This is a genomic window from Alteraurantiacibacter aquimixticola (genome assembly GCF_004965515.1).
GTDB classification, from domain to species: domain Bacteria; phylum Pseudomonadota; class Alphaproteobacteria; order Sphingomonadales; family Sphingomonadaceae; genus Alteraurantiacibacter; species Alteraurantiacibacter aquimixticola.
The window spans coordinates 170,671-618,063 of the sequence record NZ_SSHH01000002.1 but is presented as its reverse complement, the minus strand read 5'-3'; the positions used below and the strand labels follow the sequence as shown (position 1 = coordinate 618,063).

436 protein-coding genes, 9 tRNA genes, 1 other RNA gene, 1 CRISPR repeat array and 1 riboswitch (2 of these 448 cut by a window edge) are annotated in these 447,393 nt (G+C 63.6%); of the genes, 236 read left to right on the top strand and 210 right to left on the bottom strand.

The annotated features are described in order from the left end of the window. On the bottom strand, positions 1 to 251 hold the start of the coding sequence (locus E5222_RS09495) for an SOS response-associated peptidase (RefSeq protein WP_136693513.1). The gene continues 349 nt to the left of window position 1, outside the view; only the first 251 of its 600 coding nucleotides appear in the window; its start codon is at positions 249 to 251; its stop codon lies beyond the left edge, outside the window. 40 nt (positions 252 to 291) lie between these two features. Between E5222_RS09495 and E5222_RS09490 the strand changes: the two genes are divergently transcribed. Continuing rightward, positions 292 to 546, top strand: coding sequence for a hypothetical protein (locus tag E5222_RS09490; RefSeq protein WP_136693512.1), 255 nt, complete (start codon positions 292 to 294; stop codon positions 544 to 546). A gap of 42 nt (positions 547 to 588) precedes the next feature. Here E5222_RS09490 and E5222_RS16920 read toward each other — a convergent pair whose 3' ends face one another. Further along, entirely contained in the window at positions 589 to 1,197 is a 609-nt protein-coding gene (locus E5222_RS16920; protein ID WP_425456253.1) for a thermonuclease family protein, read from the bottom strand. Between the two features lie 197 nt (positions 1,198 to 1,394). Next, complete coding sequence (locus tag E5222_RS09480; protein ID WP_136693510.1) at positions 1,395 to 1,580, bottom strand: hypothetical protein; 186 nt, start codon at positions 1,578 to 1,580, stop codon at positions 1,395 to 1,397. Positions 1,581 to 1,889: 309 nt separating this feature from the next. Here E5222_RS09480 and E5222_RS09475 point away from each other — a divergent pair, with 309 nt between their 5' ends. Continuing rightward, positions 1,890 to 4,484: a zinc dependent phospholipase C family protein gene (locus E5222_RS09475; RefSeq protein ID WP_169053540.1), complete on the top strand. Its 2,595-nt coding sequence runs from the start codon at positions 1,890 to 1,892 to the stop codon at positions 4,482 to 4,484. A 335-nt stretch (positions 4,485 to 4,819) separates the two neighbouring features. Here the strand turns inward: E5222_RS09475 and E5222_RS09470 are convergent, their stop codons facing one another. The 9 genes from E5222_RS09470 to E5222_RS09430 all read right to left on the bottom strand — a co-directional run bounded on the left by E5222_RS09470 (position 4,820) and on the right by E5222_RS09430 (position 14,796). Beyond that, positions 4,820 to 5,863 carry a DUF2971 domain-containing protein gene (locus tag E5222_RS09470; protein WP_246021653.1) on the bottom strand — a complete coding sequence of 348 codons (1,044 nt, stop codon included), beginning with the start codon at positions 5,861 to 5,863 and terminating at the stop codon, positions 4,820 to 4,822. Beyond that, on the bottom strand, positions 5,860 to 6,495 hold the full coding sequence (locus E5222_RS09465; RefSeq protein WP_136693508.1) for a hypothetical protein: 636 nt from the start codon (positions 6,493 to 6,495) through the stop codon (positions 5,860 to 5,862). Before E5222_RS09465 ends, E5222_RS09470 begins: the two co-directional genes overlap by 4 nt. Next, positions 6,492 to 7,121 (bottom strand): competence protein CoiA family protein, encoded by a 630-nt coding sequence (locus E5222_RS09460; protein WP_246021651.1) that lies wholly within the window; start codon positions 7,119 to 7,121, stop codon positions 6,492 to 6,494. The genes E5222_RS09465 and E5222_RS09460 overlap by 4 nt, the downstream gene beginning before the upstream one ends. 241 nt (positions 7,122 to 7,362) lie before the next feature. Beyond that, positions 7,363 to 8,046, bottom strand: a complete 684-nt coding sequence (locus E5222_RS09455; RefSeq protein WP_136693506.1) for a hypothetical protein — start codon at positions 8,044 to 8,046, stop codon at positions 7,363 to 7,365. Between the two features lie 58 nt (positions 8,047 to 8,104). Beyond that, positions 8,105 to 9,502 carry a hypothetical protein gene (locus E5222_RS09450; protein WP_136693505.1) on the bottom strand — a complete coding sequence of 466 codons (1,398 nt, stop codon included), beginning with the start codon at positions 9,500 to 9,502 and terminating at the stop codon, positions 8,105 to 8,107. 265 nt (positions 9,503 to 9,767) lie between these two features. Beyond that, positions 9,768 to 10,397: a CRISPR direct-repeat array (repeat unit 36 nt; unit sequence GTTGCAGCTGGACCGCGATTTCTGAACTGCTATCCT). Between the two features lie 75 nt (positions 10,398 to 10,472). Further along, positions 10,473 to 10,820, bottom strand: a complete 348-nt coding sequence (gene cas2 / locus E5222_RS09445) for a CRISPR-associated endonuclease Cas2 (protein ID WP_246021649.1) — start codon at positions 10,818 to 10,820, stop codon at positions 10,473 to 10,475. Beyond that, on the bottom strand, positions 10,817 to 11,002 hold the full coding sequence (locus E5222_RS09440) for a hypothetical protein (protein ID WP_136693504.1): 186 nt from the start codon (positions 11,000 to 11,002) through the stop codon (positions 10,817 to 10,819). Before E5222_RS09440 ends, cas2 begins: the two co-directional genes overlap by 4 nt. 44 nt (positions 11,003 to 11,046) lie before the next feature. Then, on the bottom strand, positions 11,047 to 14,286 hold the full coding sequence (gene cas9 / locus E5222_RS09435; protein WP_246021647.1) for a type II CRISPR RNA-guided endonuclease Cas9: 3,240 nt from the start codon (positions 14,284 to 14,286) through the stop codon (positions 11,047 to 11,049). A 435-nt stretch (positions 14,287 to 14,721) separates the two neighbouring features. Continuing rightward, positions 14,722 to 14,796 (bottom strand) — tRNA-Gln (locus E5222_RS09430). 144 nt (positions 14,797 to 14,940) lie between these two features. Here E5222_RS09430 and E5222_RS09425 point away from each other — a divergent pair. Next, entirely contained in the window at positions 14,941 to 17,172 is a 2,232-nt protein-coding gene (locus E5222_RS09425; protein WP_136693503.1) for a TonB-dependent receptor, read from the top strand. A 100-nt stretch (positions 17,173 to 17,272) separates the two neighbouring features. Here the strand turns inward: E5222_RS09425 and yghU are convergent, their stop codons facing one another. The 3 genes from yghU to E5222_RS09410 form a co-directional block, all read right to left on the bottom strand. Then, positions 17,273 to 18,139 carry a glutathione-dependent disulfide-bond oxidoreductase gene (yghU, locus tag E5222_RS09420; RefSeq protein ID WP_136693502.1) on the bottom strand — a complete coding sequence of 289 codons (867 nt, stop codon included), beginning with the start codon at positions 18,137 to 18,139 and terminating at the stop codon, positions 17,273 to 17,275. A 120-nt stretch (positions 18,140 to 18,259) separates the two neighbouring features. Then, positions 18,260 to 18,808, bottom strand: coding sequence for a hypothetical protein (locus E5222_RS09415; protein WP_136693501.1), 549 nt, complete (start codon positions 18,806 to 18,808; stop codon positions 18,260 to 18,262). 44 nt (positions 18,809 to 18,852) lie between these two features. Beyond that, on the bottom strand, positions 18,853 to 19,302 hold the full coding sequence (locus E5222_RS09410; protein ID WP_136693500.1) for an MEKHLA domain-containing protein: 450 nt from the start codon (positions 19,300 to 19,302) through the stop codon (positions 18,853 to 18,855). Positions 19,303 to 19,379: 77 nt separating this feature from the next. On the opposite strand from E5222_RS09410, the gene E5222_RS09405 reads away from it, so the two are divergent. The 3 genes from E5222_RS09405 (at position 19,380) to E5222_RS09395 (ending at position 23,275) form a co-directional block, all read left to right on the top strand. Beyond that, positions 19,380 to 20,981, top strand: a complete 1,602-nt coding sequence (locus tag E5222_RS09405; RefSeq protein ID WP_246021645.1) for a GMC family oxidoreductase — start codon at positions 19,380 to 19,382, stop codon at positions 20,979 to 20,981. Between the two features lie 120 nt (positions 20,982 to 21,101). Beyond that, a complete protein-coding gene (locus E5222_RS09400; protein ID WP_136693499.1) occupies positions 21,102 to 21,530 on the top strand; it encodes a carboxypeptidase-like regulatory domain-containing protein in 429 nt (142 codons plus the stop codon). Positions 21,531 to 21,628: 98 nt separating this feature from the next. Next, positions 21,629 to 23,275: a dipeptidyl-peptidase 3 family protein gene (locus E5222_RS09395; RefSeq protein ID WP_136693498.1), complete on the top strand. Its 1,647-nt coding sequence runs from the start codon at positions 21,629 to 21,631 to the stop codon at positions 23,273 to 23,275. 13 nt (positions 23,276 to 23,288) lie between these two features. Here the strand turns inward: E5222_RS09395 and E5222_RS09390 are convergent, their stop codons facing one another. The 5 genes from E5222_RS09390 to E5222_RS09370 all read right to left on the bottom strand — a co-directional run bounded on the left by E5222_RS09390 (position 23,289) and on the right by E5222_RS09370 (position 26,568). Further along, positions 23,289 to 23,594 (bottom strand): DUF3817 domain-containing protein, encoded by a 306-nt coding sequence (locus E5222_RS09390; RefSeq protein ID WP_136693807.1) that lies wholly within the window; start codon positions 23,592 to 23,594, stop codon positions 23,289 to 23,291. Then, a complete protein-coding gene (locus E5222_RS09385; protein ID WP_136693497.1) occupies positions 23,594 to 24,697 on the bottom strand; it encodes a branched-chain amino acid aminotransferase in 1,104 nt (367 codons plus the stop codon). The genes E5222_RS09390 and E5222_RS09385 overlap by 1 nt, the downstream gene beginning before the upstream one ends. A gap of 138 nt (positions 24,698 to 24,835) precedes the next feature. Then, positions 24,836 to 25,090, bottom strand: a complete 255-nt coding sequence (locus tag E5222_RS09380) for a hypothetical protein (RefSeq protein WP_136693496.1) — start codon at positions 25,088 to 25,090, stop codon at positions 24,836 to 24,838. A gap of 346 nt (positions 25,091 to 25,436) precedes the next feature. Beyond that, positions 25,437 to 26,003 (bottom strand): hypothetical protein, encoded by a 567-nt coding sequence (locus E5222_RS09375; RefSeq protein WP_136693495.1) that lies wholly within the window; start codon positions 26,001 to 26,003, stop codon positions 25,437 to 25,439. A gap of 37 nt (positions 26,004 to 26,040) precedes the next feature. Continuing rightward, positions 26,041 to 26,568, bottom strand: a complete 528-nt coding sequence (locus E5222_RS09370; RefSeq protein ID WP_136693494.1) for a hypothetical protein — start codon at positions 26,566 to 26,568, stop codon at positions 26,041 to 26,043. A gap of 127 nt (positions 26,569 to 26,695) precedes the next feature. Here E5222_RS09370 and E5222_RS09365 point away from each other — a divergent pair, with 127 nt between their 5' ends. The 3 genes from E5222_RS09365 to E5222_RS09355 all read left to right on the top strand — a co-directional run bounded on the left by E5222_RS09365 (position 26,696) and on the right by E5222_RS09355 (position 28,402). After that, entirely contained in the window at positions 26,696 to 27,451 is a 756-nt protein-coding gene (locus tag E5222_RS09365; protein WP_136693493.1) for a TlyA family RNA methyltransferase, read from the top strand. 109 nt (positions 27,452 to 27,560) lie between these two features. Continuing rightward, on the top strand, positions 27,561 to 28,115 hold the full coding sequence (locus E5222_RS09360) for a TspO/MBR family protein (RefSeq protein ID WP_136693492.1): 555 nt from the start codon (positions 27,561 to 27,563) through the stop codon (positions 28,113 to 28,115). A 38-nt stretch (positions 28,116 to 28,153) separates the two neighbouring features. Then, positions 28,154 to 28,402 carry an accessory factor UbiK family protein gene (locus E5222_RS09355; protein WP_136693491.1) on the top strand — a complete coding sequence of 83 codons (249 nt, stop codon included), beginning with the start codon at positions 28,154 to 28,156 and terminating at the stop codon, positions 28,400 to 28,402. An 8-nt stretch (positions 28,403 to 28,410) separates the two neighbouring features. Here E5222_RS09355 and E5222_RS09350 read toward each other — a convergent pair whose 3' ends face one another. After that, complete coding sequence (locus E5222_RS09350; protein ID WP_136693490.1) at positions 28,411 to 28,818, bottom strand: hypothetical protein; 408 nt, start codon at positions 28,816 to 28,818, stop codon at positions 28,411 to 28,413. A 110-nt stretch (positions 28,819 to 28,928) separates the two neighbouring features. Between E5222_RS09350 and recO the strand changes: the two genes are divergently transcribed. The 6 genes from recO (at position 28,929) to E5222_RS09320 (ending at position 33,289) form a co-directional block, all read left to right on the top strand. Beyond that, positions 28,929 to 29,528, top strand: a complete 600-nt coding sequence (gene recO / locus E5222_RS09345) for a DNA repair protein RecO (RefSeq protein ID WP_136693489.1) — start codon at positions 28,929 to 28,931, stop codon at positions 29,526 to 29,528. Further along, positions 29,525 to 30,580 (top strand): 3-isopropylmalate dehydrogenase, encoded by a 1,056-nt coding sequence (leuB, locus tag E5222_RS09340; protein WP_136693488.1) that lies wholly within the window; start codon positions 29,525 to 29,527, stop codon positions 30,578 to 30,580. Before recO ends, leuB begins: the two co-directional genes overlap by 4 nt. 194 nt (positions 30,581 to 30,774) lie before the next feature. Next, the gene (locus E5222_RS09335; protein WP_136693487.1) at positions 30,775 to 31,941 is read left to right on the top strand and encodes a glycosyltransferase family 2 protein; all 1,167 of its coding nucleotides are present in this window, start codon (positions 30,775 to 30,777) and stop codon (positions 31,939 to 31,941) included. Positions 31,942 to 32,039: 98 nt separating this feature from the next. Beyond that, positions 32,040 to 32,711, top strand: coding sequence for a hypothetical protein (locus E5222_RS09330; RefSeq protein ID WP_211196124.1), 672 nt, complete (start codon positions 32,040 to 32,042; stop codon positions 32,709 to 32,711). 60 nt (positions 32,712 to 32,771) lie between these two features. Next, positions 32,772 to 32,996: a hypothetical protein gene (locus E5222_RS09325; protein ID WP_136693485.1), complete on the top strand. Its 225-nt coding sequence runs from the start codon at positions 32,772 to 32,774 to the stop codon at positions 32,994 to 32,996. A gap of 110 nt (positions 32,997 to 33,106) precedes the next feature. After that, positions 33,107 to 33,289, top strand: a complete 183-nt coding sequence (locus E5222_RS09320; RefSeq protein WP_136693484.1) for a PLDc N-terminal domain-containing protein — start codon at positions 33,107 to 33,109, stop codon at positions 33,287 to 33,289. Positions 33,290 to 33,350: 61 nt separating this feature from the next. Here the strand turns inward: E5222_RS09320 and E5222_RS09315 are convergent, their stop codons facing one another. Beyond that, complete coding sequence (locus E5222_RS09315) at positions 33,351 to 34,625, bottom strand: glycosyltransferase family 39 protein (RefSeq protein ID WP_136693483.1); 1,275 nt, start codon at positions 34,623 to 34,625, stop codon at positions 33,351 to 33,353. Between the two features lie 79 nt (positions 34,626 to 34,704). Between E5222_RS09315 and E5222_RS09310 the strand changes: the two genes are divergently transcribed. From E5222_RS09310 to apaG, 4 genes are all read left to right on the top strand, one after another. Next, complete coding sequence (locus tag E5222_RS09310; protein WP_136693482.1) at positions 34,705 to 34,968, top strand: hypothetical protein; 264 nt, start codon at positions 34,705 to 34,707, stop codon at positions 34,966 to 34,968. Between the two features lie 47 nt (positions 34,969 to 35,015). Beyond that, positions 35,016 to 36,224, top strand: coding sequence for a trans-sulfuration enzyme family protein (locus tag E5222_RS09305; RefSeq protein ID WP_136693481.1), 1,209 nt, complete (start codon positions 35,016 to 35,018; stop codon positions 36,222 to 36,224). A gap of 94 nt (positions 36,225 to 36,318) precedes the next feature. Next, on the top strand, positions 36,319 to 37,659 hold the full coding sequence (locus E5222_RS09300; RefSeq protein ID WP_136693480.1) for a sensor histidine kinase: 1,341 nt from the start codon (positions 36,319 to 36,321) through the stop codon (positions 37,657 to 37,659). Between the two features lie 83 nt (positions 37,660 to 37,742). Further along, entirely contained in the window at positions 37,743 to 38,135 is a 393-nt protein-coding gene (gene apaG, locus E5222_RS09295) for a Co2+/Mg2+ efflux protein ApaG (protein ID WP_136693806.1), read from the top strand. A gap of 149 nt (positions 38,136 to 38,284) precedes the next feature. On the opposite strand, the gene E5222_RS09290 is transcribed toward apaG, so the two are convergent. Then, a complete protein-coding gene (locus E5222_RS09290; protein WP_136693479.1) occupies positions 38,285 to 40,900 on the bottom strand; it encodes a M14 metallopeptidase family protein in 2,616 nt (871 codons plus the stop codon). A 119-nt stretch (positions 40,901 to 41,019) separates the two neighbouring features. On the opposite strand from E5222_RS09290, the gene E5222_RS09285 reads away from it, so the two are divergent. The 3 genes from E5222_RS09285 (at position 41,020) to E5222_RS09275 (ending at position 43,652) form a co-directional block, all read left to right on the top strand. Next, positions 41,020 to 41,811: a LysR family transcriptional regulator gene (locus E5222_RS09285; protein ID WP_136693478.1), complete on the top strand. Its 792-nt coding sequence runs from the start codon at positions 41,020 to 41,022 to the stop codon at positions 41,809 to 41,811. Further along, positions 41,808 to 42,332: a GNAT family N-acetyltransferase gene (locus tag E5222_RS09280; protein ID WP_136693477.1), complete on the top strand. Its 525-nt coding sequence runs from the start codon at positions 41,808 to 41,810 to the stop codon at positions 42,330 to 42,332. Before E5222_RS09285 ends, E5222_RS09280 begins: the two co-directional genes overlap by 4 nt. A gap of 81 nt (positions 42,333 to 42,413) precedes the next feature. Beyond that, the gene (locus E5222_RS09275; RefSeq protein ID WP_136693476.1) at positions 42,414 to 43,652 is read left to right on the top strand and encodes a hypothetical protein; all 1,239 of its coding nucleotides are present in this window, start codon (positions 42,414 to 42,416) and stop codon (positions 43,650 to 43,652) included. Positions 43,653 to 43,725: 73 nt separating this feature from the next. On the opposite strand, the gene E5222_RS09270 is transcribed toward E5222_RS09275, so the two are convergent. From E5222_RS09270 to E5222_RS09260, 3 genes are all read right to left on the bottom strand, one after another. Further along, positions 43,726 to 44,985 (bottom strand): hypothetical protein, encoded by a 1,260-nt coding sequence (locus E5222_RS09270; protein WP_136693475.1) that lies wholly within the window; start codon positions 44,983 to 44,985, stop codon positions 43,726 to 43,728. A gap of 178 nt (positions 44,986 to 45,163) precedes the next feature. Beyond that, on the bottom strand, positions 45,164 to 47,785 hold the full coding sequence (locus E5222_RS09265; RefSeq protein WP_169053539.1) for a G8 domain-containing protein: 2,622 nt from the start codon (positions 47,783 to 47,785) through the stop codon (positions 45,164 to 45,166). Positions 47,786 to 47,872: 87 nt separating this feature from the next. Then, positions 47,873 to 48,526, bottom strand: a complete 654-nt coding sequence (locus E5222_RS09260; protein ID WP_136693473.1) for a hypothetical protein — start codon at positions 48,524 to 48,526, stop codon at positions 47,873 to 47,875. 312 nt (positions 48,527 to 48,838) lie between these two features. Here E5222_RS09260 and E5222_RS09255 point away from each other — a divergent pair, with 312 nt between their 5' ends. The 40 genes from E5222_RS09255 (at position 48,839) to E5222_RS09060 (ending at position 76,321) form a co-directional block, all read left to right on the top strand. Beyond that, positions 48,839 to 49,357, top strand: a complete 519-nt coding sequence (locus tag E5222_RS09255; protein WP_136693472.1) for a response regulator transcription factor — start codon at positions 48,839 to 48,841, stop codon at positions 49,355 to 49,357. Between the two features lie 62 nt (positions 49,358 to 49,419). Next, the gene (locus tag E5222_RS09250) at positions 49,420 to 49,737 is read left to right on the top strand and encodes a hypothetical protein (RefSeq protein WP_136693471.1); all 318 of its coding nucleotides are present in this window, start codon (positions 49,420 to 49,422) and stop codon (positions 49,735 to 49,737) included. Positions 49,738 to 49,745: 8 nt separating this feature from the next. Beyond that, positions 49,746 to 50,201: a hypothetical protein gene (locus E5222_RS09245; RefSeq protein WP_136693470.1), complete on the top strand. Its 456-nt coding sequence runs from the start codon at positions 49,746 to 49,748 to the stop codon at positions 50,199 to 50,201. 17 nt (positions 50,202 to 50,218) lie between these two features. Continuing rightward, on the top strand, positions 50,219 to 50,737 hold the full coding sequence (locus E5222_RS09240; RefSeq protein WP_169053538.1) for a helix-turn-helix domain-containing protein: 519 nt from the start codon (positions 50,219 to 50,221) through the stop codon (positions 50,735 to 50,737). Positions 50,738 to 51,090: 353 nt separating this feature from the next. Further along, positions 51,091 to 51,462, top strand: coding sequence for a 30S ribosomal protein S12 (rpsL, locus tag E5222_RS09235; protein WP_136693468.1), 372 nt, complete (start codon positions 51,091 to 51,093; stop codon positions 51,460 to 51,462). A 25-nt stretch (positions 51,463 to 51,487) separates the two neighbouring features. Further along, the gene (rpsG, locus tag E5222_RS09230; RefSeq protein ID WP_136693467.1) at positions 51,488 to 51,958 is read left to right on the top strand and encodes a 30S ribosomal protein S7; all 471 of its coding nucleotides are present in this window, start codon (positions 51,488 to 51,490) and stop codon (positions 51,956 to 51,958) included. Positions 51,959 to 52,086: 128 nt separating this feature from the next. Then, positions 52,087 to 54,180 (top strand): elongation factor G, encoded by a 2,094-nt coding sequence (fusA, locus tag E5222_RS09225; RefSeq protein WP_136693466.1) that lies wholly within the window; start codon positions 52,087 to 52,089, stop codon positions 54,178 to 54,180. A 93-nt stretch (positions 54,181 to 54,273) separates the two neighbouring features. Next, positions 54,274 to 55,449, top strand: coding sequence for an elongation factor Tu (gene tuf, locus E5222_RS09220; protein ID WP_136693465.1), 1,176 nt, complete (start codon positions 54,274 to 54,276; stop codon positions 55,447 to 55,449). Positions 55,450 to 55,777: 328 nt separating this feature from the next. Further along, positions 55,778 to 56,089, top strand: a complete 312-nt coding sequence (gene rpsJ, locus E5222_RS09215; RefSeq protein ID WP_034905023.1) for a 30S ribosomal protein S10 — start codon at positions 55,778 to 55,780, stop codon at positions 56,087 to 56,089. A gap of 254 nt (positions 56,090 to 56,343) precedes the next feature. Next, positions 56,344 to 57,159, top strand: a complete 816-nt coding sequence (gene rplC / locus E5222_RS09210) for a 50S ribosomal protein L3 (RefSeq protein WP_136693464.1) — start codon at positions 56,344 to 56,346, stop codon at positions 57,157 to 57,159. A gap of 3 nt (positions 57,160 to 57,162) precedes the next feature. Further along, complete coding sequence (gene rplD / locus E5222_RS09205) at positions 57,163 to 57,786, top strand: 50S ribosomal protein L4 (protein ID WP_136693463.1); 624 nt, start codon at positions 57,163 to 57,165, stop codon at positions 57,784 to 57,786. Continuing rightward, entirely contained in the window at positions 57,779 to 58,090 is a 312-nt protein-coding gene (locus tag E5222_RS09200; RefSeq protein WP_136693462.1) for a 50S ribosomal protein L23, read from the top strand. The genes rplD and E5222_RS09200 overlap by 8 nt, the downstream gene beginning before the upstream one ends. A gap of 4 nt (positions 58,091 to 58,094) precedes the next feature. Then, positions 58,095 to 58,931, top strand: coding sequence for a 50S ribosomal protein L2 (rplB, locus tag E5222_RS09195; protein WP_136693461.1), 837 nt, complete (start codon positions 58,095 to 58,097; stop codon positions 58,929 to 58,931). Positions 58,932 to 58,937: 6 nt separating this feature from the next. Further along, on the top strand, positions 58,938 to 59,213 hold the full coding sequence (rpsS, locus tag E5222_RS09190; protein WP_136693460.1) for a 30S ribosomal protein S19: 276 nt from the start codon (positions 58,938 to 58,940) through the stop codon (positions 59,211 to 59,213). Continuing rightward, positions 59,213 to 59,590, top strand: coding sequence for a 50S ribosomal protein L22 (gene rplV / locus E5222_RS09185; RefSeq protein ID WP_136693459.1), 378 nt, complete (start codon positions 59,213 to 59,215; stop codon positions 59,588 to 59,590). Before rpsS ends, rplV begins: the two co-directional genes overlap by 1 nt. Before the next feature lie 3 nt (positions 59,591 to 59,593). Beyond that, entirely contained in the window at positions 59,594 to 60,289 is a 696-nt protein-coding gene (gene rpsC, locus E5222_RS09180) for a 30S ribosomal protein S3 (protein WP_136693458.1), read from the top strand. 15 nt (positions 60,290 to 60,304) lie between these two features. Then, entirely contained in the window at positions 60,305 to 60,739 is a 435-nt protein-coding gene (rplP, locus tag E5222_RS09175; RefSeq protein WP_136693457.1) for a 50S ribosomal protein L16, read from the top strand. After that, entirely contained in the window at positions 60,739 to 60,957 is a 219-nt protein-coding gene (gene rpmC, locus E5222_RS09170) for a 50S ribosomal protein L29 (RefSeq protein WP_136693456.1), read from the top strand. The genes rplP and rpmC overlap by 1 nt, the downstream gene beginning before the upstream one ends. A gap of 10 nt (positions 60,958 to 60,967) precedes the next feature. Then, the gene (rpsQ, locus tag E5222_RS09165; RefSeq protein ID WP_136693455.1) at positions 60,968 to 61,267 is read left to right on the top strand and encodes a 30S ribosomal protein S17; all 300 of its coding nucleotides are present in this window, start codon (positions 60,968 to 60,970) and stop codon (positions 61,265 to 61,267) included. Between the two features lie 62 nt (positions 61,268 to 61,329). Continuing rightward, complete coding sequence (gene rplN, locus E5222_RS09160) at positions 61,330 to 61,698, top strand: 50S ribosomal protein L14 (RefSeq protein ID WP_136693454.1); 369 nt, start codon at positions 61,330 to 61,332, stop codon at positions 61,696 to 61,698. Next, the gene (gene rplX, locus E5222_RS09155) at positions 61,698 to 62,018 is read left to right on the top strand and encodes a 50S ribosomal protein L24 (protein WP_136693453.1); all 321 of its coding nucleotides are present in this window, start codon (positions 61,698 to 61,700) and stop codon (positions 62,016 to 62,018) included. The genes rplN and rplX overlap by 1 nt, the downstream gene beginning before the upstream one ends. Next, positions 62,011 to 62,592 carry a 50S ribosomal protein L5 gene (rplE, locus tag E5222_RS09150; RefSeq protein WP_136693452.1) on the top strand — a complete coding sequence of 194 codons (582 nt, stop codon included), beginning with the start codon at positions 62,011 to 62,013 and terminating at the stop codon, positions 62,590 to 62,592. The genes rplX and rplE overlap by 8 nt, the downstream gene beginning before the upstream one ends. A gap of 24 nt (positions 62,593 to 62,616) precedes the next feature. Next, positions 62,617 to 62,922 (top strand): 30S ribosomal protein S14, encoded by a 306-nt coding sequence (gene rpsN, locus E5222_RS09145; RefSeq protein ID WP_136693451.1) that lies wholly within the window; start codon positions 62,617 to 62,619, stop codon positions 62,920 to 62,922. An 11-nt stretch (positions 62,923 to 62,933) separates the two neighbouring features. Next, complete coding sequence (gene rpsH, locus E5222_RS09140; protein WP_136693450.1) at positions 62,934 to 63,329, top strand: 30S ribosomal protein S8; 396 nt, start codon at positions 62,934 to 62,936, stop codon at positions 63,327 to 63,329. After that, the gene (gene rplF, locus E5222_RS09135) at positions 63,329 to 63,862 is read left to right on the top strand and encodes a 50S ribosomal protein L6 (protein WP_136693449.1); all 534 of its coding nucleotides are present in this window, start codon (positions 63,329 to 63,331) and stop codon (positions 63,860 to 63,862) included. Before rpsH ends, rplF begins: the two co-directional genes overlap by 1 nt. Before the next feature lies 1 nt (position 63,863). Then, positions 63,864 to 64,208, top strand: a complete 345-nt coding sequence (rplR, locus tag E5222_RS09130) for a 50S ribosomal protein L18 (RefSeq protein ID WP_136693448.1) — start codon at positions 63,864 to 63,866, stop codon at positions 64,206 to 64,208. Next, positions 64,208 to 65,017 carry a 30S ribosomal protein S5 gene (gene rpsE, locus E5222_RS09125; RefSeq protein ID WP_136693447.1) on the top strand — a complete coding sequence of 270 codons (810 nt, stop codon included), beginning with the start codon at positions 64,208 to 64,210 and terminating at the stop codon, positions 65,015 to 65,017. The genes rplR and rpsE overlap by 1 nt, the downstream gene beginning before the upstream one ends. 6 nt (positions 65,018 to 65,023) lie before the next feature. Beyond that, positions 65,024 to 65,200, top strand: coding sequence for a 50S ribosomal protein L30 (gene rpmD, locus E5222_RS09120; protein WP_136693446.1), 177 nt, complete (start codon positions 65,024 to 65,026; stop codon positions 65,198 to 65,200). Positions 65,201 to 65,378: 178 nt separating this feature from the next. Next, positions 65,379 to 66,149, top strand: a complete 771-nt coding sequence (locus E5222_RS09115; RefSeq protein ID WP_136693445.1) for a Stf0 family sulfotransferase — start codon at positions 65,379 to 65,381, stop codon at positions 66,147 to 66,149. A 128-nt stretch (positions 66,150 to 66,277) separates the two neighbouring features. Beyond that, entirely contained in the window at positions 66,278 to 66,799 is a 522-nt protein-coding gene (gene rplO, locus E5222_RS09110) for a 50S ribosomal protein L15 (protein WP_136693444.1), read from the top strand. Between the two features lie 105 nt (positions 66,800 to 66,904). Then, the gene (gene secY / locus E5222_RS09105; protein ID WP_136693443.1) at positions 66,905 to 68,269 is read left to right on the top strand and encodes a preprotein translocase subunit SecY; all 1,365 of its coding nucleotides are present in this window, start codon (positions 66,905 to 66,907) and stop codon (positions 68,267 to 68,269) included. A gap of 44 nt (positions 68,270 to 68,313) precedes the next feature. Further along, the gene (locus E5222_RS09100) at positions 68,314 to 68,961 is read left to right on the top strand and encodes an adenylate kinase (RefSeq protein WP_136693442.1); all 648 of its coding nucleotides are present in this window, start codon (positions 68,314 to 68,316) and stop codon (positions 68,959 to 68,961) included. Between the two features lie 81 nt (positions 68,962 to 69,042). Continuing rightward, positions 69,043 to 69,582 (top strand): SRPBCC family protein, encoded by a 540-nt coding sequence (locus E5222_RS09095; protein WP_136693441.1) that lies wholly within the window; start codon positions 69,043 to 69,045, stop codon positions 69,580 to 69,582. Between the two features lie 323 nt (positions 69,583 to 69,905). Next, positions 69,906 to 70,274, top strand: coding sequence for a 30S ribosomal protein S13 (rpsM, locus tag E5222_RS09090; protein WP_136693440.1), 369 nt, complete (start codon positions 69,906 to 69,908; stop codon positions 70,272 to 70,274). Positions 70,275 to 70,331: 57 nt separating this feature from the next. Further along, complete coding sequence (gene rpsK / locus E5222_RS09085; RefSeq protein ID WP_047003266.1) at positions 70,332 to 70,721, top strand: 30S ribosomal protein S11; 390 nt, start codon at positions 70,332 to 70,334, stop codon at positions 70,719 to 70,721. A 120-nt stretch (positions 70,722 to 70,841) separates the two neighbouring features. Beyond that, a complete protein-coding gene (locus tag E5222_RS09080) occupies positions 70,842 to 71,897 on the top strand; it encodes a DNA-directed RNA polymerase subunit alpha (protein ID WP_136693439.1) in 1,056 nt (351 codons plus the stop codon). 91 nt (positions 71,898 to 71,988) lie between these two features. Next, on the top strand, positions 71,989 to 72,408 hold the full coding sequence (rplQ, locus tag E5222_RS09075; RefSeq protein ID WP_136693438.1) for a 50S ribosomal protein L17: 420 nt from the start codon (positions 71,989 to 71,991) through the stop codon (positions 72,406 to 72,408). Between the two features lie 131 nt (positions 72,409 to 72,539). After that, positions 72,540 to 74,687, top strand: a complete 2,148-nt coding sequence (locus tag E5222_RS09070) for a prolyl oligopeptidase family serine peptidase (RefSeq protein ID WP_136693437.1) — start codon at positions 72,540 to 72,542, stop codon at positions 74,685 to 74,687. A gap of 132 nt (positions 74,688 to 74,819) precedes the next feature. Beyond that, complete coding sequence (locus E5222_RS09065; RefSeq protein WP_136693436.1) at positions 74,820 to 75,386, top strand: hypothetical protein; 567 nt, start codon at positions 74,820 to 74,822, stop codon at positions 75,384 to 75,386. A gap of 125 nt (positions 75,387 to 75,511) precedes the next feature. Continuing rightward, on the top strand, positions 75,512 to 76,321 hold the full coding sequence (locus E5222_RS09060; protein ID WP_136693435.1) for a hypothetical protein: 810 nt from the start codon (positions 75,512 to 75,514) through the stop codon (positions 76,319 to 76,321). On the opposite strand, the gene E5222_RS09055 is transcribed toward E5222_RS09060, so the two are convergent. The 14 genes from E5222_RS09055 to E5222_RS08990 all read right to left on the bottom strand — a co-directional run bounded on the left by E5222_RS09055 (position 76,322) and on the right by E5222_RS08990 (position 90,698). Continuing rightward, the gene (locus E5222_RS09055) at positions 76,322 to 76,945 is read right to left on the bottom strand and encodes a trimeric intracellular cation channel family protein (RefSeq protein WP_246021643.1); all 624 of its coding nucleotides are present in this window, start codon (positions 76,943 to 76,945) and stop codon (positions 76,322 to 76,324) included. Beyond that, entirely contained in the window at positions 76,942 to 77,634 is a 693-nt protein-coding gene (locus E5222_RS09050; RefSeq protein WP_136693434.1) for a PepSY domain-containing protein, read from the bottom strand. The genes E5222_RS09055 and E5222_RS09050 overlap by 4 nt, the downstream gene beginning before the upstream one ends. Before the next feature lie 32 nt (positions 77,635 to 77,666). Further along, positions 77,667 to 78,092: a VOC family protein gene (locus E5222_RS09045; protein WP_136693433.1), complete on the bottom strand. Its 426-nt coding sequence runs from the start codon at positions 78,090 to 78,092 to the stop codon at positions 77,667 to 77,669. 114 nt (positions 78,093 to 78,206) lie between these two features. Further along, positions 78,207 to 79,604, bottom strand: a complete 1,398-nt coding sequence (lpdA, locus tag E5222_RS09040; RefSeq protein WP_136693432.1) for a dihydrolipoyl dehydrogenase — start codon at positions 79,602 to 79,604, stop codon at positions 78,207 to 78,209. A 48-nt stretch (positions 79,605 to 79,652) separates the two neighbouring features. After that, a complete protein-coding gene (locus E5222_RS09035) occupies positions 79,653 to 80,042 on the bottom strand; it encodes a hypothetical protein (RefSeq protein WP_169053537.1) in 390 nt (129 codons plus the stop codon). Positions 80,043 to 80,121: 79 nt separating this feature from the next. Continuing rightward, a complete protein-coding gene (gene odhB / locus E5222_RS09030; protein ID WP_136693430.1) occupies positions 80,122 to 81,363 on the bottom strand; it encodes a 2-oxoglutarate dehydrogenase complex dihydrolipoyllysine-residue succinyltransferase in 1,242 nt (413 codons plus the stop codon). Between the two features lie 21 nt (positions 81,364 to 81,384). Beyond that, complete coding sequence (locus E5222_RS09025; protein WP_136693429.1) at positions 81,385 to 84,219, bottom strand: 2-oxoglutarate dehydrogenase E1 component; 2,835 nt, start codon at positions 84,217 to 84,219, stop codon at positions 81,385 to 81,387. 36 nt (positions 84,220 to 84,255) lie between these two features. Further along, positions 84,256 to 85,146, bottom strand: a complete 891-nt coding sequence (gene sucD, locus E5222_RS09020; RefSeq protein ID WP_136693428.1) for a succinate--CoA ligase subunit alpha — start codon at positions 85,144 to 85,146, stop codon at positions 84,256 to 84,258. Between the two features lie 14 nt (positions 85,147 to 85,160). After that, on the bottom strand, positions 85,161 to 85,694 hold the full coding sequence (locus E5222_RS09015) for a hypothetical protein (protein ID WP_136693427.1): 534 nt from the start codon (positions 85,692 to 85,694) through the stop codon (positions 85,161 to 85,163). A gap of 70 nt (positions 85,695 to 85,764) precedes the next feature. Then, positions 85,765 to 85,977, bottom strand: a complete 213-nt coding sequence (locus E5222_RS09010) for a hypothetical protein (RefSeq protein ID WP_136693426.1) — start codon at positions 85,975 to 85,977, stop codon at positions 85,765 to 85,767. Further along, on the bottom strand, positions 85,978 to 86,940 hold the full coding sequence (mdh, locus tag E5222_RS09005; RefSeq protein WP_136693425.1) for a malate dehydrogenase: 963 nt from the start codon (positions 86,938 to 86,940) through the stop codon (positions 85,978 to 85,980). Between the two features lie 282 nt (positions 86,941 to 87,222). After that, positions 87,223 to 89,058, bottom strand: a complete 1,836-nt coding sequence (locus E5222_RS09000; RefSeq protein ID WP_246021641.1) for a putative bifunctional diguanylate cyclase/phosphodiesterase — start codon at positions 89,056 to 89,058, stop codon at positions 87,223 to 87,225. 222 nt (positions 89,059 to 89,280) lie between these two features. Next, the gene (locus tag E5222_RS08995) at positions 89,281 to 89,586 is read right to left on the bottom strand and encodes a hypothetical protein (protein ID WP_136693423.1); all 306 of its coding nucleotides are present in this window, start codon (positions 89,584 to 89,586) and stop codon (positions 89,281 to 89,283) included. Between the two features lie 179 nt (positions 89,587 to 89,765). Beyond that, the gene (locus tag E5222_RS08990; protein WP_246021639.1) at positions 89,766 to 90,698 is read right to left on the bottom strand and encodes a cell wall hydrolase; all 933 of its coding nucleotides are present in this window, start codon (positions 90,696 to 90,698) and stop codon (positions 89,766 to 89,768) included. Positions 90,699 to 90,901: 203 nt separating this feature from the next. Next, positions 90,902 to 91,043: riboswitch (cobalamin riboswitch) on the top strand. A 133-nt stretch (positions 91,044 to 91,176) separates the two neighbouring features. On the opposite strand from E5222_RS08990, the gene E5222_RS08985 reads away from it, so the two are divergent. The 4 genes from E5222_RS08985 to E5222_RS08970 all read left to right on the top strand — a co-directional run bounded on the left by E5222_RS08985 (position 91,177) and on the right by E5222_RS08970 (position 95,670). Continuing rightward, on the top strand, positions 91,177 to 93,132 hold the full coding sequence (locus tag E5222_RS08985; protein WP_169053536.1) for a TonB-dependent receptor plug domain-containing protein: 1,956 nt from the start codon (positions 91,177 to 91,179) through the stop codon (positions 93,130 to 93,132). Between the two features lie 86 nt (positions 93,133 to 93,218). Beyond that, on the top strand, positions 93,219 to 93,998 hold the full coding sequence (locus E5222_RS08980) for an ABC transporter substrate-binding protein (RefSeq protein ID WP_136693421.1): 780 nt from the start codon (positions 93,219 to 93,221) through the stop codon (positions 93,996 to 93,998). Then, positions 93,995 to 94,945, top strand: a complete 951-nt coding sequence (locus E5222_RS08975) for a FecCD family ABC transporter permease (RefSeq protein WP_136693420.1) — start codon at positions 93,995 to 93,997, stop codon at positions 94,943 to 94,945. The genes E5222_RS08980 and E5222_RS08975 overlap by 4 nt, the downstream gene beginning before the upstream one ends. Then, positions 94,945 to 95,670: an ABC transporter ATP-binding protein gene (locus E5222_RS08970; protein ID WP_211196139.1), complete on the top strand. Its 726-nt coding sequence runs from the start codon at positions 94,945 to 94,947 to the stop codon at positions 95,668 to 95,670. The genes E5222_RS08975 and E5222_RS08970 overlap by 1 nt, the downstream gene beginning before the upstream one ends. Here the strand turns inward: E5222_RS08970 and E5222_RS08965 are convergent, their stop codons facing one another. Beyond that, complete coding sequence (locus E5222_RS08965; RefSeq protein WP_136693418.1) at positions 95,671 to 97,839, bottom strand: M3 family metallopeptidase; 2,169 nt, start codon at positions 97,837 to 97,839, stop codon at positions 95,671 to 95,673. It lies immediately after the preceding gene. 96 nt (positions 97,840 to 97,935) lie between these two features. Beyond that, positions 97,936 to 98,466: an RNA 2',3'-cyclic phosphodiesterase gene (gene thpR / locus E5222_RS08960; protein ID WP_136693417.1), complete on the bottom strand. Its 531-nt coding sequence runs from the start codon at positions 98,464 to 98,466 to the stop codon at positions 97,936 to 97,938. A gap of 122 nt (positions 98,467 to 98,588) precedes the next feature. Between thpR and E5222_RS08955 the strand changes: the two genes are divergently transcribed. From E5222_RS08955 to uvrA, 5 genes are all read left to right on the top strand, one after another. Beyond that, positions 98,589 to 99,926 carry a surface lipoprotein assembly modifier gene (locus E5222_RS08955; protein WP_136693415.1) on the top strand — a complete coding sequence of 446 codons (1,338 nt, stop codon included), beginning with the start codon at positions 98,589 to 98,591 and terminating at the stop codon, positions 99,924 to 99,926. A gap of 17 nt (positions 99,927 to 99,943) precedes the next feature. Then, a complete protein-coding gene (locus E5222_RS08950) occupies positions 99,944 to 100,744 on the top strand; it encodes a hypothetical protein (protein ID WP_136693413.1) in 801 nt (266 codons plus the stop codon). Between the two features lie 26 nt (positions 100,745 to 100,770). Next, positions 100,771 to 101,862, top strand: coding sequence for a HupA family protein (locus E5222_RS08945; RefSeq protein ID WP_136693412.1), 1,092 nt, complete (start codon positions 100,771 to 100,773; stop codon positions 101,860 to 101,862). Positions 101,863 to 101,910: 48 nt separating this feature from the next. After that, complete coding sequence (locus E5222_RS08940; RefSeq protein ID WP_136693411.1) at positions 101,911 to 103,680, top strand: transferrin-binding protein-like solute binding protein; 1,770 nt, start codon at positions 101,911 to 101,913, stop codon at positions 103,678 to 103,680. Positions 103,681 to 103,796: 116 nt separating this feature from the next. Continuing rightward, positions 103,797 to 106,775, top strand: a complete 2,979-nt coding sequence (uvrA, locus tag E5222_RS08935) for an excinuclease ABC subunit UvrA (RefSeq protein WP_136693410.1) — start codon at positions 103,797 to 103,799, stop codon at positions 106,773 to 106,775. Positions 106,776 to 106,782: 7 nt separating this feature from the next. Here the strand turns inward: uvrA and E5222_RS08930 are convergent, their stop codons facing one another. Next, entirely contained in the window at positions 106,783 to 107,628 is an 846-nt protein-coding gene (locus E5222_RS08930; RefSeq protein ID WP_136693409.1) for a DUF3592 domain-containing protein, read from the bottom strand. Positions 107,629 to 107,651: 23 nt separating this feature from the next. Then, positions 107,652 to 108,218 carry a hypothetical protein gene (locus E5222_RS08925; protein WP_136693408.1) on the bottom strand — a complete coding sequence of 189 codons (567 nt, stop codon included), beginning with the start codon at positions 108,216 to 108,218 and terminating at the stop codon, positions 107,652 to 107,654. A gap of 103 nt (positions 108,219 to 108,321) precedes the next feature. Here E5222_RS08925 and E5222_RS08920 point away from each other — a divergent pair, with 103 nt between their 5' ends. Beyond that, entirely contained in the window at positions 108,322 to 108,738 is a 417-nt protein-coding gene (locus E5222_RS08920) for a hypothetical protein (protein WP_136693407.1), read from the top strand. 297 nt (positions 108,739 to 109,035) lie between these two features. Here the strand turns inward: E5222_RS08920 and E5222_RS08915 are convergent, their stop codons facing one another. Further along, positions 109,036 to 109,641, bottom strand: a complete 606-nt coding sequence (locus tag E5222_RS08915; RefSeq protein ID WP_169053535.1) for a HEPN domain-containing protein — start codon at positions 109,639 to 109,641, stop codon at positions 109,036 to 109,038. Positions 109,642 to 109,645: 4 nt separating this feature from the next. Further along, on the bottom strand, positions 109,646 to 110,836 hold the full coding sequence (locus E5222_RS08910) for a DUF262 domain-containing protein (protein WP_169053534.1): 1,191 nt from the start codon (positions 110,834 to 110,836) through the stop codon (positions 109,646 to 109,648). A gap of 371 nt (positions 110,837 to 111,207) precedes the next feature. Between E5222_RS08910 and E5222_RS08905 the strand changes: the two genes are divergently transcribed. After that, complete coding sequence (locus E5222_RS08905; RefSeq protein WP_136693403.1) at positions 111,208 to 112,146, top strand: hypothetical protein; 939 nt, start codon at positions 111,208 to 111,210, stop codon at positions 112,144 to 112,146. Here E5222_RS08905 and E5222_RS08900 read toward each other — a convergent pair. The 7 genes from E5222_RS08900 to E5222_RS08870 form a co-directional block, all read right to left on the bottom strand. Further along, on the bottom strand, positions 112,100 to 112,672 hold the full coding sequence (locus E5222_RS08900; RefSeq protein WP_136693402.1) for a septal ring lytic transglycosylase RlpA family protein: 573 nt from the start codon (positions 112,670 to 112,672) through the stop codon (positions 112,100 to 112,102). The two genes, E5222_RS08905 and E5222_RS08900, sit on opposite strands and share 47 nt — an antisense overlap. Positions 112,673 to 113,527: 855 nt before the next feature. Further along, positions 113,528 to 114,745 (bottom strand): argininosuccinate synthase, encoded by a 1,218-nt coding sequence (locus E5222_RS08895; RefSeq protein WP_136693401.1) that lies wholly within the window; start codon positions 114,743 to 114,745, stop codon positions 113,528 to 113,530. 78 nt (positions 114,746 to 114,823) lie between these two features. Continuing rightward, the gene (locus E5222_RS08890; protein ID WP_246021637.1) at positions 114,824 to 115,372 is read right to left on the bottom strand and encodes a hypothetical protein; all 549 of its coding nucleotides are present in this window, start codon (positions 115,370 to 115,372) and stop codon (positions 114,824 to 114,826) included. Positions 115,373 to 115,376: 4 nt separating this feature from the next. Next, the gene (locus E5222_RS08885; RefSeq protein WP_246021635.1) at positions 115,377 to 116,753 is read right to left on the bottom strand and encodes an MATE family efflux transporter; all 1,377 of its coding nucleotides are present in this window, start codon (positions 116,751 to 116,753) and stop codon (positions 115,377 to 115,379) included. A 129-nt stretch (positions 116,754 to 116,882) separates the two neighbouring features. Then, the gene (locus tag E5222_RS08880; RefSeq protein ID WP_136693400.1) at positions 116,883 to 118,136 is read right to left on the bottom strand and encodes an SAM-dependent methyltransferase; all 1,254 of its coding nucleotides are present in this window, start codon (positions 118,134 to 118,136) and stop codon (positions 116,883 to 116,885) included. A 19-nt stretch (positions 118,137 to 118,155) separates the two neighbouring features. Further along, positions 118,156 to 119,373 carry a PQQ-dependent sugar dehydrogenase gene (locus E5222_RS08875; protein ID WP_169053533.1) on the bottom strand — a complete coding sequence of 406 codons (1,218 nt, stop codon included), beginning with the start codon at positions 119,371 to 119,373 and terminating at the stop codon, positions 118,156 to 118,158. A gap of 29 nt (positions 119,374 to 119,402) precedes the next feature. Continuing rightward, entirely contained in the window at positions 119,403 to 120,710 is a 1,308-nt protein-coding gene (locus tag E5222_RS08870; protein WP_136693398.1) for an SAM-dependent methyltransferase, read from the bottom strand. A 90-nt stretch (positions 120,711 to 120,800) separates the two neighbouring features. Between E5222_RS08870 and E5222_RS08865 the strand changes: the two genes are divergently transcribed. After that, on the top strand, positions 120,801 to 121,241 hold the full coding sequence (locus E5222_RS08865) for a DUF1801 domain-containing protein (protein ID WP_136693397.1): 441 nt from the start codon (positions 120,801 to 120,803) through the stop codon (positions 121,239 to 121,241). Here E5222_RS08865 and E5222_RS08860 read toward each other — a convergent pair whose 3' ends face one another. From E5222_RS08860 to E5222_RS08850, 3 genes are read right to left on the bottom strand one after another with little or no spacing between them, the layout of a single operon-like run. Further along, positions 121,242 to 121,985 (bottom strand): molybdopterin-dependent oxidoreductase, encoded by a 744-nt coding sequence (locus E5222_RS08860; RefSeq protein WP_136693396.1) that lies wholly within the window; start codon positions 121,983 to 121,985, stop codon positions 121,242 to 121,244. After that, positions 121,972 to 122,673, bottom strand: coding sequence for a cytochrome b/b6 domain-containing protein (locus E5222_RS08855; protein ID WP_211196123.1), 702 nt, complete (start codon positions 122,671 to 122,673; stop codon positions 121,972 to 121,974). Before E5222_RS08855 ends, E5222_RS08860 begins: the two co-directional genes overlap by 14 nt. After that, positions 122,673 to 123,458, bottom strand: coding sequence for an SDR family oxidoreductase (locus E5222_RS08850; protein ID WP_246021632.1), 786 nt, complete (start codon positions 123,456 to 123,458; stop codon positions 122,673 to 122,675). The genes E5222_RS08855 and E5222_RS08850 overlap by 1 nt, the downstream gene beginning before the upstream one ends. A gap of 135 nt (positions 123,459 to 123,593) precedes the next feature. Between E5222_RS08850 and E5222_RS08845 the strand changes: the two genes are divergently transcribed. Both E5222_RS08845 and E5222_RS08840 read left to right on the top strand, forming a co-directional pair. Further along, the gene (locus E5222_RS08845; protein ID WP_169053532.1) at positions 123,594 to 124,829 is read left to right on the top strand and encodes a PQQ-dependent sugar dehydrogenase; all 1,236 of its coding nucleotides are present in this window, start codon (positions 123,594 to 123,596) and stop codon (positions 124,827 to 124,829) included. Further along, complete coding sequence (locus tag E5222_RS08840) at positions 124,826 to 125,644, top strand: class I SAM-dependent methyltransferase (RefSeq protein WP_136693392.1); 819 nt, start codon at positions 124,826 to 124,828, stop codon at positions 125,642 to 125,644. Before E5222_RS08845 ends, E5222_RS08840 begins: the two co-directional genes overlap by 4 nt. 4 nt (positions 125,645 to 125,648) lie before the next feature. Here the strand turns inward: E5222_RS08840 and E5222_RS08835 are convergent, their stop codons facing one another. Then, positions 125,649 to 127,706 (bottom strand): NAD(+) synthase, encoded by a 2,058-nt coding sequence (locus tag E5222_RS08835; RefSeq protein WP_246021715.1) that lies wholly within the window; start codon positions 127,704 to 127,706, stop codon positions 125,649 to 125,651. Between the two features lie 339 nt (positions 127,707 to 128,045). Between E5222_RS08835 and E5222_RS08830 the strand changes: the two genes are divergently transcribed. Then, a complete protein-coding gene (locus tag E5222_RS08830; protein WP_136693390.1) occupies positions 128,046 to 129,293 on the top strand; it encodes an MFS transporter in 1,248 nt (415 codons plus the stop codon). Here E5222_RS08830 and E5222_RS08825 read toward each other — a convergent pair. The 5 genes from E5222_RS08825 to rlmN all read right to left on the bottom strand — a co-directional run bounded on the left by E5222_RS08825 (position 129,290) and on the right by rlmN (position 133,776). Next, on the bottom strand, positions 129,290 to 130,492 hold the full coding sequence (locus tag E5222_RS08825) for an amidohydrolase family protein (protein ID WP_246021629.1): 1,203 nt from the start codon (positions 130,490 to 130,492) through the stop codon (positions 129,290 to 129,292). The genes E5222_RS08830 and E5222_RS08825 overlap by 4 nt on opposite strands. Before the next feature lie 156 nt (positions 130,493 to 130,648). Then, positions 130,649 to 131,125: a glycine zipper 2TM domain-containing protein gene (locus E5222_RS08820; protein ID WP_136693389.1), complete on the bottom strand. Its 477-nt coding sequence runs from the start codon at positions 131,123 to 131,125 to the stop codon at positions 130,649 to 130,651. Between the two features lie 145 nt (positions 131,126 to 131,270). Next, complete coding sequence (locus E5222_RS08815; protein WP_136693388.1) at positions 131,271 to 131,918, bottom strand: MOSC domain-containing protein; 648 nt, start codon at positions 131,916 to 131,918, stop codon at positions 131,271 to 131,273. Further along, positions 131,915 to 132,538 (bottom strand): class I SAM-dependent DNA methyltransferase, encoded by a 624-nt coding sequence (locus tag E5222_RS08810; protein ID WP_136693387.1) that lies wholly within the window; start codon positions 132,536 to 132,538, stop codon positions 131,915 to 131,917. The genes E5222_RS08815 and E5222_RS08810 overlap by 4 nt, the downstream gene beginning before the upstream one ends. Continuing rightward, entirely contained in the window at positions 132,535 to 133,776 is a 1,242-nt protein-coding gene (gene rlmN, locus E5222_RS08805; protein WP_136693386.1) for a dual-specificity RNA methyltransferase RlmN, read from the bottom strand. The genes E5222_RS08810 and rlmN overlap by 4 nt, the downstream gene beginning before the upstream one ends. A gap of 323 nt (positions 133,777 to 134,099) precedes the next feature. On the opposite strand from rlmN, the gene E5222_RS08800 reads away from it, so the two are divergent. Further along, complete coding sequence (locus E5222_RS08800) at positions 134,100 to 134,762, top strand: outer membrane protein (RefSeq protein WP_136693385.1); 663 nt, start codon at positions 134,100 to 134,102, stop codon at positions 134,760 to 134,762. A 66-nt stretch (positions 134,763 to 134,828) separates the two neighbouring features. Here the strand turns inward: E5222_RS08800 and E5222_RS08795 are convergent, their stop codons facing one another. Beyond that, positions 134,829 to 135,305 (bottom strand): hypothetical protein, encoded by a 477-nt coding sequence (locus E5222_RS08795; protein WP_136693384.1) that lies wholly within the window; start codon positions 135,303 to 135,305, stop codon positions 134,829 to 134,831. Positions 135,306 to 135,476: 171 nt separating this feature from the next. On the opposite strand from E5222_RS08795, the gene E5222_RS08790 reads away from it, so the two are divergent. From E5222_RS08790 to E5222_RS08780, 3 genes are all read left to right on the top strand, one after another. Beyond that, positions 135,477 to 136,115 (top strand): YqiJ family protein, encoded by a 639-nt coding sequence (locus tag E5222_RS08790; RefSeq protein ID WP_136693383.1) that lies wholly within the window; start codon positions 135,477 to 135,479, stop codon positions 136,113 to 136,115. Positions 136,116 to 136,248: 133 nt separating this feature from the next. Continuing rightward, entirely contained in the window at positions 136,249 to 137,958 is a 1,710-nt protein-coding gene (locus E5222_RS08785; RefSeq protein ID WP_425456252.1) for a flotillin family protein, read from the top strand. A gap of 118 nt (positions 137,959 to 138,076) precedes the next feature. Continuing rightward, the gene (locus E5222_RS08780) at positions 138,077 to 139,243 is read left to right on the top strand and encodes a patatin-like phospholipase family protein (protein WP_136693381.1); all 1,167 of its coding nucleotides are present in this window, start codon (positions 138,077 to 138,079) and stop codon (positions 139,241 to 139,243) included. Between the two features lie 26 nt (positions 139,244 to 139,269). On the opposite strand, the gene E5222_RS08775 is transcribed toward E5222_RS08780, so the two are convergent. The 7 genes from E5222_RS08775 to E5222_RS08745 all read right to left on the bottom strand — a co-directional run bounded on the left by E5222_RS08775 (position 139,270) and on the right by E5222_RS08745 (position 144,371). Further along, complete coding sequence (locus E5222_RS08775) at positions 139,270 to 139,881, bottom strand: hypothetical protein (protein WP_136693380.1); 612 nt, start codon at positions 139,879 to 139,881, stop codon at positions 139,270 to 139,272. Next, positions 139,878 to 140,405, bottom strand: a complete 528-nt coding sequence (locus E5222_RS08770; protein WP_246021628.1) for an RNA polymerase sigma factor — start codon at positions 140,403 to 140,405, stop codon at positions 139,878 to 139,880. The genes E5222_RS08775 and E5222_RS08770 overlap by 4 nt, the downstream gene beginning before the upstream one ends. Before the next feature lie 75 nt (positions 140,406 to 140,480). Next, on the bottom strand, positions 140,481 to 140,684 hold the full coding sequence (locus E5222_RS08765) for a hypothetical protein (RefSeq protein WP_136693379.1): 204 nt from the start codon (positions 140,682 to 140,684) through the stop codon (positions 140,481 to 140,483). After that, positions 140,684 to 140,863: a DUF4169 family protein gene (locus tag E5222_RS08760; RefSeq protein WP_136693378.1), complete on the bottom strand. Its 180-nt coding sequence runs from the start codon at positions 140,861 to 140,863 to the stop codon at positions 140,684 to 140,686. The genes E5222_RS08765 and E5222_RS08760 overlap by 1 nt, the downstream gene beginning before the upstream one ends. Continuing rightward, positions 140,863 to 141,879, bottom strand: a complete 1,017-nt coding sequence (locus tag E5222_RS08755) for a hypothetical protein (RefSeq protein ID WP_136693377.1) — start codon at positions 141,877 to 141,879, stop codon at positions 140,863 to 140,865. The genes E5222_RS08760 and E5222_RS08755 overlap by 1 nt, the downstream gene beginning before the upstream one ends. Positions 141,880 to 141,936: 57 nt before the next feature. Further along, on the bottom strand, positions 141,937 to 142,419 hold the full coding sequence (gene greB / locus E5222_RS08750; RefSeq protein WP_136693376.1) for a transcription elongation factor GreB: 483 nt from the start codon (positions 142,417 to 142,419) through the stop codon (positions 141,937 to 141,939). 11 nt (positions 142,420 to 142,430) lie between these two features. Next, positions 142,431 to 144,371: a lytic transglycosylase domain-containing protein gene (locus E5222_RS08745; protein ID WP_136693375.1), complete on the bottom strand. Its 1,941-nt coding sequence runs from the start codon at positions 144,369 to 144,371 to the stop codon at positions 142,431 to 142,433. Positions 144,372 to 144,472: 101 nt separating this feature from the next. Between E5222_RS08745 and dapA the strand changes: the two genes are divergently transcribed. The 12 genes from dapA to alaS all read left to right on the top strand — a co-directional run bounded on the left by dapA (position 144,473) and on the right by alaS (position 159,932). After that, positions 144,473 to 145,354, top strand: a complete 882-nt coding sequence (dapA, locus tag E5222_RS08740; protein ID WP_136693798.1) for a 4-hydroxy-tetrahydrodipicolinate synthase — start codon at positions 144,473 to 144,475, stop codon at positions 145,352 to 145,354. 130 nt (positions 145,355 to 145,484) lie between these two features. Continuing rightward, complete coding sequence (locus E5222_RS08735) at positions 145,485 to 146,777, top strand: hypothetical protein (RefSeq protein WP_136693374.1); 1,293 nt, start codon at positions 145,485 to 145,487, stop codon at positions 146,775 to 146,777. After that, entirely contained in the window at positions 146,774 to 147,154 is a 381-nt protein-coding gene (locus tag E5222_RS08730) for a hypothetical protein (protein WP_136693373.1), read from the top strand. The genes E5222_RS08735 and E5222_RS08730 overlap by 4 nt, the downstream gene beginning before the upstream one ends. An 82-nt stretch (positions 147,155 to 147,236) precedes the next feature. Continuing rightward, positions 147,237 to 147,719, top strand: coding sequence for an SsrA-binding protein SmpB (gene smpB, locus E5222_RS08725; protein ID WP_136693372.1), 483 nt, complete (start codon positions 147,237 to 147,239; stop codon positions 147,717 to 147,719). A gap of 111 nt (positions 147,720 to 147,830) precedes the next feature. Further along, the gene (locus E5222_RS08720; protein WP_136693371.1) at positions 147,831 to 148,388 is read left to right on the top strand and encodes a DUF2062 domain-containing protein; all 558 of its coding nucleotides are present in this window, start codon (positions 147,831 to 147,833) and stop codon (positions 148,386 to 148,388) included. Positions 148,389 to 148,432: 44 nt separating this feature from the next. Continuing rightward, on the top strand, positions 148,433 to 150,874 hold the full coding sequence (locus E5222_RS08715; RefSeq protein WP_136693370.1) for a hybrid sensor histidine kinase/response regulator: 2,442 nt from the start codon (positions 148,433 to 148,435) through the stop codon (positions 150,872 to 150,874). 93 nt (positions 150,875 to 150,967) lie between these two features. After that, positions 150,968 to 152,458, top strand: a complete 1,491-nt coding sequence (locus E5222_RS08710; protein ID WP_136693369.1) for a DUF4139 domain-containing protein — start codon at positions 150,968 to 150,970, stop codon at positions 152,456 to 152,458. A gap of 11 nt (positions 152,459 to 152,469) precedes the next feature. Next, on the top strand, positions 152,470 to 154,182 hold the full coding sequence (locus E5222_RS08705) for a DUF4139 domain-containing protein (RefSeq protein ID WP_136693368.1): 1,713 nt from the start codon (positions 152,470 to 152,472) through the stop codon (positions 154,180 to 154,182). Positions 154,183 to 154,319: 137 nt separating this feature from the next. After that, positions 154,320 to 155,384 carry a recombinase RecA gene (recA, locus tag E5222_RS08700; protein ID WP_136693367.1) on the top strand — a complete coding sequence of 355 codons (1,065 nt, stop codon included), beginning with the start codon at positions 154,320 to 154,322 and terminating at the stop codon, positions 155,382 to 155,384. 314 nt (positions 155,385 to 155,698) lie between these two features. Continuing rightward, a complete protein-coding gene (locus E5222_RS08695) occupies positions 155,699 to 156,217 on the top strand; it encodes a PEGA domain-containing protein (protein ID WP_169053530.1) in 519 nt (172 codons plus the stop codon). Between the two features lie 141 nt (positions 156,218 to 156,358). Continuing rightward, positions 156,359 to 157,180: a class I SAM-dependent methyltransferase gene (locus E5222_RS08690; protein WP_169053529.1), complete on the top strand. Its 822-nt coding sequence runs from the start codon at positions 156,359 to 156,361 to the stop codon at positions 157,178 to 157,180. A gap of 100 nt (positions 157,181 to 157,280) precedes the next feature. Then, entirely contained in the window at positions 157,281 to 159,932 is a 2,652-nt protein-coding gene (alaS, locus tag E5222_RS08685; protein ID WP_136693364.1) for an alanine--tRNA ligase, read from the top strand. Between the two features lie 15 nt (positions 159,933 to 159,947). Here alaS and E5222_RS08680 read toward each other — a convergent pair whose 3' ends face one another. From E5222_RS08680 to cpdR, 5 genes are all read right to left on the bottom strand, one after another. Then, a complete protein-coding gene (locus tag E5222_RS08680; RefSeq protein ID WP_246021627.1) occupies positions 159,948 to 161,684 on the bottom strand; it encodes a cation:proton antiporter domain-containing protein in 1,737 nt (578 codons plus the stop codon). Between the two features lie 106 nt (positions 161,685 to 161,790). Beyond that, positions 161,791 to 163,392 carry a bifunctional GNAT family N-acetyltransferase/carbon-nitrogen hydrolase family protein gene (locus tag E5222_RS08675; RefSeq protein WP_136693362.1) on the bottom strand — a complete coding sequence of 534 codons (1,602 nt, stop codon included), beginning with the start codon at positions 163,390 to 163,392 and terminating at the stop codon, positions 161,791 to 161,793. 131 nt (positions 163,393 to 163,523) lie between these two features. After that, complete coding sequence (locus tag E5222_RS08670; RefSeq protein WP_136693361.1) at positions 163,524 to 164,753, bottom strand: NADP-dependent isocitrate dehydrogenase; 1,230 nt, start codon at positions 164,751 to 164,753, stop codon at positions 163,524 to 163,526. A gap of 171 nt (positions 164,754 to 164,924) precedes the next feature. Continuing rightward, positions 164,925 to 164,999: transfer RNA gene (locus tag E5222_RS08665), tRNA-Val, on the bottom strand. Positions 165,000 to 165,091: 92 nt separating this feature from the next. Next, the gene (cpdR, locus tag E5222_RS08660) at positions 165,092 to 165,466 is read right to left on the bottom strand and encodes a cell cycle two-component system response regulator CpdR (protein WP_136693360.1); all 375 of its coding nucleotides are present in this window, start codon (positions 165,464 to 165,466) and stop codon (positions 165,092 to 165,094) included. Positions 165,467 to 165,601: 135 nt separating this feature from the next. Between cpdR and E5222_RS08655 the strand changes: the two genes are divergently transcribed. Beyond that, complete coding sequence (locus tag E5222_RS08655) at positions 165,602 to 166,570, top strand: N-formylglutamate amidohydrolase (RefSeq protein WP_246021626.1); 969 nt, start codon at positions 165,602 to 165,604, stop codon at positions 166,568 to 166,570. Between the two features lie 216 nt (positions 166,571 to 166,786). Here E5222_RS08655 and E5222_RS08650 read toward each other — a convergent pair whose 3' ends face one another. Beyond that, entirely contained in the window at positions 166,787 to 167,584 is a 798-nt protein-coding gene (locus E5222_RS08650; RefSeq protein WP_136693359.1) for a SapC family protein, read from the bottom strand. A gap of 90 nt (positions 167,585 to 167,674) precedes the next feature. After that, positions 167,675 to 169,123, bottom strand: a complete 1,449-nt coding sequence (locus tag E5222_RS08645; protein ID WP_136693358.1) for an FAD-binding oxidoreductase — start codon at positions 169,121 to 169,123, stop codon at positions 167,675 to 167,677. A 133-nt stretch (positions 169,124 to 169,256) separates the two neighbouring features. On the opposite strand from E5222_RS08645, the gene E5222_RS08640 reads away from it, so the two are divergent. Together E5222_RS08640 and E5222_RS08635 are read left to right on the top strand one after the other, a co-directional pair. Continuing rightward, complete coding sequence (locus E5222_RS08640) at positions 169,257 to 169,841, top strand: hypothetical protein (protein WP_136693357.1); 585 nt, start codon at positions 169,257 to 169,259, stop codon at positions 169,839 to 169,841. Positions 169,842 to 169,990: 149 nt separating this feature from the next. Continuing rightward, positions 169,991 to 171,385 carry a DEAD/DEAH box helicase gene (locus tag E5222_RS08635; protein WP_136693356.1) on the top strand — a complete coding sequence of 465 codons (1,395 nt, stop codon included), beginning with the start codon at positions 169,991 to 169,993 and terminating at the stop codon, positions 171,383 to 171,385. Positions 171,386 to 171,518: 133 nt separating this feature from the next. Here the strand turns inward: E5222_RS08635 and E5222_RS08630 are convergent, their stop codons facing one another. The 5 genes from E5222_RS08630 to E5222_RS08610 are packed head-to-tail and all read right to left on the bottom strand — an operon-like array spanning position 171,519 to position 176,644. Continuing rightward, positions 171,519 to 172,739 carry a hypothetical protein gene (locus E5222_RS08630; RefSeq protein WP_136693355.1) on the bottom strand — a complete coding sequence of 407 codons (1,221 nt, stop codon included), beginning with the start codon at positions 172,737 to 172,739 and terminating at the stop codon, positions 171,519 to 171,521. 5 nt (positions 172,740 to 172,744) lie between these two features. Next, positions 172,745 to 175,042, bottom strand: a complete 2,298-nt coding sequence (locus E5222_RS08625) for an ATP-dependent helicase (protein WP_246021625.1) — start codon at positions 175,040 to 175,042, stop codon at positions 172,745 to 172,747. Between the two features lie 46 nt (positions 175,043 to 175,088). Then, the gene (gene rsmD, locus E5222_RS08620; RefSeq protein ID WP_136693353.1) at positions 175,089 to 175,637 is read right to left on the bottom strand and encodes a 16S rRNA (guanine(966)-N(2))-methyltransferase RsmD; all 549 of its coding nucleotides are present in this window, start codon (positions 175,635 to 175,637) and stop codon (positions 175,089 to 175,091) included. Beyond that, positions 175,634 to 176,410, bottom strand: a complete 777-nt coding sequence (locus E5222_RS08615; protein ID WP_136693352.1) for a pseudouridine synthase — start codon at positions 176,408 to 176,410, stop codon at positions 175,634 to 175,636. The genes rsmD and E5222_RS08615 overlap by 4 nt, the downstream gene beginning before the upstream one ends. A gap of 39 nt (positions 176,411 to 176,449) precedes the next feature. After that, entirely contained in the window at positions 176,450 to 176,644 is a 195-nt protein-coding gene (locus E5222_RS08610) for a hypothetical protein (protein ID WP_136693351.1), read from the bottom strand. A 243-nt stretch (positions 176,645 to 176,887) separates the two neighbouring features. On the opposite strand from E5222_RS08610, the gene E5222_RS08605 reads away from it, so the two are divergent. After that, a complete protein-coding gene (locus E5222_RS08605; RefSeq protein WP_136693350.1) occupies positions 176,888 to 178,621 on the top strand; it encodes an AmpG family muropeptide MFS transporter in 1,734 nt (577 codons plus the stop codon). A gap of 3 nt (positions 178,622 to 178,624) precedes the next feature. On the opposite strand, the gene E5222_RS08600 is transcribed toward E5222_RS08605, so the two are convergent. From E5222_RS08600 to trpB, 5 genes are all read right to left on the bottom strand, one after another. Beyond that, on the bottom strand, positions 178,625 to 179,971 hold the full coding sequence (locus E5222_RS08600; protein ID WP_136693349.1) for a bifunctional folylpolyglutamate synthase/dihydrofolate synthase: 1,347 nt from the start codon (positions 179,969 to 179,971) through the stop codon (positions 178,625 to 178,627). A 105-nt stretch (positions 179,972 to 180,076) separates the two neighbouring features. After that, positions 180,077 to 180,925, bottom strand: coding sequence for an acetyl-CoA carboxylase, carboxyltransferase subunit beta (gene accD, locus E5222_RS08595; protein ID WP_136693348.1), 849 nt, complete (start codon positions 180,923 to 180,925; stop codon positions 180,077 to 180,079). A gap of 126 nt (positions 180,926 to 181,051) precedes the next feature. Beyond that, a complete protein-coding gene (gene trpA, locus E5222_RS08590) occupies positions 181,052 to 181,834 on the bottom strand; it encodes a tryptophan synthase subunit alpha (RefSeq protein ID WP_136693347.1) in 783 nt (260 codons plus the stop codon). After that, positions 181,831 to 182,109 carry a hypothetical protein gene (locus E5222_RS08585; protein ID WP_136693346.1) on the bottom strand — a complete coding sequence of 93 codons (279 nt, stop codon included), beginning with the start codon at positions 182,107 to 182,109 and terminating at the stop codon, positions 181,831 to 181,833. Before E5222_RS08585 ends, trpA begins: the two co-directional genes overlap by 4 nt. After that, entirely contained in the window at positions 182,106 to 183,341 is a 1,236-nt protein-coding gene (gene trpB / locus E5222_RS08580) for a tryptophan synthase subunit beta (RefSeq protein ID WP_136693345.1), read from the bottom strand. The genes E5222_RS08585 and trpB overlap by 4 nt, the downstream gene beginning before the upstream one ends. 222 nt (positions 183,342 to 183,563) lie before the next feature. Between trpB and E5222_RS08575 the strand changes: the two genes are divergently transcribed. After that, positions 183,564 to 183,992, top strand: a complete 429-nt coding sequence (locus E5222_RS08575) for a porin family protein (protein ID WP_246021624.1) — start codon at positions 183,564 to 183,566, stop codon at positions 183,990 to 183,992. A 73-nt stretch (positions 183,993 to 184,065) separates the two neighbouring features. On the opposite strand, the gene E5222_RS08570 is transcribed toward E5222_RS08575, so the two are convergent. From E5222_RS08570 to purB, 6 genes are all read right to left on the bottom strand, one after another. Then, entirely contained in the window at positions 184,066 to 184,701 is a 636-nt protein-coding gene (locus E5222_RS08570; RefSeq protein WP_136693343.1) for a phosphoribosylanthranilate isomerase, read from the bottom strand. A gap of 31 nt (positions 184,702 to 184,732) precedes the next feature. Further along, positions 184,733 to 185,104 carry a bleomycin resistance protein gene (locus E5222_RS08565; RefSeq protein WP_136693342.1) on the bottom strand — a complete coding sequence of 124 codons (372 nt, stop codon included), beginning with the start codon at positions 185,102 to 185,104 and terminating at the stop codon, positions 184,733 to 184,735. Positions 185,105 to 185,141: 37 nt separating this feature from the next. Beyond that, the gene (locus E5222_RS08560; RefSeq protein ID WP_136693341.1) at positions 185,142 to 185,486 is read right to left on the bottom strand and encodes a VOC family protein; all 345 of its coding nucleotides are present in this window, start codon (positions 185,484 to 185,486) and stop codon (positions 185,142 to 185,144) included. 2 nt (positions 185,487 to 185,488) lie between these two features. Continuing rightward, positions 185,489 to 186,166 (bottom strand): orotidine-5'-phosphate decarboxylase, encoded by a 678-nt coding sequence (pyrF, locus tag E5222_RS08555; protein ID WP_136693340.1) that lies wholly within the window; start codon positions 186,164 to 186,166, stop codon positions 185,489 to 185,491. After that, a complete protein-coding gene (locus E5222_RS08550; RefSeq protein ID WP_136693339.1) occupies positions 186,163 to 186,531 on the bottom strand; it encodes a hypothetical protein in 369 nt (122 codons plus the stop codon). The genes pyrF and E5222_RS08550 overlap by 4 nt, the downstream gene beginning before the upstream one ends. 74 nt (positions 186,532 to 186,605) lie before the next feature. Then, positions 186,606 to 187,919: an adenylosuccinate lyase gene (gene purB, locus E5222_RS08545; RefSeq protein WP_136693338.1), complete on the bottom strand. Its 1,314-nt coding sequence runs from the start codon at positions 187,917 to 187,919 to the stop codon at positions 186,606 to 186,608. A 178-nt stretch (positions 187,920 to 188,097) separates the two neighbouring features. On the opposite strand from purB, the gene E5222_RS08540 reads away from it, so the two are divergent. Continuing rightward, positions 188,098 to 190,890: a DUF3857 domain-containing protein gene (locus tag E5222_RS08540; protein ID WP_136693337.1), complete on the top strand. Its 2,793-nt coding sequence runs from the start codon at positions 188,098 to 188,100 to the stop codon at positions 190,888 to 190,890. 13 nt (positions 190,891 to 190,903) lie between these two features. On the opposite strand, the gene radC is transcribed toward E5222_RS08540, so the two are convergent. Further along, a complete protein-coding gene (radC, locus tag E5222_RS08535; protein WP_136693336.1) occupies positions 190,904 to 191,605 on the bottom strand; it encodes a RadC family protein in 702 nt (233 codons plus the stop codon). Here radC and E5222_RS08530 point away from each other — a divergent pair. From E5222_RS08530 to E5222_RS08485, 10 genes are all read left to right on the top strand, one after another. Next, positions 191,555 to 194,899, top strand: a complete 3,345-nt coding sequence (locus tag E5222_RS08530; RefSeq protein WP_136693335.1) for an intermembrane phospholipid transport protein YdbH family protein — start codon at positions 191,555 to 191,557, stop codon at positions 194,897 to 194,899. The genes radC and E5222_RS08530 overlap by 51 nt on opposite strands. Beyond that, complete coding sequence (locus tag E5222_RS08525; RefSeq protein WP_342773174.1) at positions 194,896 to 195,156, top strand: YnbE family lipoprotein; 261 nt, start codon at positions 194,896 to 194,898, stop codon at positions 195,154 to 195,156. Before E5222_RS08530 ends, E5222_RS08525 begins: the two co-directional genes overlap by 4 nt. Before the next feature lie 28 nt (positions 195,157 to 195,184). Further along, complete coding sequence (locus tag E5222_RS08520) at positions 195,185 to 195,577, top strand: YdbL family probable chaperone protein (protein WP_136693795.1); 393 nt, start codon at positions 195,185 to 195,187, stop codon at positions 195,575 to 195,577. A 542-nt stretch (positions 195,578 to 196,119) separates the two neighbouring features. Continuing rightward, the gene (locus E5222_RS08515) at positions 196,120 to 196,437 is read left to right on the top strand and encodes an AtpZ/AtpI family protein (protein WP_136693334.1); all 318 of its coding nucleotides are present in this window, start codon (positions 196,120 to 196,122) and stop codon (positions 196,435 to 196,437) included. A 38-nt stretch (positions 196,438 to 196,475) separates the two neighbouring features. Next, positions 196,476 to 197,270 (top strand): F0F1 ATP synthase subunit A, encoded by a 795-nt coding sequence (locus E5222_RS08510; RefSeq protein WP_281276756.1) that lies wholly within the window; start codon positions 196,476 to 196,478, stop codon positions 197,268 to 197,270. Between the two features lie 58 nt (positions 197,271 to 197,328). Further along, the gene (locus E5222_RS08505) at positions 197,329 to 197,556 is read left to right on the top strand and encodes a F0F1 ATP synthase subunit C (protein WP_011414432.1); all 228 of its coding nucleotides are present in this window, start codon (positions 197,329 to 197,331) and stop codon (positions 197,554 to 197,556) included. Between the two features lie 82 nt (positions 197,557 to 197,638). Then, the gene (locus tag E5222_RS08500) at positions 197,639 to 198,133 is read left to right on the top strand and encodes a F0F1 ATP synthase subunit B family protein (protein WP_136693333.1); all 495 of its coding nucleotides are present in this window, start codon (positions 197,639 to 197,641) and stop codon (positions 198,131 to 198,133) included. Further along, positions 198,126 to 198,716, top strand: a complete 591-nt coding sequence (locus tag E5222_RS08495; RefSeq protein ID WP_169053527.1) for a F0F1 ATP synthase subunit B family protein — start codon at positions 198,126 to 198,128, stop codon at positions 198,714 to 198,716. Before E5222_RS08500 ends, E5222_RS08495 begins: the two co-directional genes overlap by 8 nt. A 202-nt stretch (positions 198,717 to 198,918) precedes the next feature. Beyond that, a complete protein-coding gene (locus E5222_RS08490; protein WP_211196122.1) occupies positions 198,919 to 199,734 on the top strand; it encodes an alpha/beta hydrolase in 816 nt (271 codons plus the stop codon). 16 nt (positions 199,735 to 199,750) lie between these two features. Continuing rightward, positions 199,751 to 199,954, top strand: coding sequence for a dodecin family protein (locus E5222_RS08485; protein WP_136693332.1), 204 nt, complete (start codon positions 199,751 to 199,753; stop codon positions 199,952 to 199,954). Between the two features lie 45 nt (positions 199,955 to 199,999). Here E5222_RS08485 and E5222_RS08480 read toward each other — a convergent pair whose 3' ends face one another. The 4 genes from E5222_RS08480 to rpsA all read right to left on the bottom strand — a co-directional run bounded on the left by E5222_RS08480 (position 200,000) and on the right by rpsA (position 204,114). Beyond that, a complete protein-coding gene (locus E5222_RS08480) occupies positions 200,000 to 201,100 on the bottom strand; it encodes an ATP-grasp domain-containing protein (RefSeq protein WP_169053526.1) in 1,101 nt (366 codons plus the stop codon). Positions 201,101 to 201,154: 54 nt separating this feature from the next. Continuing rightward, positions 201,155 to 201,919 (bottom strand): hydroxyacylglutathione hydrolase, encoded by a 765-nt coding sequence (gene gloB, locus E5222_RS08475; protein WP_136693330.1) that lies wholly within the window; start codon positions 201,917 to 201,919, stop codon positions 201,155 to 201,157. Continuing rightward, positions 201,916 to 202,320 (bottom strand): GFA family protein, encoded by a 405-nt coding sequence (locus tag E5222_RS08470; protein ID WP_136693329.1) that lies wholly within the window; start codon positions 202,318 to 202,320, stop codon positions 201,916 to 201,918. The genes gloB and E5222_RS08470 overlap by 4 nt, the downstream gene beginning before the upstream one ends. Before the next feature lie 96 nt (positions 202,321 to 202,416). Next, complete coding sequence (gene rpsA / locus E5222_RS08465) at positions 202,417 to 204,114, bottom strand: 30S ribosomal protein S1 (RefSeq protein ID WP_136693328.1); 1,698 nt, start codon at positions 204,112 to 204,114, stop codon at positions 202,417 to 202,419. A gap of 438 nt (positions 204,115 to 204,552) precedes the next feature. On the opposite strand from rpsA, the gene E5222_RS08460 reads away from it, so the two are divergent. After that, positions 204,553 to 205,911: an adenylate/guanylate cyclase domain-containing protein gene (locus E5222_RS08460; protein ID WP_169053525.1), complete on the top strand. Its 1,359-nt coding sequence runs from the start codon at positions 204,553 to 204,555 to the stop codon at positions 205,909 to 205,911. A 31-nt stretch (positions 205,912 to 205,942) separates the two neighbouring features. Beyond that, on the top strand, positions 205,943 to 206,425 hold the full coding sequence (locus tag E5222_RS08455; protein ID WP_136693326.1) for an Mpo1 family 2-hydroxy fatty acid dioxygenase: 483 nt from the start codon (positions 205,943 to 205,945) through the stop codon (positions 206,423 to 206,425). 1 nt (position 206,426) lies between these two features. On the opposite strand, the gene E5222_RS08450 is transcribed toward E5222_RS08455, so the two are convergent. Genes E5222_RS08450 through aroA form a run of 5 tightly spaced genes read right to left on the bottom strand, consistent with a single transcriptional unit; the run spans position 206,427 to position 209,662 of the window. Then, positions 206,427 to 207,065, bottom strand: a complete 639-nt coding sequence (locus E5222_RS08450) for a (d)CMP kinase (RefSeq protein WP_136693325.1) — start codon at positions 207,063 to 207,065, stop codon at positions 206,427 to 206,429. Continuing rightward, a complete protein-coding gene (locus E5222_RS08445) occupies positions 207,062 to 207,475 on the bottom strand; it encodes a hypothetical protein (RefSeq protein ID WP_136693324.1) in 414 nt (137 codons plus the stop codon). The genes E5222_RS08450 and E5222_RS08445 overlap by 4 nt, the downstream gene beginning before the upstream one ends. Then, the gene (locus tag E5222_RS08440; protein ID WP_136693323.1) at positions 207,472 to 207,738 is read right to left on the bottom strand and encodes a CBU_0592 family membrane protein; all 267 of its coding nucleotides are present in this window, start codon (positions 207,736 to 207,738) and stop codon (positions 207,472 to 207,474) included. Before E5222_RS08440 ends, E5222_RS08445 begins: the two co-directional genes overlap by 4 nt. After that, positions 207,735 to 208,322 carry a hypothetical protein gene (locus tag E5222_RS08435; RefSeq protein ID WP_136693322.1) on the bottom strand — a complete coding sequence of 196 codons (588 nt, stop codon included), beginning with the start codon at positions 208,320 to 208,322 and terminating at the stop codon, positions 207,735 to 207,737. The genes E5222_RS08440 and E5222_RS08435 overlap by 4 nt, the downstream gene beginning before the upstream one ends. Beyond that, positions 208,319 to 209,662, bottom strand: a complete 1,344-nt coding sequence (aroA, locus tag E5222_RS08430) for a 3-phosphoshikimate 1-carboxyvinyltransferase (RefSeq protein WP_136693321.1) — start codon at positions 209,660 to 209,662, stop codon at positions 208,319 to 208,321. The genes E5222_RS08435 and aroA overlap by 4 nt, the downstream gene beginning before the upstream one ends. A gap of 198 nt (positions 209,663 to 209,860) precedes the next feature. On the opposite strand from aroA, the gene E5222_RS08425 reads away from it, so the two are divergent. The 16 genes from E5222_RS08425 to E5222_RS08350 all read left to right on the top strand — a co-directional run bounded on the left by E5222_RS08425 (position 209,861) and on the right by E5222_RS08350 (position 220,716). Continuing rightward, the gene (locus E5222_RS08425) at positions 209,861 to 210,190 is read left to right on the top strand and encodes a TIGR02300 family protein (RefSeq protein ID WP_136693320.1); all 330 of its coding nucleotides are present in this window, start codon (positions 209,861 to 209,863) and stop codon (positions 210,188 to 210,190) included. A 272-nt stretch (positions 210,191 to 210,462) separates the two neighbouring features. Beyond that, positions 210,463 to 210,538 (top strand) — tRNA-Ala (locus E5222_RS08420). Between the two features lie 117 nt (positions 210,539 to 210,655). After that, the gene (gene ffh / locus E5222_RS08415; protein WP_136693319.1) at positions 210,656 to 212,128 is read left to right on the top strand and encodes a signal recognition particle protein; all 1,473 of its coding nucleotides are present in this window, start codon (positions 210,656 to 210,658) and stop codon (positions 212,126 to 212,128) included. Between the two features lie 33 nt (positions 212,129 to 212,161). After that, positions 212,162 to 212,662 carry a 30S ribosomal protein S16 gene (rpsP, locus tag E5222_RS08410; protein ID WP_136693318.1) on the top strand — a complete coding sequence of 167 codons (501 nt, stop codon included), beginning with the start codon at positions 212,162 to 212,164 and terminating at the stop codon, positions 212,660 to 212,662. A 5-nt stretch (positions 212,663 to 212,667) separates the two neighbouring features. Continuing rightward, complete coding sequence (rimM, locus tag E5222_RS08405) at positions 212,668 to 213,159, top strand: ribosome maturation factor RimM (protein WP_136693317.1); 492 nt, start codon at positions 212,668 to 212,670, stop codon at positions 213,157 to 213,159. A gap of 46 nt (positions 213,160 to 213,205) precedes the next feature. Continuing rightward, entirely contained in the window at positions 213,206 to 213,544 is a 339-nt protein-coding gene (locus E5222_RS08400) for an ArsR/SmtB family transcription factor (RefSeq protein ID WP_136693316.1), read from the top strand. Beyond that, entirely contained in the window at positions 213,541 to 214,044 is a 504-nt protein-coding gene (locus tag E5222_RS08395; RefSeq protein WP_136693315.1) for an SRPBCC family protein, read from the top strand. The genes E5222_RS08400 and E5222_RS08395 overlap by 4 nt, the downstream gene beginning before the upstream one ends. Before the next feature lie 55 nt (positions 214,045 to 214,099). After that, on the top strand, positions 214,100 to 214,486 hold the full coding sequence (locus E5222_RS08390; protein ID WP_136693314.1) for a hypothetical protein: 387 nt from the start codon (positions 214,100 to 214,102) through the stop codon (positions 214,484 to 214,486). A gap of 62 nt (positions 214,487 to 214,548) precedes the next feature. Continuing rightward, a complete protein-coding gene (locus E5222_RS08385) occupies positions 214,549 to 214,872 on the top strand; it encodes a hypothetical protein (protein WP_136693313.1) in 324 nt (107 codons plus the stop codon). After that, positions 214,869 to 215,606, top strand: a complete 738-nt coding sequence (gene trmD, locus E5222_RS08380) for a tRNA (guanosine(37)-N1)-methyltransferase TrmD (RefSeq protein WP_136693312.1) — start codon at positions 214,869 to 214,871, stop codon at positions 215,604 to 215,606. The genes E5222_RS08385 and trmD overlap by 4 nt, the downstream gene beginning before the upstream one ends. A 4-nt stretch (positions 215,607 to 215,610) precedes the next feature. Beyond that, positions 215,611 to 215,982: a 50S ribosomal protein L19 gene (gene rplS, locus E5222_RS08375; protein ID WP_136693311.1), complete on the top strand. Its 372-nt coding sequence runs from the start codon at positions 215,611 to 215,613 to the stop codon at positions 215,980 to 215,982. 261 nt (positions 215,983 to 216,243) lie between these two features. After that, positions 216,244 to 217,269 carry an aspartate-semialdehyde dehydrogenase gene (locus tag E5222_RS08370; protein ID WP_136693310.1) on the top strand — a complete coding sequence of 342 codons (1,026 nt, stop codon included), beginning with the start codon at positions 216,244 to 216,246 and terminating at the stop codon, positions 217,267 to 217,269. A gap of 5 nt (positions 217,270 to 217,274) precedes the next feature. Next, the gene (locus E5222_RS08365; protein ID WP_136693309.1) at positions 217,275 to 217,862 is read left to right on the top strand and encodes a hypothetical protein; all 588 of its coding nucleotides are present in this window, start codon (positions 217,275 to 217,277) and stop codon (positions 217,860 to 217,862) included. Between the two features lie 101 nt (positions 217,863 to 217,963). After that, on the top strand, positions 217,964 to 218,881 hold the full coding sequence (locus E5222_RS08360; RefSeq protein WP_246021623.1) for a hypothetical protein: 918 nt from the start codon (positions 217,964 to 217,966) through the stop codon (positions 218,879 to 218,881). Beyond that, a complete protein-coding gene (locus tag E5222_RS08355; protein ID WP_136693307.1) occupies positions 218,878 to 219,624 on the top strand; it encodes an alpha/beta fold hydrolase in 747 nt (248 codons plus the stop codon). The genes E5222_RS08360 and E5222_RS08355 overlap by 4 nt, the downstream gene beginning before the upstream one ends. Before the next feature lie 93 nt (positions 219,625 to 219,717). Next, positions 219,718 to 220,716 carry a YncE family protein gene (locus tag E5222_RS08350; protein WP_136693306.1) on the top strand — a complete coding sequence of 333 codons (999 nt, stop codon included), beginning with the start codon at positions 219,718 to 219,720 and terminating at the stop codon, positions 220,714 to 220,716. A 74-nt stretch (positions 220,717 to 220,790) separates the two neighbouring features. Here E5222_RS08350 and rplI read toward each other — a convergent pair whose 3' ends face one another. Genes rplI through rpsF form a run of 3 tightly spaced genes read right to left on the bottom strand, consistent with a single transcriptional unit; the run spans position 220,791 to position 222,034 of the window. Continuing rightward, entirely contained in the window at positions 220,791 to 221,429 is a 639-nt protein-coding gene (gene rplI / locus E5222_RS08345; RefSeq protein WP_136693305.1) for a 50S ribosomal protein L9, read from the bottom strand. 15 nt (positions 221,430 to 221,444) lie between these two features. Beyond that, positions 221,445 to 221,669, bottom strand: coding sequence for a 30S ribosomal protein S18 (gene rpsR, locus E5222_RS08340; RefSeq protein ID WP_136693304.1), 225 nt, complete (start codon positions 221,667 to 221,669; stop codon positions 221,445 to 221,447). Further along, positions 221,669 to 222,034 (bottom strand): 30S ribosomal protein S6, encoded by a 366-nt coding sequence (rpsF, locus tag E5222_RS08335; RefSeq protein ID WP_136693303.1) that lies wholly within the window; start codon positions 222,032 to 222,034, stop codon positions 221,669 to 221,671. Before rpsF ends, rpsR begins: the two co-directional genes overlap by 1 nt. A 193-nt stretch (positions 222,035 to 222,227) precedes the next feature. Between rpsF and E5222_RS08330 the strand changes: the two genes are divergently transcribed. Both E5222_RS08330 and E5222_RS08325 read left to right on the top strand, forming a co-directional pair. Further along, positions 222,228 to 222,752 (top strand): DUF3237 domain-containing protein, encoded by a 525-nt coding sequence (locus E5222_RS08330; protein WP_136693302.1) that lies wholly within the window; start codon positions 222,228 to 222,230, stop codon positions 222,750 to 222,752. A gap of 76 nt (positions 222,753 to 222,828) precedes the next feature. Then, positions 222,829 to 223,809: a DUF808 domain-containing protein gene (locus tag E5222_RS08325; protein WP_136693301.1), complete on the top strand. Its 981-nt coding sequence runs from the start codon at positions 222,829 to 222,831 to the stop codon at positions 223,807 to 223,809. Between the two features lie 238 nt (positions 223,810 to 224,047). Here E5222_RS08325 and E5222_RS08320 read toward each other — a convergent pair whose 3' ends face one another. Together E5222_RS08320 and E5222_RS08315 are read right to left on the bottom strand one after the other, a co-directional pair. Beyond that, positions 224,048 to 224,344: a hypothetical protein gene (locus tag E5222_RS08320; protein ID WP_136693300.1), complete on the bottom strand. Its 297-nt coding sequence runs from the start codon at positions 224,342 to 224,344 to the stop codon at positions 224,048 to 224,050. A gap of 396 nt (positions 224,345 to 224,740) precedes the next feature. Then, positions 224,741 to 226,162: a glutamate ligase domain-containing protein gene (locus E5222_RS08315; protein ID WP_136693299.1), complete on the bottom strand. Its 1,422-nt coding sequence runs from the start codon at positions 226,160 to 226,162 to the stop codon at positions 224,741 to 224,743. A 77-nt stretch (positions 226,163 to 226,239) separates the two neighbouring features. Here E5222_RS08315 and E5222_RS08310 point away from each other — a divergent pair, with 77 nt between their 5' ends. The 5 genes from E5222_RS08310 to E5222_RS08290 all read left to right on the top strand — a co-directional run bounded on the left by E5222_RS08310 (position 226,240) and on the right by E5222_RS08290 (position 230,854). After that, complete coding sequence (locus E5222_RS08310) at positions 226,240 to 227,025, top strand: LD-carboxypeptidase (RefSeq protein ID WP_136693298.1); 786 nt, start codon at positions 226,240 to 226,242, stop codon at positions 227,023 to 227,025. A 46-nt stretch (positions 227,026 to 227,071) separates the two neighbouring features. Then, complete coding sequence (locus E5222_RS08305; protein ID WP_136693297.1) at positions 227,072 to 228,028, top strand: ACP S-malonyltransferase; 957 nt, start codon at positions 227,072 to 227,074, stop codon at positions 228,026 to 228,028. A 43-nt stretch (positions 228,029 to 228,071) separates the two neighbouring features. After that, the gene (gene fabG / locus E5222_RS08300) at positions 228,072 to 228,833 is read left to right on the top strand and encodes a 3-oxoacyl-[acyl-carrier-protein] reductase (protein ID WP_136693296.1); all 762 of its coding nucleotides are present in this window, start codon (positions 228,072 to 228,074) and stop codon (positions 228,831 to 228,833) included. Between the two features lie 492 nt (positions 228,834 to 229,325). Further along, positions 229,326 to 230,453 carry a DNA polymerase III subunit beta gene (gene dnaN / locus E5222_RS08295; RefSeq protein ID WP_136693295.1) on the top strand — a complete coding sequence of 376 codons (1,128 nt, stop codon included), beginning with the start codon at positions 229,326 to 229,328 and terminating at the stop codon, positions 230,451 to 230,453. Positions 230,454 to 230,455: 2 nt separating this feature from the next. Beyond that, positions 230,456 to 230,854 (top strand): hypothetical protein, encoded by a 399-nt coding sequence (locus E5222_RS08290; RefSeq protein ID WP_136693294.1) that lies wholly within the window; start codon positions 230,456 to 230,458, stop codon positions 230,852 to 230,854. Between the two features lie 15 nt (positions 230,855 to 230,869). On the opposite strand, the gene E5222_RS08285 is transcribed toward E5222_RS08290, so the two are convergent. After that, on the bottom strand, positions 230,870 to 232,186 hold the full coding sequence (locus E5222_RS08285) for an FAD-dependent oxidoreductase (RefSeq protein WP_136693791.1): 1,317 nt from the start codon (positions 232,184 to 232,186) through the stop codon (positions 230,870 to 230,872). A 235-nt stretch (positions 232,187 to 232,421) separates the two neighbouring features. Here E5222_RS08285 and E5222_RS08280 point away from each other — a divergent pair, with 235 nt between their 5' ends. From E5222_RS08280 to E5222_RS08240, 9 genes are all read left to right on the top strand, one after another. Further along, the gene (locus E5222_RS08280; protein WP_136693293.1) at positions 232,422 to 235,115 is read left to right on the top strand and encodes an EAL domain-containing protein; all 2,694 of its coding nucleotides are present in this window, start codon (positions 232,422 to 232,424) and stop codon (positions 235,113 to 235,115) included. A gap of 112 nt (positions 235,116 to 235,227) precedes the next feature. Continuing rightward, complete coding sequence (locus E5222_RS08275) at positions 235,228 to 237,471, top strand: EAL domain-containing protein (RefSeq protein ID WP_136693292.1); 2,244 nt, start codon at positions 235,228 to 235,230, stop codon at positions 237,469 to 237,471. An 84-nt stretch (positions 237,472 to 237,555) separates the two neighbouring features. Next, a complete protein-coding gene (gene lepA, locus E5222_RS08270) occupies positions 237,556 to 239,376 on the top strand; it encodes a translation elongation factor 4 (RefSeq protein ID WP_136693291.1) in 1,821 nt (606 codons plus the stop codon). Positions 239,377 to 239,485: 109 nt separating this feature from the next. Beyond that, the gene (locus E5222_RS08265; protein WP_136693290.1) at positions 239,486 to 240,139 is read left to right on the top strand and encodes a hypothetical protein; all 654 of its coding nucleotides are present in this window, start codon (positions 239,486 to 239,488) and stop codon (positions 240,137 to 240,139) included. A 95-nt stretch (positions 240,140 to 240,234) separates the two neighbouring features. Then, positions 240,235 to 241,917, top strand: a complete 1,683-nt coding sequence (locus E5222_RS08260) for a copper resistance system multicopper oxidase (protein WP_136693289.1) — start codon at positions 240,235 to 240,237, stop codon at positions 241,915 to 241,917. Further along, entirely contained in the window at positions 241,914 to 242,861 is a 948-nt protein-coding gene (locus E5222_RS08255) for a copper resistance protein B (RefSeq protein ID WP_136693288.1), read from the top strand. The genes E5222_RS08260 and E5222_RS08255 overlap by 4 nt, the downstream gene beginning before the upstream one ends. 75 nt (positions 242,862 to 242,936) lie before the next feature. Next, the gene (locus tag E5222_RS08250; RefSeq protein WP_136693287.1) at positions 242,937 to 243,116 is read left to right on the top strand and encodes a hypothetical protein; all 180 of its coding nucleotides are present in this window, start codon (positions 242,937 to 242,939) and stop codon (positions 243,114 to 243,116) included. A gap of 400 nt (positions 243,117 to 243,516) precedes the next feature. Continuing rightward, on the top strand, positions 243,517 to 244,182 hold the full coding sequence (locus tag E5222_RS08245) for a hypothetical protein (protein ID WP_136693286.1): 666 nt from the start codon (positions 243,517 to 243,519) through the stop codon (positions 244,180 to 244,182). A gap of 32 nt (positions 244,183 to 244,214) precedes the next feature. Further along, positions 244,215 to 245,555 (top strand): anti-phage deoxyguanosine triphosphatase, encoded by a 1,341-nt coding sequence (locus E5222_RS08240; RefSeq protein WP_136693285.1) that lies wholly within the window; start codon positions 244,215 to 244,217, stop codon positions 245,553 to 245,555. Positions 245,556 to 245,722: 167 nt separating this feature from the next. Here the strand turns inward: E5222_RS08240 and E5222_RS08235 are convergent, their stop codons facing one another. From E5222_RS08235 to E5222_RS08215, 5 genes are all read right to left on the bottom strand, one after another. Continuing rightward, the gene (locus E5222_RS08235; protein WP_136693284.1) at positions 245,723 to 246,448 is read right to left on the bottom strand and encodes a hypothetical protein; all 726 of its coding nucleotides are present in this window, start codon (positions 246,446 to 246,448) and stop codon (positions 245,723 to 245,725) included. Positions 246,449 to 246,519: 71 nt separating this feature from the next. Beyond that, the gene (locus E5222_RS08230; protein WP_136693283.1) at positions 246,520 to 246,696 is read right to left on the bottom strand and encodes a Flp family type IVb pilin; all 177 of its coding nucleotides are present in this window, start codon (positions 246,694 to 246,696) and stop codon (positions 246,520 to 246,522) included. Positions 246,697 to 246,861: 165 nt separating this feature from the next. Beyond that, positions 246,862 to 247,038 carry a Flp family type IVb pilin gene (locus tag E5222_RS08225; RefSeq protein WP_136693282.1) on the bottom strand — a complete coding sequence of 59 codons (177 nt, stop codon included), beginning with the start codon at positions 247,036 to 247,038 and terminating at the stop codon, positions 246,862 to 246,864. A 72-nt stretch (positions 247,039 to 247,110) separates the two neighbouring features. After that, the gene (locus E5222_RS08220) at positions 247,111 to 247,305 is read right to left on the bottom strand and encodes a hypothetical protein (protein ID WP_136693281.1); all 195 of its coding nucleotides are present in this window, start codon (positions 247,303 to 247,305) and stop codon (positions 247,111 to 247,113) included. Between the two features lie 117 nt (positions 247,306 to 247,422). Next, entirely contained in the window at positions 247,423 to 248,445 is a 1,023-nt protein-coding gene (locus E5222_RS08215; protein WP_246021711.1) for a methyltransferase, read from the bottom strand. Positions 248,446 to 248,557: 112 nt separating this feature from the next. Here E5222_RS08215 and E5222_RS08210 point away from each other — a divergent pair, with 112 nt between their 5' ends. The 3 genes from E5222_RS08210 to E5222_RS08200 all read left to right on the top strand — a co-directional run bounded on the left by E5222_RS08210 (position 248,558) and on the right by E5222_RS08200 (position 253,846). Further along, positions 248,558 to 249,466, top strand: a complete 909-nt coding sequence (locus E5222_RS08210; protein WP_136693279.1) for a CmcJ/NvfI family oxidoreductase — start codon at positions 248,558 to 248,560, stop codon at positions 249,464 to 249,466. Positions 249,467 to 249,800: 334 nt separating this feature from the next. Further along, on the top strand, positions 249,801 to 252,893 hold the full coding sequence (locus tag E5222_RS08205; protein WP_136693278.1) for a TonB-dependent receptor domain-containing protein: 3,093 nt from the start codon (positions 249,801 to 249,803) through the stop codon (positions 252,891 to 252,893). A 152-nt stretch (positions 252,894 to 253,045) separates the two neighbouring features. Then, on the top strand, positions 253,046 to 253,846 hold the full coding sequence (locus E5222_RS08200; RefSeq protein WP_136693277.1) for an outer membrane protein assembly factor BamD: 801 nt from the start codon (positions 253,046 to 253,048) through the stop codon (positions 253,844 to 253,846). Between the two features lie 33 nt (positions 253,847 to 253,879). On the opposite strand, the gene E5222_RS08195 is transcribed toward E5222_RS08200, so the two are convergent. Next, positions 253,880 to 254,215: a PilZ domain-containing protein gene (locus tag E5222_RS08195; RefSeq protein ID WP_281276753.1), complete on the bottom strand. Its 336-nt coding sequence runs from the start codon at positions 254,213 to 254,215 to the stop codon at positions 253,880 to 253,882. Between the two features lie 145 nt (positions 254,216 to 254,360). Here E5222_RS08195 and recN point away from each other — a divergent pair, with 145 nt between their 5' ends. The 5 genes from recN (at position 254,361) to E5222_RS08170 (ending at position 261,432) form a co-directional block, all read left to right on the top strand. Continuing rightward, positions 254,361 to 256,025 carry a DNA repair protein RecN gene (recN, locus tag E5222_RS08190; protein ID WP_136693275.1) on the top strand — a complete coding sequence of 555 codons (1,665 nt, stop codon included), beginning with the start codon at positions 254,361 to 254,363 and terminating at the stop codon, positions 256,023 to 256,025. Further along, positions 256,022 to 256,534 carry a hypothetical protein gene (locus E5222_RS08185; protein ID WP_136693274.1) on the top strand — a complete coding sequence of 171 codons (513 nt, stop codon included), beginning with the start codon at positions 256,022 to 256,024 and terminating at the stop codon, positions 256,532 to 256,534. The genes recN and E5222_RS08185 overlap by 4 nt, the downstream gene beginning before the upstream one ends. Further along, positions 256,534 to 258,831: an NAD-dependent DNA ligase LigA gene (ligA, locus tag E5222_RS08180; RefSeq protein WP_136693273.1), complete on the top strand. Its 2,298-nt coding sequence runs from the start codon at positions 256,534 to 256,536 to the stop codon at positions 258,829 to 258,831. The genes E5222_RS08185 and ligA overlap by 1 nt, the downstream gene beginning before the upstream one ends. A gap of 50 nt (positions 258,832 to 258,881) precedes the next feature. After that, the gene (locus E5222_RS08175) at positions 258,882 to 259,256 is read left to right on the top strand and encodes a DUF2946 family protein (RefSeq protein ID WP_136693272.1); all 375 of its coding nucleotides are present in this window, start codon (positions 258,882 to 258,884) and stop codon (positions 259,254 to 259,256) included. A gap of 70 nt (positions 259,257 to 259,326) precedes the next feature. Continuing rightward, positions 259,327 to 261,432, top strand: coding sequence for a TonB-dependent receptor domain-containing protein (locus E5222_RS08170; RefSeq protein ID WP_136693271.1), 2,106 nt, complete (start codon positions 259,327 to 259,329; stop codon positions 261,430 to 261,432). Positions 261,433 to 261,469: 37 nt separating this feature from the next. Here E5222_RS08170 and E5222_RS08165 read toward each other — a convergent pair whose 3' ends face one another. Genes E5222_RS08165 through E5222_RS08145 form a run of 5 tightly spaced genes read right to left on the bottom strand, consistent with a single transcriptional unit; the run spans position 261,470 to position 265,943 of the window. Next, positions 261,470 to 262,777, bottom strand: coding sequence for a glucuronyl esterase domain-containing protein (locus E5222_RS08165; protein ID WP_136693270.1), 1,308 nt, complete (start codon positions 262,775 to 262,777; stop codon positions 261,470 to 261,472). Further along, positions 262,750 to 263,424, bottom strand: coding sequence for a DUF2459 domain-containing protein (locus E5222_RS08160; RefSeq protein WP_246021621.1), 675 nt, complete (start codon positions 263,422 to 263,424; stop codon positions 262,750 to 262,752). Before E5222_RS08160 ends, E5222_RS08165 begins: the two co-directional genes overlap by 28 nt. A gap of 14 nt (positions 263,425 to 263,438) precedes the next feature. Further along, positions 263,439 to 264,344 (bottom strand): 50S ribosomal protein L11 methyltransferase, encoded by a 906-nt coding sequence (locus E5222_RS08155; protein WP_136693269.1) that lies wholly within the window; start codon positions 264,342 to 264,344, stop codon positions 263,439 to 263,441. Continuing rightward, positions 264,341 to 265,243 (bottom strand): MBL fold metallo-hydrolase, encoded by a 903-nt coding sequence (locus E5222_RS08150; protein WP_136693268.1) that lies wholly within the window; start codon positions 265,241 to 265,243, stop codon positions 264,341 to 264,343. The genes E5222_RS08155 and E5222_RS08150 overlap by 4 nt, the downstream gene beginning before the upstream one ends. Further along, on the bottom strand, positions 265,233 to 265,943 hold the full coding sequence (locus E5222_RS08145) for an SDR family NAD(P)-dependent oxidoreductase (RefSeq protein WP_136693267.1): 711 nt from the start codon (positions 265,941 to 265,943) through the stop codon (positions 265,233 to 265,235). The genes E5222_RS08150 and E5222_RS08145 overlap by 11 nt, the downstream gene beginning before the upstream one ends. Before the next feature lie 146 nt (positions 265,944 to 266,089). Between E5222_RS08145 and sdhC the strand changes: the two genes are divergently transcribed. The 5 genes from sdhC to E5222_RS08120 all read left to right on the top strand — a co-directional run bounded on the left by sdhC (position 266,090) and on the right by E5222_RS08120 (position 269,733). Then, positions 266,090 to 266,470, top strand: coding sequence for a succinate dehydrogenase, cytochrome b556 subunit (gene sdhC / locus E5222_RS08140; RefSeq protein WP_136693266.1), 381 nt, complete (start codon positions 266,090 to 266,092; stop codon positions 266,468 to 266,470). Between the two features lie 14 nt (positions 266,471 to 266,484). Next, positions 266,485 to 266,871, top strand: a complete 387-nt coding sequence (gene sdhD, locus E5222_RS08135; protein WP_136693265.1) for a succinate dehydrogenase, hydrophobic membrane anchor protein — start codon at positions 266,485 to 266,487, stop codon at positions 266,869 to 266,871. Further along, on the top strand, positions 266,871 to 268,706 hold the full coding sequence (sdhA, locus tag E5222_RS08130; RefSeq protein WP_136693264.1) for a succinate dehydrogenase flavoprotein subunit: 1,836 nt from the start codon (positions 266,871 to 266,873) through the stop codon (positions 268,704 to 268,706). The genes sdhD and sdhA overlap by 1 nt, the downstream gene beginning before the upstream one ends. A 10-nt stretch (positions 268,707 to 268,716) precedes the next feature. Further along, a complete protein-coding gene (locus E5222_RS08125; protein WP_136693263.1) occupies positions 268,717 to 269,088 on the top strand; it encodes a DUF962 domain-containing protein in 372 nt (123 codons plus the stop codon). Between the two features lie 198 nt (positions 269,089 to 269,286). Beyond that, a complete protein-coding gene (locus tag E5222_RS08120; RefSeq protein ID WP_136693262.1) occupies positions 269,287 to 269,733 on the top strand; it encodes an Hsp20/alpha crystallin family protein in 447 nt (148 codons plus the stop codon). Between the two features lie 58 nt (positions 269,734 to 269,791). Here E5222_RS08120 and E5222_RS08115 read toward each other — a convergent pair whose 3' ends face one another. Further along, the gene (locus E5222_RS08115; protein ID WP_342773173.1) at positions 269,792 to 270,373 is read right to left on the bottom strand and encodes a peptidylprolyl isomerase; all 582 of its coding nucleotides are present in this window, start codon (positions 270,371 to 270,373) and stop codon (positions 269,792 to 269,794) included. Between the two features lie 128 nt (positions 270,374 to 270,501). Between E5222_RS08115 and creD the strand changes: the two genes are divergently transcribed. After that, positions 270,502 to 271,833, top strand: a complete 1,332-nt coding sequence (gene creD / locus E5222_RS08110; RefSeq protein ID WP_136693261.1) for a cell envelope integrity protein CreD — start codon at positions 270,502 to 270,504, stop codon at positions 271,831 to 271,833. A 22-nt stretch (positions 271,834 to 271,855) separates the two neighbouring features. Here the strand turns inward: creD and E5222_RS08105 are convergent, their stop codons facing one another. The 4 genes from E5222_RS08105 to E5222_RS08090 are packed head-to-tail and all read right to left on the bottom strand — an operon-like array spanning position 271,856 to position 275,329. After that, positions 271,856 to 272,965 (bottom strand): hypothetical protein, encoded by a 1,110-nt coding sequence (locus E5222_RS08105; protein ID WP_136693260.1) that lies wholly within the window; start codon positions 272,963 to 272,965, stop codon positions 271,856 to 271,858. Next, positions 272,965 to 274,152 carry an alpha-hydroxy acid oxidase gene (locus E5222_RS08100; protein WP_136693259.1) on the bottom strand — a complete coding sequence of 396 codons (1,188 nt, stop codon included), beginning with the start codon at positions 274,150 to 274,152 and terminating at the stop codon, positions 272,965 to 272,967. Before E5222_RS08100 ends, E5222_RS08105 begins: the two co-directional genes overlap by 1 nt. A gap of 31 nt (positions 274,153 to 274,183) precedes the next feature. Then, positions 274,184 to 274,810, bottom strand: coding sequence for an NrsF family protein (locus tag E5222_RS08095; protein WP_136693258.1), 627 nt, complete (start codon positions 274,808 to 274,810; stop codon positions 274,184 to 274,186). A gap of 6 nt (positions 274,811 to 274,816) precedes the next feature. Continuing rightward, positions 274,817 to 275,329, bottom strand: coding sequence for a sigma-70 family RNA polymerase sigma factor (locus E5222_RS08090; protein ID WP_246021620.1), 513 nt, complete (start codon positions 275,327 to 275,329; stop codon positions 274,817 to 274,819). A 129-nt stretch (positions 275,330 to 275,458) separates the two neighbouring features. On the opposite strand from E5222_RS08090, the gene E5222_RS08085 reads away from it, so the two are divergent. Both E5222_RS08085 and E5222_RS08080 read left to right on the top strand, forming a co-directional pair. Continuing rightward, positions 275,459 to 275,875, top strand: coding sequence for a BlaI/MecI/CopY family transcriptional regulator (locus E5222_RS08085; RefSeq protein WP_136693256.1), 417 nt, complete (start codon positions 275,459 to 275,461; stop codon positions 275,873 to 275,875). Further along, positions 275,872 to 277,695 (top strand): M56 family metallopeptidase, encoded by a 1,824-nt coding sequence (locus E5222_RS08080; protein ID WP_136693255.1) that lies wholly within the window; start codon positions 275,872 to 275,874, stop codon positions 277,693 to 277,695. The genes E5222_RS08085 and E5222_RS08080 overlap by 4 nt, the downstream gene beginning before the upstream one ends. 90 nt (positions 277,696 to 277,785) lie before the next feature. Here the strand turns inward: E5222_RS08080 and E5222_RS08075 are convergent, their stop codons facing one another. Further along, the gene (locus E5222_RS08075; RefSeq protein ID WP_136693254.1) at positions 277,786 to 278,364 is read right to left on the bottom strand and encodes a hypothetical protein; all 579 of its coding nucleotides are present in this window, start codon (positions 278,362 to 278,364) and stop codon (positions 277,786 to 277,788) included. 19 nt (positions 278,365 to 278,383) lie between these two features. Beyond that, positions 278,384 to 279,259 carry a KPN_02809 family neutral zinc metallopeptidase gene (ypfJ, locus tag E5222_RS08070; RefSeq protein WP_136693253.1) on the bottom strand — a complete coding sequence of 292 codons (876 nt, stop codon included), beginning with the start codon at positions 279,257 to 279,259 and terminating at the stop codon, positions 278,384 to 278,386. 100 nt (positions 279,260 to 279,359) lie between these two features. Between ypfJ and E5222_RS08065 the strand changes: the two genes are divergently transcribed. The 6 genes from E5222_RS08065 to E5222_RS08040 all read left to right on the top strand — a co-directional run bounded on the left by E5222_RS08065 (position 279,360) and on the right by E5222_RS08040 (position 285,074). After that, positions 279,360 to 280,115 (top strand): 3-hydroxybutyrate dehydrogenase, encoded by a 756-nt coding sequence (locus E5222_RS08065; RefSeq protein ID WP_136693252.1) that lies wholly within the window; start codon positions 279,360 to 279,362, stop codon positions 280,113 to 280,115. Positions 280,116 to 280,127: 12 nt separating this feature from the next. Beyond that, positions 280,128 to 281,051 (top strand): class I SAM-dependent methyltransferase, encoded by a 924-nt coding sequence (locus E5222_RS08060; protein ID WP_136693251.1) that lies wholly within the window; start codon positions 280,128 to 280,130, stop codon positions 281,049 to 281,051. A gap of 204 nt (positions 281,052 to 281,255) precedes the next feature. Then, positions 281,256 to 281,738, top strand: a complete 483-nt coding sequence (locus tag E5222_RS08055) for a helix-turn-helix domain-containing protein (protein ID WP_136693250.1) — start codon at positions 281,256 to 281,258, stop codon at positions 281,736 to 281,738. Between the two features lie 137 nt (positions 281,739 to 281,875). Beyond that, complete coding sequence (gene guaB, locus E5222_RS08050; protein ID WP_136693249.1) at positions 281,876 to 283,324, top strand: IMP dehydrogenase; 1,449 nt, start codon at positions 281,876 to 281,878, stop codon at positions 283,322 to 283,324. A gap of 3 nt (positions 283,325 to 283,327) precedes the next feature. Then, entirely contained in the window at positions 283,328 to 284,506 is a 1,179-nt protein-coding gene (locus E5222_RS08045) for an RsmB/NOP family class I SAM-dependent RNA methyltransferase (RefSeq protein ID WP_136693248.1), read from the top strand. A 16-nt stretch (positions 284,507 to 284,522) separates the two neighbouring features. Continuing rightward, on the top strand, positions 284,523 to 285,074 hold the full coding sequence (locus tag E5222_RS08040; protein WP_246021618.1) for a tetratricopeptide repeat protein: 552 nt from the start codon (positions 284,523 to 284,525) through the stop codon (positions 285,072 to 285,074). Here E5222_RS08040 and E5222_RS08035 read toward each other — a convergent pair whose 3' ends face one another. After that, complete coding sequence (locus E5222_RS08035) at positions 285,075 to 285,557, bottom strand: RNA pyrophosphohydrolase (protein ID WP_136693247.1); 483 nt, start codon at positions 285,555 to 285,557, stop codon at positions 285,075 to 285,077. Positions 285,558 to 285,708: 151 nt separating this feature from the next. Here E5222_RS08035 and E5222_RS08030 point away from each other — a divergent pair, with 151 nt between their 5' ends. The 6 genes from E5222_RS08030 to E5222_RS08005 all read left to right on the top strand — a co-directional run bounded on the left by E5222_RS08030 (position 285,709) and on the right by E5222_RS08005 (position 294,035). Next, positions 285,709 to 287,577, top strand: coding sequence for a 2-oxoacid:acceptor oxidoreductase subunit alpha (locus E5222_RS08030; protein ID WP_136693246.1), 1,869 nt, complete (start codon positions 285,709 to 285,711; stop codon positions 287,575 to 287,577). Between the two features lie 127 nt (positions 287,578 to 287,704). Next, a complete protein-coding gene (locus E5222_RS08025; protein ID WP_136693245.1) occupies positions 287,705 to 288,730 on the top strand; it encodes a 2-oxoacid:ferredoxin oxidoreductase subunit beta in 1,026 nt (341 codons plus the stop codon). 415 nt (positions 288,731 to 289,145) lie between these two features. Continuing rightward, on the top strand, positions 289,146 to 290,072 hold the full coding sequence (locus tag E5222_RS08020; RefSeq protein ID WP_136693244.1) for a metal-dependent hydrolase: 927 nt from the start codon (positions 289,146 to 289,148) through the stop codon (positions 290,070 to 290,072). Positions 290,073 to 290,108: 36 nt separating this feature from the next. Next, positions 290,109 to 291,494, top strand: a complete 1,386-nt coding sequence (locus tag E5222_RS08015; protein ID WP_136693243.1) for a cryptochrome/photolyase family protein — start codon at positions 290,109 to 290,111, stop codon at positions 291,492 to 291,494. A gap of 38 nt (positions 291,495 to 291,532) precedes the next feature. After that, a complete protein-coding gene (locus tag E5222_RS08010) occupies positions 291,533 to 292,774 on the top strand; it encodes an SAM-dependent methyltransferase (protein WP_136693242.1) in 1,242 nt (413 codons plus the stop codon). Between the two features lie 4 nt (positions 292,775 to 292,778). Beyond that, entirely contained in the window at positions 292,779 to 294,035 is a 1,257-nt protein-coding gene (locus E5222_RS08005) for a serine hydrolase domain-containing protein (protein WP_246021616.1), read from the top strand. Here the strand turns inward: E5222_RS08005 and E5222_RS08000 are convergent, their stop codons facing one another. The 4 genes from E5222_RS08000 to E5222_RS07985 all read right to left on the bottom strand — a co-directional run bounded on the left by E5222_RS08000 (position 294,036) and on the right by E5222_RS07985 (position 296,944). Further along, positions 294,036 to 294,386, bottom strand: coding sequence for a PilZ domain-containing protein (locus E5222_RS08000; protein ID WP_136693241.1), 351 nt, complete (start codon positions 294,384 to 294,386; stop codon positions 294,036 to 294,038). Positions 294,387 to 294,485: 99 nt separating this feature from the next. Further along, positions 294,486 to 295,205 carry an SDR family NAD(P)-dependent oxidoreductase gene (locus tag E5222_RS07995; protein ID WP_136693240.1) on the bottom strand — a complete coding sequence of 240 codons (720 nt, stop codon included), beginning with the start codon at positions 295,203 to 295,205 and terminating at the stop codon, positions 294,486 to 294,488. 1 nt (position 295,206) lies between these two features. Next, positions 295,207 to 296,682: an amidophosphoribosyltransferase gene (gene purF, locus E5222_RS07990; protein WP_136693239.1), complete on the bottom strand. Its 1,476-nt coding sequence runs from the start codon at positions 296,680 to 296,682 to the stop codon at positions 295,207 to 295,209. Between the two features lie 185 nt (positions 296,683 to 296,867). Continuing rightward, positions 296,868 to 296,944, bottom strand: a tRNA-Pro gene (locus E5222_RS07985). Between the two features lie 205 nt (positions 296,945 to 297,149). Here E5222_RS07985 and thyA point away from each other — a divergent pair. The 3 genes from thyA (at position 297,150) to E5222_RS07970 (ending at position 299,076) form a co-directional block, all read left to right on the top strand. Next, positions 297,150 to 298,106, top strand: coding sequence for a thymidylate synthase (thyA, locus tag E5222_RS07980; RefSeq protein WP_136693238.1), 957 nt, complete (start codon positions 297,150 to 297,152; stop codon positions 298,104 to 298,106). 131 nt (positions 298,107 to 298,237) lie between these two features. Further along, a tRNA-Asp gene (locus E5222_RS07975) sits at positions 298,238 to 298,314 on the top strand. 36 nt (positions 298,315 to 298,350) lie between these two features. Further along, positions 298,351 to 299,076, top strand: coding sequence for a class I SAM-dependent methyltransferase (locus E5222_RS07970; protein ID WP_136693237.1), 726 nt, complete (start codon positions 298,351 to 298,353; stop codon positions 299,074 to 299,076). 10 nt (positions 299,077 to 299,086) lie between these two features. Here the strand turns inward: E5222_RS07970 and E5222_RS07965 are convergent, their stop codons facing one another. The 5 genes from E5222_RS07965 to E5222_RS07950 all read right to left on the bottom strand — a co-directional run bounded on the left by E5222_RS07965 (position 299,087) and on the right by E5222_RS07950 (position 300,600). Continuing rightward, positions 299,087 to 299,302 carry a DUF2842 domain-containing protein gene (locus tag E5222_RS07965; protein WP_136693236.1) on the bottom strand — a complete coding sequence of 72 codons (216 nt, stop codon included), beginning with the start codon at positions 299,300 to 299,302 and terminating at the stop codon, positions 299,087 to 299,089. Continuing rightward, complete coding sequence (locus E5222_RS07960) at positions 299,302 to 299,889, bottom strand: 5-formyltetrahydrofolate cyclo-ligase (protein ID WP_246021614.1); 588 nt, start codon at positions 299,887 to 299,889, stop codon at positions 299,302 to 299,304. The genes E5222_RS07965 and E5222_RS07960 overlap by 1 nt, the downstream gene beginning before the upstream one ends. A 24-nt stretch (positions 299,890 to 299,913) precedes the next feature. After that, positions 299,914 to 300,083, bottom strand: a non-coding RNA gene (gene ssrS / locus E5222_RS16915) — 6S RNA. A gap of 11 nt (positions 300,084 to 300,094) precedes the next feature. After that, on the bottom strand, positions 300,095 to 300,412 hold the full coding sequence (locus tag E5222_RS07955) for a cell division protein ZapA (protein ID WP_136693235.1): 318 nt from the start codon (positions 300,410 to 300,412) through the stop codon (positions 300,095 to 300,097). Next, the gene (locus E5222_RS07950) at positions 300,409 to 300,600 is read right to left on the bottom strand and encodes a hypothetical protein (protein ID WP_136693234.1); all 192 of its coding nucleotides are present in this window, start codon (positions 300,598 to 300,600) and stop codon (positions 300,409 to 300,411) included. Before E5222_RS07950 ends, E5222_RS07955 begins: the two co-directional genes overlap by 4 nt. Positions 300,601 to 300,791: 191 nt before the next feature. Between E5222_RS07950 and tkt the strand changes: the two genes are divergently transcribed. The 3 genes from tkt to E5222_RS07935 are packed head-to-tail and all read left to right on the top strand — an operon-like array spanning position 300,792 to position 305,025. Further along, positions 300,792 to 302,789, top strand: a complete 1,998-nt coding sequence (tkt, locus tag E5222_RS07945) for a transketolase (RefSeq protein ID WP_136693233.1) — start codon at positions 300,792 to 300,794, stop codon at positions 302,787 to 302,789. Positions 302,790 to 302,804: 15 nt separating this feature from the next. Continuing rightward, the gene (gap, locus tag E5222_RS07940) at positions 302,805 to 303,812 is read left to right on the top strand and encodes a type I glyceraldehyde-3-phosphate dehydrogenase (RefSeq protein ID WP_136693232.1); all 1,008 of its coding nucleotides are present in this window, start codon (positions 302,805 to 302,807) and stop codon (positions 303,810 to 303,812) included. Positions 303,813 to 303,825: 13 nt separating this feature from the next. Continuing rightward, a complete protein-coding gene (locus tag E5222_RS07935; RefSeq protein WP_136693231.1) occupies positions 303,826 to 305,025 on the top strand; it encodes a phosphoglycerate kinase in 1,200 nt (399 codons plus the stop codon). Here the strand turns inward: E5222_RS07935 and E5222_RS07930 are convergent, their stop codons facing one another. Beyond that, entirely contained in the window at positions 305,026 to 305,454 is a 429-nt protein-coding gene (locus E5222_RS07930) for a hypothetical protein (RefSeq protein ID WP_136693230.1), read from the bottom strand. Between the two features lie 80 nt (positions 305,455 to 305,534). On the opposite strand from E5222_RS07930, the gene thiE reads away from it, so the two are divergent. Then, the gene (gene thiE / locus E5222_RS07925) at positions 305,535 to 306,149 is read left to right on the top strand and encodes a thiamine phosphate synthase (RefSeq protein ID WP_136693229.1); all 615 of its coding nucleotides are present in this window, start codon (positions 305,535 to 305,537) and stop codon (positions 306,147 to 306,149) included. Here thiE and E5222_RS07920 read toward each other — a convergent pair whose 3' ends face one another. Continuing rightward, positions 306,150 to 306,494 (bottom strand): elongation factor P, encoded by a 345-nt coding sequence (locus tag E5222_RS07920; protein ID WP_136693228.1) that lies wholly within the window; start codon positions 306,492 to 306,494, stop codon positions 306,150 to 306,152. It lies immediately after the preceding gene. Between the two features lie 139 nt (positions 306,495 to 306,633). Between E5222_RS07920 and efp the strand changes: the two genes are divergently transcribed. From efp to E5222_RS07900, 4 genes are all read left to right on the top strand, one after another. Beyond that, positions 306,634 to 307,197 carry an elongation factor P gene (gene efp / locus E5222_RS07915; RefSeq protein WP_136693227.1) on the top strand — a complete coding sequence of 188 codons (564 nt, stop codon included), beginning with the start codon at positions 306,634 to 306,636 and terminating at the stop codon, positions 307,195 to 307,197. 6 nt (positions 307,198 to 307,203) lie between these two features. Then, positions 307,204 to 308,025: an inositol monophosphatase family protein gene (locus E5222_RS07910; RefSeq protein ID WP_136693226.1), complete on the top strand. Its 822-nt coding sequence runs from the start codon at positions 307,204 to 307,206 to the stop codon at positions 308,023 to 308,025. A 62-nt stretch (positions 308,026 to 308,087) separates the two neighbouring features. After that, positions 308,088 to 308,172 (top strand) — tRNA-Leu (locus E5222_RS07905). A gap of 40 nt (positions 308,173 to 308,212) precedes the next feature. Next, positions 308,213 to 310,003 carry an SLC13 family permease gene (locus E5222_RS07900; protein ID WP_246021707.1) on the top strand — a complete coding sequence of 597 codons (1,791 nt, stop codon included), beginning with the start codon at positions 308,213 to 308,215 and terminating at the stop codon, positions 310,001 to 310,003. Between the two features lie 15 nt (positions 310,004 to 310,018). Here the strand turns inward: E5222_RS07900 and E5222_RS07895 are convergent, their stop codons facing one another. Continuing rightward, positions 310,019 to 310,540 carry a hypothetical protein gene (locus tag E5222_RS07895; protein WP_136693225.1) on the bottom strand — a complete coding sequence of 174 codons (522 nt, stop codon included), beginning with the start codon at positions 310,538 to 310,540 and terminating at the stop codon, positions 310,019 to 310,021. 193 nt (positions 310,541 to 310,733) lie between these two features. Here E5222_RS07895 and E5222_RS07890 point away from each other — a divergent pair, with 193 nt between their 5' ends. From E5222_RS07890 to E5222_RS07870, 5 genes are read left to right on the top strand one after another with little or no spacing between them, the layout of a single operon-like run. Continuing rightward, complete coding sequence (locus E5222_RS07890) at positions 310,734 to 312,119, top strand: TIGR03013 family XrtA/PEP-CTERM system glycosyltransferase (RefSeq protein ID WP_136693224.1); 1,386 nt, start codon at positions 310,734 to 310,736, stop codon at positions 312,117 to 312,119. Next, positions 312,116 to 314,236 carry an XrtA/PEP-CTERM system histidine kinase PrsK gene (prsK, locus tag E5222_RS07885; protein ID WP_136693223.1) on the top strand — a complete coding sequence of 707 codons (2,121 nt, stop codon included), beginning with the start codon at positions 312,116 to 312,118 and terminating at the stop codon, positions 314,234 to 314,236. Before E5222_RS07890 ends, prsK begins: the two co-directional genes overlap by 4 nt. Further along, positions 314,236 to 315,600, top strand: coding sequence for a PEP-CTERM-box response regulator transcription factor (gene prsR / locus E5222_RS07880; RefSeq protein ID WP_136693222.1), 1,365 nt, complete (start codon positions 314,236 to 314,238; stop codon positions 315,598 to 315,600). Before prsK ends, prsR begins: the two co-directional genes overlap by 1 nt. Further along, a complete protein-coding gene (locus tag E5222_RS07875; RefSeq protein WP_169053523.1) occupies positions 315,584 to 317,359 on the top strand; it encodes a tetratricopeptide repeat protein in 1,776 nt (591 codons plus the stop codon). The genes prsR and E5222_RS07875 overlap by 17 nt, the downstream gene beginning before the upstream one ends. A gap of 46 nt (positions 317,360 to 317,405) precedes the next feature. Continuing rightward, positions 317,406 to 318,374, top strand: a complete 969-nt coding sequence (locus E5222_RS07870) for a bile acid:sodium symporter (protein ID WP_136693220.1) — start codon at positions 317,406 to 317,408, stop codon at positions 318,372 to 318,374. Here E5222_RS07870 and E5222_RS07865 read toward each other — a convergent pair. Both E5222_RS07865 and panB read right to left on the bottom strand, forming a co-directional pair. Further along, entirely contained in the window at positions 318,355 to 319,419 is a 1,065-nt protein-coding gene (locus E5222_RS07865; RefSeq protein WP_136693219.1) for a DUF475 domain-containing protein, read from the bottom strand. The two genes, E5222_RS07870 and E5222_RS07865, sit on opposite strands and share 20 nt — an antisense overlap. A gap of 94 nt (positions 319,420 to 319,513) precedes the next feature. Beyond that, positions 319,514 to 320,383: a 3-methyl-2-oxobutanoate hydroxymethyltransferase gene (gene panB / locus E5222_RS07860; RefSeq protein WP_136693218.1), complete on the bottom strand. Its 870-nt coding sequence runs from the start codon at positions 320,381 to 320,383 to the stop codon at positions 319,514 to 319,516. An 86-nt stretch (positions 320,384 to 320,469) separates the two neighbouring features. On the opposite strand from panB, the gene E5222_RS07855 reads away from it, so the two are divergent. Beyond that, positions 320,470 to 321,909: a sodium-dependent transporter gene (locus E5222_RS07855; protein WP_136693217.1), complete on the top strand. Its 1,440-nt coding sequence runs from the start codon at positions 320,470 to 320,472 to the stop codon at positions 321,907 to 321,909. 62 nt (positions 321,910 to 321,971) lie between these two features. Here E5222_RS07855 and E5222_RS07850 read toward each other — a convergent pair whose 3' ends face one another. Continuing rightward, positions 321,972 to 322,442, bottom strand: coding sequence for a pyridoxamine 5'-phosphate oxidase family protein (locus tag E5222_RS07850; protein ID WP_136693216.1), 471 nt, complete (start codon positions 322,440 to 322,442; stop codon positions 321,972 to 321,974). A gap of 136 nt (positions 322,443 to 322,578) precedes the next feature. Between E5222_RS07850 and E5222_RS07845 the strand changes: the two genes are divergently transcribed. The 4 genes from E5222_RS07845 to E5222_RS07830 are packed head-to-tail and all read left to right on the top strand — an operon-like array spanning position 322,579 to position 329,063. Continuing rightward, positions 322,579 to 323,340, top strand: coding sequence for a hypothetical protein (locus E5222_RS07845; RefSeq protein WP_136693215.1), 762 nt, complete (start codon positions 322,579 to 322,581; stop codon positions 323,338 to 323,340). Further along, on the top strand, positions 323,291 to 324,841 hold the full coding sequence (locus E5222_RS07840) for a DUF6504 family protein (RefSeq protein ID WP_211196120.1): 1,551 nt from the start codon (positions 323,291 to 323,293) through the stop codon (positions 324,839 to 324,841). The genes E5222_RS07845 and E5222_RS07840 overlap by 50 nt, the downstream gene beginning before the upstream one ends. Next, entirely contained in the window at positions 324,841 to 328,338 is a 3,498-nt protein-coding gene (locus tag E5222_RS07835) for an error-prone DNA polymerase (protein ID WP_136693213.1), read from the top strand. The genes E5222_RS07840 and E5222_RS07835 overlap by 1 nt, the downstream gene beginning before the upstream one ends. 2 nt (positions 328,339 to 328,340) lie before the next feature. Then, on the top strand, positions 328,341 to 329,063 hold the full coding sequence (locus E5222_RS07830; protein WP_136693212.1) for an extensin-like domain-containing protein: 723 nt from the start codon (positions 328,341 to 328,343) through the stop codon (positions 329,061 to 329,063). Positions 329,064 to 329,070: 7 nt separating this feature from the next. Here the strand turns inward: E5222_RS07830 and phoB are convergent, their stop codons facing one another. The 11 genes from phoB to recJ form a co-directional block, all read right to left on the bottom strand. Further along, positions 329,071 to 329,760, bottom strand: a complete 690-nt coding sequence (gene phoB, locus E5222_RS07825; protein ID WP_136693211.1) for a phosphate regulon transcriptional regulator PhoB — start codon at positions 329,758 to 329,760, stop codon at positions 329,071 to 329,073. 83 nt (positions 329,761 to 329,843) lie between these two features. Then, on the bottom strand, positions 329,844 to 330,512 hold the full coding sequence (gene phoU, locus E5222_RS07820; protein WP_136693210.1) for a phosphate signaling complex protein PhoU: 669 nt from the start codon (positions 330,510 to 330,512) through the stop codon (positions 329,844 to 329,846). After that, positions 330,512 to 331,318 (bottom strand): phosphate ABC transporter ATP-binding protein PstB, encoded by an 807-nt coding sequence (gene pstB / locus E5222_RS07815; protein ID WP_136693209.1) that lies wholly within the window; start codon positions 331,316 to 331,318, stop codon positions 330,512 to 330,514. The genes phoU and pstB overlap by 1 nt, the downstream gene beginning before the upstream one ends. Then, a complete protein-coding gene (gene pstA, locus E5222_RS07810; protein WP_136693208.1) occupies positions 331,318 to 332,565 on the bottom strand; it encodes a phosphate ABC transporter permease PstA in 1,248 nt (415 codons plus the stop codon). Before pstA ends, pstB begins: the two co-directional genes overlap by 1 nt. Further along, a complete protein-coding gene (gene pstC, locus E5222_RS07805; RefSeq protein ID WP_136693207.1) occupies positions 332,558 to 333,943 on the bottom strand; it encodes a phosphate ABC transporter permease subunit PstC in 1,386 nt (461 codons plus the stop codon). Before pstC ends, pstA begins: the two co-directional genes overlap by 8 nt. A 17-nt stretch (positions 333,944 to 333,960) precedes the next feature. Then, complete coding sequence (locus E5222_RS07800) at positions 333,961 to 334,995, bottom strand: substrate-binding domain-containing protein (protein ID WP_136693206.1); 1,035 nt, start codon at positions 334,993 to 334,995, stop codon at positions 333,961 to 333,963. Positions 334,996 to 335,118: 123 nt separating this feature from the next. After that, the gene (locus E5222_RS07795; protein ID WP_246021612.1) at positions 335,119 to 336,468 is read right to left on the bottom strand and encodes an OprO/OprP family phosphate-selective porin; all 1,350 of its coding nucleotides are present in this window, start codon (positions 336,466 to 336,468) and stop codon (positions 335,119 to 335,121) included. Positions 336,469 to 336,622: 154 nt separating this feature from the next. Further along, a complete protein-coding gene (locus E5222_RS07790) occupies positions 336,623 to 337,804 on the bottom strand; it encodes a sensor histidine kinase (protein WP_136693205.1) in 1,182 nt (393 codons plus the stop codon). Positions 337,805 to 337,900: 96 nt separating this feature from the next. Continuing rightward, positions 337,901 to 337,975, bottom strand: a tRNA-Glu gene (locus E5222_RS07785). Between the two features lie 40 nt (positions 337,976 to 338,015). Beyond that, positions 338,016 to 338,090 (bottom strand) — tRNA-Glu (locus tag E5222_RS07780). Positions 338,091 to 338,171: 81 nt separating this feature from the next. Then, complete coding sequence (recJ, locus tag E5222_RS07775) at positions 338,172 to 339,953, bottom strand: single-stranded-DNA-specific exonuclease RecJ (RefSeq protein WP_136693204.1); 1,782 nt, start codon at positions 339,951 to 339,953, stop codon at positions 338,172 to 338,174. Between the two features lie 64 nt (positions 339,954 to 340,017). Between recJ and E5222_RS07770 the strand changes: the two genes are divergently transcribed. After that, on the top strand, positions 340,018 to 340,905 hold the full coding sequence (locus tag E5222_RS07770) for a hypothetical protein (protein ID WP_136693203.1): 888 nt from the start codon (positions 340,018 to 340,020) through the stop codon (positions 340,903 to 340,905). Beyond that, positions 340,902 to 341,447 carry an AHH domain-containing protein gene (locus E5222_RS07765; RefSeq protein ID WP_342773178.1) on the top strand — a complete coding sequence of 182 codons (546 nt, stop codon included), beginning with the start codon at positions 340,902 to 340,904 and terminating at the stop codon, positions 341,445 to 341,447. Before E5222_RS07770 ends, E5222_RS07765 begins: the two co-directional genes overlap by 4 nt. A gap of 24 nt (positions 341,448 to 341,471) precedes the next feature. On the opposite strand, the gene E5222_RS07760 is transcribed toward E5222_RS07765, so the two are convergent. From E5222_RS07760 to miaA, 7 genes are all read right to left on the bottom strand, one after another. Then, positions 341,472 to 343,454 carry a PAS domain-containing hybrid sensor histidine kinase/response regulator gene (locus E5222_RS07760; protein ID WP_136693201.1) on the bottom strand — a complete coding sequence of 661 codons (1,983 nt, stop codon included), beginning with the start codon at positions 343,452 to 343,454 and terminating at the stop codon, positions 341,472 to 341,474. Between the two features lie 84 nt (positions 343,455 to 343,538). Beyond that, positions 343,539 to 345,227 carry a 2-isopropylmalate synthase gene (gene leuA / locus E5222_RS07755; RefSeq protein ID WP_136693200.1) on the bottom strand — a complete coding sequence of 563 codons (1,689 nt, stop codon included), beginning with the start codon at positions 345,225 to 345,227 and terminating at the stop codon, positions 343,539 to 343,541. A gap of 286 nt (positions 345,228 to 345,513) precedes the next feature. Further along, complete coding sequence (locus E5222_RS07750) at positions 345,514 to 346,167, bottom strand: YceI family protein (protein WP_211196119.1); 654 nt, start codon at positions 346,165 to 346,167, stop codon at positions 345,514 to 345,516. Positions 346,168 to 346,256: 89 nt separating this feature from the next. After that, positions 346,257 to 347,276, bottom strand: coding sequence for a ketol-acid reductoisomerase (gene ilvC / locus E5222_RS07745; protein WP_136693199.1), 1,020 nt, complete (start codon positions 347,274 to 347,276; stop codon positions 346,257 to 346,259). 146 nt (positions 347,277 to 347,422) lie between these two features. Next, on the bottom strand, positions 347,423 to 347,938 hold the full coding sequence (gene ilvN, locus E5222_RS07740; protein WP_136693198.1) for an acetolactate synthase small subunit: 516 nt from the start codon (positions 347,936 to 347,938) through the stop codon (positions 347,423 to 347,425). Beyond that, positions 347,938 to 349,680 (bottom strand): biosynthetic-type acetolactate synthase large subunit, encoded by a 1,743-nt coding sequence (ilvB, locus tag E5222_RS07735; RefSeq protein WP_136693197.1) that lies wholly within the window; start codon positions 349,678 to 349,680, stop codon positions 347,938 to 347,940. Before ilvB ends, ilvN begins: the two co-directional genes overlap by 1 nt. A gap of 145 nt (positions 349,681 to 349,825) precedes the next feature. Further along, entirely contained in the window at positions 349,826 to 350,770 is a 945-nt protein-coding gene (miaA, locus tag E5222_RS07730; protein WP_136693196.1) for a tRNA (adenosine(37)-N6)-dimethylallyltransferase MiaA, read from the bottom strand. On the opposite strand from miaA, the gene serB reads away from it, so the two are divergent. Next, on the top strand, positions 350,763 to 351,647 hold the full coding sequence (serB, locus tag E5222_RS07725) for a phosphoserine phosphatase SerB (RefSeq protein ID WP_136693195.1): 885 nt from the start codon (positions 350,763 to 350,765) through the stop codon (positions 351,645 to 351,647). The two genes, miaA and serB, sit on opposite strands and share 8 nt — an antisense overlap. Positions 351,648 to 351,668: 21 nt before the next feature. Here the strand turns inward: serB and purL are convergent, their stop codons facing one another. Beyond that, on the bottom strand, positions 351,669 to 353,903 hold the full coding sequence (purL, locus tag E5222_RS07720; protein WP_136693194.1) for a phosphoribosylformylglycinamidine synthase subunit PurL: 2,235 nt from the start codon (positions 353,901 to 353,903) through the stop codon (positions 351,669 to 351,671). Between the two features lie 85 nt (positions 353,904 to 353,988). On the opposite strand from purL, the gene E5222_RS07715 reads away from it, so the two are divergent. From E5222_RS07715 to queA, 5 genes are all read left to right on the top strand, one after another. Then, positions 353,989 to 354,237, top strand: a complete 249-nt coding sequence (locus E5222_RS07715; protein WP_136693193.1) for an exodeoxyribonuclease VII small subunit — start codon at positions 353,989 to 353,991, stop codon at positions 354,235 to 354,237. Between the two features lie 7 nt (positions 354,238 to 354,244). Further along, positions 354,245 to 355,150, top strand: coding sequence for a polyprenyl synthetase family protein (locus tag E5222_RS07710; RefSeq protein ID WP_136693192.1), 906 nt, complete (start codon positions 354,245 to 354,247; stop codon positions 355,148 to 355,150). Further along, on the top strand, positions 355,150 to 355,662 hold the full coding sequence (gene coaD, locus E5222_RS07705) for a pantetheine-phosphate adenylyltransferase (protein ID WP_136693191.1): 513 nt from the start codon (positions 355,150 to 355,152) through the stop codon (positions 355,660 to 355,662). Before E5222_RS07710 ends, coaD begins: the two co-directional genes overlap by 1 nt. Positions 355,663 to 355,758: 96 nt before the next feature. Next, entirely contained in the window at positions 355,759 to 356,442 is a 684-nt protein-coding gene (locus E5222_RS07700) for a peptidylprolyl isomerase (protein WP_136693190.1), read from the top strand. 48 nt (positions 356,443 to 356,490) lie between these two features. Then, a complete protein-coding gene (gene queA, locus E5222_RS07695) occupies positions 356,491 to 357,522 on the top strand; it encodes a tRNA preQ1(34) S-adenosylmethionine ribosyltransferase-isomerase QueA (RefSeq protein WP_136693189.1) in 1,032 nt (343 codons plus the stop codon). 126 nt (positions 357,523 to 357,648) lie between these two features. Here queA and E5222_RS07690 read toward each other — a convergent pair whose 3' ends face one another. Continuing rightward, complete coding sequence (locus E5222_RS07690) at positions 357,649 to 358,044, bottom strand: cupin domain-containing protein (protein ID WP_136693188.1); 396 nt, start codon at positions 358,042 to 358,044, stop codon at positions 357,649 to 357,651. Positions 358,045 to 358,172: 128 nt separating this feature from the next. Between E5222_RS07690 and E5222_RS07685 the strand changes: the two genes are divergently transcribed. The 4 genes from E5222_RS07685 to tgt are packed head-to-tail and all read left to right on the top strand — an operon-like array spanning position 358,173 to position 362,001. Then, positions 358,173 to 359,135, top strand: coding sequence for an ABC transporter ATP-binding protein (locus E5222_RS07685; protein WP_136693187.1), 963 nt, complete (start codon positions 358,173 to 358,175; stop codon positions 359,133 to 359,135). Then, positions 359,132 to 359,899, top strand: coding sequence for an ABC transporter permease (locus E5222_RS07680; RefSeq protein WP_136693186.1), 768 nt, complete (start codon positions 359,132 to 359,134; stop codon positions 359,897 to 359,899). The genes E5222_RS07685 and E5222_RS07680 overlap by 4 nt, the downstream gene beginning before the upstream one ends. Positions 359,900 to 359,917: 18 nt before the next feature. After that, positions 359,918 to 360,862 carry a DUF481 domain-containing protein gene (locus E5222_RS07675; protein WP_136693185.1) on the top strand — a complete coding sequence of 315 codons (945 nt, stop codon included), beginning with the start codon at positions 359,918 to 359,920 and terminating at the stop codon, positions 360,860 to 360,862. 5 nt (positions 360,863 to 360,867) lie between these two features. Then, positions 360,868 to 362,001, top strand: a complete 1,134-nt coding sequence (tgt, locus tag E5222_RS07670) for a tRNA guanosine(34) transglycosylase Tgt (protein ID WP_136693184.1) — start codon at positions 360,868 to 360,870, stop codon at positions 361,999 to 362,001. 71 nt (positions 362,002 to 362,072) lie between these two features. Here tgt and rpsD read toward each other — a convergent pair whose 3' ends face one another. The 11 genes from rpsD to dnaG all read right to left on the bottom strand — a co-directional run bounded on the left by rpsD (position 362,073) and on the right by dnaG (position 373,019). Next, on the bottom strand, positions 362,073 to 362,687 hold the full coding sequence (rpsD, locus tag E5222_RS07665) for a 30S ribosomal protein S4 (RefSeq protein WP_136693183.1): 615 nt from the start codon (positions 362,685 to 362,687) through the stop codon (positions 362,073 to 362,075). Between the two features lie 195 nt (positions 362,688 to 362,882). Beyond that, entirely contained in the window at positions 362,883 to 363,215 is a 333-nt protein-coding gene (locus E5222_RS07660) for a hypothetical protein (RefSeq protein ID WP_136693182.1), read from the bottom strand. A gap of 84 nt (positions 363,216 to 363,299) precedes the next feature. After that, positions 363,300 to 363,638, bottom strand: a complete 339-nt coding sequence (locus tag E5222_RS07655) for a hypothetical protein (RefSeq protein WP_136693181.1) — start codon at positions 363,636 to 363,638, stop codon at positions 363,300 to 363,302. 96 nt (positions 363,639 to 363,734) lie between these two features. Next, entirely contained in the window at positions 363,735 to 364,466 is a 732-nt protein-coding gene (locus E5222_RS07650) for an RNA methyltransferase (protein WP_136693180.1), read from the bottom strand. After that, entirely contained in the window at positions 364,450 to 364,911 is a 462-nt protein-coding gene (gene nrdR / locus E5222_RS07645; protein ID WP_136693179.1) for a transcriptional regulator NrdR, read from the bottom strand. The genes E5222_RS07650 and nrdR overlap by 17 nt, the downstream gene beginning before the upstream one ends. A 6-nt stretch (positions 364,912 to 364,917) precedes the next feature. After that, complete coding sequence (locus E5222_RS07640) at positions 364,918 to 365,139, bottom strand: hypothetical protein (protein WP_136693178.1); 222 nt, start codon at positions 365,137 to 365,139, stop codon at positions 364,918 to 364,920. Positions 365,140 to 365,144: 5 nt separating this feature from the next. Then, positions 365,145 to 366,458, bottom strand: coding sequence for a serine hydroxymethyltransferase (gene glyA, locus E5222_RS07635; RefSeq protein ID WP_136693177.1), 1,314 nt, complete (start codon positions 366,456 to 366,458; stop codon positions 365,145 to 365,147). Continuing rightward, entirely contained in the window at positions 366,458 to 366,919 is a 462-nt protein-coding gene (rpiB, locus tag E5222_RS07630) for a ribose 5-phosphate isomerase B (protein WP_136693176.1), read from the bottom strand. Before rpiB ends, glyA begins: the two co-directional genes overlap by 1 nt. Positions 366,920 to 367,017: 98 nt before the next feature. Then, positions 367,018 to 368,919 (bottom strand): hypothetical protein, encoded by a 1,902-nt coding sequence (locus tag E5222_RS07625; protein WP_136693175.1) that lies wholly within the window; start codon positions 368,917 to 368,919, stop codon positions 367,018 to 367,020. Between the two features lie 172 nt (positions 368,920 to 369,091). Further along, positions 369,092 to 371,125: an RNA polymerase sigma factor RpoD gene (rpoD, locus tag E5222_RS07620; protein ID WP_136693174.1), complete on the bottom strand. Its 2,034-nt coding sequence runs from the start codon at positions 371,123 to 371,125 to the stop codon at positions 369,092 to 369,094. Between the two features lie 7 nt (positions 371,126 to 371,132). After that, positions 371,133 to 373,019, bottom strand: coding sequence for a DNA primase (gene dnaG, locus E5222_RS07615; RefSeq protein WP_136693173.1), 1,887 nt, complete (start codon positions 373,017 to 373,019; stop codon positions 371,133 to 371,135). A 59-nt stretch (positions 373,020 to 373,078) separates the two neighbouring features. On the opposite strand from dnaG, the gene E5222_RS07610 reads away from it, so the two are divergent. Both E5222_RS07610 and E5222_RS07605 read left to right on the top strand, forming a co-directional pair. Then, entirely contained in the window at positions 373,079 to 375,553 is a 2,475-nt protein-coding gene (locus E5222_RS07610; RefSeq protein ID WP_169053521.1) for a PAS domain S-box protein, read from the top strand. Beyond that, entirely contained in the window at positions 375,538 to 375,936 is a 399-nt protein-coding gene (locus tag E5222_RS07605; protein WP_136693171.1) for a response regulator, read from the top strand. Before E5222_RS07610 ends, E5222_RS07605 begins: the two co-directional genes overlap by 16 nt. On the opposite strand, the gene E5222_RS07600 is transcribed toward E5222_RS07605, so the two are convergent. Next, positions 375,933 to 376,385 (bottom strand): GatB/YqeY domain-containing protein, encoded by a 453-nt coding sequence (locus E5222_RS07600; RefSeq protein WP_136693170.1) that lies wholly within the window; start codon positions 376,383 to 376,385, stop codon positions 375,933 to 375,935. The genes E5222_RS07605 and E5222_RS07600 overlap by 4 nt on opposite strands. Before the next feature lie 156 nt (positions 376,386 to 376,541). Between E5222_RS07600 and carA the strand changes: the two genes are divergently transcribed. The 4 genes from carA to greA all read left to right on the top strand — a co-directional run bounded on the left by carA (position 376,542) and on the right by greA (position 382,302). Beyond that, on the top strand, positions 376,542 to 377,723 hold the full coding sequence (gene carA / locus E5222_RS07595) for a glutamine-hydrolyzing carbamoyl-phosphate synthase small subunit (protein WP_136693169.1): 1,182 nt from the start codon (positions 376,542 to 376,544) through the stop codon (positions 377,721 to 377,723). Positions 377,724 to 377,793: 70 nt separating this feature from the next. After that, entirely contained in the window at positions 377,794 to 378,411 is a 618-nt protein-coding gene (locus E5222_RS07590; protein ID WP_136693168.1) for a hypothetical protein, read from the top strand. Beyond that, positions 378,411 to 381,734, top strand: coding sequence for a carbamoyl-phosphate synthase large subunit (gene carB / locus E5222_RS07585; RefSeq protein WP_136693167.1), 3,324 nt, complete (start codon positions 378,411 to 378,413; stop codon positions 381,732 to 381,734). The genes E5222_RS07590 and carB overlap by 1 nt, the downstream gene beginning before the upstream one ends. A 100-nt stretch (positions 381,735 to 381,834) precedes the next feature. Continuing rightward, positions 381,835 to 382,302 (top strand): transcription elongation factor GreA, encoded by a 468-nt coding sequence (greA, locus tag E5222_RS07580; RefSeq protein ID WP_136693166.1) that lies wholly within the window; start codon positions 381,835 to 381,837, stop codon positions 382,300 to 382,302. An 88-nt stretch (positions 382,303 to 382,390) separates the two neighbouring features. On the opposite strand, the gene E5222_RS07575 is transcribed toward greA, so the two are convergent. The 7 genes from E5222_RS07575 to E5222_RS07545 all read right to left on the bottom strand — a co-directional run bounded on the left by E5222_RS07575 (position 382,391) and on the right by E5222_RS07545 (position 389,465). Beyond that, positions 382,391 to 382,762 (bottom strand): DUF3597 domain-containing protein, encoded by a 372-nt coding sequence (locus E5222_RS07575; protein ID WP_136693165.1) that lies wholly within the window; start codon positions 382,760 to 382,762, stop codon positions 382,391 to 382,393. A 76-nt stretch (positions 382,763 to 382,838) separates the two neighbouring features. Further along, positions 382,839 to 383,627, bottom strand: coding sequence for an indole-3-glycerol phosphate synthase TrpC (gene trpC / locus E5222_RS07570; RefSeq protein ID WP_136693164.1), 789 nt, complete (start codon positions 383,625 to 383,627; stop codon positions 382,839 to 382,841). Beyond that, the gene (trpD, locus tag E5222_RS07565; RefSeq protein WP_136693163.1) at positions 383,624 to 384,589 is read right to left on the bottom strand and encodes an anthranilate phosphoribosyltransferase; all 966 of its coding nucleotides are present in this window, start codon (positions 384,587 to 384,589) and stop codon (positions 383,624 to 383,626) included. Before trpD ends, trpC begins: the two co-directional genes overlap by 4 nt. Continuing rightward, positions 384,586 to 385,185, bottom strand: coding sequence for an anthranilate synthase component II (locus E5222_RS07560; protein ID WP_136693162.1), 600 nt, complete (start codon positions 385,183 to 385,185; stop codon positions 384,586 to 384,588). Before E5222_RS07560 ends, trpD begins: the two co-directional genes overlap by 4 nt. A 10-nt stretch (positions 385,186 to 385,195) precedes the next feature. Next, a complete protein-coding gene (locus tag E5222_RS07555; protein ID WP_246021610.1) occupies positions 385,196 to 385,960 on the bottom strand; it encodes a phosphodiester glycosidase family protein in 765 nt (254 codons plus the stop codon). 32 nt (positions 385,961 to 385,992) lie between these two features. Next, complete coding sequence (trpE, locus tag E5222_RS07550; protein ID WP_136693782.1) at positions 385,993 to 387,522, bottom strand: anthranilate synthase component I; 1,530 nt, start codon at positions 387,520 to 387,522, stop codon at positions 385,993 to 385,995. A gap of 11 nt (positions 387,523 to 387,533) precedes the next feature. Beyond that, complete coding sequence (locus tag E5222_RS07545) at positions 387,534 to 389,465, bottom strand: peptidylprolyl isomerase (RefSeq protein WP_169053520.1); 1,932 nt, start codon at positions 389,463 to 389,465, stop codon at positions 387,534 to 387,536. A 235-nt stretch (positions 389,466 to 389,700) separates the two neighbouring features. On the opposite strand from E5222_RS07545, the gene tpiA reads away from it, so the two are divergent. From tpiA to E5222_RS07530, 3 genes are all read left to right on the top strand, one after another. Continuing rightward, entirely contained in the window at positions 389,701 to 390,462 is a 762-nt protein-coding gene (tpiA, locus tag E5222_RS07540) for a triose-phosphate isomerase (RefSeq protein WP_136693160.1), read from the top strand. A 68-nt stretch (positions 390,463 to 390,530) separates the two neighbouring features. After that, on the top strand, positions 390,531 to 390,914 hold the full coding sequence (secG, locus tag E5222_RS07535) for a preprotein translocase subunit SecG (protein WP_136693159.1): 384 nt from the start codon (positions 390,531 to 390,533) through the stop codon (positions 390,912 to 390,914). Between the two features lie 153 nt (positions 390,915 to 391,067). Beyond that, positions 391,068 to 392,708 carry a CTP synthase gene (locus tag E5222_RS07530; RefSeq protein ID WP_136693158.1) on the top strand — a complete coding sequence of 547 codons (1,641 nt, stop codon included), beginning with the start codon at positions 391,068 to 391,070 and terminating at the stop codon, positions 392,706 to 392,708. 357 nt (positions 392,709 to 393,065) lie between these two features. Here E5222_RS07530 and E5222_RS07525 read toward each other — a convergent pair whose 3' ends face one another. Continuing rightward, entirely contained in the window at positions 393,066 to 393,548 is a 483-nt protein-coding gene (locus E5222_RS07525) for an Hsp20 family protein (RefSeq protein WP_211196117.1), read from the bottom strand. Between the two features lie 170 nt (positions 393,549 to 393,718). Between E5222_RS07525 and grxC the strand changes: the two genes are divergently transcribed. The 4 genes from grxC (at position 393,719) to E5222_RS07505 (ending at position 395,472) form a co-directional block, all read left to right on the top strand. Next, positions 393,719 to 393,982, top strand: coding sequence for a glutaredoxin 3 (grxC, locus tag E5222_RS07520; protein ID WP_281276751.1), 264 nt, complete (start codon positions 393,719 to 393,721; stop codon positions 393,980 to 393,982). A 3-nt stretch (positions 393,983 to 393,985) separates the two neighbouring features. Beyond that, the gene (locus E5222_RS07515) at positions 393,986 to 394,819 is read left to right on the top strand and encodes a carbon-nitrogen hydrolase family protein (protein ID WP_136693156.1); all 834 of its coding nucleotides are present in this window, start codon (positions 393,986 to 393,988) and stop codon (positions 394,817 to 394,819) included. Further along, positions 394,816 to 395,334 (top strand): DUF1178 family protein, encoded by a 519-nt coding sequence (locus E5222_RS07510; protein WP_136693155.1) that lies wholly within the window; start codon positions 394,816 to 394,818, stop codon positions 395,332 to 395,334. Before E5222_RS07515 ends, E5222_RS07510 begins: the two co-directional genes overlap by 4 nt. A 61-nt stretch (positions 395,335 to 395,395) precedes the next feature. Further along, positions 395,396 to 395,472, top strand: a tRNA-Arg gene (locus E5222_RS07505). A 146-nt stretch (positions 395,473 to 395,618) separates the two neighbouring features. Here the strand turns inward: E5222_RS07505 and E5222_RS07500 are convergent. Together E5222_RS07500 and E5222_RS07495 are read right to left on the bottom strand one after the other, a co-directional pair. Then, positions 395,619 to 396,608, bottom strand: coding sequence for a zinc-dependent alcohol dehydrogenase family protein (locus E5222_RS07500; protein WP_136693154.1), 990 nt, complete (start codon positions 396,606 to 396,608; stop codon positions 395,619 to 395,621). A gap of 149 nt (positions 396,609 to 396,757) precedes the next feature. Beyond that, entirely contained in the window at positions 396,758 to 399,955 is a 3,198-nt protein-coding gene (locus tag E5222_RS07495; RefSeq protein WP_136693153.1) for a TonB-dependent receptor domain-containing protein, read from the bottom strand. Between the two features lie 644 nt (positions 399,956 to 400,599). On the opposite strand from E5222_RS07495, the gene E5222_RS07490 reads away from it, so the two are divergent. Further along, complete coding sequence (locus E5222_RS07490; protein WP_136693152.1) at positions 400,600 to 401,931, top strand: MarR family winged helix-turn-helix transcriptional regulator; 1,332 nt, start codon at positions 400,600 to 400,602, stop codon at positions 401,929 to 401,931. A gap of 33 nt (positions 401,932 to 401,964) precedes the next feature. Here E5222_RS07490 and E5222_RS07485 read toward each other — a convergent pair whose 3' ends face one another. Both E5222_RS07485 and hppD read right to left on the bottom strand, forming a co-directional pair. After that, entirely contained in the window at positions 401,965 to 402,510 is a 546-nt protein-coding gene (locus E5222_RS07485; protein ID WP_136693151.1) for a hypothetical protein, read from the bottom strand. Positions 402,511 to 402,622: 112 nt separating this feature from the next. Further along, a complete protein-coding gene (gene hppD / locus E5222_RS07480) occupies positions 402,623 to 403,708 on the bottom strand; it encodes a 4-hydroxyphenylpyruvate dioxygenase (protein WP_136693150.1) in 1,086 nt (361 codons plus the stop codon). Between the two features lie 138 nt (positions 403,709 to 403,846). On the opposite strand from hppD, the gene E5222_RS07475 reads away from it, so the two are divergent. From E5222_RS07475 to E5222_RS07465, 3 genes are all read left to right on the top strand, one after another. Further along, on the top strand, positions 403,847 to 404,155 hold the full coding sequence (locus E5222_RS07475) for a septum formation initiator (protein WP_136693149.1): 309 nt from the start codon (positions 403,847 to 403,849) through the stop codon (positions 404,153 to 404,155). Between the two features lie 134 nt (positions 404,156 to 404,289). Continuing rightward, entirely contained in the window at positions 404,290 to 405,432 is a 1,143-nt protein-coding gene (gene pdhA / locus E5222_RS07470; protein ID WP_246021606.1) for a pyruvate dehydrogenase (acetyl-transferring) E1 component subunit alpha, read from the top strand. Position 405,433: 1 nt separating this feature from the next. Beyond that, positions 405,434 to 406,807: a pyruvate dehydrogenase complex E1 component subunit beta gene (locus tag E5222_RS07465; protein WP_136693147.1), complete on the top strand. Its 1,374-nt coding sequence runs from the start codon at positions 405,434 to 405,436 to the stop codon at positions 406,805 to 406,807. A 20-nt stretch (positions 406,808 to 406,827) separates the two neighbouring features. Here E5222_RS07465 and E5222_RS07460 read toward each other — a convergent pair whose 3' ends face one another. The 3 genes from E5222_RS07460 to E5222_RS07450 are packed head-to-tail and all read right to left on the bottom strand — an operon-like array spanning position 406,828 to position 409,984. Continuing rightward, entirely contained in the window at positions 406,828 to 407,496 is a 669-nt protein-coding gene (locus E5222_RS07460; protein ID WP_136693146.1) for a TadE/TadG family type IV pilus assembly protein, read from the bottom strand. Between the two features lie 32 nt (positions 407,497 to 407,528). Next, entirely contained in the window at positions 407,529 to 408,137 is a 609-nt protein-coding gene (locus tag E5222_RS07455; RefSeq protein ID WP_246021604.1) for a TadE/TadG family type IV pilus assembly protein, read from the bottom strand. Then, positions 408,134 to 409,984: a pilus assembly protein gene (locus tag E5222_RS07450; protein ID WP_169053519.1), complete on the bottom strand. Its 1,851-nt coding sequence runs from the start codon at positions 409,982 to 409,984 to the stop codon at positions 408,134 to 408,136. The genes E5222_RS07455 and E5222_RS07450 overlap by 4 nt, the downstream gene beginning before the upstream one ends. Positions 409,985 to 410,181: 197 nt before the next feature. Here E5222_RS07450 and E5222_RS07445 point away from each other — a divergent pair, with 197 nt between their 5' ends. Both E5222_RS07445 and E5222_RS07440 read left to right on the top strand, forming a co-directional pair. Continuing rightward, positions 410,182 to 410,829 (top strand): hypothetical protein, encoded by a 648-nt coding sequence (locus E5222_RS07445; RefSeq protein WP_136693144.1) that lies wholly within the window; start codon positions 410,182 to 410,184, stop codon positions 410,827 to 410,829. A 25-nt stretch (positions 410,830 to 410,854) separates the two neighbouring features. Next, positions 410,855 to 411,298, top strand: a complete 444-nt coding sequence (locus E5222_RS07440; protein WP_136693143.1) for an EF-hand domain-containing protein — start codon at positions 410,855 to 410,857, stop codon at positions 411,296 to 411,298. On the opposite strand, the gene trmFO is transcribed toward E5222_RS07440, so the two are convergent. Continuing rightward, positions 411,295 to 412,644: a methylenetetrahydrofolate--tRNA-(uracil(54)-C(5))-methyltransferase (FADH(2)-oxidizing) TrmFO gene (gene trmFO, locus E5222_RS07435; RefSeq protein WP_136693142.1), complete on the bottom strand. Its 1,350-nt coding sequence runs from the start codon at positions 412,642 to 412,644 to the stop codon at positions 411,295 to 411,297. The genes E5222_RS07440 and trmFO overlap by 4 nt on opposite strands. Positions 412,645 to 412,686: 42 nt before the next feature. Continuing rightward, entirely contained in the window at positions 412,687 to 413,514 is an 828-nt protein-coding gene (locus E5222_RS07430; RefSeq protein ID WP_136693141.1) for a fatty acid desaturase family protein, read from the bottom strand. Between the two features lie 173 nt (positions 413,515 to 413,687). Between E5222_RS07430 and E5222_RS07425 the strand changes: the two genes are divergently transcribed. After that, positions 413,688 to 414,326, top strand: a complete 639-nt coding sequence (locus E5222_RS07425; protein ID WP_246021602.1) for a lysoplasmalogenase family protein — start codon at positions 413,688 to 413,690, stop codon at positions 414,324 to 414,326. A 16-nt stretch (positions 414,327 to 414,342) separates the two neighbouring features. Here E5222_RS07425 and gyrA read toward each other — a convergent pair whose 3' ends face one another. Continuing rightward, a complete protein-coding gene (gene gyrA, locus E5222_RS07420) occupies positions 414,343 to 417,054 on the bottom strand; it encodes a DNA gyrase subunit A (protein WP_246021702.1) in 2,712 nt (903 codons plus the stop codon). Positions 417,055 to 417,439: 385 nt separating this feature from the next. Here gyrA and E5222_RS07415 point away from each other — a divergent pair, with 385 nt between their 5' ends. After that, entirely contained in the window at positions 417,440 to 418,696 is a 1,257-nt protein-coding gene (locus E5222_RS07415) for a hypothetical protein (RefSeq protein WP_136693138.1), read from the top strand. A gap of 86 nt (positions 418,697 to 418,782) precedes the next feature. Here E5222_RS07415 and ychF read toward each other — a convergent pair whose 3' ends face one another. The 9 genes from ychF to E5222_RS07370 form a co-directional block, all read right to left on the bottom strand. After that, positions 418,783 to 419,883: a redox-regulated ATPase YchF gene (gene ychF, locus E5222_RS07410; protein WP_136693137.1), complete on the bottom strand. Its 1,101-nt coding sequence runs from the start codon at positions 419,881 to 419,883 to the stop codon at positions 418,783 to 418,785. A 156-nt stretch (positions 419,884 to 420,039) separates the two neighbouring features. Beyond that, positions 420,040 to 420,351 (bottom strand): PEP-CTERM sorting domain-containing protein, encoded by a 312-nt coding sequence (locus E5222_RS07405; protein ID WP_136693136.1) that lies wholly within the window; start codon positions 420,349 to 420,351, stop codon positions 420,040 to 420,042. A 161-nt stretch (positions 420,352 to 420,512) separates the two neighbouring features. Further along, positions 420,513 to 421,082 carry an aminoacyl-tRNA hydrolase gene (gene pth, locus E5222_RS07400; protein ID WP_136693135.1) on the bottom strand — a complete coding sequence of 190 codons (570 nt, stop codon included), beginning with the start codon at positions 421,080 to 421,082 and terminating at the stop codon, positions 420,513 to 420,515. Between the two features lie 131 nt (positions 421,083 to 421,213). Further along, the gene (locus tag E5222_RS07395; protein ID WP_136693134.1) at positions 421,214 to 421,891 is read right to left on the bottom strand and encodes a 50S ribosomal protein L25/general stress protein Ctc; all 678 of its coding nucleotides are present in this window, start codon (positions 421,889 to 421,891) and stop codon (positions 421,214 to 421,216) included. 106 nt (positions 421,892 to 421,997) lie between these two features. Beyond that, positions 421,998 to 422,873 (bottom strand): TraB/GumN family protein, encoded by an 876-nt coding sequence (locus E5222_RS07390; RefSeq protein WP_136693133.1) that lies wholly within the window; start codon positions 422,871 to 422,873, stop codon positions 421,998 to 422,000. Continuing rightward, positions 422,870 to 423,769, bottom strand: coding sequence for a TraB/GumN family protein (locus E5222_RS07385; RefSeq protein WP_136693132.1), 900 nt, complete (start codon positions 423,767 to 423,769; stop codon positions 422,870 to 422,872). The genes E5222_RS07390 and E5222_RS07385 overlap by 4 nt, the downstream gene beginning before the upstream one ends. Positions 423,770 to 423,810: 41 nt before the next feature. Continuing rightward, the gene (locus E5222_RS07380; RefSeq protein WP_136693131.1) at positions 423,811 to 424,476 is read right to left on the bottom strand and encodes a hypothetical protein; all 666 of its coding nucleotides are present in this window, start codon (positions 424,474 to 424,476) and stop codon (positions 423,811 to 423,813) included. Further along, the gene (locus tag E5222_RS07375; RefSeq protein WP_136693130.1) at positions 424,460 to 424,657 is read right to left on the bottom strand and encodes a helix-turn-helix transcriptional regulator; all 198 of its coding nucleotides are present in this window, start codon (positions 424,655 to 424,657) and stop codon (positions 424,460 to 424,462) included. Before E5222_RS07375 ends, E5222_RS07380 begins: the two co-directional genes overlap by 17 nt. Beyond that, complete coding sequence (locus tag E5222_RS07370) at positions 424,654 to 425,106, bottom strand: MFSD14 family MFS transporter (protein WP_136693129.1); 453 nt, start codon at positions 425,104 to 425,106, stop codon at positions 424,654 to 424,656. Before E5222_RS07370 ends, E5222_RS07375 begins: the two co-directional genes overlap by 4 nt. Positions 425,107 to 425,338: 232 nt before the next feature. Between E5222_RS07370 and E5222_RS07365 the strand changes: the two genes are divergently transcribed. From E5222_RS07365 to ppdK, 4 genes are all read left to right on the top strand, one after another. Then, entirely contained in the window at positions 425,339 to 426,274 is a 936-nt protein-coding gene (locus E5222_RS07365; RefSeq protein ID WP_136693128.1) for a glycine--tRNA ligase subunit alpha, read from the top strand. Beyond that, a complete protein-coding gene (locus E5222_RS16825; RefSeq protein ID WP_281276747.1) occupies positions 426,271 to 426,393 on the top strand; it encodes a hypothetical protein in 123 nt (40 codons plus the stop codon). The genes E5222_RS07365 and E5222_RS16825 overlap by 4 nt, the downstream gene beginning before the upstream one ends. Continuing rightward, complete coding sequence (gene glyS / locus E5222_RS07360; RefSeq protein ID WP_136693127.1) at positions 426,386 to 428,767, top strand: glycine--tRNA ligase subunit beta; 2,382 nt, start codon at positions 426,386 to 426,388, stop codon at positions 428,765 to 428,767. The genes E5222_RS16825 and glyS overlap by 8 nt, the downstream gene beginning before the upstream one ends. A gap of 141 nt (positions 428,768 to 428,908) precedes the next feature. Next, on the top strand, positions 428,909 to 431,593 hold the full coding sequence (gene ppdK, locus E5222_RS07355) for a pyruvate, phosphate dikinase (protein WP_136693126.1): 2,685 nt from the start codon (positions 428,909 to 428,911) through the stop codon (positions 431,591 to 431,593). Here the strand turns inward: ppdK and E5222_RS07350 are convergent. Continuing rightward, a complete protein-coding gene (locus E5222_RS07350) occupies positions 431,590 to 432,369 on the bottom strand; it encodes a methyltransferase domain-containing protein (RefSeq protein ID WP_136693125.1) in 780 nt (259 codons plus the stop codon). The genes ppdK and E5222_RS07350 overlap by 4 nt on opposite strands. Positions 432,370 to 432,449: 80 nt before the next feature. Here E5222_RS07350 and E5222_RS07345 point away from each other — a divergent pair, with 80 nt between their 5' ends. The 3 genes from E5222_RS07345 (at position 432,450) to E5222_RS07335 (ending at position 435,697) form a co-directional block, all read left to right on the top strand. Then, positions 432,450 to 433,181: a ComF family protein gene (locus tag E5222_RS07345; protein ID WP_136693124.1), complete on the top strand. Its 732-nt coding sequence runs from the start codon at positions 432,450 to 432,452 to the stop codon at positions 433,179 to 433,181. Positions 433,182 to 433,531: 350 nt separating this feature from the next. Next, entirely contained in the window at positions 433,532 to 433,909 is a 378-nt protein-coding gene (gene hisI, locus E5222_RS07340) for a phosphoribosyl-AMP cyclohydrolase (protein ID WP_136693123.1), read from the top strand. 3 nt (positions 433,910 to 433,912) lie between these two features. Next, positions 433,913 to 435,697 (top strand): acyl-CoA dehydrogenase C-terminal domain-containing protein, encoded by a 1,785-nt coding sequence (locus E5222_RS07335; RefSeq protein WP_136693122.1) that lies wholly within the window; start codon positions 433,913 to 433,915, stop codon positions 435,695 to 435,697. On the opposite strand, the gene E5222_RS07330 is transcribed toward E5222_RS07335, so the two are convergent. The 5 genes from E5222_RS07330 to tyrS all read right to left on the bottom strand — a co-directional run bounded on the left by E5222_RS07330 (position 435,694) and on the right by tyrS (position 440,336). Further along, complete coding sequence (locus tag E5222_RS07330; protein ID WP_136693121.1) at positions 435,694 to 436,401, bottom strand: dienelactone hydrolase family protein; 708 nt, start codon at positions 436,399 to 436,401, stop codon at positions 435,694 to 435,696. The genes E5222_RS07335 and E5222_RS07330 overlap by 4 nt on opposite strands. 5 nt (positions 436,402 to 436,406) lie before the next feature. Beyond that, positions 436,407 to 437,327: a cysteine synthase A gene (gene cysK / locus E5222_RS07325; protein ID WP_136693120.1), complete on the bottom strand. Its 921-nt coding sequence runs from the start codon at positions 437,325 to 437,327 to the stop codon at positions 436,407 to 436,409. A 1-nt stretch (position 437,328) separates the two neighbouring features. Next, a complete protein-coding gene (locus E5222_RS07320; protein ID WP_136693119.1) occupies positions 437,329 to 438,615 on the bottom strand; it encodes an MFS transporter in 1,287 nt (428 codons plus the stop codon). A 76-nt stretch (positions 438,616 to 438,691) separates the two neighbouring features. Further along, positions 438,692 to 439,030, bottom strand: coding sequence for a PilZ domain-containing protein (locus E5222_RS07315; protein ID WP_136693118.1), 339 nt, complete (start codon positions 439,028 to 439,030; stop codon positions 438,692 to 438,694). A 73-nt stretch (positions 439,031 to 439,103) separates the two neighbouring features. Then, complete coding sequence (gene tyrS, locus E5222_RS07310; RefSeq protein WP_136693117.1) at positions 439,104 to 440,336, bottom strand: tyrosine--tRNA ligase; 1,233 nt, start codon at positions 440,334 to 440,336, stop codon at positions 439,104 to 439,106. A gap of 256 nt (positions 440,337 to 440,592) precedes the next feature. Between tyrS and E5222_RS16875 the strand changes: the two genes are divergently transcribed. The 4 genes from E5222_RS16875 to E5222_RS07290 all read left to right on the top strand — a co-directional run bounded on the left by E5222_RS16875 (position 440,593) and on the right by E5222_RS07290 (position 444,386). Next, positions 440,593 to 440,928, top strand: a complete 336-nt coding sequence (locus tag E5222_RS16875) for a DOMON domain-containing protein (RefSeq protein ID WP_342773171.1) — start codon at positions 440,593 to 440,595, stop codon at positions 440,926 to 440,928. After that, positions 440,925 to 442,145 (top strand): exo-beta-N-acetylmuramidase NamZ family protein, encoded by a 1,221-nt coding sequence (locus tag E5222_RS07300; protein WP_136693115.1) that lies wholly within the window; start codon positions 440,925 to 440,927, stop codon positions 442,143 to 442,145. Before E5222_RS16875 ends, E5222_RS07300 begins: the two co-directional genes overlap by 4 nt. Before the next feature lie 28 nt (positions 442,146 to 442,173). Beyond that, positions 442,174 to 442,899: a glutathione S-transferase family protein gene (locus tag E5222_RS07295; protein WP_136693114.1), complete on the top strand. Its 726-nt coding sequence runs from the start codon at positions 442,174 to 442,176 to the stop codon at positions 442,897 to 442,899. Between the two features lie 89 nt (positions 442,900 to 442,988). Then, positions 442,989 to 444,386, top strand: a complete 1,398-nt coding sequence (locus E5222_RS07290) for a methyl-accepting chemotaxis protein (protein WP_136693113.1) — start codon at positions 442,989 to 442,991, stop codon at positions 444,384 to 444,386. 7 nt (positions 444,387 to 444,393) lie between these two features. Here the strand turns inward: E5222_RS07290 and E5222_RS07285 are convergent, their stop codons facing one another. Beyond that, on the bottom strand, positions 444,394 to 445,662 hold the full coding sequence (locus E5222_RS07285; RefSeq protein ID WP_169053518.1) for a serine hydrolase: 1,269 nt from the start codon (positions 445,660 to 445,662) through the stop codon (positions 444,394 to 444,396). A gap of 118 nt (positions 445,663 to 445,780) precedes the next feature. Further along, positions 445,781 to 447,393: the 3' portion of a DNA topoisomerase IV subunit B gene (parE, locus tag E5222_RS07280; RefSeq protein WP_136693111.1), read on the bottom strand. 388 nt of this gene lie beyond the right edge of the window; the window shows 1,613 of its 2,001 coding nt (coding positions 389-2,001); its start codon lies off the right edge, out of view; its stop codon occupies positions 445,781 to 445,783.

Below are 447,393 nucleotides of genomic sequence, written 5' to 3'. Positions count from 1 at the left end.
CGCCAGAAGCCGCTGTCGAGCTTGTCGGTGCGCGCATTGTTAACGGGCTTGGGTTTGAGTTGCTGACCTGACTTGCCGCGAAGGACCAGCGGAAAGCCCCAAACCATGGATCGCACGCTCTCGCCATCGAACACGAGGCCAGGTTGCCCCGGATATACCTCGCCGGACACGTTGCCCACCATTGCAGGGACATCCGCAAACAGTGCGGCCAACTCGTCTGCGCTCTTCGACATCCGATAGAGATTGCACATTCCGCTTGCCTCGATGTTCTAACTTTGTTCTCTATGGGCAATGATGATTCGACCCGAAGACGACGAGATCGTTGCCGCAATCCAGATCGCCGTGAAACTCGCCCCTAATTACGCGATCCGTGGAGTGTTTAAGGGGCAGAAGCTTGAGCGCAAGGTCGCCATCGACACGATAACCCAGCGTGTGTTTGCGGCGCTAGGTCGGTACGAGATCACGCGCGAGGCGCGCGGTCACGAGGTGTGCTCGAAGACACTGCCGCTATTTCCGGAGCGGGAGGAGAGTGCCGGAACCCGCTAACGAGTTAGAACGAACCGTGGCGGAGCCCATTCAACGAGGGAGCTAGGCTCTCGACCTTCGATAGCCGGCTCGTTGTGCCTCGGATTCTGTACAGAACAGCTCTTCAGGCCGTGTCTCTTCGTAATAGGGCCTGCCGGGAAGGTGGTAGATCCATTCCCCGCGACGGCTGCGATTACCTTTGATCGCACAGCCGAACTCGTTGCGATATTCTCGCTCCTGCGTCGGTTGATTAGTGTCCCTTTCGGAGCGCGGCTCTCGATTGTTGGCTATCTCGCTTTGAGGCCTCGCCCTAGGGTGAGCTGCGCGCCAGTCTGCCGGGACCTGGAATTCCGACGCCCATATTCCGTACCGAAGTGCGCGCAGCCGGGCCTGAGCATCCGCCAACTCTTGGGGCGAGCCCTCCAGAGCGATGGCCAGCCCTGCCTGCACCATCGTCATGCCGAGATTTGTCGAGCCCGCATGGCATACCGCCACATAACGACCGTATACATCGATCGCCCGCGTCCGGCATATCACCGTTCTGTCGGCGACGAGCTCAGCAAGCACTTCGCCGGCCTCTGCACCGCATGCCCAATCCTCGCCGTCGCGGTTACAGGTTTGAGCGGTCTCAGGAGCGTCAATGTCGGCCAGGCGAACCCGGAGATCACCCATGGCAAGCGTGTCGCCGTCAATGGCTGTGGCAGGGCCTCGCAGGATCTGCTCGTTCGCGGCGGCTGGCGAAGCGAGCCAGAAGCATAGCAAAGTGAGAATGCAGCGTAACACCATGGCGGAACTCCCATCGCCCGGATGTTAGCAGGTGAGCCTAACTGAACCGTGAAACCCGATCATCACGGCAATCAGTCATTCGTTCAGAAGAATTCTTCTTGGCAAATGACCTGCGACTCAATGATCTCTAAGGACGCGAAAAAACCATTGCGCCTGTTCAGCTCTTCCGGCGAGACCCTTCCCGAACGCAGGCCCTCCTCATCAGACTCGCGCTGACGCTCCTTCTCAGCTCGGCGCAAGGCCGGGTCGTAGTAGTTTATCTGAGCCATGATGATTTTCGCCGGGAAAATACGCCGTGCACAGTTGGCAGTCAACCAACGACAAATCGGCTACTCTTGGGCCGTTTACGGACTGTCTGGTTCTCGACGGCAGACAATCGAAAGCCGACGTTCTGCTCCCGACCCAGAATTTGTCACTTTCTATTAGAGTCGCATTGACGAATATAAATGACCCCGTACAATAACTTGAACTTGCCAAGAAGATCTCAGTCTTCCGGGCGGTCGTACTTTACACTGTTGGGGGACAGGGTAATGAGGCAATCAGTAGTCGTATCCATTTGTGTCGCCGTCTGTTGCTTGATGGCCGTGCCTGCATCGGCATTTGGCTTGAAGACCCATCTCTGGATCGGCCAGTCTCTCCTTGTGGACATTAGCGACGACTGTGAAGTGAGATTGGCAGGAGTTGATACAAGGATTGATGAGCCGCTTTGCAACGCAATCAAGAACAATCCGGGGGCGTTTCTCGCGGGCAACTTAGGCCCCGACGCCTACCCTGACCTCATAACTGGCCAAGTTACCACCCATCCGGGGATCGAAGGCGGCTGGCAGACTCACGATTGGTTGCAGTATCTGCTCGCGAACGCGAACTCTGAGGAAGAGTTAGCGTTTGCAGCTGGGTATTTGATGCACGCAGCCAGCGATGCGTTTGCCCATACTTACGTGAATGCGTATGCGGGCGACACCTTTGAGCTAGCAGATGAGCGCGCGGTCGAAAGACGCCACTTCGCTCTTGAAAAATACATTGATTCCATCCTTCCGAGCGGAGTTCCAGACCCAGAGCTCATGACCGTTCCGACCTCGTTCTTGCGCGATAAATTGGTGCATTCGAGAGATGCCGGGCGTGAAGCCCGCCGATCGGGCATCGCTTTGCACATTTCTGCAATGTCGGAAGTTTGGTTTGGAGTGGTCGAACTTGAACGCCAACTTGAGAAAGTTGAAGGCTTAGCTGCAAGAGGCATCGCTGATCTCGCCGTTGAGCTTATCGACGTCCAGGCAAAGATTGCAACTGGTGAGACCTCTTTGAGTGCTGCCGAGGCTGCATTGGATATTCGAGAGGCGCGCCTAAGAGTCGAAAAGCAAGCCTATGATTCCGCGAAAAAGGCTCTCGACGATGCAATTGACGCAGTCGAAGAGAACGACCTTCTTGTTGTTACTAGTAACGCAAGAATTGAGGCCGCCGATCGTGCCATTGACGCAGCGCAGAGCGCCTTGAACAGCTTCACACGGGAGCAGGCAAACCTTGAGTCTCGATTGAATGACCTGAAACGGCGTATTCGGGATGTTCCCAGGCGAGTAACCAACGAAATCTGTCACGGTGCATGTCGCCTGAGCTGCAACGGCATTCCATTTAGTCGAGAACGTCGGAGGTGTAGGAACAGCTGCTACCGCGGATGCGAAGGCGTTAATGGTGCTTGGCGTCGATTAAACAATGAGATCTCGCGAGTGGAGAACAGCCTGACGAACCTCAAACGGAGAATTCAAACCGAGACTACAAACATTGCGGCTGAACAAGCAAAACGAGCCAATGCTTTGGAAGGGAAAATTCTGGGTGAAGCACAGGCTGCTGGTCTGTCTGCAACGCGAAGCGCTGCCCAGCTGGCATTTGAACCCGTTCGTTTAAGATATGAGGCGGAGCTCGCGCTAACCGAAGATGCGCGAGAGCTTGTCGAGAACATCCAAACGGAGCTAGCCAGCCTTCGAGAGGATTTTCTTGATAAAGACCGCCTAAGGGAAAAGATCCAAGAGCTGGTCGATGGCTCGAATATCATTTCCGGTTTTGCCAACAATTGGCGGAACACGCTCGAAGATTCCGGCGACGCCTACATTGAAGTTGCGCTACAATCCAGCATTGGGATTGTCAGTGGCGAAGGGGGCACTCTTGGTCGATATCGTGATTGGCTGAAGTGCCACGGCAGCGCTTACACGCCGCAGCCCTTACAGGTGTCGGCCAAAATCTGCGAAGCTGAAACTTTCTACAACGAAGTTCGGTCAGAGATCGATCAGATCGTAATTGACGCACTTCCTGAGCCGTTTCGTTCGATTTACGACGAGTATCTCGGACTTCGAATCCTTATTCGCGAGGAACTGGAATCAGTCGTCGATGATGCAACGGTTGAACTAATCAAGTTGGGTTCACCTGATGGAACGACGGAAGACTTCCTTGAACTTCTTTTCGTTGAACAGAACGTAGACCGATCAACTCTGAATCGAATTTTTGCAGAAGTTGGTGACTCAGGTGGGAAAGACCTTCTTACCTTTTCCGACATGGCTGCGAATGTGCAGGCAGACGCATTTGTAGAAGCTGGTGTGCTTGATCCCTCCCGCTTCCCCGCAATTCGGCATGGCAGGACGTTAAGTGCGTTGGCACTTCTATCCCCTTCGGAGTTGCGCCGTTTGGCTTGGCGGCTCGGTGCCAATCCGAATGAGTTGGAGTTGCCCAGCGAAACACAGGAAAGATATACGATCTTATCGGACATGCTCCGGTCAATCGACGGCAACCATCAGTGGCAGCGCTTTGGACTGCCTTACGCTCGCTCAAATGGGCAGGCCGTGCCAGACGATGCATCCCGCCGCGAATTTGGGCGTGCTAATGGAGGCGCAGGCTTTCCGTTCTTTGCAAATCCAAACATGCGCAGGTTCGTGTTCTCTCGTCTATTTCCAGACGGGATCAGCGGTACACTGAAGGACCGCCCAGAGCTTCAACACCCGCGTTATGCATTCCAAGAATGTGACTCCAATAGATTTCCACGCAGTACAGGTGACGATAGCGCCCCAGCTGAGAGCGATCTAGCCTGTGTAGATGCTACTACTCGCGAGAGAGGTGCAAGCGGCATTACCATCTTTTGGCGGCGCATTCTGGACGGCCTGGGCATCAAACCGCGATCCACTCGCTGAATAGCCAATGTCTGCTTCCACCCCCAATTTTGGTCCTTGAGCATAGGAAGAAGCTGGGCCGTGACCGGTCTGGCGGCTTGCAGTGCCACCAAGCAGGGAAGCAGACGTTGGCGGTTGGCATTGTCCACTCCCCCACGCCACTTGTCGACCGCAGGTTTCAATGACCAAACTCATGCACTAAGGGCAAGCGCAAACGCGGCTCAAAGCAGGGCAGGCGTTCATCCAAGGCCAGCCTCCGCGATAGACGGGGTCGGCTGGAGTCTCTCGTCAGTCTTGGGCATAACGAACTGTGCCGTGGCTCTTGTGGTGGCGCAAGAATGGCGACGCCTCGAAGCTCAATGCGCTGCACGATCTCCCGCTTGTGCACTAGGCGGCTTAATATCGGTCAGATCGTCGAACATATGGTCAAACGATCGATTGCGACGGGGCAGACTTGCGTGCAGCTCATCTGTATCGACGGTACGCTTGACCAGCAGGAAACGACCCCACTGCTCGCGGATCTCGAAGAAACGGACCGGTAGATCGCGCTTGGCCAACGCCTGGACCACCCCATAGATGACGGCCGACGGGCAACGCATGCCAAACACCACCTCCTCGAGTTCGAGGGGCGAATTCTGCTCGCCGCGCGGACCGATCAGGCGCCATTCCCGCTCATACGCCCAGGGTTTGGCCTTCTTAAGCAGAACCGCCTCATCGACACGGTGCCGGGCCTCCACATCGCCTGTCAGCATAGCCGCTACGTCACTGGCCTGGACGAGCCGGCCGCCGCCATATCGAATTTTCTGAATATCGCCGGTCGCCGCATCGGGAACGGAATAGCCTAGGCACAGCCCACGATGTTGGTCGCCATAATGGCTCCACATCAATGGGCAGTTGGCGCGCTCCGCCAAGGAAAACACGCCCTTGTCGTACCGCCGAAGCAGTTCCTCCTGGACATACTGCCCGAAGAGGAAGCGCTCAGGATCGTCCATCTTGTAATCGGGATTGGTCGCGTTGTAGCGAATGTCCGCCAGAAGGCGCTCTGCTGCCCTGCGGCTCTGACGGGCGATGTGATCGAGCGTCTTGGGGCCTCGATAACGGATCGTCTTCGCCGCAGCGGACATCTCTGCCTGGGTTCGTGCCTCGATCATCTGCGAAAGGATCGCTTCGAGCGCTTCGGCACTGATGTCGGTATCCAGCGCTGGCTTGGTGTCGAGCGGATCATTGAACGTCGACGGATCGGCAAAATAGACGGTGTCCTCGACGAGCATCCCAAGCGTCAGATTGCTGAAACTTCGATATTTGTAGAGGCGCTTCGGCAGCGTCCGCTCGGCCATCTTTTGTTTCCCCCGCGACTTCACTTTCACAATCACGAACCGGCTGCCCGCTGACGCGATCATTCATTCCAATATGGCGGATCGGTTACCGCCATGGGAAGAGGGTCGGCGAGGCCCCAGAAACGGGTCGTAGCTCTGATGTAGCGGATGACGTCTCTCTTTCGAATACGCAGATGCTCACTAGCAACGGGCGTGCCCGGCAGGAGGTCAAAATAATTCGTCGAGGCATCGTCCCAGAGTTGGGGCGCCAACGCTCGAAGTCGGTCGCACGATTGCCCCTCGCCGTGCCGCACGACATTGGCGACGACAAACATTTGTGTCAGCTCGTCTCCGAGACCATCGCAGGCGAGGTCGATACCGGCAACCTTCGCGCAGCTGCCGAGCAACGGCTCATATCCCCGGAGCTTAGTCATGTGGGCCATGCCCGCGTCCTGGATGGACCGCGCCCAGATGCTCAGCTGGCGCTCGAACACGCCCGCCAGCGTCAGCACGAACGCCTTGGCTACCTCATTGCCGGTATAGTTGTCGACCTGGGCTTTCGCGCGGTCGAGAAACTGGTCGAGGCTCGCAGCCTCGCCGGTCTCCAAGTCACCATGGTACGGCATGCTATCCATGACCGGGAGGATCACCCGGTCGTACAGGCGCGCCAGGTTCGCCTGGAAGACGCGGGGTAGCTGATCCTTGTACGAGCTCATCGAAACGCCTCGGTATCTCCGCCAATTGGGTAGAAGCGCGTGGCGATCGCGCGCGCATCGGTCTCAACCATCACGTCGTGCACAAATTTGCGCTTGGCGACCAGCCGAATGCAGCGCAGGCCGGACTCATCGTATGTGTCGAGCCGCACCAAGCGATCGTCGCCGAAATCGATATAGACTGGGCAGGCTGCGTCCAGCCAGGTTCGCCGAGGCCGCACCCAGTCATATTGATGATGACCTCGGTAGGATTGACGGACCTCGGCCTCGATCTCATGGATGAAATGATAGAAGCCGCCGCGTAGCGTCGCCTTGGTAACGACCTCCTCAGGAAATTCCGCTCGGCACTCCGAGAGCCGGAAAAAGATTCCGCGCGCTGTGCCTTGCATCGGCCGGCTTGCTTTTACCCACACCAAGTCTTGCGCAACGTCTGCCTGCGGGTCTGGAAGCAGATGATAGATGTCGAAATTGTCCCGAAAGCCGCGCCCGTCGATCACCCAAACGAGATTGCCGTAAAAGGCTTCGCGGGCCTGCCGTTCGGCGTCGGTCATCGCGGAATGCTGGACTTCGATGACGATGCCGGTCGGTGTCTTGATATCGGCTCGGTGGATCTCACCGTCGGCGGCCAAATGCGAAATCTCCCGACACTCGGCTGGGAAGAGGTTCTTCCACCCCCGATGCCACTCGGTCTCATTCTCCCACCATGGGTCGCAATTGCGCCGTCCGGCATGCGCCCAATGGTGAAGGCGCCGCGGACCGCATTTGGCGATCATCGCTGCGCCACACGTCGGGCAAAGTCCGCGATCGCCTGGAACGGCCTCACAGCGCAGGCCGTCGACTAGCGCATATTGCATCGAAGGATCCCCATGCTCATGGCCCTGTACCAGGGATAAGATGCTCGGCGAGATCCGACAGCCAAGACGACACGTCCTCGATCCGAACCGCGTCGGCATGGTCTGCATAATGAGCATCGACCGTGCGATAGCTGTCGCCAAATCGCTCCGTGAAGGTGCGCTGCAGCTTGTCGTTGTGGCTGAGTATGCTGCTGAGCACGCGGCCGCCCTGCAGGAATTTAACCGCGTGATCCGTACCGAGCAGATAGAGATATTTGCGCTTTATGGGCGGGCTCAGCGCCAGCAGCAGATAATCCTTGAATACGCCATTCTGCCGGATCGCCTCCGAGCCCCCGCGCCAATTGATGAACTTGAACTCGGCGACGCGCAGATTGGCCTCGAGATCGAAAGCGCGGCCGGTGTTGCCGGCGCCCAGCGACACATATTCGACGCGCTCGCCAGGCTCGAGTAGATGCGGAAGGCACCACAGGATGCCGAGCGCATGGATCGTCACATTGATCTGGGCGGCCTGTCGTTTCAGTTCGCCGGCAGCGCTCAAAGCCTCCCGACCGGCCTGCGCCCCATCAAGGAACATCTGGCAGTCGGTCGCCGTCACGCCTTGCACCGCCGCCTCGAGACGCGAAAGCGTGGCGGTCAGGTTCGGTCCGGTAAACCGACCCAGCGCACTGACAGTATCGCTCGATGTGATTCTCCCAGCCATGCGTCGAGCTAACATGGGCCGCGCCTGGACCAAATAGTCGCAGGCTCTGCGATCCTCCTTACGGCTGCATATGCTCCCGAAAACCCTTGTCGGTCGCGAGGGGCAGCTTGAAATGCTCCGACGCCATCGCCGTCACATGCGTCGTGACGGGCGACGACGTCAGGAAATCGAAGGCATAGTCCGCCGCCTCGCGCCGGGTTGTGAAACCTTCGCGCACGAAAATCTGGATGCAGGCACCAAGCAGCCCCAGCATGAACTGGCACTGTTCTTCGCCCTTGAGCCCTAGCCCCGCGAAGGTCGCGCCCTCATGGACGATGCGATTGCGCACGCCATAGCGCCGGTCGAAATCTCCCAGCAGCGTCGCAAAGCGGCCGGGATCGCCGCTGGCTCCGAACGCGCTGATCCACAATCGGTGTCGATCGCCGCGTAGCTTGTCCGGCTCGCACAAGGCGTCGATCGCATAAACCAGATGCAGAAACGATGCCTCCAGCTCGACCAGATAGAAGGCCCGGTTGAACGCGCGAAGCGCCGCCTTGAGCGCCAACGCAACTTCGTCGCCGCTCTTGTCGTCGACGACCATGCTGGCGAGTGGCTCGGCCCAGGAAAAGCCGCTCGGGTCCACTTCCAGTCCCAGCCAATTGTTCGAAACACGCAGCACATAAGGTTTACCCTGCAGCAGCCGGGGCTTCACCACGCGACCCTCGGGCATGACATAGGCAATCGCCGTCTCACCGATCCAGCCGGGCTTCGCCGGAAGATATTCGAGCCGCCGATAGTGACAAAGATCGTAGCGGATCGGATCGAGCGCATGATCGGCGTCCTCCATCACCAACCGCAACAGCGGGGATTGGCGGTCGAACGACGCCTGGGCTTCGTAGAACACCGATAGCGGCACTTCGACGCTGCGCTCGATTAGCGGATAGCCGAGCAACTCGGTCGTCCCTGACGCCCGTGCGCTCGGTACCCAGCTTGGGTCCACGTCGGCGCCCGGCACGTCGCACAGCGACTGCCAGGCATGATTGGCGAGCCGAACTTCCTCCCCGTCGACGGGCGCGTGGAAGCGTGTATCGCCGAGCAAGAACGGGCGCTCGAGCCGCAGCGCCTCGACCGGCACGAGGTAGGTACACATGATCGTGCGCCCCGCAGCGAGGCGAGCGAGAGCGCTGGCTCTGCCTTCGGCCGCATCGAGTTCCTCAATCTCCAAAAAAGCGAAAGCCGCCTCGAAGTCGGCGAGGCAAGCCGCAGCATCATGGCTGCTCTCGCCATATCGCTTGAAGGTGACGCCATCACCTTCAGGAAAGGGGCTGGCCCAATAGCCTTGCGCCCTTACCGCAGCGATTGACGCCGCCAACGCTGCCGCTTGATCAGCAGGGAGTACCCCCGGCCAGAGCAAGTTACCCATATGGTCGCCGCGCGGGTGAATCAGCACGGCACCGATGCGCGATAGATCGGTCATCGGCAGCTCGGCGTTAGCTTAGGAAGCGCGTGAAGGGCGCGAACGCTCATAGTCAGGTCTTCACCTTCTCGATTTGGCCAGGCTGTATGGTTTTAGCATTCCTGGATAAGCAAATGGCAGCTTTTGGGTCCGTCGGCGAATCAGGTGACCAGTGGAAATTGAGAAGGCACATTGCTGACTGGCGCTCATGCCCAATTAGTCGGACAGCTCGTGGGCCGGAAGGAGAAAGGCAGCTTTGCTTGAGCCGACAGTACACATCGGACATTCCGAAACTGGACCGCGATTTCTGAACTGCTATCCTGCGCCCCTCTTACTTCCTCTAGTTCATTGGGTTGCAGCTGGACCGCGATTTCTGAACTGCTATCCTGATGATGTTGATCCTGACCTTGTGTTGGCAAGTTGCAGCTGGACCGCGATTTCTGAACTGCTATCCTCGCGCCTCCACTAGATCATTGTCTGCTGTAGTTGCAGCTGGACCGCGATTTCTGAACTGCTATCCTCCCTTACCGCATCACCTGCACCTGTGGATGGTTGCAGCTGGACCGCGATTTCTGAACTGCTATCCTTTTTCTGTTAAGTGTCAGATGACGGTGTAGTTGCAGCCGGACCGCGATTTCTGAACTGCTATCCTCAAGGCTCATTCTTCTATCTCCATCTGACAGTTGCAGCTGGACCGCGATTTCTGAAGTGCTATCCTCTTATTCCTCCTCTTGAATGGATGCCTTGAGTTGCAGCTGGACCGCGATTTCTGAACTGCTATCCTGCGCGACATGCTGGTGTCCTTCCTGATCGCGTTGCAGCTGGACCGCGATTTCTGAACTGCTATCCTTGCGGACGGTGTTCTGTATTATGTGCGGAAGTTGCAGCTGGACCGCGATTTCTGACCTGCTATCCTCGATGTTCTCTCAAGGCATTGAATACGAATGTATTTGTGAGGCATCGAGGACAGTAAAACGGGTTTCCGAAACCTTCAGAACAAGGCAAGCTGACCGGGATTTTTGCGCTGACGGCGGCGTGACTGGCCGTTGAATCGTATGATGTTTTCATATTGCCGATCCGTGAAACCCAGAATGTGGACGTCGCCCTTGTCTGGCAGGTTGCGTTCGATCCGCCTCACATAAGCTTCGTATTGTTCCTTGCCGGAACAGAACCGGGCATAGATCGAAAACTGGCTCATTTCGAAGCCTTCGCCGAGAAGATACTCGCGAAACTTTGTCGCAGCCCGGCATTCCTCCTTCGTCCCGACAGGTAAGTCGAACATCACCAGAATCCACATCAGCCGATACCCGCTAAGATGAGCGTCGCCACGGAGCTTCACTGCATTTCGGCAGCGGGGATGTGCTGGGCAATGGCATTCCAAGCGAGCGGATCTGGAGGCTGGAACAGGGCCAGCTCGACACGCCCCTGTTCGAAACTGGTCGCCAGCGACTGGGCCAAGCGCTGGATGGCAGTGCTGGTCGGTGTCGTTGAGCCTTGCAGATCCAGGTCGGCGGAAAGCAATGAGGTAAGGCGGGCCTTGGCCAGGCCGTTAACCGGGATGTCTGTCAGTCACGCGGGCCGGGATCGTGAATACGGCCAAGCTCGTCTATCCGCACTTGCCGGGCCTTCGATGCTTTCAAACCAGAGGGAGACGAGGTGAAGTAACGAAATGGATCATCGCCTGCTTCATGACGTGACTTCAAAGCTCCCGTTTCATTGTGCTTCGCAAATGTAATTTCACCTCTGGCGGCAAACTTCACCACCCGCATGATCTCCCGCTCCCCGCCATCGTGCTCCACCGCAATCAAATCATTCTGCCGCAGGCTGAGCACCTTTTTCGCCGCCGGATGCGGCCGGGCTTCAACGAAATCACACTGGTGGGCGTCAAACATCGAGATGATGCTGGAATGTTCCTGGCCCTCGAGATCCTTCCACTTGGTCACCCACTTGCCATCGGGCAGGCGCCAAACGTCGAACCGGGCATTGGCATCGCCCTTCACCGCCTTGTAGGCGCGGCCTTCTTTGTCACGGATCAGGATGACGTTGAGTGGTTCGGTCAGACGAACGCGGCGGATGCCGTTGTAAGGTCCGTCGCGGGTGGCAAAGTCGCGCAACGACTTCTCGAACTCCTTGCCGCTTGTTCCGCGTGTTGCGGTATACAGCGCCTCCTGTAGATCGCGATCGGGCATCCTGTCCGGATCGGTCAGATCACCGGGCTTCAGGCTCAGCAGTGGCTTGCGGGTGACGACGATCGGCACGCCTTTGGCATTGGTCCGTCCGGTCAGGCCATAGGCGGTATCGTTGTGCAAGCGGCCCGAGGTGATATCGCGGTCCTTCTTTGGCCTGCCCTTGCGGCCGTGATCAGGCTTGAAACTGACGGTGGTAGTATAGAGCTTGTCACGTAGGTCCTCGCGAAAGCCCTCCCACGGGTGTGGCAAGTCGAGGAACTGACGATCCAGATCCTGGTCTTCGGCACGCCCCGCGGCAGTAGCGATCTTCTGGATCATCGCGGCATCGGTCGCCCCTACAACCGCCGCGTCGATCGCATGATGGCGATGATCGAGACGGTTCTTGGGCGCGTTGGAATGCTCGTTCTCCACCCAGTTGTGATCGAGCAGGATATCGTTCAGCCCCCACAGGCGGCGGAGCATGGCGGTCATCCGCCCGGTCACGGCATAGACCCGGCGTCCCTCGTCCGGCGTGTAGAGGCTGGAGAGATATTTGCCTGCGATGCGCGACAGATATTGCGTGTCGGTCAGCTGCCGGGCGACGAAGCCCCCACCGCGCTCAACCCGCTCCATCGCATCGGGGCCGAAACGCCACTGCTTGGACTTGTGCAGCCGTGCAACCTGATCCTGGATAACGGGCCAGCGGTCGGTTTCACCCCATCGTTCCCACGGAGTCTTGTTACCCTTCTGTCGGTTGCAATGGGTGTGGCTGACGACCTTGTTGCCCACGCTGTCATCAAGGCAGCGCGAATAGGGGATGATATGATCGATATCGGCCGATCCGTTCATAAGCATCTCGATGGAAATCATCTCGCCGCAATAAGGGCAGCGGCGGTCGAGCGGATTGGCGGGATTGAGCTGCTCCCAGATGCGCAGCAGCATGCGGTTGCCGCCTGAATCGCGCTCGCCGATTTCCGCAAGCTTCTTGCTGCGGGCCGCTGCCTCATCGGTGGTCTGCCTGATACGCCGGTTATGCTCGGCTTTCTGCTTTTCGTTGAGCTTCAGCTCACGCGCCAGTTCAACATAAATATAATCCGGCCGCCCGTATTGGCGGAGGATTGCATTCACCAGCCTGCGCAGTTGGTTGAGGCCGATATGGACGGTGGGATTTGTGATCTTGCCCCACTGGCGTTCGAGCTCGTCGGAATAGTCGTCCTTGCCCGGAGCGATCTCGCGGGCGAGAATCTCGCCATAATAGGGCAGCGCTGCGTGGCATTCTCCGGTGCGATGGTCACTGTGGTGATAGCCCGCGCGCTCCGCCGCTTGAGCATAGGTAACGACATGGGCCTTGAGTTGTTCGAGCAAAGCCGTGGTGGCAGTCAGGCCAAAGCGGCCATGCCCGTCAGGCAGATGGGCATTGGCGATAGCTTCTGCCGTTTCGCGGTACAGCCCATGCTCCGATTGCAGCCAAGCGAGCAGCTTCTCGGTATCTTCCTCCTCCAGCAGCCGCTCGATGATCGCCCACTGCTTCCCAGTGGAGAACGTCGTCCAGTCCGGGCCGAAACGGTCCGCGTGCATCATCTCGGCGCGCACTTCGTCACCGATCAGGTCCTTGCGGTTTTCGCTCTCCTTGTTGAAGCGTTCGCCTTCCTTCAGCTTGATCAGGCGACCCAGCGTCTTGAATGTAACCTTCTTCTTGTCCTGCAGTTTCAGGATCAGTTTGTGGCGTTCATCCAGGGTCAGCTTGCGCGCTGGCGCCCCCGCGGAGACGACCTCAAGCTGGTTCACTTCTTCAAAGAGGCGGCGCTGCTGGAAAAGTGGATGCGCCTTTGGCAGACGCTTTTCATCACCGGGAATGCCATACCATCCGGCGAAGCTGCATTTGCCAACAACTTGCGCCTTCAACGGACGTTGAAAGAAGATCACGCGGTGGATCGCGGCCTTGGCTTCAATTGTCAGGAAATCAGGGTGATACTCCGCCTGCTTGGCCCAGATCGCCTCGAATTCGTTCTCATAATGTCGGCGGTCGGGGTAGAAATCATAGCCATTGGCATCGGGCCGCATCCGCACGCGTTTGGCCTCGCCCTTGTCCGGGTCGCGCAAAAGCAGAAACTCGCCCAATGTGCGGGCACCGGCATCCGCCATCGCCTGATCGAGCGCCTTTGTCCCGCTGGCGATCTTGCCATCGTCATTGACTTTCGCGACACGATCGGCCTTGCGGTTGGACTTGAAGCCGCGCCGCTGGTTGAGGTGGAACAGCGCACGTCCGATCTGTTGGGGAGTGAGCTTTTCGTCGAGCGCACGCGCGCGCAACGCATAGGGATCTTCGCCATGGAGAGCCTGTGCCTCCTGCTTGTCTTGGGGCAGCAGGCCGTGTTCTACCAGCACCTCGACCAGCGCTGAACGCCGCCCGAGATAGCGATCTCGCCGCCGCCGCATCGCCCGCGCATCGCGCCTGTCGACCGCCAGACTGGCCCCGGACTTGGGATCGCGACCATCGGGGAAAATACGCACACCTATGTTTCGAATAGTGTCGCCATCGTACAGGCACCACCCGATCGAGTTGGTGCCGATGTCGAGACCCAGGCGTGTCCTCATCCAACTCCCCCCTCCAAACCTGATCGCGGGGAAAGACAATTGCACCTCCTCACTTTTGCGTCTACTCTTATGCCTTCAGAAATCGCAGGTCCGGTTGTGAACAAGCAGCTTGACTGCACCAAATAAGGCGGGGGCTGCGGCCCCCGCTTCCTGTTTTGGGTTGGGAATCAGTTCGCCTGGGCGACGTCCGGTTTTGGGATTCCGCTCGCACGGCGTGAATGACCGAAATTAGGGCGCGTTGCTGCCATTGCCGCAGGCATAGGTCGCTGAGGACTACCGTCGTACTCTCCCAAGTCTACTTGCTGCTACGTTTAGACTGTGGATCGCCCAATCCTATCGTATTGCGAACGTCTCAGATCAGCTGCATCTCTATGCAGCTCAGGGGCCAAGAGCTAATACCAGCACAGATAGCCACTGATTTTGAATCGCAGGGATTTTGATTTATTTTCAATTAGTTAAGTGGTCGGGAGATGTTGGCTGGGGCGGCAGGATTCGAACCTGCGAATGGCGGCACCAAAAGCCGCTGCCTTACCACTTGGCGACGCCCCAGCATCACCCGGCGCTTGCGCGGGAGAGGCGCCCATATAACGCGCCCGGCGCAGATGGGAAGGGGTGACCAAAAGCCGCATGGCGCTTCTGCCCGTTTTCAGGCATTATGTGCCTCCCAGAACATAAAAAATTGGGGAGGAACTGATGAGCACTTTGAGGAGGGTCTCGCGCCCGGTCGTATCCGCATTGGCGCTGGCGACATCGCTGGCAATGGCGGCCCCGGCACTCGCACAGGACGAGGCTGGCACCGACAACTCTGAAGAAGAAACGAACGGCAACACCATCGTCGTCACCGGCCTGCGCCGCGCCAACGAATTGCAGGACACGCCCGTCGCCATCACCGCATTCGGTGCGCAGGCGATCGAGCATGCGCGGATCATCCGCCCGGCCGATTTCGTCAACCTCACGCCGAACGTGAACCTGGTCGAGACGCAGAACGCGGGCAATGCCTTCGTCATCATTCGCGGCATCACCCAGGCGCGCAATTCCGAACCGTCCGTCGCCGTCGTGGTGGACGGCGTGCTGCAGGTGAACCCGGCGCAGTTCAACCAGCAGCTGTTCGATATCGAGCAGATCGAGGTGATGAAGGGCCCGCAGGGCGCGCTCTATGGCCGTAACGCCATTGGCGGCGCGATCATCGTCACCACGCGCGAGCCGTCCGACCAGCTGGAAGGCAGCGTGACCGCTGGGATCGACAATGGCTTCGGCTATTACATGCGCGGCGGCGTCTCCGGCCCGCTCAGCGACAATGCCGCCTTCCGCCTGTCGGGATCGTGGCAGGATACTGATGGCTATATCGACAACGAATTCCTCGGCGAGGAGGCCGACCCGGTCGAGAACCTCTCGCTGCGCGGACGTCTGCTGTTCGACCTTGCCGACAATGTCGAGCTGGACCTGCGCGCATCGATGGACCAGCTGCGCACGCAGGCGCTCTATTTCAACATCGTCGAGGATGTGAACGATACCAGCTTGCCGGTGCGGGTGAACAATGCCGGTCAGAACGATCGCGACATCTATAATGTCTCGGCCAAGCTGACTGTCGAAACCGACGCTTTCACCGTCACCTCGGTCACCAGCTATGACACGCTGGAGGAGATCCTCACCGGCGATGCTTTCGACTTCCTGCCGATCGAGGAAAGCTTCTTCTTTCGCCCGCCGGATTCGCCCTTCGGCTTCGGCCTGGGCCTCGGGATCGACCTCAACCAGAGCCAGTATCTGGACGTCGAGGCCTTCAGCCAGGAAGTGCGTTTCGAAAGCCCGGCCGATCAAGACCTGTTCTGGATGTTCGGCGGCTATTTGATCGCGACGGACCGCTACATCTCCACCGGTAATATGGTCGATCTGGGCGAGGGCGTGTTCCCCGTCTACCGCGAACCGAGCACCAATCCGCTCAATCCGCAGAGCACGTTCCTGGCGGATTCGCAGGACAATTTCGCCTGGGCGCTGTTCGGCAATGTGGGATACCAGTTCTCCGACGCTTTCCGCGTGGATGCTTCGCTGCGTTACGATCATGACAAGCGCGAACAGACCACGCTGACGCCGACCGCATTTCTTCCCAACATCCCCGGCTTCCCGCAAGGCGCGACGGGTGAAGTTCGGGAGATCAGCTTCGACGACTGGCAGCCCAAGGTCACGCTGACCTTCACGCCCACCAGCAATGTGACGCTCTATGGCGGCTACTCGCGCGGCTTCCGCTCGGGCGGCTTCAACCAGACCGGCGTTGGCGCGGTGGCCTTCGACAACGGCATTGTCGGCGTGGAGGATATCTACGAGGCGGAGACGGCCGATACGTTCGAGATCGGCACCAAGCTGCAGCTGCTCGACCGCATGCTCAGCCTCAATGCGGCGGCCTATCACACGACGTCGAAGAACAGCTATTTCTTCGTCTTCCTCGCCGCCAACTCCACGCAGAACCTCGGCAATGTGGGCGAGGTGGAGATCCAGGGCGTCGAGCTGGAAGCGCTGCTGCGCCCGTCGAGCGACTTCCAGATCAACGCCGCATGGGGCCTGACCTTCAGCGATATCAAGGAGTTCCCCGATCCTTCGGTGATTGGCAATGAAGCCCCGCTGATCAGCCGCTCGACGCTGAATGTCGGTGCGCAATATAATCCGGCGCTGACCGAGGATCTCGATGCACTGCTGCGTGTCGATTATCGCCGCACGGGCCGGACATGGTGGGACGTGCCCAATTCGACCGTGCGCGACCCGATCCACCTGGTGAATGCGCGCATCGGCGTGGAAGGCGAGAACTGGGGGCTCTACGGCTTTGCGACCAACCTCTTCGACGAGGAATACAATGCCGAATTCTCACCCGGCGGTTTCGTCTTCAAGGCGCGGCCGCGGATCTATGGCGTGGAAGCAAGCTATCGGTTCTAGGCAACCTCGCCGTCATTGCGAGGAGCGAAGCGACGCGGCAATCCAGGGCCGCACAGTGCCGCCCTGGATTGCCGCGCTTCGCTCGCAATGACGAAGAGCGTTACACATCCGCCTTCTTGCGCAACGGATCGAACAGGCTGCGATCCTCGACCTTGTCGAAATCCGCCGCCGAGTGGCGCTCGTCCATCGCCTGCGTGTTGACCAACCGTCCGCGGATAGCGCCGGGGCGCGCGTCGATCGCCTTCACCCAGCGCCCGACATTCTCGTACTCGTCCAGCGAGAGGAAGATGTCGCAGCGGTTATAGGCGCCGTGGTAGAGATTGCCGAGCCAGGTATAGGCGGCGATATCGGCGATCGTGTAGTCGCTGCCCGCAAGATATTCGGTCTTCGCCAACTGCTGGTCCGCCACGTCGAACAGGCGCTTGGTTTCCATCGCGTAGCGGTCGATGGGGTACTTGTAGCGTTCGGGCGCATAGACGTAGAAATGGCCGAAACCGCCGCCGATGAAGGGCGCGCTGCCCATCTGCCACATCAGCCAGCTGAGCGTTTCGGCTCGTGCCGGGTTTTCCTTCGGCAGCAGGTAGTCGAACTTTTCTGCCAGGTGCATCAGGATCGCCCCGCTTTCGAAGACGCGGAAGGGCGTGTCGCCGCTCTTGTCCAGCAGCGCCGGGATCTTCGAATTGGGGTTGAGATCGACGAAGCCGGACCAGAACTGGTCGCCTTCAAAGATCTTGATCTTCCACGCGTCATATTCCGCTTCGGAGAAGCCGGCTTCCAGCAGCTCCTCGAACATGATCGTCACCTTCACCCCGTTGGGCGTGCCCAGCGAATAGAGCTGGAAGGGATGCTCGCCCTGCGGCAGCTCCTTCTGCTCACGCGCGCCGGCAGTGGGGCGATTGACGCCCGAAAACTGGCCGCCGCTTTCGGTGGGAGCCCAGACCTTGGGCGGGGTGTAGACGTCGGACATCTCGGTTTTCTCCTGAACCTGTGGGTCGATGACGAAAAAGATGGGAGGCTGCGCCGATGGCGGCAAGCAAGGGAAAGTTTGGCGGGGGCCGGGTTTTTCTTTGCTACGGGAATGTAACCGTCATTCCGGCTCTTTCTCATTGCCGATGATGCCGATTTCGAAACCGGACAGATGGGCACCGAGCATCACGCAACTCACTGCGCGCCTTTGCTCCGGAGAATTCGGGTCCAGCGCTGCGTGCCATTCCGGCGAGATCATTCTCGGTCCAAACTCCGAACCAAATGCCCCTTTCGCGTGCGACCCACAGAAGTCTTCGAGGGTTCTTGCGAAGTCCGTGTCCTCCATCGTGTCCGGGTCGTAGTGTGGAGGTTCGGGAAAGCCCAATCGTTCCCATTCGGCAATCCACGTAGCCCGCGATCTAGGGGCAGCGAGTTCTGTGGCCTTTGCAGCAAAGGCGGCCTGATATGCCTCAGGAAGTTGGACTGTATAGTGTGTGGCATCGAATGCCTGCGCGAGGCAGAATAGCTGCTCGTCCGAAATTTCCTCATCGGCGATGATAACAAGGTTTTCCTGAAGCAGATCGTCGAATGCGAGCGACACGTCCGACAGTGTACAGGCGCGTGCGCGCCGTTCCGCCTCGGCCTCATCGAAGTAGGTAAAACCTGACATGGAGCTGGCTCCTTGCATTGCGCTGGCGATTAGAGTGGCAAGGATCATCCAACCATCTCCCACTTCCCAAACGTCGCAGCTTGGCCGTGGCGTTTACCAGTTGCGTCGACGAGGTTCCAGATCACCGCGTCCTCGATGCGAAAGCGCGTGCCGTCTGCGGCGATGCGGATGCCGTGATAGCCGGTAACCACGTCTTCCGCATCGAGCTTTGCCAGCATCGCGGCGCGCTCCGCGCGCAGGCCGGGTTCGGCACTTTTGTAGCTGGGCAGGCCGATGAATTGCTCTGCGCTCATGCGGAAGAGGGTGAGGGCGGTGCGGTTGCCGTAGAAGAACAGCGGCGGGTCTTGCGTGCCATGTGCCACCACTGCGCCGGGCGCGTTCCACAACCCGTCGCCGCCCGCGACCAGCGGCCTGCCGGCAAGGTGCGCGAAGCTCTCCTCCAGCAGCGCCAGCCGCGCTCCCGCGCTTCGCTCCATGGCCTCCCGATCGTCCATGAGATGGGGAATAGCGCTTCGACCCCTTGCGGGGAACGGCGCTTTTGCCGCATCAGGCGAGGTGAGAGGAGCGAGACTTGGGCCACAATCCGGATATCATCGTTGTCGGCGGCGGATCGGCGGGCATTCCCATGGCGGTGCGGCTGGCCGAGGCGGGCAAGCGTGTGCTGCTGGTGGAAGCGGGCAAGGGCCATAAGGACGTGCGCTCCCGCGTGCCTGCGCTGATGAGCGGCATCGTCCACACGCCCGATTTCGACTGGATGTACTCTGCCGAACCCGACCCCAGCGTGGGCGGCAGGCCCGACGTCTGGCCGGCGGGCAAGCGGCTCGGCGGCGGCAGCGCGATCAACGGCATGATGTTCATTCGCGGCCACTCTTACGATTACGACCGCTGGGCCGAGCTGGGCGCCAAGGGCTGGGATTATCACAGCGTGCTGCCATTCTTCCGCCGGATGGAGGATAATGAGCGCGGCTCCGATGATTATCGCGGCACGGGCGGGCCGATCGCGGTTTCCGAGGTGCGCAGCCGCTATGCGGTGACGGGCGACTGGATCGCGGCGGTGCAGCAGGCAGGCTATCCCCGCTCGCCCGACCTCAATGGCGAACATAATGAGGGCGTGGACCTGATCCAGCTCTCGCAAAGGAACGGCCTCCGCTCATCCACCGCTGCCGGTTACCTTCAGAAGAAGCCCAAGACGCTCGAGATCATGCTCGAGGTCAAGGTATTGCGGATCGAGATGCAGGATGGCCGCGCCTGCGGCGTCACCGTGCAGCGGGGCGAGAGTTCCGAGACGATCACCGCCAATGATGGCGTGGTGCTGAGCGCGGGCGCGCTCAATTCGCCGCGCCTGCTGATGCTTTCCGGCATTGGTCCGGCGGCGCATTTGCGTGACCATGGCGTCGATGTGGTCCTTGACGCGCCGGGCGTGGGGCAGAACCTGCAGGAACATCCCGGCGTGCACCTGGTGAACGAGGTGTCCGCCCATACGCTCAACGATGACAGCCGGGGATTGGCCGGGGTGAAGAGCCTTGCGCGCTTCCTGTTCGGTCGTTCGGGCGCGCTCACCACCGGGATCGGCCATGCGCAGGCTTTCGTGAAAAGCCGCGCGGATTTGCCCGCGCCGAATTTGCAGCTGGCCTTCAGCGCCTTCGCCTTCGATGTGACACCCACGGGCAATCTGGAGCTGCGCGCGGAAAGCTCTGTCAGTACCTTCATCGCGCTGACGCGGCCGGAGAGCAGGGGCGAGGTGCTGCTCGGCTCCAGCGATCCCGACGCGCCGCCGGTGATCCGCCACCAGCTGATCGGCGAGGAGGACGATGCGCTGCAACTGGTAGAGGGGCTGGAGATCGCCCGCCGCATCATGGCGCAGCCCGCTTTGGTGGGGCAGGTGACCGCCGAGGTGCGCCCCGGCATGGATGCGAGCGGGGTGGACAGGCTCATGCCTTATGTCCGCGCGGCGACGATCCCGATGTACCACCCGGTCGGCACGGTGCGCATGGGCGCTGCCGACGATGCGGATGCGGTGCTGACGCCAGATTGCCGGGTGAAGGGCGTGGAAGGCCTGTGGGTCGCCGATGCCAGCATCATGCCGACCATTCCGCAGGGCAATACCAATGCCACTGCGATCATGATCGGCGAGCGGGCGAGCGACCTTGTGCTGAAGGCGCTGAAGGGCTGATCGCGCACGTCCCGTCGCGAAAATGTCATCCACTGTAATGCAGCCGTCACATTGCTCGGCTGTGGAGTCCGAACGGGGTGCGGAAATCGGTCCGCGCCGCAATGATTCGGATGTCCCGCCTTGCGCAAAGCCGCTCTTGTCGCCGCCGCCCTTTCGCTGGGCCTTTCCCTCTCCGCCACGGCGGGTGAGGTGACGGGCACGGTCTATGACGCGCGCGGCGTTCCGGCGGCGGGTGTGGAGCTGGCGCTGGGCGATGCCCGCGCGATGAGCGATGCCGACGGCGCCTATCGCTTTGCCGATATTGCTGCGGGCGATCACATGGTCGAGGCGAGCGGACAGCGCGCGATGGTCGCCGTTCCTGCCGAGGGCATCGCGACCCGCAACATCGTCCTGATGTCCAGCCGCGCCCGTGCTGCGGTGACCGGCGTCGCTGCTCCCGCCATGGCCGAGGATGCCTTTGCCGAGGCGATGCAGCTGGCGCACCAGATGGTCACCACCGGCAGCGCCCAGGGCGAGGTCGCCTGGACCTTCAACGACCGCGAAGGCTGATCGCCGGCTCCCCGGCGGGCCTTTCCAATTGATCCCGGCACCCCGGCTCGCTAGTCAGGCGGGATAGTTACAGCTGTTCCCTGATTGGATGCCCGCATATGCGCTTTCTCGCCAAGGCCCTCTTGCCCGTCGCCCTTCTCGCCACCGCCTGCACATCGGGCGATAACGCGGTCGAGAGCGGCTATGACATGATCGCCAGCCGCGACCAGATCGCCGATGTCGCGATGACCCCGGATACTTCCTATCTCACCGAGGATGAGCGGCAGGTTGTCGGCAAGCTGATCGCGGCAAGCCGGCTGATGAGCGTGATCTACATGCACCAGCGCCTGCCCAACTATGACGAGCTGCGCTCCGAGATCGAGGCGACCGGCAATGCCGACATGCTCGACATGTATGACCGCAATTTCGGCCCGTGGGACGAGGGCAGCGACCTTCATCCCTTCTATGGCGACACGCCCATGCCGGAAGGCGCGGGCTTCTATCCCGCCGACCTGACGCGCGAGGAATTCGACGCCTATCTGGAAGCGCATCCCGACCAGCGCGAGGCCCTGCTCAGCCCCTACACCGTGGTGCGCCGCGATGGCGAGAACCTCGTCGCGATCCCCTATTCGGTGGAATATGCCGATTGGCTGGAACCCGCCGCGCAATTGCTGCGCGAAGCGGCGGAAATCACCACCAATCCCAGCCTCAAGCGCTTCCTCACCCTGCGCGCCGAAAGCTTCCTGACCGACGATTATTTCGAAAGCGAAATGGCGTGGATGGACCTTGAAGGCACGCCCATCGAAGTCGCGATCGGACCCTATGAGGTTTATACCGACCGCCTCTATGGCACGAAGACCGCCTTCGAAAGCTTCGTGACCCTGCGCAATCCGGAGGAGAGCGAGGCGCTGCGCCGCTATGTCTCCTATTTGCGCGACATGGAGGGCAATCTGCCGATCCCGGCGGAGCATCACAATTTCAACCGCGGCTTCGAAAGCCCGATCGCCGTGGCCGACCAGGTGCAGGGCGGCGGCGACAATGTGCCCGGCGTGCAGACCATCGCCTTCAACCTGCCCAATGACGAGCGCGTGCGCGAAGCCAAGGGCGCGAAGAAAGTGATCCTCGCCAATGTGCTGGGTGCGAAATACGACATGATCCTGCAGCCCATGGGCGCGGTCGTGCTGCATGAGAGCCAGGCTGGGCTGGTGCAGAAGAAGTATATGGAGCTGTTCACCCTGTTCCACGAACTCTCGCACTCGCTGGGACCGGGCAGCATCACCGTCGATGGCCGCGCAACCACGGTGAACGAGGAACTGCGCGAGCTCTATTCGGCACTGGAGGAGAGCAAGGCGGACGTCATGGGCGTCTACAACATCCTCTACATGATGGAACGCGGCGAGATCCCGGCGGCCGAAAAGGACCAGCTCTGGGCGACCTATTTCACCGGCCTGTTCCGCTCCATGCGCTTCGGGATCGAGGAAGCGCACGCCAAGGGCGCGGCGGCACAATATGGCTTCCTGCTGGAAAAGGGCGCCTTCCGCTTCGACGAGGAGGCCGAGCATTTCGTGATCGACCCGGAACGCATGGAAAGCGCGCTGACCGAGCTGCTGACCACCGAGCTGATGCTGCAGGCGACCGGCGATTATGACGGCACGGCCGCATTCTTCGAAACCTACGCCAAGCTCGACGCGCATGGTGAGGACGCGATTTCACGCATGACTCACCTGCCGGTCGATATCCGACCGGCCTATCCGTCCAGCATCTAGGAAGCGGGTGCGCTCAGGCGGCGTCGCGTAGCGCCAGCGCCGCCTGCTTGCGGCGGATCAGCCCGTCATTGAGGAAGGTGCCGAAGGGGAACAGCGCGGCGATGAAGGTGCGCGCCACTTCCCACATGGTGAACCCCTTGCCTGGCAGGCACACCACCATCGCCAGCACATAAGCGACCCAGGCGAGGCCGTGGGTCAGCCCCACCGGCGGCACCAGCACCGGATTTCCCGCGCCGTATTTCAGCGGCATGGCGATGCAGAACAGGGCGATGGTCGTCACGCCCTCGATCAGGGCAATGGCGCGGAAAAGCTTGAGCATCACGACAGCTTCGTCACCCAGCCATGCGGGTCGGGCGCGCTGCCGCGCTGGATGGCGACGAGCTTGTCGCGCAGCATGGAGGTCACCTGTCCCGGTCCGCCGGTGCCGATGGTGAAGTCATGCTTGCGGCCTTCCACATGGCCCACAGGCGTCACCACGGCGGCGGTGCCGCAAGCGAAGGTTTCGACGAGGCGGCCGGACTTCGCATCCTCCTGCCACTGGTCGATTGCGTATTTCTCCTCGCGGATGTTCAGCCCCTCGGCCCTGGCCAGCGTCAGCAGGCTGTCGCGGGTGATGCCGGGCAGGATCGTACCGGTTAGCGGCGGCGTGATGATGCTGCCATCGTCGAACACGAAGAACAGGTTCATGCCGCCCAGCTCCTCGATCCAGCCATTGCCGGCGGCATCGAGGAAAACGACCTGGTCATGGCCCTTGGCGAAGGCTTCTCCGGTCGGGACGAGGCTGGCGGCGTAATTGCCGCCGCACTTGGCCGCGCCGGTACCGCCGGGGGCCGCGCGGGTATATTCGGAAACCCAGACGGAGACCGCCGGTGCGCCCGACTTGAAGTAATTGCCAGCGGGGCTGAGGATCACCACGAACTTGTATTGCTTGGCCGGGCGCACGCCCAGGAAGGGCTCGGTGGCGAACATGAAGGGGCGGATATAGAGCGATCCGCCCGCAACCGGCGGGAACCATTCGGCGTCGGCCTCCACCAGCTGGCGCACCGCGGCGGTGAACAGCTCTTCCGGAACCTCTGGCATGGCGAGGCGACGGGCCGAGGCATTGAAGCGCTGCGCATTCTGATCCGCACGGAACAGGCCCATCGAGCCATCGGCCATGCGATAGGCTTTCATGCCCTCGAAAATTTCCTGCGCGTAGTGCAGCACCGATGCCGCCGGATCGAGCGGGATCGGCCCGCGCGGGCCGAGCGTCGCATTGTGCCAGCCGGTGCCCTCGTCATAATCCACCACGATCATGTGATCGGTAAAGACCTTGCCGAAGCCTGGATCGGCGATCAGCGCCTCACGCGCCTCCACGGCGGTGGGGGCGGGATGGGGCAAGCGGGCAATCTCAATCGTGGCAGAATCGGCGAGAGTCGCCATGAAGCATTTCCTTAGGTCTACAGAATAGGCTGCGTCATATAATTTCAAACTCAAAAGTAAATTTGAAATTATCGGAAAAGAGGTATTTCTCGAAACCAGACTGCTAGCGATGTCCGCGCCGGAGGGAAAGGGGGGCAGTCACCAGACCTTTACGCCGCATTTAGGACACCGACGCTTGACCCATGGATATTGGAAAATGCCGTCCATTGTCACCAAGCCGTGGCCGCATGGTCGCCGTTGGACAGAAATCATGATCGTCAGGAGGAATAATCCTGCCGCCATCACGCCAAAGAGGAAATTTGCCGGTGCGGGCGCAAGGATGGCCGGGACCATCATGATGAGCCACAGGATTCCAAGTGCCGGAAGCCACGGATAGAAGCGCTGAAGTTTCATGATAATATCATAGCACAAATGAGAAAGGCGGCCCCCGCCTAACGAGGAACCGCCTTTCGCATGGTCAGCGGCCAGAAGTGCCGCCCACGAAGTCTCTATCGATAGCTAGCTTACCGATAGTACCTCGCGCGGAAACTTACCGACCTCCCTGCTGAACCATGAGACATCGGATCACCTCCTTTCGCGCTTTTGAAGCCAACACCCTGTGGTGCAACCCGTCGGGCGAAGACCGCGTTCACCGCTGGCCTTGCGTGCTGTTGTGAATCGGTGTGCGGCGCAACACAAGACTTGAATTTATCTTTTTCACAGTCAGAATGAGAGCTTCGGGTTTGGAAACCTGAGACCTCTACCGACAATCCTCCACCACGCGCGTGATTTCCGGCCAGGCCGGCACGTAGAGCCGCGCATTGCCTCCGAAATGCACGCCCAGCCGCCCGCGCGAAAAGGCCATCGCTTCGAGCAGCGGGTCGCGAGCCGAGAGCTCCGCCACCAGCAAGTCGTTCCGGTTCGGCAAGGGGCTGGCGGTGAGGTCGCGTGTCATGGTTTCGGTTTCGATCCGCAGCGGTACCTCGCCCGGGACATTGTCGAAGCGGGCGATACCGACGCGGCGGGTTCGCAGGTCGCAGCGCAGCAGCATCAGCGCCTCTCCGCTCGACGGGCCGAAGACCGCCAGCGTCTCCGCCGGTTCCGCCACATAGAACCAGTCGCCCGGCGTCACCGGGGCCTGGTGCCAGTCGGCATGGGCGGCCGGCGGGATCGCGATACTGGCAGAGGGTGTTGGTGTTGGACTGGGCGCGGGAGCCGCGACCGGAGCGCGCGTGGCCGATGCATCGGGAGTGGGCGACGGGGCAGGCGCCACACAGGCGGCCAGCACCATCGATCCCGCCATGGCGGCCATCCATTCCCTGCGCATTCTCCGGTCTCTCCTCATCATTCCACGAGTTTCAAATTCAGGCGCATGCCTCGAACACGCGGCGGATGCCGGGCGCGGTGGGCAGGCGGATCACTTCGCCGGCGGGGCCGGTCATTTCGATCGTTCCACCCGGCTGCACGAAGCCGCCGAAGACCGGCGCGTCGAGGGCGATAGCCGCCACCTGGTAGGGCACGACCTCGCCATTCGACATCGTGTCCAGCCGCGCGGCCGTGCCGCCCGCCTCGATCACCCAGGCCTGGCTGCCCAGCTTCGGCGTGTTGATCGAAAGCGTGAGGCCATTGCTTTCGCGATTGCAGGTAATGTTGACCAGCGGATCGGTATCGGCCTGGCCGAAAGTCGCGCTGGCGCCACTGGCGCTTTCATTGATCGACCAGCTGCCGGGCGCAAGCGGCGAACCATCGGGCGCGGCGATAGGCGTGGGCGAGTTGGTGAGCACGGGGGCCGGGGTCTCGGGCGCAGCTTCCTCGGCCGGCTCGTCGGCGGAACTGCAGGCCGAAAGCAGTGCGGCGGCACAGGCGAGGGGGGCAACAAAACGCATATTCATGGCTCTTCTAATCCTCGAGAAGCGATTCGGGTCCGCCCCAGTCGCACCCAAATGTGACAATAAATGTGACACCGCGCGGGAGAGCAGGGCTGGCGCGCTCGCTTCGCGCCATCTATCGCCCGGGGCCATGACTGAAGGCAAGACGGCCAAGGTGAGGATCGACCAGCTCCTTGTGGAAAGGGGTGAGGCGGAAAGCCGCGCGCGGGCGCAGGCGCTGGTGATGGCGGGCCTCGTCTTCGTGAAGGGTCAGCGGGTGGACAAGGCGGGGCAGAAGGTCGCCGCCGATGCCGAGATAGAGCTGAAAGGCCGCGACCATCCCTGGGTCGGGCGCGGCGGGGTGAAGCTGGACGGGGCGATCAGGCATTTTGGCCTCGATCCCACGGGCGCGGTGGCAATGGATATCGGCAGCTCCACCGGCGGCTTCACGCAGGTGCTGCTGTATCACGGGGCGGAGCATGTCTTCGCGGTCGATGTCGGCACCAACCAGCTCGACTGGAAGCTCAGGAACGATTCGCGCATCACCGTGCTCGAACAGACCAATGCGCGCGAGCTGACGTCCACGCAGATCGACCGCCCGTGCAACTGGGTGGTGTGCGATGCCTCCTTCATTTCGCTGCGCAAGGTGTTGGAAAGGCCGCTGGAACTCGCCGCGCCCACCTGCCAGCTGGTGGCGCTGATCAAGCCGCAATTCGAAGTCGGGCGCGACGAGGTAGGCAAGGGCGGCATCGTGCGCGACGAGGCTCTGCATCAGCGTGTATGCGGCGAAGTGCGCGATTGGCTGGAGGGCGAAGGCTGGACAATCCAGGGAATCACCGAAAGCCCGATCAAGGGCACTGAGGGCAATGTCGAATTCCTGATCTCCGCAAAGCGGGGCGGGGATTGAGCGTGCCTGCAGGGGACACCGGTTTTCAACGTCTTGCGCGCGATGGCGTGCCGGTTATCGTGGGAAGCGATTCTGCGGGCGCCGTTGCCCCGTTGATGCAGGAGCCTGAATGAACCGCCTTGCTTCTCCCGCGCAATTGCGCGCCAGCCTGCTGCGCTGGTCCCTGTTTATTGTCCCGGTCGTGGTGCTGGCCGGCTTCGTCTCCGGACAGATGGCCGGCAGCGGCGCGGACAATCCGTGGTTCGCCGCGCTGTACAAGCCCGCGATCTACCCGCCGCCCATCACCTTCGGCATCGTCTGGGGAGTCCTCTATGTGCTGATGGGTGTGGCGCTGGCGATGGTCTGCGCCGCCTGGGGTGCACGCTGGCGGACATTGGCGATCCTCGCCTTCCTCGTGCAGTTCGCGCTCAATCTGGCCTGGTCGTCGGTCTTCTTCGCCATGCATGATATCGAGCTGGCGCTGATCGTCATTGCGGCGCTGGACGTGATGCTGGTGCTGACGATCTGGCTGTTCTGGAAAGTGCGCAGGCTAGCGGGGCTGCTGCTGTTGCCCTATCTCGCCTGGTGCCTGTTCGCGACCGCGCTCACCTGGCAGTTTCTCCAGCTGAATCCCGATGCCAGCGATGTGAATGCGAACAATGCCGTGCAGCGGGTTGTGTTGTAGGGATTGATTTCGCCTGCAGCGGAGACCACATAGCCACCATGCAAAGCGAAAACCCCGTCATCGCCGACTTCGTCAAGCTCGCCAACTCCGCCGCCGGTACGCTGGCTGGCATGACGCGAGAGGCGCGCGACAATGCGCGTGAGCGGATGAAGGAGGCCATGGGCGGCCTCGATTTCGTCAGCCGCGAGGAATTCGACGCGGTGAAGGACATGGCTGCAAACGCGCGCGAGAAGGTCGACGTGCTGGAAGCCAGGCTGGCCGAGATCGAGGCGAAGATCGGCAAGTAAGCGGGCGCCTACCTCCGCCTGAAATATTCCCCGGCAACCGAATGTTCGCTCATGCGCAGGCAGCGTGAGAGGGCCTGTGCGTAATGATCGTTGACGGCATCCGCGCGCCTGTTGCCGCGCGGGATGGCATTCACTTGGGCGGTCCTCGCCTGCATGTCATCCAGCTTGCTGTCGCGCAGGGCCAATACGCGGTCGAGGTCTGCCTCAGGCCCCTGCGCCAGTTCCGCGGTCATCCAGCTGAACAGATCATCTTCGCGGATGCTGATGCCCGAAACCTCGCGGCAGGCCGTGCTCATCGCCAGCATTTCCGCATAGAGTTCCACGCGGCTATCCGAAAGGACGCTGTCCTGCCCCTGCGCGGGAAGTGCGATCGCTGCTGCAAGAATGGCAGTCGAACCGATCAAAACAGTCTTCATGGCTGCTCTCCCAAGCCCCTGTGATCGCGCATTGGTACACTATTCGCCGGTGGGAGACAAAACCCGCCGCGCTTGCGCCCGCCACAGCCAGCAGGCACAGCAGCGCCCCTATGCACATTCGCGCGCCCGCCATCCTTGTCGCTGCCCGCCAGCATGGCGAAACGGCGGTCGTCGCGCGTCTCCTGACCGAGGAATACGGCCTCGTCGCCGCCTATGTCGCCGGCGGGCGCGGGCGGCAGCTGCGCCCGGTGATGATCCCCGGCAACGTGGTGGATGTGCAGGTCTCCGCCCGCTCCGAAAGCCAGCTGCCCTTTGCCAAGGTCGAGCTGTTGGAAAGCCGCGGGCAATATCTCACCGAACCGCTGCTGGCTGCCGCGATCGGCTGGGTCGCGGCACTGACCGCAACCGCGCTGCCCGAACGCCAGCCCTATCCCTCGCTCCACGCGGCGCTCGGCGGATTGCTCGATGCGATCTGCCATGCGCCTTCCGCACGCGGCTGGGTCGGCGCGCTGCTCGCCTATGAGACGCTGCTGCTGCGCGAGCTTGGCTATGGCGGGGCGGGCGCGCGGCCCGAGGGCGATCTATCCGCGCTGATGAAAGAAATGGACGTGCTGGCGGGTCCGCTCGACCACTACCTGCTTGCCGACCGGCGCGGAGACGTTATGGCGGCGCGCGCACGCTTACGCGAATTATTGGGGCGGATAGAATGAAGATCGCATGTCTGGCCGGTGACGGAATTGGCCCGGAAATCATGGTCGAGGCGAAGAAGGTGCTGGACGCGCTTTCGCTCGATATCGAAGTGGCGGATGCCGATGTCGGCGGCACGGCCTACAAGAAGCACGGCCACCCGCTGCCGCCCGAAACGCTGGAACTGTGCAAGGCGTCGGACGCCGTGCTGTTCGGCGCGGTGGGCGATCCCGATTGCGACAATCTGGAACGCCATTTGCGCCCCGAACAGGCGATTCTGGGCCTGCGCCAGGCGCTGACCCTGTTCGCAAATTTGCGCCCGGCGACCATGTTCCCCGGCCTCGAGGATATGAGCGCGCTGCGCCCCGAAGTGGCCAGCCAGATCGACCTGCTGATCGTGCGCGAGTTGAATGGCGACGTCTATTTCGGCGAGAAGGCGATCCGCACGCTCGACGATGGCCGCCGCCAGGGTTACGACTTCATGTCCTATGCCGAGGACGAGGTGCGCCGCATCGCCCATGTCGCCTTCCGCGCAGCCCAAGGCCGCAAGAAACTGCTATGCAGCGTGGACAAGGCCAATGTGCTCGAAACCAGCCAGTTGTGGCGGGACGTGGTGATCGAGGTTTCGGGCGAATATCCCGACGTGACGCTCAGCCACATGTATGTCGACAATGCCGCGATGCAGCTGGTGCGCAATCCCGGCCAGTTCGACGTGGTGGTGACCGGCAATTTGTTCGGAGACATCCTGTCCGACCAGGCGAGCATGTGCGTCGGCTCGATCGGCCTGCTCGCCAGCGCTTCGCTGGGTGAGCGGCAGACCGATCACGGCACTTTCGGCCTCTACGAGCCGATCCACGGTTCCGCCCCCGATATTGCCGGGCAGGGCAAGGCCAATCCGATGGCGATGATCCTCTCGCTCGCGATGCTGCTGCGCCATTCGCTGGGCCTCGAGGCCGAAGCGGCGAAGGTCGAGGCGGCTGTCGCGAAGGCGCTGGAAGATGGTGTTCGCGGCGGCGACCTTGGCGGCAGCGCGGGGACGTCCGAAGTGGGCGATGCCGTGGTGGCGCGTCTCTAGGTCGCGGAACCTCCCGCGTCTGTCTGCACCAGGACGGCCGCGCCAGCGGCCGCAAGGGCGAACGCCCGCTCGCAGGTGCCCCGCAGCGAAGCGGAGGGATCAGCACCGAGGACGCGCGCCCGGATGGGCGTGCGGACAACAGAATTCACACATGTAAACCTTATGGTTAAGATTACGCCTTACGCCGCTGGGGCATGGACATGACGCATCCCGATCTCTTCGAAGCGGTCGCCAACGCTGCCCCCGCCGGCGCTGCACAAGGCCGCGCGAAGCTGGAACTCGCAGTGGTGCTCCCGACGCTGAACGAGAAGGGCAATATCGCCCCGATGGTGAAGCGGCTGGAAGAGGCGCTGGGCCCCACGGGTTGGGAAGCGGTTTTCGTCGACGACAATTCGCATGACGGGACGGCCGAAGAAGCGCGCCGCATCGGCCAGTCCGATCCGCGCATCCGTGTGATCCAGCGCATCGGCCGCCGCGGCCTTGCCAGCGCCGCGATCGAAGGCATGTGCGCCACCGCCGCGCCTTTCGTCGCCGTGATGGATGCCGACCACCAGCACGATCCTGCGCTGCTGAAGGACATGCTCGCCGCCGTGAAATCGGGCGAGGCGGACCTCGCCTATGCCAGCCGCTTTGCCGAAGGCGCCAGCGCTGCCGGGCTTTCCAGCGAGGGGCGCGAGAAGGGCAGCCGGATCGCCAATGCGCTGGCCCGCAAGCTGACCGGCACCGAGCTTTCCGATGCGATGAGCGGCTATTTCCTCCTGCGCACCGATCAGCTGCGCAAGCAGGCGGGCGACCTCTCGGGCATCGGTTTCAAGATCATGCTCGACATCCTCGCCACCGCGAAACCGCAACTTACCGTGAAGGAATTCCCCTTGAAGTTCGCAGAGCGCCTCGAAGGCGAAAGCAAGCTGGACCACGGTGTCGTGCTCGATTTCCTCGCCGGTCTCTACGAGCGTTATCTCGGCAAGATCATTCCCACCCGCTTCGCCCTGTTCGGCACGGTGGGTGCGCTGGGCGTGCTGGTGCATATGGCGGCGCTCGCCACGCTCTATGCGCCGGGTATCGTCGGTTTCACCTGGGCGCAGTCCTTCGCGACCATCGTGGCGATGACCTTCAACTTCTGGCTCAACAATTTGCTCACCTATCGCGACAAGAAGCTGTCGGGCGCGCAGGGCATGTTCTGGGGCTGGCTGAAATTCTGCGCGGCCTGCGCGGTGGGCGGCTTCGCCAATGTGGCGGTGGCCTCCATGATGGAAGGCAGCGGCTTCCACTGGGTGCCCTCGGCGCTCGCCGGCATCGTGCTGGCATCGGTGTGGAACTACGCCCTGTCGAGCAAGTTCGTCTGGGGCCGTTTCCGGTAACATCACAAGGGCTTGTGCCCTTGTCCCGGCACCAACTCTGGCCTAACTTTTTCTTGCGAGAGGGGAAGTTAGTGGGACGAATGCAATTGCGAGGCGTGTTGGCGACGGGCCTTGCCCTTTTTGCCTCCTTCCTGCCTGCCACATCTTTTGCATGCATTACCAGTGCACCCTTCGTGGTGGAGGACATGCGCGAGGCGGATGCGGTCTTCAGCGGGCGTGTGACCAGCTATGAGATCGTCGTCAGTGAGAGCGAGTTCGGCCGTCCTATAGACCACGGCATCATTACCGTGGCGGTGGATGATGTCTTCCGGGGAGAGCTGCCTGCGAGCGTTCCGCTTTACTGGGGAAATTCCACCTTTGCGCTGCCGGACGAGCTGATGGTCACCGAACCTTCGCTCTTCGCGGCCGTCAACGCGGACAGTCCAGGCTTGCCGTTACGCGCGCCGAGCGCAACAATCTTCCCCAATGCACGCCCCGACTTGCTCCAACTAATGCAGGCACCCTGCTCGGGGAGCTTTGTCCTACCATACGCCTCAGCTTATCGTTCCGAGGTAGAGGCATTGCTGCGCGGGGAACCAAGTTCCTATCTCGATGACCAAGGGACGTATGCCGAGGGTGTAGATCTTGAATGGACGCAAATCGCAGCCATTCGCCGCAGCGAGAGCCCACGTGCCGTCTGGAATGGCGTATTGTGGCTACTCGTTCTGCTTGCCGTTCTCGCGATCATGCTCGCGTGGCGCGGCTGGCGGCGGCGAGGGAAGCCTGCCTGATTGCCAACTCCTTGTCCGGGGTGCTGGCTTCGGACATACTTACCCGAAGGGAGACGCATCATGGAAGAACCGCACGTCAACAAGGACGAGACATCGCGGACTGCGGACGCGCCACCCTCGCGCACAGTGACGAAGCGCATCGCTATGATCGGCGGCGTAATTGGCCTTGCGACGCTGGTTTACGAACTCGCGACTTTCGAAAGCTGGCTTGAGCTGACCCCGCCGCTGGCGATCATCCTGCTGAGCTACGGCATGTATGAAGGCTATTTCCAGCGCCGCACCTGAGCGGCTCTCCGCAAAAAATCCGGAACCCGATCCGCTTTCCACCCGTTCCTAGGGCCAAGAAGGGCGTCCTCCCCCCTGAAACAGGGCGTCCCAACCGCTAGGAGCAAGTCATGGAAATTCTTGGACTTCTTGTCCTCATCCTGGACATTTACGCCCTCTACAACATCGCCGTGAGCGGCGCTACGCTGCCCGCCAAGCTACTGTGGGGCCTGGGCATTATCGTGCTGCCGGTGATCGGCTTCATCGTGTGGCTGCTGGCCGGCCCGCGTGGCTCGGCAAAGGCCATCGCGTAAAACGCGATAGACCACATTACCCGCGACGGCCGGTTCCTTCGGGGGCCGGCCGTTGTCGTTTCTACCGCCAACCCTCCAGCCAGGCCCAGACGAGGAAGGAATATTCGCCACTGAGCCGCGCGGCGGTGAGGATGGGGTAGAAATAGGAAAACAGCGCCAGCGATCCGCCCAGCAGTGCCCATGGCACCAGCCGCTCGCCACGCTGGCGCAGCCGCTCGGTCGCGAGGGCCAGCGCTGCCATGGCGAAGCAATGCGGCAGCAAGTAGTGGTAGAAGAACTGTACCGGCTTGGGCGCGATCAGCCACATGCCGAGGCTGACCGCATAGAGCACCACTACCGCCGCGCAATCGCGCCTTTTGTCCTTCCACGCTGCCCAGATGCACCAGACAAGTGCGGGCAGGGCAGCGAGCGAGGAGAGCGGATTGCCCAGCAGCAGCACGCCGCGCTGCGCGCCGTCAGCCTGCTCGTACAAATACCAGATCGCCCGTGTATTACTTACCCACTGCCACCAGCGGCTCTGGTACGGATGCGGATCGAGCGTCTGCTGCTGCAAGTCGAGCATCTGCATGTGCAGCGCGATGAGGCCGCTCGGATTGCCGGGCACTTGATCGAAGAAAAGGAACGGCCAATAGGTGACGGCATAGGTCGCCAGCGGCACCACGCCCAGCCAGACGCTTGCCTCCATCAGGCTCATGCCCCGGATCGGCCAGCCACGTTCCGAGCGGAACGGACGGCGGCGGCCTGCCCATAGCCGGGCGACAAGGAAGGTCAGCCCCGGCACCATGGCGAGCGGGATCGCGTTCCATTTGCTCGCCATCGCGCAGCCCAGCGCCACGCCTGCTATCGCCAGCCGCCAGCGCGCCGTCTCATTCTCGCGCACCGCGCCCGCGCACATCCACAGCGCCAGCAGCATGAAGCCCGCCATGACAATGTCGAGCATGGCGATGCGCGCCTGCACCAGCAGCATGAAGCCCGATGCGATATACATGCCGGTGAGCACGCTCGCCGCGCGGTTCTCGGTCGCAAACCACATGGCGCGCATGGAGGAGAACAGCGCCAGCACGCCGAAGAGCAGCGGCATGATCCGCCAGCCGAGCGGGTTGTCGCCGAAGATCGCGACGCCCAGCGCGATCACCTGCTTGGCGAATGGCGGGTGTTCGAGATTGGTCGCATGGCTGAGATCCAGCAGGTAGCGCACCGCGGGCAGGTAATGCACCTCGTCGAAGAAGGGCTGCGAGGGGATCGTCAGCCTGTTCGCGCACAGCGCCGCAAAGATGGCGGCAAGGGCAAGGTGCCAGCGCCAGGGGTCCGTCTCGTGAATGGGGGGATCCTGCATGCCATGACGGGATAGCAGCCGCGCGGCGCTGTGCAAGCGCTCGCGGGAACCGCTCCCCGGACTATCCGATTGGTAGGGCATGACCGATCTTTACCTGCTCTGGTTCGACCCGGAGGCCGACGAGCCCGAAAGCCTCGATTTCCACGGCGATGCGCATGTGCTGGCGGACGGCTTCTGGATGGTGCGTTCCGATCTCACCCGCTCCAAGCTCTACCACCGCATCAAGTGGCAATTGCCCGACGACGCCGCACTGCTGCTCGCTCCGCTGGACGACAGCCGCGATGGCTGGCCCAAGTTCAAGGGGCTGGCCGAAGGCGCGCTCAAATGGCTGCGCGAAGGCTGACGAGCACGCTTGCCCATGCGGCGGGGCATGCTTAAACGCTTGGCCCCATGAAGAAGACCACCGGCCTCGACCGTTCCAAGACCGCCAAATGGCGCCCCGCCACCCGCGCGGTGCGTTCCGGCACATGGCGCAGCGACCATGGCGAGACGAGCGAAGCGCTCTATCTCACCAGCGGCTTCACTTATGACAGCGCGCAGGAAGTAGCCGACCGCTTTGCGGGCGAAGCCAGCGGCATGCAGTATTCGCGCTTCCAGAACCCCACCGTGGCGATGCTGGAAGAACGGATCGCGGCGATGGAAGGGGCGGAGGCCTGCAAGGCGCAGGCGAGCGGCATGGCGGCGATGACATCGGCGCTGTTGTGCATGCTGTCGCAGGGCGACCACGTGGTCGCCGCGCGCGCCGCTTTCGGTTCGTGCCGCTGGATCCTCGCCAATGTGCTCAATCGCTTCGGCATCACCCACACGGTGGTGGACGGCCGCGACAATGCCGCATGGGAGGCCGCCGTGCAGGAGAATACCAAGGTGTTCTTCTTCGAAACGCCGGCCAATCCCACGCTCGATATCGTCGATCTCGAATTCGTCTGCGGGCTGGCGAAGTCCAAGGGCATCACCACCGTGGTCGACAATGCCTTTGCCACCGCCGCCTTGCAGCGACCGCTGGAATATGGCGCGGACGTTATCGCCTATTCCGCCACCAAGCTGATGGACGGACAGGGCCGCGTGCTGTGCGGCGCCGTGTGCGGCAGCGAGCAATGGGTGAACGAGTATCTCTCGCCCTTCCAGCGCAATACCGGCCCCGTCTGCTCGCCCTTCAATGCCTGGGTGGTGATGAAGGGGCTGGAGACGCTGGACCTGCGCGCCCACCGGCAGAGCGAGAATGCGCTCGCCGTGGGCAAGTTCGTGGAGGAGCGGGTGGAGCGCGTGCTGCATCCGGGCCTGCCCAGCTTCGCCCAGCACAACCTCGCGATGAAGCAGATGGACGCCTGCGGGCCGATCTTCAGCTTCATCGTCCCCGGCGGCAGGGCCAAGGCCTTCGCCGTGCTGGATGCGCTGGAACTGGTCGATATCTCCAACAATATCGGCGATGCCAAGACGCTGGCCTGTCACCCGGCCTCCACCACGCACAACAATATGGGCGAGGAAGGCCGCGCCGAAATGGGGGTGGAAGAAGGCATGATCCGGATCAATGTCGGGCTGGAGGATCCGCAGGACCTGATCGAGGATCTCGACCAGGCCTTTGTGAAGGCGGGGATTTGATTTCCAAAGACATCATTTGATTCGCCAGCGGTGCGGCAATCGGGTATTGCTGTGCGGTGGGTCAAAAAATCATTTCTTTTCAAGGTTGTTGCGCATGATCGGCGTATACGACTTCTATGCGGCGCTGGTTGAGTCTTCCGACGACGCTATCGTCGCGAAGGATACAAACAGTATAGTAATCGCTTGGAACCCGGCGGCTGAACGGCTGTTCGGCTGGACGGCGGAGGAGATGATCGGCCAGTCCATCCGGCGCCTCCTGCCCGATGATCGGCAGCATGAGGAAGACGAAATCCTCGAGCGCATCAGCCGCGGGGAAAAGGTCGGCCAGTTCCTGACGCGGCGGTTGCACAAGTCAGGTGTGGAGCTTGATATCTCGGTCACCGTCTCGCCGGTGCGGGACGAGATGGGCACCGTGGTCGGCGCCAGCAAGATCGCCCGCGATGCACGGCCTTTCCTTGAGCGGGAGGAGCGGCTGCGCGAGAGCCAGGAACTGTTCCAGACGCTGGCGGACAATATCGCCCCCTTCGCCTGGATGGCGCGGCCCGACGGGCACATCTTCTGGTACAACAAGCGCTGGTACGATTACACCGGCACCACGCTGGAGGAGATGGAGGGCTGGGGCTGGAAGAAGGTCCACCATCCCGAGCATGTCGACCGCGTGGTCGAGCGCATCCAGCACAGCTGGGATACGGGCGAGGAGTGGGAGGACATCTTCCCGCTCAGATCGAAGGGCGGCGAATATCGCTGGTTCCTCAGCCGCGCCTTGCCGATCCGCGACGAAAATGGCGATATCCTGCGCTGGTTCGGCACCAATTCCGACATCACCGAACAGCGCGAGCAGGCCGAGCAGATCCGCCTGCTGCTGATGGAAGTGAACCACCGTTCGAAGAACATGCTTTCGACCATCCAGGCGCTGCTGCGCCGCAGTGTCGATGGCAATGACGAGCTGATCGAGCGCTTCCAGCAGCGTGTGCGCAGCCTGGCCGTGAACCAGGACATCCTCGTCCGCCGCGAATGGCGCGAAGTCCCGCTGGATGAGCTGGTCCGTCTGCAGCTTGCCTTTGTCGAGGACGCGCCGGGGACCATCGTCACCGACGGGCCCGATATTCCGCTGACGCCACGCGCGGCGGAAACCATCGGCATGGCGCTGCACGAACTGGCGACCAATTCGCTCAAATACGGTGCGCTCTCGGTCGATGCCGGCAAAGTCGAAATCAGCTGGGCTGTGGATGCCGCGACGGGTTTTTCGATGAGCTGGCAGGAAAGCGGAGGGCCCGAAGTTTCCCCTCCGCAGCGAAAGGGCTTTGGCAGCACGCTGATCTCGGAGATTCCCAAGCGCACTTTCGGAAGCGATGCCGATATCCTCTATGCTCCGGAAGGCATTCGCTGGTCGCTGCGTGCCCCGATCGACATGGTAGAGGCCGGTAAAAGCTAGGAGCCGGGGGCAAGTTCGCCATCTCCCCTTGCCGCCGCCTGCAAACCCGCTAGGCTCGCGACTCGATGATGATCCGGGATGCCATGAACTCGCTGTTCCAGCACGTCGCCATTACGGCGGGCGTGACTGTGCGCGTGTCTGTCAACTTCATGCCTGAACAGTCGCGCGTCGAGGCGGGGCGCTGGTTCTGGGTCTATCACGTGCGGCTGGAAAACGGCCGGGATGACACGATCCAGCTGCGTACGCGGCACTGGCGAATCAGCGACTCGCGCGGAATGGTGAACATCGTCGATGGCGAAGGCGTGGTCGGGGAAACCCCGGTGCTCGCGCCCGGCCAGACGCATGATTACGTCTCCGGCTGTGAGCTGACCGTGCCGCATGGCGCGATGGAAGGGCACTACACCTTCAGCGCGGTGGACGGATCGCTGTTCGACGTGGCGATCCCGCACTTCCCGCTCACCGCCCCGGCGGAATAATAGATCAGGCAGCTGGCTGCTCACCTCCGGCCGCAACGCGACCGCAAGCGCGAATGCGCGCCCGCAGCCGGCTCGTAGCCGAGCAGAGCGAATAGCGGTGAGGAAAGCCAGGGGGCGGATGCCCCGCCGGCGCCTGAGGCAACAAACGATTACCTCACCCGCGCCGGAGCAATCAGCACCGCATTGGCGATCAGCATGTCCAGCCCATCGAGATAGCCGCGCTGCGACGGATCATGCGTGAAGCCGATGGCCATGCCGCTGCCGGCAGGCTGCGCGACCATGAAGGGCTTGAACGCCATCTGCCGCCGGTTCTCGTCCCACATATAGCCGCTGGCCAGCAGGTTGCCGGCATCGGCGAAACGCACGACATTGTGGCCGGCATCGCGGCCCAGCGGGGCGAAGATCAAATCGCCGGCGGCAAAGACCACCGGGGCCGCATCGTCATAGCCTGCGGAGAGGAAGACGTTGCGATCGATCGCGGTATTGAGCAGCGCGCCGGGAAGGATATCCGGACGGCGTGAGGGATCGGCGATGGCCTCGCGGTAATCGCCCTCATCCCCGATCTCGCTCCCGGCGACGAGGCGCTCGCTCCCTTCCTCATCCGTGGGATCGGTGCCCAATGCCGTCTCGCGGGCGAGGGCGAAGAGCGCGTTGTCGCCATCGCTGAAGCCCGCCATCGCATCTCCCAGCACCACTACCACGCCGCCATTGCGGGCATAGGAAGCAATGGCGGAGCGGCCATCATTGCCCAGCGCGCGGCCATAATTGCCATCGGGCACCAGCAGCACCTGGAAGGCGGATAGCACGGATGGATCGACGCTGCCCGTGCGGATCGGCGCCACCGCGATGCCCAGCCGCTGTTCGAGCACATAGCGCATCGCGCCCGCCGAAAGCGGGTTCACCCCGTCGTCCCACAGCATGGCGACGCGCGGCATGGTCAGCCGCACGAACTTGTCGCTGCCGAGATTGGGCCCGCTATCGACCCAGCCGCTGTCGAGCGCGATGACTTCCGCGCCGATGCGCGATGCCAGCATGGTCAGCTCGTCGATCTTCTCCGCATTGTCGCCGCGGGAGAAGACGACGCTGCCGCGCGGGAAGCTTTCCGCGCCTGCGGTAAAGGCCGTGTCGGACGTGCGGCCCACCAGCCCGGCGCGCAGCGCTTCGGCAACGAGGCGCACCTGACCGCTATCGGTCCAGCGCACGGCAAGGCCGAAGGCACCCGGCGCATCGGCGCGGGCGGTCACCGGATCCTCGGCCGAAATCGCGCTGCCGGTGGCTGCAGAGCCGCATAGTGCGACGTCGAGCCCGCTCATCATGCCGACCGACCATGCGGTGGTGTCGTAGAGCTCGTGCGGCAGGTCCGCATCGCGCCGGGCTTCCTGTCCGGCGATATAGTCCGCCGGAAGATCCGTCGTCGCATCGAGCAGGCTGCGGATCAGCCGCGCAGCGCCCTGGCTGCGGCTGACCGCGAGATAGCCCGCCGGATAGCGCCTGCCGCAAGCCGTGGCGGGGCCGGCCACGCGCGACACCGCAATCCCCTGGAAGGCGAGGCGGCGCGCCAGCTGTTCGGCATTCCAGCGCTTCTGCGACAGGTCGATCACATAGGTGCCGGTGCCCGCGCCACCGCTTATCGCGCTGCGGCGATAGGCGGCATAGTCGTTGAGGAACAGGTTCGGGTTCTCGGCCACGGTCTGCGCGGTCGCCAGCGTGGAGAGGAAGTGGTTACGCACGCCATCGGCATAGGTCAGCATGGTGCCGTCCTTGCGCTCCCACACAAGGCCGCGCGCGCTCGCCTGCTCGAAAGTCATCGCGATCGATCCGTTCAGCGTGGGCCAGGTGTCGCCATAGCCGGGATAGAAGGCGTCGAAGACCTCACGGGTGAAATAGGGCTGGCCGAAACGGTCCATCCACGTGGCGATATTGCGGCCGAGCAGCATCTGCTTGTCGCGCTGGTCCTGCGGGATATGTGGGTTGAAGGGATCGGCGGAAGGCGGGAAGAAATAACTCTCATCCCCGCCCATCTCATGCGCATCGACCAGCACCACCGGATGCCAGTCCCGCACCGCGGCCACCTTGCCGCGCGTTTCGGGCTGGGTAAGGGCGAACCAGTCGCGGTTCAGGTCGAAAAGGTAGTGGTTGGTGCGCCCGCCGGGCCAGGGCTCGTCATGCCCCGCCGTGCCGCGATCGCCAAAGGCCTGGATGCCCAGCTGCTGGCGGTATTCATGCACGAAGCGCGCGCGGCCATCGGGGTTCTGGCTGGGATCGATCACCACGATGGTGTTGGCCATGATGGCATCGACGATGGCGTCTCCCTCGCTCGCCAGCAGATGATAGGCGAGCGACAGCGCCGCGTCGGTGGAGGAAATCTCGTTCCCGTGCACGCCATAGGTGAGCCAGGTGACGGGGAGGATATTGGCGAGCTGCGCGGGCGGGGTGCCGTTGCCCAGCCGCGTCAGGTCGGCCTGCACCGCCTCGAGCCGCGCCATGTTGTCCGCGCTCGTTACCACGGCATAGACTAGCGGGCGGCCTTCCCAGCTGGTGGCATATTCAAAGATCCGGAAACGGTCTGGTGCGGCCTCGGCCAGCGCCTCGAAATAGGCGACGGCCTGTTCCGGCGGAGTGATCCGCGCGCCGCTACGATGGCCGGCCACCTGCTCCAGAGTGGGAATGTCCTCGGCGAAGGTGCCGTCCAGCATGCTTTGCGCATGGGCGGGGCTGGCGAGGGCGAGCAGGGAGAAGGCGGCAGCGGCGAGGAAGCGGATCATTCAGTGCTCCGGCTGTGAGAGTGGAACTGTGGTCCTGTCGTTTCGCCTGCAACGGGTCAAGCCTTTCGCGCGCGTGGTGCTTGCCCCGGCAACGGCTGGCGACTACATCGCGCCTTCCGATGAAGCGTACACACCTTCCCCTCAACGCCCTGCGCGTGTTCGATGCCGCCGCGCGGCACCTCAGCTTTACCCGTGCTGCGGACGAGCTGGCGGTGACGCCTGCTGCCGTCGGTCAGCAGATCCGCGCGCTGGAAGATGTGCTGGGCGTGGTGCTGTTCCGCCGCACTTCCAAGGGCCTGGAACTGACCGACGAGGCTGTGGCCGGGCTTGATCCCTTGCGCGAAGGCTTCCTGCGTTTCGAGGAAAGCGTGCAGGCGATGCAGGCGGGGCAGTCCTCCTCCAACTACACCATTGCCGTGCCGCGCGAATTCTATGCCCAGTGGCTGGCGCCGCGCCTTGCCGCCTTCCGCGCCGAGAACCCGGAGGTCCGCTACCAGCTGATCGCCGATGAGGACGCCGATTTCACCGAGGCCAATCTCGATGTCGCCATTCGCCTCGTCGAAGGGCCGGGCGAGCATGAGGGTGTACAGCTGGCGCCCGGCTGCCGCGTGACCGTCGCCACGCCCGATGCCGCCGATGGCTGGATCAGCTGGCCCGCTTTCCCCGCGCCGGAGGGTGAGGACGTGTTGTTGCAGGTCGGTAATGCCGGACAGGCGCTGTCCTCCGCGCTTGCAGGCCTGGGCCGTGCGACCATGCCCTATCCGCTGGTGGCAGAGGCGCTGGAGAACGGCCGCTTGGTCAAGCTGGACGAAGAAGAGGATTGCCGCCGCGCCTACTGGCTCATCGCCCCGCGTCCGCAGTGGCGGCAGAAGAAGGTGAAGGCGCTCGTTAGCCATTTGGTCGGCGAGTGACCGAAGTCCCCACGCTCACCACCGAACGCTTCACCATGCGGCCTGCGCAAGCCGGCGACGAGCATGCGCTGTTTCCCGCCTACAGCGATCCTGGCCACATGCGCTATTGGAGCCGCGCGCCCTTTGCGGATGTCGAGAGCTTTCGCGAATACCTGTTCGATCCGAATAGCGGCGGGCGCACATGGATTCCCGTTCCGCATGGTGGCGGCGATCCGGTGATGACCGTCTATGCCGGCGCCCGGCTCGAAGGCGTGTTCGAGATCGGCTACATGATCCTTCCCAACATGCAGCGGCAGGGCATTGCCCGCGAATGTGTTTCCGCGCTGGTCACCCATCTCTTCCGCAGCGAGGGCGCGCATCGCCTGTTTGCCGATATCGATCCGCGCAACACGGCCAGCAACCGCCTCGTCCGCAGCCTCGGCTTTACGCGCGAGGCGCATCTGCGCGATGCGATGAAGACGCATATCGGCTGGTGCGACACCTGGCTGTGGGGCCTCCTCGAAGATGAATGGCCGCACTAGGCGGCATTAAGCTTTGACCTGCTAAGGCAAACATGCTGCCTGTGGGGCTGGCCTTTGGGCATGAATTTTAAGGGGACTGTCATGACAATTGCATGGAGCAAGGCCGCGCTGCTGCTGGCTTCGGCCGCGCTGCTCACACCGCTTGCTGCCACTGCACAGGTGCGCGATCTCGATGGAGAGGTAAGCGATGTGCTGACATTCGAAGGCGCGGTGGAAGGCGCGCCGGTTGTCTATCGCTACACGATGGCGCCGGGCACTTCGCTGCAGGTGGATGTCATGCCCACCGGTGACAGCGCGCTCGATCCGACGCTGACAATCACCGATGCCGCCACGGGCGAAGTGCTGGTGGAGGATGATGACGGCGGCGTGGGCCTTGGCTCGCGCGGCAGCGTCTATTCGGCAAATGGCCAGCAGGTCGAGATTGCCGTCAGCGCCTATGACCTCTTTTCCGAGAATGAGACCGGCGGCGCTTTCCAGCTGGTCCTGCGGCCCGGCACGGTCGCACCCCGGGCGATCCAGCCCATTGCCTTCGGTGGCAAGGAAGGCGGCGAACTGACGGCGGGCGGGCGCCACCTCTACACCATCACCGGTGAGGCAGGTCAGTTGGTTGAGGCGGCTCTCATCGCCGACGATGACACGCTCGATCCGCTGCTTTCGATCTACAAAGGCAGCGGCGACCAGGGCGAAGAACTGGACAGCAATGACGATGGCGGCGGCGGGCTCAATTCGCTGCTGCGCTTGGTGCTGCCCGAAAGCGGAACCTATACAATCGCCACGCAGGCCTATGGTGACAGCTTTGGCCATTACACTTTGCGCCTCGCTGAACCGCGCACCCACACCATCCAGTCACCGCAGCAGGTGCTGGGCCTGGGCGAGCGTGTCGGCGGCTATCTCGGCACCGGTTATGAGACCGGGTCGCTCGATCCGTCCGAAATCACCTACCAGCTGACGCCCGAGGTCATCACGGCCATCCGCCGCGGCAAGGGCGAGGTGACGGTGAACCTCACCACGCCGCTGTTCGAGGACGAGGATTTCCCGAGCGGGGTCGATCCCTTCCTGGAACTCGGCTTCGAAAGCCCGCTCGGCTTTGCCAGCATGATGAGCGACGACGATGGAGGCGAGGAGCTGAATTCGCGCATCGCCATCGACCTCTCCCCGCTGGCAGAGGACGGCGACTGGCTGGAGCGGCTGCGCATCCGCGCCAGCTCGATCGGACAGGGCGGTGCGTTCGAGATCGAACTGGTCGAAGGCATGCAGGAGGTCTCTTCCCATGAGTGGGAAGGGGACGAGTATCCCATCCCCGAAGAAGCGACCGAATAACCGCAACGGCAATGAAAAAGGGCCGCTCCCGGTGACGGGGGCGGCCCTTTTCATGTGGTCCTGCCGGGCTGGATCAGCCGGCTTCTTCCTCATCATCCGAAGGCGGCGGGGGCGGGCCAAAGCCGGGGCGCGGGCCGACGCCGGGATCCCAGTCGAAAGGCTGGGCGAAGCGGCTGCGGTCGTCATTCTCGGCCGTCACCGGCTCTTCCTCGCCGCGCGCAATGCGCTCCTGCTGGGCACGGCTCGCGCTGATATAGTCGCGCGGCATGTAATTACCCTCGTGGCAGGCATATTCGAAGAACTGGTAGTCATTGTCCCGCGCCCATTCGATGCGCGTCGTCCACGGCTCGGTATAGACCTCGGGATCCGAATAGGTGAGCTCGTGCACGATGGTGTCGGCATCGGTCATGGTCAGCCGCTCCACCGTCATCGCCTGCGTGCTCATCGGCACGGTGTTGAAGGCGGGCACGTCCAGCGTGCCGGTGAATTGCGTCGCCATGTTGAGCGGGGAGGCGGAGCGCTTCGACACGTCCTCGGTCGCGGCATCGCCGGAGACGATATTGGTCGTCTCGATCACCAGCGTCTTGCCTTCCCACCAGCCGCGCGAATTGCCCATCCAGGCTTCCACGTTCTCGTCCCACTTGGCGGCGTGGGCCGCTTCCTCGCTGTCATAGATCTTGACCACGCGTGTGCCGAGCATTTCGAGCACGATGGTCATGTATCCAGGGCTCTGGAACACGCGGATGCCGTTATTGTAGCGGAACGGGTACATGGAGGCAGGATAGCCGCGCGACACGCAGCGGTCCCAGCTGTCGAAATCGTCCACCCAGTCATAGCCCTGGCCGGGGACCCAGCCGGAACGGCCGGCGCGGAACAGTTCCATCGCATGCGGCGTCAGGTCGGGCAGCTGGCCGTCGGCGGGCGAAACCAGCATGGAAGTGCGCTTGCCGAAGTTCTGCTTGAGGAACCATGCCTCAAGCCCCTCGGTACCACCGGCGCCGATGCCGCTTTCGTTCGCCTGGGTGAAGTTGCCGTCATTGCCGCGCGCGGACTGCAGGCGGCGTTCGAACTCCTCGTCCGTCACCCAGAAGCGCATCCCGTACTGCTCGGGGCGCTGGAACAGGATGCGGCCGTTATTGATCGGCTCGATCGGCCATGTGCCGGTGAAGTCGTAATCGCCCCAAGGCAGGCGGTCCGGCGTATAGTCGGTCGGTACCGGCGGCAGGACAGTCAGGTCGTCCGGCCTCTCCTGCGCCTGTGCAGGTGCGGCAAGGACGATTGCGGCGCTGGCCGCGGCGATGGCAACTGAAGATAGAAGACCTTTGCGGGTCATAGATTGGGCTCCCTTCCCAAGGTGATTTTGACCGGTAGGTTAAGGGAGTTTGCGCCCGCTTGCCAGAGGGCAGGTTGATATTGTCTGTATCATTTTGTCGTCGCGCACCGCAGAGGCGACGCCCGCAACGGCCCCGGCGCCGGGGCGGTTGCGCTCCCGGCCTTCCATCGGACGCGACTTACCTCGCGACTTCGAGCCGGGCTCCTGCGTCGAAGGCGCCGCCGGGGCCGGTGCCGACCGTGCTCACGCCGAAGCCGGGCCTGCCGATCTGGACGCTGTTGCCAGCGCCATTGTCGACCACCAGCTTGGCCCAGAGCGTGCCGTCACCTTTGAACCAGGAGGTCTCGCCAGCATCGCGCAGCGCATCGAGGCTCGATGCTTCAACGCCGCCGACGGGCGTGGTGAAGCCCGGCATCTCGAAGATGACCCACGAACCGTCTTCCATTTCACGCAAGGTGAGCGTGAGCTCCTCCCGGCTGGTTTCGATCCGGACATCGGCTCCGCTGCGGATCGTGGTCTGGCCGGTATATTCCCACCGCCTGCCATTGCGGCTGAGCATGATCGGGTCGGTGATCGGCGCATTGCCGAAGCCCATGCTGCCACCAACGCCGAAATGGCCGAAATCACCGCGGCACACGGCCGCACCCCATTCGGGCTTGATCTCGCAAGCCTCCTCGTCCGAGGCGATGCCATTATCGAGCACGATATAGGAATCGGGCACCCCGCCGACAGAACCGTCCCTGTCGTGGATCGTCGCGCCCCGCCAGGCATTCGCCCGTCCGAGGTCGGAGGCCCAGCGGCGCACATAGGGCGGGAAGCTGACCGGCTTGGAATTGACGAAGCTCGCGCCTTCGATGGCGTTCTCCGTGCTCATGCCGAAGCTGGTGTACATGAGGTAGGAGATCGCCCCCGCATCGCGCGTGTCGTTCGGCGCGAAGTTCAGGAAGGCGGTGTTCTCCACATCGTGGCGCATGTCGTAATATTCATAGCCGCGGATGGGGAAATCGGGGAGGTCGTTGGGCAGGCTGCGGCCATAAGCGATCTCCGCCGGCGTGGCGGGATTGCCGATATTGTCGCTCTCGCCCACGAAGATCGAATCGACCACCTTGGAGGTGTAGGCCGCGCGGCCGACCGCGGATGCGGCATGCGTGTAGCCGATGGCATTGTCCGCCACGCGCAGATTGGTGAACAGGTGCAACTCACCACGGCCCCAGACCGCGCCATTGCGGTTCTTGTAGGCGGTGAAGTCCTCGAAATGCGACACCAGCGGCTCGCTGTCCGGATCGGCCGGGTCGGCGGTGGGGAAGTGGTAGTTGCTGCCGCCGACGCTGAACGTGTTGTCGGGATTGGGGCCCCGGTCGAACATGAAGCCATCGTAATTGGAGTGCGAGACATTGCCCTTGAACTCGCGCACCCTTGTGCGGCGCGGCCAGGTGCTCGCGCTGATTTCGGTGCCTTCGAACTGGCCCGTCGGGTGGACCGGCAGGGCGAACCAGAAGCCCACCGCGTCCGAACCTGCGGCGACATTGTCGCGATAGACATTGTCCGGATTGGTGATCCAGAAGGTGGAGGCCGTGTTGTCGGAAGCGATCAGGATGTGCTCGGAGCTCTGGCCGTTCGAGCCGAATTCCGACGCCAGCGCCGATCCTGCGGGGCCGAGATTGGTCGGGTCGCAAGGAAGGGTCGGGTGGCACTTGGTCATGATGCCGAGGTTGCGGATGAACTGGTTGCCCGTCTCCACCGCATCCTCGAGGAAGAAGCAGTGGCCCACGGTGTCGAAGGTCACGTTGTTCTCCACCCGCACATTGTTGGTGCCATGCACCGTCACGCAGCGGCTGTAGGTGTTATGGATGGCGGAGTTTTGGATATACTGCCCCTGGCCTTCACCGACGAGGTGCCAGTGCATCGGGTAGCGGGCGAGCGTCAGGTGCTGGCCCATCCGGGTCAGCTCGACGCCGGAGACGTGGACATCGGGATTGAGCATGGCCATGATGTGGCCGCCGAAATAGCTCTCGTCCGCATCCTCGGAGGCCTGGATGCGGATATTGCGCGTCAGCAGGCCGACTTCGCCGCGCTGGTCGACGCCGAAGGTGATCTCGCCGAAATGCATGTAGTCGAGCGGGGCATCGAGCGTGATCGCATTGCCGTCGATCGCGGCGATGCTGCGCTTTTCGGCCTGGCGCGGATTGAAGTCGGTGGAGGCGAGGACGATCTCGTCGCCCACCCGCCAGTCGCTCGCATCCAGCACCTCGATCCGGGCGCTGCCGGCCTCGGCGGTGCTGGCGAGCTTGGTCCAGGTATGCTCGCGGTCGCCGTGGAGGCTCAGCGTGCCGCCCATCAGCATGATGCCGCGGTCGCCCATCGTGTTGATGTCCTCGCCCGGCACCGTGTCGGTGAGGGTGATGGTGGCCTTGTGCGTGTAGGGAGCCTCCTCGCTGCCGATATGCAGCTCGCCCCGGCGCAGGTAGATCCAGTCGGTCTCCAGCGAGAGGTCGCGGTCGTCGGCAAAGCGCAGCGCGCCGTCGATGGTGAGGCTACGCAGGGCAGGCGGGCTGACGTCGAGCACCATTTCCGTGCCCCGCTCGATCATCACCGCATCGCCTGCGCCCGGCACCTTGCCATCGGGCCAGGAGGCGGGGTCGGACCACAGCAGGCGCCGCATCTCCCCCGCAGGCGCATCCCCGCCCATATCCGCATGGTTGTGAGCGTCCTGGGCCTGGGCAGCAGACCCGGCGCCGAGCAACAGCGACACGGGCAGCAGCAGTGAACACAGGAACAGGCGCGCTTGCTTGGCCATCATCATCATCCCCTCAACCGGGACTTTTCGTCCCGCGCTTCTCTCCGAGAGGCAGTGTGCAACGGATGGCGCGCTTTGCCAAGTTCCCCGTCAGTCGCCGCGCAAATCGGGCAGGGCGATCACATTCTCCCCCGCATTCTCCCCGGCCTTGGCGATCATCGCGTCGAGCTTGGCGTTGAGGCTCCGCAGCACCGCGTCCTCGTCCTCCTGCGTTTCCGCACGGACCTCCTCCAGCACATCGCGGCGGATCCTTTCGTAGAGCGGATGGCCGGGGCCGATATCGGCGCCATAGCGATGCGCCCTCCGGTGGCGCAGCAGGAACATGACGAGGCTTTCATTGTGCCGCCGCTCGGTCCCGATCAGCTTGCCGGAGGAGACCACCAGCCGCTCCTCCCCCTCGATCGCACGGGCGAGCGCGCAGTCCTCCAGCCGGGCGACGCCGCGATCCACCGCCGCATCCCAGGCGGCATCGAACTCCTCCGCACCCGGCCGCTTGCGCAGCTTGTAGAGCGCCTCCATCGAAGCCCCGATATGCCGCGCCGCCTGGTTGACGATGCCGGTGGCGGCGAGATGCGCGATAAAGGCCCGCTGCCGCTCCGGCCCGATGGAATTGCGCCGCGGCCGCTTGTGCGGAACGGGCGTGAAGGAAAGCAAGGGATCGTCCGCCGAGGGCAGCTCCCCATTGCGCGTGGTCATGTAGGACGTCCCCTGACGGGGTGTTTTGCGGGTGTTGGGCGTGCTCATGCCCGACAAGTGCTCCAGCGGCAAAGCTGTAGGAAAGAGGTAAAGTGCCGACCACAAGCAACCCTTTATAAGCAACTCCCCGATGCATGCTCCCAGTGCAGGAAAAATCCTATATGCGCTGATTTCGGCGTCAAGTGTAAGAGAAGTTTGTTGGTCGATATAGGAAAAATACATCAAAATTCTGTACCGAGTCGGTCTTGCACGCTTGTGTAACGGGTAACAGGCGTTATCGTCTCTCAACGTCGCAACGCACCATGACCGGCGCTGCTTTGGGGGGCGCCGGTTAAATGGAGCAAAGGAAACAGGGGCAACATGACGTCAGCCGATGCGGACGAATCGAAAGCCTTGCTTGGCAGCCTTACCGCCAGGCAAAGGCAGGTGCTGGATCTCCTGCTGCAACACAAGACTTCCAAGGAAATGGCTCGCGAACTCGGTATATCGCCGCATACCGTCGATCAGAGGGTCCGTTTCGCCAAGGAGAAACTTGGAGTTGAGCGGAGAAGTGACTTGGCGACCGCCTACCGCGATATTCTACGTATATGCGAAGAAACCATATATGAAGAATCGCGTATCGGGTCGCGTGCTATCCCACTGCAAGACGGAGCCGGGCCGAGCGATCGTCCTGACTTGATAGTTGGTTCGCCGCCAATATCCGGGGCGCGGGGATCGACTGACGAGTCAGCCGATGGTCGTTTGGTTCCGGCGATTCTCGAGGGGCCATCAGGGGTCTTGTTGAGAGTGGGGGCCGTCTTCTTCATTGCTGCTGCCGTGATCATTATCGGGATCGGCGGACTGGCCGTGCTCGAACAGCTTTCACGTCTCCTCAAGTGAAGGGTTCTTCGGCTTCGCTGGGTCAAACATCTGACCGGATACTCGAGTGCGGAGGCATACGAATGACAATGACAAAAAAGGTCGCAACCATGCGCATTACCGACGAATTGCGTGAGGCCGAGGTCGCTATCGACGAAGCGCTGTTGCGGCAATCCGCGCTACTGACCGAACTGGTCCGGGCGCGCATGGCTACCGAAGAACGCAACTGGGTGGGGCAGGCTGAGATCATGCGCCTGATCAAGGCGCAGCAGGCGGTTACCTCATCGGCGAACGACCTTGCTCGCGTCCACGGCGGCCTGTTGAAGATTGGCCAGGAAAAGGGCCTGATCGAGGATTGCCCGGAAAAGGGACCGATCAAGGGCTTGTCCGAAGCGGCATAGGATTCAACTTGGCAATGGTCGTTGTACAGATCCTGAAGCTCGGTCTTGTCGGCGTCTGCCTGTGGAGTCTGTGGAAGGGAGGGCTGCCCGAAAAGTTCGGTGCTGCCCTCCTACTGTCGGTGTTCGTCGCCAAGCGGTTTTTTGCCGCAATCGGCTACGGTATCGATTTCATCGAGGTTGACGGAGTTCACCTCTCTTTAGCGGGTCTCTTGTTCGCCTGTTCTCTGGCGCTCGCAATTCAATCCAATCGCATATGGCCGCTTTTTTTTGCGGCTTTCTCGTTGATTGAGCTCGCCGGACACGTTGCGGTGGTCATAACGGAACAAGGGATCAACTGGGCATATTGGGGTATGACACAGGGGCCGATTATCGTGCAGGGGGTCACGCTGGGTTTGGGGACCTTGGCCTACCTTGCGAGGGTACGCAAAGGAGTGGTGGCGCGCGAATGGCGCCAGCCGTCTTAGTTATAAGAAGACAAGATATGGATGAAGTTATCGACGAGAAGGGCGACGCATTGCTCGATCGTCTGGCTGAAAACTGGACCCCGCGCGAGATGCGCGACCTGGCTTCCACACTACTCCGCCTGGCGGATTCCCTCGATCAGGATTGGGAGCCGCCGCAGTCGAAATCCATCTTCCGTTGGCCCAATGCGCTGACGCGGATCGAGAAGAACGCGCTCAATCTCGCGATGAAGGCACGCCTGATTTACGACAGTCGTCGCAAACGGCGCGAGCTCATTCCGGCGGAATATCTGGGCGAGCCGGCATGGGATATGCTGCTGGAACTGTTCATGCAGTATTCCGGCGGGGCCAAGGTTTCGACCAGCAGCCTGTGCATCGCCTCCGACTGCCCGCAAAGCACGGCGCTGCGCTACATCGCGGAGCTGGAGAAGGGCGGGATGGTCAAGCGATCAAGTTCACATCACGACAAACGCGTCAACTTCGTCGAGCTTACCGACAAGGGGATTATCGCGGTAGGAACCTATCTGGATCAGCATTAGCTGTCGCCCACTTGACCAACTCCCCATTCCCCACTAAAGGCGCGCCATCCGAAACGGGGGTCTCCTCCGCAACGGCCATATAGAGCTGAACATTGCCGGTTCTGTCCTGTGGGATATCCGGGGCCTTCGCGGGGCAACTCGCCAGGCTCCTTTTTCATTGGGGCGGCCGTCAAAGTAACCCGGTGCCATCGCGCACCAGGTGGAGCGTTTCAGGCTCGTGGGGATGACGCCTTGCGGCGGCTCCCATGTCTCGCTGGATCCCCGCCTTCGCGGGGATGACGAAAGCGGGTCACACGATCCCGATACATTCCACCTGATGCCGGCGGCACCTTCAACCAAGGTGAAGTCATTTAATGCCTACTATCAACCAGCTTGTCCGCAAGCCGCGCCAGCCGATCGTGAAGAAGAGCAAGTCCGCGGCGATGGAGCAGAGCCCGCAGAAGCGTGGCGTTTGCACCCGCGTCTATACGACCACGCCGAAGAAGCCGAACTCGGCCCTTCGCAAGGTTGCCAAGATCCGCCTGACCAACCAGCGCGAAGTCATCGCCTATATCCCGGGCGAGGGTCACAATCTGCAGGAACACTCCGTGGTGCTGATCCGCGGCGGCCGTGTGCGCGACCTTCCCGGTGTGCGTTACCACGTGCTGCGCGGCGTGCTCGACACGCAGGGTGTCAAGGACCGTCGTCAGAGCCGTTCGAAGTACGGCGCGAAGCGTCCTAAGTAAGCTTTTCGGGATAAGGAATTAAAATATGTCACGTCGTCGTCGTCCCGAGAAGCGGGAAATCCTGCCTGATCCCAAGTTTGGTGATGAGGTCCTGTCCAAGTTCATGAACAACCTCATGCTGGACGGTAAGAAGGCCGTTGCCGAAAAGATCGTCTATGGCGCTCTCGACACGGTCGAAGCCAAGGCGAAGGGCAACCCCGTGGAAGTGTTCCACGAGGCCCTGAACAACATCAAGCCGCAGGTCGAAGTCCGCAGCCGCCGTGTTGGTGGTGCGACCTACCAGGTGCCGGTCGAGGTTCGTCCCGAGCGTGCGCAGGCTCTCGCCATCCGCTGGCTGATCGGCGCTGCCCGCGGCCGTGCGGAAACCACCATGGCCGCCCGTCTTTCGGGTGAGCTGATGGATGCCGCCAACAACCGCGGCAATGCCGTGAAGAAGCGCGAAGACACGCACCGCATGGCGGACGCCAACCGCGCCTTCTCGCACTATCGCTGGTAACCGGCGCGAGGCTGCATGAAGGCTCGTCGACCCGCTCGCCCTGAGCCTGTCGAAGGGTCTTCAAGCGGTCACATTGCATACTATATGGGGCGCGAGACAATCGTCCCCGCAAATTCGAGGAATTGAACATGGCCCGCGACTATCCGCTGGAGCGCTATCGCAATATCGGCATCATGGCGCACATCGATGCCGGCAAAACCACGACTACCGAGCGTATCCTCTACTACACCGGCAAGTCCTACAAGATCGGCGAAGTGCACGATGGTGCCGCGACGATGGACTGGATGGAGCAGGAGCAGGAGCGCGGGATCACCATCACGTCGGCTGCGACCACGACCTTCTGGAAGGCCGAGGACGGGCAGGGCGAAGAGCACCGCATCAACATCATCGACACGCCCGGACACGTCGACTTCACCATTGAAGTCGAACGCTCGCTGCGCGTGCTCGACGGCGCGGTCGCCGTGTTTGACGGCGTTGCCGGCGTGGAGCCGCAGTCCGAGACTGTGTGGCGCCAGGCCGACAAGTATAAAGTTCCGCGCATGTGCTTCGTGAACAAGTTGGACCGTACCGGTGCCGACTTCTATTACTGCGTTGACAGTATTGTCGAACGCCTCGGTGCCAACCCTCTCGTCCTTTACCTGCCGATCGGTGCGGAAAGCGACCTGAAGGGCGTTGTAGACCTCGTCAACAACCGCGGTATTGTCTGGGAAGACGAGAGCCTGGGTGCCACCTTCAACTATGTCGATATCCCCGAGGATCTCGCCGACAAGGCTGCCGAATATCGCGAAAAGCTGATCGAGACTGCTGTTGAGCAGGACGACGAAGTGATGGAAGCCTATCTGGAAGGCAATGAGCCCGATGCTGCGACGCTGAAGCGCCTGATCCGCAAGGGCACGCTGAACCAGAGCTTCGTGCCCGTGCTGTGTGGCTCGGCCTTCAAGAACAAGGGCGTCCAGCCGCTGCTCGACGCCGTTGTCGACTACATGCCTGCGCCGACCGACGTTCCGGCGATCAAGGGCGTGCTGCCCGACAGCGACAAGGAAGAGACGCGCCCGTCTTCGGACAGCGAGCCCTTTGCTGCGCTGGCCTTCAAGATCATGAACGATCCCTTCGTGGGCTCGCTGACCTTCACGCGCATCTATTCGGGCAAACTGGCCAAGGGTTCCTACCTGAACTCGGTCAAGGACAAGCGCGAGAAGATCGGTCGCATGCTGCTGATGCACTCCAACAACCGCGAGGACATCGAAGAGGCATATGCCGGCGATATCGTGGCGCTGGCCGGCCTGAAGGAAACGACGACCGGTGACACGCTGTGCGATCCGGCCAAGCCGATCATCCTGGAGCGCATGGAGTTCCCCGAGCCGGTTATCGAGCTGTCGGTGGAGCCGAAGACCAAGGCTGACCAGGAAAAGATGGGCGTCGCCCTCAACCGCCTCGCAGCCGAGGATCCGTCCTTCCGCGTTTCGACCGATCACGAATCGGGCCAGACGATCATCAAGGGCATGGGCGAGCTGCACCTCGACATCTTGGTCGACCGCATGAAGCGTGAATTCAAGGTGGAAGCCAATGTCGGCGCGCCTCAGGTGGCCTATCGCGAATATCTCGGCCGCGAGATCGAGGTCGACTATACCCACAAGAAGCAGTCGGGCGGTTCCGGCCAGTTCGGCCGCGTCAAGGTTGTGGTCACCCCCGGTGAACGCGGTCAGGGCTTCCTGTTCGAGGACGAGATCAAGGGCGGCAACATTCCGCGCGAATACATCCCGGCCATCGAAAAGGGTTTCCGCGAGCAGGCTGAAAGCGGCTATCTCGTCGGCTTCCCGATCATCGACTTCACGGTTCGCTTGGTCGACGGTGCCTACCATGACGTCGACTCGAGTGCCGTGGCGTTCGAAATCGCCGGCCGTGGCGCGATGCGCGAAGTGGCGGAACGGGCCGGCATCAAGCTGCTCGAACCGATCATGAAGGTGGAGGTCATCACGCCCGAGGATTACCTCGGCGACGTGATCGGCGACCTCAACTCCCGCCGTGGCCAGATCCAGGGTACCGACACGCGCGGCAATGCGCAGGCCGTCGAGGCATTCGTGCCGCTGGCCAACATGTTCGGCTATGTGAACGAACTGCGTTCGTTCACCCAGGGCCGCGCCCAGTACAGCATGCAGTTCTCCCATTATGACGAGGTGCCGGCGAATGTCGCTGCCGAGGTCAAGGAGAAGCTTGCGTAAGCTTGGCTCAACGTCTAGGGGCGGGCGCCTGATTCAGCGGGTGCCCGCCTGATCTTTCAGAAATCAGATTCGAACAAAGAAGGTTATTGAAAAATGGCGAAGGAAAAATTCGAGCGGAACAAGCCGCACTGCAACATCGGCACCATCGGTCACGTCGACCACGGCAAGACCACGCTGACTGCTGCAATCACCAAGGTCCAGGGCGCTGCCGTGGACTTCGCGAACATCGACAAGGCTCCCGAAGAGCGCGAGCGTGGCATCACCATCTCGACCGCTCACGTCGAGTATGAAACCGATGCGCGTCACTATGCGCACGTCGACTGCCCGGGCCACGCCGACTACGTGAAGAACATGATCACCGGCGCTGCCCAGATGGACGGCGCGATCCTGGTTGTGAACGCTGCTGACGGCCCCATGCCGCAGACCCGCGAGCACATCCTGCTGGCCCGTCAGGTCGGTGTGCCGGCTCTGGTCGTGTATATGAACAAGGTCGACCAGGTCGACGACGAGGAAATCCTCGAGCTGGTCGAGCTGGAAATCCGCGAGCTGCTGAGCTCCTATGACTTCGATGGCGACAACATTCCGATCATCAAGGGTTCTGCCCTGGCTGCTCTGGAAGGTCGTGACGAAGCCATCGGTGAAAACTCGATCAAGGAACTGATGAAGGCTGTTGACGAGTATATCCCGCAGCCGGAACGCCCGGTCGATAAGCCCTTCCTGATGCCGATCGAGGACGTGTTCTCGATCTCCGGTCGCGGCACCGTGGTGACCGGTCGTGTGGAATCGGGCGTGGTGAACGTTGGCGACGAAGTCGAAATCGTCGGCATCAAGGACACCCAGAAGACCACCGTCACTGGCGTGGAAATGTTCCGCAAGCTGCTTGATCGCGGCGAAGCTGGCGACAACATCGGCGCCCTGATCCGCGGCATTGGCCGTGAAGAAGTCGAGCGTGGCCAGGTTCTGGCCAAGCCGGGTTCGGTCACGCCGCACACCGAGTTCAGCGCCGAAGTCTACGTGCTGTCGAAGGACGAAGGTGGCCGTCACACGCCGTTCTTCGCCAACTACCGCCCGCAGTTCTACTTCCGCACCACGGACGTGACCGGGGAAGTGATCCTTCCCGAAGGCACCGAAATGGTGATGCCGGGCGACAACGTGACCATCTCGGTCAAGCTGATCGCTCCGATCGCCATGGACGAAGGCCTGCGCTTCGCTATCCGCGAAGGCGGCCGCACCGTCGGCTCGGGCGTTGTGTCGAAGATCACCAAGTAATCTTCGCGCGACAGCGCACAGGAATTCAGGGCCCGCTCCTCGCAAGAGGGGCGGGCCCTTTCCTTTAAGTGAGGGCGGTCGCGAAAACGCTTCGTCCCGCCCAGTTGGAGAACCGGCAAGTTTTGGCGGTTTTCGGGGTTGTCTTTCGGGTCACTCACCCGTATACGCGCGCCCACAGCAGGAGATTCGTCGGCTTTGGCGAATTTCCAGCGCAACGAATTTCAGTTAAGGCCGCCCGTTCCGGGAAACCGGGCAATAGCGGGGCCGGCCTTTGTTTTTTGGAAGCGCCGCAAGGCTCTTCTTGGCTCTTTCGCATCGGTAGTAGGACATGGAAGCTCAGAATATCCGCATTCGCCTGAAGGCGTTTGACCATCGCGTACTCGACCAGGCCACTGGCGAGATCGCCGATACCGCCCGTCGCACGGGCGCGCTGATCCGGGGTCCCATTCCTCTTCCGACGCGCATTGAGAAGTTCACCGTGAACCGCGGCCCGCATATCGACAAGAAGTCGCGCGAGCAGTTCGAGGTGCGCACCTACAAGCGGCTGCTGGACATCGTGCAGCCCAACGCCCAGACGGTCGACGCGCTGATGAAGCTCGACCTGGCCGCTGGCGTGAATGTCGAGATCAAGCTGGCCTAAGCCAACTGTCTCACGGTCCGCGGCCCGGACCCTAAACCGGCCGAGAATTTCAGGGGCGCTCGATGGCCCCGCGCCGATCGCAAGAATGGCGCAAGACATTGGGATACCGCCGGACAGGATCCGGGCTGCGTCCCCCGTCTCGCTCTCTTCCGCAAGGGGAGGGCACTTCAGCCCGGACGGGGCGATGCATCACATTTTGGGCTGAGCAAGCACCCTGGGATGGGCCCTGGGTGCCTCTGTAAGGAGTTTGCATCATGCGTACTGGCGTGATCGCGAAGAAAGTCGGGATGACCCGCCTGTTCCAGGAAGATGGCCGGCACGTGCCTGTCACCGTCCTGGCACTGGAAGGCTGCCAGGTCACCGCTCACCGTACGGCAGATCGTGACGGCTATTATTCCGTGCAGGTCGGTGCCGGCGAAGCGAAGCACAAGAACGTCAACAAGCCGCAGCGCGAAGCTTTCGCCAAGGCTGAAGTCGGTCTGAAGCAGAAGGTCGCCGAATTCCGCGTCGAGAATGAAGATGGCCTGCTTCCGGTTGGCTCCACCATTTCTGCCGAGCACTTCATTGCCGGCCAGAAGGTGGACATCACCGGTCACACGCAGGGCAAGGGCTTTGCCGGCGCCATGAAGCGCTGGGGCTTCGGTGGCCTGCGCGCTACCCACGGCGTTTCGATCAGCCACCGTTCGCACGGTTCGACGGGTAACCGCCAGGATCCGGGCAAGGTGTTCAAAGGCAAGAAGATGGCCGGCCACATGGGCGACCGTCAGCGCACCCAGCAGAACCTCGAAGTGGTTCGCACCGATGCCGACCGCGGCCTGATCTTCGTGAAGGGCTCTGTCCCCGGCTCGAAGAATGGCTGGCTGCTGGTTCGCGATTCCGTGAAGGTTGCCATGCCCGAGGGACTGCCGTTCCCGGGTGCTGTGCTGGACCTGAACGCTCCGAAGGAAGAAGCTGCTCCGGTTGAGGCCGAGGTGGAGACCACCGCAGCCGTCGAAGCGACCGAAGCTCCGGCTCAAGAAACCAACGCGCCCGAAGCCGATGCCGGCTCGGACGAGAACAAGGAGGGCTGATCCGTGAAGGTGAAGGTCCAGAAAATCGACGGCAAGGCGTCTGGCGACATCGAACTGAACGATGCCGTCTTTGGCGTGGAGCCGCGCGCGGACATCCTGCACCGCGTTGTCACCTGGCAGCTGGAAAACCGCCGTGGCACTGCCCGCCCGACGCGTGAGCGTTCGGACGTGGCCCGCACCGGTGCGAAGTGGGGCCGCCAGAAAGGTGGCGGCCGCGCTCGTCACGGTGACCGTGCCGCGCCGATCTTTATCGGTGGTGGTAAGGCTCACGGTGCCCGCAAGCGTGACTTCCAGCAGTCGCTGAACAAGAAGCTGCGCGCGCTCGGCCTGAAGATGGCGCTCTCCAGCAAGGCGAAGGACGGCCTCGTCGTCGTCGACAGCCTGGAGCTGAAGGACGCCAAGACCAAGGCACTGGTCAATGCATTCGGCAAGAATGGCTGGAACGGCAAGGTCCTCTTCATCGACGGCGAAGCCGTGGATGACGGTTTCCGCCGCGCTTCGGCCAACCTGCCGGGCGTCAACGTGCTGCCGGCCGCTGGTGCCAATGTCTATGACATCCTCAATCACGACACGCTGGTCCTGACCAAGGCTGCTGTCGAAAAGCTGGAGGCGCGTTTCAATGGCTAAGAAGAGCGCAATCGACGCCCGTCACTATGACGTGATCGTCGCCCCGCACATCACCGAAAAGGCGACCCTTCTCTCCGAGAACAACGCGGTTGTCTTCAAGGTGGCGAATGACGCGACCAAGCCGCAGATCAAGGAAGCGGTCGAGGCCTTGTACGACGTCAAGGTCAAGGGCGTGAACACGATCGTCCAGAAGGGCAAGAGCAAGCGCTGGAAGGGCAAGCCCTACAAGCGCTCCGACATGAAGAAGGCGATTGTCACGCTGGTCGAAGGCCAGATGATCGACATCACCGAAGGCGTGAGCTGATCCCATGGCACTGAAGAACTACAACCCGACCAGCCCGGCCCGTCGTGGCCTGGTCCTCGTCGACAAGTCCGGGCTCTACAAGGGCAAGCCGGTCAAGTCGCTGACGCAGGGCAAGACCAAGACCGGTGGCCGCAACAACAAGGGTCACGTGACCTCGCGCGGCAAGGGTGGCGGTCACAAGCAGAAGTACCGCTTCATCGACTTCAAGCGTCGCAAGTGGGACGTCGAGGGCACCGTGGAACGGATCGAATACGATCCCAACCGCACCGCCTTCATCGCGCTGATCAAGTATGACGATGGCGAGCTTGCCTACATCATCGCGCCCAACCGCCTCGCTCCCGGTGACAAGATCGTCGCCGGCGAGAAGACGGACACCAAGCCGGGCAATGCGATGCTGCTGGGCCAGATGCCGGTCGGCACCATCTGCCACAATGTGGAGATGAAGCCGGGCAAGGGCGGCCAGATCGCTCGCTCCGCCGGTGCCTATGTGCAGTTGGTCGGTCGCGACCGCGGCATGGTCATCGTGCGCCTGAACAGCGGTGAGCAGCGTTACCTGCGCGCCGATTGCATGGGTACGGTTGGCGCGGTGTCGAACCCCGACAACCAGAACCAGAACCTGGGCAAGGCCGGCCGCAAGCGCTGGATGGGCGTGAAGCCGCTTACTCGCGGTGTCGCCAAGAACCCGGTCGATCACCCGCATGGTGGTGGTGAAGGCCGCACCAGCGGTGGCCGTCACCCGGTTACCCCGTGGGGCAAGCCGACCAAGGGCGCCCGCACCCGCAAGAACAAGCAGACGGACAAGATGATCATCCGTTCGCGCCACGCGAAGAAGAAGAGGTAAGGACACATGGCACGTTCCGTCTGGAAGGGTCCGTTCGTCGATCTTCACCTGCTGAAGAAGGCGCAGGAAGCCCAGGAAGCCAACAACACGAAGCCGATCAAGACCTGGTCGCGTCGTTCCACCGTGCTTCCCGATTTCGTTGGCCTGACGTTCAACGTCTACAATGGCCAGAAGTTCATTCCCGTCTCTGTCAACGAGGAGATGGTCGGTCACAAGCTTGGTGAATTTGCGCCCACGCGCAGCTTCCCGGGCCACGCCGCCGACAAGAAGGGTAAGCGCTGATGAGCAAGCAGAAAGCCCCCCGCCGCGTCGCCGATAACGAGGCGCTGGCCGTTGGCACCACCATTCGCGGTTCGGCCCAGAAGCTGAACCTGGTGGCCGCTCTGATCCGTGGCAAGAAGGCCGAGGATGCGATGAACATCCTCACCTTCTCCAAGCGCGCCATGGCACGCGATGCCAAGAAGGTGCTGGAATCGGCGATCGCCAATGCGGAGAATAACCACGACCTGGATGTCGACGCGCTCGTCGTCGCCGAAGCCAGCGTCGGCAAGTCCGTCACCATGAAGCGTTTCGCGACGCGCGGCCGTGGCAAGTCCACCCGCATCCTCAAGCCGTTCAGCCGGCTGCGGATCGTCGTTCGCGAGCAAGAGGAGGCCTGATCCATGGGTCATAAGAGCAATCCGATCGGCCTTCGCCTGCAGATCAACCGTACCTGGGACAGCCGTTGGTACGCCGAGGGCGCTGACTACCGTCAGCTGCTCAAGGAAGACATCGAGATCCGCAAGTACATCATCGAGAACCTGCCGCAGGCGGCGATCTCGAAGGTGGTGATCGAACGTCCGGCCAAGCTGTGCCGCGTGTCGATCTATGCTGCGCGTCCCGGTGTCATCATCGGCAAGAAGGGCGCGGATATCGAAAAGCTGCGCACGAAGCTGGCCAGCATGACCTCGAGCGAGGTGAAGCTGAACATCGTCGAGATCCGCAAGCCGGAAATCGATGCCAAGCTCGTCGCGCAGGGTATCGCCGACCAGCTGGTGCGCCGCGTGGCTTTCCGCCGTGCGATGAAGCGCGCCATGCAGTCCGCCATGCGCCTGGGTGCCGAGGGCATCAAGATCATGTGCGGCGGCCGTCTGGGCGGCGCTGAAATCGCGCGTGTCGAGCAGTATCGCGAAGGCCGCGTTCCGCTGCACACGCTGCGCGCCAATGTCGATTATGCCGAAGCCGAGGCGCTGACCGCCTATGGCATCATCGGCATCAAGGTCTGGGTCTTCAAGGGTGAGATCCTGGGCCACGATCCGATGGCGCAGGACCGGCTGATGATGGAAGCGCAGACTTCCGGCGTCCGTCCGGCACGTTGAGGTTAGGGTAGAGCAATGCTGCAACCGAAGAAAACCAAGTATCGCAAGGCCTTCAAGGGCAAGATCCATGGCAAGGCCAAGGGCGGTACGGACCTGAATTTCGGCTCCTACGGCCTCAAGGCCATGGAACCGGAACGTATCACCGCGCGCCAGATCGAAGCTGCGCGTCGTGCGATCACGCGCCACATCAAGCGCCAAGGCCGCCTCTGGATCCGCGTCTTCCCGGACGTGCCGGTCTCCAAGAAGCCGGCCGAAGTGCGTCAGGGTAAAGGCAAGGGCGCGATCGAATATTGGGCCGCCCGCGTGAAGCCCGGCCGCATCCTGTTCGAGCTCGATGGCGTTCCCGGCCCGCTGGCCGCCGAAGCCTTCAGCCGCGCTGCGATGAAGCTGCCCGTCAAGACCAAGGTCGTGGCCCGCCTGGGCGACACCTCGCACCTGGGAGGCGAATAATGTCCAAGATCGAAGATCTGCGCACCAAGAGCGACGACCAGCTTTCCGAAGCCCTGACCGAGCTCAAGCGCGAACAGTACAACCTGCGCTTCCAGGCCGCGACCAACCAGCTCGAGCGTCCCGCTCGCGTGAAGGAAGTCCGCCGCGAAATCGCGCAGATCAAGACGCTTCAGGGTGAGCGCGCCACGAGCGCCTCGGCCGAAGCTGCCAAGGCTTAAGGAGCACACGATGCCGAAGCGTATCCTGATCGGGACCGTCACCTCCGACAAGACCGACAAGACTGTGACCGTGAAGGTCGAACGCCGCGTGAAGCACCCGCTCTACGGGAAGATCATCAAGCGTTCGAAGAAGTATCACGCGCACGATGAGAAGAACGAATACACCGTAGGCGACAAGGTTCGCATCGAGGAGACCAAGCCGATCTCCAAGACCAAGACCTGGGCGGTCCTCGACCGCATCGCGGCCAGCAAGGGCCAGGCGGTGGAAGCGGATCTGGACGTGGCCGAAGCCACTCCGGGCGCTGAGTAAGAACTGACGTTTTAGGAACTGCCGGACTTGTACCGGCAAGCCAGTGAGAAGGAACCGGATCGATGATCCAGATGCAATCCAATCTCGACGTCGCGGACAATAGCGGCGCCAAGCGCGTCCAGTGCATCAAGGTACTGGGCGGCTCGAAGCGCCGCACCGCGAGTGTCGGGGACGTGATCGTGGTTTCCGTCAAGGAAGCCCAGCCGCGCGCCCGCGTGAAGAAGGGCGACGTTCACCGTGCGGTGATCGTGCGCACCAAGAAGGATGTCCGCCGCCCCGATGGCAGCGTGATCCGCTTCGACAGCAATGCCGCGGTTCTCGTCAACAAGAGCGAGGAGCCGATCGGCACCCGTATCTTCGGCCCGGTGGTGCGCGAACTGCGCTCCAAGGGCTTCATGAAGATCATCTCGCTTGCTCCGGAGGTGCTGTGATGGCTGCCGCTAAGATCAAGAAGGGCGACACCGTCGTCGTGCTGTCCGGCAAGGACAAGGGCCGTTCGGGCACCGTCCAGCAGGTCATGCCGAAGGAAGGCAAGGTCGTTGTGGAAGGCATCAATGTCGCCACGCGCCACCGGAAGCCCACCCAGGTGAACCCGCAAGGCGGCATCGACCGTACGCCCGCTCCGATGGCGATCAGCAAGGTCGCCGTTGCCGATCCCAAGGATGGCAAGCCGACCCGCGTCCGTTTCGAAGAAAAGGACGGCAAGAAGGTCCGCGTCGCCGTCAAGTCCGGGGAGACCATCGATGGCTGATTATACGCCCCGCCTGAAGACTCAGTACAATGAGTCCATCGTCAAGGCGATGACCGAGAAGTTCGGCTACGAGAACCCGATGCAGGTTCCCAAGCTGGCGAAGATCACGCTCAACATGGGCGTCGGCGAAGCGAGCCAGGACAAGAAAAAGGTCCAGACCGCTGCCGAGGAAATGGAGCTGATCGCGGGCCAGAAGCCGGTGATCACCAAGGCGAAGAAGTCGATCGCGCAGTTCAAGCTGCGTGACGGCATGCCGATCGGCTGCAAGGTCAACCTGCGCCGCGACCGCATGTACGAATTTCTCGATCGCCTGGTGACCATCGCAATGCCCCGCATTCGCGACTTCCGTGGCCTGAATCCGAAGAGCTTCGATGGCAATGGCAACTACGCCATGGGCATCAAGGAGCAGATCATCTTCCCGGAGATCAGCTACGACAAGATCGAGAAGGTGCGTGGCATGGACATCATCGTCACCACCACCGCAAAGACCGACGAGGAAGCGCGCGAGCTGCTGCGCCTGTTCGGTTTCCCGTTCCCGGCTGATGAAGCCGAAGAAGAAAAGGCTGCCGCGTAAGCGGCGCAGGAGAGCTTAAGTCCAATGGCGAAACTGAGTTCCATCAACAAGAACGAGCGTCGTAAGAAGCTCGTGAAGAAGTACGCAAACCAGTACGCGAAGCTGAAGGCGATTGCCGACGATGAGTCGCTCGACGAAACCGAGCGCCTGATGGCCCGCCTGAAGATGGCCGAGATTCCGCGCAATGCGAATCCGACCCGCGTGCGCAACCGCTGTACCACCACCGGCCGCCCGCGCGGCTACTACCGCAAGTTCGGGCTTTGCCGCATCGAACTCCGCGATCTGGCCAATAAGGGCCTGATCCCGGGCGTGACCAAGTCGAGCTGGTGAGGATCTGAAGAATGGCTATGACCGATCCCCTGGGTGATATGCTCACCCGCATCCGCAACGGCCAGCAGGCGAAGAAGGACTCCGTCCTGTCGCCGGCTTCCAAGCTGCGTGCGAACGTCCTCGAAGTGCTCCAGCGCGAAGGCTACATCCGTGGCTATAGCGAAGACACTTCGGGCCCGCACAAGGCGCTGCGGATCGAACTGAAATATTTCGAGGGCGAGCCCGCTATCAAGCACATCGCCCGTGTCTCCAAGCCCGGCCGCCGCGTCTATTCCGGCTCGCGAGAGCTGCCCACGGTGCGTAACGGCCTCGGCATCACCATCGTCTCGACGCCGAAGGGCGTGCTTTCGGACAACGAAGCGCGCAATGACAACGTCGGCGGCGAAGTGCTGGCGGAGGTGTTCTGATGAGCCGCATTGGCAAAAGGCCGGTGGCGCTTCCCAGCGGAGTGACCGCCAAGATCGAAGACGGCAAGCTGGTCGTGAAGGGTTCGAAGGGTGAACTCTCCATGAGCACGTCCGACCTGATCGACTACAAGCTCGAGGCGGAAGCGATCACCGTTACGCCAGCGAACAAGTCCAAGCAGGCGCGCCAGTACTGGGGCATGCAGCGTACGCTGGTGCAGAACCTGGTCGACGGCGTGACCGAGGGCTTCTCGAAGGTCCTCGAGATCACCGGCGTTGGCTACCGTGCGCAGGCGCAGGGCAAGAAGCTCAAGCTGCAGCTCGGCTTCAGCCACGACATCGATCTCGACGTGCCCGAAGGGCTCGAGGTGAAGACGCCCGACCAGACTACGGTCGAGATTTCGGGCATCGACAAGCAGAAGGTCGGGCAGTTCGCTGCCGAGATCCGCGAATGGCGCAAGCCGGAGCCCTACAAGGGCAAGGGCGTGAAGTATCGCGGCGAGTATATCTTCCGCAAGGAAGGGAAGAAGAAGTAAGATGGCCAAGCTCTCTCTCTTTGAACGTCGCCGCCGTCGTGTGCGCACCGCGCTGCGCAAGCGTTCGGGCGACAAGCCGCGCCTGTCCGTGCACCGCACCGGCAAGCACATCTATGCCCAGATCATCGACGATGCCGACGGCCGCACGGTTGCCGCTGCTTCGACGCTGGGCGGCAAGAGCTCGGGTGCGAATGTCAGTGCCGCCGTACAGGTCGGCAAGGACATCGCCGCCGCCGCCAAGAAGGCTGGCGTGACCACTGTCGTGTTCGATCGCGGCGGGTTCCTGTTCCATGGCCGCGTCAAGGCGCTGGCCGATGCCGCTCGTGAAGGCGGGCTGGAGTTCTGATGATGGCTGACGAAAACAACACCGAAAACACCCCGGAAACGACCGAGGAAACCAAGGTGGAAGCGGCGGCTGAAGCTGCTGCTCCCGCTACCGAGACGACCGAAGCTGCGGGCAATCAGTCCGCTGCCCAGGGCGCCGAGGGCCAGCCCCGCGAGGATCGCGGTGGCCGTGGCGGCCGTGGCCGTGGCCGTGGCGGCGAGCGTGGCGAAGGCCGCGGTGGCCGTGGCCGCCGTGACCGTGACGATCGTCGCGGCCGCGGCGGTGACGATGATGGCGAGGAGCTGATCGAAAAGCTCGTCCACATCAACCGCGTCGCCAAGGTGGTGAAGGGCGGCAAGCGCTTCGGTTTCGCCGCGCTGGTCGTGGTGGGTGACGGCAAGGGCCGCGTGGGCTTCGGCCACGGCAAGGCTCGCGAAGTGCCGGAAGCCATCAACAAGGCTACTGCTGCTGCCAAGAAGAAGATGATCCGCGTGCCGCTGAAGGAAGGTCGCACCCTCCATCACGACGGTCGTGGCCATTTCGGCGCCGGCAAGGTGAATGTCCGTTCGGCACCTCCGGGTACCGGCATCATCGCCGGTGGTCCGATGCGCGCCGTGTTCGAGAGCCTGGGCGTTGCCGACGTGGTGACCAAGTCCATCGGCACCTCGAACCCCTACAACATGATCCGCGCCACCTTCGACGCGCTGACCAACCAGTCTTCGCCGAAGTCGGTTGCGCAGCGTCGCGGCAAGAAGGTCGCCGACCTGCTGGGTCGCGGTGGTGCGAGCGAGGCCGAGGCGGAAGCCGACGCCGCTGCTATTGCGGAGTAATCACCCATGGCGAAAATCAAGCTCAAGCAGATCGGTTCGCCGATCCGTCGCCCCGAAGTCCAGCGCAAGATCCTGATCGGGCTGGGCCTCAACAAGATGCACAAGGTCGTGGAACTCGAAGACACGCCTGAAGTGCGCGGTGCCCTGAAGAAGGTCCCGCACATGGTCGAGATCGTCGACTAGGTGCATTCGCACGCGCAGGAAATGCCTTCCTGCTGGACAAGACAAAGCGGGACCGCGCGGCATAGTCGCGTGGTCCCGTCTCGTTTATGGCGCGCTGCGCCTCTCTCGCAATTGCGAGAGCACCTCTTCTGACCTATGAAACTGCGGCTCCGGGTTTCGGGAAGGAAGTGCTTGCGGGATGAAGCTCTACCAGCAGCAATTCGACGCAAAAGAAGATGTCGATGATGGGCTGGCGACGCCAACCAAGACGCTGATTATCGCCTCCACGCCGCGCACGGGCGGCCACATGCTTGGTCATTCGATGGCTGCGACCGGCGCGATGGGTGTGCCTTATGAGTATTGTCAGCCGGGCAATTTCGCCCATTGGCGCGAATTGACCGGCAAGCAAGAGCCGGCAGATGTCCTGCGCGCAATCATGGCTCGCCGGACGTCGCGCAATGGCGTGTTTTCGATCAAGCTGCATTATGACCAAATGGCGGTTCTGGGCGGGCCTGAAGCATTGTTCGAGCTGTTTCCGGACCCGCACTTCCTGCATATCTGTCGGGCGAACATCCTGAAGCAAGCTATCTCGATGGCGGTTGCGCGGCAGACCGGCATGTGGATTTCGGGTCAGGAAGGCAACGCGGTGGAGCCGCGCTATTCCTATAACAGTATCCGGTCCAGCCTCGACCATATCGCCTTCCAGACTGCTGCGTGGGAGGACTTCTTTGCCGCACGCGACATCCTGCCTTTGAGGGTCGAGTTCAACCAGGTTGCGTTCTCCCTCCCTGACACCTTGATGCGCATCGCATCCTTTGCGGACATTGGGAAGTTTGCTCCGGTCGCGGCACCGCCGACCACGAAACAATCGAGCTCTCGCAACGACGAGTGGGCTGAACGATTCATAGTGCAGGCGTCTTCGAACTCGTTACTCGCCAAAGTCGGCAGAAAGTTGCAGGCAGGCGGCTGAGCGGCGAAGTACCGGCGATTGCTGCAAAGTTCGCTGTGTTACATTTCGGCTTTGACATTGAGCTGCCGGTCACCTAGGGGCGGCCCCTTCCAACACAGCGCGAACAACAGCGAAAGCGAGTGCACACCATGAAACTCAACGACATCCGCGACAATTCCGGCGCCCGCAAGAACCGCATCCGCGTGGGACGCGGCATCGGTTCGGGCAAGGGCAAGACCGCCGGCCGTGGCCAGAAGGGCCAGAAGAGCCGTTCGGGCGTGGCCATCAAGGGCTTTGAAGGCGGCCAGATGCCGCTGCACATGCGCCTGCCGAAGCGCGGCTTCAACAATCCGTTCGGCAAGGACTATGCCGAGGTCAACATCGGCATGATCCAGAAGCTGATCGACAGCAAGAAGCTCGACGGCAAGAAGGTTATCGACCACGAGGCGTTGCAGGCTGCCGGCGTAGCCCGTGGCGGCAAGGACGGCGTGCGCCTGCTGGGCAAGGGTGAAATCTCTGCCAAGGTCAGCTTCAAGGTAGCCGGTGCCTCCAAGGGCGCCGTCGCCGCGGTCGAAAAGGCCGGTGGTTCTGTCGAGGTGATCGACCTTGGCCAGCCCGAGCATGAGAAGAAGGCTGCTCGCCGCGAAGCGAACAAGGCTGCAAGCAAATAATCGGAAAAAGGGCGCGCGCGGGTTCGACATCGGGCCCGCGCGTCCCTATCTAACCTTCCTGAGCCGGGGAGGGTCCGGCGTAATTTCCGGGATGAAGACGTTTCAATGGCATCACGCGCCGACAATATCGCCAGCTCGCTGAGCTTCGCCAATTTCAGCCAAGCGACCGAGCTGCGCCAGCGTATCTGGTTCACCATCGGTGCGCTGATCGTATTCCGCTTCCTCAGCTTCATCCCGCTTCCGGGCGTGAACCCGCTGATCCTGGAAACGCTTTACGACCAGCTGCAGGGCGGTTTCGTCGACCTGTTCAACACTTTTTCGGGCGGCAGCCTTGAGCGCATGAGCCTCATCGCGCTCGGCGTCATGCCCTACATTACCGCTTCCATCGTCATCCAGCTTGCCGCCTCGCTGCATCCCAGCCTGATGGCGCTGAAGAAGGAAGGCGAGGCGGGGCGCAAGAAGCTCAACCAGTACACCCGCTATGGCACGGTGTTCCTCTGCGCGATCCAGGGCTGGTTCCTGGCTGCGGGCCTCGAGGCCTATGGCGCGCAGAGCGGCATGCAGGCGGTAGTGGAGCCGGGCTATATGTTCCGCGTCGGCGCAGTTATCTCGCTGGTCGGCGGTACCATGTTCCTGCTGTGGCTGGGTGAGCAGATCACCTCGCGCGGCATCGGCAACGGCGTGTCGCTGATCATCATGGCGGGCATCGTCGCCCAGTTCCCGACTTTTACCTCGAACCTGTTCTCGGGCTATTCCGAGGGCTCGATCGGCAATGGCACGGTGATCGGAATCATCGCCATGGTCGTGGTACTGATCCTGTTTATCTGCTTCATGGAGCGTGCGCAGCGCCGCCTGCTGATCCAGTATCCCAAGCGCGCGACGCAGCATGGCGGCATGCAGGCGGATCGTTCGCATCTGCCGCTCAAGCTCAACACCGCCGGCGTGATCCCGCCGATCTTCGCCAGCTCGCTGCTGCTGCTGCCGCTGACGATCAGCCAGTTCGCCGGCAGTTCGGTGCAGAGCGACAGCACTTTCTACAATGTCATCCAGACGCTGAACCAGTGGCTGGCGCCGGGGCAGCCGATCTATCTCGGCCTCTATGCCATCGGCATCATCTTCTTCTGCTTCTTCTACACCGCCGTGGTCTTCAACCCGGAGGATACGGCAGACAACCTGAAGAAGAATGGCGGCTTCATTCCCGGCATTCGCCCGGGCAAGCGCACCGCCGAATATCTCGATTATGTGCTGACGCGCATCACGGTGGTCGGCGCGATCTATCTCACCATCGTCTGCGTGTTTCCCGAATGGGCGCTGCGGCAGACCGGCTTCACCCTGTTCCTGGGCGGCACCAGCCTGCTGATCGTGGTAAATGTGACGGTGGATACGATCAGCCAGATCCAATCGCATCTCTTGGCGCACCAGTATGGAGACCTTATCAAGAAGGCCAAGCTGAAGGGCCGGATGCGCTAATCGGCGCGACGGGCAGCTACTGGTACTGGGGGAGCTTCGCAGACATGAATATTATCCTTCTGGGTCCTCCGGGAGCGGGCAAGGGCACGCAGGCCCACCTGCTGGTGGAGCATCACGGCATGCGCCAGCTGTCGACTGGCGACATGCTGCGCGCCGCGGTGAAGGCCCAGACGCCCGTCGGCATCAAGGCCAAGGAAGTGATGGATCGCGGTGAGCTGGTCTCCGACGAGATCGTCTCCGCCCTGATCGATGCCGAGCTGACCGCCATGGGCGAGGAAGTCGGCGCGATTTTCGATGGCTATCCGCGCACCGAGGCGCAGGCCGTGTCGCTCGACGAACTGCTCGCCAAGCATGGCCGCAAGCTCGACCACGTCATCGAACTGGCGGTGGATGAGGATGCGCTGGTCGAACGCATTACCGGCCGCTTCACCTGCGCCAATTGCGGCGAGGGTTATCATGACACTTTCAAGCTGCCTGCGAAAGCGGACGTGTGCGACAAGTGCGGTTCCACCGAATTCAAGCGCCGTCCGGACGACAATGAGGAAACGGTACGTAAGCGGATGCAGGAATATCGCGCCAAGACCGCACCAATCCTGCCCTATTACGAGCAGCGCGACCTCGTCACCCGCGTGGACGGCATGGCGCCGATCGACGATGTGACGACGGAAATCGAGGCGGTGCTGCGCGGCTGAACGCGCTGCACGCACCTCGCTTGCCAATCGGGGGCGGGGTGGTAGCATTTCCGGCGGGATGATCCGGCCGGAGATGTTTTCATGAGACGATCGATGTTTGCGCTGGCGGCGGCCTTGCCGGCGAGCTTCGCCACATCCGCTACGGCAGAGGTGGTGCCGTCCGAGACCGGCGGCTTTGCCTCCACGCACACGGCCGTGGTCGCTGCCGATCCCGCTGCGACCTGGGCCATGCTCATCGAGCCGCAGCACTGGTGGAGCCACAGCTGGTCGGACAACTCCGCCAACATGTCGCTCAACCCGGTGGCGGGCGGCTGTTTCTGCGAAGTTATTCCCGATCCTGCCGGCGGCGCGCCTGGTTCGGCAGAGCATGCGCGCGTCGTGATGGTCATGCCCGGCCGGACGTTGCGCATGGTCGGCGCGCTTGGACCGCTGCAATCCGAAGGGCTGGCGGGCACGCTCACCGTCACGCTGGCAGAGGTCGATGCGGGGACGCAGATCACCTGGGATTACGTGATCGGCGGCCAGTCGCGCCTGCCGCTCGGGGAGCTGGCCCCGGTGGTAGACAGCGTGCAGGCGGAGTTCCTTGGCGGGCTCGTTGAAGCCTTGGGCGGAGCGGTATGACCAAGGACAGGTAAACGGATTTTCACAAGCTGTTTTGACTGCGGCGCAAGGCCGCGCTATAGTTTACGATACAAGGTCGCATCAGAAGGGGCGTGGGAATTTTCCTGCGGCTCCTTTGCGCGCTTGACGCGAGGGGCGAATCACCCTACTTGCGGCTCCCATTCGTTTAATCGGAAACCGGTCCGGCAGGCGGCAGCCACAGATGCGCGCCATCCGGACTTATTGCCGTTAGGGCTTCGGTGCCCGCGCGAACGGATTGAAGCAACGCTATGAGATAGGGGCGGTCCTTAAGGATCATGGCCCCTGTGGAGCAGGAGATTTAAGTGGCTCGTATTGCCGGGGTAAACATCCCCACCAACAAGCGCGTTATCGTGGCGCTCACCTATATTCACGGTATCGGCCCGACCACGGCGAAGAAGATCGCCGACAAGCTGGGCATCGATCATTCCCGCCGCGTGCAGGACCTGACCGACGCCGAAGTTCTGCAGATCCGTGAAGCGATCGACGCCGACTACACTGTCGAAGGTGACCTTCGCCGCGACACCGCAATGAACATCAAGCGCCTGATGGACCTGGCCTGCTATCGCGGCCTGCGTCATCGCAAGGGCTTGCCCGTTCGCGGTCAGCGCACTCACACCAACGCCCGTACCCGCAAGGGCAAGGCCAAGCCGATCGCCGGCAAGAAGAAGTAAGCCTCGGGCTTGTCCCAAGGCTTTTCCCTTCTTCCGAGATAAAGAGGAATACGAGACATGGCACGCGAACCCGGCCGCATTAGGCGTCGCGACAAGAAGAACATTTCGAGCGGTGTTGCCCACGTCAACGCCAGCTTCAACAACACCATGATCACCATCACCGATGCACAGGGCAATGCGATCAGCTGGTCCTCCGCGGGCATGATGGGCTTCAAGGGCAGCCGCAAGTCGACCCCCTATGCCGCACAGGTGGCAGCGGACGACGCCGGCAAGAAGGCCGCCGAACACGGCGTGCGCACCCTGGAAGTGGAGATCAAGGGTCCCGGATCGGGCCGTGAAAGCGCCCTTCGCGCGCTGCAGGCGGTGGGCTTCACCATCACCAGCATCCGCGACGTCACGCCGATTCCGCATAATGGCGTGAGGCCGTCCAAGCGCCGTCGCGTCTGATCGAACCTGCCGCGATGGCTGCCTGAGCTCGGCGGCCTTCGCAAACAGTCATTCGCATCGGCCGCGGCGCATCCAGCGCCTGCGGCCGATGCCGCCGAAACCAACCTTTAGGGGAAGTCCATGTCCGTCAATATGAAGAACTGGCAGGAACTCAAGAAGCCCAACACTCTCGACATCAAGGAAGGTGGCGACAAGAAGCGCAAGACCACTTTCGTTGCCGAGCCGCTGGAACGCGGTTACGGCCTGACGTTGGGCAACGCGCTGCGCCGCGTCCTCCTGTCCAGCCTTCAGGGTGCCGCGATCACCTCGATCAAGATCGAGAACGTGCTGCACGAATTCTCCTCGCTCGCCGGCGTGCGTGAGGATGTGACCGATATCGTCCTCAACGTGAAGCAGATCGCGCTGAAAATGGAAGGCGAAGGCCCCAAGCGCCTGCAGCTGTCCATGACCGGCCCGGCTGAAGTGAAGGCCGGCGACATCGCCGTTACCGGTGACATCGAAGTGATGAACCCCGACCTGGTGCTGTGCCACCTGGACGAGGGCGCGACGCTGAACATGGAACTGACCGCCGACACCGGCAAAGGCTATGCGCCTGCCGTCAGCAACCGCCCGGCCGATGCGCCGATCGGCCTGATCCCGGTCGACAGCCTGTATTCGCCGATCAAGCAGGTCAGCTACAAGGTCGAGAATGCCCGCGTTGGCCAGGAACTCGACTTCGACAAGCTGAGCCTGACGGTCGAGACCGACGGCACCGTCACTCCGGAAGACGCCGTGGCCTATGCCGCGCGCATCCTGCAGGACCAGCTGACGCTGTTCGTCCACTTCGAGGACGGCATCCCGCAGCCTTCCAGCGCCATGATCGGCATGGCCGCGGAGCCGCAGGAAAGCGACACCAACCAGCTCAACCGTTACCTGCTCAAGAAGGTGGACGAGCTGGAACTGTCCGTGCGTTCGGCCAATTGCCTCAAGAACGACAACATCATCTATATCGGCGACCTGGTCCAGAAGACCGAAGCCGAGATGCTGCGCACGCCGAACTTCGGCCGCAAGTCGCTCAACGAGATCAAGGAAGTGCTGTCTTCCATGGGCCTGCGTCTGGGCATGGACATCCCCGGATGGCCGCCTGAGAACATCGAGGAAATGGCGAAGAAGCTGGAGCAGGAACTGCTCGGCTAAACGCCACTCTACGGGGCATGGGCCGGACCCCTTCTTCCGGCCTGCACTGGGCTACCTGACACGGGCCCCTTACGAACTGGAGTAAAGTATAATGCGTCATGGTATTTCCGGCCGCAAGCTGAGCCGCAAGTCGCAGCACCGCAAGGCGCTGTTCCGCAACATGTCCGCCGCGCTGATCAAGCACGAGCAGATCACCACCACGGTCGCCAAGGCCAAGGAACTGCGCCCCTATGTCGAAAAGCTGATCACGCTGGCCAAGCGTGGCGGCCTGTCGAACCGCCGCCTGGCCATGAGCCGCCTGGGCGACGAGACGCAGCTGAAGAAGCTCTTCGAGGTCCTGGCAGAGCGCTATGCCGATCGTGACGGCGGTTACACCCGCGTCATCAAGGCCGGCATCCGCGCTTCGGACGCCGTTCCGATCGCCGTGATCGAACTGGTTGACCGTGACGAGGACGCGAAGGGCCAGGACAGCGGCCCGGTGATGACCGCAGACGAATACGAAGACGCCTGATCGCGTTTTCGATACCCGCAAAAAGGGCCGCTCCTGCAAGGGACGCGGCCCTTTTTCGTGGGACCAAGCTTGCGGCCCACCGCCATGCGATTACATTGGAAACCTCTCGCCAGAAAGGTCTTCCACCGCCCATGAACCATCGCTTGCCCATCGCCGCCATCTCGCTGCTTGCCGCCGTGGCCAGCCCTGCTATCGCGCAGGACATGACTGCACCTGCATATCCTGAGACGCGCCGCGGCGACGTGGTGGAAACGCTGTTCGGCGAGGAGATCGCCGATCCCTATCGCTGGCTGGAAGAGGATGTCCGCAACGCGCCCGAAGTGGCCGACTGGGTCGAGCGGCAGAATGCGGTAACCAATGCTTATCTCGACCGCCTGCCGGCGCGCGACTGGTTCCGCGCCCGCGTGGGGGAGATTTTCGATTTCGCCCGCTATTCGACGCCTGTCGAACGGGGCGGGCGCTATTTCTACACCTTCAACACCGGCCTGCAGAACCAGAGCCCGCTCTATGTGCGCGAAGGACTGGAGGCCGAGCAGCGGCTGCTGATCGACCCCAATGAATGGGCCGATGACGGGGCGACCGCGCTGTCGGGCTGGCGCGCCTCGCCCGATGGGTCGAAGCTGCTCTATAGCGTACAGGATGGCGGGACCGACTGGCGCATATTGCGCGTGCTCGATGTCGATACCGGCGAGCCGCTGGAAGACGAGATCCGCTGGGCCAAGTTCACCGACCTTGCCTGGGTGGGTGAGGAGGGCTTCCTCTATTCGCGCTTCCCCGAACCGGAGGAAGGCGAAGACTTTCAGGCGCTGAATTACGACCAGGCGGTCTATTTCCATCGCCTCGGCACGCCGCAGTCGGAGGATGAGCTGGTCTTCGCCACGCCCGAGGACCGCGAAGTAGGGCATAGCGCCAGCGTCACCAGCGACGGGCGCTGGGCGATCATCACCAGCGCCAAGGGCACCGATGCCCGCTACGAGGTGCGCGCGATCGACCTCGCGGCACGCGATACGCGGGGCTGGCAGGCGCGCCCGCTGGTGACCGGCTTCGACAATGCCTGGAGCGCGGTGAACAGCGTGGGTGGCAAGATCTGGTTCGTCACCAACAAGGACGCACCGCTCTACCGCGTGCTGGCGATCGATCTCGACGCGGCGAGCCCGGAATGGGAAGTGGTAGTGCCCGAAACGGAGCAGCCGATCGATGGCGCCTCCATCGTCGGTGACAGGCTGGTGCTGTCCTATCTGCAGGACGCAAGCTCGGTCGCGCGCATCCACACGCTGGATGGCGAAGCGGCAGGCGAAGTGGAACTGGCCGGGATCGGCAGCGTGGGCGGCTTCTCCGGCCGTCCGGGCAATCCGGAGACCTTCTACAGCTTTACCAGCTTCAACTGCCCGCCGACGATCTATCGCCTCGACATGGCGACGGGTGAGCGCAGCACTTTCGCCGAGCCTGAACTCGCCTTCGACCCGGACGATTTCACCGTCGAGCAGCGCTTCTATGATAGCAAGGACGGCACGCGCGTTCCCATGTTCATCCTGCGCCGCGCCGATGTGGCGGCGAGCGGGGAGGCGGTGCCGACCGTGCTCTATGGCTATGGCGGTTTCGACATCTCGCTCACCCCCGGCTTCTCGGCGAGCAGGCTGGCCTGGGCACAGGCGGGCGGGGCCTTCGTGGTCGCGAACATCCGTGGCGGCGGTGAATATGGCAAGGCGTGGCACGATGCCGGGCGCCTCGACAACAAGCAGAACGTGTTCGACGATTTCATCGCAGCGGGTGAATTCCTGATTGCCGAGGGGATCACCCCGGCAGATGGGCTGGCGATCCAGGGCGGCTCCAATGGCGGGCTGCTGGTGGGCGCGGTCAGCAACCAGCGTCCGGACCTTTTCGCCGCCGGCAATGCCGCCGTGGGCGTGATGGATATGCTGCGTTTCGATCGCTGGACTGCGGGCCGCTATTGGGTGGACGATTACGGTTATCCCGACCGGGAGGACGATTTCCGCGTGCTGCGCGCCTATTCCCCGCTGCACAACATCCAGCGCGGTGTTGATTATCCCGCGCTGCTGGTGACGACGGCAGACACGGATGACCGCGTGGTGCCCGGACACAGCTTCAAATATATCGCTGCCGTTCAGGAAGCGGGGCTGGGCGAGCGTCCGCAGCTGATCCGCATCGAGACGCGCGCGGGCCACGGCTCGGGCAAGCCGACCGACAAGGCGATTGCCGAAGCGGCTGATATCATGGGCTTCCTGGCCTATTGGACGGGGCTGGTAGCGCCAGAATAGAATGTTCAGGAAAGCCAACACTTTTCTGAACATCGCCTAACGCGCGGGTTCAGCGGGACCTCACGGCGAATCGCCTATCCCTTTTCTCATCGGTGGCCATCCAGCCATCGCGGACGAAAAAGGAGATGCCCCATGAAGTCCCATACCAAAGCCCTTGTCGGGACCGTCGCCGCCGGTGCGATGGCGGTGGCCTCGGCAACTCCTGCAGTCGCCGGTGATCGTCATCGCGATCGCGGTATCGATGCCGGTGACGTGATCGCCGGTGCGCTGATCATCGGCGGTATCGCCGCCATTGCCTCGGCCGTGGACAATGACCGTGATGACCGGCGCTATCGCGACCGGAACTATCGTGACCGCGATTATCGCCATGGCGACCGCTATGATCATCGCGACCGCCGCTACAATAATCGCGACAATGTCGAGCGTGCGGTGGAACAGTGCGTCCGTGCCGCCGAGCGGCAGGCCGAACGCTGGACCGGCTCGCGCGCCGAGGTTTACGAGATCCGCGATGTCGACCGTGAACGCCGTGGTTTCGAGGTGAAGGGCCGGATTGCCGTGCGCGATCGCTATCACCGCGGTGGCTGGAACGACTACAGCCGCAACCGCCGCAACAATGGCTGGGACGAAGGTCGCTTCACCTGCGACGTCGAACGCGGCCGGGTGGTGGATATCGACTTCAGCGGTATCCGCGGGTTGTGATCCCCAAACCCTGACATGATCCCCCGGATAGGCGGTTCAGGCTAATGCAAGCCGGGGCCGCCTATCTCTTGTGGCCAATATTCATACCACCCCCAATATCGGGGGTCTGATGCAAGGACCCGACCATGGCCCTTTCCCGCAATCCGCTGGCCATCGCCGCCGCCATGCTGGCGACGACTTCCATGACCGCGCTGCCCGCTTCGGCGGCCGAGCTGCCGACGATCTCCGCCGCTCCTGCCGGCGCCTATGACGCCGATGGCGAGAATGCCGAGGGGTACCGCCGCTATCGCCGCCACCGCCATGGCGTGAATGCGGGTGACGTGATTGCGGGCGTGGTGGTGCTGGGCGCGATCGCCGCGATTGCCAGCTCTGCCAGCAATGACCGACGCGACCGTGATCGCTATCGCGTGCGCGAGGACGATGTGCGTTACCGCGAGGCTCCGCCGCGCCGCAGCGGCAGCTGGAGTTCCAGCGGGATCGACAATGCCGTGGACATGTGCGTCGACCAGGTCGAGCGCGGCAGTGACCGGGTGGAAAGCGTCGACAACGCCTCTCGCGACGGTGCGGGCTGGAGCGTGTCCGGCTCGCTCGACAATGGCGACTATTTCACCTGCCGGATCGACAATGACGGACGCATTCGCTCGGTGGACCTTGGTGATGGTTTTGCCGCCAATGATCACGGCCAGTCCCGCAATTCCTATGACGCCTCCCTGCTGCGGGAAGGCGAGCAGTGGAGCGATGAGCGCTATGCCCGAGCCCGCGCTGCTACTAATGGCCAGTCCGTGCAGCCAGCCTCCTATCCCTCCAGCGATGATCGCTATGCCCGAGGCGATGCGCCGCTGGTCGATGCCGATCTCGATAGTGCGCCGCGCCCGGCCTATCCCGGCGGCCCGCTTCCCGGAGAAGAGGGTTACGAGGACAGCCTGGGCATCTGATCAGCCCGGATCGCTGCCGCGCGAATAGGCGGGCAGCTGGATATTCCAGATCATCGCCGCGCCGCGCAGGGCGAAGCCAGCCAGCGCGGCGATGGCCCATGTCAGCGCCTCTGTTACGCCCAGCCCCAGCAGCAATGCCGTGAGCATGGCGGATAGGGCGGCGGCGGTGACGTAAAGGTCGGGCCGCATCATGATAGACGGCACGCCCGCCACAACGTCGCGGATGATGCCGCCTGCACAACCCGTCACCACGCCCAATATCATCGCCGGGATGGGTGCGACGCCATAGGTCAGCGCCTTGGCGGTGCCGAGCACGGAAAAGGCGGCGAGCCCCGCAGCATCGGCCCATTCGATCAGTTGGCCCTGCCACCAGCGATTGGGCGTGAACCATGCCACCAGCGCAGTGCCGAGGATCACCGGGGCGATCCAAGGATCACGCAGCCAGAAAACATTGGCATCGAGCAGCAGGTCACGGATCGTGCCTCCGCCCACGCCTGTCACCAGCGCGAAGAAGCATGCGGTAACAAAGGTTTGCTGCAGCCTTGCTGCGAGCGATGCGCCGGTCAGCGCGAACACCGCGGTTCCAGCGAGGTCGAGCAGCGGGGGCAGGGCAGGCGGGTTCACGCTTTCACCTTCACCCGTGCCTTGCGCCGGCGGAACATCAGGATGCAGCCAAGCAGCGATCCGATGACGCCCAATGCAGCGAAGAGGATCAGGATCGGATGCGACGTATCCTCGCGCGTTTCCAGGTCCATGATGTGCAGCCCCCACATCAGGTCGAAGACGCGCCACCAGCTGGACCGCACTGCCACCACCTCGCCCGTCGCCGCGCGCATATAGAGATTGGTGCCGTCCGAATAATGCGCCTGCCACGCTGCGAAGGGCGCGCGCAGGTCGGTGGGGGAGATGTCTTCGGGGAAATAGGTGACGCTCTCCAGCGTGCCGTCACCCGCATAGGCGGCATCGGCGATCCGCCGCGCCTCGTCCTCGATCAGCGGAGGGATCAGCGATCCGTCGCGCGCGGAATAGCGGAAGCGGCCGCCATCGGGTTCGGTGACGATCCATGCGGGGCCATCGACTTGGGCGATCAGTTCCACGCTGGCGGCCGGGCCGATCTTCTCTGTCGGGAAGACCAGTTCCGTCGTTTCGATCACCGGCGCCTCGGCACGCAAATGCTCGCCGCGCACCTCCTCGATCGGTTTCAGCGTCATGACGAGGCCGGTGAGCGTCCACATCAGCACGGGCACGCCGACCAGCCAGCCAAGCCAGATGTGCCATTTGGCAAAGCGTTGCATGATGCGTAGTCGAGCCATTGTCGGGGCCTACCCTTGTGCGGCGCGCGCGCCTAGTCCGTGGCGAAGAGCTTGGAGCGGTCGGCGAAGGCCTTCATCTCGATCGCATTGCCGCTGGGATCGCGGAAGAACATCGTCGCCTGCTCGCCCGGCTGGCCCTTGAAGCGGACATAGGGCTCGATCACGAACTGGGTCCCGGCGGCGGTGAGGCGGTCGGCCAGCCCCTGCCATTCCTCCATCGACAGCACGATGCCGAAATGCGGCACGGGCACACCATGCCCATCGACCGGATTGTTCGCCTCGTCCCGCTTGTTACAACCGGGCACGAGATGGGTGACGATCTGGTGGCCGTAGAAGTCGAAATCGACCCATTGGTCTGAGGAGCGTCCCTCCGGGCAACCCATCACCCCGCCCCAGAACGCCCGCGCGGCGGCAAGGTCATGCACCGGGAAGGCGAGATGGAAGGGGGAGAGGGTCATGCGCAAACTCCCGTCATTGCGAGGAGCGCAGCGACGAAGCAATCCAGGGCAGTATCGTAATCGCCCTGGATTGCCGCGGGACCGTCGGTCCCTCGCAATGACGAAGCCTAGCCATCACATGTGGATCGGCTTGCCCTGCACCGCCATCGCCGCTTCCTTGATCGCTTCGGAATGCGTCGGGTGGGCGTGGCAGGTATAGGCGATATCCTCGGACAGGGCGCCGAATTCCATTGCCTGCGTCGCCTGTGCGATCATCGTTCCGGCGACGGAGGCGATGCACCAGACGCCCAGAACCTTGTCGCTTTCCGCCTCGGCGATGACTTTCACGAAGCCGTCGGGCTCGTGATTGGTCTTGGCGCGGCTGTTGGCGAGCATGGGGAACTTGCCGACCTTGATCGGGCCCTTCTCCTTCGCCTGGGCCTCGGTGAGGCCGACGCCGGCGATCTCGGGCCAAGTGTAGACGACGCCGGGGATGAGGTCGTGGTTCACGATGCCGATCTGGCCGGCGATCCATTCGGCGACCGCGATACCCTCATCCTCCGCCTTGTGGGCGAGCATGGGGCCGGGGACGACATCGCCGATGGCGCGCACGCCGTCCACGCTGGTGCGGAACTGGCCGTCCACTTCGATCTGGCCGCGTTCGTTCGTTTCGAGGCCGATATTCTCCAGCCCCAGCCCTTCGGTATTGGGCTTGCGGCCGATGGCGACGAGCACGCAATCGGCTTTCAGCGTCTCGGCATCGCCACCAGCGGCAGGTTCTACCGTCAGCGTCGCGGTCTTGCCGCGCACGGATACGCCGGTGACCTTGGTCGAGAGCTTCAGCTCCATGCCCTGCTTCTTGAAGATTTTGGCCGCTTCCTTGCGGATATCGTCATCCATGCCGGGCAGCAGCTGGTCGAGATATTCGACCACCGTGACCTCGGCCCCAAGGCGGCGCCACACGCTGCCGAGTTCGAGGCCGATCACGCCGCCGCCGATGACGACCATGGTCTTCGGCACCTTGGGCAGTTCCAGCGCGCCGGTGGAATCGACCACCACGCCCTTGTCGTTATCGATCTCGACGCCGGGGAGCTGAGTGACCGAGGAGCCGGTGGCGATCACGATCTCGCCCGCAGTGTAGCTCTTGCCATCCACCTCGACGGTGTTGGCGTCCTTGAAGCTGGCGAGGCCCTTCAGCCAGGTGACCTTGCTCTTCTTGAACAGGAATTCGATGCCGCCCGTCAGTTGCTTGACCGCATCCTTGCGCTGGCCGTGCATGGCATCGAGGTTGAGCTTGGGGGTCACGTCGATACCCATGCTCGCCATCGAACCATTGGCCGCCGCATCGAAATATTCGGATGCATGCAGCATGGCCTTGGAGGGGATGCAGCCGACATTGAGGCAGGTGCCGCCCAAGGTCGCGCGGCTTTCCACGCAGGCCGTCTTCAGCCCCAGCTGCGCCGCGCGGATCGCCGCGACATAACCGCCGGGACCGGCACCGATGATGAGGACGTCGAAATCATGTTCAGCCATTATTTGCTCCATCGAGCTCCAGCGATTGCTGGAGCTTGGCCACCCGCCTCAGCGGCGGACGAGTAGGCATTCCCTCTTACCATCGGGCGCAGTCACCGCCAGATGATCGACATCGACCCGTGTGAGGACCGCTCGTTCGCCATCGAAGGTGGTGAGGAGGATTCTGTTCTTGTCGCGATGACTGTAGGTGACAGGCATCACTTGTGTATCCGGGATTCCGGCGAAAAGGATGACTTCGGTGGAAGTGAACTCGATATCCCGGACATCGGAACATTCGCCCGTTTCCCCTACCCAGCGGCCTAGCGCAGGATTGGCAGGAGAATTGGCAATCTCTTCCATCGCGGCCTCGGCCTCTGTTGCAGCAGCCTGTTTTTCTTGAGGCTGGCACGCTGCGAGGCAGGCTAGGAGGATGAGAGCCGACGCCATTCGTTGCACCATCTTGTCAGTCCTTTCCCGTATCACCAGTCTTCAGACTTGCCTGATCTCTTCCGAGTGGATTGAGCTTGCGACAGCAAGCTTACAAATCGATCAGCATCCGCATCGGATCTTCGATCGCTTCCTTGATGATCTTCAGCGCGGTTACCGCCTCGCGGCCGTCGATGATGCGGTGGTCGTATGACAAAGCGAGGTACATCATCGGACGGATGACGATCTCGCCGTTCACCACGACGGGGCGCTCATCGATGCGGTGGAGGCCGAGAACGGCGCTCTGCGGCGGGTTGATGATCGGGGTCGACATCAGCGATCCGAACACGCCGCCATTGGAGATGGTGAAGGTGCCACCGGTCATGTCGGCCATGGTCAGCGTGCCTTCCTTCGCCTTCTTGCCATAGCCTGCAATCGCAAGCTCGACTTCCGCGAAGCTCATCTGGTCGACATTGCGGACCACCGGCACGACAAGGCCGTTGGGCGCGCTGACGGCGACCGAGATATCGACGTAATCGTGATAGACGATCTCGTCGCCTTCGATCTTGGCGTTGACGGCGGGCACGTCCTTCAGTGCGAGGCATGCGGCCTTGGCGAAGAAGCTCATGAAGCCGAGCTTGATGCCGTGCTTCTTGGCGAACAGCTCCTTGTACTGCTCGCGCGCCTCGATCACGGCACTCATGTCGCAATCGTTGAAGGTGGTGAGCAGCGCCGCCTCTTCCTGCGCGCCCTTCAGGCGCTTGGCGATGGTCTGCCTGAGGCGCGTCATCTTCACGCGTTCCTCGCGGCGCTCGCCCTTGGCGGCAGCAGCCGGAGCAGCGGCGGCGGGAGCGGCGGCAGGCGCAGCGCCACCTTCCTTCTTCGCTTTCGCGGCGGCCAGCACGTCTTCCTTGGTCAGGCGTCCGTCCTTGCCGGTGCCCTTGATCGTGGTCGGATCGACGCCGTGTTCCAGCACCGCTCGGCGCACGGCGGGCGACATGGTCAGCGCGTCGTCATGCGTCGCTTCCTTGGCGGCCGGAGCAGGCGTGGGAGCGGGCGCGGGTGCCGGGGAGGGCGCGGCGGAGGCAGCGGCAGCGGGCTTGGCCCCCGCACCATCGCCTTCCTCGATCCGCGCGATCACCGCGCCGACTTCCACCGTGTCACCCACGGCGACGACATGTTCGGACAGGATCCCGGCCACGGGCGCGGGCACTTCCACCGCGACCTTGTCGGTTTCCAGGCTGGCGATCGGCTCGTCCAGCGCCACGGCTTCGCCCGGCTGCTTCAGCCATTCGCCAACAGTGGCTTCGGTAACGGATTCGCCCAGCGTCGGGACTTTGACTTCATTGGCCATGTGTATGTGTCCTCAGGCCCTCTATTTGCGGGTGGATTTGGCTTTGGCGGCGCTCTTGCCGCGTTCGGAAAGGCCCAGGGCGATGGAGACCAGCGCCTCCTGCTGGGCCTGGTGGCGCTTGGCGAAACCGGTGGCGGGGGAGGCCGCGGGTTCGCGCCCGGCATAGCTGGGGCGCATGCCCTTGTGCCCGGCGGCGATCAGCGCTTCCTCGATCCGGCTTTCGACGAAGAACCAGGCGCCGTTATTCTTCGGCTCCTCCTGGCACCACACCACCTCCTCGAGGTTGGTCATGCGCTTCAGGCGTACGGCCAGGGGTTCGCCGGGGAAGGGATAGAGCTGTTCGAGGCGCACGACGGAGACATCGTCCACGCCTTCCTCGTCGCGCTTTTCCATCAGGTCGTAGGCGACCTTGCCGCTGCACAGGACGAGGCGCTTCACCTTGGTATCGGCGATCTCCGTCTTGTCGGAAAGGATACGCATGAAGTGGCTGTCGCCCATGAAGAACTGCGCATCGCTCTTCGCCAGCGGATGACGCAGCAGGCTCTTGGGCGTCATGATGACCAGCGGCTTGCGGAAGGAGCGCATCATCTGCCGGCGCAGCACGTGGAAGTAGTTCGCCGGGCTGGTGATGTTGCAGACCTGGATATTGTCGTTGGCGCACAGCTGCAGGAAGCGTTCGAGGCGGGCGGAGGAATGCTCCGGCCCCTGGCCTTCGAAACCGTGCGGCAGCAGCATGACAAGTCCGTTGGCGCGCAGCCACTTCGCCTCGCCGCTGGCGATGAACTGGTCGATCATGATCTGCGCCCCATTGGCGAAATCGCCGAACTGCGCTTCCCACATCACCAGCGTCTTGGGATCGGCAAGGGCGAAGCCGTATTCGAAGCCAAGCACGCCGAATTCGGAGAGCGTGGAGTCATACACCTCGAACTTGCCATGCGGCAGCGTGGCGAGCGGGATGTATTTCTCTTCGGTCTTCTGGTCGACCCAGATCGCGTGGCGCTGGCTGAACGTGCCGCGGCCCGAATCCTGGCCGGACAGGCGCACTCCGAAACCTTCGGTGACGAGGCTGCCGAAAGCGAGCGCTTCGGCGGTGGCCCAGTCGAAGCCTTCGCCGGTCTCGAACATCGCCTTCTTGGCATCGAGCACGCGCTGCAGCGTCTTGTGGATCGTGAGATCATCGGGGACGCTGGTGAGCGTGCGGCCGAGGCTTTCGAACAGCTTCTTCTCGATCGCGGTATGCACGTTGCGGCGCGCGGTTTCCGGATCGGCGGGCTTGTGCAGGCCGGACCAGCGGCCGGCGAACCAGTCCGCCTCGTTCGGCTTGTAGCTCTTGCCGGCTTCGAATTCCTCTTCCAGCAGGGCGATGAATTCGTCGCGCAGGGCAGGGGCGGTGCCTTCCTCGATCACGCCTTCCTTCTTCAGGCGCTCCGAATAGGCTTCGCTGACACGCGGATGCTTCTTGATCTCGGCATACATCAGCGGCTGGGTGAACATCGGTTCGTCACCCTCATTGTGGCCGAAGCGGCGGTAGCACCACATGTCGATCACGATGTCGCGCTTGAACTTCTGGCGGTATTCGACCGCCAGCTTGCAGGCGAAGGTCACTGCTTCCGGATTGTCGCCATTCACATGCAGGATGGGCGCCTGCACACCCTTGGCGACGTCCGAAGGGTAGGGGGACGATCTGGCGAATTTCGGGCTTGTCGTGAAACCGATCTGGTTATTGATCACGAAATGGATACAGCCGCCGGTGGAATAGCCGCGCACGCCCGACAGGCCGAAGCATTCCCAAACCACGCCCTGACCGGCAAAGGCGGCATCGCCGTGGATCAGTACGGGCAGGACCTGCTCATGCTTGCTGAGGTCGTCGCGGATTGCCTGCTGCGCACGGACCTTGCCCAGCACCACCGGGTTCACCGCCTCGAGATGGCTGGGGTTGGGCACCAGCGACATGTGCACCTTGATCCCGTCGAATTCGCGGTCGGTGCTGGTGCCGAGGTGGTACTTCACGTCGCCCGAACCGCCGACATCGTCGGGGTTGGCGCTGCCGCCGGAGAATTCGTGGAAGATGACCTTGTAGGGCTTGGCCATCACATTCGCGAGCACGTTCAGGCGGCCGCGGTGAGCCATGCCGTAAACGATCTCGCGCACGCCGGTGGCGCCGCCATATTTGATCACCGCTTCCAGCGCCGGGATCATGGACTCGCCGCCGTCGAGGCCGAAGCGCTTGGTGCCGACATATTTGCGCCCAAGGAACTTCTCATATTCCTCGCCGCGGATCACCGCGCCCAGCATGGCGCGCTTGCCCTCGGGCGTGAACTGGATGACCGTGTCCGGCCCTTCGAACCGGTCCTGCAGGAAGCGCCGCTCCGCCGTGTCGGAAATGTGCATGTATTCCAGGCCCACATCGCCGCAATAGGTGCTGCGCAGCGCCTGGTAGAGCTCACCCACCGTGACCCATTCGAAGCCGAATGCGCCGCCGACATAGACCTCCTTGTCCTCCTGCCCGTCGAAGCCGTGCCACTTGAGGGTCAGCTCCTCCGGCATGTCGAGATGCGACAGGCCCAGCGGGTCGAGATTGGCCGCAAGGTGGCCGCGCACGCGATAGAGCCGGATCAGCATCATCGCGCGGATCGAGGCATCGGCCGCCTGCTCGATGGTGGCCGAATCCATCACCTTGCCCGCCTTGGCCGCCGCTTCCTTGACCGCGAGGGTCATGGTCGTCGGGTCCATGGCATCGGCCATGTCGCCGCCATCGTCGGATAGCGGCCACTTGGCATTGGCCCAGCTGGGGCCGGGCTGCGGCCCGTCCTGGTCGGCAAGCTCGGGGAGGAAATTCTGCGCTTCGTTACCCATGGCCGGGTCCTCGCATGTGAGGGGAAGGAGGAGGCGTTACGCCAGTTCTTTGAGAAGAGCGTTCAACGTGGTGCCGAGTTCCGAAGGGCTCGGCGAAACGCGGATGCCGGCGGCTTCCATCGCGGCGATCTTGTCTTCCGCGCCGCCCTGTCCGCCGGAGACGATCGCACCCGCGTGGCCCATGCGGCGGCCCGGAGGCGCCGTGCGGCCGGCGATGAAGCCGACCATCGGCTTGGAACGGCCCTTGGCGGCTTCCTGCTTGATGAATTCGGCGGCCTCTTCTTCCGCGCTGCCGCCGATCTCGCCGATCATGATGATCGACTTGGTCTCGTCATCCGACAGGAACAGGTCGAGCACGTCGATGAAATTGGTGCCGTTGACGGGGTCACCGCCAATGCCGACGGCGGTGGTCTGGCCCAGGCCCACGGCGGTGGTCTGGTGCACCGCTTCATAGGTCAGCGTGCCCGAGCGGCTGACGACGCCGACGCTGCCCTTGGAGAAGATCTTGCCCGGCATGATGCCGATCTTGCACTCGTCCGGCGTCAGCACGCCGGGGCAGTTCGGGCCGATCAGGCGCGACTTGGACCCGTCCAGCGCGCGCTTCACCTTGACCATGTCGAGCACCGGAACGCCCTCGGTAATGCAGACGATCAGCTCGATCTCGGCATCGATGGCTTCCAGGATCGCGTCGGCCGCGAAGGGCGGCGGGACATAGATGCACGAAGCGGTCGCGCCGGTTGCGGCCTTGGCTTCCTTCACCGTGTCGAACTGCGGCAGGCCGAGATGATCGGTGCCGCCTTTGCCCGGCGTCACACCCGCAACCATCTGCGTGCCGTAATCGAGCGCCTGCTGCGTGTGGAACGTGCCGGTGTTGCCGGTCATCCCCTGCGTGATGACCTTGGTGTTCTTGTTTACGAGGATGGACATGGAATATTTCCTGTTCAGCTTTGTTGCAGCGGGCTGGAGGCGATGAGCGTCCATTGCTCACCAGGCCCATCGAAAGTGGCGACGGCGACTCCATAGGAGCCGAAAGCAAATGCCACCCTGGCGTTCATACGCCTCAGGTCGGGCAATTCACTTGAAGTCAAAGCGGCGGCATATGTCGCCAGTTCCCGATAACTGTCGCCCTTCACCAGCACGGTGCAGGTCGACTGGACGGGGTTGGTGGGAGTTTCGTCGGGAACGGCGAGAAACAAACGCTCGTCGCTGGTAATCTCGAAAACGTTGGCGGGCATCTCGTCAGCTTCGACATAGCGGTGCCCGTTATACGACCATTCCTCTCCCCACAGGGCCATCATGGCAACGAAGCGGGCACGCATGGGCACGTCACCCGCGCTCACGGGACGAATTTCGCCTTCGGCAAATTCGCCGCCGCCATCGACGCACACCTGCTGGAATACCTCAGCAGCCCTGTTGGGCGGTGTGGCATTCGCAGAAGCGCCGACTGCGGCGATGAGGGAGAGAAGGAAGGCCATGCCTATGCCGGCGCACTTCCATGGCGTTTACCCTGCACGCCGACCTTCGCGTCTTCGTTGATGAAGAAACTCATCTGTCTTCCTTGTCCTTCCCGGATCGGCTGCCCGACGGATAGCCGAGCCAGAGCAGGAGCAGGCCGACGATCAGGGCTGGCGGTCCGAGCAGGACCTTGCCCATGTGATCGATGCCATCTTCCGACTGCGCACCGGACCACCCTTCAAAGATCCAGAAGGCGCCGAGAAGCACCAACAGGAATCCGAAAAGGAGGCCGAGAATCTTCACTTACGCCAGCGAGCTATCCAGCCCCTTGCAGGCTTCGAGCAGTTCCTCGACCGCATCGACCGAAACCTTGAGGTTGGCGGCTTCTTCGTCGGACAGTTCGATTTCGACCACGTCCTCGATGCCGTCCGCGCCGATCACGGCGGGGACGCCGACATAGAGGCCGTCCACGCCATACTTGCCATCGACATGGGCAGCGCAGGGCAGGATGCGCTTCTGGTCGCCGAGATAGGCTTCGGCCATCGCGATGGCGCTGGTGGCGGGCGCGTAATAGGCGGAGCCGGTCTTCAGCAGGCCGACGATCTCGCCGCCGCCGCTGCGCGTGCGCTGCACGATCTCGTCGAGGCGGGATGCGTCCACGCCCTTGATCTTGGCAAGGTCACCCACCGGGATGCCGGAGATGGTGGAGTAGGAGAGGACGGGCACCATGGTATCGCCGTGGCCGCCGAGCACGAAGGCGTTCACGTCCTTCACCGAGCATTCGAATTCCCAGGCGAGGAAGGTGGCGAAGCGCGCGCTGTCGAGCACACCTGCCATGCCGACCACCTTGTTGTGCGGCAGGCCGGAGAATTCGCGCAGCGCCCAGACCATGGCGTCGAGCGGGTTGGTGATGCAGATCACGAAAGCGTCCGGCGCATGGTTCTTGATGCCTTCGCCGACCGCCTTCATCACCGAGAGGTTGATGCCCAGCAGGTCGTCACGGCTCATGCCCGGCTTGCGTGGCACGCCGGCGGTGACGATCACCACGTCGGCACCGGCGATATCGGCATAATCATTGGTGCCCTTGATCGATGCATCGAAACCCTCGATCGGGCCGCACTGCGACAGGTCCAGCGCCTTGCCCTGCGGCATGCCCTCGGCAATGTCGAACAGGACGATGTCGCCCATTTCCTTCTTCGCTGCGAGGTGGGCGAGCGTGCCGCCGATCATGCCGGCGCCGATCAGCGCGATTTTCTTGCGTGCCATGGTGAAGTGCCAGGTCCTTCATGCTGCGCGGGCGCAAAAACCGATGGTAAAGGGAGATCCCCGCGCGCCGCCGAAGGGGGATTCGACCCATGTCCTGCCTTCGGCCCTACGCCTCGCATCTTGCCATTGCAACCGCGAATGGCTGCGTAGGGACGCTTATCTTTGCTAACAGTTCGCAATAGCATTTTTGCAGTGCAGCAAAGGTGATTGTTGCGCTAACATTGGCCTACCCGCGCAAGGCAGGGTGCCTTGATATGCAGCAATGATTGGGCGTCGCCCGTATCAGCCGGCGAGGCGCGTGCCGGTGTCGAGAAGCTCTTCCTCGGCCAGCAGCAAGCGGGCGAGGTGTTCGGGCACGGCGCGGCTGAAGTGATAGCCCTGGCCCAGCGTGCAGCCTGCAGCACGCACCACCTGCACCTGCTCGGCGGTCTCGAGACCCTCGGCCACGATCTCCATTCCCAGCGTATTGCCCATTTCGGCCACGGCGCGGATGATCGCATCGCTCTTGCGTCCGGTCTTGGGGCCGGAGACGAAGCTGCGGTCCACCTTGATCGTGCGGAAGGGATATTTGTTGATGTAGTGGAGCGAGGAATAGCCGGTGCCGAAATCGTCGAGCGCGAAGCGCACGCCCTGCGCGGCGAGTTCTTCCATGAACAGCGCGGTTTCCGCATTGTCCTCCACGAACAGGTTCTCGGTCACTTCCAGTTCGAGGCGCGATGGATGGATGCCGGCATCTTCCAGCGCTTTCAGGATGCCCAGCGCCGCGCCCGGCGCGCGGATCTGCACCGGGGAGAGATTGACGGCCAGCTTGATATGCTTGGGCCATTGCGCGGCGGTCAGCGCCGCCTGCCGGGTGATCCAGTTGCCCAGCGTGATGATGAGGCCGGTATCCTCCGCCACGGGAATGAATTCTTCGGGCACCAGCTCTCCCCTTTCCGGGTGGAACCAGCGCACCAGCGCCTCGAAGGCGCGGATGCGGCCCGTGGCAAGGTCGACTATAGGCTGGAAGTAGATCGACAGCTCGTCCTTCTGGATCGCTGCTCGCAGCTCCGCCTCGATCTCCTTCTTGCGCACCAGGTTGCGCGTCATGGCTGAGTTGAAGAAGCAGATTTGGTGCCGGCCCGCGATCTTGGCGTGATAGAGCGCAAGGCCCGCCTGGTGCATCAGCGGGTCGAGCGTCCTTGCCGAAGGACCGGCCAGGCCCACGCCGATCGAGGCACCGCTTTCGATCCGGTGCCCGCCAATGCGCATCGGGGAGGCAAGGTCGGAATTGATTTCGCTGACCAGCGCATCCACCGCGCGGCGCGAGGCCAGGCTGGCAAGGATCAGGAATTCATCGCTGCCGAAACGCGCGATCAACGCGCCTTCGGGCGCCCGGCGCCGCAGCCGCTTTGCCGTCTCGCACAACACCTGGTCGCCCATCGTGTGGCCCAGCATGTCGTTCACTTCCTTGAAGCGATGCAAATCGAGCCAGATGAGCGCCACCTGTGCCTCCGGGTCGGCCCGCTCGAGCAGCGCCTTGCCGGCCACTTCGAAGCCGGTGCGATTGGCCAGCTTCGTTATGCCGTCGGTGCGCGCCTGCTCGCGCATCTCATGCGCCAGCTGGCGGCTCTGGCGTGCAGCCTCCACCTCCTTCGACAAGGTCGTGAAAATGCCCAGGGTCAGCACTACCAGCCCCACCTTCAGCGCGGGCAGGATCACCGCCAGCGCCAGCAGCGGCGCGGTACCGACGACAAGGCAACCGGCCACGATCGGAAGGAAGGTGAGCGCCATCTGGCTGAAGGCGATTGCCGGCCGTCCGGCATTGCCCACCGCGATGCCCGCGCCGAAGATCAGCGCGAAGCCGACCAGCAGGATGCTGACATGCGGGTCTTCCGCCAGCATGAGAGAGGTGCCCCCGGCAGCCCCGGCGGCAGCGGCATAGAGCAGTGCGCCAATCCAGTAGGTGCGGCGCAGGAAGTCGCCTGCTGCATTGTGCCAGCTCTTGGCGCCGATGGCTGTCAGGGCCCGTGTGCAAGCGAGCACGATCAGCGTCATCGCGATCCAGAACAGGAGTGGTTGACTGGTGGAATTGGCCGCAACCGAGCCTACGATCACGCCGCAAGCAGCGCCGGTCAACAGACCCGTCGGCCGCGCATGCAACGCGCTCGTCAGCTCAAGTCTGACTGCGGGATCCGGTGCTTCGAAACCGAGCCTTGCGGCAATCATGTCTTCGAGCTTGCGAATGGGTGCGACTCCTTTTGGAGAAACACCGCTACGCCAGATAAATCACTGCGACGTTAACGCATGGCTTACCGTAAATACCCATAGCCTGCCGGGAAGCCGAAGCGCGGCGGCTCCTCAGCCTGCGTTGGCTTGCGAGTCCAGTTCCTGCGCCATGCGCCGGTCGAGCGTGCGGCAGATTTCCAGCCACCAGCGATAGCCCTGTTCATCGCCGGCATGACGCGCGGCCTTGGCCTTCAGCCGGGCATGGCGTGCGGCGGCGAGCCCATGGTCGGCAAAGTGGCGCAACGCGGCGGTGAGCGCGGTATCGCTGGAGTGCCCGCCGCCATTGTCATTCGCGGGGCGCTGGCAAGCGGCGCGGGCCTCTGCATCGTCCATCCGGTTGCGGATGGAGTGACGCGGGGCGGCAAAGCGAATGGACATTGGAAGGGGGCTCCTGCAGGGTAGTAAGGTGTTGCGGCACGGGGACGCATGCCCGGCGAACGATCCTTTTAACTGCAGCGGTGCTAAACCTTTGTTCGGCAATATGGTTGCGCAAACCTTGCCGGCCTGTCCCGGAACAATACGTAGGGCTGGCAAAGCGCTGCTTTTGCAAGGCCTTGTTAGGTTGAGCCGGGCTCCTTCAGCCAGCTTCCGCTGTCGCGATAGCGTTCCAGCACGGCACCCGATGCGGGCAGCGATGGCGCGGGCGCGCCGGCAGGGATGGGCGCTTGAGCGGCCGGGGTCATGACCTCGGCCTCCATTGCCACCGGTTGCACTGCCAGGGTGGGGCGGTCGTCGCGCCGGGAGGGGTTCGCTGCCAGTCTCACAGCGCTCTGGGCGAAGGGAGTTGGCTCCAGCCCGTCATGCCGCGCGACAAAGGCATTGGCGGCAAAGCCTGCACCGCGCCCGCGATAGAAGCGATGCGCGCCGATCGTACCTACAGTGTCGAGCGAAGAGGCCCAGGACGGGTTGACCGCCAGCGTGTGGTAATGCGTCGCCAGCCCGACGCTCTTATGCACATAGCCCGCCAGCGCGGCACGGGCGACGCGGTTGGCGCGCGCCCAGCCTTCTCCGCGAGCCGGTCGCGACAGCGATCCGTCGCAGGTAAAGGTGAACTGGCACCCGGTCAGCCGTTCCGATCCCTGGTAGACCACGCCGCACACGCTGGCGGGCCATGCCGGATGATGCAGCCGGTTCATCACTACCTGCGCTACCGCGCGCTGGCCGTCCACGCCCTCGCTCGCCGCCTCGTAATAGACGGCTTGGGCTAGGCATTGCTGCGCGCGTGCGCGGGTGTCGGAACTGCCCGCCATCACGAAGGGCCGGGCGGCGCTGAACTTTACATCGGGCGCGGCTGCGGGCGCGGTGCTCGCCACGAATTGCAGTTCGGGCGGCTGGTAGGGAATGGTCTCGGGCAGGACGAAGCGGATCACCTGCGGCTTGGGCCGCTCGATCGGCGAGGCGGCCATGGCGGGAACGGCAATCGCCACGGCGAGCACACCCAGGCGCTTCCACAAGGGCTTTAGGCCTGTCTTGGTATGGCTTGTGGTCATTCTCGGCTTTCCTCGGCGCCGCCTTGGCGCGCTGCCCGCGCGTAGCCTGTCCGCAGGCGTCTTTCCGCCTCCAGATCAAGGCCGTATCGGAACGGGACGGACGGTGCGGCTTGTGTAACCGCGCGCCTCGGCCTATCCCGACCCCATCGTCACGCAATGCCCGGGAGGCCGGGCCGCACCGCTCGCAAAAGGGGTGGTGGTCGAGGGAAGCGGGTGATCCTCTCAGGTAGAGGAAAACCCCGCGCTGCCCCCGCAACTGTGACCGGGGAGCGCTGCCCCATCATGCCACTGGCCCACGGGCCGGGAAGGCGGGGAAGCGCGGCGATCCGGCGAGCCAGGAGACCTGTTGCGAGGCGGTCGTTCGGCAATCGGGCGGGGTGTACCGATAGCCAGCGGAAGCGGACGCGCTGCCCGATTGCGGGCGGCCGCGCCCCTCCAGCCGTGAACGGCATTCAGGCGTTCTGGTGTTGGAGGGATTGTGCGTTTTCTCAAGGTTTTGCTGGTGTCCAGCGCGTTGTCGGCGCTGCCTGCCCATGCGCAGGTTCAACGACCGGTCCAAGGAACGATCCTCGTATTGTGCGAGGAGAAGGACGCGGCCGGCAATTGCGCTTCCTCTGGCGGCACCGGGTGGCTCGATTCCGATCGCATCACCGTGCTCGCCAATGGCATGTGGGAACGCAGGGACCGGGCAGGACAATCCATCTCCGTGCTGGACCGGCATGATCTCGAACAGGCGCAGGGACCGGACATCGCCCGCGCCTTGCAGCGGATGGCCAGCGTCTCGCTCACCCGCAATGGCGGGCTCGGCAGCTTCACCGGCCTTTCCGTGCGCGGCGCCGCGTCGGAACGCGTGCTGGTGCTGGTCGATGGTGTGCGGATGAACGATGTTGCCGGACCTGCGGGTGGTTTCGATTTCGGCAGCGTCACCACGGGGAGCATCGAGCGGGTGGAACTGCTGCGCGGCTCGGGCTCGCTGGTCTGGGGATCGGACGCGCTGGGCGGTGTCGTGCATATGACTACCTTGGTTCCTGACGGACTGGAGGCGAGCGGCGAATATGGCGGCGACGGGCAATTCGCCGGGAATGTCGCGCTGGGGCAGGTGGACACGAGGGGCCTCTCCGCCGGGATCGGCGCAAGCTATGTCACACGCGACGGTTTCTCCGCCGCCGAAAGTGGAACCGAGGATGACGGCTTCGAACAGCTGGCGCTGTCCGCCCGTGGCGAGGCGCGGCTGGGCGGGCCGGTCTCGCTCTTCGCCAGCGCGCGCTACGCGGAGGGTGAGACCGAAATCGACGGTTTCCCGGCGCCCGCCTTCACTCTCGCCGATACGGCTGAGCGGCAGGACATGCGCCAGCTCTCCGGACGCGCGGGGCTGGAGCTTTCCAACGGCTACGATCGGCTGGTGACGCTCTCGCTCGGTCATGGCGAAACGCGCCGCGAACTGGTGGACGAGGCGCTGTCCGAGCTTCCCTATTACGTGACCGATGGCCGTTCGACCCGCGCCGAGATGCGCAGCCGGTTGGGTCTTTCGGACGATTTGGACCTCGTTGCCGGCGGCGACTGGGACTGGTCGCGCTTCACCGATGGGTCTTCGCGTGCGGAGACCGATAGCGGCAGCGGGCATGCGATGCTGGCATGGACGCTGGGGAAGTATCGCAATGCGCAGCTGACAGGGGGTCTCAGGTTCGACCGCCATCGCGACTTCGGCAGTGCGTGGACCTTCGCCGCCAATGGTTATGTCGAACTCGACGAAGGCATGCGACTGCGCGCTGCCTATGGCGAAGGTTTCAAGGCGCCGAGCCTGTTCCAGCTGCATTCGGATTACGGCAATGCAGCGCTGCAGCCGGAGCGCAGCCGCAGTTACGAGGTCGGTCTCGACCTGTTCGAGGGGCGAAGTAGCGGGCGGCGTGCCGGGATCACCATATTCCGACGCGACAGCAGCGACCTGATCGACTTCACCTCCTGCTTTGGTTCGAGCAATCCGATTTGCGCGGATCGGCCCTTCGGAACCTATGACAATATCGGCCGCGCCCGCTCGCAGGGCGTTGAGGTGGAGGGAGGCACGGCTCTCGGCGCAGGTTTCGAGGCCGGGCTCGCTTATGCCTATATCGAAAGCAAAAACCGCGATACCGGCCTGCGCCTTGCGCGCCGTCCGCGCCACGCCGGGACGCTCTCTTTCGACTGGAGCGGGCCGGAGGGCCATATCGGCCTCGGCGCCGATTTGCGCGTCGTTTCAGCGACGTTCGACGATACGGCGAACACGGTGCACCTGCCCGGCCATGCGGTGCTGGACCTGCGCGCGGAGTGGCAGGTGTCCGATCGTTTCACGCTCCATGGCCGGGTCGAGAACGCCTGGGACGAGCAATACCAGACCGCCGCCGGCTATGCGACGCAGGGCCGCGCGGCCTTCATCGGGGCGAGGGCGAGATTGTGATGCGTCCGCACACTTTGTCATTCCCGCGCAGGCGGGAATCGAGGAGGAAGGCGCGCTGGTGGCTCTGGATTCCCGCCTGCGCGGGAATGACCCTGATAGGGTGCGGGGAAGTGCCTGAGGGCGCATCAACAACCGACCACCCGACAATTGTCAGCCTCAACCCCTGCACCGATGCGATCCTCGTAGACATCGCCGCGCCCGGGCAATTGCTGGCGATCTCGCATTACAGCCAAGATCCGGCGGCCACCTCGATGCCGCTCGATCAGGCGCGGCAATACCGCGCCACCGGCGGCACGGTGGAGGAAGTGCTCGCGCTCGACCCGGATGTGGTGGTGGCGGGCAGCTTCCTTGCCCCGGCGACGCGCTCCGCCTTCGAGGCGATGGGGGTGCGGGTGGAGACTGTCGGTATCGCTTCCTCGGTCGAGGAGAGTTTGGGACAAGTGCGAGCGGTGGCTGCACTGGCTGGCGAAGGTGCGGCGGGCGATGAGCTGGTTGGGGAGATCGAAACGGCATGGGACAACGCTGCCTCCGAAGGCGCGTCAGTCCCCACGCTGATGTGGCAGCAAGGCGGCATCGTGCCGGGGCCGGACAGCCTGATCGCGCAGCTGCTGGAGCATAGCGGCTTCACCCTCCATTCCGCCGCGCGCGGGCTTGGGCAGGGGGCCTATCTCCCGCTCGAACGTGTGCTCGCCGATCCGCCGCAGCTTGTGCTCGCGAGCGGCGAGGAGCGCATGCTGGCCCACCCGGTGCTGCGCGAAGTGGAGGGGCTGCGCTACGAGACATTCGACCCCGCGCTTATCTATTGCGGCGGGCCGAGCATCATCCGCACGCTCGATCGGCTGACGGAAATCCGGGAGGGCAAATGACCCGTCCCGTCCTCCTCCTCGCCGGATTGCTGGCGCTGGCGCTACCGCTCTCGCTCCTCGCCGGGCGCGTGTGGATCGATCCCGCCACCACGCCCAACGCCGCGCTGATCGTGATGGAGCTGCGCCTGCCGCGCGCGCTTCTCGCCATCGCCATCGGTGCAGGGCTGGGCGCGGCGGGCGCGGCGATGCAGGGATACTTGCGCAATCCGCTCGCCGATCCAGGCCTGTTCGGCATCGCTCCGGGCGCGGCGCTGGGTGCGGTCATGAGCTTGTGGCTGGGCCTTGCGGGCGGATTGCTGCTTCCGGTGTTCGCCCTCGTCGGAGCGGGCGGAGCGATGGCGCTGCTCGCCCTGATCGCCGGGCGCGGTGGAGGGATTGCGCTATTCACGCTCGCCGGGATGATGATCGCCAGCCTCGCGGGCGCGCTGACCAGCCTTGCTATCAGCCTCGCCCCCAATGCCTTCGCCATGTCGGAGATCGTCAGCTGGCTGATGGGCGCGCTGACCGATCGCAGCTGGGCGGATGTCCGCATCGCCGCGCCTCTGACGCTGGCGGGTATCGGCGTGCTGTGGCTGGCGGGCAGGAGCCTCGATGCCCTGACCTTGGGCGAGGAGGCGGCAAGATCGCTCGGCATGGATCCGCTGCGGCTGCGCTGGCTGCTCATCGTCGGCACCGGCCTCACCGTGGGGAGCGGCGTGGCAGTGGCCGGGATCATCGGATTCGTCGGGCTGATCGTGCCGCATCTCGTGCGCCCGCTGACCGATGGCCGCCCCTCGCGCCTGATCCTGCCCAGCGCACTGGCGGGTGCGCTGCTGGTGCTGGTGGCGGACGTGGTGTGCCGGATATTGCCGCTGGTTACCGAGCTGCGCCTCGGCATCGCGCTCAGCCTCGTGGGTGCGCCCTTCTTCCTGTGGCTGCTGCTGAAGATGCGGCGGGAGCTGGCGTGATGTTGTGGGCGAGGGACATCTGCTTAAGCGGGCGGCTCGATGACGTGACTGCCAAGCTTGAGCCCGGCAAGATCACCGCGATCTGCGGGCCGAATGGCGCGGGGAAGTCGAGCCTGCTCGCCGTGCTGGCGGGCCTGCTCTCGCCCGATAGCGGCGAAGTGCAGCTGGACGATTGCTTGCTCGCGAGTTTGCCCGCGAAACAGCGCGCCCGCCGCATCGGCTACCTCCCGCAAGTGGGCGAGGTGGCGTGGAATCTCTCGGTCGAGGCGCTCGCAGGGCTTGGCCGCCTGCCGCATGGGGACGGCGCGTCCGATCCGGTCGAGCGGGCGTTGGCGGCGGTGGACCTCGCCAACATGCGCCACCGCCCCGCCTCCACCCTCTCCGGCGGCGAAAGGGCGCGGGCCTTGCTCGCACGCGTGCTGGCGGGGGAGCCGCAATGGATACTCGCCGACGAGCCGCTCGCCGCGCTCGATATCGCGCAGCAGCTCGCCATGCTGCGGCATTTGCGCAAAGCCGCGGATCAAGGTGCGGGCGTGGTGCTGGTGCTGCACGACCTGTCGCTGGCGATGAACCATGCGGACGAGGTGGTGGTGCTCAGCGAAGGCCGGCTCCACGAAAAAGGGCCGCCAGAGGCAGCCCTTTCGCGTTCGGTCATCGAAGAAGTCTGGCAATGCCCCGCGCGCTGGCTGGGAGAGCCGGGCGCACGGGCCTTGCAGCTCGGCTGATTACTCGCTCTCGAGCAGGCCGCGCGCTTCCAGCATCGGTTCCACCCGCGGCTCGCGCCCGGTGAAATCGCGATACATCACGTCATAGCTCTTCGAATGGCCCTGGCCGAGGAAGGTCGCGCGGATGTGGTCGCCCACTTCGCGGGTCATCCCGCCATTGGCCTCGACCCAGCTATAGGCGTCATGGTGGAGCATTTCGGTCCACAGATAGCTGTAATAGCCCGCGTCATAGCCGTGGCTGAAGATGTGCCGGAAATAGGGCGTGCGATAGCGCGGCGGGACGAGGTCGGTCTTGAGGCCAAGCCGGTCGAGCGCTGCGGCTTCGAAGCCCATCACGTCCGCCGGAGCTTCGCCCGGTGCCAGCGCGTGCCATTCCATGTCGAGCAGCGCGGCGGTGAGCGTTTCGCCCAAAGCATAGCCCTGGTCGAACTTGCTGGCGCGGTCGATGGCGGAGAGCAGCTCGGCCGGGATCGTCTCGCCGGTTTCCCAGTGCTTGGCGTAATTGCTCAGCACTTCGGGCACGGTGGCGAAGTTCTCGTGGAACTGGCTGGGGAATTCCACCCAGTCGCGCGCTGTGGCGGTGCCCGAAAGGCTCGGATACATCTGGTTGGCGAACATGCCGTGCAGCGCATGGCCGAATTCGTGGAACATCGTGTTCACATCGTCCCAGCTGGCGAGCGCCGGCTGGCCCTCGGCGGGCGGGGCGATGTTCTGCGTATTGGTGACCACCGGCAGGTCGCCGAGCAAATGGCTCTGCTCGACGAAGTTGCTCATCCACGCACCGCCCTGCTTGTTGTCGCGCTGGAACGGGTCGAAATAGAACAGGGCAAGCTCGCTGCCATCGGCATCGAACACGGTGTAGACGGTCACATCCGGGTGATAGACCGGGATGTCGTCGCGCTTCTCGAAGGTCAGGCCATAGAGCTTGTTCGCCATGTAGAAGACGCCGTCTTCCAGCACGCGATCGACGACGAAATACTGCTTGATGGCGTTTTCATCCAGGCTGTAGCGCTCCTGCCGAACCTTCTCGGCATAGTACGGCCAGTCCCACGGCTGGACGGTGAAGTTGTGCCCGTCCTGCGCGATCCGCTCATTCAGCACCTCGGCCTCGCGCTCCTGTGTGGCGGAAAGGGCGGGGACCATCTGGCGCATGAAATCGAGCGCGCGCGAAGGCGTCGCGGCGAAACGGTCATACATCTGCCAGGTGGCATAGTCGGGCGTGTCGAACAGCTCCGCCTTGCGCGTGCGCAGCTCCACGATCTCGCGGATGATGCCGGTGGTGTCGTTCTCCCCGCCGGAGGAGGTGCGGTTGATGCTGGCCTTGTAGAGACGTTCGCGCACATCGCGATTGTCGAGGCTGGTGAGCAGCGGCTGCTGCGTGGTGTTCTGCAGCGTCAGCACGAACTTGCCGGGCACGCCGCGATCGGCGGCAGCTGAAGCGGCGGTGGCGATCTGCCCTTCGGTGAGGCCGGCGAGCTCCTCGCGCGTATCCACCACCACGGCATTGGCGCTGGTGGCGGCGGTCAGCTTCTGGGAGAACTCGGTCTCCAGCTCCGAGATACGCGTGTTGATCTGGCGAAGTTCTTGCTGCGCGGCTTCGTCCAGCAGCGCGCCATTATGTACGAATTCGGCATAGGTCGTTTCGAGCAGCATCGCGTCTTCGGGCGTCATCGTCATCGCCGCGCGATTGTCGTAAACCGCCTTCACCCGCGCGAAGAGCACGGGGTTCAGGTAGATCGCGTCGTTCATCGCGGCCAATTGCGGCGAAAGCGCGCTGTCGGCGGCATCGAGCACGTCGTTCGTATTCGCGCCCACTTCCTGGCTGAAGGGGTTGTAGGCACGGCTGAGCATCTGCCCGGTGCGCTCCGTTTCCACGATCGTGTTGGAGAAAGTCGCGGGGGCCGGATTGTTGGCGATCCGCTCGATCTCCACCAGCTGGATGGCGATGCCCTGTTCGATCGCGGGCTGGTAGTCCGTATCCTGGATCGCGTCGAAATCGGGCGCGTGGAACGGCAGCGTGCTGGGCTGGGCGAAAATGCCGGTGCCCTGCGGCACGTCGGGCAAGTTATTGGCGGCAGTGCCGGGAAGGTCCATCGCGGTGTTGTCCATCGTGGTGCAGGCGGTAAGCAGCGCGATGGCGGCGGTCCCTGCCAGAAGGCGGATGTTCATAGGGTCTCCTGAAATGCGAGCCGGTAAGGGCGGTTTCCTGTGAAACTTGCGCCTGCAAGTAGGGCAATTCGCATGGCGGCACAATGAGCAATGCCGTCAGCAGGAAAAGCGCGCCACTTCCTCATAATGTGCCGGGCCGCTCGAAAGGTGGCTTTCGAACAGCGCGAAATCCTCGACCGTGAAGGGGCCGCAGCGAAGCTTTGCGTGCTGCGCCAGCCAGGCGGGAATATCGGCGCTGTGGCGGCTGAAGCGGGCGAGGGTGATATGCGGCAAATATTTGCGGGTCTCGATGTCGAGGCCGAGCGCGCGGCAGGCGCGGTCCACCTGCCTTTGCAGCGCCACCAGTTCGGGTGAAGGCTCGATCCCCGCCCAGATCGAATGCACCAGCCCCTTGCGCTCGAAATGCCTTACTCCGGCAATCGTCAGCTCGAAGGGATCGAAGCTGACGCGGGACAGCGCATCGACCACATCGCCCAATGCCGCCTCCGCCACATCGCCCATGAAAGTAAGCGTGACGTGCAGCTGCTCCTCATCCTGCCAGCGCGCGTTCTCGACAGCCTCCATCGTGTCGATCAGCGCGTCCATGACAGGCGCGGGCGGGCGGATGGCGGTGAACAGGCGGGGCATGGGATATGTCCTTGTACGAGGAGTCGGGCTTTGCCCAGATACAAGCAGAAATGGCGCCAACTGAGATGGACATTGCAACCAGTCGGCAATAGGCAGGGCGCGATCCAAGTCAAACGCAAGTAATGTCAGCCAGATATTTCAACATCTTCGCCGCGTGGGCGATCCTCGCAGTGCTTCCCCATGCAGCGCAGGCGCAATCCGCGCCCGAACCTGCGCGCGCCATGAGCCTGACCCCGGCGGAGCTGTTCCGCTTTGCAGACGAGGCGCGCGATGCCGGCGATTACGATACGGCGGAGGCGGCCTATCGCGCCCTTGCCGGCAATCCCGATGCTGAGCTGCGAACCGAGGCGCGCTTTCGCCTTGCGCTGATGCTGGCCGACCAGAAGCAAGATTACGAGGCGGCCGCCGTCCTGTTTCGCGAGATCCTGGACGAGAAGCCCGATGCGGTGCGCGTTCGCGTGGAACTGGCGCGCATGCAGGCGAGCCTCGGCAATTTCGAAAGCGCGCGGCGCGAATTGCGCGCGGCGCAGGCCGCCGGATTGCCCCCGCAGGTGGAACAGCTGGTCAGCTTCTATGCTGCGGCGCTGGCGGCGCGCAAAAGGGTCGGCGGCTCGGTCCAGCTGGCGATCGCGCCCGACAGCAATATCAACCGCGCCACCCAGTCGGAGACGCTGGAGACCATCATCGGCGATTTCGACCTGAGCGAGGATGCGCAGGCGACCTCCGGCATCGGCCTCGCCCTGCGCGGGCAGGGCTATTACCGCCTGCCGGTGGGGGAACGCACCGATATCCTGCTGCGCGCCAATGGCTCCGCGCGCTTCTATGGCCGGGACGAATTCAACGACTATATCGCCTCGCTCCAGCTCGGCCCGCAATTCACCATGGGCGGCCAGCGGTTGTCCCTGGCCGCGCTCGTCAGCCATCGCTGGTTCGGCAACGAGGCTTACAACCTTGCCTATGGCGTGAGCGGCAACTGGCAGAAACCGCTCAGCGAAACGACACGGCTGACGCTGGATGCCACCGCGATCCTTTCCGAGGACAAGCAGAACGAGCTTCGCGATTCCACCCGCTATTCGCTGGCGGTGGGCGTGGACAAGGCCTTCAGCGCGCGACTGGGCGGGGGCTTGCGAGTATCGGGCAATCGCGACGATGCGCGCGATCCGGGCTATGCCACAACCAGCGGCGGCGTGGACGGTTACCTCTTCCGCGAGGTGGGGGAGACGACCGTGGTGCTGAGCGCCGGTTACGACCACCTCGAAGCCGACAAGCGCCTGTTCCTCTACCCGCGCCGCCGGGTGGATGACCGCTTCGAACTGGGCCTGTCGGGTACTTTCAGATCGTTCCGTATTGGATCGTTCGCCCCCTTGGCGACAATTCGATACGAGAATAATTCTTCCACAATAGATATTTACGATTATCAAAGAATCGCAGTGGAACTCGGAGTTACTGCCGCGTTCTAAGTGTAGAGGGGGTAGACATGGGGCACATCACCACGCTTTCGCGCGTCTCGTTCATCGCACTTGGCGCGGCCTCGCTGGCCGCTTGCGGGGGCGGTGGTGGCGGAGGCGGTGTCGTGACCAACCCGCCGCCCGTAGGTGGGACGCCCACGCCAACGCCGGGGGGCACGCCGACACCGACGCCCGGCGGGACGCCCACGCCGACGCCCGGCGGCACGCCCACGCCGACGCCCACCGGCACACCCACGCCCACGCCCACCGGCACACCCACGCCGAGCCCGACCCCAACGCCCACGCCAACGCCGCCGGCGACGAATGACGACCTGCTCGGCCCATTGGCGAGCGATACTTTCACCATGCAGGGACTCAGCTCCACGGTCAGCATGCCCTTCGATGAACCGGGCACGGCCTCGACCAGCGGGGCCAGCGGGCAGATTGCCTATGACAGCGGGTCGGACAGCTACACGCTCACCGTGGGCGGGGATGGGCTGACCTTTGGTCCGGGCGAGTTGAGCATCGCTTCATCCAACCAGAATCGTTATGAGGCTGCCGGGTCCGGCATTGTCGAGCTTGCCGATATCGGGAAGGGATATGAGAATGTCGGCGGTATCGGGCAGAGATACGTCCTGCCGGTAAACTGGGTCACCGTTGAGGATTACGGGTCCGGCGCGGACTATGTCGTGCGCAGTATGCTCTTCGGTTTCGAAAGCGATGCGTCGGCGGTTCCGACGTCCGGCAATGCCTCATACCAGCTAACGCTGATGGGTGCGCGCAATACCGATCAGACCACCGGGCTTCTGCTGCTGAGCGGGGGGGTATAGCCTATCTCGATTTTTCCTCGGGCCTGTTGGAGTTCGATGCCCTGACCATTTCGCGTCGAGCAGATGGTACAGGTATCCTTGCTACCAGTTTTATCGGCGATTTCTCCGGCCAGGGAACGATTTCGTCCGCTTCCAATGGCATTTCAGGCACATTCACCGCTACCAATGACGAGGGCGCAACTGAATATAGCGGCACGTTCGCCGGCTCGTTCTTCGGACCTGCTGCAGAAGAGTTGGGGGCCGTTGCCTCGGGTTCCTCGGCCACCGGTGAATTCTTCACTGCCACGCTGGCAGGCGATCGCTACCCTGATCTTGCTGCGGGGGTAACGCTCGCGGGTCAGACGGAACTGCTCATCAGTCAGGGACCAAGTGTTTCCAGCGAGACAGGCGGCACGCTGCTCTCCTTTGTCTCTGGCGGCTACAATCTGGAATACGATCCCGCGACGGATAGCTATCTCATTTACGATGACGACCTCAGTCCCAGCGTCGTCGGGGAAGAGCTGACCTTCGGCGGGAGCGAGCGCGCGCCAGGGCGCGACACGCCCGATTTCGACTTCTACGTCATCACCAACGGGCTGGAGGAGAAGGAATTCGCGGTTTTTGACGGCAGCGATGCCGAGGTTACGCTGACATACGCCAACTTTGGACGGCTGATCACTACCCAGGGCAATGGGATCGGCGGTATTGCGGACCAGCACGCGGACTACTTCGGTTTCGGACTGGTGACGCCCTATCACCAGGTTCCGCGGACGGGGTTGGCCACCTATTCGGGCAGCCTCTATGGACACATAACCGGTGGTACGGAGCTTGGTGCGGAGATCTATGGCAGCTCGGCCTTCGGCTTCGATTTCGCCGCAAGTGATTTTATTGCGATTCTGACGGTCAACACCGATAATGGTGTGGGCGGAGATCTGGAACTCGGTGAGTTCATATTCGAAGGGCAAGACGTGCCATACGGCAACGGCTTTTTCGGCTCGATCGACATTGGCGCCGATGAAGGCTCACTGTTCGGCCAGTTCTATGGTGACACGGCGCAGGAATTGCTCGCCGCCTTCTCCATCTATGACGCTACGAATGACCAGACCTATGTCGGGATTACAGGGGCCGTGCAGGATTAGGTTTTATCGGGCGCTACGTCCGCGCTTGGCATGAATAGGGGGAATATAATGGGCCGCATCACCACGCTTTCGCGCGTTTCGTTCATTGCGCTTGGCGCAGCCTCGCTGGCCGCCTGCGGAGGCGGTGGTGGCGGAGGGGGCGTGGTGACCACACCGCCGCCCGTCGGTGGAACGCCCACGCCAACGCCGGGGGGCACGCCGACGCCGACGCCCGGCGGGACGCCCACGCCTACGCCTGGCGGAACGCCGACCGGTGCGAATGACGATCTGTTTCAGCCGCTGGCAAGCGAAAGTTTCGTAAACGATGCGGTTGGCAGTGCGGCGCGCGTCGGCAATTCGGGATCGTTTGACATCCTGTGGGTCGAGAAGTCCAACCTGACCATCAGCTATAGTGCCTCCGATAACAGCTACACAGTGGCGACGGCGAGGGATTCCGGACGCTTTTTGCCCGCCGACATCATCTATGAGGACACCGCCCAATGGGTGTTCGAGAGCATCAATGGCAATACCACTGACCGGCTGTTGCTCACCAAGCCCGGTTCGAGCGGTAGTTTTACCTACCGCTATGTCGGAGGGGCGACCTGGGAACACAACGAGACTGATTCTACCGGGGTTACCGGAAGCGTCCACGCCTTTACCTATGGCGTTCCGACACCGGCGGCGTCGCTCCCGGTCACCGGGCGGGGGTTCTTCGATATCGACGTCCTGGCGAGCGATGCCGACATCTCATATGTTGGCCAGGGCGAGGCGGTGATCGATTTCGGATCGGGCAGGCTGGACTTCATCGCCCCACTTGATCGGGTGCTCTCTGACGGCAGCGTCTTCGAGGACTACGCCGACTTCATCGCAACTGCCGCTCTCGGTTCCGGTAACAGCTTCTCCGGAAGCTTCGAGTTTTGGCCAAATATTACAGGTGAACTCGACGGTCGTTTGTACGGACCGGGCGCGGATGAAATTGGCGCCACTTTCATAGGAACCGATGCGTCGCTTGGTCGGCCGTTCGGCGGATTCGTGGTTGGCCGCCGCCAAGACCTTCAGACTCTGGCGGACTTCTCCGGACTTATCGACAATGGCAGTTTCTCGGCATCGAGACTGGTTCGGTATTCTGAGAGCGGATTGGGCTCCGTAGATTCATACGACGACACGGATTTTAGGAATTTCGCCCACTATGATGGATCGACCTCTCAATATGAGGTCAATGTCGGCGGCTACACCTATGGTTTCGGTCCAAGCGATTTTGTTGGATCGGACGGGCGCTTCGCCGAGTTTGTCGATAGTGACGGCATTTCCTACAGGGTGTTCGAAACCGGTCCGGGCAATCCGGATATCGAGCTGACCTATGCCAGCTTTGTATGGATGAATTCTGTCGAGGTGGATGGTTCCGTGCTCGTTGATGACAATCATTTCATCGAGTTCGGTCTCCGCTCCGACATGAGCCCGCAGACCGGTGAGGCGACCTATTCGGGGCGCCTCTACGGTGTCGCCGTAAGCGACGAACGCGTATTCGATCTGACGGGGACCACATCTTTTGCGATTGATTTTGCTGATACTTCGCTCACCGGGCAGTTTCGGCCGACGGCGCAGAACCGTGCAGACGGCATGTCTTATGCTGTATCCCCTATAGATCTGACTGGCAGTCTAAATGGGGTTTGGATCCAAGCACATGGGAATGCTTTTTCATTTCACGTTGATGGACAGCTCTACGGGCCGCTCGGCGAGGAAATAGCCGGTATATTCAACGGCCACATTGGCGACGATCCGGTCAATACAGGCATTTCGATGTTTGGCAGCGGAGCATTTGTCGGCACGCGGGATTAGGCCAGGGGCCAAGCCCCCCTTGACCTGTGTGAACATTTGCGGAACATTCGGCCTTGGCGAACCTCGCCAAAGGTCCACTGGACTCTGTCCCGCAAACACACCACATGGGCTGGCATATGGCTCTCACCACTATTTCCGTCCGCGGCGCCCGTGAGCACAATCTCAAGGGCGTCGATATCGACCTGCCGCGCGATGCGCTGATCGTGATCACCGGGCTTTCGGGCTCGGGCAAGTCCTCGCTCGCCTTCGATACGATCTATGCGGAGGGGCAGCGGCGTTATGTCGAGAGCCTTTCGGCCTATGCGCGCCAGTTCCTGGAGATGATGCAGAAGCCCGATGTCGAGCATATTGACGGGCTCTCTCCCGCCATCTCGATCGAGCAGAAGACGACGAGCCGCAATCCGCGTTCCACCGTGGCGACGGTCACCGAGATCTACGACTATATGCGCCTGCTCTGGGCGCGCGTGGGCGTGCCCTATTCGCCCGCCACCGGCCTGCCGATCGAGGCGCAGACGGTTTCCAACATGGTCGACCGGGTGATGGCGCTGCCCGAAGGCACGCGGCTTTACCTGCTCGCGCCGGTGGTGCGCGGCCGCAAGGGTGAATACCGCAAGGAGCTGGCCGAATGGCAGAAGGCGGGCTTTACCCGCGTGCGCATCGACGGCGAGATGTATGCGATCGAGGATGCCCCCGCGCTCGACAAGAAGTTCAAGCATGACATCGAGGTGGTGGTCGACCGCCTGGCGGTGAAGGCCAAGGGAGATACGTCTATTCAGACACGGCTTGCCGACAGTTTCGAGCAGGCGCTGAAGCTGGCCGAGGGGCTGGCCTATGTCGATCTGGCGGACGCGACTGTCGCCGAAGCTCTCAGTTCCGTTCGCCCTGAGCCTGTCGAAGGGCCGCTCTCTTCTTCGGAAGTGAAGGACGGTGCTTCGACAGGCTCAGCACGAACGGATCAGGGAGGGAAACTCAAAGGCGCCGGCATCCCCGCCAACCGCATCGTCTTTTCGGAGAAGTTCGCCTGCCCGGTCTCCGGCTTCACCATCGAGGAAATCGAGCCGCGCTTGTTCTCCTTCAACGCGCCGCAGGGGGCCTGCCCGACCTGCGACGGCATTGGTGAAAAGCAGCTGTTCGATCCGCAGCTTGTCGTGCCGAACGAGGACCTCAGCCTGAAGAAGGGCGCGGTGGTGCCCTGGGCCAAGTCCAACCCGCCATCGCCCTATTACATGCAGGTGCTGGGCAGCCTGGCGAAGGCCTATGACTTCGACCTGGAAACGCCTTGGAACAAGCTGGAGCAGGACCAGCGCGACATCATCCTGCATGGCACGATGGGCCATCGCGTGGCGCTCACCTTCAAGGACGGGCGCAAGGAATATACCGTCCACAAGCCGTTCGAAGGTGTGATCGGCAACCTCAACCGCCGCCTGCTGCAGACGGACAGCGCGTGGATGCGCGAGGAGCTGTCTCGTTTCCAGACCGCGCAGCCTTGCGAGACGTGCCACGGCGCGCGCCTCAATGAAAAGGCGCTGGCGGTGAAGGTGGCGGGCGAACATATCTCCATGCCCACGCGCCTTTCCGTGTCGGACGCGCTGGAATTCTTCGAAACGCTGCCGGACAAGCTGACCGAGACGCAGAACCAGATTGCCAAGGCAATCCTGAAGGAAATCGTCGAACGGCTCGGCTTCCTCAACAATGTCGGCCTCGACTACCTCAATCTCGACCGGACCAGCGGCACATTGTCTGGGGGCGAGAGCCAGCGCATCCGCCTCGCATCGCAGATCGGCAGCGGGCTGTCGGGCGTGCTCTATGTGCTCGATGAGCCGAGCATCGGCCTGCACCAGCGCGACAATGACCGCCTCTTGGAAACGCTCAAGCGCCTGCGAGACCTTGGCAATACGGTGATCGTGGTCGAGCATGACGAGGACGCGATCCGCGCGGCGGACCATGTGGTCGATCTCGGCCCCGGCGCGGGCGTGCATGGGGGCGAGGTTGTGGCCGAGGGTACGCTCAAGCAGGTTCTGAAGTCGAAGAAGAGCCTGACCGCGCAATACTTGAACGGCACGCGCGAGATCGAAGTCCCGGCCAAGCGCCGCAAGGGCAACGGCAAGAAGCTGATCGTCCACGGCGCCACGGCGAACAATCTGAAGAACGTGACCGCCGCCATCCCGCTCGGCACCTTTACCTGCATCACCGGCGTTTCGGGGAGCGGCAAGTCCAGTTTCACCATCGACACGCTGCATGCCGGGGCTGCCCGTGCGCTCAACAATGCCCGCGTGGTGGCGGGGCCGCATGAAAAGATCACCGGCCTCGAATATTGCGACAAGGTGATCGAGATCGACCAGTCGCCCATTGGCCGCACGCCGCGTTCCAACCCGGCCACCTATACCGGCGCCTTCACCAATATCCGCGACTGGTTTGCGGGCCTGCCCGAAGCGCAGGCGCGAGGCTACAAGCCGGGGCGCTTCAGCTTCAACGTGAAGGGCGGCCGGTGCGAGGCGTGCCAGGGCGACGGCCTGATCAAGATCGAGATGCACTTCCTGCCCGACGTCTACGTCACCTGCGAGGAATGCGGCGGCAAGCGCTATAATCGCGAGACGCTGGAAGTGAAGTTCAAGGGCCACTCCATCGCCGACGTGCTCAACATGACGATCGAGGATGCGGAGGAGTTCTTCAAGGCCGTGCCCCCGATCCGCGACAAGATGCACATGCTGAATGAAGTGGGGCTGGGCTACGTCAAGGTGGGCCAGCAAGCTACCACGCTCTCAGGTGGCGAGGCGCAGCGCGTGAAACTGGCGAAGGAGCTTTCCAAGCGCAGTACCGGGCAGACGCTCTACATCCTCGACGAGCCGACTACGGGCCTCCATTTCGAAGATGTCCGCAAGCTGCTGGAAGTGCTGCACCGGCTGGTGGACCAGGGCAATTCGGTGGTGGTGATCGAGCATAATCTCGATGTCATCAAGACGGCGGACCACATCCTCGACCTCGGCCCCGAAGGCGGGGTTCGCGGGGGCGAACTGGTGGCCGAAGGTACGCCGGAAGATGTCGCGAAGAACCCGCGCAGCTTCACCGGCCAGTATCTGAAGAACATGCTCTAGGCGGGGCTCAGAACACCCCGCTGGCCATCACCAGCCCGATCGCCGCGAAGATCGCGCCGGTCGCCACCAGCGGCAGCACCATGGAGCTCGGCCTGAACCTGCCCGCCGTCACGGCCAGCTTGCCGTTATAGGGATCGAAGGCGGCGGGCACGGTCTGCCCGATATCCTCCCTGTCGAAGTCGCGCAGATCCACTTCGCACGTCTCCACGCCCTCATAGGGGCCGCCGAGGATGCGCATCACCGGCACGTCATAGTCGTGCCGCTCGGTATCCTTGTGCACCTCTATGGCAACCAGCTTGGCCATCACTTCCAGCGAGCGCGGACCGCTGCGCCGGCGGGAGAAGTGGGTGACGATCCCCGCCGCGATCACCCCCAGGCCAATCAACACCAGGGCAACGGGTAGGGCGGTCTCGCCATCCAGCGCGGGCAGGTTGGGCACGATGATGAAGGCGAGGCCCCCCACCACGAAACCGGTGCAGAGGAAAGGCCAGATGGTCAGCGCCCGCTCGGTGCGGATCGCGCCGCTTGCAGGGTCGTATTTCGCAGGCCAGACCGTGCCGATGGGATAGGCGTTGTGCATATGCACCTCGCTGGAGGTATGGCGCACACCCGCATCGGGCCCGTCCGCCAGTTCGAACACCGGCTTGTAGCCCCGCCGCTCCTCCCCGGTCTCCCGGTCCGCGCTCAACCGCGTGTCCTCATGCGCGACGACACGCGCCTGCACTTCGCCCGCACGGCTGTGGAACCGGCCGAGATAGACCGCAAGGCCCGCGCCCAGCAGGATGAGCACCACGCCCATCACCGCGAACACGCCCGTCACCGCGGTAAAGACCAGGTCGAACAGCTCGGACATGGCTACCCCCTCAGCCGCCGCGATCAGCGCGGCCAGCTGTCCATGGGGAGGATGTCGAAGCCCTGCTGCACCTCGATCGCATCCGAGTTCCTCATCTTGTTGTCGCGGAAGGGGATGCCGCGCTTTTCCAGCGACTTGAACACATCCAGCACCCACACGCCGCCTTCCTGCGCGGGCAGCTCCATGGTCTTGCCGTTCTTCAGGTGCACATAGAAATAGCGGGTCACCGACCCGCCATTATGCGCGTTCTTCAGCGCTTTCCGTATGCTCTGCACCCCGGCAATATCGGCCAGCGGCAGGCGGAAGGAGGCGAACAGCGTCTCCACCGGGGAATCCCAGCTGAGCATGCTGTCCCCCACCTCGACCCGCCAGCTGCCCGTGGCCCCGGCATAGGCCTTCACCTCGCGCAGCAGGCTGGAGCTCATGCCAAAGCCGATCAGGATGAAGAGGCCCAGCACGATCCGCGCGAACCAGGAATCGATCATCCACGCACCCACGCCCATGGCAATGGTCACCAGCACGGCGATGAGGAGATGAAACACCTTCATCGCGACAGACGACTTGGCACTGGCTTCGAATACTTCCGGCATGCGATCCCCCAATTGATACGCCGCCAATCCCTAGCGGATCGCGCCTACGGCCGGGTTAATGGGGGTGCTATGCGGGGGAGTATCAGCAGCCTATGCTTGCCCGGTGACCGAGGAGCAGGAACCAGACGCGGAGGAGATGGAGGAGGCGCAGCACGCGCTCGACCGCTCCATTCGGGAGGAAATCGACGAGCTCCGTCAATTGCTGCCCTTCGCCGTGATCCCGCTATTCATCGCGTCGCTGTTTCTCAGCTTGATATTCGGTTCATGGGTAACGGACATGGTGCCTACCGTCTTCGTCTTGGGCGGGATTATCGGCGGGCCGATCTATCTCTATTACCGCCGCAGGGTGGAGAGCGACCTGCCCTTCATTATCCCCGGCCACGGCAGCTTTTCCGGAAGCCGCAAACACCAGCTCCTGCGCGGGGGAGCCATTGTGCTGTTCCTCGTGATAGTGCTGGAATACCTGACCGGGCAAGCCATAGGCTGGGCGCGCGATACGCTGATGGCATGGCGGTTGTGAGGGGCGAACGCCATCGCTGCGGGATGAGAAGCGCAGCTATACCGGCCAGTACCTCAAACTGATGCTATAGCTCGGCACACGCGGCCGCCGAGCACCACCAGCCCCGCGCCGACAATCGCAAACACCCCCTTCACCGCATCGAACACCCCGTCGAACAGCGCAACCAGATCCATCGCCACCTCCCGTGCGGGGAGGGCGTTAGCAGGTCAGGGGGTGGGGTGAGTTAATGGGGGTGGACGGGCTGCGCTGGCGGACTTGATGCCATTGTTAGAATAAAACTAGCAGGACTCTATCAGGTTAAACGTTCGCCAAACACGCTGAATCGTAATTCAGCAGACCGAGACGAATTGTCTTTAGGTCGCCATCAATTTCGCTGAGTGTATGTGACTTTGAAATCTTAAACACGTGTGCGATCGCGCCGCGTTTTCCGCCGAAGCTGTCAAGAGCTGCCATCGTTGCGGGATCTTCGGTCTCGGGATCTATCCCGATCGGAATCAAGAGTTTGAGCTGATCTTCTTTTTTAATCCCGTTGTTAGAACTTACTACCGTCTTGAATCGACCGAATGCGGTTTCCGCGAACAGTTTGAGATCCTCGAAGGGTTCCCGTTTTATCTTCCGGGATATGCCGTCCTCTTCAATTCGACCAATTATCCCGCTCGATATAAGCCCCAAGAGTGCTGTTGTTACTGTTGAGTTGGAATTTAACTCCCTAATGGCCTCTTTTGCAACGTGGAGTGAAATATTCTCTAAATATTCTTCTATTATCGCATGCGCCATTAATATATATGATTTTATCTTTAATTCCTGTATCGTTGTATTGCAGGCCAGGTCAGGGACATTGTAAGTAATTCGTCTAGCAGTTGCCAGGTCGTCTACCATTTTTTGATAGTCAGCGCTGGGCATCTGTTCAGCTCGCGATGGCCGGCATTTCAATCTCGACGTCAGACAATTGATGGCAAAGGTTTAACCATTTTCCAAATCGCGTGGCGGTTGCATCTACCGATTTCGTTGTGGTCTCGATTGACCGTAAGAAATCATTGTCGTCTGTGGATAGCTGCTCAAATGCTGCGACGAGCGTCTCTCCATTTTCGCTTGCCCAAAGTCGGAAATCTGGCCGGGCTAAGCTGTAAGTAAAAATGTCGAAAAGGGCGCGATTGAAACGAGTTTCATAATTTCCTTTGGTAAATTTTCGACAAAAGCGATTCTCTCCAAAGGCTTCAAGTCCGACCACAATTCCTTGGTCCATGGAATCAAGACGACCTTCGACATCGCTGACGAAGTTTGTATTCTCAAACTGCGAATTATAGTTGTTGCAGAGACTGTCTAGGAATGCCTTTAGGTCTCCTCTGTATGTTAAATCATTATCATCGAAAGCGAGGAAACGTACCGCTAGTTCGACGTCTCCCATCCGAGGATCAGGGTTCCGTTTTTTGAGGAGATGGTGGACCGGCCCAATTTCCTCACTCCACCGTAATATAAACTTGAGGAAATCACCCGGATATAGTGACATACGAAGCTCCATAGGTGAGAGCTTCACCGATCCTGAATTCAATCGGTAAAAAATTTCGTAGAGAACAGACTCGTCAGACCAGCCACGCAAAACAGCGGTTCGTTGAGTTTCATTTAGGAGTTTCGCTGCGGCTTCAGGGTCGTCTTTTAAGTCGTCCCACTTCTTCCCCTCAAGATCGGTCAGGACCCGTAGATCCTTCAGTCGAAAATGGCGACCATTCGGCAGACGCCCGTCTATGAATTCCTTGATTGTAAGGAGGCGCTGCTTGCCGTCGAGGACGAGGAATGAGCTCTTGGAACCGGGTTTGGAGGACAAGAGAATTTGCGGGATCGGAATTCCCAGCATTAAAGATTCGATGAAACGAGACTTCGCTTTGGCGCTCCAAACATTCCGACGCTGAAAATCGGGGTCTAGGTCGATCTGCTTGCCAATTTGGCTATATAGGGTCTCGATGGTCCAGTCGGCCGGTGCAATGAGCAGCCCAGAAAATTTATCCTCGGAAAGTGAGAGATCGGCAGAGGATTCGTCTGCATCGTCATCGGTAAATTCGGTGTCCCGATCTACCCAATCAAACTCTTCATCGCTCATCGTTGCCCTCATTTTCTGAGCGCCCATCATATTTGCATTTCCTATTTTGTATAGCAGTTTGCACAGGGATTCCCTTTCCTACACCCGCCAATCCATGCCTCACCCGGTGCCCCCTAATCCAATCAGGAGGCACCCATGCCCAAATCCACGCAGCCCGACGCGGCTCTCCCCAAATCCCCTCCCGGCGATATCGCGCCGCTCGACCATGCGCGCGACTGGCTGAAGTCTTGTTTGCTGCGCCCCTCAGGCGCCGGGCGCAGCGCATCCGCGCTGCTTGGCTTCCGGCCTGACCGGCCGACGCGCGTTCGCGCTTGCGGCGCTGCGCGCCGTTTGGCCCTGGCTGGCCCGCTCGCGGTTTTGGGAGGTGCGGCATGAGCGAGGAGCTGGAGGTGATCCCCGCGCCGGACAGCGTGTTCGATGCGCGGCGGCGGGCGGTGTTTTGCGAGCGGCTTTCCCATGCGGGCAATGTGCGGCTGGCGTGCAAGGTGGCGGGCGTCTCTGCCCAGACGGCCTATCGTGCTCGCCGGGCGGATGCGGATTTCCGGGCCTGCTGGGATGCGGCGCTGGTGCTCGCCCGCGCGGCGGCGGAGGAGGAGCTGGCCGATCGCGCCCTCAACGGCGTGGAGGAGGAGGTCTTCTATCATGGCGAGGTGGTGGCGATGCGCCGCCGCTATGACGCGCGGCTGCTGCTGGCGCATCTCGCGCGGCTGGACCGGCTGGCGGACAAGGCGGAGGCCAACCTGCCGCCGGAGGATTTCGACCTGGCGCTGGCCCGGCTGGAACGCGGCGAGGCGGTGGCGCGGCCTGCTCGCGCAGATCGGGTGGCGGAGGATGCTCTTGCCGAAGCGCCCTGGGGGCCGTTCCCCGATTACACGGGCGATGGCTTTGTCGATGGCGTGCCGATCGTGGAGGCGGCGCTGCAATGGCTGGAGCGCAAGGAGCGCGAAGAGGGGGAGGAACCGGACGAGGGTTTGGACGAGGATGAGGATGTGGTGGGGGCGGATGAGCCTGCGTCCGATGAAGCGGAGGGGCTGGAGGAGTGCCCGTCCGGTGAGGATCAGCCCGAACCGGTTGTCGAACCCGGCCCGGAACCTCTCAGGCCCATCCACCGCGCGCCCGATCCGGCCGAATTGCGCTGGCAGGAATTCGTCTCCGGAGACTTACCTCCAGGACAGTGTTCCATGTGTTCCATCGGTGAATGCGTTGAGCATGGGGTGGGCCTCGCATTGGGCACGCAAACGGGCCAAAGGCCCGCAAGGCCAATCAGCCTTCCAGCAGCTCCAACTCCACGGTGCCATGACCGGCGCTGACGATGCCGATCTCCTCTGCCGCGGCGCGTGAGAGGTCGATCGTGCGGCCGCGCACGAAGGGGCCGCGATCGTTGATGCGCACCACGACCTGGCGGCCGTTGCGCGTGTTGGTGACGCGCACCATGCTGCCGAAGGGCAGCGTCTTGTGGGCGGCGGTGAGCTGTTGTGGATCGAAGGTCTCGCCATTCGCCGTGGGGCGGCCGGCAAAGCGGCGTCCGTAATAGGAGGCAACGCCTTCGCCGAGCGCGGTGGCGGCGGGCTCCGTCGGCGGATCGATCGTGGCGATGTCCACCGCATGGGAGGGCAGGACGGGCTCTGCCGCCGCATCCTCGAGATGGACAAAGGCCTCCTCGAACTGCGCTTCGGCGGAGGGGGTGAAGGCGCTGGCGGAAGCGGCGATGGGGGCATCGAGCTCCACTGCGGCAGGTTCCGCATGGCCTGCTCCCATGGCGCCGCCAAGGGCCACAAGGGCCAAGGCGGGCATGATGAAGCGCAGATGCGCCGAGGGGGCTTTCCTACCCGTCATGGCCTTTGCCAATACCGGCTCCCGCTGGCGAATCCTACTAACGGGCCGGCAAGTGATCGCCGGAGAGGGGCAGCCGGGCGCAAAACGAGGCAAAAATGAGGCGAATGGCGGGAACGCCTATGGTTAAGGCGTAAATCGGCGCTGCGAGGGCCTGCGAGGGGGGGATCGGCGGGGCGTGAGGTGGGTCTGGCGGAGCTTGAATGCCCCAAAGAGAAATGGGGCCGGCATTGCTGCCGACCCCACTCTCACCGGCGTGTGGACCCCCGAAGGGATGCTTGACGCCCGGCGTGTCACCGTTGGCTAGGCCATCGGTTATGTCGCCCGGCGCTCGCGCCGGTGCCGGATCGTAGCTGGCCGGGTCTGATCCCGAGGGACCTATCCCTTGCCTTCTGCAATCCGAGACCGGTCATCCTGCACCTGCTGCCTCAAGCGGCTGCGCCATATGCCAGGGGGCTTTTGGCGCTTCCATCGGCAGCCGGGCATTCACGTCCGGCCTTTCCGGCGATGCATGCTGGCGGGATCACCAGTCCGGTTTGCAGCTTGTCCTTGCGGGAAGACTGCGCCCCTTTCCTACTCCGCTCCGGCTCTGCACCGTCGCGTCGATTGCTTCCTTCCGTCTTCGTCCGGATCGGCAGGCGATCCTTCGTGAAACCGGTTTTCCGCTCTCGATGTTTGGAGAATGCGCCGGTGGACCGAGTCGGGCAAGGGCGCAAGCGTGCACTTATCCACTTTTGGCACAATTGCCAGTGGACAAGGGTGGATAAGTCAACAGCTCGGCGCAATGGCCGAAACTATCCGCACAATTCTCGCAAATGCAGCCCGAAAGCCTCGCTTCCCGGCCGGCGAAGCGCCCCGCTACTTGCGGTCGCGACTCGCCAAGAGGCGCAAGCGCAGGGCGTTGAGCTTGATGAAACCCGCCGCATCCTTCTGATCGTAAGCGCCGGCATCGTCCTCGAAGGTCACATGCGCTTCGGAATAGAGCGAGTGGGGCGACTTGCGGCCCACCACCATTGCGTTGCCCTTGTAGAGCTTCAGCCGCACGGTGCCGTCCACCTTCTGCTGGCTGAGGTCGATGGCGGCCTGCAGCATCTCGCGCTCCGGGCTGAACCAGAAGCCGTTATAGATGAGCTCCGCATAGCGCGGCATCAGCTCGTCCTTCAGGTGCGCTGCGCCGCGGTCGAGTGTGATCTGTTCGATCCCGCGATGGGCGCGGGCGTAGATCTCGCCGCCCGGCGTCTCATACATGCCGCGGCTCTTCATGCCGACGAAGCGGTTCTCGACCAGGTCGAGGCGGCCGATGCCATGCTTGCGGCCCAGCTCGTTAAGCGCAGTGAGCAGCTCAGCGGGGCTCATCGCCTTTCCATTGAGGGCAACGCCGTCACCCTTGGCAAACTCGATCTCGATATATTCGGGCTCGTCCGGAGCGTCCTCCGGATTGGCGGTGCGCGAATAGACGTAGTCGGGCGTCTCCTGCCACGGATCCTCCAGCACCTTGCCCTCGGAAGAGGTGTGCAGGAGGTTGGCGTCGGTGGAGAAGGGGCTCTCACCGCGCTTGTCCCTGGGAACGGCGATCTGGTGCGCCTCGGCCCACGCGATCAGCGCGGTGCGGCTGGTGAGGTCCCATTCGCGCCACGGAGCGATCACCTTGATGTCCGGGTCAAGCGCATAGGCGGAAAGCTCGAACCGCACCTGGTCATTGCCCTTGCCGGTCGCACCGTGCGCAATGGCATCGGCGCCGGTCTCATGCGCGATCTCGACGAGGCGCTTGGAAATCAGCGGACGGGCGATCGAAGTGCCGAGCAGGTAGTCGCCTTCATAGCGGGCATTGGCGCGCATCATCGGGAAAACGAAATCGCGCACGAATTCCTCGCGCAAATCCTCGATATAGATGTGCTTGTCCGGAATCCCCATGGCGCGGGCCTTCTCGCGCGCAGGCTCGATCTCCTCGCCCTGGCCGAGGTCGGCGGTGAAGGTCACCACCTCCAGGCCGCGCTCGCTCTCGAGCCACTTGGCGATAACGCTGGTGTCGAGGCCGCCGGAATAGGCAAGGACTACACGCTTGATGTCGGACATGTTGTGCTCCGCTGGAATGTCGCGGGCGCGCCTAACAGGGGTTGCGAGTTGCCGCAACGCCCATCGCAAGTGGAAGGATCAGTCGACCTCGCTCGCGCCCAGTTGCGGATTGTTGCGCGTGACGTAATTGAGCCACTTCTTCGGGCGGCGGAGCATGTTGTCGGGTACGTCGGCGCGGATGTCGAGCATCTGTGCCAGCCTGGCGACAAAATGGATGCAGTTGCGCTCGTCGAGGTCGTAATAGCGGCCAGGATAGTTGCGCCAGCGCTCCACTTCGGCGCGCAGGTCGCGATATTGATCGTCGGTCAGGCGGACGGAGAAATGGCGGTTGGCATCTGCGATAGTGTCCGCATCCTCGGCGATGATCTCATGCTCGGCCGGGCCGTTGGTCATCGCCTGGCTCGTATATTTGGCGGAGAAGCCGAAGCTCTCCGCCACCCTCTGGCCGGTTGCCTCCAGCGTTCCCTCGAACACCACGAAGGCATGCGGATAGCGGCCGAAAAGGACCGATCCGTTGAGGGAGTGGAAATGCACCGTCACTGCTGCCAGCGCCGGTGTTGCGGTAAGGCCCGCCAGCGTGGCGAGCAACATTGCGACGACGCGCGGGAGGGATTGGCGCAGCGGCATGGCGCTATTGAGCACCCTCGGCGCCCCCTTCGTCAAGATGGCGGGCTGCCGAACCGCTCTCGACATCGCGCAGGAGGGCGGGGAGATAGAGTCCCAGTGCGCCTGCCCGCAGCAAATAGCTGGCGGAGATGGCGATCCACACGCCGAGATTGCCTTGTCCGCGCAAGGCGAGGTCGAGCGCGAGGTAAAGCGCGGTCGCCAGCACAGCCGCGTTGCGCAGCGCATGGCCGCGCGTCGCGCCGATGAAGATGCCGTCTAGCATCCAGCTGGGCATGCCGAGCAGCGGGACGAGCGCGGCGAAGGGCAGGAAGCGTGCCGCTTCCGCCCGCACTTGCGGATCGGTGGAGATGAAGTCGATTACCGCGCCGCCAAGGGCAAGGAACAGCAGGCTGAGCAGCACGCCCGAAGCGAGCGAGAACTCCCCGGCCAAGCGCACGCTGCGCAGGAAATAGGCCTTGTCGCGCGCGCCGATGGCATTGCCCACGCGGCTTTCGGCAGTGAAGGCGAAGGCATCGAGCACGAAGGCGGCGAGGTTGATGAACTGCATCAGCACGTGGTTGGCGGCGAGCTCCTTCGCGCCCAGCCTCGCGCCCGCATTGGCGAACCAGGTGAAAATGGCGAGCAGCGCCAGCGTGCGGATCATGATGTCGCGATTGACTGCGAAGAGGCGGCGGATCGCGGCGCGGTCGGTGATGGCGGAGCGCGGCGTGCGGGCGACGGTGGCGAATATGCCGCCTCCTGCCACGCGCCCCGCGATCACCAGTCCGGCCAGCAGCGCCGACCATTCGGCCAGCGCTGTGCCGAGGCCCACGCCTTGCGCACCCATGTCGAGCTGCCACACAAAGAAGATATCGGCGGCGATGTTCACCACATTCATCAGCACCTGCAGGGCGAGTGCCGCACGCGTCTTGCCGAGGCCGAGCAGCCAGCCATTGATGGCGAACACGCTCAGGGCAGCAGGCGCGCCGAGGAAGCGGGCGGTGACATAGGCGCTTGCCTCGCTGGTCACGCCCTCTCCGCCAGCGAGCAAGGCGAAGGCGGCCTCTCGCAAGGGCCATTGCAGGACGAGGATGGCGAGGCCGAGCCCGAAGCCGAGCAGCAGCGCGCGCAGCAGCAGCGCCTCGACCTCGCGCCGGTCGCCTGCGCCCTGGGCCTGCGCGGTCAGGCCCGTCACGCCCATCCGCAGGAAGCCGAAGCTCCAGAAGATGAGCGTGATGATCGTCGCGCCCAGCGCCACGCCGGCAAGGCCTGCGGTGTCCCCCGTGCGCCCGATCACCGTCGCATCGACCACGCCGACCAGCGGGATCGAGGCCTGTCCGAGCATGATCGGCCAGGCCTGGGCGAAGATGCTGGCGCGGGTGAGGGAGCGGGTGGTGGTCATTGCGCTTCTTTCGTCATCGTGAGCTTGCGAAGCAAGCGCGGCGATCCAGGGCCTTGCGCATCGACGCTTCTGGATTGCGGCGTCGCCCCGAAACAAGTTCGGGCCTCCTCGCAATGACGATCCGGAGAGTTAACCCCGCAACAACCCCTTCTCAGTCTTGCCGATATAGTCGCGCGTCAGCGGCAGGGCGGTGCGGTCGCGGACATACTGGATCTGGTAATTGCACATCGCGCCATGTTCGAAACTGGTGGCGGCTCCCGCGAGGTAGAAGGTCCACAGGCGGAAGAAGCTCTCATCGAACATCTCCTCGATCGCGGCTTTGTTCTCCATGCAGCGGGCATACCAGTGGTGGATCGTCTTGCCGTAGTGGAGGCGCAAGGTCTCCACGTCGGTGGCGATCAGGCGGACCTTCTCGCTGGCGGCGACGGTCTCCGACAAAGCGGGGATATAGCCGCCGGGGAATATCCACTTGTCGGTAAAGGCATCGGTGCGCCCCGGCTGGCCCATGCGGCCGATCGTGTGCATCAGGAAGCAGCCGTCTTCGGCCAGCATGTTGGCGCAGGCGCGGAAATAGGTTTCGAATTGCGGCACGCCGACATGCTCGAACATGCCGACAGAGACGATGCGGTCGAATGTCGCGCCGCTGGCGGCAAGGTCGCGATAGTCGATCAGCTCGAACTTCACCTTGTCGGCCACGCCCGCCGCCTCGGCGCGCTGGCGGGCGAGGGCGAGCTGTTCCTCGGACAGGGTAATGCCCATCACTTCCACGTCGGCCCTTGAAGCCAGGAAGATCGCCATGCCGCCCCAACCGCAGCCGATATCGAGCACTTTCAGGCCCGGCTCGAGGTTGAGCTTGGCGGCGATGTGGGCGAGCTTCGCCTCCTGCGCCTCGGCCAGCGTCATGTCATCGCGCGGGAAATAGGCGCAGCTGTACTGCATGTGTTCGGCATCGAGCATCAGCTGGTAGAGATCGTTGCCTATGTCATAGTGATGCGCGACGTTCTTCTTGGACGAACCCGGCTTGTTCACCGCGCGCATGGCATATTTGATCTTGCCCTTGATCTGCCGCGGCAGGCTGGGCGGCGCCATCTTCCCGCGCTTCTCCCAGACATTGTTCGACCGCACCAGCGAGACCAGCTGCATGATGTCGCCCTCCAGGATCTCGATCCGGCCATCCATATAGGATTCGCCCAGGCCCAGGCGCGGGTCGAGCAAGATGTCGCGCGCCACCTTGTCGTCGGTGAAACGCACCGCGACGTCGGGAAAGCCGAGTGTGGGCGTGCCGAATGTGCGCGCCTCCCCGCCCGCATGGGTCACCTTCAGCGTGCCTTGGGTGACCAGCTTGGCGGCCAGCTTGTCGAACAGGGTTTCGGACGTACTCATGCCCGGAAGGTGTAGGGCCTCAATTGCCCGGCGCAATACGTAGCACGGCGTTTTCCGGACCGTCGGTGAGGACGTAGATCAGCCCGTCCGGCCCCTGCGCAACGTCGCGCACCCGCTGGTGCAATTGCTGCAGCAGCGCCTCGCGCCGCAATTCGCCGAAATCCTCGTTGAAGACCACGCGCTGCAGGCTGCCGGTGGCGTTGATCTCGCCCCAGCGCGCGCTGCCGATGAACAGGTTGCCCTGCCATTCGGGGAAGGCGTCGCCGGTGTAGAACATCAGGCCCGAAGGCGCGATGGAGGGGAGCCACACCACGGTCGGCTCTACCGTATCGGGGCCGAAGGGCAGCGGCGTCGCATCGCTGCCGTCATATTCGCGGCCGAAGCTGTAATCGGGCCAGCCATAATCACCGCCGGGCTGGATCAAATTGAGCTCGTCGCCGCCATTGGGGCCATGCTCGACGGTGAAGGCCTGTCCGGTCGCCGGATGGACGGTGAGGCCATGCTGGTCGCGGTGGCCGTGGCTGTAGATCGCCGGGTGCACGCCATCCTCTCCCACATGCGGATTGTTGGCGGGAATGGAGCCGTCCGCATTGAGGCGCAACACCTTGCCATAGATGTCCGACATGTCCTGCGACGTGCCGTCATAGGGGCCGGTGGTCGCCACCCAGACCATGCCGTCATCCGCCACATGCACGCGCGTGCCGCCGGCATAGGCCTGATTCTCGGTTTCGAAGATCGTTTCGACCCCGGTCACCGCGCCATCGGCCCAGGTGCCACGCAGCAGCTTGAAATAGCCGGGGCGCTGCAAGGGGCTGGTGCCTTCGGGAAGCGGCGCAAAGCCGTTGAAGGTGAAGTAGATCCAGCCATTCTCCGCGAAATCGGGATGCAGCGCGATGTCGATCACGCCATAGCTGAAGACCTCCGGCGTATCCTCGGGCACGCCGGGGACATGCCCTTCGACCAGTTCGGGAGTGGCACCCGTCGCCCCGCGCAGCAGGCGCAGGCCCACGCCGCGCTCCACGATCAGCATGTCGCCATTGGGCAGCGGCTCGATCGCGAAAGGCTGTGCAAAGCCCTTGGCGAGCACGGTCACCTCGATGCCATGCACCTCGGCCGTATCGAAGCTGTAGGGCGTGTCCGCCAGCGGGGGAGGGGTGATGCCGATGGGCGCGGGTTGCGCCAGAGCGGGTGCGGCGAGGGTCAGTCCCATCACCGCCAGAAGCTTCTTGCTGATCATCGACAATGTCCTCCCCAAGTAGTTTGACCCTATTCGGCAGCTTCCTTCAGCGCCGGGTCGAGATGCCATTGCGGCGGCTCTTCCAGGCCGCGCAGGCGGGCGCTTTCCTCATAGACATAGTCGCCCGTCATCGGGATCGCCGCGCGGTCCTTCACATACTGGATCTGCCAGTTGACCAGCGTGCCGTTGCGGAAGCTCTGTTCCGCGCCCGCGAGATAATAGAGCCACATGCGGTAGAACTTCTCGTCATACATCTCGACGATCTCGTCCTTGTGCATGACGGTGCGCTTGTACCATTCCTCCAGCGTGTAGCTGTAATGGAAGCGCATCGCCTCCACATCCATCACCTGCCAGCCAGCCTTCTCGCTTTCGGTCACCAGCTCGGACAAAGCGGGGATATAGCCGCCGGGGAAGATATATTTGCGGGTGAAGGCATCGGTGAAGCCGGGAGGGCCTGCACGGCCGCAGCAATGGCTGAACATCACGCCATCGGGCGCGAGCAGCTCATGCGTCTTGGCCATGAATTGCGGGTAGTGCGGTGTGCCGACATGTTCGAGCAGGCCGACCGAGGAGATGCGGTCGAACTCGCCCTGCACGTCGCGGTAATCCATCAGTGCGAACTTTACCTTGTCGGCCACGCCCTCTTGCTCGGCCCGCTCCTTGCAGAAGGCGATCTGGTCGGGCGCCAGCGCCACGCCCAGCACTTCGCAGCCGTAATGCTTGTTGAGGTAGAGCGCGAGACCGCCCCAGCCGCAGCCGATATCGAGCACGCGCAGCGGACGGCCCTTGTCAACCGTCAGGTGCATCTTCGCCGCGATATGCGCCTTCTTGTCGCGCTGCGCCTGTTCCAGGCTCACATCGGGCGTGCGGTGATAGCCCATTGTGTATTGCCGGTCCTCGTCGAGGAACAGCTCATAAAGGCGGCGGGTGAGGTTGTAGGTATGCTCGGCGTTCTTGCGCGCCTTGCCCTTCAGATTGATGCTGTCGACCTTGGCTGCGGCCTTCTGCGCCATGCGCTTGAGCGGCCCCTGCGGCTGCAGCGCGCGGTCGCCATGCGCCTTGGCCTGCGCGGTGACGAACAGGATCAGGTCGCGCAGATCATGCGGTTCCTCGATATCCATCCAGCCCCACATGAAGGCTTCCGCAGTGCCCAGCTGCGGATAGCGCGCGATATGGCGCGATGCCTTCTTGTTGGACAGGCGAATGCGGATCGGCGCATCGCCCGTTTCCGGCGTGGCGCCGCCCGGCCCATACTCATAGACCTTGCCATCATAGTCGGTAATTATCAGCCGACCCGCACGGATCAGCTTGTTAAGCATTTTGTCGAGCAACCACATGAGCGGCGCGTCTCCCCCAGTTCCAGTCCTTAAACCATAGGTTTGGATGCCGCTTTCCCTGCTGTCAATTGCGAGCTAGCCTTGCGCCCCATGAGCGAGAACAAGACCCAGCCCACCGAACAGAGCGTCGAGGCGTTCATCGAAGCGGTCGATCACGCGGGAAAGCGCGAGGATGCCAGGGTGCTCGATGCGCTGTTCCGCAAGGTTACTGGCGAGGAGCCGCGCATGTGGGGGCCGACGATCATCGGCTATGGCGGCTATGCCTACGAAACCGATGCGGGTCGCAAGGGCGCCATCTGCCGCGTCGGGTTCTCACCGCGCAAGGCGCGCCATTCGCTCTACCTGCTCAATTGCGGGAAGGATGGCGACGAAGCCCCTTTCGCTGCACTGCGCGAGAAGCTGGGCAAGTTCGAGCGGCCCAAGGGCTGCATCTATGTGAACAAGCTGGCCGATATCGACCTTGGCGTACTGGAACAGATGATCGCCATGAGCTGGAAGAACTCGAAAGAGCGCTATCCGGAGGAGGTCTGATCAGATCCCGGCGTACCACTGGTACCCGCTGCGGTCCTCCCAGTAGCCGCCCTTGCCGCCCTCGATATCGTCGAGGCTGGCGACCAGCTCGATCCCGGTAAGATATTTAGGATGCTTGTAACCCAGCTGGCGTTCGAGCCTCAGGCGTAGGGGTGCGCCATTGCGCTCGGGCAGCGGCTCACCATTGAGCAAATGCGCGACGATGGTCTGCGGATGCATGGCATCGTCCATGTCGCAGCTTTCGTAATAGTCGGCGCCGTTCAGCGTATCGGCGCAGCGGAAGATCACGTAATTCGCGCCTTCCTGCACGCCTGCCATTTCGAGGATTCTGGATAGCTGCGGTCCGGTCCATTCGCCGATCGCGCTCCAGCCCTCCACGCAATCATGCCGTGTCACCTGTGTGCGCTGGGGGAGGGCGCGGATATCCTCCATCGAAAGCTCGAGCGGGGTGTCGACCAGCCCGCTCACTGTGACGCGCCAGTCAACGAAGCCGGCATCGCGATGGGCGTTGTAATCCTCCTTGCCCACTTCCTGCGTGCCATTGCCGCGGAAGAAGGGGGAAACCTCGCTGCGGTCATATTCGGGGGCCATCGCGATGCGGCTGACGCCCAGCGTGCGGTGCACGCCGCGGTGCCAGCTTTCCGCCGTATCGACCAGCGCGCCGAACCACTTCGAATCGCCGATCTCCTTGCACCCCGCAAGGAAGGCCGCGCCCATGCCGACGAGGAAATTACGCCGCTTCATCGTCGCGTCCTCCGCTAATCATGTCGGCCAGCTGCTTCATGGGATTGGACAGCAGCACCAGCAATATGTGCACCACGAAAAAGGCGAAGAGCAGCCACGCGCAGATAAAGTGGATGCTGCGCGCGCTCTGCCGTCCGCCGAAGATGTCTGTCATCCACGGGAAGGCCGCCTCCATGCCCGGGCTCATCACCATGCCGGTAAAGATCATCAGCGGCAGCAGCACGAAGATCACCCCAGCATAGGCGGCCTTCTGCAGGAAGTTGAACTTGCCTTCACCATGGTCGAAATTCAGCTTCAGGTGCTGGCGAATGTCCTGCCAGACGTTCGACGGCTTCCAGTCCGCCCAGCGCGTGGTCAGGTCGCGGCGGAAATGGCCGTTGCGCAGCGCCGCAAGCATGAAGAGCATCAGCCCCAGCGCAAAGACCCAGGCGAAGACAATGTGCCAGTCGCGTGCGGAAGCAAGGCTGTAATAGCCGGGAATCGTCGCCCAACCGGGAAAGCGCGGGACTTCCAGCCACGCCTGTTCGGCCGCGAAACCCCAATCGCCCCAATAGAGCCGCCGGTGCGCGTTGGAGATATTGAGGCCGGACATGAACAGGATCGTAACGCTGAGTGCGTTGATCCAGTGCCATATGCGCGTACCCAGCGCGTGTTTCTTGCGCGGTTTCGCGGCTTGCGTCTCGTCCATCATCCCCTCTCCCCGCGCGCAAGATAGAGCACATCGCGCGGCTGGGACAGCAGGTGCTGGCCCGAATCGACGAAGATCTGCTGCCCGCTGGCGAGCGGGGCTTCGGCCATGAACAAAGCGGCCTGGGCCACCTCCTCTGCTTGTGTGCGGCGGTGGAGCAGGTTCATCCGGTGCGATCTTTCTGCTTCCTCCGACGTCTGGTCATGGCTCGGCAGGATCGCGCCTGGGGCGAGGCGATAGACGCGGTCATCGCCTTTGCACGCCATGGCGAGCATTTCGGCCGCCGCATCCACCGCATGCTTGCTCATCGTGTAGCTGAAGAAATCGTGGTTGGGATTAGCCAGCTTCTGGTCTGTCACCTGGATCACGCGCCGCCCAGCGTGCGAGCGGGCGCTGGCGAGATAGGCTTGCGCCATACGGGCGGGAGTGACGGCATTGACCTGCATGGCCCGCTTGTTCGTGCCGGGATCAAGCGCAGTTACATCGTCCTCCTCGAACAAGGAGGCGCTGGAGACGAGTACGCGCCAGTCCTCCAGCCTGTCGGCCAGCACCTCGACCATGGCGATCGCTGCGTCGCAATCGGCAAGGTCGCACTGGAATATCTCGGCAGAGGGCAGGGCGTCCGCCAGCTCGCGCGCTGCGGCGGCGGAGCGGTTGTAGTGCACCACCACATGCCAGCCCGCCTCGCCGAATGCGCGGGCCATGGCCGCACCGATCCGGCGGGCGGCGCCGGTGATGAGCACGGACTTGCGGGCGGGATCGGGTTGCATCAGGTCTTTCACCATAGCCGCTTGTCCCGCCAATGCGAATGGCTGCGGGAATTTCGGACAGAGTCATTGTGCAGCACGCACAGGCTCAATAGGATACGGTCAAAAGGCGGCGCGGTTTCCATCCGTGCCGTGGAGGGGAAAGGAAATTCAATGAAGGTTTTGAAGGCTCTGGCCGCGGTTTCGGCGCTGGCCCTGTGTTCCAGTATGGCTGTTGCGCAGGATGAGGAACCGGCAGGGGCGCCGCCATTCCAGGGAACCGAGCTGGCCGATGGGCCGTGGAGCTTCGCGACGGACGAGGCGGATATCGCCGTCACCGTGGTCACGCGCGAGCTGGAGCGGCCGTGGGGCATGGTGTGGACGCCCGAGGGCGATATTCTCGTCACCGAACGCGTCGGGCGCCTGCGCGTGATCCGCGACGGCGTGCTCGATCCGACGCCGATTGCCGGGCTGCCCGCGATGTACACGCTGGGCATTGCGGGCCTGAACGACATCGCGCTCCATCCCGATTTCGCCGAGAACCGGCTGGTTTACATGGCTTATTCCAAGGCCGATCCGGAAGATCCGCAGAACTCGGTCATCGCGGTGATGCGTGGGCGCTGGGACGGCGGGCATGAGCTGACCGATGTCGAGGATATCTTCGTTGCCAATGCCTGGTACGGCGCGCAGCCCGTGCCGGAAAAGTGCTGCGGTCAGGGCCCGGCCTTCGGTTCCTTCGGTGGGCGCATCCTGTTCGATCCGGACGGCTATCTCTACATCGCCAGCGGCGACCGGAACTTCGGCGAAATGGTCGCCGATCCGTCCAACCATTTCGGCAAGATCCTGCGCCTCAATGACGATGGTAGCGTTCCTGCGGGCAATCCCTGGGTAGGCAAGGACGGCCATGCGCCCGAGGTGTGGTCGACCGGCCACCGCAACCCGCTGGGCCTCACCTACAACAGTATCACCGGCGAGATCTGGGAAAGCGAATTCGGCCCGCGCGGCGGGGACGAGGTCAACCGCATCCTGCGCGGCGGCGACTATGGCTGGATGAGCGTGACGCAGGGTTTCCACTATGACGGCCAGCAGCAGGAATATCTGCGCAACCGTCCGGGCAAGCAGGATCCGGTGCTCGTTTATGGCCCGCCCTCGCTCAATCCCGGCAACCTTGCCTTCTACGATGGCAGCCTGTTCCCCGCCTGGCATGGCGACCTGTTCCTCGCCAGCTTCACGCAAGGCCTCCTGCGCTACGACACCAACCAGCAGGGCATGCCGGTGGGTGAGCCCGAGCACATGCTGCGAGAGCTGGGCCAGCGCTGGCGTGACGTCCGCACGGGGCCGGACGGCGCGCTCTACCTGCTCACCGACATGGGCGAAGGCGCGCTGATCCGCATCGCTCCGGCGGAATAAATCGACAAGCCTTCTTGCATTCTCCCTCGCATGTAACAACATATCATGCGAGGGAGATCACCATGGCCAATGCTAATGCGCCGACGGCGCGAATGCTAGACGATGCCGGGATTGCACCTGGCATGCGCGTGCTCGATGTGGGCTGCGCGATGGGTGTGCTCACGCGCGAACTTGCCCAGCGCGTGGGTCCGGGCGGGGAGGTGGTCGGCATCGATATCGACCGCGAACGCGTGGAAATGGCGCGCGGTGAGGTAGCGCCTGCAGGTGCGGCGCCGATTCACTACGCGGTGGCCGACCTTTCGCAGAACTTGCCCGACCTCGGCACCTTCGATGCCGTCGTCGGGCGGCGTGTGCTGATGTACCTGCCCGATCCCGAACCGGCGCTTGCGCAGCTGGCGGCCCTGTTGCGGCCCGGCGGCGTGATGGCATGGCAAGAGCATGACGGTGCGGGACGGCCCTTCTCGATTGTCGAACTGCCGCGGCACGTCGAACTCGCCAACTGGATATGGGCCACCATCGCCAGCGAAGGCGGCCTGCCGGGCACAGCGCTCCAACTGCCGCGCCTGTTGCAAGATTGTGGGCTGGAACCGGCATCCTTCCGCGCCGAGGCTATCGTACTCGACCCCGAGGGCAAGGGCGGTGCATCGGCCATGGCGCGCATGATGCTGCCGCGCATCTTCGCGGCGGGCGTGGTGGCGGAAGAGGGTCTCGACAGCGAGGCCTTCATCGCCGCGCTGGACGCGGAAAAGGCAAAGGCCGCCGCGCCGATCATCTGGGATTTCGCCTATATGACTGTCGCGCGCAAACCGGCCTGACAGTCTATTCCGGCACGTTTCGCCGCAATTCGTCCAGCCACACATAGGCCACCGCATCGCTGGGCGCGCGCCAGTCCCCGCGCGGGGACAGGGCACCACCGCTCGAGACCTTGGGCCCGTTGGGTATCGCGCTGCGCTTGAACTGGCTGAACTGGAAGAAGCGGCGGAGAAAACTTTCCATCCATTTGCGGATGGTGGGAAGGTCGTATTCGTTGCGCGCGGCTTCGGGGAAATGGGCGGGCCAGTCGCCCCGTTCGATATCGCGCCAGGCGTGCCATGCCATGAACGCGACCTTGGACGGCGGCAGGCCCCAGCGCATCACATTGTGCAGGAAGAAATCGTTGAGCTCATAGGGGCCGACCTTCGCCTCGGTACTCTGCACCTCGCCCTTTTCGCCGACCGGCACCAGCTCTGGCGTGATCTCCGTGTCGAGCACGGCCTGCAGCACGGCGTCGGTCTCATGCGTGAACTGCTCGGAACGGATCGCCCAGCGGATCAGGTGCTGGATCAGCGTCTTCGGCACGCCTGAATTCACTGCATAATGGCTCATCTGGTCGCCCACGCCATAAGTGCACCAGCCCAGCGCCAGTTCGGAAAGGTCGCCCGTGCCGATCACGAAACCGTTGTTCTGTCCGGCAAGGCGGAAAAGGTAATCGGTGCGCAGGCCCGCCTGCACATTCTCGAACGTCACGTCATAGACCGGCTCGCCCCCGGCAAAGGCGTGGCCGATATCCTCCAGCATCCTGGTCGCCGCCGGGCGGATGTCGATTTCCTCCGCATGGGTGTGGAAGGCTTCCATCAGCTTCCATGCGTTGGACTTGGTGTGATCGGTCGTGCCGAAGCCGGGCATGGTGTAGCAGCGGATCATGTCGCGCGGCAGGCCGAGGCGATCCACGGTCTTCGCCGCCACGATCAGCGCATGGGTGCTATCGAGCCCGCCCGAGATACCGAGCACGAGCGATTTGGGATTGGTCGCCTCCACCCGGCGCATGAGGCCGTCGACCTGGATGTTGAACGCCTCGTAGCAATCCTCGTCCAGCTTGTGCTCGCGGTCGGGCACGAAGGGGAAGCGGGCGATCGGGCGGATCAGGCCGATATCGCCCGGTTTGGGATTGTGCGCCATCTGGATGAAGCGGAAGCGGTCGGCGGGCCGGCCTGCCGCTTCGATCGCATCGTCGAAGGTCTTGTTGCGGATGCGGTCGCCGTGAATCCGCTCCACATCGACATCGGCGACGCAGAGTTCGGGATGGCGCTTGAAACGCTCGCTTTCGGCGATGAGGTCGCCCAGTTCGAAGATGAAGCCCTGTCCGTCCCAGGCATGGTCGGTCGTGCTCTCGCCATGGCCGGCTGCCGAATAGACATAGGCGCAGGAGGTGCGGGCCGAATGGCTGCGGGCATAGAGATGCCGTTCATCCGACTTGCCGATGGTGATGTTGGATGCGGAGAGGTTGGTGCAGATCGTCGCGCCCGCCAGCGCGCCCTCGATCGCGGGCGGGGCGGGGGACCACATGTCCTCGCAAATCTCGACATGCAGCTTGAAGCGGTGGTTGCGCGTGGAGGCGAAGACCAGGTCGGTGCCGAAGGGCACATCCTCCCCATTCACGCGGATGCTGGCGCCCTTCACATTGCGGCCATGCGCGTACCAGCGCTTCTCGTAGAACTCGCGATAGTTTGGCAGGTAGGACTTGGGGACGACGCCCAGCAGCTTGCCCGCTGCGATCACCAGAGCGCAATTGTAGAGCTGGCCGTTCGCCATCAGCGGCGCACCGATGATGAGCACGGGGGAGAGCGCCTTGCTGGCCTCAACCACCTCGGCAACCGCAGTCTCGACCCTCTCGAGGAAGGCCGTCTGCATCACCAGATCGTCGAGCATATAGGAGGACAGGCACATCTCCGGATAGACGAGCAGGTCCACATGCGCCGCGTCAGCACGCTTCGCCTCGTCGATGATTGCGGCGCAGTTATAAGCGACATCGGCGGTGCGCACTTCGGGCGTGCTGGTGGCGCAGCGGACATAGCCGTGACGGTGCATGTCGTAGAAGGGATGGGTGTCGCTGCTCATCGGTAGGGGGTCTTCCGGTGGGGTGTCGGGGAGGGCGGGTTCGATCCAGTCGGCTGGCTGGCATATGCCGAGTTCGGCGAGGCGTTTTTGCACCTGGGCGCGCGGAACCTTGCCTTTCGCTTCCCAGCCATAGACGGTGCGGCTGGGCCATGGTTCGGGCACGCCGAAACGCCGCCCGAATTCGGCGGCGGAGAGCGGCGGTTCGAACGCCTCCCTCCAGGCACGGAGAAGCTGGCCTGCGCGGTGCATGGTGCGCCTAGTATCCCAAAAGGATACCGCGCGCAATGCGACAATTGGCGACTTGTCGCGCGGCGCACACGGGGGCAGACAAGCGCTCCGATGCTCAATACCGCGACATTCAGCCCGCTGCGGCACCGCGCCTTCGCCGTTCTTGTGACCGGCAGCCTGCTGGCCAATCTCGGCAATACGATCCAGTCGGTCGGCGCCTCCTGGCACCTCACCGAAATGGGCCAGCCCGCCGACGTTGTCGCGCTGGTGCAGACGGCATTCAACCTGCCGATCATGCTGCTGGCCCTACCCGCCGGGGCGTGGTCGGACATGGTGGACAAGAGGAAGCTGCTGCTGATCTCGCTCTTCGCCATGCTCGCCATCTCTGTGTTGCTGGCGCTGCTGGTGCAGGCCGATGCGGCGGGTCCGGCGGTGACGATCGTGCTCACCGCATTGCTCGCCTGCGGGGTCGCCTGCATCATTCCGGCGGTCGCCTCGGCAGTGAACTTCTCCGTGCCGCGCGGACAGCTGGCGGCGGCAGTCGCGCTCAATATTCTCGGCTTCAATGTCGCGCGCAGTTTCGGCCCGGCGCTGGGCGGGGCGATCACTTCGGTAGGTGGGGCGAGCGCCGCCTTCATCGCCAATGCCGCCGCCTATCTCCTCGTCATCGCGCTGTTGTGGCGCTGGCGCATGCCGGAGGGACAGCAGGCCCCCAAGCGCAAGATCGGCCCGGTGATGATGGAGGGGCTGCGCTATGCCTTCGCCTCGCAGCCGATCCGCACGATCATGCTGCGCGCGATCACTTTCACGACAACCGGCGCGGCAGCCTGGGCGGTGATGCCGCTTTTTGCCAGCGAGGTGCTGGGCAAGGGCTCCTTCGTCTACGGCTTGCTGTTGGCGGCGCTGGGGGCAGGCGCGGTGATCGGCGCGGCGAGCGCGACGTGGTTCCGCTCGCGCTTTTCGGCAGAGGCGATCGTGCGCGGGGCGGGCGTTCTCTACGGCAGCGGCTGTATCCTCGTGGCTCTGCAGCCCTCGCTGCCGGTCATCCTCGGCCTGTTGGTGCTGGCGGGCGCGGGCTGGGTGCAGGCGCTCTCGGGCTTTGCCGTGGCGGGCCAGATGTGGTCGCCGCAGGTCGTGGTCGGCCGCATCGCCGCGATGATCAGCTCGGTCACGTTCGGCGGCATCGCCATCGGCAGCTGGCTGTGGGGCCATTTCGCCGATGCGCAGGGTATAACCACCGCCTTCATGGCGTCAGGCGCGGCGATGATCGCATTGCCATTGCTCGGGCTGGTCTTTCCGCTGCCGTCCCACGTGGACGCGCAGCCTTCGGATGAGGAACTGGAGGGAAGGGCGGCCTAGGCCGCGGCCTTGTCCCCTTCCATCGGGATCCGTGCCTTCAGCCCGGCCTTGGAAAGGTCGAGGCCGTAGAGCTTGGCCGCATTGCCGCCGACAATGCCTTTGACGAGCTGGGGGTTCATATGCCCCATATGCTCGCTGATCTTGGCGACCGAATTGGGCCAGATGCTGTCGGGGTGCGGATAGTCGCTCGCCCAGAGCAGGTTCTCTTTGCCCCAGAAATCGGTCAGCGCCATCGTGGTCGGGCTCTGCTGGAAGGTGCCGTAAACCTGCCGCTTGAAGATTTCCGACGGCTTCATCTCATGCGGAATGCCGCCCTTGTCGTCCCAGAAATCGGCGCATTCCCACAGGCGATGGTGGCGATAGTCGAGCTCCTCGACCACCCACGGCACCCAGCCTGCACCGCATTCGGCGATGACGATCTTCAGGCCCGGATGTCGCTCCAAAATGCCCCATGCGAACAGGTCCACGAAGGGATCGAGGAACTGGTCGATGAACATCTTGGCATGGAGGAAAGTCGCGCCGGGTGAGCCCTTGTACTTGTCGAAAGCCTTGGTGACGCCGGGAAAGACGGTGACATGGAAGGAGAGGACGATGCCGGTCTCCTCCAGCAGCTGCCACAAAGGCTCCCAGCGCTTGTCCTCAAGACGCGGCTCGGCGACGGCGATCTGGAGATTGGCCTGACGGCAGCCGCCCTTTTTGGCCAGACGCTGCAGCTCGTCAAAGGCGGCCTCGGGATGCGGCGGCAGCATGGCGACGCCGATCAGCCGGTCGGGCGCGGCGGTGCAGAAATCCTCCAAGAGCCAGTCATTATAGGCGGCGTAGCAGGCCTTCATGAAAGCCTCGTCCGGCGTGTTGATGCTGGTGACCGGGCCGAAGATCAGATGCGCCCACACCTGGTCGCGGTCCATGTCCTCCAGCCGTAGCTTGGCATTGCCCGCGCGCAGTTCGGTCAAATCCTCGATCCCGCCGCGATCATAGGCGGTGTGAATCGGCTTGGGGCCCTTGAAGCCCATCGGGCGGCCGGACCAGAAGCCCCAGCGTTCGCCATCGGCCATCCACAGTGCCGGGCCGTTCTCCTGCTCGACGATATGCGGCGTGCGGTCGCCCCACTTCTCGCTCATGCGGTCCTGCCAGACATTGGCGGGCAGCATGTTCAGGTCGAGATGGTCGTCACAGGAAACCAGCGCGGTTTCGATCATGGGGCTCTCCGGAAGAATCTGCGTTTATTGACTTTGTCCGTAGAGCATAAGCCAGCGCTTGGCCATGCCTCCAAAAGACCGATGCCGCCCTCCGCATTTGAGCGAAGGGCGGCAGGGTCCTTCCCGCGAAGGGGAGTGCGGGAAGAGAGGGAGGGCTTAGCGGCAGCGCGCCTCGCCGCGATCGATCTCGCGGCCGAGCAACCCGCCCAGCGCGGCACCCAGCAGGGTGCCCACGGTTCGGTCGCCACGCGTGTCGATGGTGCGGCCCAGCAGCGCGCCGCCGGCGGCACCGATGATCAGGCCGGTCGTGCCATTGTCGCGCTCGCAGTAATAGCGGCCGTCATCGCCCCGCCAGACGCGGTCGCCACGGCGCACGCGGCGCGGTTCTTCATAGCGGCCATAATCGTCATAGACGCGGTCGCGGCGGTGCTCGCGGCGATGGTCGCGCCGATGGTCGCGGCGGTCATAGCGGGCCTCGTAGCGATCATGGCGATCGTAACGGTCATAGCCGCGATCATGGTCGTAATAGCCGTGGGCAGGCGCCCAGCCCGGCGGATCGGCGGCGGCGGGAGCGGCGGGGATGGCGAGCATTGCTGCGGCGGCAGCGGCGGTAAGGGTGAGAGTCTTGCGCATCGGTCGAACCTTTCATTCCGGTTGGCTGTGTGTCCGGAATTCCAGATTTCGTTCATAGATACCCAACCTAAGATGAACGGATCGTTGGGATTCGTTTTTGCGGATGAGCCGTTTCAGGCGAGCGCCAAGTTGACCGCTTTCATGCTCAACTGGTTGTGCGCACAACCAATTTTGCCCGCAATTTCTCGGCGAGAAGGGGTAATTCGGCGATCTCTTTCAGCAGTTCGGGATCGCTTTTGTGAGTCGTTCCCCAGATCGCATTGAAGATGCGCGCCATGCTCCAGCCGGCAAGGCCATCGGCCACCTTCTCGAGTCGGTCACCCGCTTCGGCCTCGCCTTCCTCGATCACGCGGTAAAACCAGCCGCAGCGGCCGGTCCTGAGGATGCGCTTGACCATCGCCTTTTCGCCGAAGCGGTGCTCGATCTTCCAGCAGGGCTGGCGCGGCTGGCAGGCTTCGAGGAGCGCGCTGCCGAGGCGGAAGCGGTCACCGAGCAAAACGTCCTCTTCGGTGATACCGATTGTGAAGAGGTTGCTGCCGAAGGCGCCGGGTTCTGCCAGAAGCGGATGATCGCCCAGCTCGCTGCGCCAGTAATCGTGATGGTCGCGCGGATAGTGATGCACCGCCATGTCCGGCCCTCCGTGATGGACCAGGTCCGCCTGCTCGTCGCCTGCCAGCCCCAGCGTTGTGATCCGCACCTTGCCGGAGAGCGGCTGCTTGGCGATGGCGCTCTTCTCTTCCCCGCGAAAGGGGACGGCGGCTGCGGCGCAGATGGCATTGACGGCCACTATCACGCAGACTTCCTCACGGTGATTGCGATCCAGTCGCGCAGGACCTTGTCCAGCCCGCCATCCTTGTAATCGTGCGCTTCGAGGATTTCCCAGTCCTGCGCGGCATAGAGCGCCATCAGCTCCGCGCGCGGCGGGAAGTTGTAGAGGCGGCCGAAGCTGTCGCGATGTTCCCCATCGCCCAGCTTGTAATTGGCGAAGAACAGCGCGCCGGGGCGCATCGCGCGGTGGATGCGCGCTAGCACGTCGGCAAGGCCCACCAGCGGCTGGTGGTGGAGCGAGGCGTGCGCCCAGACCGCGTCATAGGCCGCCTCCGCCTTCAGATCGCCGAATTCCATATGCCGTGCCGGACGGCCGAGCTTCTCCTCCGCCAGCGCCGCCATGGCAGGCGTGCCATCGGTCGCATCGACAGTGAAGCCCTGCGCCTCCATCCGCGCCCCGTCGCGCCCGTCTCCGCAGCCGAGCTCGAGCACCTCCGCCCCCGGCGGCAATTGCGCCAGGAAGGGATCAAGGAATTTCGAGAATTCGTAGGGGAAGGCCTCCGCCCATTCGCGGGCCTTGGTCTGGTAGAAGTCGCGCGTTGCCCCGTCGATCTCGGCGCGAGGGGGCTGCGCGGCCTCGCTCATCCCTGGGCTTCCGCCTCTGCCGCCTCGCGATCCAGTTGCGCGCGGCTCTTCTTTTCCGCCGCCGTCTTTAGCTGGCCGCAAGCGGCATCGATATCCCGCCCGCGCGGTGTACGCACAGGGGCGGAAATGCCGGCTTCGAAGACGATGTTGGAGAATGCCCTGATCCGCTCCGGTGTGGAACATTCATAGGGTGCGCCCGGCCATGGGTTGAACGGGATCAGGTTCACCTTTGCGGGCAGCTTGAAGGCCTTGAGCAGGCGGACGAGTTCGCGTGCATCCTCGTCGCTGTCGTTCTTGTCCTTCAACATCACATATTCGAAAGTGATGCGGCGGGCGTTGCTGGCGCCGGGATAATCGGCGCAGGCCTGCAGCAATTCCTCAATGCCGTATTTCTTGTTGATCGGCACGATCTCGTCGCGCACTTCCTTGGTCACCGCGTGGAGCGAGACGGCAAGGTTCACGCCGATCTCCTCGCCGCATTTCGCCATCGCCGGGACCACGCCGCTGGTCGACAGAGTGATGCGGCGCTTCGACAGCGCGAGCCCGTCGCCATCCATCACCAAGCGCAACGCATCGCGGACATTGTCGAAATTGTAGAGCGGCTCGCCCATGCCCATCATCACGATGTTCGTGAGCAGGCGGCCATCGGCGGTATATTCGCTCTCGCTCGCGTCTTCGGCGATATCCATCCGGCCCTTGGGCCATTCGCCCAGCGCATCGCGCGCGAGCATCACCTGCCCGACGATCTCGCCCGGCGTCAGGTTGCGCACGAGGCGCATCGTGCCCGTGTGGCAGAAGCGGCAGTTGAGCGTGCAGCCGACCTGGCTGGACACGCAGAGGGTCCCGCGATCGGCATCGGGAATGAAGACCATCTCGAAATCATGGCCGTCGGCGGTCTGGAGTAGCCATTTGCGCGTGCCGTCGGTCGAATGCTGCGCCTCGACCACTTCCGGGCGGCCGATCACGAAGCGCTCGGTAAGCCATGGGCGCATGGTCTTGGCGATATCGGTCATCGCCTCGAAATCGGTCACGCCGCGGTGGTAAAGCCAGTGGAACACCTGCTTGGCGCGCAGCTTGGCCTGCTTGGCATCGAGCCCTGCTTCGGCGAACAGTTCGGCAATGCGCCTCTTCGGCAGGCCGATCAAATCCACGCGCCCGTCGGCGCGTGGCGTGATGTCACGCGCCACGGGAACCGGGTCTACCTGCCCGGGGATCGTCATGAGGTCTGTGTCTGGCATGATCGGGGCGCATATAGTGCAGCGTGGCCCGCATAGCTAGTGCGTGCGGAATCTGCGGCCATGTGCGGATCGGGCGCGGAACCGGCGACGGGCCGCGCGACGCTTGCGGCGAGACGGTCGCGAGCGCGCGCTAACGCCCGTTCCGGTCGCTCCGTTCCCGCCGAATATCGCTCCTCAAACACGGCTTATCGCAAGTGTATATTGCTAAAAAACAACGGTTTTCCTGTTGTACGACGTTCATGAAACCAGATGCAGGTTCCAGCCATTCTCGCAGTCCAGGCACGGACGAAACCGTGCTGGAAAACAGAAGAATGGAGTACGTTATGTATAAGGGAATTGCACTTCTGGCTGCCGCTTCGGGTATCGCCATGGTGGCCGCACCGGCCGCCGCGCAGGAGAGTTCGCCCTTCACGGGTCCGCGCATCGAAGGCATCGTCGGCTATGATATCGTGCGCCCCGGCAGCACAGTCGACATCGACAATGCGGACGACGTCGACCAGTCGATCGAGGACGTGACCTATGGTGTAGGCGCTGGCTATGACTTCGACCTTGGCGGCGCCGTGGTCGGCGTGGAAGCTGAGTACATGAAGTCGGAAGCTTCGACCTCTTATGACACCACGGCCTTCACCGGCTTTGGCGTCAGCAATGTCGATGCCGGCCGCGACCTTTATCTCGGCGTGCGCGCCGGTGTGCTCGCGACCCCGTCCACGCTGGTCTATGCCAAGGGCGGTTACACCAACGCCTCGATGGACGTGCTTGCGAGCGACAACGTCACCGATATCGAAACCGATGCCAATCTTGACGGCTGGCGCGTGGGTGCCGGTGTGGAGCAGGCAATCGGCGAAAACTTCTTCATCAAGGGCGAATACCGCTATTCGAACTATGAAGAAGGCGAATTCGAAGCGCCGAGCGGCCTCGAAAGTGACCGTTTCGACGTCGATCTTGACCGTCACCAGGTGGTCGTGGGCGTCGGTGCGCGCTTCTAAGCGCTGACAACACTGACATGAGAGCGGGCCGGGGGAGCGATCCTCCGGCCCGTTTTGCTGTGCGCGTCAGTTGCGCTGCGAACAGGCGACCGTTGCGGCGTCGATGGCCGTGGCCGCACCGGAGAGGTCGAAGGTGTTGGTGAAGCGCCGTCCGCCTTCGTCGCGCGCGCGGATCTGCATCTGGCTCGCTGCGCGCATCGCGGCTACGATGGCCGCATCCATTTGCGCATCGGCAGCCCAGCCATTGCGCGCATCGCCCATCAGCTCGAAATTCTCCCCGCGAATGCGCAGCACCAGCGGAACGTCCTCTCCCAGCGTGCGGGAGAGCCGGAAATGCACTTGTCCGCGCACCTGCCGCTGCGGCCAGGTGGAAACGGTCGCGAAGCCCTCGCTCTCGTCCTCGGCCATGGCGATGGCATAGCAGCGCGGGACCTCCGCATCGCGGAAGGCTCCCCATTGCCCGAACACGCCCAAACTGTCGCGCGCGGCCAGCGGCGCGGCGGTGCAGGCGAGGAGGGCGAGGGCGGCGATATGGCGGCGCATTCGCACCCGATATCGCAAGGCGGCGCGAACGCAAAATCGTATCATCTGAATCCGGTTTTTCTGGAAAATCGCCCACCTTTCTGCCATATGAATGGAACGGGATGGGACACCGTAAAATTTGGCCCGAGGAGAGAAAGGCGCCCCTGCAATCCGCAGGCGGCGAACGAAGAGATGAGCCTGCTTGCCGACTATAACTTGCCCTTTGCCATCGCGTTTGGGGCCATGATCCTGCTGTCTCTGCTGCAGATCATCGGCATAGGCGATCTGTTCGACCTCGACGCGGATATGGACGTGGAAGTCGACGCCGATTTCGACGGCTCTGCTTCGCTCATGGGCGGGATCACGACCCTGCTGGGGATCGGCAAGGTGCCGTTCCTGGTGTGGCTGATCGCCTTCCTGTTCCTCTTCGCCCTGATCGGCGTAGGGATCCAGGAACTGGCCATGAGCCTCACGGGCTCGCCGCTCTATGCCTGGCTTGCCGCAGTGCTGGCGCTGGGCGCGACGCTGCCCGCAACGGCCACGCTGGTGCGCCCGCTCGGCAAGCTGATGCCGCAGGACGAGACGGATGCGGTCGGGCTCGACAGCCTTGTGGGGCGCCGCGCCACGATCAGCCTCGGCAGGGCAACCGCCGGCTCCCCGGCACGCGCCAAGGTGCGCGACCGGCACGGCCATGCCCACCATGTCATGGTGGAGCCGCATGAGCAGGCTAGCGAAATGCTGGAGGGGGACGAGGTCCTGCTGGTCCGCCGTGAGGGCAACACCTTCTTCGGCGTGCCGCTGGCCGAGCGCCAGCTCGCACCCGTCACCTGACGGCAATCCGATTACCGATTGACCCCGCGTGCACCGGACCCGCTGCGCGCATCCCGCAACATCGCGGCGACCGTCCGCATGAGTTTCACAACAAGGAGAGGATATGGAAAACCTGCTTACCACATCAACAGTCATGGTCGGCGGAGGCGTTGTCGCCTTCCTGGCAATCGTCATCTTCCTGACCAAGCTCTATCGCCGCGCGTCGAAGGAAATCGCATTCGTGCGAACGGGTGTCGGCGGGGAGAAGGTGGTGATGAATGGCGGCGCGCTGGTGCTGCCCGTCTTCCACGAGACCATGCCGGTCAACATGAACACGCTGGTGCTCTCGGTCGTCCGTCGCGACGGCGAGGCGCTGATCACGCTCGACCGCCTGCGGATCGACGTGAAGGCGGAGTTCTACGTTCGCGTGAAGCCCGACGCCGAAGCCATCGCCATGGCCGCGCAGACGCTGGGCCAGCGCACCATGCAGCCCGAGGCGCTGAAGGACCTTGTCGAAGGCAAGTTCGTCGACGCGCTGCGTTCGGTGGCTGCCGGCATGACGATGAACGAGCTGCATGAGCAGCGCGCGGACTTCGTCCAGAAGGTGCAGCAAGTGTCGTCCAACGACCTTGCGATGAACGGGCTGGAGCTGGAATCGGTCTCGCTGACCGGTCTCGACCAGACCAGCATCGAGCACTTCAACGCCAACAACGCCTTCGATGCCGAGGGCCTGACGAAGCTGACCGAGCAGATCGAGGCGCGCAAGAAGCTGCGCAACGATATCGAGCAGGACACGCGCGTGCAGATGGAGACCAAGAACCTCGAAGCCGACACCAAGTCCTACGAGATCGGGCGCGACAAGGAATATGCGCGCCTCTCACAGGAACGCGAGGTGGAAATCCGCCGCGCCGCCCAGGCCTCCGAAATCGCCCGCGAACAGGCCGAGCGTACCCGTGAGGCCGATGCCGCGCGGATCGAGGCGAAGAAGCAGGTCGATGCACAGCAGATCGAGGCCGACCGCCTCGTGGAAGAAGCTCGCATCGACCAGCAGCGCGCGCTCGAAATCGCCCGGCAGGAGCAGCAGATCGCGGTGCAGAACAAGAGCCGCGAGGAAAGCCAGGCCAAGGCCGAAGCCGACGCTGCCCGCGCCAAGGCGGTCGCCGCCGAGGAGCAGGTCGTGACCAGCCGCGAAAGCGAGGTGGCCGAGCGTCAGAAGAAGATCGAGCTGATCGAGGCCGCAAAGATCGCCGAGCGCGATGCGATCAAGATCAAGGTCGAGGCCGAAGCCGATCGCGATGCCGCGACCAACCGCGCCGAAGCCGCCCGCCGCGAGGCGGAAGGCGAGGCCGATGCCGAGAAGCTGCGTGCCGAAGCCGCGCGCGTCCGCTTCGAGGTGGAGGCCGCTGGTCAGCGGGCGATCAACGAGGCTGCGAACATCTTGTCGATGGAGCAGATCAGCCTGCAGACCAAGCTGGCGCTGCTCAAGGTCCTACCCGAGGTGATCCGCGAAAGCGCCAAGCCCATGGAAGCCATCGATTCGATCAAGATCGTGCAGGTGGACGGGCTGACGCAGAAAGCGGGCGCAGCCGGCACCACCGGTGGCGCAGGCTCTGGCGGCGGATCGGGCAACCTGGCCAATGATGCGGTGGCGGCAGCGCTCGCCTATCGCGCGCAGGCGCCGGTGCTCGACGGGCTGATGAAGGAGCTGGGGCTCGACGGCTCCTCGCTCGGCAAGCTTGTCGAAGGCGCGGCCAAGGCCAATGCCGACCCGCTGCCTTCGCTGACCGATGCGGATGCCCCCTCACTTTTCGACGGCGAAGCAGGCGATGCGGAAGGCGACGAGACGGCAGAAGCCGCCGAATAACCTCCCCTCACAGGGAGAACAGCGAACGGGCGCGGATCATCTCCGCGCCCGTTTTGCGTATCCGGCGACGCGATCGGTTCATGTTGCGCTGCAACATGATTTGCGGCAGGAAGCGCGCATGGCGAAAAGCGATCCCATCCGTGACGAGGGCCGGCCGCAAGTGCTGGTGCTGCAGGGCGGCGGGGCGCTCGGTTCCTATCAGGCGGGCGTGTTCGAGACCTTGCATGAAGAAGGCCTCGAACCCTCATGGGTCGCGGGCATCTCCATCGGCGCCATCAATGCCGCGATCATCGCCGGGAACGAGCCGGAGCAGCGCCTCCCGCGCCTGCGCGAATTCTGGGAGCTGGTGAGTTCCGAATTGCTGGGCGTGGCCCCGGCAGATGACGGCCCGCCGCGCCGCTGGTTCAACGAGCTTTCGGCGGCCATCGTCGCTATTACCGGAACGCCGGGCTTCTTCCGCCCGCGCAATCCCCTCCTCGCCGGTTTCGACGCCGTTTTCGACACGGTGAGCCTCTACGACACCAGCCAGCTGCGCGAGACGCTGGAACGGCTGGTCGATTTCGACCTGCTGAATGACGGGCTGGTCAAGCTGAGCGTAGGCGCGGTCAATGTGCTGACCGGCAATTTTACCTGGTTCGACAGCGATCGCGACAGGATCGGACCCGACCATATCATGGCGAGCGGGGCGCTGCCGCCCGGCTTTCCGCCCGTGGTGATCGATGGCGTGCCCTATTGGGATGGCGGGCTCGTCTCCAACACGCCGCTGCAATATGTGCTCGACACCGGCCAGCGCTGCGACATGACGATCTACCAGATCGACCTGTTCCATGCGCGCGGTGCCATGCCCGGCGATCTGTCCGAAGTGCTGCAGCGCGAGAAGGATATCCGCTATTCCAGCCGCACGCGCATGACCACGGACACTGTGCAGAAGCTGGAGGAATTCCGCCTGGCCGCGGCGCGCCTGGCCGAGAGGCTGCCGCCGGAATTCCGCAAAGATCCCGATGTTCGCCTGCTCACCGAGATCGACCAGCCGGGCGCGATCAGCGTGATGCACCTGATCAACCGGCGTGACGGGCATGAGAGCTATTCGAAGGACTACGAATTCTCGCGCGCGACGGTGAACGAGCATTGGCGGACAGGGCGCGACGATGCGGCCCATTCGCTGGCCCACCCGATGTGGCAGAGGCGCGACATGCACCGCAGCGGCCTCGTCGCCTTCGACCTCACCAATCCCAACGGTGCCCGCATGCGTGATGCGGCGGGGATGGAGATCGAGGGGCACTAGCTCCGCCCTCCCGATCTCCGCCCGGACTATTCGGCGCGCAGGGCGTCGATCTCGTCGATCATTTTCTGCAGCTTCCGTGCGGCGAACTTGTTTAGCCACCACACGCCAATCAAGCTGACAGGCACTATGCAAGCCTTCAGCACGACCTTGAACCATGCCAGTTCGCCGATCGTGGGCGACAAAGCGAGCGGGACGAGCATGAGCACGCTGAGACCGGGCACAAATGGCAGGATGTACCAGTACAACACGCTGTCTATCGCATCTCGCTGGCGGACCAGCTCGGCCCGTTGGTAGTCGAGCACTGAATTGCGTCCGCCATCCGCTGGCGGGTCGAGCGGGGCGGTGCGCTTGTGCAATTGCCAGAGGGCAAAGACCGTGCCGATCATGACCAGTGCGGCGCCCAGCCGAACGATTTCGGCAGGGATCACCGCCGGCGTCCAGGGTAGCGGGCCGAAGATCAGTATCCATCCGAAGCCAAGCAGTACCACGGCACCCGAGATGTATTCGATCAGATTGCGCCGCCTGATCTTGCGGCGGAACTTGTCGGCCTTGCCGCGCAATTCCTCGATCGGGGGCAGGGCGGCTGCCGAACCGCTCGACTGCCAGCTTTGGCGGGCCTGGTCTTCGGGCGACATCATCCGATCTCCTTGTCGGCATAGGGTTTGGCGAGCAGCGTCTTCAGCCGGTGGATACGGCTGGATACGGCGCTGGCGGAAAGGCCGGTGACCTCGCCGATCTCGGTGGCGGTCAGGTCTTCGAGATAGAGCAGCATCACCTGCCGGTCGGCGGGTGCGAGGCGGTGGATCGTTGCCATCAACCGGGCGACCAGCTGCGCCTCGCCCGCATCCGCCTCGGGATCGTCGGGCGCGGCAAGGTCGTCGATCGCATCGAGCGTGTCGAAACCACCCTTGCGCGCCCGGCGGCTGCGCTGGATATGCGTGACCGCGACATTGTGCGCGATGCGATAGACCCAGCTCCTCAGCGAGCATTGCCCTTCGAAATAGGCGAAGCTGCGCCACAGCGCCGCATGGATTTCCTGCACCAGGTCGCGCGCGAGGTCGGCATCGGCTTCATAGCCGCGCGCCAGCCGCTCAATCGCCGCGGCGAATTGCGCGGCGGCCATGCGATACCGGTCGTCCTGGCTGGTTCTGGCGATGTCCACGACGCGAAACTACCTCCTGTTTGCAGAGGTAGTCAGCCTGCGCGGCGACTTGTCACCGGCGCGCGCGAAAAAATTTCAACTTTCGATGAGATCGAGATACGCCACCACATCGTTGTCGGTGGCGAGGAACAGGCCCTGCTGCACCTCCTCTGGCTGCTGTGCCGCCAGCCTCATCGCCTCGTCGAGCGCCCCGTAGAACAAGGTTTCCGCCGCGCCGCCTTCGCTTTCGCGGTCGAGGAAATAAAGCCGCACCGTGGCCTCGCCATAGGTCGAGCGCATCAGTCCCGCTCGCGCTTGTGGCTGTCGAGATCGCGCGCGGCACGCTCCTCCTCCGACTTGCGGGCCCGCTTTGCCGGGCGCGTCTCGCCATGTTTGGCGCGATTGGCCTCGGCAGCGCTCGCCTTCTCGGCACGCGCCTTGGCCTTGCGTGCCAGCCTGAGGTTCACGATTTCGGCCATCAGTCTTCCTCCGGAAGGTCGCGGGTAGCATAGTCGCTCGCAGCCTTCTCTACCACCGCGCGCGCTTCATCAATCGGGAGGGTTGCGCGTTGCATGAATGGATCGGGTCGCAACTGCAGGGCTTGTGCGACCAGGTCCGCCGAACCCGGCTCAAGGTCTCCCCAATGTGACACCGTCATTAGCCCGTCGCGCTCGAAGATGAGGGCACAGCCTTCACTCTGGATCTCGTGACCGAACAGGCAGGGGATGGATGGCCTCGGCAGGAGCGGAAGGCGGGAAGCGCTGTAGGACCGAAGTGTCCGCTCTTCTCCTCCGGGCCAACGCAACCGGATGGTATGTTCGCGATATCGCGATGCCCAGCCAGTCCTTGCTTCCGACGTCGAAACGGTGATCTGAACAATTCCTCCATCCGGTTCGATCCCCGCACGCAGGGAGCAAAGTCCCGGCCGGCCCGGCCTAGGGTCGCCGCTGATCCTGCCTATCCGCGCGCTTCTTCCCATACGAGGGATCTCGCCACGCAGGACTTCGCAGTCACCTCCTGCTAGCAGGTAGGTTGCCGTGTAGGGCCCGAAGTTCGCACCGGCAGGGTTGGCGAAATAGACGACAGGCACGTCGAATCCCGTCAGGTCGACGCCAGATCCTTGGGAAAGTACGATAGACTGAGTGTCCGGATCGAATGCGTTTGACGGAGCCGAGAGCTGTGCCCGCGTGTCCCACTCGAACTTGCCGATCTCCCATTGCTCGACAGCCAACAGCCCTATGTAGAGCGCACCGAAGGAGAACGGGAACGCCAGCCAGGCCTTGGGTACCCTTCCGACGAATACTTCCACCATCGTACCGACCATCGCAGCTATCGGCAGGGCATGCAGGAAAATCATCACCGGAATTGCCACGAAGATGATGAGGAAGAGGCCTTCCGCATCGCCGAGCTCACCGAATTCCGGAGCCAAGCCGCCGATTACCGCATAAAGCAGAATGGTGATGGCCAGCAGCCAAACACTGATGGGGATTTTCATAGCCGCCGGATAGGCGCGGGAAATTAAGATCGGTTGAAATGCAGTCCCACCAGTCCGCTATTCTGGATAGGTTATCGCCAGCACTTCCCATTCCTTCTCGCCGCCGGGAAGACGCACGGTCCTGAGGTCGCCGACTTTCGCCCCGCGCAGCGCCCTTGCGATGGGGCTGGACCAGCCGACGCGGCCCTTGCCTGCGTCCTGCTCCTTGTCGCCCACGATGGTCAGGCTGCGTTCCTCGTCATCCTCGTCGACAATGGTGACGGTGGCGCCGAAGAAGATCCGGCTCTTGTCCGGCTGCTGCGCAGGATCGACGACCTTCGCGTGCTTCATCACCTTGGCGAGATGGGACAGCTCGCGGTCGATCTCGCGCATGCGCTTGCGGCCATAGAGGTAGTCGCCATTCTCCGACCGGTCGCCATTGCCCGCCGCCCAGCTGACGATCTCGACAATCTCCGGCCGTTCCGTGCCGAGCAGGTGGTCGTAGCGCTCGCGCAAGGCGGCAAGGCCCGCAGGGGTGATGGGGTTTTCGCGCGGATTCACTTCAGGGCAGCCTAGCGCAAAAAGTCGCTCACCTTGCGCTGGCGCACGGCCTGTTCGGGATAGAGGTGTTCGTAGACCACCGCATTCTCGATCACGCGCTGGACGTAGTTCTTGGTCTCGAAGAAGCCGATCTTCTCGATCCATTCGGTCCAGCTGATGCCGCCGCGTCGCGGGTCGCCATTCTCGCGCAGCCAGCGGTTCACGTTTCCGGGCCCCGCATTGTAGGCGGCGATGGCGAGCGGGTAGCTGCCGTCGTAATAGGAGATCAGCCGCTCGATATGGTTGGAGCCGAGCTGCATCGAGTAGGTCGGATCCTCGATCAGGCGGCTGGGGGAATAGGACATGTTGGCCCGGCGCGATTCCTCCTGCGCGGTGGCGGGCATGAACTGCATCAGGCCGCGCGCGCCGGCATGGCTGATGGCGTTTTCGGCGAACTGGCTTTCCTGCCGGGCGAGCGCGTGGATCATCGTCCAGTTGGTGCCCGGCGGCGTCTGCAGGCGCGGATAGCCGATCTGGGTGAAGCCGGTGTGGCCATCGGCCATGGCCGCCTCGGCAAGGTTCACGGCAAGGTCGCGGCGGCCGATCTCGCGGGCGAGGTCGGCGACGAGGACGTGCTCTGCCTCGGTCTCCGCCTGGTCGGCGATTGCGCGGTAGAAGCGGATTCCGGTGCTCCACGGCGCATCGCGGGCGACTTCGGCCACGGCCTGCGTCAGCGGGGCGGCAATGAAGGCGGCGCGCTGTTCGGGCGTGGGCGTCGCGGTGGGCTGGCCCGCCAGCGCGGGCAGGTCGCGCCCCAGTGCCTCCAGCGCCAGCTGGCCGTAAAAGCGGTCGCCATATTCGGCGGCCATTTCGTAATAGCGGTTGGCCTCCGCCGCATCGCCGCCCCGCTGCGCGGCATAGCCGGCCCAGTAGAAGCCCTTGGAGCGCGTCTGCGGCGTGCGTGCCGCCGCGCCATAGCGGTAGAAGATCGGTGCCGCGCCCAGTGCATCGCCACGTTCCCACAGCGCGCTGGTGCCGCCCAGCCACATCAGCGAGGTATAATCGTCACGCAATTTGTATGCGCGCTGGCTGATATCCTCACCCGGCGCGAAGGCATCGTCGATACGCGCCGCGATCATCTGCGCATCGCGGGCCGAGCCGAGCCGGGCGACGGCGAGCAGTTCCTCCACCCAGGCGGTGGCGTCGAAGGGCTTGCTGGCGAGCGGCGCGCGGTTGGCGAGCATCGCGATTGCCTCGCCGCGGCGGCCTTCCTGGCGCAACTCGCGGCTGCGATTGTAGAGGTATCCCGGGTCGGTCTGCGCCGCCGGATCGCTCGTGGCTCCGTCACCACCCTGCAGGATCGCGAGGCGCGCGGCGAAGACGGCGCGCTTGCCGGGCGAGGTGCGTTCGATCTGGCGCGCGGCATCGTCGCCCTCGCGCTGCCACAACAGCGCGTCCATCCGCGCATCGTGATCGTCCTGCGTGAAGTTGGCACCGAACATGGAGCCGATCGTCGCTTCGGACACCTCGCTCATTTCCCCGCCGCGCCATGCCTCGCGCGCCAGCGCTGCCGCCGTCTCGCGGTCGCGGCCCATCAGTGCCAGCGCATAATGCGCCTTGGAGAAATTGGTGACCGGCGGATAGCGCTCGAAGAAATCGAGCAGCACGCCATTGGGCACGAATTCGCGCCGCAGCCGCTCCTCCGCCCGTGCGCGCAGGGCGGTCTCGTCAGGGAAACCCGGATTGGCGAGGAGGAAGCTCGAATAGCGTTCGAACGGCAGCTGCGCGCTGCGATCGGCATAGAGGTCCTGCCAGCGGGCGATTTCGGCTGCCATCGGACCCGGACCTTCCGCCACCAGGTTCGCGCGGGCGGTATCCCAGTCGGACGCCTCCTGCGCGCAGGCGGGAAGGGACACGGCAGCCATGCTGCCAAGGGCGATAGCGAGAAAAGCAGGTCGAACCATGCTGGACATAGTGGCGGGCCTCTCCTTATCAGGCGGTGAATGAAATTGCCGCATCGCACAGATATGTGGCGAAAGTCCTTGCTTTAAAGGACAACGACAGAGGTATGAAAATGTTCTCAGGTTCTATTCCGGCTCTTGCGACTCCTTTTCGCGACGGAGCGTTTGACGAGGATGCCTATCGCCGTTTCGTCGACTGGCAGATCGAGAACGGATCGACCGGCCTCGTACCCTGCGGAACGACGGGCGAATCGGCAACGCTCGACAATGACGAGCATCATAAAGTGATCGCCACCTGCGCCGAACAGTCCGCCGGCCGCGTGCCGGTGATTGCGGGCGCAGGCTCCAACGATACGCAAACCGCTCTGTGGCATATCAAGGAGGCGCAGATTGCCGGCGCCGATGCGGTGCTGCTGGTCGCACCTTATTACAACCGCCCGGGACAGGCGGGGCTGCTCGCCCATTTCAGCTATCTTGCCGAGCGGACCGACCTGCCGATCATGCTCTACAACGTGCCCGGCCGCACGGTGACCGATATCCTGCCCGAAACGGTGATCGAACTGCACCGCCGCTTTCCGGAAAAGATCGTCAGCATCAAGGATGCGAGCGGCGACCTCAGCCGCGTAGTCACCCACCGCATGGGCGCGGGCCCCGATTTCTGCCAGATTTCCGGCGACGATCCGCTGGCGCTCGCAGGCTATGTGCTGGGCCAGAAGGGCTGCATCTCCGTGACCGCCAATGTCGCGCCCAAGCTCTGCGCCGACTTTCACACGGCCGCGCTGGCAGGCGATTATGAGACCGCGCGCGAGCTCAACGAAAGGCTCTACCCGCTGCACCGCGCCATGTTCGTCGATCCCAGCCCTGCACCTGCGAAGTACGCGCTGAGCCGCATCCACGACTGGTTCGAGCCCGACGTTCGCCTGCCGATCGTCGAGTGCTCCGATGCGGGCAAGGCGGCGGTGGATGCCGCGCTGGAGGGGCTGGGGCTGGTGTGACGTTCGACCGTCGTCATTGCGAGGAGCCGAAGGCGACGCGGCAATCCAGTTCCATCCGTGAATTCCATGCGAAGTCGCCACTGGATTGCTTCGCTTCGCTCGCAATGACGAAAAGAAAGCAGGTATCGTAGTGAGAATCCTCGCCTCCACCGCCGCCCTCGCACTCGCCTCCTGCGCCACCGTCCCGAATGAGCCGCCATCGCTCGACCAGCTTGCCCGCGACTATCTCGCGGTGCAGCTGGCGATTGGCGAGAAGGATCCCGGCTATGTCGATGCCTATTACGGGCCGGAGGAGCTGGCGACCAAGGCGGCCAGCGAGGATGCGCGCATGTCGCTGCCCATGTTGCAGGCGCGGGTGGTGGCGCTCGATGCCACGCTTTCGGCGATCCCCGTCGATCCCGGCACTCTGGAGGCGGAGCGGGTGCGTTACCTGCGCGCCATGCTGGCGAGCGCGAAGACGCGGCTGCGCATGTTGCGGGGCGAGACCATTCCCTTCCAGGACGAGGCCGAGGGCCTGTTCGGTGTGCGGCCCGAAATGATCGAGCTTGCCAGCCTCGATCCGGTACTCGCGCGGATCGAGGAGTTTGTGCCGGGTGACGAGGCCGACGGCCCGCTTTCCGAGCGCATCAACGCATGGCGCGACCGCTTCGTGATCCCCGAAGACCGGATGCGCGCCGTGATCGATCGCGCGGTGGAGGAATGCCGCGCGCGCACCGTGCCGCATATCCCGCTGCCCGAAAGCGAGAGTTTCTCCCTCTCGCTGGTCACCGACAAGCCGTGGGGCGGGTTCAACTATTACCAGGGCGATTATCACTCGGTGATCGAGATCAATACCGATGTGCCTGCACGGATCGACCGGGCGGTGGATGTCGGTTGTCACGAGGCCTATCCCGGTCACCACGTCTATTCCACGCTGATCGAGCGCGAACGGGTGAACGCGCTGGGGCAAGTCGAATACACGCTGCTGCCGCTCTATTCCCCGCGCGCCATCGTCTCCGAAGGCAGCGCCGAATATGCGGTGAAGCTGGCCTTCCCCGGCAATACGCAGATGGAATTCGAGCGAGACGTGCTGGCCCCGCTCGCCGGGATCGATGCCAGCGCCATCGCCGATTACTACGCTTTACGCGAGGCAACGCAGGAACTGGGCCCCGCCTATTACACCATCGCCGCCGCCTATCTCGACGGCACCGCCGACCGCGAGGCGACGATTGCGGACCTGATGCGCTACCAGCTCTCCAGTCGCGGGCGGGCGGAACAGAGCCTCGAATTCCTCGACACCTATCGCAGCTATGTGATCAACTATGACCTCGGCAGCGCAATCGTTGGCGCTTTCGTCGAACGCGGCGATGCCGACATGGCGACGCGCTGGGAACGCTTCATCGGCATATTGAGCACGCCGACGCTGCCGGAGGATTTGCGATGAAGAAGCGCATCATTCTTCCCTTGGGTCTGCTCTTATCGTGTGGAATGCCTGAAAATGTAATTGCCCAAGGGGGTGATGGGGCCAACGAGACCTTCAACTATGTTGGCTTTCCAGGGAATGACAGTTGCGGGAATTGGATCGAAGCACGCGCCAATCCGCAAAGGCATGGTCAAACCCTAGAAGGTTGGCTCTTAGGTTATATCACTGGGCACAACGCATTTCACAGGGGGTATGGACGTCTTGGACAGTCCACGAATGCAACTGGAATGTTGGCATGGATCGATGGCTATTGCGAAGAAAATCCGCTGGATTCTCTCTTGATGGCGGCGAACGCGCTCATTGTTGAGCTGATGGATCGCGAAGGAAACTCGCAGTAAGGTTCTCGATAGGTCAGAGGACAAACTTGGCGGTTAGTTTCCCTTTCAATCCTTTCTGTCTCTGCCTACATGCGCCTCCACCATGGCACGCCCCAAACCTCCCACATTCGACAAGCAGAAGGTCGTCGCGGAAAACCGCAAGGCGCGCCACCTCTACTTCATCGAAGAGACGTTCGAGGCGGGGCTGGCGCTGTCGGGGACCGAGGTGAAGAGCCTGCGGTCGGGCGAGGGCTCGATCGCCGAAAGCTATGCCGAAGTGCGCAATGGCGAGGTGTGGCTGGTCAATGCCAACATTCCCGAATTCAGCCATGGCAACCGTTTCAACCATGAGCCCAAGCGGCCGCGCAAGCTGCTGCTCCATGCGCGCGAGATCGAAAAGCTGTTCGGCGCAGTGGAGCGCAAGGGCATGACGCTGGTGCCGCTGTCGATCTACTTCAACTCGAAGGGAAGGGCGAAGGTCGAACTGGCGCTGGCCAAGGGCAAGCAGGCGCATGACAAGCGCCAGACGATCAAGGATCGCGACTGGCAGCGCGACAAGGCGCGGCTGCTGCGCGAGCGTGGATAGGTCCCGGACGGGGTAGGTGTGTAGCCGTCCGGCGACGTTAAGGTGCTGTTCGTCGACGTGACCGTAATGGTCACTTTCGCGTAAATGCGAAAGGTGTATGGAAAGCCCGAAATGGCGAAGCGCAAACAGAACTGGTTCGAGCGGAACCTGCCGCGGCGCGAGGATATGGAGCGCAATCGCTGGCTTGCGCCCATTGCGCATCGCTTTGCCCGTTCGGAACTGTGGCGCTTCACCCGCCGTTCGGTCCCCCGAGGGGCGGCTCTGGGCTTGTTCGCCGCCTTCATCATCCCGGTGGGACAGATATTCCTAGCCGCCTTCCTGGCGCTGCCCACGCGGGCAAACGTGCCGGTGGCGGCGCTGATTACCTTCGTCACCAACCCGCTCACCTTGCTGTTCTGGACCGCGGTCGCCAACAAGGTCGGCAGTTTCGTGCTCAAAGTCGATGCGGCCACCATTGGCGCCGCCAATGACGAGATCGCCAGCGGCCGCTGGGACAGCTTCGGCTGGTTCCTTCAGACAGCGGGCGTGACCGCCTTCGGCTTCGTCGTGCTCTCGGTCCTGACGGCGTCGCTGGGATACCTGATCACCGGCTTCCTCTGGCGCTTCCTGGTGGCCCGTAAATGGACCAGGCGACCTGGCCGCCGGAAACTGCTAAACCCTGCGGAGTAATACAGGTTTTCGGCAAGGGACGTAGCGTGGCGAGTATCGGCAGCATGGCAGAATCCCGGCGCCTGCTGGACGGGCTTGCCGTGGCCGCTGCCGTGCTGGCGAGCATTGGGCTGGTCGATTTTGCGACAGGTTCGTGGACGGTCACCCTGGCCTTCGCCAGCGGACTGACGGTGCTGGGGCTTATCGCCTTTGCCGCCGCCCGCTACCAGGCCGCGCCCGCCGAACAGGCGCAGGCCGCATCGCCGGACTGGTCGGTTACCGTTGCTGCGATCGAGCAGCCGGGACAGGCCATTGCCATTACCGACCGCGCCAACCGTCTCGTCTGCGCCAATGCCGCTTTCGAGCTGTGGTTCGGCTCCGGCCACGCCCCGCCGCGCCTGCCGGTGGACGGTGCCTCGTCCGAACTGCTCACCCGCCTTGCGCGCGGCGCCTGGCGCGATGGGAACAGCGGCGAGGTGGCGACCATCGCCGACGAGGAACGCAGCTGGACCGCCGAGGCCACCCGTGCCGGGCGCGGCGACGATTACCTCATCTGGCGCTTCGGACCGATCCTCAGGAACGAGCCGCTGGTCGCCATGACCAAGCACATCACCGGCATGTTCGGCCGCATCCTCGGCGCGGCAGGCATCTGCGTCGCGCTGGTGGGCGGCGACGGCACGATCCGCGCGGTCAATCCTGCGTTCGCCCGCCGCGCCAATGGCGACGAGGAAGCAAGCATGGCGGGGCAGGAGTTTGTCTCCCTGCTGCGATCCGACGAGCGCGAGCGCATCTTCTTTGCTCGTGAAGGAGCCAAGGGCACGCCGCAAACGCTGGTCCATGTACCGCTGAGCGATCCCGCCGAACGCGGCCCTGAAGAGCCCGTTCCGAGCGACGGGCCATCGCTGATGATGCTGCTCGATGCCGGTGTGGGCCTGGGCGGCTGGGGCGGCGAGGCGCGCGGGCAGACGCCGCAGCTGGAGGCGCTGCTCGAACAGCTCCCGCTCGGCCTTGCCATGACCGATCGCGACGGTCACTTCCTTTTCGCCAATCCCGCCTTCCGCCGCGCTGCTGGTGTCGAGGGCAAGAACCTGCCGCCTTACCCGTCCGACATCGTCATCCCGCGCGACAAGACCGCCATGTCCGATGCCGTGCGCCGCTTCGGCCAGGGCGCGGCAAACAGCGGCGACATCGCCGTGCGCCTGCGCGTGGAGCCGGACGATCCCGTCTCGCTTGGCCTTGCCGGCGTGCGCGGGCTGGGCGAGGCGGCGGTGCTTCTCAGCCTTGCCGACACGACCGAGGAAACGCGCCTCAAGCGGCAGGTGGCGCAGGCGACCAAGATGCAGGCCGTGGGCCAGCTGGCAGGCGGCGTGGCGCATGACTTCAACAATGTACTGACCGCCATCATCGGCTATTGCGACCTGATGCTGCTGCGCCATACGCCGGGCGATAGCGATTATGACGATATCCAGCAGATCAAGGCCAATTCGAACCGCGCGGCCAGCCTGACGCGGCAATTGCTCGCCTTCAGCCGCCAGCAGACATTGCAACCTGAAGTGCTGCAATTGCCGGACGTGCTCTCTGAAGTCGGCCAGCTGCTGAAACGCCTGCTTGGCGCCAAGATCACGCTCAAGGTCACGCATGACCGCAATCTGGGTGCGGTGCGCGCCGACCCGCGGCAGCTGGAACAGGTGATCATCAACCTCGCCGTCAACGCCCGCGATGCGATCCAGTCATCGGGTGGCGGGGAGACGGCCTCCGGCACGCTCAGCTTCGCGACGCGCCGGGTGGAGGCAAAGGACATCCGCCGCATGGGTTCGGAGATCATCCCGGCGGGCGATTACACTGTGCTGATTGCCGAGGATACGGGCGGTGGCATTCCCACCGAAGTGCTGGGCAATATCTTCGAACCCTTCTTCACCACCAAGGAGCAGGGTAAAGGCACCGGCCTTGGCCTTTCGACCGTCTACGGTATCGTCAAGCAGTCGGGCGGTTTCATCTTCGCCAGCAATACCAAAGGCTCGGATGGCCGCGTGAAGGGAGCGCGCTTCACCATCTACCTGCCCGTCCACACCATGACCGAAGACGACGTGGCCAAGGCCGAGGCGGAAGAGGAAGCGCGCAACTGGTCGGGAGGCGGCCGCGTGCTGCTGGTGGAGGACGAGGACATGGTTCGCGCCGTTGCCGAACGTGCGCTGACGCGGCAGGGCTATGACGTGGTCACCGCCAGCGACGGTGATGAGGGATTGGAGCTGGTCAAAGCAGGCGAGGAGTTCGATCTCGTCGTCTCCGACGTGGTCATGCCCAGCATGGACGGCCCCGCCATGGCGCGCGAAATCCGCAAGCTGCAGCCGCGCCTGCCGATCCTGTTCATGTCCGGCTATGCCGAGGAGCAGTTGCGCAACGAGATCGATATCGAGGCGATGCATTTCATCGCCAAGCCTTTCAGCGTTCAGCAGATTGCCGACAAGGCGGCGGGCGTGCTCTCGGGCAAGGGGCAGGGACGCTAACTGCGCCCGTTCAGCCGCGATAAAGGGCGGCGTGTGACATTGTCACGTGTTGAGGTGGTCCAGGAGGATCGCCGCCAGGGGGAGTCCATCACGATGAAACCGCACCGCTTCGCACTCGCTGCCCTTCTTGCCGCCACGGCGCTCGGTTCAGCCACCACTCTCGCGCAATCCGACCCGACGGGCGAAGGCACGGCGCAGGGCGACCTCTCGGTCACGATCTACAATAACGGCCAGTCGCTGGTGCAGGATATCCGCAGGCTCGATATCGCCCGGGGCCGCTCCACCATCAGCTTCCCTGACGTGTCGGCGATGATCCGTCCCGAAACGCTGAGCTTTAACGCTGCTAACACCACGATCGTCGAACAGAATTTCGACTTCGACCTGCTGACCCCGCAAAAGCTGATGGAAAAGGCGGTGGGGCAGGAAGTCACGCTGATCCGCACCAATCCCGCCACCGGGGCCGAGACCATGGAGCGCGCCGAGGTGCTCTCCACCGTCGGCGGCGTGGTGGTACGCATCGACGGGCGGATCGAGGTTCTGCGTGATGACGGCCTGCCGGTCCGCGTGATCTTCGACCGTGTGCCACCGAACCTGCGCGCGCGCCCCACGCTCTCGGTCTCGCTGGAGAGCAGCCGCGGCGGCACCCGCGACGCGTCGATCCGCTATCTCACCCCCGGCCTCGGCTGGTCGTCCGACTATGTCGCGCTGTTCGATGAGCGGAACAACACGGTGGACATGCAGGGCTGGGTCACGCTGACCAACACCACCGGCACCACCTTCACGCAGGCGGACACGCTGCTGGTCGCGGGCAATGTCAGTGGCGGCGGTCGTGGCCGGCCGCGCACCGACCTGATCGAGCCGGGCACCGAGACCGCCGAACGCGAGCGGCTGGGCGACTACTACCTTTACCCGATCGAGGGCCGTACCACGATCGCCAACAACCAGACCAAGCAGGTCAGCTTCCTCGATGTCCAAGGCGTTCCCGCTCAGCGCGTCTATTCGATCGGCTCCAGCTGGCTGCAGAGCGACCGCGCGCCGCGCAATGCGTCGAGCGCGATCAGCTTCTCCTCCAGCCGCGAGGGCGGCCTCGGCGATGCGCTGCCTGCCGGGGTGGTGCGCTTCTACCAGCGCGATTCCGAAGGCAATCCGCAATTCATTGGCGAGAACTCCATCGGTCACACGCCCATGGGCAGCGTGCTGTCCTTGCGCACTGGCGACGCTTTCGACGTCTTCATGCAGGCTGAGGTCGAAAGCCGCGACGTCATCACCGCTGCCGAATACCGCAATGCCTATCGCTATCGCGTGATCGAGGATGGCGAAGTGACGCGCGAAGTCGATGTGCAGCGCTCGGTCGACTATTACCGCACGACAATGCGCTACACCTTCACCAACGCCAAGCCTGAGCCGGTGGTGGTGGAACTTACCCAAGGTGGGCTCGACCGGGGCTGGTGGGCGCGCGACTTCCAGATCACCAGCGAGGATGTCGAGGGCGAGCAGCTCAATGCCGGCAACCGCCTCTACCGCGTGACCGTGCCCGCCAATGGCGAGCGCGTGGTGCGGGTCACCTACCAGACGAAGTATTGAGGGGCGGGCGAATGACCCGGCTCCTTCGCCATTGCGAGGGGCATGGCCCCGAGGCAATCCAGGGCGTCGCGCGATCGGCCCTGGATCGCGTCGCAGCGCTCGCGATGACGAGTCTCGCATCGCTGGCCTTGCTCTCCTCCAACGCCGCCGCGCAGGACCGCGCTGTGGTCGAGGCTACCGCGCCCACCGACCTCGCCGTAACCGTCTATCGCGATCCCAACCGCCGCCTCGGACAGGAAATGCGGCGCGACTGGCCCAGTGGTTTCGCGATGATCAGCGAAACGCGCCAGGTCACTCTCCCGCCGGGCGAATCGACCATCCGCTTCACCGGCGTGGCGGAAGGCATGGTGGCGGTCTCCGCCATCGTCACCGGCCTTCCCGGCGGCACGATCGAGAAGAACCGCAATGCAGACCTGCTCAGCCCCGCTGCGCTGGTGGACGGGACACTGGGCAATCGCGTGCGCGTCACCCGCACCAATCCCGGCACCGGGGCCGAGGAGACCAGCAGCGCCATCATTCGCACCCGCGCCGATGGCGGACTGGTGCTGCAGACCAACGAGGGCTTCGAGGCGGTGCGCTGTTCGGGCATCCCAGAGCGGCTGACTTTCGATTCCGTGCCCGCGGGCCTTTCCGCGCAACCGGTTTTCTCCATCGACACACGCGACGCTTCGGGCGGCACTTACGAGATCACGCTGACCTATCTTGCCTGGGGCTTCGACTGGCAGGCCAACTATGTCGCCACCCTGCATGAAGGCGGCAGCAGCGACGACCTGCGCTTCAGCCTGATGAGCTGGCTCACCATCCTCAATGACAATGGCCAGAGCTTCGAAGATGCCGATCTGATGGCGGTGGCGGGAACGCTCAATGTCGAAAGCGATTTCGAAGGCCTTTCCGATCCCCCGCAGGCCCGGCCTCTGCGGCTTACCTGCTATCCGCTGGGCAGCACGGCTGCGGGATCGCCTTATCGCCGAGGTGGTGCCCCGATGCCGCCGCCGATGGCGCAGATGGCCATGGCGCCCATGATGCGCCGCGAATCCTACGCGGACGAGGTGAGCGACATGGTGGTTGTCACCGGATCGCGCATCATGGCGAGCGAGGAGGCGCTTGGCGATCTCAAGCTCTATCGCATTCCCCTGCCGGTGGACGTCAACGGGCAAGGGCTGAAGCAGGTCGCCTTCCTTGACCAGGGCGAGGTGGAGGGACGCTTCCTCTATTCCTCCGTCTGCACGCCGTGGCGCCGGTTTGACGGTGACGGCAGTCCCGACACTTTCGATGCAACCTCGCTCTTCCTCGTCACCAGGAACGATGACGAACACGGCCTCGGTATGGCGTTGCCCATGGGCCGGGCCATCCTGTTTGAGCGCGGGTCGCGCGGCGAACTCCCGGTCGGTGAGCTTGAATTGCGCGACTATGCCGAGGGACAGGATGTCGAATTGCTCGTGGGCGCAAGCGATCAGGTCATGTCCGAATGCGCGCGCGTGGGCGCTGCAGGGCCCGAGGACAATGACCGCAAGTGGACCGCGATGCGCGTGTCGCTCTCCAACGCCAATCCGCATCCGGTGACGGTCCGCCTCGACCTTGGCGAATCGGGGCAATGGAACGTGCGCTTTCCCGGTCAGCGGACCTTTGTGAAGGACGGCCTGATTCGCACCGAAGTCACCGTTCCCGCGAACAGTAGCCGCAGTTTCGACTGGTCGCTGCGTTACGCTCTCGCCCGGGATTAGCGTGCTTTTCGCCCCCGGCGGCATGGGCTTGTAGGAAAAATTTTCGTTCCACTCTTGTTCTTGCGGAACAAAATGCGTACACAGTGTTCCAGTTGATGAATTCAACACAACTGTTGGAACGTGTGGAGGCCCGTGTCATGGCTGCAAGTCTGAAATTGGTAGACAAGGAATCGAACGTGGACCGTCAGAAGGCTCTCGATGCAGCTCTTGCGCAGATCGATCGCGCATTCGGCAAGGGCTCAGCCATGAAGCTGGGACAGAAGGAAGCGATGAATGTGGAGGCGATCTCCACCGGCTCGCTTGGCCTCGATATCGCACTCGGCGTGGGCGGCTTGCCCAAGGGCCGCGTGATCGAAGTCTATGGGCCGGAAAGCTCGGGCAAGACCACGCTGGCGCTGCATGTTCTGGCAGAAGCGCAGAAGGGTGGCGGCACCGTGGCCTTCGTCGATGCCGAACATGCGCTGGACCCGGTCTATGCCAAGAAGCTGGGCGTCGATATTGACGAACTGATCGTCTCGCAGCCCGATACCGGTGAGCAGGCGCTCGAAATCGTCGACACGCTGGTCCGTTCCAACGCGATTGACGTGCTGGTGGTCGACTCGGTCGCCGCGCTGGTTCCGCGGGCGGAGATCGAAGGCGAGATGGGTGACAGCCATGTCGGCCTGCAGGCCCGCCTGATGAGCCAGAGCCTGCGCAAGCTGACCGGTTCGATCAACCGTTCCAAGTGCATGGTGATCTTCATCAACCAGCTGCGCATGAAGATCGGCGTGATGTACGGTAATCCGGAAACCACGACGGGCGGTAATGCGCTCAAGTTCTACGCTTCGGTCCGTCTCGACATCCGCCGCACCGGCCAGATCAAGGATCGTGACGAGGTGATCGGCAACGCCACCCGCGTGAAGGTCGTGAAGAACAAGGTCGCCCCGCCGTTCAAGCAGGTCGAATTCGACATCATGTATGGTGAGGGTATTTCGAAGATCGGCGAGATCCTCGACCTTGGTGTGAAGGCCGGCATCGTGGAGAAGTCGGGCAGTTGGTTCAGTTATGACAGCATCCGCATCGGCCAGGGCCGTGAGAACGCCAAGACCTACCTCAAGGAAAACCCCGAGATTTGCAGCCAGTTGGAAGCCGCCATTCGCGGTAAGACCGACGAGGTTGCCGAAGAGATGATGACCGGCCCGGACGCGGAAGCCGAGGACTGATCTCTTCAAGAAGCGCTCAAGCCGCCCCCAATGACGACCGGGGCGGTGCGCTTGCGAAACCGGAGCCGGCGCGGCTGCCCTTTCCCCGGGGGTGAAGCGCCGGCTTCTTTCTTTGCGCGATCGGCAGTCGTTCCCTTGGCCTTGTGTTTGCGGTGCGCGCGGGGACCGGCACCCGATGCAGTTTCCCCGCTTTGGAAGCCAATTTCCTCGAATATGGTGGTTTCTTACGCTTTTACTTGCTTCGCTGACCGTTTGACTTAGCAATAGCGCCCACGCCGTGGATCATGAACGGCGATCTTGAAATGGGGGAATCGATGCAATTAAAGAACGCCGCCCTTCTGGGCGTTGCCGCGTGGGCGCTTGCCGGTTGCGCCACCGTAATCAATGGCACCAACCAGGAATACCAGGTCAACAGCACGCCCGAAGGCGCGACAGTGTCTTTCACCAGCGGTGACACCTGCGTGACGCCCTGTGAAATCGAACTGCGCCGCAAGGACGACCAGCGTGTCGACATCTCGCTCGATGGTTATCGGTCGGAATATGTCCTGGTCCAGTCGCGCCTGGGTGGCTCCACTTTCGGCAATGCCATTCTGGGTGGCGGCATCGGCGCCGTGGTCGATGGCACCAACGGTGCCTCCAATCGCCTTTATCCGCGTCCGCTGAACATCCAGCTGGTCGAAGAAGGATCGGACGAGGAAGCGGTGCTTCTGGACGAGGAGGGGGAAGTGCGCAGCACTGTTGATGCCCACAATGGCGAAGTGCGCGACGATGTGGCCAAGACGATCGGTGTCGACCTCGCTGGCCTCAGCGCTGGGGAAGAGGCTGCGGACTAACCGGTCAATTGCTCAAACCTGCTCGCGTTTGTGACACGAGAAGGCTTCGGCAGCTGACGTTTGGTCTCGCTGGATAGATAAACGGGGTTGCACTTCCGGTGCAGCCCCGCTTTTCATATGACAGGAAGGAGGGCCGTACCGATGGACAAGAGCCAATGGCAGGGCGTGCAGGGCGAAACCTGGGCTTCCGAATGGAGGCGGACCGACCGCAGCTTTACCGCGGTGACCGAGAAGCTGCTGGAACTTACGCGCGGTTACGCCTTCGAACAGGTACTCGATATCGGTTGCGGCGCGGGCGAGCTCTCGCTTGCCATCGCGCGCGGCCGGCCGGGTGCCAGAGTGATGGGCGTCGATGTCTCGCCTGCCCTGATCGAGGCGGCGAAGGAGCGGGGAAGCCGCCGAACCAATGCCTCTTTCGAACTCGCCGATGCCGCCGAATGGACGGCGCCGGAGGGTTTTGCGCCAGAATTGCTCGTCTCGCGCCACGGCGTGATGTTCTTCGACGATCCCCCGTCCGCCTTTGCCAATCTCGCGCGTAACGCGGCGGACAATGCCAACCTGCTCTTCTCCTGCTTCCGCACGCCTGCTGAAAATCCCTTTTTCACCAAGGTGGTCAGCCTGCTGCCGCAGCCGCCGGCCCCGCCGTCGCCCGGGTCGCCCGGCCCCTTTGCCTTTGCCGACCGGGAGCGGATGGCATCGATCCTGACCGATGGCAGGTGGACCAATATCGACATCGCTCCCTTCGACTTCGCCATGGTCGTGGGCGCGGGAGAGGATCCGGTGGCCGATGCGGTAACCTATTTCGCCACCATCGGCCCCGCTGCCATGGCCGCGCGTGAAATGTCGGAGGCCGACCGCCAGGCATTCTTCGAACGTGTGCGGCGGCTGGCAGTGAACCACTATGTCGATGGCGTGGTGTGGTTGCCCGCAGCGGGCTGGATCGTCACCGCAAACAAGGCGTGACCGGCCTTTGCATCCGGCCGCGCCCTTCCGCATGGCGGGCGATCACACACATCGGCTTAATCCGCTTGTCCCGCGCGGCGTGAGCAACTAACTGGCAGCCATGCAGTCGACCAACGATATCCGCCGCGCTTTCCTCGATTTCTTTGCGGCCAATGACCACCTGGTGGCGCCCTCTGCGCCGCTGGTGCCCTACAACGATCCCTCGCTGATGTTCGTCAACGCTGGGATGGTGCCGTTCAAGAACGTCTTCACCGGCCTTGAAACACCGCCCGCGCCGCGCGCGGTCAGCAGCCAGAAGTGTGTGCGGGCAGGCGGCAAGCACAACGATCTCGACAATGTCGGCTATACCGCGCGCCACCTGACGCTGTTCGAAATGCTCGGCAATTTCAGCTTTGGCGACTATTTCAAGGAACGCGCGATCGAGCTCGCCTGGAATATGGTCACCAAGGAGCTGGGCCTCGACAAGGACCGGCTGCTCGTCACCGTCTATCACACGGATGACGAGGCGGCCGGCTTCTGGAGCAAGATCGCCGGGCTTCCCGATGACCGCATCATGCGCATTGCCACCAAGGACAATTTCTGGGCCATGGGCTCGGACGGTCCCTGCGGTCCCTGCTCGGAAATCTTCTGGGATCATGGCCCGGAAATCGCCGGCGGCCCTCCCGGATCGGCCGACGAGGATGGCGACCGTTTCGTGGAGATCTGGAACCTGGTCTTCATGCAGCATGTGCAGGAAGCTGACCGGATTACCGGCGATTTGCCGCGCCCCAGCATCGATACCGGCATGGGCCTGGAGCGCATCGCCACCGTTATGCAGGGCGTGCACAATGTGTTCGAAACCGATACTTTCCGCGCGCTGATCGATGCGAGCGAGGACCTGTCGGGTGCAAAGGCGGAGGGCGAGGGGCTCGCCGGCCACCGCGTGATCGCCGATCATCTGCGCTCGACCAGCTTCCTCATTGCCGATGGCGTACTGCCGTCGAACGAAGGGCGCGGTTATGTGCTGCGCCGGATCATGCGCCGCGCCATGCGTCATGCGCATTTGCTGGGCGCGGACAAGCCGCTGATGCACCGCCTCGTCCCCGCGCTGGTGGAGGAGATGGGCCATGCCTATCCCGAACTGCCGCGCGCCGACGCGCTGATCACCGAAGTGCTCGAGCGTGAGGAAACGCGCTTCCGCCAGACGCTCGACAAGGGCCTGCGCCTGCTGGACGAGGAAACCTCGGACATGGGCGAGGGTGACAGCCTGCCGGGCGAAACCGCCTTCAAGCTCTACGACACTTACGGCTTCCCCTACGATCTGACCGAGGACGCTTTGCGCGCCCGCGGCATCGGCGTGGACAAGGACGGCTTCGATGCCGCCATGGCGCAGCAGAAGGCCGCCGCACGCGCCGCGTGGAAGGGCTCCGGCGCATCGGCCGATGGCGAGCTGTGGTTCGACATTGCCGAGCGCGAAGGCGCGAGCGAGTTTACCGGCTATGCCGCGACCGAAGGCGAGGGCCGCGTGGTCGCGCTGGTGGTCGACGGCAAGGAAGTCTCGCGCGCGGAATCCGGGCAGGAAGTGATCCTGATCACCAACCAGACGCCCTTCTACGGCGAAAGCGGCGGCCAGACCGGCGACAACGGACGCATCACCGGCGATCGCAGGCTGGAAATGAAGGTGACCGACACCTCCAAGCCGCTCGGCCGCCTGCATGCGCATCACGGCAAGATCACCGGCGGCTCGGTCGAAGTGGGCGATACGGTCCACCTTGCTATCGATGCCGAACGCCGCGATCGCATTCGCGCCAACCACTCGGCCACGCATTTGCTGCATGCGGCGCTGCGCAACCGTCTGGGCGACCATGTCACGCAGAAGGGCTCGCTGGTCGCGGATGACCGCCTGCGCTTCGACTTCTCGCATCCCAAGCCTTTGGCGGAAGACGAGATCGAGGATATCGAGGCCGATGTGAACGCGGAAATCCGTTTCAACGAGCAGGTTTCCACCCGCCTGATGAGCCCCGACGATGCGATCGAGGCGGGCGCGATGGCGCTGTTCGGCGAAAAATACGGCGAGGAAGTGCGCGTCCTTTCCATGGGCCGCGCGGGCGAAACCGGCCGCAACTTCTCGGTCGAACTGTGCGGCGGCACCCATGTGAAGGCGACGGGCGATATCGGCCTGTTCCGCATCGTGTCCGAAAGCGCTGTGTCCTCAGGCGTGCGCCGGATCGAGGCGCTGACGGGGGAGGCTGCGCGCCAATGGCTCGTGGGCCGCGAGGAGGCGCTGAAATCGGTCGCTGCCACGCTTAAGACCGCGCCCGACGAAGTGCTCGAACGTGTCGCGGCGCTGGTCGATGAACGCAAGATGCTCGAACGCGAGCTGGCCGAGGCCAAGAAGCAGCTTGCCCTTGGCGGCGGTGGCGGTGCTGCCACGCCCGCGGACGAAGACGTGGGCGGGGTGAAATTCTCCGGGCAGGTCCTCCACGGCATGAACCCCAAGGAACTGCGCGGCCTGCTCGATGAGGCGAAAAGCCGCATGGGCTCCGGCGTCGCGGCCATCTGCGCGGTGAATGACGGCAAGGCCGCCTTCGCAGTCGCGGTGACCGACGACTTGACCGATCGAATCAGCGCGGTCGACCTCGTGAAGGCGGGCGTCGAGGCTCTAGGCGGCAAGGGCGGGGGCGGCCGGCCGGACATGGCGCAGGGCGGCGGGCCGGATGGCGACAAGGCGGACGATGCGCTGGCTGCCGTGCGGAGCCTACTTGCAGCCTGAGGATCGAGGAGGGGCCTAGCCCTCGAGGCTGCTGGTGCGCAGCTTCGGCTTGTGCTCCAGCTGGGCCTCGTGCTGGATCAGCTCGCGGAATTCGTCGCGCTTTTCGTGGATGCTGGCGATGACCGGCCCCATGGCGACGCCCAGTTCGACCAGCACCGCTTCGGACAATTGCAGCGAGCTTTCCAGCGTTTCGGGCACCGCGACGGTCGCCCCGCTCTTGTAGAGCTCGGTTGCATGGACCGAATCGCGCGCGCGGGCGATGATCGGCAGGTCGGGATGCGCGGTGCGTAGCTTGCGAACCAGCTGCTGGGCCAGCACGTGTTCGTCCATGGTCAGGATCACTGCCGGGCAGTTCTCCATCCCCAGCTTGTCGAGGATGTCGCCGCGCGCGGCATTGCCGAAGATCGCCGGATAGCCCTCGCGCCGGGCGAGGTCGATCATGTCGGAATCGGAATCGACCGCGACATAGGGCTGGTCGTGCTTTTCCAGCATCTGCGCGACCAGTCGGCCTACGCGGCCCAGGCCGATCACGATGACGCGCGGTTTCCCGTCCTTCACCTGCTCCGTATCGAGCGCAGGCGCCGAATCGACGCGCTTCCCCACATGCTTGCCCAGCATGGCGAGCAGTGGTGTGATGGTAAGGCCGATGGCGGTGACGATCTGCCAGAATTGCGCAGTGCCTGGCTGGATCAGCATGGCCTGCGTCGCCGCGGCCATTACGATGAGCGTGGTCTCCGAGGGGCTGGCCATCAAGATGCCGGTCTCGGTCGCCGTGCCGCGCCGCGCGCCCATCAGGCGCAGCAGCACACCGGTTACCACGGCCTTCAGCACCAGCACGCCGACCACTGCGATAAGGATGGTGCCGAGATTGGCCCAGATCACCGTCAGGTCGATCCCCATGCCCACGGTGATGAGGAAGATACCCAGCGCCAAGCCCTTGAAGGGTTCGATAATGCCTTCGACCTCGGTGTGATACTCGGTTTCGGCAATCAGCAGGCCGGCGATCAGGGCGCCGACGATGGGGGAGAGACCGACCAGCGCGGTGGCAAGGCTGGCGCCGATCACCACCAGCAGGCTGGCGGCAAGGAACAGTTCCGGGCTCTTGGCGCGGGCGGCGAGGGCGAAGAGGTGGGGGAGGGCGAAGCGGCCCGCGATCATCATCACCGCCACCACCAGCGCGCCCTGCCACAGGGTCGTCAGCAGGCTCGCGCCTTCCTCTGCCGCGGCATAGGGGGCGAGCGCGCCGAGGAGGAAGATGATCGGCACGATCATGATATCCTCGAACAGCAGCATGGACAGCGCCGCGCGGCCCACCGGCGTCTTGGTGCCCGCGATCGGCAGCACCAGCGCGGTGGAGGAGAAGGCGAGGGCAAGGCCAAGGCCCAGCGCGCCGGTCCAGTACTGCCCCATCATCGACAGGAAGGCGGCGAGCAGCGATCCGATGATCAGCAGCTCCAGCGCGCCCAGGCCGAAGACCAGGCGGCGCAATTCCCACAGGCGGTTGAAGCTCAGCTCCAGCCCGATGGTGAACAGCAGCAGGATGATGCCGAATTCAGCGAAGGGGTCGAGCCGCTCGGGATCGGTGATGGTGACATAGGTCAGCCATTCGACCTCATAGACCATGCGGCCAAGGCCATAGGGGCCGACCAGCAGGCCGACGAGGATGAAACCGATGATCGGCGTGATGCGGAACCGCGCGAACAGCGGGATGACGATCCCCGCTGCTCCAAGAATCACCAGTGCATCAGACATGATCGGGGAAATATGGCCGCCGTGCATGGCTCCCCTATGTCAGACGAAACGGGGGCGCTGCAATGCGCAAATGGAAGCGGTGCACGGTTGTGCCGCGCCCTATCGCCTATCCCCCACCAGGGCCGTGCCCGCGTGCCGGGACCGGGCCACCGGGCTCGCGGCTGCTGCCCGCAGCGTCCTCGTCCCATTCGATCCGGTAGAGGTCGAAGCGGCGGTCGGCGAGATTGCGCACCGTTCCTTCCGCGCGCGCCCAGCTGAGATCCGCGAGGTTCACGTCGCTGATCGTCAGCGTCTCGACATTCTCGGTCGCTTCGGCGGCGATGCCGTCACGCGCGAACGGGAAGTCGCAGGGGGTCAGGATGCAGCTTTGCGCATACTGGATGTCCATATTCGCGACGTTGGGCAGATTGCCGACATTGCCGCTCATCACCACGAAACACTGGTTCTCGATCGCGCGCGCGGCCGAGCAATAGCGCACGCGCATATAGCCCTGCCGGCTGTCGGTGCAGAAGGGCACGAAGATGATCCTTGCGCCTTCGTCCACCAGCCTGCGTGAGAGCTCGGGGAACTCGCTGTCGTAGCAGATCTGCACCCCGATCGGGCCGCAATCGGTCTGGATCACGTCGATCGAATCGCCGCCCTTGATGTTCCACCAATAGGCTTCGTTGGGCGTCGGGTGGATCTTCTCCTGCTCGTGGATCGAGCCGTCGCGCAGGCAGACATAGGCGACATTGTGGATGTCGCCGTCATCCATGCGCGTGGGATGCGACCCGCCGATGATGTTGATGTTGAACTTCAGCGCCATATCGGACAGCGCATCGCGAATGCGCGGCGTGTACTCGCTGAGCTTCTCGATCGATTCGATGGGCGTGAGTTCCTTCTCCTCCGCGCTCAGCAGCATGAGCGTGAAGAGTTCCGGAAACAGGATGAAGTCGGACCCGTAATCGCTTGCGATATCGACGAAATAGCGGACCTGGCCGATGAATTCGTCGAAGTCCTTCACCGCGCGTGCCTGCAGCTGGCAGGTGGCTATCCGCACGCTTTCCACACCGCGCGGCACGCGGCGCCGCTCATCCTCCTCCTGGTCGACGAAGGGATTGTGCCATACCATGTGCACGGCATTCCCGCGGCTGGCGGTATCGTCCGGCAGGTAATCGTGCAGGATGCCGACAGGCTCGAAACCATTGGCCAGCTGGAAGCGGATTACCGGGTCATGCAGCTTTCCGGCAACGACCTGGTCGACATAATCCTGTGCGTTCTCGACCTTGCGCCAGTGACGCTTGAGGTTGGGCATGCGCCCGGCGAAGACGATGCCTTTCAGCTCCTGCTGCTCGGCAAGGAAGCGCCGTTCCTCATAGAGGCGGCGCCCGATCCGGGTTCCCCGAACCTTGGGATCGACGCACATCTCGTAACCGTAGAGCCAGTTTCCCGTGGGATCGTGGCGGCTGCCATAGCCATTGCCGGTGATCTCCGCCCAATTGTGCGGCGACAGCGCCTTGTCCCCGCTCAGGCGCATGGTGGCGCAATATCCCACCAGCTGATCATCGAGGATCGCGATGAAACAGCCTTCGGGGTAATTGTTCAACTGGCCCACCAGCTTGCGCCGGGGGTAGGGTGCGAAATCCTGATAGACCCGGCCCACCAGCTTCTCGATCGCAGGGATATCGGCGGGGACTGCCTGGCGGATTTCGAGGCGTGCCTTGGTCATGGGGAGTGCTGCCCTTGTCTGTCTGCCTTGCGCATTAAAGCAAGCGGCGCGGCAATGCAGCAGCTTCTTCCTGAAAAGCTGCGCATTACCACGCCGTCATGCGATTTGTTTGGTCAAATGGCGTGTGGCGATCAGCCGAGGCCCTGCGCCGCCATTTCCTTTTCCAGGCCTTCGACGATGGCTTCGAAGAACTGCTCGGTGGTCATCCAGCTCTGGTCAGGGCCGATCAGCAGGGCGAGGTCCTTGGTCATCTTGCCGCTTTCCACGCATTCGATGCAGACCCGCTCCAGCGTCTCGCCGAAGGCGACGACGTCAGGCGTGTTGTCGAACCGGCCGCGATAGATGAGGCCGCGCGTCCAGGCGAAAATGCTGGCGATCGGGTTGGTCGAAGTGGCCTTGCCCTGCTGGTGCTGGCGATAGTGGCGGGTGACGGTGCCGTGCGCGGCTTCGGCTTCCACGGTCTTGCCATCGGGCGTCATCAGCACGGAGGTCATCAGGCCGAGCGAGCCGAAACCCTGCGCCACGACGTCCGACTGCACGTCGCCGTCATAGTTCTTGCAGGCCCAGACGAACTTGCCGTTCCACTTGAGCGCGGCGGCAACCATGTCGTCGATCAGGCGGTGTTCGTAGGTGATGCCGGCTTCTTCGAACTTCTTGTCGAAGCCCTCGGTATCGAAGACCTCCTGGAACAGGTCCTTGAAGCGACCATCGTACTTTTTCATGATGGTGTTCTTGGTCGACAGGTATACCGGCCACTTGCGGTCGAGGCCGTAGTTGAAGCTGGCGCGCGCGAAATCGCGGATCGATTCGTCGTGGTTGTACATCGTCATCGCGACGCCGGGCTGGTCGAAGGTGTGAACCTCCAGGTCGATATTCTTGCCGTCCTCACCCTCGAACACCATGCGCAGCTTGCCCGCGCCGGGGATCAGCGTGTCGGTGGCGCGATACTGGTCGCCAAAGGCATGGCGGCCAACCACGATGGGATCGGTCCAGCCGGGCACCAGGCGCGGCACGTTGTCGATCACGATCGGCTCGCGGAAGATCGTGCCGCCCAGGATGTTGCGGATCGTGCCATTGGGGCTGCGCCACATCTGCTTGAGGTTGAATTCCTCCACGCGCGCCTCGTCCGGGGTGATGGTGGCGCACTTCACGCCCACGCCATACTGCTTGATCGCGTTGGCGGCATCGATGGTGATCTGGTCGTCGGTCTCGTCGCGCTTTTCGACCGAGAGGTCGTAATATTTCAGGTCGACATCGAGATAGGGCAGGATCAGCCGTTCGCGGATCCACTGCCAGATGATCTTCGTCATCTCGTCGCCATCGATTTCGACGATCGGGTTCTTGACCTGAATTTTTGCCATGGAGGTTCCTGTCTCTTGAGAAATCCGAAGGGAATTTGCGCGCGTCTTAGCAGCGACTCGCGCGGGCGCAAGGGAGGCGGATATGGCGGGGGCGGTGAGTGGGGCCGATCCGGGCCCCAAAACGACGAAACCCGCCGCTTTCGCGACGGGTCTTCGATCATTGGCGGAGAATGGTGGGCGTACCAAGGTTCGAACTTGGGACCCCTACGATGTCAACATAGTGCTCTACCACTGAGCTATACGCCCCGAGCCATTCTGCCTCTGCCTCTCGCATATGCGCGCGGCAGGCGGGCCATCTAGCGCCGGTCTGGCCGCGTGGCAAGACCCTTGAACACCGCTTATACCATCATCGGCACGGCATCTTCGAACATGCGCTCCACTTCCCTCACCAAATCCTTGAGATGGAAGGGCTTGGATAGCATCTTGGCATGCGGCGCCTCGCGATTGGCGCGCAGGGTGACGGCGGCGAAGCCGGTGATGAACATCACCTTGGTGGACGGGCTGACCTCGTTGCACTTCTGCGCCAGTTCGATGCCGTCCATCCCGGGCATCACGATATCGCTCAGCAGCAGGTCGAAGATCTCGGTCTGGATCAACGGAAGCGCTTCCACGCCGCTGCCCACCGCGACTACGGAATATCCTGCGTTTTCCAGTGCGCGCGTAATGTAGCTGCGCATGGCCTCGTCGTCTTCGGCCAGCAGGATACGGATCATGGTGTGCTCCTTCTTCTTAATCTCGCAACCGGGGCCTAAACCGACCCGCCGCAGATTTCCCGCCGCATTTCGCGGGTGACCAGCTTTGGAACAGCAATTTTGACTTCGTGCATAAGACAGGCCAGCACTGTGGTCATGGCCGATATGCCGAAAATCCCCCGCGATTCGGGACCGGTACAAGGCGGGCTGCTGCCCGGTGCCGAAGGACAGGCCGCGTTCGAGCTGCATCGGCGCAAGCCCTCGGCCGTTCCGGTCCTGCTGGCCGTGCCGCATGCCGGACGCGCCTATCCGCCCGACTTGCTCCAACGGATGCGCCATCCCGAACAGGCGTGCCTGCGGCTGGAAGACCGGCTGGCAGACCTTGTTGCGACGCGCGTGGCCGAAGCGACCGGCGCGGCGCTGCTGGTCGCCAACGCGCCGCGGGCGATGATCGACCTCAACCGCGCGACCGAGGATATGGACTGGGAGATGGTTGCTGGAGGCCGCCCAGGTTCGGCCTTGCGCGAAGCGCTTGGCGGACGGGCGCGATATGCCGCCGGCCGCCGCGCGCGCAGCGGGCTGGGGCTGGTGCCGCGCCGCCTGCCGGGCATGGGCGAATTGTGGAAGTCGCGGCTCGATCCCGAAGAGCTCGACGCGCGGATAGAGCTGGTTCACCGCCCCTATCACGGCATGCTGGCGCAAGCGCTGGAAACGTTGCGCGATCGCTGGGGAGCGGCGTTGCTGCTCGACATTCACTCCATGCCGCCGCTTGGCAGCAAGGCCGGCCACGATCCGGCGCCCGATTTCGTCATTGGCGATCGCTACGGCTCGTCCTGCGGCGCGCATCTCAGCCTTGCCGCGTTCCACCATTTCGATGCTGAGGGACGGCGCGCGGCGCATAACCGTCCCTATGCCGGGGGCTATGTGCTCGACCGGCACGGCGCTCCCGCGCGCGGTCTGCACGCCATGCAGGTGGAAATCTGCCGTGCGGCCTATCTTGACCCCTCGCTGCAAGAGGCGGGCGAGGGGCTGGATGCGGTGGCGGATGTTATCGCCGGGCTGGTGCGCCGGCTGGCGGAGGAGCTGGTGGCGGGCCCGCGCAGCATGCCGCAGGCCGCCGAATAGCGAATCGACTCCAGACAAGAAAAAACCGCCCCGTGCGCGAAGCACGAGGCGGCCAAGGTTCAGGGAGGAAGTGCGCATTCACGCACTTATCCCGTCCGGCCATGAGGGGAGCCGGGGGGACACCGTTAAAATAGTGCGAAATTCGGGCTGTTCAAGTGCAGACGCGGGCGAATACTTCGCCAGCGCCTGCACGGAATAGAAAAGCTTCCGAAAGGATCAATTGACCGGAGCGGCTTCCGCAGCGTTTGCGGGGATGCTCGGGCCCTTGCCCTGCTCGCTCTGCTGGGCGAAAATCACCCGCATCAGGTCGAGCGAGAAGAGGTGCGCGAAGATCAGCGGCAGCATGCCGTTTTCGTTCCACTTGCGCAGCTGGTCACCGCGCATTTCGCGCAGCTTGTCCTGGTTGACCATCTTGAAACCGCGATAGATGAAGGGCTGGCCTTGGCCATCCTGGCGGTTGATCGCCACTTCGCCGTCCATCAGCAGCTCGGCCTTCGTCAGCTCTTCCATGAAGGTATTGGTCTTCATGCCGGCTTCCTCGAACTTCTGGCAGAAAGCCAGCAGTTCCTGCGTGTGCTGGGTCGGCTTGCCGTCCTTGTCGAAGATCTCGCGGCCTTCCTTGAAATCACCGAGCATGTCGCTCGACGGGTCGAAGCACAGCGAGAGGTCTTCCGAACCCTGCTGCAGCTTGGCGAGCAGGAAGGGATAGCGGCGGACATAGGCCGGGATATAGGGCGTGCCGATCGGCGAACCGTCTTCCTCGAAGAAGACATTGGCGCCTTCATTGAGGCCCATCAGAGCCAGCGGAACGGGGTTGTCGCCCGCGGAAAACACGATCGGGAAGCTGCGCTGGGCCTGCGGGAATTCCTCGACCGTCAGCGGGATCGCGTGCTGCTTGGCCACCCAAGGTGCCTTGTCCACGGACTTCGACTTCCACGAGCCGTGCTCCTTGCTGTTGAGCGGGGCGAGGTCCTTGTAAAGGATGGGCAGACCTTGTTTCGGCGCGCTGGCCATGAGTATCTCTCCGAAATTGGATTTTCTGGGCTGGCATGACCGCCGACAGGATGGTCCCGGCTGCGGCCTATTAAATGTTGGGGCGGGGCTTTAGTGGGTGCTCGCCTCCGGTGCAAGCGGTACGAGTTTGCCGGGATTGAGCAATCCCCGGGGATCGAGCGCGGCCTTTACCTGCTGCATGATCGCGATCTGCACCGGGTCACCGAGCCGAGCCAGCTCGTCGCGCTTGAGTTGGCCGATGCCGTGTTCGGCGCTGATCGAACCGCCCCATTGGGTGACGAGGTCATGGACATAGGCGCTGATCACCTTGCCGTCGGACGCTTCCCATTCCCCGGGCATCGCACCCTGCGGAGCGAGCACGTGGTAATGCACATTGCCATCGCCGAGGTGACCGAAGGCGACCGCGCGCGTTCCGGGGAAACGTTCCTCCACCTGCGGTACGGTGTCGGCGACGAAATCGGCCATGCTTGCGACGGGCACGGAGATGTCGTGCTGCATTGCCGGGCCCAGCGCGCGTTCGGCGGGCGCGATCTCGTCACGCAGCATCCAGAACTCCTCCGCCTGCGTCTCGTTCATGGCGATGGTGGCGTCCTCCACCAGCCCTGCCTCGAAAGCGCTTTCGAGCAGCGCCTGCGCGCGGTCCTGCAGCGTGTCGGCATCGGAAGCATCCGCGCCAAGTTCGATCAGCGCGTTCCATTCATGCGTACCCTGCAACGGGCTGCGCGCACCATGCTTGTGGCCGAGCACGGCGGCGAGCGAGTGCTTGGGCATCACTTCGAAACCTTCCAGCTCATCGCCCGCCTGCTTCTGCGCATGGACCAGCAGCTTGCGGGCATCGCGGATATCGCCAAGCCCGGCCCACATAACCGCGCGTTCCGCCAAGGCGGGCAGCAGGCGCAGTGTTGCGCCGGTAACGACGCCCAGCGTGCCTTCGGATCCGATCAGCAGCTGCTTCAGGTCGAAACCGCGATTGTCCTTCTTCAGTGGCACCAGCGAATCGAATACGGAGCCGTCCGCCATGACCGCTTCGATCCCCAGCACCTGCGCGCGCATCGATCCGTGGCGCAGCACTTGCGTGCCCCCGGCATTGGTGGAAATCAGGCCGCCGATCGTCGCCGATCCCTTGCCGCCCAGCGTGAGCGGGAAGCGCAGGCCGTGCGCCTCAACCTTCTCGTGCAATGTCTGCAGGATCACGCCCGCCTCGCAAGTGATCTCGCGCGCATCCTCGTCGAAACGGGTGATTGTGTTCATTCGCCGCAGGGAGAGCACCAGCGCATCGCCGCTCTCATCCGGCGTGGCGCCGCCTGACATGCCGCTATTCCCGCCCTGCGGCACGATCGGTACGCCATATTCACCGCACAGTTTCACCAGCGCGGAAACCTCGGCCGTGGAGGCGGGGGAGGCGAGGCCGATCGCGCGCCCGGTGTAGCGCCCGCGCCAGTCGGTCAGCCAGGGATCGACCAGCTCCGGGTCCTGCGTGAAACCGCGATCCCCCAGCAACTGGCGGGCGGCATCGCAAAAGGCGTCTTGCGTCATCATGGCGCGCCTCATGCCAAAGCCAGGGCAGGCTTGCAAAGGCGAAACCGCAGGTTAAGCCACTATTCAACGAGGGACGCTAGACACGAAGAGGAACGACGGGTGGCATCATGCGCCCGTACCAAGAGCAACCGCCTTGAAACGACAACTCTTTCTTGCCTGTGCGGGTCTGGCCGCCCTTGTCCCGGTGATCGCGGCCGAGGCGCCTCTGCGTGCGCAGGAAACAGTCGTCAACGAGAGCGCGCAGCCCGAACGTCGCCGCCCGCATCTTGGGCTGGATGCAGTCTACACCACGCCATTCCGGGCGATGGAGGAAGCGCGCCGGCCCGAAAGCATGGGGCAGGTGCGCATTCGCCAGCGGGTAATCATTCGCGTCTCTCCCAGCCCGCCCGATTCCCGCGACCGCATGCTTTCGCTCGCCCCGCGCAACGAGGCCGGAAGCAGCGTGCGCGAAGTGCGCCATGACGACTGCGTCGAGGTGGATGACATCGTCGGCGTGGAGCCCACGTCTGACAACCGCCTGGTGCTGTTCATGGAAAATCGGCAGGTCCTCAAGGCCACGCTCAACCGCTCCTGCACGGCGCGCGCCTTCTATTCCGGCTTTTATGTCGAGCGGAATGAGGACGGCCGGCTTTGCGTGGCGCGCGACCAGTTACAATCGCGTGCCGGGCAGAGCTGCCTGGTGGAGGAGCTGAACCGGCTGGTGATCACCGGCAACTAGATACCTGCCGCCCGAGCGGACGCAGGGCCATTTTCTTGACTTTTCCCCCCTTGGGTGCATAGGGCGCGGCAGTTCTGGCGGACCTGACGGTTCGCCATCCTCCGCCTGCGGGTTTCCGCAGGCCTCAAGACCCGGACATACCCACGCTTATGAAGTTTGCCGATCTCGGCCTTTCCCCCGAATTGCTCAGCGCCGTAGCCGATGCCGGCTATGAAAGCCCGACGCCGATCCAGGCGGAGGCGATCCCGCAGGTGCAGATGATGCGCGACCTGATCGCCATCGCCCAGACCGGTACGGGCAAGACCGCCAGCTTCGTGCTGCCAATGATCGACATTCTCGCCCATGGCCGCCGCCGTGCGCGCATGCCGCGTTCGCTGATCCTTGAGCCGACGCGCGAGCTGGCGATGCAGGTGGCGGAGAACTTCGAGAAATACGGCAAGAACCACGATCTCAACATGGCGCTGCTGATCGGCGGCGTGCAGATGGGCGACCAGGTCAAGGCTCTGGACGAGGGCGTGGACGTCCTCATCGCCACGCCGGGCCGCTTGATGGACCTGTTCGAGCGCGGCAAGATCCTTTTGACCGGCTGCGACCTCCTCGTAATCGACGAGGCGGACCGCATGCTCGACATGGGTTTCATCCCCGATATCGAGTTCATTTGCGAAAAGCTGCCGACCCAGCGCCAGACGCTGCTCTTTTCGGCCACCATGCCGCCGCCGATCAAGAAGCTGGCGGACAAGTTCCTGACCAATCCCAAACAGATCGAGGTCGCCCGAGCGGCCACCACCAACAAGGACATCGCCCAGTTCAAGGTGGAGATCAGCCCGCGCAAGAAAAAGCAGGCGCTGAAATATCTGCTCGAGGTCGACAATGTGACCACGGCGATCATCTTCGCCAACCGCAAGACCACGGTGCGCGATCTCAACAAGGACCTGCAGAAATCCGGCTTCAAGAGCGGCGAGATCCATGGCGACATGGACCAGTCCAGCCGCATTGCGGAGCTCGACCTGTTCAAGAAGGGCGAGGTCAACATCCTCGTCGCATCCGACGTCGCCGCGCGCGGCCTCGACATCAAGGGCGTATCCCACGTCTTCAATTACGACACGCCGTGGCACCCGGACGACTACGTCCACCGCATTGGCCGCACCGGCCGCGCCGGGGCCAAGGGCCGCGCGATCACCCTGGTGACGCCGGAGGACAAGGAAGCGCTCGAGAATGTCGAGAAGCTGACCAAGTTCAAGGTGCCCGAATTTCCCTGGGGCGAAGTCACGCCGCAGGGAGGGGGCAGCAGCCGGTCCGACGACGAGGAGCGGGACGAAAAGCCTGCTGAGAAGAAGTCCCGCTCACGCCGCGAGCGTGACGATGAACCGCGCGCCAAGCGGGAGCGCAAGCCGCGCGAGGACAAGCGCGAAGAGCGCCGCGAGGAAGAGCCGCGCGAGGAAAGACGCGAACGCAAGCCCCGTCGCGAAGACCGCGAGCCGCCGAGCAAGCCGGGCGAATGGAACGGCCCGATGCCGGGGTTCCTTGGGGTTGGGTTCGATTGAGCTTCGGATCTTGGCCAATGTTTGGCGACAAAAAGTGAGGCTACTGACCCGACGCCGGTCGACGCTTTATGCCGCGAAAGAGTGAGTTGGGTGTGCGAGTGTTCGCAGAACTCCGCGATTTCGCTTTTCTACCTTAAGCGCCTGTTGTGGATCCTCCAGGAATAAGGTCTGGATGGTCAATTCCATCAGCGACAAGCCCGACCTTGGGTTCCCCTACCGTTTCATCGATATTAATGAACCCAAATAGCCATGGGCCGTTTTTCCTGACATATGAAGCTTCCCAAAACGTGCCATTGCCGTCGAGTCCAGGAACTGACTTCATAATATTTACTCGATGAACTCCGGGTGGAAGTACGCCAACAATCGGGCTGTCCACCATGGCCTTCTTCAGGAATTTTGTCTCTGGCTTAACCTCTATGTACCTAACGGAGCTGCTTCTACTTATTTGCGATCTAATCTTCTTCTGTCTTTGTATGGTTATATTTATCAAGTTGTCCAAAACGTACACGGACTTCTCGTGCAAAAATTCGTCATCTTTTATGTCAAAATCATGTTCAACAACCCATTTTTCATCGTTGAAATCGTAAACCCTAGGGGTTAGGCGCCAGATGTTCCAAAATTTGTGTACATCTATACCATCTCTAATTAGGTCGGCTTCTATTCTGGTGTGATCCAAAACAATATACTCGCTTGGCGATCGTACATTCTCTTCAATGTAGCGCGAGTTTTTTGCATAGTAGGGTGCATGGCAAAGCGAGAAGGGGCTCAATATCCCTTTATTGTGACTCTTGTTGTCATTCTTAAATTCCCTAATGTCATAATTTTTTTCGAATTGAGCGTAGAACGCCTTCCGAGAACTTATGAGTGATTCGTAGAAATCTCCACTGGAGATATGAATCTGGGACTCGCGTAAATATTCTTTAAGATTTTCATCTTCTACGAGGTCAATCAGGCTTACTTCATCGATATTTTTATCGAAAACAATCAGGACCGTATCCCTGATGAATTCGGGGACGATCTTTCCCATGAGGTCAATAAATTCATCATTCGGGAGCGTAAGGTGGTGCTTTGCAGCGACCCTGGCGCGATTGAACTGAAGTATACGCGCCCGCAAGGGGAGTTCTCGGTCAGCCAGTTTGTCGTCGATCTTATCGAGATACTGCTCGAATGTGCAGCGATCAGGGAGCTTTGCATTGAGATGGTCTGCACAGGCGATTAGCGTCGCTTCAATAGCTTCGTGCAGTAGGTTAATCGCAACAAATTTAGAGCTTTGTTGCGGTGAAACCATCTGTTCAGACGCGAGATGAAGGTAATATCTAGCGAGCAGTATTTGTTGGACAAGGCGTTCATCCATGGCTCTTAATCCGCCTTCTGCACAAAGCTGTCGATCACGCGCTTCGTCCCCGCATGGTCGAAGAGGATCTCCAGCTTGTTGCCTTCCATCCCCATGACTTCGCCATAGCCGAATTTGTCGTGGAACACGCGTTCGCCCACGGCGATGTCGCCGCGAGGCTTGGCGGCGAAGCTGGCGGCTGAGCGGGTGCTTTCCTTCACGCGGACCTGCTTGGTCTCGTAGCCGCTGGCGAGCGCGCGCTGCCAACCGGGGCCGCGGGCGCTGGAGCGGTCGGGCTTGTCGCGCGAGACATGGGCGAAGGGGTCTTCGCTTTCGGACCAGTTGGCGCGCCACAGGCTGGCACCGCCGGTCATGGTCGTCTCCTGGTTGAACGTGTCTTCGGGCAATTCCTCGATGAAGCGGCTGGGGATCGAGCTGGTCCACTGGCCGTAAATGCGCCGGTTGGCGGCATGCAGGATCGTGCAGCGCCGCCGCGCGCGGGTGATCGCGACATAGGCGAGGCGGCGTTCCTCCTCGAGGCTGGCGAGCCCGCCTTCGTCGAGCGAGCGCTGCGAGGGAAACACGCCTTCCTCCCAGCCCGGCAGGAAGACATGGTTGAACTCCAGCCCCTTCGCCGCATGCATGGTCATGATGGTGACCTTCTCGCCATCGTCGGCGCGGTCATTGTCCATCACCAGCGCGACATGTTCGAGGAAATCGGCGAGCGTCTCGTACTCTTCCATCGCGCGGGCGAGTTCGGTGAGGTTTTCCGCGCGCCCTGCGCTTTCGGGCGAACGGTCGGCCTTCAGCATGTCGTCATAGCCGCTTTCGGCCAACACGGTGCGCAGCAACTCGGAGGGCGTCACCTCCTCGCTCATTTCGCGCCAGCGCAGGAACATCGCCATCAGTTCGGCAATGGTCTTGCGGGCACGGGCAGGCAGCTCGTCGCTATCGGCCAGCTCCAGCGCTGCGGCGGCGAGCGGAATGCCCTGGCGGCGGGCGTGCTGGTACATCTTCTCCAGCGTCTTCGCGCCAAGCCCGCGCTTGGGCTGATTGTAGATGCGCTCGAAACCGAGGTCGTCCGCGGGCTGGGCGATGACGCGCAGGTAAGCGAGAGCGTCACGGATCTCGGCACGCTCGTAGAAACGGAAGCCGCCGATGATACGGTAATTGAGGCCGATCTGGATGAAGCGGTCCTCGAATTCGCGCGTCTGGTATTGCGCGCGTACGAGGATCGCAACTTCGTCCAGCGGCGCGCCTTCATGTTCCAGCCGCTCGATCTCCTCGCCCACGCGGCGCGCTTCCTCGGGCGCGTCCCAAACGCCGATGACGCGCAGCTTCTCGCCCGCATTGAGCTCGGTCCACAGCGTCTTGCCGAGGCGTTGGGAGTTGGCGGCGATGAGGCCCGATGCGGCGGCAAGGATCTGTGGGGTGGAGCGATAGTTCTGCTCCAGCCGGATCACCTTGGCGCCGGGAAAATCCTTTTCGAACCGCAGGATATTGGCAACTTCTGCGCCGCGCCATGAATAGATGGACTGGTCATCATCCCCCACGACGCAGATATTCTTGCGCTCCTGCGCCAGCAGGCGGAGCCACAGATACTGGACGGCATTGGTGTCCTGGTATTCGTCCACCATCACATATTTGAAGCGCTGCTGGTACTGCTCCAGCACGTCGCGATGCTGGCGGAAGATGTTCAGCATGTGCAGCAGCAGGTCGCCGAAGTCGCAGGCGTTCAGCGCCTTCATCCGCTCCTGATAGGTGCGGTACATCTGCTGGCCCTTGCCATTGGCATAAGACTCATTGTCCATCGCATCGAGATCGCCGGGATTGAGCCCGCGATTTTTCCAGCCATCGATCAGCCCCGCCAGCTGGCGTGCGGGCCAGCGCTTGTCGTCGATCCCGGCATCCTGGATCAGCAACTTCAGCAGCCGCAGCTGGTCGTCCGTGTCGATGATCGTGTAATTGCTCTGCAGCCCCACCAGTTCGGCATGGCGGCGCAGCATGCGCGCGCAGATCGAGTGGAAGGTGCCGAGGAAGGGCATACCTTCCACCGCATCGCCGATCAGCTGGCCCACGCGGTGGCGCATCTCGCGCGCGGCCTTGTTTGTGAAGGTGACGCAGAGGATCTCGCTCGGCCACGCCTTCCGTTCACGGATCAGATGGGCGAGGCGATGGGTGAGGGCGGCGGTCTTGCCCGTGCCCGCACCCGCCAGCATGAGCACCGGGCCTTCGGTCGTCAGCACGGCTTCGCGCTGCGGTTCGTTGAGTCGCGCGAGCCATTCGGGCGCGCCGGAATCGGCGGGGAGGGCGGGGTCGGTCACAGGTGAACAACTAGGGAACACGCGCGCGCCGTGCAAGGGCGCAGGGTCATTCTTCCTCGATGCGCAGGATGGTGAGCTTGGCCTTGCCGACATTGCGCTCGGCATCCACGATGAAGCCCTTGAGGCTGAACGCCTCGTCACGCGCGGTCTCCAGCGTCACCCAGCTTGCCGGGCCGATCCAGCCGAGGCGGCGGAGCTTGTCGAGCGCCACCTGACCCGCACCTGTGCCATAGGGCGGATCGAGCATCAGCAGGTCGAGCGGCTCCTTCGCCGGGCCCAGCGCCATGACCGAGGATGCGCGCACATCGCAGCGCGGCTGCGCGCGCAAAGCGGCGATATTGGCGCGCAGGGCGCGGATCGCGGCCGGGTCCTGTTCGGCAAACAGGCAATGCGCTGCCCCGCGCGACAGCGCCTCCAGCCCCAGCGCGCCGGAACCTGCGAACAGGTCCGCCACTTTCAGCCCCTCGAAGTCGCCAAGGCGGCTCACCAGCATGGAGAACAAGGTCTCGCGCGTGCGGTCCGCCGTGGGCCGTGTGGCATCGCCTTCGGGCGCGCGCAGCTGGCGGCGCTTCCATTCGCCGGCAATGATCCTCACAGCGCGCCCGCCCGCTTCAGCTGCGTTTCGAAGGGCTGAAGCTCGTGCTTCTTGAATTCGATAGCCTGTCCGCGCGGCAAATCGCCGATATGGAAGGGACCATAGGCGGTGCGGATCAGGCGGTTCACCTTGAGGCCGAGATGTTCGAGCACACGGCGCACTTCGCGGTTCTTGCCTTCGGTCAGCGTCAGCTCGATCCACTGGTTGGCGCCGGTCTTGCGCTCCATGTTGGCGTCGATCTTGCCGTAGCGAACGCCATCGACGGTCACGCCATGGATGAGCTCCTCCAGCTGTTCCTGCGTCACATCGCCGAAGGTGCGCGCGCGATAAGTGCGCTCGATCTTGCTGGAAGGCAGCTCCATCGCCCGCTTTAAAGCGCCGTCATTGGTGAGCAGCAGCAGCCCTTCGGTATTCATGTCGAGCCGCCCGACCGGCATCAGCCGCGGCGTGTCCTTGGGCAGGGCATTGCGCAGGGCGGTGTAGATCGTCGGGCGACCGGAGAAATCGCGCTCCGCCGTCAGCAAGCCGGCGGGCTTGTGGAAGGCGAACAGGCGCGTGCGATCGGCCTTGCCGACGGGCTTGTCATCCACCGTCACGCCTTTCAGCGATTCCAGAAGTGTGGCGGGCGTGGTGATGAGTTCACCGTTGAGCTTGATCCGCCCTGCCTCGATCATCCGCTCCACCTCGCGGCGGCTGGCGACGCCTGCGCGTGCGAGGAGTTTGGCGATGCGATCGCCGGTTCTAGCGCCTTTGCGGTCGTCTTCGTGTGACATGGCCCGCGCCTTAGCCGCCTTCGCGCGGGCGGGAAAGGCTTAGCGCTCTCGCGGATGCGGCAGGCGGTGCGAATCGCCCAGCACTTCCGGCCTGGCCTTTGTCCAGCCCTTGTCCCCGCGATGCAGGGCGCGCGCGCAGCAACGGCATTTCGTCCTGTAATCAACACCATCGAACCAGACGCGATCGCGAGCAATCGCATGCTTGCCGAACGTGCAGAACAGATACTGAAGCATGTCGTACCCCCCAGTCCGTCTGCTTTCAGTCATCACCTCCCATTCCAAAAATATCATGAAGGCGAGGGGCGAGAAAGGTGCCCGGTTAAGCACGTTAACAAATGCACAGGGTTGCAGCGTCCCTGCGTTGGCGGGACCCGCGCGATCCTCTAACACTGCGGCATGGTCACTGGCGGAGGTTCCGCCATAGTCGCGTGAGCAGCGGTCAGCGCGGGTTCACGAACAGGCGAGGAAGGTCGAGGAATGGCAGAAGCAGCTAAGAAGAAGCCGGGCTGGGGCACGCTGTTCCGCTCGCTGCGAAATCCGAAGAGCGGCTATATGGCGCTGTTCGGATTTGCCAGCGGCCTGCCTTTCGCGCTGTTCCTGGGTACGCTCTACGCCTGGCTGAGCGAGGCTGAGGTCGAGCTGGAGACGATGGGCGTCTTCTCGCTGATCGGCCTTGCCTATGCCTTCCAGTTCCTCTGGTCGCCGCTGATCGACAAGGTGTCGATCCCCGGCTTCAGCAAGTTGGGACGGCGCAAGCAGTGGATCGTTCCCGCGCAGATACTGCTGGGCGTGATCCTGATCGCGCTGAGCCTTTCCAACCCCACCAACGAGGCGATCGGCTGGTTCAGCCTGCTGGCGGGCATCGGCGCGCTGGCGAGTGCGACGCAGGATATTGCCATCAACGCCTGGCGCATCGACGTGGCGGATGAAGAGGCTTCGCTCGATATCCTCTCCACCATCTACCAGATGGGTTACCGGCTGGCCGCACTGGTGGGTGGCGCGCTGGGGCTAATCATCGCCGCGCGGATCGGCTGGCCGCAGACCTACCTGATGATGGGCGCGATCCTGCTGGCGATCGGCATTGCGGGCCTTTTCGCGCCGGACAGCAAGGCTGGCGAGAATGTCGACGGCACGGTGGGTGACGAGCTGCTGCTCAGCCTGCGCAAGAAGGGTGAGCTGCACCCCTCGGTGCGCGCCAAGGCGTTGGCAGCCGTCGGCCTGCTGTGGGCCGTCGCCATCGGCGTGGTGCTCACCTTCATGTACATGTCGCTGGCCTATCCACCTGACCAGCGCCCGAACCCGACCGAATTTACGCTTAGCTACGGGCCCTGGATCATCGTTGCGACGGTGGTGATCCCTGCCTTTATCGCAGGCTGGCTCGCCTCTCAGAAGGAGAAGGGCGAGAATGTGATGACCGAGGACCTGCCCGAACGGGCGGGCGGTTCCTACGCGTTGGATCATCTCTACCGCGCGCTGGTGATGCCGCTGGTGGAGTTCGTCGGCCGCATGGGCTGGTCGCTGGTGCTGATCCTCTCGCTCGTGCTTACCTACCGTATCTGCGATGCGATCTGGGGGACGTTTGCCTATCCGTTCTACCTGGGCGAGCTGGAGTACACGAATGACGAGGTGGCCTTCGCCTCCAAGTTCTTTGGCGTCGGCGCGATCATCGCCGGGCTTGCGCTGGGCGGATATATGCTCACCGTCATCGGACGCATGGCGACGCTGACCATCGGGGCGCTACTCGCCGCGCTGACCAACCTGCTTTACGCTGACATGGCCATTGGTGGCGCGACCATGCAGGCCGCCAGCGATGCCACCGGTTTCTCCTGGTTCATCAGCACCATCGCACCCTTCGGTTCCGATGCGCTGCCGCGGCTGACCTTCACCATCATGTGGGAGAACCTTGCCATCGGCATCGCCGGGGCGGCCTATGTCGCGTGGCTCAGCTCGATCGTCTCCAAGAAATATTCCGCCGTGCAATATGCGCTGCTTTCCTCGCTAACCCTGCTGGTGGGTACGCTGGGGCGCGGCGCGCTGGGCGAGATGATCGAGGAACAGGGCTATTACACCGTCTTCATCTTCACCACGCTGATCGGCGCGGTGGCGGTGGTGCTCTGTGTTCTCGAGTGGATCCGTGAATCGCGGGCGGGGAAGAGAAGCGGCGTGGTGGCGCCCGATGTGCATGACGCGTCAGCTCAGCCGGCGGAATAGACCTTAGTCCGGAACTTCCCCGTTCGCCTTAAGCACATTCCCGGCAAGGTAGAGCGACCCCGCGATCAGCACCGTGCCGCCCTTCTTGTGGCGGCTGGCGAGGCCTTGCAGCGCTTCTTCGAGGCTATCGGCCATATGCACCTCGCCCACGCCCGCATTGCGCGCCATGGCGGCGAGGTCTTCCAGCGGGTGGTACTCGCTCCCCTCGATCGGGATCGCAGTGAAGGAGGAGAGGTGCGGCGCGATGATTTCCAGCGTCGTGCGCGCATCCTTGGCGCTGAGCATGCCCATGATCGCGTCGACCGGCTTGTCCGCCTTGCTGTCGAGGAACTTCGCCATCGCCAGCGCCGCATCGGGATTGTGCCCGCCGTCGAGCAGCACCATCGCCTCTGGCAGCAGGCGGGTAAGCGGGCCGTCGGCCAGAACCTGAAGGCGCGCGGGCCAGATGGCGCTGCTTATGCCTTCGGCCATCGCTTCGGGTGAGACGCTGACGACGTCCTGATGCCGCAGCATGGCGACGGCGAGGGCGGCATTGTCACCCTGGTGGCTGCCGGGCATTTGCGGCAGCGGCAGGGAGAGCGTGCCGTGCTCGTCGCGATAGGCGATGCCATCGTCGCTCACCTCCGCGTCCCACGCCTTGCCGCGCATGAATAGCGGCGCGCCCTCATCGGCGCAGCGCTGGGCGATCATCGCCTCCATGTCCTCGCGATAATTCTGCGTCACCATCGGCGATCCGGCGCGCACGATGCCGACCTTCTCGAAGGCGATACGCACTTCGGGATTGTCGGGGGAGGGGGCCGTCGGGTCCTCGTTCAGCAGGAACTGGTGGTGATCGACGCCCAGCGAGCTGATCCCGCAGGCAGCGGGCTGCACCATCACATTCGTCGCATCGAAACGCCCGCCAAGCCCGACCTCGATCACGCAGGCATCGGCAGGGACGCGGCTGAAGGCGAGCAGCGTTGCGGCTGTGGTGACTTCGAAGAAACTGGGGCCAAGGTCCTCGGAAATATCGAGAACTTCCTTGAGAAGCGCCGCCAGCATGTTGTCGGAAATCAGCTTGCCCGCCACGCGGATGCGCTCGTTATAGCGGACGAGATGCGGCTTGGTGGCGACATGGACGGTCAGCCCCTCCGCCTCCAGCATGGCGCGCAAATAGGCGCAGGTGGAGCCCTTGCCGTTCGTCCCGGCGACATGGAACACCGGCGGCAGGTCGCGCTCCGGATTGCCCAGCCGGTCGAGGATTTCGTGAATTACTTCCAGCCCAATGCGCCCCTGCGGCAGCGAGAGGGCGGACAGGCGATCGAGCTGCGCCTGCACCTCGGGATCACCGGAAGAGGCGAAGTCTTTCACAATCAGTCATCCCCGCGAAGGCGGGGATCCAGAAAGGCCCCCGCATTGAAGTTTCGTTGGCGCGCTACTGGATTCCCGCCTTCGCGGGAATGACGAATTTCTCGCTTAGGCCGCCTGTGCGGGCGACAGGTAATCGAGCAGCTTCGCGAGCGTCTCGCGCAGCTCCTTGCGCGGCACGACCATGTCCACCATGCCGTGCTTGTGCAGGTATTCGGCGCGCTGGAAGCCTTCGGGCAACTGCTCGCGGATCGTTTCCTGGATCACGCGCTGGCCGGCAAAGCCGATCAGGGCGCCCGGCTCGGCAATATGGACATCGCCCAGCATGGCATAGGATGCGGTGACGCCGCCCGTGGTCGGGTCCGCCAGAACGACGATATAGGGCAGGCCTGCTTCCTTCAGGCGCCGCGTCATCACCGTGGCGCGCGGCATCTGCATCAGCGAGAGGATACCCTCCTGCATGCGCGCACCGCCTGCTGCGGTCACGGCGATATAGGCGCAGCGCTCATCCAGAGCCTTTTGCGCGGCGGCGACGAAGGCATTGCCCACCGCCATGCCCATGCTGCCGCCCATGAAGGTGAAGTCCTGCACGCCGACAACAGCCTTCTCGCCTTCGATCTCGCCGAAAGCGGCGGTGAAGGCATCGCGATGCGGGTTGCTGGCGCGGGCGGCCTTCAGCCGGTCGGTATAGCGCTTGGAATCGCGGAATTTCAGCGGGTCCTCGGCCACGACGGGATCGGGCAGCAGGATGTACCCCGGGTCCATCAGCTGCTCCAGCCGCGTATCCGCGCCGATGCGGCCATGATGGTCGCAGCGCGGGCAGACCGACAGGTTCGCCTCGTATTCGCGGGTGAAGAGCATCTCCTGACAACGCGGGCACTTGACCCAGAGGTTGTCGGGAGTTTCGCGCTTGTCCCCCCAGGGAAGCGCATTGCGGACACGGGATAGCCAACTCATGAATGGGCCCCTAGCTCGTTTTATTCGTCATTGCGAGGGGGCGATAGGCCCCATGGCAATCCAGGGTGTGGCGCGTATCCGCTCTGGATTGCCGCGTCGCTTCGCTCCTCGCAATGACGGGAGTGGTTATTTCCTTGCGTTGTGAACTGCCTCGGCAAGGCTTGCGGTGAGATCGCGCAGCTGTGCCGGGGCCTCCGCGCCATATTCGCCGACCAGTTCGACAAGGGCGGAGCCGACGACGACGCCGTCCGCCACCTTCGCGATCGCCTCTGCCTGTGCGGCGGTGCGCACGCCGAAGCCGACCGCGACGGGCAGGTCGGTATGCCGCTTGATGCGTGCCACATTGTCCTCGATCGAATCGATGGCCGCCTGCTGCTTGCCGGTGATCCCGGCGACAGAGACGTAGTAGAGAAAGCCCGAGGAGCCATCGAGGACGGCCGGCAGGCGCTCACCATCGGTCGTCGGCGTGGCGAGGCGGATCGGGCTGATGCCCTTCGCGCGCAGGGCCGGGCCGAGATCGGGATCCTCCTCCGGCGCGAGGTCGACGCAGATCACGCCATCGACGCCCGCATCGGCGATATGCTCGGCAAACCATTCCGGCCCGCGGCGGACCATCGGATTGGCATAGCCCATGAGCACCAGCGGAATGTCCGGATGCCGCTCGCGGAAAGCCTTGGCATGGGCGAGCACGTCGGCGGTCTTCGTCCCCGCACCCAGCGAGCGCAAATTCGCCTTCTGGATCGCGGGGCCATCGGCCATGGGATCGGTGAAGGGCATGCCCAGCTCGATCACATCGGCGCCGCCCTCGACTAGCGCGTCGAGATTGGCGGCGGTATCGCCGTCGCCTGCGGTGATGAAGCAGACGAGCGCCGCGCGGTCGGGCGAAAAGGCGTTGGAGAAGCGGGTCATTTCTTGGGGTTCCACCAAGCAATCGTGATCAAAGTCAGTCCAATCCAGAACAAGGCAAGCGCCACGAGCCCTGCCATGATTGGCAGCTTTGGTGCGCAATAGTCGAAACAAAACTCAGGCGGTGATGCGACGCCGAAAAGCTCTGAGAACTGGTCCCATTGCCCCATCACGGCGGCGAAGACGTAACTTGCGGTAATCCAAGCCTGAACGCAGACGGCGAGAAAGGATGCTCCAAAGGCGAATATGGCGAAGAGAAGTCGCCGGTCTCGCTTCACATCTCCACTCCCAACGCCTCGGCCACGGTGAAGATGTCCTTGTCCCCGCGTCCGCAGAGATTGGCGAGGATCACCTGGTCACGGTCCATCTCCGGCGCGCGCTTCATGATCGCTGCCAGCGCGTGGCTGGGTTCGAGCGCGGGGATGATGCCCTCGGTGCGGCAGAGGAACTGGAAGGCGTCCAGCGCCTCGCCATCCATGATCGAAGTGTATTCGACGCGGCCGGTTTCCTTCAGCCACGCATGTTCGGGGCCGATGCCGGGATAGTCGAGACCGGCGGAAATCGAATGCGCCTCGGCAATCTGGCCGTCCTCGTCCTGCAGCAGGTAGGTCTTGTTGCCGTGGAGGATGCCGGGGAAGCCGCCCGCAAGGCTGGCCGCGTGCTGCTTGTCGAGCCCGTGGCCCGCCGCTTCGACGCCGAGCATGTTCACGTCCGGATCATCGAGGAAGGGGTGGAACAGGCCGATGGCGTTGGAACCGCCGCCGATTGCCGCCACCAGCAGGTCCGGCAGGCGGCCGGTGCGCTTCATCATCTGTTCGCGCGCTTCGATCCCGATCACGGACTGGAAATCGCGCACCAGCTCCGGATAGGGATGCGGGCCGGCGGCGGTGCCGATGATGTAGAACGTGTCATGGACGTTGGCGACCCAGTCGCGCAGCGCCTCGTTCATCGCATCCTTCAGCGTCGCCGCGCCGCTGGTGACGGGCACCACCTCGGCGCCGAGCAGCTTCATGCGGAAGACGTTGGGCGCCTGCCGCTCGACATCGGTCTTGCCCATATAGACCACGCAGGGAAGGCCGAAGCGCGCGCAGACGGTGGCAGTGGCCACGCCGTGCTGGCCCGCGCCGGTTTCCGCAATGATGCGCGTCTTGCCCATGCGCAAAGCGAGCAGGATCTGCCCGATGCAATTGTTGATCTTGTGCGCGCCCGTGTGATTGAGCTCGTCGCGCTTGAACCAGACCTGCGCCCCTTTGCCTTCAGGCGCGTTCTCACGCAGCGCATCGGTAAACCGCTCCGCATAATAGAGCGGGCTGGGGCGGCCAACGTAATGTTCCAGCAGGTCGTCAAACTGCGCCTTGAACGCCGGATCGGCCTTGGCGGCGGTGTATTCCCGCTCCAGGTCCAGGATCAGCGGCATCAGCGTTTCGGCCACATAGCGGCCGCCGAACTGGCCGAAATGGCCACGCTCGTCGGGCTGGTTGCGGAAGGAATTGGGCTTCTGTTCGGTCATGACCAGCCGCGATTGGCAGAGCGCACAGCCCTTGTCCAGAAGCGCTTCGTCGAACGCTAACGCCGTTGGTCGGATTTTTTCGGCAGGTGCGTGTTTTACAACGAGGCGGCCATTTGGCGTTCAGCAAAATCCGCCGACTTCCGCAGCGGGGTTCGCCGGCATGGGGCCGTGCGATCCCCGGAGAACTTTCAAATGCACAAGTACAAATCTGCCCTGGCCGCAATGGCGGCCGCAACCGCTGCCCTTGCCGTTCCCGCCGCTGCCAATGAAGCGCGCGTGGAAGCCCGGGGCGGTATTTTCTGGGCCGGCGATGCCGAGGAAGCGACGGCAGGCGTGGCCGCCGGTTACGACTTCGATCTTGGCAATTCAGCTTTCATCGGCGGCGAAGTTTCTGCCGACAAGGTCCTGGCCGAAGATAACGATGTCTATTTCGGCCTGACCGGTCGCGCCGGCCCGAAGATCGGCGATAATGGCCGCATCTTCGTCGCCGGTGGCTACACCGTTGGCGAGGGTGAGGACGTGCCGCATGTCGGTGGCGGCTTCCAGTACCAGCTGGGCCCGAAGGTCTATTTCAAGACCGAATATCGCCACTTCTTCAGCGACTTCGCCGATGGTGACTCACTGGTCGCCGGTGTCGGCGCTCGCTTCTAAGGCACTTCCTTGAAAGCGACCGTGCCGACGCACGGATATGGGGGCAGTCCGCTGGATGCGGGCTGCCCTTTTCCTATGCGTCGCGCGCCGCCCGGCAGAAGGCGCGAATTTTCTCGATATCCTTGAGGCCCGGCGCGCTTTCCACACCAGAGGATGTATCGACAAGAGGTGCGCCTGTCTGCCTGATCGCTTCGCCCACATTTTGCGCGGTGAGGCCGCCCGCAAGACCCCACGGCGCCTTGTGCTTGAAGCCGGAGAAGAGCGACCAGTCGATCGCCAGCCCCTGGCCGCCGGGCAGCTTTCCCGCGGGCGCATCGTAGAGCAGCATGTCCACCGCGCCGACATAACGCTGCGCATCGTCGAGCATCGCGCGGTCCTTCACCCCGCAGGCCTTCCACACCTCGCATCCGAGGACATCGCGCAAGGCGGCGCAGGTCTCCGGCGTTTCCTTGCCGTGTAGCTGGACCACATCGGGGCGCACCGCCTCGCAGGCGCGGCGCAATTCGTCCTGCGGCATGTCCACCACCAGCAGCACCGGCTTAACGGCATCGGGCACGGCCTGCCGCAGGCGCGCTGCGTCCTCCAGCGACAGGTGGCGCGGGCTGCGCGCGAAATGCACCAGCCCCACATGGCTCGCCCCCGCATCGGCGGCGGCGCGCACTTGCTCAGGCGTCTTCAACCCGCAGATCTTGATCGCAATGCCGGACATGGGCGCGATCTAGTCGCTTGCGGCGCCCGCGTCACCCCTCCGGCGGATTCTGCACCAGCCGCAGCAGCGATCCGTCGGGATCGACCAGGTAGGCGATGGTCAGCCCGCTGATGTCGCGCGTGGGTGGGACGATGCGCGGGATGCCGCTGCGCGCTTCCGGAATACCGGCCTCGCGGCATTGGCTGACGATCGGCTGAAGATCGTCGAGCCTGATACAGCAGGAATGGTTGTTCTCCGCCGGATCGAGATCGGGCCAGGGAAAGAATTCGAGCTGCACCTCTCCGCGCCGCAGGATCAGCCAGTGGCCCGAGCGGTAGGAGGCAGCAAAGCCGAGCTTGCTGTAGAAGCGCTCCGTCTTGAGGAAATCGCGCGAGGGCAGGTTGGGGGTTGCGTTGTCTGCCATGCTCGCGTTCTAGCTCTTCGCGCCGCGAAGCACAGCCCTACTCTTCGACGATGTGCCACAGGGCGTCGGAGGGGTCCGACAGGAAGCCGGTCCGCTTGCCCCAAGGCTGCATGGCCGGAGGACTAAGAATCTCGATCTCGAACCGCTCCGCCAAACCTTCGGTGCGCTTCCACCACTCGTCGAGGTCATCGACCCGCAGCTGCGCCATCCAGTTACGCGCCCAATTCGCGTTGAAATAGGGCTGGATCACGATCGTCGCGCCCTCATAGTCCATCGTCGCGACGCTCTCGTCACGATAGGTGACCTCGAACCCGAGGGCCTCGTAGAAAGCGATGGAAGTGGTAATATCCTTCGAGGGTACGAAGGGGCAGGCCTTGCTCATCCCTAAAGCGTCGCCTCGATCTCTCGTGCCGCTTGTGCGGGGTCGGGCGCACGGCTGATCGGACGGCCGACGACAAGTACCGATGCGCCATCGTCGCGGGCCTGGCGCGGGGTGACGACGCGCTTCTGGTCGCCTGCGGCAGAGCCTGCAGGCCTGAGGCCGGGGACGACGAAGAAACCGTTCTTCCACTGCTTGTGCACCGCGCCCACTTCCTGTCCCGAACAGACGATGCCGTCGAGGCCCGATGCTTCGGCGAGTTCCGCCAGCCGCATCACTTGATCGTGCGGCGTGCCGGTAACGCCGGTCTTGTCGAGGTCGTTCTGGTCCATGCTGGTGAGCATGGTGACGCCCACGACCTTGCAGTTCTCGCCCGCGGCGGCCTTGGCATCCTCCATCATAGCGCGCCCGCCACTGGCATGAATGGTGACGATGGCGGGTTCGAGCACGTGGATCGCCTGCATCGCGCCGGCGACCGTATTGGGGATGTCGTGGAATTTCAGGTCGAGGAAGATCGGCAGCCCCGCCGCATGGGCCACTTCGTGCACGCCATGCGCGCCATGGGCGCAGAAGAATTCCAGCCCCAGCTTCAGCCCGCCGACATGCCCCTTGACCTTCTGCGCCAGCTCCACCGCGGCATCGAGCTGCGGCACGTCCAGAGCAAGGTAGACCGGATTGCTCACGGCAGCGGCGCTCCCTTGTCGTCTTCGGGCGCTTCGGGCTCGGGCGCGAAGGCACCGGGCTCGGGCTGCTCCGCCGGATGGGCGACGTCAGCTGAGCCAGGCTTCTGCACCGGCGTGGTCGCGGCGGTGCGCGCGGCGCTTTCCAGCGCGACGATGCGGCGGTTGGACTGCCACTTCGATGCGCGGTGATAGAGCCACATCGGGATGAAGCCGATCAGGAAGCTGACCACGATGATCGCGGGCAGCATGGTATCGACCAGGAGGTTGTCCCAGATCCGCACCGAGACGGGGATCCAGTTGGCGTAGGAGAAGATGGCCAGCGCCACCAGCAGCAGCACCCAGATGACTGTGCGGACGACTTGCATGGCTCTTCTACCCTTATTCAATTATCCAGCTTGCCGCGATGCTAGGCGTAGTTGATGCGCCTGTGAAGGCCGGATTATTTGCTGAAAACGCGGTCGAAAATCGTGTCGACATGCTTGAAGTGGTAATCGAGGTTGAATTTCTCCTCGAGCTCCTCTGCACTCATCGCCGCGGCCACTTCCTCGTCTGCCTTGAGCAGGTCGAGCAGCGAAAGCTGGCCGTCGCTCTCCCACACCTTCATCGCATTGCGCTGGACGAGGCGATACGCATTGTCGCGGGTGATGCCCGCCTGCGTCAGCGCCAGCAGCACGCGCTGCGAATGGACGAGGCCGCCCATGCGGTCGAGATTCTTCTGCATCCGCTCCGGATAGACGAGGAGCTTGTCGACCACGCCCGTCAGGCGGGCGAGCGCGAAATCGAGCGTGATCGTTGCGTCGGGACCGATGAAACGCTCGACCGAGGAGTGGGAGATATCCCGCTCATGCCACAGCGCCACGTTTTCCATCGCGGGCAGGGCGTAGGAGCGGATCATGCGCGCCTGCCCGGTCAGGTTCTCGGTCAGGATCGGGTTGCGCTTGTGCGGCATGGCCGACGAACCCTTCTGGCCGGGGGAGAAATATTCCTCGGCTTCAAGAACTTCGGTGCGCTGCAAGTGCCGGATTTCGACCGCCAGCCGCTCCATCGAGGAAGCGATTACCGCCAGCGTGGCAAAATAGGCGGCGTGGCGATCGCGCGGGATCACCTGCGTGGAGACGGGCTCGGCGACAAGGCCCAGCTGCTCCGCCACATATTCCTCCACCGAGGGATCGATATTCGCGAAAGTGCCCACTGCGCCCGAAATGGCGCAGGTGGCGATTTCGGCGCGCGCGGTGCGCAACCGGTCGCGGCAGCGGTCGAATTCGGCATAGGCTTGTGCCAGCTTGAGGCCGAAGGTCGTCGGCTCGGCATGGATGCCGTGGCTGCGACCGATGGTAGCGGTGTATTTATGCTCCTTGGCCCGGCGCTCGATAGCCTCGAGCAGCGCGTCCATGTCCTCCAGCAGGATATCGGTCGCGCGGGTGAGTTGGACGGCGAGCGTCGTGTCGAGCACGTCGGAGCTGGTCATGCCCTGGTGCATGAAGCGCGCTTCGGGACCGACCTGCTCGGCCACCCAGTCGAGGAAGGCGATCACGTCATGCTTCAGCACCGCTTCCTTGGCGTCGATCGCGGCAACGTCGATGCCCGGATTGGTTTTCCACCAGTCCCACAGCGCCTTGGCGCCGCTTTCGGGCACCACGCCCAGATCGGCCAGCTTCTGCGTCGCATGCGCTTCGATCAGGAACCAGATCTCGTATTTCGCCTCCGGCTCCCAGATCGCGGTCATGGCGGGGCGGGCATAGCGGGGGACCATGGAATACTCTCTTCTGTTTCGGCTGATCTATGGAATGGGGCGCGGCTAGGCTGCGCAGCGGGGCTTGGCAAGGGGCTGTGCGGTGATTTCGACTGCCAGCACGGCAATTGCATAATCGCCTTGGTCCTATAGTCTTGCGCGATGGCGCCAATTGCGCCGCCAGACCAAGGATTACCCGATGCGATACCTGCGCGCCGCCCTGTTTTCGACGGCTGCCCTTTATGCCCTTCCCGTCCATGCGGGGGAGGAGGTGCTCTATGCCGCCGCGCCCGATTGGGTTGAGGAGGTTACGGACGAGTCGCTCGATGCCGAGGGCCCGGCCGCCATGCTGCATGACTGGCAGTACCGGCTCGAGGGCGGGGTGGAACATGCCTATACCGACGCGGCCATCCGGCTCGACAACCCGCAGGCGCTGATGCAGGCTGGGACGCTCAGCCTCGGCTGGCTTCCCGACAAGGGCGATCTGACCGTCCACCGCCTGGAAATCCTGCGCGGCGATCAGGTGATCGACCTGCTGGCGCAAGGCGTTACTTTCGATGTGCTGCGGCGCGAGCAGGGGCTGGAACAGCGCCTGCTCGACGGACAGCTGACCGCGACGCTGGCCGTGCCGGGCCTGCGCGAAGGCGATGTGCTGCGCGTGGCGCATTCGATCAGCGTCGATGACCAGGCGCTGGGCGAGCATGTGCAGGCGCTGCAATTCCTGCCCGCCGATCCGTGGCAGGTCGGCTTTTCCCGCGTCATCATGAGCTGGCCCGAGGGCGAGGAAATGTATTGGTCCGCAGAGGAGCTGGTCGATCTTCCCGAACCGCAGCTGCGCGACGGGTACAAATACCTCGAACTCGCGCTGCCGTTGGCGGAACCCGCGCCGGTGCCGAACGATGCGCCGACGCGCTATCGCCGGCCCAGCGTGCTTCGCGTGGGCAGTTTCGCCAGCTGGGACGAATTGTCCGCCGTCATGACGCCGCATTTCGAAGCGGCGGCCGTGGTGGAGCCGGGATCGGAGGTGGCCGAACAGGCCGCCGCGATCATGGCCCGCACCGGTGATGCGAAGGAGCGGATGGCGCTCGCCACCAGGCTCGTGCAGGACGAGGTGAGCTACCTTCTCAACGGCCTCGATGGCGGGAACTACCTGCCGCAGACCTCTGCCGAGACATGGAAAAACCGCTTTGGCGACTGCAAGGCGAAGTCGGTCCTGCTGCTCTCGCTGCTGCGCGAAATGGACATTGAAAGCGAAGTGGTGCTGGTGACCACGCAGGGCGGCGATGCCGTGCCCGAATTGCTGCCGCTTCCCGCGACCTTCGATCACATGATCGTCCATGCCGTGATCGACGGCACCGACTACTGGCTCGACGGTACCAGCGCCGCCGCGCGGTTGCACAACATCGCCGATGTCCCGCCCTTCCATTACGCGCTGCCGCTGCGTGAGGGCGGCACCGGGCTGATGGCGATGGAGCAGCGCGACCTGGAAATGCCGCGCATGGCGATGAAGGTGGAACTCGACCATTCGGCGGGTACCGACTGGCCCGTACTGTTCGATATCGAGATCGACGTCTCCGGCCCCTATGGTGCGCCGCTGCGCGCGCTGGTCGATGCCGACAATCCCGAAGTGCTGCGGCAGATGGCGCGCAGCTTCACCGGCAGCGCCGACATGGACGATGCGCGGATCGCCGACATCGAGATTGCCTATGACGAGGAGGAGGCCATCGCCTCCGTCCGCCTTTCGGGCGTTGCGAATTCGATGTTCCAATGGACCGACGGGCGGATGGAGATCGAGGTCGAACAGGGTGAGGAGCCGGAAGGTTTCAACCCAAATCGCGCGCGTCCCGCATGGCGCGAGATCCCGGTGATGACCGCCGGGCCCGGCCGCCAGCTCTATCGCAGCCGCTTGCTCCTGCCCGATGGCGGGGAGGGCTATTCGCTCTCCGGCGATACGGACCTTGATGGCGGCTACGGCAATGTGCGCATCGACCGGTCCGCCTGGATTGCCGACGGCGCGATGTATGTGCGCGGCGAGACCTTCCTGACGATGGGCGAAATCGCACCCGATGAGCTGAGCCAGGCCAAGCGCGATGCCCGCCGGCTGGAGGCGACCAATGTCGAACTCCACACGCCTGCGGAGGTGACCTGGCGCTGGCAGCTGGACGAGGATGAGCGGCAGGAGCGGGCGCAACGCTTCATCGACGCCTATAGCAAGGCGATCGAACTGTCGGACAAGGACGATATGGGCGCCCTGCAATCGCGGGCCATGTTCCTCGAAACCATCTATGCTTATGAGGACGCGCTCGAGGATTACAATGAACTGGTCGAGCGCACGCCGTCCTCATGGGCATTCCACCGCCGCAGCGCGGTGCTGGAGGCTTTGGGCCGGCACGAGGAGGCGATTGCCGATCTCGAGGCCGCCTATGACCTCGATCCGCAGAACTACACCGCCTTCGCGCTGGCGCGGCTGATGGCCTATCGCGGCAAGACGGCGGAGGCGCAGGAACTGCTCGAATTCCTGCCCGTCAGCGATGACGAGACGTGGACGCTGACCGACCTGCTGGCGACGGTCACCGGGCTGCAGGGCGATGCCACGGCCGGGCAGGAGATGCTGGCCGAACAGGTGTTCGACAAGCCGACCAATGCCGACGTGCTCAATGCCGATTGCTGGTATCGCGGCCTGTTCAACGTCGCGCTCGACGATGCGATGGACCTGTGCACCCGCGCCGTGGAGCGCGCGAGCTTCGTTGCCGCGCCACTCGACAGCCGCGCGCTTGTGCGCTTCCGTCTCGGCATGATCGACGAGGCGCTGGCCGATCTCGACGCCGCGCTGGAACTAGCGCCGCATCTGGCGCCGTCCATGTATCTGCGCGGGGTGATCCGCCTGACCGCGGGCGACAAGGCCGGAGAGGACGACATCACAACCGCCCTGCGCATTTCGCCGCAGCTGGAGGAATTCTACGCCCGCCACGGCATCGTCCCGCCGCGCTGAACAAGGGGAGGGGCTAGACCATCCCCTTCGCCTTGAGCGAGACTTGGCCTTCCTTGCCTACGATCACATGGTCGTGGACGACTATCCCCAAGAGCCGCCCAGCCTCGGCAATGCGGCGGGTGACCTGGATATCCGCGCGGCTCGGCTCCGGATTGCCGCTGGGATGGTTGTGGACGAGGATCAGCGCGCTCGCCCCGATATCGAGCCCGCGCTTGATGACTTCGCGCGGATGGATCGTTGCCTCGTCGATCGTTCCGTCATGCACCAAATGGTCGAGCAGCAGGCGATTGCGCGCATTCAGATAGAGCACGCGCACGCGTTCGTGGTGCAGGTGCGCCATATCGATGGCGAGATAATCGAGCAGCGCCTGCCAGCTGCCCAGCACCGGCTTTTCCTGCACCGCGCTCCTTGCCATGCGGCGGGCGGCGAGCGCGGCGATCTTGAGCGCGCCGACGCCGACATCGGAAAGGCCCTTCACCTGTTTCAGCGCCTCGGGCTCGGCATTGAGCACGCCTGACAGCGTTCCGAAGCGCGCCAGCAATTCCTTCGCCATCGGCTTGGTATCGCCGCGCGCATTGGCGCCGAACAGGAGGTATTCGAGCACTTCGTAATCGGCCAGCGCTTCCGGTCCGCCGGTCAGCAACCGGTCGCGAAGGCGGGCGCGATGGCCCTTTCCGCCATGGGCGGGCGGCGGCGCATCGCCTTTACCGAACATATCGTCTTCTGCCGCCAACGCCTTGCCCTTCAACTCGTCATCACGAGCATTGCCTTTGCCGCGCGCCTCGCGCAAGTGTTGCCGCCGATGGCGCAAGACAGCATCCCCGACGATGGCGAGGCCGCACCTGTGCGTCGCAAGCGCCGCCCCGTGCGCCGCTTCTTCCAGATCTCGCTTCTGGTGCTGGTGGTGGTGCTCGTCGCCGCCTGGTTGCAGCGCAAGGATATCGCTCGCGACCTGATCAGCGACACGCTGGGCGGCTATGGGATAGAGGCGACATACGAGATCGAGAGCATCGCGCCCGGATCGCAGGTGCTGACCAATCTCGTGATCGGCGATCCGGACGCACCCGACCTCACTGTCGAACGCGTGGAAGTGCACATCACGCCGCGCCTCGGCCTGCCTGCGGTCAACACGCTGATCCTGGAAGAGCCGCGCCTGTGGGGCACGATTGTCGATGGCGAGCTGAGCTTTGGGGCGCTCGATCCGCTGATCTTTGCCGAGGATAGCGATGAGCCTTTCGAATTTCCCGACCTGCAGCTGACCGTCCGCGACGGGCGCGCCCTGATCGAGGGCGACTATGGCCCGCTTGCCCTCAGGCTGGGTGGGGCAGGGCACCTGCGTGGCGGTTTTGCGGGCGAGTTGGCCGCAGTCGCGCCGGAACTGACCCTGGCGGGGTGCCATGCGAGCAACGCTACATTGTTTGGCGAAGTGGGCATCGATGCCGAGCGGCCGGAATTTGCCGGCCCCTTGCGCTTCGATGCGCTGGAATGCGCCGATACGGGCTTGAGCGTGGCCCAGGGCGCGCTGTCGCTCGATGTCAGGGCGGACCGCAACCTCGCCGATTTCGAAGGCAATGCGGGCCTGCGCGCGGGCCGGACAAGTTTCGCCGCTGCCCAGATCGGTGCGCTCTCAGGGGAAGGGCGCTTCACCTGGCGCGGCGGCGACCTCACCAGCGAATACGACATCGAAGCACGCGACATCGTCACCGACCAGGCGCGACTGGCCGTGCTGGAGGCCGACGGGTCCTTCCGGGCGCGCGAGGACTTTGCACGGATGGAACTGGAAACCGAGCTTGCCGGACGCAACCTGCTGCCCGGTGCCTCGCTCGATGCCAGCCTTGCCGACATGGCGCGGGCGAGTGAGGGAACGCTCGCGGCGCCGCTCCTGACACGCCTGAGGCAACAGCTGCGGGCGGAGCTTTCGGGTAGTACTCTGGCCGCCAATATCACCGCGCGGGGTGAGGGTGAGCAATTGTCCGTGGTCATCCCCGAAGCGCGCCTGCGCGGGCGCAGCGGGGCGAGCCTTGTCGCCCTGTCGCGCGGGCAGGTCGGCCTGTCGGACAGCGGGATGCCGTTGTTCTCGGGCAATATTGCGACCGGAGGCCCTGGATTGCCGCAGATCACCGGCCGGATGGAGCAGGGTACGGGTGGCGCGCTCGAACTGCGCCTGCAGATGCGCGAATATGCCGCCGGCGATGCCAGGCTGGCCCTGCCGCAGCTGACGGTCAGGCAGTCCCGCAATGGCGCGCTGTCTCTCGATGGCCGCGTACTGGCGAGCGGACCCTTGCCGGGCGGATTCGCGCGGAACCTGCAGGTGCCGGTGGCAGGCACCATCTCTCCCGCAGGCGCGATCGCCATGTGGAGCAGCTGCACCGATGTCCGTTTCGATTCGCTGCAGGTCTCCAATCTTGCGCTGCAGCGCCAGTCGCTGACCCTGTGCCCGCCGCGCGGCCAGCCGATCCTGCGCTACGATGCGAACGGCCTGGCGCTGGCGGCGGGCGCGCCTTCGCTCGACCTTGCAGGCACGCTGGGCGAAACGCCGCTGCAGTTGCAGACGGGCGCGGTGGGCCTCGCCTGGCCGGGGTCGCTCTCCGCGCGCGATATCGACGTGGTGCTCGGCCCGCAGGACAGCGCCGCGCGTTTCGCACTCACCGACCTTGCCGCGCAGCTGGGCGACAACATCTCCGGCACATTCTCCGGCACCGACGTCCGGCTCGATGCGCTCCCGCTCGATATCATGCAGGCGAGCGGCAACTGGATCTTCGCCGATGGCGTGCTGACGCTCGACGGCGCGCGCTTCGTGCTGGAGGATCGCGACAAGAACGTTCAGACCCAGCGCTTCAAGCCGTTGCTCTCGCGCGGGGCGCGGCTGGTGCTGGCGGACAATGTGGTGACCAGCAATTTCGCGCTCGAACACCCGGCCAGTGGCGCTTCCGTCGCGCGGGTCGACCTTGTGCATGATCTCAACACCGCTGCCGGCCACGCGGATTTGATGGTCGATGCGCTGACCTTCCGCCGTGGCTTCCAGCCCACCGATCTCACCCAGTCGCTCTACGGCACGGTCAGCCTGGTCGATGGCACCGTGTTCGGGCGCGGGCGGATCGACTGGGATGAGGAGGCCGTCACCAGCACGGGCCGCTTCACCAGCGAATCGCTCGACCTTGCCGCCCCCTTCGGCCCGGTGAAGGGGGCGCGCGGCACGGTGGTCTTCACCGACCTCCTCGGCCTCACCACCGCGCCCGCCCAGCGCATCTATGTCGAAGCGATCAATCCCGGCATCGAGGTCTATGACGGCGTCGTCGCCATTTCGCTGGTCGATGGCTCGCGCCTTACGCTGGACGAGGCGCGCTGGCCCTTCCTCGGCGGCACGCTGACCATGCGCCCGGTCACGCTGGCGATCGGCGTAGAGGAAGTGCGGCGCTACGTGCTGGAGATCGAGGGGCTCAACGCCCAGCGTTTCATCGAGCATATGGAGCTCAACAACCTTGGCGCCACCGGCACGTTTGACGGCACGATTCCCGTGGTCTTCGATGCGATGGGCAATGGCTCGCTCCAGGGTGGGGTGCTGCTCTCGCGCCCGCCGGGCGGCAGCGTCTCCTATATTGGCGAGCTGACCTATGAAGACCTCTCGCCCATCGCCAATTTCGCCTTCGATGCCCTGCGCGCGCTCGAATATGACCAGATGCGCATCGGGATGGACGGCTCGCTGACGGGCGAACTGGTCACATCGGTGCAGTTCGACGGCGTGCGGCAAGGCGAGGGTGCATCGCGCAATATCGTCACGCGGCGCATTGCCCGCCTGCCGTTCCGCTTCATCGTCAATGTCCGCGCGCCCTTCTACACGATGGTCACCAATCTGCGCTCGCTCTACGACCCTTCCGCCGTGCGCGATCCGCGCGGACTGGGCCTGCTCGTGGATGACGGCACGCGCTTCGTGCCCGCCGGGCTGCCCGATCCTGTCAATCCAGATGAACCCGATATTCAGCCCCCCGAAAGCGAGGCCACCCCATGATTGTTGCGAAATTGACCAGTTGCGCCCGCCGCGCGCATAAGGGCCCGGTAAGGGGCTTTATGGCACGGGAAATGGGCAAATCTGGCGCTGGAGTGATGCTGCTTGCGGGAACGCTTGCGCTTGGTGGCTGCATAACGGTGAATGCACCGGCAGAACCGATCGTGATCGAACTCAATATCAACATCACCCAGGAAGTGATTTACCGCCTGGCCGAAGATGCCGGGAACACGATTGAGGAAAATGCCGACATCTTCTGATGGCGGCGTTGCGATGGAGCGAATGATGATGACCAAGACGATCCGCCGCATGGCACTGGGTGCAGCGCTGGCCGCGATGACGCTGGGCGGCCTTGCCGCGCCCGCGCAGGCGCAACGCGATCCCGCCTATGCCGCCGCCCGTGCAGAGGGCAAGGTGGGCGAGAAGATGGACGGCTATCTCGGCATTGTCGGCGCTGCCACGCCCGCGCTGCAGGCGATGGTGGATGACATAAATATCCGCCGCCGCGCTGTCTATGCCGAACGCGCGCAGGCCGAAGGCGCCACGCTGGAGGAATATGCGCTGACCGCCGGCTGCCTCGCCATCGCCCGCACCGAAGTGGGCGAGAAGTACCAGGCTCCCGACGGCAGCTGGCAGACCCGCACGAGCGCCCCGCCGCTGCGGCACTCGCGTTGTCCCTAGTTTGATTTGCGAAGGCGCATCCGCGCCTTCGTCCTCGGTGCTAGTCCCTTCGCTACGCTACGGGGCACCTGCGGGCGGCCGTTCGGCCTGTGACTGCCGTGACTTCAAATTTCCGTCATTGCGAGGAGCGAAGCGACGCGGCAATCCAGGGCGGCACTATGCTGCCCTGGATTGCTTCGCTTCGCTCGCAATGACGATCTGTAAGGAGAGCGCTGGAAACGGGCCGCAGGCCCGCAAGCGCGAACGCGCGCCCGCAGCGTAGCGAAGGGAGTCAGGCGAGGACAGCCGAAGCGAAGCCGGGACAACTGAGCGGATGCGAACGCCGGCGCTTGAGGCCAAACAAACAAATCGGATGCCGGTGCATGGAACAAACAATCCTCGGATGTCGGTTGTTCAACCCCCCAACCCCTTCGCAATCGCGAAAAATACCCAACCCAATCCACCCCCACCGGTTGACTCATATATGACCCCCGCCTAAGGGGTCGGCGCCCTTGGCGGGCACCTTGGCTGCCCGTGCCAAATCCTTGAAGATAGGAGCAGGCATGAGCGACGAGAAACCCGCACGGGAACCAATCGAGGAGGATGCGCGAATCGACGCGCTCGAGGCGCGGCTCAAAGCCGCCCGGAGCCGCGAGGAGGAGCGCAACCGGCCAAGTGTGCAAGGTGCCACCGAGAGCGAAAAGCTCGGCAACCGCGTGCTCAGCTATCTCCTCGGCGGGATTCTCGGAGGTGCGGTCGTGGGATGGGTCATAGACCAGTTCTTCGGTACGTCGCCCTGGGGTCTGTTGGTGATGCTGTTCCTCGGAATAGTCGTCGGCTTCAGGAATATCATCCGGATTTCCAGCCGGCCCCCGGAATGACGGGCGTCGGCGCGCAGGTTTAGGGAAGCAGAGACACAGTGGCAGGCGAAACGGCCAAGGTCGATCCGATGCACCAGTTCACCATCGAGCCGATGTTCGGCTCGGAGGGGTGGGAGCTGGCGGGCTTCAACATAGCCTTCACCAATTCCGCGATGTGGATGCTCATCGCCGCGGTGGCGCTATGGGCCTTCATGCTTGGCGGCATGAAGCGCGAACTGGTGCCCGGCCGCTGGCAGATGATGGTGGAAACCTTCACCGGCTTCATCGACGACCTGCTCGAGGCGAATATCGGCAAGGCGGGCAAGAAGTACGTGCCCTACATCTTCAGCCTGTTCATGTTCATCCTCTTCGCCAACCTGCTGGGCCTGGTCCCGCTGCCTCTGGCGATGGTGGGCCTGCATGCCTTCACCTTCACCAGCCATTTCACGATCACCGGCGTGTTGGCGATCATGACCTTCGCGATCGTGCTGATCGTCGGTTTCTGGAAGCACGGCTTCCACTTCTTCAGCCTGTTCGTGCCGCATGGCACGCCGGTGCCGATGATCCCGATCATCTTCGTGATCGAGCTGATCTCCTTCCTGTTCCGCCCCTTCAGCCTCGGCCTGCGACTGTTCGTGGCGATGATGGCGGGCCACGTCCTGCTGGAAGTGCTGGCGAGCTTCGTGATCGATTCCGCCAATGCCGGGATCGGCTGGGGCCTCGCGATCGGTGGGCCGAGCTTCATCCTGATGCTGGCCATCTGTGCGCTGGAGATCCTGGTGGCAGGCATCCAGGCCTATGTTTTCGCGCTTCTCGCGTCGCTCTACATCAACGACGCCGAGAACCTGCACTAAGCCTTTTCAAATTCGACCCATCTTCAATTTCGAACAAGTTCAACGAAAGGAAATTACAATGGACGCAGAAGCTGCAAAGCTCGTTGGTGCAGGTCTCGCCGCGATCGGTGCCGGCATGGCCGCCATCGGTGTGGGTAACGTGTTCGGCTCGTTCCTCGAGAGCGCGCTGCGCAATCCCGGCGCCGCAGACGGCCAGCAGGGCCGCCTGTTCATCGGCTTCGCCGCAGCCGAGCTTCTCGGCCTGCTGGCCTTCGTCGTGGCGATGATCCTGATCTTCGTCGCCTGACGAACCCTCTGTTTCCCGGCCGGGCCATGCGTGTCCGGCCGGAAACTGATATTGTTTTCCTGACGACAGCCGGAATCCGTCCATGCCCCAGATAGCCCAATTGGCCGAAACCTATTCCAGCCAGATCTTCTGGTTGCTGGTTATCTTTGGCTTCGTGTTCTTCGTCATCGGCCGGGGCATGGTCCCCAAGGTGATGGACACGGTGGGCCTGCGCGACAAGCAGATCGCCGACGACCTTGCCGCAGCCCAGGCTGCACGCGACGCCGCCGACGAGCAGGAGGAAGCCTGGCGCAAGCGGGAGAACGAGAACCGTGCCGCCGCGCATGCGCTGGTGAGCGAGGCGAAGGCCAAGGCCGCCGCCTCCAGCGAGAAGAAGCTCGCCAAGGTGCAGGCCGCGATCGACACGCAGGCTGCCGAGGCCGAGGCGCGCATCAATTCCGCCCGTACCAAGGCAGAAGGCGAGATCCAGTCGGTCGCCGCAGAGGCAGCGCAGGATATCGTCTCGCGCCTCGCCGGCATCGAGGTGGACAAGGCCGCGGCCTCGGTCGCAGTGAAGAAGGCGATGGCCAATGGCTAACCAGACCGATCTCCCGCAGGTCTTCACGACCGAGGATCCCGAAATGGCGACCGCGATGGAAGAATCGCATGCTGTCGTCGAACATGGCGATGCGGCCCATGCCGGTCCGGAATTCATCTTCGGCCCCGGTGGTTGGGTCGGGCTGGCGATGTTCGTCTTCCTGGTGATCCTCATCTGGAAGGGCGTGCACAAGATCATCGCTGGCGGCCTCGACAAGAAGATCGCCGAAATCCGCAGCAACCTCGACGAGGCGAAGCAGCTGCGCGCCGAAGCAGACGCGCTGCGCGAGGAATATGCGGCCAAGATCGCCGGTGCCGAGAAGGACGCGGAAGCGATGCTGGAAAATGCCAAGGCCGAGGCCGATGGCATCATCGCCAAGGCGAAGAAGGATACCACCGCCGCCGTCGCCCGCCGCGAGAAGATGGCTGCCGAAAAGATCGCCGCGGCCGAACGTGCCGCGGTGGATTCGCTGCGCGCCAAGGCTGCCGAGGCTTCGACCGCCGCCGCAGCAGCGCTGATCGCCGACCGGCATGACGCCGCCGCCGATTCAGCGCTGGCCGACAAGGTCATCGCCGACATCTGAGTCCGGTGCCTGCCCGATGGCGGGCGCTTGACTACACCCCCGCATCGCCGCAATCTCCGGCCTTTCCAAGAGGAGAGGTCGGGTGAGGGATTGTTTGCGGGGTATTGTTGCCCTTAGTATTGGTAGCGCTACCATAACGGCGTGTGCCGAGGCGCCGGAGCAGGCTGAGATTGCGGCCGACGCCGGTGAGGCACAGGAAGGCGTGCGCATTGCGCTCTGGGAAGCGGGCGTCCCCGGTTTCGAGGATCGCCGCGATATTCCCGAAGTCAGCCAGGACTGGTGGACCAAGCAGATCAACGATCCCTCGGTCCACTTCTATGCCGCCGATCCCGAGCACGCCAATGGCAGCGCCGTCCTCATCATGCCGGGCGGCGGGCACGAGGAGCTGGTGACCACCACCGAGGGGCGCGACGTAGCGCAATGGTTCGCCGCCCGCGGCGTTGCCGCCTTCGTGCTCTATTACCGCCTCGCCCGTGAGGAAGGCGCGCCCTGGACCATCGAGGATGCGCGGCAAGATGCAGAGCGCGCCATGCGCCTGATCCGCCGCGATGCGGGCGAATTCGGCGTCGATCCCGAAGCAGTGGGCGTGATGGGTTTCTCCGCCGGTGGCGAGCTGGCCCGCATGACGCTGCTCAGCCCGCCAGATCCACCCGAAGGCGAGGGCGATGCGCTCGACGCGTCAGGCGATCCCCAGCCCGATTTCGGCATCCTCGTCTTCCCCGGCCCATGGGCGGGCGAGGTGGAGGAAATCGGCCCGGATACGGTGCCGATCCTGCTCTCCACCGCCGCCGATGACGAATGCTGCGCGCAGCCCACGATCGACATCTTCGTGGCCCTGCGCGCGGGCGGCGCGCCGGCGGAGCTTCATGTTTACCAGGAGGGCGGCCACGCCTACAATATGGGTGAGGCGACCGACCTCGTCTCATTGCAGAACTGGCCGGGGACGATCGAGGACTGGATGATCGACCGCGGCCTGATGGTCGCCGAGGCCCGCGAGAAGGCCGTTTCCCCCCAATGAGCAAGGAGAGAATATCATGTCCATCGCCAAGGTAACCGAAGTCATCTCGGCCTCCACCGTGGGGATCGAGGATGCCGTGAAGCAGGGCGTCGCCCGCGCTTCCAAGACGCTCGACAACATCACCGGCGTGTGGGTCAGCGATATCAAATGCACCGTCAACGGCGATGCCATCACCGAATGGCGCTGTACACTGAAGCTGACCTTCGTGTTGAAGGACTGACGGCCAGGAGCAGTGGTGTGGAAGCGGACCGGGACCGGTTCGCTCTCACCCCTGCCGCAGCCAACCGACCTGCACGGCGTTGAACAGCGCCCGGCTGTAGCCAGGATCATTGGCAAACCAGCTGTCGGCGCATTTGTGCTGCCGCCTGAAACCAAGGGCGATTTCGCGCATCTTCTTCCCGCCAGCCTGCAGCAGGATCATCTCGCGCGGAATGTTGATGAAGCCGGTGGCATTCGGATTCAACGGCGCGGCTTGCAGGTCCTCGGGCGAGGTGGAGGTGGGCAGGTAGCCTGCCGGCAGGTCGACACCGCGCTTGAGCGCGAAGACCGCGGTGCCCGACAGGCGCGGGTTGATCTCCAGCAGCACAGGACCGTGCTCGGGAGACACGATCAGGTCGAGGTCGATCCCGCCATGCCAGTCCAGCTCGCGTGCGACCTTTCCCAGGATGTCGTGCAGCTGCGGTTCGTCGGCAAGTAGCAGATGCGCCTGCGCGCCGCCCAGATTGGTCTTGTAGGCGTGGCGGAAGGCGAAACTTCCCAGCACCTCGCCATGGCGGCAGAAGCCGGTCACGCCATGGCTCACGCCCGTGACTTCCTGCTGCACCTGGATTTCGGCATCCTCGGGAAGCTTCGCGAGAGCCTGTTCCAGCTGGTCCATTGTCGACAGGCGCTGCACGCCGAATGAGCCGGTGGACGACGAGGCCTTGAGATAGGCGGGAAAGCCCAGCTTCTCCAACGCCTTCGCCGCCGTCTCGCGCGTGACGAATTCGGTGGGGGGAACGCCGATGCCGAGCTTGCGGGCCAGCTCGACCGTGCGGTTCCGGCTGCGGGCGACGGCAATCGCATCGCTGGAGCTCGAAACGAACCGCTCGCCCAACTGCGGGTGTTCCCTGGCCACTGCGGCAATTTCCGCATCGTAATCGCTGATCGGGATCACGATGTCGAAGCCTCGCTCCTCCACGAAGTCCAGCAGGGCTTTTGCATCCCCTTCGGCCTTCATGCTGCGGGGGAAGCGGGTGACGCCCTTTACCCAGGACGACTTGGCATTGAGAAGCTCGGGGTCGTTGCCCACCAGCACGTGGATCTCATGCCCCCTGCGGCCCAGCGACTGGATGCAGGCCAGCGCGCTCTGCCACGCCTCGGTCATGAGGAGGATTTTGAGCTTCTGCTCCGGTGATGTCATGATTGTGTTTGCCCAGTGTCAGAAATTGTCTTTCGCGGCGCGTAGCGCGGCAAAGGTCTCGTAGGGGAGGTCGCCGCCCCAGCGCGCCTGCATATCGGGCGCATCGGCGCGCAGGAAGGGGTTGGTGGCGATTTCCCTTTCCAGAATGAAAGGCACGGTCGGTTCACCCTTCGCCCGCTTCATTGTCACCTCCTGCGCATAGTCGCGCAGGGCCTCGTTGTCGGGATCGGCATGGAGTGCGAACTTGGCATTGGCCGCGGTATATTCATGCGCGCAATAGAGCGTGGTTTCCGGCGGCAGGTGGCGCAGGCGCAGCAGCGAATCCCAGAATTGCGGCGCGGTGCCTTCGAACATGCGGCCACAGCCCAATGCGAAGAGCGAATCGCCGACAAAGGCGATCCCGCTATCGGGCAGATGGTAGGCGATGTGGCCCATCGTATGGCCGCCCACGTCGATAACGGCGGCGGTGTGCTCGCCCAGCTTCACCAGATCGCCATCGCGCACCGTCACGTCGATCGCGGCGATCTTCTCGGCATCGACAAGCGGGGCGAAGACCCTGCAGCCGGTAGCCGCCTTGATCGCCTCGTTCCCGCCCGCGTGATCGGGGTGCCAATGGGTGTTCCAGATCTGGGTGATCGTCCAGCCCTTGAGATCGGCCTGGTAAAGATATTGCCCGGCATCGGGCGTATCGATGCAGGTCGTCTCCCCGCTGGCGGGATCGTGGACGAGATAGCCGTAATTGTCCGACAGGCAGGGGAACTGGTGGATTTCGAGGCTGCTCATGTGTCGCGTCCTTGCGGGTGGTGGGTCATCTCGCCCGGCAATTCGACCCAGCCGAACTTGCCCTGCTCATAGACCGAGCGGGCGGGGGCGGGCGCCTCGCCATCGTCGAAACAGCCTACCGCGACGCCCACGATATCGGGCATGCGGCTCGCCTTGCCGGTGATCGAGCTGCCGCAGGCGGGGCAGAAACCGGTGGTGTAGGTCGTTCCCGCATCGGTGGGCCGGGAATATTCGCGGATTTCGCCTGCGAACCTGACAGTTGCGGCGGGGTAATAGGCCATCGCGCCGAAGGGAGAGCCGCTCCGTTTGCGGCAGTCGCTGCAATGGCAGGCGACGACATAAGGCGTCGCACTATCATCGATAGAGGCGACTAGCGCCCCGCATTGGCAGCTGGCTTTCATGTGCCGCAGTCTAGGTCTTCCGGCCCCCAAAAGAAATGGCCCGCCCGCTATTGTCAGCGGACGGGCCCATTTCGTCAGGCCGGAAAGGCCGTGAGCTTACTCGCCCTTCTTGAGCGCTTCGCCCAGGATGTCCCCCAGCGATGCGCCGGAGTCGGACGAACCGAACTGCGCCACTGCTTCCTTCTCTTCGGAGATCTGACGCGCCTTGATGGAGAAGTTCGGCTTCTTCGAACGGTCGAAGCCGGTGACCATGGCATCCACCTTGGCGCCGGTCTGGAAGCGATCCGGACGCTGCTCGTCACGGTCGCGGCCGAGGTCCGAACGCTTGATGAAGCCGGTCGCGCCGTCTTCGCCAACCTGCACTTCGAGGCCGCCATCGCGGACTTCGAGGACGGTGACGGTAACGACTTCGCCGCGACGCAGCGAACCGGTCGCGCCGCCTTCTGCCGGAGCGCCCTTTTCGAGCTGCTTCATGCCGAGACTGATGCGTTCCTTCTCGACATCGACGTCGAGAACCACGGCCTGGACTTCCTCACCCTTGCGGTGGAGGGCCAGCGCGTCTTCACCCGAAATGCCCCAGGCGATGTCGGACATGTGAACCATGCCGTCCACGTCGCCCGGCAGGCCGATGAACAGGCCAAATTCGGTAGCGTTCTTGACTTCGCCTTCCACGGTCGAGCCGACCGGGTGCTTCTCGGCGAACTCTTCCCACGGGTTGCGCTGGGCCTGCTTGAGGCCGAGCGAGATGCGGCGCTTTTCGGAATCCACTTCCAGCACCATCACTTCGACTTCCTGCGAGGTCGAAACGATCTTGCCCGGGTGGACGTTCTTCTTGGTCCAGCTCATTTCGGAAACATGGACCAGGCCTTCGATGCCCGGCTCCAGCTCCACGAAGGCGCCGTATTCGGTGATGTTGGTGACGGTGCCGGTGATCTTCGCGCCGATCGGGTACTTGGCGCCGACGCCTTCCCACGGATCCGATTCCAGCTGCTTCATGCCGAGGCTGATGCGCTGCGTATCGGCATTGATGCGGATGATCTGCACGGTCACGGTCTGGCCGATCTCGATCACTTCGCTGGGGTGATTGACGCGCTTGTAGCTCATGTCGGTGACATGCAGCAGGCCGTCAATGCCGCCCAGGTCCACGAAGGCACCGTAATCGGTGATGTTCTTGACCACGCCCTCGGTGACCTGGCCTTCTGCCAGGCCTTCGATCAGCTCGCTGCGCTGTTCGGCGCGGGTTTCTTCCAGCACGGCGCGGCGCGAGACGACGATATTGCCGCGGCGGCGGTCCATCTTCAGGATCTGGAAGGGCTGCGGCATGTCCATCAGCGGGGTCACGTCACGCACCGGGCGGATATCGACCTGCGAGCCGGGCAGGAAGGCCACGGCGCCATCCAGGTCGACGGTGAAGCCGCCCTTCACGCGGCCGAAGATGCGGCCTTCGACGCGCTTGCCTTCGCCGAATTCGCTTTCCAGCTTGTCCCACGCGGCTTCGCGGCGGGCGCGATCGCGGCTGAGCATGGCTTCGCCATCGGCATTTTCGACGCGGTCGACGAATACTTCGACCTCGGAGCCGACTTCGATGTTGTGATCGTCTTCGCCGCGGGCGAATTCCTTGAGGTTGACGCGGCCTTCGCTCTTCAGGCCGACGTCGATCACGGCCATGCCGTTTTCGATGGCGGTGACGGTGCCCTTGACCACGCGGCCTTCGAAGCCGCCCTCGGCACCGCCGAGCTGTTCGTCAAGGAGAGCCGCGAAATCGTCGCGGGTAGGGTTGGCAGTGGTAGCCATAGAAATGGGTTTCCTAATTCAACTTGTTTCCGGCCACCGGATTGTTTTCCGGGGTCTTTCTCCACCGCGGCACCATTGCCTTGGTGGGCCAAGAGGGCCGAACTGCCCGCGCGGCCGAGTGCCGGTGCGGGCGCCGTCGGGGCGGGGGGATGTAAAGGAGCGCCAAATGCGAATGGGCTGGGTGTCGTTGCACCCCGGTGGAAAAACCGGCCATTCGTGCTTGGTCGCCCGCAGACATGTCCCCTGTCCGTCAGACGGGCGCGCGCCTAGGCGAAAAAGGGCGCGAAGGCAAGGAAAACCGCACATCATCGCCGGTGGGGCCTGGGCCATTGCGCGTCACAATGCGCCATTAAGTTAGGTTGCAAACGAATCTGTGCTATGGCGCCGTCACACTTGGGGGTCGCGAGAGAGAGGGATATCTTGCGAGAGGGGGGAATCGTGGAACAGCCTGAGGCTGTCAGCCGCTTTGCTGACACTGAAAATGGGGGCAATATACTGCAACCCGGCGTTTTCAGCCGGTTTGCGAATCCGGACACGGAGGTGCGCTATATCGAGGCGTCGCGCGCGTTGCGATTGCCCTTCGTGCGCCTCTATTGCGTGATCTTCATGGCCGTTGCGCTGGCCTATTCGGTCATCAACCCGATGTTCGCCAAGCCCGGCGACGGCGCGCAGCTGGCCGTGCTGGTGGGCGCGACGCTGGCGGTCAGCGGCGCCTATATCGCTTCGACCTGGTGGGAATATTACTATCGCCACCAGTTCATCGACTTCGCCGCGCTGCTCGCGCTTTCCGTTATTTGCGGGCAGATCAACGCCATCCTGGCCGACCAGCTGATCGCGATGGGTCAGGCTTCTCCCGCCATCTTCACCATCAACCGGCTGATCCTGACAGCCTTCGCCGCGGTCGTGTTGGCGGGCAGTCCGCGCATGTTCATCGGCTGGCTGGCGCTGGACATCCTGGGCTGGTTCGCCTTGCTCATGCCGAGTTACGAGCACAGCTCCGCCTTCACCTATGCGTTGCTCAGCTACATGAGCGGGGCGGTGGTGATGCTTTCCATCAACCTTGCCGTTGGGCGCACCAGCCGTGCCGCCTTTGCGCTGGCCGAGGGCTTCGATCTCGAGCGGCAGAGGAATGAGGAGCTGGTCTTCAACATGCTGCCGCGCGCGGCGGTGCAGCGCATCCGTGAAGGTTGCGTGGTTGCCGACTCCTATTCGGACGTCAGCGTGGTATTCATCGACCTTGTGGGTTTCTCGGCCCTCGCGCGCCGCGTTTCGCCGGGCCACCTTGTCGAACTGCTCAACGCCTTCTTCAAGATGGCGGATCAGTGTGCGGAGCGGCACCAGGTGGAAAAGGTGAAGACGGTGGGCGACTGCTATCTCGCCATCGCCGGCGGCAATGTCTCGACCCGCAACTGCGCCGATGCCGCGATCGCCTTTGCTACCGACGTGATCTCGCGCGTCGAGGAACTGCGCGAAAAGAGCGGCGTGAGCACGGTAGGCCTGCGCGCAGGCATTCACAGCGGCCCGGTGGTGGGCGGCGTGATCGGCGAAACGCGCATGGCCTATGACTATTGGGGCGACACGGTGAACGTCGCTGCCCGGCTGGAAGCGCTGGCGCCGATCAACGGCCTCGCCATTTCCGAAGCGACCTGGCTGCGCACGCGCGAGCGGACGATTTTCGAGGAGCCGCAGGAAACCTCGCTGAAAGGCGTGGGCGACACGCTCGTCTACCGGGCGGAAATTGCCGAACGCGAGAAGACTCAGGACAAGCCACAGGACGGTGCTATCAAGGCAGCCTGATCTGCCCCATCCGGGCAGCGGGAGAGCGAAAATGAGCGCGCTGGCCAAGAGCCTTGCCGCCTATGGCGAATATCACCGCGACCGCCGCAATGTGGCGACGCATCTTGTCGGCATTCCGATGATCGTGCTGGCGGTTCTGGTGCTTTTGTCGCGGCCGCTGTGGGAGGTGGTCGGCCTGCCGCTCAACCCGGCGATCCTCGCCAGCGTGGCGGCTGCGGTGTTCTACCTGCGGCTGGACCTGCGTTTCGGCCTCGTCATGGCTGCGCTCTTGGGGCTGGGCTGCTGGCTGGCCTTGCCACTGGCCGCGCTGCCCACCGCGCAATGGCTGGGCTGGGGCATTGGCCTGTTCGTCGCCGGCTGGATCTTCCAGTTCATCGGCCACGGGTTCGAAGGCCGCAAGCCCGCCTTCGTCGATGACTTGAAGAGCCTGCTGGTCGGCCCGCTCTTCGTGGTGGCGGAAGTCGCCTTCATGCTGGGCCTGCGCCGGGACGTGCAGGCGCAGATGGAGCAATAGCTCAGGGGCAGGGCAGCTGCCCGGTCAGCGTGTTCACGATCTCGATGGCCTTGGCCACGGCCGCATCGCGGTCCATCTCCGACGTATCGAGCATCACCGCATCCTCGGCGGCGACAAGCGGCGCGGCGGCGCGGTTGCGGTCGCGCTCGTCGCGGCGGCGCAGATCGTCCTCGATTTCCAGCAGGCTGTGGCTTTCGCCCCGGTCGCACATCTCCTGCCAGCGGCGCTTGGCCCGCGCTTCCACGCTGGCGGTGACGAACAGCTTGATGTCCGCATCGGGCGCAATGACGGTGCCAATATCGCGCCCGTCGAGCACCGCACCGCCTTCCTGCTTGGCAAAGGCGCGCTGCCGCTCGAACAGCGCCTCCCGCACTTGCGGATGCACCGAAACGCGGCTGGCGAGCCCGCCCGTCTCCTCGCTGCGCAAGGCAGGGTGGCCGAGCAACTCGTCGGGGAAGATCTCCGCAGCTTTCAGCGCATCGCCCTCGTCATTCGGATTGCCGCCATTGAGCTTCACCTGGTAACCGACCGCGCGATAGAGCAGGCCGGTATCGAGATGCGGCAGGCGGAAATGCTTGCCCAGCGCCTTGGCGATGGTGCCCTTGCCCGATGCGGTCGGTCCGTCGACGGCGATGATCATGTGAAGTTGTCACCCGGGAATGCGATGATCCCTTGGTCTTCAGAGACATCAAAGAAACCAACCTCGTGTTTCTTGGCGAGAGTGACGACAGCCGAGCGCGCCTCTTCAGCTTTACTCCACCGGAAGTCGCAGTAGATGCTTGCGCGACCTATCGTGTAGCCAGTCACGTGGTCATCGTCCCAGAGCGGCGAATCGTCTGGAAGCTCGTTGAAGATTGCGTCGGGCCCGTTCATCGGGAACCAGACCGCCTTCATCGCTTCGTACCAAGCCCTTAGGCGCGGAGTGGTCACGGAGGCGTCCTCGTATGAGTGACCTTCACCCCATTGAGTCTGCTGGGCGTACCATTCCATAAACGCTTCGCGGTCTCTTGGAGCCGTGTCCGCGTCGAACACCATCAGGTCGTAACTCATGCTTTTCGCTCCACACTATCACGCGCCAGCCAGGCCTTCACCAGCCCGTAAATCGCGATCGCCGCCCAGAAGAACTCCAGCACCAGCGAGGCGAGGTTGGTGTGCACCATCAGCGAAATCGTCAGCAGGATGGCGCCGGTCAGGTTGCTGCCGTGCTGGACGAACGGGTTCGGGCGGGCGCTGAAGGTCTGGTAGGCATAGGCCGCGATGATGCAGGCCATTCCGACAAAGCCGATATAGTTCGCAAGATCGGGATCGATCATGTGAAGTGATATCCGTGCAACTCGACCGAGGCGAGTGTATCATCGTCGTTCCAAGACAGCCTTACCCAGCCCGGCTTCAGCTTGCCTGTAGCTTCGAAGCACGTCCCCAAATGCGCTTCGCACCGCCATTGCGATCCCGGTATGAAAGCATGGACCCTGTCCAGCACATCCTCGCGCGTACGAGCGGTGCCGATACCCAGCGCAGGAATGGATCGCCCAACAAAGTCCTGCGCATCGACATGTTTCGCGACGAGGCGCAGTTCGCCCGGCCCCCCCCAGAAATAATAGCGAACCTTGTTGCGATCCTGCCAATCGCATTCCCGATATCTTTCGCAGCCGTTTTCGCGAAGCTCTTGCAGCTGATCTTGCACGTCGACAAGTGGCGTTTCGATCAGGATCGACGAGAAGCTTTGGTCTGCCGCCAGCTGTGCTGGTGAGGGTTCGTATTCGCCAGCACTGGGGAAGGATTCGGTCGCTTCCTGCGCTTTCGTTGCGGTTTCAGCTGCGGACTGGACATCTGTTGCCTCGTCAGATGCCGAGCATGCCGCCAGAGCAAAGGCAGCCAAGGCGAAGGTGCTCCTCATCCCGCCAGGCTCTCCATCAGCGCGATGAAGTTCGGGAAGCTGGTGGCGATGGGGCGCACGTCGTCGATTTCCACGCCATTGCGGCTGGCGAGGCCCGCCACCGCCATACTCATGGCGATGCGGTGGTCGAGATGGCTTACCACTGCCGCGCCTTCACCCGTGCCGGGGAGAGGATCGCCGCCGGTGCCGTGGATGGTGAGGCCGTCCTCGTGTTCCTCGAATTTCGCGCCCGCCAGCGTTAGCGCTTCGGCCATGGCGGTCAGGCGGTCGCTTTCCTTGACGCGCAACTCGTCGAGGCCGGTCGTGGTGGTGGTTCCTTCGGCCAAAGCGGCGGCGACGAAGAGGACGGGGAATTCGTCGATCATGCTCGGCGCGACGGCGGGATCGACGGCGATGCCTCTCAGCATCGAGTGACGTACGCGCAAATCGGCCACCGGCTCACCGCCGACTTCGCGGGCATTCACTTCCTCGATGCTGCCGCCCATCTGCCGCAGCACGCCGAACAGGCCCGCGCGGGTGGGGTTGAGGCCGACATTCTCGATCAGGACATCGCTGCCCGGCACCAGCAGCGCGGCGACGACGAAGAAGGCGGCGGAGGAGGGGTCGCCCGGCACGGTGATGGTCTGCGGTTTCAGTTCCGCTTCGCCCTTCAGCGTGATGATCCGCTCGCCATCCTTCTCCTCGACGGAAAGGTCCGCGCCGAAGCCCTTCAACATCCGCTCGGAATGGTCACGCGTTGGCACAGGCTCGATCACCGTGGTCGTCCCGGCGGTGTTGAGGCCAGCCAGCAGCACCGCGCTCTTCACCTGTGCGGATGCGACGGGCAGGCGATAGGTGATCGGCACCGCAGGACTGATCCCGCGCAATGTGAGGGGGAGGGTGCCGCCCTCGCTCGCCTCGAACTCGGCGCCGATCTGCGAAAGCGGATCGATCACCCGGCGCATCGGTCGCTTGGACAGGCTTGCATCGCCGACGAAAGTCGCGGTAATCGCATGGCTGGCGACCAGGCCCATCAGCAGGCGCGTCGAAGTGCCGCTATTGCCCATGTCGAGCGGCGCGGCCGGTTGCAGCAGTCCGCCAACGCCCACGCCGTGGATCGACCAGGTCCCGTCATCCTCTCGCGTAATGGTCGCGCCCATCTGCCGCATGGCGGCGGCGGTGGCGAGCACATCCTCGCCTTCCAAGAGGCCGGTCACCCGCGTTTCGCCCACCGCCAGCGCGCCCAGCATCAGCGAGCGGTGGCTGATCGACTTGTCGCCCGGCACGCGGATCGTCCCCGAAAGCGCGCCCGGAGGCGAAAAGCGGCGCGGCTGCGGCGGGCTGTCGGGAGATGCGGACACTCTGGCTCAATTCCTGCTGCTTTGGAGGCCCGCGTCTTTGACAGCGCCATGCCCCTATGGCAAGGCGCGTCCCATCCCGGACATTGCCCATGGATTTCACCTTGATTTGCTCCGGCGAATCAGGGAAGGGGCGCATCCGGTTTTGCTACACGCATTTTACGCCTGCCGGCTGGCGGGCGAGACAAGGAAACGAAGATCATGGTCAAGCCTGAATGGGGCACCAAGCGCAATTGCCCGAAATGCGGCGAGCGCTTCTATGACCTGGGCAAGGAAGACCCGGTCACCTGCATCGAATGCGGCAATGAATGGACGCCCGAACCCGTCCTGAAGTCCAAGCAGCCGATTCCCTTCGAGGAAGCGCCTGACAAGAAGAAGGACGACGAGAAGGCGGATTCCGATCTGGCCGATGACGAGCTGGAGGATATCGACGAGGACGACGATTCCCCGGACAATGATGTCGACCTTGGCGGTGACGACGATCTCGGCGTGGACACGGGTTCGGGCGACGACAAGGACGACGATAGCTAGTTTTTGACCCTCAAGCGCCGGGCGCGGCCCATCCGGGCCGCTTGGCTACGGCCTGACCGGCCGACGCGCATTCGCGCTTTGGCTGCCGCGACCAGGACCGACCTGCTCGGACGAGCGGCAAGGCGATAATGGAAACGGACCCGCATTTGAGGTGAAAAAAGGGACTTGCGTAATCGCAGGTTCGGCCATAGATGGCCACCTCCCCGCAAGGGGAACCGCTCCCAACAGCCTCCCGGCCGGGCGCGGTACATGAATGGAATGAACGAAAGTTCGGGGCCTTAGCTCAGCTGGGAGAGCGCTACAATGGCATTGTAGAGGTCAGCGGTTCGATCCCGCTAGGCTCCACCATTCACCTGATAAAAGTCGGATTTCACATGAAATTCGCACGCTGGCCGACGAGTTTTCGTCCGCCGGCGTTTTTCGCGTTTGGCGCATCTTGCGCCGCAAATGGAGTGGCAGAGGCACATGTTCGATACGCTGTCCGACAATCTCGGCAATGTGTTCGACCGGCTGCGCGGGCGCGGTGCGCTCAGCGAGCAGGATGTGCGCGATGCCATGCGCGAAGTGCGCGTGGCGCTGCTCGAAGCCGACGTGGCGCTGCCCGTCGCGCGCGATTTCATCAACCGGGTCACCGAAAAGGCGGTCGGCTCGCAGGTCCTGAAATCGGTCAAGCCCGGCCAGCAGGTCGTCAAGATCGTCAATGACGAGCTGGTCGCCATGCTCGGCGGCGAGGACGAGAATGCGGGTGAGGGCGCTCCGCTCAATCTCGATGTCCGCCCGCCGGCAGTGGTGATGATGGTCGGCCTGCAGGGTTCGGGCAAGACCACCAGCACCGCGAAGATCGCCAAGCTGCTGAAGGACAAGCACGGCAAGAAGCCGATGATGGCTTCGCTCGACGTCAATCGTCCGGCGGCGCAGGAACAGCTCAAGGTGCTGGGCGAACAGGCCAGTGTCGCCACCCTGCCGATCGTCGCGGGCCAGCAGCCCGTTGATATCGCCCGCCGCGCGCTGGAAGCGGCGAAGCTGCAGAATGTCGACGTGCTGCTGCTCGACACCGCAGGCCGCCTGCATGTCGATGAAGCGCTGATGGCGGAGATGAAGGCGGTCGCCGGCGTCTCCACCCCTGCCGAAGTGCTGCTGGTGGTCGACTCGCTGACCGGCCAGGACGCGGTGAATGTCGCGCAGAGCTTCAGCGACGAGGTTCCGCTGACCGGTGTCGTGCTCACCCGCATGGACGGCGATGCCCGCGGCGGTGCGGCGCTTTCGATGCGCGCCGTCACCGGCAAGCCGATCAAGTTTGCCGGTACGGGTGAGAAGCTGGACGCGATCGAGCGTTTCCATCCGGCACGCGTGGCCGACCGCATCCTGGGCATGGGCGATGTCGTTTCGCTGGTCGAAAAGGCCGCCGAAGTCGTCGACAAGGAAGAGGCCGACAAGCTCGCCGAGCGCATGATGAAGGGTCAGTTCGACATGAACGACCTGCGCACGCAGCTCTCCCAGATGCAGAAGATGGGCGGCCTCGGCATGCTCGCTGGCATGATGCCCGGCATGAAGAAGGCCAAGGCGGCGATGGCCCAGTCCGGCATGGACGACAAGGTGCTGGTCCACATGGATGCCATCATCGGCTCCATGACCAGGAAAGAACGCAGCGCCCCGCAGCTGATGAACGCCAAGCGCAAGAAGCGCGTTGCGGCGGGCAGCGGCACCTCGGTGCAGGAGGTGAACAAGCTCCTCAAGATGCACCAGGAAATGGGCCGCGCGATGAAGCAGATCAAGAAGATGGGCGGGCTGAAGGGCCTGGCATCCATGTTCGGCGGGGGCGGTGGCGCACCCGGCGGCATGGGCGGCGGCGGTGCGCCCGGCGGGCTTCCGGGCATTCCCGGCGGTGGTGCCGGGGGTCTTCCGCCCGACTTACAGAATTTGTTGAACAAGAAGTAATTTCAAAGATTTGGACTGGAAAGGTTAGATACAATGGCAGTTACTCTCCGTCTCTCGCGCGGTGGCGCCAAGAAGCGTCCCTATTACCGCATCGTGGCGGCCGACAGCCGCAAGCCGCGTGACGGCCGTTACCTGGAGCAGATCGGCACCTACAACCCGATGCTGCCCAAGGAAGACGACAACCGCGTGAAGCTGAACGAGGACCGCATCCGCTACTGGCTGGGCGTCGGCGCCACCGTCAGCGACCGCGTCGCCCGTTTCCTCGATGCCGCCGGCATCAAGGAACGTGCGCCGAAGAACAACCCGAAGAAGGGTGAGCCGGGCGACGCCGCCAAGGAACGCGCCGAGGAAAAGGCCGCCAAGGCCGCTGAAGCCGAAGAAGCCGCCAAGGCTGCCGAGGAAGAAGCCAACGCTCCCGCCGAGGAAGCAGCGGCTGAGGAAGCTCCCGCTGAAGAGGCTCCGGCCGCAGAAGCTGCTGCTGAGGAAGCTCCCGCCGAGGAAGCTCCGGCTGAAGAAGAGAAGACCGAGGAATAATCCCCTTGGTACAGGACAAGCCCGTCACCCTTGCTGCCGTTACCGGCGCGCATGGCGTGACGGGCGAAGTCCGCCTGAAGCTGTTCGGCGAGGGGCTGCCCTCGCTGAAACAGCACAAGGCGTTCAATGATGGCGCGCTGACCCTCACGAAGGTCCGTGACGACAACAAGGGCGGGGCGATCGCCCGCTTCGAAGAAATCAGCGATCGCAATGCCGCCGAAAAGCTGCGCGGCACCGTCCTCACCATTCCGCGCTCGGCACTGCCTGCGCTGGCAGAGGGCGAATACTACCACGCAGACCTGATCGGCCTCGCCGCCGTCTCCGATGCCGGAGAGCCGCTGGGCACCGTCGTCGCGGTCGAGAATTTCGGCGCGGGCGACGTGGTCGAGATCGAGCGCGAAAACGGCAAGCGCTTCATGGTCCCCATGCGCGTGGAAGCCGTGCCCGAATGGGATGCCGGGCAGCTGGTTGTCACCGCTGCCTTCGCCGGGGACTAAGCGCTGCGAGCTTTACATAACGATTTTGTTATATAAAAAGGCGGCTATGAATGAGTCGCTCGACCCTAAGCTCGATCAGGCGTTTGCCGCGCTTTCCGATCCCACCCGACGTGCGATCCTGCGCCAGCTGGCGCGGGGGGAGGCCTCCGTGGGAGAAATCGCCTTGCATCACCCGATCAGCCAGCCCGCCATCTCGCGCCATTTGAAGGTGCTGGAAGAGGCGGGCCTTGTCGAAACCGTGCGCTCGGCGCAAGCGCGCCCGCGCCGCCTGCGGCCCGACGGCATGGTGCGGGCGCAGCGATTCCTCGACGAGATGGCCGCCTACTGGCCCGACCGTTTCGACCGTCTCGGCCAGTTCCTCGAACAGGAAAGGGACCACAAATGACCACGCCCGATGTTCCCGTCTTCACCATTTCGCGCCGCTTCGAAGCTCCGATAGAACGGGTTTACGAGGCCTGGGCCGACCCGGCGCAGATGGTGAAGTGGTCCGGCCCGAAAGGCGCAACGGTCGAAATCCTGGAAGGCGAGGTGGCCGAGGGACAGGCGACCATTGCCTGCACCTCCTCCCCCCAAGGCGGCGACATGTATACGCTCAGCCTGTGGCGCGAATTGCGCAAGCCCAGCCGGGTTGCGTGGGAACAGAGCTTCTGCACCCGTGAGGGCACCAAATGCGCGCCGCCTTTCTTCGACGACTGGCCGCTGACCTTACTGACCGAAGTCGACTTCGCCGAACGCGACGGCGGGACCGAAATTACGCTGCGCTGGACACCGATCGAATATACGGAGGCGGCTTTGGCCATGTTCGTCAAACAGATGGCGAGCATGAGCGGCGGCTGGGGCGGCAGCTTCGACAAGCTGGATGCATTCCTCGCCGCACAGTCTTGAACCGCGCGTCTTAGTTCGGTAACACACCTGCCGGGACATTTGACCGGAGGTTGTCATGATCGAAACCCTCGCCATCCTCGGCGGTATCGCGCTGTTCCCGGCCATGGCCGCGGGGCTCTCGCTCGGCTTCCACCTCTTCACGCCGCACTGGTCGCGCAAGAAGCGGATCGGCCGCGCCGCGCTGCTGGCGACGCTGGTGCCCATGATGCTGCCGCTGGTCGCGATCCTGTTCGAGGCTGCATCGGGCGGGCTCGGTGATGCGGAGGACTTGGTGCTGTCGCTGCTGGCGATCCTTTCCCTCACCGCAATCGCCGGGGCCGTGCTCGCCCTGCCGAGCGCCTGGTATGTCTCCGAGCGACTGACTCGCCGCGATGGCGAGGCTCCGCCGCCTGCTATCGAGCATGACGAGGACGTCCCGGCGCTGACGGGAACCGGCGCCTGACGCGCTCTATCACAAGGGCCGATCCGCTTCCCTTTGCGCTATAATCCGCTAGGGAGCGGCGCATGGCCCTTCCGTTCCTCCTGATCGCACTTGCCTTCGCCGCGCCGCTCGCGCTCGCCTATGTGCTGGCGAGTCGCACGCCGGGAACCAATCCCTTCACCGTCGCCGGTATCGCCGCGCTGCCGATGGGGGTGACCTTCCTGCTCTTCGCCCTGTGGCTGCAATCGACCGTGCGGGCGGAGCCTTGCGTGGCCGGACAAGCCTGCACCGATCCCACGCCCTTCGGTCTCGCCGCGCTGCTGGTCTGGGGCATTGTCGCGCTGCTGTGCGGTTTCGGAATGGGCATGGTGGGCCACGCGCTGGGATCGAAAAGGCACCGCAAGTGAGTTTCGCCGCCACGGTCCTCACGCTCTATCCGGAGATGTTTCCCGGGCCGCTTGGCGTTTCGCTGGCGGGGCGTGCGCTGGAGGAGGGGACGTGGAGCCTCGATGCGGTGCAGATCCGCGATTTCGCGACGGACAAGCATCGCACGGTGGACGATACGCCCGCCGGTGGCGGTGCGGGCATGGTGCTGAAGGCGGACGTTTTGGCCGCCGCGATCGACCATGCGCTGGAGCGCCAGCCGCAGGCCCCGGTGCTCGCCATGACCCCGCGTGGGCGACCGATTACGCAGGAGCGTATCCGTGAGCTTGCGGCAGGTCCGGGGGTCACGATCCTGTGCGGCCGTTTCGAGGGATTCGACGAGCGGATTTTCGAAGGCAGGCCGGTGGAAGAGGTCAGCCTTGCCGATATCGTGCTGTCGGGCGGCGAACCGGCGGCTCTCGCCATATTAGACGCTTGCATTCGCCTGCTTCCCGGCGTAATGGGCGCGCCTTCAAGCGGTGTCGAAGAAAGCTTCGAAGCGGGGCTTCTCGAATATCCGCAATATACCCGACCTGTCGAATGGGAAGGGCGCACGATCCCTGAAGTGCTGCGATCGGGGGATCATGCGAAGATTTCGGCTTGGCGCAAGCAAAGGGCCGAAGACGATACACGGTTACGCAGGCCGGACCTTTGGGAACGCCATACGGGTGTTCGGGACCAGCCTGCCTCTGGCGCGCGGCGTGATAATGAGGATTGAGACCATGGGTCTGATTCAGGAACTCGAGGCGGAAAACATCGCCTCCCTCAGCGAGGGGAAGGAAATCCCCGAATTCCGTGCCGGTGACACCGTGCGCGTCGGCGTGCGCGTGGTCGAAGGCCAGCGTACCCGTGTTCAGAACTTCGAAGGCGTCGTGATCGCCCGCTCGAACCGTTCGATCAACAGCAATTTCACCGTTCGCAAGCTCAGCTTCGGCGAAGGCGTGGAGCGTGTTTTCCCGCTCTACAGCCCGAACATCGATTCGATTACCGTGGTCCGTCGCGGTGTCGTGCGGCGGGCCAAGCTCTACTACCTGCGCGGCCGCACCGGCAAACGTGCACGTATTGCAGAGCGTCGTGAGAATGTCGGCCAGTAAGGGTCGGCGCGCAATCGCCAGATTTCGCCGATAAGCGAGATAATAGAAAGGGGCGGTTCCGTGCTGACGGAGCCGCCCCTTTCCATATCTCGAGTACCAGACCGTTGCAGGCAGCAAGACTTTCAGCGCCTGCAACATCCTTAATCCGCGAAAAGGCTTAAGCGGCTCGCAAACAGCAAGGTAAACGGCTTTTTACCACGTTCCGGCCGCCCGCCGGCAATCCGGATCGTGCGGACAGAATTGCAGGATTGGAGACTACAAGTGGGGTATCGAGTTGCAGTAGTGGGTGCCACGGGCAATGTCGGGCGCGAAATGCTCGCCATTCTGGCCGAACGCGCATTCCCGATGGACGAGGTGGCCGCGGTCGCCTCCTCGCGCAGCCATGGCACGGAGATTGAGCTGGGCGATACCGGCAAGATGCTCAAGTGCAAGAATATCGAGCATTTCGATTTCAGCGGCTGGGACATCGCCCTGTTCGCCTGCGGCAGCGGCCCGACCAAGGAATATGCCCCCAAGGCGGCGGCGGCCGGCTGCGTGGTGATCGACAACAGCTCGCTCTACCGCATGGACCCGGACGTGCCGCTGGTGGTTCCGGAAGTGAACCCCGATGCGATCGACGGTTTCCGCAAGAAGAACATCATCGCCAATCCCAACTGCTCGACCGCGCAGATGGTGGTGGCGCTGAAGCCGCTGCACGATCTTGCGAAGATCACGCGCGTGGTCGTCTCGACCTATCAGTCGGTTTCCGGCGCGGGCAAGCAGGGCATGGACGAGCTGTTCGAACAGAGCCGCGCGATCTTTGTCGGCGACCAGGTGGAACCGCGCAAGTTCACCAAGCAGATCGCCTTCAACGTGATCCCGCATATCGACGTGTTCATGGATGACGGCTTCACCAAGGAAGAGTGGAAGATGGTCGTCGAGACCAAGAAGATCCTCGATCCCAAGGTGAAGGTGCAGGCCACCTGCGTGCGCGTGCCCGTCTTCGTCGGCCACTCGGAATCGATCAGCCTCGAATTCGAGAAGGAAATCACCGCCGAACAGGCGCAGGACGCTCTGCGCGAGGCGCCGGGCATTATGCTCGTCGACAAGCGCGAGGACGGCGGATACGTGACGCCGGTCGAATGCGCGGGCGATTACGCCACTTTCGTGTCCCGCGTGCGCGAGGATCCGACCGTGGATAATGGCCTTGTCCTGTGGTGCGTCTCCGATAACTTGCGCAAGGGTGCTGCATTGAACGCCGTGCAGATCGCCGAGCTGCTCGGCCGCCGCCACCTGAAGAAGGGATAAACCTCATGCGCCACGCCGGATTGCTCCTCCCCGTCCTACTGCTCGCAGCCTGCGGGCAAAGCGGGGAGGGGGGAGCATCCGGCGCGGAGCCTGACGGCGAAGCAGCTGTCTCCGACGCTGTGGCCGCCGACGAGGCTAGCCTCGGCCCCAAGGACATGATCGACCTGCAGGCATCGGGCATCACGGTGCCCGCGCAGGATGGCGACGAGACGCTGGAAGTCCCCTTCGGCAGCCTGCGTGAAGCGACCGAGGCCACGCTCGCCGGTGTGCTGGGCGATGTCCTCTCGCGCCAGGAGTACGAAGAATGCCCCGGTGGCCCGCTTGCTGTGACCGAATACGCAGGCCTATCGCTGACTTTCAACGAGGATGACCGTTTCGTCGGCTGGTTCGCTCGCGCGCCCTATACGCCTGCGGACTCGCGCAGCGCGATGCTGGCGGCGGACGGCGTAATGCTGGAGGAAGACAGCACGCTGGGCGAGGAATTCACCATTGGCGATCCCGCTGGCCCCATCATCTCCGGCCTCTTCGCGGGCGAGGGGGATGATGCCGCGGTCGAGGCGCTGTGGGCCGGGACCAACTGCATCTTCCGGTGATTGTGCCCATGCGAGCCCCCAGTCCCGGAAGGAGCCTCGCTGGTATCCTGAGAGCTATCGGACTAGCCACGCTGGCGCTCCTGTCGATCTCCACCTTCCCTGTGATTTCTTTCGCGCAGGAGGCCCCGCGCAATTTCCTCTTCCTCGGCGGCGATGATCCGGAGGACCACGCCGCGTTGCTCCAGCGGGAGGATATCGAGGGGGCGCAGGTGGTCTATAATTGGCGCGGCCTGGAGCCGAGCGAGGGCGAGTATGATTTCGCGGCGATCGAGCGCGATCTTGCCACGCTCGAAGCGTTCGACCGTGAGCTCTTCGTCCAGCTGCAGGACCGCTTTTTCCTGCCGCAGGCGCGCTGGCTTCCCGATTACCTGCTCGAGGAGGAGATCTATGCCGGCGGCCTCGCGCGGCAGGCCGACACGGCGGGCGAGGGCCCGGACGGTTCGGGCTGGGTGGCGATGCAGTGGCAGCCCGCCCTGCGCGCGCGCTTCCAGGCGCTGCTAGATGCGCTGGCCGAGCGTTTTGACGGACGCATCGCCGGGATCAACCTGCCCGAAACCTCCACCGATCTCGATCTCGACAATCCGCCGCCCGGCTTCAGCTGCGATAGCTATTTCGCTGCGACGATGGAAAACCTCGCTCATGCAAGGCAGGCCTTCGCCGCTTCTCCCGTGGTGCAATATGTCAATTTCTGGCCCTGCGAATGGGATAACGACCACGACTATATGGGCCGTATCTTCGCCATGGCGGAGGAGCGGCAGATCGGCCTCGGCGGACCGGACATCGTCCCGCATCGCCGTGCGCAGGAGAAGAACTCCTACCCGTTCTTCAACGCCTATCGCGAGCGCCTGCCGCTGGTGGCGATGGCGGTGCAGCAGCCGACGCTGACCTATATCGATCCGCAGACCGGCGAGCCTTTCACCCGCGCGGCGATCACTGCCTATGCGCAGGACCATCTCGGCGTCGACGTGATCTTCTGGACTATCGAGGCTCCATGGCTGCAGGAAAACGGATCGCAATGAATACCCAGACCATCGCCAGCTTCGATGGCACCCCCATCGCCGTGCACCGCATGGGGACGGGGCGACCGGTGCTGCTGCTGCACGGCCTTTTCTCCAGCGCGCACATGAACTGGATCAAGTTCGGCCATGCCCAGCGCCTCGCCGATGCCGGGTTCGAGGCGATCATGCCCGACCATCGCGCGCATGGCGACAGCGGCAAGCCGCATGAGGCGAGCGCCTATCCTCCCGATGTGCTGGTGCGCGATGTGAAAGCGGTGATCGCCGCGCTGGAGCTCGACGATTTCGACCTGGTCGGCTTCTCCATGGGTGGGCGAACGGCGGCTGCCAGCGTAATCGCGGGGGTGAGGCCGCGCCGGCTGGTGCTCGCCGGCATGGGCCTCGAAAGCCTCGACAACTGGCAGGCGCGCGCTGCCTTCTTCATCGATGCGATCGACCGTTTCGACGAGGTCAAGCGGGGCGATCGTGCCTTCATGGCGGTCAGCTTCATGAAGACGATGAATGTGGATCGCGTGGCAGCGCGGCACCTGTTGCTGGCCCTGGACGAAATCGCGCGCGAGGATGTCGCCCGCATCACCATGCCCACGCTGGTCCTGTGCGGCGAGGATGACCGCGACAATGGCTCTCCCCATGCATTGGCGGAGGCCTTGCCTGATGCGCGGCTGCAGCTGGTGCCGGGCACCCATATGAGCAGCGTCACCGAAGCGGCTATGGGCGAGGCGATCGTTAACTTCCTGTCGGACTGACCATGCCCCTTGTCGAGAGAGGCTGGGAAATTTCCTACACACTCCATTTACCGATGCTGTGGGACGAAGCGTCTGGTGGTGGAGGGATGATTCGTGAAATATCTTAGGGCAACGGTGCTCGCACTCGCCTGTACGGGCTGTTCGGGCGCTGGCGACGGGTCGGGCGCGGCAGAGGCGCGGGAGATTACTGGCACGCTGATCGTCGCCAACAAGCGCGGGGCCAGCCTGTCGCGTGTCGACCTTGCCAGCGGGCGCGAGACCGATCGGGTGCGAACCTGCGAGAATCCACATGAGCTGACCGTGTCACCTGACAATGAGCATGTTCTGGTTGCCTGCTATTCGGGCACTCAGGTGCAGGCCTTTGCGATCGATGAATTCGAACCGGCCTTCGAAATCGACCTGGGGGCCGAGGCACGGGTACACAGCGCGCAATGGTTCGCCGATGACCGGATCCTGGCAGGTGCCGAAGGGCGCGGCTCGGCTTTCCTGATCGAGTTGAAGGAAGGCGAGGAGCCGGGCCTGACCGAGACCGGCATGGGCGGCGAAGGACCGCATATGGTTGCGGTGAACGATGCCGGCACGATGGCGTGGGGCACGATCATCTCCGCCGGAACGGTCGTGCGCTACGACCTCGTCCAGGGGATCGAGGCCATGCGCCGCGCCGTCGGTGACCAGATCGAGGGGCTCGCGCTCTCTCCCGATGGCGATACCGTGTGGGTCTCTTCCAACACAGCCGACCGGGTCTATCGCCTCGATGCCCTAAGCCTGGAGCTGGTCGCCACGATCCATGTCGGCGATGTGCCGATCCGTATAGCCGCGCATCCGGGCGGCGAGTTCGTGGTGACTTCCAATTTCGGCACGGGCGACCTCAGCGTGATCGAGGTGGCGACCAATACGGTCACGCGCACGATCCCCGTTTCGGGCAGCAGCGAAGCGGCGCAGGTGACGCTGGTCTTCAGCCCCGATGGCGAGCGGCTCTATGTCGCCGAGACCGCCAATGACGAGATTGCCGAGATCGACTTCGCCAGCGGCGAAGTGCTGCGCCGCCTGCCGTCCGGGCCGGGTGGTGACGGGCTGGCGGTGATCGACTGAATTTGGGGGGCGAAAGAAAAAGGGCGCCGATCCGTGAGGATGGCGCCCTTTTTCTTGTCAGGTGACGGGAGGGATCAGGCTTCGCCCTGTTCCTCTTCGCCAGCTTCCTCGGCCGGAGCCTCGGCAGCTTCTTCGCCTTCAGCGGCCGGCAGTTCGCCAAGCTCGCGATCCGGATCGAGGGCTTCGGTGAAGCCTTCGGATTCCGAACGCTCTTCCTCGGCAGCCTGGGCAAGGATGTCGACGCCCTGGCTCTGCAGCTCGGCTTCGTCGTCCGAACGGGCGACATTGGCCTTCACCGTCACATGCACCTCGGGGTGCAGGGCGATGGTGACGTCGAACATGCCGATGGTCTTGATGGGCGCGCCCATGATGACCTGCTTCTTGTCGACGTCATGACCCTTGGCGGTCAGTGCCTCGGCCACGTCGCGGACGTTGACCGAACCATAGAGCTGGCCGGCATTGGAAGCGGCGCGGATCAGCACGATCTCTTCACCGGCAACCTTATCGCCCTGCTTTTCAGCTTCGGTACGCTTTTCGGCGTTTTCGGCTTCCAGACGGTCGCGATTGGCTTCGAAGACCTTCTTGTTGGCTTCGTTCGCGCGCAGTGCCTTCTTCTGCGGGAGCAGGAAGTTGCGGGCATAGCCGTCGCGCACGGAAACCACGTCACCGATGGTGCCGAGCTTCTCGATACGTTCGAGGAGAATGATATCCATTTGTCGATACTCCTCTTACTTCACGATGTACGGCAGCAGGCCGATCGTGCGGGCGCGCTTGATGGCCTTGGCCAGTTCACGCTGCTTCTTGGCGGAAACGGCGGTGATGCGGCTGGGCACGATCTTGCCACGCTCGGACATGAAGCCCTGCAGCAGGCGCACGTCCTTGTAATCGATCTTCGGCGCGTCCTTGCCGGCAAAGGGGCAGGACTTGCGACGACGGAAAAATGCACGAGCCATCAGTCGTTCCCTCCACGGTCGCCACGGCGCTTACGCTCGCGGTCGTTCTTGCGCATCATCGCAGACGGGCCTTCTTCATGCTCTTCCACGGCGATGGTGAGCCAGCGGATCACGTCTTCGTTGATGCGGTTCTGGCGCTCAAGCTCGGACACCAGCGAACCCGGTCCGTCGATGTTCAACATCACGAAATGGGCCTTGCGGTTGCGGTCGATCTTGTAGGCGAGGGACTTCAGGCCCCAGGTTTCGGTCTTGGTGACCTTGCCGCCATTGGCTTCCACGATTTCCGTGGCGCCGGCAGCCAGCGCGTCCACCTGAGCCTGACTCAGATCCTGGCGCGCGAGAAACACATGCTCATAAAGAGCCATGTCACGCTTCCTTTCATTTCCATGCCGATCGCTGACACATCCCGCGCGGATCGCAGGCGGCCCCTCCGGCTTTCTTGGGTTTCCACGGCAGCCGTCCATAAGGCGCATTCCCCGCGGAAGCGGCGCACATAGACCAATTGCCCGATAATGCAAGCATAGCTAGCACAGGAAGAAGCAGGTCAGGGGGAGTTTCATGCAGCGTATCATCATCGCCACAGCCGCCGCACTGGTGCTGGCCGCACCGGCATCGGCGCAGGAATCGGCGCGCGAGCGGATTGCCGAGGAGTATCCGGAGCTCGAACTGGTCTATGTCTCCCGCGTCAATATCGGCGCGCCGCTGACTATCGGCGAAACCGCGCGCGGCAATCGGCGGCTGATCCCGATCACCGGCGGCAGCTTCGAAGGGCCGGAGATGCGCGGAGAGGTGCTGCCCATGGGCTGGGACTGGCAGCTCGACCGCGGGGATGGCTGTACCCAGATCATCGCCGACTACTTCCTGCGCACCGATGACGGGGCGGTGATCAATATCGTCAATGCCGGTACGCTCTGCCCGCCCGATGCGGACGGCAACCCGCGCCCCGCGCGCACCAGCCCGGTGTTCGAGCCGCCGCTCGGCAAGTATGAATGGCTGGGGCAGGGCGGCTTCATCGGCACGATCGGCTTCGATCCCGCCGCCAGCGAGCCGCATGTGGTGATCACCGTCTATCGGGCAAAGTGACCGCATCGCCTTGCCGGAACGGCGTTTAACCGGCAAAGCTGGCACCCGGATCATTTCAGCCAGAAGAGGATAGAACATGCCCAGTGGCATAGTCGCCCTGCTTGACGATATTGCGGTCATCGCCCGCGCGGCGGCCGCTTCGGTGGACGATCTTGCCGTGGTGGCGGACGATATCAGCCTGGCCGCGGGCAAGGCAGGCACCAAGGCCGCAGGCGTGGTAGTGGACGATGCGGCGGTGACGCCGAGTTATGTCACCGGCCTAACCCCCGATCGCGAGCTGCCGATCATCGCCAAGATCACCAAGGGCAGCCTCATAAACAAGCTGCTGATCCTGCTGCCCGGTGCGCTGCTCCTGAGCGAGTTCCTGCCATGGGCGATCATCCCCATCCTGATGCTGGGCGGCCTCTTCCTCTCCTATGAAGGGGCGGAAAAGATCATGGAGAAGCTGGGCGGTGAAAAGCACGGCAAGACGCTGGAAGACGAGATCACCGATCCGGTCGAATTCGAAAAGCAGCGCACCCAGGGCGCGATCCGTACGGACCTCATCCTCTCGGCGGAGATCATGGCGATCACGCTGAACGAGGTGGCGGATGAAAGCCTGCTGGTGCGCGCGGGCGTGCTGGCGGTGGTGGGCATTGCGATCACCGTGGTCGTCTATGGCGCGGTCGCGCTGATCGTGAAGATGGACGATATCGGCCTGCACCTCGCCGAAAAGCCGAGCGAGGCGGCGAAGAAGTTCGGCTGTTTCCTCCTGCGCGCCATGCCCAGGCTGCTGACGGTGCTGTCGGTCGTCGGCACGGTGGCGATGTTGTGGGTCGGCGGCGGCATCGTGCTGCACGGGCTGGAGGAGCTGGGCTTCGCCATGCCAGCCCATGTCGCGCATGACGCGCAGCATTGGGTGGAGCATGCCACCGGCGCGTTTGGCGGCGTGCTGGGCTGGCTGACCTATGCGGTGCTCTCGGCGATCGTCGGGCTGGTGCTAGGCGCGATCATCGCCGTGCTGCTGCACAACGTGCTGAATATTGGCGAGGACAAGGAAGAGAGTCCGGCGCATTGATTTGTTGCGAAACGCCGTCATTGCGAGGGGCCAATGGCCCCGCGGCAATCCGGTGCGGCTGTGTGCAACAGCACTGGATTGCCGCGTCGCTTCGCTCCTCGCAATGACGATGAACTAAAGTCGCGGAGCACGGTCGCGCAGCGACCGCAAGGCCAACCGGCCGCCCGCAGGTGCCCCGTAGCGAAGCGAAGGGTCTAGCACCGAGGACGAAGGCGCGGATGCGCCTTCGAAAAACAAATCATGCAGCGTCACGCCGACGCCGTCGTTCCTCGCTGATCCATGTCTCGGTATCGATCCAGCAGCGCCCGTCGCTGCATTCCACGCGGCCATCGGGCTGGATCACGAACCAGTCCTGGTTGGTCACCGCGGCGGGATCGACCACCAGCGGGGTCAGCTCGCGTTCGGCGCTGACCTGCCAGCCGACGACATGGCTCTTCACCAGTTCCACCTGCGCATCGTCGAAATAGAGGTGTGCAAGATAGGTTCCCGGCTGGGCGGGCACCATGCCCGCACTCCCCGGCCTGTAACTCTTCATTGCGCGCACCTCTTCATCGGTTCCGACAAGGCTACGAATGAGGGTTAAAGGTGCGCCCAAGACTTAGGGTTAAGGGCATCTTAGGATTGGCGGTGCCGGACGGTCAGGTCCTGACCGCAATAGCCGCATTCCCTGCTCGGCCTTTCGGGCGCAACCCAGAAACGCCCGCCACCGTCATGGGTCATCTTCGGCATGTTCACCGGACCATCGCAATTGGGGCAGGTCGGATATTTTGTTGCCAGGAAGGAGGAGGTTCCGAAGGACCCCATGCCAGCAATCGCTACGGCGAGGGGAATACCTTGGTCCCCCATCCACCATGTTAGGAAAAGCCGGCAAGCAGGACAAGGAAACTGGCGGTCATCAGCGCCGCTATCGCCCATGCCTTGAAGTAAGTGGTCACACCCGATCCAGCAGCCCTTGCGCGAATGTGCTGAGCGTATCGTCGCGCGCGCCCATCACCACCACGCGGTCACCCGGTCGCGCAATCTCGACGATGCGGTTGCCGCAGGCCTCGCGGGTCGGGATATGCTCGGCAAAGCCTCCGGCCTCACGGATCAGGTTGACGATGCGCTCGGTTCCCTGGGAACGGTCCACCGTGCCGCCGAAATAGACCGGGTCGCACATGATGGTGAGATCCTCGTCACCCAGCTCCGCGGCGAAGGTCCTGGCCAGTTCATGCCCCATCTGCCGCAGCGGGCCGTAGCCATGCGGCTGGAAGAAGGCGATCACGCGGCCCGGATGGCTCTTGAGCGTCTTCAGCGTGGCCCGGCATTTCTCCGGATTGTGGCCGAAATCGTCGATCACGGTCACGCCGCTTTCGCTCGTGCCGACGATATCGAAGCGGCGGGCGAGGCCCTTGAAGGTGGAAATCGCCATGGCCGCGTCATGCACTTCCACGCCGGCCGCGACGGCGCCGGCAACCGCCGCCAGCGCATTGGCGAGGTTGTGGCGGCCCGGCATCGGCACCCGCAGGCTGTGCACCGTGTGGTCGCGCCGGTCGACCAGCAGTGCGCCGATGCTCGTGGCGTCCTCCACGATCGTGCCCGGCTCTATGCCAAGATCGGCCTCGGGATGGTCGATCGCGAAGGTCAGGCGCTTTTTCGCCTGTTTGGACAGGAAGCGCGTGTCCTCGTCGTCGAAATTGACTGCCGCGATCTGCGCCCGCGCCAGGAACGCGCCGAACAGCTGGCGCAGTTCTTCGATGCTCTTGTGGTCGAGGCTGACATTGAGGAGGACCGAGACAGTGGGATTGTAGAGCGCGATGGAGCCGTCGCTCTCGTCCACCTCGCTGACGAAAACGCCGTGATAACCGACCTGCGCGCTGGCGAAGGGGTTTTCGGGCGAGACGAAGTTCTTCATCACCGCGCCGTTCATGATCGTGGGATCGCGGCCAGCTTCCTGCATGATCCAGCCGGTCATGCCGGTCACCGTGCTCTTGCCGCTGGTCCCGGCAATGCCGATGGATTGGGGTGCTTCGTTGAACAGCTGGCTGAGCAATTCGGCGCGCGTCATGCGCGTACAGCCGAGCTCATTGGCGCGGGCGACTTCGGGCACGGTATCCTCGATCGCGGCGCTGGCGATCAGCACCTGGTCGGAGGATTGCACGCCGCTGCCGTCCTGCGGGAAAAGTTCCACACCCTGTGCTTTCAGGAAGACCTGCTTCTCCTCCGCGCGGCCCTGGTCGAAGCTGCGGTCCGATCCGCCGACTTCGGCGCCCATGCCCTTCACGATCATCGCCAGCGGCAACATGCCGGACCCGCCTATCCCGCAGAAGAAATAAGGGTGGTTGGGCAGGGCGGCGTCGGGAGTTTGCGTCATGCGCACCTGCCTATTCTGGCAGTGGCGCTTTGTGAAGCGGATGTTAGATGTGGGGGATGGTAAAACGCATCGGAATCATGTGTCCCGGAAAGCCCATCCTGCCCGAACGCGCGCAGGCTGTGCTCGACCTGGCCGCACGCGACTATCCGCAGCTGGAGCTGGTGCTCCATCCGGCAGCAACCGTGGAACACGGCCATTTCGCGGGCGACGATGCCACGCGGCTGGCGGCCTTCCTCGATTTCGCCAATGACCCGGCTTTCGATGCGATCTGGTTCGGCATGGGCGGATACGGCTCCAACCGCATCGCGGCCGACGCGCTGGCGGCGTTGGGCGATGCGGCGCAGGACAAGGCGTATCTCGGTTATTCGGACTGCGGCACGCTGCTGGGCGCGCTGTACCGCAACGGCGTGGGCAAGCCGGTGCATGGCCCGCTCGCCGGCGATATAAGGCGCGGGGAGGAGCCGGTGCGCCGCGTGCTCGACTGGTTTTCCGGCAACGAACGCGGCCTCGAACCCGGCCTCGACCATCGTCCAGCAGCCGCCTTCAACCTGATGACGCTCGCCATGCTGGTGGGCACCGAATTCATGCCCGACCTTACCGGCCACGTCGTGCTGGTGGAGGAAGTGGCCGAGCATCTCTATGCCGTCGACCGGTTGTTCTTCCACATCACCCAGCACCTTCACGGCATTGCCGGGATCAGGCTGGGCGAGATCTCGGACGTGCCGGAAAACGACCGGCCCTTCGGCCAGAGCGAAGTCGAAATCGCCGAATACTGGTGCGCGAAATCGGGCATTCCCTATCTCGGCCGTGCCGAGATCGGGCACAGCGCTACCAACAGGATTGTCCCTTTCGGTCTTGCCTGACGGCGCGCGCCTCCATAGGCGGGCGGCACAGGAGGAGATTTGAGACATGATCGCATTCGTCTTTCCCGGACAGGGCAGCCAGAAAGTGGGCATGGGCGCCGAGCTTGCCGATGCCAGCGCAGAGGCGCGCGCCGTGTTCGAGGAAGTGGATGACGCGCTGGGCCAGAAGCTTTTCGCCATCATGCGCGAAGGGCCGGAGGACCAGCTGACCCTGACCGAAAACGCCCAGCCCGCGATCATGGCGCATTCCATCGCCATCGCCCGCGTGCTGGAGCGCGAATTCGGCGTGAAGATTTCGGAAAAGGGCGAGGCTGTCGCAGGCCACTCGCTGGGCGAATATTCGGCGCTCGCCTCGGTCGGCGGCTTCTCGCTCGCCGATACGGCGCGGCTGCTGAAGCTGCGCGGGCAGGCGATGCAGGCCGCCGTGCCGGTGGGCGTGGGCGGCATGTGCGCGCTGCTTGGCGCTGACCTCGAGAAAGCGACCGCGCTGGCCGAGGCTGCGGCGCAGGGCCCCCTCCCGGGAGGGCAAAAGGAAGTCTGCGAAGTCGCCAATGACAACGATCCGGGGCAGGTCGTCCTTTCCGGCCATGCGGGCGCGATTGCCCGCGCGGTGGAGATGGCCAAGGACCATGGCTGCAAGCGCGCCGTGCCGCTGCCGGTCTCCGCACCTTTTCACTGCTCGCTGATGCAGCCCGCTGCCGACGCGATGGCAGAGGCGCTCGCCGCCACGCCGCCGCAGCCCATGCTGCTGCCCGTCTATGCCAATTTCACCGCCAGCCTCGTCTCCGACCCGGCGGAGGAGCAGGAGCTGCTGGTCAAGCAGGTCACCGGCCGCGTGCGCTGGCGCGAAAGCGTGGAGGCGATGGGCCAAGCCGGCATCACCCATTTCGTGGAACTGGGCGGCAAGGTTGTGGGTCCGATGATCCGCAAGATCCTGCCCGATTCCACGCAGGTCAGCCTTGTGACCATGGCCGATATCGAGGGTTTCGCGAAAGAGATTTGAGGCGTTCCAAGAGACGCCAAGACGACAAGACGGAGTAGGAAGAATGTTCGATCTGACGGGAATGAACGCGCTGGTCACCGGCGCTGCGGGCGGGATCGGTTCGGCCATTTCGCGCAGCCTTGCGGCACAGGGCGCGCGGCTGGCGCTGTCGGGCACCAATGCGGGCAAGCTGCGCGCCTTTCGTGACGAGCTCAATTCCGAGCATTCGCACGACCATGACGGCCATGTGGAGATCACCTGCGACCTCTCCAACACCACGCAGGTGGAGGAGCTGGTCCCCGCCGCGATCGACACGTTGGGCGGGATCGACATCCTTGTCACCAATGCCGGCATCACGCGCGACAACCTCGCCATGCGCATGAAGGACGAGGAGTGGCAGGCGGTGATCGCGATCAACCTGGAAGCCACCTTCCGCCTGATCCGCGCCGCCGCGCGCCCGATGATGAAGGCGAAATTCGGCCGCGTGATCTCGATCACCAGCGTCGTCGGCACCACCGGCAATCCGGGCCAGATGAACTATTGCGCGGCCAAGGCCGGCATCACCGGCATGACCAAGAGCTTCGCGCAGGAAGTCGCCAGCCGCGGCATCACCGCCAATTGCGTCGCCCCCGGCTTCATCCGCACGCCCATGACCGACGTGCTGACCGACGACCAGAAGGCCGCGATCAACGGGCGTATCCCCATGGGCCGCATGGGCGAGGGCGAGGATATCGGCAGCGCAGTGGCGTTCCTCGCCAGCAAGGAGGCCAGCTACATCACCGGCCAGACCATTCACGTGAATGGCGGCATGGCCATGTTGAGCTGATCTTTTGTTTTCGCACGCCCATCCGGGCGCGCGTCCTCGCTAGACGGGCAGTCGCCCTATGGCTGCCGCGACTTGGCTTTAATCGTCATTGCGAGCGGAGCGACGCAATCCAGGGCGGCACGTCACAGCTCCTGGACTGCCGCGTCGCTTCGCTCCTCGCAATGACGTCGATGAGACGTGGCGGAGCACGGTCGCAGAGCGACCGCAAGGCCAACCGGCCGTCCGCAGGTGCCCCGGACCCCGGACTTGATCCGGGGGGAGGGAACAGCACCGAGGATGCCCTCGCGGATGCGAGGGCGTAACCACAAGTAGAATGCGCCTTCGAAACACAAATGATCCCAAAACTTCCCTTTATCCCCAAGGAATCGCCCCTTGCAGCGACGAATCCTTGCCCCGTCACATGCCCCCGCTAAGACTGTTAAGAACATTTTCCGGCGCTCGCGGGCGATTCCGGCCTCTTCAGGTCAGCCGCGGCGCGAAAAGGGGTAAGCGATGAAGGCCACCATCGAACGCGCGAAACTGCTGCGTTGTCTGTCTCACGTCCAGTCCGTGGTGGAACGCCGCAACACCATCCCGATCCTGTCCAACGTGCTGATCGAGGCATCGGCGGACGGTCTGGTGAAGATCATGGCGACCGACCTCGACCTGCAGGTCGTCGAAAGCCTCGAGGCCGCATCGGTGGAGGATGCCGGATCGATCACCGTGTCGGCGCACCTGCTGTTCGATATCGCCCGCAAGCTGCCCGATGGTACGCAGGTGAGCCTGGAGACGGCGGACAACCGCATGGTGGTGAAGGCCGGGCGCGCGCGTTTCCAGCTGCCCACCCTGCCGCGTGACGATTTCCCGGTGATCGTGGAAGGCGATTTGCCGACCAGTTTCGAGATTCCGGCAGAGCTTCTGGCCGAACTGATCGACCGCACGCGCTTTGCCATCTCGACCGAGGAAACGCGCTATTACCTCAACGGCATCTTCTTCCACGTCGCGGATGACGACAAGCCTGTGCTGAAGGCGGCCGCGACCGATGGCCACCGCCTCGCCCGCTTCACCATCGACCGGCCTGCAGGCGCGGAGGGCATGCCCGACGTGATCGTGCCGCGGAAGGCCGTGGCCGAGCTACGCAAGCTGCTGGAAGAATCGATGGACGGCAATGTCCAGATCGACCTGTCGCCGTCGAAGATCCGCTTCACCCTGGGCGGGGAAGGGGGTGTGGTCCTCACCTCCAAGCTGATCGACGGCACCTTCCCCGATTACAGCCGCGTCATTCCCACGGGGAACGACAAGCTGCTGAAGGTCGATCCGAAGTCCTTCTTCGCCGGTGTCGATCGCGTGGCGACCATCGCCACGGAGAAGACCCGCGCGGTGAAGATGGGCCTCGATACCGACAAGGTCACGCTTTCAGTCACCAGCCCCGACAACGGCAATGCGGCCGAGGAAGTGCCCGCCGATTACCGTGCGGAAGCGATGGAGATCGGCTTCAACGCCAATTACCTCAAGGACATTCTGGCGCAGATCGACAGCGACACGGTGGAACTCCACCTCGCCGATGCCGGTGCCCCCACGCTGATCCGCAAGGACGAGAGCAGCCCCGCGCTCTACGTCCTCATGCCGATGAGGGTCTGATCGTGATCGCCAAATCCTGTTCCGCCACGGTCGCGCTTGCGGCCGCAATGGTACTTGCCGTGCCCGCCACGGCGCAGGAAGCGCAGATGGATCCGATCGTCGCCAAGCAGTGCTCCGTCTGGGCCTCCTTCATGAGCACCAATATTGAGGATGAGGGGACGCAGCGCGCGCTGCTCTTCGCGACCAATTACTTCACCGGCTATTACGAAGGCGCCACCGGGCGCGCGATCGGCGACGTGATGGATCGCGAGGCGCTGGAGGAAGTAGCGCGTGACCTGCAGGGTTATACGCAGATCTGCGCCGCCGAGATGGAAGCCTTCGGTACTCGCATGAGCGCATGGGGCAATATGCTGACCGACCTTGGCAATGATGAAAGCGCCGCGGAAGGCGCTCCCGAATAAGGCGGCAGTTACGGGCTAATCCCGCGCCCTGATCATCGCTTCGACATCGACGAATTTTTCGCGCGGGGCGCCTTCGCGGGCGGCCTGTTCCTCGGCTTCCTCGATCCTTTTCCAGTCCGCGAATGTGACAACGTCCAGTCCGCGTTCTGTCGCCAGCGCGTCAAAGCCCGCGCGGCCCTCTTTGCCTGCGGGACCGAGTGTGCCATCCGCCATGTCCGCCGCGATTTCCTCGACAATGCCATAGCCGTCGGGCCGGTTGGTGCCGATCGTGCCGGAGGGGCCGCGCCGCGCCCAGCCGACGCAATAGAGGCCGGGAAGGATGCGCCCTTCGTCATTGGCGAAGCGGCCGGCGCGCTCGTCGAACGGCACGCCGGGGATCGGGCTGGTGCGATAGCCGATACAGTTGACGACGAGGTCTGCCTCCAGCTTCGCTTTCTCCCCCGTGCCCTGCGCGCGGCCGCGCACCAGCTCGGTATGTTCGACGGTGATCGATTGCACCTTGCCGTCGCCTTCCAGCGCGACCGGCTGGGCGAAGAAGGCGAATTCGATGGCGACGGGTTTTTCGGCGCGGATATGTTCGGGGATGGCGGCGAATTCGCGCAATGCGGTCACGCTCTTGCGCAGGCCGGGTTCGAGCATGGCGTCCTCCGCCTCGTCCGGCAGGTCGCCCTGGTACACATGCGGGCATGCACGTTCGAGATGGCCCAGTTCTCCCAGCTCCTTGGGCGTCATCATGATCTGGTGCGGGCCGCGCCTGCCGAGCAGCACGATCCGCTCGATATTGCTGGCGGCCAGCGCGTCGAGCGCATGGGAGACGATGTCGCTGCCGGCGAATTCGGCCTGCGTTTTCGCCAGCATTCGCGCAACGTCGAGCGCGACATTGCCCATGCCGATGACCACTGCCGTCCGGCCCGAAAGGTCGGGGTCGAGATCGGCGAATTGCGGGTGCCCGTTATACCAGCCGACAAAGGCGGCGGAGCCGAAGACATTACCCAGATCGTCGCCACTTATCCCCAGTTCGCGATCTTTCGGCGCCCCGGTGGCGAGGATGACGGCGTCGTAGAGCCCCTGCAACTCGGCGACGGAGATATCCTTGCCGATGGTGACGTTGCCCACGAAGCGGACATTGTCGGACAGCGCGACCTTCTCATAGCGGCGGGAAACGCCCTTGATCGACTGGTGATCGGGCGCCACACCTGTGCGAATCAGGCCGTAAGGTACTGGAAGACAGTCGAAAATATCGACTCGCACATCCTCTCCAAAGGCCTTTTGCGCGGCTTCCGCGGTGTAATAGCCCGCCGGCCCCGAACCGATAATCGCGATATGCCGCAAGGCCATGCGCAATCCTCCTATCCCTGAGGAGCGATAGTAACCTTTGCTCCGGCGCGCTCAAGTCCTGCTGTTCACGGGGAAAATTGGCCCGAAACGGGTGTTTCCACAGACCCAATTCTTCCCGACCGGTTAACGCTTTTTCAAAGGCAAGCGGGGCATTGAAGAAGGCATGGAAGGGCACGCTCAGGCAAGTCGCTCGGACACCGCGGCTTCGCGGGCGAATCCGGCTGCCCGAATGGAGCCTGGTCCCGATAGCGCGAAGGCGGCGGGGCGGCACGTCGTCTCCCAGCTCGAAGCGGTATCGCCGGATCCCGAGCAGCAGGCGCGTGAACGGCGCAGGAAGAACCGCCGCGACCCCTCGGCCGACCGGGCATTCCAGCCGCTGGAGCAGACGATCGCGGAAGGGCGCGCGCTGCCCACCTCGTGGCGCTACCTTATCATGGCGATGAGCTTTTCCGCGGTGCTCGCCTTTGCGCTGACGCGCGCGCTGCCGGGCCTCGTCACCATCGCCGCACTTGGCGCCGCGCTGGTGGGCGTGGCGCTGATCCGTCCGGTTCGCAATGCCCTGCGCGAAAAGAGCGGGCTGGCGATCGTTGCAGCGCTGACGCTGGTCGCATGTTTGCCGCTGTCGCTGTTCGGCTTCGGTATCACCCGTTGGGCGGTCATGGAGGGCCTGCCGTGGGAAGCGGCGCTTGCCAGCATGATCAGCGTCGGCGCAATGGCGGCGACATATCTCCGGCGCCGGCCGGCGATGATCCTGATGTCGCAGGCGGCGTTATGGTCGGCCACGCTCGTCGCCACGCAATCGCTGCTTGGGCTTGCCGGCCTGCTCGTCGGCGGTTTGCTGGCATCGATGGTCAGCCGCGACCAGCTCATGCGCCAGCAGGAGGAAGACCAGCTGCGCGCGGCGCAGGAACGGGCGCAGACGCGTGCGCGCGACATCCTGACCGATTACGAGGGGACCGGGCAGGGCTGGTTCTGGGAAACCGACCGGCGCGGGCTGATCACCTATGTCTCCACCCCCGTGGCCAAGGTGCTGGGGTGCGATCCGGAAGACCTGATCGGCCAGCCGCTGGTCACCTTGTTCGACCTCAGCGACGATACGGAGCGCGGGGAACGCACGCTGATCTTCCATCTTTCCACCCGCAGCGCCTTCCACGAGCTGGCAGTGCGCGCGGCGGATGTGAAGGACGATCGCTGGTGGTCCATCAGCGGCCGCCCGATCTATGACAAGTTCGACAACTTCACCGGCTTTCGCGGCTCCGGCACCGACCTGACCGAACGCAAGCGCAGCCAGGAGGAAGTCTCGCGCCTGGCGAATTTCGACTCGCTCACGGGCCTTTCCAACCGCTTCCAGATCAACCGCGTGCTGGAAAAGATCCTCAGCGCCCAGGCCAAGGACAAACGCGCCTGCGCGATCTTCCTGCTCGACCTCGACCGGTTCAAGCATGTCAACGATACGATGGGCCATCCGGCGGGCGACGCGCTGCTCAAGCAGGTGGCGCAGCGGCTGGAGCGCGCGGTCGGCAAGATGGGACAGGTGGGGCGCCTGGGCGGTGACGAATTCAAGGTCGTGATCCCCGGCACCCATGCGCGCCAGATCCTGTCCGAACTGGCCCGCGAGGTGATCCATTCGCTCTCGCAGCCCTATGCCATCGAGGGACAGCGGGTGACGATCGGCGCATCGGTCGGCATCGCCATGGCGCCCGAGAATGGCGACAATGCCGAAGACGTGATCCGCAATGCCGACCTTGCGCTTTATGCCGCCAAGGATGGCGGGCGCGGGCGCTACCACTTCTATGCCGAGGACCTGCATGCCGAGGCGGAGGCGCGATCGCAGCTGGAGGAAGACCTGCGCGACGCCATCACGCGCGGCGAATTGCAGATGGCCTACCAGCCGGTCGTCTCCACCGCGACGGAGAAGATCACCGGGTTCGAGGCGCTGCTGCGCTGGCACCATCCGGTCAAGGGCTGGATCTCGCCCCAGCGCTTTATCGGCGTGGCCGAGGATACCGGCCTGATCGCCCAGCTTGGCGAATGGGCGCTGCGCACCGCCTGTGCCGACGTTGCCCGCATGCCTGCCAAGCTGCGCGTGGCCGTGAACGTCTCGCCGCTGCAATTCGCCAATCCCGAACTGCCGACCATCGTCACCCAGGCAATCGCCCAGGCCGGGATCGAGCCCTCGCAGCTGGAGCTGGAAATCACCGAGAGCGTGTTCCTGTCCGATGACGAGGGCACCGATGCGATGTTCAAGGCGCTGAAGGGCGTGGGCGTGCGCCTGGCGCTCGACGATTTCGGCACCGGCTATTCCTCGCTCGGCTATCTGAAAACCGCTCCGTTCGACAAGATCAAGATCGACCAGAGCTTCGTGCGCGGCGCGACGCAGGAAGGCAGCCGCAACGGCGCCATCATCGCCTCGATCACCAGCCTGGCGCATGCGCTAGGAATGGAAATCACCGCCGAGGGCGTGGAGACGCTGGATGAACTGGAACTGGTGCGCTTGCACGGTTGCAGTCACGTTCAGGGCTATATCTACGAACGCGCGCTGGATGCCGATGCCGCCATCACGCGCTTGCAGAGCGGGCTGGTCGCCGTCGCACGCGGTCCCAAGGCATCGCGCGCACCGCGCCAAACCATGCTGCGCAAGGTCGTCCTCGACCATGGCGGCAATCTCTATGACGGGACGGTCCGCAACATCTCCACCACCGGGGCGATGGTGGAAGGATTGTGGAACGTGCCCGTGGGAACCATCTTCCGCATCCAGCTGTCGCAGGATTACCTTGTCACCTGCACCACGCGCTGGAGCACCGAAGACCGCATGGGCGTGGAGTTCGCCGACCCGCTGCAGCGCGACAATAGCGGCTCCATCCTCGCGGTGCAGGGCGCGCCGCCAATACCCGTGCGCGCCAAGATTGCTGCAACTAGTTGAAACATAACAACTGTTAGCGCTCCCATTTCTTAGCAAATTGGCAAGGTCGAACGGGTAGAATTACCTGTTCAATTGGTGGACTTCTTGCCGCCATTATTTGGGACATGTTCGAATGGCCGTGCGCGATATCTTGAGGGGGAAGAGGACGAAAGCGCCTCCCACCTCCCGCGCGCCGCAGGATGAAGGCGCGACAGACGTCCGCAATCCGTCCTCCGACGAGGGTGAAGGTCCCGGTGCGCTTGGCGCTTCCGAACGCATGGCGATGTTCGATGCCTTCGAGAAATACGACCTCGGCTGGTTCTGGGCGACCGACGCGCTGGGCGCGATCACCTATCTCTCCGAATCTGCCGCAGGCTGCCTGGGTATCGAAGGTCCGGTTGCCGGGCAGCTGCTGACGGCGCTGATGGAAACGGCGGATGAGAGCGGTGAAGTGGGCGGCGAGCGGCCGCTGCAGTTCTTCATTGCATCGCGCATGCGGTTCACCGACCTGGTGGTGCGCCTGCGCCATGACCGGCCCGAACAATGGTGGTCGATCACCGGCAGTCCGCATTATGACGAGGAAGGCCGGTTCCGGGGCTTTCGCGGCAGTGCGAAGGACATTTCCGAACTGTTCCTGCGCCAGCGCGACGAGACCCGGCTGGCGCAATTCGACACGCTTACCGGGCTGGCCAATCGCCACCGCATGGAACAGCGCCTCACCGCCATCCTCGCCAGTTATCGCGTAGCGAAGCGGACCTGCGCGCTGCTGATGATGGACCTCGACCGGTTCAAGCAGGTCAACGATACGCTGGGCCATCCGGCAGGCGACGAGTTGCTGCGGCAGGTCTCGCAGCGCCTGCAGAGCATCATCTCGGCCCCTGCCGAAGTCGGCCGGCTGGGTGGCGACGAATTCCAGATCATCATTCCCGACATGGCCGATCGCGGCCATCTCGGCGAGCGGGCACGCAAGATCATCCAGATGCTCTCGCAACCCTATGCGCTGGGCAATGATCGCGCTTCCATCGGCTGTTCGGTGGGCATCGCGATCGCGCCTTATGACGGGGCGACGCCGGAAGAGCTGGTGAAGGCCGCCGACATGGCGCTCTATGCCGCCAAGGGCAGCGGGCGCGGACGCTTCCGCTTCTTCGCCAACGACCTGGCCGATGCGGCGCAGCGTCAGCGCAAGATCGGTGAGGATTTGTCCGAGGCGCTGAAGGCGGACCAACTGGTGATGCATTACCAGCCGATCGTGCGCACCAGCGACAACACGGTGACTGCCTTCGAGGCCTTGCTGCGCTGGGATCATCCCGACCGCGGGCCGATCCCGCCCGGAACCTTCGTCCCCCTCGCCGAACAGATCAATTTGATCGATGAGTTGGGCGAATGGTCGCTGGAACGCGCCTGCCGCGATGCGCTCGCATGGCCGGGCGGTATTCGCGTGGCGGTCAACATCTCCGCGCAGCAATTCTTCTCCGGCTCGCTCCCGGACCTGGTCGAAAAGGTGCTTGATCGCACTGGCCTGCCGCCGGCCCGGCTGGAACTGGAAATCACCGAGGGCGTCTTCATGGGTGAGACGCAGCTGGTGGACCGCACTTTCGAAGCCTTGGCAAAGATCGGCGTGCGCCTGGCGCTCGATGATTTCGGCACCGGCCTGTCCTCGCTCTCCTTCCTGCGCCGTGCACCCTTCCGCAAGATCAAGATCGACCAGAGCTTCGTGCGCCGCTGCGCCGAACCCGGCAATTCCAATGCCGCGATCATTACCGCCATCGTTTCGCTGGCAGGGGCTCTGCAGCTGGAAACGACCGCCGAAGGGGTGGAGGCGATGGATGAGTTGCAGCTGGTGAAAGCGCAGGGCGTTACCGAGATCCAGGGCTTCATCCTGTCGCGCGCCGTGACGCAGGCCGTGCTGATGCAGCGCTTGTCCTCCGGCGATTTCACCTATGAGCCGGCCGGCCCGCGCCGTCCGCGCAATGAGCGGCGCAGCACCTTGCGCCGGGTGGGCGTGATCCATGAAGATCACCGCTATGTGGCCGTATTGCGCAACCTCTCGCGCACCGGTGCGCTGATCGAAGGGCTGCTGGACGTGCCGGTGGGGACAGATCTCGTGCTCGACCTCGGCGGCGGGCAGCTCGCGGTTGCGCGCGTGCGCCGCTCGCAGGATGCGACGCAGGGGGTCGAGTTCGAGACTCCGCTGGTCAATGATGGCGCCGATGGCCTGTGCACGCGCACGCGCGTCTCGCCGCAGCTGATGGCGGCGGCGGATCTGCCCCTGGGTCCCGGCCTTGGCGAAGGGCCGCAACCGTTGCGGAAGGGCGTGTCGGGCAAGCCGCGCTTCATGCAGGTGGACGTCTTCGCCGGATCGCACCGCGCGGCGTGATCGGCCTGCCGCAGGGCGTTGAGCATAGGCGAGGGTGCTTTATCCCTGCTGACAGCGCCCTTAGACATCGCTAGAGGGCGGCGCATGTCTACCGATTTGTCGCTGATCCGCAATTTCAGCATCATTGCCCATATCGACCATGGCAAGTCCACGCTGGCCGACCGCCTGATCCAGGTGTGCGGCGGCCTGACCGAGCGCGAGATGTCCGAGCAGGTGCTCGACAACATGGATATCGAGCGTGAGCGCGGCATCACCATCAAGGCGCAAACCGTCCGCCTCAACTACACGGCGAAGGACGGCAAGACCTATGAGCTGAACCTGATGGACACGCCGGGCCATGTCGACTTCGCCTATGAAGTCAGCCGCTCGCTGGCGGCGTGCGAGGGCGCGCTTCTGGTCGTGGACGCGGCGCAGGGTGTGGAAGCGCAGACGCTCGCCAATGTCTACCAGTCGATCGAGCACGACCACGAAATCGTGCCCGTCATCAACAAGATCGACCTGCCCGCTGCCGAGCCCGAGATGGTCCGCAAGGAGATCGAGGACATCATCGGCATCGACGCTTCCGAGGCCGTGCTCACCAGCGCCAAGTCCGGCATCGGGATCGAGGACGTGCTGGAAGCGGTCGTCGCCAAGATCCCGCCGCCCAAGGGCGACCGCGATGCGCCGCTGAAGGCCATGCTGGTGGACAGCTGGTACGACCCCTATCTCGGCGTGGTCATCCTCGTGCGCGTGATGGATGGCTGGATCAAGAAGGGGCTGGAGGTGAAGTTCATGCAGGGCGGCACCACGCATTTGGTGGACCGCGTCGGCTGCTTCTCCCCCAAGCGTACCGACCTGCCGGAGATCGGCCCGGGCGAGATCGGTTTCATCACCGCGCAGATCAAGGAAGTCGAACAGGCGCGCGTGGGTGACACGATCACCACGATGAAGAACGGCGCGCCCACGCCGCTGAAGGGCTACAAGGAAGTACAGCCGGTGGTGTTCTGCGGCCTCTTCCCCGTCGATGCGGCGGATTTCGAGAAGCTGCGCGAAAGCATCGGCAAGCTGCGTCTGAACGACGCCTCCTTCTCCTACGAGATGGAGACCAGCGCCGCGCTCGGCTTCGGCTTCCGCTGCGGCTTCCTCGGCCTCCTCCACCTGGAGATCATCCAGGAACGGCTCAGCCGCGAATACGACCTCGACCTGATCACCACCGCGCCCAGCGTGGTCTACCGCATCCAGCTCGGCCATACGAAGACCGAGGATGCGCAGACGATCGAGCTGCACAACCCGGCCGACTATCCCGATCCCAGCCGGATCGAGATGATCGAGGAGCCGTGGATCAAGGCGGTGATCTACACGCCCGACGAATATCTCGGCGCGATCCTCAAGCTGTGCCAGGACCGGCGCGGCATCCAGACCGACCTCACCTATGTCGGCGGCCGCGCGCAGGTGACCTACGAATTGCCACTGAACGAGGTGGTGTTCGACTTCTACGACAGGCTGAAGAGCATCAGCCGCGGCTATGCCAGCTTCGATTACGAGCAGATTGGCCTGCGCGAAGGCGACCTCGTGAAGATGAACATCCTCGTGAACAACGAGCCGGTCGACGCGCTCAGCCTGATTGTCCACCGCTCCGTGGCGGAAGAGCGCGGGCGCGGCATGTGCGAGCGGCTGAAGGACCTCATCCCCCGCCACCTGTTCAAGATCCCGATCCAGGCGGCCATCGGCGGCAAGATCATCGCGCGCGAGACCATCGCCGCGCTGCGCAAGGATGTCACCGCCAAATGCTATGGCGGCGACATCAGCCGCAAGAAGAAGCTGCTGGAAAAGCAGAAGAAGGGCAAGGCGCGCATGCGCGAATACGGCAATGTCAGCATCCCGCAGGAAGCCTTCATCGCCGCGCTCCGCATGGGCGAGGAATAGGGGCGAGGAGTAGGGCGCGCCAACACCTGGCGCTTGACGAAGGACAATGCACCGGGCCCATAGTCTGGCATCAGGCAGCCATGTCGCTGTCCCAACGCCGGAGTGAGCCATGACGAAAGCCGCCTTCGCACTTCCCCTGATCACCGCCGCGCTTGGCCTCTCCGCCAGCGCCGCCCCGGCTGCGGCCCAGCAGGCCGAGCCCGCCTACACAAGCGAACAATGCCGCGCGGCCGTGGGCATCCTCGCCGAAACCGAGGGGCGCGATGAGGATGCCGCCGCCATTGCGCTGAGCGAGGCTTGCGAGGCCCATCGCCGCGCCTACGCCTTCGACGTGTCCGATGACATGGAGCGCATGCAGGCCCGGCTGCGCGAAGCGGGCATCGACTATGAAAGCGGCCTCACCGACCGCATCCTCGACTGCGAAAGGCGCACCGAAATGGTGATGCTCGAAACCGTGCCGGAAGGTGAGCCGGCCCCCGACCGCGAGGAAGTGCTCGGAAGCTGCACCGCAAATGCGCAAATGGCGCTCTATGCCGCCGCCATCGTCCAGCTCAACGAAGCCGAACGCAGCCGCGCCGCCACTGCCCAGCGCGAATACGAAGCCGCCATGGCTGCCCGCGAAGCGGAAATCACCCAGAAGGCGCGCGAGCACCAGCGGGCCGTGGAAGCGGCCGCCATGGCCCATGAAAGGGAAATGGCAGACTGGCGGCGGCGGGTGGAGCTGTGCGAGAGCGGGGAAATGGAATACTGCCAGCCGGAGTGAGGGGAGCATCTCGCGCAAAGCGTTTGCCGGGACCTTGCGGATGAGGGAGGAGTGGCCACATTGGCCGGCATCGTTTAATTCCTTCCGGTTGCAAGATGATTTCCCGCAGGAACCTGATCCGCTCAACAGCTTCGCTGGCTGCCCTGTCAGCGCTTCCCATGCCAGCCTGGGCGCAAGGTGTGCCGCATGCGCGGAAGGGGCATGACGAGCTTTCGGGCGAGGATATCCACCTCACCATCGACCGCGCGCATTTTTCGACCGGCGGCCGGTCGGGCCATGCGGTCACCGTCAACGAGACCGTTCCGGGCCCGCTGATCCGCCTGCGGGAGGGGCAGGATGTGCGCCTGCACGTCACCAACAATCTTGACGAGGACAGCTCGATCCACTGGCACGGCCTGCTGCTGCCTTTCCAGTATGACGGCGTGCCCGGCGTCAGCTTCCCCGGCATCCGTCCGGGCGAGACCTTCACCTATGAATTCCCGGTGCGGCAGGCGGGCACATACTGGTGGCACTCGCATTCGGGTCTGCAGGAACAGGCGGGCCATTACGGCCCGATCATCATCGAACCGGCCATGGATCATGACGCCCATCGCGGCGCCGCGTGGGACCGCGAGCATGTGCTGCTGCTGAGCGAATTCACGCCGCAGCATGGGCACGACGTGATGCGCAAGCTCAAGGTGGGCGAGCATTACTTCAACCGCCAGATGCAGACCGCGACCGAGGGCGACATGTCGCTCGCCGACCGTCTGATGTGGGGTCGCATGCGGATGAATCCGCGCGATATCGCCGACGTGACGGGGGCGGAATATACCTATCTCGTCAACGGCCACGGCCCGCTGGACGATCTCGAACTGGGGTTCCAGCCGGGCCAGCGGGTGCGCCTGCGCGTCATCAACGGCAGCGCGATGACGTTCTTCAACCTGCGCATCCCCGGCACCGAGATGGTGGTGGTGCAGGCGGACGGGCAGGATGTTGAGCCGGTGCCGGTCGACGAATTCCAGATCGGCGTCGCCGAAACATATGACGTGATCGTCACCCCGCGCGAGGGTGCTCATACGATCATTGCCGAGGCGATGGACCGCTCGGGCATGGGCGTGGCCACGCTCACCAGCACGCCGGGCGCGCGGGCCGCAGTGCCGCCTTTGCGCGAGCCGGTGACGCTGACCATGGCGGATATGGGCATGGGCGCGATGGACCATGGGGCGGGCGGGCACGAAATGGATCATTCCATGCGCGACACCTCGCTGCTGCCGGACAATGTCGCGACCGGCCCCGGCGTGGACATGGTCGCGCCCATGCCGGTCGATCGGATGGACTTCCCCGGCCTCGGCCTCGATGCCGTCGACCACCGCGTGCTGCGCTATACCGATCTCACATCCGCCTGGCCCAACCCGGCGCGCGCGGTGGAGCGCGAGCTGGAGATCCACCTCACCGGCAATATGGAACGCTATATGTGGTCCTTCGACGGGCGGAAGTTCTCCGCCGTCACCGACGCCCCGATCCGCTTCGGTTTCGAAGAGCGGGTGCGCGTGACGCTGGTGAACGACACGATGATGGCGCATCCGATCCATTTGCACGGCCATTTCTTCGAACTGGTCAATGGGGCGGAAGCGCGCCGCCAGCCGAAGAAGCACACGCTGGTGGTGCAGCCGGGCAGCAAGGCGACTTTCGACCTGACCGCCAACGAGGCCGGCGACTGGGCCTTCCACTGCCACCTGCTCTACCACATGCATGCGGGCATGATGCAGGTGGTGACCGTAAGGCCGTTCCCGGCATGAGGTATCTTGCCGCCCTTCCGCTGCTGGCGTCGGCCCAGATGATCGCGATGCCGCTCGTCGCGCAGGACCATGACCATGCGACGATGGACCATTCGGCGCACCAGCAGCAGGAGCCGGTCGAGGAGGAGCAAGACCATTCGGCGATGGACCACGGCCAGATGGACCATTCCGCCATGGGCCACTCCATGCCCGCTCCCTCCGCCAATGCCGCTCCCCCTCCGCGCGCTTTCGAGGGGCCGCTGCACGCCGCCGACGCGATTTGGGGTGAGGCCGCGATGCAGCCCGCCCGCGAGCAGCTAGCCTACGAAAACGGCGGCATGCGCACCGGATCGCTGATGGTCGAACGGCTCGAGGCGCGGCTGGGCGATGAGGATGCTGTCCTGTGGGACCTGCAGGGCTTCTGGGGCGGCGATGTAAACCGCTTCGTGTTCAAGTCCGAAGGCGAGGGTGAGTTGGACCTCGGCCATGTCGAGGATGCCGAAGTGCAGGCGCTGTGGAGCCATGCGATCGGCCCCTTCTTCGATCTGCAGGCAGGCGCGCGGCTCGATCTCGAGCCCGAGACGCGCAGCCATCTCGTCCTCGGCCTACAGGGCCTCGCGCCCTATATGTGGCATGTCGATGCCGCCGCCTTCCTCTCCGACCGGGGAGACCTCACCGCGCGGGTGGAGGCGGAATACGACCAGAAGATCACGCAGAGCCTGATCCTGCAGCCGCGCGTGGAAATCGAGGCATCGGCGCAGGACATCCCCGAACGCGATATCGGCGCGGGCCTCACCTCGCTCGCCGCAGGGCTGCGGCTGCGTTACGAGATCGCCCGCGAATTTGCGCCTTATGTCGGCGTCGAATGGGAAGGCAGGCTGGGCCAGACGCGCGACATCGCCCGCGCCAATGGCGAGGATCCCTCGGCCACTTCCGTGCTTGTCGGGCTCAGGGCCTGGTTCTGACACGCCTTTCTTATACCGCGATCTGGCCCGCAACCGACGGCTGCTCCCTTGTTTTTGGTCAGTCTTGGGAGGGGTGTGCAGCGTGGCTATGAGGCTGCCGAAGCCGCCCGCGAAGCGGAAATCGCGCAGAAGGCGCACGAGTACCAGCAGGCCGTGAAAGCGGCCGCCATGGCCCATGAAAGGGAAATGGAAGACTGGCGGCGGCGGGTGGCGCTGTGTGAGAGTGGGGAGATGGAGTGTTGTGCGGGGGAGTGAGGGGACGGTTTTCGCTCGCGAAACCGTAGCCGTATTGCCAATACAGGACCGGTAAATTCAGAGGCCACCGTTGTCCCATAACGGGACGATGGGGCCCTTTGCCCCTCGAACAAACTTGATTGTGGATTTCGCCGTCCCAACCTCTTGCGACGCGTCCAACGCCGTCAGATTATGGAATGCTGACTGAAGTGGGAGGCCGGGGTGGAGCCCGACCCCCCTTCAACCACCGAAACCCGAGCGGTCGCGGTGGAGGCCGTTTCCCACGAGGAAACATCGTGTCTATGTTCACGGTGCACATGGCTCGTCAAGCGACCGCTCTATTTTGTACTAGGCGCTAAGCACATGGCTATACACACCCTTATCCACAGCCATGGTGTCGCCGCTAGAGCGGGAAATGACAATGGCACTGGAAAAAATTCATCTTCGCAAGCTTTTGAAGCTGCTTTTTTTGGATGAGAAGCAGAGGCGTTCGGCATTGCGTTCTGACATTCGCGAGGATTTGCGGCGCGAAGAAGGTCCGGACGGAGGCGGTGGAGATTTTTATGCTCCGTTTTGGGCTGACGCCAAGGCACACGTCTTTGGTCGGGGCGACCTGACTTCGGCGACAAATGCCAGGATTGCGGCGAACTCACGCCGCGCCAATCTGTATCCGCAGTTGCGGGATGGTTTTCTGCTCTGGTGGAACGAGCGCCGTCGCTGGACCAATGAACCCTTTGGTTTGGGGCCTTCGCTGAAGTCGCAGTTCCCGTTCCCCGGGTTGGATGCGATTGTCAAAGTCGATAGCGTGCTTTCTGTGACTGATGGGGGCGGCGAGGAGTTTGTAGTCTACTCGTATTTCGCTCCCGAGCCGATCTTGTCACCTGAAGCTGCCCGCCTCGGCCTCTGGTTGCTCACGCAGGCTTTCCCGACGATCCCGGCTGAAGAATTCAGAATTTTGGACGTTATTCGCGGAACGACGTTTTCTTTGGACAGAACACCTTTGACCGGGGATGAAGAGGTTGAGTTTCGGTCGCGTTATGCGCGGCTTATCCAAGAGCGGGATAAGCTTCGTAAAGAGTACGACTAAAAGATTGCAGCCGCTCAAGAAGGATTCTGAGGATGGTCTGGCTCGAAAGGAAATCAGGCTGGGAAAAGAAGCCAATGGACGCCCGGAGCCCGGGTGATGTCGACTACGCGCGGATTATCCATTCAGGTTCCTTTCGGCGCCTTCAAGGCAAGACTCAGATCCTCAATCTTGGCGACAGCGATTTCTACAGGACGCGACTCACGCATTCGCTCGAAGTCGCGCAGATCGCCGGTGGCCTCGGCGCGCAGCTTCGCAAGAACTTTCCTGACCATGACGCGGTTGGCTACATCCCGGACCGCAGCATGATGCAAGCCATCGCGTGTACGCACGATCTTGGCCACCCACCTTTCGGGCACGGTGGCGAAGTCGCGTTGAACTATTGCATGCGGGAGAACGGCGGATTTGAAGGGAACGGCCAAACGCTGCGTATCCTGTCGAAGCTAGAAAAATTTTCGGATGCGGATGGAGCCGATCTTTGCCGTGAGACACTACTCGGAGTTCTAAAATACCCGGTTGCTTATAACGTAGCAGCGAACCCTGCGATCGTGCCCAGAATGCTTCCGGAAACGAGTGGTACACCTTTGCTTGATCGAAAGGCCTCTACGCCTCCGAAGTGCTATCTCGATAGCGAAAGGGGAGTGGTTTCGTGGCTTCTTGATCCGCTGTCTGCCGCTGATCGAGTGGCATTCCAAAGCTTCGATTTGAAGCACGGGAAGCATGCCAAGGCGCGCCACAAGTCCTTTGCGTGCAGCATCATGGACCTTGCCGATGACATCAGCTTCGGCATTCACGATATGGAAGACGCATTGGCCTTATGTCTCGTCGATCAAGAAAGCTTTCGTCGGCACGTAACCCCAGACAAATGTCAGGGGTTACTTGATTACTTGAATAGCAGCTATGCCGGACAATACGAAAACGATGTCTATGGCGGACTGGTGGAACGTATGTTTTCGGGTGGGGCTGAGCGGAAGCATCAGATCAATCGTATCTTGAATTTTGTCATTACCAGCGTCGAAATTTCTGAGATCCACGAATTCGAAGAACCACGGTTGCGCTATCGCGCAAAGCTTCCGGATTCTGTCGCGCGTTTTGTCGAGGCAGTAAAACAGTTTATTTACGAGGAGGTTATTCTAAGCCCCAGTGTTCAGCATCTCGAATTCAAGGGGCAGATGATGGTTGTCGCGGTCTTTGAGGTGCTGAAGTCGGACCCAAAGAGTTTTCTACCGAGAGATATTTACGAAAAGTACAAAAATAGCGAAGATCCAATGCGTGATGTCTGTGATTATGTTGCCGGTATGACCGATACCTATCTTCTAAAGGCTTATGAGCGACTCTTCTCGCCAAGGATCGGATCGGTCTTCGATAAGCTGTAGCGTGGAAATTGGAGAGTATTTCATCTACCGCATTTGTTGTGATAGTTTTTCTTTTGCTTTCGGCTATTCAATTTTATTTCTATAGTTTTTTCAGGGGTTTTCTTCAAAAACCCCCCGATGAACCCTGATCGCCCCCGGCCTCGGCGGGTTCTCGCGTTCCTCTTTGGTCATTCCTCGCCCTCCGCATCCGGATCGATCCATTCCCAGCCGTCATCCTCGGGCGGTCTGGGCTGGGGGAGCATCTTGCGCATTTCCTCGCTGGGACCGGTGGGTTCGGGGTCGGGTTCCGGCTCTGCCGCCGGGCTGGCCAGGCGCAGGCGTTTGGATTCGAGGGAGCGCTGTTTGAAGGCGTCGATCTTGGCGTTGAGCTGGGCGACGGTCACGTCCTCGCGCTCGGCCTCCAGCATGGCGTGTTCGCGTTCCCATTCGGCGCGCCATTGTTTCTTCAGGCGTTTGAGCATGAAGGCGTCGGCGCCGCTCATGCTGCGGGCCTTGTCTCCGGTAAAGCGCTTGGGGGCGCGGTTCCGGAGCATGAACATCAGCAGCTGGTCATTATAGACGCGGCGGGTGCCGATCACCTGGCCATAGGCGAAGACGGGTTCCTCCACGCCGTTGAGCGCGCGGTCCATCGCCACGTCCTCGATCATCTGGATGCCGATATCGAGCGCGGCCTCCCACGCCTTGCGGAAGCCCTTGGCGCCCTCTGCCCGGCGCAGGTCGTATGCGCTCTTGGCGGAAACGCCCACGGCGCGGGCGGCGTGTTTCACGCTGCCGCAGCTGGCCAGCTCCTCGATAAAGGCGCGCTGGCGTTCGGGTGTCCAGCCGCGCGCCTGCTCCTTCTTGCGTGGGACCGGGGTGAAGGCGGGCAGGGTGCGTGCGGGTTTGCGGCTCATGGCCAAGGGCATGGGCCGGCGGGAAAGCTGTAGGAAAGGGGAAAGTAGCAGCTTCCCCCTGTCGCCAGGGCTTATGCGTTGGCGAGGTGGAGCGCGGTGGCGATGGTATTGAACGTCTCTTCCAGCATGTTCCCCAGGTTGAGGAAGGAGGAGACGAGCGCGATCGCGATCAGCGCGGCGATCAGGCCGTATTCGATGGCGGTGGCGCCGTCCTCGTCACGGGTGAGGCGTTGGATGAGCTTCTGCATGATAAGATCCCCAAGTTGCAGGGAGCCTCTATCGCATGGCGCGGGTTAGGATCGCGTTTAGTATTGGGGTAAACGCAAATCGGCCGCCTGCGCCGGGTGGGCGAGGCGGCCGGAAAGCTGTCGGCGGAGGCCGCGAGGACCTCCGCCGTGCTGTAGCAGCAGCTATTAGGTGTTGGCGTTCGAGAGCTGCTCGGACACCTTGTTGAAGGTGGTGTTCAGCTCGTTGCCCACGCCCTGCATCGCAACAATCGCGGCAACCGCGATCAGTGCGGCGATCAGGCCGTATTCAATGGCAGTTGCGCCGGATTCGTCGGAGGCGACCGTCTTCAGAAAGTTCTTCATTGTTACATTTCCCCTTTGAAGTCTCCGAGTTGTTTGGCACGGCCCTTCTTAGAAGATCGTTTCCGGGCACGGTTAATTTCGCGTTGAAGGTGCCTTGGCCTCGTTTTGGGACGCGGCGTGGTGGCGCCCGGTGAGGTTGCCGGTGTCGGTAATGGCCGCCGCCGCGCCGATGGCGAGCAGGGCCACGATCACCGCATATTCGGCCATCGCGATGCCGCTGGTGCAGCGGGCCAGCTCTTGCCAGGCGTGGCTGTGTGGGCGGGCCATGGCGGAACTCCCCTTGCCGTGTGGCAAGAGGCATGGCGCACGGCCGTTTGGTAAAGGGTGAGGGCAGGGTTAGGCAGGAACGCCTAGGGCCTGCGCGTTTCGGGGGCCGCGTTTCGCTCAGGGTTTGGTGGCGCTCACCAGCGAGTAATAACCGCCGCCTGTGCGGCTGGCGCGGACGTCGGTGAAGCCTACGCTCTCCAGGATCTCGCGGAACTCGGGGAGGGTGTATTGCTTGCCGAGCGTTCCCACGAGCATCAGCAGGCTGAAGCTGGCGGCGTACCAGGGGCCGGTGCCGTCATCGTCCATAAGTATCTCGGAAAGAAGAATTTTCCCGCCCGAGGGCAGGGCATCGAAGCTCTTCCTGGCGAGGAGTTTGTTGGTTTCCTCCGACCAGTCATGGAAGACATTGGCAAAGAAATGCGCCTCATGCCCGGTCGGCCAATCCTCCTCGAACATATTGACCCCGGCGGTGGTGATCCGCCCGGTCAGCCCCGCCTCCTCGACGAACTTCGCCGCCTCGCTGCACATTTCCTTGAGGTCCAGCAGTGTGACCTGCAGGCGAGGATTGGCGCGGGCGATCTCGATGCCGTAGACGCCCGATCCGCAGCCGACATCCATTAGGCTGGAGATGCCCCCGAACACCGATTGTGCCGCCGCACCGCGGGCTGGGGCCATGGAGTGGGCGTGCATGAACCTGGCGATGCGCTCTGCCGCTTCCTGGGTCATGTGGCCGCGTTCCCACTCGGGGCCGCCGGTCTGAGCATTGGCGGGCCGCTTGCCGGTCCTCAATGTCTCCAGTAGCTGCGCATGCATCGGGATCGTTTCGCGGAAGCGGAACAGGAAGCCGCCCCAATAGCCTTCGGCATCGGGATGCATCCAGGTCCGCGCAGCCGGAGTCGCCGCCCAGCGTCCGTCGCGCTTTTCCACCAGACCGCTGGAGGCGAGCGCGGCGAGGTGGATGCCCAGGGCGCGCTCGTCCACACGGATTTCGGAAGCCAATTCGGCCGTAGTCAGCGCGGCGTTACCCAATGCGCGGAAGGTGCCCACTTCATCCGCTACCGTTGCCACTGGCAAGCGAAACTGCGATTCCCACATGTCCCAGATCAGCCGATCATCGGCGCTTGGCGGCAAAGGCCCCATCACATTCCTCCCCTTAAATGTTTGGCCGGGACGATAAGCGGCAATCTTGCCTTGCGCCAGTGCCCCGTGTCATGGCTGTAGGAAAGAGCAAATCGGCGCTGGGAGAGAAGCGATGGCGAGCGCAGCAATCGGGGATATCGAGGACGAAGCACGGCAGGTCGATGCCGCCATGAGCTATGTCGATGAGGGGGACTTCGTCACCAGGCGCTATGTCAGCCAGGGTGAAGAGCTGAACACGGGCACATATTCCGACCACCGCGTTACCATTCGCGACGGCATGCCGATCCGCGAACACTTCACGCTCGACAGGCATGGCTTCATGATTGCCAAGTGCCCAAGCGCGGTCGGAGATTTCCACGACAGGGACCAGGTCGACGCCTTGTACGAACGCGAGGTCGAGCGCGAAGTGATGCGGCTGACCGGGGCGGACAAATGCGTCGCGCGCGGGTGGATGTTGCGCACCAGTGCGGACCTTTCCGAGCATGCCGCCAGCAAGGCTGGCAAATACGTGCATAGTGGCGGAATCCAGCCTACGGCGGGCGAAGCGCATGTCGATATCAACACACCGACGGCACGGCGCATGGCGGAGGCAACCTATGCCAAGCACTTCCCCGATGGGCCGGGCTTCAAGCGCTTCCTGATCAGCAGCTTCTGGCGCACATTCTCCCCGCCACCGCAGGACGTGCCGCTGGCGCTGTGCGACGGGCGCACCAGCTTCGGCGGAGAAGAGAAGTCGAACTCGCTGTTCATCGTCGACGAGTTTCCCACTGGAGATGCCCTGACCGCGCCGGTTGAGGGCGAGGAGGAGATGCTGGCGGCGACGATCTTCTCATACCATCCGGACCATCGCTGGTGGTATTTTTCCAACATGCACGCTGACGATGCGCTGCTGTTCAAGTTCCATGACAGCGATCACTCGGTCACCTGGCGCTGCCCGCACTCGGCCTTTGTCGATACCAGCGCCGATAACCCCAATATCCGCGAAAGCATCGAATGCCGCAGCGTGGCGTTCTGGGAGTAGGGCGCAGCCCCGCCCGACGCGCGACCAGCCAAGCTGATTGAAAACAGGTCGCATCCATCATGCGGGTGATGACGTTTATCGATCCGAGACAGGCGTCAGTCGAGCCCATTTCCTCCTTTGCAGATGGTCGATTGCATTGTTGCAATCTGGTTACAGCTGCGACGGTTTTTTGGTTGCTTTCGAAACAAACAATTGATGCGCTGCCGCAAGGCTTCGATTGTGCACTGCGGAGTAAGTTCCGGCAGAGGACTCGGCGTGCGCGTTTGCAGGCGAAGAGGCCGGTTCACTCCTTCCCAGCCCGATAGCGGGCACGAGCTTTGAGAAGGGACGCTCAATGAACATGAATAAGCAAGCGCTTCGCCGCGGAACGGCAGCGTTGGCCCTGGCGATTTCGCTGGGTGCAACGCCGTCTTTCGCGCAGGATGCGGACGCTGTCGATTCGACCGAGGATGAAGGTGTCATCCTGGTCACCGGCACGCGTATCGCGCGCCCGAACATGGAAGCAGCCAGCCCCGTTGCGGTGGTCAGCGGCGATGATGCGCAGGAATTCGCAGACATCACCCTGGACACGTTCGTCAACACGCTGCCCCAGGTCAATCCGGCCGGCACCACCACGTCGAACAACCCCGGTAACGGTGGCCAATCGAACGTCAACCTGCGTGGCCTTGGCGCCAACCGCAACCTGGTGCTGATCGACGGTCGCCGCCCGATGGTGTCCGCCAACAACATGACGGTCGATCTCAACACCATTCCCGCCGCTCTGGTCGAGCGGATCGAGGTTATCACCGGCGGCGCCGGTGCGGTGTATGGTGCCGACGCTATCGCCGGTGCGGTGAACCTGGTGCTCAAGGACGACTTTGAAGGTATCGATGTCAGCGCCAGCTACAGCAATGCGCTGCGCGACTGGGATGCCGAGGAATACACGATTTCCGGCGTGCTGGGCGGCAATTTCGCCGACGGTCGCGGCAATGCTGTGGTCGCGGTCGACTATTCGGAACGTGAAGCGCTGATCAAGTCGCAGCGTGCGTTTTCGGTGTTTGCTACCTCGACCACGTCGTTCCTGCCCGATGGTCTTTACTTCCCCTCGGGCAATGGCCCCAGCCAGGCCGCAGTTGACGCGATCTTCACCGGCTACGGCTCGGCTGCAGGTTCGGTGCCCGCCAACCAGACGCTGATCGGTTTCAACCTGGACGGCACGCTGTTCTCGCGCGGTATCTTTAACAGCCCGATCGATGTCGAGAACTTCACCGGTCCGGTGGACTTCTCGGTCAACCAGGCGCTGTTCCCCGACCTCTATTCGTACAACTTCGACGAAGTGAACCTGCTGGTGCTGCCGTTCAAGCGCACCTCGGTCATGTCCAAGATCGATTACGAATTCGCTCCCGAAATCACCGTGTTCGCACAGGGCGGCTACACTCGCTACACCTCGGCCACGGCCCTTGCGCCGACGCCGATCCCCACCGTGGGCATCCGCGCACCGGGTGAAAACAGCGCGATCCAGGTGTCTTCGCCGTTGATCGAGGCTGGTGGTTCGATCAACAACCTGCTGGTCATCCCGGCCACCAACCCCTTCATCCCGGCAGACTTCGCCGCGCTGTTGGCTTCGCGTACGCTGGACAACACCAACCTGGTTGGCACGGGCGCGGATGAGCCGTTCCTGATGCGTCAGCGCACGCTGGACATCGGCCTGCGCCAGTCGGACTACACCAACCAGGTGTTCCAGGTCCTTGGCGGCCTGCGTGGCGAGCTGACCGATAGCTGGAGCTACGAGCTGTCGTACTCCTTCGGCCGTACCAACATCGACCAGGAGCAGACCGGCAACGTTGACACGCAGCGCCTGTTCGACATGCTGAATGACCCGAATGGTGGTGCCGACCAGTGCGAAGGCGGTTTCAATCCGTTCGGCCGTCAGCCGATTTCGGACGACTGCGTCGATTACCTGGCTGCCAGCGGCCTGCTGCGCACCGAGTTCACGCAGAAGATCGTCCAGGGCTATGTCGTGGGTGACCTCGTCGAACTCCCGGCCGGCAACCTGACCGTGGTTCTGGGTGCCGAAAACCGTGCGTTCGAATATGAGCTCGATCCGGGTTCTTCTGCGGGTCCGATCTCGGGCTTCAACACGCAGACGCCCGACGCCGGCGAAAACAGCTTCTTCGATATCTTCGGTGAAGTTGCGGTCCCGATCATTTCGGATCAGCCCTGGGCTCGCGAGCTGACGCTTACGCTCGGCTATCGTGCCTCGCGTTCGGAATTCACCGACATCATCAATGAAGTCTCCAGCGATCCGCGATGGGACGATGCCTACAAGGCTGAACTGATCTGGTCGCCGACCTACGACGTGAATGTCCGCGGCAGCTACCAGCGCTCGGTCCGCGCGCCGAACTTCGGCGAGCTGTTCTCGGGTGGCGGTTCCGCTCCGCAGATCTTCGATCCGTGCTCGGTAACGACGCAGTTCCGTGCGAACGGTGGCGACGATGCCCGGACGCTGTGCCGCGATGCAGGTGCTCCGGCCCCGTTCGGCTTTGGCGGTATCGGTGCTGCGGTCGACAACTTCGTTCAGACGCCTGGTACGCAGGCATCGGTCGAGCTTTCGGGCAACACCGATCTGGGTCCGGAAACGGCCGACACCTTCACCTTCGGTGCGGCTTTCTCCAACGGTTTCGGGGCTATCCCGGGCCTGACGGGTTCGATCGACTACTACAACATCAAGATCAGCGACACGATCCAGTCGCCTGATCCGAACACGCTGATTGCGGATTGCTACAATTACTATGGCAACAATCCGAACCTCGATGCGTCTTATGGCACCTGTCAGCAGCTGTTCCGTGCACCGGACATCCTGTTCATCTATGGCCCCGACACGGGTTCGGGCCTGACTGACCAGTATCCGGGCGTCAATGGCGGCAAGCTGAAGACTTCGGGTATCGACATGCAGCTGAACTATGCATTCGATCCGGGCCTCCTGGGTGACGACAGCATGAACCTGAACCTGTTCGTCAACTACCTGATCGACTTCAAGCAGCAGGTCCTGGCGAACCAGCCGGTGCTCGACTATGCCGGTACGGCGTCGTTCTTCGGTGCGGGTCTTGGTACGTCCTTCCCCGAATGGCGTGCCAACCTGACGATGGATTATGACGTCGCTGACTTTGGTTTCCAGGTCCGTGCACGTTACATCGACGGTATGGAAAACCGCGCGAGCGTGATTTTCCCGGGTGAGACCGAGTTCACCGGCACCGGCAGCGCGATCTATATCGACACTGCCGTCGATTACACGCTGATGGATCACCTGACGCTGCGCGTCGGCATCAACAACCTGTTCGACAAGGATCCGGAAGTTTACGCTCCGAACGTCCAGTCGGGCACCGATCCGTCGCTGTATGACGTGATCGGCCGCCGGATCTTCTTCCGTGCGAGCCTGAGCTTCTAAGCTCACTCGCCGGAACACGGCAAATCGAAGAGGGGCGGCGGGGCAACCTGCCGCCCCTTTTTGCTGTGCGGACGGCCGTGCGAACTTATCCGCGCCCGCGAGGCCTCACTTCACTTGGCGTTCACGAAAGCGCTGGCTATAGGCTGGGTCCCATGACCACTTCCAAACTCGTCTCGCTTGGCATTCTGGCCGCTTCGTCCCTGGCGCTTTCGGGCTGCGCGGCCCTGGGCGGGGGCGGCGGCGGTCAGCGCGAAACCGCCTATGTCGCGCGCGACGTGGAATCGCTCTACACGGCGGCCAAGGAGCGGCTCGATCGCGGCGATCTGACGGTGGCGGCTGCCTTGTTCGACGAGGTGGAGCGCCAGCATCCCTATTCGCCCTGGGCGCGCCGCGCGCAGCTGATGAGTGCCTTCGCCTATTACGCGCGTGGGGAATACAACCAGTCGATCCAGTCGGCCTCGCGCTTCCTGTCGATCCATCCCGGCAACCGCGATGCGCCCTATGCCTATTACCTCATCGCCATGTGCTATTATGAGCAAATCAGCGATGTGGAGCGCGACCAGGCGATTACCGAGCAGGCGCAGCGCGCGCTGAACGAGCTCGTTCGCCGCTATCCGCGCAGCGAATATGCCGCCGATGCCCGCCTGAAGCTCGATCTCGTCAACGATCACCTCGCGGGCAAGGAAATGGAGATCGGCCGTCATTACGAGCGGACCGGCCACTGGCTCGCGGCGCAGTTGCGCTTCCGCGAAGTGGTGGAGAATTTCCAGACTACCAGCCACACGCCCGAAGCACTCTATCGCCTGACCGAAACCAGCCTGGCGCTCGGCATTCCGGAAGAGGCGAAGCGTTATGCCGCCGTGCTCGGCGCGAACTATCCCGGCAATGAGTGGTACGAGAAAGCCTATGAGCTGATCGAAGACCACGGCCCCGAAGTGGGGCTGGGCGGCTGATCCAGCGGAAACCCGGCATAATGCCGCGCGGGTTCAGGTGCCGTAGCGCTGTTCCGGCCGTGCTGCCTTCGGGGCGGTGAAGTCGCGGTTGAAAGCCAGCAGGTCGGACAATTCATTGCAATGCAGCGGTGCGGTAAGGTCGAGCCCGGCCAGCCCGTCATGCGTCCAGCGCACGGTGGCGTCCATATCCTGGCCATCGGGCAAGGAGAGGCTCACCCGCTCTCCGGCATGGCACGACCAGTCGCCGAGGCAACTGATGCGGGCACCTTCCTGGGAAATTTCGATCAACAAACCTTCGGCCGATTTGCGGCCATCCGGGCACAGTGAGATAGGCAATCGCATGGCGTAGCGGCGCCTTGCTCTGATCATTGATACAGACATTGCAGCTCCATCCCCTGGTTGAGCACGTACTATTCAGCCATGGAATGGTTAAGAATTTGTAGCCGATCCACCGTTGCGGGACAGGCGGAGATTGCGCTCCGCCGAGTCGAGCCGTAAATCCCGATTCCTCGCCATGCTGACTGCGCTCGCCATCCGGAATATCGTGCTTATCGAGGCGCTTGACCTGGCCTTCGGCCCGGGTCTCGGCGTGCTGACGGGCGAGACGGGGGCAGGCAAGTCGATTCTTCTCGATGCCTTGGGGCTGGTTTTGGGCAATCGCGCAGACAGCGCATTGGTGCGCGCGGGAGCGGAAAAGGCGAGTGTCACGGCTACATTCGAGTTCGTGCAATTGCCCGAGTCGCTGCGTGAAGTCCTCGAGGAGGCAGAGGTCGAGATGGAAGCGGGAGAGGCGCTGATCATTCGCCGCTCGCTCAAGGCCGATGGCGGCTCCAAGGCCTTCGTGAATGACCAGCCCGTGGGCATTGCCCTGCTGCGCGCGCTGGCGCCGGCGCTGGTGGAACTGCACGGCCAGCATGATGATCGCGGGCTGGTGAACCCGCGCGGCCACCGCGCATTGCTCGATCGCTTTGCCGATGGCGATGTGAATGGCGTGACCAAGGCGCATGCGGAGTGGCAGGCGGCAGAAGGGAAACTCGCCGAAGCACGCGGTGCGATCGAACAGGCGAAGGCTGACCAGGATCTGCTACTCGCCCATCTTGCCGAACTGACCTCGATCGAGCCGCAGGAGGGCGAAGAGGAGAGCCTCGCGCTCGCGCGCGCGGACATGCAGAAGGGTGAGAAGCTTTCGGGAGACCTGGAGGAATTGCGCGCCTTCTGGGACGGGTCGGACAGCGCGCTCGCCCAATTGCGCAGCGCCGCACGGCGGCTTGACCGGATTGCCGAACATCACGGCCTGCTGGCCGAAGCGCTCTCCGCTCTCGATCGCGCGGTGATCGAGGCGGGGGAGGCCGAGGAGAAGCTGCAGGCCGCCGCCGAAGCCATGCTGTTCGATCCCGCCGAGCTCGACCGGATCGAGACGCGGCTGTTCGAATTGCGCGCACTCGCCCGCAAGCACAATTGCCAAGTGGACGAGCTGCCCGAGACGATGCGCCAGATGCGCGAAAAGCTCGATGCCATCGAACAGGGCGATGCCGATATCGCTACGCTGGAAAAGGCGGCCGGGGCAGCGAAGCAGACCTATATAGCCAAGGCCGAGGCGCTGCACGCCACGCGCGTTTCCGCCGGCATGGCGCTGGACGAGGCGGTGGCGGCGGAGCTCGCACCGCTCAAGCTCGATGCCGCGCGCTTCCGCACAGCCGTCACCCAGCTGGAGGAGGATCGCTGGGACGCGCATGGCATGGACAGCGTCGAATTCCTCATTGCCACCAATCCCGGCGCCGATTTCGCCCCGCTGGGCAAGATTGCTTCGGGCGGCGAGCTCTCGCGCTTTATTCTCGCGCTCAAGGTCGCGCTGGCGGAGAAGGGCGGGGCGGCGACGGTAATCTTTGACGAGATCGATCGCGGCGTCGGCGGCGCGGTGGCGAGCGCGATTGGCGAGCGGCTGGCGCGGCTGGCCGCAGGCGGCCAGTTGCTCGCCGTCACGCACAGCCCGCAGGTCGCCGCGCGCGGGCAGACCCATTACATGATCGCCAAGAGTTCGGAAGGAACCGTCACCCGCACCTCGGTCGCACTGCTCGATGCGGGCGGGAGGCAGGAGGAAATCGCACGCATGCTCTCTGGCGCGGAAATCACCGACGAGGCGCGCGCGCAGGCGGACAGGCTGCTGGAGGGAGTATGATGAGAGGATCGATTGCCGCTGTGACATTGCTGGGGCTGGCCGCCTGTACCACCGCGCCGGAAAGCGATGGCGGTGAGGGCGTGGGCGAGGTTTCGCCCTTCGCAACTGACCAGTCGCGCCCGCTGCTGGCGCTGTTCGATCACCTGCTGGGCAATTACTTCGCCAGCGATGTGGGCGCGCGGCCAACCATCTGCGTCGCCTCCCACGATGGCCGCTCCGAAGTGGCGCTGCCGGCGGCGGAGGAGCTGGAGCTGATGACACGCTATGGCAGCCTCGCACCCTTCGCGCGCTGCGGCTTTGTCGACGGCAGGTGGCAGGACACGGAGACCGGCGAGACCGCCATGCTCTTCCGCATCCACAGCTTCACTTGTGCCAATGAGGCGAATTGCACCGGCTTTGGCGGCTATGTCTCCGGGCAGACGAGCTCGCTCAGCAGCCGCTACACCATGCAATATGCCGATGGCGCCTGGCAGTTCGACCGCGATGACCGGCTGATCGGTGAGGAGTGATGGCGGGGATTTCCGAAGCCGAGGCCGCCAATGAGTTGATGCGGCTGGCTAGGGCCATCAGGCACCACCGTTGGCTCTATCATTCGGAGCAGGCACCAGAGATAACCAATAAGGAGTTTGACAAACTAGTCAGGCGGAACCGCGAACTTGAACGCGAGTTTCCGCAGCTTGTTCGTTACGACTCGCCGACAGCTCCGAGAAAAAAGGTCGGGAAGCTTTCGGACGAGGAAAAGTCCGAAATTCGGCAGGAGACACTTCGTCCGCAGGCAGTCCAGCTCGCAAAGCTTCTTCATGATATTCAGTTTCACCGATACCGGTACGACGAGCTTGACGATCCGATTATCACCGATGAGGCGTTCGATGCTTTAAAGCTCAAAGCCCAGACGCTGGAGGATCAACTCGTCGTCAGCGAAGATGATCTCTTCAGTGTAAGGCAAATTGTTGGTTCCCCGTCCAAGAATGCTCTGACTAAGGTCGTCCATGAGGTTCGCATGATGAGCCTCGACAACGCCTTCTCGGATGAGGAGGTAGAGGACTTTGTCGCCCGCGTGCGGCGCTTCCTTGCTCTGCCCGAGGATGAGCCCGTCATCATGACGGCTGAGGACAAGATCGACGGCCTGTCCTGCTCGCTGCGCTATGAAAAGGGAGAGCTGGTGCTCGCCGCCACGCGCGGGGATGGGCAGGTGGGGGAGAACGTCACCGCCAATGTCGCGCATATCGCCGATATCCCGCAGAAGCTGAACGGAAACGCTCCCGACGTCTTCGAGGTGCGCGGCGAAGTTTACATGGCGAAACAGGACTTTGCTGCGCTCAATGCTGCGCAGGAAGAAGCGGGCGGAAAGGTCTTTGCTAACCCGCGCAATGCCGCCGCCGGATCGCTGCGGCAGAAGGATGCGAGCGTCACGGCGCATCGCACGCTGCGCTTCTGGGCGCATGGCTGGGGCGCAGCATCGGAGGTGCCGGGCGAGACGCAGATGGAGGTGATGCAGCGTATTGCCGAGTGGGGCCTGCCGATCTCTCCCGACCTCGTGCTGTGCCATTCGGTCGAGGACATGCTGCAGCAATATCGCAGCATCATGGAGCGGCGCGCGGACCTGCCTTATGAAATCGACGGCGTGGTCTACAAGGTCGACCGGCTCGACTGGCAGAAGCGTTTGGGCTTCGTCGCCAAGGCGCCGCGCTGGGCGATGGCGCACAAGTTTCCCGCCGAGCAGGCCGAGACCGTGCTCGAACATATCGACATACAGGTAGGCCGCACCGGCAAGCTGACACCGGTCGGACGCCTCGCGCCGGTGCTGGTGGGCGGCGTCACCGTCACCAATGTCACACTGCACAATCGCGACGAGATCGAGCGGCTGGGCGTGCGTCCGGGAGACCGCGTGGTGATCCAGCGTGCGGGCGACGTGATCCCGCAGGTCGTCGACAATCTCACGCGTGACGAGGATCGTCCCGCCTTCGACTTCCCCGGCCATTGTCCCGAATGCGGCAGCGAGGCGGTGAACGAAGAGGGCGAGGTCGACGTGCGCTGCACAGGCGGCCTGATCTGCCCGGCGCAGCGGACCGAGCGCCTCAAGCATTTCGTCAGCCGCGCCGCTCTCGATATCGAGGGGCTGGGCGAGAAGACGATCGACCAGTTCTTCGCGCTGGGCTGGCTCGAAAGCCCGGCGGACATCTACCGCCTGAAGGATCGCGAGGCCGAGATCCTCGCGCTGGACGGGTGGAAGGAAAAGTCGGTCGAGAACCTGCTCGCCAGTATCGAGGCGAAGCGCGCGCCCGATGCGGCAAGGCTGCTTTTCGGTCTCGGCATCCGCCATGTGGGTGCGGTCACCGCGCGCGACTTGCTGAAGAACTTCCACACACTGCCCGCCCTGCGCGAAGCGGCCGAAAAGGCGCGCGATGGAGACGAGGAGGCCACCGCAGCGCTCACCAGCATCGATGGCATCGGCGGCGCGGTGGTGGAGGCGCTGGGCGACTTCTTCCACGAGCCGCATAATGTCGAAGTGTGGGAGGATATCCTCTCCGTCACCAACCCGCCCGAATATGTCGTCGAGACCACGCAAAGCGCGGTGTCGGGCAAGACCGTGGTCTTCACCGGCAAGCTGGAGACGATGAGCCGCGACGAGGCCAAGGCACAGGCCGAGCGGCTGGGGGCGAAGGCTGCGGGTTCGGTCAGTGCGAAGACCGACTTGGTGGTCGCTGGCCCCGGCGCGGGCAGCAAGCTCAAGAAGGCAGCCGAGCTCGGCATCGAGGTGATCGACGAGGCTGCCTGGGCCGAGATCGTCGCGGCGGCGGGATAGGGTTCAGGGGCTTGCGTCACCCCTCCCGCTCGCCTAGCGGCTACCGCGCAATGACCGCTCGCCGCGAATCCTCGCACTGGATGCTGCTTGTCGCAGTGGCGCTGCTGCTGCGTGCGGTGGTGCCGCAGGGATGGATGCTGGGCGAGGACGCTTCGGGCGCCATCACCGTCGAGGTCTGCAATTCGGATCAGGTACTCGTCATCCCGATGAAAGATGACGCGCCTGCTCACGAGGACGAGGAGACCGAAGCCAAGGCCTGCGCTTTCGCCAGCCTGAGCGATCAGGGCACCACACCCGATCCCAATTTGCGCCTGCCGCTGCCGCAACTGGCGGCCGCCGCCTATGACGCGGTCCGACAGCGGGTACTCTCGCCCGACACGCCAGCCGACCTGCCGCCTGCCACGGGGCCGCCCGCACTCGCCTGAAAACCGATCCTGCCGCCTGTCTCCCCAAGCGGGACCTGCTGCGCATCCCATTTCAGACGAGTGATTTCACATGACTTTCAAATCGACACTTCTCGGCGCTGCTGCGGCCGTGCCTTTTGCCCTCATTCCCCTCCAGGCCCTCGCACAGGATAGCGATGCCGAGGATATCCTGACCGACGTGATCGTGGTCAGCTCCACCGCGCCTTCCGTTGCGAGCGAGGAGATCGATCCGCCGCAGCAGGTCGCGCTGCCCGCCGACGCGGTGGCGATCGCCGCGCGCGCTCCCGGTGCCGCCGCGATCGGCAATGGCGCGCTGTCAGGCCAGCTTTCCTATCGCGGTCTGTTCGGTGAGCGCGTGCTCGGCCGCGTCAACGGCCAGCGCTTTGCCAGCGGCGGTCCCAACGCGATGGACCCGCCCATGCATTATGCGCCCTCGATCCTTGTCGAGAGCATCGCCATCGCGCGCGGCGTGGCGCCGGTCTCCGAAGGGCCGAGCCTTGCTGGCGCGGTCGATGCGCAATTGCTGCAGGTGCCCTTTGCCAGCGGCAGCGCGCCTGAAGTGCACGGCCGCCTCGCTGGGCAATATCGCAGCGTGGATGACAGCTATGCGGTCGGTGGCACTGTGGGTGTTGCGACCGACAGCTGGCGCATCGCCGCCATTGCTAGCCGTGAGGAAGGCGACGATTACGAGTTCGACGGAGGCACGGCAGGCAGCACGTCCTTCGAACGCAATCTCTACGGCTTCAATGCCGGGGTGAAGCTGGGCGAGGGCGAGCTCTTTGCCGAATATCGCCGCAGCGAGACCGACCCCTCGGGCAATCCGGCCTTCGCGATGGATATCCAGTATTTCGATACAGACTTCCTGCAGGGCGGCTATCGTGGCGAGATTGCCGAGGACGTTGGGCTGGAGCTGCGCATCGGTCATGTCGCGGTCGAGCACCTGATGGACAATTACAGTCTGCGCGGTCCCACCCCGGAAGCGATGCGCACGCGTGCGACCTTTGCCGAGGCAGATACGTGGACGGGCGAGGCGAGCCTGCGTCTCGGCTCGGCCGCGCGCAATGTGACGCTGGGCGTCGATCTGGAGACGGTTGAGAAGGCGGTGCGGATCACCAATCCGTTCAATGCGGACTTCTTCCTCGATGCGCAGGCGGATCTGCAGTCGGATCGTTATGGCGCCTTCGTGCAGCTGCGCGAGGGCCTCGGCGCGGTTGAAATGGAGCTGGGCGCGCGGATCGACCGGACCGAGCAGAGCTCCGGTATCCCCACGCTCGGCAGCGCAGTGCCGATGGGCCCGGTCGGCCTCGCCAATGCCTTCGCCGCCACCGTGCGGGAGGCGGACGACACCACGCTGGATGCCGTACTGCGCCTGTGGCTGCCGGGCGACGTCGTGACCCCGCGCTTCACCTTGGCGCGCAAGACGCGCGTTCCCAGCACTCTGGAACGTTTCGCCTGGCTGCCGACCGAGGCGAGCTATGGCCTTGCCGACGGCAATATCTATGTCGGCAATTCTGCGCTCGATCCCGAAGTCGCCTGGATCGCCGAGGCGGGCGTTGACGTCGACGCAGGGGCGATCACTTTCCGTCCGACCATCTTCTATCGCCGCGTCGACCACTTCATCCAGGGCACGCCTTTCGATGCCACGGTGGGCGTGATCGACAGCCCGGTGGAAATGGTCGCGAACATGAATGGCGATGCCACGCCGCTGATGTTCCGCAATGTCGATGCCGAGCTCTACGGGATCGATTTCGACGCCTCGGCCGAGCTGGGCGAGCACCTGCTGCTCGAAGGCACCGCCAGCTATGTGCGCGGCAAGCGGCGCGACATCTCGGACAATCTCTACCGCATCCCGCCTGCCTCACTGCGGCTGGCGGCGATCTGGCGGGATGATCGCTGGTCGGCCGGGGCGGAAATGACGGCGGTGGCCAAGCAGGCCAAGGTCTCCGCCACCAATGGCGAGACGCCGAGCGATGGCTATGCCGTCGTCGGCCTTTTCGCCAGCTTCGCGGCCACCGACCGGATCACGCTCGATACCGGGGTGGAGAATCTGTTCGACGCCTATTACCAGCCCCACCTCGCGGGCGTGAACCGCGTGGGCGCATCCGACGTGCCGGTGGGTGAGCGGCTGCCGGGCACCGGGCGCGGCGTCTGGGTGAGGGCGGGTATCGCCTTCTGATCGCTGGCAGGATTGCGCCGGGCGCTTCTACGCGGAGCTAGTCCGTGAAGAAGCGCTCGGCGTGGTCGTAGAATGCCTCGTAAGCGGGCCAGGGCACATGCCCTTCGCCATGCTGGTACCAGGCGAGCGGGTAGATGGCCTGCTCGGTGCTGAGTGGCACGGGCATGGCAAAGGGCGGGGTGGCGGCGCCGAACAGCTCCCAAGCGGGCTGCGCCGCCATCATGCCCACCCACATGCCGCGCGGATCGACCCAGCTGTCGCCTTTCTCGGCAAGGCCGCTGGTGATGAAGAGAGGTCGCGGCGCGCGCAGGGCGATCAGACTGTGCGCGTCCACTGGCAGGTCCGCGATGGTCAGCGGGTCGGCGGCAAAGCGCATGGCGGCGGGGGTAAACCAGTGGAAGAGGCCGCTGGAGGTGAGGTTCTCCCACCTTTCCCCGAAATCGCGGCGCATGATCTTCGAGCCGCCCGCGCCCGAGCTGGAGACATGCGCGTCGTGGAAGGCATGGTCGTAGGCGGCGGCGACCAGCACGCCCTTGCCGAAGCGCGAATGGCCGGTGAGGGTGATGCGGTTTGCGGAGACGCGCGGATCGGCCGCCAGTTCCTCACGCAATTTGCTCGCGCCCCAGCCCCATGCGCGCAATGCACCCCAGTCATGCTCCATGCGCGGCCAGCGGGCGAGGCCAATCACGCCCGCCTCCATCTCGACCGCATTATCCGCCTGCAGCAATTGCGGGTGGTATTCGACATGCACCCATCCGCGCGCGATGGCTTGCGCGACCGGATCGGGCGGGGGCGTGCCGCCGAAATTGGGCGGCGATCCGCCGGGCCAGACATAGGTGTAGCTGATGACGGCGGGGGCTTCGCGCGCCTTACGGGGGAAGCTCACCAGCGCATCAACGACAGGGCCGCTGCGTCCGTCGGGAGCGATGATGCAGCCGGTCCAGTGTTCCTGCACATAGTCGCCGGGAGGGACCTCGACCGGCAGCTTGTCCCATTCGATGCGGAAACTCTCCACGACCGCCGGGATGCGGCCGACCCAGACATCCGCGACCATCGCTGCCAGCTCCGCCCGGCGTACGGGCCAGCCTTCGGGAGTCTGCTGCTGCGCCGTCTCGAACAGGGGAGGGAGCGTGTAGGGCACGACCCGCGCCTCGCTGGTGTTTGCCGCATTGGGCGCATCGGGATCGTTGCCGTTCGCGCCTTGCCGCAAGGCTCCGTAACCGTAGCGGGCGCGCTCGGCGGCATGCACATCCTCATTGCTCACCTGCGCTGCAAGAGGCGCCGCCAGCAGGCAGGCCAATGCGGCCACGAGTGCACTCAGGGTACGGCGGGCGGTTCGATCCATTTCATCACTCCCCCGGAAAAGGGCGTCCACAGCCCCATCTGGATATCGGCCTCGGCCAGTATGTCGCCCACCCAGCTGTTGCAGGTGTAGGCCAGCGTATAGGTGCCGTTTGCATCGTAATAGGCATCGGCCGGACTGGTACCGCGAAGGATGGTGCGTGGGCCATCGGCGGGCGGCAGGCTGTCCTCGATCGCGAGGACCATGGTGAGATAGGCCTCGCGGCTGATGGTGACAGGGCGGTGATCCAGCCCCGGTGCGGGGCGGACGTAATGGCTCACGCGCATGATTGGCTCGCCGCCAAAGACCGCGATCCGCAAGGCGGTGCCGGGTTTCAGGTCGCCCCATGTGGGGACGTTGAGGAAGACCTCGCGCTCGCCCCAACCCACCGCCACATGCGTTGGCATCCCGCGCCCGGTCGGCTGCCCGGCGCTGGGAAAGGTCTCGCGCCAGTCCTTCTCCGACGTGACGATCGGCATGATGACGCCCGTATGCGTGCCGTTGGTTTCGACCATGATGGTCACGCCCTCCGCGATAACCGGCGTCGGATCGTTGCGGGGGATCGCACTGCCGAGCCAGCCCGTGAGCGGGTAGACCACAATGATGGCGAGGAGCAGGAGGGCGGCGCCCAGCAGTGCTCGCCTCCCCACACGCAGGGCGGATTTCAGCCGAGGAAGCGGTGCCGCAGCCACAGGATGGACCAGTCACCATTCACGATGCGCGCCTGCAGCCGGAAGCCCGCCCGCATATAGGCGCGGCGCACGCCCGGCTCCTGTGTGGTCAGCAACCCGGCGAGCAATATATGCCCGCGTGGCGCCACGGCCTGTGCGAATTCGCCCGCCATGGAGATCAGCGGCCCTGCCAGGATATTGGCGATGAGCAGGTCGTACGGCCCGCGCTCGACAAGGAACTCATCCTCCATCCCGTCCGCGATCACCATCGCCAGCTCGCCCGCATCGGTGCCCAGCGACATGGCGTTGAGCGCCGCATTGTCGAGCACGGCGGGCAGGCACACCGGATCGATATCGCTCGCGGTCGCATCGGCGAGCGGCCACAGCTTCATCGCGGCAAAGGCGAGCAGGCCGGTGCCGGTGCCGATATCGGCGAGGTTGCGCACCACGACGCCCCGCCGCTTCATCGCATCGAGCATGGCGAGGCAGCCCGCGGTCGTCTCATGCTGGCCGGTGCCGAAGGCTTGCGCGGCGGGGATGCAGAAGCTGTTGACGTCCGGTTCCTCGCTCGCCGGATGGTCGGGCGTGTGGACGTAGAATCTGCCGGCGCGGATCGGGTCAATGCCTTTCTGGCTTTCGGCGACCCAGTCCGTATCGGGCAGCTTCTCGGCCACGATTGGCGGCGCCTCGCCATCGAACAGCGCCTTCACCGCCTTGCGGTCGGCAGCGCTGGGCTTGGCTTCGAGATAGGCGTCGAGCCGCCATGTGTCGGGCTCTTCGGGATCGACCTCGAAACCGGTGAGGACGATATTCTCGTCCCAGCCCTCGATCGTGTCGCGCTTTTCCAGCGCGGCCTCGACTGCTTCCTTGCTGGCGGTGGCGGAGAGTTTCCAGCTCATGGGTTTCCTTGCGCCTCCTCGGCGATGCGCGCGTCGAGCCGCTCGGTGATGCTGGCGGCATAGTCCGCGCAATTCATGCCGGAGGTCAGATCGCCTGCCAGCAGCTTGTCACGCATCCCGCTCGCCGAAGGGTGCGGGGTGAGGAGGATATCGCAATCGAGCCGGGTGAGGAGATTCAGCCCCGCGCGATATGAGGTCAGGTACTGGGGATGGTCGGAAAAACGGTAGCCGTCCGCGCTAACGGGGCTGAGGCTGTCGGCATAGACGATGGAGAGGCATTCGCCCGCCTCGTCGCAGCTTTCCCACTGCCAGGTCATGGCGCCGGGTGTGTGGCCCGGTGTGAGGGTGGCCGAAATGACCACGCCCGGCGATTGCAACCGGACCGGCTGATCCAGTGCCATGACGCGCACATCGGCCACCGGCGTCATCGGGGGATGGATGCTGGCCTGGGGGTCCGACCGGCTGCTGTTCCCTGAACGCAGGACTTCGGCCGCCCCCGGGCTGGTATAGACGGTCGCGCCCGTTCCTTCCTGCAGCAGGGCCATTCCGCCGACATGGTCGTAATGTTCGTGGCTGGTGAACAGCCGGTCGATATCCGCCGGATCGAAGCCGAGACTGCGGATATTGGACAGGGTTACGCGCGCGCCCTCCTCGGTACCGCTGTCGAACAGGACGTGGCTGCTTTCCCCGGCAATAAGGATCGTGGCGATCCCGCAAGTGCCGACGTAATAGGTGCTGCCATGGACAAGGAATGCCGGACCCGGCTTGTCCCACTCGTCCCAGTCCTCGCATTGGTCGGCCCATTGCTGGCCGGTGGTGATGCGCGACTCTTCAGGCACGGTGGTGGCACAGCCGGTCAAGGCGAGCAGCGCGGCGGTGGCGAAGGTCTTAGCGGACATAGCTCGCTCCATTGGCGTCCAGCACCGCGCCGGTCATGCTCTCAGGAGCATAGAGCGCGCAATAGGTGGCGATCTGGGCGATCTCGTCCGGCGTGGCGACGCGGCCCAGCGGGATATCGGCAAGGATGCCTTCGCCCCCGCGGCTTTCCAGATAATCGCCTGCCATCGAGGTGTCGGTATAGCCCGGCGCGACGGCGAAGCTGGTGATCCCTTGCGAGGCATAGCCGCGCGCGATGGTCTTGTGCAGCGCCAGCATCCCGCCCTTGGCCGCCGCATAGTGCCAATGCGCAGGCGAATCGCCGCGATGCCCGGCGCGGCTGGCGATGTGGACGATCCGCCCCTTGCGCCCTGCAGCACGCCAATAGCGGATGGCGAAACGCGATAGCTGGGCGGAGGCAGTGAGGTTGATGCGCATCGTATCCTCCCACCCGTCCAGCCATTCGATATCGGAGCCATCTATCGAGTTACGCTCGAACACGCCGGCATTGTTCACCAGCACGTCTATCCCCCCGCCGAGCCGCTTCATCGCCTCCTGCCACAGCATTTGCGGGGCGACCGGCTGGGCGAAATCGGCAGCTATCGTGTGTTCGTCCACCTCGGACGTTGCGTGGCCCACCACGTTGCAGCCGCGCTCGCGCAATTGCGCGGCGATCGCGGCACCGATACCCCTGCTGGACCCTGTTACGAGAATTCTTGCCATCGCCCATGCTCTTAGCCGCGCCGCGCGCCCGCGAAAAGGGCAGGGGACAGACTGTGTACGGATGCGATTACAGACCATGGTCCGCTTGCCACACCCGGCACAATCGCTAAGTGAAGCCCAATCGCGCAAATTACAGGGACTCAACGATGGCCGACAGACCCCTATCGCCGCATCTGCAAATCTGGAAATGGGGCCCGCACATGCTGGTTTCGATCCTCCACCGCGTGACGGGGGACGGGATGGCGCTGGTCGGCCTGCCGGTCATGTTGTGGTGGCTGGGCTCGCTGGCGAGCGGTCCGGAGGCTTACGCCGCCTTCCAGGGCCATGCGATGAGCTGGTACGGCCTTATCGTGATGTTCGGCCTGTCCTGGGCCTTCTTCAACCACCTTTGCTCGGGCCTCAGGCACTTCGTGCTCGACATGGGTGCGGGCTTCGAGCTCAACAGCAATCGCAACTGGTCGGTCGGATCGATCGCCTGCGCGCTGATCCTCACCGTGGCCTTCTGGGCCGCGATGATCGCGCTTTAAGGAAGGAACGGACCATGGGTAACGGAACTTCCATCGGCCGCGTACGCGGCCTGGGCGCGGCGAAGGAAGGCACGCATCACTGGCTGCTGCAGCGCTTCACCGCGGTCGGCAATTTGCTGCTGGGCATCTTCATCGCGGTCTCCTTCATCGCCATGCCCGACATGGACTACGAGACGATGTCGGAATGGATCGCCAGCCCCGTGCAGGCGACCGCCGTGGCGCTGTTCGTGATCAGCAGCTTCTGGCACGCGCGGCTGGGGCTGCAGGTGCTGGTCGAGGATTACGTCCACACCGCCGGCAACAAGTTTGCCGCGATGACTGCGCTCAACCTCTTCACCTTTGCCGGCGCCGCTTTCGGCCTCTTCGCAATCGTTCGCCTCGCCCTTGGAGGAGCCGCTTGATGGCTGACCAGAATTCTTCCCAGCCTGCCTACAAGATCATCGACCATACCTATGACGTGGTCGTCGTGGGTGCGGGCGGATCGGGCCTGCGCGCCACCATGGGCGCGGCGGAAGCAGGGCTGAAGACGGCGAATATCTCCAAGGTCTTCCCCACGCGTTCGCACACCGTCGCGGCGCAGGGCGGCATCGCCGCCTCGCTGGGCAACAATTCGCCCGACCACTGGTCCTGGCACATGTACGACACCGTCAAGGGTGCGGACTGGCTGGGCGACCAGGACGCGATCGAATATCTCGCGCGCGAGGCTCCCGCCGCCGTTTACGAGCTGGAGCATGCCGGCGTGCCCTTCAGCCGTAACGAGGACGGGACGATCTACCAGCGTCCCTTCGGCGGCCACATGCAGAATATGGGCGAGGGCCCGCCGGTGCAGCGCACCTGCGCCGCTGCCGACCGTACGGGGCATGCGATGCTCCATGCGCTCTACCAGCAGAGCCTCAAGTACTCGGCCGATTTCTACATCGAATATTTCGCCATCGACCTGATCATGAAGGACACGCCCGACGGCAAGAAGTGCGTCGGCGTGATCGCCATGTGCATGGATGACGGTTCGATCCACCGCTTCCGCGCGCATGCCGTGGTGCTGGCGACGGGCGGCTACGGCCGCTGCTATTTCACCGCCACCTCCGCGCATACCTGCACCGGCGACGGCGGCGGCATGGTGCTGCGCGCCGGGCTCCCGCTGCAGGACATGGAGTTCGTGCAGTTCCACCCCACCGGCATTTACGGCGCGGGCGTGCTCATTACCGAGGGTGCGCGCGGCGAGGGCGGATACCTCACCAATTCCGAAGGCGAACGCTTCATGGAGCGTTACGCGCCTTCGGCGAAGGACCTTGCATCGCGCGACGTCGTCTCCCGCTCGATGGCGCTGGAAATGCGCGAAGGGCGCGGCGTGGGTCCGGACAAGGACCATATCTACCTGCATCTCGACCATATCCCGGCCGAGACGCTGGCCCAGCGCCTGCCCGGCATTACCGAGAGCGGCAAGATCTTCGCGGGCGTCGATCTTACCCGCCAGCCTTTGCCGGTGACGCCGACGGTGCATTACAACATGGGCGGCATTCCCTGTAACTATCACGGCGAAGTCGTGACCCTTGGGCCGGACGGCAATCCGGACCATGTGGTCCCCGGCCTGTTCGCCGTGGGCGAGGCGGCCTGCGTCTCGGTCCATGGCGCCAACCGCCTCGGCTCCAACTCGCTGATCGACCTCGTGGTGTTCGGCCGCGCGACCGGGCACCGCCTGAAGGAAATCATCACGCCCAACGCCGCGCATGACGAGTTGCCGGGCGACAGCGCCGAAATGGCGCTGACGCGCCTCGACCATTTCCGCAACGCCAAGGGCGGTTCGCCCACCGCTTCGGTGCGCAAGGAAATGCAGCAGACCATGCAGAAGCACGCCGCCGTGTTCCGCGACAGCGAGCTGATGACCGAAGGCGTGAAGCTGCTCGCCGAAACCAACAAGCGGATGCAGGACATCCACGTCACCGACCGTTCGCTGATCTGGAACTCCGATCTCATCGAAACGCTCGAGCTCGACAACCTCATGGCGCAGGCCGTTGTGACGATGAACTCGGCCGAAAACCGCAAGGAAAGCCGCGGCGCGCATGCGCATGAGGACTTCCCCGATCGCGACGATGCCAACTGGATGAAGCACACCGCCGCCTGGTTCGACGGCTGGGGCGGCAATGGCGGCGCGGTGAAGATCGATTACCGCCCAGTGCACGAATATACGCTCACCGACGATATCGAATATATCAAGCCGAAGAAGCGGGTGTATTGAGGGTAGAACTATGACCTTTGACGCGTTCTGGATTGCCTATCTGCAGCAACACCGGAAACGCGGAACGCGCCTTTGCCACTATGTGGGAACTGTCGTCGGGTTGGGTGGAGCGATTGCGCTGGCCCTGTCCGGCCACTTGGTTCTTGCTCTTGGGATCGGATTGGCGGGCTATGGCCTCGCACTGTTCGGGCACTTCGTGGTCGAGGGCAATCGTCCCTTCGCTAGAAAACCACTGTGGGGCCTGTTTGCGGATTTCCGCATGTTGAAACGGGCGCTCACCGGGGAGCTTGTCGAGGACCTAGAACGAGCCGATCGTCAGGCGCGTCATGCAATGGATGGCAATCACCTGCCGAGTGCAGCCCCAGCATCAGATAAAGGCTAACATGAGCGGGCCGACTAGCGATATCGAAGATCTCACGCCGAAGAAGCGGGTTCACTGACCGCGCAGTTCGGTGTCGCCAAGTCGGAGGGGCCGGGGCGCAATGCTTCGGCCTTTTCGGTTCTGCGCCACGCAATTGCGCCAGAGCAATGACGGCAAGCCCGAGCCGCGGTTTTTTCCTCTCTTCTGCAATCAAGGAGAATGGAGGGTTCCGATGGCCAAGCCCCCCCCCCCGCACGCCGCAGCCTGTTCGATGAGCTGTTTGCCGATTTTCCTCTCGGCTATTCGATTGCGCCGCTGCATGGTGACCCGCTGCCGCATCCCGGCAAGATCAAGATCGACGTCAAGGAAAACGGCGACAAGCTGATCGTCCAGGCGGAAATGCGCGGTGTGAAGAAGGAGGACATCGACGTGTCGGTCGACAACAACGTCCTGACCATCAGCGCCGAGGTGTCACAATACGATGCCGACGAGCAAAACGACCGGGTGATCCACTCGGAACGCTATTACGGCAGCGTCCAGCGGAGCATTTCCCTGCCGGCGGAAGTGTCGATCGACGATGCTTCGGCCAAGTATGAGGACGGCATCCTGATACTGACGCTTCCCAAGGCGACGAAGGACGCCAGGAAGACGATCAGCGTGGGCTAATCGGCCGCCACCCGCCGCACGTCGATAATCTCCACCGGATCGGCCAGCATCTGGCCTTTCATCCAGCCTTCGCCGGCCTCCGGGGGGTGGGGGCGGCGTGGATCGCCTCGACCACCTCCATGCCCTCGACCACATGGCCGAAGGCGGCGAAGCCGTCGTGGAATTGCGGGTCCTCATTGTCGAGGTCGGCGTCCATGCCGATCTGCTTTTGCAGCATGATCGAGAAATCGCCCGTCGCCGTGCCTGGATCGAAGCGGGCCATGGACAGTGTACCGCGTTCGTGCAGCACTCCCGTCTCGCTCGTCGGTTCATGCGCGATGGGGTCGAGGATGCGGTCGGGATGGTTCTGCGTGCCGCCCTGGATCAGGCCGTTGGGCTGCTCCCCCCAGGCGAGCGGCATGGCGCGGTAGAAGACGGTGCCGTCGAAGCGATCCTCGTCCGCATAGCGCAGGAAATTGGCGGCAGTGACAGGCGCGCGTTCGGTCTCCAGCGCCACGGTGATATCGCCCATGCTGGTCTCGATCACCACCAGCGTGGTTTCCCATTCGGGCGCGTGCTCCGGCTCCTCCACAACCTCCTGCGCGGCGAGGGGCAGGGCGAAGAACAACGGGGCGGCGAGGGCGAATCGTTTCAGCATCATGGGCGCGATCATGGCGCGGTTTTCGCCCCGCGCAAACCGCCCTTACGCGCGCGCACGCGAGTTCACTCAACATTCAGTTCGTCGCTCACAAAGAACGGTTCATCGCAACTTATCGAGGGAGATGAGCGATGAATCGAGAGAGAAGTCCGGGTGTGAAACTGCTGCTGGTGGGTGCGGTGGCGATGGTGCTGATCGTCCCGCTGCTGCTGGTCTATGCGTTGGTCTATGACCGGCAGAGCCAGTCGGAGACTGCGCAAGCCAGTATCACCGCCGGTTGGGGCGGCGAGCAGACCGTGACCGGCCCGGTACTGGTGATCCCCTGGATCGCGGAGGTCACCACTACCGAGTCGGTGAACGGCACCAACCTTGTCACCACGACCCCGCAGCGGCGCGAGCTGTTCGTCTCGCCCACGACGCAGAGCGTGGCGACCACGATCGATCCCGACCGCAAGGGCTATGCGATCTATGAAAGCGTGGTCTTTGCGAGCCGGATGCAGGGCACGGCGCGCTCTGCCTTGCCCGACGATCTGAACCGTTTGGACGTGCGCCTGAGCAGCCTGCTGCTCAACCAGGCCGAATTGCGCTTCGGCGTATCCGATCCGCGCGGCCTGACCGATAATGCCGAGGTGCGCGCGGGCGGCGAGGAGCTCGCCCTGCTGCCCGGCAACGGCCCGGTGGCAACGGGGGGACGTGGCTTTTCCGCTGCGGTCGATTGGGACGGCCGTGCGCCGCTGGCGGTCAGCTGGGAATATGGCCTGCGCGGCAGCCATTCGCTGGCGCTGGTGCCGCGCGGGAACGAGACCGAATGGAGCGTCTCTTCCAGCTGGCAGCATCCCAGCTTCACCGGCTTCCTGCCCGACAGCCGGGAGATCGGCGCGGATGGCTTCTCCGCAACCTATGCCGGCATCACCAACCTCGCCTTGGACAGGTCGCTGGTGTCGCTTCAGGACGATGCGGGCGGGCAGCTCGCCACGATCGGGCTGGTCGATCCGGTCGACCTCTACAGCCAGGTGGATCGGGCGGTGAAATACGGCTTCCTGTTCATCGGCTTCACCTTCGCCACCTTCCTGATGTTCGACATTGTCGGCGGGGCGCGCGTGGCTTCGGCGGAGTATTTGCTGACCGGCGCTGGGCTGGTGCTGTTCTTCGTGATGCTGCTCGCCTTTGCGGAAGTGGTCGGCTTCGCGCTCGCCTATGTCATCGCGGCGGGTGCGATCATCGGCCTGCTGACCGCCTATAGCGCGGCGGTGCTGGGCACGTGGAAGCGCGCGAGCTTTATCGGCGCGATGCTGTCTGGCCTCTATGCGCTGCTTTACGTGCTGCTCAACCTCGAGACCTACTCGCTGGTGATCGGCTCCGTGCTGCTCTTCGCAGCGCTTGCAGGGATCATGTATGCGACACGGTCGGTGGACTGGTCGAGCGTCGGCCGGAGCACGGGAGACGAAGAGGCTTTGGCCTGACGTTTCAGGAGGCCCTGAAGTCTCAAAAGGCAATGTCATCCACTTCGTTGCCCTGGGCCATGGCCGGGTCGGTCATCACCTGGGGCAACGCAAGTGGGACATAACGCGTCTGGTCCCGGCAATCGACGCGAACCCAATCCTGGCCGCCCCATCGGTCGATATCCGGATGGTCCGTGGCGGTAGCGTCCAGCACCGCGCAACGCGCGCGCAGGTCGATCTCGGGAGCGCCTTCGTCCGGCCCCGTATAGGGAACGGGAAGGCGCAAGTCCGGCTCGCAATTCGACCGCAGCTCACCGGGACCCTTCTTCTCAGCTTCGGAATAGCAGCGGCTTCGCGGGATCCACGCCTCCCACCGCGTCATCCCGTATTCGCGCGTGAAATAGAACCTTTCGAGCGCGTTGTTCGATGACGAGAGGTTGGCCGATGCAAAATGGTCCGAGCGGATGGCGTGCAATATCTTGCCTGTCTCAAACTCGTAGTCGGCCGGGGCATTCCAGTAGGTCCGGCCGCGGCTCGATCCGGTTCGGCAATTTTCCCGCCGCACCAGCTGGATCTTGGCGGTGACAATCCTTGCCGAGCTGGTTTCCGGCCAGGCTGAGGGTGGTGTCGCCAGCGGGAACAGCACCCATCCTCCCGCTCTTGTCCGGGGCTCTCTGGCTTGCCTTCCTGTCCGCGCTTGCGATGATGGGGCGAAGGCCTGGTCGAAGCACCCGCCGTCCCATGTGCGAATGATCGAGGCATAGGGCGAATAGGAAATGTCGATCAGGTCGAAGCCATCGTTCTCGGTGAAGGAAAACCGCGAATGCGGGCCGAAATCGCCTGCATTGTTCTTCGTGACGAGGACCCGGATATTGCCGTCTTCGCCCCGTACGGGGATCGAGGCCCATGCCGAATAGCTCTTGCTGTGCTGCGTGTCGTAATCGGTCAGCAGATAGGGCGAGGCTTCGGCAAGGCGGATGTTACGGCGGTCGGGGCAGCTTGCAGGATCGCCCTGCACGGCATCGCCTGCGGAGTTTACGCAAACGTCCTGCACCAGGTAATCGTACAACTCGTCCGAAACCTGTGCCCGCGCGGGTGAATATGTGGCGATGGAGGCCAATGCACCAATCGCGGCAAGTGGAAGGGATCGCATCAATTGGGTCCCTGCCGCCGCACGAGCCGGTCAGGGGTGAGCTGGTCTATCCTTGTCACCCCCATCAGCTTCATCCCGCGCACGATCTCCGCCTCGAGCAGCGAGACCGCGCGTTCTACACCGGCCTCTCCCGCCGCGGCGAGGGCATAGAGGTAGAGCCTGCCGCCGCTGACTGCCGTGGCCCCGGTGGCCAGCGCCTTTAGAACATGGGACCCGCGCCGCACTCCGCCATCGAGGATTACTTCGCAGCGGCCGCTCACCGCCTGCACGATGGCGTCGAGTTGGTCGAACGGGCTGCGCGACCCGTCCAGCTGCCGGCCCCCATGGTTCGAGACCATGATCGCGTCGCAGCCCATATCCGCCGCGCGCCTGGCATCCTCCACCGACATGATGCCCTTGAGGCAGAATGTGCCGCCCCAGTCGGCTCGCAGCTTTTCCGCATCCTTCCAGCCCATCGACTGGTCGAGCATGGAGTTGAAATAGTCCTGCACCGACAAGGCGAAATTGCTGCCCGCGTCCACATGGCTGGAAAGGTTGGGCAGCTCGAACTTCTCGCGGAACATGTAGTCCAGCGCCCAGCGTGGCTTGGTAGCGTAGGAGAGGAAGCTGGCCGGCGTGATCTTGGGCGGGGTGGTGAAGCCGGTGCGCTTGCACCGCTCACGATTGCCGGAAACGATCGTGTCCACCGTCAGTGTCACCGCATCGAATTTCGCGAGCCTCGCCTTCTCCAGCAAAGCGGCGTTCAGCCCCCTGTCCTTGTGGTAGTAATACTGGAGCATCTTGGGGCCGGAGAAACGCTCCCCGATCTCCTCGATACTCACGCTGGCGAGGCTGGAGATGCCGAACCACAGGCCGAACTTCTCCGCCACGGCGGCGACGGCGCGTTCGCCCTGCCAGTGGAACAGGCGCTGTAGCGCGGTGGGGGACAGCATCAGCGGCAGCGCGCTCTTGCGGCCCATCACGGTGATCGAGGTGTCGATGTCCTCCACCCCGGCAAGGACATGGGGCACCAGGTCCACATCGTCGAATGCGGCAGTGTTGCGGTCCTTGGTCACCTCGTCATCCGCCGCGCCATCGATGTAATGGAATACGGGGAAGGGCAGGCGGCGGCGGGCCAGCTCGCGGAAATCGGCGATGTTCTGGCAGTCGGAAAGCCGCCTGACGCTGTAGTTGAATTTCTTGCCCATCGCCGCGCGGCTTAGCGCAGGGCGCGCGCTTCTACCAGCGCAGCAGTCGCGGTCCCAGCAGCCAGCCAATGCCCGCCATGGTGAGGATCGGCACCAGGTAGAAGCTGACGAAATACAGTCCGCCTTCGCCGGGGCAGAAGGGCGCATAGGCCGTCATCGCCATCGCCCCGCCGAAGAACCCTGCTGCAAGGCCGGCGCGGCTTGTGTCGGTGGGGGCGAGCCATCGCGTAGCCATCACCGCAGAGCCGAAACCGATCGGGCTCATGATCCCCATGGCAATCAGGCAACGCTCCCATTGCTCGCCGGGAAAGGGGAGATCGCCGAACAGCAAGGCCGGCAGCACGAAGAAGGCGGCATAAGCGAAGGGCAGCAGGAGGCTCGCGACCGCCCAGCCCGAAGGCCGGCCGGGGCGTCCCAACACATGCAGTGCAAGGGCCGCAAGCAGCAGCAGCGAGACGGAAAATCCCCATTTCACCACCATCGGCATCCAGCCACGCAGGTGATAGGTCGGGAAGGCATCCTCCAGCACCAGCGCGGTTGCGCCGATGCAGAGGATGGTGGCCAGCAGAAGCGGCAAGGCGAAATGCGGCGTGGCCGTGCCTTGTCTCGCGGCTCCCTCGCTGGCGAGGCGGGTGATCAGGTCTTCGGTGCGTCCCATTAATTTCTATCCGTCGACGATTTCCTTCAGGCGCAGCATGCCGCGATGCACGCGCAGTTTCATGGCGGACAGGCCAATGCCGACGCGTTCGCTCGCCTCGGCATTGGTCAGCCCTTCGATATGGGTCAGCCGGATCGCCTCTGCCTGCGCGTGGGGCAGCCGGCCGAGCAGGGCCGTGATGTCGAGCCCGGCGAATTCATCGGCGGCAATCTCTCCATCGGCCTCTGCCAGCACAATCGGGCTGCGGCCGCGCTTGCGCCAGTGATCGATCAGCTTGTAGCGCGCGATCGCGTTCAGCCACGGCGCAACGGGCCGACCCGGGTCGAGCGTATGGCGCTTCTCATGGCATGCGATCAGGGCTTCCTGCACCAGATCCTCCAATTCGGCATCGGCCCCGATCTTGCGCGCAAGCGTGGCCCGCAGGCGTTGCGAGGCCTCCCCCAGGAAATCCCGGTAGGCTGCCGCATCGCCCGCGCGCGCCGCTGCCATCAGCAGGTCGAGGCGGTCGCCGCTAGTCACTGTCGGTGCTGTCTTCGCCGGGCCATTCATCCTGGTTACATCATCTGCGTGAGAATTTGCATTCACAATGCGTTCAGACTACAGATGTAGTCATATCGCTTGCAGACGTAGTCGGTTAGGGAGGACAGCATGACTGCGAGAGGTGGGACGTCCGATTCAGCGCCTTCGGGCGAAAGTGGTGCGGAACGCATCAGCGATGCCGAATATGCGGTGATGGAAGTGCTGTGGAAACGCTCTCCGCAAACCGCCGCCGAAGTGTGCGAGCGTGTCTGCGCGACGCGTGACTGGTCCATGCCTACGGTCAAGACCCTGCTGGCGCGGCTGGTACAGAAGGGCGCGCTGGCAACCCAGCCCGATGGCCGCCGCTTCCTCTATTCCCCCCTGATCGAACGCCGCGCCTATGTCGGCACCGAATCGAAGCGCATGGTCGATCGTCTGTTCGGCGGCCGCGCCGCGCCGCTCTTCGCCCATCTTGCCGAGAACGAGGCCCTCACTGACGAGGACATTGCCGAGATCGAGCGCCTGCTGCGGGAGTTGAAGAAATGACCCAGTGGCTCACCGATACGCTGCTCTACACCGGCCTGCTGATTGCGCTGGTGCTGCTTCTGCGCCGCCCGGTGTCGCGCCATTTCGGCCCGCAGGTCGCCTATGCGCTGTGGGCGCTGCCGCTGGCGCGCTTCCTGATGCCGCCGCTGGTGCTGCCCGCCAGCCTCGCTCCCGCCGAGCCCGAGCTGGTGGCGGAGCCGATGGTGATCGTGCTCTCCGAAGCCAGTGCGCAGGCCAATGACATGGTGCCCGCCGCGCCGGTTCCGCCGGTGGTCATCGAACTGATCGACGTGCTGCTGCCGATCTGGCTGGGCGGGGCGGCACTCTTCCTCGCCTGGCGCGCGCGCGACTATTTTCGCATGCGGTGCGAGCTGCTGGCAGATGCGCGTCCCGTCGGCGAAGCGGGCAAGATACGGCTGGTGGAAACGCCCGCCGTCAGCGCGCCGCTCGCCTTCGGCATTGGCGACAAGGTGGTCGCGCTGCCGATGGAGTTCATGGGACATCACGATATTGCCGCGCGCGACATGGCCATTGCCCATGAGCTGGCGCATCACCGCGGCTACGATCTCGTTGCCAATATCGCGGCGCAGCCGCTGTTGGCCTTGCACTGGTTCAATCCTCTCGCCTGGTGGGGCTGGCGAGCAATGCGGAGGGACCAGGAAGCAGCATGCGATGCGCGCGTCGTCGCGGGTCGCACAAGGTCCGAAAGGGCCGCCTATGGCGAGGTGATCGCCGGCTTTGCCGCCGGTCCCAACCACGCTCTGGCGGTATCCATGGCCTGTCCGGTGCTGGGCGAGAAATCGATAATCCATCGTTTGAGGAGCCTCACCATGACAGACGTCTCGTCCCGCCGCAGGAAACTGGGCATTGCCGCCATCGCTACCACGGCGCTGGTTGCGCTGCCGGTGACCGCATCGATCAGCTACGCCCAGGAGGATTTGCCGCCCGCTCCCCCGGCGCCGCCCGCCCTCGATGCGCCCGCACCACCGGCACCGCCCGCTCCCCCGGCACCTCTCGATGCCCCTGCGCCGCCCGCGCCGCCGAGCATCGAGACGATCGATCCCGATGGCGAGCATCGCACTGTGCGCAGGCGTGTGTTCCGTACGGCGGACGGCGTGGACGAATATGAGTTCGAGGGCCTGAACGAGGAAGAGTTTGAAGAGGCCATGGCTGCGATCGAGGAGAGCCGCGAGACGATGCGCGACGTGCATGTGAAAGTGCGGCGCAGCTCTGCCGACGCGCGTACGGCGCAGGTCGAGGCACGCCGCGCACAGCAGGCTGCGGAAGGCCGGGCGCGCGCAGAAGGCCAGCGTGCAAGGGCCGAAGCCCACCGCGAGATGGTCCTCGCCCGTCGGGATGTGCCGGAAATCGAATTCGATTGCGGTGAAGGCCAGCGCCAGGTTGTCGAGGAAACCATTGATGACCGTGGCCGCCGCGTGATGGTGATCTGTCAGGGCGCAGCCTACAGCCATGCGGCCATGGGCCTGCAGCAGGCGAGGGCTGCCATCGCCTCCGACCGCTCGCTTTCCGACGAACAGCGGGAGGAGATCCTCGAGGAGCTGGAAGACACCATCGAAGAGCTTGAGGCGATGCAGCAGGAACTGTCGCACGCGATGAAGCTGCCGCCTGTGCCCACGCCGCCAATTCCGCCCGCCATCCGTTTCGAGGCGCGGGTGCATTCCTCCGCGCTGCCTTCGACGGTCAAGGCCAGCAAGGCAACGATCCGTCTGCAATGGCCGGTTGGGACCATGACCAGTGCTTCCAGCAATGATGCCGAATGCGAGCACGCAGCGGGGGAGGAGACGGGCCTTACTGTGTAAACGCCCGCGAGGACCCAATCCCCTGACTGCGAGGGCTGGCACTTCGGCGGACAGTCCCCCGTCCGGCGTGCCAGCCCTTTCGCATGTCCGCTAGCGTGAGCCCTGTACCACCGGGCGCGAGACGAATTGCGTTCCGTCATCGGCAGTGGTCACCACTTGCCCGGAAGCGTCAGCCGCGCCTTCGCGCATGGCATTGAGCCGGGCGACCAGTTCGGGCGGGGCGGGGCTGGCAGGATAGGGACAGCCCATCTCCTGCCCCTTGCCCTTCAGGTAAGCGCGCCGCATCAGCCCGGCGGCGATCGCCTCGCGGAACTGGTATTCGTGGCTGTTGGCGCCCGAAATCTCGCGAATGATCCCGCGGAAGGGAATGAACATGCCGACCACGCGCTGTGCCACGCCAGTGGGCGTGAACTCGCGCTCATCGGGGGAGGCGGTGTCGAAATCGTCGCCCAGCACCGCGTCGAGATTGCCGATTTCGCTGCGAATGGCGGTGCAGCTGTTGAGCCCCTCGCCGGCATAAGGTGCGGCGCGCGCCGTCAGCAGCACTTGGGGGATCGGGTCCTTCGCCAGGTTGAGGTCGCTGAGCGGCGTCATCGCCACGTCCATCACGCTGGGCGTGGTGTCGGTCACGTCCTCCTGTGCCAGTACGGGAAGGGGGGCGAGCGCCACGCCCGCCCCGATTGTCAGCCTAGCTGCGCAGGTCCGCAAATGTGTCGCACTGGTCTTCATCACCGGTCTGGAGTCCTCTTCTGAGCCATTCCATACGCTGTGCACTTGAACCGTGGGTGAAACTTTCCTGGTTAACGCGGCGTCCAGCATTGCGCATCAGCGTATCGTCGCCGATCGCATTGGCCGCCTGCATGCCTTCCTCGAGGTCGCCCGGCTCGATCAAATTGCGATTGCGGGCAGCCCAGACGCCCGCATAGCAATCCGCCTGTAACTCCATGCGCACCTGCAGCTGGTTGGCGCTGCGCGGATTGGCGCTTTGCGCACTGCGTACCTGCTCGGCGAGGCCGGTCAGGTGCTGGATATGGTGACCATATTCATGCGCCATCACGTAATAGCGCGCGAAATCGCCGCCCGCGCCCATCTGCCGTGCCATCTGGTCGTAAAAGGCGACGTCGATATTGATCGTCTCGTCCGCCGGGCAATAGAAGGGGCCCATCGCGCTCGACGCCTGGCCGCAGCCAGTGCTGACCGTGCCGCCATCAAGGAAGCGCAGGGTCGGCTGTTCGAAGCGGATGCCGGCCTCTGCAAAGAGCGGTCGCCAGGTTTCGTCGAGCGATCCCAGCGCGTTGCAACTCTCCATCGAATACTGGTTGTCGTCGCAGATCTCCATCGCGCTTTCATTGCTGGCGACCTGCCCTTGCTGCTGGCTGCCGGTGGTTTGCTGCACGCCTTCGACCATGCCGATCATCTGACCCGGGTCGACGCCGAAGACCAGAGCGCCGATCAACACCACAACGATGCCGCCGCAGCCGATGCCACGCGCACCGCCCATGCGTCCGCCGCTGCTGCCGCGCGTGACACGGATCGAATTGGGATTGAATGGATTGAGACGCATTGATCCTCGCCCTTGGAATATTGTGCAGTTGCGAAATAGGGCTGGACCAGATTGCAACCCTTGTGGGAAAGCTAGTCCAGATTATTGCAAGGAGTCGAGTATGTTCCTTTCCGGAAAACGTGCCCTCGTCACCGGATCGACCTCCGGCATCGGCCTCGCCATGGCCCGCGCGCTGAAGGCCGAAGGTGCGGGACTGGTGCTCAGCGGTTTTGGCGATCCGGACGAAATCGCCGCCTTGCAGGAGGAGCTGGACGCCGGCTTCAGCGGCGCCGACCTCGCCACCGCTGCGGGTTGCGAGCAGCTGATGGAAGAGGCTGGCGATGTAGACATCATCGTCAACAATGCCGGGATGCAATTCGTCTCCCCGGTCGAGGAATTCCCGGTCGAGAAGTGGGAGAAGATCATCGCCCTCAATCTCGGCAGCGCCTTCCACACCGCGCGCCTTGGCGTGCCTTACATGAAAAAGGCGGGCTGGGGCCGCATCATCAACACCGCCTCGGCGCATTCCAAGGCGGCGAGCCCGTTCAAGACGGCCTATGTCTCAGCCAAGCACGGGCTGGCGGGGTTGACCAAGACGCTGGCGCTGGAACTTGCGGAGTTCAACATCACCGCCAATTGCATAAGCCCCGGCTATGTCTGGACCCCGCTGGTCGAAAACCAGATCCCCGACACGATGAAGGCCCGCGGCCTGACGCGCGAAGAGGTCATCAACGATGTGCTGCTGGCCGGACAGCCGACCAAGAAATTCGTGCAGGTGGAGGAGGTTGCCGCCATGGCCCTCTTCCTCTGCCGCGACGAGGCGCAGAATATCAACGGCGCGAACTGGAGCGTCGATGGGGGGTGGACGGCGAAGTAAGAGGAGGTGGGTATGGTTGATGATCCCAAGACTTTAATGAAGGAAGTTCGGCGCAAGGAGCGGCAAATCATGCGATCTGCCGCCTCCTTCCTGGTGAAGAGCCTGTTCCGGCGAGAAGTGCGCGATACGGCCCACTATAAAGAGTGGCTCGATATGCCGATGAACTATGCGCGGGTGATGGAAATTCCCATCACGGAGCTGATGCTCGATCCAGGCGAAGGCGAGCGGATCCTCGACCTTTCCAGCCCCAAGATCCTGTCATTGCGTCTGATGGAACAGGACGATCTTTCCTTGATCGTCAGCGACCTTGAAGATTACTTCCTGAGCGACTTCGAAACATATTCGGACCTGTTTCCAGCAGATCCAGAGCTGACCACCATCGATGCGAGCTCGAGGATACCCTATTCAGACAACTACCTGGACAAGGTTTTTTCCGTATCCGTTCTCGAGCATATCCCGGACGAAGGAGACAGGACTGCGGTCGAGGAAATGGTCCGGGTCGTTCGTCCGGGCGGGAAAATCGTTCTCACGCTCCCTGTCTTCAAGGAATATTGTGAGGAGTGGACGAAGAGCAGCGCATATTGGAGGTCGGTCAGCGATGAGGAAGGACGATCCTTCTTCCAGAGACGGTACGACAAGTCCGCTTTCGACCAGCTTGTTGAGCATGACGAGGTAGATGTGGACTATGTCCTCATTGCGGAAAAGCCACTGCGCGAACCGGAAATTTCCGACGAAGGGCTGATGATTCACAATTCCTACCTGATCAGCGAGGTTGGCCTTGCCCGATTTTTCCGGAAACTTCGTCGCCGGAAGATACCCTTGACCGGCTGGGCCGCCGAACGTGTGGTCTCGGGGCGCTGCCACTACCTCACCAAGGACTGGAGCGATCCCAATATACGCCAGGTGGCGGCACAACTCAGCATTGGCGGTCACTAGCTGACGCAGCTGCTCCCGCTGCCTGGGGAGCGACTCAGGACTGTTGTCATAACCCCGTGGCAACTACGTATTAGTCCGATTTCGAAACATATCTCCTTGCGCGATCTCGGTAGAATTACTACATCTTCGTCGTCGCAAAAAACCTAATTAAAACAACAGATTGGCCCTCCGCCCATTCGGTGTGCGGAGGGGATTCGAGTGCTTATGGCAGAAATCCCGGTCCCGCATGGGAGCGAATTTTCGCAGCTGCAGTCCCTTGTCGATCGGGTGCAGCAAATCGAGCGCAGGATCTCGCATTTGCCGCAGTCGAACAAGCAATCGCAGCCGACCGATATCGACCTCGCGAGCATTGCTTCGGCGATCTATCGCGCGCGCCGCAGGAGAAGCCGTTTCCTTCCCGAAGCCCTGTTTGCAGAACCGGCGTGGGACATGCTGCTGGAGCTGTTCGTCACCCAGGCCTTTGGACGGCAGGTCAGCGTCAGCAGCATCTGTCTTGCAGCCGACGTTCCCCAGACCACGGGCCTTCGCTATCTCGAAATCCTCGAGAAGGTGAGGTTCGTCGAACGCCGCTACATGCCAGGTGACCGGCGCGTGAAAATGGTCAGCCTGACCCAGCTGGGCTACAAGGTCATGCGGGCCTACCTCATGGACGGGATCGGCAATGCCGAAGTCCCGCTGCCCGCTTGATGCGACGGGTAGCGAAGGCGCCATTGCCCGCCGTCTTCGCTTATTCGGGGCTGATCGCCACCACCCCCTAGCGAATGCCACATAGTGCGTTTACATGGGCCGCCACGAATCGAAACACGCAAGCTTTGGTGGCACCCATGGAAATCGAGACCGGCCTTACTTTTGACGACGTCCTGCTGAGGCCGGCGGAGAGCGACATCCTGCCCTCGCAGGCGAACACGAAGACGCAGCTGACGCGCGGCATTTCGCTCAATATCCCGATCCTTTCGGCCGCCATGGACACGGTGACAGAGGCCGAGATGGCCATCGTCATGGCGCAGATGGGCGGCATCGGCGTGCTCCACCGCAACCTAACCATCGAAGAACAATGCGCCGCCGTGCGCATGGTCAAGCGCTTCGAAAGCGGCATGGTGGTGAACCCGATCACGATCCACCCCGACGCCACTTTGGGTGAGGCGCAGGCGATCATGACGCAGAACAGGATCAGCGGCATTCCCGTCGTCGACAATGGCGGCAAGCTGGTCGGCATCCTGACCAATCGCGACGTGCGCTTTGCCGACAATCCCCAGCAGCCGATCAAGGAGCTGATGACGAGCGACAACCTCGCCACCGTCAGCGACGGCGTGAGCCAGGAGGAGGCGCGCAAGATCCTGCACCAGCGCCGGATCGAGAAGCTGCTGGTGGTCGACAATGACTATCACTGCGTCGGTCTGATCACGGTGAAGGATATCGAAAAGGCCGTGCTCAACCCCGATGCGACCAAGGATGCCGGGGGCCGCCTGCGCGTCGCCGCCGCGACTACGGTAGGCGACAAGGGTTTCGAGCGGACCGAGGCGCTGGTCGATGCCGAATGCGACGTGATCATCATCGACACGGCGCACGGCCACAATAAGGAAGTCGCCCGTTCGGTGGAGCGGGTGAAGAAGCTGTCCAACTCGGTGCAGGTGGTGGCGGGCAATGTCGCCACGGCCGAAGCGACGAAGGCGCTGGTCGGGGCGGGCGCGGATGCGGTGAAGGTGGGCATCGGCCCGGGCTCGATCTGCACCACGCGCATCGTTGCCGGTGTCGGCGTGCCGCAGCTGACAGCGATCATGGAAAGCGCCGCTGCGTCGGGCGACGTGCCGATCATCGCCGATGGCGGGCTGCGCACCTCGGGCGATGCGGCAAAGGCGCTGGCGGCCGGTGCCTCCACCGTCATGGTCGGATCGCTGCTGGCAGGTACGGAGGAAGCTCCGGGTGAAACCTTCCTGTACCAGGGCCGCGCCTACAAGGCCTATCGCGGCATGGGCAGCGTGGGCGCGATGGCGCGCGGCTCTGCCGACCGCTATTTCCAGCAGGACATCAAGGACCAGATGAAGCTGGTTCCCGAAGGGATCGAGGGGCAGGTGCCTTACAAGGGCCCGGCGCGCGACGTGGTCCACCAACTGGTGGGCGGCATCAAGGCGGCGATGGGCTATACCGGTTCCGCCACGCTGAAGGACCTCGCCGGCTCCAAGTTCATCCGCATCACCAATGCGGGGCTTTCCGAAAGCCATGTCCACGACGTTTCGATCACCCGCGAAGCGCCGAATTATCCGACGCGCTAGGCCATGAGGCCTTCCGCCCGAGTCCAGGCCGCGATCGAAATTCTCGACAAGGTGATCGAGGCCGCGCGCTCGCAAGGCGCTCCTGCTGACCGCATCCTTGCAGACTGGTCGCGCGGCAATCGCTATGCCGGATCGAAGGACCGGCGCGCCGTTCGCGAACATGTCTATGCTGCCATCCGTGCTTGCGGGGAGGTGCCATCCTCGGGCCGCGCGGCGATGCTGCGCGTCGCCGAGGAGGAGCCAGAGCTGGCGGCATTGTTCGACGGTTCGCAATATGGCCCCGCCGCGATAGCCGAGGGCGAGGCGGTGGCCGATGGCGGTGTCGCTCCCGAATGGATCGAGGACCGGCTGATCGCCGCCGATATCCCTGAGGAAGAGGCCGCAGCACTGCTCGGCCGCGCGCCGCTCGATTTGCGCGTGAACACGCTCAGGGCCGATCCGGATACGCTGGGGCTTCCGGAAGAGGCGGAGCAGTTGCAGGTGCCCAATGCGCTGCGCCTGCCTGCGGGCACGCAGGTCGAGCAATGGCCCGCCTTTCGCGATGGCCTGATCGAAGTGCAGGATGCGGGCAGCCAGACGGCCTGCCTCGCCGTGGGCGCGCAGCCGGGCGAGCTGGTGATCGACCTTTGCGCAGGGGCGGGCGGCAAGACGCTCTCACTCGCCGCCGCGATGCGCAATGAAGGCACGCTGATCGCCTGCGATACCGATCGCGGCCGCCTGTCGCGCCTTGCCCCGCGTGCGGAGAGGGCCGGGGCCGAGATCGCCGATACGGTGCTGATGAACCCGGGCAAGGAAATGGACGCGCTCACCGGCTGGGTGGGGCAGGCCGATGCCGTGCTGGTCGATGCGCCGTGCTCTGGCACCGGCACATGGCGGCGCAATCCGGAAGCGCGCTGGCGCCTCTCGCCGGGTGAATTGCTGCGGCTCGTGAAACTGCAGGAGCGCCTGCTGGGCATCGCCGCGCAACTGGTGAAACCGGGCGGCAGGCTTGTCTATGTCACCTGCTCGTTGATCGATGAGGAAGGGGCGGGGCAGGTGGACAGGTTCCTCGCCGCCAACCCGCGTTTCCATACCGAAACGCTGCAGCTCCCGCTCGGCCGCCCGCGAGGTAAGGGAATCCGGTTAACCCCGCATCACGATGGGACGGACGGATTTTTCATCGCCAGTTTATCTTGCACATGATAATTAAGTAACCATCATGACAGTCAGAAGCCTGTCCAACTGGCCCGCACTCAAGGAGTTCGTGATGCGTTACACCCCCGCCGCCGTCGCCCTTTCGCTGTTTGCTGCAGTGACGTCGAGCGCGAGCCTGGGCGCGGGTTACGAGGCGGATCCGCGGGCAGATGCGCTGGTGGCTGAAGGCCGCGCGGCGCTGGAAAGCGGAGATACGCAGGGCGCGATCGACGCTTTCGAGGCGGCGCTGACGGTCGATCCGGGTTTCAGCGCTGTCTATATCGACCTCGCCGATGCCGCGCGCCGCGATGGGTTGCAGGGCAAGGCGATCCACTATTACCGTGAGGCGCTGGAGCGCGATCCGGAAAACCTCGCCGCCATTTCGGGCGAGGGTGCCGCACTGGCCGAGCGTGGCGCGGTGGACAATGCCCGCGCCAATCTCGCCAAGCTGGAAAACATGTGCGGCGCGGACTGCATGGAGACGATGGAACTCGCCTCCGCCATCGAGCGCGGGCCGGTGGAGCAGGTGGCTACCGCAGAAGCCGCGATGCAGGACCCGGCGACGACCGCCAACTGATCACAGTTTCGGCAGGAACCCCGCAACCACTTCCTCGTAGATCGCCCGCTTGAAGGGCACGATCAGTTCGGGCAGCAGTTGCGGCTCGACCCATTTCCAGTCGCAGAATTCGGGGTGCTTGTGCGCCTCCAAATCGATGTGCTTGTCCTTGCCGGTGAAGCGCACGCAGTACCAGGTCTGCCGCTGGCCGATGAACTTGCCGCCCCACAGCTTGCCCCGCAGCTCTTCGGGCAGGTCGTAGAACAGCTCATGGTCCAGAGTACTGATGATCGAGAGGTGCTTCTTCTTCACCCCCGTCTCCTCGCCCAGTTCGCGGAACATGGCCTTGTCCATGTCTTCCCCCGGATCGACGCCCCCCTGCGGCATCTGCCACCAGTCGCCCTCCTGGTTGTCGATACGCTTGCCGACGAAGGCGTGACCGGCCTCGTTCACCATCATGGTGCCGACGCAGGGGCGGTAAAGGGCGGGATCGGGTGTGCTCATGCCATGCCAACTAGTCAAAGCGGTGGAGCATTTCCATGCTGGCATTGCGGCCCGGACAGAAAAACTTGATTGCGGCACTCTGGGGCGGTGCCTAGGTGGCACGCCGATATTGGCTTATGGCGCGTCTTTCGCGCTGAAACAGGATTCGACGATGGCAACCCAGGCGGCCGACAAACCGGCTCTGAAAACCGAAGGCACCGCGCCCGATGCAGTGGTGGTGCGCTTTGCCGGCGATAGCGGCGACGGCATGCAGCTGACAGGCGGGCAGTTCACGCTCTCCACCGCGCTGGCGGGCAACGACCTCGCCACTTTCCCGGACTTCCCGGCAGAGATCCGCGCGCCGCAAGGCACGCTGTTCGGCGTCTCCGCCTTCCAGATCAATTTCGGCAGCCGCGAGATCAATACGGCCGGTGACGCGCCCGACGTGCTGGTGGCGATGAACCCGGCGGCGCTGAAGGTGAACCTCGATGCGCTGAAGCCCGGCGGGCTGATCATCGCGGACACGGGCGAGTTCACGAAGCGAAACCTCGACAAGGCGAAGTATGACAGCAATCCGCTGGAAGACGGCAGCCTTGCCAAGTGGGACCTGCTCGCCTTCGATATTTCCGCGCTGACGATCGAGGCGGTGAAGGATTTCGGCCTCGGCAACAAGGATGCGCTGCGGTCCAAGAACATGTGGACGCTGGGCCTGGCGCTGTGGATGTTCGACCGCGACCGGCAGCCGATCATCGATTGGCTCAAGTCCAAGTTCAGGAACAAGCCCGAGATTGCGGACGCCAATATCGCCGCGCTCAATGCCGGCCATGCTTATGGCGAAACGGCGGAGCTGTCCGGCCCGCTGCGCCAGGTGCAGGTCGCTCCGCTTCCGGCAGAGCCCGGCCTTTACCGCACGATCACCGGCGCCGAAGCGGTTTCGCTCGGCCTTGTCGCGGGCGCGCAGCTGGCCGGCCTGCCGATGTTCTTCGGCGGCTATCCGATCACGCCTGCTTCGGCGATCCTGCATCACCTCGCGCGGCTGAAGGAATTCGGCGTCACCACCTTCCAGGCGGAAGACGAGATTGCCGCCATCTGCTCCGCCATTGGTGCGAGCTATGCGGGCCAGCTGGGCGTTACCAGCTCGTCCGGCCCCGGCATTGCGCTGAAGGGTGAGGCGATGGGCCTTGCGGTGATGACAGAGCTGCCGCTCGTCATCGTCAATTCGCAGCGCGGCGGCCCCTCCACCGGCCTGCCGACCAAGACAGAGCAAAGCGACCTGTACCAGGCCGTCTATGGTCGCAATGGCGACGCGCCGATCCCGGTGATCTCCGCCTCTTCGCCCGGCGACGTGTTCGAATGCGCGATCGAGGCGTGCCGCATCGCGGTGGAATACATGACCCCGGTAATGCTGCTGACCGATGGCTATATCGCCAATGCTGCCGAGCCGTGGAAAGTGCCCGATCCGGACAGCTTCGCGCCGTTCAAGGTCGAGTTCCTGACGGAAAAGAACAATGGCGACCAGCTGCTGCCCTACAAGCGCGACGAAAACGGCAAGCGCCCGTGGATCAAGCCGGGCACGCCCGGCCTGATGCACCGCATCGGCGGTATCGAGAAGCAGGAAGGCACCGGCAATATCGACTATTCGCCGGAGAACCACCAGGCGATGACCGATGCCCGCAAGGACAAGATCGACGGGATTTCTGTGCCCGACCAGCAGGTGACCGTCGGCAATGACAGCGGCAAGCTGCTCGTCGTGGGCTGGGGCTCCACCTTCGGGCCGATCCGCCGCGCGGTGAGCAATTGCCGCGCCCGCGGGTTGGATGTCAGCCACACGCATTTCCGCCATATCTGGCCGCTGCCCGCCAATTCGGGCGAGCTTCTGCGCCGGTTCGACAAGGTGCTGGTGCCCGAAATGAACACCGGCCAGTTCAAGACCGTGCTGCGCGACCAGCTGCTGGTGGATGCGCAGCCCTATACGAAGACGAGCGGCCAGCCTTTCAAGATCGCCGAGCTTGAAGCGGCGATTGAGGAGGCGCTGAAGTGATGCGCTCCACACACTCCCCGTTCGCCCTGAGCTTGTCGAAGGGCCGTTCTTCTTTTTCTGCGCCGCTCCCGAAAGGAAAAGCGGGGCTTCGACAGGCTCAGCCCGAACGGGTTGAGGAGGCTGCACTGTGAACGAACTTACCAAAGTCGAAACCACGCTCAAGGACTGGGAAACCGATCAGGAGGTACGCTGGTGCCCGGGTTGCGGGGACTATGCGATCCTGAAGGCTGTACAGCGCACGCTGCCGCAGCTGGGCGCCGACCCGGCGAACACCTGCTTCATTTCCGGCATCGGCTGCTCCAGCCGTTTCCCCTATTACATCGAGAGCTACGGCTTCCACACCATCCACGGCCGCGCGCCCGCTTTTGCGACCGGCGTGAAGCTGGCCAATCCCGATCTCGACGTGTGGCTGGTGACGGGTGACGGCGATGGGCTCTCCATCGGCGGCAACCATTTGATGCATGTGCTGCGCCGCAATGTGAACATGCAGATCATGCTGTTCAACAACGAGATTTACGGGCTGACCAAGGGCCAGTACTCGCCCACCAGCCGCGAAAATACGCGCTCGCCGTCCACGCCGCTGGGCTCGGTCGATCACCCGACCAACCCTTGCGCCTTTGCGCTGGGCGCGGGGGCGCGTTTCGTCGCGCGCGGTTTCGACGTGTCGAAGAATCTGCCCGACGTGCTCAAGGCCGCGCATGCCCACAAGGGCGCCGCCTTCATCGAGATCTTCCAGAACTGCATCGTCTACAACAAGGATGTGTTCGACGATTTCGCCGCGCCGAAGGGGGCGGAGGATCGCCAGCTGTGGCTGACCCATGGTGAGCCCATGCTGTTCGGCAACCAGAAGACGGGCGAGATCAAGGGCCTCAAGCTCGATGCCGCGAACTTCCGTTTCGAGGTGGTCGATGTGGTCGATGGCGACTGGCAGGCCGCCGGTGTGCAGGTGCATGATGCGACCAATCGCATGCTCGCCCATATGCTGGTGGAGCTGCCTTTCGGCCCATTCCCCATGCCGCTGGGCGTGATCTATGACGATCCCGCGCCGACCTATGAAAGCGCCGTGATGGCGGAGAAGGCTCGCGCGTCAGAAGGCAAGGATACCAGCCTCGCCAAGCTGCTCGCCAAGGGGCAGAGCTGGACGGTTGAGTAGGGTGAGGTTCCTTGCCGCCTTGTGCCTGATCGCCTTCGCGGCGGTTAGTGGGGTGGCGAAAGAGGAAGCCGACCCTGAACCGATCTTCTCGCTGATGATCGGTACTCCAGACCGCGTACAGTACCTTGGAGACGACCCGCGCTGTACCGGTGAGGCTGATGAAATTTGTCTGAGCGCTCTCGTCAGCAGCAGGTTCTCCAACACTAAGACTTTGGCAGGACCTGATGTCGGGACAGGGCGGGAAATCATGTATACGCTTAGTGGCCAGCGCGTTCGACTTCCCGACATGCTGATGGTCGTCCGGCATCAATCTGACGGTTCTCTGATCGCCGTTGAGTGGGAGTACTTTCTCACGAAGCAGGCTTGTCTTCGAAAGGAGTGGTTCGGACAGCGCTGTTGGGCTGTAGAATAGCTCATGGACAACCTGACCCATTCGCTCGCCGGCGCGCTGCTCGGCCAGTGCGGCCTCAAGCGCAAGACGGGTCTAGCCATGCCCGCGCTCATCATCGGCGCCAACCTGCCCGATGTCGATGCAGCCTGCTTCCTGTGGCTGGAGGGGCACGAGCATCTCGGCTTCCGCCGCGGCATCACGCATGGTCCGCCCGCATGGCTGCTGCTGCCGCTGGCGCTGGCGGGGCTGCTCTGGGCCTATGACCGCTGGCAGGTGAAGCGTGGCACGCGGCCGGAGGGGCGGCTGCCGGTCAACTTCAAATGGCTCTACCTGCTCAGCCTGATCGGTTGCCTGACGCATCCGGCGCTCGACTGGATGAACGTCTATGGCGTCCGCTTGTTGGAGCCTTTCAGCAGCCGCTGGTTCTATGGCGATGTGCTGTTCATCATCGACATCTGGCTGTGGGCGCTCTTGATCGGGTCGGTGTGGTTCTCGCTCAGGCGCGAGAAGCGGGGCGGCGAATGGATGAAGCCCGCGCGCGTCGCGCTGGTGGCGATGCTCGCATATATCGGGCTGAATGCGGGGATTACGTGGAATGCCGAGCGGCAGGCGGCGGGCGAGGGCGAGGTGGTGATCGCCAGCCCCGAGCCGCTCACCTTCTGGACGCGCGAGATGATCGTAGGCGGCAATGGCCGCTACACGGTGGGCGGGGAGCGCCGGGGCGACTTCGACCTGACCGATGCGGACAAGCCGGACATCGTCGCCGCCGTGCCTCAGGCCGGGCCATTCCTGTTCTGGTCGCGTACGCCCTTGGTCCATGTTGCCGATGACGGGCGCTACCTCCTAACCGATGCGCGCTATCTGGCGCGCGGGGAGGGCACCTTCACGCTGGAGCTGCCCGCCGAGGTTTGCGAACCGCAGCCGCTCGCGCCGGAGCCCGATGGCGGATAGGTCGGTTCGCCTTCGCACAAGCTGAAGGGAAACGACGTGTCCGAACCGCAAATCGTCTGGCTACGCCGCGACCTGAGGCTCGCCGACCAGGCCGCCTTCCACTGTGCCGCACAAGCGGGTCCGGTGATCCCGGTCTACGTGCTCGACGACGAGACGCCGGGTGACCGCAGGATGGGCGCCGCCTCGCGCTGGTACTTGCACCATGCGCTGGAGGCGCTGGCGAAGGACCTGCACCGCCACGACATGCAGCTCGTGCTTCGGCGCGGCAGGGCGGTGGACGTGCTCTGCCAGCTAGCAGAGGAGACCGGCGCGAAGACCGTTCACGCGCTGCGTCACTACGAGCCATGGTGGCGCAATGCTGAGGAAGAGCTGTCAGGCAGGCTCGACCTGTGCCTCCATGATGGCAACTACCTGCTCCCTCCCGGTACGGTCACCACCGGTTCGGGCAGCCCCTACAAGATCTTCACCCCCTTCAAGAACGCAGTCTTCGCCGCCATCGACAGCTTCGACATCCTCCCCGAACCCAAGCTCTCCGCGCCCGACAGCTGGCCGAAGTCAGACACACTCACCGAGTGGAACCTCCTCCCCGCCAAGCCCGACTGGGCGGGCGGCATGCGCGACTTCTGGACCGCAGGCTCCGCCGCCGCGATGGAGCGCTTCGATGCCTTCATCGAGGTGATCGGCGACTACAAGGAGGACCGCGAAAAGCCCTCCCTCGATGGCTCCTCGAAGATGAGCCCGCACCTCCATTTCGGCGAAGTCAGCCCGCGCCAACTGTGGCAGCAGATCGCCCAACACCGCAGCGACGGCGCGCGCTTCTTCAAGGCCGAGCTCGTGTGGCGCGACTACGCCCAGAACCTCGCCCTGCAATTCCCCGCCTATGGCGAGACGCCCTATCGCGACGGCTATGACCAGAGCTTCTGGCGCAACCCCAATCGCGGCCACAGAATCGAGGAGGACCTGAAGGCCTGGCAACAGGGGCGCACCGGATACCCGATCGTCGATGCCGGAATGCGGCAGTTGTGGCAGACCGGCTGGATGCACAACCGCGTGCGCATGATCGCGGCAAGCTTCCTCATTAAGCACCTGCTGATCGACTGGCGCCATGGCGAGCGCTGGTTATGGGACACACTGGTCGATGCCGACTACGCCTCCAACGCCACCAACTGGCAGTGGGTCTCCGGCACGGGCGTCGATTCCAACATGTTCGTGCGGATCATGGCCCCGCTTTCGCAAAGCGAGAAGTTCGATGCGGGCGACTATATCCGCCAACATGTCCCCGAACTCGCCGATATCGACGATCCCTATATCCACGATCCGGAGGCGCATGGCTGCAAGCCTGCCGGCTATCCGGCGAAGATCATCGGCCACAAGGAAGGGCGCGAACGGGCGCTGGAAGCCTATCGCGCGATGAAGGGGTGAGCCTTGCAACCGCATATGCCGATGCGCATAAGGCAGGCATGGCGACACGGGGTGAGGACAGGCGCGGCGCAGGATTACTGCAATCGGGACAGCGGTTTGGCGCGCGTCCCGGCCTCTTCGCGCGCCTGCTCGCCCCCGGCTTTCGCAAGCTGCTCGACCGGATAGACGAGGGGCTGGAGAGGGGCACAATTCACGGGACCTTGCCTGATGGATCAAAGGTCACGCTGGGCGGCCGCCAGCCCGGTTTCGAATGCGAGGTCCGCCTGAATGATTGGCGCGCGCTGATGCGGCTCGCGACCGGCGGTTCGGCCGGTTGGTACCAGGCATGGGAAGCGGGCGAATGGGACAGTCCCGATCCCGTCCCCCTCTTCGCCCTGTTCATGGCCAATGGGGAGGCGCTGGGCGAGACCGGCCGCGCCAAGGGACCGTGGCGCTGGGCCGCGCGCGCTTTCCATGCGCTCAACCGCAACACCAGGGCGCGGGCGGAGCGCAACATCCACCTGCATTACGACCTCGGCAATGACTTCTATGGCGCATGGCTCGATCCGACCATGAGCTATTCCAGTGCGCTTGCAGTGGGCGAGGACGGGCTGGAAGCAGCGCAAAGGCGCAAGTGGCAACGCTTGTCCGAACGGCTCGGCACGCCTGATACACTGCTTGAGATTGGCTGCGGCTGGGGTGCGTTGGCGGCGCATTTCGCCGACCAAGGCAGCGACGTCACCGCGATCAGCCTGTCCGACGAGCAGCTGGACTGGGCACACCGCCTCCATCCCAAGGTCAATTTCCGCAAGCAGGATTATCGCGACGTATCCGGCCAGTTCGATGCCGTGGTCAGCGTGGAGATGGTCGAGGCGCTGGGCCGCGAATACTGGCCCACTTTCATGGATTGCCTCGCCCGCAACCTGAAGCCCGGCGGCCGTGCGGCGATCCAGTATATCGCCATGCAGGAGGAGCTGTTCGACGGCTATGCACGCAATGCCGACTTCATCCAGGCCTATGTCTTCCCCGGCGGCATGCTGATCCGTGCGAGCGAGTTCCGCCGCCTTGCCGAGGAGCGCGGGCTTGCATGGACGGACCAGGAGGATTTCGGCGAAGACTATGCGGAGACGCTGAAAGCCTGGCGCCTCGCCTTTGACCGCGCGGTAGCGGAGGATCGCCTGCCTGCCGGGTTCGACGAGCGCTTCTGCCGCTTGTGGCGCTATTACCTGCAGTATTGCGAAGGCGGCTTCCGCGGCGGCGGCATAACGGTGAGCCAGGTGACGCTGGTGAAGGGCGCGTGATCGCGTGAGCAAGTGGTTGAAGCGTGGCGCGCTGGCGCTGGGCGTGCCTCTCGGCATTGCGGCGGTCGGCTGGTTGGCACTGGACGACGACCAGCGCGCACTGGTCGCTACCATGCCCACCGATACCGATATCCTCTTCTGGAACGACGAGCAGCGCGCGGCGGGTTTCCGCATGCTCGACCGACTGGGTTGGCTGGTGGATTCGCGGGTGATCGCTGCGGGCGGGGAAGTGTTGGCGCTGCCTGCAGGCGAGGACATTACGCCCGATCTCGATCTCGACCTCGATGCATATATGGCCAGCCAGCGCTCCGCCGCCATCGTCGTGGTGCAGGATGGCGAGGTCGTGCTCGAACGTTATGGCCTCGGCTTCGGGCCGGAGGGGCGCTGGACCAGCTTCTCAGTCGCCAAGAGCCTTACCTCGACGCTGGTGGGTGCGGCGATCAAGGACGGCGCGATCCAATCGCTGGAAGACCCGGTCAGCAGCTACATTCCGGACCTGCGCGGGTCGGCCTATGACGATGTGACCATCCGCCAGCTGCTGACGATGAGTTCCGGCGTGCGCTGGAACGAGGACTATTCGGATCCGCAATCGGATGTCGCCCGCTTCAATGCGCATGAGCCTGAAGAAGGCGTGGACGCGACCGTCAGCTATATGCGCGGGCTGGAGCGCGAGAGCCCGCCGGGCGAGCGCTGGGTCTACAAGACCGGCGAGACGAACCTGATCGGCATTCTCGTCAGCGAGACGACGGGCAAGCCGCTGGCTGAATATTTGTCGGAGAAGGTCTGGCGCCCCTTCGGCATGGAGCAGGACGCCACATGGCTGCTCAACCCCACCGGCAATGAGATCAGCGGTTGCTGCATCCAGGCCGCAACGCGCGACATGGCGCGTTTCGGCCTGTTCGTGCTGGCGGACGGTGTCGCGGGTGGCCAGCGCATGGTGCCCGAAGGCTGGTTCGCCGAGGCGACATCAACGCATTACGATACCGACCGCGCGCGGCGCAATTACGGCTACCAGTGGTGGACCTATGCCGATGGCAGTTTCGCCGCGGGCGGCATCTTCGGGCAGGGGATCTTCATCGATCCCGCTCGCAACCTCGTGATCGCCAGCAATGCCAACTGGCCGCTCGCCACCGATGACGAGGGCAGGGGGCTGGAGCGCGACCTGTTCTACCAGGCCGTCCAGCAAGCCGTCGATGTCAGGAATGCCCGAAGCGCGCCGGCCGCAGCCGACGCGCTTCCGGAGCTTTCGCAAGCGAATTGATCAGCCGCGGTGCGTGCCGTCGCCGCGATAGCGGGCGAGGATGTTGTCGTGGACGATCGGGCTCAGCAGGTTGGCAAATGCACAACCACACTGGCCGTTTTCCCACCACACGACTTCGGCCTGCAGCGATTCGAGACCCGGCAGTGTCAGCCAGCAAATGGCACCGGGGTGCATGCGGGTGACGGCCGTGGCCGAAAAGCCGGAGAGCGACAGGTCGTTCACCACAGTCTGGAAAGAACGCATTCCCGATGCGCGCAGTTGCGCGGGAATGACAATTTTCGTGCGCGGTGCGCAGCGATCTTCTTGTGCGGCAACGTCATATCGCCCCTGAGCATGTTCTAGAGTGCTCATTGCGGTATCCCTCAAGCTGTTGCTTCAAACACAAGATCATCATGACCTTGCTGAGGGCAGGATGCGTCCCAATCCTTACCAGGAACTTGCCAGATATGGTTAAGCTGAAATTGACACTCTTTCGCGGTGGAGGTTCTCGAAATCCTCCGCCAGCAGTTCGGCGATACGCGAAGCCACGGCTTCGGGCGGCTTGACCGTCTGCGGGTCTTCGCCGGGATAGGCACGGGCGCGCATGGCGGTGCGAGTCGCACCTGGATCGACGATGGCGACGCGCGTTTCGGAGATGCGGCCGATCTCCTGCCCGTGGCTCATCAGCAAATTGTCGAAAGCGGCCTTGGTCGCGCCGTAAGCGCCCCAGAAAGCGCGTGGTTCCGCGCCGACCGAGCTGGTGAGGCCGATGATCCGGCCGTGCTCGCTGCGCTTCAGCAGCGGGTCGAATGCGGCGAGCAGCGCCTGCGTTGCCAGCACGTTGAGCGTCAGCGCCTGGTTGAACTGCTTGGCGTCGATCTGGGTGACGGGCGTCAGCGTGGGCAGCATGGCGGCGCTGATCACGAGGATGTCCAGCCTGTCCCAGCGTTCCGCGATCGCGTGGGCGAGGCGCCCGATCGAATCGCTCTCGGTAAGGTCCATCGGCGCGATGGTGGAACTGCCACCTTCCGCGTGGATCGCATCCTCGACCGCTTCGAGGTCCTTCACGTTGCGCCCGGTGACGACGACATGCGCGCCGGCTTCGGCAAGCGCCTTGGCGGTAGCGGCGCCGATGCCCCGGCTGGCCCCGGTGACCAGGGCGATGCGGCCTTCCAGTGCTTTGTCAGCCATGTCAGGCGACCTTGCCCACCGGCAGTTTCAATTGGGCGTCCTCTTCGTGCCGATCGGCGAGGTCGGTCAGTGCAGTGGGATAGTCGCCGGTAAAGCAGGCGTCGCAATATTGCGGGCAACCGTTTTCGCGCCCGGAAAGACCCACCGCGCGATAGAGCCCGTCGATCGAGACGAAGGCGAGGCTGTCGGCCTGGATGAATTCGCGCATGGCGGCCAGGTCCATCCGGCCTGCCAGCAGCTTGGAGCGTTCGGGCGTGTCGACGCCGTAATAGCAGCCATGGCCGGTAGGCGGGCTGGCGACGCGGAAATGCACTTCGCTGGCGCCCGCATCGCGCATCATCTGCACGATCTTGAGGCTGGTGGTGCCGCGCACGATGGAATCGTCGATCAGCACGATCTTCTTGCCTTCCACCAGCAGGCGGTTGGCATTGTGCTTGCGCTTCACGCCCGCATGGCGTGCGCCGTCCGAAGGCTGGATGAAGGTGCGGCCGACATAGTGGCTGCGGATGATGCCCAGCTCGAAGGGGATACCCGATTGCTGCGAATAGCCGATTGCCGCCGGCACGCCGCTGTCCGGCACGGGAACCACGAGGTCCGCTTCCACCGGCTTTTCCTTCGCCAGCTCCATGCCGATGTTCTTGCGCGATTCGTAGACCGAGCGATCGTTGAAGATCGAATCCGGCCGGCTGAAATAGACATGCTCGAAAATGCAGGGGCGCGGGTTGATCGATCCGAAGGGGCGCGAACTGCGCACGGTGCCGTCGAAATCGACCTCGACGAATTCGCCCGGATCGATCTGGCGCAGGAACTCGGCGCCGACCACGTCCAGCGCCACCGTCTCGCTGGCGAAGATGGTCGCATCGCCCAGCTTGCCCATCACCAGCGGGCGGATGCCCAGCGGATCGCGGCAGGCCATCATCCCGCGCGGCGTCATCACCACCAGCGCATAAGCTCCTTCGACGAGGCGCAACGCATCGACCAGCTTGTCCATCATGGTCGGATAGCGGCTGGTGGCGACGAGGTGGATGATCACTTCCGTGTCGGAAGTCGACTGGAAGATCGCGCCCTTGTTCACCAGCTCCTGCCGCAGCTTGCGGGCATTGGAGATGTTGCCGTTATGCGCCACGGCAAAGCCGCCGCTGGCAAGATCGGCATAGAGCGGCTGGACGTTGCGCAGCCCGGCGCCGCCGGTGGTGGAGTAGCGCACATGGCCCGCAGCCATATGGCCGGGCAGTTCGGCAATCGATTCGCCGGTGGCGAAGTTATCCGCCACATGGCCGAGCCCGCGCCGAGTGAAGAACTCAGTGCCGTCGAAGCTGGTGATGCCCACCGCTTCCTGCCCGCGATGCTGCAGGGCGTGGAGGCCCAGCGCGCAGGTTGCGGCAGCTTCCGCGCCGCCAATGACGCCGAACACGCCGCATTCCTCGCGCAGCTTGTCGCCGTCGAGGTCGAGGAAGGGATGGGTAAAATTTGTCATGCGATGGATGCTGCATCTCGCAAGGTGGACCGGCGCTGCCCCCAATGGCAACGCCAGGGAGTAATGACAAGGCGCGAGACGGCATTTGAGGCGATTTTGTTACATTTCATACCGCACATGTGACGCGCATGTCGCGCCGAGGCGCCTGCAGCGCCGCCTCGAGCAAGGGATAGGTTAAAGGAAAATGGTCGGGGAGAGAGGATTCGAACCTCCGGCCCCTGCCTCCCGAAGACAGTGCTCTACCAGGCTGAGCTACTCCCCGACCGGATGATCCGCCGTGATGGCGGTCCGGAAGGCAGGCGCGAGCCTATAGAGAGCAAGTTTGGGCCATGCAAGGCAGGATTCACGCTTCTTTTCACAGCCACTGCCGGCAAGGCGATTTCCGCCCGTACGCAGCGGGGAAAAAGAGTGAGGATGAGGCAGTGGAGTGGCTGGAATCCCCCGCCTGCCGGTGATAGCCGATAGATATGAGCGCTCCTGCACGATCCCGCCCCGACCACCCCGAATGGCAATATCTCGACCTGATGCGTCACATCTGGGAGCATGGGGACCAGCGGATGGACCGCACGGGCGTGGGCACGCGCTCCGTCTTCGGCGCGCAATTGCGCTTCGATCTTGGCGCTGACCGAATCCCGCTGCTCACCACCAAGCGCGTGTTCTGGAAGGCCGCGGCGAAGGAAATGCTGTGGTTCCTCACCGGCAACACCAATATCCGCCCGCTGCTGCAGGTAGGCGTGACGATCTGGAGCGACTGGCCGCTTGCCAAGTACCGCCAGCAGACCGGTGACCAGATGGACCAGAAGGATTTCGAGGCGCGGATCGTCGAGGATGAGGCCTTTGCCGCGAAATGGGGCGATCTCGGCCCCGTTTATGGCAAGCAATGGGTCGATTGGCCGACCTACGAGTCGGATGGCGAGGGCAAGTTCATCGCCGGGCCGGGAATCAACCAGGTAGCGGGCGTGGTCGAAAGCCTCAGGACCAATCCGGGTAGCCGCCGCCATATCATAGAGGGCTGGAACGTCGCCGAGCTCGACCGCATGGCGCTGCCGCCGTGCCACAAGACCTACCAGTTCCATGTCGCGGGGGAGGGCGATGCGGCACGGCTCAATTGCGCGCTCTACCAGCGCAGCTGCGATGTCGCGCTGGGCCTGCCCTTCAACCTCGTCGGGGCAACGATTCTCACGCGCATGATCGCACAGCAGGTGGGCTATCAGCCGGGCGAGCTGGTGTGGATGGGCGGCGACACGCATCTCTACCTCAATCACGCGCACCTGGTAGAAGAGCAGCTTTCGCGCGAACCCGATGGCGAGCCGACATTCGCGATCCTGCGCAAGGCGGAGGACATTTTCTCCTATCGTTTCGAGGATTTCGAAGTGCGCGACTACGCACCGCAAGGGGTGATCCGGGCGCCTGTCGCGGTATGATTCCGGCGGTCGGTTAGCGCGCAATCCGGCCTTTTTCACAAGATTGCCAAAGGCGAGTTGACAGGCATTTGGAGCTGCCCTAGAGGCGCCTCTCCCAAGCGGTGCAACGCCCCCTTGAAACCAAGGTTTTTGCGGGTGTAGCTCAGTTGGTTAGAGCGCCGGCCTGTCACGCCGGAGGTCGCGGGTTCGAGTCCCGTCACTCGCGCCACTTGGGTCCCCTCCAAAATCATGAGGATGCGGCGGCATGGCAGGTTCAGACTGGGACCTGTCGGCCCAGGCCTGGATCGCCAGCATGGGCGAGCGCGGCGACTGGATGCGCGAGCACGTCCTCGATCCGGCAATGACGAAGCGGCTTTCCGGACGCGGCTATCGCAAGGCACTCGATGTGGGATGCGGCGAAGGGCGCCTGTGCCGCCTGCTTGGCTCGCTGGGCATTGCTTCCATCGGAATCGATCCGACGGCACGGCTGATCGAAGAAGCGGTCAAGCGCGATCCTGGCGGGCAGTACCAGGTCGGCTCCGCCCACGACCTGCCTTTCGACAATGCCAGCTTCGACCTGGTGGTGTCCTGCTTCAGCCTGATCGACATTGCCGACTACAAGACGGCGATCGGGCAAATGGCGCGGGTGCTGGCGCCGGGCGGGGTGCTGGTCATCGCGAACCTCAATTCCTTCGTCACCGTCCCGACACAGGATGAGGCGCGCGAGCGCTGGGTTTATGGCGATGACGGGCGCCGCGCTCATTTCCGCTTCGATCACTATCTGGATGAGGCGGTAAACCATGAGGAATGGGCCGGGATCGCGATCACGAATTATCACCGGCCGCTCTCTGCCTATATGAAGGCGCTGATCGGGCAGGGCTTGCAGCTCACATATTTCGACGAGCCGGAACCCGTCTCGGGCGAACCCGCCAAGGTCGAGAAGTACCGGCGCGTGCCTTACGCCCTGCTGATGGAATGGCAGAAGAGCTGATCTTCCGGGCTCAGCCCCAGCGCCCCGTTTCCATCCACATCAGGAATCGCTTCAGCGGCAGCAGCCAGATCAATCCCAGCACTATGTAGATCAACGTCTGCACCAAGGTCGGCCAGTCGCCGATAATGCCCGGCGCATAGCGGGCAATCACCAGGCCGTAGACCAGCAGCGCCGCAAGCAGGCCAAGCACGCCCACCGGAATGCGCCATGTCGGTTCGGTGCGCATCAGAATGGTCCCAGGATTCGCGTGGGCGTGACGATGGCGGCGAGCGGCATGTCGTGATCTTCCACCGGCAGGTCGCCCACTTCCTGCATGTCCCACGCCATGCCGATGGCGATGGTGTCCGGATGCGCTTCCAGCCAGCGATCGTAGAAGCCGCCGCCCTGGCCGAGGCGGTCGCCTGTCACGGTGAAGCCGACCAGCGGCATGAAGAGGACGTCGGGCACGATTTCGGGCAGCCCGCCAGAAGGCTGGCGCAGGCCCATCGGGCCGTCCTCGAGATCACTCTCTTCGAACGGGTCGCTATGCGCGTGAAAGCGCATCGGCGCATCAAGCGTGGTGATGCGGGGCAGGGCAATGGGGTGGCCGCGCTCGAAGAAGAACTTGGTGTAGGAGAAGGCGGGCGCTTCGCCGGGATCGGCGCGATAGAGACCGATGGTCGCGCCTTCGGGCACCATTTCCAGCACCGGCGCGGGCGGGCGATTGAAGACCAGCGCGCTCACTTCCTTCGGCAGGGCGGCGGCATGTTCGCGGCGGGCCTTGCGCAATTGCTTGCGCAGCGCGGCTTTGCGATCCGCAATCGTCTCTGTCACCTAGTGCTTCTCCCCATAGTGAGTGGCGGAACCACCATGGGTCGTTTTCCGGGAAATCCACTGACGCCTCAACGTCAGGTGGGCGCCGTATATCCAGAGCCGCCAGGACGAACCCGTGACCCCGGTAGGGACAGCTCCCTTGGATTGCTTATAGCCTCAGGGATTTTCTAACAGCTCGTGCCGGGCAGTCCCGCCGAGCGGTTATCTAGGGAGCGGAAGCCTGCTCCTCAAGCTTGGATGCGAGAGATTCCAGCCTTTCCGCCAATTCTTCCAGTGGTTCGCCGACGGGAGGCATCTTGGGAAGCTCATTCGAATCAGCGCCGCTATTCGCTTCCTGCGCCTCGTCCGCCATCAGCAGCGCGGCATAGAGCAGCGTGTGCGCTTCGGACATTCCCTGCAAGCCGGCCGTTGCCGACAGCTTGCTGTCGATGGCAGCGCCCAGCTTCTCGATATGCTGTTCCTCGCCTTCCGCGCATCCCAGCGTGTAGCGGCGGCCGCCGATGGTCAGGTTGACATTGCTCATGCCTCCATCTCCCCGATCAGGGAATCGATCTGGGCGAGGGTGGCCATTGCCTCTTTCCGCAGCTTTTCGTGACGTTCGGCAAGGGCGCTGTCTTCAACAGGCACGGGAGGAACCGTCGCAGCCGCTTCGATCCGCCGCGTCGCCGCCTTGATCCTGGCCATCGCCCGCAGGATGCGTTCCTCCTCCATGCGGGGTGATTAACCAAATCCGACAATGTCCGCAAAGGCTTGGCGCGTGAAGTTGTGAATAAGCCTAGCGTCCCGGCTCACGCCAAAGGCAGTTGATCTCAGGGCCGTGCTTGACGGGCGGGCAGGGCCTCCCCCAATGAGCGCGCAATCGAATCGTGACCCGAGAACCCTAGAGCGGAGAGAATTTCCCGATGAGCCAGGACGCATCCACTTTCCAGTCGATGGCCAATGCCATTCGCGCCCTCACCATGGATGCGGTGCAGGCCGCCAATATCGGGCACCCCGGCATGCCGATGGGCATGGCTGACGTGGCGACGGTTCTCTATTCCGATTACCTCAAATTCGATCCTAAGGATCCGCAGTGGCCCGATCGCGACCGCTTCGTGCTGTCCGCCGGCCATGGCTCGATGCTCATTTATTCGCTGCTGCATCTCACCGGCTATGCCGAGCCGACGATGGATGACATCCGCAACTTCCGCCAGCTGGGCAGCCCCTGCGCCGGTCACCCGGAAAACTTCCTGATCGATGGCGTGGAATGCACCACCGGCCCGCTGGGCCAGGGCCTGGCGATGGGCGTGGGCATGGCGATTGCCGAACGCCATCTCAACGCCAAGTTCGGCGACGATGTGATCGACCACAAGACCTGGGTTCTGGCGGGCGACGGCTGCCTGATGGAAGGCATTAATCACGAAGCGATCGGCATTGCCGGCCACCTCGAGCTGGGCAATCTGATCGTGCTGTGGGACGACAACAACGTCACCATTGACGGTTCGGTCGAGCTCTCCTCCAGCGAGGACGTGCTGGCCCGCTATGAAGCGACCAAGTGGCACACGGTGCGTTGTGACGGCCATGACCCGGCCGATATCCGCCGCGCCATCGTGGAAGCGGTGTCCGATCCGCGCCCCTCGATCGTCGCCTGCAAGACGATCATCGGCAAGGGCTCGCCCAACAAGCAGGGCACCTCGGGCGTGCATGGCGCACCACTGGGCGAGAATGAAGTCGCAGCGGCTCGCGTGGAGCTGGGTTGGGAGCACGAACCTTTCGTGATCCCCGATGACATCATGGCCAACTGGCGCGAGCTGGGTAAGCGCGGCGGCGAGGCCAATGCGGCGTGGAAGGCGCGCCTCGATGCGAGCGGCAAGAAGGCCGATCTCGAAAACCAGCTGGCAGGCGTTGCCGATCAGGCCGCCCCGGCGCTGGAAGAGCACATCAGCGCACTCGCCAAGGACCCGCCCAAGGTGGCGAGCCGCAAGGCCTCCGAAATGGCGCTGGGCCCGCTGACCGAGAAGATTCCGCAGCTGATCGGCGGCTCTGCCGACCTCACGGGCTCGAACAATACCAAGACCGCCTCCACCGATCCCCTCACCTGCGGCAATTACGGTGGCCGCTATCTCTATTATGGCATCCGCGAATTCGGCATGGCCGCGGCGATGAACGGCATGTTCCTGCATGGCGGTGTGGTGCCCTATGGCGGCACTTTCCTGATCTTCAGCGACTATGCCCGCAACGCCATCCGCCTCTCCGCGCTGCAGAAGGCTGGCGTGGTCTATGTGATGACGCATGATTCGATCGGCCTTGGCGAAGACGGCCCGACCCACCAGCCGGTGGAGCAGGTAATGTCGCTGCGCCTGATCCCGAACCTCAACGTCTATCGCCCCGCCGATGCCATCGAGACGGCCGAATGCTGGGCGCTCGCGCTGCAGACGCCCAACACGCCCTCTGTGCTGTGCCTGTCGCGCCAGAACCTGCCGCCCGTGCGCGGCGAGGGTGACGAGAATTGGACCGCTGCTTCCAACCGCTCGGCCAAGGGCGCCTATCGCCTGAAGGCGGCCGGTGCGGATCGCAAGGTCGTGCTGCTGGCAACCGGCTCCGAAGTCTCGGTCGCGCTCGATACGGCCGCCGCGCTCGAAGCACAGGGCATCGGTGCCGACGTTGTTTCGGTCCCGTGCCAGGAGCTCTTCAACAAGCAGGATGCCGCCTACAAGGCTGACCTCATCCCCGCTGATGCGCTCGCCGTCTCGATCGAAGCGGGTGTCACGCAGGGCTGGGAGCGCTATACGGGCATGAACGGCCTCAACATTGGCCTCGACCGCTTCGGTGCTTCGGCCCCGGCGCCGGTCCTGTTCGAACATTTCGGCTTCTCGGCAGAGAAGATCGTCCCGCAAATTCTTGCAAAGCTTGCCAATTAATCAGGAGACAGGTCCATGGCGACGAAAGTATCGATCAACGGTTTCGGACGTATTGGCCGCCTGGTCGCGCGCGCGATCCTGGAGCGTGACGATCACGACCTGGAACTGGTGGCGATCAATGACCTGGCGGACACCAATGCCAACGCGCTGCTTTTCGCATTCGACAGCACGCATGGCCGCTTCCCCGGCACGGTGGAGGTCGATGGCAGCAACCTCGTCGTGAACGGCAAGACCATCGCCGTCACGTCCGAGCGCGATCCCGCCAATCTGCCGCATGGCGAAATGGGCGTGGACATCGTCCTCGAATGCACCGGCTTCTTCCAGAGCCACGATGCCTCCAAGCCGCATCTCGACGCGGGCGCCAAGCGTGTGCTGATCTCGGCCCCGGCCAAGAATGTCTCGGCCACCGTGGTCTATGGCGTGAACCACCAGATCCTTACCGCGGATGACGTGATCGTTTCCAACGCCAGCTGCACCACCAACTGCCTCTCGCCTGTTGCCAAGGTTCTGAACGAGTTGGTGGGGATCGAGCGTGGCTTCATGACCACGATCCACTCCTACACCAATGACCAGCGCATGCTGGACCAGATGCATTCCGACATGCGCCGGGCGCGCGGCGGGGCGCAGAACATGATCCCGACTACGACTGGCGCTGCCCGCGCGGTTGGGCTGGTACTGCCAGAACTCGCCGGCAAGCTGGATGGCTCCTCCGTCCGCGTGCCGACGCCGAATGTGTCGCTGGTGGACCTCGTCTTCCAGCCCGGCCGCGATACCACGGCGGAAGAGCTGAACGCGGCGCTGAAGGCTGCCGCGGAAGGCGCGATGAAGGGCGTGCTCGACTATACCGACAAGCCGCTGGTCAGCTCCGACTTCAACCACCATCCGGCCAGCTCGACCATCGACAGCCTCGAAACCTCGGTCATGGAAGGCAAGCTTGCCCGCGTGGTCAGCTGGTACGATAACGAGTGGGGCTTCTCCAACCGCATGATCGACACCGCTGGCGTGATGGCGAAGTTCCTCTAAGGGGACCAGAAACATGGGCAAGTTCAAGACACTTGATGATCTCGGCGACGTAACCGGCAAGGTTGCGCTGGTCCGGGTGGACCTGAACCTGCCCATGATGGACGGCCGGGCGACCGACCTGACCCGCGCAAAGGCGGTTGCCCCCACCATTCTCGAACTGGCGGGGAAGGGCGCGAAAGTCCTCCTGCTCGCCCATTTCGGACGGCCCAAGGGGGAGCGTCACTCGATCCTCTCGCTCAGCCTGATCCAGGGTGAGATCGAGCGCGTGCTCGACAAGGAAGTGATGTTCATCCCCGAAGTGCACGGCCCGGTGGTCGCGCAATCGGTCGACATCCTTGGCCCCGGCGATATCGGCATGCTGGAAAACACGCGCTTCTGGCCGGGTGAGGAAGCCAATGACCGCGCCTTTGCCGAAGCGATCGCCGCCAATGGCGATTTATACGTCAACGATGCCTTTTCCGCCGCGCACCGCGCGCATGCGAGCACAGAGGGGTTGGCGCATTTGCTGCCTGCCTATGCCGGCCGCGCAATGGAAAAGGAGCTGACCGCGCTCGACGCCGCGCTAGGCAATCCGCAGACGCCGGTTGCCGCCGTGGTCGGCGGGGCGAAGGTCTCGACCAAGCTGGCAGTGCTCGAAAACCTCGTGGGCAAGGTGCAGCACCTCATCATCGGCGGCGGCATGGCCAACACTTTCCTCGCCGCGCGCGGCGTGGATGTCGGCAAGTCGCTATGCGAGCATGACCTCACCGCCAAGGCGGAGGCAATCATGGATGCCGCCGACAAGGCCGGCTGCACCGTGCATCTGCCCTATGACGTGGTGGTGGCCAAGGAATTCGCCGCCAATCCGCCGTCGCTGCGTACCTGCAACGTGCATGAAGTCGCGGCCGACGAGATGATCCTCGATATCGGTCCGCAGGCGGTCGAGGCGCTGGGCGATGTGCTCAAGACCTGCCGCACGCTGGTGTGGAACGGCCCGCTCGGTGCTTTCGAGACGCCGCCTTTCGATGCCGCGACCGTGGCGCTGGCCAAGACGGCGGCGGCGCTGACGGCGGAAGGGTCGCTGGTCTCCGTTGCTGGCGGCGGCGACACGGTGGCCGCACTTGCCCATGCCGGGGTGACCGGGGACGTGACTTATATCTCCACCGCTGGCGGGGCCTTCCTCGAATGGATGGAAGGTAGGGAACTCCCGGGCGTCGCGGCGCTGTCCGCCTGATCAGTCGGGCGGATTGTCCGGCGACCAGCCTTCATAAGCGAAGCGATAGTCCTCCGGACCGACCGGATCGGCGCCCGCCATTTGTCCGGGCTCGGCACTGACCAGATTGAGGACATAGCCGCGTACGCTTTCGGGTTCGCCGAGTGTCACCGGCACAGTCTCGCGCCATCCGGCTCCGTCCACGCGCGTTTCCACCACGATCCGCCCCGCCCATACGCAGCGCGCGTTGATCGGGCAGCGCGAATCCTCGGTGACTTTCATAGGGGTCAGCACGACATCTTCCACTGCAACTGGTTCGCCCAGCGCGACCATGCTGCCCTCGGAAGCGATGGGTCCAGCATCGACGATGGGAGCGTCGGAATAGGTCGCGCATCCCGAAAGGGCGCAGGCGGTGAAGATCAGGGGCAGGATCGGTTTCATCACTGCCATCAACGCCCGATCAGCTTTCCGGGTCCTGAACCGGCAAAGGCGGGCTGGAAACTCGGCGCGCTGGAGGCTAGATCGCGCGCATGTCCGATTGCCAACTCTACCTGATCTCGCCGCTCGATGTCGGCGGCGACTTCCCCGAACGGCTTGCCCGCGCTCTCGATGCCGGGCCGGTCGCAGCCTTCCAGTTCCGCGTGAAGGACGTGGACCAGCATGAGGCTGCGCGCCTCGCCGAACCCCTGCAGGCGATCTGCGCCGAGCGCGAAGTGGCCTTCATTATCAATGACGATGTCGCGCTGGCCAAGCGGCTCAAGGCCGATGGCGTGCATCTTGGGCAGCAGGATGGCGACCCGCGCGAGGTTCGCGAGGAGTTGGGGCACGAGATACAGATCGGCGTCACCTGCCATGACAGCCGTCACCTCGCCATGGAAGCGGGCGAGGCGGGGGCGGATTATGTCGCCTTTGGCGCCTTCTTCCCGTCCTCCACCAAGGAAACGAGCCACAAGCCCGAACCCGAACTGCTGACATGGTGGCAGGACCTGTTCGAAATACCCTGCGTCGCCATCGGTGGCATCACGCCGGAGAATTGCGGTCCGCTGATCGAGGCAGGCGCGGATTTCCTCGCCGTGTCGGGCGCAGTGTGGAATGGCGATGAAGTGGCGGCGGTGAAGGCATTCGCCGAGAAGCTGAAGGGCTGATCAGCGCCCGCGGCGATAGCAGCGCAACCGGCCCGGCTCGCCGTTTTCGATCTTGCGCAGGAAGCCGGTGGAGATCACCGCATATTGCTGCCCGTTGCGCGGGCCGCTGGTCATCGTCACCACGTCACCGCGCCGCAGATAGGTGCCGCTGCCTTCCTCGGTGACGTAACGCGACGCGCTGGCGATGCGGAAATTCTCGTGCGGCTGCTCGACGCCCACCTGACTGCCAGCATCGCCGGGAAGCTCGCAAATATATTGCCCCCGCTCGATCGTGCCGATCTGGCCCTGCGCCATGGCGGGGGCGGCGACGAGAAGAGCAAGTGGAGCGAGGGCGAAGCGGGTCATGGCTGCGCCTTTAGCACGCCTCGCTTGCATGGCCATGAATGATTGCCTGTCCCCCAGTTGGCGGCTTGCCGAAATGGGCGCTTGCGTCTAGGGCGCGCGCTACTCCGAATTTCCAAGCAATCCAAAGGCGGCAAGCCCCATGAAGATCAGCGGTGTGGACATCCGTCCCGGCAACATCATCGAATATGAAGGCGGCATCTGGAAGGTCGCCAAGATCCAGCACACCCAGCCCGGCAAGGGCGGCGCCTATATGCAGGTCGAAATGAAGAACCTGCAGGATGGCCGCAAGACCAATGTCCGCTTCCGCAGCGCCGACACGGTGGAGAAGGTGCGCCTCGACACCAAGGACTACCAGTTCCTCTACGAAGATGGCGACATGCTGGTGTTCATGGACCAGGACACGTTCGAGCAGATCACCCTGCCGAGCGACCTGCTGGGCGATGCGCGCCCGTTCCTGACCGACGGCATGCAGGTGCAGCTGGAACTGTGGGAGGAAAAGCCCATTTCCGTGCAGCTTCCCGCGCAGATCGAGGCTGAGATTGTTGAGGCCGATGCTGTGGTGAAGGGGCAGACTGCTTCCTCCAGCTACAAGCCCGCCATACTCGACAACGGCGTGCGCATCATGGTCCCGCCCCATATCGGAAGCGGCACGCGCATCATCGTCGATGTCTACGAACAGACTTATGTCGGAAAGGCCGGCTAACTTCCCATGGCTGCAATTTCAGGTCTGATCCGCGTGATGGAAAAGGCGGCCCGCAAGGCGGGTGGCCGGTTGCGTCGCGACTTCGGCGAAGTGGAACACCTGCAGGTGAGCCGCAAGGGCCCGTCGGACTTCGTCTCCAAGGCTGACCAGCAGGCCGAGCGCGCCATTTATGACGAGCTGCTGCAGGCGCGCCCCGACTGGGGTTTCGTGCTGGAGGAAGCCGGGGTGATCGAGGGCGATCCCGACAAGCCGCGCTGGATCATCGATCCGCTCGACGGCACCAGCAACTTCCTCCACGGCATCCCGCATTTCGCGATCTCCATCGCCGTGCAGGAGCCGAAGCTGGGTGGCGGCGGCTGGGGCGAGGTGACTGCGGGCCTGGTCTACCAGCCGATCACCGATGAGACCTTCTGGGCGGAAAAGTCGCGCGGCGCATGGCTGCAGGACGCGCGCCTGCGCGTCTCCGGCCGTCGCCAGCTGTCCGAAGCGCTGTTCGCCACCGGCACGCCCTACCAGGCGCATGGCAACTTTGCCGAATGGGCGAAGATCTTCGCCGCCATCGGACCGCAGGTTGCGGGCATTCGCCGCTTCGGTTCGGCGGCGCTCGACCTCGCATGGGTTGCGGCGGGCCGGTATGACGGGTTCTGGGAAAGCGAACTCTCGCCCTGGGATACGGCTGCCGGCTGCCTGCTGGTGCGTGAGGCGGGTGGTTTCGTGACCGATTATCGCGGCCGTTCGCAGCCGATCTGCGATGAACAGGTGATCGCGGGCAACGATCCGCTGCATTCGCGGCTGCACAAGATCATCGCTGGCGCATTGAAAGGCTGACAAATCAGCGCATTTCCTTGAACCTGCGTCCATGCGCCGCTAATCGCATGGACATGAGGCAGGCCTCCGTGGCGGAATTGGTAGACGCGCTCGACTCAAAATCGAGTTTCTTCGGAAGTGCCGGTTCGAGTCCGGCCGGAGGTACCATCCTGTCTCACCCGGTTTGGGGACCCCCAGCGTGATCGACATGCCTTCCTATCACGCGATTGCTGCCATGGTGCTGACAATCGGCGTGTTCATCGCTTTCGCGCGCGGCTGGTTCACCACTGAAATCGTCTCCCTGCTGACCATCGCGATTATCGCGGTCGGCCTCTACTTCTACCCGCTGCCGCACACCACGCGCACTGACGGGCTGACGCTCGCATTCGGCGGATTCGGCCATTATGCGCTGATCACCATTTGCGCGCTGATGATCATGGGGCGCGGATTGGTGGTGACAGGGGCGCTGGAGCCTGCGGCGCGGGCGCTGGAGAAGGTCTGGAAGATCAATCTCCAGCTAGGCCTGCTCGTTTCCCTGCTGCTGGCGCTGTTCCTGTCGATGATCGTCAACGACACGCCCGTGCTGGTGCTGCTGCTGCCGATCTTCGTGGCGCTGGCGCAGCGCGGGGCCATGCCTGCTTCCAAGACGCTGATCCCGCTCAACGCCGCCGTGCTGATCGGCGGCATGGCGACGACCATCGGCACCTCTACCAACCTGCTGGTGGTCTCCATCGCCACCGATCTCGGCATGCCGGAAATGTCGGTGTTTCATTACACGCCGATCGTGCTGGCCGCTGCGCTGGTCGCCTTGCCCTATCTGTGGCTGGTCATGCCGCGTCTGCTGCCGGACAACAGTCCGGACGAAATCCAGGCCGTGCGCCGCTTCTACACCCGCATGCGCGTGACGCCGGACAGCGAACTCGTCGGCAAGCATTTCGATGAGGTGATGGAAAAGCTGCCGCAGGATTTCCGGTTCGAGGAACGGCCCGACGGCCCCTTCGCCGCCGGCCAGCGGCTGCTGATTTCCGGCACGCATGATGCGCTGGAGGAAGCCAACCGCATGCTCAAGGGCAAGGTTGCGCCCGGCTGGGTGATGGATCGCATCCGCCAGCGTTCGGCCAGCGGGAAAGAAGATATCCAGGTGGTGGAAATGGTGGTGACCGCGGATTCGCGCATCATCAACCGCACGCTGGCGACATCGGGCATTGCCGACAATTACGGCGTGGCGGTGCTCGGCATTCACCGTCCCGAAAGGCTCGTCAGCAATCGGCCCGTCATCAGCACGGAGGAGGAGATCCGCCTTTCCGAAGGCGACGTGCTGTTGGTCATGGGCCTGCCGGAGGGGATCCAGGATTTCGCCAGTGGCGACAGCCTGCTGCAGCTCGAAGGCGCCAAGGACATGCCCCGCCGGTCCAAGGCGCTGCTGTCGGCCGCGATCATGTTCGGATCGGTCTTCACCGCCTCCATCGGCCTGTTCCCCATCGCCATCGCCGCGCTGGGCGGGGCGATCCTGATGTTCCTGACCGGCTGCGTGAAGTTCGACCGCGTGGGCCGCGCTCTCTCCGCCAAGGTGATCGTGCTGGTGGCGGCGAGCATCGCCATCGGGCGCATCATCCTCGATAGCGGGGCGGCGGGCTGGCTGGGTCAGGCCATGTCACTAGGGCTGCAATATCTGCCGCCTGCGGGCGTGCTGGCGGCGATCATGCTGTTCGTGACGCTGCTGACCAATTTCGCCTCCAACGCCACGGCCGCCACGGTGGGTACGCCGATCGCCTTCAACATCGCCGCGACGCTGGGCCTGCCGGAAGAGCCGCTGATCCTGGCGGTGCTGTTCGGTTGCAACCTCTGCTACGCAACGCCGATCGCCTACCAGACCAACATGCTGATCATGTCGGAGGGGAATTACCGCTTCGCTGACTATTTGCGCACCGGCGTGCCGCTGGTTTTGCTGATGGTGGCGACGCTCAGCCTGTTGCTGGTGGTCTCCTACGACATGTAGCGCGAGGCCGCGCGCCTATAGCGCGTGTTCACGATGTCCGCTGCGGCGGCGCGAGGCGGCTTCGAGCACGGCCATCACCCGCTGACGTTCGCGCGCGTTTTCGATGCCGCCTTCCTCCAGTTCGCGCAGCAGGTCCTGCAGCTCTTCCTCGCTCAGCTTGTCGAGATGGGCGGCGGTAAATCCTGCATTTTCGGAATTGTCCGCCGGCAACTCGACGGAGACGATGTCATTGCGGCCGTTAAAGGCGCTTGCCTGGCCATAGCCATCGGAGAAATTGGCTTCTTCGCCGAAGCTCCCCAGATTGGTGGCGCCATCGCGGCGGGTCAGCTGCGCTTCGCCATATTTGGGCGTGTCGCTCTCTTCCTGGCTGGCGCCGGTTTTGCTTTGCGGCACCTCCTCGCTCGGGGTACGGGCAGCCTCCAGCTCCTCATTCTCGCCATGCGCGAACATGGCAATGGCGGCCGTGATCATCAGCGTGACCACCGCGAAATGGCGATACATTTCATAGGGGATAGGGGGCTTGCTAAGCTGCGCCATCCCGGGCCCATAGGAGCCCAAACCTTAACCATGACCGGGGCGAAACTGGTTAATTTCGGTTTACCGCGACACCTTTCTGCGGCGGAAAGCTTTTTCGCCGCAGGAGTGTAAAATTTACCGACATTTCACCTCTCGCTCCTAATCGCCGGTGCATGGGTTGGAAAAAGCCACCCCCTGCGACCGGCTTGGAGCAATGATCCGACTTTTCAAACATTACGTACCGCATGCGGTTCTGTTGCTGGGGTTGATCGACTTCGTGCTGCTGCTCGGGGCGAACAACCTGGCATGGCTGCTGCGCGCGGGGCAGATCGGGATGGACCCTGGCAGCCTCCTCGATCGCTTGCCGACCATGGGTTTCATCTCCGTGGTTACCATGACCGCGATGATCGCTGTGGGCGTATTCGGCGCCGATGCATTGCGCTCGATGCGCTTTGCAGGCGCGCGCCTGCTGGTAGCGGTGAGCCTCGCTGTGCTCGGGCTCGGTTTCCTCGATTTCATCCTGCCAGGGCAGACCTGGTGGCGCTCCATCCTGCTTTACGCGATGGGCCTGTCGATCGTCTTCCTGATGGCCAACCGGCTGATCGTGGGCGGCATCCTTGGCGCATCGGCCTTTCGCCGCCGCGTGCTGGTGCTGGGCGCGGGCGACCGGGCCCGCCGCCTGCGTGCGCTGGGGCTTAAGCCCGAAAGCGGCTTTTCGGTGGTCGGCTTTGTCAGCATGGGCGCGCAGGCCCCCGTGATCGAAGAGGCGATCCCGCGTTCCGCCATCGATGACCTGTCACGCCATGTCGCCACGCTGGGGGCGAGCGAAGTGGTGCTGGCACTGGAGGAGCGCCGCAATGCCCTGCCGCTCAAGGACCTGCTGCGGATCAAGACGCTGGGCGTCCATGTCAACGACTTCTCCAGTTTCATGGAGCGCGAGACGGGCCGCGTCGATCTCGACACACTAAACCCCAGCTGGCTGATCTTCTCCGACGGGTTTTCCTCTGGCCGTGCGGTGTCGAGCGCGGTGAAGCGCATTTTCGACGTTCTCGCTAGCCTCGTGCTGCTAGTCCTCACCCTCCCCGTGATCGCGACATTCGCGCTGCTGGTGAAGCTGGACAGCAAGGGCCCTGCCTTCTTCCGCCAGACGCGCATCGGCATTTACGGGCAGAGATTCACGCTGGTGAAGCTGCGTTCGATGCGTGCCGATGCGGAAAAGGACGGCGCGAAATGGGCAGAGAAGGCGGATCCGCGCATCACCCGCATCGGCGCCTTCATCCGCAAGCTCAGGATCGATGAGCTGCCGCAGGTCTGGACCGTGCTGAAGGGCGAAATGAGCTTCGTCGGTCCGCGCCCGGAAGTGCCGCAATTCGTCTCCGACCTGGAAGAGAAGCTGCCCTTCTACGCCGAAAGGCACATGGTGAAGCCCGGCATTACCGGGTGGGCGCAGATCAACTACCCCTACGGCGCGAGCATCGAGGACGCCCGGCGCAAGCTGGAATACGACCTCTACTACGCCAAGAACTACACGCCATTCCTCGACCTGCTGATCCTGCTGCAGACGATGCGCGTGATCCTGTGGCCGGAGGGCGCACGATGACCGGGCTGGTCTGGAATCTCGTGATCGACGGTCTGCACGTCGCGGCAGCGGTCGGCGCAATCCTGCTGGTTGTGCGCCTGCTCGCCCGAAGGGAAGCCGCCGGGACGGTAATGCGCCGCGCCGCGCTGGCGCTGGGCATCAGCGCCGTCTGGGCGATCGCCAGCGCGGCGATGGATCCCGAGGCGGAGGTTATCCAGCTGCTGGTCAGCGCGACCTATTTCGCCTGGCTGTGGCTGCTCTTTGCCCTTTTCGCACATGACGAGCGGGACAAGAGCCTGGGGCCGGTGAAGCCGGTGATCTTTGTGCTGACATTCCTGGAGCTGGTGCAGGTCGGCTTCACCTTCACCCGCATGTCCTATGCCGGTGATCCGGCGGCGCAGGAACTCCTGCTCAATTTCGCGATCATGTTCCGGCTGCTGTTCTGCATTGGCGCGCTGGTGCTGGTGCACAACCTCTATGTCGGCGCGGCGCAGCAGGCGCGGCGCTCGCTGCAATTGCCCGCAGCGGCGCTGGCGGTGCTGTGGCTCTACGACCTCAATCTCTACACCATTGCCTATCTCGCCAGTGAGACGCCGGCCGCGCTGATCGACCTGAGGTCTCTGGCGATCCTCGCCTCGACTGCCCTGCTCGGCTTCGGCATGTTGAGGGCTGACAAGGAACTGCGCTTCAAGCCGTCGCGCAGCTTCGCTTTCCGCTCCTTCTCGCTGGCGATCATCGGCGCTTACCTGCTGGTGATGGTGCTGATCGCGCAGGCCATCGCCTATGCCGGCCGCGACTTCTCGCCGCTGATGCAGTTCGGTTTCGTGATTGCCGCCACCGGCATTGCGCTTGCCTTCCTCCCCTCGCAGCATTTGCGCAGCTGGCTGCGGGTGACGATTTCCAAGCACCTGTTCCAGCACCGTTATGACTATCGCGCCGAATGGCTGCGCTTCACCGATACGATCGGCCGTGCCGGGCCGCAGGCGGCGCCTTTGCACGAGCGCGCGGTGCAGGCGGTGGCCGACATCACCGACAGTCCGCGCGGGCTGCTGCTGACGCCGCGCGACGAAGGCGGGATGACGCTGGACGCGCGCTGGAACTGGCCGCAGGCCGCCGTGCCTGCAGAGGCGCTTTCGATTGCTGGAGCACGCTTTTTCGAGGAGAGCCAGTTCATCCTCGACATCGACGATCTGCGCAATGGCCGCACGGAGTCGATTCCCGCTGCTGCCTGCCCGCAATGGCTGCTGGAGGACCAGGAAGCCTGGGCCATGGTGCCGCTTCTCCATTACGAGCGCTTGCTTGCCGTTGTTATTCTCTCGCGCCCGCCGGTTGCCCGGCTGCTCGACTGGGAGGATTTCGACCTGTTGCGCGTGATCGGCCGCCAGCTTGCCAGCTACCTTGCCGAACAGACCAGCCAGGACGCACTGGGCGAGGCGCAGCGTTTTGACGAGTTCAACCGCCGCATCGCCTTCGTCATGCATGACATCAAGAACCTCGCCAGCCAGCTCTCCCTGCTGGCGGGCAATGCGGAAAAGCATGCCGAGAAGCCCGAATTCCGCGCGGACATGATCCTCACCCTGCGCAACTCTACCGACAAGCTGCAGGCGCTGCTCAACCGCCTTGGCCGCTATGGCGCGCAAGGCGGCGGGGCGCACCAGCCTTTCGACCTCAATGCGGTGATCGACCGCGTGGCGGCACAGTTCACCGACAAGCATCAGGTCGTCCTGCTTGAACGCGACGAATGCGCGGTCAACGGCGATCCCGAGGCGCTTGAACAGGCGTTGGTGCATCTGGTGCAGAACGCGATCGATGCCAGCAGACCCGCCACGCCCGTCTTCATCGACCAGCGCGTCGATGGTGCGAACGCCACGATCGAGGTGGTCGATTCCGGCAGCGGTATGAGCCCGGAGTTTGTCCGGACAAAGCTGTTCAAGCCGTTCCATTCGTCGAAACAGGGCGGCTTCGGTATCGGCGCGTTTGAATCGCGCGAACTTGTGCGCGCCATGGGCGGCAGGCTGGATGTGGAATCGCGCGAGGGCATCGGCACGCGCTTCATCATCGTGCTGCCGCTCTCCGAAGCGGCCAAGCTGATGAACACGCTCAAAGGCAATTCGAACAATAATGCGGAGGTCGCCTGATGGCGGACAACAAGCCCAAACTCCTGATCGTCGAGGATGACGAGGGACTGCAGGCCCAGCTCAAATGGGCCTATGACGATTTCGACGTGGTGATCGCGGGCGACCGTGCCAGCGCGATCGCCGCGCTGCGTTCGGAAGCACCCAGCGTGGTGACGCTGGACCTCGGCCTGCCGCCCGATCCCGATGGCACCACGGAGGGCTTTGCCGTGCTCGATGAGATCATGGCGCTGAAGCCCGATACCAAGGTGATCGTCGCCTCCGGCCATGGTGCGCGCGAAAGCGCGCTGACCGCGATCGAGCGCGGGGCCTACGACTTCTACCAGAAGCCGGTGGATATCGACCAGCTGGGCCTGATCGTGCGCCGTGCCTTCAATCTCTTCGCTATCGAGGCGGAGAACCGCAAGCTGGCGGCGCAGGCGGGCGAGGGCAACCGTGTGCTCGGCCAGATGATCACTGCCGCGCCCGAAATGGTGAAAGTTGCGCGCACGATCGAGCGCGTGGCCAATACCAATGTCTCGGTCATGCTGCTGGGTGCGAGCGGGACGGGCAAGGAACTGCTCGCCCGCGGCCTCCACGATGCGAGCGACCGGCGCGACGGAACCTTCGTTGCGATCAACTGCGCGGCGATCCCCGAAAACCTGCTCGAAAGCGAGCTGTTCGGCCATGAGAAGGGCGCCTTCACGGGGGCCGTGAAGACCACCGAGGGCAAGATCGAGCAGGCCGATGGCGGTACGCTGTTCCTTGACGAAGTTGGCGATATCCCGCTGCCGCTGCAGGTAAAGCTGCTGCGTTTCATCCAGGAGCGCACGATCGAGCGGATCGGCGGGCGCAAGCATATCCCGGTCGACACGCGCATCGTCTGCGCCACGCATCAGGACCTGGAAAAGATGATCGGCGAGGGGGCTTTCCGCGAGGACCTGTTCTATCGCCTCGCCGAAGTGGTCATCAAGGTGCCCTCGCTGGCCGAGCGTCCGGGCGATGCGACCCTGCTCGCCAAGGCTTTCCTCAAGCGCTTTGCCGATGAGATGAATCCGTCCGTTACCGGCTTTGCGCCCGATGCGCTGGCGGCAATCGACGGCTGGCCGTGGCCCGGCAATGTCCGCGAGCTGGAAAACCGTGTGAAGCGCGCGGTGATCATGGCCGATGGCAAGCTCGTCCATGCCGAGGATCTCGACCTTGGGACTGCGGCGGAGGAGGAGGGCGACGTACTCAATTTGAAGAGCGCGCGCGAGCAGGCCGATCGCAAGGTCATCCGCCATGCGCTGGCCCGGAGCGAGGGCAATATCTCCAGCACCGCCAAGATGCTCGGGATCAGCCGGCCGACGCTGTACGACCTCCTCAAGCAATATGACCTGCAAACCTGACAGGCGCTGGCTGGCAGGGCTGGCGGCGGGCTGCCTTGCGGCGGCCGCGCTGGTCGGTCCCCTGTCGGCCGCGCCTGCGGATGATGCGATTGCCGAGGCCCTGGCCGCGCTCGACCGCGGCGATGGCGTTGCCGCCGAAGTAGCTGGCAAGCGCGCGCTGGAGGAAGGCGCGAGCCGCAGCCAGGTCGCCGCGCTGATCGGAGCGGGCGAGTTCCTGCAGGGAGACCTGCGCGACGCGCGCCAGTGGCTCGCCGGTGCCGGATTCGATGCCGCGACGCGCAAGCGGGGCCTGCATGCGCTTGCCCGGCTGGAACTGTCCGAGGACAATCTGCCCGCCGCCGCCGAGATCTTCGACCGGATGATCGCCATGGGCGAAGTGGATGGTGAGGTCTGGGTCGATATTGGCCGCATGCGCTATCGTGCGGGCCAGCACCGGCTGGCGCTGGAGGCGGCAAACGAAGCGGTGCGGATCGATCCGGGGGAACCGCGTGCGCTGGAATTCTACGCCCAGCTGACACGCGACGTGCAGGGCTTGCGCGCTGCGCTATCGGTTTTCGAGCGCGCGCTCGCCAATGCGCCCGAAGATGGCGGACTACTCGCCCAATATGCCGCGACTTTGGGCGATGCCGGCGAACATGCGCGCAGCCTCGCCGCGGCACGCGAGCTGGTCGAGTTGGGCGGCGAGACGCCCTACGCGTTTTACATCCAGGCGATCCTCGCGGCGCGGGCGGGCGAGGATGACCTAGCGCGGCGCATCTGGTGGCGCACAGACAAGACTTTCGACCGTACGGCGGCGGGTCTCGCCGTGTCGGGCATCCTTGAATTTCGGGGCGGCAATTATGCGTTGGCGGTCGCGCATTTCGACGCGCTGCGCCGGTTGCAGCCTTTCAACGAAAGCGCGCTGCTGATGCTGAGCCGCGTGCTGGTCGCGAATGGCGAGGCCAATGTGGCGGCAAGCCTGCTCGAACCGCTGGTCGAGCGCAGCGATGCCTCACCCTATGTGCTGACACTGGCCGCACGCGCGCATGAGCAGTTGGGCGAGCGGGGCAAAGCGGGCGTTTATCTCGATCGTGCCGCTGCGCCGCTTCCGCTGGCTCCGTCTCCGCACCCGGCTTTCCTGCCGCGCGACGATTACGGGAATCTGCGCGACCCCTCGCACCCGGTGATGCAGTTGCGGATCCTGCTGGCCGATGGCGAGAGGGCTGCGGCTGAGCGGGCCGTGGCCGATTTCCTCGAACGGTTTCCGGGCTCGCTCGACCTGCAGATGCTGGCAGGCGATGTTCGCGCATTGGCGGGCGACGAGGTTGCGGCTCTAGAGCGCTATCGCGCGGCGGCTGAGTTGCGCAGCAACTGGCCTGTGGTCCAGCGCATGGCGGCGATCCTGATCCGGCAGGACCGCATGGCACAGGCGCGCCGCATGCTGGCGGAGCATATCCTGCAAAACCCGCGCGACCAGGAGGCGATTGTTATGCTCGCCCGGCTGCATCGCGCCGCCGGAAACCCCTCGCGTGCCACGCTCCTGCTGCGACAGGCGGCGCAATTCGCCGGTGGTGAGCGCGATCCCGCCTTGCTCGCGGAGCTTGCCGAAATGGAGCTGGCGCTGGGCAATCAGGCCGAGGCGCTTGTGGCCGCGAGCACGGCGCATGACCTCTCGCGCTCCAACCGCAGGGTCGCACAGGTTCTGGCGCGCGCGATAGAACTGGGCGGCGGCAAGCCAGCCTCCGTGCAGGCCCTTTCGCTCAAGGCTCAGGCCCGCTGACAGCTAGCTCTGGACAGCGCCTGCCGCGCACGGCAGGTCGCAACACATGGCGATCACGCGCATCCTTTCCGCTTTCGATCCGCTGGTCCGCCTGTTGCTGCTGGCGATCCTGCTTGCCTCCGTCGTACCTGTCATGGGCGAGGACCGCGCAATTGCCCGGACCATCTCCGATTGCGCGATTTTCCTGCTGTTCCTGCTGAACGGCTTGCGCCTTCCGCGCCAGCAAGTGGTAGCGGGCATCGGCAACTGGCGCTTCCTGCTCCCGTTGGGCCTATGGTGTTTCCTTGGCATGGGCGCGGCGGGCTGGGTGCTGTGGCGGTTGGGAGTAAGCATCCTGCCCGAACAGGTCGCGCTCGGCCTGCTGTTCCTCGGCATCCTGCCTTCCACCGTGCAATCGGCGACCTCCTATTCCTCGCTGGGGGGAGGCAATGTCGCCGTGTCTGTCGTCGCGGCGGCGGTGATCAATGTTGCGGGGGTCTTCGTCACCGCGCCGCTGCTGGCGCTGCTGGCGGGCACGGCAGATGTGGGCATCGACATGGGCGGCTTGCGGCGCATCGCGATCATCCTGCTGCTGCCCTTCGCGCTGGGCCAGCTGGCGCAGGGCTGGGCGGGGGAATGGGTACGCGAGCGGAAAAGCCTCGTCGGATGGGCGGACAAGACCTGCATCGCCATCGCCGTCTATGTCGCCTTTTCGGGCGCGGTGGAGCAAGGCCTGTGGACGCAGGTGAGTGGCGCGGACTGGGCTGTGTTGCTGGCGCTGGTAGTGGTGTTCCTCGCGCTCGGCTTCGGCGGGTCCTGGCTTCTGTCAGGCGTTCTCGGGCTGGCGCGGGCGGAGCGTATATCCTTCCTCTTCGCCGGTGCGCAGAAGAGCATCGCGCTGGGCGCGCCGCTCGCCAGCGTGCTGTTCCCGCCTGCCGTTGCCGGACTGCTGCTGCTGCCCGTGCTCGTTTATCACCTGTTGCAGCTGGTGCTGTCCGCCCCGCTGGCGAACCGCCTCAATCGGCAGTCGGACTAGCATCCCCATTGCGCCTGTTGTGGCGCACCGACCACCATAGCGACAGGAAGATCAGCGCCGCGCCGATCAGGCCGGTGATCGTTTCGGGAATGTGGAACTTGGCGGAAGCCAGCATGATGCCGCCCAGCACGATGATCGCCCAGAACGCTCCGTTCTCGAGGAAGCGATATTGCGCCAGCGTGCCCTTTTCGACGAGGTGGATGGTCATCGAACGCACGAACATCGCACCGATCGACAGGCCCAGCGCGATCACGATCATGTTGTTGGACAGCGCAAAGGCACCGATCACGCCGTCGAAGCTGAAGCTGGCGTCCAGCACGTTGAGATAGAGGAAGCCGCCAAGCCCGCTGCGCACCACTGCGCCCGATAGCCGCTGCTTCTCCTCATGCAGTTCGAGCATGGTGCTGATCCCTTCCACCGCGATAAAGGTGACGAGGCCCAGGATACCCGCGATCAGGAAAGTCAGCGCCTCTTCCGGGGGAAGCAGGCCGGAAATGCCCCACAGTACCAGCAGCAATATGGCAATCTCAGCAGCGGGAAGGGCCGCGAATTTCGACAGCCATTCCTCGATCTTGAAGATCCAGTGCACGTCCTTGTCGAGGTCGAAGAAGAACTTCAGGCCCACCATCGCAAGGAACGCGCCTCCGAAACCGGCAATGCCGACATGGGCAGAGCTTACGATCCGCTCATATTCGCGCGGATTGTTCAGCGAGAGGTTGATTGTCTCCATCGGACCAAGACCTGCCGCGATGGCCACGATGGCAAGCGGGAAGACGATGCGCATGCCGAACACGGCAAAGGCAATGCCCCAGGTCAGGAAGCGCTTTTGCCAGACCTTGTCCATGTCCTTCAGCACCGAGGCATTGACCACGGCATTGTCGAAGCTGAGCGAGATTTCGAGCACGGACAGCACCACGATGATCCACAGCATCGCCGCTGTGCCCGATACGGTGCCCGTGCTCACCCAGCCATACCAGGCGCCAAGGCCCAGGCAGATGAGCGTGAAAATCAGCGAAAAGCCGTAGAAACGCTTGAGCGTTGCCATTGAAGTCCTCGGTAAGTCAGATGTGGTTTCGGCTAGAGCAGCGTTTTGCGCCGCACAAGGTTCCTGCCGAAGCTATGCGCGGTTGTTTCTCTGCCTATTTGGGTTGGTAGGTCTGTTCCTCGCCCGGGAAAGTCCGTGCGCGCACTTCGCTTGCATAGGTTTCGGCGGCACCGGCAATGGTCTCGGCGATGTTCTCGTAACGCTTCACGAAGCGCGGCACGCGTTCGAACATGCCCAGCATGTCCTCGGTCACCAGCACCTGCCCGTCGCATTGGGCGGAGGCGCCGATGCCGATGGTGGGGCAATCGACCGCCTTGGTGGCGGCAATGGCAATGGGTTCCACCACGCCTTCGACCACGATAGCAAAGGCGCCTGCCGCGCACAGCGCCTTGGCATCGCCGACGATCTTGTCCGCTTCCGCATCATCGCGCCCGCGCGCCTTGTAGCCGCCCAGCACGTTCACGGCCTGGGGCGTGAGGCCGACATGGCCCATCACCGGAATGCCGCGCTTGACGAGGAATTCGACCGTTTCGGCCATCGCCTCCCCGCCTTCCAGCTTGACCGCGGCCGCCCCGCTTTCCTTCAGCAGGAAGGCGGCGCTGTCGAAAGCATCCTGAGGTGAGCCCTCGTAGGAACCGAAAGGCATGTCGACCACCACGACCGAATGGTAGGAGCCGCGCACGACGGCAGCGGCGTGGTTCGCCATCATCTCCAGCGTCACCGGGATGGTGGAGGGCAGGCCGTAGATCACCTGGCCGAGTGAATCGCCCACCAGCAACATATCGCAATGTGCATCGAGCAGCTGCGCCTGCCGCGCTGTATAGGCGGTCAGCATGACGATGGGCTGCTGGGTCACGCCATCCTGCTTGCGTTCGCGGATCGCCGGAACGGTAAGGCGGCGCATCGGCTGCGGCGTGGGATTGGCGCGACTGGTGGAGGTATCGAGATTGAAGGTCGTGGACATGTCGGCCTTCTAGCAGACCCTCCCCTCGACGCGAGGGGGTTTTCTATGCATCACTTCGAAGCATCTCGGGACAAGAAGGATACGCGATGGCACTTTCCGGTACCGCTGCATCGAGTGATGGCTGGTCATCAAAATCGGCCTTCGTGCTCGCCGCGATCGGCGCGGCGGTGGGGCTGGGCAATATCTGGCGTTTCCCGACGCTCGCGGGGGAAAATGGCGGCGGTGCCTTCGTGCTGGTCTATGTGTTGTGCGTATTGCTCATCGGCCTGCCGATGCTGCTCACCGAAATCCTGATCGGGCGTGCGGGCGGCGGACATGCCGATGCGGTCGGCTCCGTCGGCGATGTGGCGGAGAAATCACGGCGCAGCCGCGCCTGGTCCTTCTTCGGCGGGGTCGAGGTGTTGGCGGCCTTCCTGATCCTGTCCTTCTATTCGGTCGTTGCCGGCTGGGTGCTCAATTACGTGCTGCTGACTGGCGGGGATTTCCTCTCCAGCCTGTTTGCCGGCGCGCCTCTGGCCGGTTCCTTCGCCGGACAGTCGCAGGAAGAGGTGACCGGGCTGATGGGCGCGCTGTTCGAGAGCCCGGGCCGGATGATCGCGCTGCATGCAGCCTTCATGGCAGTCACGCTCGGCATCGTGATGGTCGGCGTACATGACGGGATCGAGAAGGCGGCGAAATGGCTGATGCCTGCCTTTTTCGTGCTGCTGGTGGTCATCACCATCTACGGCGCGTTCGAAGGCGCCTTTGCGCAAGCCGTGGCCTTTCTGTTCACACCCGACTTCTCCAAGCTCTCGCCCTCGGTGATGAATGAGGCGCTGGGGCAGGCCTTCTTCTCGCTCAGCCTCGGGTCGGCGGCGATCATCACCTATGGCTCCTATGTGCCGAAGAATGTGCGGCTGGCGCCCACGGCGGCGACCATTGCGGCAGCGGATACGGCGGTGGCGATCCTTGCCGGCCTGATGATCTTCCCGATCGTGTTCAGCGCCGGGCTGGATCCCGCGGCAGGACCCTCGCTGATCTTCCAGTCGCTGCCCGTTGCGTTCCAGGGCATGCCGGGTGGCGCATTCATGGCGCTCGCCTTCTTCATCCTCATCTTCTTTGCCGCGCTGACCAGTTCGATCTCGCTGCTGGAAGGGCCGACCGCCTTTGTGATCGACCGGCTGCGGCTGGCGCGCCCGGTGGCGGCGGTTCTGGTCGCGGTTCTGGCCTTCCTGATCGGCTGCGCCTGCGCATTGGGCTACAGCACGTGGAGCGATGTGCGGTTGCTGTCCTTCTGGGGCATTTTCGAGAATGCCGATATCCTCGACAGTATCGACGGGATTACCGGACGGCTAATGCTGCCGCTGGCAGGGCTAGGCCTGGCGATCTTCATTGGCTGGCGCGCGGATCGCCGGCTGGTGGAAGTGGAAAGCGGCCTGAGCGGCGGCATGTTCATGCTGTGGCGCGGGCTGGTGGCCTGGCTTGCCCCGGTGGCGGTGTTCCTCATCCTGCTCTTCGGCCTCTTCCCCAGCCTGCTCGGCGCATAGAAAACCGCCGCCCGGGCAGGTCCCGGACGGCGGCTCTCCCAAATCGGGTGGCGGTTATCGCGTCAGAGCGCGGTTTCCGCGTGTTCCTTGCGCGCTTCCTCGCGCACGTCGAATCCCATCAGCATCTTGGCATTATCGATAAAGCCGAGGTCGCTGTTCCAGATCTCGGCCTTGCCAAGGTCCATCCGCAGCATCAGCAGGTTCGGATCGTTCTTGCCGCCGGGGAACCATGCTTCGGCCACGCTCGACCATTGCTTCTCGAGCCGCTCGCGGCTGAGTTCTGGTACCAGCGTACCGGTGAAGCGGGCGAAGATCTGGTTGTCCTTGCCGGAGAATGTCGCGGTGGCCGCGCCGCCTTTGGCGAAGGTATGATCCTTGCGAGTGAAGAACCAGATCGCGCCGTTGGCTTGCTTGTCCAACTGGGCGGTCATCGGCACTGCGGTGTCGGGATCGCTGTCCAGCTGCAGGAACAGGAAGGGGCTTTCTGCCAGGGCCTTCCAGAAGCTGTGCTTGAGTTCGGTTGTCGAGGTCATCGTATTATCTCCTTTGCCTTCCCAACGGGCTGGGGAGGGCGAGTGTTCCGATATCGTCCATGAGCCGTGCGAAAGCCGCGACGGGGATTGCAATAGGCGGCAATAAGAACATAAATAGAACATTGGAGCGATTCGCATGGATTTGTCTGCCCTTCCCAAGGCCGCCCAGCTGGTTCTGCCGGGTGAGCCTGCATCCCGCTGGCGCCCGGGCCTGGGTCGCTGGCCCGACACCGCGCGTGCGCTGCATAGCGAGGTCTTCGCCTCTGCCGATGAGGCGGGCGGGGCGGCCTGCGCGCTGGCGCTGGCGCTCGACGACATGCGCGGTCTCGACAAGGAGCGGCTGGAGGAGAAGGCGGTGCTGTGGGTACAGGACGACCTCTCGCGTCGCCGCAACGGCGTTCCCTATCGCCCCGGCCTGCCGCGCGAACTGCGCCACCGGCTGATCCATGTTGCCGCGCGCAAGGTGGAGGATGCGCTCTTCGCGCTGGAGGAGGGGATGCGCTGCCGCGACCTCGCCTGCGTGATCGGGGAGCTTGCCGGCAATCCGCGCGCGCTGGACCTCACCGCCACAAGACGGCTGAGCCTGGCGGCGGAGCAGCATGGCGTGCCACTGTTCCTCATCCGCCATGACGCGCAGCGTGACACCAGTTCCGCCCGCATGCGCTGGCAGGTCCGCTCCGCCGCTTCACCGCCCCCGCGCTGGAACCCCGCCGCGCCCGGCCAGCCCAGCTGGCATGCCGCGCTGTTCCGCGCCCGTGCCTATCCCCCTGGAGAATGGATCCTGCGCGATGACGGAACGTCCCTCGCCGCCGAGCGTCCGGCCGAGCAGGAGGCCCGATCGCCGGATCATGGCGATCTGGCTGCAACGGCTGGCGCTCGATCGCTGGCGGCACTCTGAAGGCTGCGCGCGGGGTGAGGGCGCCGATGCCCTGCCGCTGGCGCTGATTACCGAGACCGCGCATGGCCCGCGCGTCGATGCGGCCAATGATGCGGGCGCGGAGGCGGGCGCCGCGCCCGGCATGATGCTGGCCGATGCGCGCACTTTGTGTCCCTCGCTCAAGGCCGTTCCCGGCGACCCGGCGGGCGATCTCGCTTTTCTCGAGCGGCTGACTGTGTGGGCGCAGCGTTGGGGGCCATGGTCCGCCATGGACGCCCCCGACGGCTTGCTGGTGGACGTGACCGCGGTCGCGCACCTGTTCGGTGGGGAAGAAGCGCTGCTGGAGGACGCCCACGCCCGCTTTGCCGCGCAGGGCCTTGCCGCCCGCGCTGCCATCGCTCCCACGGCGGGTGCTGCCTGGGCGCTGGCGCATTACGCGCCGGCGGGCACCATCCTTGGCGCGGGTGAGGACGGGGCTGCGCGCCTCTCCACGCTTCCGGTCGCGGCATTGCGTCTCGACGGCGACGTACTGCTGGTGTTGCGTCGCCTCGGCCTCAAGCGGCTGGGGGACCTGCTGGGGATCGAGGACGAAGGTGCAGGTCGCGATGCCATCCAGCGCCGCTTCCGCAACCGCCGCTCGCCCTCTGCCAACCCGCTCGTCCGCATGGACCAGCTGCTCGGCCGCGTGCCGGAGCCGTTGTTGCCGGTGGTGGCGGTGGAGGCCCCGCTAGTACAGCGCCGCTTGCTCGAGCCGATCCGCCACCGCAGCCTGCTCGACCGCGTGCTGGAGGATTTGGCCGAGGACATGGTCCGCACGCTCGAGGCGCGAGGGGAGGGCGCAAGGCGGCTGGAGCTGGGCATGTGGCGCGTCGATGGAGAAGTAGCGGTGCGCCGCCTCGAACTCGCCGCCGCCACCCGCGATGCGAGCCACATCTGCCGTCTCTTCGCCGCACGGCTCGATGATGTCGATGCCGGTTTCGGGATCGAGATGCTGCGCCTCCTCGCCAGCTGGACCGAGCCGCTGGCGCTGGCGCAGGCCGATCTCGACGCCGTAGCCGAGGAGCATGGCACCTCGCTCGCCGCCTGTATCGACAGGCTCACCGTGCGCCTTGGCCCCAAGGCGGTGCGCCGCCCGGTCCCGCGCGCCAGCCATGTGCCTGAACGCGCGCAGACCTGGCAGTCGCCGCTGGAGCCGGAGAAGACTTCGCAAGACCTACTCGATTTGCATTACAGGCCGCTGAAATTGCTAGAAACTCCAGAACAGATCGCAGTGCTTTATGCCAGCCCCGACGGCTATCCCCGGCGCTTCCGCTGGCGCGGCGGGGTGCATGAGGTGGTGCGGGTGGAAGGGCCCGAGCGGATTGCGCCCGAATGGTGGCGCGAGAAGGGCTCTGCCCGCCTGCGCGACTATTACCGGATCGAGGATGGGGAGGGGCGCCGCTACTGGATCTACCGCGCAGGCCTCGCCGGAGACGGGCGCGGCGGTATGCCCGACTGGTACCTGCAGGGCCTCTTCGCCTGATGCCCGATATCCCCCTCACTCCGGACAAGCGGCGGATAGAGCTCGATCCCACGGCGATAGAGCCGCCCCAGCGCGCGGCCTTTGTCGAACTGGGCGTGGCGAGCTGCTTCTCCTTCCTGCGCGGCGCGTCCGATGCAGTGGATCTGGTCACGCAGGCGCGGGCGCTCGGCTACGATGCGTTGGGGATTGCCGATACGAACAGCATGGCGGGCGTGGTGCGCGTCCATACGGAGGCAAAAACACTTAAGATAAAATCGGTTATCGGTTGCAGGATAGAAACAGTCGAAGGTCTTCCCTTCCTTGCCTATCCGCAGGACCGGGCCGGTTACGGGCGCCTGTGCCGTCTGATCTCCGCCGGGCGCATGCGGACGATCGAGGGTGAATGGCAGGCCAAGGGCGAGTGCGACATCGACCTTGCCATGCTCGCCGACCATGCCGAGGGTGTGCAACTGATCCTCCTCCCGCCGGAAGACCTGGCGCAGCGCTTCACGCTGGAGGTGGCGGACAATGTCGTTGCGCTGGACGATCCTGCCAAGTCGGCGCGGCGTGCGATTACCGGCCCGCTGGCGGACATCCTCCCGCATCTTGCGCGTAACCTGCCGACCATGCGCCATATCGCCGCTAGCCATCTCTATCGTGGGGATGACATTGCCCGGATCAACCGGCTCGATGCCCTGGCGCGGGCAAACGGCTTGTCCATCCTCGCGACGAACGACGTGCATTACCACGCGCCCGATCGCCGCCCGCTGCAGGACGTGATGACCGCGATCCGCCACAAGACCACGGTCGCTGCCGCCGGCCACCTGCTCCAGGCCAATGCCGAACGGCACCTGAAAGGCCCCGAGGAGATGGCGAGCCTGTTCGAACCATGGCCGCATGCGCTCAAGGCCGCGCGCGACGTGGCCGATGCCTGCAGCTTCAGCCTTGACGAGCTGCGCTACGAATATCCGAAGCGGACGTACCCCGATGGCATGACGTCCCAGCAATATCTGGAGCAGCAGACATGGGAGGGGGCGAAATGGCGCTATCCCGATGGTGTGCCCGGCAAGGTTGGCAAAACGCTGGAATATGAGCTGGGGCTGATCGGCAAGCTCGATCTTGCCCCCTATTTCCTCACCATCAAGGAAATCGTCGACTTTGCGCGTAGCCGGACGCCGCCGATCCTGTGCCAGGGACGCGGCAGCGCGGCCAATTCGGCGGTGTGTTTCTGCCTCGGCATCACCAGCGTCGATCCGGCCGAGCACCAATTGCTGTTCGACCGCTTTCTCTCCGAAGAGCGAAGCGAGCCTCCCGATATCGATGTCGATTTCGAGCATGAGCGGCGCGAGGAGGTGATCCAGCATATCTACAGGGAGTACGGGCGGGACCGGGCCGGCCTGTGCGCTACCGTCATCCACTACCGCCCGCGCATGGCGATCCGGGAAGTCGGCAAGGCGATGGGCCTGTCGGAAGACGTCACCTCCGCGCTGGCGCGCACCGTATGGGGCAGCTGGGGCCGGGAGATCGACGAGAAGCACGTCGCGGAGGCGGGGATGGACCTGGGTGATCCGCACCTGAAGCGCGTGCTCAAGCTGGCCGAACAGATGATCGGTATGCCGCGCCATCTCAGCCAGCATGTCGGCGGTTTCATCCTGACGGATAGCCTGCTGACCGAGACAGTGCCGATCGGCAATGGCGCGATGCCCGATCGCAGCTTCATCGAATGGGACAAGGACGACATCGACGACCTCGGCATCTTCAAGGTCGATGTACTCGCGCTGGGCATGCTGACCTGCATCAGGAAATGCCTCGACCTGCTGAAGGACCATCACGGAAGGTCGCTGACCCTGGCCACGGTCCCGCAGGAAGACCCGGCCGTTTACGACATGCTCTGCAAGGGCGATTCACTCGGCGTGTTCCAGGTGGAGAGCCGGGCGCAGATGAACATGCTGCCGCGCCTGCGTCCGCGCATCTTCTACGATCTGGTGGTCGAAGTCGCGATCGTGCGGCCAGGGCCGATTCAGGGCGACATGGTCCATCCCTATCTCAAGCAGCGCAGGAAAATGCGCGAAGGCAAGACGGATTTTCATCTTCCCGGACCGGCACCCGAACACGGGCCCCCGGACGAGCTTTCCTCGATCCTCGGCCGGACCTACGGCGTGCCGATCTTCCAGGAACAGGCGATGAAGATCGCCATCGACGCGGCGAAGTTCAGTTCGATCGAGGCCAATCGCCTGCGCAAGGCCATGGCGACTTTCCGCAGCCGCGGCATGGTCCACGAGCATGAGGACATGATGGTCGGGCGCATGGTCGAGCGCGGCTACGATCCCGAATTCGCCCAGCGCTGCTTCAACCAGATCAAGGGCTTCGGTGAATATGGCTTCCCTGAGAGCCACGCCGCCAGCTTCGCGCATCTCGTCTATGTTTCCAGCTGGCTCAAATGCCATTTCCCCGCCGCCTTCGCCTGTGGGCTGCTCAATTCGCAGCCGATGGGATTCTATGCCCCCGCGCAGATCGTGCGCGATGCGCGCGAGCATGAAGTGGAAGTGTTGCCGGTGGATGTGAACCACAGCGACTGGGACTGCACGCTGGAGGAAATCGCTCCTCGTCATTCCCGCGAAGGCGGGAATCCAGATTGCGAGACTCGCGCCATCGCCATGCGCCTCGGCCTGCGCCAGGTGGACGGCCTGCCCGAACATGTCGCCGCGCAACTCGTGGCAGCGCGGGCGGAAGGCGGGCCGTTCCGCGATGTGGAGGACTTGCGCGAACGGGCACGGATATCGCCTTCGCATATCGAGCGGCTCGCCAGTGCGGATGCCTTCACCTCGCTCGATCTTTCGCGCAGGCAGGCGCTGTGGGACGCGCGCAGCCTCGTGGCCGCGCCGGACCTGCCGCTCTTCGCCCATGCGCAGCTGCGTGGGGAGGGGGCGGAGAAGGGCCGGGCCATCCTGCCGCAAATGCCTTTGTCGGAGGAGGTGGTGGCCGATTACCAGACCACGCGCCTGTCGCTGAAAGCGCATCCTATGGCTTTCCTGCGCGCCTCGCTGGCTGAGCGCGGCTTCGTGCGCGCCTGCGACCTCAGGGACCGCAAGTTCCGCTCCATGGTCAATGTGGCGGGCGTGGTGCTGATCCGCCAGCGGCCGGGCTCGGCGAAAGGCGTATGCTTCATCACGCTGGAGGACGAGACGGGGGTCATCAACCTCGTCGTCTGGCCGGACCTGAAGGAGAAGCAGCGCCGCGTGGTGATGGGATCACGGTTGATGGAAGTGCGCGGACGGGTGGAATATGATGACGAGGTGATCCACGTCATCGCCCAGCATATGAGTGATGCGACGCAGGACCTGCATCGCCTGTCGGACGACCTGCTCAACGCGCCCGTCGCCCGGGCCGACCATGTGAACAGCCCGCTTCCGGGGAGCAGGGCGATCCGTCCGTGGGACCTGATCGACGAGCTCCCCAATACCTGCGGCCATCCACGCGATGCGCGGATACTTCCCAAGTCTCGCGACTTTCACTGAGTATGAAGTTCTCGCGCCGCATTGGACGTTTCCGCCTCGACCGCATTGTCATCCTGATCTTGCTGCTGGCCGCAGGCGCGCTGGCAATGCGGGGATGGCTGCAGGAGAACCCGCAGCACAATCCATGGGCGCCGCTGGAAATTGCGCACCCGATCGGTTGGGCCACTGCCTCGAAACTCGACGGGTTGAGAAGTGACGCGACCGCTTGCCGCGCCGTTCTCGATCGCGGGGGCGTCGCCTACAGCGGGTTGCCACCCAGCGGGGAAGGGGAATGCAGCCGTCCCGACCGCACCGTGCTGACGGGCGGTAGCCTCGCTCCTGCCGATCCGCAAATGACCTGCATTGTCGCCACTGCCTATGAGGTGTGGATGCGCCACACGGTACAACCCGCCGCGCAGGAGATTTTCGGCTCGGAAGTACGGCAGGTCCAGCATCTGGGCACCTACAATTGCCGCCGCATCGGCGGGGGAGATGCAGGAAGCTGGAGCGAGCATGCCAGTGGTAATGCCATCGACATCGCCGCCTTCGTGCTGGAGGACGGTCGCAGGGTCAGTGTACTGGGCGACTGGGAAGGCGAGGACGCGGAAGCGCAATTCCTGCGCCGGGTGCGCGATGGCGCTTGCGGCACCTACGCGACCGTGCTCTCACCTGACTACAACTTTGCCCATGCCGATCATTTCCATTTCGACCAGGCCGACAGGATGATCGGCGGCGTGTGCCGCTGAGCCCGGTTTACACAGGCTCCAGCGCGTAGCCGGCGGAGCGGACCGTGCGGATCGGATCGCGCGTGTTCTCGATCGTGATCGCCTTGCGCAAGCGGCGGATATGCACGTCCACCGTGCGTTCCTCGATCTCGCTGCCAGTGCCCCAGACCGCATCGAGCAGCTGGCTGCGGGAGAAGACACGGCGAGGGTGCTCCATGAAGAACTTGATCAGGCGATATTCGGTCGGGCCGATCTGCAGCTGGCGGCCGCGCCGTTCCACGCGGTGGGCGACGGGATCGAGCTTGAGGTCGCCCGCCTCGATCGTCTCGCCAGCGAGGGCCGGGCGTACGCGGCGCAGCACGGCGGAAACGCGCGCCAGCAGCTCGCGGGGAGAGAAGGGCTTGGTGAGATAGTCGTCGGCGCCGGTTTCCAGCCCGCGCACCCGGTCATCCTCCGCCTCGCGCGCGGTCAGCATGATGATGGGGACATGCGCCGTTTCCTTGTCGCGGCGCAGGCGGCGGCAGACCTCGATCCCGCTCACCCCCTCGATCATCCAGTCGAGGATCACCAGGTCGGGCGTCTCCTCCGCGGCCATGACCATGGCCTCTTCGCCATCGGGCGTGACGCGGACGTTGTAGCCCTCACTCTCGAACCGGTATTCGAGCAGTTCGGCAAGCGCGGTATCGTCTTCGACCAGCAGCAGTTTGGGTGCTGACATATTGCAAACCCTCCAGGGTGCGAGGGGCCGTTGGGGACCCTCGATTCCCCGCCCTGATATGTCAATTATGCGTCAGAAATGTTTCAACGCTCAATATCGGACGGATAGGAGCCGACCGCGGCGAAATGCACCATTTCGGCAACATTGGTCGCATGGTCGCCGATCCGCTCGATATTGCGGGCGACGAACAGCAATTGCGCCGCGCTGCTGATGGTGGCGGGGTTTTCGACCATGTAGCTGACGAGGTTGCGGAAGATGCTGTCATAGAACGCATCGACCTTCGCATCGCGCGCGATCACCTCGCGTGCCACGATGGGATCGCGTGCGGCATAGGCGGTCAGCACGTCATGCACCATTTCGGCGGCGACTTCGCCCATGGCGGGCAGCAGGGTCAGCGGTTCGAACCGGCTGCGGCCTTCGATGCGACCCGTGCGCTTGGCGATGTTCTTGGCGTAGTCGCCGATACGTTCGACCACGCCGGCGATCTTGAGCGCGGCGATGATTTCGCGAAGGTCGTCCGCCATGGGTGCGCGCAAGGCGAGAACGCGGACGGCCATGGCGTCCACCTCGGCTTCCAGCGCGTCCATCTTGGCGTCACGCTCGACCACTTCGCGGGCCAGTTCCTCGTCACCGGTGACGATGGCTTCCAGCGCCTGGCTGATGGCGAGTTCCGCCAGCCCGCCAAGCTCCGCGATCAGGCCGCGAAGGCGAGTGATGTCCTCATCGAATGCCTTGACTGTATGTTCTGCCATTAGCCGTACCGACCCGTGATGTAATCCTGGGTTTTCTGCTCCCGAGGATTAGTGAAGATATCCGACGTATGTCCATATTCCACCAGGTTTCCGAGGTGGAAAAAGGCCGTCCGCTGCGAAACGCGCGCCGCCTGCTGCATCGAGTGGGTGACGATCACGATGGCGTAGCGGCCGCGCAATTCGTCGATCAATTCCTCGATCTTGGCCGTGGCAATGGGATCGAGGGCCGAGCACGGCTCGTCCATCAGGATGACTTCGGGATCGACTGCAATGGCGCGCGCGATGCACAGGCGCTGCTGCTGGCCCCCGGAGAGCGCAGTGCCCGATTCCTCCAGCCGGTCCTTCACCTCTTCCCAGAGGCCGGCCCTTTGCAGGCTCTTCTCCACGATTGCGTCGAGTTCGCCCTTGCCCTGCGCCAAGCCGTGGATCCGCGGCCCATAGGCGATGTTCTCATAGATCGACTTGGGGAAGGGATTGGGCTTCTGGAACACCATGCCCACCCGCGCGCGCAACTGCACCACGTCCATGCCCGAATTGTAGATATCCTCGCCATCGAGCTCGATCACGCCTTCCACGCGGGCGGAGGCGATGGTGTCGTTCATGCGGTTGAGTGCGCGCAGGAAGGTGGACTTGCCGCAGCCCGAGGGGCCGATGAAGGCGGTCACATGCTCCGTATGCACGTCGATCGAGACGTGATCGATGGCCTTCTTGTCCCCGTAGTAGACGGAAACGCCCTCGGCATGGATCTTCGGTGCGCTGGTCGGCTCTACGCGCTGCGCGGCAGTGGCCAGTTCGGTCTGTTCCATTACCATTTCTTCTCGAACTTGTTGCGCAGATAGATGGCGATGCCATTCATCAGCAGGAGGAATATCAATAGCACGATAATCGCCGCGCTGGTGCGCTCGACGAATCCGCGGTCGATCTGGTCGGACCACAGGAAAATCTGCATCGGGAGCACGGTGGCATTGTCGGTAAAACCGTCGGGCGGAGTGGCGACAAAGGCGCGCATGCCGATCAGCAGCAGCGGCGCGGTCTCACCCAAGGCGCGGGCCATGCCGATGATCGTGCCGGTCAGGATGCCGGGCAGGGCCAGCGGCAGGACGTGGTGGAACACGACCTGCACCGGGGATGCACCGATGGCGAGAGCGCCGTCGCGGATCGAGGGCGGCACCGCCTTGATCGCATTGCGGCCCGAAATCACGATCACCGGCATCGTCATCAGCGCCAGCGTCATGCCGCCGATAAGCGGGGCGGAGCGATAGCCGGGGAAGATCGCAAGGAAGACCGCGAGGCCCAGTAGGCCGAAAATGATCGAGGGGACCGCTGCGAGGTTGTTGATCGACACTTCGATAATGTCGGTCCAGCGGTTCCGCGGCGCATATTCCTCTAGGTAAAGCGCTGCCAGCACGCCCACGGGGAAGGCCAGCAGCAGGGTGACGATCATGGTGTAGATCGATCCCTTCAGCGCCCCCCAGATACCCACCAGCTGCGGATCGGTGGCGTCGGAGCGGGCGAGGAAGCCGGGGTCGAAGGCATCGTGCAGCAGACCGCGTTCGGCCAGCTCCTGCGCCAGTGGCTGTAATGCAGCCTGCCCGTCTCCCGCATAGGCGGAGGCGAGATCTTCGCTGGTGATCAGCTGGAAGGTGTTGGTGCCCTGCGCCAGCGTGGGATCGGCGATGATCGCGCGGGCGACGGCGCGCCAGGCTTCCGAATTGATCTCGGCCGCGCCTTCCGGACCCAGCGCTTCTTCGGCGGCGAACTGGACGATTTCGGGCAGCCCTTGCGTCTGCAGCGCACGCACCGCGCTCGCCTCGTTCTCGGTCTCCGAAATGGCGAGACCCATGCGCGACAGGTCCACCGGCACCTCGAACACGGTGCGCTGGAAACCGCCGATGCCGTTGCCGAGCATCGTGGCGAGGAGGAAGACCAGCACAGCGACCGAGAAGACGATGGCCGACAGGCCCAGCGCCTTGAAGCGCCGCTCAGCCGCATAGCGCTTCTTCAGCCGGGCCTCGAATGCAGGCGTGCGGGTGGGGTTCACGATATCACTCATAAGCTTCGCGGAACCTCTTCACCACGCGCAGGGCGATGATGTTCAGGATGAGAGTGATGATGAACAGCACGAAGCCCAGGGCAAAGGCGCTGAGCGTTGCCGGATGGTCCAGGCTCGCCTCGCCAGTCAGCATGGCAACGATCTGTACGGTCACCGTTGTCATGGCTTCGAGCGGATTGGCCGAGAGATTGGCGGCATAGCCGGCGGCCATCACCACGATCATGGTTTCGCCGATCGCACGGCTCACCGCCAGCATGATGCCGGCGACGATGCCGGGTAGGGCGGCGGGGATCAGCACGCGGCGGATCGTTTCGTTCGTGGTCGCGCCCATGGCCAGCGACCCGTCACGCATCGCCTGCGGTACGGCGGCAATCGAATCGTCCGCCATCGACGAGACGAACGGAATGATCATCACGCCCATGACGAGGCCGGCTGCCAGCGCGCTCTCGCTGGAGGCGTTGGAAATGCCGATGGAAATGGCGATGTCGCGAATGGCAGGCGCGATCGTCAGCGCGGCGAAGTAGCCATAGACGACGGTGGGCACGCCGGCGAGAATCTCCAGCGCGGGCTTGATCCAACTGCGCAGGCGCGGATCGGCATATTGCGTGAGGTAGATCGCGCTCATCAGGCCGACGGGAATCGCCACGATCATGGCGATGATCGCACCGACGAAGATCGTGCCCCAGAACAGCGGGATTGCACCATAGCGGCTGCCGTCCGGGCTGGCCGCATTGGCCATCGGATCGGGCGCCCAATGCGTGCCGAACAGGAAATCGACGGGCGAGACCATTCCGAAGAAGCGGAAAGTCTCGAAAACCAGCGTCAGGAAGATGCCGAAAGTGGTGAGGATCGCCACCAGCGAGGCGAGGAACAGCACTGTCAGCACGCCGCCTTCCACGCGGGTGCGGGCGGTGAAATCGGGTTTCAGGCGCAGGAAAGCCCAGGCAGCTCCCGCGAGGCCGATGATCAGCGAGATCGCAATGCCCACCCAGCCGTAGAAATTGGTCGCCGAGCGGAAGGGTTCGACCAACTCGCGCGCTTCGGGAATGATCGCGCGATCGGCTGCGCCTGAGGCGACATTGCGCGCCTCGTTGAGGATCGCATCGCGCCGCATGCCGAATTCGGGCAGCGTCTGTGCGCCATCGCTGGCGAGTACTTGCTGCATGATCAGGTCGCCGGAAATGGCGTTCCAGATCAGCGCGAAGAGAAGCACCGGCAGGCCGATCCACAGGGCGGCATACCAGGCATGATAGATCGGCAGGGCGGCAAGGCGCCCGTCAGGCGCCTTGGCCTTGAATTGCCAGGCACGCGAACGGGCCACCAGCCATCCGGCGAGCCCAAGCCCAATGGCGAGGAGAAGCGGTATGGCTGGTGACATCGTTCGTGTAACTTACCTTATTCGAAGTCGGCTGCGGTCAGGGCCGGCAGCTCGGTCACAGCGGCGTTGTTGCGCGCCATAACGTCCTCAGGGCTGGCGACAAGGCCGATCTGCGCAAGCGGACCACCAACTCCCCAGCTTTCGGCCCAGGTGCCGAGGAATTCGGCCAGGCCCGGGATCGCGCCGACATGGTCGTTCTTCACGTAAACGAACAGCGGGCGTGCGCCCGGATAGGCGAAGCTGGAGATGTTTTCGTAGGTCGGCTCCACGCCGTTGACCGACAGGCCGTTCACACGGTCGGCATTTTCTTCGAGGTAGGAATAGCCGAACACGCCCACGGCGTTCGGATTGCTCTCGATCTTCTGGACGATCAGATTATCCTGCTCGCCCTGGTCGACGAAAGCGCCGTCCGAACGGACTTCGGTGCAGATCTGGTCTTCCTGCTCTTCCGAAAGACCTTCGGGCAGCGTGCCAGCCTTGCAGCCGACTTCGAGGACCAGTTCCTTCAGCGCATCGCGCGTGCCGGAGGTCGAGGGCGGGCCGTAGACCAGGATGGGCAGGTTCGGCAGCGACGGGTCGATGTCCGACCAGTTCTCGGCGGTCTGTTCTTCGCCATAAGGATTGGCGGCCAGCGCGCGATAGACGATCTCCGGCGTCAGGTTCATGTCGATCCCGCCCTGAGCGGCGGCAAAGGCGATGCCGTCAAGGCCGACCTGCAGTTCGGTGATGCCCGTCACGTCATTGGCCTGGCAGGTTTCGAATTCCGACAGCTTCATGCGGCGCGAGGCATTGGCGAGGCTGGGCGTATCCGCGCCAGCACCTTCGCAGAACAGCGCCATACCGCCACCCGTGCCGGTCGATTCGATGAGCGGCGAGGGATAGTCGGGATAGTTGCGGGCAAAGGTCTCGCTCACGACAGTGGCGAACGGATAGACGGTGGAGGAACCCACCGCGCGGATGGCCTGGCCCTCGGTGCTGCCCGTATTGCTGCCGCAGGCGGCAATGGTCAGGGCGCCCAGGGCGACGGCGGCGAATTTGAAAGTCTTGGTCATGTCTCTTCTTCCACTTCAATACTGGAGGCGCGGTAGAGGCGCTGTGTTACGGAAAGACGACAGAAGCCGAACATGCCACGGTCACATTCGTGACGGAAGGCATGCCGGCTTCGGCCAGTGGCATCAGAAGTCGATCTGGCCCCGCAGGCCGATTACGTCGGCGCTGTAGGACGTGCTGCCGCCGGGCAGGGCGTAGGCGGCATTGTCATATTCGAGATGGCCGTAGCTCGCCGAAACGCGGGTATAGTCGGTCGGCACCCACACCAGCGAAGCCATATAGCCATTCTGCGTACCGCCCACGATGCTGCCATCGTTCAGGTCCAGGTGATCGTAACGCAGGTTGACCTGCCACGCGCCGGGGCCGCCTTCGTCGATCGGATTGGCCGGACGCGTGCGGTCGAACTTGCCGCCCTTGTAGCCGCGGCTGTCGCCGCCGGTGAGGTAGTAGCCCACTTCGACATAGCCGCCGAAGAAGCCGGGATCGTCAGCGGCGCCGGGCATGTTCACACTCTGCCAGAAACCTTCGCCCACGATGTGGAAGGGGCCGGCGATCGCCGCGGCTTCGAGGCCGGCGCCGAATTCGCTTTCGGCATCCATATTGCCGGTGTTGACCAACCGCTCGGAAGTGAAATGCACCAGCGGGCGCTGGCGATAACGGACGGTCCCGCCCGATTCGATATCGGTGAGGTGCAGCGATCCGCCGAGGTGGAGCTGCGCATCGCCGATTTCGGGGGAGTAGACCACGCGGCCATCGAGGCTGAAGGTCTTGCCCGGCAGGTCTTCGATATTGTCGCTGAAGACGCCGGTCTGCACCATCACGTCGCCGCTCTTATATTCGGCGGAAACGCCCAGGCGGCGCTCGAAGCCGAAGGCATCGGTGAAGGCGGCGCGCTCGATGAAGGAGGACCAGCGGCTGCTGGTCAGCTCTTCCAGCGACTGGAAGTTGTTGTGCTGACCCACAGTCAGCTTCACGTCGCCGGTCTTGTAGGTCAGCAATGCGTCGGTCAGCTCGCCCGAGCCGCCGGCGAAATCGACCTCGATCTTGTAGCCGAAGCCGCCGGGAATATCGCCCTCGACACCGATTCGCGCACGGCGCAATTCGCTGCCGAAACCTTCTTCAAGGCCAAGACCATCGGGCAGGCCGACAGTGCCGGCATCGATATTGAGACGGCCGAACGGCTTGAACGACCAGCCGCCTTCGCCTTCGATTTCGGGCGCGCCGGAGAAGCCGACTTCAATGCCGTCATCTTCGACTTCGGGGGCTGCGATGGCTGCGGTGTTGGCGACGACGCTGGCCTGCGTCGCGTCGGCCTCGTCCTCGATCTCGTCAAGGCGGGCAGACAGCGTTTCGACCTGCGCCTGCAGCATCTCGATCTGTGCACGCAGGGCGGTGACTTCGTCCGTCTGCGCATGGGCAGCAGGTGCGACCAGCGCGGTGCTGGCAGCGAGCGAAATAAGTAGTGGCTTCTTCACTGGGCACTCCAGAAATGTGTCAAATGTGACATCGGTGTGTGCCCCCTATGTCCGCTTCATTTCACTTTTGTGACGGTATCCCCCGATATTCGCGAAATTGAAATCGAATCGTCATCTTTTCGGATGGCGTTGGTGCGCGGCCGCAGGTCTGCCCCTAGTCGCGGACCTGCGGAATGCGCACGCTGATTGTCGTTCCCACGCCTAGCTTGCTGGCAATATCCAGCCGGCCGCGGTGACGTTCGACGATATGTTTTACAATCGCGAGACCAAGGCCCGTCCCGCCGGCTGCCCGGCTGCGGCTGGGATCGGTGCGGTAGAATCGCCGCGTCAGATGCGGGAGGTGTTCGGCCGCGATTCCCTCGCCGCGATCCTTCACCGTAAGCACCGCCATGTCCCGCTCATCCGAGCCGAGGGAGACGGTCACATTCTCCGTCGCGCTGCCATACTTCAGCGCATTGTCGACGAGGTTACGGACCAGCTGCTCCAGCTGCTTGTGGTCGCCGCGAATCATGACCGGGTGGGGCGGCAGTTCCAGCCGCACGCGCTTGACCCTGTCGGGGCCTGCACCATCGCGCGCGGCCTGCTGCGTCAGCTTGGTCAGGTCCAGCTGCTCGCGCGGCTGGTCGTGCTTTTCCGCCTCAACCCGGCTCAGCGACATGAGGTCGTCCACAAGCGTCTGCAGGCGCCGTGCCTCACGCAATACGGTGGCGTAGAACTTTTCCACCTGCGCCGCGGGCATGTCTTCGCCCTCATCCTCCAGCGTTTCCATATAGCCGATGATGGATGCAAGCGGGGTGCGCAGCTCATGGCTGGCATTGGCGACGAAGTCGGTATGCGCGCGGCTGACATCGGCTTCGGATGTGCGGTTGATCAGCTCGATCAGGCTATAGCGCTGGTCGATCGGTGTGCGAGTCATCTGCCACGAACTGCGCGGGCCGGTCAGGCCCTGCACATCGGCGCTGCCGCCTTCCTCCCGGTCGAGCAGGTCCACCGCCACCGGGTGGCGCAGTGCGACGCGGGCATCCTGGCCCACGATATGCGTGCCAATCGCCTCGCGCGCGGCCTTGTTGCCCACGATAATGCGATTCCCGTCGAGCATCAGCATGGGCAGGCCCGAATGCTCGATCAGGTCGCGCATGCCGGAACGGGTAAGCTGCACCCCTTCGGTCGGCGGCGGAGCGGCTTTTTGCGGGGGAGGCATGGCCAGCCAGAAGGATGCGCACCAGACCAGCACGACAGCAGCGATTATAGCGAGATCGACCCCGGCAAATATCAGGATGATGCCGGTCACCACGGCAATCACAATGCCAGCTGCAGGTATGTGACGCCCCTCCATGGCCCGGAGCCTTAGCCGCAAGCCGGGCGGGGTGCCAATGGCTAATTCGGTGGAAGGATATTTGTGACCCATGAGTGACCCGGGCTGCCGATTATCTGGTGACCCCTACGGGAATCGAACCCGTGTTTCAGCCGTGAGAGGGCCGCGTCCTGACCGCTAGACGAAGGGGCCCCGAAAGGCAGATGCCGGTTGTGGGGCAATTGCGCACCGCTGGTGACCCCTACGGGAATCGAACCCGTGTTTCAGCCGTGAAAGGGCCGCGTCCTAACCGCTAGACGAAGGGGCCATTAGCGGTGCGAGCGGCGCACTTAGGGGGGCATTGGCAAACGGTCAAGCCCTGCCGACAGGGAAAATGTGCGCAGGGCCCTCAGTCGGCCCAGGCGGCATCCTCCAGATGCAGTTCCGCTGCTGGTCTCGCACCCCAGTCATCGATCTTTGCACGCCCTGCGAGCCACAGCTTGCGCCCGCGCGAACCGTGGAGCAACGCCTGGCCCATATCGCTTTCCGCCGCACGGAAGGCGATTGCCTTGAACGAGCGGCCATCGTCGCCCGCAGCGATCAGCCTGACATGATCGGTGCCCACAATGTCGACCTTCACCAGCCGCACCGGCCCGACGGCGATTCGCGGACCGGGCCAGCCGACGCCGAAGGGCCCCGCTTGGTCGAGCGTTTCGACGAGGTCGGGGGTGAGGCCGCCGGGGGCAAGGGCAAGGTCGAGCTTGAGCACCTGGTTGGCGCTCGCCTGAGCGACGGGGCGGGCCAGCCGTTCCTCCAGCCATTCGGAGAAGGCATCCAGCCGCGCTTCCTCTACCGTGAGGCCTGCCGCCATGGCATGGCCCCCGCCGCCCACCAGCAGGCCCGTCTCGCGCGCGCCGATGATCGCCGCGCCAAGGTCCACGCCGGAAATCGAGCGTCCCGAACCCTTGCCTTGTCCGCTCTCCTCATCCAGCGCGATGACGATGGCGGGCTTGCCGGTCTTCTCCTTGATCCGCCCGGCAACGATGCCGATCACGCCCGGATGCCAGCCATGGCCCGCCACCAGCTGCACCGCGCGGTTGTGCTGGCCGGACAGCTTCTCCTCTGCCGCTTCCTGCACCGCTGCCTCGATCCCGCGGCGCTCTTCGTTAAGGCGCGAGAGCTGCTCGGCAATGATCCGCGCCTCGTCCGGGTCCTCGGTCGTCAGCAGGCGTACGCCGAGCGTTGATTCGCCGACGCGCCCGCCGGCATTGATGCGCGGGCCCAGCGCGAATCCGCAATCGCTGCAGCTGGGCGCGCGGTTGAGGCGAGAGGCGTCGATCAGCGCGGCCATGCCGGTGTTCTGCCGGCGCGCCATTACCTTGAGGCCCTGCGCCACGAAGGCCCGGTTGAGCCCCCGGATAGCAGCAACATCGGCTACCGTGCCCAGCGCGACGAGGTCGAGCAAGGCGAATAGATCCGGCTCCGAACGGTCGGCGAAATAGCCGCGCTGGCGCAATGTACGCACCACCGCCACGGCCAGCAGGAAGGCGACGCCGACTGCGGCAAGGTGGCCGTGGGCCGCGGCAAGGTCGCTCTCATCCAGCCGGTTGGGATTCACCAGCGCATAGGCGCGTGGCAGTTCGGGCGAGCATTTGTGGTGGTCGACCACGATCACGTCCACGCCGGCATCGTTGGCCATGGCCAGCGCTTCATGCGCCATGGCGCCGCAATCGACGGTGACGATCAGGCTGGATCCATCCTGCCCGATGCGCACCAGCGCCTCTCCCGAAGGACCGTATCCCTCCAGCAGCCGGTCGGGGATATAATGGCCCGCATCATGGCCCAGCATGCGCAACAGGCGGATCAGCAAGGCCGAGCTTGTGGCGCCATCGACATCGTAATCGCCATAGATCGTCACCGCCTCGCGCGCGATCACAGCCTCGGCGATGCGTTCGGCGGCGCGGTCCATGTCCCTGAATTCCGAAGGATCGGGCAGGAATGCGCGCAGGCTGGGATCGCGGTGCATCGCAAGATCTTGCCGCGCAACGCCGCGCGCCAGCAGCAGCTGATTAACGATGTCCTCGGCAATGCCCGCCATGGGATCATCGAGCTGCATATTGCCGCCAAGCCAGCGCCAGCTCTTGCCCGTTAAGGACTGATCAACACCAAATATCGCAGGAGCTTCTTGCATGATCTGCGGATAACGCGCGCCGGGAAATCACGAAAGACGAATATCGCTTCTATCGACAAAAGCGGTGAAGAGCTGTCCCGTTCTGCACCGTTTTGGGGTCACCGCCTTGCCTTGTCGGGAAATTCGCATAGGCAAGTCTTGGTATCAGACGGAACTGTTCGTTCAGGACAAGGGATTGGGGATCATTTCAGTAACACCACGCCCATCCGACAGCGGGCTGGAAAACGCGGTTGTCCTGCTGTTCAAGGCGGGCAAGCGCCCGGTTCTGGCCGATCTCCGGGCCATGTCCAGCGAACGTGGGCAATTTGCCGTTACGCTGGAATCTAACGAAAATGATGCCGGGGATCAATGGGCGGAATTGCTCGCCAACGGCTTGACCTTCGATGTCGCGGGCCTCGCTCCGGGGGCTCCGGTGGCCATACCCTCCTGCGAGCATTCCTACGGCTTTGATGGGGAATTCGACGTCGGCGACGCAGAGGCGGTCAGCCTTTCTCCCGGCCCGCACCTGATCGGCGGCGCGCCGATGATCCCGGTGCTGCGCTGTCTCGCCTGGCTGGCGTCCGAACTGTCGCGGCTTCCAGATGTGATGGCAGTGTTATGGAGCCCGGCCGGCACCGCTTGCGAGCCCGCCTACTTTGCCGAGTCGGTGGAACGCTGGATCGGCGGCGGGGCTTTTCCGGGCCTTGGCCTTACTGCGCTGGAGAGCCAGGAGGACGGTTCGCTGGTGAGTAAGGGACTGGCGCTGTTCACTGGGCAGGAATTGCACATCGATGCCGAGCTGGCGCTCGACAAATCGCAAGGCGCCAAGGTGGCCTTGCGCCTGCTTCACTGGCTGGTGGAGAACGGGCGCGTTGACCAGGCGATGTCGCTTACCGGACCCAATGGCGGAACTTTGATCTTGGAGCCGCGGCCGGATGAGGGCATGGTCGGCGTGTGGAGAGGCTCAAGATAAGTTCGACGCAGCCGCCGGTAGCGGATTCTGCGAATAGGGAAAGTCGCGCGCGAATCTCGTTTCGCGCGGTCAACAAGCCGGGGCAGCCCGGCTACCAAAAGGGCATGCAGCGTCATCACCTGCTGCCGCGACAGCTGATCAATTCACCGACGCTGGGGCGCCTTTTCGAAGGCGTGGGACGCGATCGGATCGGCTTCGATGATTTCCGCTTCAACGGCCTCTTGCTCCCGGCGATGGAGCAAGCCTCTGCCGTGCTGGGCCTGCCGCTCCATCGTGGGCCGCACCGGCAGTATAGCGAGGTGGTGGCCGAACGAGTGGCGCAGATCGAGCGCGAATGGAGCCGGATGTACGCCACCGACCCCGAGCAGGCGGGGCAAACTGCCCTGATGCGCATGCGGCTGTTGCAGGCGGCCCTGCGGCGCAGCCTGCTGCGGCCGGGCCGACGGTGGCTGAAGCTCAACCGCAATGACCAGCTGGATAGCGGAGTAGACTTCAGCGAGCTGGACGCGATGGCCGACACCATCTGGTCCGATACGGAATAGGGCTGGCGCAAGAAGCGCCCAAAATCACGCCACCTTGCGGAGGTCGGGCCATTGCCTGGCCAGCGCCGCGCGACGCTGGTCTGCATGGCGGGTGCCGCGCAATTCGTTCTCCAATTTTCGCGACAGTTCGCCGAGATCCGATTCGCCGAAATTGGCTGCCACGCCGGCCAGCTTGTGCAATTCGCTGGCGATCTCGTCCCAATCCTCATCCTCGGCGTTCTCGTCCAGCGCCTTGTCAATGCGCTGCAGCAGCTTCGCCTTGCGGGCATGGTACTTGCGTTCGAGCGAGTGCCTGGAGGAATCCAGCGCAGGCTCGCGCGAGATATCGCTTAGATGCGCGAGTTCCTGGCTGCCCGCCTCTTCGTCGACCGCCTTTGCAAAGCGCGCCAATTCCCGGGCGAGATCGGCCATTCGCACCGGCTTGCCGATGTGACCTTGCATGCCCGCTTGCAGGCAGGCCGCGATATCTTCGCGGAAACAGTTTGCGGTCAGCGCCACGATCGGCAGCGTCTCGGCATCGAAACCGGCAGCGCGGATGGCGCGAGTGGCCTCCAGGCCGTCCATGTCCGGCATCTGCATGTCCATCAGAACGATATGAAAGGGCTGGCCGGCACGATGGGCGCGCTGGACTGCCTCTACGGCTTCGATACCGTTCTTGGCCAGCTCGGGCTCCAGTCCCATCGTCTCCATCATGGCCAGAATCAGCTGCTGATTGATCTCGTGATCTTCCGCGATCAGCACGCGCTTGCATTCGAGCACTTCGGGGATCCCCATGTCAGGAGCGGTGATGCTTGGCTTGTGAGTGTCCTTCTCCACTTTCTTCAGGGGAAGCAGGACGGTGAAAGTGCTTCCCTTGCCGGGCTGGCTTTCTAGCTGGATGCGCCCTCCCATCATCCGCACCAGCTGGCTGCTGATGGTCAGACCAAGTCCGGTGCCGCCGAACTGGCGCGAAGCGAGGCTGTCTTCCTGGTTGAACGGAGCGAAGATCGCCTCCTGTTCCTTCTCGCCAATACCGATGCCGGTATCCGCGACGGAAATGGCAACCACTTGCTCGCCATCCACCAGCCTGAGCCCGGCCGAAACTGTCACGACACCATATTCGGTGAACTTCACCGCATTGCCGATGAGGTTGAGGACGACCTGACGGGTGCGCATCTTGTCGAGCTCGATATGGACAGGCAGATCGTCGCTAACATCCAGCGTAAATTCCAGGCCCTTGGCCTCTGCAATCGGGCGCATCAGGTCGATACAGTGCTTGAGCTTGGAGCGCAGGTCGGTCGCTTCCTTCACCAGCCGCAGCTGGCCCGCTTCGATCTTCGCGAAATCCAGGATGTCGTTAAGCAGGCGCAGCATGGCGCGCCCCGAATCGGCAACCAGACGAACTTGCTGGCTTTGCTCCTCGTTGAGGTCGGATTCGAGCAGCAGTTCGGTGAAGCCGATCACGCCATTCATCGGCGTGCGAATCTCGTGGCTCATATTGGCGAGGAATTCGGTCTTGGCGCTCGCTGCATCTTCGGCCCGCTGGCGCGCCAGCTTGAGGTCGTCTTCCAGCTCCTTGGAGCGCTGGATATCGATATTCAGGCCGACATAGGCTTGCAGGTCGCCATCGCTGCCGAATTCCGGTGCGCCGATCGTGGTGACCCACAAGGTGCGGCCATCGGGCCGCTGCCAGCGCCACTCATCGCGAAAGACGGAGCGGGATTCGACCGCCGCCTGCCAGCGCCGGAACACCCGGTCGCGATCGGCGGGATGGATCGCGTTCGCCCAGCCTTCACCTAGCCAGGCGCCATGCACCAGCCCGGTCATCTGCTCCCACGCCTTGTTGACATAGACGGCCTTGCCCGTTGGATCTGTACGCCAGATGCCTGCCGGGGATGCCTCGGCTAAAGTGGTGAAGCTGCGCGCGGCGGGATCGTCCTGCCTGCTGTTCGCCGAGAGGCGAAAATACAGGAAGGAGAAGATGATCGTTGCTGCGGCGAGCAAGGCGACAAGTGAATTTGCGAGCATGATCCATCCGCGCGAGGTTGTTTCCCCGTACGTTCTCGCGCAGCCTAGCTAGAAAATAGCTTGTCGCCTGCTCGGTATTTGCCCTTAGGCGTCCTGTCTTGCGAAGGCGCCGTTCGCGGCGGAAAGGATCGCGCGAACACTGGCTGTCGCCACGTCCTCGTCGATACCCACGCCCCAGCCGCTGCGCCCATCGGGCAGGCGGCATTCGACATAGGCCGCCGCATTGGCATCGATACCCGATCCCAGCGCGTGCTCGACATAATCGAGCACTTCGAAATCCATGCCGTAGGTCTCGCGAATGGTCGCCAGCACGCTGGAAAGCAGGCCCTTGCCGCGTCCCGACACGCGCTCCTGTACGCCGTCGACGCAGATCGTGCCGGTGAAGATGCGGCTGCCGTCGGCAGCCTTGTTTTCCTCGTAATCGATCAGGCGGAAACGCTTGGGCACATTGCCGATGAAATAGGCCTCGCGGAAGCATTGCCAGATGTCTTCGGCGTTCAATTCGCGGCTCTGCTCGTCGGCCATCTTCTGCACATGGCGCGAGAAATCGGCCTGCATCTTTTTCGGCAGCTTGAGGCCCTGCGTCTGTTCCAGAACCCAGGCGAAGCCGCCCTTGCCGGACTGCGAATTGACGCGGATCACCGCCTCGTAACTGCGGCCCAGGTCTGCCGGATCGATCGGCAAATAGGGCACGCGCCACAGCTCGTCATTGCGGCCGTGCTGCGCTTCGAAGCCCTTCTTGATTGCATCCTGGTGGCTGCCGGAAAAGGCCGTGAAGACCAGCTCGCCGCCATAGGGATGGCGCGGGTGGACGGGCAGCTGGTTGCAATATTCGACCGTCTCGATGACCTTGTCGATATTGCTGAAGTCGAGCTGCGGATCGACGCCCTGCGTGTACATGTTCATGGCCACGGTCACGAGGCAGCAATTGCCCGTCCGCTCGCCATTGCCGAACAGGCAGCCTTCGACGCGGTCGGCGCCCGCCATCATGCCCAGCTCCGCCGCGGCGACGCCGGTGCCGCGGTCATTATGCGTGTGCAGGCTGATCACCGCCGCATCGCGATTGGGCAGGTTGCGGCAGAAATATTCGATCTGGTCGGCGTAGATATTGGGCGTTGCCGCTTCCACCGTCGCCGGCAGGTTGATGATCAGCGGCCAGTCCTTGCTGGGACCGACGACCTTCATCACCGCCTCGCAAACCTCCAGGCTGAAATCCAGCTCGGCGGTGGAGAAGGTCTCGGGCGAATACTGGAAGTGCCACTTGGTGCCGGGCTGCTTCGCCGCCTCGTCCACCAGCAATTGCGCGCCCTTGATGGCGATCTGCTTCACGTCCTCGCGGCTCATGCGGAAGACGATGTCGCGCCAGGCCGGGCTGACGGCGTTGTAGAGATGCACGATTGCCTCGCGCGCGCCCTGCAAGCTTTCGAAGCTGCGCTTGATCAAATCCTCGCGCGACTGGGTCAGGACCTGGATCACCACGTCATCGGGGATACGGTCCGACTTCACGAGGCCGGAGATGAAATCGAATTCGGTCTGGCCGGCGGCGGGGAAGCCGACTTCGATTTCCTTCACGCCCACTTCCACCAGCAGGTCGAAGAAGCGGTTCTTCTTCACCGAATCCATCGGATCGATGATCGACTGGTTCCCATCGCGCAGGTCTGTCGAGAGCCAGCGGGGCGGGGCGGTGATGGTGCGCGCAGGCCATTGCCGGTCGGGTAAATCGACCTGCGGGAATGGCTGGTATTTTCGGCTCGGGTCCTTGAGCATCGGCATGGCGGGAAGCCTCTATCGCTTATCTTGCGCGCGGCAAGGGCCGCTGCGCATTTTCCTTCGGTTCAGTGCTGGAAATGTCCCTTAGGCGGGGTGTCCATGCGCATGGCGCGCAGGACCGTTGGCACGCCTAAGGGCGTGTAAGTCGAAGCAGCGATAGGAGCTCACGACGGTCCATAGCCTCCAGCATATGCGGTCAGGGTTACCAAATGTCTAGTGCGCAGATGCAAAGAAGCGCGCGACCCCGGGCAGGGATCGCGCGCTCCTGATGCGCAAAAGGCAGTGCCAATTACTGCTTTTCGAAAGCGATGGTGATGTTGAGCTCGACTTCATCACCCACCAGCGGCGTGAAGCCGCCAAGGCCCCATTCCGAACGGGTGATGGTAGTGTGCCCTTCGAAGCCCACGGTCAGCGCCTGGGTGAACGGATTGGCACCCGCACCGACGAATTCGGCCTGCACGGTGACCGGCTTGGTCACGCCGTTCAGCGTCAGGTCGCCCATAATATGCGCCGTGTTGTCGCCCGTCTGGTGGACGGAGGTCGACACGAAGCGGGCTGCGGCCGGATCGGGGCCGAAGAAATCGGGTGCGGCCGCGCCTTCGCCGGCGGCGCGCAGCAGGTGATCCGTCAGGCCGGCGCTTGCGGTGGTGACCGAAGCGACCGGGATCGTCACGTCCACCTTGGCCGAGGTGATGTCCGCCGGATCGATTTCCAGCGTACCGGCGACATCGCCGAAGATGCCGAAATAGTCGTTGAAGCCGAAGTGGTTGACGCGCCAGCCGACCAGCGAGTGCGAAGCATCGGTGGCATAGGTGCCGGCTTCCACGCGGCTGGCATCGAGGGCGCCGGGCAGCTGCGGCGGGCCGCCCTGGGCGTTGAGCGCACCGAAGGAAAGGGCCACGGCGCCAGCGGCACCGGTCACGGCAAGGATGGTCTTACGCATAGAAAGGGTCTCCCAGTGGAATTGTCCGGGGCGCAATCTGACGCCCCATTTTGACAATGTCCACTGGGTTTAGGCTTGGCCCGCCCCAATCAGTTCTTTTCCTGGTCCACCAGCTTGTTTGCGGTGATCCACGGCATCATGGAGCGCAGCTGCGCGCCGGTCTTCTCGATCGGATGTTCTGCCTGGCGCTTGCGGGCGGCCTTCATTTCCGGGTTGCCCACGGCATTGTCGAGCATGAAGCGCTGTACGAAGCGGCCGGCCTGGATGTCTTCCAGCACGCGCTTCATCTCGGCCTTGGTCTCATCGGTGATGACGCGCGGGCCGGTGTGGTAATCGCCATATTCGGCGGTGTTGGAGATCGAATAGCGCATATTGGCGATGCCGCCTTCATACAGCAAGTCGACGATCAGCTTGGTTTCGTGCAGGCACTCGAAATAGGCCATTTCAGGGGCATAGCCCGCCTCGGTCAGCGTTTCGAAGCCGGCCATGATCAGGTGGGTGATGCCGCCGCACAGCACGGCCTGCTCACCGAACAGGTCGGTCTCGCACTCTTCCTTGAAGTTGGTTTCGATGATGCCCGAACGGCCGCCGCCGACGCCGGAAGCGTAGGCGAGGGCGATGTCATGGGCATTGCCTGAATTGTCCTGGTGGATCGCGATCAGGCACGGCACGCCGCCGCCCTTCTGGTATTCGCCGCGTACGGTGTGGCCGGGGCCCTTGGGTGCGATCATGATGACGTCGATATCGTCCGACGGCTCGATCAGGCCGAAATGGATGTTGAGGCCGTGGGCGAAGGCGAGGGCGGCGCCCTTCTTCATGTTGCCCTTCAGGTCATTGGCCCAGATGGCGGCCTGGTGCTCGTCGGGAGCGAGGATCATCAGGATGTCGGCCCAGCCGGCGGCTTCGGCATTCGACATGACCTTGAAGCCCGCACCTTCGGCCTTCTTCGCGCTGCCCGAACCGGGGCGCAGGGCGATGGCGACGTTTTTCACGCCGGAATCGCGCAGGTTCTGCGCATGGGCATGGCCCTGCGAACCATAGCCGAGCACGGCGATGTTCTTGTCGGTGATCAGGTTCAGGTCGCAATCGGCGTCGTAATAGACTTTCATCTGGTATTTCCCGTTCTTGTCCTCTCGTCATCCCCTTCGCGAGCGGGGACACGGTTCATGGTGTGCCCCCTAGCGGGATTCCCCCTCTCGCGGAAATGACGAATGTGATCTTTTTTGAAACTTGATTCGCTGTCCTTCGCGGACTGTCAGGCGGCCTCCGCCCCGCGCATCATGCCGACGATGCCGGTGCGGCCGACTTCGACCAGCCCCAGCTCGCGCATCAGGGCGACGAAGCTGTCGATCTTTTCCGGCGTTCCGGTCAGCTCGAAAATGAAGCTGGAGGTCGTCGTGTCCACCACGCTGGCGCGGAACACATCGGCCAGGCGCAGCGCCTCGACCCGGTCCTCGCCCTTGCCGGCGACCTTGATCAGCGCCAGCTCGCGTTCGACATGCGGGCCTTCATCGGTGAGGTCGGTGACCTTGTGCACGGGCACCAGCCGCTCCAGCTGCGCCATGATCTGGTCGATCACGGGGGGAGGGCCGTTGGTGACCACGGTGATCCGGCTGATGTGGTGGTCCTCGGAGATGTCCGCCACTGTCAGGCTGTCGATATTGTATCCGCGCGCGGTGAACAGGCCGGTGATCTTGGCCAGGATCCCCGGCTCGTTATCGACCACGATGGTCAGCACATGCCGTTCGGATTCGCGATGCTGTATCTTCATCACACCAGCGCCTTCGCTTCGTCTTCAAGGGTTCCGGCGACCTGGTCGCCATAAAGCAGCATGTCGGTATGCGCCGCTCCGCTGGGGATCATCGGGAAGCAGTTGGCTTCCTTCGACACCTGGCAATCGACCATCACCGGCCCGTCATGCGCGATCATCGCCTCGATCCCGGCGTCGAGTTCGGATTCGTCGTGGATACGGATGCCCTTCCAGCCATAGGCTTCGGCGAGCTTCACGAAATCGGGCAGGCTGTCCGAATAAGAATTCGAATAGCGGCTTTCATAGGTCAGTTCCTGCCATTGGCGGACCATGCCCATATATTCGTTGTTGAGGATGAACACCTTCACCGGCAGGCGGAACTGGCTGGCTGTGCCCAGCTCCTGGATGTTCATCTGGATCGATGCCTCACCGGCAACGTCGATCACCAGCGAATCCGGATTGCCCAGCTGCGCGCCGATCGCGGCGGGCAGACCATAGCCCATCGTGCCCAGGCCGCCGGAGGTGAGCCACTTGTTCGGGCCCATGAAGCCGAAATACTGCGCGGCCCACATCTGGTGCTGGCCCACTTCGGTGGTGATGATGGGATCGCGATCCTTTGTCAGCGCGAACAGACGCTCGACCGCCAGCTGCGGCATGATCGCCTCGCTGCTGGCCGGATAGGCGAGGCTTTCGCGCGCGCGCCAGCCGGCAATGCGCGCCTTCCATTCGCCGAGGTCGTTGGCGGGGCGCTTGCCCCATGCCTCGATCAGCTGCTCGAGCACCGTGGCGCAATCGCCGACAATGCCGAGGTCCACCGGCACCACCTTATTGATGCTGGCGCGGTCGATATCGATGTGGATTTTCTTGGAATCCGGGCTGAACGCATCGAGGCGGCCGGTCACGCGGTCATCGAAACGCGCGCCGATATTCACCATCACGTCGCATTGGTTCATCGCCATATTGGCTTCCAGCGTCCCGTGCATACCCAGCATGCCCAGCCAGTCTGGATGATCGGCGGAGAAGGCGCCCAGGCCCATCAGCGTGGAGGTGACGGGCGCGCCGGTCAGCTGCTGCAGCTTGCGCAGCAATTCGGTGGCGCGCGGGCCGGAATTGATCACGCCGCCACCGGTATAGAAGATCGGTGCCTTGGCATTGGCGATCATTTCCATCGCCTCGCCGATCTCGTCAGCGGCAGCAACCATGCGCGGGTGATAGCGCTTGGGCCGCTGGATCGGGCCGTCGGGCAGCCAGGCGGTGGCGACCTGCACGTTCTTGGGAATGTCGATCACGACCGGGCCGGGGCGGCCGGTGGTGGCGATCTCGAACGCCTCCTCCACCGTCGCGGCGAGGTCTGCTGGGTCCTTCACGAGGTAATTGTGCTTGGTGCAGTGGCGCGTGAGGCCGACCGTATCGGCTTCCTGGAAGGCATCGGTGCCGATCAGGTTCGTCGCCACTTGTCCGGTGATGACCACCAGCGGGATGGAATCGAGGAAGGCGTCGGCAATGCCGGTAATGGCATTGGTCGCGCCGGGGCCGGAGGTGACGAGCACCACGCCGGCCTTGCCGGTGGAGCGGGCATAACCTTCGGCCGCATGCGCCGCGCCAGCCTCGTGCCGGACGAGGATGTGACGGATGCGGTCATCCGAAAACAGCTCGTCATAGATGGGCAGAACCGCGCCGCCGGGATAGCCGAAAACGAATTCGACGCCCTGGCGCACCAGCGTTTCGCACAATATCGCAGCGCCGCTGCGTTCCTCGTTCACTTTACTTCTCCCGAATGCTTCGGATCGATTTTCCTGCGCCGGAAATGACGGACCCGACACGATCGCTCGTGCCGGGCCGCTCCTCCCCAACAGGTAAACTGACTTGGCGCTAGCTATGAGACAGGAAATGTCCTGTCAACCCCTTCTATGCAAATAAAATTTCAAACTGTGTCTTCAAATCGACATTTTCTGGCGTTTGGCGTGGCCATTCTTGCGGGGGCTGGTGGCGGAGCCACGTATATTGCCGTTTTGCGTATTGCCGGGTCGCCTGGCTGCCGGCGGCGAGCGCCTCCTCGCGGGTCATCTCCCCGCGCAGTATCGCGGCAATTTCGGGCACACCGATGGCACGCATTACCGGCAGGTCGGGATCGAGATCGCGTGCAAGGAGCGCTTCGACCTCGGCAATCGCGCCTGCCTCCAGCATGTGTTCGAAGCGCATGTCACAGCGGGCGTAGAGCGCCTCGCGTTCGGGCAGCAGGATGAGCGGGGCGAGGGTGATCTCGTCACCGATCCCGCCTTCCTCGCGCTGCTGCCACCAGCCGAGCGGGTGACCGGTGGAGCGGACCACCTCCAATGCGCGGGCGATCCGCTGCGTGTCGCCGGGCGCCAGCTGCGCCGCGCGGTCGGGGTCTTCGCCTTGCAGCGCTGCATAGGCTTCCTCGACGGGCAGGGCGCGGACCTCTTCGCGAATGGCCGGATCGATCTTCGGCACCGGGGCGATGCCTTCGAGCAAGGTGCGTATATAGAGCCCCGTCCCGCCGCACAGGACCGGCACCGCGCCTCTGGCATGCGCCGCCGCAATCTCCGCCTTGGCGCGCGCGGCCCAGTCGGCAGCGGAGCAGGCCTCGGCCCCGTCCCACGCGCCGAACAGTACATGTGGCACGCCCTGCATTTCCTCCTCGGAGGGCCGTGCGCTCAGGACGCGCAAATCGGCATAGACCTGCGCGCTGTCGGCGTTGATCACCACGGCCTCGCGGCCTGCCTCTTGCAGCGTCAATGCCAGCTTCACGGCCAGATCGCTCTTGCCGCTGGCGGTCGGCCCTGCGATGAGCGCGACCGGATTCGCCCCTGGAGATACAGACTTGCTCATTGCCCGCCTGATAGCAGACCCCGTCACGCTGGAAACACGTCTCGAAGCAGCCACCGCCGCGCTGGCCGAAGCGGGCCTCCCGCTCGCCCACGCGCAGATGCTGGATTTCTGCGGCGACGTGCTGCAGCTGGAGTTGCCGGGGGACGACATGGCGGTGCTGCGCCGCGTGCTGGACGAGCATTTCTCCCCCAGCGATGCGATTATTGCGCGGGATGATATCCGCGTGCCGGACGTCTTCGTGTCGGACATGGATTCGACCATGATCGGCCAGGAATGCATCGATGAGCTGGCCGATTTCGCCAATCTCAAACCGCAGATCGCCGCCATCACCGAACGCGCCATGCAGGGCGAGCTCGATTTCGAGGCCGCCCTGCGCGAGCGTGTCGGCCTGCTCGCCGGGCTTGAGGAAGGCGCGATCCAGCGTTGCCTCGACGAACGCATTCGCCCCAATCCCGGCGCGCGCGTGCTGGTCGAAACGCTGAAGAGCCGTGGCTGCCGCACCGTGCTGGTGACTGGCGGCTTCCACCACTTCGCCGATCCGGTGGCAGAGACGATCGGATTCGAGCGTGTGGTCGGCAACCGCCTTGAGGTTGCTGGCGGCAAGCTGACCGGCGGGCTGGTGGGTGCGATCACCGATAGCTCGGTGAAGAAGCGCGTGCTGCTGGAAGAGATGGAGCAGCGTGGCAATGGCGCGCAGAGCATGGGTGCTGGCGACGGCGCAAACGACATCCCGATGCTGGAAGCGTCGACCTATGGCATCGCCTATTACGCCAAGCCCAAGGCGCGCCTCGCCGCCAATGGCTGGATCGACCGCGGTGACCTGACCGCGCTGCTCAAGCTGCTGGAAATCCGCGAAGAGGACTGGGTGGCGGGCTGACCCGCCGACCCAGCTCCCCTCTTACGCTTCCATCCAGTCCTTGAAGAAGGACTGGTGCGCCGCGCGCAGTTCTTCGACTGACTTGCCGAACAGGCTGTCACCCGTGACCGTACCCAGGCGGCGGAAGCCGACGAGGGCGGTGTCCTCGTCGCGCGTGCCCTTGGCGAGCTGCGCGTTGAAGGCATCGGTATCGGGAACGGTGATGACGTAGCGGCCCTGGTCCTCGCCGAACCACCAAGCGGCGGCGGTATAGTCCTCATTCGCGGAGACTTCGGCACCCAGGCCACTGGCGATCGCCATTTCGGCAAGCGCAACCGCAAGGCCGCCATCGGAAACGTCATGCACCGCGCTGACAAGGCCGGCCTCGATGAGCTCACGGATCGTCTCGCCCGCATTCTTTTCCAGCGTCAGGTCGACGGGCGGAGCGCGGCCTTCGTCGCGGCCATGGATTTCGGACAGCCACAGCGACTTGCCGAGATGCGAGCGTTCCGGATCGGGTGTGGCCCATGCCTCTGAGCCGACGAGGTAGATGGCATCGCCTTCGTTCTTGAAAGGCATGGTCATCATCGTGTCGTAGTCGTCGATCAGGCCAACACCGCCAATGGCGGGCGTGGGCAGGATGGCGGAGCCGCCGCCGGTCGCCTTGCTTTCATTATAGAGGCTGACATTGCCCGACACGATCGGGAAGTCGAGTACGCGGCACGCGTTGCCCATGCCGTCCAGCGCATGGACGAATTGCGCCATGATTTCCGGGCGCTGCGGATTGGCGAAGTTGAGGCAGTTGGTAATCGCCAGCGGGCGCGCGCCTACCGCGCAGAGGTTACGGAACGCTTCCGCCACCGCCTGCTTGCCGCCTTCATAGGGGTTGGCGTGGACATAGCGCGGGGTGCAATCGGTGGTGATCGCCAGCGCCTTCTTCGTGCCATGCACGCGCACCACGCCCGCATCGCCGCCGGTCTGCAGCGTGTCCGCGCCAACCTGGCTGTCATATTGCTCCGAAATCCACTTGCGCGAGGAGAGGTTGGGGCTGGCGAGCAGCTTCAGCAGGTCCCCGCCGACATCGTCCGTATCCGGGCGGTTCTGCATCGGCGAAATGCCGGCCCAGGCGATGTAGTCCTCCATCGACATATAGGGCCGGTCGTATTCGGGCGCATCGGCGGCAAGCGGGCCGAGCGGGATATCGCAAACCACTTCACCGTCGAATTCGAGCACCATGTGGCGCGTGTCGGTGACTTCGCCGATAACCGCGAAATCGAGTTCCCACTTGCGGAAAATCTCTTCCGCCATCGCTTCCTTGCCGGGCTTCAGCACCATGAGCATACGCTCCTGGCTCTCGCTCAGCATCATTTCGTAAGGCGTCATGCCTTCCTCGCGGCAGGGTACCTTGTTCATGTCGAGGCGGATGCCCGTCTCGCCATTGGTGGCCATTTCCACGCTGGAGGAGGTGAGGCCAGCCGCGCCCATGTCCTGGATGGCGACGATCGCATCGGTGGCCATAAGTTCGAGGCATGCCTCGATCAGCAGCTTCTCGGTGAAGGGATCGCCCACCTGCACGGTGGGGCGCTTCTCTTCCGAATCCTCGGCGAAGTCGGCACTCGCCATGGTCGCGCCATGGATGCCGTCACGCCCGGTCTTGGAGCCGACATAGACGATCGGGTTCCCGATGCCGGTCGCGGCGGAATAGAAGATCTTGTCCGTATCGGCGACGCCAACGGTCATCGCGTTGACCAGGATATTGCCGTCATAGGCGGGGTGGAAATTCGTCTCCCCGCACACGGTCGGCACGCCCACGCAATTGCCATAGCCGCCAATGCCCGCGACCACGCCCTGGACGAGGTGCTTCATCTTCGGATGGTCCGGACGGCCGAAGCGCAGCGCATTGGCATTGGCCACCGGGCGCGCGCCCATGGTGAAGACGTCGCGCAGGATGCCGCCAACGCCCGTCGCCGCGCCCTGGTAGGGCTCGATGTAACTGGGGTGGTTGTGGCTCTCCATTTTGAAGATTGCCGCCTGCCCGTCACCGATATCGATAACGCCGGCATTCTCGCCCGGGCCGCAGATCACCCACGGCGCTTCGGTCGGCAGCTTCTTCAGGTGCAGGCGAGAGCTCTTGTAGGAACAATGCTCGGACCACATGACGGAGAAGATACCCAGCTCGACCAGGTTGGGCTCGCGACCCAGTGCATGCAGCACGCGGTCATATTCTTCGGGGCTGAGGCCGTGCGCCTCGACGACTTCTGAGGTGATTTCGGACATGGGCGCAGCCATTAGCGGGCAAGAACGGGAGTCGCTAGTCCTGCCGTGCTTGACCATGCGCGCTGTCCCCGCCAAACCGGCGCATATGGACCAGCAGGCTGCAAATATCGGCGAAATGAGCTTCGAGGACGCGTTGAAAGCGCTCGAAGAGGTGGTGAAGCGGCTCGAGAGCGGTGAAGTGCCGCTCGACGAATCGATTGCCCTCTATGAACGCGGAGAGGCGCTGCGCGGCCATTGCCAGGCGCGGCTGGACGCGGCGCAGGCGCGGATCGAGAAGATCGTGGCTGGTGCCGACGGCAAGCCGGCGGCCACCGAACCTTTCGACGCAGGCTGACGGGGCGGTGGGACTCGTCCTCGCAGACGATTTGCTGGGCCGCGGCCTGCAGCGCATCCAGCGCGAGGTGGATGCCGCTTTCGATGCAATCCTTCCCGTTCCCGAGGATGCCCGCGCCTCGCTGGTCGAGGCCATGCGCTATGCCGCTATCGGCGGTGGCAAAAGGGTGCGCCCGCTGCTGCTGGTCACGGTGGCGGAGATGTACGGCGCCTCACGCCAGGCGGCGGTGCGTGCAGGCTGTGCGATCGAGGCGATCCATGTCTATTCGCTGATCCATGACGATTTGCCCTGCATGGATGATGACGACATGCGCCACGGCAAGCCCACCCTGCACAAGGCCTTCGACGAGGCGATTGCCGTGCTGGCGGGCGATTCGCTCCATGCGCTGGCATTTGAACTCCTCGCCATGCGCGAGATCAGCCCCGATCCCTTCATCCGCGCCGAGATGGTGGCGGCCCTCGCCACCGCCAGCGGGCACAATGGGATGGCCGGTGGCCAGGTCATGGACATGGTGGCGGACGGGGAGGAATTCGATCTCCACACCGTAACCCGCCTGCAGCAGCTCAAGACTGGTGCCTTGCTGGGCGCAGCTGTGGAAATGGGCGCGATCCTTGGCAAGGTGCCGGAGGAGGCGCGCGGCCATTTGCGCGCCTATGCCCGCGACATCGGCCTCGCCTTCCAGATTGCCGACGATTTGCTCGACCATGATGGTGACGAGGAGAAGGCCGGCAAGGCGCTGCGCAAGGATGCGGAGCAGGGCAAGGCAACCTTCGTTTCGCTGATGGGCGCCGACAAGGCGCGCGAACAGGCCCGTGCCCTGTCTGACCAGGCGGTGGGCCACCTCGTCCAGCATGGCAAGGAAGCCGATCTGCTGCGTGCGTTGGCCCGCTTTGTCGTTGAGAGAGATCGCTGATGACCACGCGCATCGGCCTTTATCCCGGCACCTTCGACCCGTTCACGCTGGGCCATGCCGATATCATGCGGCGCGGGGCAAAGCTGGTGGACCGGCTGATCATCGGCGTCACCACCAACCCTTCCAAGAACCCCATGTTCACGCCCGAAGAGCGGATGGAGATGGTCGCCAGCGAAGTGGAGCGCCTCGGCCTCGACAATGTCGAGATCAAGGGGTTCGATGCGCTGCTGATGGACGTCGCCGAGCGCGAGGGCGCCACCATGATCATCCGCGGCCTGCGCGCCGTGGCGGACTTCGAATATGAGTACCAGATGGCGGGCATGAACCAGCAATTGAATGCCGGGATCGAAACGGTCTTCCTGATGGCAGATATCTCGCTGCAGCCGATCGCCTCCAAGCTGGTGAAGGAAATCGCCCTCTATGGCGGCGACGTTTCCCGCTTCGTCAGTCCGGCCATCCGCGACAAGGTGGTGGCCCGGGTCGAGCAGGTCGGCCGCAAGGGGGATCGCTGATCCTGTGGGTGGCCATGCAGCTGTTCATTGAACTGTCAGCGCCTTCGCCCTAGGGCATGCCGCAAGATTTCATCCGGGATATCTCCGAACTTGACCATGAAGACACTTTTCACACGCTTCTTCGCTTTCCTTGCCGCTTTCGCGCTGGCCGGCCCGGCCATGGCGCAGGACGCTGCGGCCGAGGGTGAGCAGCAGCCAGCCCGCCGCATTCCGATCGCCGCCAACTACGATCCGACAGAGGATCTTGAGAACCTGTGGTATCTCGACCTGTCGAACGGAACGCGCGTCACCGTTCGCCTGGTGCCTGAGTGGGCGCCCAGCCATGTCGAACGGATCAAGGAACTCACCCGTGACGGTTTTTACAATGGCGTGATCTTCCACCGCGTGATCGACGGCTTCATGGCGCAGACGGGCGATCCCACCGGTACCGGGCAGGGCGGATCGACGCTCCCCGACTTGGCTGAGGAATTCAACCAGTTCCCGCATGTGCGCGGCAGCGTCTCCATGGCCCGTGCACAGGAAGAGGACAGCGCCAACTCGCAGTTCTTCATCGTCTTCTATCCGCGTTTTGCGCTCGACCGGAACTACACCAATTTCGGCCGCGTGATTGCCGGGATGGACGGTGTCGATGCGATCGAGCGGGGCGAGCCGCCGGCCAATCCCACGCGCATCCTGCAGGCGAGCATTGCCGCCGACGGCGTGCCGCAGATGATGCCCCAGCCCGAGCGCCCGCAGCAGATCATCACCGCCGACATACTGAGCAACTCGCAGAGCGAGTAAGACCTCGCGCATATTGGCGCGATGCGTTTGAGCGGCTAGGGGCCGCGCATGCGCGTTGACCTGTTCGATTTCGACCTCCCGCCAGAACTTATAGCGCTGCGCCCCGTGCGGCCGCGCGATGCCGCGCGCATGCTGGTGGTGCGCGGGGCAGATGCGCCGTTCGAGGATCGCGGCGTGCTCGACCTGCCGCAGCTGCTCGAGCCCGGCGACGTGATGGTCTTCAACGACACCCGCGTCATTCCCGCCCAGCTGGAAGGGCGGCGCGGAGAGGCGCGCATTGGCGCAACGCTGCACAAGCGCGTGGACTTGCGCCGCTGGCAGGCCTTCATCCGTAATGCCAAGCGCGTGCGTGAGGGCGATGTGCTGGAATTCCCGGCCGATGTTTCCGCCATCGCGGAGAAGCGCCACGAGGACGGAAGCTTCACGCTCGCCTTTGAGGGGGGTGAGCCGGTCGAAGTGCTGCTGGAGCGGGCAGGGCGCATGCCGCTGCCGCCCTATATCGCCGGCAAGCGAGAGACCGACGAGCAGGATCGCAAGGACTATCAGACCATCTTCGCGCGCGAGGAAGGCGCGGTGGCGGCGCCCACCGCATCGCTGCATTTCACCCAGCGCCTGCTCGATGCGCTGGACGAGCGCGGGGTGATCCGCACCACGCTGACCCTGCATGTGGGCGCAGGCACCTTCCTGCCGGTCAAGGCCGGGGATACGGCGGACCACCGCATGCATGCCGAATTCGGCCGCATCGATGCGGAGACCGCCCAGCTGCTCAACGAAACGCGCGCCAAGGGCGGCCGAATCATTGCCGCGGGCACCACCGCGCTACGCCTGCTGGAAAGTGCGGCGGATGAGGACGGGATCATCCACCCCTTCGAAGGCGATACAGCGATCTTCATCACGCCCGGTTACCGCTTCCGCGGCGTGGACGGGCTGATGACCAATTTCCACCTGCCCAAGTCCACGCTGTTCATGCTGGTCAGCGCCCTCATGGGGCTCGACCGCATGCAGGCCGCCTATGCCCACGCGATTGCGCAAGGGTATCGCTTCTACAGCTATGGCGATTCCAGTCTTTTGCTCCCTTAGATAGAGAGACCAACTTCGTCATTGCGAGTGGCCATAGGCCACGCGGCAATCCAGGGCGTTTGCGCGCATCGGCCTTGGATTGCTTCGCTGCGTCGCAGCTCGCAATGACGGCCAAGGGGCGGCGTCCTACTCCGTCGTCTTGCCGTCGAAATGTTCGTGGCTCGCTTCGGCCTCGGCGCAGGTCGCATGGACGGTGCCGTCAATATGCTCGGGCGGGCCGTAGATCGTGTAGAGCTTGAGCGGTTCGGTGCCGGTGCAGCGGACATTGTGCCGCGCGCCCTGGGGCACGATCACCGCGTCATCCGCCTTCACCGCATAGACATTGTCGTCCACCGTCACTTCGCCTTCGCCGTCTTCGAAGCGGAAGAACTGGTCGCGGTCGTCATGCACTTCGGCGCCGATTTCTTCGCCGGGCTGGATGGTCATCAGCACCAGCTGGAGGTTGTGGCCAGTGTAGAGCACCTTGCGGAACAGCTCGTTCTGCTCGGTCGCTTCCTCGATATTGTCGAAATATCCCTTCATCTCTCACTCCTGATCCTCGGTTTCGATACGCGAGCATCCTATGCCAACTGTGGCGGAAAGTCCGCATTGGCCTGGGTCAAAAAATGGTTCTCTTGTAAAACCCGCCATCGTCGTCACATTCGCTCGTGATGAGCACGACCCCTCCCGATCCGATTCTGGATATTCGCGGTCTCGAAAAGACCTACAGGAATGGCCCTACCGCGCTTGGCGGTGTGGACCTCCAAATCCGCAAGGGCGAGATTTTCGCGCTGCTGGGGCCGAACGGGGCGGGGAAGACCACGCTGATCGGATCCGTCTGCGGGCTGGTGAATCCCACCGGCGGGTCGATCCAGGCTTTCGGCCTCGACATCCGCAAGCACTGGCGCGAAGTGCGCTGCCGCATCGGGCTGGTGCCGCAGGAATTGAGCTTCGACATGTTCGACAAGGTGATCCGGCAAGTGCGCTATTCGCGCGGCATGTTCGGCTGCGCACCGGATGAGGCGCGGATCGAGGAAGTGCTCAAGGCTCTCAGCCTGTGGGACAAGCGCGACGAGCCGATCCGTAAGCTGTCGGGCGGGATGAAGCGCCGCGTGATGATCGCCAAGGCGCTGGCGCATGATCCGGACCTGCTCTTCCTCGACGAGCCTACAGCTGGCGTTGACGTCGAACTGCGCCGCGACATGTGGAAGCAGATCGAGGGGCTGCGCGAGCGCGGCACCACCATCATCCTCACCACCCATTACATCGAGGAGGCGGAGGAAATGGCCGACCGCGTGGGCGTGATCAACAAGGGCCGGATCCTGCTGACCGACGACAAGGACGCGATCATGGCGCAGCTGGGCCGCACCGAAGCGGTGTTCGAACTGGCCGAGCCGATGGGCGAGATTCCCGCCGCCCTGTCCGAATATCCGGTCACGCTGGAAGATGAGGGCCGCAAGCTTGTCTATCGCGGCGGCGACGGCACCGGCACGGGCAAGCGTGAAGTGGCAGAGCTGGCGCAGGACCTTACCCGCAGCGGCATCGCCTTCACCGGCCTAGATGCACATGAATCCTCGCTGGAGGAAATTTTCGTCGGCCTTGTCGAACAGGGCAAAGAGGAGATCGCGGCATGAACCTGCGCGGCGCCATCGCGATCCTGAAGAACGAGCTGCAGCGGTTCTTCCGCACTGTCCTTGGATCGATCCTCTCTCCTGTCCTCACCACCTCGCTCTATATCGTCGTCTTCGGGGCCGCGATTGGCGGGCAGATGGACCCGGCGCAGTTCGGCGGGTCATCTTACGGCGCGTTTATCGTGCCCGGCCTGATCATGCTGACGCTGCTGTCGGAGAGTACCTCCAACGCCAGCTTCGGTATCTACATGCCCAAGTTCACCGGCGCGATTTACGAGCTGCTTTCCGCGCCCGTGGGCGTTGCTGAGACGATCATCGGCTTTGTCGGCGCGGCGGCGATGAAGTCGCTCATCATTGCCGTGATCATCCTCGCCACCGCGAGGGTCTTTGTCGATTACTCGATCGCCTATCCGCTGCTGGCGATGGGCTATATCGTGCTGGTCGCGGCGGCCTTTGCCCTGTTCGGTTTCATCCTGGGTCTGTGGGCGGACGGGTTCGAGAAGCTGCAGATTGTCCCCATGCTGATCCTGATGCCGCTGACCTTCCTTGGCGGCACCTTCTATTCGATCGAAATGCTGGCAGAGCCCTGGCGCACGGTCGCGCAGTTCAACCCGATCTTCTACCTGATCAATGGCCTGCGCTGGACCTTCACCGGCTCCTCCGACGTGCCGATCGGCATTGCCTTCGGCTTCACGCTGGCCTTCCTTGTGCTGTGCATCGGCATCATCGCCTGGATCTTCAAGACGGGGTGGCGATTGCGCGAATGACCGGCTAACCAGCCGCGCATGAGGATAGCGACCGTTTCCCTTCCGCTGGCAGCCTTTGCTGCCGTGCCCGCTCATGCCCAGCTGCCAGAGCCTGTGCGCGACATGATCGAGGCGGCGATCGAAACCGGCGATGCTGATACGGTCGAGGCGGTGACCAGTGTCGCGCGCAGCACCAATCCCGACGACGGGGCCGAAATCGATGCAATGCTGGAGCAGTTCCAGGCTGCACAGGCCGAGGCCGCCGCTGCCGAAGCGGCCGCGCAGGAACTGGCCCTTCGCGAAGCCGGTGTGCTCGATAACTGGAGCGGGGAGGGGCAGATCGGTGCCTTCCAGTCCTCCGGCAATACCAGCGCCGTCGGCCTCACCGCACAGATCGAGCTGGACCGCGAAGGCATCGACTGGGAGCATCGCCTGCGGTTTGCCGCGGACTATCGCCGCAATAATGGCGAGACCCAACGCGAGCAGTTCGTCGGCCTCTATGAACCGCGCTACCAGATCAGTGAGCGCCTGTTTGCCTATGCGCTGGCGCAGTTCGAACGTGACCGGTTCCAGGGCTTTTCGGCGCGCTATTCGGTATCGGGCGGCCTTGGCTATCGGCTGATCCAAAATGAATCGATGCGCCTTTCGGTGAAGGCCGGTCCTGCATGGCGCCACACCAGGCTGGTCAATGGCCTGTCCGAAAGCAGTATCGCCGGGCTGCTGGGCGTGGATTTCGACTGGACGATCTCTGACCGCATCAAGCTGACGCAGGATACCAGTGCGGTGGCGGAGGCGGGCGGCAGCGCGGTTGCCTTCATCGGCAGCGACAATACCAGCATCAATCTGGTCACCGGGCTGGAAGGCAAGATCAATGACAGCCTGACAGCGCGCCTATCCTATACGGTGGAATATGACAGCAACCCACCGGAGGGCGCCGTCTCCACCGATACGCTGACGCGCTTCACGCTGGTCTACGGATTCTGATCGCCATGGCTGACACCAAACCGCGCTTTACCTTCACGCTGAAGGCCATCGACGGGGCCGCGCGCACCGGCGAGATCGCGATGAAGCGCGGTACCATCCGCACGCCTGCCTTCATGCCGGTCGGTACGGCGGCAACGGTGAAGGCGATGAAGCCGGAGGCCGTGCGCGCGCTGGGCGCCGACATCATCCTCGGCAATACCTACCACCTGATGCTGCGCCCGGGGGCGGAGCGGGTGGCAAAGCTGGGCGGCTTGCACAAGTTCATGAACTGGCACCGCCCGATCCTGACCGATAGCGGCGGCTACCAGGTGATGAGCCTCTCCGACCTCAGGAAGCTCACCGAGGAAGGAGTGGAGTTCAAGAGCCACCTCGACGGCAGCCGCCATATGCTCAGCCCCGAACGCAGCATGGCAATCCAGCGCCTGCTCGGCTCCGACATCGTGATGGCCTTCGACGAATGCCCGCGCGCCGACCGGCCGCGTGACGAGATCGCCGCCAGCATGGAGCTATCCATGCGCTGGGCGAAGCGCAGCCGCGAAGGGTTCGACAGCGGCGAGGAACACGCTGCGCGCTCCGCTCTGTTCGGCATCCAGCAGGGCGCTCTGGATGAGGATCTGCGCCGCATCTCCGCGCAGAAGCTGACCGAGATCGGTTTTGACGGCTACGCCATCGGCGGGCTTGCCGTGGGCGAGGGGCAGGAGGCGATGTTCGCAACGCTCGATTTCGCACCGGCCATGCTGCCCGAAAACGCGCCACGCTACCTGATGGGCGTGGGCAAGCCCGACGATTTGGTGGGCGCGGTGGAGCGTGGCGTCGACATGTTCGATTGCGTGCTGCCCACGCGTTCAGGCCGCAACGGGCAGGCCTTCACCTGGAACGGCCCGCTCAATCTCAGGAATGCGCGCCATGCCGAGGATACCGGCCCGCTGGATGAGCGCTGCTCCTGCACCACATGCGCCAGCTACAGCCGCGCCTATCTCCACCATCTGCAGAAGTCCGGAGAGATCCTCGGCGCCATGCTGGTGACCGAGCACAACCTCGCCTTCTACCAGCAGCTGATGCAGGCGATGCGCGATGCTATCGGCGAGGGGCACTTTGCTGCCTTCGCCCGGCAGTTCCGGGCCGATTATTTGGGCTGAAATAAAGCGGCTGAAACGAAAAAGGGCGGCCCCGCGGGACCGCCCTTTTTCGTGCTTGGATTGCCGAGAGATCAGCGCGAGTAGAACTCGACCACCAGGTTCGGTTCCATCGTCACCGGATAGGGCACCTCGTCCAGCGAAGGAACGCGAGTGTAGGTAACCTTGTCGGTGCCATCGGGCACGACATAGTCGGGAATGTCGCGCTCGGGCAGGCTCTGCGCTTCGATGACCAGGGCCATTTCCTTGGCCTTGTCACCCAGCGAGATCACGTCGCCCACGTCAATGCGGCGGCTGGCGACATTGCACTTCACGCCATTCACGCGGATGTGACCGTGCGAAACGATCTGGCGGGCGGCGAAGATCGTCGGCGCGAACTTGGCGCGATAGACGATCATGTCCAGGCGACGCTCGAGCAGGCCGATCAGGTTCTGGCCGGTGTCGCCCTTCATCGCAGCCGCATCCTTGTAGGTGCGCTTGAACTGCTTTTCGGTGACGTCGCCGTAATAGCCCTTCAGCTTCTGCTTGGCGCGCAGCTGCAGGCCGAAGTCGGACATCTTGCTCTTGCGGCGCTGGCCGTGCTGGCCGGGACCGTAGGAACGCTTGTTGACCGGGGAATTCGGGCGACCCCAGATGTTTTCGCCCATGCGGCGGTCGAGCTTGTGCTTGGCGCTGGTGCGCTTCGTCATGGTATTCTCCAATTTGCTGTCGGCACCCCGATGGTGCCGCTTCAACCCGGCTTCGCACCGCCATGGCTGTTCCATGACGCGGCCACCGCTTCACCGGGATGCGGGGCCAATCGCAAATCCGCCGCGAGGGACGGGCTGACGAAGTGAAGGCGCGCATTTAGCCGTGTGCGCCGGAAAGTCAAGGCTGCGGAGGGCCTAGCAGCCGCCGAACTGATCCTGGCGGCATTCCTTGCCGCCCGAGGCATTGCGCCCCATGCGATCCATCTCATTGCGGGTGCGGGAATGCACGTCATCCCACTCATCGCGCGTCAGGCAGGTGCGCGTCCGCCGCGTCAGCGATCCAGTCACGCGTTCGGTGCGGCAGACGACCTCGCTGCCGCGATCGTCTTCTGCCTCTTCTGCGACATCTGCATCTTGCTCGGAAGCTTGCGTGGCCTGCGTGGTCGAGTCGTCCTCATCACGTTCCTGGGCAAGCGCCGCAGAAGTCGCGAAAACCAGTGTAACGGCAGCGGCAATATAGAATTTCATCAATGCACCCTCCTACTAGGCTGGCCGCCTACACTATTGCGAGCGCGAATGGGAGGGGCGCATCTGTGCTCTTATACGCTGGAATCAGCAGCGGCTCGTGACCGGATTGTCCGGGATGCACTGGCTGCCCGAAGCCCGCCTGCCCATGCTATCCAGTTCGTTACGGGTACGGGAATGTACTTCCGCCCATTCGTCGCGAGTCAGGCAGGTGCGGGTGCGGCGGGTCAGCGAACCGGTGACGCGTTCGGTGCGGCAGACTACCTCGCTGCCGCGATCATCGGCCTCTTCATCTTCCGCCTCTTCACCGATTTCCTGCGCGGCGGCAGTCGCTTGTTGCTCGGCAGGGTCCTGCTCTGCCTCCTGCGCGAGCGCTGCGGTCGTCCCGAAGGCCAGCGTCGCTGCGGCAAAAAAGTGCGCTTTCATGAGTATCCTCCGTAAGTTGTAGCGGAGTATACACGAAGGCGGTGTGCCAAGGGAAAAATTATACTGGAAAGTTTTACTTGCCAGTGGAGGTAATGCCTAATCCACTTTGCGCGGCGGCCGTTCCAGGCTGCTGAGGATCCCACGCAAGGTGCGCACTTCCAGGTGGTTCCAGCCGGGCTTCGTCAGCAATGACCGCATGGTCCGGCGCGTGGCTTCGGCGCGATGTTCCGGCAGGAAATAGCCCTTGGTCTCCAGCATGCCTTCCAGATGGCCGATCAGGCCCTCCAGCTCGTCCTGCGGGGCAGGGGGAAGGAGCTCCTCTTCGGTCGGTACGGCAAGGTCGCAATGTTTCGACCATTCATAGGCGCACAGGATCACCGCCTGGGCGAGGTTGAGCGAGCCGAATTCGGGATTGATCGGCACGGTCAGGATCGCGCGGGCGAGCGCGACATCCGTGGTTTCCAGCCCCGAACGTTCCGGCCCGAACAGGATGGCGCTGCGCCCGTCCTGCGTGGCGATCTCGCGCGCAGCCGCATCAGGGGTGACCACGGGCTTGGTCACGCCGCGCTTGCGCACGGTGGTGGCGTAGACATGCGCGCAATCAGCCACCGCCTCTGCCGTGCTGTCGAAGACCTGCGCCTGTTCGAGGACGATATCCGCGCCCGCCGCGGCGGGGCCGGCGGAAGGGTTGGGCCAGCCGTCGCGGGGGGCAACCAGCCGCATTTCGGTCAGCCCGAAATTGAGCATGGCGCGCGCCGCCTTGCCGATATTCTCACCCAGTTGCGGGCAGACCAGCACGATGACCGGATTCCTATTCGCCTCCGGCATCACGGACCTGGCTGGCGAATTCGGCGAAATCCTTGGCTTCCCCGAAGTCGCGATAGACCGAGGCAAAGCGGATATAGGCAACCGAATCGATCTGCTTCAGCCCGTCCATCACCATTTCGCCGATCAGAGAGGAGGATACTTCGCTTTCGCCCGCGGTTTCGACCTGGCGCTGGATGCCCGACACGAGCTGGTCGATCCGTTCCTGGTCGATCCCGCGCTTGCGGCAAGCCAGGCTGACCGATTGCTCGATCTTCGGGCGGTTGAAGCTTTCGCGCTTGCCGTCGCTCTTCACCACGGTGACATCACGCAATTGCACGCGCTCGAAAGTGGTGAAACGCGCGCCGCAGCCTTCGCACTGGCGGCGGCGGCGGATGGCGGTGTTGTCTTCGGTCGGGCGCGAGTCCTTCACCTGGCTCGCGTCATTGGCGCAAAAGGGGCAGCGCATGCGGGATCAGGGACGCACGCGTTTGTAGAGCATGAAGGCGGCACCCGCTGCGAGGCCGACGGGCCAGCTGATCATCGGGAGGATCGCGCCGGCCACTGCGCCCACGGCAGCTCCGGTCAGGACAGGTTTCGTCGAGGGGTGGGACATTCCTTCGCGCCCCATTTCCTTCGCCTCTTCTACCGCATCCACCAGAATCGTGCGGTCGATCGGATCTTTGTCGTCGGTCATGATGCTTACCTCCCGGGATAGACGGGAAACGCCTCGCACAATTCTGCCACTTCGCGGCGCACCCGCTCTTCTACCTGTGCATCGCCTTCTTCGCCATTGCGGCTCATGCCGGTCACGACATCGGCAATCATAGCGCCGACCTTGCGGAATTCCGCCGGGCCGAAACCGCGCGTGGTGCCGGCGGGAGTGCCGAGGCGCACGCCCGACGTCACGAAGGGCGACTTGGTGTCGAAGGGGATGCCGTTCTTGTTGCAGGTGAGATAGGCGCGATCGAGGCCCTTCTCAGCTGCCTTGCCGGTCACGTCCTTGGGCGTGAGATCGACCAGCATCAGGTGGTTGTCCGTGCCGCCGGAAACGACGCGCAGGCCCGATTCCTCAAGGCTGGAAGCGAGCGCCTTGGCATTCTCGACGATGGAGGAGGCATAGGTCTTGAATTCGGGGCGCAGCGCCTCGCCAAAAGCGACGGCCTTGGCGGCGATGATATGCACCAGCGGGCCGCCCTGCATGCCGGGGAAAACCGCCATGTTGATCGGCTTGGTCAGCTCCTCGTCATTCCACAGGATGATGCCCGAACGCGGGCCGCGCAGGCTCTTATGCGTGGTCGAGGTGACGATATGCGCATGCGGGAAGGGGTTGGGATGCGCGCCGCCGGCGACGAGGCCGGAGAAGTGCGACATGTCGGCTAGCAAATAGGCGCCCACTTCATCGGCAATCTCGCGGAATGCCTTGAAATCCCATGTGCGCGGATAGGCGGTCGCGCCCGAGATGATCAGCTTGGGCTTGTGCTCCAGCGCCAGCTTGCGGACCTGGTCCATGTCCAGCCGCTCGTCTTCCTTGCGCACGCCATAGGGCACGGCGTTGAACCACTTGCCGCTCATGTTCACGGGCGAACCGTGGGTCAGGTGACCGCCGCTGGCGAGGTCGAGACCCATGAAGGTATCGCCGGGATTGAGCAGGGCGAGGAACACCGCCTGGTTCATCTGCGAACCGGAGTTGGGCTGGACGTTGGCGAAATTGCAGCCGAACAGCTTCTTCGCGCGTTCGATGGCGAGGGTCTCCACCTCGTCCGCATAATCGCAGCCGCCGTAATAGCGCTTGCCCGGATAGCCTTCGGCATATTTGTTGGTGAAGACGCTGCCAGTCGCTTCGAGAACGGCGGGGCTGGTGATGTTTTCGCTGGCGATCAGCTCGATCCGGTCGCGCTGGCGGCCCAGCTCCTTGCGGATCATCCCGAAGACTTCGGGATCGGCATCTTCGAGACTGTCATTCCAGAAACGGTTGAGCCAGCTGCTCTGGGCGGGATTGGTGGCGGTGGACATCAGGCGTCTTCCTGCAAGATCTTGATGAAGCTGGGTTCGGAAAGCTTGGCGACCCGGCCTGCGTGCCGGCCGCCTGCGAATTCGCACTCAAGGAAGGTCTTGAGGCAGCTGCGGGCCATGTCGGCACCCGTCAGGCGCGCTCCCATGGCAATGACATTGGCGTCATTGTGCTCACGGGCGAGGGCTGCGGAATAGGGTTCGCTGACCAGCGCGCAGCGCGCGCCAGGGTGGCGATTGACGGCGATGGAAATGCCGATGCCCGAACCGCACAGGGCGACGCCGCGATCTGCCTTGCCTGAGGACACGGCAGTGGCGAGCTTGTATCCATAGTCTGGATAATCAACACGTTCGATGCCGTTGGGGCCCAGGTCCATGACCTCGTGTCCCCATTCCTGCAAGTCGCGCACAAGTTCGTCCTTGAGGTCGACTGCGGCGTGGTCGGAAGCGATCGCGATCTTCATGGAGCGCCACATAGGGACTTGAGGCCGGTGATGCTAGGCGCAAATGCCCTTTTGCCACCACATCCTTTTGGCCCAGGTGGCTGCTGTCCTGAACTGGATCAGGGTATCCGCGCTCTGAACTGGACCTGCCATTCGTTCGTCGCTCCGCCGCCTTGCATCTGCCCCTTTGGGTTGACGCAGACGAAGCGCACATCGGGGTCATAACCCGCGGCCGGCGTGTAGGTGCAGGCGGCATAGCTGGCGGGCGCCGCGGCCCCGCTGGCATAAGCGACGTCACGGCCATAGACGAAGTCGAGCCCCGAACCGTTGTCGATCCATACCACCGGGTTCAGCGCCGGTCCGGCAGCGTCAAAATCGCCGTTATAGAATTCCATGTTCGCAGGCAGCAGGTCCACCATGAAAACCGAGTCTGCATCGGTCGCGCCATCGCCGCTATTAGTCACCGTGATTGAGTAGACGACATCGGTCTGCGGCAGCCGATGTCCCCCGGCCACATAGGAAACGGAAGCCTTGGTCACGGCGATTTCGGGGGTGGGTGGGTCGGCGATGGTGCATTTTTCGACAAAGCCGACACCATCGACGCGGACGCCGCCATTGAGCCTGCCGATCCGGACATAGCGGATACCGGTGCCGGGCACGGTGACGGTGTCGTGGCGCAGGATATTCGGGGACCATCGGCCCGCGATCGAACCCGGGCTCCAGTTGGGAAGCGTGCCGATCGTGCCGAGCGAGGTCCAGCTGGTCCCGTCGGCCGATACCGAGATGCGCACGCCGGCCGTGTCAAACCAGTGCTGGGTCAGCGAGAGGGTGAGGGCGGTATTTCCCGCGACCAATATGTTGGGATCGCCGGTCAGGTCGATCTGGATATAGCTCCACCACAAGACCTCGCCGAAGGTTGCCGACTGGTCATTGGTACCGGCCGGGGCGTAGGCACCTTCGGCCTTGGGCGCCGGGTTGTTGTCGGAAAAGATGGCGTCGAAACCATAGCCGGCTTCGGCAATCGGGCTCATCCCTGCCGGGCATATTCCCGTGCCGGGCGGAGCGGGGTTGCTGACATGGATGGTGACCGTGGCCGTATCGCAATTGAACTTCAGCGGCGTCTCGCAAACTTCGTAGGTGAAGCTGTAGGTGCCGGTGGCGGCACCGGCGACCACGCCGACCTTGCCGGTTGCAGTGTCGAAGGTGAGCTGGGGCGGAAGGCCGATGGCCGTCAGCACGGGATTGAAGATGGGCAGGCCATCGTCGCTGTCATTGTCGAGCACGCTAACCACATTGGCGGCGCCCGATGTTGCGTCCGTCACCACGCCGGTGTCGTTGGCAGCCACCATGGTCACTGGCACGCGTACATTGATGCCGTCGAGCGCGATGTCGTTGCCGCAGCCGCCAGGCGCATTGTTGGAAAGGACCAGCACCACATCTCCGCCCGCGACGGGAGTCGTGAAACGCAGTTTGTAGGTCCGCCATTGGGGGGTGGTGCTGAAAGGAATGACCCCGGTATCGATAACGTCCAGCAGGGAGCCCGTCGGCGTTTCCACGCGCATCTTCACATTGGGCAGGATCAAGCCGCCCGCATTCGCGTCGCAATAATCCTTGTCGGCCTGCGAGTTGGTGGGCGTTAGCTGGGCGACCAGCTCGAAAGTGGTATTGGGCGTCAGCGTGATCTGCCGTCTGTAAAACTCGTCCTCGACGCCCGCCGTGGCATTCACGACGAGCATGAAGCCGGTGCCGTTACCGGTAGTGTGATCGAAGATGTCCGCCCATTGGTTGAACGCCTGCTTGGTGTTGCTGGCAATCGTATACTGCCCGTCGAGCAAGAAGTCCGGGTAAACGCCGGTCGTCGTGCCGTTATAGGTATAGGTGGTCGTCCCGGCCGGCAGTGGCGGACCCAGCGGCGTGCCCGATCCGAAGTCTTCCTGAAAGATTACCTGGGCGTGGGCGGGCACGGCGCAAAAGAAGAGCGCCAGTGCCAGCATCGCTTTCAGGTGTTGTTTTAACGGCATGAGCCCATCGACCAGTCAGTTTCAGCTTCAGCCAATAGGGCATGCAGCGTCGGCCAGGGCGGCGAATGAGGCGAATTAGACTAATGTATGACTGCGTTTGCCGGTCGTTAGGAAAGCGGTGCAGAATGGATTGCCAAATGAAAAGCCCCGCCGAAGCGGGGCCTTTGCGGGATCACTGGTCGAGGAACGACCGCATCTTGCGGCTGCGGCTCGGGTGCTTGAGCTTGCGCAGCGCCTTCGCCTCGATCTGACGGATACGTTCGCGCGTCACGCTGAACTGCTGGCCGACTTCCTCCAGCGTGTGATCGGTGTTCATGCCGATGCCGAAGCGCATGCGCAGCACGCGTTCCTCGCGCGGGGTGAGGCTGGCGAGCACGCGGGTGACGGTTTCCTTGAGGTTCGCCTGGATCGCGGCGTCCACCGGGATCACGGCGTTCTTGTCCTCGATGAAATCGCCCAGATGCGAATCCTCCTCGTCGCCGATCGGCGTTTCGAGAGAGATCGGCTCCTTGGCGATCTTCATCACCTTGCGGACCTTTTCCAGCGGCATGGAAAGGCGCTCGGCCATTTCCTCCGGCGTCGGCTCGCGGCCCTGCTCGTGCAGGAACTGGCGGCTGGTGCGCACCAGCTTGTTGATCGTCTCGATCATGTGAACCGGGATACGGATCGTGCGTGCCTGGTCCGCGATCGAGCGGGTGATCGCCTGGCGGATCCACCAGGTGGCATAGGTGCTGAACTTGTAGCCGCGGCGGTACTCGAACTTGTCGACCGCCTTCATCAGGCCGATATTGCCTTCCTGGATCAGGTCGAGGAATTGCAGGCCGCGATTGGTGTATTTCTTGGCGATGGAGATCACCAGGCGCAGGTTCGCTTCGACCATTTCCTTCTTGGCGATACGCGCCTCGCGCTCACCCTTTTGCACCATGTTCACGATGCGGCGGAACTCGGGCAGGCTCATACCGGTATTGGCGGCGATGTCTGCGATCTCGGCGCGAATACGCTCGACAGCGTCGGCTTCCTTCTCAGCGAAGGCAGCCCACTTCTTGTCCTTCTTCGCATTGGCCCTCAGCCAGCTGTCATCCAGCTCATTGCCGACATAGGCATCGAGGAAGTCCTTGCGCTTTACCTTGTGCCGCTCGGCCAGGCGCAGCATCTGCCCGCCCAGCGCGGTGAGGCGGCGATTGAAGGCATAGAGATTGTCGACGAGGTATTCGATCTTGGTCGCGTGGAACTGCACGGATTCGACCTCGGCGGTCAGATCCTCGCGCAGCTTCTCGTACTTGTTTTCCTTCGCCTTGGGGAATTCGTCGCCCGCACCGAGCACTTCGACACGCTCCGCCTGCAGCTTCTCGAACTTCTTGAAGAGGTCGGTGATGCGGGCGAAGCGTTCGATGGCGTCGGGCTTGAGCGCCGCTTCCATCTGGGCGAGGGACATGGTGTTGTCTTCCTCGTCATCCTCTTCGCGGCGCCGCGAGGAACCGCCTTCGCCGTCCTCGTCCTCGTCGCCGTCTTCTTCCTCCTCGTCCATGTCCTCATCGTCGTCACGGATGGAGGGGCCGGCGGTTTCCTCGGAGATCTCGCCGTCGTCATCGTCCTCGGCGCCTTCCTCCATCTTGTCGACGGGCGGTTCCTTGGACAGCATGGCGTCGAGATCGAGGATCTCGCGCAGCTGCATTTCCTCGCTGTTGAGCGCTTCGGACCACATGATGATGGCGTGGAAGGTGATCGGGCTCTCGCACAGACCCATGATCATCGTGTCGCGACCGGCCTCGATCCGCTTGGCGATGGCGATTTCGCCCTCGCGGCTGAGCAGCTCGACCGCGCCCATTTCGCGCAGATACATGCGCACCGGGTCATCGGTGCGTTCGCCGGTGGTAGTGGTCTTCTTCTTCTCCGGGACATTTTGCTTGGCGTCGTCGTCGCCATCGTCGTCGGAACCGGTGGGGGCGATCTCCTCCGGCCCGTCACCATCGTCGTCCTGCGCGTCCTCGTCGCTTTCGACGATCTGCACGCCCATTTCGGAAATGGCGGTCTGGATGTCCTCGATCTGGTCGCTGCCCAGGTCCTGCGGCAGCGCCTCGTTCAGCTCATCATAGGTGATGTAGCCCTTGCGCTTCGCCTTCGCGATCATCTTCTTGATCGAAGATTCGTTCAGGTCGATCAGCGGAGCATCATCGTTCTGCTTGGTCTTGGCTTCGGTGGCCATAGAATCTTTAATCCGTTTCCTGGTCGCCGCCGGCATTGATTGCACCAGCGGCAGACTGTCCCTCCGGCGCCACCTCGGCGGCGCGTTTGCGAGCCATTTGCCCGAGTCGCGACTCGATTTCCAGCTTTCGTTTGCGCAAGCGTTGCTGCTCGGCAAAGGCGCCTTCCGGATCGGTCTCGAAGCGGGACGTGGCCGCGGCAATGGCTGCATCCAGCTGGGGACGTTCCACCAGCAGAGCAATCGCCTCGGCCAAATCCTCCCTGGCGTCGTCCGGATCGGAGCCTTCCACGAGGAAGGAAAAACGAGTGTTATCCGGCGGTGGCGGCAGGATGCCTGAAGCAGATATGGGCGAATTCGCACCGTCTTCAAGTGTTTCGGCGGCGTCGAGCAAATAATCCACAGCGGCGCTGCTTTCGGGCACCAGCTTGGTGAGGCGCAACAACTGTTCGGCATGCCGGTCTATCTGGTCCGGATGGCGGGCGAGGCCGGCCAGCACCGCCTGCGCCAGCATGTCGCGGAAGTTGCCACTGGCGGCGCGCTTGAGCTGCGCGGTCATCTGCGGTGATTGCGCTGGCTGGAAGGGTCGCGCCTGCCTGCCGGGTTGCCAGCCGGTTTTCTGGAACTCGCGCTTCGGGAAGGCGAAGGCGGAGTAAAGATCGAGCCATTCGCGGCGGTAGAGCGAGCGAATATCAGGGTGCTGGATCGCATCGGCATGGGCCAGCAGCCGTTCCTTCAATCCGGCCTTGTCTTCGGGCGAGGCGAGGGGGCGGGCGTCGCGCTCCTCTTCCCAGACCAGCTCCAGCATCGACTTGGGCGCGGCGAGCAATTGCTCCATCGCCTTTGCGCCTTGTTGCTTGATGAGGTCGTCGGGATCGAGCCCGCCGGGCAATTGCACGATTTGCAGCGAATGGCCGGGCCGCAGCAGGGGCAGCGCGCGGGAGACCGCCTTCATCGCCGCGCGCCTGCCGGCGGCATCGCCATCGAAGCAGAGCACCGGCTTTTCGACCATGCGCCACAAGAGCTCGATCTGGTTATCGGTGAGTGCCGTGCCCATCGGCGCGACCGCATCCTCGAACCCGGCGGCGGCCAGCGCGATCACGTCCATATAGCCTTCGACCACCACCACCCGGTCCGACTGGCGGCTCGCAGGCGCGGCGCGATGGATGTTGTAGAGCGTGCGGCCCTTGTCGAAGAGCGGCGTGTCCGGGCTGTTGAGATACTTTGCCACCCCATCGCGGCTCTCGAGGATGCGCCCGCCGAACGCGATTACCCGCTCGCGTGCATCCTGGATGGGCAGCATCAGGCGGCCGCGGAAGCGGTCATAGGGCGGCTTGTCATCAACGCTGATGAGCAGGCCGGCTTCGACCAGCATGTGCTCATCAAAACGGGACAGGGCTTCTTTCAAGCCGCCGCGGCTGTCCGGCGCGAAGCCGAAGCCGAAACGCTCGATCGTCCGGTCGTTGAAACCGCGCGATGCGAGATAGTCGCGCGCCTGCTTCCCCTGTGGCGAGCGCAGGTTCTGCACGAACCAGTCCTGCGCCGCCTGCATCACATCGTGCAGCCCGGCGCGCTGTTCGGCCCGTTGCGCCTCGCGCGGGTCCGGGCGGGGCACTTCCATCCCCGCTTCCGCCGCCAGTTCCTTCACCGCATCCATGAAGGACAGGCCGCGCTGGTCAGTCATCCAGCTGATGACATCGCCATGCGCCTGGCAGCCGAAGCAGTGATAGAAACCCTTCTGGTCATTGACCGTGAAGCTGGGCGTCTTCTCGTTGTGGAAGGGGCAGCACGCCTTCCATTCGCGCCCCGCGCGCTGGAGCTTGGTCGTACGCATGATCACGCTGGAAAGCGTGATGCGGGACCTCAGTTCATCCAGCCATTGCGGGGAAAGCGCCATGGGGCACCATTGCGCGGCCATGGCCCGATGTTCAAGTCATGCCGTTTGCCAGCTTGTGCATGGCTGTCGACCGTCCATCCGCCGGTGAAGCTGGGCGCGAATACGGAGGCAGTGGTTCTCTCGTCGTTAAATCGCCCTGGGGAAGGAATTGGCACGATGGGCTTGGATTCGCCAAATCCCGCAAGGAACAATTACCGGGTGGACTAGCGGTGTCCCAGCTTGTGAATGCCGAAAAGGGAATCGTGGAGTTGCGTAGGCAAAGCCTGCGCACCAAGATCCTGCTGCTGGCTTGCGCAATCTCGCTCTTCACATCCGTCATCATGGGCGTCGCTGCTTCCCTGCGAATAGAGGGCGAGGTATCCAGATATGCCGAAAGCAATGTCGCCCACGAAACGCGCCTGATCGCGCAGCAGTTCAAGGGGGCTTACGACCTGCTCGAAAATGATGCGTTCGTCATATCGCGCACCCCGCCGATCGAAGGCATCATCCGCAGCAAGCGCAATGGTGGCCTGGATCCGCAGGAAGAATCGACAATCGACCAGTGGCGGTCGCGACTCGAGATGATCTTCGCCTCAATCATGGAAGAGCGGCCCAACTACACCCAGATACGCTATATCGGTATTGCGGATGGCGGCCGCGAACTGGTCCGGGTCAACCGTACTGCCGACGGCAGCGAACCGGTGCCGGTGGACATGCTGCAGCGCAAGGGGACGGAACCGTATTTCCAGCGCGCGTCAATGCTCAAGCCCGGCGAAGTCTACTTGTCCGATGTGAACTACAACCGCGAGTTCGGGCAGGTGGAGGAGCCGCAGATTCCCACGATCCGCGTAGCCGTTCCGATCTTCTCCTCGCGGGGAACGATGTATGGGCTCATTGTCATCAATGCCGATTATCGCGCGTTGCTGACCAGCTATTTCAACACGCTCAGCCTCAAACGAGAGGTGGTGATAACGAATGATGCCGGCGATCACATGACGCGTTATTCCGATGGCACGCTTTCGCCGTTTGTCCTGCATACTGACACTACGCACGCGCTGCCGGGCGGCCTGCTCGACAGGCCGGAAGATCCTGGCCAGTCGGAATGGGTATCGCACGATGAAGAGGCGATGGCCTACTCGGTGTATTTGCCCGTGTCGCAAAGCGTGAATGATTCCCACATCGTCGTGACCGCGCGTATTTCCAACGAGGAGCTCTATGCGCCCGCAAAAGAATCCGCCCTGCAAAGCCTCGCCCTGTCGAGCGTGCTTGTCGTGGTCATCCTGTGCGGGACTGCATTCCTTGCTACCAGGATGACCCGGCCGCTGAGCACGATGACCAAGTCCATCGAGATGGCGATGCACGGGGGCACCAAGCTTTCCCTGCCAACCGACCAGAACGACGAGGTCGGCATGCTGGCAATCGCCTTTCAGAACCTCATTGACAGTCGCAACGAGCACGATGCCAGGGTGCAGGCGGTAATCGACAACGTCGTGGATGCTATCATTTCGATCGATGCATACGGCACGGTGCTTGCCTACAATCCCGCTTCGGAGGCGATCTTCGGGTACAAACCGGAAGAGGTTGTAGGCCAGAACATCAAGTTGTTGATGCCGGAGCGGATATCCGTCGAACATGATGGATATCTGGCGACCTACCGGGAGACGGGACAGAGGCATATCGTCGGGATTACCCGTGAATTGCAGGCGCGCCGCAAGGATGGTTCGCTTTTCCCGATGGAATTGTCGGTCAGCCAGGTCGATCTGAGCGACGGGTCCTACATGTTCACCGGGATCGTGCGCGACATCACCGAGCGCAAGCGCATGGAGGTCATGCAGGGAGAATTCGTCTCGACCGTGAATCACGAGTTGCGCACGCCTCTGACATCGATCCGCGCATCGTTGGGCATCCTGCAGCGCAGGATCGCCGGGAAGATCGATCCGAAATCGGAACATCTTGTCGATATCTCGCTGAAGGGATGCGAGCGGCTGGGAGTGCTGGTGAACGATATTCTGGATCTTGAAAAGATCGCCGCCGGCAAGATGGATTTCTACATGGCGGAATACCAGATCGGCCCGCTGGTCGAAGGGATCCTCGAGCGTCACCAGAGCCTCGCTGAAATCAACGACACCGTGTTCGAGCTGCAGAACGAGATTGATGGCCAGTATTGCTGCCTCGATGCCTCGCGCTTCAGCCAGGCGCTGATCAATCTCCTTTCCAATGCAGCGAAGTTCTCTCCTCCCGGAAAACCGATCATTATCAGGATCGCGCAATCGGCCGCCGACCGGATCACCGTTTCCGTGGCCGATCAAGGTCCCGGCATTCCGGAGGCGTTCCGGTCGAAGATTTTCCAGCGCTTCGCGCAGGCCGACAGTTCGGCCACCCGGTCGAAGGGCGGGTCGGGCCTGGGACTCAACATCACCAAGTCGATTGTCGAGGCGTTCGACGGCACGATCGATTTCGAGAGCGTCGAGGGCGAAGGGACCACATTCTTCATGACCTTGCCCATTTGTGCGGCACCTGAGGAGAAAGGAGCCCCGCAGTGTCAGGCGGCCTGAAAAAGATCCTCTATGTCGAGGATGACGATCTGATCGCAGAGCTGGCGACCATGGCCATGGAGGATTTCGGCGAACTTGCCGTACGGCATTGTTCGTGCGGTGCCGAGGCGCTGGAGGCGATGGAGGACTTCGGGCCGGACCTGATCCTGCTCGACGTGATGATGCCCCAGATGGACGGCCTGGAAACCTTGCGCAGGCTGCGCACGCTGCCCGGCGGAGAGGGCATTCCCGCCATTTTCATGAGTGCAAGAGTGCAGACGCACGAGCGTGACGCCTATATCGCGGAAGGCGCGTGCGGCGTGATTGCCAAGCCTTTCGATCCGCTCGTCCTGGCGGATACGCTTCGGGAAATGTGGGCTGCGGGATTGCCCGCCTCGGCTTAGGAAAGGCTGGCCTTCACCAGCCCGCTTGCCTTGCTCATGTCGAGCTGCGCGCCATGGCGGCTCTTCAGTTCGGCCATGACCTTACCCATGTCCTTCATGCCTTCGGCACCGACATCGGCTTTCACCTGCTCGATCGCGGCCCTGGTTTCCTCCTCGGACAGCGTCTGCGGCAGGAACTCCTCGATCACCGCCAGCTCGCCCTTTTCCTGTTCGGCGAGTTCGGTGCGGCCGCCCTGTTCGTACATCTCGATCGATTCGCGGCGCTGCTTGGCCATTTTCTGCAGCACCTCGATCACCATCGCATCATCATCGGGCTTCTTGTCCGAGGTGCGCAGCTCGATATCGCGATCCTTGATCTTCGCGCCGATCAGGCGGAGCGCGGCGGTGCGATCCTTGTCCTTGGCCTTCATGGCGGTGACGGTTTCGGTTTTGATCGTGTCGCGGAGCATTTGCGCGTTCTTTCCTGTGGATGTTTCGCGCCTGCGATAAGGAAACGGCGCGCATAGTCAAATTAAGTCCCGTATCCGCTTGACGTTGGGGTGGGCCATAGGTAGCGGGTGGGCCTTAGCACACATCGCCGGTAACACTTGTAACGGGAGCCCTCCATGGCCTTTTCCGCCCCTTCGTCTGCGCAACCGAAAGGGGCCACGGGAGTCCTTGTACTCGCCGATGGCACCGTTGTCTGGGGCAAGGGCTTCGGCGCCACCGGCAGCCAGGTGGGGGAGGTGTGCTTCAACACCTCCATGACCGGCTATCAGGAAGTGATGACCGATCCCTCCTATGCCGCGCAGATCGTCACCTTCACCTTCCCGCATATCGGCAATGTCGGCACGAATGAAGAAGACGTGGAAAGCGCCGTCGAAAGCGCCGTCGGCTGCATAGTGCGCGAGGAAGTGACGAAGCATTCCAACTTCCGCGCCACCCGCGAATTCGACGACTGGATGAAGGGCCACGACAAGATCGGCCTGTCAGGCGTCGATACACGAGCGCTGACCCGCCGCATCCGCATGTCTGGCGCGCCCAATGCGGTGATTGCCCATGCGCCGGACGGGAAGTTCGATCTCGACGCGCTGCTGCAGCGCGCGCAGGAATGGCCGGGGCTGGAGGGCATGGACCTCGCCCAGCGCGTGACTCGCCAGCAGCGGGAGGACTGGAAGGGCAGCTTCTGGCAGCTCGGCCACGGCTATGGCAGCGAGGAAGGCGAGGGCCGCCCGCATGTCGTCGCCATCGATTACGGCGCGAAGGACAACATCTTCCGCAACCTTGTGCGCGCAGGCGCCAAGGTGACGGTGGTGCCAGCCAAGACGCCGGTCGAGGAAATCCTCGCGCTGAAGCCTGCCGGCGTGTTCCTGTCCAACGGTCCGGGCGATCCGGCGGCGACGGGTGAATATGCAGTGCCGGTGATCAAGGCACTGCTCGATCGCGACGTGCCGATGTTCGGCATCTGCCTCGGCCACCAGATGCTGGCGCTGGCAGCGGGTGCCAAGACCACCAAGATGCACCAGGGCCACCGCGGCGCGAACCACCCCGTCCAGCGCGTCGGCGGCGTATGGGGCGAGACCGAGGGACTGGTAGAGATCACCAGCATGAACCACGGCTTCGCGGTCGATGCCGCCACGCTGCCCGCCAATGTGATCGAAACGCACAAGTCGCTCTTCGACGGTTCCAACTGCGGCATTTCCATCGCGGGCAAGAAGGCCTTCGGGGTGCAGTATCATCCCGAGGCGAGTCCGGGGCCGCAGGACAGTTTCTACCTGTTCGAGAAGTTTATTGGGTCGCTCGGCTGATGCTCAGGGACGCGAACACTCTCTCAATTCTAGCCATTGAGATCGCTCTCAAGGCGATCGAGACGCACCCGTGATCGCAAAGCCCGCCTTCTTCCTTTTGGCAATCGCCGTCGCGACCCCCACCGCCGCGCAGGATATCGCGCCGGTGGCGGTCGACCTCATGGAAGGCGTCGCCTTTGTCGGTGAGGGCGGGGTGGAGCTGGAGGAGGCTGCGGACGGCACGCCCGTCGCCGCGTTCTGGAGGCCGCTCAGCTATCGCCAGAACGACCAGTTACTCGCAGGCCGGATGGAATGTCGCGCGGCGGCGAGGCGGGAGCCCTATCGCGCCGCGCTCTACCAGCTCGAACAGGTCCACGCTGCGCAGGTCGCCCAGGGCCGCCTTGAAGGCCTGACCGAGCTCGAAACGCGCAGCCAGCCCGGTGAGATCGTCAGCCGCTATGACGTGCTTGGCCGCCGCACTTCGCCGCGCCGCTACCAGGTCCTCACCTATATCGCCGTGCGCACGGCGGCGGAGCTGGTGAGCATTCGCCAGACCTGCTCCTTCCTGCGCGACGGGAACATCTACCGGCAGGACTTCTTTCCCTTTGTCGACCGGCATACCAGCTTCGTCCTGGCCTTGCCGCCGCCCGATTCCGCGGATCCCTACACCGCGCCCACGCTAGACAGCATAACGGATATCGCCAGCTAATGCCCAAAAGAACAGACATCTCCTCGATCCTCGTCATCGGTGCCGGCCCGATCATTATCGGCCAGGCCTGCGAGTTCGACTATTCCGGCACGCAGGCGATCAAGGCGCTGAAGGAGGATGGCTACCGCGTCATCCTGGTGAACAGCAATCCGGCCACGATCATGACCGATCCGGACATGGCCGATGCAACCTATGTCGAGCCGATTACGCCCGAAATCGTCGAGAAGATCATCGCCAAGGAGCGGCCCGATGCGGTGCTGCCGACCATGGGCGGACAGACGGCGCTTAATTGCGCGCTGAAGCTGGATGAGCTGGGCATTCTCGAGAAATACGGCGTCGAGATGATCGGCGCGAAGGCCGATGCGATCGACAAGGCGGAAAACCGCCAGCGTTTCCGCGAGGCGATGGACAAGATCGGCCTCGAAAGCGCCCGCTCCGGCGTCGCGCATACGCTGGACGAGGCCTATGCCGTGCTCGAGCGGACCGGCCTGCCTTCGATCATTCGCCCCAGCTTCACGCTGGGCGGCACGGGCGGCGGTGTCGCCTACAACAAGGCGGAGTTCGAGCGGATCGTGCGCGAAGGCCTCGACGCCAGCCCCACCACTGAAGTGCTGATCGAGGAGAGCCTGCTCGGCTGGAAGGAATATGAGATGGAGGTCGTGCGCGACAAGCACGACAATGCCATCATCATCTGCGCTATCGAGAATGTCGATCCGATGGGCGTGCATACGGGCGACAGCATCACCGTTGCCCCGGCGCTGACGCTGACCGACAAGGAATATCAGATCATGCGCACCGCCAGCATCGACGTGCTGCGCGAGATCGGCGTGGAGACGGGCGGCTCGAACGTGCAGTTCTCGGTGAACCCGGAAGACGGCCGCCTGATCGTGATCGAGATGAACCCGCGCGTCTCGCGCTCATCGGCGCTAGCATCGAAGGCCACCGGCTTTCCCATCGCCCGCGTCGCCGCCAAGCTGGCGGTCGGCTACACGCTGGACGAGATCACCAACGAGATCACCGGCGCGACGCCCGCCAGTTTCGAGCCGACGATCGATTACGTGGTCACCAAGATCCCGCGCTTCGCTTTCGAGAAGTTCAAGGGTGCGAAGGCGGAACTCTCGACCGCCATGCGCTCGGTCGGCGAGGTCATGGCCATCGGTCGCAATATCAAGGAATCCATGCAGAAGGCGCTGCGCGGTCTCGAAACGGGCCTCGACGGCTTTAACCGCGTGGTTGAACTGGAAGGCGTACCGAAGGAAGAGATGACCGCCGCGCTCAGCCGCGCGACGCCGGACCGCATCCTCAAGATCGCCCAGGCCTTCCGCGACGGCTTCACCGTGGAAGAAGTCCACGCGATCACCCATTACGACCCCTGGTTCCTGCGCCATATCTGCGAGATCATCGAGGAAGAGCGGGTGATCGGCCAGGAAGGCCTGCCCAACAATGCGGCGGACCTGCGGCGGCTGAAGGCCATGGGCTTTTCGGACAGGCGCCTCGCCACGCTGGCGGTCCGCTCGGTCGGTGTGGCCGGCGGAATGGCCGAAACGCAGGCCAAGCGTTCGGGCCTGCTGCACGATACCTTGCGCGCGATGGCGGGTGCCACTTCCGAAGAGGAAGTGCGCGAGCTGCGCCACAAGCTGGGCGTGCTGCCTGTCTACAAGCGCATCGACAGTTGCGCCGCCGAGTTCGAGGCCATCACGCCTTACATGTACTCGACCTATGAGGCGCCGACTTTCGGAGAGCCTGAGGACGAGGCCGATCCATCCGAGCGCAAGAAGATCGTGATCCTCGGCGGCGGTCCCAACCGCATCGGGCAGGGTATCGAGTTCGACTATTGCTGCGTCCACGCCTGTTTCGCCCTGTCCGAAGCCGGCTTCGAGACGATCATGGTCAATTGCAATCCGGAGACGGTTTCGACCGACTACGATACGTCCGACCGCCTCTATTTCGAGCCGCTGACGGCCGAGGACGTGCTGGAAATCCTGCGCGTCGAACAATCGAAGGGAGAGCTGGTCGGCGTGATCGTGCAGTTCGGCGGGCAGACCCCGCTCAAGCTGGCGGGCGCGCTGGAGAAGGCCGGTATCCCGATCCTGGGCACGGCGCCCGATGCGATCGACCTTGCCGAGGATCGCGAGCGCTTTGCCAAGCTGGTCGACAAGCTCGACCTGAAGCAGCCGATGAACGGTATCGCCCGCAGCCGGGACGAGGCCGCCGCAGTGGCCGCGCGCATCGGCTATCCGGTCCTGCTGCGCCCGTCTTATGTGCTGGGCGGCCGGGCGATGGAGATCGTCGATAGTGAAGCGCAGCTCGACGACTACATCGCCACGGCGGTGAACGTCTCCGGCGACAGCCCGGTGCTGGTCGACCAGTATCTGCGCGACGCGGTGGAATGCGATGTCGACGTGCTGTGCGATGGCGAGCAGGTCGTGATCGCCGGCGTCATGCAGCATATCGAGGAGGCGGGCGTCCATTCGGGCGACAGCGCCTGCTCGCTGCCGCCTTACAGCCTGCCGGCCGATATCGTCGCCGAGATGGAACGGCAGGGCGAGCTGCTCGCCCGCGGCTTGGGTGTATGCGGCCTGATGAACGTTCAGTTCGCGGTGAAGGATGGCGAGGTCTACCTGATCGAGGTGAACCCGCGCGCCAGCCGCACCGTGCCCTTCGTCGCCAAGGCCATCGGTCAGCCCATTGCCAAGATCGCCAGCCGCATCATGGCGGGTGAAAAGCTTGCCGACTTCCCGCCGATCAAGCGCGAGTTCGATTATATCGCGGTGAAGGAGGCGGTGTTCCCCTTCAACAAGTTCCCCGGCAGCGATCCTGCGCTCTCGCCGGAAATGAAGTCCACTGGCGAGGTGATGGGCATCGACCGTGACTTCAGCACCGCCTGGACCAAGGCACAGCTGGGGCAGGGCTCGGTGCTCCCGCAGGGCGGAACGCTGTTCGTTTCGGTCAAGGACAGCGACAAGCAGTATATCCTTGGCGCGGTGAAGAAGCTGGCTGCCTATGGCTTCAGCATCGTCGCGACCGGCGGCACGCAGGTGTTCCTTGCCGAAAATGGTGTCGAGGTGGAGCGCGTGAACAAGGTGGCCGAAGGGCGCCCGCATATCGTCGACAAGATCGTCGATGGCGAAATCGCCCTGATTTTCAACACAACCGAGGGGTGGCAGAGCCTGAAGGACAGCCAGTCGATCCGCGCCTCCGCATTGGAAATGAAGGTGCCGATCTTCACCACGGCCGCAGCTTCGGTAGCCACGGCAGAGGCGATAACATCGGTCAAATTGGATGATCTTGAAGTCCGGTCACTGCAGGACTATTATGCATAATTGACCAAGATAGACCTTCCCGACATTGCGAAGACCGGCGTCGCCCCAGTGGGCGGGCAGGGTTCTTTTGACGGGATTGCAGGTAAAGACAGGGAATATAATGGAAAAAGTGCCGATGCTGGCGGAAGGCTATGAAAAGCTGACCACCGATCTCAAGGCCCTTCGCGCGGAACGTCCCCGCATCGTCGATGCGATCGAGGAAGCGCGCGCCCATGGCGACCTTTCGGAAAACGCGGAATATCACGCCGCCAAGGAACGCCAAGGCCAGGTCGAGGCGCAGATCGCGGACCTCGAAGATAAGGTCAGCCGCGCGCAGATCATCGATCCGACCACCCTGTCGGGCGATCGCATTGTGTTCGGTGCCACCGTCACCGTGCTCGACGAGGACGACAAGCCGTGCAAGTACCAGATCGTCGGCCAGGCGGAGAGCGATGCCAAGAACGGCCGCATCTCCTACGATTCCCCGCTCGGCCGCGCGCTGATCGGTAAGTCCGTGGGCGAAGAGGTGGAAGTAACCGTACCCTCGGGCGACAAGTTCTACCTGATCGAGAAGGTGCAGTTCATCTGATTGCTCGGTCGCTACGCGGCCGGGATACAGACACGAAAAAGGGCGCGTACCGTGAAGGTACGCGCCCTTTTTTCATGCCTTGCGGCAATCAGTCGCGCAGCGAGGGCGGAACGCGGCCGCCGTTTTCGGCCAGCTTGTTCATCACCTGGCGGTGCAGCCAGATATTGTCCTCGGCCGTGCCCGAATAATCCTCGCGGCCCAGCTCCTGCGCCAGTTCCTTGCGCTCGGCATAGCTGGCATCGAGGCCGACCAGCTTCATCAAATCGACGATCGACGTGCGCCAGTTGAGCTTGTCCGCACCGTCGCGGGCATCGAGGCTCGCTTCGATATCGACCTCGTCGAGCTGTTCGGGCTTGCCCTTGCCGAAGGGCGTGCTGGTGGGTGCCGGAGTGGGCACGGGCGCTTCCTGCGCCTCGGCCTTGCCGAAGATGGCGTCCTTGATCGAGCTGAAAATACCCATGCAATCCTCCTGATATTATCGTCTGAAACCACCATTGCCCCGGAAACGGCAGAGGTAAAGCGCAAATATTACAGGATTACAGGCCCAAGAGGGCGCGCGTGGCGGCGGAGACATCCTCCTGCCGCATCAGGCTTTCGCCTACCAGGAAGGTTCGCACGCCGGACTTGGCGAGCCGCTGGCAGTCGGCATGGTTGTTGATCCCGCTTTCGCCCACCAGCAGCGTGCCTTCGGGTGCGAGCGGGGCCAGCCTTTCGGTGGTGGCAAGATCGGTCACGAATGTCCTGAGGTCGCGATTGTTCACGCCGATCAGCCGAGACGTGAGCCGCGCTGCGCGTTCCATCTCGGCTTCGTCATGGACCTCGACCAGTACATCCATGCCGCGTTCCACGGCAGCCGCCTCGATCTCCGCCATCTCGGCATCTTCCAGCGCGGCGACAATGATCAGGATCGCATCCGCCCCTATGGCGCGGGCTTCCGCGACCTGCCAAGGATCGACCATGAAATCCTTGCGCAGCACGGGCAGGGCGCAGCTGGCGCGCGCTTCGATCAGGAAGTCCTCGTGCCCCTGGAAATAGGGCGCATCGGTAAGGACGGAGAGGCAGGCCGCACCGCCCTTTTCATATTCCATCGCGTGCTGGTGCGGGCGGAAGTCGGCGCGAATAAGGCCCTTGGAAGGGCTTGCCTTCTTGATCTCCGCAATCAGCGCGAAGCCGTCCGCGGCCTTGGCCCGAAGTGCCGCTTCGAAGCCACGCGGCGCGCTTTGTTCGCTGGCACGGGCGTCGAGGTCGGCGACGGTCGCCTCCGCCTTACGCGCGGCAACTTCCTCGCGCTTGGTGGCGCAGATTTCGATCAGCTTGTTGGTCATTGGGCCGCCGCGATCCAGCAATCGAGCAGCGCCTTGGCAAGACCCTTGTCGATCGCCTCGGCCGCTTCCTCCACGCCTTCTTCCCAGGTCGAAGCTTCACCCGCCACAATCAGCGCGCCCGCCGCATTGAGCAGCACGGCATCGCGATAGGCGCCCTCTTCGCCTTCGAGCAGGCGGCGAAGCGCGGCTGCGTTGAAGGCCGCATCACCGCCGCGAATGGCGTCGAGCGAATGGCGCGGCAAGCCCGCATCCTCGGGCGTGATTTCGGTTGGAATACCGTCAATCCCGATAGTGGCGATGCGCGTGGGTCCGGCGATGGAAATTTCGTCCAGCCCCTCCATGCCCGAAACGATCATCACCTTGCTCATGCCCAGCAGCTTCATCGCATCGCGATAGGTCTCGACATAGCCAGGATTGGCAATGCCGATTAGCTGGCGCGAGACCCCGGCCGGATTGGCGATCGGGCCGAGCAGGTTGAAGATCGTGCGGCGGCCCAGCGCCTTGCGGATCGGCATCACATATTTCATCGCCGGATGATGCGCCTGCGCGAAGAGGAAAGTAATCCCGATCTCGTTCAGCGTCTTTCCCGAGACGGCAGCGGCCTTGTCGAGATCGAGGCCGAGCGCTTCCAGCGTATCCGCCGCACCCGCCTTGGAGCTCGCCGCGCGATTGCCATGCTTGGCCACCGGCACGTCACAAGCGGCGACCACCAGTGCCACGGCGGTGGAGATATTGAGCGAATGCTGCCCGTCGCCCCCGGTGCCGCAAACGTCGATGGCATTCTGCGGGCCGGAGACGCGCACCATGCGGTCGCGCATAGCTCTTGCGGCGCCGGCGATTTCCTGCGCGGTCTCTCCGCGATCGGCCAGCGTCACCAGCGTGTCGCGGATTTCCTCCTCCGACATCTCGCCATCGAGCATGCGCGCGAACAGCGCCTCGGCTTCGGAGAAGGACAGGCTCATGCGGCTTCTTTCGTCTCGATGCCGCAGATCTCGAGGAAATTGGCCAGCAGTGCATGGCCGTGCTCGGTGGCGATGCTTTCCGGGTGGAACTGCACGCCGTGGATCGGCAGGTCCTTATGGCGAAAACCCATCACCGCCGTACCGTCGATACCCGGCGTTTCGCTGGTGGCATTGACCAGCAGGCAATCGGGAATGTCCTCCACGATCAGCGAGTGATAGCGCGTGGCGGTATAGGGCGAGGGAATGCCCTTGAAGACGCCGCTATTGTCATGGTCCACGGGGGAAGTCTTGCCGTGCATCAGCCCGCCGCGCACCACCTTGCCGCCGAAATGCTGGCCGATCGACTGGTGGCCCAGGCACACGCCCAGCAGCGGGATGCCCTTTTCTGCGCAGGCTGCCACGAGGTCGAGACTGATGCCCGCCTCATTGGGCGTGCAGGGGCCGGGTGAGATGAGCACGCCCTGCGGCTTCATCGCCAGCGCCTCTTCCACGGTAATGGCGTCATTGCGCTTCACCACCACATCCGCGCCCAGTTCCATCACGTAGTGGACCAGGTTGAAGGTGAAGCTGTCGTAATTGTCGATTACAAGGATCATGGCAGAGCCCTTATTCGCCATTCTCGCGCATTTCCACAATGATCATTGGGCCAAGCGCCGCGCCACTATCCATCCGACCGCGTGCAGGGTCCCATAACTGCGAGACACTGCCGTCGAGGAACAAGGCGTTGGGCGTGCCCGCCACGTCGCGGAAATAGCGGGCGAAGCGGCCGAAGCTCACCGGTGCCTCGCTGATCACGAAATGCGCGCGGCCTGCCGGGTCGATGCCCACACCGTTGCGGATGCGGAGCGAGTCGCCATCGGGCGCGAATTGCGGGTGCAGTTCTCCCGCAATCACCAGCATGGGACCGGACTGGGTGGCGAATTGCGGCCTGTCCCCGATATCGTTGGCGAAGCGTTCGGTGTCCCAGACGTCCCAATCCGTTGATGCCTCGCCGAAGAAGACGCCATTGGGCAGCATGTGGAAATTGCCCGGCCCCTCGCGGCGGTTGAGGCTTTTCAGGCGCTGCCGGTTCTCGACGTAGTAGCCGATGGCATGGCCATCCTCGCCATACATGCCGCCATTCATCGCGAAGGCGACGGGCGGCGCGCCGGACGGGCGCGCGGCGGCATAGGTAGCGAAGCTGCGCAGCGGGTTTCCGTTGGCGTCGCTTTCCACCATGCGGATGGCATGTCGCGCGGGATCGGCGGTGCAATGAGTCAGCGGTGTCTGCTCGAAGACGACCGGTACGCAGGGGCTGGAAACCTCCGGCTCATCGGTAATCGGATTGCCCGCCTCGTCGAGTTCGCGCGTGTTACAGCCCGCAAGGGTCAACAGGGCAGCGAGGAGGGTAAATCGGGCAAACCTCACTGACCGAAGCTAGGCTCGCTCGCCACGCGGGCGGCCTCCCTGGCGGCGGCGACAAGCGCGCTCGCTTTCTGGCGGCATTCGGCGGCCTCATAGTCCGGATCGCTGTCGGCAACGATGCCTGCGCCTGCCTGCACATGCATCACGCCATCCTTCACCACGGCAGTGCGCAGCACGATGCAGCTATCCACCGAGCCATCGGGTGCGAAATAGCCGACACCGCCGGCATAAGGGCCGCGCGTTTCCGGCTCCAGCTCCGCAATGATCTGGCAGGCGCGGACCTTGGGAGCGCCCGAGACTGTGCCTGCCGGGAAGCCTGCGAAGAGGGCGTCGAGCGCGTCGTGATCGGGAGCGAGGCGTCCGATGACATTGCTGACGATATGCATCACGTGGCTGTAGCGCTCGATCGTGAAGCTGGCTGTCACCTTCACGCTGTCCGGCGCGGCGACGCGGCCGACATCGTTGCGGCCCAAATCGAGCAGCATCAGGTGCTCGGCGCATTCCTTGGGATCGGCGAGCAGGCTGCGCTCGTTCTCGCGATCCTCTTCCTCGGTCTTCCCGCGCGGACGGGTACCGGCGATCGGGCGGATGGTCACCTCTCCATCACGCACGCGGACGAGGATTTCCGGGCTCGATCCCACCACGGCGAAACCGGGCAGGTCGAGGAAATAGAGGAAGGGCGAGGGGTTCACACGCCGCAATGCGCGATAGAGCGCGAAAGGCGGCAGCGGGAAGGGGCAGGTGAAGCGCTGCGCCAGCACCACCTGGAAGATATCGCCGGCGGTGATGTAGTCCTTCGCCTTCAATACGATGCGCTCGTAATCGACGGGGTCCATTACCGCTTCGAGGTCCATCTCCGGCAAGTCGAAGGCGCGGTCGGCAGGCGGTACGGCCTCGCCCAGCTTGCGCAGGGTCTCGTCGATGCGTTCTCCGGCGCTCTCGATGGCGCGGTCCGGATCATTGCCGCCAGCCCAGAGCGGCGCGATGCAGAACAGGCTGTCGGACAAATTGTCGAACACCAGCACCAGCGTGGGGCGCGCAAACAGCATGTCGGGCAGCGCCAGCTCGCTTTGCGGCGCGCGCGGCAGCTTTTCGACCAGGCCGATGGTCTCATAGCCGAAATAGCCGACCAGGCAGGCTAGGGCTGGCGGCAGCGCCTTGGGCACATCGATGCGGCAGCTCTTGGCCAGAGCGCGCAATTCATCGAGGCTGTTGCCCGGCAGCGGCTCATAGGCCTCGCGATCATGGCGCCAGTTGCGATTGACCTCGCAGCTTGCGCCGGTTGCGCGGAACATCAGGTCGGGGTCGAGACCCAGCAGCGAATAGCGGCCGACGATTTCCCCGCCTTCGACCGATTCGAGAAGAAAGTCGCCGCGCCCCGGCTCGATCAGCTTGAGCGCCGCGCCGACCGGCGTTTCCGTGTCCGCGACGATCCGCCGCCAGACGAGCGCGTGCTGGCCTGCCGCGAGGTTTGCATGCGCAGCGGCGGCGTTTTCGACGCCAGCGTGAAGGGGAGGCGCTGCGGTCAGGCTCGCCCCCGTCAATTCGTGCGTCCGGACAGCTGCGCGGCGACCGCTTCGACCGCGGCATCGTTGATCTCGATTTCGACTTCGCTTTCGAGCGCGGCGATCAGCTGTTCGGTCAGTTCCTGCGGGACCAGTGGCAGCAGGCCCTGGCGCGTCTGTGCGATCACCGGGGAATTGTCGGCGAGTTCGGGCGCCTCGATGTCCTCAAGCTGGACGATGAACCAGGCGCCCGTTTCCTCGGACTGGAGGGGGCGCGTAGTGCCCTCTGCCATCGAGAAGAACAGTGCGATTTCCCGCGTGGCGCCGCCAGCTGCATCGACTTGCTGGCGATTGAGCGTGACACGGTTTGGCGCGCGGATGGACTTCTCCTCGGCGCGCAGGGCGTCGGCGAGCGTGCTGCCCGCCTCGATCCGCTCCATCACCCGCGCGGCGGCTTCGCCTGCTGCATCGAGGCCGGTGGCGGCGCGCCAGGCGAGCGTCACATCCTCGCGAATGTCGGAGAGCGGCGCGACGGCGGAGCGGGTGATGTCCGACACGTCATAGATGATGAAGACCCGGCCCGGCACGGCTTCTGCCAGTTGCGGCTCGGCTTCTTCCATCTGGAATGCGACCGGGATAATCGGCGCCAGCACCTGCGGGGCGGTTTCCGCGCTGCCATATACCCGACCTGCTGCGGTGAGCGGAGGCGTGGTCTGCACTTCGAGGCCGAGGCGTGTGGCCACTTCGGAGAGGCTGCCGCCGGTGGCGAATTCGTCCTCGATCTCCCTCGTCGCGTCGTTCATCGCCACGCGGCGCTGTTCGGCGGCGAGGGTGGCGGAGATCTCGTCCCGCACTTGTGCCAGCGAGCGTGCGGGCTGGCGAGTGACATCGTTGACCCTCAGGACATACCAGCCGAGCCCGCCTTGCGCGGGGGCGGAGAGCGCGCCTTCCCTGGCAGCAAAAGCTGCGCCGGCCACCGCATCGGAGGTCAGATCGGCAAGGTCTTCCTTGTTGGTAGAGGGGATGGGCGTGGTGCTCAGCCCCTTGCTGCGCGCCGAAGCTTCCAGGCTGACGCCCGAATTGACCTCGTCCACGATTGCCTGTGCGGCAGCCTGTGTGGTTGCGATCAGCTGGGTGAAGGTACGGGTCTCACGCTCGGAATAAATCAGCGCATCTGCTTCATAGCGCTCTGCGATCTGCTCCTCGGTCGGCGCGGGCAGGTTGGCAAAGGCCTCCTCGCCGAACATGGCATAGCGTACCACCCGGCGTTCGGGCCGGATATAGTTGTCGGTGTTCGCTTCGTAATAGGCCTTGAGCTGCGCATCGGTGGGATCGCCGGTGGGCGCATAGTCGGCGGCAAGCAGGGCGGCGACCTGGCCAGTGCGCGTTTCCGCCGTCAGCTCGGCATAGCGGCGATTGATGCTGGCCGGAAGCTGCGGGATCATCTGCACCGGATTGATAACCTGCCGCACGAACAGGTTCATCATGACGTCGTCGCGGAAGCGATCCTCGCTAATGCCCTGCTGGCGCAGGAACGTGCGGAAGCTTTCGGTGCTGAACTGGCCGTCCAACCCGCGGAGGTTGGGATTGGCGGCAATTTCGGAATCGACCAGCCTGTTGCCAGCGCGCAGGCCGTAACGGCGCGCGACTTCGGCAATGGCTGCGCGGCTGACCAGGCTGTCCAGCGTGGTCTGCAGCCCGCCCTGCGCCATGAAGGCTTCCATGGTCAGCGTGGGATTGTCCTGGCGCAGGTTCGCCACAACGTCGCTGGCACGCTGTGCAAGCTCATTCGTATCGATCCGGGTGTCACCCACCACGGCAACCCTGTCACCGCCCGCAACGCCGCCGAAAGTGCCGGTATTGGCGACGTCCGAACTGGCAAAGGCAAAGGCGATCAGGCCCAGGAAGGCCAGAGTCACCACGATCCCGAGCTTGGATCGGAAGAAGTTACGGAAAAGCTGGAGCATGGGTGGATGCGATCTCGTTACTGGTTTTGCGACATGCCGTGCCCTGAGCGCGACCATCGTATATATGTGTCGGGCTCGCGCTTTATCGCCCCTGCGGCGCGCCCGCAACAGCATTGGGCGGTTTGCCGACAATGTGGAAATGCAGCTTTGACAAGCGGGGCAGGGCGCTCTAGCGGGCAGGGACTTTTCCGCCGTAGCGGAACCCTTAACCAATAATTTTGTCCAAGGTACGAGAATGGCCGAGCGCCCCTATATTGTTGGCAACTGGAAGATGCATGGCACGCGCGCCATGCTGGCCGAAGCGCGCGCGATCGACCGGGCGGCGGAACGACTCATCAAGGTCGAGGTCGCGCTGGCGCCTCCCTTCACGCTGATCCACGCCACGCGCAAGGAAGCGACGCTGATCGGCGTGGGCGCACAGGATTGCCATCCGGCCGATGGCGGCGCGCATACGGGCGATGTGTCCGCAGCCATGCTGAAGGATGCTGGCGCCGGTTTCGTGATCCTGGGCCACAGTGAACGCCGCGCTGATCATGGCGAAAAGGATGCCGACGTCCGTGCCAAGGCCGATTCCGCGATCGCGGCCGGCCTCAACGTGATCGCTTGCGTGGGCGAAACCGAAGAGCAGCGCGATGCCGGCAAGGCCGAGAGCGTTGTTGCCAAGCAGCTGAAGGGCTCGCTGCCCGAAGGCGAGGGTGTGGCTGCCAAGGTCACCGTCGCCTATGAACCTGTCTGGGCCATCGGTACCGGACGCACCCCAACGGTCGAGGATGTTGGTGCCATGCACTGCTCGATCCGCAAGGTTCTTAACGAATTCTACGGCGAGGAAGCCGGTGCCACTATCCGCATCCTCTATGGCGGGTCGGTGAAGCCGGATAACGCTGCCGAGCTACTGGCCGCCGACGAAGTGGGCGGCGCGCTGGTGGGCGGAGCCAGTCTTACCGCCGACAGCTTCCTGGGCATCGTCGTTGCCGCTGCGGAAACCCCGGAAAACTGAGCCGACCTTGTCGCGGGCGTGCAGATTGCCTAGATAGCGCGCCTGACTGACTGACCTGGATTGATCCCATGAGCCTTTTCCTGTTCCTCACCGTTGTCCAGGCGATCGTCGCCTTTGCGCTGGTCTGCGTCGTACTGATGCAGCGGTCGGAAGGTGGCGGACTGGGTATCGGCGGTGGCGGCAGCCCCGGCGGCCTGATGTCGGCGCGCGGTGCGGCCGATTTCCTAACCCGCACCACCAAGTGGCTGGCGGTGCTCTTCGTGACGCTTTCCATCGCGCTTGCCGCCGTGGCGATCAACGCCACCAGCGGGCGCGAGATCGACCAGTCGCTCGATCGGTCGGTTACCATGCCTGCCGAAACGGGTGAGGGCTTGTTCCCGGCGGACGCGGAAGGCGAAGCTGGCGAGGAAGCACCTGCGACCGACGATGCTCTTAGCGGCGTCGCCGAATAATCCCTTTCACATTCCGCAGGTCATTGCGGCGCGATCGCGCCACAGTTGTGATGCATTCCTGACACCCATGTTCACTGGATAGTGGATCGCTGGTGAAATTCATCATTTCACACCTTGCCACGAATCCATTTTGATCCCTACAGCCCGACTCCCATGGCGCGGTACATATTCATCACCGGCGGCGTGGTCTCATCGCTTGGCAAGGGACTGATGGCAGCGAGCCTCGCTGCCCTCCTCCAGGCGCGTGGCTACAAGGTCCGCATTCGTAAGTTCGATCCCTATCTCAACGTCGATCCAGGGACGATGAGTCCCTATCAGCATGGCGAAGTCTATGTGACCGATGACGGGGCGGAGACCGATCTCGACCTGGGGCACTATGAGCGCTTCACCGGCGTCTCAGCGCACCAGAACGACAATATCACTTCGGGCCGCGTCTATCGCGACATCATCACCAAGGAACGCCGCGGTGATTACCTCGGCGCCACGGTGCAGGTGATCCCGCACGTCACCGACGCGATCAAGGAGTTCGCGCTCGCCGACCAGGACGATCATGATTTCATCCTGTGCGAAATCGGCGGCACGGTGGGCGATATCGAAAGCCTGCCTTTCATCGAGGCCATCCGCCAGCTGCGTAACGAGCTGCCGGTAGAGCAGACCTGCCTCGTCCACGTGACGCTGGTCCCGTATATCTCCGCTGCGGGCGAGCTGAAGACGAAGCCGACGCAGCACTCGGTGCGCGAACTGACCAGCCTTGGCGTGCAGCCCAATCTCCTGCTGTGCCGCTGCGAGCATGAGCTGCCCGAGACCGAACGCGCCAAGATCGCGCTGTTCTGCAACGTGCGCAAGGAAGCCGTGATCCAGGCTCTCGATGCCAGCAGCATCTACGCCGTGCCGCAGCAATATCACGGCGAAGGGCTCGATCGCGAAGTGCTGCGCCATTTCGGCATGACCGAAGAAGCCCCGGAGCCGGACCTGTCGCGCTGGGAAGACGTGATCGACCGCTACGAGAATTACGAAGGCGAGGTCACGATCGGTGTGGTCGGCAAATATGTCGGCCTGCCCGATGCCTACAAGTCGCTGAACGAAGCGCTGGTCCATGGTGGCATGGCCAACCGGGTGAAGGTCAACATCAAGTGGATCGACGCCGAAATCTTCGAACAGGAAGACGGTGACATCGCTGCGCAGCTCGAACCCATGCACGGCATCCTTGTGCCCGGCGGCTTTGGCGAGCGCGGGTCGGAAGGCAAGATTGCCGCTGTGCGTTTTGCGCGTGAACGCGGCGTGCCCTTCTTCGGTATTTGTCTCGGCATGCAGATGGCTTGTATCGAAGGCGCGCGGAACACCGCCGGCATCCCTGAGGCATCCTCCACCGAATTTGGAGAGACGAGCGAACCCATCGTCGGCATCATCACCGAATGGATGAGCAAAGAGGGGCTGCAGCAGCGCTCTGCCGATACCGATCTCGGCGGCACTATGCGCCTTGGCGCCTATGCCGCGAAACTGTCCCCCAATAGCCATGTCTCGCAGATCTATGGCGGAGCGACCGAAATCTCCGAGCGCCACCGCCATCGTTACGAAGTGAACTCGGCCTACAAGGACCGGCTCGAAGCGGGTGGGCTGGTTTTCTCGGGCATGTCACCCGACGGCCTGCTGCCCGAAATCGTGGAGCGGCCGGACCACCCCTGGTTCGTGGGCGTGCAGTTCCATCCTGAACTGAAAAGCAAGCCCTTCGACCCGCATCCATTGTTCGCCGGCTTCATCGCTGCGGCATTGAAACAGGCGCGACTGGTGTAGTTTTGCGCAAACATATGTCGCAATCTGGCATAGTATAGGAAATTTCCCTTGCACTTGCTGCAAAGCAGCGAATAACGGGAATTCAAAGAAATTCCGATTCTCGGATCTACGTGAAGGGCATCAGACACATGCTTTGTGGTCTGGCGCAGTGAACGCAGTTCGGTCGGCCGCGAATGCATCAACAGGGGCTTGTGATGCATGCTTCCGGCCCGATCTTGCCAAGGGGGGCGGGCTCTCTATTGCGACCCGGAGAGCTGGTTTACCGAGGCTGGTCGGCGCAATGCGTCGAGGGGGCGGTGCCTTGCGGTACCGCCCCCGAACTTTCTATATGAAACGATTGGTTGTGACGTGGCGACGTCAGGCTGCGTTGGCCGCATCCTCGTCGGATTCGCTGTCATCCTTGACGACTTCGAGCGTCTTCTGGCCGCCAATGGCGATCTTCTTCGGCTTCATCGCCTCGGGCACTTCACGCACCAGGTCGATCGCCAGCAGGCCATCGGCAAGGTCCGCATTGGCGACGCGGACATAGTCGGCCAATTCGAAGCGGCGCTCGAAACCGCGATTGGCGATGCCGACATGCAGCATGTCGCCTCCGGGCTGTTCGTCGCGCTTCCTGCCCTGCACGACCAGCAGGTTCTGCTGGGCGGTAATGTCTAGGTCCTGCGCGCGGAAGCCGGCCACCGCCAGGGTGATACGGTACTCGTCCTCGTCGCGACGTTCGATGTTGAAGGGCGGGTAATTGTCGCCGCCGGAGTTGCGGGCCTGCTTCTCCAGCAGGTCGAACAGCCGGTCGAAACCGACGGTGGAACGGCGATAGGGGGTAAAATCGAAGCGGTTCATCTGAAACAAATCCTCCATCGAGCAATTTGAATTGTGTAAGGGGCCCGAAATCGGCACCCCTTTGCCCGTTCGCGCCTCGCGCTATGGGCGTGGTTGAGATAGGTCCGGGCAGAGGCGCTTTCAAGACCCGCGCCCTTGCGCGACAAGGCCATGAAACAAGGACATATAATTTGAGCACCCCCAAGGTCGAAATCTACACCAAGATGCTCTGCGGCTATTGCACCAGGGCCAAGCACCTGCTCGATTCTAAGGGCGTGGACTATGAAGAATACGACATCACCATGGGCGGCGAGAAGCGGCGCGAGATGATGGAACGCAAGCCTGACGCGCGCACTGTGCCGCAGATCTTTATCGACGGACAGGCGATCGGCGGATCGGATGACCTCGCCGCGCTCGAGCGCGAAGGAAAGCTCGACCCGCTGCTGGGTCTCTGATCGATGGCGGAAACGCGCATCGCCCTGCTGCAAATGACGGCCGGCATAGACCCGGCGGCCAACGCTGCCGTAATCGCCGATGCCGTACGACAGGCCAGGGCGGATGGCGCGCAAATGCTGTTTACGCCCGAGATGAGCGGCCTGCTCGATCGCAACCGCAAGCGCGCCTCCGAGACCATTCGCGCCGAGGGCGAGGACATGGTGCTCGACGCCGTGCGTGAGACCGCCGCGCGCGAGGGCCTGATGATCGCGCTCGGTTCGCTCGCGGTGGTGCGCGAGGACGGGCGCTGGGCCAATCGTAGCTTCGTGATCGACGGGCAGGGCGAGATCGTCGCCCGCTACGACAAGATGCACATGTTCGACGTGGAGCTCGACACGGGCGAAAGCTGGCGCGAATCCTCCGCCTACACACCCGGTGAGGAGGTGGTTACGGTGGAGACGCCGATCGGCCGTCTGGGCCTCGCCGTTTGTTACGATATGCGCTTTCCAGCCTTGTTCGAGGAGCTGGGGCGTCGCCAATGCGATGCGATCGCCATTCCCGCTGCTTTCACCGTGCCCACAGGCCGTGCCCATTGGGAACTGCTGTTGCGGGCGAGGGCGGTGGAAGCGAGTGCGTATGTGATCGCGGCTGCGCAGGTTGGTGAGCATGAGGATGGGCGCACCACCTATGGCCATTCGCTGGTCGTCGATCCCTGGGGGGATGTGCTGCTCGACATGGGCGGTTCGCGGGCAGGCTTGGCCTTTGCCGAGATCGATTCCGAGCGAATAGCCGAGGTGCGGCGACAGCTGCCCAGCCTTGCCAACCGCCGCGATATCCCTAAATCAGCCTCGCAATGATCGTTTTCGACCTCTCATGCGACGCTGGCCACCACTTTGAAGGGTGGTTCGGATCGTCGGCCGACTTCGCTTCCCAGCAGGAGCGGGGGCTGCTTACATGCCCGCAATGCGGTTCAGCCGAGGTGATAAAGGCGCCGATGGCTCCTGCCGTGCCGAAGAAGGGCAACCAGCTGGCCGATATCGTGGCGCGCGGGCGTGAGGATGCAGGCAAATCCGGTCCGGAAGAGGGTCTGCCAGCCGCGTCCGACGTGCAGCCTGTTTCCAACGCGCCCATGCCGCCTGAAGTGCAGCAGGCGCTGGAAAAGCTGGCCGAAGCGCAGGCCAAGGCGCTCAAGCGGAGCAAATGGGTGGGCAACAAGTTCGCCGACGATGCCCGTGCGATGCACTATGGCGAGCGAGATGCGGAGCCGATCCACGGGGAAACCAGCGTGGAAGAAGCCGAGCGCCTGCTGGAAGAGGGGATCGAAATCGCGCCCCTGCCATTCCCGGTCTCGCCTCCCGAAGAGCTCAATTGACAGCTCGGGAACGCTTGGCAATTGCCTGTCAATCCGCCTCCGGTTAAGGCCGGTGATGGATGCGCCCGTAGCTCAGTTGGATAGAGCATCGGATTCCTAATCCGGGGGCCACAGGTTCGAATCCTGTCGGGCGCACCATTTTTTTTGCCCTCAAACGCCGGGCGCGGGCATCCGCCCGCTTGGCTTGCCTCGCACAAGCTCGGGCGGCCGTTCGGCCTTGCGAACCCTTGCGGGTTCGATCTTGCTCGCTTGCTGCGCGCAAGGCAGCGGTCGTCTCCGCTGCCTCAGAAGCGCACGACGACCTTTCCGATCTGCTGGTTCGATTCGAGATAGGCATTGGCCTCAGGAAGAGACTCCAGTCCGTTGAAAACCTTGGCGATTACGGGATCGAGCTTGCCTTGTGCCAGCCCCGCCAGCACCGTCTCGCGCGCCGCCTTGAAGCGGTGCGGGTGGTTCCAGATTTCGCTGGCGACCCAGCCGCGCATGCTGGCGCCCTTGAACGCCATCGGCCAGTGCGGATAGGGCGTCGGCTCTCCCGACAATCCGCCATAGATGAACAATATGCCGCGCTCCGCCAGTGCCTGCGCCAACGTGTCGACATAGGGTCCGCCGACCGGATCGAAGGCGCAACGCGCACCCTTGCCGCCGGTGATCTCCATCACCCGGGCGACGAGGTCTTCCTCCTGCGTGGCGATGACATGAGCGGCACCGAGCTTCTTCAAGGCATCTGCCTTGGCGCTGGTACGCGTGGCGGCAATGGGTGTGGCGCCCGCCCAGTTGCACAGCTGGATCGCCGCCAGGCCCACGCTGGACGAGGCCGCGGGGATGATCACCGCATCGTTGGGGCCGACTTCGGCGACCTCATAGACGGCATAGGCGGTCATATACTGCATCCAGATCGCCGCGGCCTGCGTCACATCGAGACCTTCAGGAGCCGGCAGGATGATGCGCGTCGGCACGATCGCCTCCTCCGCCCAGATTCCGTAATCGCCCTGGCTGATCATCGGCAGGACACAGACGCGCTGGCCAACCGCGTATTCGTGCACATCCTCGCCCAGCGCGGTGATGGTGCCGACGCCTTCGTAGCCGATCAGGCTGGGGAGCTTGGGCTGTACCGGATAGTTGCCGGCGCGATACATGGCTTCTGCACGGTTGAGGCCGACGGCTTCGGTTCGGATGCGCACTTCGCCCGGGCCGGGTTCGCCAACTTCCATCTCATCGATGACCAGCTTTTCCGGTCCGCCGGTCTCGTGAAATCGCATTACCCTTGTCATGCTGGCCCTCTCCTCGCGTAGCATTCGCGGACTGTCATGACGCGGGGGAGGGGGGCTTGTCCAGCGCTGTGTCGGACGACGAGCGCACAAAAGAAAGGGGCCCCTCCCGAAGGAGAGGCCCCTGACTTGTTTCGCTTTTTCTACGCGGATTAGAACTGGAGGTTCGCACCCAAGTAGAAGCGGCGACCGTTCGTGTCGTAGAACGTCGCATTGTAGCTGCCGCCCGACAGCTGACCCAGCGACGGATCAGCAGCGGTGTTGATGTTCCCAAGCGGCGGGCGCTTGTTGAACAGGTTGTCAACACCAAAGCGCAGGTTCAGCGCGTCGTTGACCGAGTAGGTGCTGTTCAGGCTGAACAGGTTGTACGACGGGAAGCCGGTGGTCGGCGTCGGAGCGCCGGTCAGAGCTTCGGTCGCATCCTCGATCGACGGACGGTGCTGCCACTGCAGGCCGATCGTTGCCGGGCCGATGGCGTAGCCGACATTCGCCAGCAGGCGATACTCGTAGACACCGGTATTCAGGCCGTTTTCGCCCGTTCCCAGCGTACCGACATAGTCGACCAGCGGCAGGATGCCTGCCAGAGCGGTCGAGCTGAAGTCGAGCTGGTAGTTGCCGATCAGGTTCACGTTCAGCGTACCCGGACCAACGTCCATGCCCCAGTCGAGCTGCACGTCGATACCTTCGATCTTGAACTCACCGTTGTTGACATAGGTACGGTTCACGTTGCCCAGGGCACCGGTACCGTTACGCGGCACGTTCAGACAGAACTGCGAGTTCGCGACGTCCTCGTTGCTGCCTTCCCAGGCAGGGTTCAGAGCCGGATCGTAGCACTGCTGGAGAGCAATACCCACGGTCTGTTCGCCGATGGCGTCCTTCACGTGGATGCTGAACCAGTCAACCGACAGGCGCAGACGCTCAAGAGCCGGACCTGCGAACGGCGAGTTGATCACGAAACCAGCGGTCCAGGTGTTGGCCGTTTCCGGAACCAAGTTTGGGTTGCCAATGGTGGTCGGGAAGGCGAAGCCGCCCGTCGCGCTGCTCTGGACACCATTGTAGAAGTCCTCGTCAGCATTCGGGTTACCCGAAGCTTCCATCTGGATACGGCAAACCGCTTCGACGCGAGCACCGTTGGCGTTGCCGCCAGCGAAGGCGTCACCGTCCTGGTTGGCCGAGAAGGAAAGCGGATTGGCCAGCGAGCAGGGGTCACCGGCGGTGTTGCCACCGAAGGTCTGCTGCGCAGCCAGGAACAGCTCACCGATGTTCGGAGCACGTTCTGCGCGGTTGAAACCGCCACGGAAACGCAGCCAGTCGGTCACTTCCCAGTCACCCAGGATCTTGTAGGTGTAGCTGGTACCCGTGGTGGAGTAGTCGGAAATACGACCGCCCACTTCCAGGTTGAGCTGCTGGATGCCCGGAATGTCCGACAGGACCGGGATCAGCAATTCGCCGTACAGTTCATGCACGTCGAAAGCCGCGTCCACATTGCCGCTGGGATAGATGCCCAGCGCCTGGTCCTGGAACGAACGACCCGCGGTGGTCAGCGTGTCATTGTCGAACTCGTACTGCATCTCGCGATAGCTGGCGCCGACCGCGATGCCCAGTTCACCGGCCGGAAGATCGAAAAGGCCACCGCTGATGTTCATTTCAGCGATCGTCTGCGTCACTTCACCACGGTTCTTCAGGTCCGCACGGATGGCTTCGAGGCAGTCCTCCGAGAACCCGCCAGCCGGCGGATTGTAGAGGTTGAGGCCCGAAGTACAGGTACCCGTCGAAGCACCGAAACCGAAGTTCGGCGGGCCCTGGTTGCCTGTCGAGGAATAGCCTGCACCGAAGTCAGGTGCCGACATGATTTCCTGGAAGCGCGACAGCGAGTAGATGCCGGTCTGCTTCGCATAGGTCGACGAGATGCCGTGGCTGACGAAAGCTTCCCAGGCGAAGGAGGTGCCGGGGATATAGCCTTCGAGACCACCGGTCAGGCTGTAGGTCGTCACGTCGGTGAAGGTTTCACGATCGTCGAACAGCAGTGCCTGCACGGTGAACGGATCTGCCGCACCCGAAACCATCGGTTGCGTCGGAGGCGGCGTATCGGGGTTGCCGTCGTCAGGAATGTACTCTGCATCGCCGGGCCGTGCAGAACGCATACGGCTGGCAAGCAGCGTTTCCATTGCCGAAGGCAGGATACCGTCGCTCAGCTGCGTGGGGTCGACGTTGACCGTCCAGCCGTTCACGGCCGGGCCCGGCTCGTTACGCGTGTAGGTCTCGACGTGGCTGAACATCGCCTGGCCGAACACACCAATCCAGTCGTTGATCTCGTAGTTACCGCGAGCAAACGCGTTGTAACGCGTCAGCGGCAGGATCAAGTAAAGGTTGGTGTTGTTGGTGCCGATGCCGCCAGCGATCGTCTGCTTGTAGGCAGGATCGTCAAGCGGGGCGTTGCCGTTGCCGAAGTTCTGGCCGGTACCGTTGGCGCCGATCGTGAACGGCGTGCCATCCGGAGTGAAATAGACGGTCGTGCTCGGATCGAGGCCCGGGCCAGCCGCATCCGGGAACACCGTGGTGTAATCGGGCAGGTTGCCGGCCGACGAGAAGCCAGGTGCCGGGATGAAGAACTGCGTGCCGCCGATGTTCGGATCGGCCCACAGGTCGCGGTACCAGCTGCGATCGCGCTGATAGTTGGCTTCGCGAGTGTTCATCGACATTGCCAGCGACACGTTACCGCGTCCATCGGCGAAGTCGGCACCCATGATGCCGGACAGCTGGTATTCGAAGTTGTCGCCTTCCTGGGTGATGCCGGCCTGGGCATCCAGCTCGAGACCTTCGAAGTTACGCTTCAGGATGAAGTTGGTGACACCGGCGACAGCGTCGGCACCGTAGGTGGCCGATGCACCGCCCGAGATCACTTCGACGCGCTCGATAGCAGCCGAAGGAATGGTCGAGATGTCGACCACGCCCGAAGCGTTGCCGGGCGTACCGCGACGACCGTCGATCAGGACGAGGTTACGGTTGGTACCGATACCGCGCAGCGACACGGTTGCAGCACCCGGGGTGTTGGTCGCCGTCGGCTGGATGTCGCCACCAGCGGTCGGCGTCTGGGCCGGAACGAACTGCGGCAGGCGGTTCAGGTTGGATTCGATTGCGGCAGTCGACGACGATTCCAGCAGGCTTTCGTCAATGGTGACGAACGGGCTGTTGGCTTCGAAGTCCTGACGCTGGATGCGCGAACCCGTGATGACGATGCGATCTTGTTCGTCTGCACCTTCATCCTGGGCCATTGCCGGGGTGGCGATGGCAAAGGTGCTGGCCCCACCGGCCAGCAGAAGGGCCTTGAAGACCCGCTTGTTGCTCAAACTCCTCACTTGGTGCTCCCTTCACAGTGAACGCAGGCGACAGTGCTGCCGCGTGCGATTTACTATCCTGCTGCCGGTTTCCCGATGCGACCGAGGCCACGCCGATAGCCCGAACCGAAGCCCATGGCCCCGGCAGCTGAATGATGTCAGGTTTGGAATGTCGATTTTGCCGCCTTGATCGGCAATTTGGCGGGCGCCCTCCGACGCAAGCCTTCTCTCTTCCTCCCCCGGCGGTCCAAGGCTGTTGAATCGGCCCTTTTCCACGCAAACCCGCACATATTCTCCAGCCTTGACAGTGTCCAGTGGCGCTCTCGCCTGAACTGCGGGAAATGGCGGCTCCCCGTCGGCGTGAAGGACGAATTCTGTTTCCTTGCGCGGTTTCCAAGGAAACCGGTTCTGACATAAATCATGATAAATCAGATATATGCTGCATTTGCACAGATTTTGATGCGGGAGTACTGTTGCCAAGCTGCATCGCCCTGCAACTTCCGACTTCTGCCGTCCAGTTGACAAGGTCCGGTCCCGGTGCAGCCGTCGCAGGCGGGCTCGAAGCGACCGGAGGATCACCGGGCGCTTGTCTTTCCTACCGGGAGCACACTAGGCTGAGCGCAGAGCGCAAAGGCGCTGGAGAGGGTTGGAGGTAAATGACTTTGCCCGAAAAGGCAGACCCAGTTGCGGAGGGGCCTCGTGCAGGGCCGGTTGCGGCCTGGCGCAAGGCGCTGATCGATCATGCCATCGCGCTGCGCCAGCACCTTCTGGATGAATCGGCCGGAGGAGGGCGGCGGCTTGAAGTGAGCGAGGCTCGACTCGCTGCTATCCATGAGGGCTTGGGCCCCATGGCGTCCGAGGCGCTCCGGATTGTCGAGGCCTACACCATTGGTTCGCACTCTGCTGAAGGTGAGGCTTCCAGCACCGAAGATGTTCCGGCCGAGTTCGCCGCTCGCCTCAACATCATCATGAACGGGATTGCCCCGGCCGCCGTCCCGCCGACCGAAGGAAAGCGCTCGCCTGGCGTTATCCAGAGCGAATTGTGGCAGTTGCTCTACAAGGTTCGTGAGAGTGCCGAGATGGCCTATGCCCGCGAACTCGACCTGGTGGAACTCGACCGCAGGATCCTGTTCCTGCTTCATAATGTCGGGCCGCTGGTGCCGGCGGAGATATCCAGTGCGGTCGGCGTGGACAAGGCGCAGGTCAGCCGTTCGGTCAAGCGCCTGCTCGAACTCAAGATGATCGAGCGTGAGCAGCTGCGCGCGCCGCTTAGCCTGACGCGCAAGGGGCAGGGGCATAGCGAGCGGCTGTTGCGCCTGGCCGAGTTGCGCAATCGCGAGCTGACCTTCGATATTGGCGATGCCGAACTCGAATCCTTCTTTGCCGTGATCGAGAAGCTGCTCGACCAAGCCGTGCGTCTCTATGAGCAGGAGCGCGAGCTGAGCAGCGCGCAGGAAACGCGCGAATTCCCGCGGCCCGGCGCGCCGGTAGAAAGCGAGAGCGTAGGCAGTGGCGACAGGATCGTGATGGACCGATCCCGCATCATCTCGCCGCTGATGACGCTGAGTTCCTATTTCAGCCGCAGCGGCTCTCTCACCTTCAAGCGGCTGACCAAGCTTTCAAACTTCGAGGCGTGGGTTCTCAACGAGATAGGGCGTGAACCTCCGATTGAATGGAATGCTCTGGTAGATCGCCTCGATCGCGATCACAGCCAGGCCGGTCGTACGGTTAATGCGCTGGTAGGACGTGGGCTGGTGGTACGCGAAGGCAAGCCCGGGCGACGGCACGGGCAGTTCTCGCCCAGCGCCGAAGGGCAGAAGCTGTTCGAACTGATCCAGGAAGCGAGCCGCCAGCGCAGTGCCTTCCTGCTTGCCCCGCTATCGAAGGACGAGCGGGAGGGTTTCCTCGCCACGTTCGACAAGATCCGTCGCAATGCCGTCGTGCAACTCGAGCGCGAACGCGCCTTCGAGGATTTGGGCCAGCGCTAGGAATTCGGTGCCGCTCCGCACGGAGCAACCACGCTAGTCCACGCGTTCGACGCGAACCGACTGCTGGTTGCGATAACGCAGCAGGAAACTGCCAAGCGAGGCGCGGTTGATTTCCACTTCGGCACCACGGCGCGGAACGCTGTAGGTCTGCGGCACGGAATCGCTGATCCGCCAGACCGCGCCATCTTCAAGCGTGATCTCGTAACGACCAACGCCGACCTGCCGTACATCGGCAACGCGCGCGGTCAGTTCCTGCAATTCGCCTTCGCGCAATTCGAACCTTTCAGGTCCACGAATGTCTTCGGCACCGAAGCCGGCGCGGCCGGTGGTGTTCGGTCCGCTCATCACGGCGCCGGAGCCCTGGACGACGGTTTCGCCGGGAATGGTGCGCGGATTAGCACCGGCGGTGCGGATGTTGTTGTCATAGCAGGCGAGGCGTGCGCTGGGATCATCGATACGCGCGCATTCGCGCATGATATTGAGCACCACATCGTCGGCCACCTGCGCCGATGCAGGTGTGGAAATGGCGGCCAGCGAAGCGGCCCCGGCCAGGAACAGAGCGGCGCGATGCGCGATCATGACGTGAAGAACTCCCTCTCTTGCGCGCAACAGTGGCGCTGCACGGTCCTGCGCGCAAGAGCCTTGCGGCGCAGTGAATGCAGATATCCCCTAGTCGCCTGTACGCCGGGGTTCAATCCTGAGAGTCCGCCTGCACCTCGCGTTGGCGCTGGTCTTCCTCGATCGAGCGGAACAGCGCCTCGATATTGCCTTCGCCGAAACCTTCGTCACCCTTGCGCTGGATGAATTCGAAGAAGACCGGGCCGATCATCAGACGGCTGAAGATCTGCATCAGCAAGCGCGGATCGCCGCCGCCGGTCGTCCCGTCGACCAGAATCCCGCGCTTGCGCAGATCGGCCACGGGTTCTCCATGGCCGGGCAGGCGGGTATCGAGCTGCTCGTAATAAGTGTCGGGCGGAGGCGGGGCGAAGGCGAGGTCGAGTTTCGCCAGCTTGTCGAGCGAGGAATAGAGGTCATTGCTGGCCAGCGCGATATGCTGGATGCCCTCACCATTATAAGCGCGCAAATACTCGGCAATCTGCCCCTTGCCGTCGGCGCCGCCTTCCTCGTTGAGCGGAATGCGGATCTTGCCGTCGGGCGCCACCATCACCTTGGTGTTGAGGCCCGAATATTCTCCGGTCACGTCGAATTGCCGCAATTCGCGGAAATCGAAAATGCGGCTGTAGAAATCCTCCCAATGGGCGATGCGGCCATTGTAGAGGTTGTGCGTGAGGTGATCGATCTCGGTGAAGCCCGCACCGGGCGGATGCAACTCCGCGCCTGCCTCATAGATGAAGTCGATGTCGTAGATGGTGAGGCCATGGGCATGGCGGTCGATCAGGTAGATCAGCGATCCGCCGATCCCGCGAATGGCCGGCAGACGCAGTTCCATCGGCCCCGTCGGCACCTCTGCCGGCTCCGCGCCGCGTTCGAGCGCGAGGTCATAGGCTTTCGCCGCGTTCTTCACCCGGAAGGCCATGCCGCAAGCGGAAGGCCCGTGCTCGGCCGCGAAATAGGCCGCCGGGCTTTTCGGTTCGTAATTGGCGATGAAGTTGATGTTCCCCTGCCGCCACAGCTGGACGTCCTTGGAGCGGTGCCGGGCGATTGGCGAAAAGCCCATCCGCTCGAAGGCTGATTCAAGGACGCCCTTTTCCGGCGCGCAGAACTCGAGGAATTCGAAGCCGTCGAGGCCCATGGGATTGATGGTCGAAGTGGTCATGGTTTCAAATGTAACCTTATGCTCGGACAAGGGCAAGGAGGCAGTGGAATGCACGGCCGGACTCGGTTAGTGGGCAATTCGGCGCAACCCCTCGGGAAAGTGCTTGAATCGGTGTGAAACTTGTGATTCTGTGAATTTATGAACGCTCCCGTCAGCACACGTGACAAACGCATCCAGTACTTCGCCTTGGCGTGGTTGCTGCTGCTGGGCACGCTTGCGCTGGCAGGGCCGTACGGCTTGCTATCGTGGAGCGAGCAGAGCGGGGTGCTCGAAATGCGTGCGGCGCGTATTGCCGCCTTGCAGGACGAGCGTGCCGTACTCGCCAACCGTGTCGAGCTGCTCGATCCGGACAATGTCGATCCCGACCTCGCCAGCGAATTGCTGCGCCACAACCTCAATGTCGCCCATCGAGACGAGTATGTGGTGGAACTCGACGACCAGCGCTGACGGTTGCTGGTCAAAACTTTTCTAACCAGTTTGGTTCAAAGCTGATTCTCGGCGTTGCCAGCGCACGATTCACGTGCCTATAGCCGCTGTGAATTTGCATCACACCCTTGATGCGTCAGCAGGATAATTGCGTTTTGGCCAAGACCCCATCGTCCACCGCTAAGCGCGCCGCTGCCAAGAAAGCGCCGGCCCGCAAACCCTCCGCCAAGAAGGCAGCTGCGAAGAAACCCGCAGCAAAATCAGACGGATCGGATGACAATTTCGCGCTCCGCAGCCTGCAGGACGCGTTCGAAACGAACAAGCGGTTCAAGGCCAGCAAGGACGAGCTGCTCACTTTCTACGAAAAGATGCTGCTTATCCGCCGGTTCGAGGAAAAGGCCGGCCAGCTCTATGGCCTCGGCCTGATCGGCGGTTTCTGCCATCTCTATATCGGCCAGGAAGCCGTCGCGGTGGGCCTGCAGAGCGCTCTGGATGAAGGCAAGGACAGCGTTATCACCGGCTATCGCGACCATGGCCACATGCTCGCATACGGCATCGATCCCAAGGTCATCATGGCCGAGCTGACCGGCCGCGAGGCTGGCATCAGCCGCGGCAAGGGCGGCTCCATGCACATGTTCAGCACCGAACATGCCTTTTACGGCGGCCACGGCATTGTCGGCGCGCAGGTGCCGCTCGGCGCGGGTCTCGCCTTCGCGCACAAATACAATGAGGATGGCGGCCTCTGCATGGCCTATTTCGGCGACGGTGCGGCGAACCAGGGCCAGGTTTACGAGACCTTCAACATGGCCGCTTTGTGGAACCTGCCGGTGGTCTTCGTGGTCGAGAACAACCAGTATGCGATGGGCACCGCAGTCGCCCGCTCATCGGCAGAAACCGAATTCTACCGTCGCGGTACCGCTTTCCGCATTCCCGGCATGGATGTGAACGGCATGGACGTGCTGGAAGTGCATCAGGCAGCCAAGGTGGCTGTTGAGCATGTGCGCGGCGGCAATGGCCCCGTGCTGATGGAGCTCAACACCTATCGCTATCGCGGCCATTCCATGTCCGACCCGGCGAAATACCGCACGCGCGAGGAAGTGCAGGGCGTGCGTGAAAAGAGCGACCCGATCGAGCTGGCCAAGGCCGAGCTTCTCAAACTGGGCGTGAATGAGGATGAATTGAAAGAGATCGAGAAGACCATCCGGGCGAAGGTGGCCGAAGCAGCCGATTTTGCCGAAACCTCGCCGGAGCCGGAGCCGTCAGAACTCTACACCGATGTGCTGGTGGGAGATTACTGAGATGGCTATCGAACTGAAAATGCCCGCCCTTTCTCCCACCATGGAGGAAGGAACGCTGGCCAAGTGGCTGGTGAAGGAAGGCGACGAAGTCTCCGCCGGTGATGTGCTGGCCGAGATCGAGACCGACAAGGCCACGATGGAATTCGAGTCCATCGATGAAGGCGTAGTCGGCAAGATCCTGGTGCCGGAAGGATCCGAGAATGTGCAGGTCGGCACGGTGATCGCCGTGCTGGCGGGCGAGGGCGAGGATATCTCCGCTGCCGCATCCGCAGCTCCTGCACCGACGGCAGCCGAAGAGGCCCCTGCGCCGGCCGAACAGGCCTCTAGCGCGCCCGAAAAGCCCGCTGCCAAACCTCGCCCCGCCGATCCTGCGATCCCGGCGGGTACCAACATGGCGCAGCTCACCGTTCGTGAGGCACTGCGCGATGCCATGGCCGAGGAAATGCGCCTCGATCCGCGCGTCTTCGTGATGGGCGAGGAAGTGGCCGAGTACCAGGGTGCCTACAAGGTGACCCAGGGCCTGCTGGAAGAGTTCGGGCCCAAGCGCGTTATCGACACCCCGATCACCGAATATGGCTTTGCCGGCATCGGCACGGGGGCTGCCATGGGCGGCCTGCGTCCGATCGTTGAATTCATGACCTTCAACTTCGCCATGCAGGCGATCGACCACATCATCAATTCGGCGGCCAAGACCAATTACATGTCGGGCGGCCAGATGCGCTGCCCGATCGTGTTCCGCGGCCCCAATGGCGCAGCCAGTCGCGTCGGTGCGCAGCATAGCCAGAATTACGGCCCGTGGTATGCCAGCGTCCCCGGCCTGATCGTGATCGCGCCCTATGACGCGTCGGACGCCAAGGGCCTGATGAAGGCCGCGATCCGTTGCGAGGATCCGGTGGTCTTCCTCGAGAACGAGCTGGTCTATGGCAACAGCTTCGAAGTCGCCCAGCTGGACGACCACGTGCTGCCCATCGGCAAGGCGCGGATCATGCGCGAAGGGTCGGACGTCACCATCGTCTCCTATTCCATCGGCGTGAAATTCGCGCTGGAAGCGGCGGAACAGCTCGCTTCCGAAGGCATCGATGCAGAGGTGATCGACCTGCGCACGCTGCGCCCGCTCGACACGCAGACGATCCTGGAAAGCCTCGCCAAGACCAATCGCCTGATCGTGGCGGAAGAGGGCTGGCCGACCTGCTCGATCGCATCCGAAGTGATCTCGGTCTGCATGGAGGAGGGCTTCGATCATCTCGATGCCCCGGTCCTGCGCGTCTGCAACGAAGACGTGCCGCTGCCCTATGCCGCCAATCTCGAGAAGCTCGCGCTGATCGATACGCCGCGCATCGTCGAGGCTGCGAAGAAGGTCTGCTACAAGGGCTGAGGCTGCGAACCGGCGGGGTGTTACCCGCCGGGCGTGGTGCCCGCACCGTCGAGCGTCGAATAGGTATCGCAATCGGCCGCGCTATCCGGATGGCCCGGATCGCGCTGGTAGATTTGCGACAGGTCGCGATCGTCGCGCACGGTGAAGCTGGAATATCCGGCGATCGTGGTCGGCATGCCGAAAGGATTGCCGATCAGCGGATCGTAGTCATAGGCGATCTCGACGAACATCACCGCTTCATTGGCAAAGGCGATCACTTCCTCTCCGGCAGGGCCCATGCCGGGAAACTCGGTTTCGCGGCCATCGCCTTCCTCGCCAAAGCGCGGAGTGTATTGCTTGGTCCCCATGCAACGCTGCCAGTGGATATACTGGTCGCCCTCGGTCCCCGGCAGCACTTCCAGGCTGCTGACAACCACGCGCCCGCGTCCGAACAGGTCGAGGTGGTGGCCGATCTGCAGTTCGGCTCCGTGAAACAGGTCCTCGAAATCGGATTCGTAGATGCGCCGGTTTTCCAGCATGGACTGGTCACCGATGCGCGAGGCGTTGTCGGCGACATGCACCGCCAACTGGTGGATGCGCATCTGCACGATGGCGCGATTGGCCAGCTCCAGCCCCATCAGCCCCATGCTCAGCAGCACGGGAAAGGTCAGCGCGAATTCGGTCGCTGCCAGCGCCGTGCGGTCGCGCAAAAGGCACCGCATTTCCCGTCCCAGCGCCGCGATCACTTGCAGAACTCCACCGAGGCGTCGGTCTGCTGCATGGCATAGGGCTGGTTGCGCAATAGCGTGCGCGCCGTGGTCGTCACCTCGTCGGGCAATCCGGTGAAAGTGTGCAGGGGGAACTGCCGCTTGTAGGTGACCGAGACAGTGTAGAGCACCGCATCGCGCGCGCCGCCAAAGCCGCCGGTTCCGCGATCGAGGTCCCATATCTTGTTGCCATTGGCGTCCTCGAAAGGCTCGCCATCATTGCACACCCCATCCTGATTGGAATCGGTGAAGTCTTCCGCCTCGCCGACATCCTGGAAATCGCTATAGGCGCGCCGGTCGAAGCTCAGTTCGGCCGAGGGGACCACGGCCCGCACCGCATCCGTCACCCGCCCGTCGATCTGCGCCTGTGCCAGGTCGGAACCCTCGATGGTGGAATCGCGCGCGGCCTTGTGAATCGCGCCTTCGACCATCGATGCGGCGTAGATGTTGTAGGACATGTCGAACAGGCCGAGCAGCGCCATGATCAGCACCGGGGCGACCATGGCGAATTCCACCATGGTCGCGCCGCGTTCATCGCCCGACAATGCCGCGGGCAAGCGGGCATGCCGGAACCGGCGGGTCAATTCACGATCCTCAGTTCGCCCATACGCCCGGCGATTTCGCTGAAGGTGGCTTCCAGCTGCACAGCATCGTCGGCGACGAAGTAGCGGCTCGTGCCCGCGCATTTCTCCATCGCCGGGTTGGCCTCCGTGCCGAAGCTGATCACCCAGACCTGAATATTGCGCTTCTTCACTTCCGCGCAGGCGAAGGAGAAGCGCTCTTCGACCGTTTCGGTCAGCGACATCTGCGATTGCGGGCGCCAGCGGCGGCGATCGAGTGGCTCGATACCATAAGCGCCGTAGGAAATGTCGAGCGGCGCAGTCTGCCCGTCGGTCAGGTAGATCATGTGGCGCTGTGTCGCACGCCCGCCGATATTGGCGTTGGTGGCAGAGAAGAGGCCGGTTGGCGAAAGCAGGCGGCCGCCCCAGATCATGCCGATATCGTGATAGGTGCTACCCTGCACGTCCAGATCGTCGACATAGGCCTGCACCTGGCTGGTGGTCAGTTCGGCAAGCGGCTGGGCAGGGGAAGGGCATGGGCCGAAGCCCCACCACCAGGCATTGATGAAAGGCGCGTCACTCACCACCGCGCCGGGCGTGAACTGGCCGCGGCCATTGGTGCGGATTTCGCGCACATAGCTCAACTCGTTCAGCATCGGGCGCCATTGCGTGTCCGGATCGTCGGGATCCGGCGCCAGGTCGAGATCGAGGTCGAGCGCGCGATCGAGGTCGACCGCATCGTAATTGGTAATCTCGTAGGTCGAGCGCTCTTCCACGCAGCCGCGATAGCGCACGGTCACATTGGTAGGCGCGCTGGCGACCCCGCCCATAGGCACTTGCGTTGAATTGGAGCTGTCGAGGAAGGACAGGTCGGTGACGAAGGAATGATAGCGCCACCGGTCCAGCTTGCGCTTTTCGGTGCCCGTCTGCCGCTGATGCCGCTCTACGACGTAATCGGTGTAAACGATCGGCGTCACTTCGACCGTATCGGAATCGACTTCGCGGCAACTGTAAGCGCTACCATTTTCGCGCGAAGTGCGGATTTCCCAGTCGCCATTGGTGGCTGTTCCCAGATCTTCCCACGTCTTGTCGCCGCCCGGGCAACTGGCGTCGTAATATGACGTGCCGGACACGCGCGTGCCGCCGACATGGACCCAGTTGGTCTCATAGACCGGCACCGTTTCCGTCTTTCCGGTGGGCGCGGCCACGCGATAGTTGTAGCTCCATTCGTCTACCAGCCAGTCACCCTGCAGCAGGTGGCCGACATTCACATTGGTCGAATAGGGCAGGAAGCCATAGCGGATGCGGGTACCGGGGGCCTTGCTCGCTTCCATCTGCGTGTGGAAGCTCACCACGGTATCGCGCAGGGCGTCGATCCTCGGCCGCGTGTCGCCGAGATTGGTCATCAGCATCGAGCCGGTGGTGTCGAGCACCATCATCACATCGGTGTTGGGCATGTCGATCTGCGCTTCGCAGCTGACTGCGAGCTGGATGCTGTCGACGCCGAAAGCCCCCATGATGGTGGTGGGCAAATCCGCCGATGCCGTGGCCGAAATGGCATGGTCCTGTTCCAGCACCATGGCAAAGCGGCGGTTCTCGCTGCCATAGGCGTTGTCGCGGAAATTGATGTTGAAGAAGCGCTGTCCGGTATCGGCCACTTCGGCGGGAACCGTGTCGGTCACCGCGACTTGCGTTCCCAGCCGCTTGCGCGCGGCCAGCGTCCCTGCGTCGCATGCCTGCTGCAGGCGCGTTTCCGCCAGATAGGCACGCCCCATGTCGATCCCGCTGCCGATGAGGGCGAGCAGGGGGAAAACCGAACCCGCGACGATCATGATCACATTGCCGCGCGTATCGCGGGCAAGGCGGCTCATGAAGCGCGACGCTTGGGCTGGTATTGAGGGTGCGACACCGGCCATGATGCCTCGCCCTAGGATGGCAGGTGTAAGAGCATGACCAACGAGAGTGGTTAATTTGGTTACACTTTTTACTAGTGGATGCCGGCCAGCAGCCCGTCACTGCGATCACAGGCTTGACGCAGCCCACCGGTCAAGGCGATGGCGCGCGGGTGATGTCCCGCTTGTCTGCCGAAATGTTGCCGCTGGTTCAACGCCTGGCGCTTACCTATGCGCCCGTTTCCGCGCGCGAAACCATCCTCACGCTGCTGTTGCTGGACAACCGGCTGGCCTCCATCCTGCAGCAGCGCGGGGAAGCGATGATCGCGCAGATCAAGCTGGCCTGGTGGCGCGATCGGCTGGGCGAGAACCCGGAGAGCTGGCCGCAGGGGGAACCCTTGCTCGCGCGGCTATCCAGCTTGCCCTTTGCGCCAGCCAGTCTCGGCCCGCTGGTCGATGGCTGGGAAGTCCTGCTGGCCGAGGAGCTTTCCCCCGCAGGACTGCACGAGTTTGCCAAGGGCCGGGTGCTGGTATGGAGTCAGCTGGCCGATGGCGCGGAGGTGTCGCGGGCAGCGGGGCAATGGGCGCTGGCCGATCTGGCGATCAATCTGGGCGAAGGGGAGGAGCGCGACCGCGTGCAGCGCATGGCTTTGGACTACCCCGGAGAGGCGCAAGCAACCACCCAACCCCTGCCGCGCAAGCTGCGTTCGCTGGCGGTGCTGCATCGCCTGACGCTGCGGGCGCTGGAGAAAGGCAGCCGCGAGGTGCTCGATGGACCGGCGGCCGGTCTCTTGGCCTTGCGGATCGGCCTCACTGGGCGCTAGATATGGCGACACGAAAGGGGTCGCAATGAACCGCATACTGCTGGGAGCAATTCTGGCGCTCGCGCTGGGCGGGCTGGGCCTGTTCTGGCTGCAGGGACGCGCGGCAGTGGAAGAGGGCGCGCCGCCGCCCGAGCCGGTCGTCGAGGAAGAGGAGGTCGATCCCGAGGAGCTGCCCTTTGCCGACATCGCCGGCCTCGAGGGTCCGGCCCCGCCCGAAAGCACGGAACTGACGCGCGAGGAGCGGCGCTTCTACCGCTATGACCGCAATCGCGACCGGCGCATCACCCGCAACGAAATGTTGTCAAGCCGCACCGATGCATTCCGCCGCCTCGATACCGATGGCAACAATCTGCTCACCTTCGAGGAATGGGCGGTCTCCACCTCGGATCGCTTTGCGGAGATGGACGGTGACGGCAATGGCTGGCTCAGCCAGTCCGAATTCGCCACCAGCGCGCCCAAGCGCAATTAGGCGGGAACGGCCTCCAGCCCCGCCAGCCATTCGCCGAAATCAGCCTTTCCGCGCGAGGTATAGGCTTCCTTGCGCGCCTTTTTCTTCACATCGCGCAGCGGCGGGAACAGGCCGAAATTGATGTTCATCGGCTGGTAGTCGCTCGCCTCGGCATCGCCGGTGATGTGGGAGAGGAGGGCGCCCATCGCGCTGGTCGCGGGCGGGCCGACCCACTTTTCCCCGGCCAGTTCCGCCGCCGCCATCATGCCGGCGAGCAGGCCCACGGCACTGCTTTCGACATAGCCTTCGCACCCGGTCACCTGCCCGGCAAAGCGGATATGCTCCGCCCCTTTCAGCCGCAGCTGCCGGTCGAGCAGCATGGGCGAATTGATGAACGTGTTGCGGTGCATGCCGCCGAGCCGCGCGAATTCGGCCTTCTCGAGGCCGGGGATCGTGCGAAACAGCTCCACCTGCGCGCCATATTTCATCTTGGTCTGGAAGCCGACCATGTTCCACAGTGTGCCAAGCTTGTTGTCCTGCCGCAGCTGGACCACGGCATGGGCCCAGCGGCCGTTCGGATGCTCCTCGGTCGCCCAATGCGGGTTGTCGAGTCCGACCGGCTTCATCGGCCCGAAGCGCAGCGTATCGACGCCGCGTTCGGCCATCACCTCGATCGGCATGCAGCCTTCGAAATAGGGGGTGTCGGCCTCCCATTCCTTGAAGTCGCCCTTTTCCGCATCGAGCAGGCCCTGGTGGAAGGCGAGATACTGCTCCTTGCTCATCGGGCAGTTGATGTAATCCTTGCCGCCCTTGTCCCAGCGCGCTGCCTTCCAGCAGATGTCCATGTCGATCGTGTCGTGATGGACGATGGGCGCGATCGCATCGAAGAAGGCGAGCCGGTCCTCGCCGGTCGCCTTGACGATGCTCTGTGCAAGCGATTGCGCAGTCAGCGGGCCGGTGGCGACGATGGTCATGCCGTCCGACGGCAGTTCCTCCACCAGCTCGCGCACCACGGTGACATTGGGATGGTCTTCCAGCGCCTTCTGCACTTCGGCGGAGAACACGTCGCGATCGACCGCCATGGCGCTGCCGGCGGGCACGCGGGCCACTTCGCCCGCGCGCATGATCAGCGAGTCGAGCCGCCGCATCTCGTGATGCAGCAGGCCGACGGCGTTTTTCTCGTCATCGTCGGAGCGGAAGGAATTGGAGCAGACGAGCTCCGCCAGCCCGTCCGTCTGGTGCGCGGGCGTCGATCCGCCACCTCCGCGCATTTCGGACAGGCGCACGCGTATCCCGCGCTGCGCCAGCTGCCAGGCGGCTTCGCTTCCCGCGAGGCCACCGCCGATAATATGTACCTGATCTGCCATCAGGCGCTCAAATAGGCAGAGGTGCGCCATCGTGCAATCCAATCACGCCTGTCCGGGGACCACCCGCCTTGTGCGGGCGATGATGGTGGGGAAAGCCGCATCCAGCCGCTCCGCCAGCAGGGCCAGCCGCTTGACCGGCACTGCGGGGAACAGGTGATGCTCAAGGTGGAAGAACATGTTGTAGCTGGCGAGATTGACCCATCTGTTCCGCTGCGTGCGAGCAACGAGCACGTGATCCTCGCAACCGTGATGGGTGATCCAGACGGCGAAGAAGGCGGTCAGGCTCTGCGCGCCCACCATCATCACGAGATGATAGGCGAGGGCGGGGCTCCACAGGGTGAAAGCGAGCGCCGGTATGACTAGGTTGACCGCGCCATCCACGAGCATGCGCCGCCGTTGCTCGCTGCCGCCGTTCACCCAGGCATGGCGATGCGTCTCCCAGGCGAAGAGCGGGCCGTAGAAGACCACCTGCAGGAAGTTCATGCGGCCCGCCTTGCCTTCGAGGTCGGTCGGCTTGCCCGCATGGCGATGGTGCTCGAGGTGGTTCCACGCGACGCTGTGATTGCTGCATAGCATCAGCATGCTGAGGCCATGGAGCACCGCATGGTGGCCCGCCTTTCCGAAGCCGAGATTGCGATGGATCGCCTCATGATTGAGGCGCAGGCCGGTGAGGAAGAACATGAAGGTGCAGGGCATGGCGGCGAGGAACCAGCCATTGGCGGCGAAGGCGATGCTGGCTGCGAACCACGGCAGCGGGTGGAGGCATTCCACGATCCCATCGGTAGGGCGCATGGCGACCAAGTCCTGCCAGCTGACCTGCCGCAGGATATGCGCCCTGCTGGGTGTCTTTTCATGGGGGAGGTTACGCATCGACTCGACTCCCTGTCCTCAATTTCTGTAAAAACAGAAATAAGGAAAATAAGTATGGAGTCAACTAGTCGTGGGTCGGGCGGGGATGGCCCTTGCCGTTGTGGCCCGATTGGTCCAACCGGGCATTGGAGGACCCGATGCCAAGACGCGCGCTAGCCGAGCAACGCCCCTATTTGCTGCTGTCCCTCACGGCGGCGCTGGCCTTCTATTACCTGCGCTGGACGGCGATGCCGGAGGCCTATCTGATCCCGGTGAAGGGCGCCGGGGTGGCGCTGCTGGCGCTCTATGCCTTCATGCGCCATTCCAGCCCCGATGCGCGGCTGCTGACATGGGCGTTGGGCGCCGCTTGCCTTGGCGACATGGCGCTGGAGTTCGACCACCGCATCGGCGGGATGCTCTTCTTCCTCTTCCATGTGCTCGCCATGGGCGTGTTCCTGCGCAACCGCAGGCCTGAGCTGAAGGGGTTGGACAGCTGGGTCGCAGGCCTGACGCTGATCCTCACCCCCGTGATCGCGTGGATGCTCCCGACGGACCGCGAGGCAGCATGGGAGGTCGGCTTCTACGCCCTCGCGCTAGGCGGCATGGCGGCGAGCGCCTGGGCGAGCAATTTCCCGCGTTACCGCGTGGGGGCAGGGGCAATGCTGTTCCTCGCCAGCGACCTGCTGATCTTCGCCGAAATGGGTCCGCTGCAGGGCCACTTCCTGCCGCAATACATGGTCTGGCCGACCTACTATCTCGGCATGTTCCTGATCACGACCGGCGTGATCCAGACGCTGCGCAAGCGCGATCCGGAATTGCGGGTGGTGAAGTAGGGGAGGGAGGGGGAGCTTACTCCTCCCCCTCATCCAGATTGCTGTCGCGATCGATCGTGGTCTTCGGCTCGGTCTCGTCCGCGCCGCTTCGGCCTTCCATCATTTCCTCGACCACGGCCTCTTCGCCCTCATCCTCGGGCGCTTCGCTTTCGTCGATGCGCACCGCTGAGACGACGTGTTCGTCCTTGCCGACATCGAACAGGCGCACGCCCGACGTATTGCGGCCGAGGATGCGCAGGGAATCGAGGCTGATGCGGATAAGCTTGGCCTTGTCGGTCACCAGCATCAGCTGGTCGCCGCGCGTGGCGGTGAAGCTGGCGACGACGGGGCCGTTGCGGGAGATGTTGTCGATATTGACCACGCCCTGTCCGCCGCGCCCGGTCTGGCGGTATTCATAGGCGCTGGACATCTTGCCATAGCCATTGGCGCAGACGGTGAGGATGAATTGCTCATCCGCCGCCATCTGCTCCTGCAGCTCGCTGAGAAGCGGGGCGTCTTCATTGCCCTTCCAAGGGGCGATGCGCAGGTAATCCTCGCGGTCTTCCACCGAGGGCAAATTGCCCTTGAGGATCGAGAGCGAGATCACCTTGTCCCCGTCTTTCAACGTCATACCGCGCACACCTGTGGAGGTGCGTGAAGTAAATTCGCGCAGGTCTTCAGAGGAGAAGCGGATCGCCTTGCCGTTGCGGCTCGCCAGCAGCACGTCGTCGGTCGGGTCGAGCAGGGCGACGCCGATCAGCTTGTCGTCACTGCCTTCATCGAAGCGCATGGCCAGCTTGCCGTTGGACGGGATGTTGGTGAAAGCATCCATCGCGTTCTTGCGGATGCTGCCGCTGGCAGTGGCGAACACCACATTGAGCGCGCCCCAGCTTTCCTCGTCCTCCGGCAAGGGCAGCACCTGCGCGATCGTCTCGTCCTTGTCGAGCGCCGGCAGCAGGTTGATGATCGGCCGCCCGCGCGTGTTCGGCCCGCCTTCGGGCAGCTTCCACACTTTGAGGCGATAGACCTTGCCCGCGGTGGAGAAGAACAGCACCGGATTGTGGGTGCTGGTCACGAACATGTTGGAGATCGCGTCCTCGTCCTTCGTGGACATGCCCGCGCGGCCCTTGCCGCCGCGATGCTGTGCCCTGAAAGTGGAGAGCGGGGTGCGCTTGATATAGCCATCGAGCGTCACGGTGACGACCATGTCGTCCCGCTCGATCAGATCCTCGTCCTCCAGCCCGTCATAGGCGGGCGCGATTTCGGAGACGCGCGGCGTGGCGTAGAGTTCCTTGATCTCCACCAGCTCGGCCCGCATCACGGCATAGAGCTTCGCGCGGTCGCCGAGGATGGAGAGATATTCCTCGATCTGCAGCGAGAGCTCTTTCAGCTCGTCGCCGATCTCGTCACGGCCCAGCGCGGTCAGGCGGTGCAGGCGCAGGTCGAGGATCGCCTTTACCTGCCGTTCGGACAGCTTGTAGGTGCCGCTGGTCTCGTCCGCCGAGGGCTCGATCGCTTCGACCAGGCGAATATATTGCGCTATGTCGCCGATCGGCCATTCGCGGGCCATCAGCTTGGCGCGTGCCTCCGCCGGATTGGGCGAGGAGCGGATCATCGCCACCACCTCGTCCAGGTTGGAGACGGCAACCACCAGGCCGAGCAGGATATGGGCCCGGTCGCGCGCCTTGTTCAGCTCGAACTTGGTGCGTCGCGTGATGACCTGCTCGCGGAACTGGATGAAGGCCTGGATGATGTCGCGCAGCGTCATCGTCTCGGGCCGCCCGCCGCGGATCGCCAGCATGTTGGCGGGGAAGCTCGCCTGTGCGGGCGTGTAGCGCCAGATCTGGTTGAGCACGACATCGGCGGAGGCATCGCGCTTCAGGTCCACTACCACGCGGACGCCTTCGCGACTGGATTCGTCGCGAATATCGGCAACCCCCTCGATCCGCTTTTCCTTGGCGGCATCGGCGATCTTCTCGACCAGGCCGGATTTGCCGACCTGGAAGGGGATCGAGGTGAAAACGATGCTCTCGCGGTCGCCGCGTGTCTTTTCGATCTCGTGCCGGCAGCGCATCAGGATCGATCCGCGTCCGGTGGTGTATGCCGCGCGCGCGCCGCTCTGGCCCAGGATCAGCGGGGCGGTGGGGAAATCGGGGCCGGGAATGATCTCGAACAGCTGTTCGGAGGTGATGCCCGGATCCTCGATATAGGCAAGGCAGCCGTCGATCACTTCGCCAAGGTTGTGCGGCGGGATGTTGGTCGCCATGCCCACCGCAATGCCGCCCGCGCCGTTGACCAGCAGGTTGGGGAAGCGGGCAGGGAGGACGGAAGGTTCGGAGCGCGAACCGTCATAGTTATCGACGAAATCGACCGTATCCTTGTCGAGATCGTCCAGCAGCGTCGTCGCCACCTTGGCCAGCCGCGCTTCGGTATAGCGCATGCTGGCGGGCGGATCGGGGTCCATGCTGCCGAAATTGCCCTGACCGTCGATCAGCGGAACGCGCAGCGACCAGTCCTGCGTCATGCGCGCCAGCGCATCGTAGATCGCGCTGTCGCCATGCGGGTGATAGTTACCCATCACGTCGCCGACGATCTTGGCGCTCTTGCGATAGGGCCGGTTGTAGACGAAGCCGCCTTCCTGGCTGGCGAACAGGATGCGCCGGTGGACCGGCTTCAATCCGTCGCGCACATCGGGCAGGGCGCGGCTCACGATCACGCTCATCGCGTAATCGAGATAGCTCGTCTTCATCTCATCGACGATGTCGATGCGATCGAATTCACCCGGACCTTCGGGCGGAAGCGTATTCTCGTTGTCTTCGCTCACCTGCGAATGTCGCCTGCTGTTGTTATGACCTGTTTTCGACCGTTTGGACCCTAGGCGAAGGGGGGCAGGGAGGCCAGCGCAGCGCTGCTGCATCCGGCTTCGCAGGCGGCTTTATCCACATCTGGGAGGGATTCGGCGCTGGCAGCCTGAACAACAGCCATCCAGCCATGTTCAAACGCTATTCAGCCCGCTTCGCCTACTACCGGTTTGCAATCTCGCCCATCCTATTGCATGGCGCGAGCCAAGACAGATCAGGCGCCCGCAGAGGCGCATTCACCTCTTGCTATTGGAGAGAATTTACATGGTTCGCATGTTCCGTTCCACTCGCGGCAATTCGACCAAGGGTTTCATTTCCGCCTGTGCCATGGCCATCGCGCTTGCCGGCGGTGCAGCCGTCGCCACCGGCGCGGCGCCCGCTACCGTGCAGGCGCAGGACTATTCCGACGCTTTCATCGATGCCTACCAGCCGGTCGCCGACGTGGTGAATGCCGAAGGCGGCGACGTCGCTTCGGTCGTGCCGCAGCTCGATACCATCGTCAGCCTCGCGCAGAATGCGGATGAGAAGTATGCCGCGGGCAACCTGATCCTGATCGCCGGCAACAAGACCGGTGAGCAGCCGATGCAGCGCCGCGGACTGGAAATCATGCTGGAAAGCGGCAAGGTCCCGGTGGAAAACGTCGCGCAGTTCCAGTGGTTCGTCGGCAATATCGCCTTCAATGAAGGCGACTACATGGCCTCGCGCGCAGCGCTGAGCGCCGCTGTTGCTTCGGGCTGGAACCAGGACGATCCCGTCGGCCTGATTGCCGAAACCTATTGGCAGAGCGATGACGCGGTTGGCGGCCTCGCCTACCTGCAGGAACAGATTCCCGGGGTCCTTGCTGCCGGTGGCCAGGTCGACTCGAACTGGATCCTGCGCGGCCTGGTGACGGCCTATGACGCCGAGAATTTCGATGCCTCGGTCGATGCGACTGCCATGCTGGTGAAGGCCAATCCGGTGCAGCAGAGCTGGCTCAACGGCCTGCAGGTGGTCAATGCGCTGGGTGAGTTCGAAGGCGACGTGCGGATCGACCTGCTACGCCTGATGCGCCTGACGGACACGATGACGCAGTCGCAGGAGTTCATCCGCTATATCGCTGCGGCCGACCCGCGCGTCTATTCGAACGAGATTTCGGGCGTGCTGGCGCGCGGCCTTGCGGACGGTCATTTCGAGACCGACGATCCCTATTACCAGGAAGTGAAGTCCACGGTTGACCGCGCCATGGCCGGTGACCGTGCTGAAGCCCCTTCGCTGGTGTCCGAGGCCGAAGCCGACGCCAATGGCGAAAGCGCGATGATCGCGGGCAATGTGCTGATGACGCTGGAAGACTGGTCCGGGGCCGAGGCGATGTTTGCCATGGCTGCGGAAAAAGGCGGCGTCGATACCAACCTCGCCACGCTGCGCACCGGCATGATGCAGGTGCACCAGGGCAAGGTCGCCGAAGCGCAACAGACGCTGGCCGGCGTGACCGGTGAGCGCGCGGCGATCGCCCGCCTGTGGTCGACCTATGCCGAGGTCAATGGCGGCTAAGCCGCTCGCGGCCTGGTGCCGAGACAAGAACGGCGCGGAGGGCATATCGCCTTCCGCGCCGTTTCTTTTTGTCCGAAGGTGTTGGCTCAGACGTTGAACTTGAACAGCATCACGTCGCCATCCTGGACGACATATTCCTTGCCTTCCTGGCGCAGCTTGCCGGCTTCCTTGGCCCCCGCTTCACCGCCGCAGGCGATGTAGTCGTCAAAGGCGATGGTTTCGGCGCGGATGAAGCCCTTTTCGAAATCGGTATGGATCTCGCCCGCCGCCTGCGGGGCCTTGGCGCCAGCGGGGAAGGTCCACGCGCGCGCTTCCTTGGGGCCAGCGGTGAAGAAGGTCTTGAGGCCGAGCAGGTCGTAACCGGCGCGGATTACGCGGGCGAGGCCGGTTTCCTCCAGCCCCAGCTCGGCGAGGTATTCCTTGCGCTCGTCCATATCCATGCCGACCAGTTCGGATTCGATGGCGGCTGAGACGACCACGGCCTGCGCGCCCTCTGCCTCTGCCTTGGCGAAGACCTTGGCGGACAGGTCGTTGCCGTTCGCCGCGTCTTCCTCGGCCACGTTGCAGACATAGAGCACGGGCTTGGCGGTCAGCAGCTGGGCCTGCTCGAACAGGCGCTCTTCCTCGTCATCCTTGGGCTCGACAAGGCGGGCGGGCTTGCCGTCCTTCAGCAGCTCCAGCGCCTGTCCCAGCACGCTGGCGAGGGCCTTGGCTTCCTTGTCGCCGCTGGTGGCGCGGCGCTTGGCGTTCTCGACGCGCTTTTCGAGGCTTTCGAGGTCGGACAGCATCAGCTCGGTCTCCACCACCTCGGCATCGGCGAGGGGATCGACCTTGTTGGCGACATGCTGGATGTCGTCATCCTCGAAACAGCGCAGGACGTGGACGATCGCATCCACCTCGCGAATATTGCCGAGGAACTGGTTGCCGAGGCCTTCGCCCGCGCTCGCGCCTTTCACCAGGCCGGCGATATCGACGAAGGAGAGCTGGGTGTGGATGATCTTGGCGCTGCCGGCGATCTTGGCGATCTTGTCCAGACGCGGATCGGGAACGGCGACCTGGCCGACATTGGGCTCGATCGTGCAGAATGGGTAGTTCGCGGCCTGCGCGGCCTGCGTCTCGGTCAGAGCGTTGAAGAGGGTCGACTTGCCGACATTGGGCAGGCCCACGATCCCGCAGCGGAATCCCATTTTATGTGTCCTTCAGAACCGGAAAGACCCGCGCTTTAGGGACCCGGAGGGGCGCTGGCAATGGGGCGTGCTGCACGCCCATAAACGCAAACAGGCGGATGCCCGGGGGCACCCGCCTGCGGAGATAGCGGCCGTGAGGCCACTATCGTGTCTTGCTTAGGCCTGGCGACGGCGGCGGCGGGCGAAGGCGATGCCCGCGAGGCCGAGGCCGAACATGCCGAGCATGCCCGGTTCGGGAACCTTGGTGCCGCCGCTGCTGGTAGTCGTGGTGGTGTGACCGCCCGAGCTGGTGCTGCTGGAGTGGCCGCAGCCCGGATAGTGGCTGTGACCGCCCGAGGATCCGTTCCAGTTGCCGCCACTCGTGCTGTAGCCGCCCGAGGAACCACCCCAGTAAAAAGTGGCCGAGGCCGGCGCGGCCGCGAAAGCTGCCGTGGCGAGGCCCACAGCGATGATCGTCTTCTTCAACATGGCAAAAACCCCCAAAGTACAAATACCAATGGTTACTGACTGTCGGGTTTTCGATAAGCAAACGGCGTGCCAATCGCAGTTTTCTGCGGGTTACAAAGGTTAATGCAAGATCTTAACAAAGTGCTTTGTCAAGAATCCCGACGATATTGGGGGCTTGTGGCTCAGTCCTGCAGGCGCAGGGCCACGTCGGACATGAAGCGCGCATCGTCTCCCTTGGCCAGCCATTCGGCCTCGGCGCCGATCGCGCCCAGCATGGCGACCAGGTCGTCCGTCTCCGCCTTGGCGTAATTGCCCAGGACATGCCCGTGCACCCGGTCCTTGTGGCCGGGATGGCCGATGCCGATGCGCACGCGGCGGAAATCGGGGCCGAGGTGCTGGTCGATGCTGCGCAGGCCATTATGTCCGGCATGACCGCCGCCGCGTTTCACCTTCACCTTGAACGGGGCGAGGTCGAGCTCGTCATGGAAGACGGTGAGCGCATCGGTATCGAGCTTGTAGAAGCGCAGCGCCTCTCCCACCGAACGGCCGCTCTCGTTCATGAAGGTGGCGGGCTTGAGCAGCACCACCTTCTCATTGCCGATACGGCCTTCCTGCACCCATCCCTGGAACTTCTTCTGGATAGGGCCGAATCCGTGCATCTCGGCAATCACGTCGAGAACCATGAAGCCGACATTGTGCCGCTGCATCGCATAGCGCGGACCGGGATTTCCAAGGCCTGCCCAGATTTGCATTGTTCGTCCTGCTGCGGGTGGGTGGAAGGCCGGGCGCTAGCAGCGCGGCGGCAAAAAAAGAAGGGGCCGGCATTGCTGCCGGCCCCCGCTTGTTCGGGTATCGAAGGGGCAGGGCGTGCCTGCCGGGCAGCTTATTCGCCGCCTTCTCCCTCACCGCCCTCATCGCCGGACTGTGCGGTAGCCTCGACCTCGTCAGCTGCCACTTCCTCGCCTTCCGCGGCTTCGGATTCGGCACGCTTGAGCGCGGACGGAGCCACAACGGTGGCGATGGTGAAGTCGCGATCGGTGATCGCGCTCTCGCTGCCTGCGGGCAGGGAGACGGCGGAGATGTGGATCGAATCGCCCACTTCCAGGCCGGTGACGTCGATGGCGATCTCGCTCGGGATCTTGTCCGCTTCGCAGACCAGCTCCAGCTCGTGACGCACGACGTTGAGCACGCCGCCCTTCTTGAGACCGGGGCTTTCTTCCTCGTTCACGAAGATGACCGGGATGGCCACTTCGATCTTCGCGTCCTTGGACAGGCGCAGGAAGTCCACATGCAGCGGACGATCGGAAACCGGGTGGAAAGCCACATCCTTGGGCAGGGTGCGGGTCTGCTTGCCGTCGATCTCGATCATCACGATGGAGTTCATGAAGTGGCCGCTGCCAAGCTGGCGCACCAGTTCCTTCTGCTCCACATGGATGGGGGTGGGTTCTTCCTTGCCGCCATAGATCACGGCGGGGACGCGGCCTTCGCGACGCAGTGCACGGGAGGCTCCCTTGCCAGCCCGTTCGCGCGTCTCGGCCGGCAGGGTCAGAGCGTCGCTCATGTCACTAGCCTTTCGAATTGCTGTTAAGTCAGGTTCGCCCGCCACGCCTCCAGGGATGACCATAACGGGGGAGGCGCGCCTTTAGCAGGAATGCGCCGCAATGCAACTACTGGATGCGGCGCACATTGTAGCCGGCATCGGCGAGGAGGGCGGGGAGGCCGCTCTCACCCAGCATATGCGCCGCGCCGACGGCGACGAAGGGCGCTTCGCCCGCCTCCAGCCTTTGGGCGATGGCGGCGGCCCAGGCGTGGTTGCGATCATCGAGCAGCACCTTGCGCAACTCGGGGTCGCCCAGCATGCCTGCTCTGCCCAGTTGCTCCAGCCGCGCAAGGTCTCCGGTGAGCCAGGCTTCGAGCCCGTTGACGGGATCGCCTTCGCGAGCCTCGCGCGCCACGGCGAGTAACAGGTCAGCCTGTTCGGCGGCGGGCAGCTCGTCGAATATCGCATATTGCGACGCAAAGCTCTCAAGCCCCACCAGCGGCTTGCCCCGGCCCATCAGAGCGAGATCGACGCCATTGGCGGGATCGCCCGAGCGCAGGGCGGAAGAGAGCGTGAGCGCCACTGCCCAACTTTCGGTGCGGTCGAAGCTCGCCGGTTCAAGCCCGGCATCGTCAAGCGCCTCGGCAAGCGCCGCACGATCCCCGGCAGGGACGCGCTCTAGCAGCGGCGGCAGCGCGTCCGAATAAGCGCGTGCGTTGAATTCCGCCGCGGCGCGACCGCTATCGCCCAGTCCGGCAATCTCGACCACCAGCAGCCGCGCTTCGGCAAAGGCAGGCTCCACCGCCTCGCTCTGCCATTCGACGCCATCGGGCAGGGCATGGACGGTCCCGAACAGCCACGCCTTGTTGCCCGTGGAGGGCTGTTCGACTTCCCACAAAGCAGGCCCAGGCTCTGGCCAGTCATGGTCCGCCAAAGGATCGGGCGCGCTGCAGCCTGCCAGCCACAGCGCGCCCAAAAAGGTTATGATGAAATTGCGGATCACTCGGTAATGCGCGTCACCGCGTGGCCGCGCTGTTCCAGCTGGTCCTGCACGCTGCCTTCACCGGCGAGGTGGCCTGCGCCCACGGCGATGAAGACCGTGCCCGGTTCATCCATGCGCTGTTCGATCCATTCCACCCAATTGCTGTTCCGGTCGATCAGCAGGCGGTTGTAGAGATAGCTATCGTCCATCTCGCTGTTCATCATCTCGGCCAGCGTATCGGCATCGCCTTCCAGCCATTCGGCGACCATGGAATCGATCATCGGCACCAGTTCGTCGGCACTTTCGACGGTGCTGTCGAGATAGGTGAGCTGATATTCGAGGTCCATGTCGTCGAACAGCGCGATCTGCTGGTCGATCGATTCCAGCGCATCGCGCGTCTTGTCGCCAGCACGCGCTTCCAGGGCCATTTCGACGCCGGATGTCGGGTCATAGCCCGCCTGCAACAGGGGCAGCACGCCCAGGTTGAGCGCGGCGAACCACGGTTCGAACGGATCGAAGGCGGCAGAGGGCAGGCCGAGCGTGGTCATCAGTGCATCATATTCGGCGCGGTTTTCCTCGCTCATCAGGCTGCGCAGTGCGCTACCATCGGTAAACATCGCTTTTTCTGCCAGGATCGTCGCCATGCCTGCCTGGTCGGTCAGGTCGACTTCGGTCACCAGCGTGTCCGATGCGGTGAAGGCGCGTTCGATCCGTGCGTCATACCAGTCGACGTTTGCGGGCAGGACGTGGACGGTGCCGAAGAGGTAGACGGTCGTGTCCTCGTCAGAGAGCTGCCACAGCGCGGGGCCGGTGGGAGCCGCTGCCGCAGTAGTCTCGGCACCGGCGGTGCTGGCGCAACCAGCCAGGGCAAGGCCGATGGCGGTCACGGAAGCGGTCAGTTTCGTCTTGATGTTCATTTAGGGGCGATCCTTTCGCGAATTGAAGTGACAATAGGAATTCAGGCCTGCTTCCGCCACAGCCAGACGGTGCAATAGACGGTCATCACGACAATAAAGGTGATCATTGTCTCCGGCTCCGGCAGGAAACCGCCGCGCCATCCCAGCCACCAGCAGGGTGCGATGAGGAGGTAGGCGTAGATTGCAGCGATCGCGCCGTCCGCATTGGCCTTCGCCTCATGTTCGTCGATATTGCGGAGCCAGATCCAGCTGAGGAGCGGGACGCAGGCCACCCAGGCGAAGATCCCGAAGGCTGCGGCTGCCGGTGGCACCGGACTGTTGGTGAAGAGCGCGAATGGATCGCTCGACACGGTGGAGAGTGCCAGCACCAGCCCGATCACGCCGCCGACTGCGCCGCTGATCAGGATCACCTGGTTGCTCTTGCGCACACGCGGCGCGACCAGTTCCATGGGGCGGCCTGCGTAGAGCTTCCAGCCGAGCCATGCCGCGCCTCCGCCCAGCGCCACGCCAGCGGCGATCAGGCCGAAAGTGCGCGGCCGGATGCCGTGCTCGATACCTGCTGCCGTGACGCCTGCGATATAGGCCAGCGCGAAGATCGCGACGAGCGAGCACAGCACGATGAGCGTGTAGCGCTGCCATGCGGGCATTCCGGCCGGCCCCTCTTCCAGAGGTCCATCGGCACGGAGGCTTTCATTCGCATTGGTCATCGAAAATCTCCTCGATGGACATGTTGAACAGGCGGGCGATGCGGAAGGCGAGCGGCAGGGAAGGGTCGTGCTTGCCCGTCTCGATCGCGTTCACGGCCTGGCGCGAGACGTCGAGCTGCATGGCCAGCTCCGCCTGGCTCCAGTTGCGCTCAGCGCGCAGGACCTTGAGGCGGTTTTTCATGACTGCGCGCCCCGAAAGTAAGCGACGGTGTAGCCGACATAGAACGTCAGCATCGCCACCATCGCCAGGAGTGGGCCATCGCTGAAATGGCCGAAGATCCCGCTGACCTCGCGCTGGCTCTCGCCCCCATCGGTTATCGCGCGGCCAAGCGAATAGGAGACGTCGTACAATTCGGCGATGAACATGCCGAAGAGGTACACGCACAGGAAGGTTGCGGCGAAGCGATGGCCGGAGGCGCATAGCTGGTTGAAATAGTCGTCATTACGACGATGGAAGACGGAGTTGAGGTAGCCGCCAATCGCAAGACCGAACGCGATCGACACGGCAATGTTCTCAATTTCCAGGAGGCGCGCACCGATCGTGACAATGGTCCCTGCAAATCCGGCCCAGACCAGGCTGTAAGCGCGGGAGCGGTCTTCTTCCGTCGGCGTGTTCGGTTCGTATGCCATCTCTTGATATCCCACCGGGCTAGCTGCCCTTTTTGCGTCATGCGATCCTGACCATATGTCAGGTATGCCTGACTATATGTCGTGATTCGCTGACCATGTCAATATAACCTGACACGAAGTCAGGTTGTAGTGACACCAATTGCAGGTGATGGAAGCACGATGTGCTGATGCGCGGCATTGACGCTCCAAGCGCCTTACGCCATGGCGCGCACCATAATTTCACGGGAAAAGCATGACACGCGAGCCGCAAAAGAGCTTCCAGGACATGATCCTCGCCCTCCACGATTTCTGGAGTGCGCAGGGCTGTCTGATCCTGCAACCCTATGACATGCGCATGGGGGCGGGCACGTTCCACACCGCCACCACCCTGCGCGCGCTGGGTCCGGAGCCGTGGAACGCCGCTTTCGTTCAGCCCTGCCGCCGCCCGACCGACGGCCGCTATGGCGAGAACCCCAATCGGCTCCAGCATTACTACCAGTACCAGGTGATCCTGAAGCCCAGCCCGCCGGACATCCAGGACCTCTATTTGAAGAGCCTTGAGGTGATCGGTGTGGATCCGCTCAAGCACGATATTCGCTTCGTGGAGGATGACTGGGAATCGCCCACGCTGGGCGCATGGGGCCTTGGCTGGGAAGTCTGGTGCGACGGGATGGAGGTGACCCAGTTCACCTATTTCCAGCAGATGGGCGGCTTCGACTGCAAGCCGGTCGCGGGTGAACTGACTTACGGCCTCGAACGCCTCGCCATGTATATCCAGGGCGTCGACAATGTGTACGACCTCAATTTCAACGGGGGCACGTCCTCAAGTAGCGAAGCGGTAGGACGCGAAAGGCGCGTATCCTATGGCGACGTCTTCCTCGAGAACGAGAAGCAGATGTCGAAGTGGAACTTCGAAGTCGCCGATACCGATGCGCTGTTCGACCTGTTCAACAAGGCCGAAGCCGAATGCCAGCGCTCGCTGGAAGCCGAAGTGCCCATCGCCGCCTATGAGCAGGCGGTGGAAGCCAGCCACATCTTCAACCTGCTGCAGGCACGCGGCGTGATTTCCGTGCAGGAACGCGCCAGCTACATGGCCCGCGTCCGCGACCTCGCACGCGGATCGTGCGAGGCGCATATGGCGAAGGAAGCGCCCGTCTGGGCCGAGAAATATCCGGAGTGGTCGGCATGAGCGACTTCCATTCGCCGTTCGTCATTCCCGCGCAGGCGGGAATCCAGCTTCCGACCCTGGTGGCTCCGCTCTGGATCCCCGCCTGCGCGGGGATGACGGGGGAGGTGTCGCATGTCTGATTTCCTCCTCGAACTTCGCTCCGAAGAAATCCCCGCCCGCATGCAGAAAGGCGCGCGCGAGGAGCTGGAGAAGCTCTTCCGCCGCGAGATGGAGGCGGCTGGGGTCGCCGTTGGCGAGCTCACCGTCTGGTCCACCCCGCGCCGCCTTGCGCTGATCGCGCGCGATTTGCCGGAAGCGACAGAGCCGGTCTCCGAAGAAGCCAAGGGCCCGCCGGTGGGTGCACCCGACCAGGCGCTCGACGGTTTCTGCCGCAAGAACGGCGTGACGCGCGACGATTTGGAAGTGCGCGACGTGAAGGGCCGCGAGACCTATTTCGCGGTCAAGAACATCCCCGGCCGCGCGACCAGGGACCTGCTGGCCGAGGCGATCCCCGCGATCATCCGCGATTTCAGCTGGCCCAAGTCGATGCGCTGGGGCGCGGACTCTGTCACCACCGAGAGCCTGCGCTGGGTGCGTCCGCTCTCCGGAATTGTCGCGCTGCTGGGTGACGATGTGGTCGAATGCGAGGTGCATGGCGTCACCTCCGGCGCAGTGACGCTCGGCCATCGGTTCCACCATTCGGGCGACATCACCATCGGCAATGCGGACGATTATGCGGTCAAGCTGCGCGCCGCCCATGTGATCGTCGACCATGAGGAACGGCAGGACACGATCCGCGCCAAGGCTGCCGAAGCCGCGACTGCTGCCGGCCTCAAGCTGGTCGAGGACGAAGGGCTGGTCATCGAGAATGCCGGCCTTACCGAATGGCCCGTGCCGCTGCTCGGCCGGTTCGACGAGGACTTCCTCGGCGTTCCGCCTGAAGTGATCCAGCTCACCGCGCGCGTGAACCAGAAGTATTTCGTCTGCGAAAAGCCCGATGGCTCGCTAGCCGACGCCTTCGTCTGCACCGCCAATATCGAGGCGGTGGACCCCGCCGTGGTGGTGGACGGCAACCGCAAGGTCCTCGCCGCGCGCCTGTCCGATGCGCGCTTCTTCTGGGACGTCGACCGCAAGACCAAGTTGTCCGACCATGCGACGAAGCTGGAGCGGATTACCTTCCACGAGAAGCTGGGCACCGTGGCCGACAAGGTGGAGCGCGTGGCGAAGCTGGCGCGCTGGCTGGTCGAAGAGAAAATCGTCACCCCCGCGCAGGCGGGGGTCCAGGGGGGATCGGACGACCAGGCCGCACTGGATTCCCGCCTGCGCGGGAATGACGAGGAAGTCGCGAAGCTCGCCGACCAGGCCGAACAGGCCGCGCGGTTGTGCAAGGCAGACCTCGTCACCGAGATGGTCGGCGAATTTCCCGAACTGCAGGGCCTGATGGGCGGCTATTATGCCCGCGCCGAGGGCCTCCCCGATGCCGTCGCCAACGCGATCCGCGATCACTACAAGCCTGTGGGGCAGGGCGACGACGTGCCGACCGCGCCGGTGACGGTGGCGGTGTCGCTGGCGGACAAGTTGGATACGTTGGTCGGGTTTTTCATTATTGGCGAACATCCAACTGGGTCGAAGGATCCCTTTGCGCTTAGGCGAGCCATGTTGGGTATTCTGCGTACGATTATTGAAAACGAGATGCGCTTCGGCATTTCCGAGCCTTTCCAGATTGCGATGGCTATCCAGATCCAGAATGTCGCTTGGCAAGAAGCAATCCCGTTCGAAGAGGACTTCTGGGCAATTCAATCACGAGACTTTGCAGAAAGGATTCGCCCGAGCCTCGCTGAAGCTGCGGTCGCGGCGAAGGATGCGAAGCAGCGGGAGTTAATCGAAGCGGGTCTATTGAATGCGAAGAAGCTCGACAGTTTCCTTGGCGACCGCCTCAAGGTCCAGCAACGCGAAGCAGGCGTCCGCCACGACCTGATCGACGCGGTCTTCGCGCTTGGCGGGGAGGATGATCTCGTCCGCCTGCTCGCCCGCGTTCACGCGCTGCAGGCCTTCGTCGAAACCGAGGACGGCGAAAACCTCCTCGCCGGGTACAAGCGCGCCGCCAATATCCTCAAGAAGGAGGAGTGGCTGGGCTTCGAAGGCGAAATTGCGCAGACTGGCGAGGAAGACCCGCTGGCCGAGGTTGACGATCCGCTGCTGAAGGATGTCGTCGCCGAGAAGATGGCGATGCGCCACAAGCACGAGCTTCCCTATACGCCCGAACCTGCCGAAAAGGCGCTGATCGATGCTCTCGCCGAAGCGCAGCCGCGTGCGGCAGAAGCGATTGCGCAAGAGGACTTTGCCGCCGCCATGTCCGCGCTCGCCAGCCTGCGCGCGCCGATCGATGCCTTTTTCGACGAGGTGACGGTGAACGACGAGGACGCGGCCAAGCGTGGACATCGCCTGGACCTGCTTGCGCAGTTCCGTGTTGCGGTGCACAATGTGGCGGACTTCTCGAAAATCGAGGGCTGAAAGCAGGTTTCAAATGGGAAAGTGTCACCCGGCACTTTCTCAAGGGAAACATTCGACATTCCGGCCCATTGATCGCAGGGAAGCCAGAGTGACTCGCTGTCACATCTGTCACCTTCGTGGATAAAAATAGCTGGGATGAAGATGAGCAAATCGGTCTATACATTCGGCGGCCTTCGACAGGCTCAGGCCGAGCGGGGGGAAAGCGATCCGCGCGCCAAGGACAAGACCATCACCGGGGGCAAAGGCGCGAACCTTGCCGAAATGGCGGAGATCGGCCTGCCGGTCCCTCCCGGCTTCACCATCACCACCGAGGAATGCGTCAGCTATTTGCAGCATGGCGCGGACTTTTCCGACGAGCTGCGCGCCGAAGTCGCTTCTGCGCTGGCGCATATCGAGACGGCGGTGGGCAAGAAGTTCGGCGATGCGAGCGATCCGCTGCTCGTCTCGGTCCGTTCGGGCGCGCGTGTTTCCATGCCGGGCATGATGGACACGGTCCTCAATCTCGGCCTCAATGACAAGACGGTGGAAGGCCTTGCCGCCACGTCGGGCGACATGCGTTTCGCCTGGGACAGCTATCGCCGCTTCATTCAGATGTATTCGGACGTTGTGCTCGGCCTCGATCACGGATTGTTCGAGGAGGCGCTGGAGATCGCCAAGGAAGACCGCGGCTATTTCGCCGATACGGAAATGAACGCGGCCGACTGGCAGGAACTGGTCGCCGAATTCAAGGTCATCGCGGAAGGTGAGCTGGGCCACCCGTTCCCTCAGGATGTGAACGAGCAGCTGTGGGGCGCGATCCGCGCCGTGTTCGACAGCTGGGATGCCGATCGCGCCAAGGTCTATCGCCGCCTCAACAACATCCCCGGCGACTGGGGTACGGCGGTGAATGTGCAGGCCATGGTCTTCGGCAATATGGGCGAGACCAGTGCCACCGGCGTCGCTTTCACCCGCGACCCGGCCACCGGCGAATCGCATTATTACGGCGAATGGCTGGTCAATGCGCAGGGTGAGGATGTGGTCGCCGGCATCCGCACGCCGCAATATCTGACCAAGCGCGGCCGCGAGGCGGCGCGGGCCGAATTGCCGAGCATGGAAGAGGCGATGCCCGAAGCCTATGCCGAGCTCGCCCGCGTGTTCGACCTGCTCGAAAAGCATTACAAGGACATGCAGGATATCGAGTTCACCGTGCAGCAGGGCAAGCTGTGGATGCTGCAGACCCGTTCGGGCAAGCGCACCGCCAAGGCCGCGCTGAAGATGGCGGTGGACATGGTGGGCGAGGGGCTGATCGACGAAGTGACGGCGATCAAGCGCGTCGATCCCATGGCGCTCGACCAGCTGCTGCATCCCACGCTCGATCCCGATGCGCCGCGCGATGTGCTGACCAGCGCGCTGCCCGCATCGCCGGGTGCCGCGAACGGCAAGATCGCGCTCGATTCGGACCTGGCGGAGCGCTGGGCGAATGAGGGCGACAAGGTGATCCTCGTCCGCGTGGAGACTTCGCCCGAGGACATTCACGGCATGCATGCAGCCAAGGGCATCCTCACCGCACGCGGCGGTATGACCAGCCACGCGGCGGTGGTCGCGCGCGGCATGGGGCGGCCTTGCGTTTCGGGTGCCTCGGCTGTCTCGATCGATATGGGTGCGCGCACGCTGCGCATTGGTTCGCGCGAGATGAAGGAAGGCGACGTCATCACGCTCGACGGTGCGAGCGGCGAGGTGATGGCCGGCGAAGTGCCGATGATCGAGCCGGAGCTCGCGGGCGATTTCGGCGTGCTGATGGAATGGGCGGACAAGTACCGCCGCATGCGCGTGCGCACCAATGCGGAAACGCCCGCCGATTGCCGCATGGCGCGCCAGTTCGGGGCGGAGGGTATTGGGCTGTGCCGTACCGAGCACATGTTCTTCGATGCCGACCGCATCCTGGCCGTGCGCGAGATGATCCTCGCCGATGACGAGGCCGGTCGGCGCAAGGCGCTGGCCAAGCTGCTGCCCGAACAGCGCAGCGATTTCGTGGAAATCTTCCAGGCGATGGCGGGGCTTCCCTGCACTATCCGCCTGCTCGATCCGCCGCTGCATGAGTTCCTGCCGCATCGCGACGAGGAATTCGCCGAGCTGGCCGATGCGGTGGGCGTGGGTGTCGACCACCTGAAGCGCCGCGCGGGCGAGTTGCACGAATTCAACCCGATGCTGGGCCATCGTGGCTGCCGCCTCGGCATTACCTTCCCCGAAATCTACGAGATGCAGGCGCGCGCGATCTTCGAGGCGGCTTGCGAGGTGACATCGCAGGGCGGCGATCCGGTAGTGCCCGAAGTGATGATCCCGCTGGTCGCCACGCGCAAGGAGCTGGAGATCCTGCGCGCGTTGGTCGACCGCGTGGCGGCGGAAGTCTTTGCCGAGAAGGGTGCGACGCTCGACTATATGGTCGGCACGATGATCGAGCTGCCGCGCGCCGCGTTGATGGCGGGTGAGATCGCGCATGAGGCGAAGTTCTTCTCCTTCGGCACCAACGACCTGACGCAGACCGCGCTGGGCGTGTCGCGCGACGATGCCGGGCGCTTCCTTGCGCCTTATGTCGACAAGGGCATCTATGAACGCGATCCCTTCGTCAGCCTCGATGTCGACGGCGTGGGCCAGCTGGTCAGCCTCGCAGCGGAGCGGGGGCGGGAGACGCTTCCCGACCTCAAGCTCGGCATTTGCGGCGAGCATGGCGGCGATCCCGCCAGCATCCAGTTCTGCGAGGAAGTGGGCCTCGATTACGTCAGCGCCTCGCCCTATCGCGTGCCGATCGCGCGGCTTGCGGCGGCACAGGCAGCTCTCGCAGACTAGAAGCGCGGCTTGGGGCGGCGGCCGGTCAGGGTGACGATCTCGAAGCTTTCGGTCACCCGGCCATCGCTGTCCGCCTCGGCCGCGAAGGCGTCCCGCGCCCGTTGCCATCCTGCGTTTCCGAGTGCCGGGGCGATGGAGGCGAGGGCGGAACCGAGACCCTGTGCCCTGAGGTCTTCCACCAGCCTTTCAAGCGAGCCGTAACGCACCGACAGACTGTGCGAATCGACCACCGGGTCGGCCCATCCGGCGCGCTGGAGCAATTGCGCCCCGGCACGTACGTCGACCATCGGATGCACTCGCGCTGCGGGCTTGTCACCATCGGCGGCAAGCATGATCCGGCGCAAAGCCGAAAGGCTCGATCCGCCGACGAAGCTGGCGATAGCAAGTCCACCGGGCGCCAGCGCCTCGCGGATATGCACCAGCGCGCCGGGCAGGTCGTTCACCGTGTCGAGCAGGCCGAGGCAGGCGATGAAGTCGAAGCCGGAAACGGGGTAGGGCGCGGCGAGGTTGATCGCCATTCGCGCACCATCCGCGACCATATCGGCCTCGACCACTTCGCCACCCAATTCCTCCGCCAGCGTTCCGGTCCAGTCGCCGATCACCAGCGATCGCTCTGGCGCGTGGCGGACGAAGGAGAGGCGGTCGCGCACGTCCTCGATCATGTCCTCCAGCACGAAGCGCGGCGCGTCCTCGCCGTGCCGCTGCGCCTGCAACATGCGCTGGCGCAGCGCCTTGCGGCGAGAGGCGGCAAAGATGACGGGAGGGGCACTGGCCATGGCGTGCGCCATGCCCTGCCATTCTCCGCTGTGCAACAAGGCCTTGCCTCCGCGCCGCTCCACGGGCAGCGTTGGCGGCAATGCTGAAACAGGCGCTCGCCCCCGTCATCGACCTTGTCTACCCGCCGCGCTGCCCGGTCTGCGGGGACGCGATCGGCGAGCATGGCGCGCTCTGCCTCGCCTGCTGGAACGACCTTGTCATCCCGGGCGATCCGAGTTGCGCGACCTGCCAACGCCCGCTCGGCAATGAGGAGCTGACGCCGGAGGCCGTCTGCGCCGCCTGCATGACCGATCCGCCGAAGCATGACGGGATCAGCGCAGGCACGCTCTACAACGATGCGTCGCGCAAACTGGTGCTCGCCTTCAAGCACGGCAATCGCATCGCGCTCTCGAAGCTACTCGGCCGCTTGATGCTGGCGCGCCTGCCGCTGCTGGAAGGCGAGTGGCTGGTGATGCCCGTCCCGCTGCATCGCCGTCGCCTGTGGCAGCGCGGCTATAACCAGTCGGCCCTGCTGGCGGGTGAGATCGCCAAGGCGCGCGGTCATGAATTGCTGGTCGATGGGCTGGTGCGCAGCAAGCCCACACCGTCGCTCGGTGGCCTTGGGCGCGGGGAGCGGGCGAAGGTCCTCTCCGGCGCGATCGCCGCCAATCCGCGCCATGCGGAGCGGATCAAGGGCGCGCAAATCCTGCTGGTGGACGATGTCATGACAAGCGGCGCGACCAGCGATGCCTGCCTCAAGGCTCTGCGCAAGGCCGGCGCAGCGCGCGTGCGCATCGCCTGTTTCGCGCGTGTGCTGGACGAAGCGCTCTGATTCTCAAGATGTGAAAAGCAAAACGCCCGGGGCGTCCCCACCCCGGGCGTTCGCGTGACGATCTCGCTGGAATGACGTTTCACCCCCCAGTGGAAGCGACATTCCAAACCCTCATGAACGGCCTGCCTGTGGCAGTGCCAGCTCCTCCCATTTCCTTGGCCCAATCTTTCGACGGTCCCGAAATGACAGGCGGCCCGTCAAGCCGCGGTGCCATTCATTCCATTGAAAGGTTGCCGAACAAACAGCCTCGCGAAGTTTGCCCTGATTTTGCACATTCGCTGTGGTGATCCTGCAACAAGCCGCTATGGCCCGCAGGCGTAAATCGGCAATTGCAGAGAAGGTGGCGGGTCATGAGCGACAGTGCGGAGCGGGAGACGGGCGGCAGCTTCATGCCGAAATTCGATTCGCAGGGCCTGCTCGCCGCCATCGTCCAGCATGCCGAAACGGGCGAGGTGCTGATGTTCGCCTTCATGAACGATGTCGCGCTGGAACAGACGCGCGCGACCGGCAAGGCGCATTTCTGGTCGCGCAGCCGCGGCAAGCAATGGATGAAGGGGGAGACGAGCGGCAACACGCTCGCCGTGCAGCAGATCCTCGTCGATTGCGACCAGGATGCGCTGGTGCTGAAAGTGCTCCCCGCCGGCCCTGCCTGCCACACCGGACAGCGCAGTTGCTTCTATCGCCAGCTTGATGAAAACGGCCTTTCCCCCATTCCAACGGACGCCTGAGACATGACCGATTACAGCCCGCCCGCCCGCGACGTGACCTTCATCCTGAAGGACTTGCTGCGCCTCGATGAACGCAGCGATCCCGCCAATTACGACATGGTGGATGAGGATCTGATCGAGACCATTGCGCATGAGGCGGGCCGCTTCTGCACCCGCGTGGTCGCCCCGCTCAACCGCGTGTCGGACCAGCAGGGCTGCACCCGCCATGACGATGGATCGGTGACCACGCCCGACGGGTTTCGCGAAGCCTATCAGGCCTGGTGCGAGGCGGGCTGGGGCACGCTGGCGCAGCCGGAGGAATTCGGCGGGCAGGGCATGCCGCATGCGCTGTTCACGGTGATCGAGGAATATCTCAACTCCTCCTGCGCGGGCTTCATGATGTATCCGGGCATCATGTCCGGCGCGGTGGCGACGGTGATGTCCTCCGCCACGGAGGAGCTGAAGCAGCAGTACTTACCGAAGATGGTCGCGGGCGAATGGCTGGCGACCATGGCGCTGACCGAAGGGCATGCGGGCACCGATCTCGGCCTGATGAAGACCGCGGCGGTGAAGCAGAAGGATGGCAGCTATGCGATCAGCGGCGAGAAGATCTTCATCTCCGGCGGCGACCATGACCTGACGGACAACATCGTGCACCTCGTCCTCGCGCGCGTGCCCGATGCGCCTGTCGGTTCGCGCGGCATCTCGCTGTTCCTGGTCCCGAAAATCCTCCCCGATAGCGGCGAGAAGAACGGCGTTTCTGTCGGTTCGATCGAGCACAAGATGGGCCTGCATGGCAGCGCCACTTGCGTGCTCAATTTCGACGAGGCGAAGGGCTGGCTGCTGGGTGAGGAGAATGCCGGTCTCGGCGCCATGTTCATCATGATGAATGCCGCGCGCCTTGCCGTGGGCGTGCAGGGCCTCGCCCATGCGGAACACTCCTACCAGAAGGCGGCGGCCTATGCGTCGGATCGCAAGCAGGGGCGCGGCATGGGTGCGCGGCCCGATCCCTCACAGGCGGCGGACCCGCTGCTGGTGCATCCCGACGTGCGCCGCATGCTGATGGATGCGCGCGCCTTTATCGAAGGCTTCCGCGCGCTGGTTATGTGGACCGCGGTGCAGATCGACGTCTCGCATGGAAGCGAGGATGCCGAGACGCGCAAGCGTGCCGATGCGCTGGTCTCCTTCCTCACCCCCGTCATCAAGGCTTTCGGCAGCGATCGCGGGTTCGAGACTGCGGTGAACATGCAGCAGGTTTTCGGCGGGCATGGCTATGTGACCGAATGGGGCATGGAGCAGATCGTGCGCGATGCGCGTATCGCGATGATCTATGAAGGCGCGAACGGTGTGCAGGCGCTCGACCTGGCAGGCCGCAAGACCGCGAAGGATGGCGGCGCGGTGGCGCAGGCCTTTTTCCAAATGATCGCGGGCGAGTGTGAGGCGGCGGATGGGTCGCTAGCCTTCATCGCCGATCCGCTCGGCAAGGCGATCCACCATGGCGAGGCGGCGGCCAAGGCGATCGTCGAACAGGCGGCGAGCGACCCGAATGATATGGCGGGCGGCGCCTATGCCTTCATGCAGCTGGTCGGCACGCTGGCGGTGGGCTGGATGTGGCTGCGGTTGTCCAAGGTCGCGAAGGAAAAGCGCGATGCGGGCGAGGGCGATGCCGCTTTCCTCGAAGCGAAGCTGGCGACCGCGCGCTTCTATGCCGAGCAGCAATTGCCGCTCTGCACGGCGCTGCGCCACCGGGTGAAGGCGGGTGCGGGCGCGATGATGGCGCTCGATACCGAGCAGTTGCTCGCGCGCTAGGCGCTTTCCAGCACCTCGTCGAAGAGCGAATACATCGCGGCCCAGCTCTGCCGGTCGGCGCTGGCATCATAGCCTGTGGCCGGGTTCTCGGTCGGTGCGGGGTTGGTGAAGCCGTGCTTCACGCCGGAGTATGAGTGGAAGTGCCAGTCGGCCCCGGCGCGGTCCATCTCCTCCCAGAACTTCGCCACCTGCTCGCGCGGAACCATCGGGTCGGCATCGCCATGCAGCACGAGGATGCGGCTGCGCACTGCTCCCGGTTCGGCGGGCATGTCCGTATTGAGCAGGCCATGGAAGCTGACCGCGGCGACCAGCGGCGCACCTTCGCGGGCGAGTTCGAGCACGGCCTGTCCGCCCATGCAGAAACCGATCGCGGCCAGCGGCAGGCCCGCCGCCTCTTCCAGCGTGGCGAGCGCCTTCAGCGAAGCACGCAGGCGTTGGCGATAAAGCTCCGCCGTCTGGCGAATTGCCATCGCGAATTCCCGCGACTGGTCGAAGCTCTCCGGTGTCTTACCGTAGAAGTCCGCGACCATGGCGAGGTAGCCTTGCGCGGCAAGGTCCTGCGCCTTGTCGAGCACGGACTGCGTTGGGTTCATGATCGTCGGGAACACCAGCACGGCGGCGCGCGGCGTGCCTGCGGGGCGCGTCAGCAGGCCGGTCAGCGTGGTGTCGCCATCTTTGTATGATACTTCGGTGAAACCGGCCATCGCGCCTACTCGGTCGGCAGGAAGTCCGGCACCGACAGGTAACGCTCGCCGGTATCGTAGTTGAAGCCGAGCACGCGGGTGCCCGCGGGAAGCTCCGCCAGCTTGGCGGCAATCGCGGCCAATGTCGCGCCGGAGGAGATGCCGACCAGCAGCCCTTCCTCGGCCGCGCAGCGGCGCGCCATTTCCTTGGCGTGCTCCGGATCGACCTGGATCGCGCCGTCGATCGACTGGGTGTGGAGGTTGCCCGGAATGAAGCCCGCGCCGATGCCCTGGATCGGGTGCGGGCCGGGCTGGCCACCGGAAATCACGGGCGAAAGCGTAGGCTCCACCGCAAAGGCCTTCATCTCCGGCCAGCTTTCCTTGAGCACCTCCGCGCAGCCGGTCAGGTGGCCGCCGGTGCCTACGCCGGTGATCAGGACGGCAGGTGGCGCATCCTTGAAATCGGCCAGGATTTCCTGCGCGGTGGTGCGCGCATGGACGGCGACATTGGCCGGGTTCTCGAACTGCTGCGGCATCCAGGCGCCATCGATCGATTCGACCAGCTCGGCCGCGCGTTCGAGCGCGCCCTTCATGCCCTTTTCCTTCGGCGTCAGGTCGAAGCTGGCCCCATAGGCGAGCATCAGGCGGCGGCGTTCGATACTCATGCTTTCGGGCATGACGAGGACCAGCTTGTAGCCCTTGACCGCCGCCACCATGGCGAGGCCGATGCCGGTATTGCCGCTGGTCGGTTCCACGATCGTGCCGCCGGGCTTCAGCGCGCCGGACTTCTCCGCATCCTCGACCATGGCGAGCGCGATGCGGTCCTTGATCGATCCGCCGGGATTGCTCCGCTCGCTCTTCACCCACACCTCATGGTCGGGGAACAGCTTGGCGAGGCGGATGTGCGGCGTATTGCCGATCGATTGCAGGACATTGTCGAACTTCATGTCAGGCTCCCTCGGATTCTCTCTTCTCGTCGTCTTTTAGCAGATGATCGGGCGGATCGAAGGTCTTGGTTGTCCTGAGAACGGGAAAGACCTGCGACCAGGCAGCCACCGTCACCACTGCGCCGATGCCGCCCGCCACCACGGCCACCACCGGGCCGAGGAGGTAGGCGAGGCTGCCGGAGAAGAAATCGCCGAATTCATTGCTCGCCGAAATCGTCATCTGGCTGACCGAGGAAACACGGCCGCGCTTGTCGTCCGGCGTGTGCAGCTGGATTAGCGACTGGCGGATATAGACGCTGAACATGTCCGCGCAGCCGACGATGAACAGCATGGCAAGGCTCAGCGGCATCCAGGTCGAGAGGCCGAAAATCACCGTCGCCACGCCGAAGATCGCCACGGCCCACAGCATCTTGGGGCCGACATTGGTCTTCAACGGATTGAAGGAGAACCACAGCGCCGTCAGCGCCGCGCCGATGGCAGGGGCCATGGCCAGCTGCGAGAGGCCGGTGGAGCCAACCTGCAAGATGTCGCGCGCATAGACGGGGAAGAGCGCGGTCGCCCCGGCGAGGAAGACGGCGAAGAGGTCCAGCGTGATCGAGCCCAGCACCATCTTGTTCTGCCAGACATAGACCAGCCCCTCCTTCATCTGGCCGATCGGGTCCTTGGCCCCGTTGATCGGCGAGCGGGGGACCTTGCCGACAAAGCCCAGCGCGACGATCGAAATGGCGAAGAGGCCGGAGGATACGGCGTAGGGAAGGTAGGGCAGGATATCGTAGAAATAGCCGCCCACCGCCGGTCCCACGATCATCCCCGCCTGCCAGGCGATGGAGGACAGCGCGATGGCGTTGGGCAGGATCGCTGCGGGCACGAGGTTGGGCGCCAGCGCACCAAGGGCAGGCCCCGAGAAAGCGCGCGCAATGCCGAGCACCACAGCGACGCCGTACATGGCGGGAAGGGTAATCGAATCGCTCCAGGTCAGCCATCCCAGCACCGCCGCGCAGGCTAGCTGCAGCAGCGTGGTCGCCTGCGCCAGCTTGCGGCGATTAAGCCGGTCGGCAGCAAGGCCCGAAAAGGGCGTGAGGAAGAAGAGCGGGGCGAATTGCAGCAGGCCGATGATGGCCAGCTGGCCCGAAGCGCCGCCCACGCTCATCCCGCCATCGCGGGCGATATTATAGGTCTGCCATCCGATGATCAGCAGCATCGCATATTGCGCCAGCGTAGCGCAGAGCCGCGCGACCCAGAAGGCGCGGAAATTGGCGATGCTGAAGGGTGACTTGGGCGTATTCACCCGCGCGCCATGACAGCGCGGGGTCGCTTTGCCAAGAAATCAGTTGTTGGTGGCCGCAAAGCCGAACCGAGCTTCCTCAGCCGCGGCGGCGAAGGGCCGGGTTCGGCTGCAATTCGCGGATCATGCTCATGAAATCGTCCACACGGATGATGCGCTCGAACTGGAAGCCGGCACGATCCTCTGTGGTCCAGATGCAATATGCCTCGATCCGGCCGACGACGGGCAAGCGGATGATCAGGCGATCGCCACGCGCCACGGCAGGGCTTTCATCGCCCATGAAGCCATGGGCGGAAATATTGCAGATATGGAGTTTCAGGTCGCCCGAAACGCGATGTTCGGCGATCACAGGGTAGTCCACCGGGTGGCGCGTCGAGCGCCGCATATCGGTGACGGAAAGCTGTGCTCCGTTACCCATGTTTCGCGATCCTCCGTTATCGATTGTCGGACAACCCAGATCGCAGGAAATGCTGGATAAAGGGTAAAGAGCCTTATCCCATTCGCAGGATTGCGTGTTTTTTCTTCCCGAGGCTGAGTTTGCGCTCGCTTCCGGCTTCGACCAGAATCAGCACTCCGGGATCGGTGACGGTCTCGCCGTCGATCTTCACCGCACCTTCGGCAATCTTGCGCTTCGCCTCGCCGTTCGAGGCGGTGAAACCGAGTGCCGTGCAGGCTGCGCCGGCGCGAATCCCCTCGGACGGAACCTCCAGCACGGGCAGGTCCGCACCCAGGCCGTCGCCGGCGAAAGTTTGCGCTGCGGTGGCTTCGGCGGTCTTCGCTGCTTCCCTGCCGCGCACCAGCTTGGTTACCTCGTTGGCGAGGATGGTCTTCGCGGCGTTGATTTCCGCGCCTTCGAGCTTCTCGAGTCGCGCGATTTCATCCAGCGGCAGGTCGGTGAAAAGCTTGAGGAAGCGGCCCACGTCCCGGTCATCCGTGTTGCGCCAGTACTGCCAGAAATCATAGGCGGGCAGCTGCGCCTCGTTCAGCCACACCGCGCCGGCAGCGGTCTTGCCCATCTTGGCGCCGTCAGCCGTGGTCAGCAGGGGGGTGGTGAGGCCGAAGACTTCCTTGCCGTCCATCCGGCGCGTCAGCTCGATCCCGTTGACGATATTGCCCCATTGATCGGACCCGCCCATCTGCAACCGGCAGCCCATGCGCTGCGACAGCTCGCGGAAGTCATAAGCCTGCAATATCATGTAGTTGAATTCGAGGAAGGTAAGCGGTTGTTCACGTTCAAGCCGCAATTTGACCGAATCGAAAGTGAGCATGCGGTTGATGGTGAAATGCGGACCGACATCGCGCAGGAGGTCGATATAACCGAGCTCGGACAGCCAATCGTCATTATTGACCATCACGGCGTCGGTGGGACCGTCGCCAAAGCTGAGCAGTTTTTCGAAGACGGTGCGGATCGAGGCGATGTTGTCGTCGATCACTTGCGGAGTGAGCATCTTGCGGCTCTCATCCTTGCCCGAAGGATCGCCCACCTTGGTCGTGCCGCCGCCCATCAGCGCGATCGGCTTGTGCCCGGTCTGCTGCATCCGGCGCAGCATCATGATCTGCACCAGGCTGCCGACATGCAGGCTTGGCGCGGTGGCATCGAAGCCGATATAGCCCGGGACAATCTCCTTCGCGGCCAACGCGTCCAGCGCGCCGGCATCGGTAACCTGGTGGATATACCCCCGCTCGCTGAGCAGGTTGAGAAGATCGGAACTGAATTCGCTCATGACATACTCGTTCTATAGGCGGGCGGGCGCGTAGCACGTGGGGAGCGACATGCAAACGTATCAGCTGCAGGCCCATCCGGCTTTTCCGCCGCTGCAGGTCTCTTCGGTGGAGGTTAAGTGGGGAATCGTGGGGTCCTGGCTGCAATTGCGCTGGCGCGTGGATGGGGCGGGGCAGGTCGTCTTGCCGCATTTTGCGGGCCGTTCCCGGGGAGATCGCCTGTGGAATACGACTTGCTGCGAAGTGTTTGTGCAGCCGATGCACAGTGCGCGATATGTCGAATATAACTTCAGCCCATCGGAGGCGTGGGCCGCCTACAACTTCACCGGCTGGCGCGAGGGGATGGCTGATCGCAGTATGAGTCACGACCCGGTGATTACGCCGCGCAAGGGCCGCAACCTGTTCATCCTCGATGTTGCCGTGCCGCTGGCGGACTTGCCGGAAATGCCCGCCGGGCTCTCGCTGACTGCGGTTGTGGAGGAGGAAACCGGCCGCAAGTCCTATTGGGCGCTGACGCATGGCTCTCCCGACAAGCCTGATTTCCACGATCCGGCTTGCTTTGCCGCAACGCTTGCTGCACCCGAAGTGCCATGAAATTCGGGATAGACCGCCTGCTGGCGGAACGGGAATTGCAGGCGGAACTGGAAGGCCGGCGCGTGGCGCTGGTGGCGCATCCGGCTTCGGTGACCGCTGACCTGACCCATTCGCTCGATGCGCTGGTAGCGGCGGGGATCAACGTCACCTCAGCCTTCGGCCCGCAGCACGGGCTGAAGGGCGACAAGCAGGACAATATGGTGGAGACGCCGGACGAGGTGGATCCGCAATACGGCATCCCCGTCTTCTCGCTCTATGGCGAAGTGAGGCGGCCGACCGGACAGATGATGTCGTCCGCCGACGTCTTCCTGTTCGACCTGCAGGATCTCGGCTGCCGCATCTACACCTTCGTCACCACGCTACTCTATCTGCTGGAAGAAGCGGCGAAGCACGGCAAGAGCGTGTGGGTGCTCGACCGGCCCAATCCCGCCGGCCGCCCGGTGGAAGGCACTTTGCTGGTGCCGGGGCATGAAAGCTTCGTCGGCGCGGCACCCATGCCGATGCGCCACGGGCTTACCATGGGCGAGATGGGCCAGTGGTTCATCCGCCATTGTGGGCTCGACGTCGATTACCGCGTGGTCACCATGCATGACTGGCTGCCCGAGGCTGGGCCCAAGTCTCATATGGGCGGCTTCGGCTGGCCGGAGGACCGCATCTGGATCAACCCGAGCCCCAATGCCGCCAGCCTCAACATGGCGCGCGCCTATGCCGGGACGGTGATGATCGAAGGCGCGACACTGAGCGAGGGGAGGGGCACCACTCGCCCGCTCGAAGTTCTGTTCGGCGCGCCCGATGTGGACGCCAAGGCCGTGCATGCCGAGATGCAGCGCCTCGCGCCTGAATGGCTGGCCGGTTGCGCCTTGCGCGATTGCTGGTTCGAGCCAACCTTCCACAAGCACCAGGGCAAGCTTTGCAATGCGCTGATGATCCATGCCGAAGGATCGTTCTACGATCACGAAGCCTTCCGCCCGTGGCGGCTGCAGGCGCTGGCCTTCAAGGCGATCCGCTCGCTCTGGCCCGATTATCCGATCTGGCGCGGCAAGGATTTCAAATACGAATATACCGAGGACGTGCTCGCCATCGATGTGATCAATGGCGGCCCGGCCTTGCGCGAATGGGTGGACGATCCGGCTGGAGAAGCCGGGGATCTGGAAAGCATCGCCGCGATTGACGAAGCGCAATGGCGCCGAGACGTGGCGGACATACTGCTTTACTGAGACAAACCGGGCATCACAGGGAGAGACAATGCTCAAATATTACAGCTTCGGCCCCGGTGCCAACTCGCTGAAACCCATGCTGGCACTCTATGAAAAGGAGCTGGAATTCGAGCACAAGCTGCTCAATCCTGCCAAGTTCGAGCATCACGCCGAGTGGTACAAGAAGGTCAATCCGCGCGGGCAGGTCCCGGCGCTCGACGATAATGGCCGAATCGTCACCGAAAGCACGGTGATCTGCGAATATCTCGAAGATGCGCACCCGACCGAGGTGAAGCTGCGCCCCGCCGATCCCTTTGACGTGGCGCAGATGCGCATCTGGACCAAGTGGGTGGACGAATATTTCTGCTGGTGCGTCTCCACCATCGGCTGGCACAACCATGTCAGCAAGATGGTGAAGGGCCTTTCGGACGAGGAATTCGAGGAGATGGTCACCCGCGTGCCGATCCCCGAACAGCAGGTGAAATGGCGCCGTGCGCGCGAGGGTTTCCCGCAGGACCTGCTCGACGAGGAAATGCGCAAGATCGGCGTGTCGGTGCGCAAGCTGGACGATCACCTGGCCGACAATGAGTGGCTGGCTGGCGGCGTCTATTCGCTGGCCGATATCTGCAATTTCTCCATCGCCAACGGGATGCAGTTCGGCTTCAGCGACCTGGTGAACAAGGAAGACACGCCGCACTTGCTGCGCTGGATAGAGCAGATCAGCGAACGGCCCAATGTGCAGCGGGTGTTCGCCAACGTTCCGCGCGAGTTCTAGGACTCGTCACGGAAGCTTTCCGTCTTAATACGCAGTTTACCCTAAACTGTTAGCTCCTGCCTGCGTCAGACTGGGTAAGGTGGTGGCTGATGAAGATGGAAGCTGTCGATCAGAAGAGCGCGCGTGCGCTCGATTCCCTTCCGGTGACCTGCGGTGAGGTCACGGTGGGGTGTTCGGACGTTTCGGGCATCCTTGAGCAAGTTATTGAGACATCGACAAAACTGCGCGCGGAGCATCAGTCCCTGAAGGGCACTGTTGCGGAGATGGAGCAGGACCAGGCCAATGTTGGCGATGCCTGCGAGGAATCGCGCCTGCTCTCGGGCAAGGCGATCGAACAGCTCAATCGCAGCACCGCCATGATCGAAGGCTCGCTGGCCGACATCGCCAATCTGGTGGAAGTGGTCGAGAAACTCGGCCGCCAGGTGACCGATTTCGGCGCCGCGATCACCCAGGTGCGCAAGTCCTCCATCGATATCGACGAGATCGCGCAGGTCACCAACATCCTCGCCCTCAACGCCAATATCGAAGCGATGCGCGCCGGTGAGGCGGGGCGCCCCTTCGCCGTGGTGGCGACCGAGGTGAAGGAACTGGCAACGCAGGCGCAAAAGGCCGCGGACGAGATCACCCGCACGATGAATGCGCTGGAGACCAACGCCAATATGGTGATCGACGAGATTACCTCCGGCACCGAAATCAGCGAGCGCGCCAAGAGTTCGATCGGCAAGATCGAGGGAACGATCACCGATGTGGTGGAGATGGTGCAGGAGGTCGACAACCAGAACGACCAGATCGCCCGCGTCAGCGCCACCATGGCCGGGCATGTCGGCCGCGTCGGCGACGTGCTCGAAGCATTCGAAGGGGCGACCCAGCAAACCGAAGAAAAGCTTGCTTTGGCAGTTCGCCGCATGGCCAATGTCGAGGAAATGGGCAGCCTGATGTTCGACAAGATCGTCCACGCAGGCTTGTCTCCCGATGACAACGTCATGGTCGAACGCACGACGGAAGCCTGCCGCGAGGTGGTACAGGTTGCAGAAGATGCGATCGCCGATGGCTCCATCAGCGTGGATGACCTGTTCGACGAAAACTATGTCGAAGTCCCCGGTACCAACCCGCCGCTCTACCGCTCGCGCATGAGCGACTGGGCCGATGACAACTGGCGGCCGATCATGGACCGGGTGAAGGCATCCGATCCGCGCATCGTCGCCTGCGTCTGCGACGACCGCAACGGCTTCCTGCCCACGCACCATGCCGATAGCTCGCGCAAGCCGACCGGCGATTACGACCACGACCTGCAATATTGCCGCAACGGCCGGATTATCTTCCATGCCATCGACCGGCGCATCAAGAGCAACGACGCTCCCTATTCGATGGGGGTTTATCGCCACGAGTGCGGCGGTGAGGACTATAAGGTGGTGCGCCTTGCCAGCGTGCCGATCGTGATCAACGGCCGCCGCTGGGGCGATTTCGAGATTTCCTACCTGGTTTGATCAGGCCTCAGTTCTCGGCAGCCTCTGCCAGCAATCCGCGTGCGATGGAGATGAAGCGCAGGTCCGACACCGGAGCTTGCGGGTCGTTCCATCCCATGGTCAGCACCCAATAGGCGCCCGCATCGTCGCGTAGCAGCCAGCTGAAATTGAGTACGCCGGGTTCGGACCCGCCCTTGTAGCCGGCATAGTCCCAATCAGCGAAGGGCTCGGTCCCGATCCCCGTGTTCACAGCCATGATCTCGCGCGCGACCGGGTCTTCCGCCAGCCGTGTGAAGATACCGGCAATGTCGGCCGGGCTGGCAAACCATTCGATCTCCAGCAGGCGCGGCCCATTGGCAAAGACGCGGCTGGCATCGTTGAGGTCGAGTTCGCGATCCCGGAGCCCGTCCAGCGAGACACGCCGAACATCCAGCGGCGCATCGATATAGGCGCGCGCTGCTTCATCCTCAGTCAGCTTGAGCAGAAAGGTCTCGCGCGTGGTGAGGAAGGGGAAAGTCGCTTCGGGGTCCGCATGGCCCGATGCGATGACCTCCGCTTCCACCGCCTCGCGGCCAAGTTCCACGATCAGCTGGTCCGTGGCGGTATTGTCGCTGATCGAGATCATCAGCGTCGCCAGCGAATGCAGCGTCAGCGGGGAGCCTTCCGGCCAATTCTGCAATTGCCCGCTGGGAAAGCTGCGCTCTGTGAGAGGCACGACATCGTCCCAGTCGCGCTCGCCATTGGCGATGGAGCGAGCGAGGGCCGAGAGAACGTAGAGCTTGAAGGTGGAACCGATGCCGAGCGGCATGTCGGCATTGTGGCTCGCCAGCACTTCCGATCCGTCCAGCTTCGCGAAGAGCAGGTTGGTGGTGCCGGGCAGGGCCTGCAATTGCTCAAGCGCCGACAGCTCCTCTTCGCCCACGGGAACGAAGCTGTTGAGCAGCAGTCCGGCGATCTTCCACGGCTCTTCGGCCGCGAGCTGCATCGGCCCGCTGGCGATGGAATTCTCGAAACGGATGGCGATAGTGGCTGCGCCGGGTGCGCCGGCCGGCTCCACGCTTTCGAGGCCGACTAGCGGGCCGAGCTGGGCTTCGAGCTGGCCCTTGACGGCGAGGAACTGCGCCTCGGGAACGGCAGCAACGAAGGCGGGGGCGAAGACCTCCTCGAAAGCTGCTTCGCCCTGCAATACCGCAACCACATCCTGTGCGCGCTGCTCGATCGTCCCGCTGTCCTGTGCTGTGGCTGGTGTGCTCAGGATGGCGAACAGGGCGAGGGCGTACAGGACAAGGCGGCGCATGGGCATTCCTCCATCGGGAGCGATGTTATTTAGCCATTTGGCTAAATAGGTCAAGCTGAGAGGCTTGTGACCCGGTAGTCTCCCAGGCGCGGCATGTGTCACCGCGCCACGCGAGAAATCACGCGTCGATCAGGTCGCGGTCGAGTTCGCCCGCCCGGTTCTGGATGAAATTGAACCGGTGTTCGGGATTGCGGCCCATCAACTGGTCGACCAGTTCCTTCACCGCGAAACGCTGTTCGTGCTCGGCGGGGAGGGTGATGCGGATGAGGCTGCGTGTGGCCGGGCTCATCGTGGTCTCGCGCAATTGCTGCGGGTTCATTTCGCCAAGGCCCTTGAAGCGGCTGACTTCGACCTTCTTGCCCTTGAACACCGTTTCCTCCAGCTCGGCCCGATGCGCGTCGTCGCGGGCGTAGCGGCTCTCCTTGCCGGCGGTGAGGCGGTAGAGCGGCGGCTGCGCGAGGTAGAGATGCCCCTTGCGCACCAGCTCGGGCATTTCCTGGAAGAAGAAGGTCATCAGCAGCGTGGCGATATGCGCGCCGTCCACGTCTGCATCGGTCATGATCACGACGCGGTCGTAGCGGAGGTTTTCCGGATCGCAATCCTTGCGCGTGCCGCAGCCGAGCGCGAGGCCGAGATCGGCGATTTCGCTATTGGCGCGGATCTTGTCGGCGCTGGCCGATGCGACGTTCAGGATCTTGCCGCGAATGGGCAGGATCGCCTGCGTCTTGCGGTCGCGCGCCTGCTTGGCGCTGCCGCCTGCGGAATCGCCTTCGACGATGAAGATTTCGGTCTCGGCGTCGGTCTCGCCGCTGCAATCGGTCAGCTTGCCGGGCAGGCGCAGCTTCTTGGCATTGGTGGCGGTCTTGCGCTTCACCTCGCGCTCGGCCTTGCGCTTCAGCCGCTCGTCCATGCGTTCCATCACCGCGCCCAGCAGCGCGCGGCCGCGGTCCATATTGTCGGCAAGGAAATGGTCGAAATGGTCGCGCACGGCGTTTTCGACGAGGCGCGCGGCTTCGGGGCTGGTCAGCCGGTCCTTGGTCTGGCTCTGGAATTGCGGATCGCGGATGAAGACGGAGAGCATGATCTCCGACCCCGTCATCACGTCGTCCGCAGTGATCTGGTTCGCCTTCTTCTGCCCGGTGAGGTCACCGAAAGCGCGCAATCCCTTGGTGAGCGCGGCGCGCAGGCCCTGCTCATGCGTGCCGCCATCGGGTGTGGGCACGGTGTTGCAATACCAGCTGGTCGAGCCGTCCGACCATAACGGCCAGGCGACTGCCCATTCGACGCGGCCCTGCTGCTGGCCGTCCGCCTCCGGGAAATCCTGGCTACCGGCGAAGAAGTCGGTGGTGACGCATTCGCGCGTGCCGACCTCTTCCTTCAGGTGATCGGCAAGTCCGCCGGGAAACTGGAAGGTCGCTTCCTGCGGCACATCGTCCGACGCGAGCGAGGGCGCGCATTTCCAGCGAATCTCGACGCCGGCGAAAAGATAGGCCTTGGAGCGGGCGAGCTTGAACAGCCGTGCGGGTTTGAACTGCCGGTCGCCGAAAATCTCCGTATCGGGCACGAAGGTCACGCTGGTGCCGCGCCGATTGGGCGTGGTGCCAACCTTCTCGATCCCGCCCTGCGGCAGCCCACGCGAGAAACTCTGCGCGAACACTTCCTTATTGCGCGCCACTTCCACGCGTGTGTCGCTGGAAAGCGCGTTTACAACGGAAACGCCCACGCCGTGCA

What these genes read in the sequence shown, in the direction of transcription:
- E5222_RS09490 (WP_136693512.1), top strand. Translation starts at nt 292, where the DNA reads ATGATGATTCGACCCGAAGACGACGAGATCGTTGCCGCAATCCAGATC.
- E5222_RS16920 (WP_425456253.1), bottom strand. Translation starts at nt 1,197, where the DNA reads ATGGGTGATCTCCGGGTTCGCCTGGCCGACATTGACGCTCCTGAGACC.
- E5222_RS09480 (WP_136693510.1), bottom strand. Translation starts at nt 1,580, where the DNA reads ATGGCTCAGATAAACTACTACGACCCGGCCTTGCGCCGAGCTGAGAAG.
- E5222_RS09475 (WP_169053540.1), top strand. Translation starts at nt 1,890, where the DNA reads ATGGCCGTGCCTGCATCGGCATTTGGCTTGAAGACCCATCTCTGGATC.
- E5222_RS09470 (WP_246021653.1), bottom strand. Translation starts at nt 5,863, where the DNA reads ATGATCGCGTCAGCGGGCAGCCGGTTCGTGATTGTGAAAGTGAAGTCG.
- E5222_RS09465 (WP_136693508.1), bottom strand. Translation starts at nt 6,495, where the DNA reads ATGAGCTCGTACAAGGATCAGCTACCCCGCGTCTTCCAGGCGAACCTG.
- E5222_RS09455 (WP_136693506.1), bottom strand. Translation starts at nt 8,046, where the DNA reads ATGGCTGGGAGAATCACATCGAGCGATACTGTCAGTGCGCTGGGTCGG.
- E5222_RS09450 (WP_136693505.1), bottom strand. Translation starts at nt 9,502, where the DNA reads ATGACCGATCTATCGCGCATCGGTGCCGTGCTGATTCACCCGCGCGGC.
- E5222_RS09425 (WP_136693503.1), top strand. Translation starts at nt 14,941, where the DNA reads ATGAGCACTTTGAGGAGGGTCTCGCGCCCGGTCGTATCCGCATTGGCG.
- yghU (WP_136693502.1), bottom strand. Translation starts at nt 18,139, where the DNA reads ATGTCCGACGTCTACACCCCGCCCAAGGTCTGGGCTCCCACCGAAAGC.
- E5222_RS09415 (WP_136693501.1), bottom strand. Translation starts at nt 18,808, where the DNA reads ATGTCAGGTTTTACCTACTTCGATGAGGCCGAGGCGGAACGGCGCGCA.
- E5222_RS09410 (WP_136693500.1), bottom strand. Translation starts at nt 19,302, where the DNA reads ATGGACGATCGGGAGGCCATGGAGCGAAGCGCGGGAGCGCGGCTGGCG.
- E5222_RS09395 (WP_136693498.1), top strand. Translation starts at nt 21,629, where the DNA reads ATGCGCTTTCTCGCCAAGGCCCTCTTGCCCGTCGCCCTTCTCGCCACC.
- E5222_RS09390 (WP_136693807.1), bottom strand. Translation starts at nt 23,594, where the DNA reads ATGCTCAAGCTTTTCCGCGCCATTGCCCTGATCGAGGGCGTGACGACC.
- E5222_RS09385 (WP_136693497.1), bottom strand. Translation starts at nt 24,697, where the DNA reads ATGGCGACTCTCGCCGATTCTGCCACGATTGAGATTGCCCGCTTGCCC.
- E5222_RS09380 (WP_136693496.1), bottom strand. Translation starts at nt 25,090, where the DNA reads ATGAAACTTCAGCGCTTCTATCCGTGGCTTCCGGCACTTGGAATCCTG.
- E5222_RS09375 (WP_136693495.1), bottom strand. Translation starts at nt 26,003, where the DNA reads ATGCGCAGGGAATGGATGGCCGCCATGGCGGGATCGATGGTGCTGGCC.
- E5222_RS09370 (WP_136693494.1), bottom strand. Translation starts at nt 26,568, where the DNA reads ATGAATATGCGTTTTGTTGCCCCCCTCGCCTGTGCCGCCGCACTGCTT.
- E5222_RS09365 (WP_136693493.1), top strand. Translation starts at nt 26,696, where the DNA reads ATGACTGAAGGCAAGACGGCCAAGGTGAGGATCGACCAGCTCCTTGTG.
- E5222_RS09360 (WP_136693492.1), top strand. Translation starts at nt 27,561, where the DNA reads ATGAACCGCCTTGCTTCTCCCGCGCAATTGCGCGCCAGCCTGCTGCGC.
- E5222_RS09355 (WP_136693491.1), top strand. Translation starts at nt 28,154, where the DNA reads ATGCAAAGCGAAAACCCCGTCATCGCCGACTTCGTCAAGCTCGCCAAC.
- E5222_RS09350 (WP_136693490.1), bottom strand. Translation starts at nt 28,818, where the DNA reads ATGAAGACTGTTTTGATCGGTTCGACTGCCATTCTTGCAGCAGCGATC.
- recO (WP_136693489.1), top strand. Translation starts at nt 28,929, where the DNA reads ATGCACATTCGCGCGCCCGCCATCCTTGTCGCTGCCCGCCAGCATGGC.
- leuB (WP_136693488.1), top strand. Translation starts at nt 29,525, where the DNA reads ATGAAGATCGCATGTCTGGCCGGTGACGGAATTGGCCCGGAAATCATG.
- E5222_RS09335 (WP_136693487.1), top strand. Translation starts at nt 30,775, where the DNA reads ATGGACATGACGCATCCCGATCTCTTCGAAGCGGTCGCCAACGCTGCC.
- E5222_RS09325 (WP_136693485.1), top strand. Translation starts at nt 32,772, where the DNA reads ATGGAAGAACCGCACGTCAACAAGGACGAGACATCGCGGACTGCGGAC.
- E5222_RS09320 (WP_136693484.1), top strand. Translation starts at nt 33,107, where the DNA reads ATGGAAATTCTTGGACTTCTTGTCCTCATCCTGGACATTTACGCCCTC.
- E5222_RS09315 (WP_136693483.1), bottom strand. Translation starts at nt 34,625, where the DNA reads ATGCAGGATCCCCCCATTCACGAGACGGACCCCTGGCGCTGGCACCTT.
- E5222_RS09310 (WP_136693482.1), top strand. Translation starts at nt 34,705, where the DNA reads ATGACCGATCTTTACCTGCTCTGGTTCGACCCGGAGGCCGACGAGCCC.
- E5222_RS09305 (WP_136693481.1), top strand. Translation starts at nt 35,016, where the DNA reads ATGAAGAAGACCACCGGCCTCGACCGTTCCAAGACCGCCAAATGGCGC.
- E5222_RS09300 (WP_136693480.1), top strand. Translation starts at nt 36,319, where the DNA reads ATGATCGGCGTATACGACTTCTATGCGGCGCTGGTTGAGTCTTCCGAC.
- apaG (WP_136693806.1), top strand. Translation starts at nt 37,743, where the DNA reads ATGAACTCGCTGTTCCAGCACGTCGCCATTACGGCGGGCGTGACTGTG.
- E5222_RS09290 (WP_136693479.1), bottom strand. Translation starts at nt 40,900, where the DNA reads ATGATCCGCTTCCTCGCCGCTGCCGCCTTCTCCCTGCTCGCCCTCGCC.
- E5222_RS09285 (WP_136693478.1), top strand. Translation starts at nt 41,020, where the DNA reads ATGAAGCGTACACACCTTCCCCTCAACGCCCTGCGCGTGTTCGATGCC.
- E5222_RS09275 (WP_136693476.1), top strand. Translation starts at nt 42,414, where the DNA reads ATGACAATTGCATGGAGCAAGGCCGCGCTGCTGCTGGCTTCGGCCGCG.
- E5222_RS09270 (WP_136693475.1), bottom strand. Translation starts at nt 44,985, where the DNA reads ATGACCCGCAAAGGTCTTCTATCTTCAGTTGCCATCGCCGCGGCCAGC.
- E5222_RS09265 (WP_169053539.1), bottom strand. Translation starts at nt 47,785, where the DNA reads ATGATGGCCAAGCAAGCGCGCCTGTTCCTGTGTTCACTGCTGCTGCCC.
- E5222_RS09260 (WP_136693473.1), bottom strand. Translation starts at nt 48,526, where the DNA reads ATGAGCACGCCCAACACCCGCAAAACACCCCGTCAGGGGACGTCCTAC.
- E5222_RS09255 (WP_136693472.1), top strand. Translation starts at nt 48,839, where the DNA reads ATGACGTCAGCCGATGCGGACGAATCGAAAGCCTTGCTTGGCAGCCTT.
- E5222_RS09250 (WP_136693471.1), top strand. Translation starts at nt 49,420, where the DNA reads ATGACAATGACAAAAAAGGTCGCAACCATGCGCATTACCGACGAATTG.
- E5222_RS09240 (WP_169053538.1), top strand. Translation starts at nt 50,219, where the DNA reads ATGGATGAAGTTATCGACGAGAAGGGCGACGCATTGCTCGATCGTCTG.
- rpsL (WP_136693468.1), top strand. Translation starts at nt 51,091, where the DNA reads ATGCCTACTATCAACCAGCTTGTCCGCAAGCCGCGCCAGCCGATCGTG.
- rpsG (WP_136693467.1), top strand. Translation starts at nt 51,488, where the DNA reads ATGTCACGTCGTCGTCGTCCCGAGAAGCGGGAAATCCTGCCTGATCCC.
- fusA (WP_136693466.1), top strand. Translation starts at nt 52,087, where the DNA reads ATGGCCCGCGACTATCCGCTGGAGCGCTATCGCAATATCGGCATCATG.
- tuf (WP_136693465.1), top strand. Translation starts at nt 54,274, where the DNA reads ATGGCGAAGGAAAAATTCGAGCGGAACAAGCCGCACTGCAACATCGGC.
- rpsJ (WP_034905023.1), top strand. Translation starts at nt 55,778, where the DNA reads ATGGAAGCTCAGAATATCCGCATTCGCCTGAAGGCGTTTGACCATCGC.
- rplC (WP_136693464.1), top strand. Translation starts at nt 56,344, where the DNA reads ATGCGTACTGGCGTGATCGCGAAGAAAGTCGGGATGACCCGCCTGTTC.
- E5222_RS09200 (WP_136693462.1), top strand. Translation starts at nt 57,779, where the DNA reads ATGGCTAAGAAGAGCGCAATCGACGCCCGTCACTATGACGTGATCGTC.
- rplB (WP_136693461.1), top strand. Translation starts at nt 58,095, where the DNA reads ATGGCACTGAAGAACTACAACCCGACCAGCCCGGCCCGTCGTGGCCTG.
- rpsS (WP_136693460.1), top strand. Translation starts at nt 58,938, where the DNA reads ATGGCACGTTCCGTCTGGAAGGGTCCGTTCGTCGATCTTCACCTGCTG.
- rplV (WP_136693459.1), top strand. Translation starts at nt 59,213, where the DNA reads ATGAGCAAGCAGAAAGCCCCCCGCCGCGTCGCCGATAACGAGGCGCTG.
- rpsC (WP_136693458.1), top strand. Translation starts at nt 59,594, where the DNA reads ATGGGTCATAAGAGCAATCCGATCGGCCTTCGCCTGCAGATCAACCGT.
- rplP (WP_136693457.1), top strand. Translation starts at nt 60,305, where the DNA reads ATGCTGCAACCGAAGAAAACCAAGTATCGCAAGGCCTTCAAGGGCAAG.
- rpmC (WP_136693456.1), top strand. Translation starts at nt 60,739, where the DNA reads ATGTCCAAGATCGAAGATCTGCGCACCAAGAGCGACGACCAGCTTTCC.
- rpsQ (WP_136693455.1), top strand. Translation starts at nt 60,968, where the DNA reads ATGCCGAAGCGTATCCTGATCGGGACCGTCACCTCCGACAAGACCGAC.
- rplN (WP_136693454.1), top strand. Translation starts at nt 61,330, where the DNA reads ATGATCCAGATGCAATCCAATCTCGACGTCGCGGACAATAGCGGCGCC.
- rplX (WP_136693453.1), top strand. Translation starts at nt 61,698, where the DNA reads ATGGCTGCCGCTAAGATCAAGAAGGGCGACACCGTCGTCGTGCTGTCC.
- rplE (WP_136693452.1), top strand. Translation starts at nt 62,011, where the DNA reads ATGGCTGATTATACGCCCCGCCTGAAGACTCAGTACAATGAGTCCATC.
- rpsN (WP_136693451.1), top strand. Translation starts at nt 62,617, where the DNA reads ATGGCGAAACTGAGTTCCATCAACAAGAACGAGCGTCGTAAGAAGCTC.
- rpsH (WP_136693450.1), top strand. Translation starts at nt 62,934, where the DNA reads ATGGCTATGACCGATCCCCTGGGTGATATGCTCACCCGCATCCGCAAC.
- rplF (WP_136693449.1), top strand. Translation starts at nt 63,329, where the DNA reads ATGAGCCGCATTGGCAAAAGGCCGGTGGCGCTTCCCAGCGGAGTGACC.
- rplR (WP_136693448.1), top strand. Translation starts at nt 63,864, where the DNA reads ATGGCCAAGCTCTCTCTCTTTGAACGTCGCCGCCGTCGTGTGCGCACC.
- rpsE (WP_136693447.1), top strand. Translation starts at nt 64,208, where the DNA reads ATGATGGCTGACGAAAACAACACCGAAAACACCCCGGAAACGACCGAG.
- rpmD (WP_136693446.1), top strand. Translation starts at nt 65,024, where the DNA reads ATGGCGAAAATCAAGCTCAAGCAGATCGGTTCGCCGATCCGTCGCCCC.
- E5222_RS09115 (WP_136693445.1), top strand. Translation starts at nt 65,379, where the DNA reads ATGAAGCTCTACCAGCAGCAATTCGACGCAAAAGAAGATGTCGATGAT.
- rplO (WP_136693444.1), top strand. Translation starts at nt 66,278, where the DNA reads ATGAAACTCAACGACATCCGCGACAATTCCGGCGCCCGCAAGAACCGC.
- secY (WP_136693443.1), top strand. Translation starts at nt 66,905, where the DNA reads ATGGCATCACGCGCCGACAATATCGCCAGCTCGCTGAGCTTCGCCAAT.
- E5222_RS09100 (WP_136693442.1), top strand. Translation starts at nt 68,314, where the DNA reads ATGAATATTATCCTTCTGGGTCCTCCGGGAGCGGGCAAGGGCACGCAG.
- E5222_RS09095 (WP_136693441.1), top strand. Translation starts at nt 69,043, where the DNA reads ATGAGACGATCGATGTTTGCGCTGGCGGCGGCCTTGCCGGCGAGCTTC.
- rpsK (WP_047003266.1), top strand. Translation starts at nt 70,332, where the DNA reads ATGGCACGCGAACCCGGCCGCATTAGGCGTCGCGACAAGAAGAACATT.
- E5222_RS09080 (WP_136693439.1), top strand. Translation starts at nt 70,842, where the DNA reads ATGTCCGTCAATATGAAGAACTGGCAGGAACTCAAGAAGCCCAACACT.
- rplQ (WP_136693438.1), top strand. Translation starts at nt 71,989, where the DNA reads ATGCGTCATGGTATTTCCGGCCGCAAGCTGAGCCGCAAGTCGCAGCAC.
- E5222_RS09070 (WP_136693437.1), top strand. Translation starts at nt 72,540, where the DNA reads ATGAACCATCGCTTGCCCATCGCCGCCATCTCGCTGCTTGCCGCCGTG.
- E5222_RS09065 (WP_136693436.1), top strand. Translation starts at nt 74,820, where the DNA reads ATGAAGTCCCATACCAAAGCCCTTGTCGGGACCGTCGCCGCCGGTGCG.
- E5222_RS09060 (WP_136693435.1), top strand. Translation starts at nt 75,512, where the DNA reads ATGGCCCTTTCCCGCAATCCGCTGGCCATCGCCGCCGCCATGCTGGCG.
- E5222_RS09050 (WP_136693434.1), bottom strand. Translation starts at nt 77,634, where the DNA reads ATGGCTCGACTACGCATCATGCAACGCTTTGCCAAATGGCACATCTGG.
- E5222_RS09045 (WP_136693433.1), bottom strand. Translation starts at nt 78,092, where the DNA reads ATGACCCTCTCCCCCTTCCATCTCGCCTTCCCGGTGCATGACCTTGCC.
- lpdA (WP_136693432.1), bottom strand. Translation starts at nt 79,604, where the DNA reads ATGGCTGAACATGATTTCGACGTCCTCATCATCGGTGCCGGTCCCGGC.
- E5222_RS09035 (WP_169053537.1), bottom strand. Translation starts at nt 80,042, where the DNA reads ATGGTGCAACGAATGGCGTCGGCTCTCATCCTCCTAGCCTGCCTCGCA.
- odhB (WP_136693430.1), bottom strand. Translation starts at nt 81,363, where the DNA reads ATGGCCAATGAAGTCAAAGTCCCGACGCTGGGCGAATCCGTTACCGAA.
- E5222_RS09025 (WP_136693429.1), bottom strand. Translation starts at nt 84,219, where the DNA reads ATGGGTAACGAAGCGCAGAATTTCCTCCCCGAGCTTGCCGACCAGGAC.
- sucD (WP_136693428.1), bottom strand. Translation starts at nt 85,146, where the DNA reads ATGTCCATCCTCGTAAACAAGAACACCAAGGTCATCACGCAGGGGATG.
- E5222_RS09015 (WP_136693427.1), bottom strand. Translation starts at nt 85,694, where the DNA reads ATGGCCTTCCTTCTCTCCCTCATCGCCGCAGTCGGCGCTTCTGCGAAT.
- mdh (WP_136693425.1), bottom strand. Translation starts at nt 86,940, where the DNA reads ATGGCACGCAAGAAAATCGCGCTGATCGGCGCCGGCATGATCGGCGGC.
- E5222_RS08995 (WP_136693423.1), bottom strand. Translation starts at nt 89,586, where the DNA reads ATGTCCATTCGCTTTGCCGCCCCGCGTCACTCCATCCGCAACCGGATG.
- E5222_RS08990 (WP_246021639.1), bottom strand. Translation starts at nt 90,698, where the DNA reads ATGACCACAAGCCATACCAAGACAGGCCTAAAGCCCTTGTGGAAGCGC.
- E5222_RS08980 (WP_136693421.1), top strand. Translation starts at nt 93,219, where the DNA reads ATGACCCTGATAGGGTGCGGGGAAGTGCCTGAGGGCGCATCAACAACC.
- E5222_RS08975 (WP_136693420.1), top strand. Translation starts at nt 93,995, where the DNA reads ATGACCCGTCCCGTCCTCCTCCTCGCCGGATTGCTGGCGCTGGCGCTA.
- E5222_RS08970 (WP_211196139.1), top strand. Translation starts at nt 94,945, where the DNA reads ATGTTGTGGGCGAGGGACATCTGCTTAAGCGGGCGGCTCGATGACGTG.
- E5222_RS08965 (WP_136693418.1), bottom strand. Translation starts at nt 97,839, where the DNA reads ATGAACATCCGCCTTCTGGCAGGGACCGCCGCCATCGCGCTGCTTACC.
- thpR (WP_136693417.1), bottom strand. Translation starts at nt 98,466, where the DNA reads ATGCCCCGCCTGTTCACCGCCATCCGCCCGCCCGCGCCTGTCATGGAC.
- E5222_RS08955 (WP_136693415.1), top strand. Translation starts at nt 98,589, where the DNA reads ATGTCAGCCAGATATTTCAACATCTTCGCCGCGTGGGCGATCCTCGCA.
- E5222_RS08950 (WP_136693413.1), top strand. Translation starts at nt 99,944, where the DNA reads ATGGGGCACATCACCACGCTTTCGCGCGTCTCGTTCATCGCACTTGGC.
- E5222_RS08940 (WP_136693411.1), top strand. Translation starts at nt 101,911, where the DNA reads ATGGGCCGCATCACCACGCTTTCGCGCGTTTCGTTCATTGCGCTTGGC.
- uvrA (WP_136693410.1), top strand. Translation starts at nt 103,797, where the DNA reads ATGGCTCTCACCACTATTTCCGTCCGCGGCGCCCGTGAGCACAATCTC.
- E5222_RS08930 (WP_136693409.1), bottom strand. Translation starts at nt 107,628, where the DNA reads ATGTCCGAGCTGTTCGACCTGGTCTTTACCGCGGTGACGGGCGTGTTC.
- E5222_RS08925 (WP_136693408.1), bottom strand. Translation starts at nt 108,218, where the DNA reads ATGCCGGAAGTATTCGAAGCCAGTGCCAAGTCGTCTGTCGCGATGAAG.
- E5222_RS08915 (WP_169053535.1), bottom strand. Translation starts at nt 109,641, where the DNA reads ATGCCCAGCGCTGACTATCAAAAAATGGTAGACGACCTGGCAACTGCT.
- E5222_RS08910 (WP_169053534.1), bottom strand. Translation starts at nt 110,836, where the DNA reads ATGAGCGATGAAGAGTTTGATTGGGTAGATCGGGACACCGAATTTACC.
- E5222_RS08905 (WP_136693403.1), top strand. Translation starts at nt 111,208, where the DNA reads ATGAGCGAGGAGCTGGAGGTGATCCCCGCGCCGGACAGCGTGTTCGAT.
- E5222_RS08900 (WP_136693402.1), bottom strand. Translation starts at nt 112,672, where the DNA reads ATGACGGGTAGGAAAGCCCCCTCGGCGCATCTGCGCTTCATCATGCCC.
- E5222_RS08895 (WP_136693401.1), bottom strand. Translation starts at nt 114,745, where the DNA reads ATGTCCGACATCAAGCGTGTAGTCCTTGCCTATTCCGGCGGCCTCGAC.
- E5222_RS08890 (WP_246021637.1), bottom strand. Translation starts at nt 115,372, where the DNA reads ATGCCGCTGCGCCAATCCCTCCCGCGCGTCGTCGCAATGTTGCTCGCC.
- E5222_RS08885 (WP_246021635.1), bottom strand. Translation starts at nt 116,753, where the DNA reads ATGACCACCACCCGCTCCCTCACCCGCGCCAGCATCTTCGCCCAGGCC.
- E5222_RS08880 (WP_136693400.1), bottom strand. Translation starts at nt 118,136, where the DNA reads ATGAGTACGTCCGAAACCCTGTTCGACAAGCTGGCCGCCAAGCTGGTC.
- E5222_RS08875 (WP_169053533.1), bottom strand. Translation starts at nt 119,373, where the DNA reads ATGATCAGCAAGAAGCTTCTGGCGGTGATGGGACTGACCCTCGCCGCA.
- E5222_RS08870 (WP_136693398.1), bottom strand. Translation starts at nt 120,710, where the DNA reads ATGTGGTTGCTCGACAAAATGCTTAACAAGCTGATCCGTGCGGGTCGG.
- E5222_RS08865 (WP_136693397.1), top strand. Translation starts at nt 120,801, where the DNA reads ATGAGCGAGAACAAGACCCAGCCCACCGAACAGAGCGTCGAGGCGTTC.
- E5222_RS08860 (WP_136693396.1), bottom strand. Translation starts at nt 121,985, where the DNA reads ATGAAGCGGCGTAATTTCCTCGTCGGCATGGGCGCGGCCTTCCTTGCG.
- E5222_RS08855 (WP_211196123.1), bottom strand. Translation starts at nt 122,673, where the DNA reads ATGGACGAGACGCAAGCCGCGAAACCGCGCAAGAAACACGCGCTGGGT.
- E5222_RS08850 (WP_246021632.1), bottom strand. Translation starts at nt 123,458, where the DNA reads ATGGTGAAAGACCTGATGCAACCCGATCCCGCCCGCAAGTCCGTGCTC.
- E5222_RS08845 (WP_169053532.1), top strand. Translation starts at nt 123,594, where the DNA reads ATGAAGGTTTTGAAGGCTCTGGCCGCGGTTTCGGCGCTGGCCCTGTGT.
- E5222_RS08835 (WP_246021715.1), bottom strand. Translation starts at nt 127,706, where the DNA reads ATGAGCAGCGACACCCATCCCTTCTACGACATGCACCGTCACGGCTAT.
- E5222_RS08830 (WP_136693390.1), top strand. Translation starts at nt 128,046, where the DNA reads ATGCTCAATACCGCGACATTCAGCCCGCTGCGGCACCGCGCCTTCGCC.
- E5222_RS08825 (WP_246021629.1), bottom strand. Translation starts at nt 130,492, where the DNA reads ATGATCGAAACCGCGCTGGTTTCCTGTGACGACCATCTCGACCTGAAC.
- E5222_RS08820 (WP_136693389.1), bottom strand. Translation starts at nt 131,125, where the DNA reads ATGCGCAAGACTCTCACCCTTACCGCCGCTGCCGCCGCAGCAATGCTC.
- E5222_RS08810 (WP_136693387.1), bottom strand. Translation starts at nt 132,538, where the DNA reads ATGAGCGAGGCCGCGCAGCCCCCTCGCGCCGAGATCGACGGGGCAACG.
- rlmN (WP_136693386.1), bottom strand. Translation starts at nt 133,776, where the DNA reads ATGCCAGACACAGACCTCATGACGATCCCCGGGCAGGTAGACCCGGTT.
- E5222_RS08800 (WP_136693385.1), top strand. Translation starts at nt 134,100, where the DNA reads ATGTATAAGGGAATTGCACTTCTGGCTGCCGCTTCGGGTATCGCCATG.
- E5222_RS08795 (WP_136693384.1), bottom strand. Translation starts at nt 135,305, where the DNA reads ATGCGCCGCCATATCGCCGCCCTCGCCCTCCTCGCCTGCACCGCCGCG.
- E5222_RS08790 (WP_136693383.1), top strand. Translation starts at nt 135,477, where the DNA reads ATGAGCCTGCTTGCCGACTATAACTTGCCCTTTGCCATCGCGTTTGGG.
- E5222_RS08785 (WP_425456252.1), top strand. Translation starts at nt 136,249, where the DNA reads ATGGTCGGCGGAGGCGTTGTCGCCTTCCTGGCAATCGTCATCTTCCTG.
- E5222_RS08780 (WP_136693381.1), top strand. Translation starts at nt 138,077, where the DNA reads ATGGCGAAAAGCGATCCCATCCGTGACGAGGGCCGGCCGCAAGTGCTG.
- E5222_RS08775 (WP_136693380.1), bottom strand. Translation starts at nt 139,881, where the DNA reads ATGATGTCGCCCGAAGACCAGGCCCGCCAAAGCTGGCAGTCGAGCGGT.
- E5222_RS08765 (WP_136693379.1), bottom strand. Translation starts at nt 140,684, where the DNA reads ATGCGCTCGACCTATGGCGAGGCCACGGTGCGGCTTTATTTCCTCGAC.
- E5222_RS08760 (WP_136693378.1), bottom strand. Translation starts at nt 140,863, where the DNA reads ATGGCCGAAATCGTGAACCTCAGGCTGGCACGCAAGGCCAAGGCGCGT.
- E5222_RS08755 (WP_136693377.1), bottom strand. Translation starts at nt 141,879, where the DNA reads ATGAAAATCCCCATCAGTGTTTGGCTGCTGGCCATCACCATTCTGCTT.
- E5222_RS08745 (WP_136693375.1), bottom strand. Translation starts at nt 144,371, where the DNA reads ATGTCCAGCATGGTTCGACCTGCTTTTCTCGCTATCGCCCTTGGCAGC.
- dapA (WP_136693798.1), top strand. Translation starts at nt 144,473, where the DNA reads ATGTTCTCAGGTTCTATTCCGGCTCTTGCGACTCCTTTTCGCGACGGA.
- E5222_RS08730 (WP_136693373.1), top strand. Translation starts at nt 146,774, where the DNA reads ATGAAGAAGCGCATCATTCTTCCCTTGGGTCTGCTCTTATCGTGTGGA.
- smpB (WP_136693372.1), top strand. Translation starts at nt 147,237, where the DNA reads ATGGCACGCCCCAAACCTCCCACATTCGACAAGCAGAAGGTCGTCGCG.
- E5222_RS08720 (WP_136693371.1), top strand. Translation starts at nt 147,831, where the DNA reads ATGGCGAAGCGCAAACAGAACTGGTTCGAGCGGAACCTGCCGCGGCGC.
- E5222_RS08715 (WP_136693370.1), top strand. Translation starts at nt 148,433, where the DNA reads ATGGCAGAATCCCGGCGCCTGCTGGACGGGCTTGCCGTGGCCGCTGCC.
- E5222_RS08710 (WP_136693369.1), top strand. Translation starts at nt 150,968, where the DNA reads ATGAAACCGCACCGCTTCGCACTCGCTGCCCTTCTTGCCGCCACGGCG.
- E5222_RS08705 (WP_136693368.1), top strand. Translation starts at nt 152,470, where the DNA reads ATGACCCGGCTCCTTCGCCATTGCGAGGGGCATGGCCCCGAGGCAATC.
- recA (WP_136693367.1), top strand. Translation starts at nt 154,320, where the DNA reads ATGGCTGCAAGTCTGAAATTGGTAGACAAGGAATCGAACGTGGACCGT.
- E5222_RS08695 (WP_169053530.1), top strand. Translation starts at nt 155,699, where the DNA reads ATGCAATTAAAGAACGCCGCCCTTCTGGGCGTTGCCGCGTGGGCGCTT.
- E5222_RS08690 (WP_169053529.1), top strand. Translation starts at nt 156,359, where the DNA reads ATGGACAAGAGCCAATGGCAGGGCGTGCAGGGCGAAACCTGGGCTTCC.
- alaS (WP_136693364.1), top strand. Translation starts at nt 157,281, where the DNA reads ATGCAGTCGACCAACGATATCCGCCGCGCTTTCCTCGATTTCTTTGCG.
- E5222_RS08680 (WP_246021627.1), bottom strand. Translation starts at nt 161,684, where the DNA reads ATGTCTGATGCACTGGTGATTCTTGGAGCAGCGGGGATCGTCATCCCG.
- E5222_RS08675 (WP_136693362.1), bottom strand. Translation starts at nt 163,392, where the DNA reads ATGACCAAGGCACGCCTCGAAATCCGCCAGGCAGTCCCCGCCGATATC.
- E5222_RS08670 (WP_136693361.1), bottom strand. Translation starts at nt 164,753, where the DNA reads ATGGCAAAAATTCAGGTCAAGAACCCGATCGTCGAAATCGATGGCGAC.
- cpdR (WP_136693360.1), bottom strand. Translation starts at nt 165,466, where the DNA reads ATGATCCGTATCCTGCTGGCCGAAGACGACGAGGCCATGCGCAGCTAC.
- E5222_RS08655 (WP_246021626.1), top strand. Translation starts at nt 165,602, where the DNA reads ATGGCCGATATGCCGAAAATCCCCCGCGATTCGGGACCGGTACAAGGC.
- E5222_RS08650 (WP_136693359.1), bottom strand. Translation starts at nt 167,584, where the DNA reads ATGGCCAGCGCGCCGAAACAAGGTCTGCCCATCCTTTACAAGGACCTC.
- E5222_RS08645 (WP_136693358.1), bottom strand. Translation starts at nt 169,123, where the DNA reads ATGATGACGCAAGACGCCTTTTGCGATGCCGCCCGCCAGTTGCTGGGG.
- E5222_RS08635 (WP_136693356.1), top strand. Translation starts at nt 169,991, where the DNA reads ATGAAGTTTGCCGATCTCGGCCTTTCCCCCGAATTGCTCAGCGCCGTA.
- E5222_RS08630 (WP_136693355.1), bottom strand. Translation starts at nt 172,739, where the DNA reads ATGGATGAACGCCTTGTCCAACAAATACTGCTCGCTAGATATTACCTT.
- E5222_RS08615 (WP_136693352.1), bottom strand. Translation starts at nt 176,410, where the DNA reads ATGTCACACGAAGACGACCGCAAAGGCGCTAGAACCGGCGATCGCATC.
- E5222_RS08610 (WP_136693351.1), bottom strand. Translation starts at nt 176,644, where the DNA reads ATGCTTCAGTATCTGTTCTGCACGTTCGGCAAGCATGCGATTGCTCGC.
- E5222_RS08605 (WP_136693350.1), top strand. Translation starts at nt 176,888, where the DNA reads ATGGCAGAAGCAGCTAAGAAGAAGCCGGGCTGGGGCACGCTGTTCCGC.
- accD (WP_136693348.1), bottom strand. Translation starts at nt 180,925, where the DNA reads ATGAGTTGGCTATCCCGTGTCCGCAATGCGCTTCCCTGGGGGGACAAG.
- trpA (WP_136693347.1), bottom strand. Translation starts at nt 181,834, where the DNA reads ATGACCCGCTTCTCCAACGCCTTTTCGCCCGACCGCGCGGCGCTCGTC.
- trpB (WP_136693345.1), bottom strand. Translation starts at nt 183,341, where the DNA reads ATGACCGAACAGAAGCCCAATTCCTTCCGCAACCAGCCCGACGAGCGT.
- E5222_RS08575 (WP_246021624.1), top strand. Translation starts at nt 183,564, where the DNA reads ATGGCGGCCGCAACCGCTGCCCTTGCCGTTCCCGCCGCTGCCAATGAA.
- E5222_RS08570 (WP_136693343.1), bottom strand. Translation starts at nt 184,701, where the DNA reads ATGTCCGGCATTGCGATCAAGATCTGCGGGTTGAAGACGCCTGAGCAA.
- E5222_RS08565 (WP_136693342.1), bottom strand. Translation starts at nt 185,104, where the DNA reads ATGGCAGACAACGCAACCCCCAACCTGCCCTCGCGCGATTTCCTCAAG.
- E5222_RS08560 (WP_136693341.1), bottom strand. Translation starts at nt 185,486, where the DNA reads ATGAGCAAGGCCTGCCCCTTCGTACCCTCGAAGGATATTACCACTTCC.
- E5222_RS08550 (WP_136693339.1), bottom strand. Translation starts at nt 186,531, where the DNA reads ATGCAAGTCGTCCGCACAGTCATCTGGGTGCTGCTGCTGGTGGCGCTG.
- purB (WP_136693338.1), bottom strand. Translation starts at nt 187,919, where the DNA reads ATGGTCCCCCGCTATGCCCGCCCCGCCATGACCGCGATCTGGGAGCCG.
- E5222_RS08540 (WP_136693337.1), top strand. Translation starts at nt 188,098, where the DNA reads ATGCGATACCTGCGCGCCGCCCTGTTTTCGACGGCTGCCCTTTATGCC.
- E5222_RS08530 (WP_136693335.1), top strand. Translation starts at nt 191,555, where the DNA reads ATGGCCCTTTCCGCCATGGGCGGGCGGCGGCGCATCGCCTTTACCGAA.
- radC (WP_136693336.1), bottom strand. Translation starts at nt 191,605, where the DNA reads ATGTTCGGTAAAGGCGATGCGCCGCCGCCCGCCCATGGCGGAAAGGGC.
- E5222_RS08525 (WP_342773174.1), top strand. Translation starts at nt 194,896, where the DNA reads ATGATTGTTGCGAAATTGACCAGTTGCGCCCGCCGCGCGCATAAGGGC.
- E5222_RS08520 (WP_136693795.1), top strand. Translation starts at nt 195,185, where the DNA reads ATGACCAAGACGATCCGCCGCATGGCACTGGGTGCAGCGCTGGCCGCG.
- E5222_RS08515 (WP_136693334.1), top strand. Translation starts at nt 196,120, where the DNA reads ATGAGCGACGAGAAACCCGCACGGGAACCAATCGAGGAGGATGCGCGA.
- E5222_RS08505 (WP_011414432.1), top strand. Translation starts at nt 197,329, where the DNA reads ATGGACGCAGAAGCTGCAAAGCTCGTTGGTGCAGGTCTCGCCGCGATC.
- E5222_RS08500 (WP_136693333.1), top strand. Translation starts at nt 197,639, where the DNA reads ATGCCCCAGATAGCCCAATTGGCCGAAACCTATTCCAGCCAGATCTTC.
- E5222_RS08495 (WP_169053527.1), top strand. Translation starts at nt 198,126, where the DNA reads ATGGCTAACCAGACCGATCTCCCGCAGGTCTTCACGACCGAGGATCCC.
- E5222_RS08485 (WP_136693332.1), top strand. Translation starts at nt 199,751, where the DNA reads ATGTCCATCGCCAAGGTAACCGAAGTCATCTCGGCCTCCACCGTGGGG.
- E5222_RS08480 (WP_169053526.1), bottom strand. Translation starts at nt 201,100, where the DNA reads ATGACCGAGGCGTGGCAGAGCGCGCTGGCCTGCATCCAGTCGCTGGGC.
- gloB (WP_136693330.1), bottom strand. Translation starts at nt 201,919, where the DNA reads ATGAGCAGCCTCGAAATCCACCAGTTCCCCTGCCTGTCGGACAATTAC.
- E5222_RS08470 (WP_136693329.1), bottom strand. Translation starts at nt 202,320, where the DNA reads ATGAAAGCCAGCTGCCAATGCGGGGCGCTAGTCGCCTCTATCGATGAT.
- rpsA (WP_136693328.1), bottom strand. Translation starts at nt 204,114, where the DNA reads ATGGCTACCACTGCCAACCCTACCCGCGACGATTTCGCGGCTCTCCTT.
- E5222_RS08455 (WP_136693326.1), top strand. Translation starts at nt 205,943, where the DNA reads ATGAGCGCGCTGGCCAAGAGCCTTGCCGCCTATGGCGAATATCACCGC.
- E5222_RS08450 (WP_136693325.1), bottom strand. Translation starts at nt 207,065, where the DNA reads ATGATCATCGCCGTCGACGGACCGACCGCATCGGGCAAGGGCACCATC.
- E5222_RS08445 (WP_136693324.1), bottom strand. Translation starts at nt 207,475, where the DNA reads ATGAGTTACGACCTGATGGTGTTCGACGCGGACACGGCTCCAAGAGAC.
- E5222_RS08440 (WP_136693323.1), bottom strand. Translation starts at nt 207,738, where the DNA reads ATGATCGATCCCGATCTTGCGAACTATATCGGCTTTGTCGGAATGGCC.
- E5222_RS08435 (WP_136693322.1), bottom strand. Translation starts at nt 208,322, where the DNA reads ATGAGGAGCACCTTCGCCTTGGCTGCCTTTGCTCTGGCGGCATGCTCG.
- E5222_RS08425 (WP_136693320.1), top strand. Translation starts at nt 209,861, where the DNA reads ATGGTCAAGCCTGAATGGGGCACCAAGCGCAATTGCCCGAAATGCGGC.
- ffh (WP_136693319.1), top strand. Translation starts at nt 210,656, where the DNA reads ATGTTCGATACGCTGTCCGACAATCTCGGCAATGTGTTCGACCGGCTG.
- rpsP (WP_136693318.1), top strand. Translation starts at nt 212,162, where the DNA reads ATGGCAGTTACTCTCCGTCTCTCGCGCGGTGGCGCCAAGAAGCGTCCC.
- E5222_RS08400 (WP_136693316.1), top strand. Translation starts at nt 213,206, where the DNA reads ATGAATGAGTCGCTCGACCCTAAGCTCGATCAGGCGTTTGCCGCGCTT.
- E5222_RS08395 (WP_136693315.1), top strand. Translation starts at nt 213,541, where the DNA reads ATGACCACGCCCGATGTTCCCGTCTTCACCATTTCGCGCCGCTTCGAA.
- E5222_RS08390 (WP_136693314.1), top strand. Translation starts at nt 214,100, where the DNA reads ATGATCGAAACCCTCGCCATCCTCGGCGGTATCGCGCTGTTCCCGGCC.
- E5222_RS08385 (WP_136693313.1), top strand. Translation starts at nt 214,549, where the DNA reads ATGGCCCTTCCGTTCCTCCTGATCGCACTTGCCTTCGCCGCGCCGCTC.
- rplS (WP_136693311.1), top strand. Translation starts at nt 215,611, where the DNA reads ATGGGTCTGATTCAGGAACTCGAGGCGGAAAACATCGCCTCCCTCAGC.
- E5222_RS08365 (WP_136693309.1), top strand. Translation starts at nt 217,275, where the DNA reads ATGCGCCACGCCGGATTGCTCCTCCCCGTCCTACTGCTCGCAGCCTGC.
- E5222_RS08355 (WP_136693307.1), top strand. Translation starts at nt 218,878, where the DNA reads ATGAATACCCAGACCATCGCCAGCTTCGATGGCACCCCCATCGCCGTG.
- rplI (WP_136693305.1), bottom strand. Translation starts at nt 221,429, where the DNA reads ATGGATATCATTCTCCTCGAACGTATCGAGAAGCTCGGCACCATCGGT.
- rpsR (WP_136693304.1), bottom strand. Translation starts at nt 221,669, where the DNA reads ATGGCTCGTGCATTTTTCCGTCGTCGCAAGTCCTGCCCCTTTGCCGGC.
- rpsF (WP_136693303.1), bottom strand. Translation starts at nt 222,034, where the DNA reads ATGGCTCTTTATGAGCATGTGTTTCTCGCGCGCCAGGATCTGAGTCAG.
- E5222_RS08330 (WP_136693302.1), top strand. Translation starts at nt 222,228, where the DNA reads ATGCAGCGTATCATCATCGCCACAGCCGCCGCACTGGTGCTGGCCGCA.
- E5222_RS08325 (WP_136693301.1), top strand. Translation starts at nt 222,829, where the DNA reads ATGCCCAGTGGCATAGTCGCCCTGCTTGACGATATTGCGGTCATCGCC.
- E5222_RS08320 (WP_136693300.1), bottom strand. Translation starts at nt 224,344, where the DNA reads ATGAAGAGTTACAGGCCGGGGAGTGCGGGCATGGTGCCCGCCCAGCCG.
- E5222_RS08315 (WP_136693299.1), bottom strand. Translation starts at nt 226,162, where the DNA reads ATGACGCAAACTCCCGACGCCGCCCTGCCCAACCACCCTTATTTCTTC.
- E5222_RS08310 (WP_136693298.1), top strand. Translation starts at nt 226,240, where the DNA reads ATGTGTCCCGGAAAGCCCATCCTGCCCGAACGCGCGCAGGCTGTGCTC.
- E5222_RS08305 (WP_136693297.1), top strand. Translation starts at nt 227,072, where the DNA reads ATGATCGCATTCGTCTTTCCCGGACAGGGCAGCCAGAAAGTGGGCATG.
- fabG (WP_136693296.1), top strand. Translation starts at nt 228,072, where the DNA reads ATGTTCGATCTGACGGGAATGAACGCGCTGGTCACCGGCGCTGCGGGC.
- dnaN (WP_136693295.1), top strand. Translation starts at nt 229,326, where the DNA reads ATGAAGGCCACCATCGAACGCGCGAAACTGCTGCGTTGTCTGTCTCAC.
- E5222_RS08280 (WP_136693293.1), top strand. Translation starts at nt 232,422, where the DNA reads ATGGAGCCTGGTCCCGATAGCGCGAAGGCGGCGGGGCGGCACGTCGTC.
- E5222_RS08275 (WP_136693292.1), top strand. Translation starts at nt 235,228, where the DNA reads ATGGCCGTGCGCGATATCTTGAGGGGGAAGAGGACGAAAGCGCCTCCC.
- lepA (WP_136693291.1), top strand. Translation starts at nt 237,556, where the DNA reads ATGTCTACCGATTTGTCGCTGATCCGCAATTTCAGCATCATTGCCCAT.
- E5222_RS08265 (WP_136693290.1), top strand. Translation starts at nt 239,486, where the DNA reads ATGACGAAAGCCGCCTTCGCACTTCCCCTGATCACCGCCGCGCTTGGC.
- E5222_RS08260 (WP_136693289.1), top strand. Translation starts at nt 240,235, where the DNA reads ATGATTTCCCGCAGGAACCTGATCCGCTCAACAGCTTCGCTGGCTGCC.
- E5222_RS08255 (WP_136693288.1), top strand. Translation starts at nt 241,914, where the DNA reads ATGAGGTATCTTGCCGCCCTTCCGCTGCTGGCGTCGGCCCAGATGATC.
- E5222_RS08245 (WP_136693286.1), top strand. Translation starts at nt 243,517, where the DNA reads ATGGCACTGGAAAAAATTCATCTTCGCAAGCTTTTGAAGCTGCTTTTT.
- E5222_RS08240 (WP_136693285.1), top strand. Translation starts at nt 244,215, where the DNA reads ATGGTCTGGCTCGAAAGGAAATCAGGCTGGGAAAAGAAGCCAATGGAC.
- E5222_RS08235 (WP_136693284.1), bottom strand. Translation starts at nt 246,448, where the DNA reads ATGAGCCGCAAACCCGCACGCACCCTGCCCGCCTTCACCCCGGTCCCA.
- E5222_RS08230 (WP_136693283.1), bottom strand. Translation starts at nt 246,696, where the DNA reads ATGCAGAAGCTCATCCAACGCCTCACCCGTGACGAGGACGGCGCCACC.
- E5222_RS08225 (WP_136693282.1), bottom strand. Translation starts at nt 247,038, where the DNA reads ATGAAGAACTTTCTGAAGACGGTCGCCTCCGACGAATCCGGCGCAACT.
- E5222_RS08220 (WP_136693281.1), bottom strand. Translation starts at nt 247,305, where the DNA reads ATGGCCCGCCCACACAGCCACGCCTGGCAAGAGCTGGCCCGCTGCACC.
- E5222_RS08215 (WP_246021711.1), bottom strand. Translation starts at nt 248,445, where the DNA reads ATGGGGCCTTTGCCGCCAAGCGCCGATGATCGGCTGATCTGGGACATG.
- E5222_RS08210 (WP_136693279.1), top strand. Translation starts at nt 248,558, where the DNA reads ATGGCGAGCGCAGCAATCGGGGATATCGAGGACGAAGCACGGCAGGTC.
- E5222_RS08205 (WP_136693278.1), top strand. Translation starts at nt 249,801, where the DNA reads ATGAACATGAATAAGCAAGCGCTTCGCCGCGGAACGGCAGCGTTGGCC.
- E5222_RS08200 (WP_136693277.1), top strand. Translation starts at nt 253,046, where the DNA reads ATGACCACTTCCAAACTCGTCTCGCTTGGCATTCTGGCCGCTTCGTCC.
- E5222_RS08195 (WP_281276753.1), bottom strand. Translation starts at nt 254,215, where the DNA reads ATGATCAGAGCAAGGCGCCGCTACGCCATGCGATTGCCTATCTCACTG.
- recN (WP_136693275.1), top strand. Translation starts at nt 254,361, where the DNA reads ATGCTGACTGCGCTCGCCATCCGGAATATCGTGCTTATCGAGGCGCTT.
- E5222_RS08185 (WP_136693274.1), top strand. Translation starts at nt 256,022, where the DNA reads ATGATGAGAGGATCGATTGCCGCTGTGACATTGCTGGGGCTGGCCGCC.
- ligA (WP_136693273.1), top strand. Translation starts at nt 256,534, where the DNA reads ATGGCGGGGATTTCCGAAGCCGAGGCCGCCAATGAGTTGATGCGGCTG.
- E5222_RS08175 (WP_136693272.1), top strand. Translation starts at nt 258,882, where the DNA reads ATGACCGCTCGCCGCGAATCCTCGCACTGGATGCTGCTTGTCGCAGTG.
- E5222_RS08170 (WP_136693271.1), top strand. Translation starts at nt 259,327, where the DNA reads ATGACTTTCAAATCGACACTTCTCGGCGCTGCTGCGGCCGTGCCTTTT.
- E5222_RS08165 (WP_136693270.1), bottom strand. Translation starts at nt 262,777, where the DNA reads ATGGATCGAACCGCCCGCCGTACCCTGAGTGCACTCGTGGCCGCATTG.
- E5222_RS08155 (WP_136693269.1), bottom strand. Translation starts at nt 264,344, where the DNA reads ATGAGCTGGAAACTCTCCGCCACCGCCAGCAAGGAAGCAGTCGAGGCC.
- E5222_RS08150 (WP_136693268.1), bottom strand. Translation starts at nt 265,243, where the DNA reads ATGTCCGCTAAGACCTTCGCCACCGCCGCGCTGCTCGCCTTGACCGGC.
- E5222_RS08145 (WP_136693267.1), bottom strand. Translation starts at nt 265,943, where the DNA reads ATGGCAAGAATTCTCGTAACAGGGTCCAGCAGGGGTATCGGTGCCGCG.
- sdhC (WP_136693266.1), top strand. Translation starts at nt 266,090, where the DNA reads ATGGCCGACAGACCCCTATCGCCGCATCTGCAAATCTGGAAATGGGGC.
- sdhD (WP_136693265.1), top strand. Translation starts at nt 266,485, where the DNA reads ATGGGTAACGGAACTTCCATCGGCCGCGTACGCGGCCTGGGCGCGGCG.
- sdhA (WP_136693264.1), top strand. Translation starts at nt 266,871, where the DNA reads ATGGCTGACCAGAATTCTTCCCAGCCTGCCTACAAGATCATCGACCAT.
- E5222_RS08125 (WP_136693263.1), top strand. Translation starts at nt 268,717, where the DNA reads ATGACCTTTGACGCGTTCTGGATTGCCTATCTGCAGCAACACCGGAAA.
- E5222_RS08120 (WP_136693262.1), top strand. Translation starts at nt 269,287, where the DNA reads ATGGAGGGTTCCGATGGCCAAGCCCCCCCCCCCGCACGCCGCAGCCTG.
- E5222_RS08115 (WP_342773173.1), bottom strand. Translation starts at nt 270,373, where the DNA reads ATGATGCTGAAACGATTCGCCCTCGCCGCCCCGTTGTTCTTCGCCCTG.
- creD (WP_136693261.1), top strand. Translation starts at nt 270,502, where the DNA reads ATGAATCGAGAGAGAAGTCCGGGTGTGAAACTGCTGCTGGTGGGTGCG.
- E5222_RS08105 (WP_136693260.1), bottom strand. Translation starts at nt 272,965, where the DNA reads ATGCGATCCCTTCCACTTGCCGCGATTGGTGCATTGGCCTCCATCGCC.
- E5222_RS08100 (WP_136693259.1), bottom strand. Translation starts at nt 274,152, where the DNA reads ATGGGCAAGAAATTCAACTACAGCGTCAGGCGGCTTTCCGACTGCCAG.
- E5222_RS08095 (WP_136693258.1), bottom strand. Translation starts at nt 274,810, where the DNA reads ATGGGACGCACCGAAGACCTGATCACCCGCCTCGCCAGCGAGGGAGCC.
- E5222_RS08085 (WP_136693256.1), top strand. Translation starts at nt 275,459, where the DNA reads ATGACTGCGAGAGGTGGGACGTCCGATTCAGCGCCTTCGGGCGAAAGT.
- E5222_RS08080 (WP_136693255.1), top strand. Translation starts at nt 275,872, where the DNA reads ATGACCCAGTGGCTCACCGATACGCTGCTCTACACCGGCCTGCTGATT.
- ypfJ (WP_136693253.1), bottom strand. Translation starts at nt 279,259, where the DNA reads ATGCGTCTCAATCCATTCAATCCCAATTCGATCCGTGTCACGCGCGGC.
- E5222_RS08065 (WP_136693252.1), top strand. Translation starts at nt 279,360, where the DNA reads ATGTTCCTTTCCGGAAAACGTGCCCTCGTCACCGGATCGACCTCCGGC.
- E5222_RS08060 (WP_136693251.1), top strand. Translation starts at nt 280,128, where the DNA reads ATGGTTGATGATCCCAAGACTTTAATGAAGGAAGTTCGGCGCAAGGAG.
- E5222_RS08055 (WP_136693250.1), top strand. Translation starts at nt 281,256, where the DNA reads ATGGCAGAAATCCCGGTCCCGCATGGGAGCGAATTTTCGCAGCTGCAG.
- guaB (WP_136693249.1), top strand. Translation starts at nt 281,876, where the DNA reads ATGGAAATCGAGACCGGCCTTACTTTTGACGACGTCCTGCTGAGGCCG.
- E5222_RS08045 (WP_136693248.1), top strand. Translation starts at nt 283,328, where the DNA reads ATGAGGCCTTCCGCCCGAGTCCAGGCCGCGATCGAAATTCTCGACAAG.
- E5222_RS08040 (WP_246021618.1), top strand. Translation starts at nt 284,523, where the DNA reads ATGACAGTCAGAAGCCTGTCCAACTGGCCCGCACTCAAGGAGTTCGTG.
- E5222_RS08035 (WP_136693247.1), bottom strand. Translation starts at nt 285,557, where the DNA reads ATGAGCACACCCGATCCCGCCCTTTACCGCCCCTGCGTCGGCACCATG.
- E5222_RS08030 (WP_136693246.1), top strand. Translation starts at nt 285,709, where the DNA reads ATGGCAACCCAGGCGGCCGACAAACCGGCTCTGAAAACCGAAGGCACC.
- E5222_RS08020 (WP_136693244.1), top strand. Translation starts at nt 289,146, where the DNA reads ATGGACAACCTGACCCATTCGCTCGCCGGCGCGCTGCTCGGCCAGTGC.
- E5222_RS08010 (WP_136693242.1), top strand. Translation starts at nt 291,533, where the DNA reads ATGGCGACACGGGGTGAGGACAGGCGCGGCGCAGGATTACTGCAATCG.
- E5222_RS08000 (WP_136693241.1), bottom strand. Translation starts at nt 294,386, where the DNA reads ATGAGCACTCTAGAACATGCTCAGGGGCGATATGACGTTGCCGCACAA.
- E5222_RS07995 (WP_136693240.1), bottom strand. Translation starts at nt 295,205, where the DNA reads ATGGCTGACAAAGCACTGGAAGGCCGCATCGCCCTGGTCACCGGGGCC.
- purF (WP_136693239.1), bottom strand. Translation starts at nt 296,682, where the DNA reads ATGACAAATTTTACCCATCCCTTCCTCGACCTCGACGGCGACAAGCTG.
- thyA (WP_136693238.1), top strand. Translation starts at nt 297,150, where the DNA reads ATGAGCGCTCCTGCACGATCCCGCCCCGACCACCCCGAATGGCAATAT.
- E5222_RS07970 (WP_136693237.1), top strand. Translation starts at nt 298,351, where the DNA reads ATGGCAGGTTCAGACTGGGACCTGTCGGCCCAGGCCTGGATCGCCAGC.
- E5222_RS07965 (WP_136693236.1), bottom strand. Translation starts at nt 299,302, where the DNA reads ATGCGCACCGAACCGACATGGCGCATTCCGGTGGGCGTGCTTGGCCTG.
- E5222_RS07955 (WP_136693235.1), bottom strand. Translation starts at nt 300,412, where the DNA reads ATGAGCAATGTCAACCTGACCATCGGCGGCCGCCGCTACACGCTGGGA.
- E5222_RS07950 (WP_136693234.1), bottom strand. Translation starts at nt 300,600, where the DNA reads ATGGAGGAGGAACGCATCCTGCGGGCGATGGCCAGGATCAAGGCGGCG.
- tkt (WP_136693233.1), top strand. Translation starts at nt 300,792, where the DNA reads ATGAGCCAGGACGCATCCACTTTCCAGTCGATGGCCAATGCCATTCGC.
- gap (WP_136693232.1), top strand. Translation starts at nt 302,805, where the DNA reads ATGGCGACGAAAGTATCGATCAACGGTTTCGGACGTATTGGCCGCCTG.
- E5222_RS07935 (WP_136693231.1), top strand. Translation starts at nt 303,826, where the DNA reads ATGGGCAAGTTCAAGACACTTGATGATCTCGGCGACGTAACCGGCAAG.
- E5222_RS07930 (WP_136693230.1), bottom strand. Translation starts at nt 305,454, where the DNA reads ATGGCAGTGATGAAACCGATCCTGCCCCTGATCTTCACCGCCTGCGCC.
- thiE (WP_136693229.1), top strand. Translation starts at nt 305,535, where the DNA reads ATGTCCGATTGCCAACTCTACCTGATCTCGCCGCTCGATGTCGGCGGC.
- E5222_RS07920 (WP_136693228.1), bottom strand. Translation starts at nt 306,494, where the DNA reads ATGACCCGCTTCGCCCTCGCTCCACTTGCTCTTCTCGTCGCCGCCCCC.
- efp (WP_136693227.1), top strand. Translation starts at nt 306,634, where the DNA reads ATGAAGATCAGCGGTGTGGACATCCGTCCCGGCAACATCATCGAATAT.
- E5222_RS07910 (WP_136693226.1), top strand. Translation starts at nt 307,204, where the DNA reads ATGGCTGCAATTTCAGGTCTGATCCGCGTGATGGAAAAGGCGGCCCGC.
- E5222_RS07900 (WP_246021707.1), top strand. Translation starts at nt 308,213, where the DNA reads ATGCCTTCCTATCACGCGATTGCTGCCATGGTGCTGACAATCGGCGTG.
- E5222_RS07895 (WP_136693225.1), bottom strand. Translation starts at nt 310,540, where the DNA reads ATGGCGCAGCTTAGCAAGCCCCCTATCCCCTATGAAATGTATCGCCAT.
- E5222_RS07890 (WP_136693224.1), top strand. Translation starts at nt 310,734, where the DNA reads ATGATCCGACTTTTCAAACATTACGTACCGCATGCGGTTCTGTTGCTG.
- prsK (WP_136693223.1), top strand. Translation starts at nt 312,116, where the DNA reads ATGACCGGGCTGGTCTGGAATCTCGTGATCGACGGTCTGCACGTCGCG.
- prsR (WP_136693222.1), top strand. Translation starts at nt 314,236, where the DNA reads ATGGCGGACAACAAGCCCAAACTCCTGATCGTCGAGGATGACGAGGGA.
- E5222_RS07875 (WP_169053523.1), top strand. Translation starts at nt 315,584, where the DNA reads ATGACCTGCAAACCTGACAGGCGCTGGCTGGCAGGGCTGGCGGCGGGC.
- E5222_RS07870 (WP_136693220.1), top strand. Translation starts at nt 317,406, where the DNA reads ATGGCGATCACGCGCATCCTTTCCGCTTTCGATCCGCTGGTCCGCCTG.
- E5222_RS07865 (WP_136693219.1), bottom strand. Translation starts at nt 319,419, where the DNA reads ATGGCAACGCTCAAGCGTTTCTACGGCTTTTCGCTGATTTTCACGCTC.
- panB (WP_136693218.1), bottom strand. Translation starts at nt 320,383, where the DNA reads ATGTCCACGACCTTCAATCTCGATACCTCCACCAGTCGCGCCAATCCC.
- E5222_RS07855 (WP_136693217.1), top strand. Translation starts at nt 320,470, where the DNA reads ATGGCACTTTCCGGTACCGCTGCATCGAGTGATGGCTGGTCATCAAAA.
- E5222_RS07850 (WP_136693216.1), bottom strand. Translation starts at nt 322,442, where the DNA reads ATGACCTCGACAACCGAACTCAAGCACAGCTTCTGGAAGGCCCTGGCA.
- E5222_RS07845 (WP_136693215.1), top strand. Translation starts at nt 322,579, where the DNA reads ATGGATTTGTCTGCCCTTCCCAAGGCCGCCCAGCTGGTTCTGCCGGGT.
- E5222_RS07840 (WP_211196120.1), top strand. Translation starts at nt 323,291, where the DNA reads ATGGCGATCTGGCTGCAACGGCTGGCGCTCGATCGCTGGCGGCACTCT.
- E5222_RS07835 (WP_136693213.1), top strand. Translation starts at nt 324,841, where the DNA reads ATGCCCGATATCCCCCTCACTCCGGACAAGCGGCGGATAGAGCTCGAT.
- E5222_RS07830 (WP_136693212.1), top strand. Translation starts at nt 328,341, where the DNA reads ATGAAGTTCTCGCGCCGCATTGGACGTTTCCGCCTCGACCGCATTGTC.
- phoB (WP_136693211.1), bottom strand. Translation starts at nt 329,760, where the DNA reads ATGTCAGCACCCAAACTGCTGCTGGTCGAAGACGATACCGCGCTTGCC.
- phoU (WP_136693210.1), bottom strand. Translation starts at nt 330,512, where the DNA reads ATGGCAGAACATACAGTCAAGGCATTCGATGAGGACATCACTCGCCTT.
- pstB (WP_136693209.1), bottom strand. Translation starts at nt 331,318, where the DNA reads ATGGAACAGACCGAACTGGCCACTGCCGCGCAGCGCGTAGAGCCGACC.
- pstA (WP_136693208.1), bottom strand. Translation starts at nt 332,565, where the DNA reads ATGAGTGATATCGTGAACCCCACCCGCACGCCTGCATTCGAGGCCCGG.
- pstC (WP_136693207.1), bottom strand. Translation starts at nt 333,943, where the DNA reads ATGTCACCAGCCATACCGCTTCTCCTCGCCATTGGGCTTGGGCTCGCC.
- E5222_RS07800 (WP_136693206.1), bottom strand. Translation starts at nt 334,995, where the DNA reads ATGACCAAGACTTTCAAATTCGCCGCCGTCGCCCTGGGCGCCCTGACC.
- E5222_RS07790 (WP_136693205.1), bottom strand. Translation starts at nt 337,804, where the DNA reads ATGGAGGGGCGTCACATACCTGCAGCTGGCATTGTGATTGCCGTGGTG.
- recJ (WP_136693204.1), bottom strand. Translation starts at nt 339,953, where the DNA reads ATGCAAGAAGCTCCTGCGATATTTGGTGTTGATCAGTCCTTAACGGGC.
- E5222_RS07760 (WP_136693201.1), bottom strand. Translation starts at nt 343,454, where the DNA reads ATGCTCGCAAATTCACTTGTCGCCTTGCTCGCCGCAGCAACGATCATC.
- leuA (WP_136693200.1), bottom strand. Translation starts at nt 345,227, where the DNA reads ATGCCGATGCTCAAGGACCCGAGCCGAAAATACCAGCCATTCCCGCAG.
- E5222_RS07750 (WP_211196119.1), bottom strand. Translation starts at nt 346,167, where the DNA reads ATGCGTAAGACCATCCTTGCCGTGACCGGTGCCGCTGGCGCCGTGGCC.
- ilvC (WP_136693199.1), bottom strand. Translation starts at nt 347,276, where the DNA reads ATGAAAGTCTATTACGACGCCGATTGCGACCTGAACCTGATCACCGAC.
- ilvN (WP_136693198.1), bottom strand. Translation starts at nt 347,938, where the DNA reads ATGAAGATACAGCATCGCGAATCCGAACGGCATGTGCTGACCATCGTG.
- miaA (WP_136693196.1), bottom strand. Translation starts at nt 350,770, where the DNA reads ATGAGCAAGTCTGTATCTCCAGGGGCGAATCCGGTCGCGCTCATCGCA.
- purL (WP_136693194.1), bottom strand. Translation starts at nt 353,903, where the DNA reads ATGTCCGAAATCACCTCAGAAGTCGTCGAGGCGCACGGCCTCAGCCCC.
- E5222_RS07715 (WP_136693193.1), top strand. Translation starts at nt 353,989, where the DNA reads ATGGACCAGCAGGCTGCAAATATCGGCGAAATGAGCTTCGAGGACGCG.
- coaD (WP_136693191.1), top strand. Translation starts at nt 355,150, where the DNA reads ATGACCACGCGCATCGGCCTTTATCCCGGCACCTTCGACCCGTTCACG.
- E5222_RS07700 (WP_136693190.1), top strand. Translation starts at nt 355,759, where the DNA reads ATGAAGACACTTTTCACACGCTTCTTCGCTTTCCTTGCCGCTTTCGCG.
- queA (WP_136693189.1), top strand. Translation starts at nt 356,491, where the DNA reads ATGCGCGTTGACCTGTTCGATTTCGACCTCCCGCCAGAACTTATAGCG.
- E5222_RS07690 (WP_136693188.1), bottom strand. Translation starts at nt 358,044, where the DNA reads ATGAAGGGATATTTCGACAATATCGAGGAAGCGACCGAGCAGAACGAG.
- E5222_RS07685 (WP_136693187.1), top strand. Translation starts at nt 358,173, where the DNA reads ATGAGCACGACCCCTCCCGATCCGATTCTGGATATTCGCGGTCTCGAA.
- E5222_RS07680 (WP_136693186.1), top strand. Translation starts at nt 359,132, where the DNA reads ATGAACCTGCGCGGCGCCATCGCGATCCTGAAGAACGAGCTGCAGCGG.
- E5222_RS07675 (WP_136693185.1), top strand. Translation starts at nt 359,918, where the DNA reads ATGAGGATAGCGACCGTTTCCCTTCCGCTGGCAGCCTTTGCTGCCGTG.
- tgt (WP_136693184.1), top strand. Translation starts at nt 360,868, where the DNA reads ATGGCTGACACCAAACCGCGCTTTACCTTCACGCTGAAGGCCATCGAC.
- rpsD (WP_136693183.1), bottom strand. Translation starts at nt 362,687, where the DNA reads ATGACGAAGCGCACCAGCGCCAAGCACAAGCTCGACCGCCGCATGGGC.
- E5222_RS07660 (WP_136693182.1), bottom strand. Translation starts at nt 363,215, where the DNA reads ATGAAATTCTATATTGCCGCTGCCGTTACACTGGTTTTCGCGACTTCT.
- E5222_RS07655 (WP_136693181.1), bottom strand. Translation starts at nt 363,638, where the DNA reads ATGAAAGCGCACTTTTTTGCCGCAGCGACGCTGGCCTTCGGGACGACC.
- E5222_RS07650 (WP_136693180.1), bottom strand. Translation starts at nt 364,466, where the DNA reads ATGCCGGAGGCGAATAGGAATCCGGTCATCGTGCTGGTCTGCCCGCAA.
- nrdR (WP_136693179.1), bottom strand. Translation starts at nt 364,911, where the DNA reads ATGCGCTGCCCCTTTTGCGCCAATGACGCGAGCCAGGTGAAGGACTCG.
- E5222_RS07640 (WP_136693178.1), bottom strand. Translation starts at nt 365,139, where the DNA reads ATGACCGACGACAAAGATCCGATCGACCGCACGATTCTGGTGGATGCG.
- glyA (WP_136693177.1), bottom strand. Translation starts at nt 366,458, where the DNA reads ATGTCCACCGCCACCAATCCCGCCCAGAGCAGCTGGCTCAACCGTTTC.
- rpiB (WP_136693176.1), bottom strand. Translation starts at nt 366,919, where the DNA reads ATGAAGATCGCGATCGCTTCCGACCACGCCGCAGTCGACCTCAAGGAC.
- E5222_RS07625 (WP_136693175.1), bottom strand. Translation starts at nt 368,919, where the DNA reads ATGCCGTTAAAACAACACCTGAAAGCGATGCTGGCACTGGCGCTCTTC.
- rpoD (WP_136693174.1), bottom strand. Translation starts at nt 371,125, where the DNA reads ATGGCCACCGAAGCCAAGACCAAGCAGAACGATGATGCTCCGCTGATC.
- dnaG (WP_136693173.1), bottom strand. Translation starts at nt 373,019, where the DNA reads ATGGCGCTTTCCCCGCAATGGCTGGATGAACTGAGGTCCCGCATCACG.
- E5222_RS07610 (WP_169053521.1), top strand. Translation starts at nt 373,079, where the DNA reads ATGGCTGTCGACCGTCCATCCGCCGGTGAAGCTGGGCGCGAATACGGA.
- E5222_RS07600 (WP_136693170.1), bottom strand. Translation starts at nt 376,385, where the DNA reads ATGCTCCGCGACACGATCAAAACCGAAACCGTCACCGCCATGAAGGCC.
- carA (WP_136693169.1), top strand. Translation starts at nt 376,542, where the DNA reads ATGGCCTTTTCCGCCCCTTCGTCTGCGCAACCGAAAGGGGCCACGGGA.
- carB (WP_136693167.1), top strand. Translation starts at nt 378,411, where the DNA reads ATGCCCAAAAGAACAGACATCTCCTCGATCCTCGTCATCGGTGCCGGC.
- greA (WP_136693166.1), top strand. Translation starts at nt 381,835, where the DNA reads ATGGAAAAAGTGCCGATGCTGGCGGAAGGCTATGAAAAGCTGACCACC.
- E5222_RS07575 (WP_136693165.1), bottom strand. Translation starts at nt 382,762, where the DNA reads ATGGGTATTTTCAGCTCGATCAAGGACGCCATCTTCGGCAAGGCCGAG.
- trpC (WP_136693164.1), bottom strand. Translation starts at nt 383,627, where the DNA reads ATGACCAACAAGCTGATCGAAATCTGCGCCACCAAGCGCGAGGAAGTT.
- trpD (WP_136693163.1), bottom strand. Translation starts at nt 384,589, where the DNA reads ATGAGCCTGTCCTTCTCCGAAGCCGAGGCGCTGTTCGCGCGCATGCTC.
- E5222_RS07560 (WP_136693162.1), bottom strand. Translation starts at nt 385,185, where the DNA reads ATGATCCTTGTAATCGACAATTACGACAGCTTCACCTTCAACCTGGTC.
- E5222_RS07545 (WP_169053520.1), bottom strand. Translation starts at nt 389,465, where the DNA reads ATGCTCCAGCTTTTCCGTAACTTCTTCCGATCCAAGCTCGGGATCGTG.
- tpiA (WP_136693160.1), top strand. Translation starts at nt 389,701, where the DNA reads ATGGCCGAGCGCCCCTATATTGTTGGCAACTGGAAGATGCATGGCACG.
- secG (WP_136693159.1), top strand. Translation starts at nt 390,531, where the DNA reads ATGAGCCTTTTCCTGTTCCTCACCGTTGTCCAGGCGATCGTCGCCTTT.
- E5222_RS07530 (WP_136693158.1), top strand. Translation starts at nt 391,068, where the DNA reads ATGGCGCGGTACATATTCATCACCGGCGGCGTGGTCTCATCGCTTGGC.
- E5222_RS07525 (WP_211196117.1), bottom strand. Translation starts at nt 393,548, where the DNA reads ATGAACCGCTTCGATTTTACCCCCTATCGCCGTTCCACCGTCGGTTTC.
- E5222_RS07515 (WP_136693156.1), top strand. Translation starts at nt 393,986, where the DNA reads ATGGCGGAAACGCGCATCGCCCTGCTGCAAATGACGGCCGGCATAGAC.
- E5222_RS07510 (WP_136693155.1), top strand. Translation starts at nt 394,816, where the DNA reads ATGATCGTTTTCGACCTCTCATGCGACGCTGGCCACCACTTTGAAGGG.
- E5222_RS07500 (WP_136693154.1), bottom strand. Translation starts at nt 396,608, where the DNA reads ATGACAAGGGTAATGCGATTTCACGAGACCGGCGGACCGGAAAAGCTG.
- E5222_RS07490 (WP_136693152.1), top strand. Translation starts at nt 400,600, where the DNA reads ATGACTTTGCCCGAAAAGGCAGACCCAGTTGCGGAGGGGCCTCGTGCA.
- E5222_RS07485 (WP_136693151.1), bottom strand. Translation starts at nt 402,510, where the DNA reads ATGATCGCGCATCGCGCCGCTCTGTTCCTGGCCGGGGCCGCTTCGCTG.
- hppD (WP_136693150.1), bottom strand. Translation starts at nt 403,708, where the DNA reads ATGACCACTTCGACCATCAATCCCATGGGCCTCGACGGCTTCGAATTC.
- E5222_RS07475 (WP_136693149.1), top strand. Translation starts at nt 403,847, where the DNA reads ATGAACGCTCCCGTCAGCACACGTGACAAACGCATCCAGTACTTCGCC.
- E5222_RS07465 (WP_136693147.1), top strand. Translation starts at nt 405,434, where the DNA reads ATGGCTATCGAACTGAAAATGCCCGCCCTTTCTCCCACCATGGAGGAA.
- E5222_RS07450 (WP_169053519.1), bottom strand. Translation starts at nt 409,984, where the DNA reads ATGAGCCGCCTTGCCCGCGATACGCGCGGCAATGTGATCATGATCGTC.
- E5222_RS07445 (WP_136693144.1), top strand. Translation starts at nt 410,182, where the DNA reads ATGTCCCGCTTGTCTGCCGAAATGTTGCCGCTGGTTCAACGCCTGGCG.
- E5222_RS07440 (WP_136693143.1), top strand. Translation starts at nt 410,855, where the DNA reads ATGAACCGCATACTGCTGGGAGCAATTCTGGCGCTCGCGCTGGGCGGG.
- trmFO (WP_136693142.1), bottom strand. Translation starts at nt 412,644, where the DNA reads ATGGCAGATCAGGTACATATTATCGGCGGTGGCCTCGCGGGAAGCGAA.
- E5222_RS07430 (WP_136693141.1), bottom strand. Translation starts at nt 413,514, where the DNA reads ATGCGTAACCTCCCCCATGAAAAGACACCCAGCAGGGCGCATATCCTG.
- gyrA (WP_246021702.1), bottom strand. Translation starts at nt 417,054, where the DNA reads ATGAAGACGAGCTATCTCGATTACGCGATGAGCGTGATCGTGAGCCGC.
- E5222_RS07415 (WP_136693138.1), top strand. Translation starts at nt 417,440, where the DNA reads ATGTTCCGTTCCACTCGCGGCAATTCGACCAAGGGTTTCATTTCCGCC.
- ychF (WP_136693137.1), bottom strand. Translation starts at nt 419,883, where the DNA reads ATGGGATTCCGCTGCGGGATCGTGGGCCTGCCCAATGTCGGCAAGTCG.
- E5222_RS07405 (WP_136693136.1), bottom strand. Translation starts at nt 420,351, where the DNA reads ATGTTGAAGAAGACGATCATCGCTGTGGGCCTCGCCACGGCAGCTTTC.
- pth (WP_136693135.1), bottom strand. Translation starts at nt 421,082, where the DNA reads ATGCAAATCTGGGCAGGCCTTGGAAATCCCGGTCCGCGCTATGCGATG.
- E5222_RS07395 (WP_136693134.1), bottom strand. Translation starts at nt 421,891, where the DNA reads ATGAGCGACGCTCTGACCCTGCCGGCCGAGACGCGCGAACGGGCTGGC.
- E5222_RS07385 (WP_136693132.1), bottom strand. Translation starts at nt 423,769, where the DNA reads ATGAACATCAAGACGAAACTGACCGCTTCCGTGACCGCCATCGGCCTT.
- E5222_RS07380 (WP_136693131.1), bottom strand. Translation starts at nt 424,476, where the DNA reads ATGACCAATGCGAATGAAAGCCTCCGTGCCGATGGACCTCTGGAAGAG.
- E5222_RS07375 (WP_136693130.1), bottom strand. Translation starts at nt 424,657, where the DNA reads ATGAAAAACCGCCTCAAGGTCCTGCGCGCTGAGCGCAACTGGAGCCAG.
- E5222_RS07370 (WP_136693129.1), bottom strand. Translation starts at nt 425,106, where the DNA reads ATGGCATACGAACCGAACACGCCGACGGAAGAAGACCGCTCCCGCGCT.
- E5222_RS07365 (WP_136693128.1), top strand. Translation starts at nt 425,339, where the DNA reads ATGACACGCGAGCCGCAAAAGAGCTTCCAGGACATGATCCTCGCCCTC.
- E5222_RS16825 (WP_281276747.1), top strand. Translation starts at nt 426,271, where the DNA reads ATGAGCGACTTCCATTCGCCGTTCGTCATTCCCGCGCAGGCGGGAATC.
- glyS (WP_136693127.1), top strand. Translation starts at nt 426,386, where the DNA reads ATGTCTGATTTCCTCCTCGAACTTCGCTCCGAAGAAATCCCCGCCCGC.
- ppdK (WP_136693126.1), top strand. Translation starts at nt 428,909, where the DNA reads ATGAGCAAATCGGTCTATACATTCGGCGGCCTTCGACAGGCTCAGGCC.
- E5222_RS07350 (WP_136693125.1), bottom strand. Translation starts at nt 432,369, where the DNA reads ATGGCCAGTGCCCCTCCCGTCATCTTTGCCGCCTCTCGCCGCAAGGCG.
- E5222_RS07345 (WP_136693124.1), top strand. Translation starts at nt 432,450, where the DNA reads ATGCTGAAACAGGCGCTCGCCCCCGTCATCGACCTTGTCTACCCGCCG.
- hisI (WP_136693123.1), top strand. Translation starts at nt 433,532, where the DNA reads ATGAGCGACAGTGCGGAGCGGGAGACGGGCGGCAGCTTCATGCCGAAA.
- E5222_RS07335 (WP_136693122.1), top strand. Translation starts at nt 433,913, where the DNA reads ATGACCGATTACAGCCCGCCCGCCCGCGACGTGACCTTCATCCTGAAG.
- E5222_RS07330 (WP_136693121.1), bottom strand. Translation starts at nt 436,401, where the DNA reads ATGGCCGGTTTCACCGAAGTATCATACAAAGATGGCGACACCACGCTG.
- cysK (WP_136693120.1), bottom strand. Translation starts at nt 437,327, where the DNA reads ATGAAGTTCGACAATGTCCTGCAATCGATCGGCAATACGCCGCACATC.
- E5222_RS07315 (WP_136693118.1), bottom strand. Translation starts at nt 439,030, where the DNA reads ATGGGTAACGGAGCACAGCTTTCCGTCACCGATATGCGGCGCTCGACG.
- tyrS (WP_136693117.1), bottom strand. Translation starts at nt 440,336, where the DNA reads ATGAGCGAATTCAGTTCCGATCTTCTCAACCTGCTCAGCGAGCGGGGG.
- E5222_RS16875 (WP_342773171.1), top strand. Translation starts at nt 440,593, where the DNA reads ATGCACAGTGCGCGATATGTCGAATATAACTTCAGCCCATCGGAGGCG.
- E5222_RS07300 (WP_136693115.1), top strand. Translation starts at nt 440,925, where the DNA reads ATGAAATTCGGGATAGACCGCCTGCTGGCGGAACGGGAATTGCAGGCG.
- E5222_RS07295 (WP_136693114.1), top strand. Translation starts at nt 442,174, where the DNA reads ATGCTCAAATATTACAGCTTCGGCCCCGGTGCCAACTCGCTGAAACCC.
- E5222_RS07290 (WP_136693113.1), top strand. Translation starts at nt 442,989, where the DNA reads ATGAAGATGGAAGCTGTCGATCAGAAGAGCGCGCGTGCGCTCGATTCC.
- E5222_RS07285 (WP_169053518.1), bottom strand. Translation starts at nt 445,662, where the DNA reads ATGCGCCGCCTTGTCCTGTACGCCCTCGCCCTGTTCGCCATCCTGAGC.